Genomic DNA, 461,373 nt, shown 5'->3' on the forward strand with positions numbered 1-461,373 from the left:
AGAAAAATGGATCCATAAAGGAATTACGCAAAACACGTTCTCCCTTGAGTTTAATTTAGGTAAAAATGTGAAAATTGAATCTGCTGAATTATCGGGTGGGTTATTAGCATTAGATATTGAATATGAAATTCCAGAGGAAGAAAAAACGCAAGTCATCGCGATTGAAAATAAAGATATAAAATCATAGTGTTACTAATTTTAGCCCGCCAGAAATGGCGGGTTTTTTATGTCTAAAATAAGGATGGAAATTGTGTTCTATTAGGCGCAATTTTTAATGGAATTACCCATGGGTTTGCGGGCAGGGTGTAAAATAAAATTGCAATTATGTTTTATGTGTGGCTTAATGTCGTCACTGGTTTGGAAGTACAGGCCTATTTATGCTAGTCAGTTTAAAGTTGTTCACCATTAAGCGTTATCTCAGATACCCCTTCATTGCGAATTCCTTCTAATTAATTCCATAAGTACCAATAAACAACCAAACGAACACATGCCTTATGGCAATTAAAAAAATTAAAGGAAATTCTATGTCTAATACAATGACTGGTTCAGTAAAATGGTTTAACGATGATAAAGGTTTTGGTTTTATTACTCCTGCAGATGGCAGCAAAGATGTGTTTGTTCACTTCTCTGCAATCCAGAGTGATAACTTTAAATCTTTAGCTGAAGGCCAACAAGTTTCATTTTCTATCGAAAATGGCGCAAAAGGCCCAGCAGCTGCAAACGTAATTGCACTGTAAAAATTAATAAAAATCTATTTAGGTTTAATTATTTACACTTTTGTAAAAGTGCGATAAAACCTTAGGCTTATTAATAGCCAATTAGAATATTATTTAAAACCTCGCACTGCGAGGTTTTGTTGTATATAAGGCTGACTAAATGTATTTATTATAAGCATTATTGTCATCGAACTAGGAATTATTTCATTAATGTATTGGCATTAGGGATTTAAGTAAATCAGCTTGCAGGCTCCCTAAAAAGTGAACTGACGCCATAAAACTAGACAATAACTTAATCTGCCTTTAAGGACTGAATTCTGTATATGACAGGGCTCAGTCCGTTTAATTTTGTCTTAGTTTAATTATGGTTATAGGAAAATAGTTAATAAAAGAAGCCAGATCGGGTTAATTCACCAATTCCTGTGATAATAAACTGCACTCCCATACAAACTAATAAAAATCCCATTATTCTTGATATTGCATCGATGCCACTTGTTCCAAAAAATTTCATTATCATATTTGAGCTTTTCAAACAGGCCCAAAGAATAATAGAGAATAAGAAAAAAACTAATGGTGGAGCAACTAAAACAACCCAATGAGGGTATTCACTTTCATTTGTGATGACAGATGAGGCCATACTGATGATCATTGCAATTGTCCCTGGCCCCGCAGTACTTGGCATAGCTAAAGGAACGAAAGCAATACTAGAGGTGTTATCTAATATCTTTGCTTCATCATTATTTTTGTTGGCTTCAACAACGGGAAATAGCATTCTAAAGCCAATATAAGCGACAATAAAACCGCCTGCGATCCTTAACCCTGGAATACTAACACCAAACGTATTCATAATCGCTTGGCCTGAATACCATGAAACAAGCATAATAAAAAAAACATAAATCGGCGTTGTATTTATGGTTTTCTTACGAGCATCAATCGTCATTCCACCCGATAAGCCAAGAAATAATGCAACAGTTGTTAATGGGTTAGACAAGGGTAATAATACGGCGAGCCCAATACCAATTGCAGTTAATAATTCAAACATGTCAACTTCCTATGTAATTAGAGCAAGAAATTAAGAATCTTATGACTATATTTTAAGCTAATATCATCGTTTGATTTGTCCTCTAAATTTATTGAGAAAAGAATCGAACTCTTATCTTTACCTATAGAAACACTATGAATAAGATGAAAAATTTTATTTTTGGCATCATGTGACTTAGCTAATTGGTAGAGACTAATTAAGGACAATAAAACATAAAGCTTATTAATGTGCTTAGGGTTAGAAATAGCACTAATATTCAATAGTATCGTATTTTTTAATTTATCTGAATTAAGGTCTTTAGATGTCATGCTGCTAATTTTTTGCAACATAAAATTCATTTTACGTGACTCGATTTGCTGAGCACTACTCAGTGGAATGATATATAGCATCAATATCACAATGATAATGGAAAAAATAAGTGCAATTGAGGTGTTAGCAAAGTAAGAAAAATCAAAATCCATTGGATTAGTAAAATTAATGAGAAATATCATGGAAATACATACGACATGAGAGAGCAAAAAGGCGAGTTTACCTACGGATTTTAAAACACCAAGAATTAAAAATATTGGTGCCATGATCATTACAGCTTGAAAATAACTAGATGCTTGAATTAAAAAGTAAAACTTCAATATGTAGCTGATAATAATCACTAGAATGGCAACGACTAATATAATAAAGGCGAGTTTATTTGCATTGGGGATAGTCACGCCAAATGTAAATGAAATACTTACTAATACAGGGAGTATATAACCATATTCCCAACCGGTGTTTAGCCAAAATAATACGCTAATAACCAGACTGATCACTAACCTAAGTGTATTTAAAAAAGCATCTTTCCAATCAAAAAAATAATAGAAACTGCTATCAGATAAATCATTATCTTGCTTTTTAAAGTCTAAAAATTGTTTGTAGCTAGTGTATTTTAAAAAGTGCTTATCAACCATGCCCATGATAGAGAAAACGATAAGCATAGGTAACTGTTTCGCTTTATGCTTTGCTGTTTTAAACGATAAAAAATGGCTTTCATATTGACTTGTTTCATCATAACTAATGCTACTTTCTAATACATTTTTTAAGCTTGTATGAATTTTATCATTTCTTTGTTTGAACAGGTTTGATAATAACTGTTTTTTTTCTGTTTGTATTTTTTTATCAATTAATTTTGTTTGAGGTATATTCGACTGATTAGGCAGTAAGTAGGTTATAAAAGTGTACACGACAATCCCTATCATCACTTCCATTAACCGTTCTTGAGATAAGTTAAAAATTGTCATTGGTAATGGAAATACTGACGTACCGAAAGCAATGATTGCGGAGGTGTAACCCGATAACGAAAACAGATATGGCATCATATAACGCGAAATTAATGTCATAAAAAGACATATCGATAACCAAATAATGATTAATGCAGTAAAAATCCAATGATCGTTAATACTGATATTGGCAATGAGAGTAACAGCAATGACACCAATAACACTACCCGATAGCCTTGCAGCCATTTTAGCTAAGCTTAGCGATGGGTCTGGATAGCCAATAATAGCAACGGTCATCATCGACCAATATGGCTTATCAAAACCAAAATAAGAGGATAAAAACCAAGCAAGTAAAATAGCTAATGTATACTTGATTGCAAATAACCAGTTTAATTTCATTGCTTACTCTTCAATAAATACAGTGCAAGTTGTTCCTGGGATCAAAGATATATTTTGACTATTTTTCAGCGATATTTTGACTGGTACACGTTGCGCTAGCCTAACCCAAGGGTAATTGGGCTGCACATTTTCTAATAGTTGGTTACCTGTTGATGAGTTATTATCATCAATTGCACGACCGATACTTTGTACTTTTCCGCTTAATTCATTGTTATTGCTATATAGCTGTATTTTTGCATTGTCTCCTATAACCACATTTGTCATTTTAGTTTCTTCCAAATAGGCGATAACATAGTAGGAGTCTTTATCTACAATTGCGAATAAAGGCGAGCCAGCATTAATATAATTACCCGTTCTAAGATTTAAGTTCGTGATAAAGCCATTTACGGGGGAGGTTATTTGCGTTCTTGAAAGATCAAGTTTTGCTTTGTTTATCTTTACTTTTGCCAATTCTATTTTTTGGGTCAGACTCGCTAGCCGAGACTGAGCATCTTCAAGCTCTTCTTTTGAAATGGCGACTTGGTTTAGTTTTGTACGCCTAGCGAGTTGGTTTTTTGCAAAGTTATGTTGAATAACCAGTTCGTTGAGTTCGAGTTCAGATTGGCGAACTTTAATTTCGTAATCTGTCGGGTCTATAATTAATAACAAATCACCTTTTTTAACTTCTTGGTTATCAATGATTAAAAGATTATCAATTTTACCTGAAACCTCAGCGGTCACTTGGTTGATCTCAGCTCTTATCCTGCCATCACGAGTCCACGGGCTTAGTGCATAATGGTTCCATAGTAAATAAATAGAGGAAATAATGATGAACAAAGAGAGAACGATGATTAAATATTTTCTGATATTCATTTTTACCAACTACGAATTAATAATGAAGTGTATGCATAAAATACATAAAAATAACATAGAGATATCAAATAGGTTCCCTGCATATTCATATTTGATCATTAAATTTATATAAATAGTCCTAAAGATTAGCCATGAAAAGAACCCTAGAAAAAATACGAGTATGATCCCTGGTATAAAAACAGTTCCCCCTAAAATAAGATCTTTCATCGGTTATTCCACCATACAATGTATGTAATATTTTATTGTACTGATATTTAGTAACTTGATATTTTTAATCTGAGACCTATTAAAATAACATGGGTTGTTATATCACTATATTATTCTAATGTGTAGTTGTATCGCATTAATAGTTAATTGATTGATATAACATACCATTAATTTATCTGGGTTAGCGTTGTGGACTTAATGTGGAACATTAAACTTTTACATGCTATTGATAGCCATGTAATATACTATTTTTATAGGTTTTTTCCTTTATGAACAAGTTATTATCTATCTAAAACGTCGTTTTAACTACTTTTAAAATCAGGTAATTCAAATGCTTTTTGAGTAACTAATATGGTTTTTATTATTTTAATGTGGTTTTTAATTGTTTTTGAATAACTACATCTTTATTTTTGTATGATGATTGAAACTGTATTATTAAAACAATAAACAGATTACAGTTGTCTTTATACAATTTATTTGGATTTAATGTTTTACCATTCTCATGTTGTGAGAGTGGGTATGCGAAATAATTAATAATAGACAAAAACCAACAGAGTCTCTTTTTTTGAAAAAATCAAACAATTTTGAGTATGACAAGTTAAATGATATGTTGTTATTGAGGTTTTATCTAATTGAAATATAAGAGTATAGTTTCAATGGTAGATTGCATGAGATAAATCGAAAAATAATCTAGCTTTTCTAATTCATTATCTAAACTTAAAAGGCTTAAATGCAAATTGACACTTGGGTCTGGCCTCAAGCTAACAATAAGAATTAAGGGGAATAGAATGGATGAGCAATATGACGTGGCGATTATTGGCAGTGGTCACAATGGCCTCGTTGCTGGAGCAAAGCTTGCGCACAAAGGGCTTAAAGTTGTTATATTAGAGAGTGAAGAGACAATAGGCGGGGCGGCTCGTACCGCTGAAATTACGCAGCCTGGTTTCCACCATGATTTGTATGCAACCAATATCGGGTTATTTTTAGGATCACCGTTTTACCAAGAATATCAAAGTGAACTGCATAAAAATGGTTTTGATATCGTGACCAGTGACCGCCCTTACTCCAATGTATTTCCAGATGGCGATGGGATAGGTGTTTACCAAGACCGAGCTAAAACCGATGCGATGTTTCGCAAATATTCTCCGCAAGATGCAGACAGCTTTTGGGCGTTACTCAGTTATTTTCAAAAAACCGTTGGGCATTTTGCACCATTAATGCAAATGGAGTTGCCATCTTTTAAAGCAGCTAAGCAGTTGTTTTCCATGGTTAGACACTTAGGCATGGGGGAATCGCTTAATTTGGCGCAATTAATTCTTAAATCCACACGGCAATTTTCAGAAGACTATTTTACGCATCCAAAAACTCGCGCATTATTTATTCCTTGGGCTTTTCACCTTGATTATGGGCCTGATGTAACAGGTGGAGCAACATTTTCATTTTTAGAAAGCTTAAGTGACCATCTTAATGGACTTTCCATTAGCCGTGGTGGCGTGGGAAATTTAATGCACAGTATTGCCAGAATTATTGAAAATCATGGCGGGAAAGTGCTGACTCAAAAAGAGGTCACTGAAATTATTATCGAAAATGGTAAAGCGATCGGGGTGAAAACCACATCGGGTCAAACTTTTGGTGCGAAAAAAGCGGTTATTGGTAATATTACACCAACACAAATCGTTAACTCGCTGATCAAAGAGCAGCACTTACCGAGCAATTATGTTCAAAAAGCGAAGCGTTATCGTTATGGTGCGGGTACGATGATGTTGCACTTTGCATTGGATAAACCCCTTGAATGGAATGCAGGGGAAGATTTTTCTAACTTTGGTTATGTACATATTGGCCCGTATACAGACGATATTTCCGCAACCTTTGACCAAGCCCAAAGGGGGATTTTGCCCGATAGCCCAATGCTGGTGGTGGGGCAACAAAGTCGTAGTGACAGAACGCGTGCACCAGAAGGAAAAGAAACTTTGTGGGTACAAGTCAGAGCACTGCCATTTGCACCGACGGCGGATTCCCGAAATGAAATTGCCATGGGGGAATGGGGCTCAATGAAGCAGCAATATGCCGAACGTGTGATTGATAAAATTGCGGATTATGCGCCGAATATCAAACAGAATATCCTTGATTATGCAGTGTTATCCCCAGCAGATCTCATGCGGCATAACCGTAACTTGGTGAATGGTGACAGTGTATCGGGCAGCCATCAACTCAGTCAAAACTATCTTTTTAGGCCTTTCCCTGGGCATTCACGATATAAAACGCCGATTAAAAACTTGTGGATGATCGGTGCTGCGACGTGGCCAGGTGCTGGGCTTAATGCCATTTCGGGCTATTTGGTGGCAGACCATATTTTAAAGTAAAGCATTGAACTTCACTAAAATTATCGTGGGCCTGATTAGGTTCACGATAAAATTCCCTTTATAATAATGCTCACTAAGACGCGCGGGTGGAGCCCACGATGAACCGAAATGAATTGATCGCGTATATTCAAAATAATTATGGTGTTATCCCTGAGTACCCATGGGCAAGAGCCCCCACATTTGCGACCTTTAAACACGGCAATAACGGAAAATGGTTTGCGGTAATTATGGATATTGCTGCAAAAAAAGTAGTCGAAGGTGGAGGAGAGGAAAAAATTGATATTGTGAATATCAAGGTACCGCCCGAGTTAGTGGGCTCATTGCGGTTACAAAAAGGGATTTACCCCGCCTACCATATGAATAAAGAACATTGGGTGACCGTGAAGCTAGGGGCGGAGGTAAATGCTGCAGAGCTGATGTCCTTGGTGAATGAAAGCTACCGTCTGACCACCTAATTTATGGTTTATCAAACTTTACAGCATGTTAATAAAGTTGATTGAATGGCCTTTATTTGCTTCCAAAACAAAGTCATTAAAGGGTTTGCTTTGTTTTTTAACGTGCTCAATATCCCCAATAATGAGCGTATGAATGGCGTAATTTGTTAGTTTTTGCAGTAATTCCCCCGCATAGCCTGAGGAGAGTGTAAAAAACGCAGGGGCTAGCTCATCAACGGGTAATGCAATTGTTTTTATCCCTTCAGTCAATGATGCATCCATCACTAAATTAAGTAAGTCATTAATTTGCGTTGGTAGATTTTGAAAAATAAGAGCAGGGCTTTCGTTGATGGTCACAATTTGGTAATTCATGTGTTCTTCCTTAATTTAAGTCAAATGATACAATTTCTTAAGGTTATAACTGGTTTTTATTAAAAATGATCACAAAAAAGGCGATTTGTCACTAATAGCTGTTGTGCGCAGCAAATTAAATCGTAAGATCTCTAAACTTCCTTTATAGATAGAAAACTAGCATGCTTTCTCATTATATATCTCAAGCCCTAGTGGCTAAGAATTGCACATTAATTGTTAACCAACAACAGCAAGATAGTTTATCTGAAGTGTTTATTAAAACACGCCAATGGCAATTTGCGGATGGGGTCGTACTTTTATGCACAGAGGAAATTGAAATAGAGGAATTTACCTGTGATAGTCAATGCCCTGAGCGCTGGATTATCTGGCAATTAGTCGAAGAGAATGGTCTGAAAATATTCCCAAAAAGAAAAGAGTTTTTTAATATTTGCCAACAAAACTTTTGGTTGAAAATGAAAACGTAGTGTCGGTTCTAAAAAAGAAGAATTCCATTGGTAACTATATTATTTTTATGGTTTTTTTCTTGCTCATAAACGAGAAATATCGAATAATCGCCAGCCCTAGTAAGATTTTATTTTTAGCCAAACTATTATTTATGTTAAGTCAATCTAATCTTTCCATTATTTAACTCTTAATTAGCATACAGATAAATCTGAATTTAACTAATAATGATGTGAATAGTTTCATATGAAATTATTTATTGAGTAGTTAGATAAGCTTACTTAATCAAAAAATGAATCTTATATTCATTTTTTATCATTTAGTTAACAATATTTACTTCATTTTCTTCGTTTAGCTATGTAAGCTTACTTAGTCGTTATTCTAATTAATTATTAATAAAATCATTATGTTATATATTGTTGTTATACGAATTTAAGGTACTATCAATCTTGTTTGAAATTCCCTTGGTTTTATTTATTCTTTTATGCCGCCTAAAAGCGGCTTTTTTTGTCACTTTTCAGCCAGCCACATTCCACTTTTCTTCATGGAAAAACCAAACACTATACCAATTAGTAATGATTGAATGGTGATCAGCCATGCCCCCTGTGCAGCAAAAATGGTGCAGGTACCGACAAAGGTTCCAGGGATGTATGACAACCACTGTTTTTTTGCTTGAATGCACATAAAAAAGGCCACAAATCCTGTGACGAAATAGCCGATAAAGCTCGGCAAGTTTTGCAAATAGCTATCGCTATGTAAGATAACTAATCCCCACACAACACCGCTGCTAACGGTTAGTGCGGTAATACCAAGGCCTTTGATGCCATCTTTCGGGTAGGCAAAGTAAGCCGTACAGCCCAGAAATCCTGCCCAGCCAATTAAGCCAAGTAAATCAGCGACCCATGCCCAAAGGCCCGAGAGAATTGCAGTAGTTAACGAAAGACAAAAAAGTAATTTCACAATAGCGACTTCAAATTAGGGTTAATCAATTTCAGAGAACCTTAGGCCGTTGCTTATGGTTACTCAGTGCAGCATTGTTATGCTTAATAAAAACAAATATCTTGTTGTCTCGATTCAGCTTTTGAGCTGATTAAATCAGAAACACGCATGTTTTTAATGAAAGTTTGCGTTAACATATTAATAAATCAAGATTATTTGGGTTATCAATAGAGATGAGAGCAAACAAAGGCAAGCATTGTATCCAGCTGATCCCCTGGTTGCAATTTGTATCTGCGGTTATTTCTCTGAATTCACAACCTAGATCAACTGCAATCGTTTACCTGTGTTTTCACAAAGAAAAAGTATGAAAGCGTCCCCATTAAGGCGTATTTGCAAATGGTATATTTACTTTGCATTGCTAATGCCCTTGAATATATTTTAAATAGAGGATGGCTAAGCCTGCGTAACCCTATTACACAGCGTAGGCGGCATCCTCTATTTTCTTTACCACTTTAACGTACTTTGAGACTTTGGTAGAAGAAAATACGTATTGTATTTACCCAGCTTACCAGCCGACAGCAACACCGCATTAATTACTGGGTTATTTGCGTTATTTCACGCAATAGAACTACGTAGGTTTACATTTTGCCTAACTGGGTATTGCATCCCAGCGGCAAGTACTTTGCCGTCTTGATTACGGCCGATACCAACCCTGCACTGAATCGGCTGTTTAGGGAATAGGGGATATTACTCATTGCCGCGACAGAGGCAATGCCAGAGTTAGCTTGTTTGGTGGTTTTATTTATTTTCTGTTTTATTTGTTATCGTTTGAATATGTGTCATCGTCTGAATGACACCAGTATGCTATAGGCTTTTGGCTTAAATGATAAATCGCTTATACAAAGCTGTTTATTCGGGATATTGGCAGTGGGATAGTTTAACTCCAGTGTTATTTAAACAGGTGATGAGAAATTGTTAGCGATAGATAATTGTAAAATGATTAATTGCTTAAATGACACTTTTTGCATATTTTAGGTGAAGTTTGTTAAATAACATGGTATTTTTCTGCTAATCCGCATTGTACCTTGTTTTTACACGAAATTTTAAATTGCTTGGTCAAGCGAAGAAGCGAAAAAAGCATCAAGGTGCGAGCAAGGTTAAATCACAATGTCATTTTTTGCCTATTTTTGGCAAATGAAAAAGTTGATAATGTTTTCCATACTTATTTATTAGGCCATTCATTAGAAAAAGGCGTGCAAGCCTATCTCCTCTTAACGTGTTTAACGCGCGGTGTTGGGGTGCTTGCTTATGCAACTTTGTTCGTTTAGATAATTTGGCTGAGCAATAGATTCAATTATTAAGAATAAAGACTGAATTAATAGGATTTGAATTATGGCAGTAAGAGAAATTATTGAAATTCCCGATGAAAGACTGCGCATTAAATGCAGCCCTGTGACGGATTTCGCCGCGGTACAAACGTTAATCGATGATCTAATCGATACCATGTACAGCACTGATAATGGCATTGGCCTTGCTGCTACGCAAATTGCTGAAACCAAATCCATTATGGTGATTGATATTTCGGAAAACCGTGATGAACCGATGGTGTTTGTCAACCCTGAAATCGTCGAAAGCGAAGGGGAAACCAGTTACCAAGAAGGGTGCTTGTCAGTGCCTGAAATCTACGCGGATGTCGACCGTTTCTTACGTGTGAAAGTGAAAGCGTTTGATAGACACGGTAAAGAATTTGAGGTGGACAGCGATGAGTTTTTAGCCATCGTGATGCAACATGAAATCGACCACTTGCACGGTAAAGTGTTCCTCGACCACTTATCCACGTTAAAACGCAATATGCTGCTCAAAAAGCTGAAAAAACAGCAACGTTTAAAACAGCAGCAATAGTCATTGGAAGAGGCGTGTCAGGTTTGTTGGCCTGACACACAAATTTTATTCCCTAGGGCGAATAACCAACGGGGCGTCAGTCTCATCGAATTGCCCATAGCTGTTATTGAGCACCCGTTTTTGGTCTAATTGCTTAATTTCTTTGCTTAAAAAGTTTAAATGCTGTTGTAAATATTCTTTAGTCACACGTTCATTTTCAATAATTTTATGCAATAACTGAATAAATTCCTCAGTGATTGGCTGCTGTTCTTCGAACGCTTGCGTTAACGCGGTGAGGTTTTCCACCGCCAGGACGTACTCCGTTTCGCGGGAGACCAGTGTCTCCCATTCCCCAGATTGCGCTAAGGCAACTAAATTTTCACTTAATACTAAGACATTACGGTATATTTCTTGTAAATCGATAGGATTTTTATTGTCCACCTGATTATCTTTCATCCACATTTGCACCGATTTGTTGCCATGCAGAGGCGATATCGGAGAGTAACTGGTAAACTTCTTGGACATAAGCCACGTTGTTTTCGAGGTTGGCACGGAGTAGCTGCATTGTCATATACTCATACAAACTTGCTAAATTTTCCGCAAGTTCGCCGCCAGCTTCATAATTTAACGACTGCTTTAACCCAGTGTCAATGATGTCGATAGCTTTTGAGATTTCTTTACCTTTTTCAGCCACCTTCCCTTGCTGCATAAAAATCTCCCCGCGTTTCAGGGCACTTAGCGCCCCTTTAAACAGGATTTGGATCAGCTGGTACGGGGTCGCATTGGTGATTTCACTCTCCAAATCGACTTGTTGGTAGGCTTGCTGTGCGTGTCGTTGATACATATTTTTTAACCTAAAAGTCGGCCTAATGAATTACTGGTGCTGTTGAGCGACGTCATCATTTTATCGAGGTTTTGGAATTGGCGACGGTACATATCCATGGTGTTTTCGATTTGCTTATTGGTCTGCTCAATACGTTTATCTAAACTTTTCTTTTTCTTTTGGATACCATCGGTGGCGTTATGTAGCGTGCCTTCTTTGCTATCTAAGGTGTCTTTTAAGTAGTTAAAGTTTTCGGTGCCAAACCCCGTTTCTTTTCCGTCCCCAGCAAAAAATACTTTGACGCTAGAAGGGTTTTCTTTTAGCGCTTTATCCAGCACTTTATTATCGATTTCTAAGGTGCCATCGAGTTTTTGCTTAATACCCATTTTGCCAAGTGTATCAATTTCACCACTTGCTTGTGGCATGCGAACTTGCGTGCGCAGGGTACTTTGGATCATGCGCAAAGTAGAGTCGCCAATCAGTGGGCCATTGGTTTTATTGGGTTCAGTACCTTTTTCGGAAGGAGTGTATTTAGTCAGTTCTTTGGCTAAATTTTGGAATTCATTATAGGCATCTACCCAAGCTTTTATTTTTCCTTTGGCGGGCTCGATATCTTCAGAAACGATTAGGTGATCTGGTTTCTGATCTTCACTCTCTTTTTTTAAGGTCAGCGTTAAACCTGGAAACAGGTCTTTGGCTTCATTGGTTTGTGATTCAAGCTCGAAGCCATCAATGTTTAACAATGCATTTTGTGGAGCAACCATTTGATCCATTTGACTACCAGACGTAGAGATAACGTCTTTTCCATCAACTTGAGTCAATACAGAGTCTACATTGAGTAAATTAGCTAGCTTATCGTCTCCATCAACCTTAATGCTAATACGGTTATCAGTACCTTCTTTCTTTGAAGTTATAACTAAATGGTATTGGTTAGTTCTATCTTTAATGACAGACGCACTAACACCTTTATCTGTTTTATTAATGGCATCCGCAATTTCAATTAATGATGTATGTTCGTTATCTAATTTGATAACAATTTTATCTTTATCTTCTTTTTGTGACGGTTGAGTAATGGTGATAGTACGCTCTTTATCATTACTCCCTAGCATTGCTTTATTGTCACTTTGGCCTTTGGTTGCGATAGTTTGCGCTTTTGCCATTTGCTTAACGACAACATCATGCACGCCCGCAACAGCTTTACCGTCAGTTTTTACATCAAAGGCTTTATATTCGCCAGTGACTTTGGTGGTGCTGATATCACCATATTTTTTTAAATCTTCCGCGGCTTTTTTTAGTTTTTCTAAGGATGACTGCATTTTACCATAGGCGCTAATTTGTGCATCATAACTGGCTTTTTGGGTGGTTAATGGCTCTAAACGACGGCGCTCCATCGCTTCTAATTGGTCCATTTGTACGTTTAAATCTAAGTTTGACCCGATACCGAGTGTGGATATTCCTGCCATGTTTTCTCCTACGCTATTCTCGTCATCCTTCAAGTTGCAGGAGTGTTGACTTCGCTCAGCTAGCCGAATCACATACTTGTGTATGCTCATCGGCCTCTCTTCACTTGTCGCCTACCTGCAACCCGAATGATTTAGAGTCTATGCCTGTGTCATTAACTCTGAAATAGAGTCTATTTAGAGTCTTATCGGCAAAACGGAGCAAAATTTTAGACTATTCTGAAAAACAACGATGGCGGGAAGTAACGGGATAAACCTAGGTATTTATCCTTATTAGGGGTAAATAACTCGAAAATTGATAAAAATAAAATAATTCCCAACAAAATAATAAAGTAAAAAGCGGCTTCCAGTGCAGGTTTTGCCGTTATTGATGAAATTTTTATGCAAAAAGCCTAAAGGGGTTTTGGTTACAGCCGATAAACATATTGCTGACGAAAATCACTCAGTTAAGCACATAGGCTTAGCTTATTAATTTGAATAACAAGGACATTACCATGGCACAAGTTATTAACACTAACATTCTGTCTCTGACCACTCAGAACAACTTAAACCGTTCACAAGGCGTATTAGGCTCTGCAATTGAACGTTTATCTTCTGGTTCACGTATCAACAGCGCAAAAGATGATGCGGCAGGTCAAGCGATTGCTAACCGTTTTACTGCAAACGTTAAAGGTTTAACACAAGCGTCTCGTAATGCGAACGACGGTATTTCTATTGCGCAAACCACTGAAGGTGCATTGAACGAAATTAACGATAACTTACAACGTATTCGTGAACTTGCCGTGCAAGCTAAAAATGGTTCAAACTCTGAGTCTGATATTAAATCAATTCAAGAAGAAGTTGGTGAGCGTCTGAAGGAAATCGACCGTATTTCTGAACAAACTCAGTTTAACGGCGTTAAAGTGCTGAGCGGTGACAATCCTAAAATGTCTATCCATGTTGGGACTAACGATAAAGAAAAAATTGAATTTGATCTGAAAAAAGTGGACAGTTCAACATTAAAAGTGAAAGACTTAGAAGTTGGCGCAGAACGATTTACGGGTATAACAGCAGGGCAATTAACTAAAGGCGTTAAAACCGCCTCTGAATTAGCACCAGCAGAGGATGGTGTTGGTACTGTCGCTGCTGACTATGGCAAGGCATCAGTTAATGGTACGGCTGCTGCTGATGTTGAAAGTGTTTCAGAAGTTAATGGCAAACAGTACATTACTATTGGTACTGGTGACGATGCTAAGGTTTATGAAGCTGAGGTTACTGTTATAAATCCAGATACTGCAACAGATGCAAAAACTTTAGAATATAAAGTGGGTAAAGAAGTAACTGTCACTTCTGATGCTGATGCTAAAGCTGCAACTGAGAAAGCGGAAGCTCAACTGAAAACTTTAGATGAGGCTATCAATAATGTTGACGGTATGCGTTCTTCTTTAGGTGCGATTCAAAACCGTTTCCAATCTACCATCAACAACCTGAACAACTCTGTTAACAACCTGAGCGCAGCACGTAGCCGTATTCAAGATGCTGACTTCGCAACTGAAGTTTCTAACATGAGCCGTGGCCAGATTCTGCAACAAGCAGGTACTGCTGTGTTGGCGCAAGCTAACCAAGTTCCACAAGGTGTTCTGAGCCTGTTACGTTAATTCGTAATTGGTTAATGATACTGAAGGCCAGCATTGCTGGCCTTTTCTTTGCCTGTCATATTTTGCACTACAAGGGTGTTGCCGTCAGTCAGTCACCCGAATCACGTACTTATGTACGTGATTCGGGATAACCGCCTTCGTCGCCTAGCCGCAACACGAGTTATTTAGGGCTCGCTGTAGTATTTCAGTTAAACTCCGCATACGTTTTAGTGTTAATTTTGGCACAGGCGTAAATTAATATATTTGATAACAGAATAAAAATAATAATAACGAGAGGGGTGTTAACCAGAAAACCAGACTCATAAACATAGGGTAGGGCGATTCCGCCAAATATATCCCCTGTTAAAAATGCGGTTTGTATTAAACCAAAAATATGTTCGGCATTCCCTTTGCGGGCAATCTCCATCTCAACCAAATTAATTAATAGTGAGCAAACGGTTCTAAACATATACATGGCAATAACCGAGATGGCGAAAACAATCGGGGAGCTAAATTTTATCGACCAAAACATGCCATAGAGCATCAGCATGCATAAACCAGAAAAAACGAGTAATGAGATAGGTTTATCTTTGTCAGAAAAAATAAACATAAAAAGGTTCTTGAGTACTAACCCAGAAATAACGCCTAATGACATCACAAGGCCAACATTCGCATCTGAAAAATGCATGTTTTTTAAATACACAGGAATAATGGGAAAGATCAGTGCCCAACTGGCGCCACTGATAATAAATGCAATAAATAAAATTAAATCTGCTTTACTGAGAAAAGGAAAAAATGAAATGCCTTTTGGGGAACCTTTTTTCACTAATGGTTTCTCAGTTTTTGGTATTTTTAATGAAGGAATGGCTACTATGGCGATTAATACCATGACCCCGCTAATCAATAAGGCGGAACGATATGGAGTTTGATCGATAATTGATAAAATCGTCACTAGCCCTCCTGCAATAAAAGCCCCAAGGCTTTGTGCAACTGTGCTTAAATTATCGGTGTGTAGCAGGACTTTATTTTGTTCCTGTTTATCAATATTAAAAATTAGTGATTTTAGCGCAATAGCGATAATACTCGCACCCATCCCTGCCATCAAACCTGAAGTCACGGCGATAGCCATCCCTGTGGGATAGGCTCTAAGAACAAGGCCACACCCATACAGGAAAAAGCCCACAATTAAACCAGTCTTAGTACCAAATCGGGATAGCCCTTTGGCATAAAATAGTGAGCACGCCCCGCAACCGCCATCATTACGTATGAAATTGAAAATAACTTCAATTGCGCCTGCTGTTCCCAATAGATGGGCTGCAATGTTTTGGATATCCACATTGGGAAAAGAAAGAAAAAATAAAAGAAATATATTTTGTATGCCATTTTTATTCTTAACGGTTTAAGTTAAAATTTAAAGTTAATTATTTCATAAAGGTCATACTTGATTTTTTAATTAAACTCATCTGCCGTTGCATTGGTGAATGTAAAAATACATTATGTAAATTAAATCTGTCAAATAGTGATTTTTTACCTTGTTAGCCTGAATAATTTCAATGTTTAATTAATATTAAATAGATTTAAGAATTATATTTTTTATATAATCTATTAGTCCGATTATTTTCATTGTCATTACTTCCCATAGCAAATGCTATGTTTACCTTGGTTATGATGCATAGCGCCAAGCGCGCTTGTTGTTTACCAATAGCTTCATTTGTTTTAAGGGGGTTAACCCAGCTTACAGCTAATAGCAAAGTCTAAAGCCAAAACCTGCAATTTAATGAAAAAGCTACCTTTTAACAAAATAACCACGCCCACTTGTATTACCCATCAAATCTCTTGAAAGTTGTGTTAAAACAACCATTAACCTCGTGAATATTCAAATTTTGCCTATTTAGGATAAGGGAAATAAAGCCACATTTAGTGCCTTACTCTACGGATTGAAATCAAAACCAACACAGATAATGGGTACCTTTTATAAAGCTTGAAGGGTGATTCAGGTTGTGAGTGATTTGTATACTGCCGAAGGTGTGATTAATAAAAATAGCCTATGGGAGCGTTATTACCCTCTAATACGCCATGAAGCCCTGAAACTGCAAGTTAGACTACCCGCCAGTGTTGATATCGACGACCTAATTCAAGCGGGGGGCATTGGTTTATTGCATGCATTGGAACGTTTCGATGTTACCCAAGGGGCATCGTTCGCCACCTATGCGGTGCAGCGTATTCGTGGCTCAATGCTTGATGAACTGCGCAGCCGTGACTGGGTACCGCGCAGCGTGCGCCGCCAAGCAAGGGAAATGACTAAGGCCATTGGCGCGCTGGAACAATCACTGGGGCGCAGCGCGACGGAGCCAGAAATCGCTAAAGCGCTGGATATTGACCTTGCAGAGTATCGCCAAGCACTGCTAGATACCAATAATAGCCAGCTATTTTCCTACGATGAGTGGCATGAAGTTCACGGGGAAAGCTGTGAGCCGCAAATGGATGAGAGTGACGGTGGTAATCCTCTGAGTTTGCTGATGGAGTCGAGCTTAAAGTCGCAAGTGATGGCGGCGATAGACCAGCTACCAGAGCGTGAAAAAATGGTGCTGACGTTGTACTACCAAGAGGAGCTGAACCTGAAGGAGATTGGTGCGGTGCTGGAGGTGGGGGAGTCGAGGGTGAGTCAGCTTCATAGTCAGGCTATTAAGCGCTTGCGCGGTAAGTTGCGATGATGCTCGTCATACTTCGCACCACAGCGTTGTTGGCTTCATGAGTTCACCCTAGTCACATACTTATGTATGCTCCTAGGGCTAAACTCACTCGCCGCCTAGCTGTAGCACGAATTATTTAGAGCATTTGCATCGAGGGAATAATAAGATTGAAATGGTTTCCCTCGCCGATTTCTAAACATGTGTGCCTTTCTCGAAGTATCTTTTCTAGTCCTCTACCCACAATCCGAATTATTTAGAGCATTTGCATCGAGGGAATAATAAGATTGAAATGGTTTCCCTCGCCGATTTCTAAACATGAGTGCTTTTCTCGAAGTATCTTTTCTAGTCTTCTATCCATAATCCGAATTATTTAGAACATCGCAACGGAGTTGAAAGAATTTTTTGAGTTTATTATGTGTGAATTGGTTAGGGCATCATTGTTGAATTAAAAAGTATTTTCTTGAATTTATTGTGAGTGAGTGCCTCAATCCCTATCGGCGGATTTGGCTAAATAGGTCTCCGCGGTGGTGTGCCAAGCTCTTGGTGATTGGGTGAAGCCCAATTTCAGATATTCGGTGAGATTGCTGTCGGTGGAGAAAAATAAAATTTGGCAGTCGGGGGGAAGTTCTTCGGCGGCAATGCGCATTAATTGACGGTCGATGCCGTGTTTTTGATAATGTGCGTCAATGGCAAGTTCGCAGATATAACAGCAAGAACTAAAATCCGTGACCGCGCGGACAAACCCCACCACTTGCTCATCGTCCCATGCACTAATCAATAAATCCGCGTTATTCAGCATTGCATCTAATTGAGTTAGATTATCGGTTGAAACCGTTTCTCTAAACGGTGACTGAAGAATTAACCGAATAAAATCTTCAACTGATATGGCGAAATTCATTTTATAGCTCAGGCGGCTGGTAATAGCATCCATAGGGTTTCCTTTGCAATCAATTAGCTCTTTTATAGGTTTAGCCTGAAATGGTGAAAATTTCCTGTTTTTAGGGGGATTTATCAATAATTTCTGTGTTTATGGAATGGTAGTTCGCGTGAAATCAACAATATCGTTATCTATTGAATGGGCTGATTAATTAATATATTTAATTTTTAGCCTCATTCGGCTATTCCAATTATTGCTTAAATATCTTAAGTTAAATTCAATGCTGCCATTATATTTTCAAAATACACGCGGCAAGGTAAAGCACCATAAGAATTCTATTCAACAAATAAATGAACGAGATATGACTATGGAACTAAAGGATTATTACAGCATCATGGGTGTAAATCGCACTGATGATTTGAAGACCATTAAAACCGCATATCGCCGCTTAGCGCGCAAATATCACCCTGATGTTAGCAAAGAGCCCGATGCGGAAGCGCGTTTTAAAGAAATCGCCGAAGCGTGGGCAGTACTAAGTGATAAAGAAAAGCGTGCAGAATACGATGAGATGTGGGAACACCGAAACGACCCTTATTTTAACCAAGGGGCTCAAGGCCAGCAAAGTCATTCATACTCCCAGCAAGGTTTTGATTCAGGGAATTTCGATGATATTTTCTCATCGATGTTTTCTCAACGTGCACGTAGTGGTAGCACAAGGCAGCCTCGTAGCCACCGCGGCCAAGACCTCGAAGTGGAATTGGCTATTTTCCTCGAAGAGAGCCAAGAATCACACAAACGCACCATAAGCTACAATTTACCAGTTTATAATGCCTATGGCTTTATCGATAATGAAATCCCCAAAACATTAAATGTGACAATCCCTGCGGGGGTTATCGATGGGCAACGCATTCGCTTAAAAGGGCAAGGTACCGCAGGGGAAAATGGCGGTGAAAACGGTGATTTATGGATTACCATCCGCATTGCACCACATCCATTATTTGATATTAAAGGGCATGATTTGGAAATTGTGGCGCCTTTAGCACCTTGGGAAGCGGCGCTAGGCACCAAAATCACTATTCCGACGCTCAAAGACCCTATCGTTATTACAGTTCCTGCAAATAGCCAAGTAGGCCAAAAATTACGAATTAAAGGAAAAGGACTGGTACACAAGGGGCATGCTGGTGATTTATACGTGATTATAAAAGTGGTGATGCCAGAGAGCAGTGATGCACAATCCAACGCACTGTGGCAGAAGTTGGCGGAGGCACAACAGAGTTTTGACCCGCGTAAGAATTGGGGAGGAAAATAATGGAACAGTTAACAACACTAACCGTTATTGATTTCTGTATTCATACAGGTATCGCTGAAGATGAATTACAGGAAATTGTCGGGCTGGGGATAATCCAACCGATTGAAACAACTCATGAATGGTTATTTGACGACCAAGCCGTGATTATTGTGAGAAGGGCGGTGCGTCTTTACCATGAGCTAGAGATTGATTGGCCAGGGATTGCAATGGCCATGAGCTTGATGGATCAAAATGATAGACTGCGGCGTGAAAATGAGATGCTGCGGTTACAGCTCAAACGTTTTATTGATGAATAATACCAATAATTAATCAAGTCACAGCTGTTGGGATTAGTGAGTATTGAGCAAAAAATGCAGGCTAATTTCTCATAAAAAAGCCCTTATCATGGGAATAAGGGCATAATGACGACAACGAGATTTTTTATTGTTAATTAAATGGCTGCCGCTTGGGCAATTAATTTACCGAGCGCTTGCCAGTCTTCTTTGTCAATTAAGTCATTTGGCACCATCCACGAGCCACCGCAGACTAACACCGATGGTAACGCGTTGTATTCCTTAATGTTTTTTACACCGATACCGCCCGTTGGCATAAATTTCACTGGGTAAACAGCGCTCAGGGCTTTTAGCATGGCAACGCCGCCAGAGGCTTCCGCGGGGAAGAATTTTAAGGTGGTCAGGTTAAACTCAAGGGCCTGTTCGACGAGGCTTGGGTTATTCACTCCAGGAATAATAATCACTTTCTTTTGTTGGCAATAAGCGACGATTTTGGGGTTAAAACCTGGGCTAACAATGAAGTCCACGCCTGCATCAATAGCTTGGTCAACTTGTTCAGTGGTTAACACGGTGCCAGCAGCAATCAGCAATTCAGGGTAGGCGGCACGCATATTTTTAATGGCTTGCACGGCGGCAGGGGTACGAAAAGTCACTTCCGCACACGGCAGGCCGTTTTCCACCAAGGCTTTAGCAAGTGGTGCGCCATGTTCTGCATGATTAATGGTGATCACGGGAACAACGTTCAGTTTTTTAATTCTTTCAATCAGTTGATTCATGGCTAAAGCCCCTTAACATTTTCCTAAATCGGTGGTTGGCATGGCCTCGGCAGGAATAATTGCTCCCCGGTGTTGGATAACAGTTCCTGCTAGTAAGTGGCCAGTTTTTGCCGCGTCGCACGGTGTGCCGCCCAAAATGCGGCAGGCAAGATAACCTGCACTGAACGAATCCCCTGCGGCGGTGGTATCAATAACGTGACTGACTTTATTTGCTGGCACTTCATAGCGCTCATTATCAATGATCACGTAGCAGGCCTCCGCACCACGTTTGATCACAATCTCATTCACGCCATACAGTTGCGTACGCGAAATGGCTTCGATTTCGTGGCAATCCCCATACAGAAGTTGCTCGTCATCAAAGGTCAGAAACGCGATATCGGTTAATTTTAATATTTGTTGGTAAGCCTGTTGTGCGGCTTCTTTTGATGGCCAAAGAGCAGGGCGATAGTTATTATCAAACACAATTTTCGCACCGTGCTGTTTAGCTTGTTGCAGTATTTCCATTAAAAGTTGGCGAGCTGAGTCAGGTAAAATCGCTAAGCTGATGCCACTTAAATAAATAAATTGTTGTGAATTAAGAAGTTGCTGTGTGTGTGCTTTGCTGTTTTCATCCAACCAAAATTTGGCGGCTGCGTTATCGCGCCAATAAAAGAAACGGCGTTCGCCATCAGCGGAGGTTTCAATTAGGTACATCCCTGGTAAATGCTTTTGTGAAATTGAGACAGCTTCAGTATTAATACCTTCTTGCTGCCAGCTATCCAGCATTTGTTGGCTGAATGGGTCTTTTCCTAAACCAGTGATATAGCGTGTTGTCACACCCTGTTTTTGAGTTAAGCGAGACAAATACAGCGCAGTGTTTAGCGTGTCCCCACCGAAGGCTTGCTTATACAGCTCCCCCGACTTTTGCAATTCAACCATGCACTCGCCAATGACGGCAACTTGCGGATGTGTACTCATTTTTATCACCTGCGCGATTACGACTGTGTTATCGATTACTGACCTGATGAGGCTATTAAAACGCATTTGGTACAGAAACTCAATGAAAATGAAACGCCGTTTTAAAAATAATGAATCGCTGTTCTTGTTTTTATGAGGTTCGACAATTATGCTATGGCGTATCGCGTGGTTTTAATTGGCTTTATGATATTAATTATCGCGGCCAATCTAATAGGATGAAGAAAATAACATGGATAAGACGACTCAGACTGATGCCGTATCTGCAGTGGTGAAAGTATTTAGTATTCTCAGTGCGTTAGGGGAGCAAAAAGAGATTGGTGTTTCTGAGCTATCTCAGCGTTTATTAATGTCAAAGGCCACCACCTTTCGTTTTTTGCAAACCATGAAACAATTGGGCTATGTGGAACAAGAAGGTGAGGCAGATAAGTACTCACTGACATTAAAGCTCTTTGAATTAGGCGCAAAGTCCCTTGAATATGTGGACTTAATTGAAATCGCGGATAAAGAAATGCGCCATATTGGGCAAATAACCCATGAAGCCGTGCATTTAGGGGCATTGGATGAAGATGCCATTATTTACATTCATAAAATTGATTCCAGTTATAACTTGCGCATGTATTCGCGGGTAGGCCGCCGTAACCCACTGTATTGCACAGCAATTGGCAAAATTTTACTGGCTTGGCAAGATGAAGAAGCCATTCGTTTAGCTTTAAAAGATGAGACGTTTACCCAAAAAACGGATACAACCATTTTAAGCATCGAAAGTTTGCTGGTGGAATTAGCTGCAGTGCGGGAGTGCCATTATGCGCAGGATAGAGAAGAGCAAGAACTCGGTTTGCGTTGTGTTGCGGTGCCTGTTTATGACCGCTTAGGGCATGTGGTGGCGGGATTATCGATTTCGTTCCCAACCATTCGTTTTGATGAGCAGCAACTTGACCACTATGTACAATTGCTAAAAGCGTCAGGTCGCCGTATTTCAGAAAAAATGGGATATCACCATTATCCATGATATTGATGATATCGGGTTATTTATGAATTCAGTTTTTGGGTAAATAACGCAGTGTATTCAAATTCATGAGTCTGCTCTGGATTACCTGAACTTGTGGCTTCAGGGTAAGGTTTATTTCCCGGGAAATCGCGAGTTAGGCTCCACATCGAAACAAGGTTTAACCCTATTTTCTTAGCAAACTCGCTTAAGATATCCGCATCATGGAAACTAAACATAGTCAGGTCATCGTTTAAACCAATCATCGGTGTGATTTGAACATAATCATACATTTCTTTATCACCAACGGTTGGGTAGAACGGCTTTAATTGGTTCTTAATGCTGATGGCCGCTTTGATAGCCGCATCGCCGAGACTGCTGATATTCGGGTCATAGTAGTCCATTGCCATGCCATTCACTTTCATGACTAAACCAGCATCCACTGATTTTTTGACTAAATCTAGCCCTGTCCCTGTGAGTCCTGTAGGCAGGGTGGGTAAGGTTAGGCTTAGGGTGATCTCAGGGTTATTTTCGATAATCACTTTTAACGCAGCAAACGCCTTGTCTGCATCATAGAGGCCGTTCTCAAAGTCTAAATCGATATGTGATGCGCCAAGTACATCTATCACCTCTTGGTAGGTTTCAATGAGTTGTTCCAGTGGTTGTACGAGGGAAACATCTTGGTTTGCTGCTCCCCCAAATGAAACGGCAACGTTGACACCAGCTGTAATAAGTTCATCCGTTAACGGTTTTGCCCAGCTAATTGGCATCGTAGGTTGGGCTGACCATGCTGCTTGTTTATCACGAGTTGCGGTTAAAAAACCAAGATAAAGAATATCAACGCCATATTTGATAGCCGCTTGGCTGTATTTCGCATTAGGCCTGCCATTCGGGTAGTTTTGCCAATCGTTCCAAGTTGCATCTACGCTGACATCGATATACGGACCAAAATACGTTTTATTCATTGTCTATCCTTTCGCAGGTTAAGTGATATAAAGTGAAATTTCGCCCTCAATAAGTTAATCAGTCAATTGAGAGGGTAAGGTTACTTTTATAAAAAATAGCGAATGGAACAAGATTAAAAATTGTTAGTAATCTACTAGGTTACAGTCTCAGACAGCAGAATCAGCTCATCGGTCTGTTTTTACTTACCGCCTATTTTCGGCTCGGACGATTTCTAGCAAGATTAAAAAATTGCAGGGACCTAATAGATTGTAATAACAGACTTTAATAAGTGATTGAAGATTAATGCTGCGTAAATTCTATATTCTTAATAAAATTTATATCAATCAATTGATTTTATAGCTAATGTGAATTATCTATTTGAATAATAATATTATTATAAATTAGTATTTAATTATTTTTTATACGGTACTACTGTTGTGCGTATAATGTAAACTTATCGAAACAGTAGGGTATCTTTATGTTTAAAAAGGCTATTTTTATTATCTTTCTTAGTTTCACTTCTTGCGGCTTTGCCAGCGACTTTACCTTTAAAGAGAAATCACCCGTTGATCGCCAGTTTGATAAAGACTACCAAGGGGTTAAAAAATTACAGGCAGAACAGAAGTTTGTCTTTGATCCCAAAAAGAAACTTTCGCCAGAAGAACAAAGTTATCAAGCTTTACTTGAGCAGCGTGACGCCGACGAAAATGCCTTGTTTAGGCATTTCAATGTTTGTGATGTTAACCCAACGGGAGCTGGATGCCCGAGTGCAACGCCATGGATGAACGATCGCCAGCAAATGAAAAAGATGTTGGAACAAGCGGGTCGGTATAATTAATTGTTGAACCATTAATTATTAAATTATGAGGGAGCAATAAGCTCCCTTGTTTATTTGGGGTTATACAGATTCAGGAAATGTGAGAGTTGCCCCGGGAGATTCTCGACTCAAATGAATGAAATTCATATGTTTTTCATATTGATCGAGAATATCACTAATAACCTGCTCTTTAGTGTAATCCATTAAATCGTTTCCTTGCGAACCTTCCCATAAAAAGGTTTCTAAACGGAAATAATGGGATTTCCCTGAACGGGCACGATAGGTAAAACCAGGAACGGAATAACGTTGTGGCCACACTTGGTAAATAAAGCTTTGCTCTTCACCCAAGTCAACAGTGAGCTCTAGATGGTCTAACCGTTCATCGGAAATGGGGGGAAGAATGCTAAATTCGACCTTCGCTCCCCTTAAACTCAGCTCTTTCGCCACGTCTTGCATCGCAGGGATGCATACTAAGTCCAACATTCTTTGCGTATAAGAGGTTCCTGGGAAGTTCATGACACGGCCTAAACGCTGTTTCCAGTTTAATGTGCCGTTGCCATACAGTGGCGCGGGCGCATTGGTATTTAAGGAACTGACTCGTCTAAAATCCTCCACTTTTAATGATTTATACAAGCCTGCCATAATAAAGAAAATCACAAAGCTAAAGGGGAGCCCCATAATGACCGTGGTGTTTTGTAATGCAGCAACACCATCGGTCATCAGCATACCTAATGTGAGTAAGCCAATGGCGACTGACCAAAAAATACGTAACCAATTAGGGGCATCATTATTGATGTCACTGAGTTTTGACGTGAAATTCCCCAGTACCAGTGAGCCAGAATCTGCGGAGGTGACGTAGAAAAGCAACCCAGTGATCGTGGCAAGTGAAGCGGTTAGGCCAAATCCAGGATAAAGTTCAAGGAGGGAATAGAACCCTTTTTCAGGGGCTTCCAAGACCGTTTTTGCGAGTTCGCTATTTCCGTGAATAATTTCATACAAAGCACTATTACCAAAAATGGATAGCCATAATAGAGTGAAAACAAACGGAATAATTAAGGTGCCAATCACAAACTGGCGGATTGTTCGCCCCCGTGAAATACGCGCGAGGAATAACCCGACAAATGGAGACCATGCTACCCACCATGCCCAGAAAAACAGGGTCCAGCTATTCATCCAATCCGTTGGGCGGTCAAATGCGAAGCTGTTGAGTGTCATCCCCATAAAGCGGTTAACGTAGTCTCCGACATTTAACACGAGTGCATTGAGTAAGAATTCGGTATCACCAACAAATAATATAAATAAAATCAGCCCTAAAGCGAGTAGGACATTAAGTTCGGACAATACCCGTATGCCTTTATTGACCCCTGATGTGGCGGATATCACGGCCATCACAACGGAAAGGAAAATTAAGCCACTTTGTACGGTTAACCCTTGTGGTAAATCAAATAGGACTTTTAAGCCATAATTTAGCTGGACGACGCCGATCCCCAGGGTGGTGGCAATTCCAAAAATAGTCCCCAAAACGGCGGCGATATCGACAGTATGGCCGATTGGGCCATCAATACGCTTGCCAAATATTGGATAAAGAGCGGAACGGATCGTTAGGGGTAAATTATAGCGGTAACTAAAGTAGCCTAATGCAATTCCCATTAAAGCATACATTGACCAGCCCGTTAGGCCATAGTGGAACAGTGTCCACACCATCGACTGACGAGCTGCTTCTAATGTTTGGCCTTCGCCTGTTGGCGGTAGCATATATTGTGTGACAGGCTCTGCCACGGAGAAAAACATTAAATCAATCCCTATCCCTGCAGCAAATAACATGGCTGACCAACTTAGCATGCTAAATTCAGGTTTGGATTGTTCTGGCCCAAGTTTGATATTTCCGAAACGAGATGTTGCGACAAAAATGACGAACACTATGTATAACGTTGCAGCTAACAGGTAATACCAACCAAAGGTTTTTGATACCCAACCAAGGGTAGCGACGATCCATTGGTTTGCTGTTTCGGTCATTAAGATGGTGAAAAAAGAAAACGCGAGTATTAGACCCGCGGAAGTGAAAAAAACCACAGAATTTAATTTGTCTTTCTGCTGATTTTTCGAACTATTGAGAGTTGTCATCGGCAGTTCCACATTTTTATTTATTTAACAGGTGAAAAATTATTATTCTTGCTAATTAATTGAAATTTAAGCAAGTTAACCCTATTTTATCCTATTCCCCTCCGTGAAATTGTGAATTAATTGTGACAAATGGTAGTTAATATTGATTGAACATTCAATTAAAAAAACGTTTAATAAATGGAGACAATGTGTTTTTAGGTTAAGAGCTCATGCCGAAAATAGGTATTCAATCGATACGTAAACAGCAATTAATTCAGGCAACGTTAGCGGTAATTAATGAGGTTGGAATGCAAGAGGCCAGCTTTGTATTAATTGCACGTAAAGCGGGTGTTTCCACGGGAATTATTAGCCATTATTTTCGTGATAAAAACGGTCTACTCGAAGCGACTATGCGACATATTCAATATCAATTGGGCTTTGCCGTTGCGATGCGTTTGAGAATGTTAACGGGTGCAGACGCTAAATCGCGTATTCAAGCCATTGTGGAGGGTAACTTTGACCCAACACAGACGAGCGAGGCGGCAATGAAAACGTGGCTCGCGTTTTGGGCAAGTAGCATGCACCAGCCAAGTTTAAATCGTTTACAGCAGGTCAATGACCGACGTTTATATTCAAATTTAAGTTATGAATTTGGGCGCGTGCTGGCAAAAAATGAGGCGCGAATGGCAGCTAAAGGCCTTGCGGCACTTATTGATGGACTGTGGTTGCGTAGTGCGTTAAGTAACGAAACCTTCCCTGTTTCCGATGCGTTAACAATAACGAATGAGTATATCGAAATGAAACTCGGCGAGGTACACGAAGCTCAAACCTAAAATAATTTTACAGGAGATAGTATGAAGAACCCACCACTACATCAGCTATACATTCATGGTGGTTATATTGATAGCTCGCAACCACAGTGCGACCAATTTCCCACGATCAACCCTGCCAATGGTGAGGTGATTGCCAATCTCCAATCGGCTAGCCAAGAAGATATTCAGTGGGCAGTGGAAAGTGCCAAACAAGGGCAAAAAGTGTGGGCGGCAATGACGGCAATGGAACGTTCGCGAATTTTACGTCGTGCGGTCGATATTTTACGAGAACGCAATGATGAACTCGCCTACCTTGAAACCCTTGATACAGGAAAGCCACTTTCTGAAACTCGATATGTGGACATTGTGACGGGAGCTGATGTCCTTGAATATTATGCAGGCCTTATTCCAGCTCTTGAAGGACAACAAATTCCATTGCGGGAAAGTTCATTCGCCTATACACGCCGTGAACCTTTGGGGGTCGTCGCTGGGATTGGCGCGTGGAATTACCCGATTCAAATTGCGTTGTGGAAATCAGCCCCTGCACTTGCGGCGGGCAATGCGATGATTTTTAAACCCAGTGAAGTGACGTCGTTAACTGCGCTTAAACTTGCTGAGATTTATACGCAAGCGGGTGTCCCTGCGGGGGTATTTAACGTGGTAACGGGTAAGGGAGGGGAAGTCGGGCAGTGGCTCACGGAACACCCAGAAATTGCAAAAGTGTCATTCACGGGCGGGATAGCGACAGGGAAAAAAGTGATGGCCAACGCTTCTGCCTCTTCCTTAAAAGAGGTCACCATGGAGTTGGGTGGCAAATCCCCGTTAATTATCTTTGATGATGCAGACTTAGATAAAGCAGCGGATATTGCCATGATGGCCAACTTTTACAGCTCAGGTCAAGTTTGCACCAATGGAACCCGCGTGTTTATCCCTGAATTTCTCAAAACGCAATTTGAAGCGAAAATTGTAGAGCGGGTTGCACGAATTAAGATTGGTTCACCGATTGTAGAAGAAACCAATTTTGGGCCATTAGTTAGCTTTCCTCATATGGAAAATGTATTACGTTACATTGAATTAGGTAAGCAACAAGGGGCACGGTTATTGTGTGGCGGTGAGCGTCTTGTTGAAGGGGATTTTGCTAAGGGCGCCTATGTGGCACCGACTGTCTTTACGGATTGCCGTGATGAAATGCAAATTACACAAGAAGAGATCTTTGGCCCAGTGATGAGTATTTTAAGTTACCAAACTGAAGATGAAGTTATTGCGCGTGCAAATCATTCCGTCTATGGGCTAGCCGCGGGCATTGTCACGCAGGACTTAACACGTGCTCATCGTGTTATCCATCAGTTAGAAGCAGGTATTTGCTGGGTCAATACATGGGGGGAATCCCCAGCAGAAATGCCAGTGGGGGGCTATAAGCACTCAGGTGTTGGTCGCGAAAATGGCATCATAACGCTGCAAAACTACACACAAATCAAATCCATTCAAATTGAACTTGGGGAGTTTTCATCCGTTTTCTAATCACATCATTTTAATTTGACTGAAACAGAGGAGATAACAATGGTCTATGACTATATTATTATCGGTGCTGGTTCAGCCGGTAACGTTCTTGCTACACGCCTGACAGAAGATCCTGAAGTTACTGTGCTGCTCCTAGAAGCAGGAGGGCCAGATTATCGGCTCGACTTTCGCACACAAATGCCAGCCGCATTGGCGTATCCGTTGCAAGGGCGTCGTTACAACTGGGCGTACGAAACTGACCCAGAACCTCATATGAATCATCGTCGTATGGAATGTGGCCGCGGAAAGGGGCTTGGTGGCTCTTCGTTAATTAATGGCATGTGCTATATCCGTGGAAATGCGATGGATTTTGATGGCTGGGCCCAAGCACCAGGCCTTGAAGATTGGCGCTATCTTGATTGCTTACCCTATTTTCGTAAAGCAGAAAGCCGCGATATTGGGCCAAATGATTATCACGGCGGAGATGGCCCTGTGAGTGTCGCAACACCAAAAACGGGTAATAATGTGCTGTTTAAAGCGATGGTGGAGGCTGGCGTACAAGCGGGTTATCCAAGAACTGACGATTTAAATGGTTACCAACAGGAAGGTTTTGGCCCAATGGATCGCACTGTTACACCACAAGGGCGACGTGCGAGTACAGGCCGTGGTTATTTAGACCAAGCTAAAGGGCGAAAAAACCTGACAATCGTGACGCATGCAACAACAGATATCATTGAGTTTGAAGGGAAAAAGGCGATAGGGGCCAAATATTACCAAGGTGACAGCACGACGGCAATAACGGTAAAAGCGCAAAAGGAAGTGCTTTTATGTGCAGGTGCAATAGCTTCCCCGCAAATTTTGCAGCGCTCAGGCGTTGGCCCCGAAGAGGTATTAGATGAATTTAATATTGAAAAAGTGCATGTATTAGAAGGTGTTGGGCAAAACTTGCAAGATCACCTTGAGATGTATTTGCAATATGAATGCAAACAGCCTGTCTCTTTATACCCCGCATTAAAATGGTATAACCAACCGATGATTGGTGCACAGTGGTTATTTAAAGGCACAGGGATTGGCGCGAGTAATCAATTCGAAGCTGGGGGTTTTATACGCACCAGCGATAAATTTGCATGGCCGAATATTCAGTTCCATTTTTTGCCTGTAGCAATAAATTATAACGGCAGTAATGCGGTAAATTTACATGGTTTTCAAGCTCATGTGGGTTCAATGCGCTCACCAAGTCGCGGCCGAGTCCGTTTAGCCTCATTAGACCCGCGTCAACACCCAAGCATTTTATTTAATTACATGTCATCAAAGCAGGATTGGGAAGAGTTCCGCGCAGCAATACGTATCACGCGAGAAATCATGGCGCAGCCAGCACTTGACCCTTATCGGGGAGAGGAAATTAGCCCTGGTAAGCACATTCAAACGGATGAAGAACTCGACGCATTCGTTCGGGAACGAGCCGAAACGGCATTTCATCCCTGCGGAACCTGTAAAATGGGCAATGATGATATGGCAGTGGTGGATGGTTCAGGGCGTGTACATGGGCTTAGTGGCTTACGAGTAGTCGATGCGTCGATTATGCCGCTTATTATTACGGGAAATTTGAATGCAACGACCATTATGATTGCCGAAAAAATTGCAGATAAAATTCGTCATCGCTCTCCATTAGCAGCAAGTGATGCAGAATATTATGTAGCGGATGGCGCTCCTGTTCGGAGGGAGCCTCAGAAATAACGCATTATATTAAGCTACTAGCGGTCATTTAATTCCCTTAAGCGACGATACGTTGAGTATTGTCGCTTTTTTTACGTTTGAATAAAGATTTTATTAATAAACAATTTAATGATAATAATAATGCAAATGATATTCATTATTATCCTGATCATTATTATCATTGGTGTATATTTCAATGGTTATTGCATTCATAGGGGGAATAGGCACGTAACCATTCAATAAATAAGGTTTTTCTGTTGGCTTCATTTAAAGCGTAACATATAAACCTACAATAAAATTCATGAATTCCAGTATGGCAGTAGGGATATATAACTCTGCCCGTACGGGGTTTTATTGTCTCAATAAAATAATCATTAATTAATGAAGGCATTACTTAAATGATATTTCAAAATAAAAAAATAATTAGCTTACTTGTTATTTGTTCATCAAGTGCGGCATTTGCGGATGAAACTCAAACTACACCTCAGAAAGATAAACTGACGGTCACTGCCAGTAAAATAAAGTCGAATAGCAAACAAATCGATACCAAAGATGTTTCAACGGTTCGAGGAACAACCAATTCCGATATATTTGCGAATGAAAGTTCATTACAGGTTAATAATGCTCGAAATGAAGCGGGTGCATTGGATATCGGTATTCGTGGTTTGCAAGGTAATGGGCGAGTGCCGATTATTATTGATGGCAGCTTGCAATCTACCAATACATGGCGAGGCTACCAAGGCAGTACGGACAGAACCTATATTGATATGGATTTGGTCGATACTATCAATATTGAAAAGGGGGCGTCGATGAGTAAATTCTCTGGTGGTGCTATCGGGGGAACGGTGAAATTAAAAACCTTATCGGCGAATAGTATTATCCCCCAAGGTGACCAATTCGGTTTTTTATTTAAAGGGAATATTTACAATAATAATCGCCGTCCATCAGTGGCATCAGATGAAAAAAACGAATCACAGTACCGCTTATCGAATGGGATTAAAAATTCTCACTTTAATAATGGTTCAGTGACAGTGGGAATGGCGTATCGAAATGAGAAATTCGATGTACTGATTGCTCACAGTGATAGAAAGCAAGGCAACTTTTTGGCAGGGAAGAATGGCTACCATAAATATTCAACTACAGATGCCCCCATAAAACCTGGGCAAGAGGTGGTCAATACCAGTTATGAAAGTCAATCAACGCTGTTAAAAACCAATATCTATATTAACCCTTATTCAAGTATCGAATTAAATTACCGCCGTCATGAACAAAAAGCAGGGGAAGTTTTAGCTGCATATTGGTATCAATCTGACGGGAAAATGCCACAGTGGTCACTCGGAACGGCAGATATCGATACCGCATCATTGAATTATTCCTATAAACCTGATTCATTGTGGGTGGATATGAATTTAGGTTTGTGGTGGACAAAAGGTAAATTTAAGCAACGTAATGGCACGACCGATGATGTTACTGCACATTATGGCAACCAATATCAGCATCGTTATACCGATGAACGCATGGGCTTTAACTTAGAAAATACTTCTGAGTTTGCAAATTACCCTATTAATGTGACTTACGGCGTGGAATTTATGGAACAAAAAACGAAGCCGTTAACCAAAACATACCAACCGATATGGACTCCAGAAGGTACGATCCCTGGTGAGGAGTTAACGCCAGTAACACGCAATGCAAAAGGAAAAAATACGTCGGCATTTACCAATATGGAATATAAAGGTGAGTGGATTAGTACATTGGCAGGTTGGCGTATTCATTCTTTTGATGTCGATGACCATGTGTTAGGGAAAAGCATTAGTTATGGCCCGAAAAATGATTTTTTAGGTGAAGTGCGTTTTCATGTGACTGATGAGTTGGATGTCTATACTAAGTATTCAGACAGTTACCGTGAGCCAAGCCTATTTGAAACCACAGTTTCTGGGCAAACGTATTCTTATACACCCGATGTGCCACTTAAACCAGAGCATGCAAAATCATTTGAGGTTGGAATTGATTTTGAAAAAAATAACCTGATTTTTGATGAAGATACTGCTGGCTTACGGGTGGGGTACTTTAATAATGATATTAAAGGCTATCTTTCCCAAGGGGTAAACCCAACGGGGGTCTATTCACCTTATGTTGTCATGAAAAACTACGATAGTTTCAAGCTTTCAGGTTATGAAATTGAAGCGAAATATGACTCTAATTATGCTTTCGGCTCGTTAGATGCGACTTTCTATAACAATTCAGAGCTTTGTTCTCGTGATGAAATGGAATTAGGCAACTTACCCGCTGCTTGTAACTCAGTTGGGTTTGCATGGGGATTATCACCATCGCGTCTCCCACCGAAAAAGGTCGTCTCTGGAATCGTGGGGGTGAAAATGTTTGATCAGAAATTACAAACAGGCTTACGTGTGCGTTATAATGCAGGCAAGGAATACCCACAGAAATGGTTAGCGGGAACAGCCGCTGCCCCTGTCACTAAGTTACATGCAACCACGACTTTTGATTTATTAGGGAAGTATTCTATTCAAAAAAATCTTCATGTGAATTTCAATATTGATAACCTAACCAATCGCTATGCGTTTGACCCAGGTACTGTTATTTATATGCCAATTCCAGGAAGGACGTTCAGACTGGGACTTGAGGCGACTTTCTAAGTGGCCAATTCAATTGCCTTAGATTATGAAATTTAAGGCAATATCACAGTCATTATTTATTTGGCTGAAAACTCTTTGTATGCACTAATAGTTTCAGCTGCATACATGGCAGATGGGCCACCACCCATGAAGATAGCAACGCCGAGTGCTTCAGCTAACTCTTGTTCTGTTACGCCTAGTTCAACTAATGTTTTGGTGTGAAAACCAATGCAGCCATCGCAGCGGTTTGCAACTGCGATCCCAATAGCGATAAGCTCTTTGGTTTTTTTATCAAGGGCACCATCTTGTACGCCAGTACTCACAAGTCCCGAAAAGTGTTTCATAACGTCAGGAATATGTTTACCTAATTCCGGAAGGTGTTTACTGATATGTTGGGTAACGTCATTGTATTTAGACATTTTTTTCTCACTTTTATTTAATGAATTTATATTATGTAAAATAATATAGTGTTTTTTTGTATATTATCAATCAAAATTAATTTAAAATTCAAAATTTTAAAAAGTTAATTTAGTATGGTTTTTTATTTCAATTACTGGGGGGGGAGAAAACACTAAAAATGGGCAAAAAAAACCTCCCAAAAAAGATAAGGAGGGAAAATAAATATAAAGCGAGTCTACTTATATATCACTGATTGAATGTAAACCATACCCGACCAGATGAATTATTTTCCAAAAATACATCAAATGTTGATTAATAATGGAAAAAATTTTTAAAAATCATTTGAGTAGAGTATTATTTGACGGAATTAATTAGCCATTGTAAATAGTTATCCTCAACCTGACTTGGGTCAAGCCTTATTAATTCAGGTGTTTCATAGGGATGTATTTTTTTTATCGCCTCAAAAATGCTGAGTTGATTAGATTGTGTTGTTTTAATTAGTAGTAAAACTTCTTTATCTTTTGTGATATTACCTTGCCAAAGGTATAAAGATATTATTTCAGGCAATAAAGAAACACAAGTAGCTAACTGGTTATCTAAAAGGTATTGTGCGATTTTAATTGCACTCTCTTGACTATTGGTTGTGCATAATACAATGCAAGATGGTTGAGAATTATTACTGTATTGGCTATTGGTAGTCATTTTATTTCCTCGATGGTTATATTAAGAAGCGTGCTGTAATTAATGGTAGATTAGAGACAATAATATGGAATGAGATATGAATATCTAAAAGGACATTTTTTAATGCACAAAAAAATTATTATTTCAAGTAATAATTGTATATCAAATAATAAGTCATATTGCTTGTTTTTTAATCTAATATTGGTTATTTATTCATCTCATGTGTTTTTTCACCTGTAAATGTAATTGAAATATTATGTGTATATATCTAAAGAATGTGTTCTTTTATATCTAAAGTGTAACTAATTCGATTCAGCCTACAAAAAACAAGGTTAAATTATAAAAAAAATTGAAATTTTAGTATATTAAGAAAATTAAGATAATAAATTGAGCTATTATATGCGATAGACCTAAATACATTATAAATATGTAAAATACCAATTTAGCGAGTAAATATTTTTCTTGTGTTATTAAAAGCAAGTAAGGATTTTTTGCATTCAATAATGGCATTAGCATTATTGGAAAGTTAGTAATAACCAAATTTTACAAAAAAAAGTTACTTTATTCCTGAAATAAAGTAACTAACTGATAACGATCAAAGTTTTTAGGTTCTACATTGTTAACATGATGATGTAAATCAAAATAATTATCTGAATATACTCTGTATTTCCATCTTTAGGCATGTATGGATAACTCTATGAATAAACTTACACCTTTAAAACCTGTACCAACATTAATCGCAGTTGTAATCACACTTGTCATTTGGTTTTTAATTCCAGTACCTGAGGGTGTTAATCCCAATGCTTGGCATCTTTTGGCACTATTTGTCGGCACAATCGCCGCTATTATTGGCAAAGCTTTGCCAATTGGTGGGGTTTCTATTGTGGCTATTTCACTAGTTGCAGCAACAGGAGTCACCAACCCTGAATCAACGAAAGGCGCTATTGCTGATGCATTAAGTGGTTTTTCAAATGATTTAATTTGGTTAATCGGTATCTCGATTATGGTTTCTATGAGCTTGAATAAAACAGGCTTAGGCGCAAGGATTGGTTATTATGTTATTTCATTGTTTGGTAAAAAAACGATTGGAATTGCATATTCACTTGCGATAGCAGAAACAATTCTTGCCCCAGTGACACCAAGTAATACTGCGCGAGGAGGGGGAATTATTCACCCGATTATGCGTTCAATATCTGACAGTTTTGGGTCAAAAGCAGAAGATGGAACGGCAGGTAAAATAGGACGCTATCTTTCTTTAGTAAACTATAATATTAATCCGATTACATCGGCAATGTTTATTACGGCAACAGCGCCAAACCCGTTAATCGTCAGTTTGATTATTAGTGAAACCAGCCAAAGTAATGAGCTGACTTGGGGAATGTGGGCGATTGCGGCATTTGTTCCTGCTATTGTCTCGCTTATTTTAATGCCTCTCGTTATTTACTTTATGTATAAACCTGAAATCACCTCAACGCCTGATGCGCCTAATTTTGCAAAAGAACGTTTACAACAATTAGGGCCAGTATCATTGCCTGAAAAGATCACTTTAGGGGTATTTGGCTTACTGCTATTAATGTGGGCTGGTGTACCTGCGATGATCTTTGGGCCTGCTTATAGTATTAATGCGACAACGGCTGCCTTTATTGGACTCAGTATTCTATTGGCAACAGGCGTGATTAATTGGGATGACGTATTGAAAAATAAAGGGGCTTGGGACACTGTCGTTTGGTTCTCCGCTTTAGTTATGATGGCGAGCTTCTTAGGTAAATTAGGCCTAATTAAATGGATGTCATTAACTGTCGGAAGCACAATTGATAGTATGGGGATTAGCTGGGTATGGGGTATGCTCATCCTTGTTTTAATCTATGTCTACTCCCATTATTTCTTTGCGAGTACTACTGCGCATATTACCGCTATGTATGCGGCGTTTTTCTCTGCAGGTTTAGCATTAGGTGCGCCTCCAATGCTATTAGCACTGACACTCGCATTCTCATCATCGTTAATGATGTCGTTGACCCATTATGGAACAGGTACTGCACCCATTATCTTCGGGTCGGGGTATGCAACGTTAGGTGAATGGTGGAAAACAGGTTTTGTGATGAGTGTTGTTAACCTCGCTATTTGGTTCTTTATTGGTAGTGTCTGGTGGAAATTCTTAGGTTACTGGTAATAATACGCGGCTAACATGAGGATAAATAAAAGTCGGGCATAATTGCCCGATTTTTTATGTCCGTTGAATGCTATAATGCACTGATTATCAGGATAATTGTGCTAACGATAATCGAAACTAACATTATTTTTTTCCAGCTGATCACGGCCTTGGTATTCAGAGCATGTTGCCATAACAAATTGATTTCATCTGCATGAGCATATTTTCGTGTTTTAATAGCGAGTTTAACTTTTTTGACCATATCGTTGTCCGTTGAGACAGTATTTTTCATGATCATGGCAATTTACCTTGGTTGTAATAAGTAACAGCAATGCGTTAAGTAATATAAGAAATTGTTACGATGAAATGATTATCGCAGATAAAAAGTGAATAAAAATTGTCGAGTTTTTTTACCTATTTCCCCATTTAGGCGGAGAAACATTTGTTCTTAGAGTTTTTGCCAGAAAAAAGAGTAGATAAAAATAGAAATAACGTCATTAAGGGGAAATAAGGGGAATTTAAAGGTCATATTTACATTTTTTGGTGGGATATTTTTAATTTAAAGTTAAGTAGGTAAAGACCATAAATGTAATTGGTTTGGTTGTAAAAGCCAGTATGATATATAAACTCGCGATCAAATTTATGTAGAGGGAAACATGTATTCACAAAGGAAAGCTGAATTCTTCTTGGTATTAACCACGATGATTGCCGCTTGGGGGTGGGTTTTTTCGCGTGAAGCCGTTCAAGGTATGCCTGTTTTCGCTTTTCTGGGAACGCGTTTTTTACTTGCCGCTATTATATTGCTTCCTTTTTGCAAAGGAAAAAGAAATCGAATTCCACTGAAGCAACTCCCTAAAATATTAATGACAGGCGGTTGGATGGCACTGAATTTAGTTTTGTGGATCCATGCGGTTGCGATAACTGACTCTATTGGGGAAGGGGCTTTTATTATGAGCCTTGCGATGTTATTTGTTCCCTTAGTCGCATGGGTTATCTTGAAAAATCGACCAAGCCGATATTTTTGGGAAGCGTTGCCAGTAGCGATTATTGGGCTAGCTTGTTTAACTCTATTTAAAGCGCAGCTTGAATTTAAAGCAAGCCAGTTGTGGTTTTTAGGTGCCGCTATCGTTCAAGCGATTTATTTTTGTTATACCAGTTTGTATACCCGAATGGTGCCTCTTTTACCTTTAACAACGATACAGTTAGCCACAACAGGGATTGTGGCCTTGGTGCTTTCATTCTTTTTAGAAGAATGGCCGACAAGTTTAACCACACCAACCGTGATGTGGTTAGGGGCAAGTGTGGTTATCGCGACAAGCTTACGCTTTGTATTGCAACTTGTTGGTCAAAAAAATACCACCGCAGCCAATGCAGCGATTATTATGATCTTAGAGCCTGTAATGACAGTCTTTGTTGCTGCCATCTGGTATCACGAACGTATGCCGCTAATTCAAATCGTGGGCTGCATACTGATTTTATTTTCTTTATTTTATTACCGCTGGCGTTGTTCAAACTCATTATCTAAATAAGACTGATAGATAAAAAAACATTAATGATTGCGGATTTTTTTAAAGAAAACGACTATGATTAATAGCAAGATTTATCGATAGGGTATTAATCTTAATAAGACATTCTTATTCTGTAAATTAAGATTAATAGTGTTGAAAGTAGACAATAATTACCCAAAATAGCAAAATACTGAACAAGAGCATGCATTGTCATTTGTTTATGCATTGAAAGCTGAATGGGGAATAGGCAAAAAATGAAAAAATTAGTATTAATATTGGGTATGGCGGGTGTGATGAGCGTGTTATCAGCATGCTCCGATGAAAAATCAGAAATTGCAGAATACAAAGAAAATTTTGTGAATACTTGTGTGGTGGCTTCAGGTAACCCACAAGGCGAAACTGCAAAAGCAATTAGCGCCATTTGTGGTTGTGCATACGATAAAACGATTGAAAAATATGGTTTAAGTGAATTTAAACGTATGGACGGTGAATTGGAAAAATCAGGGAATGCAGAGCCTGAGTTCCAAAAAACAATGATTGAATTCGTTCAACAGTGTTCACAAAACGCGCGTTAATATTGCCTAACCCGCAGTGAATTATCCAACACTGCGGGTACTTATATCATTTAAATAAATTTTTAAATTGGTGGGGAGCACTGCGTAAATATTGCGGCGCTACATTAATTTGCTCGTTCAACTCAGTTGCCGCACGCCAAGGCCAACGGGGCTCAAATAAAATCCTACGACCAATGGCCACAAAATCCGCCTGATGCGTTGCAATAATCGCTTCTGCTTGTAGCGGTTCTGTTATTAGTCCAACCGCAATAACTGGCATCATGCTATGTTCATGGATAGCTTGCGCTAAAGGCACTTGATAATTAGGACTTAGCGGGATTTGTTGTTCTGGTGCAAGCCCTCCTGAAGAAACGTGAATATAATCACAGCCGAGTTCCTCTAATTGTTCACACAGTTCGATAGATTCGGGAACATCCCAGCCATTATCTAACCAATCCGTTGCGGAAATACGTACACCAACAGCAATATTAGGGCTGATAGCTTTACGCACCTCATGAAATACATTAATTAGCAAGCGGCTGCGATTTTCGAAACTTCCACCATATTCGTCTTGGCGTTGGTTTGAAATAGGAGATAAGAATTCATGCAATAAATAACCATGAGCTGCGTGGATCTCTATAACGTCAAAACCAGCTTGTTCGGCCCGTTTTGCCGCATTAATAAATTGGTGTTTAATTTCTTGGATATCATCAGTAGTTAGTTCCCGTGGCAAGGGATTATTACCAAAAGCGAGAGGGGAAGGCGCGACAGTTTGCCAACCATGGGCATCCGTTTTACTGAGGCTTTTTCCCCCTAACCATGGAAGATCACAGGATGCTTTTCTGCCTGCATGGGCAATTTGTACACCTAATCGAGCATCAGAATATTGTCGAATATCAGTGAGCATTTGTTGCATGGCTGTTGCTTGCTCGTCATTCCATAGCCCAAGATCTTTATAGGTAATCCGCCCTTCAGGCACGATAGCACTTGCCTCGACGATCACCAATGACGCCCCAGATAAGGCCAGATTCATATAGTGTGCGCTATGCCAAGCTGTTGGTAAGCCATTATTAGCTGAATACTGGCACATCGGTGGAATAATAATTCTATTTTTTAGTGAAACCAGACCCATTGCTGCAGAAGAAAAAAGGTGACTCATTAGCGAATTCCCTATTTGTAGCCTTTAGTTATCCTAATATTATACCTGAATCAATAAGCGATTTTTGTGAGATGGTGTGGTATTGATTTGAAAACAGTATTTTTTTAGAGGAGAGATAAAGAAAAAAATCAAGTCATTTAATTCATATTTGAGCAAAGAGATAAAAAGCAGATTTTCCTTTCTAACCTGCATAAAAAACAACAATTTTTTTAAAAAAATAATAGAAAAATTAAAATAAAATAGTGATGAGAAATTATATATATCGATAATTCCACATGTTATTAATTAACTAATTAATAACCAATTCTCTTTGGCATTAATGGGCGACTATGGTTTTAATGGTTCTAATAGTGAGTTTGGCTATTTTTTTATTTTAAATAGTGATTTTAATAAGTGTAAATGAGTTGTTATTACCGCAAAAATAGCCAATGAGACTTGCGGGTAGGCTAAAGGATTTATATAAGCAAGGTACTGATACGTAATGAAATGAGTAAATTCATTCTTCAATATAATTAATGTTGAATATTGAAGGTTATCAAATTAATTACATAAAAATCATTCACCTGAAAAATATAATTCTAAGAAGGAAGCTCATGTGTTAACAATTATTGGTATTTTAATCATTGTATCGATAGTCACCTTATTAATGATGGGGAAAGTGAGCCCCATTATTGCAATGTCGTGTATTCCCTTTCTCGGCGCTTTATTAGCAGGATATTCTATCGCAGAAATATCTGTTTTTTTTGAAAGTGGTATTAATAAAGTTTCCAAAGTTGCCGCGATGTTCTTATTCGCCATCTTGTTCTTTAGTTTGATGAAAGATTTGCACATTTTTGACCCGTTAATTCGGATCATGGTCAAAATGACTCGGGGAAACATTATTGTTGTCTGTATTATGACGACACTTATTGCGGGTATTGTGCACTTAGATGGCTCAGGAGCAGCAACATTCCTTATTATTATTCCTGCACTACTCCCTTTATATCGTCAGCTTGGTATGAGCCCATATTTAATGCTGTTATTAATGTGTGCCAGTATGGGGATTATGAATATGGTTCCTTGGGGAGGCCCGTTAGGTCGAGCTTCAGCTGTGACGGGTATAGATGCCTCTATTTTATGGCAGCATTTGATCCCTGTTCAATTAATCGGTATGGGCGGCGCCGTTGTATTTGCGGTTATTATGGGAATGCGTGAGAAACGTCGTATTGCTGCTGCAAAACTTAATGGTACCACGCCGTATGAAATGGATTCTTTGCTACCCGTTAGTGATGATATGGCAGATGTGACGGACACAATTCATAAACCTAAAAAACCGTTAATTAACGGTGGGTTGATTATCGCGTCAGTTATCTGTTTAGCATTTGGATTATTGTCAGCCCCCTATGTCTTCATGATAGCGCTTTCGCTAGCATTGATGGTCAATTTTCCAAATCCGAAAGATCAAATGAAAGTACTGTCACAACATGCGCCGCAGGCTCTAGGCATGGTGGCTATTATTCTAGCCGCAGGTGCATTTTTAGGCATTTTATCCGAAGGTGGTATGTTGAAATCGATAGCGATGGACTTAACCGCTATCTTGCCAATGGAATGGGTATCGAAAGTTCATATTTTTGTTGGGATTATCGGTGTACCAATGGATATTTTCACCAGTACAGATGCTTATTATTTTGCGCTGTTGCCAATAATTCAACAAATTGCGGGTACTGTAGGTGTTGACCCATCTTCAGTAGTCTACGCGATGGCAATAGGCAATAATGCAGGAACATTCGTCAGCCCGTTCTCACCAGCAGCATGGCTAGCGATGGGGTTAGCAGGTATTGATATGGGACGCCATTTGCGCTACTCATTTGGCTGGATTTGGTTGTTTAGCTTCTTTTTACTTGCTATTGGTGCAGTACTCGGTCTCTACTGATTATTCTTCATCTTTTGGTCTGTCGCGTTGTTGGTTTCAAAAGTCAACCCGAGTCACATACTTATGTATGCTCCTCGGGATTGGCTTTCTTTGCCGCCTAGCGACAGACGCAAAATCTATTGAATAACCCGCGTGCATTAGCTAAAGCATAATCTCAATGTGGCGGCGTTGTTGGCATCAAAAGTAAATCCCTAGATCGAAACTTGAATTGCCAGAATATACAAAGTAGCCAATTGAATTATTGGCTTGCTAATTATCAGATAGTTACTATGTTGGAAAATTAACGGGTGTGACATCATTTATTGGTTAATTATATCAATAAGGTTTTGTTATGCGTCGGCCGTTTTCCTCATATCATCCTATTCTTTACTGGCTGCGTGTGACTCAAAAACGTCTGGCTCGAAGATTGCACTGGGCATTTTCCTCTAAATACTATTCGAAGGCGAAATCCAGTGAACGCCTTGAATATCGCTATAACAAACACACCTCTAAATTGATCCGTAAATTGGGTGACTCAGATTTGCGTCTGCAACATAACAAAGTGATTAATTTACGAATTGCGGTGCAAGCCATGAATGGCATAACCATTTATCCAGGGGAATATTTCTCTTTTTGCCGCTTAGTTGGAAAGCCGACGGCTCGCCGTGGTTTTGTCGAAGGAATGGAACTGTCTTTTGGTGAGGCTCGCTCTGGGATTGGCGGGGGGATCTGCCAACTGAGCAATTTAATCCACTGGATGATATTGCATTCGCCGTTGCAAGTCGTTGAGAGAGCCAATCACAGTTTTGATCCTTTTCCAGATGAAGGCCGTGTATTACCGTTTGGTTCAGGTGCGGCCATCTTTTATAACTACATTGATTTGGTATTTTACAACCCAACACAAAGCGCTTTTCAATTGGTATTTAATATCGCGGAGCACCAGTTAGAAGGGAAGTTATTATGTAGCGAGCCTCGTGATGTGAAATACCATATTTACCAAAAAAATCATAAATTTACTCGAGAAAAAAATATCGTTTATCGTCACAATGAAATTTGGCAGAAAGTGACAACTAAAGGCCAAGAACCCGTAACATTACAAGATAATTGCTTGTATCGTAATAAAGTTGTGGTGAAATATGCCATTGATGATAGCCAAATAATGGCGTCATAATGCCAATTTCGGTTGATATTAGGAATATATTGATAGCCTTTATCTTGACTGTTGAACTAAAATCCCCCTGAATTGAATTCTAATTGGCTAATAGGGCATTATTAGCATCCAAAAAATGAGGCCGTCACTCGGAATAGATATGTAATACCAACACTTGATTTCTCAATATTTAAAGACGCAAATCTGGCAAAGGTTTGTGATGATTTCTATTTCTTTAGAGAAAGCATGATGAATATGCAATCAAGAAAGTATGGTAGAACGTATCATTATCCGTTCTCACCTGGTACGACGAGCGACGATCGTATCAACAGTGATTGGTGGTCTCATATCCAAAATATCGATACGCTAATTCACACAGAAAAACTCGATGGCGAAAACAATTGTTTGAATCGTCATGGTGTTTTTGCGCGCTCCCATGGCGCACCAACACAATCTGCGTGGAGCCAACAAATTCGCCAGCGGTGGCAATTGATTAAAGATGATTTAGGGAATATTGAGCTATTTGGTGAAAACCTCTATGCGGTGCATTCCATTGAATATCAACATATTGAAGATTATTTTTATGTGTTTGCAGTGCGCCAAGGGGAGTATTGGCTAAGTTGGGAAGAAGTGCAGTTTTATGCAGCACTGTTTGATTTTCCTACGGTGCCACAGCTTGTATTGCCAGTAAATAAACAGATGACTGAGCAAGAGTATGCACGTTCATTAATAGCAGCAGCATCATTAGATAGCCAATTTATTGCCCATGATACTCATACAGGTCAAGCCTGTAGTATGGAGGGAATTGTTAGCCGTGATAGCCAAGGTTTTCATGTGGATGATTTTATCTCTCACGTATTTAAATATGTGCGCAAAAACCACGTAAAAACAGATATTCATTGGAAGCGCAATTGGCAAAGGGCAAAGTTAGCATTTGAGCGGCAAGGAGAGCAATCATGAGTTGGCAATTCACTAAAAACCGCGATTGGGCACAACTTGAAGCTCAGTTTGATTTTGTTCGGGATATGAAAAATGTCCCGCAAGACGTGTTGCACCATGCTGAAGGCAATGTGGCTACTCACACCCAAATGGTGCTTGCTGCACTGGAAAGTCTGCCAGAGTATCAGCAGCTTTCTGAATCCAAACAAAATATCGTCTGGGCGGCAGCGTTATTGCACGATGTGGAAAAACGCAGTACAACGCGGGAGGACGAAGAAGGGCGTATTCATTCACCAGGGCATGCTAAAAAAGGGGAGTTATCCGCACGAAATATCTTGTTTCGCCAAGTAGATACTCCATTTGCAGTGCGTGAAAAAATTGCGGCACTTGTCCGTTTTCACGGCTTACCTTTATGGTTGATGGAAAAACCTGATCCAGAACGCACTCTCTTTGCCGCTTCGCTACGTGTTGAGATGTCATTATTGTGCATGTTAGCAAAGGCGGATGCGATAGGTCGCATTTGTGAAGACAAAGCAGAATTATTAGCACGTATTGAGTTGTTCGAGTTGTTTTGCCGCGAGCAAGGGTGTTGGGATAAGCCGAAAGAGTTTGCTTCTTTGGCGGGGCGTTTTCATTACTTCCATCACCAAAGGGGGATGCCAGACTATCAACCTTTTGAGGAAGAAGGCAGTGAAGTCATCATGTTGTGTGGTTTACCAGGCATGGGTAAAGATCATTTTGTGAAACAATTTTACCCACAAACTCAGATGGTATGCCTTGATGAAATTCGTCGTGAGCACAAAATTAGCCCTGCGGACAGAAATGCGCAAGGTTGGGTGGCGCAGCAAGGCAAAGAGCAGGCCAAACAGTTTTTGCGTACAAAAACGGATTTTATTTGGAATGCGACCTCCCTCAGCGCGTCTTTGCGCGAAAGTATGGTGAGCTTGTTTGCTCGCTACCAAGCGAAAGTGCACATTGTGTATTTAGAAGTGCCTGATAAGCAGTGGCGTCAACAAAACCAACAACGGAAATTTGCCGTACCAGAACAGGTGATGGAGCGTATGGCAGGTAAGTTAGAGTTACCTACCCCCGATGAGGCATATCGTGTGTCTTATTATATTAATGGGAAGTTTGTCGATTTATTCGATTGATAACATTGAATAACCTGCCCAATTAACAGGGCAGGTTAACCCAATTACAGCACAAACACATCCCCTTCAAAAAGCTTACGTGCGGTGCGAATTATTGATGCTTGTAGCCCTTCAGGAGAATCCCCCTGTTGGTTCAGGGTAACTTCAAATTTGCCACTTAAATGCTCAATCGCAATGTTTTTCATATCCACAGATTGAACATAACGCTGTGCAATGTTATCTGGCAAAATCGTGCTGGTGGCGATAGCAATTGCCCCAGTCACCGCCAGTGCGCCGTGGCATTTTTGCGGCATAAAATAACGGACGCTTATGGTGCCGCCTTGGGTAGCGGGCGAAATTAAAATGGGTTTTGGGATCACTTTTTTTGTGACATCACCTAACCCCATCATGGCACCTGCTTTAATGCGAATTGACTCGAGTTGTTGCATAAATGCGTTGTCGGATTCTAATTCTGCGGCACTTTCATAACCCGTTTTATTTAATTGTGGCGCATCGATTAAGACGATGGGAACCGCCATATCAATGCAGCTGACTTCAATGCCATCAATGGTATCAATGGCATTACCCGTTGGTAATAATTTCCCCGTTTTGGCACCGCTAGCATTTAAAAAGGTGAGGGCGATAGGCGCCGCACTGCCTGGCACACCTGCAATTTGGGTATTTCCTTCATATTGTACTTGACCATCAGGGGTCTGTACGGTGGAATTGACAAAGGTTTCAGTGTTGACATTACGAACGCGGACGGTAGTCACGTTATCAGTGATAGGGACTAACCCTTTTTCGAGGGCAAAAGGGCCAACGGCACACAACATGTTGCCACAATTTGGGGCAGTATCGACAATACGCTCAGTAATAGCAACTTGGGCAAATAAATAATCAACATCCGCATCAGGATGCTCAGAGCGACTGATAATGGCGACCTTACTGGTCTGTGGGCTTCCTCCACCAATGCCATCAATCTGCAAAGGATGACCCGAACCCATAATATCTAAAATTAATTCATCACGTTGTTTGATATCAGTTGGCAATGAGTCCGCCAATAAAAATACACCTTTTGATGTGCCGCCGCGCATAAGGGTGCATGGGATTTTTTTCATAAGCTTATATCCTCGTCATATTTCGGTCTGTAGCGGTGTTGGCTGCAATCGACAACCCAAGTCACATACTTATGTATGCTCCTTGGGATAGTCTCATTTGCCGCCTAGCCACAGTCCGAACTATTTAGAGGATTACTTTGGATTCTCGTCATATTTCGGTCTGTAGCGGTGTTGGCTGCAATCGACAACCCAAGTCACATACTTATGTATGCTCCTTGGGATAGTCTCATTTGCCGCCTAGCCACAGTCCGAACTATTTAGAGGATTACTTTGGATTCTCGTCATATTTCGGTCTGTAGCGGTGTTGGCTGCAATCGACAACCCAAGTCACATGTTATTCAAGCCGCAGCGTTGCTGACTACGCTTATTCGTATACTGGTATGTGTTCCTTGGGATATTTAGAAAGCCTTCATTCTGTTTTACGCACCATCGTTAACGCGAAATAGTCATTGTCAGATTTAAAAAAGGGGCACAATTGATATTGTACCCCATTGAATAATTTAGTGATTGATTAGAATAGAGCGCATTAAATCAGACCCATGCTAATCAAGATTTCCCACCAACCTAAACCGATAGTCATGTGGACGAATAAGCTAACGAATGCGACTAATCCACCGATGATCCACCAAGAACGAATATCGTTGTAGCCTGCACCGAATACGATTGGTGCTGCGGCACCACCGTAGTGCGTTACGCTTCCGCCGTATGCGTTAGAGAACAGTAAGCCTAATGCCAGTAACATTGGAGGTGCACCTGCGACCATACCGACAGTGGCAAATACAGGCACCATCGCGGCAACATAAGCACCACCTGATGCGAACAGGTAACGAATGGCGACACTGATAAACATGATAACAAAGAAAGCTAACATGGCTTGGTCACCGAAAGAGAGGTACTGACTCATGGTGTCGGCTAACCATTTAAAGAAGCCTGCTTTAGTGAGAACGCCTGACATACTGATGATACCGCCGTACCAAATCAGGGTGTTCCAACCCCCTTTGTTTTTCAGCACATCATCCCATGTGACAACACCTAAAATTAAGGTTAATGCCATGACAGCGATAGCGACACTGGATGCACTCACACCGATAAGGTCAGAGAAAATCCAGCCACACAGTGCGATAACGAAGATGATAGCCAACAGTTTTTCACGCATCGTCATTGGGCCTAAGTCTGCTAAGCCTTTTGCTGCGATCTCTTTGTTATTCACCTTTTTGAGTTCAGGTGGATACAGCTTATAAATCATCAGTGGTGTCAAAATCAGCATAATTAAGCCAGGAACCGATGCCGCGAGTGCCCATCCACCCCAACTTAAATGAATGCCCATAATGTCACTCATCATGGCTAATGCTAAAGCGTTTGGTGCCATTGCTGTTAAGAACATATAGCTGGTCGTTTTGGTCACCATGTATACGTTGACTAACAAGTAGTGGCCTGCTTTGCGAGGGCTTTTTTCAGGATCAGAACCTAATGCTACTGCCACGCTGTTTATGATTGGGAAAACAATCCCACCCGCACGAGCGGTATTCGATGGCGTTGCTGGGGCAATAATTAAATCAAGGATCGCAGTGACATAACCAAGGCCTAATGTAGTGCCGCCCAATTTACCAATCAAAATGTACGAAAGGCGTTTACCCAAACCTGTAATAACAAATGCAGCACTCAGCGTAAATGCCGCAAATACCAGCCATGTTGTCCCTGATGCATAACCACTTAAGACTTCACTGGCTTTAACATCTTTCGTACCTGTTACACCAATTATGACGGCGCTTGCGGCAATAGTGGCTAACAAAATAACAGGTTCTGAATAAGGTTTTAATACCAGTCCAACAATAGCCGCGAGGTAAAGACCAAATAATAACCACGCGATATGCGGTAACCCCGCAGGAGTCGGTATTAAGGCGATAATGATTGGAATTGCTATCAGAAGTAGCAGTTTCCAGATTTTGTCTTTTGGCATAGGCTTGATCCTTAACGAAATTAAAACTTGAATATTATGAATTCGGCTTTTCGTCATATTGGAGGTATAGCAATGCCTTAATAGGAATAATGATTTTGATATTCATTGTCATTATTTAGCTATTTCCAATATGTTATAAATTCTTTAAATCAATAACTATTACTTAATTAAATATATTTTTATTAATCTTTATTAATTAAATTATTGAATGGGTTCCTGTGTTGGTGAACATATAAGTTGTTTTAATTTTTAATGCTAAATACCGAAGCCTTGTCTAGGCAGACGGGCAAAAAACCACGTTAAAATTAATAAATCTGCGCTACCACCTGGGCTTAGATTCTTTTCAATACAGTGCTGGTCAAATTGTTTTACTTTGACTAAATCATCAGGATGATTAATCCCCTCTTGCAATAATTTGGTTGCTTGCTGTTTTACCCAAATTAAACCATTTAAGCCGCCACGATTTGCAATATTGGTGTCATCATTAATTTTCATTAATAGAATTAACGTATTTATTAAAGCTATTTCAGCATCCTGTTGTGCCGCTAGTTGCTGTAAATAAAAGGGCAATGAATGGTTGATAACTAGCGAGTAGCCACCTTCAGCTTCCCCTCGTGCTCCAGTAAAACCAAATTGTTGATATAAACGTTGGCCAGCTGTTGGAGTATCCGTAGGTTGCATCAATTCAGCGCAAATTCCTTGGCACATCCCTGCAACTAATTGGCTAATCGCAACTGGTGTCACGGTTTGCTGTAATGCGGCTAAGCGACCAATTGCGGTTAATACTAAACCTAATGAAAAAATGCTGCCTTTATGGGTATTTACACCTTGAGTAGCTTGGAACATGGCGGTTTCACACGCCATCCCGATAGTTCTAATTTTGCTTAAAACCTGTTTAATCGGTAGATTTTTATATTGTGTGCCAGCCTGAATAAATAGTGGAAAAAATTTGGCGATGGCATTGGCACTTAAATGAAAATCCGTTAGCGCCATATCTTTATGAGCGCCTGTATTGTGTTTGTCTACTAAACCTGGTTTTGGGGTTAAGTTCACTTCAGCGAGCATGGCTTGCCAAGCTAACTGGCTGTAATAGTGAGTAAGCTGGTCACTTAGGGTTTGTGAGTAGTTAACAAGTTTCATGGGCTAGCTCCGCTATGCGAGAAAGAATATCTGCCAAGGGATGAGCGCGATGACGAGCACAGATTTTGGCTTCTTTTTCACAAATTAAACAACGCCTTGCAGGTAGATTTAATTGACCACGTGAATATTGTTTTCCTTGTGCATCAAAGACATCAAAATCCCATAAACGTCCCACTGGGGAGCGTTCTTCGGCCTCAATTAATGTCTTTTTGACTTCAATGGCATCAGCATCAACGGCGACTAAACATTCAGGCCCCGTGCTTAATGCCCATGATTGTTGAGATAAAAGTACCCACTGCCTGCGTAAAGCAACTTGTTTAAGCGCATTTAGGCCCTGATTAAACACATGTCTAACAAGGGAGTTGTCTTTGACAGCCCCTGGGAAAACGACAGTAAATGAAATCAAGGTTACCTGATGGAGACCAATCCATTGTTGCTGGCGTGCCTGACGGGCATCACGGCTTGCCAACAGCTCAGGTAAGGAAATTTCAAATTGCTCTTGAGTATCAGGCAGTGGGCAAAACATAGTTACTCCTTCACTTGATGAACAACATCAATCACAGAGCCATCACGGTAACGCACGACGGCAACGACTTTATCTGTAAATTCAATAGGGTTAGGTGTTCCCGTGAGTAACTGAGCGCGTTCTCTTAACCAGCCAATTGAAACCGTTTTGATACCTTGGCTTTCTAATTGCTGCTTCAATTCAGGTCGTGCAGGGTTTACGGCAATACCATGGTCGGTCACTAAAATATCGACGCTTGATCCTGGGGTAACGCAAGTCAGGACTTCATCAACTAACGTTGGGATACGACCGCGCACTAATGGCGCAACGATAATGGATAATTTCGCAGCGACTGCGGTATCACTGTGACCACCCGATGCACCGCGGATAACACCATCAGAACCTGTTAACACATTGACATTAAAGCGTGTATCAATTTCCAGAGCACTGAGTACGACAACATCGAGCATGTCGACAGAAGCACCTTTAGAGTCAAAGCAGGCGTATTGATTGGCACTGATTTCAATATGATTTGGGTTACGAGCAAGAGACTCTGCTGCCGCTTTATCAAAACTTTGTACGTCTAATAATTTGCGAATTAAGCCTTTTTCATGCAAATCGACGATGGTTGATGTGATACCGCCAAGGGCAAAGCCTGCGGTGATATTGTGGCGGCGCATTTTGTCCTCAAGGAAGCGAGTCACGGCAAGGGATGCGCCCCCAGTACCCGTTTGTAATGAAAACCCTTCTTTGAAGAAGCCTGATTTTTCAATAACATCAGCGGCAGTACGCGCAATCAGTAGTTCTCTTGGGTTTGAGGTCATACGGGTGGCATCAGCACCGATTTTATCTGCATCACCGACACGTTTAACCTTAACGATATAGTCGACCTCATCTTGCTTGATGCTGGACGGGTTGTGTGGATAATCCAATATCTCTTCGGTTAGCATGACGACTTTATTCGCCGTTTCGGCATCAATTTTAGCGTAGCCTAACGAGCCACAGCTGGCGGTACCTGTATATCCGTTAGCATTACCGTATTCGTCGCAAGATGGCACACCAATGAAGGCGACATCAATACGCAGCTCGCCATTGTGCACAAGGTTTGCACGGCCACCATGAGAATGAATTTGCACTGGCTCTTCAAGTTCGCCACGAGAAATCGCTTCAGCCAGTGGACCACGAATACCTGAGGTATAAATCTTACGAATAACACCGTGACGAATATGTTCGACCAGCGGTGAATGGCATGCACTTAAGGAACTGGACGCTAATGTCAGATTACGAAAGCCCATTTCGGCAATCACTTGCATGACCATATTGACCGTCAGATCGCCGCCACGAAACGCATGGTGAAACGAAATTGTCATGCCATCTTGCAAACCTGAGCGGCGAATAGCCACTTGTAAGTCATCACATAGCTTGCGGTTTCTTGGTTTTTGAACTTGTTGTTGGACTTTACCAATATCTTTAAATTCACGTAATGCTTCATCGCTTTTAGGTTGTAGGTAAGCACTTACGCGTGTTTGACGTTGAGTATTTGTTGTCATTTTTTGCCTCACTCTTCCCGAATTCCAGATAATGCCGCGCGAGATAATACTAAGCGGGCTCTGTCAATGACTGGGCCATCAACCATTTTTCCGTTTAATGACACCACGCCTTTACCCTCAAGGGCTGCGGAATCTGCGGCATCAACAACACGTTGAGCATGGTCGACTTCTTTTTGAGTTGGCGCATACAAGTTATGGAGTAACTCAATTTGTCTTGGGTTAATTAATGATTTGCCATCAAAGCCGAGTTGTTTAATGTGTGCGGCTTCGCGTAGGAAACCTTCTTCATTATTTGCATCAGAATAAACGGTATCAAAGGCTTGGATACCTGCTGAGCGTGCGGCTTGTAAAATGGCGCACCGAGCATAGAGGAGTTCAACGCCGTCAGGAGACCGCTCGGTGCGCAAATTGCGGACATAGTCCTCGGCACCTAATGCGATGCCAATAAGTCTTGGTGATGCGTGGGCGATATTCACCGCTTGTGTGATCCCCATCGGTGATTCAATCGCTGCTAATAAACCTGTGCTACCTTCTTCACGACCACAACTTTTTTCAATACGTAATATTTCAGTTTCGATATCGGTGACATCTTGAGCAGTATCTGTTTTTGGTAAACGCACAATTTTTGCGCCGCCACGAACAACAGCTTCAAGGTCAGCAACACCAAAGGCAGAATCTAAAGCATTCACACGAACAATAGTTTCAATATCGGCATACAAAGGGTGCTGTAATGCATGATAAACCAAGCGACGTGCGGTATCTTTTTCGCGTAATGTCACGGAGTCTTCTAAGTCAAACATCAGCGCATCTGCTTTATAAATAAACGAGTTGCTTAACATCGCCGCATTTGAACCAGGAACGAAAAGCATGCTTCTGCGTGTACGTGATTTTTGTTCTGGTGTCATTATTTATTCTCCCATGGCAAATAATCGATATCACAAGCACGAGCGAGTAGGGCTTCCAAACGCGCTTTTAGTACACACTCTAATGCACCTTTATCATCGACGATGATTTGAGCACCTTGAATATCATGCTGAACTATCATTTCCTGAACGATACTGGCGATAGCATCACCAAATTGTTTTTCAACACTGCTGGTTATTTGCACGGAAACTTCTTGAGTATCTTCTAGCGGTTCTATTCGAACCATGACATCACTTGATTCAAGTGTGCCAGCAACGGCTGCATGTTTAATCTTCATATTTCACCTATAGCTAATTCAGAACTTTCGATGCGGTTTGTCGTTGATGTTGCTTGATTAGCGAGCATCTCTTGTAAATATTGATATGTCGCGTCAGGCACAATCGCCTTAATAGCCGCAAGATCTTTTTTAGCGAGTAGTCTTCTAACTTGTGAGGCGGAGACCGCCGTTCCGTTGATGACTGTTCGCGGAAATTCAACGAGTTCTATAGGAGGAAAATTCATCGCATCCGTTTCAAGCCAATAGCGCATGTCTTGGTTATATTGGTTGGTGACTTGGCAAAATGGCTCTGATCCGACGAATCTATGGGTAATCCCCAATGCAGGGGCAATATATTGGCGAAAAATCTTAATATCGATTTCGGTATAACAGTTATTGGCTACCGTTTTGTCTTTAATAAAGTAACAAGGGAACGTTGCCCGAGAAATAATATATTCAGAACCACGGTGAATGGTGAGGTTCTCAATACCTTTTGTACCTGCTTCAATTAAGTTCAGTCTGACTTTATAAGGGAAGCGAGAGGTATCCTCTTTAACAACAAATAAGTGGAGCCAATCACAGGCTTTAGCTGCTTGTTCGATTAAATAACGGTGGCCTAAGGTAAATGGGTTGGCATTCATTACGATGGCCCCAATTTTTTTACCGTCGACACGCTGTGCTTTTAAACTTTGAATATAACGTTTTAGATAACAGCAACTATTTTCCATCAATACCATCACATCAGGCACAGTCGCTATAGTATGAAAACCGCATTGCTGGAATAGGTTTTCATTTTGAAATTTAGTATAAATAAACAAATGAGTTGTATTATTTTCGTAAGCAAGATTAACAAGCTCGGTTGCTAATTTTAATGCGAGACCTTCACCACGAACGTCATCGCTAATTGCTACGCATTTAATAACGTTTTTTGCCAGTCCACCACACGCGATTAATTCCTCATTACGGGTTATCGTAATGAAAACGTCAATGCTTGCATCAAGCTCTAAATCATTTTCCTTTAAAAACTGAGTTATTTCAGCAAGTTTCCTGTTCTCATGACGTTTTACCTGATTAAACGTTATGTTTTCGAACATAATAGTATCCTGCATCTCTTTTAGAGATGTTTTTAAAATGTTGCTAATGTTAAAATTAATTAAATAAGTGTTTTTTGGTTTTTCTTATTCTTAAAAATATAAACTCTTATTTAATTATCTTTTTCAAGATTAATATTAAAGGTCCTATATTTAATATATTTGACCTATTTCATGTTTCTAAAATGAGTTTGTATTTGTTTAATGGTTTTAATGTTTTTAATTATTCGATATGTGCTTTATTACTTGGTTTTAATGTGTTTAATTAATAATATGTGTATTATGTCTCTAGATTATATTTCTAATATCAATTATTCTGTGATTTCTACTGTAACAAGTTTTTTACTTTTCAGTTGGTAACAAGAGCCTATATGAAAAAAGAGCATGCTTTCTCTACATTGACAAAAGTAAACTCAATTTCCTTTTCAGTGCGAGTTTTCTTTCTTCTATTGGTTGTCTCGTTATTTTTGACGTTAGGGCTAGGTAAATATTTTACGGATACGGCTGAAAATAGGATGATGGCGAATATTCGCTCGTTAGCCATGAGCCAAGCAAAGCTGATTGCGTCAATGGATGGCGTGATTGAATCCGTTAAACACCGTGATATTCAACAACTGAAAATTATTGCAGATAAACTAAACCAAGATTCTGATTACGACTATGTCGTGATTGGCGATGAAAATTCCATGCGGCTTTATCATCCGAACAGTGAAAAAGTCGGCTATAAAATGCAATGGAATAAGCCAGGGGCGCTTGAAAGTGGTGAAAGTTATTTTATTGGTGGGGAAGGGTCCATTGGTAATGCCATGCGAGCAAAAACGCCAATATTTGATGAAGATGGAAAAATTATTGGTGTTGTATCCATCGGTTATCTAACCAATAAGATAGACACTTCTCGTAGCGAGCTGTTTGTCCAAACGGGAGCAACTTTTCTTGGCGTTCTGGTCATTTTATTATTTCTTTCCTGGGGATTTACGCGATTAATTCAACGGCAAATGCTGGGGATGGAACCTGAAGAAATTACGCAGCTAGTTCTTGTGCAAAAGGGAATATTTGATGCTGTTTTTGAAGGGATCATCGCGGTAAACCAGCATGGGCAAATTATTAATATTAATTCCAATGCACGAAAGATGTTGTCTTTAAGTAAACCAACAGGGCAACTTATTGGTAAATCAATCTCAGAGCATATTTCGCCTGCTGATTTTTTTACCGTAGATATTGCTACGATTCAACATGATGTATTGTGCGAATTTAATGGATTAAATGTGATAGCTAATCGAGTTGCAATTTGGGACGAAAATCACCTAATTGGCGCAGTAATTAGTTTCCGCAGTCAAAATGATATTGAATCATTAAATTCCCAATTGACACAAGTACGCCAATACGTAGAAAATTTGCGTACTCTGCGGCATGAGCATCTAAATTGGATGTCTACGTTGAGTGGTTTATTGCAAATGAAAGAATATGATCAAGCGCTTGCATTAATTAAAGGTGAGTCTGAATCTCAGCAACAACTTATAGATTCGTTACGTGAACAGTTCTTTGATAAGCAAGTTGCTGGGTTATTGTTTGGTAAGTATCACCGTGCAAAAGAATTGGGCTTACAGTTGGTTTTTACACCAGGCAGCCAGCTTCATGTATTGCCTGAGTCCTTAAATAGTACAGAATTTTGTGCCATATTAGGTAATTTACTGGATAACGCATTTGAAGCCAGTTTGAAAAATAACCAGGGTAATAAACAAGTGGAGTTATACCTTTCCGATGAAGGAAGGGAGATTGTCATTGAGGTTGCAGATCAAGGATGCGGTTTCCCTGCAGAAATTCAAGACAAATGGTTTGAGCGCGGAGTGACAACGAAAACCGAAATGACGGAAGGTCATGGTATAGGGTTATATCTTGTTGCTTCTTATATTAAACGCTGTAATGGCGCGGTAATTATTGAAGAAAATCAGCCGCATGGTACAGTATTCTCAATTTTTATTCCGAAAGTGAAGATATAAAAATGATTAAGATAAAAATCCTCATTGTGGAAGATGAGCTGCTTTTAGCAGAGATGCACGGCGAGTACATTAAAGCATATCCAGCTTGTGACAAGGTTTGGTTGGCAGGTAATTTAGCTGAAGCCAGAAAAATGATTGAATACATGAAGCCAGATTTGATCTTACTGGACAACTATTTACCTGACGGCAAAGGAATCGATCTCGTTCATGAATTAATTCAAGAACGAAATAGTGCTGATATCGTATTTACGACAGCAGCGAGTGATATGGAAACGGTGACTGAAGCCATTCGTCTTGGCGTTTTTGATTATTTGGTTAAGCCAATAGCGTATGAACGTTTAGGCCAAACATTGGATAGATATATCCAGCGTAAATCTGTTTTACAAACCAACAGTAAAACGAACCAGAGTAAAATCGATGATATGTTTAATACTTATGCACGCGGTGAATCCAAAGAGGAACTGCCGACAGGTATTGATGTGATCACGTTGGAAAAGGTTTTAGCATTGTTTGCCGATCTTGAAGCGGAATATACCGCAGAAAGCATTGCAGAAACGATTAAACTTAGCCGCACAACCGCAAGGCGCTATCTAGAATACTGCTTGGCAAAAAATAAGATTGAAGCTGAGATAGAGTATGGGAAGGTGGGACGCCCTCAAAGGATCTACCGCGGTCGCCCCTAATCTTCTTCATATTCCACGTTGTAGGGGTGTTGGCTGCATGCGATGACTCGGGTCACATACTTCTGTGTGCTCCCCGAGTTCCCCTTATTGACTGCCTACCTGTAATTTGAACTATCTAGATGATGTTCTTATATTCAATAAAATATCGCTTAATATAAAAAACTACAAAATCATTAATTTAAAGCCATTTTTATTATTTCTAATGATTAGGATAGTATTTTATGTTTTTAATTAAATTTTCATGAGTTAGATGAAAATAATTTAACACTAAAAAATTATATTTTAGACTAAATCAATATTAATCCTTATTTAATTTTGATTATAGGATGTGATGACCATTTAAACACAGGGTCATTATTTATATGTCTATAACAACTAAAGAAAATAAAATAACACCAAAAGAAAGGAAGTATGCATTAGCATCATTTATTGGTACAGCTATCGAGTGGTATGACTTTTATATTTATAGCACTGCATCCGCATTAATTTTTTCAACATTATTTTTTTCAAAAAGCACGGACCCATCTGTTGCATTACTTTCCTCATTTGCGGCATATGGTGTGGGCTTTTTTGCCCGGCCATTAGGCGGTTTTATTGCGGGGCATGTTGGCGATAAAATTGGGCGAAAAAAAGTACTTGTTTACTCATTACTTTTAATGGGCGTGGCGACATTTATTACTGGGTTGATCCCGAGTTTTGATTCAATAGGTATTTATGCCATTGTTTTGCTTGTGATTATTCGCCTGCTTCAAGGTTTAGCTAGCGGTGCTGAGTGGGGTGGCGCGGCGTTATTAGCGGTTGAACATACGAAACCGCAGCGTAGAGGGTTTATTGGTTCATTTACTCAGATTGGCTCAGCAACAGGTATGTTACTGGCCTCAGCTGCATTTTTAGTTGTAAAATCAACAATGTCAGAAGAGAGCTTTTTAACTTGGGGTTGGCGTATTCCATTTTTCGTTAGCATTATTCTTGTCGTCATCGGGCTGATTATTAGGCTAAAAACAACGGAATCAGATGAGTTTCTCGCGCTTAAAAAGTCAGGGAAAATACAAAAATACCCATTAATTGAATTAATTAAAAATCATAAAAGATCAGTTTTTATTACGATAGGTTTACGATTAGCGCAACCTGCAATGTATGCAATATTAACGACATTTATTTTAAGTTATTTAAAATTAAAGAACCAAGATACCAGTATTGTATTAACATCAATTATTATTGCATCAGCGGTTTCAGTATTAACAACCCCTTTTTGGGCACTTTTGTCAGATAAAATAGGCAGAAGGATCCCCGCATTCTTTGCATTAATTAGTATTGGCATTGCAGTATGGCCATTCTTCTATTTCTTAGATAATGGTAATTTATTTTATTTACCTTTAGTCATGACTATTTTCTTGGCATTATTTGATGCTGCGATTTATAGCATTGGTGCCGCTTGGTTTGCTGAACAATTTCCTGTTGAAGTTCGGTACAGTGGTGTCTCCGTGGGCTATCAAGTTGGTACTTTGTTATCAGGTGGATTAACGCCATTTATTGCGACTGCATTATTACAATATAATAATCAGAGCCCTTATTTAGTTTCTTTATATATTTCAGCGTTATGTTTTATTAGTTTGATTGCAGCATATAAGGCAAATGACCCTATTGCGAAGCAACCAAAAGGTAAGACGCCAGATTTAACAAAACAAGAAGCGGTTTCATTATAATTTAAACGAATAGGAAATATCATGGCAAAATCTACCTTTAACATCGCTGAGCTGGATAAAACCCAAATACAGACGCGTAATTTTCGTGAATTATCGACGGGAAGTTGGAATAATGAAACAATAAGCGCAAAAAATAAGCATTTAATTGCGGTTGCAATTGCTCAAGCGACAAATTGCCAGCATTGTTTATTGCACCATGCCAAAGCGGCGCAGCAAGATGGTGCTTCTTTTGATGAAATCGCTGAAATCTCCTATTTAACAGGTGCGTATAATATTGCCGGTGATAGCCTTTTGGCATTAGATGCAAATCTATATTTAGATGAAGATAAAAGCGGAATATCTAAATATTATATTTCTCCCAAAGCTCTTACTTATGTCAATCAACAGCTTGATGCTATTTTTGTAGCAAGAGACATTAAAATATTAGCGCTATTTGGTATTGCCAAATATAAGGGCAATAGAGCTCTCGCTGATCACCTATTAACGTTAGCTCACAAAAATGGCGTTGATGAGAATAGAATTACAGAAGCATTGTTGGTTGTTGATATTTTAAGCTCAGGTATTGTTTATTCTAACAACCAAGATATTTACCAATATTTATATGCTAGATCCTAAGCGACGGTACTAAACAACGTGTGGCTCTCTTTGAGAGCCACACGCCACTGCGTTATTTTTTATTCTTCAGATTATTTTCCAAAATCAGTACTTTTTTCTCAGCGCGCTCATTGCCTTTTGCCGCAGCCAATTTGTACCAGCGTAACGCTTTAATATCATCTTGCTCAACACCCATGCCATATTGATAGCAGGCGCCGCTTGCGTACTGTGCATCGGCACTATTTTGTTGGGCGGCCTTAATAAACCAGTGGCAGGCTTTAGCTTGGTCGGCCTTGATACCGTCACCTCGTGCATAAATTAATGCTAAATTAAATTGCGCAGACACTTCCCCTTGTTTGGCGGCGAGTGTTAACCATTTAATCGCTAATTGCGTATTTTTTGGGGTTCCTTGACCCGTAAGGTACAACATACCGAGGCTATTTTGTGCAGGAGAAAAATCAAGTTCAGCCGCTCGCGTGAAATAATCAAACGCTAATGGATAATCGATTTTATCATACATACCCGTAGCGGCTTGATAGCCCAGTAAATAGAGTGCTTGTGGGTGATTTTGTTCAGCGAGTGCGAGATAAATTTTTTGGGCTTTTTGCGGGTCTTTTGTGACCGCTTTTCCTTCTTCATACCAATAAGCTAACGTGAGCATCGCTGGTTGGAAATGTTGTTCAGCCGCTTTTTTAAGCCATTTTTCTGCAGATTCTGGGTTTTTCTCTAAAAGATTGTCAATGCCATGCAGTGTGTATTCTGCCATGTTCATTTGGCCAATAGGATCGTCATTTTCAGCAGCTAATTGCATCCAATGTAGCATCAGTTTTTCATCTTTAGGGACACCAGAACCTTCCTGGTATATCAGTGCCAAGTTAATTTGAGCTTTACTAAAGCCTTGATTAGCAGAAAGAAGATACCACTTTAAGGCGTCGTCAAGCTGTCCATGAGATTGGTAAAACATCGCTAAATTGAATTGAGCTTCAGCTTGCCCTTGAGTGGCAAGTTCAATCAGTGATTTTTCATCCAGCGGTGTGCTAACTTTTTCCGCGAAAGCCGAAGGAATGAATAAACAGCTTATCAAAAATAAGGGTAAAAAATTTTTTTTCACAGGGATTTCCTTCGAGCTATATTTCTTAAAAAACCATTTAAGGTAAATTATCGTGTTGCTGAGTTCAGTGCAATCATTTGGTTGATTGTACATTATTATCAATAAATCAAATGGTTAATTATTGCCATCAAAAAAGATGCAGAAAAAATAAAAAAAAGATGAACTTTTTTTGAAGTACATAGGTCTTAATAGTAACTATATTTCTGTTTGCTTGCGTAAACATTCATATATTTACCCTCATCATTCATTTCTTTACACGAAGTAATGTAATAATGCACCTACGTAGTGATAGTTTGAATTTAGCAAAAAGATCCTTGAGTAGAATGCATTATGCCCAGTTTATTTACTGGGCTTTTTTTTGTCTAAAATTCCTGAGCAACATCCTTTCATGACGATATCGCCACTTTCCAATTTATAAAATGCCTTTTTCCCATTGAGATTATCCCCAAGTTAACGTGAGGATACAGAGTTAATGTGGTATGACATATTCCATGAATATAATTAAAATATGGAATAATATCCTTAACATTAGAGAAACAACTGATTAATTAGTGGTCGATAATAATATTGGTATTTTGTGAAAAATTGAAGTAAATCACGATAAAATCTGATTCATATGGTAATTAATACTAGCTAATTCTTTAATTTTGGTGCATAAATAACGTATATGGCTTAATTGATTATTGCGTTCTTGGCGGGTTATCTGCTTGTCTTAGTTGAATAAATAATCAAATGTGCTTTAACTCATTGAATTTTATGTTTGAGATCTAAAAACAATTCTACACACGTTTTTTGTTTGTTTTGAGGTCAGGGAATGACGCTCTTCTAATTTGTAGTGAGCCCTTCCAACGTTAATTCTTGAGATCATAACAATGCGAGAGCGCAACGAGCGCTCCGTGGTTTTTTTGCATATGTACAGGTTGTACTAGAGGTAACTTGTGTCCACAACAAATAATAAAGAGGAAGTCAGTCTTAACGCGTTTAAGCAACCTCGCTCGTTCTATCTCATCTTTTCTATCGAACTCTGGGAACGTTTTGGTTACTACGGTTTACAAGGTATCCTGCCTATATACCTGAGCCAAGTTCTCGGCATGTCAGAAACCGAATCCATCACCTTATTCTCTGCATTTGCAGCATTAGTTTATGGCTTTGTTGCAATAGGTGGTTGGTTAGGGGATAAAATCTTAGGCACAAAACGCGTTATCGTTTTAGGGACACTGACCTTAATTGCAGGGTATGCATTTGTCGCTTTCTCAGGGCATGATGTGTCAATGGTGTATGTAGGGCTTGCAACTATAGCAGTGGGTAATGGTTTATTTAAGGCAAATCCGTCTTCTTTATTATCAACCTGTTATGAAAAAGATGACCCACGTTTGGACGGCGCGTTTACCATGTATTACATGTCCGTAAACATCGGTTCATTCTTCTCTATGATTGCAACGCCTTGGTTAGCCAAACACTACGGTTGGGACGTTGCGTTCTCTCTGAGTGTCGTTGGTCTTATCATTACATTGATTAACTTCTATATGTGCAAGAAGTGGGTTTCTCAGCATGGTTCGAAACCTGACTTTGCGCCAGTAGTGATTTCTCGCTTAGTGGCAACTGTGATTGGTGTAGTGGCATTAATTGCCATTTCTACATGGTTGCTGCATAACTTAGGTGTTGCACGTACAGCTTTAGCAATCATTTCTTTAGGGATTTTAGTTATCTTCATTAAAGAAACGCTCGCTTTAAAAGGTACTGCGCGTCGCCGGATGATTGTTGCATTAATTCTGATGTTAGAAGCAATAGTTTTCTTCGTTTTATATAGTCAAATGCCGACCTCATTAAACTTCTTTGCATTGCATAATGTTGAGCACGAAGTTTTCGGTTTTTCAATTGAACCTGCACAGTACCAAGCATTGAACCCATTATGGATTATGATTGGGAGCCCAATTTTAGCGGCAATTTATAACAAAATGGGTGATAATTTGCCGATGCCTCATAAATTTGCGATTGGGATGGTTCTGTGTTCTGCGGCATTCTTAGTACTGCCACTAGGTGCTAAATTTGCTAACGAAGCGGGTATTGTGTCTGTCCAATGGCTGGTGATTTGTTACGGTTTCCAAAGTATTGGTGAGCTGATGATTTCTGGTCTGGGCTTAGCGATGGTAGCTCAATTAGTACCACAGCGTTTAATGGGCTTCATTATGGGTGCTTGGTTCTTAACGAACTCTGCGGCTGCCTTTATTGCAGGGTATGTTGCCTCGATGGCCGCAGCGCCAGAAGGCGAACTGACCAGTAAAGTCGAATCATTAGCTGTATACAGTGATGTATTCTTGAAGATAGGCTTAGTGACTGGGGCGATTGCGATTATTATGGTGTTAACCGCACCAATGTTAAATCGTATGACGCTAGACCGCGCTGAGTAATCAATTAAAAAAGGGCCACGAGGCCCTTTTTTAATACCATCAAAAAGCTAGTTAAAATAGCGGTTATTGATTATCTTTAACGAACGAGAACGTCCATTAACTAGAAGGGTGTTCGAAATACGACTATAGGCATCTGTTGAAATACCTCCCATTAAAACTGTTGGTGTAATTGCAGTAGCAGCAAAAATGACATCGTCCGTATTAACCATTTGTTCTAACGATAAAATCTCACCAATTTCGATGCCCATTTGTTGGCAACGTATCGCTTCTTGTACGGCGAGCAGTTTATTTTCATCGCTATCACCTTTTGCTTTATCTCGAGCGATCAACCTAGCTTGCATATCGCCACCTAACGCTCGTGCAATTGCTGCGCTGATGATACCTTCTGGTGCACCACCTGTACCATACATCATATCAATTGGATGTTCTGGAAGTATTGTTAGTAATGAGGCTAAAACATCACCGTCAGGAATGGTAATTACATTAGCGCCAAAATTACGAATGGTTTTGATAATGTGTTCATGGCGCGGTTTATCTAAAACAGCAATGGAAAGATGCGAAATGGGTTTATTCAATGCAGATGAAAGAAACTCAAGGTTTTTTTCAAGCGGGTGGCTTAAATGAACGGCACCTTTTGCCGCCGCTCCAACAACGAGTTTTTCCATATACATATCAGGAGCCTGAAGTAATGAGCCTGTTGGTGCGGCGGCCAGAACAGTAATTGCATTTTGCTCATTACAGGCAACCATTCGGGTGCCATCTATTGGGTCAACCGCAATATCAAGCCCTTCGACACCCGATTTTTTACCCACTTGCTCACCGATATAAAGCATTGGCGCTTCATCAATTTCACCTTCACCAATCACAATTTTTCCATAGAAATCAATTTCATTAAGGCGATTTCTCATGGCTTCAACAGCCGCTTTATCCGCAGCATTTTTATCTTGTTTACCTACCCAGTCGAAGGCTGCAATGGCAGCAACTTCGGTGACGGAAGCGATAGCGGAGGCTAACTCATCACTGATTTTCATTATTTATTAATATCCCAGATGCTTAAAAGAAAAAATACTTAGCGCTATGATACGTTTTTTGTGATCTATCTTGCAAATAATTGGTGATAAAACCAGCTAAGTGGGATGAAAGAGAGAGCAGGCCAAAAGTTGACCTGCTTTAATTCAGGGGGTTACAGCATTTCGACAATGGCAATACCACCAATAATAGAAATCAGAGCGGCGAGGGTACTGAGTAACACTGTCCCTGCGGATGTTTCCGTATAAGCTTGGTTACTAATGGCTAAAGCAGGCACAGCTGTCGCAGTCGGTAATACGCCAATAATAAAGGCTGCTTTTAATAAGTCATCTTGTAGGCCTAATGCAAGACCCGTCCCTAAAATCAAGGCTGCTTGAACAAAGTTTTTAATAAAGACGTTAAAAATAATTTCTTTGCTAATAGTTAACTTAATACCTGAAAGTAACAGACCAAGGAAAAAGAGAGCAACCCCTCCCGCTGTTTTTCCTAGTTCATTGACGGAGTTTTGTAAGATTTCAGGTAACTTCACGCCAAAAATAGCCAGTAATGCACCTAGGATTGGCAAAAATACTAAAGGTTGGGCAACCGCTTTACCAATCGATTTTAAAACGCTATGGCCTTGTTGAGAGCCACTAATCATCAGTAAGGTGAATGGAATGATGATAACAGTATAAATAAGGTTACCTAATACCATTGCAATCAATCCAGATGATCCGACAGTAGCTAATAAGACAGGTGGCCCACAGTAGGCCATATCAGGGAATGATACCGATAATGCCTGCATGGCAGCATCTTTTTTGTTGTGACGAAAAATAAATTTACCGAAAACAAACCCGATAACATAAGTTGCAATTAATCCGACAGCCAACGCTAATAAGTAATCGATATTGAGCAATACAGATGGTGGTGCTTGAGCGGCTGCAAGAAATAATGCGAATGGTAAGGCAATTTTGACAACAAAGTCAGCAAAAGCCTGCGAATATTCTCTTTTAATAAAACCATATTTCCCAGATAGCCAACCAACAGCTAAACCAAGAACGATTGGACCAAGTGCAGCGAGGATGATATGGAGTAGCATGAAGAATTCTCCTTATACTATTCTTCTTATTTCGACAATCTTTACAAATGTACTAACGATATGTATTTGCCTTTTGGAATAATCTTTATTTTCAGTCTCTGTTGGTATTTCAATTATTAATTGACATAACAATGATGATGTAAAATTCAAATTGTTGTCATCATTAAATGATAGTGATTGCTTGTTTTTTAGGTGTTAATTGATAAGTGTATATATAAATAAATTTAAAAACACTATTTAAATTTATATTTTTAAATTTATTGGGGTAATCATCTTAAATAGACTATCGGGAAATTAAAATAAATTCAAATTATTGCTTATTTTGAATATGACTAAATGATGATTAAGGGTTTTCTTAGTTACATTAGCTTTTAAACCACGTATTAATAATGGTTATCATTTTTGTGTGATAAGAGCGCTTTTACCAAAACTAAAACGAAGTATTTTGTAACAGTTTATTACATTTGGTTGGCAAGAGAATCAATGATATCTACACTAGCGATAATCACAAAACGCCACTTTGCCATATCTAAAACTGTGGATTTTATTATGAGGAAACCTATTTGTGGATACTTGGATACTAGTAGGGTTCATATTAGTGATTCTTGTTATACTAGCGCCGATTTTAGCGATAGTTTCGCTGAGTCGTACCGGGCGAATGCAATATCAAATTTCTGAGTTAAATCAGAAGGTTCGTTCATTAGAGACACAAGTTGCACAGTTTAAAAAATCGCAGAGTATCTTATCAGAATCCCCAATTGCAGAACAAACGCATCAAGAGATTACACAACTCATCCCAGAGCAAACTGATGATATTGAACAATCAATACTACAAAACTCAGTGCCTTCAACAGAAAGCGAACAAGATATAGTCGCTGAAAACTCAGTTGCTTACCAACAGGCAGAACCTAGGGATAATATTGAACGGGTGAAAGACGCGCTTATAACGACGCTACCACCTTCAACGCCTTCAAATAATATTGATGTTGATCCAAACCGGTTTAATAGCAAGTTGTCATCTAAGGTAAACCCAAACCGATTTAATAGCACCAAAGAAAATACAACAAAAAATGTACAGGGTTGGGATGCAAATCAAAATATGCCAAGTAATGATAAATCAATATTTGGTCACTTCTTTACTTGGTTATTAAAAGGTAATCCTGTTGCTAAAATTGGGATTTTATTATTATTCCTTGGTGTTGCTTACTTATTAAACTACAGCGTACAAAACGAAATTATTTCTGTACAAATGCGTTTAGTATTCAGCGCGGTAGGGTGTTTAATACTATTAGGTGTGGGCTGGTGGTTACGTAATAAAAAAACACTTTTTGGTTTAATTTTACAAGGCGGGGGAATAGGTTGTTTATATATTACTATTTTCGCTGCTTTTAAGTTATACACCATGTTGCCATATGGAATGGCCTTTGCGTTTATGTTGTTAATTTGTGCCGCCAGTATCGCTCTTGCATTATTACAACGTACTATTAGTTTAGCTGTTTTAGCGTCATTAGGTGGCTATTTAGCTCCTATCCTATTATCTACAGGTGGTGGCAGCCACATCGTGCTCTTCTCATACTATCTGATGTTATCAACAGGTATTTTAATTATTAGTGTGTGGCAAGCATGGCGACCATTGAACCTCGTTGGACTGGTTATGACCTATGGGGTGGCGCTTTTATGGGGGCTAGATAATTATCAATCTGACTATTATCTATCTTGCCAATTATTTATTATCGCTAACCTGATCATTTTTAATGCATTAACACAACTCTTTTCATTACGCTTCGAACACACTAAACAACTTCTTGTTGATAATACTTTATTATTTGTACCACCTTTCATTAGTATTGTGTTGCAATTCTTTATTTCTGAAGGCGTAGGATTATTACCTGCATTTATCTCGCTATTGATTGGCTTATTGTACCTCGTGGCAGGGTTACAAGTTCATAAACGTTATAAAGAAATTGGCAAAAACATGGCGCTAGGCAATATTATCATTGGTGCTGGGTTCGTCACCCTTGCCATACCATTAGCGCTGACATTTGAGTGGACTTCTATTATCTGGTCATTGGAAGGGTTATTACTTCTGTGGTTTGGCTTACAGCAAAACCAAAGGAAATTAGCTGCGGTAGGGTCATTACTGATTTTAGTAAGTGTAGTGACTTTATTAAGTGATTATCCATTCTTATATTGGAGTCGTAGCAGCACTTATATGGTGCCAGTATTACTTGTTGCTTGCTTTGGTGCGGGTGGTTTATTCCACATTCGCCGAAATGAAGATAGTAATTATTCATTATTTAGCTATGGTTTTTTAGTGATGGGAATAGTGGCATGGTATTGCTGGTTGCCAATGTTCACTAATATACTTTCCTGGAGCCGTGAATCTGAATCCTTTATTATGCTGGTCTTAGTCGTGATATCGGTATGGTTCTGGCGGTTATTTGCGATTCGTATTAATTGGGTTCCTTTACTTCTTTGCCAATCTTTCTTATGGATTGCGGGTTATTACTATCTCGGTATCGATTTCTTAAATGATGAAAATCCGATGGGCCGAGGTGAAGGTTCCTTAATTTGGCCAGTCGTATTAGGCAGCTCTATATTATTTGTGATCCACGCTTATAAGCTTCGCAACCCATGGATGCAAAGAGTATTACATGGCGCGAATTTATGGTTAATCCTTGCATTTATTGTAACACAAGTAAATTGGTTCGTTTCTATTCTTCCTTGGGGAATGCAACATGAAATGGGCTATTTTATTTATGTTATGGCGATAACATTAATAATTTTAGTGTTGTATTGGTTGCAGCAAAATAGAATGCCCCCAATGAAACGTAATGGACTGATTTACTGGTATAGTTTGTTGCCCGTTGTTGTTGGGTTAGTTGTCTTATCGGGATATGCTAATTTAGAAGATGGTAAATTAACGTTCTGGAATTACATTCCACTGATAAATCCATTAGATGAAGCAGGGTTGTTTAGCATTGCCGCGATTATTTTAGTGCGTAAAGGCTTTATGCAAAAAATACGTAAAGTCACTGAGATAGACTTCTGGATTTTTCGAGTGTTACTGGTTGCAATCATCGCTCTTGTAGCCTTGTGGTTTAATGGCATCCTCATTCGAGCAACGGCTGACTTTGCAGGGCTTAATTGGCATTATGAAACCTTGTTTGATTCGCGCTTAGTACAAACCGTTCTGTCGATTAGTTGGGCTCTTGCAGCACTAATGTGTGCAGTGATTTCGGCAATCAAGAAAAATCGGATCTGGTGGTTCTTCGGTGCAGGTATTTTTGCTTGTGTTATTGCAAAATTATTCTTAATTGATATTAACGGACAAGGTGGAATTACGCGTGCTGTCTCCTTTATTGGTGTGGCATTGGTAATATTAATTGTGGGGTATTTTTCTCCTTTGCCACCAAAAGAGTCAAAAGGAAAATCCGAACAGGAAACGCAATCATGAGTCTAAGTAAATACAGAGGGCTACTTGCTGTCTTTTCATTATCATTATTATTTTCGAGCCATTTATATGGCGAGGATGTTAAAGATAATTCACCTTATAATTTTTATCAGGGAGCAGAAATAAATATTTCAGACACAAACGAGCCTTTTTATTGGCTTGAGCTGCCTGCGAATGCTTACTTTAATTCTGCCTATCCAAATACATTACAAGATGTTCGTGTCTTTAATGGAATAGGGGATGAAGTTCCATCAGTACTTTTTTATGATGCTGAAAAATCTATTTCTAATGCAAAAGTGTCATTTACGCCTCAACATTTAGTTACGCGTATTGATAATGTGAATACTGATGAAGATATGCGTAAAGATAGGCAATATCTTCTTGTCGAATCTATACCTGGTAAAGTTAATCGTCTTGAGCTACCAAATACACAAGCAAAAGATAAAGCATCTTATCAAGCTTATTTGTTGACTCGAAATGAAGAGCAAGAACAAAATGCAGTGATTAAAACTCTAACACTGGATTGGGCTAAACATGAAAAAGATTGGCAAGCAAAAGCCTTTATTTTTACCAGCAATAATAAAGAAGACTGGGTTAATGTGGCGACAAATCAACCTATTATGAATTTAACGTTGGATGATCAAACTGTTGCAAGTAATCAAATTGAATTATTAAATGGTAATGCTCAAGCCTTGAAAGCACCTTATCTTTTGGCCATTATTGCGAGTTCCCCTGATGTTGTTATCCCTAACTTACTAAAAGTAAGCGCTGATGCGGATGTGTTAAAAGCAACTCGTCGTCAAGAGTCATTCCATTTTGAAATGACCAATGATGGGGTTTCACGGGAACATGTTATTTATCAATTACCCTCAATGCAGCCTTTAGATGAACTGCAAATACAATTACAGCAATCTAATCGTGTTATCCCTTTAAAAGTAGAATACTCATCAGATAGAGGGGAAAGCTGGTTACCACTAACGAATATTGTGGCATATAACCAGCATGCAAACGGTGAAACGGTTAGTAATACAAATATTGTTTTACACGGTGAAATGATCCGCTCATTAAGAGTTTCTGCATTAAAAGGGAGTTGGGAGGATCAACCCCCACGTATTGTGGGTAAACGAGATGCACTCAACTTGATATTTAATGTGCAAGGGGCTGCTCCTTACCTATTAGTGTGGGGAAACAAACAAGCTGTACAAGAAAATTTAACGTATAACCAATTAGTTGGGAAAACTTATACAGTTGCAGAGCTAATGTCGAGTTATCCCGTTACTTATCCCGACGCTGAAATCGTGCCGTTAGGGGGAATTGAGCGACTAACGGCGACCGATCTTGTCGATGAAGGCCCAAATTGGTTAACAATCTCATTATGGATTTTATTATTTATCGGGATTGTTGTTTTACTCTATTTCTGTTGGTATTTGCTCAAGGAAGTGAATTCTGGAAACAAAAATGAGAAAGGTGAATTATAAAACCGTTTCATTATTTGAATAGAAACAGCATAAAAGAGAGCGGATTGCTCTCTTTTTACGTTTCAACTATCTAAATAGTTCATTCAGACAAATATCTACATGATTTTACTGAATCATTAAAACAATTACGTACTCTGTGTTTTTTTTGACAGCCTTTCGCGCTAAAACATATTTTAGTGAAAGGAGAACATAATGAAAAATATTTTATTTACTCGTTTATTTATCGGCATAGCGTTATTTACGGGAGCAACTTTATTTGCCCAAGCCACAGATAATACGTTATTAACTGGGATTACTCCCCATGCAATTACGTATGAGTATGTGCAGTTACATCAAAATCAGCAGAATGAAGGGGATATTGAGTCCGAACGAGAAGCTAAGGAGCTTGAGAGTATTTTACTGCAAGACGCAACCAACGATCGACGTTTTACCGACCGCCAATTTAACCTAAATAAAAAGAAAAGTAAGTTGTAATTTGAGGGAAAATAGCCATTAATAGGTAAGAAACCCATTAATAGGCATAGCAAAGGAAAGTAAGATGCATAAAGGTCAATGTTTATGTGGTGCAGTTAAGGTATCAACGGGTAAAGCAGTTGATAAGCTAAGTGTTTGTCATTGTAGCATGTGTCAAAAATGGAATGGCGGTCCAGGTTTTAGTGTAGATTGCGGTAGCGATTTACACATTGAAGGCCAAGACTCGGTCACTACGTTTGTATCCTCACAGTGGGGGGAGCGCGCATTTTGTAAGCAGTGTGGTACACATCTTTTTTACCATTTAATTAATCCATCAACATATTATGTATCGGCAACCCTGTTTGAAGACAGCAAACAAGCGCAATTGGCGATGCAAATTTATATTGATAGCAAACCAAAATATTATAATTTTGTTGAGCAAACAGCGATGCTGACTGAGCAAGATATATTAAAAATGATGGGAGCCCCTTCAAATTAATTGCTGAATAAAAGGTTATGGTAAGGCGGGAAGCGTGCTCACCTTACCGTAAAACTGCAAATTTCCTTTCTGTTTGTCATGCTAACGACAAAAATTTGATTTACAATTAAGACAATATGCATTGAATAATATGGGTAACAACGCGTAATAGCTGTCATTGTACTCATGTTTTGTATTTCTTTGGGGAATAACAAATGAATAGTATGAAAGGAATGCGTCATGCGAGTAACATTGCATGGGTACTACAATGGATTCTGAATATTGGTTTAATTACCTTAGCCGCTGTTTTGGTGTTTTTTTTAGCAAAAGAAACCTTTACGATGGCATCTTTAATGTTTGGTAGCCCAAAGGGAGCAACAGCTTATGAGCTCTTAGAGGGGATTGTTATTTATTTCCTCTACTTTGAGTTTATTGCATTGATCATTAAATATTTTATGTCAGGTTATCATTTCCCTTTAAGATATTTTATTTATATTGGCATTACAGCAATCATTCGTTTGATTATTGTCGATCATAGTGACCCAATGACAACGTTATTGCATGCAGGGGCAATTTTAGTACTGGTTGTCGCTCTTTACATCGCGAATACAGAAAAACTAAAACGTGAGTAATAAAATATTTATTCTTTAAATAGTAAAAGGGAGTCTATATCTCCTTTTTATTATTTGAAGGTTTTAATTATTATTAAATGAATTACCTAGTGTTTGTGTAATGATAAAGAGGTTGTATCCCAGCGACTTGCAATATAAAATCCTCATTCATTTCTATTTAATTCATTGATAAATAATATAATATGGGAATAAATATAATAATTATTGATGACAATAATATTACTCTGCATGGATTTGAGTTTATATTTAGTCGTCATTCACGCTGCAAATTGATAGCTTCATTTTCCTCGATTGACCAAGCGGTGGTTTGGAACCGTCATCAAAGAGCCAGTGTTATTTTAATCAGTAGTGACCACTGTCACTTTGATTCCTTAAAAATGATTCAAACATTGCGGCGCACGCAGCCTGATGTGGGAATTATTATTTATAACGTTCGTAGTAATTATTCTTTTTTTCTCAAAGCATTAGATATTGGTATTTTTGGGTTGTTGAGTGTCCACATTACTGAAGACGATCTGATAGAAGCGATAAAGGTAGTCAATGTAAAAAGGCGAATTATTTCTCCTGATATTGCTCAAGATCTCGCTTTGTATCGTGCTGTTCATAATAATCAGCAAGATTTATACGAGCTTTTGTCGGGTCGTGAACTGGAAATAATGTTGATGATAACCCAAGGTGTACCTATTAAGCAGGTTGCACAGACGCTATCCTTGAGTCCTAAAACAGTAAATACTTATCGATATCGAATGTTTGGTAAACTTAATATCTGTAGTGATGTAGAATTAACTCATATAGCCATTAGATATGGTTTAATTACAGTACAGGGTTTATCCGAGTGGCAGAACAGTTCGAATCAAAAGCTTTCTTAAAAACAGTGACAAATCAGCCTGGCGTATATCGAATGTACGATGCGGGCGGAACGGTTATATACGTTGGTAAGGCGAAAGACTTGAAAAAAAGGCTTTCCAGTTACTTTCGTGAAAATGTCAGTAGCCGAAAAACAGAGCAGCTCGTCAAACAAATTGCTGCTATTGATGTCACCGTGACACACACTGAAACTGAAGCATTATTACTTGAACATAATTATATTAAGTTGTACCAGCCCCGTTATAATGTGTTGTTGCGTGATGATAAATCCTATCCATATCTATTTTTAAGTCAGGAAACGCACCCACGGATCTCGATGCACCGCGGTGCTAAACATGCCAAAGGTGAGTATTTTGGCCCATTTCCAAGTTCTTATGCCGTACGTGAAACCCTAACCTTAATGCAGAAACTATTCCCTATACGTCAATGTGAGGATAGTGTTTATAAAAATCGCTCAAGACCTTGTTTACAATACCAAATAGGGCGCTGTTTAGGGCCTTGTGTTAAAGGTCTAGTTTCTGATGAAGACTATGATCAGCAAGTGGAGTATGTGCGGTTATTTTTGACAGGGAAAGACAAGCAAGTATTAACTGGCCTTGTGGAGCGAATGGAGAAGGCTAGCCAAGAGTTGCGCTTTGAAGACGCTGCGCGTTTTCGCGATCAAATTCAAGCTGTACGGACGGTGACTGAAGAGCAATATGTTTCTGGTGAGGGAGATGACCTCGATGTCATCGGAGTCTCTTTTGAATCAGGTCTTGCTTGTGTGCACGTATTGTTTATACGTCAAGGTAAAGTGCTTGGCAGCCGCAGTTATTTCCCTAAAATCCCAGCAGATACCCAACAAGATGAAGTTGTTCAAACTTTTTTGGGGCAATTTTATTTACAGGGTAGCGAAAATCGTACATTACCAGGGGAAATATTGCTGGATTTTGCCCTGACAGAAAAAGAGTTACTTGCTCAGTCATTATCTGAGTTGGCTGGGCGTAAGATTAACATTCAAAGCCAGCCAAGAGGAGCGAGAGCACGCTATTTGAAATTAGCCCGTACGAATGCCTCGATTGCGTTATCCACTAAAATAGCGCAGAACTCGACAGTCCAACAGCGTATGGCTGCGTTAGCTAAGGTGGTTCATTTAGAAAATATATCACGTATGGAGTGCTTTGATATTTCTCATACTATGGGGGAGCAAACAGTCGCTTCTTGCGTTGTTTTTGATAAAACGGGCCCAGTGAAATCAGAATATCGCCGTTATAACATTTCAGGTATCACTCCTGGTGATGATTATGCAGCCATGCACCAAGTATTGACTCGTCGATATGGTAAGCACCTCGATGAAGGAAAAGTGCCTGATATTATCTTTATTGATGGTGGAAAAGGGCAACTAGGGCAAGCTAGGGATGTATTTGACTCTCTTGAGGTTGATTGGGATAAAAATCATCCTTTATTAATTGGCGTGGCAAAGGGCAGTGATCGTAAAGCAGGGCTTGAAACGCTTTTCTTGAAACCTGAAGGCGAAGGTTTTGCCTTACCCCCTGATTCACCTGCATTGCATGTAATACAACATATTCGGGATGAGTCCCATAACCATGCGATTACAGGGCATCGCCAACGCAGAGCAAAAGTAAAAAATACGAGTGCGTTGGAATCGATTGAAGGCGTTGGGCCTAAGCGTCGTCAAATGTTATTAAAATATATGGGGGGATTGCAGCCATTGCGTAATGCCAGCATAGAAGAAATCGCAAAAGTGCCCTCGATCTCATACGCGCTTGCAGAAAAGATTTATAATGCATTGAAACAGTAAGTGTCTTAGGGCAACATATTCATAATATCCAACTTGGTCAAAAAGTTAGTGAGCGTGATGAAATTAAACATACCAACGTGGCTGACATTATTTCGCGTCATCCTAATACCATTTTTTGTCTTGGCATTTTACCTCCCTGTGACTTGGGGGCCGTTCGCCTGTGCGTTGATTTTTGTTGTCGCCGCCGTGACGGATTGGTTTGACGGTTTTTTAGCTCGACTTTGGAAGCAAACCACGAAGTTCGGGGCATTTTTAGACCCTGTTGCGGATAAAGTAATGGTCGCAACCGCGCTTGTTTTAGTCACTGAAAGTTATGATGTCTGGTATGTAACATTACCTGCCGCAACCATGATTGCACGTGAGATTATTATTTCTTCATTACGTGAATGGATGGCGGAGATTGGTAAGCGTAGCAGTGTTGCCGTATCTTGGATTGGTAAATTTAAAACAACGGCACAAATGATGTCACTCGTAGGGCTATTATGGCGCCCGACACCTTTAATTGAAAACCTTTCTATTGCGCTAATGTATGTCGCTGCTATCTTAACATTTTGGTCAATGTTCCAATATTTAAAAGCAGCGTGGGGCGATTTGAGCGAAGCGTGATCGAAATGATTGAAAAAACAGCGAACGATCCAATTATTTCAATAATTGTATTGACTCGATAGGTGAAATCAGTAGAATGCAACGCATCGAACGGCAACATGGTTTATGAAAATAAATAAGTAAATCAGCCAGTTTGATAGCATAAGCTGAAAGTTAAGCTTAACGCGGGAATAGCTCAGTTGGTAGAGCACGACCTTGCCAAGGTCGGGGTCGCGAGTTCGAGTCTCGTTTCCCGCTCCAAATTTCGCAAGAAATTCGGATAAGGCGCGTTAGCAAAGCGGTTATGCACCGGATTGCAAATCCGTGTAGCTCGGTTCGACTCCGGGACGCGCCTCCATAATTTAGCCCAGGTGGTGAAATCGGTAGACACAAGGGATTTAAAATCCCTCGGCCTTTAGGCTGTGCGGGTTCAAGTCCCGCCCTGGGCACCATCTTGAAGTAAGAGAATCATTTGATTCATTTTATTTTAAGTAAATAGGATCTTTATACGAGCGTCTACTCCAGTATATTGATTAACGGGTGAGTTACCTTATCCCTCTCGAAAGAGAAAATACAATTTGGCCCAGGTGGTGAAATCGGTAGACACAAGGGATTTAAAATCCCTCGGCCTTTAGGCTGTGCGGGTTCAAGTCCCGCCCTGGGCACCATCAAACTTAACAAAGTTAAGATTGACAATTAACCACCAATAGGTGGTTTTTTTGTATCTATTTTTTCTTCCTCCATCATTCAAACGATTGATTTCTAATAAAGCTTCTCCTGTGTAAATTAACACGAAACTCGTGTAAAAATCCGTAAGTCAGACCGTTCTGCCAGGTTTTTATGTCATTATTCAATTTTTAAGAAAGAGACTGGCTATGTCACATATGAAAACAGAAGTTGTGGTTGTGCGTTTAACAAAGCATGAACGCGCTTTATTAGATGCAGTAAAAACAAAACCATTATTAGCGGATTGGCTGAAAGAAATCGCAATGGCCGAAGCGAAAGAACAAGAAAAAAAGGAACGTTAGACTGTGAAGTAAAAACACGTTATTCAGTCAGGTCATTTAATTTGATAAAAGCGATGTTGTTTTTTGATTAATCATCCGTTTTTGATAGTATCCAATTAGATGACTTAATTGGGATGTGTTAAGTAATGATAAAAGGAATTTTAATTACCTTCTTTGTTCTTGTATTAGCAGGCTGTAGCACAAATAAACTGGATGCCCCTTATGGCTTTAAATGGGGGCAAACGCCTGCTGATGTGAAACGGCTGAATTTAGTTGGGTTACAGTGCACTGAGTTTCAAGAAAACGGGGCGTTGTGCTCCACACCAAATACGCCAACCGTAAAAGGACGAATGTTTTTATTGATGTTTTCACGAGAAGAAAACACCTTGATGCTTATTTCTGCTCAAGGAAAAGATAGCCGTGATCAAGGGGTTATCCTAGCAGAGTATGATGAAATTAATCAAAAAATGTATGAAAAATATGGTATTCCAAAGAAAACAATCGAGCGGTATAAACGCGACTCTTTTTTCCTAGATAAAATATCTGATGACGAAACGACGCCATTTAAGCGGGTATATGAGCAAAATGGGATGCAAATAATGGTGGGGATCGTCAGTAATTCACATTTCAAAAAAATCCATAACAAAAAAGATATCATTTATTCAGTCATGACTATCTATAACTTAATTCTAGATAAGCCCCAAGAAATGACGACAAAAAATGAATCTGAGTAAAAATACTTAATTTGATTAAAAATGCGTAATTCTTTCATCTGGTTATAACTAAATCTTAACTAAGAAAATTCCCGTAGATGGAATAAGGGAATGATGATGAACTCGATATCATTATTTTATGAATATTGAGAAAAAACATGAAAAAGACGCTGGCATTGGCACTATTGTTAATGATCATTCCATTATCTTCACAAGCAGGGTCTCATTATTCTCGTTGTGAAAAGAAAATCATAAAGTTGGAAAAACAGCTGCGCCATATATCTCATTATGAGAATAGGCACAAAATTGCCAAAATAAAGCAAAAAATTCATGAAATTGAAGATAAATGTTATGACAGCCGTTCAGGTGCAACACGTATTTATGATAACTATCCACGTGGAAAAACGAGTGAATTAGAAAGGGAATTAGAATCTTTAAGGCGTGTCATTGAAGCATTAAAGGACTTAAAATAGACAAAACTGGTCTGTTCACTATGTTTATTTTCCACCAGTCTTAAGTAAATGGAGAATATCAGGTATATTAGACGCTGATTGTTAGCTACCAAGAAAGAATGACTATGATTATCAAACCTAAAATTCGTGGTTTTATCTGCACTACAGCTCATCCAGCTGGTTGTGAAGCCAATGTTCGTGAGCAAATCGCCTATGTTAAATCTCGTGGCGAATTAAAAAATGGACCTAAAAAGGTTCTGGTTATTGGTGCATCCACCGGTTACGGTCTAGCTTCTCGTATCAATGCTGCTTTTGGCAGCGGTGCGGCAACTATCGGCGTATTTTTTGAAAAGCCAGGTAGTGAGAGCAAAACAGGTTCAGCCGGTTGGTATAACTCAGCTGGTTTTGACAAGGCTGCTAAAGAAGAAGGCTTATATGCAAAAAGCATTAACGGTGATGCCTTCTCTGATGAGTGCCGTCAAACAGTCATTGATTTAATTAAACAAGATTTAGGCCAAATTGATTTAGTTGTTTATTCACTGGCTTCCCCTGTGCGTAAAATGCCAGAAACGGGTGAAATCGTACGTTCTGCGTTGAAACCGATTGGCGAGCCGTACAAATCTGTTGCATTAGATACTAACAAAGATGTATTGATTGAAGCGGTTGTTGAGCCAGCGAATGAACAAGAAATCGCTGATACTGTTAAAGTGATGGGCGGTCAGGACTGGGAACTGTGGATGAATGCGTTAGATGAAGCTGGTGTTCTGGCGGATAACGCGCAGTCAGTGGCTTATTCTTACATCGGTACCGATTTAACGTGGCCAATTTACTGGCATGGTACTTTAGGAAAGGCCAAAGAAGATTTAGACCGTGCAGCGCATGCAATTAACCAAAAATTGCAGGCAAAAGGCGGCTCAGCTTATGTCGCAGTATTAAAATCAGTGGTTACGCAAGCATCTTCAGCTATTCCTGTTATGCCATTATATATCTCTATCGTGTTTAAGATAATGAAAGAACAAGGCATTCACGAAGGTTGTATCGAACAAATTCAACGTTTATTTGCAACTAAGTTGTTCAGCGGTACTGCACCAGATACTGATGAAAAACACCGTCTGCGTTTAGATGATTGGGAATTACGTGATGATGTCCAAAATACTTGCCGCGAAATTTGGAAACAGCTTAATGATAATAACATCAATGAGTTGACTGATTATCAAGGTTATAAAGCTGAATTCCTGCGTCTATTTGGTTTTGGCTTGAATGGCGTCGATTATGATGCAGACTTAAGTGGCGAAGTTAACTTTGAAGTGATTGAACTGGTTTAATAAGCTACTCATCATTCATTTAATACATAAAACCCGCATATGCATGCGGGTTTTTTATAGTCTAATTTAGTGGTGAGGATATTTTGCTTTTAACAAACAAAATAAATTGCTGGCTTTCTTGTTCTGATGTAAAGCTGCGAGCAGGAATAATCACTGCATAGACTCTATCTAAAAATAGATACAATAAATCACCATCCGTTCGGATAAACTGCACTGCACTCCATTTTATCGATGAAGAACCTTGATTACTGGTCTCATGCATACCTTCATCATCAAACCGATATTCACGTTCAATAAATAGAAATCCATCATCATCAGGAATAGCTTTATTAAAGCTTTGTACTATACGTAGCGTAAAGGTAATAAATAGTAATACAGCCAATAAAAAAGAAATGAAAATGATTGGTAAGGTTGCTTAAAAATATCGAAAGGCAGAGGCGCACGCGACAATAAAAACAAGTATAAAAAGAGTAAAGGGTAAGCTACTCGTTTTCTTTTTCGAAAAATATTTGTTTTTAAAACAGTAACGGCTAAACCTTATGTAATCAGTGCGGTTAAGTGAAACCAAAATTGGATTTATCATAAACGGATATCTTAATTATTTTTGTTAGAGAATAGGTGTTGTTGGGATAATAGCGGTAAGCGTATCGGGTGTAAATTGGTTAGATAGGAATAGGGTTAACAATTAGATAAATTCCCCCGAACGGAGTTCGGGGAAAAAATTATTGGTCTAAATAAACTTTACCGTTACGAAAATAGCCTTTAGTTGTCACAGATCCGTTTTCATCGAATTCAGTAATTTCATCCGCAAGCTCACCATTATTAAAAGTACCTATGATATGGGGCTTACTAGAGGGGGTATTGTGGTAAATTTTAAATGAGCCTGATAATTTTCCATTGGAAGCTGTCATTTCAATATAAATACGTCCATCATCATGATATGTATGGACTAAACCATCAACTTGGCAGTTTTTAAGGCTAATATCAGATTCCATCTTACCGTTTCTATAGTAGCTTTTTAGGTATTTATCAAGGCATCCTTTATGTATCTACGTTTTTAATTTGGGCTTACCGTTATCGTATTTGGTTTCAAATGCTCCATCATGAATTCCTTCTGGGGCTTCAGTTGAAGGAAATTCAATTTTTCGGAGTTCTTCAAGTGAATCATATTTTGAACTTGAGCTGGATAATCCCCCAACTTGGCAGCCAGAAATAATTAGTGCAAAAGAAAAAATGCGACAGATTTTAATTGATTTATTTTTAACATATTAACCCTATCTATTGCTGTGAAAAATTAGTTTATTCAATTAGCTATATGGCTATAGACGTTTTATGACGAATTATGGTGAGAATTTTCTTAAACTATTTATTTTGTTATTGTCTATTTTTATGAATTTAAAAATAGTGATTTTAGTCGCTGAGGTAATAAGGTAATTTAGCGTTAGAATATTATTTTGTGATAAAGAGAGTTGCGAATGTTAGTTGTTGAGATGCTAAGCACTGGTGATGAAGTTCTACATGGTCAAATCGTTGATACCAATGCAGCATGGTTGGCTGATTGTTTTTTCCAGCAAGGTATCCCTTTAAGTACAAGAACGACGGTGGGGGATAATTTAGAAAGCTTAGTTAATGCTTTTTTGGAGCGTAGTCAGCATGCGGATATTCTTATTGTGAACGGTGGGCTTGGGCCAACGAGTGATGACCTCAGTGCATTAGCCGCAGCAAAAGCAGCGGGTGTACCATTGATTGAGCATACGCAGTGGATTGAAGTGATGGAGCGCTATTTTATTAGCCGTGGGCGAGTCATGCCTGAAACTAATCGTAAACAAGCATTACTTCCTGAAAATGCAGAATTAATTGATAATCCAGTGGGCACAGCGTGTGGGTTTTCAATAATGCTTAATGACTGTTTGTTATTTTTTACTCCAGGTGTACCGTCAGAATTTAAAGTCATGGTGAATGACCAAATACTTCCTCGATTACGGGCGCGTTTTACCTTACCTGAGCCGCCCATCTGCTTACGTTTAACCAGTTTTGGACGTAGTGAAAGCAGTTTAGCAAAACAATTCGATCATATTGAGTTGCCTGATGCATGCGTACTCGGTTATCGCTCTTCTATGCCAATAATTGAATTAAAATTGACTGGGCCAGCTTCTCAAAAAGTGCTTATGGAACAACACTGGCACAGCATTAAGCAAAGTATCGGGGATAACCTGATTTTTGAAGGTACTGAGGGTTTTGCTAAGAAAATCAGCAAACAATTACAAGAAAGACAATTAAAAGTTGCAGTGAGTGAGCAGTTTAGTGCGGGGCTATTAAGTTGGACACTAAGTTCAGCAGAAGCTTTGAATAATATGAGCTATGTGATTGAGAATGATCCAGAACAAACACTCACAACATTAATAGACCGAGCAAAAAATATCGCTAAAGCTCAATTAGCTTCTATAGGATTGGTAATAGGGGAGTTTGATGGTCAGTTTTTAAATTTCGCATTATCTACCCCTGAAAAGTGTTATGCACAAAGGGTACATTATTTACCCAATAATCACTCAAAGAAAGAAAAGCAAGAAGTCAGTGTAATGCTTATGTTAGATATGCTTTCTCGTTGGTTAAATGGTCGTGAAGTCATTGGGTATTATGAATGGTTGGTTCAAACTGAATCACTTATTTTGGATAATTAGTGGATACGACTTAACTATTAATAAATTAAGGTGGTTTATGAGCAACTTGATTTCTGGAGGATGCCTTTGTGGTGATATTCGTTTTCAGGCAAAAGCCCCTCGTAATGTTCACTCGTGTTCATGTGATATTTGCCAAAAGCAAACAGGTGCACAGACTTTAGTCTGGCTTGAATTTGCAGCTGAAAATGTTGAATGGGTAGGAAAGGGTGGAAAACCTGCAACCTATCGTTCATCTAATCATTCAAGTAGGGCATTTTGCTCGCTATGTGGTAGCTCACTGGGTGCCATTGATGACGAACCTACAGTTGCTTTACTAACTGGCGTGATGGATGATCCTGCGCAGTTAGAGTTACCATTAGAATATCATTCTTTTGTTGATTTAGCGCCAGCTTGGTGGCGTCACTTAATCAGTTATGAACAGTAATTGTGCTTGCTTTAAAACGTGTTAAGGTCGTAAAAATTCGGTTAGATGGTAATGGTGAAATAGTGGCTTTAGATAAAAATGGTTGTATTCTTGTTCTTGGCGAGCAGCCTTATCAATCAGAATTTCAGCAAGTAATAACTGAGTCAATCAATTGCCTTAGTGCTTTATTAAACAAGAACCTTCACAGTATTTATATTTATGGTAGCGTGGCGAAAGGGCAAGCAACGCCATATAAATCTGACCTTGATCTCTGTGTCATTGTTAATCAACCTGTCAACCAAATCGAAGTATCTCATTTAGCGCAACTACAAGTGACCTTGGCTTCAGACTACCAAGTCGTTAGTAAAGTTGATTTTGATATTGGCACCTATTCAGATGTCATGGATAAGACTAATTTATATAGCTGGGGTTATTGGATAAAACACCACTGTCGCTGCCTTTATGGTGATGATCTGAGCAAAAAGTTTATGCCATTTTTGCCTTCAAAGAAAATTGTGGATGCAGTCAATGGTGATTTCCTCGAGGTATTAAATGGCTATATACATCAAATCGACACTTGTCGTGATTTAACTAAGCGAAAGTTTTTGCAAAGAGCTGCTTCTAGGAAGTTAATCCGCTCTACCGATCTTTTACGCAAAGAAGCAGATAAAGACTGGCCTGATAGCCTTGAAGATTATGTGCAAAAAATAATACAGCGCTATCCTAAACAAAAAAGGCCAATACAATATTTTTTAGCTCAGGCAAGGGAACCATCTGCTCATGACCAGCAGTTTACTTTTCACCTATATGAATTTATGAATTGGCTTTCGTATGAAAGAGATCATATAACGAAATTCTGAACGACTATTTTTCGTTAGGTTGTACTGCTTCAATAATATAGTTAAAGCTTGAGATCCCTTTTTTGCATGCTTTATCTTTTAAAAGTGAGGGTGTTTTATCAATAGTACTTTTAAGTGTAGACAATTGGCTTGCGTATGCTTCTGCACCGATAATATCGGGATTTTTGTTTAAGTATTCAACAGCAGTGTCGACTTTTTGATAAAAATATTCGCAAGGGTTATCACTTATTTCTATCGCTTGTAAGTCCTTTAAGGTATTTGGTATTAATTGCTCTGAATTTTGTTTAATAATCTCAATATATTCCCCAGATTTAACCTGTTCAACTAAGGTTAACACCTTATTTTTCATATTGAAAAACATGAGCATAGCAATAATCAGTGCCACGAGTAAAATAATATTAATGCTAATACTAATTCCGAGAAAATACTTTTTCATTACATTCCTTGATTGAAAAATTGAGTATAAAAACAAGGTAATTCCGTTGTACATTTTTGTCTCTAGGAATAACATGAAAATTAAGATAGCTCTAATCAATGAGCTACCTTACGAATAAGTATCAGTGATAATCTAGCGGACAGTTAAAACAGAGATTTTTGAGTTTTGAATAACCATCGACGCCGTTGAACCGAGGAAATAGGTGGACATCCCTGGTCTTCTTGAGCCAATTACGATCAAATCGGCTGAAATTTCTTCAGCAACGCGTAATATTTCATCTCTTGGTGTGCCCATTAATACTTGAGCGCTATATTTATTCGTGGAAATATTAAATTCTTTGATGATTTCAGCAAGCTGTTTAGTTACATTTTCTTGTTCACTATCTGCTTTTTCAGCAAAGCCAAAACCCATCGTAGTATAAAAAGGAACAGTCGGAATGATGGCTAAAAAATGGATATGTGCATTTTCATATTCAGCTAAATATTGAATATGTGACATGACCAGATGAGCTAAGCTTTTCTCTGTAATATCAATAGGTACTAAGATTTTATTATACATGTTTTTCTCCAGCTTTCATTTAATGAGTCCATGCTGTAATCGAATTTAGAATTATAAATAGATGCTAATTTATATTAGCCTTTTGCTAAATGAAACGCGAAAAGGCTAGCAAGCGAGTCAACCAAAATTTCGCAAATTGATCATAGCCGATTAACAATATAAATACTTTGACGGCGGATTCATCTTAAGCAAGTTAATAGAAAAACACCTGCTATTTTTCATGCTACTTGTGCTATTTAAATCGCCTTAGCTTTGCATTGCGATGTCATTGTTATATGATTTATTATAATTTATATATATTTCGTATTGTCGAGTCGAGGGCATTTTGGGGATCGTAAAAATTTCAGATGAACTGCATGATTATTTGCGTCATGCAAGCCAGGTGATGTCACGCTCTATAAACTCTCAAGCTGAGTTTTGGATAAAAATAGGTATGCAAGCGGAGTTAAATCCAGATAAGACATTTACAATGTTAATCAATGAGATGCTAGAAAAAGAGTTATCTGAGGTAAAAGGGAAAGTTCATGAATAATATTACAATAAAAACAGCAGAAGAAATTGAACTGATGCGTGAGTCAGGGAAACTATTGGCGCGTGTATTTAAAATGCTTGATTCAGTTATTGTACCAGGCATTTCGACCATGGAAATTAACGACAAAGTAGAACGTTATATTATTGAAGAATTACAAGCACGCCCTGCGAGTAAAGGGCAATATGGTTACCAGTATGTGTTAAATACTTCATTAAATGAAGTAGTATGCCATGGCATACCTAAGACAGATGAAATCTTAAAAAATAAAGATATCATTAATGTTGATATTACCTTGGAAAAAAATGGTTTTATTGCCGACTCAAGTAAAATGTATGTCATGCCAGATGCATCGCCACTAGCACGTAAGCTTGTTAAAGACACCTATTTTGCAATGTGGGAAGGTATTAAGCAAGTTAAGCCTGGTGCAACATTAGGAGACATTGGCTCTGCTATTCAACATTATGCAGAATCAAAAGGTTATAGTGTTGTTCGTGAATACTGTGGGCATGGTATTGGTCGCGAAATGCATGAAGATCCACAAGTACTGCATTATGGTGTTAAAGGTAAAGGCATAGAGTTAAAAGAAGGTATGACATTTACTATTGAACCTATGATTAACCAAGGGGGTATGAAAATTAAAACGAAAAAAGATGGTTGGACGGTAGTTACAAGAGATAAAAAACTGTCAGCACAATCTGAACATACCATTTTAGTGACGAAAGAAGGATATGAAGTATTAACTTTGCGTGATGAAGAAAAATAGTTTTTAAGTCTTATTATAATGAGTTTGTTAGCCAAAAGGGTAGCAAACTCATTTTGTTTGCAGTGAGTCTTAACTATTGTCTTAATGCAATCGCAATGCGATTAAATGCACTCATTAACCCAATGGCTATTGTTAAATCAGAAATCTGTACATCACTAAAATGGCGTTTTAGCTCATCAAATAAGTTATCAGGAGTGCCACTTTCGACAATATTAACAACCGCTTCAGTCCATGCTAATACGGCACGTTCTTGAACACTAAAATGATGACTTACTTGCCACCCTGCAAGGGTATCAATTTTTTTATTGCTTAGGCCAGCATTGCGTAAGGAGTTCGCATGCATATCAAGGCAAAATGCACAGCCATTTATTTGTGACACTCTTAAATAAACCAGTTCAACTAGTTCTTTACCTAATCCACTTTTATCGAGGGCGTTTTTACAATCAATGAGTCCTTTATAGGCTTCAGGAGATAATGTGTTATACGCTAATCTAAGTGCGCTCATGGTGTTTCCTCATATATTTAATCAGTAGATAAAATGCAAAGTACAGTAATAGCGATTGTTATGGGCTCATTTTAAGGTTATCTTGGCCTAGTTTAAAGGGACAAGAATGACTGAATTTACTAGGACAAGTTTCAGGTGAATGTCATTGGGGGAGCGTATGTTTTTAAAAATTGATAGCAATATTAATACACCAATTTACCTGCAAATTTACCAGAGAATTCATGAGGGAATTAAAAGTGGCCAACTAAAAGCTGAGCAGCGTTTGCCTGCAGTAAGAGTATTAGCGAGTGAACTCAATGTTGCTCGAGGTACGATTGAATTGGCATATCAGTTATTAGTTAGTGAAGGGCTACTTGAAACTAAAGGTGCGAAAGGAACCTTTATTTCCCAAACGATAAAAAACCTTCCAATAAATAAATTCAAAGATCCAGAAGACTTGTATCTTGAAGAGAAAGTTTCGAATAAGGCCGTGCTGGTAAATAATCGTTCAAAGCAGAATTTTAGTGATTATACAGTTTTAGCATTTCAATTAGGTATTCCAGCGTTAGATGCTTTTCCACATAAATTATGGGCTAGAATTTCTGCAAAAATATTACGTGATAGCCATTTTAATTTGCTAAGTTACCCTGATGTTCAAGGGCTAAAACAGTTAAGAGAAGGTTTAGCTCGTTATTTAATGATATCACGAGGAATTGACTGCTCCCCAGAACAAATATTTATTAGTTTTGGTCATCGTGCAAGTTTACAATTAATTGCTCAAAGCTTATTTACAGCAGGAGATACGGGGTGGTTTGAGGAGCCTGGCTACCATATTGCGCGTGATTTTTTACAGCAAATAGGATTAAAACTAATGCCTATAAGCGTGGACGACCAAGGGATTAATGTTACGCAAGGTGTTGAAGTGGCACCAGTAGCTAAATTTGCGCTCGTCACACCAACACATCAAAGTCCAACAAACGCAACATTAACTTTAGAACGCAGATTAGCATTACTTGAATGGGCAAACCAACAAGGTAGTTGGATAATTGAAGACGATTATGATGGTGAATTTCACTATCAAGGCCGCCCGTTACCTGCATTGAAAAGTTTGGATAGCCAAGAACGTGTTATTTACTGTGGGACGTTTAGCAAAGTATTGTACCCTGCATTACGCCTATCTTATATTGTTGTTCCTTCTAGCTACCATGATCATTTCCATTCCACGGCTATGATAATGGGGAATCAATGCCCACGTTGGCAGCAGGAAATTACCAGCGTATTTATTCAAGAAGGTCACTTTTCCCGTCATTTACGTAAAATGCGCCATCTCTATCACCAAAGAAGATCTTTTTTAATAGAGGCGATAAAAATAAAATTGAGTGATGTTTTTGACATAGAATTACAGGCTGGTGGCATGCATCTTGTTGTCAAAATTATCAATGGAATATCGGCAATTCAATTTTCCCAATCAGCCGCATATCATGGATTAAAAGTTGAAGCTTTAGATGACTGGTTGATAAATAAAAAAGAAAGTGCTTTTTTATTATTGGGTTTTACCAATATAAAAGATAAGCAGGAAGCATTGATATTGTGTCAAAAATTAAAGGAAATTAACCTGAAGTTGTTATCATCAGGAAGATCTAAATAAAGAAAATTTGGTTTATTTAAATGTGATTTATTTAACTTAAGTTGTATTTATAGGTGGTTTTTTATTGTTTAATTTAAATTGGAAACTTAATTTTAAGCTTTGTAATTAAATTTTAATAACAAAATAAATTTATTTTTATAAACTAAATCAATAGGTTGATTTTGTTTTTCTAGGTATGCAATTTTTGCATAAGATTAAGTCCATTTGCATTTCTCTTTAAGTTAAAAAAATGTAACTATCCAAATCAGGCTCAAGAGTCGCATCCGATAAAAGGTTATAGCTCCAACTATAATTTTACATAAATAAAATAGGGGTACGAATGAACAGACATAAACTCATGAAACAAATTATGATAGCGATTGTGCTTGGTATTATATTAGGCTGGGGATGTCATAATTATGCTGCATCAGTGGAAGAAGCAAAAGATATTGCATCTTATCTCAATATTATTACTGATGTATTTTTAAGATTAATAAAAATGATTATCGCACCACTCGTTTTTGCTACGATTGTTTCTGGTATTGTTTCCATGGGAGGATCATCTTCTGTTGGGAGTATTACCATCAAAGCTATGGTATGGTTTATTTCAGCCGCTGTTATTTCATTATTAATTGGAATGGTTTTTGTTAATGTTTTCCAATTAGGTGTGGGATTAAATTTAACAGTTCCAGCCGTTGCTGTTGATAGTGGGTTAAATACCTCTGGCTTTACATTAAAAGCGTTTATTACTCACATTTTTCCAAAAAGTTTTGCTGAAGCGATGGCAAACAATGAAATTCTACAAATATTAGTATTCTCTATCTTTTTTGGATCAGGCCTTGCGTTTATCTGCAAAGATAAAAAAAGTCCGATTGTGACATTAATCGAAGACTTGTCGCGTATCATGTTCCGTATTACAGACTATGTAATGAGCTTTGCACCAATTGCCGTGTTTGCTGCGATTGCATCTGCGGTAACAGTTGAAGGTCTAGGGTTGTTGTACGACTATGGAAAATTAATTGGTCTTTTTTATGTTGCGTTAGCCGTATTATGGGGCGTACTGTTCTTTGCAGGTTATGTGTTCCTAGGTAAATCTGTATTTAGTTTAGGAAAATTAATTCGTGAGCCTGTTGCGCTGGCTTTTGCCACCGCAAGTAGTGAATCTGCTTATCCAAAAACAATGGAAGCTCTGAATCAATATGGTGTTCCGAAAAAAGTGACTAGCTTTGTTTTACCGCTGGGTTATTCCTTTAACCTAGATGGCTCGATGATGTACCAGTCATTTGCAGTGTTATTTATTGCTAATGCGTACGGTATTGATTTGAGTATTACTGAACAAATTCTCATTTTGTTAACGCTGATGGTAACAAGTAAGGGGATGGCAGGGGTTGCTCGTGCTTCTATCGTGGTCGTTGCTGCAACATTGCCAATGTTTAGTTTACCAGAAGCAGGAATACTGTTGTTACTGGCGATTGATCAATTCCTTGATATGGGAAGAACTGCAACGAATGTGGTTGGTAACAGTATCTCTACAGCAGTTATTTCCAAGTTGGAAGAAAGAAAAGGCGGTTTCAAAGAAGACTCAGATGTGATTATCAATGAAAAAGTGACATCAACATCATAAAATTTAAGAGCGTTTAGCAATTGAAACCCTTCTGAGTTGGTTAACTTTAGAAGGGTTTTTGCTTTATTCAGATGAATAGTAGAATATTATTTACTTGTTTGGTTACGCATAAATTGCCAAAAACGTTCTGATGAAATATTGAGTCTCGCTTCTGTTCGATAAATATATACTCCCATCGTGATGGAAAGCGTGTTATCTAGGATAGCAAGTTCATTTTTTTGAAGTTCATTTTTAATTGAATAGTCTGGCAACCAGCCCACGCCACTTCCGTTAAGCACCATACGCTTCAGGACGTCGCTCATAGATGAGACAAATGATAGTTCAAAAGGCAAGTCAGTAGATTTATCCATTAATTGGTTGACTTGTCTCCCCATGTAGCTTTCATCGGTATATTTCATTAAAGGCAGGGTTGTACCATCTAATTTAAAAAGAGGTTTCTTGTTTCTGTCGCACAATGAAACGAGATGTAAACGGCTTTCAAGAATTTTCGCATGCAGAAATGGAGATGACATTAATTCTTCGTTATAGAAGGATAGAATAAAATCACTTTGCCCTTCTTTTAGCTTATGGACGGCTTCATCAACATTAATTGATTCAACAAAAAAAATCTTATCAATATTCTGTGAGAACTGGGAAATAAAATCAGGAAGAAGAAAAACAGAAAGTGAATGTGCCGCTGAGATATTAATTTTCTGCTTGTCGTTATCGACACCTTTAATTCTATTTATTTGAAAATAGATATCATCAAGTAAGTTTCTAGCATAAACAATGAAGCTTTTTCCTTGTGGGGTGAGCTGCAATGGATTGGTGTTTCTATCAAATATTTCAAAACCAACAGAGGATTCGATAGATTGAATTCTTCGACTAAAGGATGATTGCGATATATTTCTTTTCTCTGCCGCTAAAGTAAAACTTCGACATTCTTCTAGAACAACAATATCGTGCAACCATTTAATTTCTAGATTACTGATCATTGTATCCTCTTTTGATTATAGTTATTTATTTCCTATGCAAATTTAGCATAACTTATAGAAACTCTGCAATTACGAAAGGTGAACATTATGCGATTATATTATTATATTTTATGGGGGCGGATTATGAAAAAAATATTAGGCATGCTCGGGGGAATGGGGCCAGGTGCAACGGCAGATGCATTTTATAAATTAATCAATAATACTAAAGCATCTAAAGATCAGGAGCACATACCTGTTATTATTGTCTCAATTCCTGATATTCCAGATAGAACAGAAAATATTATTTATGATGGACCATCACCACTACCTGCGATGATAAACTCATTAAAACTACTTGAGAATGCAGGGGTTTCTTGTATTGTTATGCCTTGCAATACCGCGCATTATTGGTATGAGGATTTAATGAAGGAAGTTAAAATTCCTTTTATTAGCATTATAGATGCAGCATGTAAAAATATTATTTCTAATAAAATTAGAAAAGTAGCTTTATTAGCAACGACAGCAACAATACGTACGAAACTATACCAGGAAAAGCTCAGTTTGAATAATGTGGAGTGCATTGTTCCTGATGAGATTAATCAGTATAAAATAATGCAAAGTATTATTGCCTATAAAGCAGGTGATATTGATAAAGCAAAGGAGTTAATTTATCCCTATATTAATATGCTAAAGTCTGATGGCGTAAATAAATTTGTTATGGGATGTACAGAGATACCTTTAATCTTAGATGAGGTAGTTAATTGCTCACCCGATGAATTCATTGATGCTACTGAGGCTTTAATCAAAGAGGCTATTGATTGGTATAATTTTGGTGATGAACGATTTGAAAAAGAAATGATAAATGAGAATTATCAATAGTTATTTTAATTGTTTCATATAGCCAACATCAGGGTGATTTTTAAATTTAACTGTTAAATTAATATAAATTTAATAGGTGGGTGTTATTTAATTTTTTTATTTATGGGCAGATAAATAAACTGAAGATCTATATGTTTCATTGACATATTTTAGTTGTAAAAAAACATTTTTTTAATTTATTTGAAAGTTTAGGACTTTTTTAACTTGTAGTTAATGGGAGAGTAGCGACAATAGACGTTTTATTATAATTATTAGTTATTGTCAGATAGGGATCTACTCATGCAATTTAAATCGATGGTTAAATTGGTTATTGGCGCAGCGGTGCTGCTTGTTCTTGGATTGGTTGGGATTAACTCATATACTATCGTTCAAGATGGGTCAGTGAAAGTTGGAACATTTTTAGGAAAAGTGGATCCTGTAGCATATGATGCTGGACTGCACTTCCCTATTAACCCATTTACAACTTTCGATACATACTCAACGAAAGATATTCGTGTTTCGTTAAAGGAACTTCGAGTTCCTTCACAAGATAAATTAAAATCAATTGTTGATATTACCGTTATGTTGCAATTTGATGGTGCAAAAGCCCCTGTATTGCGTATTAATGGTGGTACCGAGAGTGAAGCATTGGATAAATATGTACGCCAAAAGTTAATCTCGACAATTTTAGAATTTGGTAAAGATGTGGCAAACGCGCAAGATCTTTATACTGCAGATACGCAAAGAAAATTACAAGACTCCATTAGAGACGCAATTCAAAGCTATGCATCGCCATATGGTTACACGATTAAAGAAATTATGATCCAAGATATTACTTTACCAGAGGTGGTTCAAGAGCAAGTGGTTAATACTAAAATGCGCCAAGAGCAAATTAACCAAGCGAAAGCAGAAGCAGAAAAAGAACGTGAGTTAGCACAGAAGAAGGTTGTCATTGCAGAAGCTGAACGTGAGTCTGCGGAGCAACAAGCTATAGCTAGAGAACGTAATGCGCAAGCAAATGCATTTGCAATGCGCCAAGAGGCGGATGCAAAATTATATGCAGCACAAAAAGAATCAGAGTCTAATGCAATATTACAGCGCACAATCACCCGCGAAATGATCAATTGGAAACAGTTAGAGATTGAACAGATTAAAGCGCATAAATATAAAGGTGAAGTGCCTAATATTGTTGTTGGTGCTGATTATGATGGCAAGATGATTATGGATATGCGCAGTAATCAATAAGCTAGTTTTATAAGGCTAAATAAAAACAGAAACCCATTTTTATGAAGTGACCCCAAATAGTTGGATAACCAATTACTGGGGTTTTTTTCTATTTAAAATAAGCATTATTGGCGCGAAGAGCCAGTATGAAACAGTGTTTAATAGCCGCTATTATGATATTAAATGCAAAAATTCTGAGATGAAATAACCAATGATGAGGTTAACGTGATAGCGGTCAGCTCATGTTTATTAGGATTTTGTGTAAGGTATGATGGTAAGCATCAGCTTTATACACCTTTAAAACAACTTTATGATGCAGGAAAAGTGATTAGCATCTGCCCTGAAGTGTTTGGTGGGTTACCCACACCACGAGCACCCGCTGAAATTATGGGTGGTAATGGCAATGATGTCCTATTAGGTCAAGCAAAAGTCATTGATAGTGAAAGCGTTGATCTTACTGAAGCCTTTATTGAAGGTGCTAAGATCGCATTAAAAAAAATACAAGATTTAAATATTCGTTTTGTTGTTCTCAAGGCAAATAGTCCATCGTGTGGTAGCCAACAGATTTATAGTGGTGAGTTTAATGGTTCACTAAAAGACGGTATGGGTGTGTGCGCGGCCTTATTTAGACAAAATGGTATCCAAATTTTGGATGAAAACTCCCCAAATTTAATTGAAGTGGTCAATGCTTTATTTGATCAGGAAAACGTAAAAACGGAGGTAGATAATTTATGATACAAATCCGTGCTGTCGATAAATTCAATTTTTGGGATGTTGGGGAACTCACTTCTAATGCGGATGGAGTTGCTACTGTTTTAGAGGAATATATCTGTTGCAATGCCTTTTCAATCGCAGAGTCTCACTTCTATCCTGAATATCAGCCGCGTGCGCTTTACCAAGGGGAAGTATTGATAGGCTTTTTTATGTACAAAATATTAGCTGATAAACCGAATGAAGCCTTTATCTGTCGTTTTATGTTAGACCACAAATTTATTGGCCAAGGATTAGGCAATCAATCTTTTTTGCGATCGTTGAATATCTCAAACGGCTCGGAATAAAAAGGATTTCTTTGGGTTTAGCGGTTGAAAACAATATAGCTAAGAAAGTATATATGAATCATGGCTTTAAGTTTACAGGTGTAATAGTGAATGAAGAGCATATTTATACGGTTGAACTTTAAAATACTTTTATTTTTACACCTAGGTTAAATTCATGTTTTATAATGCTAGCGTGAGGATTATTTTCGCTTAACACAGAATTATTAAGGTCATTATTGGATGCCTTATCAGTGTTTTCGTTTGAATATAATGTGGATCTGTTTGTCTGCTAGATAGTTATCTTATAGATATGGTATATCATCGGAAAATAAATCTGATGAGTTAACATAATGTTTAATATCTCTGAGTTGATTAATGATTCGCCAATAGATTCGATTCTTTTATTTGTAATCACGTTTGTTTTGTTAATTTTATCTGCTTACATTGGCAAATATATTTTTAAGCGTAAATCAGTTCATGAAGAAATTGCTGATGATGAAGCTAAAATTATTCTCGGGGCAATTTTATCACTGTTAGGTTTGCTAATTGGCTTTGTGCTCTCTATTTCTATTAATGGCTATAATAACCGCCAACAGACAGAAGAAAATGAAGCTATCGCGATTGGTACAGCATATCAACGTGCCCAGCTATTGAATGCTGATGATCGAAATAAAGCATCCCACCTTATCCAGCAATATTTAGAAGCGCGTGTTGAGTTTTTTAAATCAGGGATCAGTGATGAAAATAACCAATGGCGCATGGTCTCGCTAGAGAAACAAAACCAGCTTTGGGAAATTGCTGTCAAAGAAGCAAATCAATCACCAAACCCTGTTGTTGCCTCCGTATTAAGCGCATTTAGTGATCTTTATCTTTCTCAGCAAAAAACAATGGCAAGTTGGCGGCATCAAATTCCGAATGCGACTTGGTTTCTCCTCATCTTTTTTGCTGTCTGTTCCAATGTCCTTATTGGCTACAATATTCGCGGTACTAAGGGGAAAAATTGGTTGATCCTAATTTTACCCTCATTAACCACATTGGCATTATTCATGATTGCTGAAATTGATGTGCCAGGAGAGGGGATGATCCACGTTGTTCCTGATGACTTAGTTTTATTGCAGGAATTCTTATTTAAGGATGGTGCATGGTTGGGAAAGTAGAATAGAAATAAAGCTCCCCAAGTAAGATATCTTGGGGAGCTTATTAGATTAGCGAACAATAATACCTAATAAAATTCCGATAGCACCAAAGTCAGCATCACTGAATGTTGTATTTGCGATACCAATATCCCCAAGTACAGGTAATAAGAATACAGGTAAGAAGGTGATTAGTAAGCCTTGCGCAAATGCACCTAAAATAGCGCCACGGCGACCGCCTGTTGCGTTACCAAATACCCCAGCTGCAGCTCCTACAAAGAAGTGTGGTACAACACCTGGAATAATCACTGTCATATTCAAGGCATATAATAAGAACATGCCGATGACGCCCGCTGCAAAGCTACTTAAGAAACCGACTAATACGGCGTTTGGGGCATAAGGGAATACCACTGGGCAGTCTAATGCAGGTTTTGCATTTGGCACGAGTTTGTCTGATATTCCTTTAAATGCAGGAACAATTTCAGCAATGACCATACGCACACCTTGCAGGATAATGTATACCCCAGCTGCGAAGGTAATAGACTGCATTAATGAGAACATAAACCAGTTTTTGCCGCCACTGACTTCACGCACAAAATCACCGCCCGCAAATAAGCAAGTAATGATAAAGATGATGAACATAGTGAATGAAATAGCCACAGGTGTATCACGTAGGAATAGCAAGCTTTTTGGTACATTCATATCTTCTGTTGAATGTTCTTTATTACCAAATTTGCTCCCAATAAAACCTGCTAATACATAAGAAATGGTTGAGAAGTGCCCAATAGCAACGTCATCAGAGCCTGTAACTTTCTTCATATATGGGTGTGCGATGGCAGGGAAGAACACCATACAGAAGCCCACAATTAAAGAGCCAACAGTCACCAGCATAGTTCCTTCCATTCCTGCCGTTGCTAGAATAACGGCGATCATCATCGACATGAATAATGTGTGGTGACCTGTCAGGAAGATGAACTTCCATGGTGTTAAGCGAGCAATCAAGATATTGATTAACATCGCAAAGAACATGATCATTGCCATCTCACGGCCAAAGCTTTTTTGTGCAATAGACACAATGGCTTCATTGTTAGGTACTACACCGTTGATGCCAAAAGCATGTTGGAAGATGGCAGAGAAATCACCCAATGAGCTAACCACTAAACCTGCACCAGCACCTAAGATCACAAAACCCATAATGGTTTTAATGGTACCTTTAATGCATTCTGTTACTGGTTTTTTCTGTGCAATCAAACCGATAAGGGCAATAAGACCGACTAAAATAGCAGGTTCAGATAAAACATCCTGCATCAGAAAACGAAAAAATGACATAGAGCCTCCGTTTACATCGCACCAAGTTTTTGTAATGCAGCAGTGAGGCGCTCTTTCATGGCAACTTTATCAATCATATTTTCCAGTGCGACGATTTCACCACCCACTTGTTGAGCAACAAGCTGCTCTGCAATATCACTTGTACCAACAAAAATATCACTAACAGTGCCTTTTGCTGAGCCTAAATCCACATGGTCAACTTCAGCACTGACTTGCATGTCTTTTAAAATATTTTTGATGCTCATTTCCATCATTAAACTGGTGCCTAAGCCATTTCCACAAACAACGGTGATTTTCATAATGTTTACCTTAATATGTAATTATTCGTATTTAGCGATGATTTGAAGAATGTCATCGACGTTTTCTGAGTGCATGATGCTATCAATATCTTCTTGATTATCAAAAAGTTCAGCAAGTTTTGCGATAGCCCCGATGTGACTATTGCTATCTGTAGCAGCAAGAACGATAAGCAGTTTGATTGGGTCGTTGCCATCTGAACCGAACTCAACGCCTTGTTTAATCACGGTTAAACCAAGGGATAGCTGGTTTACACCATCTTCAGGACGAGCATGAGGCATGGCAATCCCTGGGCCTAAGACATAATAAGGGCCAATCTTTTCATGTGATTTGATAATCGCATCGATATATTGCGGTTCGATTAACTTATTATTAATTAATGGTTTACAGGCGATTTTGATCGCATCTTGCCAATCTGTGGCACTTTCGACGACCTGAATAACGTTCGAGGTCAGTAAAGTCGTAAGCATCGGGTTGCTCCTGGTTGGTTAAATTTTTATCTTTTTAATGGTTGAGTGAATAGTAGTGATCTATGGTAGCGCTATCTAGCTGATTTGTTCATTTTCGTGATAGCGCTATCATTTTGAATAAATATTGCGAACAAAGGCTAAATGAATAGACTTGTAAGCTGATTAACAAATTCAACCTGTGCTAAGTTAGTGTTGTTGAATAATAAGTTTAGGCTAAATAAAAGTATTACATGCAAAAAACACGAAAAAGAAAAAATACAGGGCGAGTGACATTACAGGATGTCGCTAAATACGCAGGCGTTGGCTCTATGACGGTATCTCGTGCTTTGCGAACGCCTGAGTTAGTATCAGATAATTTGCGTGAAAAAATTAACGCAGCCGTTGAGGAGCTTGGTTATATTCCAAATTCTGCCGCGGGGATTTTAGCTTCAGGGCAAAGCCGAACTGTTGCCGTGTTAATTCCTTCTTTGCGTGACAATGCGAGTTCAGTTTTTCTGCAAGCATTACAGGAAGTGCTTAACAAAAACACTTATCAAGTTGTGATTGGTAGCCACGATTATCAGCAGAAAAAAGAATCAGAAGTTTTATCGACCTTATTACAAAGTAACCCTGCGGCGCTGATCATATTTGGTGCAGTTAATTCACAAAGCGTTTTTAATTACCTTAAAAATTTAGATATTCCAGTTATTAACGTGGCTGGGGAATCCAGTCATCCTGTTACTTTGAATATTAAAAGTAACATTGGCGAAGCGGTTAATTTTTTAACCCATTTTTTGCTACAAAAAGGCTATAAAAAAATAGGCTATATCGGGGCTCAGATGGATAGCAAAATGCAAAGCCAACAGCTGAGCGGTTGGAATAAGGCGATGCTAGCTTATAACCAAAGTGCTGAACAAAGCATTACTACGCCGTATGTCGCAACAATGGACTTTGGCCGTCAGGCGATTAGTGAAATGTTAACACGGCAACCAGAACTTGAAGCTGTTATTTGTAGTCATGAAATGATAGCACTTGGTGTGCTTTTTGAGTGTCAAAGGCGGTTAATACAAGTACCAAAAATGCTAGCGCTTGCCTGCGTAGAAGGCTCATCAAATTGCGACCATATCCAGCCATCACTTACATCTGTCCGTATTGATTACAGTAAAATGGCGCGAGAAACGGCTAAAAAATTACAGAAGTGGTTAGCCGATCCTGATACTGACTTTTCTGAAACTCAAGATGAAATCATTTTTCCCTATAAGTTTGAAGCCAGACAAAGTGCATAAAATATAACTCTCCTGTTTAAATTAACGTTGCAGTATGAAATTTAATCTCTAGCCGACAAGATATAGTGGTATAAATCACTTTTTGATGAAAAATAGGATTGTTTTTTTGTATCTCGAAATAAGATTGTCGGCTGGGTCACTGTATCCTATTTATTCCCTGCTAATGTATAAAGAGGGCGGTTAACTGCCTGCATATTAGAAGTCTATTACTCGATGAATTGATTGAGTCATTACTGGGGAGTCACCATGAAATTTCTTAAAACTGTTATTTCAACTGCGATTTTAGTTTCTTGTAGTGTTAGTGCTGCAACAACAGGTTCTGAAGTCTTAAAAGTACAAGATGGCGGTACACCGAATAAAGTCTACACAGCAAATAAACCAACCATTAAAGTCGCAACTTACAATATTGGCAAAAATGAATTAGCTCAAGATGTGGCGAATTTAGATAATTTGAGTAAGGCAATTGGTAAGATAGACGCAGATGTTATTGTTTTAACGGAGATTGATAATAAAACTGCGCGCAGTAAAAAAGTTCATCAGCTAGAAGAAATCGCGAAAGCGAATAAGATGGATTTTGCTTTTGGTAAAGCATTGGATTTCGATGGTGGTGAATATGGGGTCGGAATTTTATCAAAATATAAAATAGATAAGTCCCAAGTTGTTAATTTGCCATCAGGTGATGCAGAGCAGCGTGTGGTATTAATCTCTCAAATAACTAAGCCTGGTTTTGATGCACCGATTATTGTGATGGGCACACACCTTGACTGGCAAAAAGATCCGACCATTCGTATCGGTCAGGTTCGTCATATTTTAGATGCGAGTATCGGTGATACAGATACAGGTTTTGATAATATCGCGGCTTCAATAAAAATATTAGCAGGGGACTTTAATTCCACGGCAAATGAGCAGCCTATTCAGGAAATTCGTTATATGTGGAACCCTGTCGAGAAGCAAGGGGTTGATTATCGTAGTTGGCCAGCAGTAAACCCAGCGATTGATATTGACCATATTTTCACATTTAAAGGTCAAGTATGGGATGTGAAGAATATGCAGATCCCAACTGACAGTGAAGAGTTCCAATGGTCGAGTGTTAGCGACCATCTTCCAATTATTGCTGAGTTGGAATTACAGGAGCAATAAATAAACTTGATGTTTATAAGCTAGGCCCCTTATGGGGTCTTTTTTATTTTTTTTCTATAGAGTTTTTCAATAACCTTTGTCTTTCAATATAACGCTTTTCAACAATGAGCAGATATTCCTCAATAGTTTGATAGATTTTTTCACGGGGTATAGAGACTAAGCTGTTATCACTTATAGCATCAGTCGTTTTATAGACAAAATCAGACATGAAGTCTGCAATGCTTTTAAATTGATTAGCCACATGTGTGTAGTAATACTGGTAGACATAGGATTCTTGTGAATGGCTGAGCTCCGTATTATTCGTGAGATTGTTTGTTGCAAGCAATAGTAGTTGAATGTTAGTCATGGAATCCCCTTTTATAGGCGGAAAATATTACCTGATTTTATAATTTTGTTTTGTCAATATTCGTCGGATAATTTTATGTTTTCGTTAAATACTTAGAGTTTGTAAGAATATTCTGTATTTTTGGCGATTTATGATATGACAGGACAAGGATTAATAACTTTATATTAAAAATGCAATAGTGTTTTAAATTAAAATTAAGTTAAATATTCTTATGATTGTTATGTTAATATATTGTTATTTATTTTTGTTTTTCAAGCTGTTAATAAAGCCCAGTCTGCAATGTTTTTATTTTTATTTATAATAATCAGTGTGTTATGCATTATTGGTTTGAGGGTTTTGCAGTTTTGTTAATAAGAAATATAAAATAATAGGAATAAAAAATATCCTAAAAGATATTTTGACTGATAAAGAAATTAATTATTCAATTAATTTTATCCATTTGAATTTATTGTGTTTTTCTATTTTTTTCTTCTTGTTTTAATTTTAGTTGATTAAAAGAGAGTATATGTTAGATATTTTGTTTACGCATTATCTGGGTATTATTACGCATAATTGGAGTTTATTCACAATTGGCAACATTATTATGTACATTGTATTATTTAATAATATATTCAATATAAGTAATATTAAACAGTATTAAACTGTTAAGGTGAATTATTGTTTCTGGTTCTGTAAGTATGAAACCTTTGTTGTATAAAAAATACAAATTGCAACAGTTAATCTTTAAGGTACTATTTATATTCAAGGTTTAATACTGGTATACTTACTCATGTAATGGGTAAAATGAAGTATAAATACGGGTTTGGTCGCATTGATTAGAGTAAATCGATTTTTTTGCTAACCATAATTTTTATCTATAATAGATATTAGAGATAGTAGCGTTCTAATAAGATATTCTTATGTGGATTATCAATCCTATTATTAAAATAATTATTACTTTCTTACAATTAACTAAATATATCTACTTACATACCTTTTATGCAAAGGTGTGGTGAACAATTTTGGTCAATTGGATGTGTTACTGTGTTTATGAGAGCTTAACTATATGAACATAATCAAATTGCTCACAATTCTATTGTTAACGGGGTGCTCTTTTATTTTGGGGGTCACTCTGAACTATTCCCCAACTCCTGATTTGGTCAAAATGGCAAAGGCTAATGTAGAGGATTATTTGTCATATCCTGAATCGGCTTCTTTTCGAAATGTGAAATATAATTTCATTCGACAAACAGCCAACAAAGGAGACTTAGGCTATGTCTGTGGAGAGGTATTTCGTGTGAAGAATGCGCGGTTAGAGGGCTATAAAAAGTTTGTTGTGAAAGCCTATAATGATAAGAATGGAAGAGTCACGATGTCCATACCACTTGTGGAAGGGGATTATGACTTATTACCAATGGAAATGATGAACTCGTTATGGGACAAGTATTGCTTCTAATTATGTGTACGAAAAGCACTCAATAAAGAAAGCCAATTGGCTTTCTTTAAAGGGTGATATGTGAGTTTATCCTCTTAGTTCTCTCGCACATTGCTGAAGCTGTAAGAAGGAAGCGAAACGTAAATCATGACGTGTTTGATAGCTTTCCTCTGCATAATAAGTTAAATCAATTTCACTAAATTGATCCATAGCTTGGGCGACGTTATCACAAATTTTACCCGCGACGGCACCTAAAATGGCTGAACCAAGTAAAACAGGTTCACTCGCTTGTGTAGAAATCACGGGAACGCCACATGTATCTGCTAATAACTGGCGAATTAATGGATGCTGTCCTGCGCCACCACTCACCACAATATTTTCAATTGCAGCGCCTGATTTTGCTTGTGCTTCAATGATTTGCCTTAAGCCATAACCAATACCACACACACCAGCAACATAAAATGACAGCAGATTTTCTAAGCTATTGTCCATGGTAAGGCCTGCAATTACCGCCCTTGCATGTGGGTCAGCGAATGGTGCGCGGTTACCTAAAAACTCAGGGACAACGTGAATTTTTTCAGCGAGTTCAACAGACTGAGATGCAGAGACCGTTTTTTCTAACACAAGGTCAGCTAAATAGACGGGAAGTGGTTTTCCTTGCTCTTTTGCGGTAATTTTTGCACTTATGCAAGCAGGGTGAAGGGAAAGAAGTTGATCAATCGCAGCGCCAGCGGCACTTTGCCCACCCTCGTTTAACCACATACCTGGTACCATCGCACTGTAATAAGGCCCCCAAACACCAGGTATGAAAACAGGCTCTTTAGTCGTTGTCATTGTGCAAGATGAGGTTCCGAAAACATACGCCATGTTGGCTGTTGCATTACCATTGACACCCACTGTACCAATCCCCCCTGCATGGGCATCAATCATGCCTGATGCAACAGGGGTACCGACTAATAAGCCCATCTGTTTTGCTGCATCGTTCGTTAAGCCAGAACCGCAAGGAGTGCCTGGTTCAACAATCAATTGGCCAATACGAGCAAATTTTTCATCAGCAAGTTCAGATAAACCAATTTGATGGAAGTAATCAGTATCCCAACGTTTTTCATGAGCGAGATAAGTCCATTTACAGGTGACTGTACAGGTTGAGCGAGCTAACGAGTCAGTTGATTTCCATGTTAAGAAATCAGCCAAATCAAAAAACTGCCATGCTTTTTCATAGGATTGAGGCAGGTTTTCTTTTAACCATAAAATCTTTGGCGTTTCCATTTCTGGGGAGATCTTACCCCCCACATAATTTAAGACAGGATGTTTTAGCTGATTAATACGTTCAGCTTGTTCTGTGGCGCGGTGATCCATCCAGACAATAATATTACGGTCTGGATCAGCACTTGGGCTAACGGAAATAGGCTGTTTATCGTGGCCAATCACGACGAGTGAACAGGTTGCATCGAAGCCAATTCCTGCGACCTGTTGTGGTGAAATATTTGAAGTTGCTACAGCTTGCTTAACACAATAACAAACTGCCTCCCAAATTTGGTTACTGGACTGCTCTGCGAAATGAGCACTGTCGCGGTAGAGTGTAATATCGTGTTTAGCAGATGCTAACATTTTGCCTGTCATGTCGAATACACCCGCGCGTGCACTGCCTGTACCAACATCAATGCCTATAACCACTTTATCATTTTGAGGGGTTGAACGTTGCATTTTACCTCCAAAAATTAATCATTATGAACTAAGAAAAACGCTACAGATCAACACTGTTTGGTACAATGACAAGGTCACGGACAGTGACATGTTTTGGACGAGTTAACATAAAGAGTACCGCTTCAGCCACTTCAATCGGTTGCATTAAGCTACCATTTGCCAGTGCTTCTTCCATTTTTTCTTTTGGCCAATCATCTAATAACGCAGTGACTACAGGGCCTGGTAAAACGGCACCCACACGAACACCGTGTTCTGAAACTTGGCGGCGAGTTGAGTGAACAAAAGCTTGAACCGCAAATTTAGACGCGGTGTAAATGGGTTCCCAAATAACGGGCACAACGCCTGCGATTGAGCTGGTAAATAATACATCGCCAGATTTTTGGGCAATAAAATGAGGTAAAACGGCACGAACACTACGGAAGGCAGCATTAATATTGAGATTTAAAACTTTATCCCAAACATCTGGATCGCCTTCTGCCACAGGGCCACCAATATAAGCACCTGCATTTGCATGAAAAATATCTAAACGGCCTGCTTTAGCGAGGATTGCATCTAGCATGCCATCGACTTGTTTTGTGTTCATTAAATCAATGACTAGAGGGATCGCATTTTCGCCTAGTTCAGCAACAAGTTGATTTAATCTATCTTCAGCACGGTCAATTAGAACCACTTTGACACCTGCATTGATCAGCGTGCGAGCACATTCAAGACCAATGCCAGATGCTGCGCCCGTAATTGCTGCGACTTTGTTTTCAATGGAAATAGCCATAATGATTTACTCCAATCGGATTTTAGCGGAAAAGTAAGTGAAAAATAATGAAATCAATGAGATGACAATGAGTCACGGGAATGGTTAAGGTGGCTGCATAGGATGGATTGATATTAAGTCTTTTTCATTATACCAACTCATGCTTCATCAATTTCAATATTGCTCAATCGATGGAGCAGTATTGCGACTTTTTTACTTTGGTGTCAAGCTAGGAAAAAATGGAGATATGAATCTGTGACAAAGATCAGACAAAATAAGAAAACAACGATCTATGACCTTGCGGAATTGGCGGGTGTTTCAGCGAGTGCTGTGAGTGCTGTGCTCAATGGAAATTGGCAAAAAAGGCGTATTAGTGCGCAATTGGCTGAAAAAGTGATGCGCATTGCGCAGGAGCAAAATTACTCAGTTAATAAGCAAGCTAGCTTACTACGCAGCAATAAATCAAAAATCATTGGTATGCTGGTGCCAAAATATGATAACCGGTACTTTGGCTCTATAGTGGAACATTTTGAAGAAATGGCACGAGAAAGGGGGTTGTTTCCGATTATTACCTGTACGCGCCGTGATCCTAAATTGGAGATAGAAGCTGCACGTACCATGTTATCTTATCAGGTGGACTGGCTGATTTCGACAGGGGCAACGAACCCAGATAAAATCACACAAATTTGCCAATCTTCTGGCGTACCGACACTAAATTTAGATCTACCAGGCACATTAGCAGCATCAGTGATTTCAGATAATTACCTTGGTGCAAAAAAACTCACTCAGCGTATTTTAAGTAAAAAAAGCCGTAGTCAAGTATTAAACCAGCCGCTAATTTTTATTGGTGGGCGTGAACATGACCATAATACACGTGAACGTATACGCGGATTCATTGATGCTCATAATGAAATGGGTATTACGGTTCCAAATGAAAATATTTTAGCGTGCGGCTATGCGCCTGAAAAAGCAGAAAAAGCATTGTCCACTTTTATTAAGAAACGCAGTGAAAATCTGCAAAAAATAGCCCAAGGTGGCCTATTTATTAACTCCACTATTTCATTAGAAGGGGTAATGCGTTGGTTAGGAACACAAGGGTATACAGGTGAAAATCAACCTAATTTGGGATGCTTTGACTGGGATCCATTTGTCGCGTTGCTAGGTAATGATATTGAGATGGTAAAACAGGACGTACCCACAATGCTCAATCATATTTTCAAATTGATTGATGATGGAAATAGTCAGGCGCAATTGATTGAAGTATTACCTGTAGGTATAAGATAAATGCAAAATATAAATTAAGTGTTACCTGTGGTAAAACAGGCAACACAAGGCTCTGAGGGTTATTTATTTAAAGTTTCAACCAATAACTGATGACGTTGATTATAAAATTTAATATAGGTCATATAGCCTGCTAATATTGTCGAAAGACTCGCGGTGGCTAATAACATAAAGGTTACCATAATTTGGTATTTTACGGCTTGTAGTGGGTCGACCCCTGCAAAAATCAATCCAGACATCATTCCTGGTAGGCTAACAATACCAACAGTCTTTGCCGAATCAACCGTGGGGATTAACGAGGCGCGAATACTTTCCCGAATGATTGATGCAGAAGCTACTTTAGGGGTTGCTCCAAGGCTTAACATTTCTTGAATTTGCTGCTGTTGGCTGGCAAATCGTTGCCCTAAATTATTAAAGCAGAGCCCGACGGCTATCATCGCATTTCCTGCAATCATCCCTGTAATCGGTATGACTTGCATTGGTGTAAACGCAATGGCTTTAGTGAGAATTAAAACCAGTAGAGTGAGGAAAGTACCTGAGGTAATAGCAACGAAGGCTGTGAGATAGATTTTATCTAAATACTTACTACGTTTTTTGGCATTCCACGCAGCATTGACACAAATAAATAGCACCAACGCTACAGTGAGAAGTTCATGATCAACGTTAAAAATATATTTTAAAATATAACCAGCTATCAATAATTGAACAATAGCGCGACAAGTACTCCAAATAATATCTTTTTCCAAAGAAAGCTTTTCTTTGTGACTAATAAAAATCGCTACTAAGACTAACATGATAGAAAAAGTGAGCGACTCATTGGAAATGGTAGGCTGATGCACGATGATATCCTATTATTTAGCCAGATAAACGGGAAGGGTGATGACTTCATTTGCATGGGCAATTTCATCTTGGTCGTGAGTAACCCATAAAACTCCAATACCTTTTTCTATAGCCAGTTTGTGAATTAACTCATTCACCTTCACTTTATTTTCTTCATCTAGGGCACTCGTAATTTCATCTAACAATAAAATTTGGGGAAGAAACTGTAAATTTCGAATTAATGAAATGCGCTGTTTTTCGCCCCCAGAAAGCTCATTAATTCCTTTTTCAAGGATGGTTTCAGGTAATGAAAAATACTGTAAGTCACTGATAATTTTTGTTTTATCAAAAGGCTGCTTTCTGATTTGGTAAGGGAAAACGACATTGTCATACACTGTGGCCCCGAATAATGAGGGGGTTTGGGTGCAATAAGACACTTGCTGGCGGTAGGTCTCTGGAGAGAGTGCATTAATGTCTTGCCCGTTAAAGAGGATATTTCCTTGAGTTGGAGAAATTAGGGATGCCACAATTTTTAATAAAGTGCTTTTTCCGCAACCTGATGGCCCCGTGATTAATTTAAATTCACCTGCACGTAGGTTAATCTGCACATTATCAAGAATAGTTTTTCCATCAATCGAATAGCTAATATCCTTTAGTTGCAGTAGTGAGCAGTTTTTTTCCATTTTTCCATGACCTATGTAATCAATTCACGTGATTAACGCGAATGAGAGCTATTTCTTCATTTTATCTGATATCAGCATGTTAGTTTTGTCTGATATCAATTTAGATATAACTAATAGTATGCGCTAGTTATTGTGAAATTTACACTGCATTATGTAAAGGCAGATTATTTAAGGTCAGTTTGAATACGATTATTATGTGTATATGATGTTATTTTAGGCAATAAAAATTATTGGATGATTTTAAAATAGATAACAAATAATCAAATGAAATTTTATTTTGAACATATGTTCTTATGACTTTTATTATTATTTAAATAATGGGATGTGGCGCTTTATTTTAAATGATGGATATAGCCATAACATTTAAATAATAATATATTATCTTAATTAAATAACGACACGTTTATAGGTCATTAGGGTTTTGAAAGAGACTCAATATCTATATTTCCCAATCTTATATATCACGTCATGATGTTAAGGAATTAAAATGAAAAAATTTAATGGTTTTAATACCCAATTCTCTCTTGATGGCAACGTTGCATTGATTACGGGGGGCGCTGCGGGGATCGGTCTGGCAATTGCACAACTCTATGTGGAAAAAGGTGCTAAAGTTGCCTTGGTGGATAAGTCAGATAAAGTCATTGATGTTGCTAATGGAATGAAAAATACTATTGGTATTCAATGTGATATTACAAATTCAGATTCTGTATCGCAAATGGTTGAGCAGGTGGTAAAGCATTATGGTGCATTGGATATTGCGGTTAATAGCGCGGGGATTGTTGCATTGGCACCCGCAGAAAACTTAAGTGAGCAGGACTGGGATTTGACCATGAATGTCAATCTCAAAGGTACTTTCCTTGTATGCCAAGCAGCAGGTAATATCATGATTAAACAAGGAAAAGGTAAAATAATCAATATGGCATCACAGGCTGGGGTCATTGCGTTGGATCAGCATGCAGCCTACTGTGCGAGTAAGGCTGCTATTATTGGTTTAACCCAAGTTTTGGCATTAGAATGGAGCCCTAAAGGTATTCAAACTAATGCAATTTCACCGACTATTGTCTTAACTGAGTTGGGAAAAAAAGCGTGGGAAGGGCCTAAAGGTGATGAAATGAAAGAAAAAATTCCAGCGAGACGTTTTGCGGAACCGTCAGAAATTGCTGCCTGCGCGCTCTTTTTAGCCAGCGATGCTTCCGATATGATCACTGGGCATAATTTAGTGATTGATGGTGGGTATAGCATTCAGTGATTAAATTTAATATGCGGAGAATATACGTTATTCGCTTATTAATAAGAGTCATTAAAAAGGGCCAAATAATGATTTTATTATTTGGCCTGTAATATAAATTACAAAGTAGGATAACAGATTTAAATAATGTCGCGATTGATTACCGCTTTAGGCTGTAATAATGATAAAGATTGCTGAATAAGTTTCTCCACGGTAAAGCCAAAATAATCAAATAACTGCTCAGCAGGTGCGGATTCGCCAAAACTATTCATTCCCATAACTAATCCATCAAGGCCGACATATTTTCTCCAGTAATCACTGATACTGGCTTCGATAGCAATGCGGTTGCGAACATGATTAGGTAATACATGTTGTTGATAGTCCATGGGCTGTTTATCAAAGGTATCTGTTGATGGCATGGAAATAACGTTCACTTTGAAGCCTTGCTCGGTGAGATATTGCCAAGCTTCAACCGCTAAGGTGACTTCAGAGCCCGTTGCAATAAGCAGCAGTTCAGGGGTTTGGCAATTACTGCGTAATATATAACCCCCACGTTGAATAAGGGCTAATTGCTGGGGAGTACGGGAATGTTGTTGTAAATTTTGCCGTGACAGGATCAAAGCAGTTGGTGTTTGTTGGTTGGTGATGGCTTGTTGCCAAGCAACCGCTGTTTCCACTTGGCAGCAAGGGCGCCAGACCGACAAATTCGGGGTTGCACGTAAAGAGGCGAGTTGCTCTACTGGCTGATGTGTTGGCCCATCTTCCCCTAGCCCAATAGAATCATGGGTATAAACAAGTACTTGGGGTAACTTCATCAATGCTGCCATTCGCACGGCATTTTGTGCGTATTCGCAGAACATCAAAAATGTGGCGGTATAAGGGCGAAAACCGCCGTGTAATGCGATGCCGTTAGCAATGGCGGTCATGCCAAATTCCCGGACACCATAATGAATATAGTTACCCGCAGGTTGTTCATTAATCGGCACTGATCCAGACCAATAGGTTAGATTGCTGGGCGCTAAATCTGCAGATCCCCCGATTAATGCGGGTAAAACAGGGCCAATGACATTGAGGGTATTTTGCGATGCTTTACGAGTGGCGATTGTTTCAGGGTTATCATTCAATTTTTGAATGTAATCTGCCATGACAGACGTGAATGCGTGTGGCGTTTGGTTGGATAACCGTTTAATAAGTTGCTCAGCAAGTTCTGGATATTGCTTTGCATACTCTCTAATCGCTTGCTCCCACTGTAATTGTTGCTCCGAACCCCGCTCTATGGCATTCCATGACTGATAAATTTCGCTAGGAATTTCAAAGGGTGGATATTCCCATCCAAGCTGTTGACGTGTGAGGGCTATTTCTTCCGAACCAAGTGGTGCGCCGTGTGAATTTGCGGTTCCCGCTTTATTAGGTGAACCATAACCGATGGTCGTACGGCAAATGATTAGCGTCGGCTTATCTGTTTGTTGGCGAGCTTGCTCAATAGCGGCTTTGATAGCAGGCCTTGAATGGCCATCTATTCGGCGAATAACATGCCAGCCATAAGCTTCAAAACGTTCAGCGGTGTTATCCGTAAACCAACCTTTGGTATCTCCATCAATAGAGATTTGGTTATCATCATAAAAAGCGATGAGTTTATTCAGTTTCAAGGTGCCAGCAAGAGAGCACACTTCGTGGGAGATCCCCTCCATTAAACAGCCATCACCTAAAAAAACATAAGTAAAGTGGTCAACAACAGGGAAACCTGAGCGGTTAAATGTCGCACTGAGCGTTTTTTCTGCAATGGCCATTCCAACCGCGTTGGCAATACCTTGCCCGAGTGGCCCTGTCGTCGTTTCAACACCAGGGGTATAGCCGAGTTCAGGGTGGCCAGGGGTTTTTGAGTGCAACTGTCTAAATTGTTTTAAGTCTTCAATAGAAACATCGTAGCCTGTTAAGTGTAAAAGGCTATATAGCAGCATCGAAGCATGCCCATTTGATAGGACAAAACGGTCACGGTTTGGCCAAGTTGGGTCGGCAGGATTATGCTGTAAGTAGTCCCGCCAGAGCACTTCGGCGATATCCGCCATTCCCATCGGCGCACCAGGATGGCCTGAATTGGCCTTTTGCACAGCATCAATGGAAAGAAAGCGGATGGCATTTGCTAACGGATTTTGTATCTGCGTGTACATGAAAACACTCCTGAAAAACTGTCTACGTGAAACTAACGTTCCCCATTTTCATATTCACTGATGCGAGCCACTTTTGGGGCAGAGCGACCACCTTCATAATGGGAAGCCAACCAAGTATCTACGATAGTTTTTGCGAGTTCAGGTCCAATGACACGAGCACCAAAGGTAATAATTTGCGCATCGTTACTTTTTTGGGCACGTTCTGCGGAGTAGGTATCGTGGCAAAGTGCGGCTCGAATGCCAGTGACTTTGTTGGCAACAATAGACATTCCAATCCCTGTTCCACAAATGAGTATCCCACGCTGATGTTTTCCTTGGGCAATAGCCGTTGCAACGGCATGGGCTACATCTGGGTACATTTCATCCTTAACCCCTGTATTTAAACAATAATCGGTGACTTGAATATTCAGCGCTGCGAGGTGTTGTTTGATCAAATCTTTCATTTCAAATGCGGCGTCGTCTGCACCAATGGCAATAGATAGCATGATTGAGATCCTTATGGTTGAACAAAAGTTCATTTGCAATTCAAATGTACTGATTAGAAAATAGGATCTTATGAACAAATAATCAATAGGTGAACATATGTTTTTAGTTTAAATAAGCTTTATTTTGTGATCTACGGCCTTAAATCCACTTTTTTTTGCTAAAAAAGCTCAAAGTCATCATTTTACGTCGATTTTATAGGAATATTTGCTCTGAATCACACTTTGAGAATCTGGTGATGTGCATCGATGATTAAAAGAAGGTATGGTTAATTTGTATCTTCATTGAACTTATGTTCATTTAACAAACCGCCGAGGGTAAAACTATGTGTGAACACTGTGATCCAAAAGCCACGATGAGCGAAGGCATTCCAGAAAAAATGAAAGCGGTAGTGGCTTATGCACCGAAAGATTACCGTTTAGAAACTGTCGATGTTCCAAAAATTGGTGAAGAAGAAATATTAGTTCGCGTCGAAGCGTGCGGGATTTGTGCTGGTGATGTGAAAGCGTTTGAAGGAGCTCCAAGCTTTTGGGGAGATGCTGAGCAACCTGCCTATATTAAAGCGCCCATGATCCCAGGGCACGAATTTATCGGTCACGTTGTTGGCTTTGGCTCAAAAGTAGAAGGTTTTGCATTAGGTGACCGCGTAATCTCCGAGCAAATAGTTCCTTGCTGGGAATGCCGTTTCTGTAAACGGGGTGAATATTGGATGTGTGAAAAACACGACCTGTATGGTTTCCAGAATAATGTCAATGGCGGTATGGCTCAGTATATGAAATTTACCAAAGAAGCCATCAACTACCATGTGCCTGTGGATATGCCGATTGAAGACGCAATTTTGATTGAGCCGTATGCCTGTTCATTGCATGCAGTACAACGCGCGAATGTGAAACTGGGCGATGTTGTGGTGCTTTCGGGCGCAGGAACGCTTGGTTTAGGTATGATTGGTGCAATCAAAAAATCGGGTGCAGGCAAATTAGTGGTACTGGATTTATTCGATAAGCGATTAGAACTCGCTAAAGAATTTGGCGCAGATATGGTTCTGAACCCTAAACGTGATGATGTGGACAAAATCATTAAAGGGATGACGGAAGGGTATGGTTGCGACATTTACATTGAAGCGACTGGTGCACCGAAATCTGTTGAACAGGGACTCAAAATGATCCGTAAACTCGGTACATTCGTTGAGTTCTCTGTCTTTAAAGACCCTGTTACCGTTGATTGGAGCATTATCAGTGACCGTAAAGAACTGGATTTATTAGGTTCTCACTTAGGCCCATATTGCTATCCATTGGTTATCGAAGGTATCGGCAATGGTGATTTCCCGACAAAAGGTGTGGTAACGGATATTTTACCGTTAGATAAATTTGCGGAAGGTTTTTCCATGATGGCGAAGGGCGACCCGCATATCAAGGTGGTCTTAGACCCGAACCTGTAATGCTGTCGTGGGTTCACAAGCAAATAAAACAATAATGAGAAAAATTGGACCTGAATAAATGTCACCCTACCAAGGCTTGTTATTCAGGTCCTAGCCCAGCGAACACGCACTGAGGTTAACAATATGATAATCAATAAACTGTCTAAAGTAACGGGGTTTTCGCCAAAGTTGCTCCTTGGCTATTTTGGTGTTCTTATCTTCATGATGGGGGAAGGGCTCGAACAAGGGTGGCTTTCACCTTTTATCATTAGCCGCGGAATGAGTATTGAACAATCTTCATTACTGTTCAGCGTATATGGTTTTTTTGCTGCGGTTGCGGCGTGGTTGTCTGGCGTTTTAGCGGAAATTTATACTGCTCGCCGAGTGATGATTTTCGGGTTTGTGATGTTTGTGATTGGTTCAGTCATTTTCTTATCGATTGGTCTGCCAAGTAACAGCTTATCTATCATGATCCCAACCTATGCATTACGTGGATTCGGTTACCCAATGTTTGCATACGGTTTCTTAGTTTGGGTGGCATATGAAGCGCCTATTAAAAAATTGGGCTCCGCCGTGGGGATCTTCTGGTTCGTCTACAGTGGCGGGTTAGGTGTCTTGGGTGTGATGTATTCAAGTTATGCCTTACCGATTTTAGGTGAAATGGCAACGTTATGGAGCGGGCTGATTTTTGTCACCATCGGGGCATTTATCGCGATTGCCCTTAACCGAAACCATGAGGGCGGCGAACAACCAAAACAAAAAGTGTCGCTTAACTATGTGTTTAAAGGGATCACCATTGCATTTGAAAACCCCAAAATTGGCTTAGGGGGAATTGTTAGAACAATAAATACATCAGCGGCTTACGGTTTTGTGATCTTCATGCCAATGTTTCTTGCTGATTTTGGCTTTTCCCGCACAGAATGGTTACATATCTATGCCGCACTTTGGACCGTGAATATTGCCTTCAACCTCATTTTCGGTGTCGTCAGTGATCGTATTGGTTGGCGCAATATTGTGATTTGGTTCGGATGTGTCGGTTGTATGCTTTGTACCCTAATGTTCTATTACGTGCCGTATTACTTCGGCCATAACTATACCCTGATGATGATAGCGGCTGGGTTATTTGGGGCGTGCCTTGCAGGTTACGTACCGCTCTCTGCCATCATGCCATCACTCGCACCTGAAAATAAAGGCGCTGCGATGTCCGTACTGAATTTGGGTGCGGGGCTCAGTACCTTCGTTGGTCCTGCACTTGTTGGGATATTTATTAGCAGTGTCGGGGCATTTGGTGTGATTTGGATTTTCTCAGGGCTTTATTTGTTCAGTGCGATATTGATGAGGTTTATCACCGTACCGCAAGAACTTCTTGATCAGTCAGCAAAAATGCAGCTAACACCAGAAAATAAGTAAAAGAGGGAATTATGAACAGAATCATTAATGAACCTGACCTAGTTGTTGAAGACGCTATTCAAGGCTATTTAAAAGCGCACCCTGAATATTTTGCGCAGACCGATAACGCCCGCGTTCTGAAATATCCGAAGGCGCCAATCCAAGGAAAAGTGGGGATTGTCACTGGGGGAGGGTCAGGTCATGAGCCCGCATTTTTAGGTTATGTGGGTGAAAACATGTTAGATGCGGTGGCTATCGGTGAGATTTTCTCTTCACCAACCGCAGGGGCTTTTTTAGATGCGTTCAAAGCCGCAGATAGTGGTGCTGGTGTTGCCTGTTTGTATGGTAACTACGCAGGCGACAACATGAACGTGAAAATGGCGATGAAAAAAGCCGAAAAAGCGGGCATGAAGATTAAAACTGTTGTTGCGACTGACGATGTTGCCTCTGCACCCGCAAGTGAAAAAGAGAAACGCCGTGGTGTTGCGGGTGAAATTTTAATGTGGAAAGTTGGCTCGGCGGCGGCAAGTAAAGGTTATGACCTTGATGGGGTGATTAATGCGGCACAAAAAGCCATTAATAATTGCCACTCAATTGGTGTTGGTTTGACGTCTTGCACAATTCCGGCGGTGGGGCACCCGAATTTCCATATCGAAGATGGTATGATGGAGCTTGGCATCGGTCACCATGGTGAACCAGGCATTGAAATTATGCCAATCCAATCAGCGGCGCAAATGGCACAAACGATGTTAGCGCCAATTTTAACCGATATGCAGGCAAAACAAGGGGATGAGGTTGTCGTATTGGTTTCTGGGCTGGGTGCGACCCCAGTGATGGAGTTGTACATCTATTACGCTGAAGTCGAAAAATTATTACGTGAGAAAGGCGTTCGTATCGTGCGTAACTATGTGGGCAATTATTTTACCTCACTCGAAATGATGGGCGTCACACTGACATTAATGAAAGTGGATGAAGAATTAAAGACATTGATGGATGTCCCTGCGTATTCATTAGGTTTAACACAGGTTAAGTAAAGGAGCTCATTATGCAAGTTATCTCAACGGAACGTGGTAATGAAATAACGCTGGATTTAGTCCACATCATTGTGTCTAACCGTGAATACCTCAGTGAAATCGATGGTGCAATTGGCGATGGTGACCACGGTATTAATATGGCGAAAGGTTTCAACCTATGCGCTAAAGCGATTGAAGGCCGTGAATTATCCCTCAGTGAAGGTTTTGAAGAGATCTCGGATGCGCTAATGGAAGGTATCGGTGGTTCGATGGGGCCACTGTACGGCAGCTTCTTTATGGGGATGTCTGACAGTATTTCAGGTAAAAGTGAGCTTTCACAGCAAGATTTCCTGGCGATGCTACAAAACGGCTTATCGGAGTTGCAAGACATTAGTAGCGCAAACGTGGGGGATAAATGCTTAATGGATACACTGATCCCTGCAATTAATGCGTTTGAATCTGCAACTAATGCAGGTAAGGATTTCAAGCAAGCGCTAGATGCAATGCAAACTGCGGCTATTGCAGGACGTGATTCAACATTAGACTTAGTGGCAAAAATTGGACGCGCGAGTCGGTTAGGGGAACGTTCGCGTGGGGTATTAGATGCAGGGGCCACATCTTGCTGTTTATTACTTTGCCAACTTGCCCAAAGCGTTGAAAAACATGGCGCTTTAGCCAGCGCATAACAGTTTATTCTATTTTTTTAGTGGATATAGAGTCGAAAACATTGCTTTATATCCACTGTCTTTGACAACTCGCTTATTAATTGTCACTAGAAACGCTATACTAAAATCGTATTATCCTTGTCGCGATTAACACCAATTGAGAGGAAACCACTACCTTATGGATAGATCACAAGCATCTTCCGATATCGAGCTACTGACTGAAATTGCGATTGCGTATTATCGCGATGAAATTACACAGGAAGAGATCGCCAATAAGTTTGGAATATCGCGAATTAAGGTGGGGCGCTTATTAAAGCGTGCAAAAGAAGAGGGGATTGTTGAAATTAATGTTCGCTATCACCCAATTTTTAGTACCCAGCTTGAGCAACAGTTACTCTCTCGTTTTCCTATTTCCCGCGCGTTGATTGCGTTAGATCACCCAGATGAAGAACAACAGCGTAATCAGGTGGGGACATTGGTTGCGAATTATTTATCAACCACACTGCGAGATAATATGATTGTCACGGTGGGACAAGGGCGTAATGTGGCGGTTGTTGCCGATAGTGGCGGTGCCGTACCTGAAAAAGATTGCCGGTTTATTTGTGGTATTGGCGGTACGCATCGTCCTGGCGATTCGATAAACGCCGACCATATCAGCCGCCGCCTTGCTAAAAAATTTGGGGGAACCAGTGAAACATTATACGCCCCAGCGTATGTGGAAAATAACGAACTTAAACAAGCTTTTATGAAAAATGGCACCATAAAAGAAACCCTAGATCGTGCTCGTAAAGCGGATATTGCCTTAATCGGTATAGGCGATATGAATGAAGATAGTTATATGGTCAAACTGGGCTGGTTTACGCCCCGCGAAATCGTGGATGCAAGTTTAAACCAAGGCGTAATCGGTGATATTGCAGGATATGATTTTTTCAATGCACAAGGGCAGCATGTGGATACCGTCATGAATGACCGCGTGATAGGTTTGAGTATTGATGAGCTGAGAAAAATTCCCTGTGTGATTGCGATTGCCTCTGAATCGTCCAAATCTATGGCGATTATGGGCGCACTGCGCACAGGGGCGATTGATATTATCGCAACCAGTGCGAGTAATGTGCGGACGATTTTAAAAATGTCCCAATAGCTCGTCATACTTCAAACCGCAGCGTTGTTGACTGCGGTCAGTACCTTAGTCACATACTGGTGTATGCTCCTAAGGATATCTTCGTTTGACGCCTAGCTGCAATTTGAACTTTTTAGGGGATGGATCCCGCGTGTTATTCAAACCGCAGATTTGCATTAGCCACATATTGATGTATGTGCCTAACGGCTTATTAATAGCATCTATTATAAAATAGGTTTACATCTCCTAATTAGTTGCCTTATTATTTTAAGGTAAGTATTTAGGGAGATGGCATTCCTCCTGCTGTTAAGAAACCGCCCAGTTGGGCTAATGATGCCTACGTTAACCTGTTAATTTGACGGGGTACGTAGGTTTATGTGCCCTGAATTTAGGGCATAAATGAACGATACTCGAAATACTTCAAGTTACATGGGTGTTGACTGTACTACGATAGCCGAGTCACATACTTGTGTATGCTCATCGAACTATCTTTGCTTGTCGCCTACATGCCACTCGAATTATTTAGAGTATAACAGGGAGACTTTCCTTTCATTTATCCCTCCTAACGCTTTATGGGAAGTTTCTATGTACGCCTCTTTATTTGCAATTGCGATTGGTTCTGTTCTTGGTGGCTGGCTTCGGTGGTTTGTTAGCCTGAAAATGAACCACCTCTATCCGAATATTCCCCTTGGTACCGTTGCGGTTAACCTTGTTGGTGGCTTCGTCATCGGCTTTGCCATTTCCTATTTTGCCAGTGCTAATATCAGTCCCGCGTATAAGCTCTTTATTGTGACAGGCTTTTGCGGTGCCTTTACCACCTTTTCGACCTTTTCATTAGAAGTGTTAGTGCTCATCCAAGAAGGGAAATTGGGCTTTGCGATTAGCACTATCGCTATTCATGTGATTGGCGCGTTGATCTTTACTTTGCTTGGCATGCTATGCCATAACTGGCTGGCTCAAGGATAAGTTTGAGCAATAAAATATTCAAGCGACATTATTGCCGCTTGAATATTTGGACTAATCATTCGCTAACAAATGTTGAGCCGTGGCTTCATCAGTGACTAAACCCGTTATCCAACTGCCATTGAGGACGGCTTGAATCGCTTGCGTTTTATGTGCTCCTCCAGCAAAAGCAATCACTGGGTGTATGGGAGGGGAAAATAGTGGCACACTCGTGTGTGTGTCATCTAAGCTGGTGGCTAAACGCTCACCGTTGGCTTTAATAAAGTGGCCTAAGAGTTCTCCCGCGACACCTTTTTCCAGTAACATTTCTAGTTGCTCATCAGTGACAAACCCTTCTGAATTTAGTGGGCAATTCTTTCCCACCTCTCCAATACCAATAAAGGTAATATCAGCATTTAAGCCTTTTTCAGTGACCTCTTTATAGACGCGGTGTTGGCACCACATGGCCTTGTCTTCTGGGCTGTCCGCATACAACGGCGCGGGGAGAATATAGTGGCGACATTGCAGTTTTTCTGCAAAACGTAAGGGAATATCGTAACGTGTTGCAGAGCTATCGCGGGCAATTGCGCCAATTAATGAGACACATTGGTGTTGAGGCAGCTCAAGGTAAGGCAGTGCATCTATAATGCTGCGTAATGTTCTACCTGAACCGATACCGATAACTTGGGGTTTATCCTGCTCAATTAATTGTTCCATTAATTCTGCGCCCGCAACGGCGATCATATCCAACGTGGCATCGGTATCAAGTTGCCCTGAAGGTACTACATAACAATGGGTGAGATGGTATTTTTGCTGTATCTCATTGGCCAGCCGTAAGCATTCAGTAACAGGGTGGGTGATTTGCACATGCACCATACCTTGCTCTTTAGCTAAAGAGATCAGTCGCTGAGCGACTTGGCGTGATAGCCCCAATTCCTGTGCAATTTCTTGTTGCGTTTTACCTGCCACAAAATACAGCCACGCGGCTCTCGCGGCTTGTTCCATTTTTTTTAATTCTTTCTGCATGGATGGTCTCCTGCCTTTTTTCATCATTGTAATTCTGGGCAATTGCTTATTAAAAGGGCAAAAGTTATTACTGTGACCATTATCGCAGTAATTCTTGGTAGATTGAAACTAAAATATAACAAACGGGCAGATGCCCATAAAAATGGCAAATATTTACTTTTAAGTTAAGGAGTCACAATGCTAAAGCAGAAATCCGTATGGATGCACATTGGTGCTGGATCATTCCATCGTGCTCATCAAGCTTGGTATTTACACCGCTTAATTGCACAGGGCGATGACAGCTGGTCTATTGCGCTAGGTAATATTCGTAATGACGCAAATGCATTGCTTGATAACTTAGCGAAGCAAAATGGCGAATACACCCTTGAAACTGTTTCGCCAGAAGGTGAGCGCCACTACGAAAAAATCACGTCAGTGCGCAAAATCTTGCACTGGGATGAAAATTTAAGCCAACTTGTTGAGCAAGGCCGTGATAAAGCCACTCGCGTAATCGCTTTTACGGTAACCGAAGCAGGTTATTATTTAACCCCTCAACATGAGTTAGATGTCCAGCAACCCGATATCCAAGCAGATTTATCGGGAAAAATGATCACAATTTATGGGGCATTAACTGAGATCCTGCGTGCACGGCTTACAGCCCACGGCGAGCCAGTCACCTTATTAAACTGTGATAACTTACGTCATAATGGTGAACGTTTTCGCCATGGTTTTTTATCGTTCTTACAATTAAAAGGCGAAAATGACCTCTACCAATGGGTGAAAGACCATACTCGTTCACCAAATACCATGGTGGATAGAATAACGCCTCGCCCAACCCCTGATGTGGCAGAACGCGTGAAACAGCACACTAACTGGGACGATAAAGCACCCGTCATGGGTGAGGCTTTTATTCAGTGGGTAATTGAAGATGATTTCATTAACGGACGGCCTGCATTGGAAAATGTGGATGTCGAAATGGTGGAGTCTGTACTGCCGTGGGAAGAAGCTAAAATTCGAATCCTGAATGCAAGTCACAGCTGTATTGCTTGGGCAGGGACACTAATCGGCTTGAATTTTATCGATGACAGCACGCGTGAATTGCCAATCAAACAAATGGCCTGGAATTACGTCACTCAAGACGTAATCCCTTCATTGACGCCAAGCCCGCTGGATTTAGAACAGTACCGTGATGTGGTACTCGAGCGCTTTAGTAATCCTTATATTAAAGACACTAATCAACGTGTTGCCGCTGATGGCTTATCGAAAATTCCTGGGTTCATTACACCGACACTGCAAGAATGTTACCAACGTAACCAAGTGCCCGCGGCAACGGCGGTATTGCCCGCGCTCTTTTTTGTTTACTTGCAACGCTGGGCAAAAGGTGAGTTGCCTTATGAATACCAAGATGGTGTGTTAGATGAGGAATATTACCAAAAAATGATGAACTCACCAGATGCATTAACGCAATTTGTCTCGAGCGAAATGCTTTTTGGTTCCCTTGCGCATTCACCTGAATTCCATGAACTCATACGTAAAACGGTCGCCAATATCAACACTTGGCTAAAATCACCGCAGCAATCGCTGTAAGGAGAAAGGCAATGTACCTTGGAATTGACCTTGGCACCTCTGAGCTCAAAGCGGTTTTGATTAACAGCCAAGGGGAAATTGTTGCATCAAGCCATATGGCGCTGACGGTGCAACGGCCTCACCCTCAATGGGCGGAGCAATCCCCAGATAGCTGGTGGGAGGCAACAAATGCAGTCGTGGCAACGTTAAAACAAAAAGCACCAGAAGCGTGGGCGGCAGTCAAAGGGATTGGCTTATCGGGGCAAATGCATGGCGCCGTTTTATTGGATAAGCACAACAAGGTGCTACGTGATTGCATCTTATGGAATGACACTCGTAGTGCCAAAGAGTGCGAGTGGTTGATGGAGCAGCACCCAGAATTCCTGACCGTTGGGGCGAACTTGGTGATGCCTGGTTTCACTGCGCCGAAGCTCTTGTGGGTGGCGCGACATGAGCCTCAGGTTTTCAGTAAAATTAGCAAAGTGTTGTTACCGAAGGACTACTTGCGCTGGAAGATGACGGGGCAATTTCTCAGTGAAATGTCGGATGCGTCAGGCACACTGTGGCTTGATGTCGCTAAACGTGATTGGTCTGATGAATTGTTAGCAGCCACAAATTTAACCCGTGAACAGATGCCATCTTTGGTCGAAGGGGCTGAAAAAAGTGGTGTCTTGCGTGCTGACTTAGCTTCACATTGGGGGCTGAGTGCAGATGTAATTATCGCGGGTGGCGGTGGTGATAATGCGGCTTCTGCGGTAGGTGTCGGGGCGATTAATGAAGGAGATGCTCTGATTTCCCTTGGCACTTCAGGGGTGATTTTTGTGGTGAATAACCAGCTACAAGCCGATCCTCAACATGGTGTTCACGCCTTTGCCCATGCCTTGCCAAACCGTTGGCACCAAATGAGTGTGATGTTAAGTGCCGCAAACTGCTTGCGTTGGGCCTGCCAGTTATTGTCAACGACGGAAAACCAACTGATGGACGAGGTTGGTCAATTAACGGATGAGCAGAAAAAACGCGCGCCGATATTTTTGCCTTATCTTTCAGGGGAAAGAACACCGCACAATGACCCTTATGCCACAGGTTCCTTTTTTGCTCTGCGCAATGAAACAACACGAGCAGAGTTGGGTTACGCCGTGATTGAAGGGGTAACTTTTGCCTTAGCGGATGGCATGGATGTATTACAACAAACAGGGACAAAAATGCCGCGTTGTAGCTTAACAGGGGGTGGGGCTCGCAGCCCAATTTGGGCACAACTCATTGCAGATGTGATTAATGTGCCTATCGTTACACACCCTGCAAGTTCTTCAGGGGCTTTAGGTGCTGCACGCCTTGCATGGTTAGCTGACGGGGGCGATGTGGATAAGGTGTGTCAAAAACCTGACATTCTTAACACCTATTTGCCGCAATCTCTTAATCAACAGGTACTTAACCAACGGCTTGAGGTATTCCGTTTATTGTATCAGCAACAAAAACAAGCAAGAGAACTCATGCCGCAATAGGCCGAAAAGGCGGTATTCCCTACCTACCGCTTTTATCGCTCGCGCTTCGCAATTAATTAAAACAACAACATAAAATGAGGAAACTGCAATGGAACAACAGCAGTATTGGCTTGGTCTACCTAAGCATTTGTTCTGGGGGTTTATCGCCATCGCTATTTTTATGAGTGGTGATGGTTTTGAAATGGCTTTTTTATCGAAACATATTACTGACTTAGGTTTTACGCCGACACAATCAGCAATGGTGTTCACCGTTTATGGCTTGATGGCTGCAGTAGCCGCATGGGCATCGGGTGTGGTTGCTGAAATTATCACACCATTAAAAGCCATGATGATCGGTTTTGTTTTGTGGATTGTCATGCATGCACTGTTTATGGCTTTTGGCTTAGGTATGAAAAGCTACAGCATGATGTTGCTGTTTTATGGCATCCGTGGGTTGGCTTACCCGCTGTTTATTTATTCCTTTATGATGATGTTGGTGCAGGTTATTCCTCGTGCTCACCTCGCGGCCGCAACGGGCTGGTTCTGGGCGATGTACTCAGTGGGAATTGGCGTCATCGGCAGCTATTTACCCAGTTTCTCAATCCCGATGATGGGGGAAACAGGTACACTTTGGATGGCGATAGGTTGGGTGGCAATCGGCGGTATAATTGCTTACTTTAGCTTGCGTAATATCCCTGTTGACCGCTCGAAAGTGGATTTGCCAATGAAAGACAAAATGGCGGAGTTATCCCGGGCAGCGACAATCTTATTTACCAATAAAAATATTTTTATGGCGAGCTTGATCCGTATCATCAATACGATTTCGTTATTTGGCTTTGCGATTATCATGCCATTGCTATTTGTTGACCGCTTAGGCTTTACTATTTCTGAGTGGCTACAAATTTGGGCTGTGTTCTTCTTTGTGACTATTTTTACCAATATTTTTTGGGGCATTGTTGGGGAACATATCGGCTGGATCCGCCAAGTCAGGTGGTTTGGTTGTTTAGGTATGGCTGTTTCAAGCTTGCTGTTTTATTATTTACCTGTTTACTTTGGGCACAATTTTGCGATTGCCCTGATCCCAGCCATTTTACTGGGTATTTTTGTTGCGGCCTTTGTGCCAATGACTGCGGTATTCCCAAGTATTGAACCACACCATAAGGGCGCAGCCGTTTCGATTTATAATTTATCTGCGGGTTTAAGTAACTTTGCTGCCCCAGCGATTGCGAGCTTGGTATTGCCTTTCTTCGATATTGTCGGGGTTGTTTGGGCATATACTGGGTTGTATATCTTTGCAGGAATTCTGACGTTCTTTATAAAAGTTCCTCAGCCAGGCTTTGAGAATAACCGTAAAATTAAATCGGTTAAAATGATGACTGAGCAGCAAGCTAATAACTAAATCTGTTTTTATAATGGCCCATAAATTGTGATTTATGGGTTTTTTATTTTTGCTGTCAATAATTCTATACATTGATAAAGGGTTATCTGCCTTTATTTGTCCTAATTGTAGAGAAAATAGTTAACGATAAAATTAAGTATAATATTTTATTTAAATGTAAAAATTGGTCGTGTTTATTTTGTTTTTCCGCCATGGATTGTGTGAATTATTGAAATTTGATCCTTTTGCAATAGAATATAATTTAAAAGGCTAAAAAATAAACGAAAGTGAATCTGATTCTCAATTAAGTCTGTGTTGATATTTTACGCTACTGAATCGCCTCGGTAATAAAAGAATATTTATGTATAAATGCTTTTAAGTGTAATAATTCACTATCTAATAAGTTTATTGCCATTATTCCTGCCTGATTTAATCTTGTTCAGTTATCTATACATCTGTATTTTCAATGTTATGATGAATTTTGTTGCGAAATTGTATGTTTGCAGCGAAATGCTCTTTATATTGATGGTTTATCATTCATAAATAAGCTGTAAATTAGTAATTAACTAATATTAATGGCTTCTAATACTAAAAAAATAAACAAATAAAAAGATATACGCGGGGAAAAAGTTATGTCGCAGATGTTAGCTCTGTTTTTGATAGTCGGAATATTATATATCGGGGATGCGATAGCGGTACGCACCAAAGCCTGGATCCCTTCCGTTTTCGTGTGCGCAGTATTGTTTCTATTAGGGTATTGGACAATCTTCCCGAAAGATATCGTTAGTATTGCGGGTATTCCACAGGTTGTTGCTGTCTCCCTAATGTACTTATTAATTACCAATATGGGCACTTTATTGTCCCTGAAAGAATTATTACGCCAATGGAAAACCATTCTTATTTCATTGGCGGGTATTCTAGGCATTATTTTTCTCACCTTTATTATCGGTGTTGCCTTGTTTGATATGAATACGGTATTAGTTGCTGTTCCACCATTGGTAGGTGGTATTGTTTCTTCATTGATTATGTCAAAAGGTGCTGCGGAAGCAGGGCTAGTAGATCTCTCCGTTTTTGCAATATTAATCTATGTTATGCAAGGGTTTGCGGGTTATCCGCTGACGGCAGTGATGCTGAAAAAAGAAGGGCGTCGCGTACTGGAAAAATACCGTAGTGGGCAGTGGGAAGAAACACTTTCTGTAGAGGGTGCCAAAGAGGTCGAAGTGAAAACCGTGGTATCGGAAGACGAAATGCCGCGTATGTTTAAAAAAATCCCTAATCACTATAACACGAGTTATTTCAAATTTTTACGTTTGGCAGCGGTAGGGTATTTGGCCTACTTAGCATCATCTTATGCTGCACCTTACGTGAATATCAGCCCATTCGTGCTGTGCTTATTATTTGGAGTTATTGCATCTTCATTAGGTTTCTTAGAAAGGCAACCTCTGCAAAAAGCCAATGGGTTTGGTTTTGCTATCATGGCATTGATGTTATTTATCTTTGATACTTTAAACCATGCAACACCAGATATGTTATTGCGCCTTGTTTATCCAATGGTGGTGTTAATTAGTGCCGCGGTTATTGGAATGTACCTCGCGTCATGGATAGTTGGCAAAATGTTGGGTGTCACTAAAGAGATGGCTTTTGCGGTGGCATTAACTGCCTTGTATGGCTTTCCAGCGGATTACATCATTACTAACGAAGCGATTAACGCACTAACAAAAGACGAAAAAGAGCGTCAAATTCTCACTAGCCATATGTTAGGACCAATGTTAGTCGGTGGTTTCATTTCCGTCACCATGGTGTCTGTTGTCTTAGCGGGCATTATGGTCGCTTACATTGTTCCAGTTGCAGGGTAAATAATTATGGAAACAAGTACATCTCGAATTCAACGTCATTTAGAACAATTGGCAGAATACACCGCGACGCCAGGCCAAGGCACAACGCGTATGAGCTATAGTGAGCAAGATAAACAGGCCCGCCAATATTTAAAACAGCAAATGGTGGCGCTTGGTTTACAAGTTCGTGAAGATGCAATTGGCAACATTTATGGTCGTCTAGAAGGGCTGCAAGCGGATTTGCCTGCGGTGATTATTGGCTCACATTTTGACTCTGTTCCCCATGGTGGCGCGTTTGATGGCCCTGCGGGGATAGTGACTGGACTGGATGTGGTTGCGCGTATTCGGGAACAAAATTTAACGCCAAAATACCCACTCGAAGTGATCGCACTAGTGGAAGAAGAAGGCACCAGCTTCGGCCGTGGTTTGATGGCATCCAGTGTGATCACGGGTTTAATCGGTACTAAAGAGCTCTATCAACTTAAAGATAGGCAAGGCGTCAGCGCTGCAGAACGCATGGCTGCAGCGGGGTTTAATGCAGACAAAGCGGCGGATGCGGTATTAGACCCAAAAAATGTTAAAGCATTTCTTGAGCTGCATATTGAACAAGGCCCTGTGCTTGAACAGGCGGGTGAAGATGTGGGGATTGTAGAGACCATAGTGGGTATTAGCCAGTTAGAGATTAAGCTGACTGGCAAAGCGGGCCATGCAGGAACAACCCCAATGAATATGCGTGCGGATGCTTTAGTGTGCGCAAGTCAGATTATCAGCGAAATCCCAGCACTGGCAAAAGCCGCAGGGGACAATACGGTTGCGACAGTTGGCCGGCTCAATGTTCTCCCTAATGGCGCGAATGTTATCCCAAGTGAAGTGGTATTTAGCGTCGATATTCGTTCAAAAAATGATACTGCTTTGCGTAAAATCATTGAGAAAATCATTGAACTGACAGAAAAAACCAGTGAGTCAGCAGGCATTGATAGCGAGATTATTCAACCACTTTATGTACAACCAACTGAGTTAAATAATGAAATCATTGGCTTAATGCAGCAGCATGCAAGTGAACAAAATTTAAAATTTAGAACTATGGTCAGTGGTGCAGGGCATGACACGATGATTTTTGCAGGGATCACTCAAACAGGATTGATTTTTGTGCCTAGTCGTAATGGGTTAAGCCATCACCCTGATGAATGGACAGATTATGCGCAAATTGCACGTGGCGTTGACGTGATGTTTGCCACTGTGAAGTCACTTATTGAATGTTAATAATTAAGAAAAACACCAAAGTACAGTATTGAAAAGGGTAAAGGTAGAAAAATGATCAGTCCAATTATTACAGCTGCAATCAAAAAACACACATCAGAGATGATTGCTTTTCGTCGTGATCTACACGCTCACCCTGAATTGCCATTCGAAGAAGTGCGTACAACACAGCGAATTGCTGAAGAACTAGACAAAATCGGTATCGAATATCGTCTCACAGAGCCAACGGGTCTGATTGCTGAAATTAAAGGTGGAAAACCAGGTAAAACCGTCGCATTACGTGCGGATATAGATGCACTGCCAGTGTTGGAACTTAATGATTCTTTAGAATATAAGTCGACGATTGAAGGCAAAATGCATGCGTGCGGCCATGATGCCCACACGGCGATGTTATTAACTGCAGCGAAAGCATTGGTTGAGGTTAAAGACGAGCTTGCGGGTAATGTGCGTTTGATTTTTCAACCTGCGGAAGAGATTGCACAAGGTGCACTGGCGATGATCAAGCAAGGTGCTATTGAAAATGTCGATAACGTATTTGGGATGCACATCTGGACGACAACGCCATCAGGTAAGGTTTCTTGTAATGTAGGGGGGAGTTTTGCCTCCGCGGATCTATTAAAGGTCACGTTCAAAGGCCGTGGCGGTCATGGTTCTATGCCAGAAGCTACAATTGACGCGGCGGTTGTTGCATCGGCCTTTGTGATGAATTTGCAAGCTATTGTTTCCCGTGAAACATCTTCATTAGATTCTGCGGTTGTGACAATTGGCAAAATGGATGTCGGTACGCGTTTTAACGTGATTGCGGAAAATGCGGTACTGGATGGTACTGTTCGCTGTTTTGATATCGCGACACGCGATCGCATTGAAGCCGCTATTCGCCGTTATGCAGAACATACAGCCGCCATCTACGGAGCTACAGCTCAGGTTGATTATATCTATGGAACGTTGCCTGTGATCAATGAAGAACGTAGTGCGTTATTGGCACAATCTATTATTTCTGAAGCCTTTGGTGAGCAATCCTTAATCACGGAAAGACCAACGCCTGGTGGGGAAGATTTCAGTTTCTATATTGAAAATATTCCAGGTTGTTTCGCGTTGTTAGGCACAGGAAATGCGGAAAAAGACACGCAATGGGCACATCACCATGGTTGCTTTAATATTGATGAAGACACAATGGTCACTGGTGCTGAGTTGCACGCACAATATGCATGGGCGTACTTGCAACAAACGGATTTTTAAAAATACGATAAGCTCGTAAATAGTGTTTTTTGCTATTAGCATGGCATCCTATACTGATTAGCCATTAAGTTTCAGTATAGGGTGAAATCCTTATACATCATGATGCACAAAAATAGCCTCTCTTAAGCGCTGTTGCTGCTCAAAGCGTTGCTCTTGGTTGAGTTCTGCATCATGGGAAAGCTGCATAAGCATTTCGTTCATATTGTGAACGGAATTTTCATCAAGCAGTAAATTCACTTTTTTAACAATTTCATCATAGTGGGACATAGTTACAACTCCAACGTATTTGTTTTGGTGTAATCATAATGCAAAACAGCATTGATGGTTATGCGATTAGTTTTGTTTATCGATGATCATAACTGCCATGGTATTAGGTTCTAATGCGCGCATAATGTGGGGGTCATCACCAGGGTAGTGAATATAATCCCCAACAGCTAACTCAATAGGGTTATCTAATGGGCCGACTAAGGCCCTACCAGCAGTGATAATAATGTGCTCACTAACACCTCGCATATGCGGTTCTGACACACGGTCACGTCCTGGTTGTGCAATCACAGTGTAAATATCGCGACGAGAGTTATCTGGGGCTGATGATAATAAAAAGGCTAAATAATTGGCGTGTTCTGCGCTGACAGGAATTGCTTCACCGTGGCGTATTACGGTTACAGTCTCTTGTTTTTCTTCAATTAAACGTGCAAAAGGGATATCTAACGCAACGCAAAGCGCCCACAATGTTTCAATACTTGGGTTTCCGCTGCCCGACTCCAGTTGTGACAGGGTGGACTTGGCAATGCCTGCCTTGCGTGACAATTCAGAGAGCGACAACCCACTTTTTTGCCGTTCGCGAGCGAGGGCTTTTGCGATAAGGTCAATGGGTGGTGTGGGTAAATTCAATTTTCATATCCTATTTAGATTGCACTTCGCCGTGATGATCATCATAATGAACAAATGTATTTTATATCGAACGGATTGGAAATGCTAACTTCAACATTCAATTCCACACTGAATAATAGCACAGTGAAAAACATCGCTCTTGTGTGTTTTGCTGACTTAATTGTGGGAATTTCATACGGTGCATTGGCACATTCTCAAGGGTTTGACTTTTGGGTGCCTTTAACACTATCAATATTAGTGCTTGCGGGAGCATCTGAGTTTTTATTTATCGGGGTAATCTTTACGGGGGGAAGCCCTATTTCCGCTGCTTTAGCTGGTTTGCTGGTTAATTCACGTCATATTCCATTTAGTTTTGCAGTGGGTGATTTAACAGGGAAGGGAAAGAAGGCACTTTTGGGTTACCACATTATGAACGATGAAAGTGTGGTTTTTGGTCTTGCTCAAGAAACAGAAAAAGAGAAGCGTGCTGCTTTTTGGCTGTGTGGTATCGGTATTTTACTTTGTTGGCCACTTGGGGTGATTATCGGTGAGGTTTTAGGCAGTTTTATGGATGATACCCACGTATTCGGTATGGATGCTATGTTCCCTGCGATTATTTTAGCACTTTCATTACCCGCATTAAAAGATAAACGATTGAGGTTAACCGCCATTATTGGTGCGGTGATTGCTGTTGCAACCACTCCTTATTTACCTGCTGGTATCCCTGTTTTATTGGCGCTATTGAGCTTAGTTATTTATATAAGGAAATAATCATGATGGGTAATCCGTGGTTAATTTTTACAGGCATCATGATATTAGCTGTTGGCACATACCTTATGCGAGCTTCAGGGGCCTTACTTAAAGGGCGCGTGGTGTTATCAGAAAATAGTAAAGTGTTGTTTTCTGCTGCTGCGATTGTGATTTTATTTTCTGTTGCAGTGACCTCGACGTTATTCGCTGGGGATGCATTTTCAGATTGGCCAAAGGTTTTGGGCGTTTTGGTGGCAGGGGTACTTACTTGGTATAAAAAGCCCTTTATTCTTATTGTATTGTCTGCGGCTGCTGTTACGGCATTATTACGCTTAATCTAATAAAAAATTGCCCCTATTGGTATATAGGGGCAAACGAATTATACGGTGAGGTCTTTAATGGTTTCAGAGGACCCATTTTTTTGCACGGAGGCGATGCCTTTCAGTGCAGATTGTTTAGAAGCATACATCTCACTGGTGGCAATAATTTCATGATTAGCCGCTTTTAATACAAAGTAATAAGGCTGAGCCACATCTTTCGTGGATTTTTTCAATTCATAATATACCAATATAGTCATTAAGTATCATGGGTAGCTATTAATAATCATATAAACTTAATATAATCATATAGTAAGTTGTTTTTTATTAATTGCATTATCAGTAATAGTCACAAATAGTCACTTGCAATCACTAGAAATATGTACATAATCGTGTACATAAATTTGTGGGATATTATGTAAGGGGTTATTTATGGCGCTGACAGATTCATGGCTCAGATCTACTAATGGAAAGCCACAAGAAAAAATGGTGACAAAATCTGATCGCGATGGGTTATCAGTGAGAGTAACACCAAAAGGCAAAATTATCTTCCAGTATCGTTACCGCTGGGCAGGAAAGGGAGAAAGAATCGACATAGGCAGCTATCCTGCTACATCACTGAAAGATGCAAGAGACGCCGCATTACTTTACAAAGGGGAGCTTGAACAAAATAGAAACCCAAGAGTAGTCAAGGCAATAAAAAAAATCGATGTAATAACGGCCCACACAGTACAGTCAATTATTACCCTATGGTACGAAAAGTATCTTAAGTCAGCTCAGGTAAAAGCTGATGAAATTCACCGTTCATTTGAAATACATGTGTATCCCAAAATTGGGGATTTGCCGCATGATGAAGTAAACCTACAAACATGGCTTAGCTTGCTCGAGGATATAACGGAAAACACACCATCCATTGGGGCTGTTATTTTGAATAATGCCAAAAAGGCTCACTTCTGGGGGTATAGCCGAGGAGCGATAAAAAGTAAACCGTTAGAGGGTATGACTTCCTTATCTTTAGGGGTAAAGCAAAATACAGGTGAGCGCACTTTAACAGATGACGAATTAATTTTATTGTTTCAATTTATTGATAAAAAAAGCTATAACCCTAGAAATGAAATTTTATTAAAGCTCTGCTTGTTGTTTGGCAACCGTGTAGGTGAGTTACTAAAAGCTAAAAAAACTGATTTTGATTTAGAGAATAACATATGGACAGTCCCACCTGAAAATCACAAGCGTGGCAGGCGATCAGGTAGACCTTTGATTAGGGCGATTATTCCAGCAGCGAAAGAATTAATTGAAAGGGCAATGGATATCAGTAGAGGAGAACATTTGTTTACTATAGCCAGTGGTAGACAAATGAAAGATGGCGGGTACGGCCGTATCATTGAAGTTATGAATGTTAGAATGTCGAGATGCTTTGAAAATTATAAAACATGGTCAATCCATGACCTACGAAGAACAATGAGAACTGGGATATCAGAACTTACAGATCCTCATGTTGCTGAAATAATGGTCGGTCATAAATTACCTGGTGTATGGCAAACTTATGATAAATTTACTTACTTAAAACAGCAGCATGAGGCATATGAAAAGTGGTGGAATAAGGTACTTAAAATTGTCTACCATTCTCCCAATCAATAATATCCTGCATTAACCAGCTTAACTGGTCGGCCCTGAATCTTGGTTTCGGGAAGCCCTCGCGCTTTTGCTTCCCGTTACCAGCCCATAAGCGAATAGCATGGGGGGTTAGTCCATATCTTTCCGCTAACTCATCCGTTTTTATATACACATATTCTTTATTTACAGCCTGACCACATTTGACCATAATTACCTCCACACATCTGCCGCATACAGATTTAGTTACTTATATCAACAAACTTAATAACTTGATAATTCAATATCACTCCATTTTCAGTGTACTCAACAGAGCCTTTTGAGCCTAGATAAGCGTCGAGTTTCCACCCTTCTTCCTGCTTGTTTTCTTTTAGCCAATTTTCGTAAGCGTCTTTTCCTACCAATCTGCTTGGGCACAATGCCGTTCTTGCTTCAGTAATTTTCTTTTTCCCAACTTGCTCTAATCCTCGAATGGTTAATTCGCAATCAACCTCACTTAACCCAGTAATAGCTTTAGTAAAATCAGAATAATTTATCTCTATTTCAAGAAAGTTAATCCTTGATGCCCCATCCCTGACTACTACGCTTATTAATTCACGCCCATCACCATAGGTAGGCCTTGAAATTGTTAGTTTACCTTTCATTGTTAGTCCTTATTAATCTAGCTCATATATCGTTTAATTTGGTGGCCTACCCATTCGCCTACCTGAACACTTACACCATTTCCAATTTGGCGGTATGCGTCGGTTTGGCTTACTGGGAATTGAAACCAATCAGGCACACCCTGAAGTCTTGCGTATTCACGAACGGTGTATGGCCTAACTCCCATTGGAAAGTTTTTATCAACTACGAGTCGAGTACTTTTATCTTTAGCGTAATGCGCAATGCAAGTTGGTGCTAAATCGCCATTCTTGGGGTTGCTAATGATAGGTAAGTCTCTATATTCACCATTCATTCTTGAATAAACAGATTTAGGAATATTAATATTTGGTTCGACTTCCAAAACATCTGCTAATTTAATTGGTTTGTGGTTAACTGGTGGTTGCGGATTAAAATATTTTTTAGTCCCAATAATAATTAAACGGCTGCGTTTCTGTGGTAGCCAAGTCTCAGACTGAATAGGGCAAAATACATTCACATAATAATCAGGCATTTTTTGCATTGCCTCCATAACAACAGGGAATGCTTTCATGCCAGGTACATTCTCAACAACATAAAACTCAGGCCTCGCAATCGCTAAATGTCGCAATGCATGTAGAAATAAGTTATCTCCAGTGCGTACGCCATGAATATCGCCAATTGTGCTATATTTGGTACATGGGTAGGTGAATATCATTCCATCACATGAGTTTTGTTCTAAAACTAATTCTAGTGCTATATCACATTCTTTTACGTGACTACCTAAATTATGCCTATATGTTTTACAGGCTGATTTATCCAGTTCAAAAGCTTGACCTATATTAATCCCAGCTTGCAATAGGCCTATATCCATTAGGCCAGCTCCGCTAAAGTAAGAGTTCACAGTAATCATAATCACACTCACTTATTACCAGTAAATCATCAAAGTAGTAGCAAAAAATGCACCTTTAACATTTTGGTTTGATGGGTAGTAATATGTAGAATATCCATCCCGTGGTACCGCTTTAAAATAACCAGACTCAAACTTGTCACATTTTTCCCAATTATCACGTTCTTCCTCTTCAATTTCTCCCGCTTCTATTGCTGCATTAATCACTTCTACTTTTGAGTGTATTCCGCGCATCATGAGTGTTTTAACGTCATTGGATTTTAAAAACTCAACTTTATTCATATCAGCCACCTAAATAATAATTCTGTAAGCTGAATTAATTGTCTGGATATAACCATCGGTTAGGTAAGTATCAAAATTAATAACCCTAGGTGTTTGAACTGGAGCACCATCTATATATCGGTTTTTGGCATCATTAAAAATGTATCCATGGGCACCATGAGCATAAATCTCAATAAGTCTTATATCAGCCTCAAACTCAGGTACTATTCCTGTTAACTGGTTATAACGATGAATAAACATAGTACGTGCTTGAATTGGCAATAATGGATTAACATTGATTAAGTCGCTTGCTGGAATATCTTTCAAATGCGGCCATATATTGTCACCATCTATTTCTAGATCACGGCGTTCTGTTGCTAATAAAGTTAAATCCGCATAATGAACAACATCACTTAATGAAGTTGGCAAACTCCATTTTTCAGTAACTGCCCGCTGGACTCTGGCTTCAATTTCTTTATATTCAGGCATTAGAGCCTTTAGTGGACTAGGAATATCTTTGCAATACGCTTCTGAGGCATCGTGCAGTAATGCTTCCAGTGCATATTCAGGCGGTACAATTTGACTCACATAAACAGAATGTTGAGCAACAGAATAAAACTGGCTAATTTGCCCAGCAAAACGGCATTCATTAGACAAACCCTGAGCGATATCATTAATATCGATATCATCCGCATTGATATTGATAAAATTAAAATGCTTACCTGTAAAAGTTGAAATATAAGACATAGTTACCCCACACAATAAACAGCGCCACCAGTTTAGTGGCGCATAAATTAATTAAGCTGAAAAATTACCAATGAATGTTTCGACCTTAGAGCCTTCAAATTTAGAAGAAAGTAGATCACGAAATTCCAGTGCCATTTGATCTGCTAAATTTTCAAGTTGAACAATACGAAGAACCAATACTGGCGTATCGTGTGAAGTTAAAATGCTATAGCGAAGTTTAATTGCGCGTTCTTGCAATTCTTCATAGGTGGTACATTTGAACTCAAAAGCAGCTGGCATAATGTCTTTGCTTTTTGCTTCGACGTTTTCCATAATTGATTTCTTAGCCGAAAAATCGCTATCTTCATGATCGGATGAACGGCTTGATTCAATAGTAATTCGACGAACAGCACCGATAGCCTGCTTAATATCGAGAGAATTACCTTCAGCGTCGAAAGCTGATAGGAAATCGCGCCAATCCTCCAACCACTCAGCAAGTTCTTTTTGTCCTTGTTTACGCCCACTAATGGATAGAACAGCGGAAAAAGGGGATGTTTTTTTCAAGCTAATTACAGCAGAGTTATCTGCATGACCAGGATCTGCGATAGTACCTAGGTTAAAGATAGTTTTTGCACTCATATCTTCAGCATCGATAAAACAACGGACACCATCCGCATCAGAATAACCAATACTATACTTAACAAAATCGCTAATGCTGGTGGTTCTTAATGAGCCACGGAAGCGATAACGGCCTACTTGATATTTCTCTAGATTAACAATTTCAAGCCCATTAGGTTTAGCAACAGCAGGGCAAGGCATATTTTCTACAATTTCTAAACGAACACCATCAATAACTAGTTCTGTAATTTGAGAAATAGCATCGCCATTTAATTGAGACATAAAAGCTCCTACTTATTTAATAAAGTATTTTTAAAGATTGAGTTTTAATTAAAAAAAGAAATTAATTAACTTGTTTTAATTTCCCGTCAGGTTCGCCTTTAATTGAAAAAAGCTGCCCCTGATCTTCTTGCATAATCGAAAGCTTGCCGCCTTTATTTACGTACATTGGCGTTTCAGTAGTATCCTCTTCCGAACGTTTTCCCTTTGGTGTTGGTGCAGTAAACTTAAGTTTATGTTGGATTAATACTCGCTTTTCCTCGATTGAATTATTCATTCGAGAGATATCCATTTCGATAATAACTTTTCCTTTCCCCGCGTGTTTTATAACACCTAGTGCAACATCATTTAATACAGCTGCAACTTTATTTTCAAATATTCCTGCATCTAATTCGCCTAAAAATTCAGGTATATTTGTTTTTCTATCTTCACTCATGAGTAGATCCTCATAATTAGGTTATTACTCCACAAATAAGACCGCTAATAATAATTAAAACATATTACCTAGTATGGACTGATTAAATATTAGCGGTCTTATGTGTGATGTAAAAAGGGTGGCTACTGAATAGAACATTATCATCAACCTCGTAGTGTGGAAGATTCAGGTCGCCACCAAAAATATCAATAACTACTTACTAGCACTGGCATTATTTCTTTCAGCTAAAACACGTTGATAAATTTCTTCACGATGTACTGATACATCTTCGGGGGCAGCGACACCAATCCGCACTTGGTTTCCTTTGACCCCTAAGATTTTAATTTTAATATCATCGCCGATCATGACTTCTTCACTGACTCGGCGGGTTAAAATAAGCATTCCCATACTAAGCACTCCACACAATTGAATTCAGTTAAGCATTAATAATGACTTGGCAGCGTTCAGACTGATCGAAGATTTCTTCATCGAGTTTTTCTAATTGTCGCTGCAGATCAGATTGTCGGGCTTTTAATGCCGCCAGCTTTTGAAGTTCAGCGGCTTTTTCCATAATCCATGCCGCAGCATCTTCTTGCGACATAGCAACACTAAAAGTAACGATTGGTTCATTTGAATTGGTTTGCATTATTTAGCCCTTAAGTTGTGAAAGTTGTTATTGGAGTCTTTCACGTGAACATCCTTAAGTTGTAATTTAGTTGTATAAAACACCTTTGTCAACAACTTTATGTTGTTTGATTTAAGTTAAAGAAAATTTAAGGATAGATAAAATAGGAGAGACTATGAAAATCAACCCAGCTTTTAACTATAAACAGAACAGAGACAAGCTATTCGCAAATCTAATTTCCATTATTGATGGCGTTCTATCTGATAATGAACTATCAGACTCTGAGATTCTTTACATAACCACTTGGCTTTCGGACTCAGAACAAATTTCAGATAATCCATTTGTGGTGCTTTTACAAGAAAGGATCGCAAGAGTGCTGGAAGACGGGATAATTACAGCGGATGAGCGAGAAGAACTGAAAAATACTTTACTAGAAGTTCAGCGATCAATAATTGATATGCCAAATATTGATTTGTATTCAAAAGAGTCAGACATCAATCTACTTAACGGCCTATGTAAGGGAATTATTGCAGATAGGCAGCTAGGCTTTGATGAGATTAATTATCTTGATTGGTGGCTCACTCAAAATGGAATGCTAAAAAGAAACTATCCTGGTAAACACTTGTATGAGCTAATAAAAACCATTAAAGAGGATGGTATTATAGATAAAAATGAAAGTGAAATACTCTATAAGGCGCTGGTCGATTTTTCTGGTACAGATCTAGATAGCGGCGTAGTTGATGGGTTGTCATGTCACTTACCGTGCGATGATATTGATAATTTTGATATATCTGGGGTTAGCATTTGTTTGACTGGTAATTTTTTGACAGGAAAGAGGTCGTTAGTTTCAAAAATGATAGAGGACGCTGGTGGTAAGGTTATAGATAGAGTAACTCAATCGGCTGATTATCTTGTTATTGGGGCTCTATCCTCCCGTGATTGGAGGTACTCCAGTCACGGAAGAAAAATAGAGAAGGCGATTGAAGACAGAGATAGTGGTAAGTCTAGTATTAAAATAACAACAGAAGATATTTTAATGAAATTTTTACCAGCTTCTTGATGACCAAAAGACTCGACCAATCACATGAACCCTGGCGACAGCTTCACTTCTTGGTAGCTGTTCATCAGGGTACTCATCCCTATTAAAGCTTCGTATTATCAGCCCACCGTCAGGTCGATAAATCAAAATCTTAACGCGCAATAAAACACCATCTCTTATCGCGTAAAGGTCACCATCTTTTATCTTTTTATTGCTGACATCAATAGCAACCAGATCCCCCCCATTCAATACAGGGAATAGGCTATTTCCAACTATTTTTACAATTCGTGCATTACTTGCACTGACACCATATTTACGCAACTCATCCCTACGGAATGGGTATGTATATTCTTCAGACTCAACAACTTCGGCATTTGCGCCACAACCAGCAGCTAATTCAATATCAAGCACGGGAATATCCACAAAGTCAGCATCACTATAAGTTGGGACTTCTTCCCATTCCTTTACTTCATAGTCTGTTTTTTTGCCATTTTCGTCCCTAGCCCCAAACTGCAACCAATGGGCTGAAACATTAACTGCTTTGGCTATATCTGCAACTCTTCTTGGGGCATTTGTTTGCCCTGACTCAATTTTTTGAATTGACTGCTGACTGACACCAACTTTCTCTGCAAGATCCGCCTGGCTCATTCCTGCTTTAACTCTTGCGTCTAACAACCGTTTAGCTATCGACATACATTTCCCTCCCTCGAAATTGTATTTTACAACTTTAAGTGTTGATGTTTCCAACATCTAAAAGTTGTCAAAGTTGTTGGTATGGATTAATATAAAGTTGTTATTTACAACTTTGGGGGAGTTATGGGGCATGTAACCAATGAATCATGCGTTGCTGGATTACAAACAGCAATTGTAGCTGCTGGTGGGCAAACACAGCTAGCAAAACGTATTAGCGAGCTTCTGAATAAGCCAGTCAAGCAGCAACAAATCTGGAATTGGTTAAATAGAAACAAAAGGGTTCCAGCAGACAAAGTCCTTGTTGTTGAACAGGCATCAGGGGTTTCTAGAAGCAAGTTACGTCCTGATTTATATCCATAACAATTAAAAGTTGTTGTGGAATTTATCAGAGGAAACCAATTGAGTTAACTACAAACAAAACAACGGAATTGTAGATATGTGCAAACAAACATTAAAAGAAGTCGTGAAAGAGATGTGTAAGGCATACCCAGGAGGCAGGTCAGCGATGGCGGGTGCTTTGGGTATGACAGAAACCACGTTCAACAACAATTTGTACGAGAAAAACGGGTGTCGTTTTTTTGAGCGCGAAGAACTTGAGGCAATGGAGGATTTATCTAACACCTCATTTCTTGCTGAGTATTACGCAAACAGAAGAAATTTGCTGCTGGTGGAAAAGATAAGTCCAGAGGATTTAGACGAACCCGAATTATTCAAATTACAAACTCGTGCATCAACAACTCGTGGTGAGTTAGTTGTATTCATTGGTAAAGCATTGGAAGACGGTGTTGTTGATAGGCATGAAGAAAAACAAATTCTGACCATGTTGGATAAGGCAATCGCAAGCACTAGAGGGGCTATCAATGCACTCATTAAATTACATAAGAAAGGTTGACGCCCCAGATATGCGGTCCGAGGCGTCGAGTGCTAATAACAACTTGTGTGGAGTAACTAGCATGAGCAGTGTAACGAATTTATCGGGTAGAGCGCAAGTACGCGCTTCAATCCGTAATAACCGTTTCGTCTATGAGATTAAATTACCAAATGGTTACCAAGAAACCAACTACCCATTTATGCAGTGGTTGGTAGATGAATTTAATGCCAATTGCGGGAGAGGGGATCATGTCCAATGAAGATGCCAACAATCTCAATCGCATTTATCTGGATAAGCGCGGTATTCGTGTTCGTGTCATACGTTATGACCGAGTCAAAAAGTGGGTCATATTCTTGCGTGACGATTACGAACATGAGTGCTTCGCCCCTTTGTACAAATTTAAAGCCGAATTCACAAGGGTGATGGAATGAGCAGCTTGTTACTACTTAAAACACGCCCACAGATTGTTATACCTGAACTGGCGGTTCGTTTGGGCTTGAATGAGGCTTTATTGCTTCAGCAAGTTCAATATTGGCTATCTGAAACATCGTCAGGCGTTGACCATGAGGGGCACCGCTGGATTTATAACACTATTGAAGAATGGCGTGAACAGTTCCCGTATTTTTCTGAATCCACAATTAAGCGTGCATTTAACAATTTAAAAAAATTGGGTGTATTAAATATTGAGCAAATCAATAAACGAACCCATGACCGCACAAATTATTACTCTATAAATTATGAACATGTATTGCTCTCCGATGAGTTCATATTGAACCCTTCGAGTAACTCAAGAAAGGCTCTTCGAACAGGTCAAAATGACCTTATCGATAAGCGCAAAATGAAACGTTCGAATAATACCAAAATGACCCCATCGAACGGGGCAAATTGCCCTGATCTTACAGAGAGTACTACAGAGAATACTCAAGAGATTACAACAGAGAGTAACTCTTCTTGTCAGGCTCATGCTGAGCCCGACCACGCGTTGGTTGTTTTGGATCATTTTAACAAAATCACTAAATCGAGTTACCAGAACAAGAAAACTACCATGGGGTACATCAACGACCGATTGTCTGAAGGCTATACCGTGGATGATCTCAATCAGGTAGCAGACTACTTAACGGCTAAATGGCTTAATGATGATGAATTTTCCCATAACCTTAGACCTATGACTGTTTTCGGAAAAGAAAAGTTTGAAAGCTATCACCAACTTTCCCAAAAATGGCATGCCAAAGGCCGTCCTGTTTGCATCAACAAAAAGTGGCTGAAGCCAGGTGAAGTGTCTGTAAATATCGATACTGTTGAACGTGACACTGTATTTACTCAAATTTTCTCAACAGGTTGGAAGCCAGCTAACAGGATCCAAGAAATTGCCAAAGAAATGGCTAGCAGAAGTGGGCTAGGTCGCCTAAATGAATTTGCAGGGCGTTCGGCATGGAAGGGGATTTGGCAACAGGCGGCAGAGCAAGCAGCTAGAGAGGTGACAGCGTGATGCGTAGTGAATCTAAGGAAATTTACGGGGCAAACGTTTTTGGTTTAGTCGCCATGTTTCATCAATTGCGCCGCTGGTGGGCTATTCGTGAATTGCGTCGTCAGTGGAACCAAGATAGATATTTTTTAACGATATCTAGGAAATATAAGCACTTAAATTGCTTAGTTGATGGTTTCAGTGTTCAGCATCGCTATAAGCATGTTCGCTTATTCGCAGAGGTCTTCAAGCAAAAGGAGATTATCTGATGGCTGTTTATTCGAGTAATACCGCACCAGAAGATAAAGATTGCTGGCAAACACCTCAGTGGCTATTTGAAGCTTTAACGCTTGAATTTGGATTTTGGTTAGATGCTGCCGCAAATGAGCAAAATGCCTTGTGCTCATATTTCTTAACCATAGAGCAGAATGCATTACAAAGTGATTGGGTAAGTCGTGGCGCCATATGGTGTAACCCGCCTTATAGCAAGATTAAACCGTGGATCGCTAAAGCCGCAGAGCAATGCGCAAAGCAAAACCAACCAATAGTGATGTTATTGCCAGCAGATAAATCAACATCCTGGTACTCATTGGCGCTAAAAAGCGTTGATGAAGTTCGAACTATCATTGATGGCCGTATTAATTTTGTTGATCCCAACACAGGAAAAGAGAAAAAGGGCAATAGTAAGGGCTCGATTCTTCTTATTTGGCGTCCATTTGTAGAACCAAAAGCAGTAGGTACGCACGTTTCAAAGAATCGCTTAATGGAAGTAGGCAAGGCAATTTTAGGGGAAGCGGTATGACTCCCTTATATCTAAGAATCGCGAGTGAATTTAAAGCGGGTAATGAAATAACAACGAAGAAAATCAGAAGTATATATGCGTCATCTGATAATCATACAAAGCATACGATAGCGTTTTTACTTAGAGCTGGCGCGGTAGCGAAAACAGACAGAAAGGAAGGAACTTTTATTGTTTATGTACTTCAGCAGAATGCTTACGAAAAGGTAGTAGCGCAGGATAATAAAAGTAAGAAATATAGAGTAAAAACAAAGCCATATGTTAAGTGTGATGTTAAAGAGTTAATGAAAACGCATAACCCATTGATATTACAGTTTAATAAGCTTTTATCGGAGGTACGCACATGAAAGGAACTACTTTGTTGAAGCTAAATGAAGCCTATAACCGACAAACTGATTTTATTGCCTCCAAAACGATTAAAGCCTTAGACCTTGGCTGTGACGCCTCATTCTTTGAAATTAGGTATCAGAAACGGAAACTACATCCAAGAGGTAAGGTTTTTATTAAATTACTCAAGCTATGTGGGGAGGAGCGATTTTATGACTGACAACATCATTAAAGTCAAATTCTCTGATGATAGTAAACCTAAATCAGGTGCAGTAGTTAAGGGGAAAAAGGACTACGAGCAAACCCGCTGTCATCATGGCGCCATTGTTATCGATGAACAGTACCGACTAGTTGAGTGTGAGCAGTGTAACTGTGTTATCGATCCGTTTGAATTACTACTCAGAAGGGCAAAAGACGCAGAAGCGGTAATTCGTGAAATTGCAGATCTAGGGAAAAGGCGTGATGAGTTACGCAAATCAGTTGATGGGTTGCTCAAGGAAGAAAAGAACACTAAAGCCAGATTGCGAAGTGCCAGAACAGATTTAATGTTTATTGAAAATAAAAAGCTTCAGCATGAGGGGAAGGTTGGATGAAAAGCAAAATAGCCGAAATTTACCCTTGTCCTCATTGTGGAAGTGAAAATATAACCATCGAGAGCCACAGTTATAGAACATGGTTTTACATTCAATGCCACAGTTGCGGTGAAAAGGGACCAGAAGTAAATGACAAACCTACGGCAGTAACAGTATGGAATGAACGAGTAGTTAGTATTTAAAAACGCAAATGCGGTTGCGTAAACGTGGAGAAATTATATGAATCAGTTATCGATAAAAGCATTAACAATGTCGAGCGTTGAAATATCTGAATTAGTTGAATCTCGTCATGACAAAGTTAAGCAGTCTATAGAACGCCTGGCGGCGCGAGGTGCAATTCAACTCCCCCCAATGGGGGAGGTTAGAAATCATCAAAACCAAGTGGTACAAGTTTATCAATTAAATAAACGTGACAGTTATGTTGTCGTGGCTCAATTATCACCAATGTTCACAGCAAGGCTGGTGGATAGATGGCAAGAGTTAGAAAACCAAAAACTGGTACCAACAACATTCTCTGAAGCCTTGCGTTTAGCAGCGGATCTGGAAGAAGAAAAACAACAGCTTGAAAATAAGTTAATTGAAGCTGCTCCGAAAGTTGAGTTTGTTGATCGATACGTGAAAGCAACTGGCGCAATGACATTTAGGCAGGTGTGTAAGTTGTTGGATATTAAAGAGACAGAATTTAGGGGCTTTTTACTTGATAAAAAAATCATGTATCGGCTCAACAATATATTAACACCATATCAGCAGCATTCAGAAGCGGGGCGATTTGAAGTAAAAACAGGTGTAACCCAAGGGACTGAATATGCATTTACTCAAGCCAGATTCACGGCTAAGGGTGTGAAATGGATAGCGGGTTTATGGATGGAGCACAAAGCATATGCATAAGGCTTCAATACTTACAGCGAATACGGTACCAGATTTGGGGTTAGTAATATTTCGACCAGGAGTAAGTGAATTATCAAGTTTTAATGGTCGCATGCTTATTATCCCAGTGCCTAATTCACTAAGCGATAAATCAGTAGGGCCTATCTCTCTTTCTTCATCATTCCTCAGCGACGAGTTTAATGATGTTGAAGAGATAAAGCAGGTATTAAAACTAACTGTAGATCCTGAGCCACCAGCTAGCTTGATGTTAAAGCCTAAATTACAGCGTTGGACTAATGATAAATACCTGCAGTGGGTAAAATCACAGCCATGTTGTGTTTGTAACTCCATCTCGCACGAAGCACATCACCTAATCGGTCACGGTCAGGGTGGAATGGGCACTAAGGCCCATGACTTGTTCACTATCCCATTATGTCGCATTCACCACAGCGAATTGCATAAGGATCCAAACGGATGGGAAATGGTACATGGTAGCCAGTTGGTTTTATTATTTAAATTTCTAGACCGCTCAATCGGTCTGGGTGTATTCGGTTAATGCGTTGTGCGGAACGCAGTGGGGGATTACATGGCTATCTATTCTCATGATTTAGAATATTTAAGTATCAAAGCTTATGATGCAGTAAATAGTTGCGTTGGTACAACGAAAGGGCAACTAGAAGCATTTGAGGGGTTTGGTTTGACTGATACTAAAACAACACCAAGAGTTAGAGTAAGAAACCTAGAATTAAACGGCCGTCTTGTTTGCCGAGATACAGACCCCGTTTATGCATTAGAAACTAGAAGCAATAGAACACCAGGGCCAATGATTGATCCTCATACATTTGAAATGAGTTCATGGAGAAGAGCTATAAATGCATTAAGTGATGAGCACCGATCATGGATTATGTATAGATATGGCAATGACCTAAACTTTGAACATCAGGTGAATATCTGTAAATACATCTGGTGTGAATTTAATGAATATGCAGCAGCGTATAATTTAAGTAGTAAAGTTAAGGGGCGTCTAAAGGCATTGATTTGGTTATCAGTACAAGGATATGAGGCAGAAAATTACTCACAAACCAAACTTGCTGAATTGGCTGGCGTAAGTCGATATAACTGGAATAAAACCTATCATCCCCACTGGATCAAGATGTTATATATTTGTGGCAATCTGGATGAGAACTCACTTTTTTTAATGAGAAATAAAAGGCAAGAACAGAAAAGTAAAAATGAAGTGTAAAACTTGCAAAAGTTAACAAAATGAGCCATATTTAAGGCTAATTTGGTATGTTGCCAAAATTGTTTATAACCTCGCAATGCGGGGTTTTTTATTGCCTAAAATAAATATAAGACTTGCTGTTACGTTTGGTCAGAGTTACATGTGTAGTTATGCACAATAACTGACCAAGGGTTTTAAAATATCATGTTAAAACAGAGTGATATAACGCAAGAAGCAAAAATTATTTTTGAGGCTACCCCATATACTGAGGCTGTTACAGCAGGTGAGGTTTCACAAGTCACTGGGCTAACACAGCCGCACTGTCAATTGATACTAACACAGTTAGCAATGGCTGGGTTAGTTGTAGAAAATATCAAAGAAAACACATTTCAAAATATCCAACTGTGAAAATGGGCGGCTGGTGGGTGTTGACGCACTCCACCAGCCATTTACCCGTTGTTGAGGTCACGGATAAACCAAGGCCCACCGCTTATACGCGTAAAGCTAGGTGAGCTTATCAAAAAAGGTTCTCCTGATCTATGAAAAACACTGTAATTTTAAACAGTATAAATTTAGTCAATGACGACTCACTCAGCTACATAAAGACACTTCCAGATAATTGCATCGACCTAATTGCAACTGACCCGCCTTATTTTCAAATTAAAAGCTGTGGTTGGGATAATCAGTGGGAAAATGTCACTGCCTATTTATCTTGGCTTGATGAAATGCTTTCTGAATTTTGGCGGGTATTAAAGCCAACAGGCAGTCTTTACATGTTTTGTGGATCTAAACTGGCGGCTGATACTGAAATATTGGTTCGTGAGCGGTTCAATATTTTAAATCATATAATTTGGGCTAAGCCATCAGGGCCATGGCGAAGAGCGTGTAAAGCTGATCTGCGTAGTTTTTTTCCAAGCACAGAGCGCATTATATTTGCAGAGCATTACCAAAGCCCTTACAAAGGGAAAAGTAGTGAATATCTGCAACAATGCCGTGAGCTTAAAGAAAACGTACTTAAGCCGCTGATTGAGTATTTCAAGCAAGCCCGTGATTCGTTAGGGATAACAGCAAAAGAGATCCACGAGGCCACAGGCAAGCAAATGGCCTCACACTGGTTCGGATATAGTCAGTGGCAGCTACCGAGTGAAACGGATTATTTGAAGCTTCAGGGCTTGTTCAAGCGTGTTGCTGAGGAGAAATTAAGTAAAAGCCAGTTATGTCGTGAACATGCAGAGTTAATGAGTGAGCAAATCACATTAAGACGCGAATATCATGAGCTGGCTGAACAATATCAATTATTACGTCGTCCCTTCACTGTGACCGTTGATGTTCCTTATACAGATGTATGGGTATACCCACCTGTACAATACTATCCTGGTAAACATCCGTGCGAAAAACCTTCAGAGATGATGGAACACATAATCAATAGTAGTAGTCGTGAAGGTGATGTTGTTGCCGATTTCTTCATGGGCTCTGGCGCCACAATAAAAGCGGCATTAAAACTTAATCGCAGGGTGATTGGCGTTGAGTTAGAAACTGAGCGATTTGAGCAAACAAAGTTAGAGATAATAGAGCATGCTGACTTGTAAGTGATTCTTACATGTTGAACTATCTGGTATTTCCAGATAGTTCATATGTTTGGTTATTCCGAACAGCTGATTATTCAACTATCAAGCGTCGATAGTCTTTATTTCTAATATCATGATAGTTGTCTGTCATATATTGATGTTTATGCCCAAGTAGAGTCATCGTATCTATACCTTGCGCTCGATATAAGCGCTCCGACAACGACCGTTGCTCTCTAAACGATGGTGGCTTCCCAGTGATTGGTTTTGGTAGGACAGAGTCCCTACATATTTTAAACCATCGAGAAACGGCCCAAGTTTTTACTGGTTTTCCATTATTGTAATTAAGTAAGTTGCCCGAGGTTGAACAGATAGAAATGACATCTTCTAAGCTGAAGTTTATTTCATCTAGTTTTAGCGATGTGGGAATAGCTATCCGTTCATTTGTTTTCTGTTGTGTAACATGAAGATAGCCATTAAAAATATCATTGTGATGCATTTTGACTATATCACTAATGCGTTGTCCTGTTATCAGTGCTAGCAACATGCTATTTGAAAAGTACTCTGGCGCAGCATACTTAGCGTATTCAAATATCAAACGCCATTCATCAATTAGCAGTCGCTGGGTTTTAATTATTCTTCTTGGGGTTCTAACAATCGCCGCAGGGTTGTGATTAATTGGTATTACACCATCACGTTGCGCTTCAATAAATATATTGTTTAGGTGGACTTTGAAACGATAGGCAGCGCTTGATTTACCTTCATTTTGGATGCTGGATAATGCATTAGCTATGTTGCTGACAGAAATCTCTACTAATGGAGTTTCGCCCCATAGCGATGAAGACCTTCTCAGTGACAGGTCATATTCAGTATAAGTTTTTTTGCCTATCTCATTATATAAGAGTCTGTCATTGAGAATTTTACGATAAATAGTCAGCCATTGATTAAGATTCATTTTCATCGTTTCTTATGGCTTCTTCAGCTCGCCAGATGCGCGCTGATTTTTCAGAAAACAATTGCGCTGAAACTGACTGAGAAAGTCGCCATCTAACAATGCTCTTTACGCCAGATTCTGCCGCATAGTCTTCTATTGTTTCAAAATACTTGTAGTTATAGTGTTCGAAGTCTGGAAGGGATTCGATTAACTCTTGTCTTGTCAGTGAGAGCATTTGCATTTGACTAATAACGTCAGTTGGGATTGGTGACGTGCCTTTTTCCCATCTCTGCCAAGACCGTGGTTCTACTTTGCCCACATGCTCTGCGGCTTCAGCTTGTGATAGAAAAAGCAGTTGCCTTAATTGCTTTAGCTCTGAATGTGTCATGATATGCCTTATTTAAAAAGGAGCCGAAGCTCCTTGTGTTATGCGTTAATCCAAGTTTTTCCTGCTTCTTTGAAGCACACTAAAACACCATTTTCATATTCTATTTTAAGAGTTGTACCTTGAAATGACTGATTGCGAGAAGCAAAGCGTTTTGCTTGAGTTAATGTTTCAGCCTCAAATTTAACACCGTCGCGGTCTGAATTAACGTTTTGAGTTTCTTTGATGATGTAGGTAGTAGTCATAATAATCTCACTTAGTTGAGTTGGGATTGCCTTATTGCCTTCCCGTTAAATACATTATTGTCGCAAACGCGACGCAATGCAATCTAAATCAATGTATTTATCGTGATTCAAATCACATTTAATTCAAAAGGTCGCCTAGCGCGGCTTTTTTCGTACATAGCCACCGCAAATCACTATCAACACGTTTAATTACTGCAATGACATTGCGGTTGGCTACCCATTAACTAAACATCGGAACACTCCGCAGGGGGTGGATATGCGTATGCACGAAAAATACTCAAGCCCCTTTTCTTATGCATTAGGAGTAATCACTACAGCGGCAGGGGCGTTATCACTAGACCAGTGGGCGGTGCTCATCGGGATTGTATGTACTGTCGCTACATTTTTGGTGAACTGGTACTACAAACGGAAAGAATTCAAATTAAGAGAGGCTAACAGTGGCAAAAATACCAAATAAAATAAAAAAGGCTGCCGCTGGTGGCTTAATTGCTTTGACTGTAAGCATGATTGCTTATTTTGAAGGCATGGAAACTAAACCATATAAAGATGTCGTCAATGTCACCACAGTTTGTTTTGGGCATACGGGTGCTGACATCATCCCCACCAAAACCTATACAGAAGTAGAATGTTTAGCTTTGCTTGAAAAAGACCTCAGCAAAGTCAGAAAGGGCGTAGACCCTCTAATCAAAGTTGATATCGACGATAACACCCGAGCCGCTATTTATTCCTTTGCTTACAACGTGGGCACAGGTGCTTTTGCACGTTCTACGATGCTAAAGAAACTGAATGCAGGTGATATCGCTGGTGCTTGCAATGAATTAAAACGCTGGACTTATGCAGGGGGTAAAGAGTGGAAAGGCCTAATAACACGCAGAGAGATAGAAAATGCAGTATGCCTTGGAAAGTTCGACTCGGCTTACTCTTATTCTTTATCGGGTTCCCCGTCTACTTGGCAACTGGCGTATATGTACTTAGAGACGATACCTGCAGTATTGACAAGGTAAGTTTAGAAAAACGATGCCAAAAAGCCCTAGATCACTATCGAGGTAAGCAGGTGAGCTTATGAAAATAGATAGTTCCACTTGGTTATTTCTTATGGTTGTCGGTTTAGGCTGGTGGGCTGTAAGTGAATATGAAAGCAATTCGTTGCTGAAGATAGATAACAGTAACAAAAGTAAAATCATTGCTACCCAGTCGCTACAATTCAATCGGTTTAATCAAATAGCTACCACAGCTTATCGCTATGGCATTCAGGCGGAAGCCAAATCACAGGAGAAAGTCATTGAATATCGAGAAATACTCAAAAAAGAGCTTACTTGTGATTTGCCTGTGCCTCAGCCTATTGCTGATGGGGTGCTCAAGTACACCTACGAATTACGGTCAATGTACTCCGATCCCCAAAACACTAACCGAGCCAGTGCTCGTGCCATTACCACCGACACCCTAACTTATTGCCAAGCAGTGCTATGGATTGATTCTTTATTAGCAGCTCTGGATAAGGCGAACGCGCAGATCGAAGCGATACGGAAGCTGGAAGAGTAAAACGCTTACTGGTATTGGAACTCAGGAAGAGAAGATAGGATAAAAATTAGAATCAATATCACATAGAATTAACCTTTTCATTTATGTTTAAAATTTTTCTGATATATTTACATCAATAGTTTAAAATCAAATCAACCTACATTAGTAGGTTTTTTCATGGATTGATAATATGTCAGGACTTTCTGTTGAAAATAATGATACTTTAAGTGATGAATTAGGTGAATGGCCTGATTTTTATCCTGCATTTGTTCCCCCTAAAAGTGCATTCGATGCAGAAGGGGAGCTTTTTAGGCTTGTTATTTGCGATCCTCCAGCGCAAGCATGTTTTGCTTCAACTTATGAAGAAGATAAAAGAAGACTTAATGCTTGCAATTCGAGAGAAAAAAAAGAGTGTGTCTATGGCACATCATTTTTTAATAGTTATGAGGGCGCGAAGAATAATCAAGATAAATTTCCTCAAGCGCTAGGTAATAAAAAGATAGCCAAGGGAGAGCTCATAGCTAAAATGGGTAAAATGAAGCAAACATTTGTGAATCCTGCTCATTTCACCGTTTGGTTAAGAGTGAATTCAAATATTCATGAGCATTTTGAATGCGTATCGGGGGGAGATAAATGAAAAATATATTTATTTCCCATAAATTATTCGGCAACTTAGTTATTCGTAATGTTTATGAGTTTTATGATGAACCACGCCTATTTTCCGTAACGAACGAAGTTGCATCAATATATATAGTATATTGGATTGGTGATTCAACGGACTCTTCTAACTGGTTTATTATTCCGATATCACCAGACAGATTGGAAATGCTAGAAAGAAAAAGGATTGATATTTATTCGGTTTTGACTGAACAGGAGCAATCATTTTTTTATACAGCAAATATATATTTTGACGAATGTTCAGTATCAATTGAAACAAAAGACGCGCAAGATGTATATGATATAGCCCTCCCTAAAAAAGGTTTGGGTATTAGTTCCGTTGTCCCTATGTTAGTTAATGGGTGCCTAGGTAATCCAGTAGAATATTCAACACATGAAATTCATGTGGAAAAAAGTGCTAAAAAAAGTATTTTAGATTTAAATCATGTATCTAGCATTTTTGATTCTTTTGATGTTTTTTATCAACATATGATTAAAGCTCATGATTTTAAAGATAAAATACGGCCTGTTGCAGCAAGGCCAGGTTCTTTTATATTATCATTTCAAGCTGAAAAATTAGCTGATTTTGAGCCTATTTTAAATAGACTTTATAATCTTATTTTGAATAGGAAAGATATTAAAAAATTCATGATGGAAAATGGATTAGATTTTCAATCTTTCTTTTATTTATTGAATAGTGTTATTGAAACAGGTACTAATTTTGAGTTAAAAAACACTAACACTGATGAGGTTATATTTGATTTAACTAAATCTGCCGCTGAATTTTATTTAAACGATATACGCAGGTCTGCAGCTACTTCTGTTAGTGGTGAGCAGGTACCCCAAGCCGATATCCTTAAAACTATATTTAAAATAATTGAGATAAAATGGTCTGATAACAGCTTAGATACTACCAATACAGGACTAAGCGAGAGACATATATATTATTATCTTCACGCGTCAAGAATATTAGGTTTTATTGATCAGCATAGAAATGTCACTGTTTCAGGGCAGCAACTAATAGAAGCTGATGATAATACAAAATTAAAAATAGCTGCAAAAAATTTCGAGCAAAGTCACTGTTGTTGGGCTTGGATACAGTGGGCCGAGGTAAATAATTTATCTGAACTGGATCCTTGTTCAGCGGAGAAATTTTTAAAAGAGCAGTGTTTCACACTAAGCAGTGAAACACTAGCTAGAAGAGCTAGGACATTAAAAAATTGGTGCTTAGAATTAAAAAAACACTATATAGCATACTAGCATGTTTTAGTTATAAGCCGCTGAAAAGCGGCTTTTTTTATGGTTTTTTCATACATCAATGCATCTACATAATAAAGGAATGTGTTAATGGAAGTTCATAGAGTTTACGGAAAGTGACGAGTGGATATGTTTAATTTTTAAAATGTGATTCATTGGGTAGCATTGATAGATATTATGTAAGAACTATAATTTTTAGCCTGTGAGGGTTGTTTTTTTAATCAATAGCCACAATATCTATATATGCTTATTTATTATAAGGAGAGTATCTATGTTAGAAGATTACTACGCTCATGATGGTTATGATGATGAAGCTAAGCACAAAAGATTACTGGCAGTGCAAGCAGCCTTAGAAATTGCCAAGGCATCAGCGTCAAGCTCACCACCAACGTATGGCAATATGTCTAATGATTTGACTGCCGCAGCTGAACATATCGGAAATCTAGCAGATGCTATACAAGCGGCGATTAGCAAATAAATCACATTGTTTACTTAACTAACCACCTAAGGGTGGTTTTTTTGTGCTCAAAGAAACCTTAACTCAATGAAAACAATTAATTCTGTGGAAAATGCAAAAGGTACTCCCGAGGGGGTACCCTCTCCACGGGGCGGCGCGCTCGCGGGAAACGGCTCATTTTCAAATTTTCATGCTGTCAGCAGCAGGTGAGTTAACCGTTTGATTTAATTTGTAAATATCGACATTGAGGTGACAATTTTTAAAATGAGTTGTCACCTCAATGTGTTATATCTATCTGATAATAAATAAAAATATCAGTTTTCACCTGACAGAGTGAGGTGTCAATGTCCAACATCAGCAATCTGGGGGACGCCTACAACTGGAGCGTGGCTAAGATTGCTGAAGCATTCGGCTTGAATCGCGGAACAGTTAAAAAGCGATTGCTCGATGCAAACACCCCGATAGCAAATATGGTTCGGGGGAATCCCGTTTATGCTTTACGAGATATTGGCCCGATACTTTTCGGTGCTGACCCTGATGCCAACACGAACAGTTTGCAAGACCCATCATTAATGCCCCCCAAGGATCGCAAGGATTGGTTCCAGTCTGAAAACGAACGGATAAAACTAGAAACCACACTTAAACAACTGGTTCCTGTTGCCGATGTGCATTTGGAAATGGCGGTATTGGTTAAAGCAATTACACAAGTTTTAGATACATGGCCCGATAAATTAGAGCGTGATAAAGGTTGGAATGCCCAGCAGCTGACAGAAGTACAAATCATTGTTGATGAATTGCGCGATATTTTAGCCGCACGGGTAATGGATGCAGAGGATTTTGAAGAATGACAGTAAATTACGCCTCGGCATCGACAGTGAGGAAAGATGTTGCCTCCCTATTAAAAGCTCCCCGCAGAATGCCAATTGCTCAGGCTGTAAAAAAATATATGCGCGTTCCAATGGGGGAAGGCTCTTCAATACCGTGGGATGATTCATTAACCCCTTATATTATTGAACCAATGAATTGCCTTGCGGATCGTCGCTATGATTCAGTGATATTTGTTGGTCCAGCTCGAACGGGAAAATCATTGGGGCTGATTGATGGTTGGATCGTCTATGTCATTGTCTGCGACCCTGCAGATTTTCTTCTCATTCAAATGACGGAAGAAAAGGCGAGGGAACACTCTAAAAAAAGATTGGATAGAGCCTTTCGTTCAAGTCGAGAGGTTGCTAAAAGACTAAGCCCTCACCGTAATGACAATAACGTCCATGACAAAACATTCAGGGCGGGGAATTATTTAAAAATTGGCTGGCCATCCGTCAATATCATGTCCTCTTCGGATTATCGGTTTGTTGCATTAACGGACTATGACCGTTTCCCTGAAGATGTAGACGGGGAGGGAGATGCCTACACGCTAGCCGCAAAGCGTACAACCACATTTATGTCCGCAGGAAAAACACTGGTGGAAAGCTCTCCTGGTCGAGAGATAACGGACAGTAAGTGGCGGCGAAATACGCCGCATGAGGCCCCGCCAACAACGGGTATTTTGTCACTTTATAATCGGGGTGATCGCCGCCGCTGGTATTGGCCATGTCCGCATTGTTCAGAATATTTCTTACCAATCCGTGAAAACATGGTGGGCTTTAGTGAAGGCGATGACCCAACAGCAGGTAGTAAGGCGGCACGATTACAGTGCCCCCACTGCATGGGAATTATCGAACCAGAACAGAAAAGAGAACTAAACAATAAAGGGGTTTGGCTTAGAGAGGGGCAGTCTATTGACCAAAATGGCGTTATAACAGGTGAACCTAGAGAGTCTCGCATTGCGTCATTTTGGATGGAAGGCCCCGCCGCAGCTTATCAAACATGGGAAAAGTTAGTTTATAACTTACTCAATGCGGAACAGGAATACGAGCGAACGGGTAGCGAGGAAACGCTAAAATCAGTCATTAACACTGACTGGGGACAACCATATTTACCGAAAATCAGCCAAGAGCAGCGAAGCGGTGATGATCTGAAAGTGCGCGCTGAATATTGGGATCATGGAACGGTACCCGATGGCGTTCGTTTTCTTGTTGCTACCGTTGACGTGCAGGGCGGTAAAAAACGGCGATTTGTCGTTCAAGTTACAGGATATGGCGCCAGAGGTGAACGTTGGATAATAGACCGTTTCGACATCACTCGCTCTTTACGTTATAGCGAAGATGGTGAAGCTAGAAAAATTGACCCTTCTTCTTATGCGGAAGATTGGAATATTTTGGTAACGGATGTACTCGATAAAACCTATCCACTTCAAGATCGTGACGATTTAGAAATGGGTATCCACAGCATGGCGATAGATACTGGTGGTGAGGAAGGGGTAACAGATAACGCTTATCAATTTTGGCGTAAATGTAAAAAAGATGGTTTGGCGCGTCGTGTCTATCTATTTAAAGGGGATGGTAAAGCCAAAAGTAAACTAATCACCAAATCCTACCCTGATAACACTGAACGTTCAGACCGCCGCGCCAAAGCGCGTGGTGATGTACCTATTTATTTATTGCAAACAAATGAATTAAAAGACCGTATTTCTTCGCATTTAGGACGGGAGACGGTAGGTAATAACTATATTCATTTTCCTGATTGGCTCGATGATTCTTTCTATGATGAACTTACGTATGAAGAGCGAGACAATAATGGGAAATGGAGTAAACCAGGCAAAGGGGCTAACGAAGCTTTTGACTTGATGGTCTATGCACATGCGTTGGTTATTTTACTGGGTTACGAAAAAATCAAATGGGAGAAACCACCTAAGTGGGCTCAGTTGCCAGATATCAGCGAAGCTAAACTATCGCCTCTGACTTCTAATCAACCTCCTCCAAAATCAACACCAATTCAAACTCAAACAGAAACCCAAGAAAGCAAGCCTAGCGCAAGTTCGGCATGGGCTCCTGTGTCTTCAACATCTGGAGGATGGGTATGACCCGAGATGAAATTAAAGAAATGAGGGACGCGTATTTAACGGCAGAGAGGGAAATACTGCAGGGTAAAAGTGTCACATTTAACGGCCAATCCATGACGATGGAAAACCTCAGCGAGATCCGTAAGGGGCGAGAATATTGGGAGAGGCGGTATTCGCAGAGTAGTTCCGCACATCGCAAGTCCCCAGGCTATAAATTAGCGAGGTTTCAATGAACTTTCTTGATAAAGCCATATCGGTGGTTTCACCTGGATGGGCCAGTAGCCGTTTGCGCTCACGAAACCAAATCATGGCTTATGAAGCCGCAATGCCATCACGACAACATAAGGCAAGGCGAGAATCGCGTAATGCAAATCAATTGACGCAAACTGGGGGGAAGTCATTACGTGAACAAGCTCGGTGGTTAGACAATAACCATGACCTTGTAATTGGTATCCTCGATAAAATGGAAGAGCGGATTGTCGGCAGTAGAGGGATCATTGTTGAGCCTCAGCCATTATCGAAGACAGGGCAAATTCATGAAGATCTAGCTAAGCAGATAAGAGCTGCTTGGGCTGAATGGTCTATTCGTCCAGAAGTGACAGGGCAATTTACGCGTCCAATGCTTGAGCGCCTTTTGGTTCGAACATGGATCCGCGATGGTGAGGTCTTTGCTCAACTCGTAAAAGGAAATCAAAAGGGGCTGGATAAACAAGCTGGTATTCCGTTTTGGTTAGAAGCGCTAGAACCTGATTTTGTACCTATTCATTTTGATGATACAGGTAAAAACATCCGACAAGGCATCCAAGTGAATGAGTGGGGCCGACCGCAATCCTATTCCGTTTACAAAAACCTGTTAACTGCAGGTCAGCAAATGGGGGAATTAAAGTCCATCATTGCTGAAAACATGCTGCACATAAAATATGTACGGCGGTTACATCAGGTGCGTGGTGTTAGCTTGTTTTCTGGCATTTTAATGCGCCTAAGCTCTTTGAAAGATTATGAGGATGCAGAGCTAACGGCAGCAAGGATTGCAGCCTCATTAGGGATGTACATTAAAAAAGGTGATGCCAGTTTATATGATGACGATGAGGGCAAAGAAGACCGTAATATCATCATTGAGCCAGGCATAATCTACGATGATTTATTACCTGGTGAAGAAGTCGGCATGATCAAATCTGATAGGCCAAATCCAAACCTTGAAAATTTTCGAAACGGTCAGTTAAGAGCCGTTGCTGCAGGTAGTAGGGGGAGTTATTCCAGTATTGCTCGTGATTACAACGGGACATACAGCGCACAAAGACAAGAGCTGGTGGAGTCATTTGAGGGATATTACATTCTACAAGATACCTTTTGTGGCTCCATTAGTCGGCCTGTTTATCGGCAATGGCTACAAATGGCGATTGCATCAAGGGTAATTATCCTCCCAGCTGATGTTGACCTCAATTCACTTTATAACGCCACATACAACGGCCCTGTCATGCCATGGATTGATCCACTTAAAGAATCGAATGCATGGAAAGCTCAAATCCGCGGTGGTGCTGCGACAGAAAGCGACTGGGTTCGAGCAAGAGGGGGTAATCCAGCAGAAGTTAAACGGCGCCGCAAGGCGGAAATTGATGAAAATGAACGACTGGGGCTGAAATTTGATACAGACCCCGCCAACGACAAAGGTAATGATAATGCAGACGAAAAACACACATCTCATGCTACCCAAAAACAGCATGACGATGAGTAAACCGCTGATGTCGGCACCAGAGAAAAGCTGGTTTCAAATGAAAGCGACCAGCGAGACTTCAGCTGATATTTATATTCATGACGAAATTGGCATGTGGGGGATTAGCGCACGTCGATTTACCGAAGATTTAATTTCTCTTGGCAATATCAATCATATCAACCTTCATATTCATTCACCAGGAGGTGAGGTTTTTGAGGGGATTGCTATTTACAATCAGCTCAAAAATCACAATGCCACCATTACGGTTTATATCGATGGGTTAGCAGCTTCGATGGCGTCAGTCATTGCCATGGTAGGTGATGAAGTCAAAATGCCAAAAAATGCCATGATGATGATCCATAAACCTTGGGGCGTGTCGTGGGGTGATGCTAATGATATGCGCGATTATGCTGATCTGCTTGATAAAGTCGAAAATGTTTTAATCCCTGCTTATATGGAGAAAACGGGAAAAACGAAAGAAGAAATTGAAGCCATGCTCAGTGAAGAGACATGGTTAACGGCAGAAGAGTGCGTGGAGCACGGTTTTGCTAACTCCGTTATTGAGCCAGTCAAAGCGATGGCCAGCCTTTCATCTAAACGCATTGAGGAATTTAAATCCATGCCTAATTCATTAAAAAACACGTTAAAAAATAGCCTGACTAACCCTCGTAACACGACGGTGCCATCGGCAGATCCAGCACCACAACCGCAAAACCCAACCAATACTCAAGAGACTGATACCGCAGGTATTCAAGCCCAAGCGCGTCAAGCGGAACAAGCGCGTATGAATGGGATTAAGGATTTATTTGCTATGTTTGGTGGTAAGCATAATGACGTCATGGTTGAGTGCCTTACCGATATCAACTGCACTGTTGATCAAGCAAAAGATAAGATTTTAGATTTAGTCGCCAAAGGTACAACGCCAACAAATACCGTTAATTACGGTGCTCATATTTATGCGAACAACGGTAATATTGTGGGGGACAGTGTTCGCGCATCATTAATGGCACGTGCAGGATATGATGAAGCACATGCTGATAACCCTTATAACTGCATGACATTACGTGAATTGGCTCGCATGTCATTAACGGATCGTGGCGTTGGTATTGCGACTCGTAACTCAATGCAAATGGTTGGCATGGCCTTTACTCACGGCACATCTGACTTTGGTAATATTTTGTTAGATGTAGCAAATAAATCTATTTTGCAAGGTTGGAATGAAGCGCCAGAAACGTTTGAAAAATGGACGAAAAAAGGACACTTGGGCGACTTTAAACCGGCTACCCGTGTTGGAATGGGCGGGTTTAACTCTATTCGTGAAGTTCGCGAAGGGGCAGAATATAAGTACGTCACTACGGGTGATAAAAAGGCAACTATCGCACTGGCAACCTACGGTGAGTTATTCAGCATTACTCGCCAAGCTATCATTAACGATGATATGTCAATGCTTACTGATACCCCGATGAAACTAGGCCGCGCAGCCAAAGCGACCATTGGTGACTTGGTTTACGCTATCCTGATGGATAACGCAATCTTCAGCGGTGATAACATTAAAATGTTTGATGCAAAACACGCAAACTTAACCAGTGGCGGCATGGATGTTGATACGATTGCGGCTGCTTGTGCGTTAATGCAAGAGCAAAAAGAAGGTGAGCGTGAGTTAAATATTGAGCCTGCATTTATGTTGGTTCCAACGGCCTTAGTAACTTCTGCCAAACAAGTTATTGGTTCTAGCAGCGTCAAAGGTGCGGATATCAACGCGGGGATCATTAACCCAGTCAAAGATATTGTTGAAGTTATCCGTGAATCTCGTTTATCACGTGGTGCAAGTAAAGATAAACCAACGTGGTTCCTAACCTCTGCTCAGGGCACCGATACCATTGAAGTTGCCTATCTTGATGGAGTTGATACGCCTTACATTGACCAAGAAGAAGGCTTCAGCTCTGACGGTGTAACCACTAAAGTTCGTATCGATGCAGGGGTTGCACCAGTAGATTATCGCGGTATGGTTCGTGTCGATACGAAATAACCTTATTACAGATTAAACCTCTCGCCCTAACGGGCTTTTTTTATACCTAAAATCTGGTTCTTCGGGGCCAGAAGGAGAAGTTATGGCTAAGAATTATCAACAACAAGGGTTAACTGTTGAAATTAAAAATGCAGGTACAACCGCTATTCTCAGTGGTGATTTGGTCATGGTAGGCGCTCTAGCTTGTATTGCTGCAACGAATATTGAACCAGGCGAGACTGGTGATGGCTTTGCCGAAGGTGTTTATTTATTGAAGAAAAAAGCAGGTGTTGCTTTAACGGCTGGACAAGCGGTGACAGGTGATAAAGGGATTGTTGCTGACAAAGGCGGCGTTCCCGTTGGTATTACATGGGAAGCGGCTGAAGCGGGCGCGGAATTAGTGCCCGTAAAACTTAATATTTTTCCAGCGACAGCTGCAGCAGGCGGTTAATTTATGAGTGCGTTTGAACGGTTAACAGATCGACTGGACGCACTCACCACTAAACGAATGGGAAAGCCTATATCTATTAACGGTATAGACCACATCGGGGTAGATTCTCACTTTTTACCTGAATTTGGCCCCGTCACAGGGGATGGGCTTTCTTATGTCATTTTTTCAGCGGGATACCAACCCAGAAAAAACGATAAAGTGGTTGCTGGTGGGCGCTCTTATCTGGTCACTCGCTATCAACAATTTAATGGTAAATGGATGATTTTTATTGAGGGCGATGATGATGAAGGGGAAGGATGAAGCCATTCGAAATCTCAACCTCATCGTTGAGAAAGTAACTCCGATTGCAACGGCGCAGGCGATAAACCGAATCGCGACGAGAGCAATTAGCCGCAGTGTTAAGGACGTTTCCCGAGAAACAAAAATCCCACAAAAAATAATCCGCAAGCGTGTGCGACTTAAGAGAGCAAGTTCAAAACAAGGCATAGCCAAAGCCAGAATAACCGTTAACCGAGGGAATTTACCTGCAATTGTTCTAGGCACAGCAAGAGTGCAACTTTCACGAAGTCGAGGTATTGAAAGGCGACACAACAGTGTTTTGAAAGTCGGTAAATTTACTTTTCATGGTGCGTTTATTCAGCAACTTAATAATGGCCGCTGGCACGTCATGCAACGGGTTGGGAAAAGCCGATATCCGATTGAAGTTGTGAAAATTCCGTTAGCAAAGCCGCTAACGGATGCTTTTGAGGAGCACGTTATTAAAGTTCGTGATGCAGATATTGATAAAGAAATGCGGTATGCCTTGAACAACCAGTTACGGCTTTATTTTAAGGGGGGATAGTGATTTCGCATACCAAGATCCGTGAGTTAGTGATTGAGGGGCTTAAGAAAAGCATCCCGAAATTATCAACTTATGATGGGCGACCCGTTAACTTTGATGAAAATGAATTGCCTGTTGTTGCGGTTTATTTAACCGAACCTCGCCCAGATCCAAAGTACCTTGATAGCAACCAATGGACTGCCATTCTTCATATTGAGCTGTTTTTAAAAGCAGCAAAAACCGATTCTGATTTAGATAAATGGGTAGATGAAAAGATATACCCTGCAATCAAAAGTATGACCAACTTAGGTGATGTTTTAACCGATATGACACCAAAAGGGTTTGATTACGATCGTGATGATGAAATGGCGTTATGGGCTTCGGTTGATATCACTTACCGAATTGAATATGAAATGTAAGGAATTTTACGATGGCAAAAGTACCAAATCCACTGGAGCCCACAAAAGGGGCTGGCACAACACTTTGGGTCTATACTGGAACGGATGACCCCACTAAGGATCCGTATCTTGAAACGGATTTTACTCGATTAGCTAAAATCAAATCACTAGAGCCTGGAGAAATTACTGCAGCAAGTGAAGATGATAGCTATCTCGATGACCCTAACGGTGACTGGGAAAACACGACTCAGGGTGAAAAATCCTCGGGAGAAACCAGCGTTACTCTTGCTTGGTTACCAGGTGAGGAAGGGCAAAAAGACCTTGTTGAATGGTTTGATGAGGGGGTACCGCGCTTTTACAAAATTCTGTACCCAAATGGTACGCTTGATTTATTTAAGGGCTGGATTAGCGGCCTAGGTAAATCAATCCCAATCAAAGAAACCATGACACGAACAGTGAAGATTAAGAACACTGGGCGACCAACCATGGCAGAAGAAATCCCCCCAAAACCAACGGGTAAAACGGTTACTCAACCAAAAGAGTAATAAATATTTTAAATCAATAAGATAGCCACATTGCTTGTGGCTTTTTTTGTATCCAATAAAAGGGTAATACTATGTTTTTAAAGAAAAAAGACTTATCTATCGGTGACGTAAATATTGTTCTTTTTGAGTTGACCGCATTGCAACGTACTGAATATTTTGAACTTTTAGTTCAGCAAGAGAGCGAACTTGGAAACCTTGAAGGGCATGCGCGAGGTGCAAAAGTAAGTCGTCATGGTGTTGAGCAGTTGGCATGGATAGTTTCGCGCTCTATCTGGAATGCTGACAGAAATCGTGATGTTGAAACTGTTTATCATGAAATTCTTGATAACTGGGGAGATTCAGCACTAAAAAGTGCGTTTGATATTGTCTCTAAATTAAGTGGAATGAAAGACGAAGATAGTGATTCAGGTGCGGGCTCCGATCAAGAAAAGCAAGAAGCTGAACCAATGGAAAAGTAGTTGCGCGTGAACGGGTGTTTGCTTTGCGACTTGCGCGTGAATTTAGACGTCCTGATTGGCGACGAATGCTAGATGAAATCAGCGCTTCCGAGTATGGCGATTGGACAGACCATTTCAGCAAAGTGCCGTTCACGCCACAACTCATTGATGCTGAGTTCGCTGCCTTACAAAAAACCGTATTTCAAACCATGTTTGGTGGTGATACAAAATTAACCGACTTTATGCTGCTAACTGACATTGAGTCAGATGATAGCGAAATGTCAGATGAAGCTATTCAGTTAGCGAGTGAAGGAATATCCGGGGGAGTGCGGTATGAGCCAGCAAATAGCAGATCTTGAGATTAAGATTGGTGCAAATACCACAGAATTTTTTGAAAAATCAGGTCGAGTAGAGCGAGAGCTAGAGAAGAAGGCGCAGGATGACATACGATTCGCAAAAATAGTCCAAAACGCACTTGACAGGATTGATAAAAGAAAATCAGAGAAACTTAGAAGTCAATCCAATCAAACAAAGCTACTCGAAAATGAGGCTATGTCGGCAAAGCAGAGAGCCCTTGATTCACTGCAGGAGCTTCAAAAAGAAACGGCTAAATTTTCTAGTTTACATATTAAAACTATCTCTGAATTAGAGAAAAAAAATAACGAAGTATTTACATTCCTGCCAGATCTTACTGGGCAATACTCTACTCAACTTGATCACCTCGAAAGGCAAAAAGCGTCACTCAACGAGATAATAGCCCTGCGCCACAGAATTGAAAAATCGTTTAAAGATGGCGCAATTACACTTAATGATAATACAGCCTTACAATCAAGAGCTATTGCTATATCAAGAGAGCTTGAACGGGCAGAAAGTAACGCCACTCAAGCCAAGCAACGTTTTATTAATAAACTGAAAGAGCAAGTTACTCAGCAAAACTTGTCACGTACTGAAATGCTTCGCCTACAAGCAGCTCAGTTGGGTGTTTCAAGTTCGGCAGATGTTTACATTCGCAAACTCGAAAAGCAAAACGTAGCGTTAAAAGGTGTAACGATTAGTTCTGGACAGTATCGGCAAGCCATGCGACAGCTGCCAATGCAAATGACCGATATTGTCACTTCTTTGGCTTCTGGCATGCCGCCGTGGTTAGTCGCAGTTCAGCAGGGAGGGCAAATTAAAGACTCTTTTGGTGGGTTTGGTAATTCACTGAAAGCGATCACATCTTTAATCACACCATGGAAAGTGGCCATGTTTGGTGGTGCTGGTGCATTAACGGCCTTTGGCGTTGCGGCATATCAGGGATCCAAAGAGCTAAGCGAATATAATAAACAACTTATTCTAACTGGAAATTACGCAGCTAAAACCAAAGGCCAACTCAATGAATTGGCAAAGTCGCTTTCGGGTGATGGTATCACGCAGTACAAGATGGCTGATGCGCTAGCACAAGTTGTTGGTTCTGGTTCGTTTACTGGCTCACAAGTAGACATGGTGGCTGGTGTTGCTGCAAAAATGGAAAAGGCCACAGGGCAATCTATCGATGAAACTATCAAGCAATTTCAGCGACTCAAAGATCAGCCTGTTCAAGCGGTCATGGAATTGGATAAATCCCTTCATTTTTTAACAGCAACTCAACTTGAACAAATAACAACACTTGATGAGCAGGGGCGAACATCTGATGCCGCTAAAATCGCCATGGAATCCTATGCTAATTCAATGAGAGATAGGACATCTCAAATTGTTGAAAACTTAGGTTTCTTAGAATCTGCTTGGGCAGGCGTTAAAGATATGGCAGGGAGTGCATGGGATGCCATGCTTGATTTAGGTAGAGCTAAAACGCTTGATCAGCAAATAAGGGAATATGAAGAAAAGCTTGTGGATTTTCAGATAAACCCTGCATCGAAAGGTATTCATTTCAACAAAACAGGGCAAACGGCTGATGACTTAAGATATGAGCTTCTCGCATTAAAGGAAAAGAAATTCCAGCAAGATATAGAGAGTGCGAGAAAAATATCTGAAAAAAATGAGGAAGAGATCCTAAAGCGCAACCTTAATCTGCAAAATTACTATGCAAATAGGTTCTCATCAAGAGAAACGGAGCGAAAAAAGGAATTAGCTAAACTAGAGCTTGATAGAAAAATATTAGGAGAGGAAAAATATCAGGAGTACAAAGCGGAAATCGAAAGAAAGTATGCAGATCGAAAAGTGCCGAAAACACCGAAAGGTAAGGCATTTCACCCTGATATGGGTACTCGGCAAGATGAGTCGGCACAAGCTGAAGTAACCTCTCTTCAGGCTCAGCTAAGGCTTCTTGAACAGCATTCTTCAGCAACAGATTTTCTTAGTCAGCAACGTAAGAATTTACAGCTTGAACAGGCTAAGTTTGAAATTCTTGAGGAGGCCAGCAAAACTCGTAAATTATCCCTTGATGAACAATCTTTATTAAAAAATAAAGAAAGCATTTTAGCTAATAAGGCAAAGCTAGCTGATTTGGGTGACCAAATTTCAAAGCAAGAACATCTTAATAAATTGCAAGATCAGGCTGATAAATACGTCAAGCAGCAAGAAGCACGGCAAAAGGCCATTGCTGATTCACTGGGTAAATCGTCTTTAGAGCTTCAGCGAGCACTCGAAATAGAGCAATTACGATCAACTTATGGCAATACCCCGCAGTGGGAAAAAGTTGAGGGGGTGAAATTAGATACATTTGCTCAGGAAGATTCAGCAAAAAAAGATTGGATTGCTGGAATGAAAACTGCCTGGGGTGATTACCGTGATGTGGCCTTGGATGTTAACACTCAAATTCAAAATGCGACTTCGTCGACATTAAATGGACTTAGCTCAACTCTTTCTAGTGCGCTGGTTGATGCTCAAGCAAACTTCAAAGATTTTACAAAATCAATCCTGAAAATGTTGGCTGAAATTGCTATCAAAATGAGCGCGGTTAAAGGGCTTGAAGCTTTTGGTTTTGGTGGTTTAACCGCTAATGCAAATGGCGGCGTGTATAACTCTCCTGGTCTTAGTGCTTATAGTGGGCAAATTGTTTCACAGCCAACTTTATTCCCGTTTGCTCGTGGTGCTGGATTAATGGGAGAAGCGGGGCCAGAGGCAATATTACCTTTACGCCGAGGCATTGATGGGAAGTTAGGTGTTGTTGCTGCTAGCGGTCGTTCTGGAGGTGAGGTAAATCAGACTTTCCAGATTAACATTCAAAATGATTCTGGCAACGGAGAAATTGGACCTAATGCAGTTAAACAAATTTTGAATTTAGTGGAGCAAAAAACCAAGCAAGTTATGACGAAAGAGCGTCGTGATGGTGGTTCGTTTTCTGCGTAACATAATATGAAGCCCTCTTTTGAGGGCTGAATAGCGGAGGTTTAATGGAAATTTTCAACTGGCCTATTAAACCAGGGATGGGAACCGAATCTTCACCCCGCGTGAGAACCGTTCGTTTTGGTGATGGGTATGAACAACGCAAGCCTGACGGGTTAAATTCACAACTCGAAAAATTTAATGTGAATTTGTCTCTAACACCTGAAAAAGCTAATGGGGCGTTAGATTTTTTGAAGCGTCATGGCGGAGTGAAATCATTTTTATTTCAACCAACTAAAAGCCAGCCTGCGGTTGTGGTTGTTTGTAAAAAATGGTCTTCAGATAGCGGCAATATCCGTAAAACAATAAGTGCGGAATTTGAGCAGGTGACTTTCTAAGGCTTGATCGCTTTCTCTTTTGTTTCAATACGCTAATATAATGAAAAATTATCTTGGCTAGAGGTTGTTATGAAAGGATTTGGAATATTTCTTTTGGTTATTGGCATAATTGGTGCCATAGCTTCTTTTGCAATGGATGTTACCGTAGCAACAGAATATGGGCGACGGGTCAACAATATAGGGCTAATGTCAGCTAGGCAAAATTTTATACTCATAAGTTGTTTTATAATCCTTTGTGGTTTGTTAATGGTTTTATTTGGTGGCAGAAAAAGTACCAAAGTAAATAATATGGACATTAATGCGGATCAGGTGTTACATATAAAATGCCCTTATTGTGCTGAATTGATTAAACCAGAAGCTATTAAGTGCAAGCATTGCGGAAGTGATATTTCAGTAAAAAATGTCAATGTAAATACAGGCAGTTCTTTTGTATTCGATAATAAAAAACTACTTATAAAAATTAAAGATGGTTATTTAATTGATGACAATGCTGTTGTGGAGCTAATTGCCTTAATTAAAAAAAATATCCTGACTCTACGGATTTAATAAAGGATAGTGAATGTGATGTGAGAGATATAAAACTCAACATCCCTCAGGTCGCTCATGAATCATTTAATCGTAAGTTTAATTATCTAATTAATAAATAGAAAATATAGCATATTAATAATAACCACCTTCGGGTGGTTTTTTATGGGTAAAATAAATGCATAACATCCCACCAGAATTACTTATCGCAACAACGAAGCTTGAAGCCGAAGCTGAAGTTATACTCTATGAAATAGACCTAACAAATATAGGTGGAATTCGATATCGATTCCATAACGGTACCAATGAGTCATCAGGGCCAGTTATTTGGCAAGGCCAAGAATATGAACCTTACCCTATTATGGGCGATGGCTTTGATTTAAACGGCAAAGGCCCATCAACACGCCCAACTATTTCATTGTCTAATTTGTTTGGCCTAATTTTTGGTATCGCTAGCCGCCTAAACTCAGGGGTAGGGGGCACTGTTATTCGTCGTAAAACAACAGCACAATTCCTCGATTCAGCCAATTTTGCTGGTGGCAATGACAACGCGGATCCAACGCAAGAGCAAGTTAGCCGATGGGTCATAGAACAATTAACCAGTCTTAACGCTGAAACCGCCACATGGGAACTTGCCGCACCAACTGAAACAGATGGTGCCACTTTTCCAGCTCGAGTTATTCTTTCGGACGTGTGTAATTTTGGCTATCGCTCTGAAGAGTGCGGCTATAAAGGTGCGCCCGTTGCTGATGAGCTAGGTAACCCAACACAAGACCCCAGCAAAGATAAATGTGGTAAGCGTTTATCTGACTGCAAGCTAAGAAATAACACACATCGAATCGGATGCTTCCTCTCCTCGTCTCGCCTCAGTCAATAAGGATCACCATGTTAGAACAAACTATTTTGGAACATGCAAAACGCATGGTGCCACAGGAGTCGTGTGGCCTTGTGATTATTCAAAACGGTATCGAGACTTATATTCCTTGTGAAAACCAACATATCGACCCTGAAAATCATTTTTCAATTGCGGTTGAAAACTACATTCAAGCAAGCCAAATAGGCGAAGTTATCGCGATTGTTCATAGTCATCCCGATGGTAATCCCTATTTAAGCCCAGCGGATAGAGCGCATCAATTAAAAACAAATTTACCATGGTGGCTGGTATGCGAAAGCAAAATCACCAAATTTGAATGCGTACCAAAGTTATTGGGCCGCCAGTTCATTCACGGTGGTACAGATTGCTATGGCTTATTCCGTGACGCATACCATCTTGCTGGTTACTCATTACCAGACTTTGAGCGTGAAGATAATTGGTGGCGGCAAGGGAAAGAGCTCTATTTAGATAACTTAGCGGGAAATGGCTTTAAGCAAGTTAAAAGAGATATCCAGCCTGGCGATATTATTTTGTGTTGCTATGCCAGTTCCCGTGCAAATCACGCCGCAATCTACTTAGGGGAACAGACCATTTTACATCATGTCCCGAATCAACTGAGCAAGCGAGAGGTTTATAACGAAAGATGGCAACGAATGACTCACTCAATCTGGCGTTACCGCAACTGGCAACCATCCGATTTTATGGGGATCTGCAACGATTTGGACGTCGATTCGATTTAAATATTAATACCGCTGCAGAAGGGCTTCATGCTTTATTTCTTCAAATTCCCAATCTTAAACAACAATTCCGTGATGGCTGGTACCAAATTCGTATTAGCGGCTCTGATGTTGATCCCAACGAATTGCATCAGCGTGTCCATGAGCCATTGATGGCAAATGCGGTAATTCACATCGTTCCGCGTATTGAGGGTGCAAAAACAGGTGGTGCATTTCAGTTTATTGCAGGCGCTGCTGTTTTAGCGATCGGATGGTGGAACCCAGCAGGTTGGAGTTTTGGCGCATCAATGATGTTAGCGGGTGGCGCAATGATGATCGGCGGTGTCGCTCAAATGTTAACACCGATACCTAAGCCTGCCAATTTATCGCGCTCTGAAGAGGAAAAGGGGAACACGTACTTCAGCAACCTTGAAAACGCAGTCGCACAGGGGATGGCTGTACCTGTTGCCTATGGTGAAATTATGTGTGGTTCAAGGGTGATTTCACAAGCAATTGAAATCATGGATGACGGCGATGCAAAAGATATTGATGTGGGTAAACACGGTGGTAGTGGGGAGACTTAATCATGGGTAAAAATGGAGGAAAGCAACGTACTCCGTATGAAGCACCTAACGATTTAACATCAAGGCAAAAATTATCAATTATTGATTTAGTTTGTGAGGGGCCGATTGAGGGGCCAGTGGGAGATTTAAAAGGGGTTTATCTCAATAATACTCCTGTTATTGATTCCTCTGGCAACAGTAATGTGAATGGCATGACTGCTCAATGGGTATCAGGCACATTAGAACAACCAGCCTTAGAGGGGTTTTCATCCTCATCAAGTGAAACTCCTGTGGGGATTGAAATCAAAAAAAGCACACCCGTTACTCGTACAATAACTTCACGAAATATTGATCGCTTACGGTTAACGTTTGGCACCCAAGCGCTGGTTGAAGTTAAAGATAATGGGGATCGTGTAGGTACATCGGTTGAGTTACAAATTCAGGTGCAACGTAATGGGGCGTGGGTAACAGAAAAAAATGTCACTATCCGTGGCAAACGGAGCAATTCCCCATATCTAATGGCTGTCGTCATTGATAAGTTACCGCCTCCACCTTTCGGTATTCGTATGGTTCGCCTAACGCCAGATAGCAATAGCGATAAATTGCAAAATAACACTATTTGGTCAAGTTACACCGAAATCACAGATATCAACCAAACTTATCCAGGCTCAGCAGTCGTGGGATTAACGTTTGAAAGTGAGCAGTTTGGGAATCAACATCCCACTCGAAACTACCTAATAAGGGCGCGAATTGTTCAGGTGCCTGATAATTATGATCCAGAGACTAGGACATATAAAGGTATCTGGAGTGGGGCTTTTAAGCCTGCTTATACAAATAATATGGCTTGGGTTTTGTATGACGTACTAATGGATAAGCGTTCTGGACTTGGTAAAAAGCTTAAATATTCAGAAGTGGATAAGTTTGCGCTTTATGTCATCGGTCAACATTGTGACCAATTGGTGCCCGATGGTTTTGGTAATAAAGAGCCTCGAGTAACTTGCAATGCTTATATGACTGATATTCGTAAGGCTTATGATTATTTCAGTGATATGTGTTCGATGATGCGTATTATGCCTGTGCGGAATGGGCTGCAAATGACATTTGTTCAAGACCGCCCTAGTGATGTTGTTTGGCCTTACACAAATGCCAATGTGGTCAATGGTCGTTTTCATTATAGCTTCAGTCCATTAAAAGCCCGTCATACCGTTATTGAAGTGCGTTTTATTGATCCGCAGAACGGGTGGAAAACCAGTGTTGAGCAAATTTCTGATGATGCATTGGTTGCTCAGTTTGGCCTTAACGTGCTTCGAGTTGATGCTTTTGGCTGCACAAGCCGTGGGCAAGCGCGACGTTATGGTTTATGGATATTATTGACGGAGAAGTTAGAGACTCAAACCGTTGAATTTGAAGTGGGCGCAGAAGGGTTACGACATACTCCTGGCGATATCATTGAAATTATGGACAACGACTGGGTGGGTGGAGAGGATCCTATTGGCGGCAGACTCATTGCCCTCGATGTCACTCAAAAGATTTTAACCCTTGATAGAGAAGTGACAAAACCTAAGTCTGGTACCGCTTTTATTTCGTTAATGAATGCCACTGGACGTTATGAACGCGTAAAAGTGACAGGGTACTTGGGTAACCATCAAATTAAGGTTGAATCAGTCCCAAAAGGTGTTGCCATAAAATCGGTATGGGGTATTAGTCAGCCTGATTTGGCTCGTCGCTTATTTAGGGCGATTACAATTTCCGATAAAGGCGATGGCACCTATGGTGTTATTGCAGTTCAGCATGTCCCCGAAAAAGAGGCCATTGTTGATCAGGGCGTAAAATTTGAGCCGTTACCCGATACGCCATTGGGTGGCTACATTCCTCCGATTGAAAACCTTTCGGTTGAAGTCAGTGCGGATAGTGATAATTGGCAAGTAGAAGCTAACTGGACAACCGCAACAGCGGTTCGTGGTGTTGATTTTATTCTCAAATTAACCCAAGCAGGGCGTATTGTTGGTACCGCTAAAACCCAAGAAAACCGTTATCGAATGGGAAACCTACCACAGGGTAACTACCTACTTTCCGTTGCACCGCAAAATAAAGATGGGCAAAAGGGAGAGCAATCCTCTGTTTCATTTGATATCAACCCACCCCCACCGCCGTCTTATATCGATGTTGAACCAGGCTTTTTCAGCTTAGGAATTATTCCCCATGTTGGTGGGCAAAATGCTCTGCGCCTGCAGTATGAGTTTTGGTTTTCCGAAAAGCAGATCGCCAATATCAATGAAGTTGAGCTATTAGCTGAATACCTTGGCAATGGCACGATGTGGGTTATTCAGGGAAGAAAGCTTAAAGCTGGCCAGACATATTATGTTTATGTCAGAACCGTAAACCCTGTAGGCAAATCGCAGTTTGTTGAAGCTAACGGAAAGCCAGAGGATCGGGCTGATGAAATATTGGAAGTTATTGGCGATAAGTTTCTCAGCACTGAAGCTGGTAAACGAATGGAATCTCAAATTGAAGATATTGCACTCGAACAGCTTGAAATTAAGCATGAGCTTGTTGATATCGACAGTAAAACAATTGAACTCGATAACAAGGTATTAAATCTTAATACCGATTTAGCAATCGTTAATGAAACCGCATTGCAAAATCAAATTTATGCAACGAAATTGAGTTATGAATTCAAGCGCGAGACAGTCAGAACCGAAGGGAAAATATTCCGACTTGAAGAAGTTAATGCACAGCAAGATGCTGCAGCAGCGCGTTTTCAAGAGCAAATCAGTGCTAGAGTGGATTACAACACTTCTGCGATTCTTCGCGTTGAACATGCCCAAGTCACGCTTGAAGAAGCCACAGCGGAGAAAATCAACCAAGTAACAGCGGAAGTTGACGCAGCCAAAGGGCGTATCACAACGGTTGAGAAAACCACTGCAACACTGGAAAAAGCACAGGCCGAGTTCAAGCAAACCACAATTGCAGAATTTGGTGACATTTACGGTGCGATCACCCGCATGGAAATTGCGAACACCAACAAGGAAATCGCCCAAGCTGAAACGGCTATGCAGACTATTGCTAGCTTTAGCAAAATGACTGACCGTTTGCGCACTTCAGAAGCTAGCATTTTACGGAATGAAAAAGCGATTGCGACAGCTGACAAAGCGATAGCGGAAACGGGTGTTCAGCTTAAAGCGCATATTGATGATACTGCTGCAAATATCACTGAAATCAAAAAGGTTCAGGTTGAACAAGACAAGGCACTCGCACAAACCCGAGAGCAGCTCACAGCGGATATTAAAGCGGGTGATGACAAACTGAAGGGGGATATTGATAAACAGGGGCGCGAGCTGTCGGATGTGAGTAGTGTTGTTGATTCTCAAAAAACGGCTATTGCTGATTTAGAAAAAACGGCAACAGAAACGCAAGAAAATCAGCAAAGTATCTATGAAGAAATGCATGCTAACTTTGCACAGGTACGCAAAACTCAAGCGGATCAAGCATCGTCACAGGCTGAGGCGATTTCTCAAACTACTGCTGAAGTCAGCAAGGCACGCAATGACAATCGTAAAATCAAATCGCAGGTTCAGCGTAATGAAAAAGCGATTGCAGACAATGAAAGGGCTCAAGCGGTATTAGAAGAAAAAGTCTCTGCGCAATATGATGAAATGGAAGCGGCATTTGTGCGTGTCACAGAGTCAATCGCTGAAAAAGACAAGGCACAAACCCAGCACACAGAGCAAACCCGTGCGGAGTTACAGAAAAACATTGATGAGAAAGGCCAGCAAATCGATGAACAAGGAAAGGTCATTGATAAGCAAGGCAAAGACCTTTCTGAGGTTAGTTCAGCGGTGACTAAAAACACTAACGCGATAGCTGACACTAATAAAACCGTTGCAGAAAATGAGGAGAAAACAAGCAGTCGCTTTGAGGGTAACGAAGCTGACATTGCTCATATGCAGAAAACAGAAACAGACAAAGAGTCTTCACAAGCTGAAACCCTTTCACAGTTAGCTGTTCAGTATATGAAGCAGGGCAAAGATGCCCGTTTAATTAAAGCCAGTATTATTGAAACCAACAAGCTTATTGCAACTAATGAAGTGGCCCATGCTGAAAAGTTCTTACAGCTAAATGCGCAGTATGAACAAAGCAATGCTCGCTTTACTCGTATTGAAAAAGCAATTTCAGATAATGAAAAAGCTCAGGCCAGCACTAACGAGACAATTCAATCTGAAATTAAGGATACCAAGGCGGCAATTGAACGACGCGCCGAAACCTCAGTTGATCATAAGGGAAATGCATCATCGGTATTCAGCATTAAATCAGCGGTTATGCTCAATGGCCAGTATTATGAAGCACAAATGATGATCGGTGCCACAGTCAAAAGTGGCAAGGTTGTCACACAAATTGGTTTCAGTGCAGATACCTTTGGTATTTTCAATCCTGCAAGCGGAAAGTTAGAACCCGTATTTTTTGTCGAAAACGGACAGGTATTTATCAATGAAGCGTTTATCAACAAGGCTACAATCGAAAAAATCATTGTGGGCACGGATATGCGTTCTAAAAATTATGTTCCCAATAAGTCGGGGGTTCGGTTGGATATGGTCAACGGCACGTTTGAGATGAACTCAAATAGTGCTGGCAGTCGCATGAACTTAGACGGAACAGGCTTTCGTCTCTATGACGAAAAAGGGAGGATCCGAATAGAAATAGCTTTAGTTTAATATCAAAGAGGTTTGAATGAAAAAGCCTGTTATTAATATTTATCACGACTCTGGTGTTGTCGATAATATTATCGATTCATTTTGTTATGTTATTCATTCTCAGCGTGTCGATTTTAAGAATAATAGCATCACAATTGATGATAAATATTTGCAAGGCGGTGAAAAGATAATCGCAATAGCCAGTACAACCCCTCGGGGAGTCATTCCCAATAATAGCTATCCCACAGTGACCAATATTAAAGTGACTGGAAATAAGATTTCATGGGAATATAAATCAGGTCGTGGAATATCCAGTTCCACGATCCCTGTTATTACGATATTTAAACTAGTAGGCCAATAATGAAACCAAGAATAGCAATAAATGGTGCTGAATTGGGATTATTAACGTCGAATACATATGTGTTAGAAAAAATAATCAATATGCTTGAAGATGGTATTGTGAGTGACCCCCGCTATCCAAATTTACGATATTATTCTTTTATACCGAACTTTCCTGAGCTATGGGATAGTTATATCTTTTTTCATAGAGATGCCAGACGTAATTTTGACGGAAAGTATGGGGGTGGGATAGCTTACCCAATCCCGCTGTCAGATAAGAACATTTCATTTACATGCGGTGATAGTATTAATGTTTATGCATACAGACCAATTCAAGAAAGCGATATTGATTTAAAACTGAAATTTAATATTTACAATGAAGAAGGGAAATTATTTTATTCAGCTTCAAAGTTACCACTGAGAATAAAAACTGTACTTACTGATGTGCCTAAAATAGGTTTTGATGGTGTTGTTGAGCCTGTTTTTGGGTATGAAAACTGCATGGTTATGTCTCAAGTTACGGGTGTTGATGAAGCTAGTTTTTTCAGTATTGGATATGGATACGGAATAACAAATGATGGAGTTATAAATCGAGCGGCATTCTTCGCGCAGTACGGTGGTGGTGAATCATATGATAATGACCAAGGTTGCATTGTTGCTTATGCCCCAGATGCATTACCGCGCTGGAAATAATTTTTAATTATCACGACTCAACAAATAGGCCGCTTTATTGCGGTTTTTTTACGTCCAAATTTCGGAGAATAAATTCTATGTATAATATCGGTACCGTTAGCACTACAGCAAATAGTCCAAAAATAACAGGGACAGGCACACGTTGGAAGGATAACAGCACACTTGTCTCAGTCGGACAACTTGTGTTGATTGAAAATGGGGCAACTCTAATCATCAACTGCATTGATTCGATTGAAAGTAACACAGCTTTAACGCTGGGCTTTCCCGTGCCAGTAAAACTGACTAATGTTAAATATAGAATTCTAACAACAATGATTGACTCTATTTCTGACGGAGTTAATAAAGCGACAGCACAAGTCATTGCTAGTGAGATATTCACTGATATTTTCACGGAGTTGATGACTGGAACGGGCACTATTGAATTTGAGTTACCTAATGGCCAGAAAGTTAAGCTTCGTACGGTTGCAGAAATAGATAAGCAGCTAGATGGTAAGGTTGATAAAAAAGGCGGGACTTTAACGGGCGGGCTAGTTCTTCCATCTGTCACAGTATTGCGTGACGGCGTTAATAATCGATTAAATTTATATCCATCAACTGCTGATGGTGATGATTCATTGGCATTTTTTCAGTACAACACCGTCGGGGGGGCGTGGGGGGGAAGGCTTGAAATCCCAAGGGTAGCGGCAGGATCTACAGCTAAATTACTGCAATTTGGTGATTTTGGGATTGGTAAAAGCACAGGTGTCACACTTGCACAAAATGGGGTTGTCGTTTCTGATTATCGTATAAATGGGCCAGCATACTGCTATGGTGGTGCCACTTCAGATAGTTATAACAAAGGTAATCACACGCTATTTAATATTTTTGCTCACTCAACAGGTAACTATGGCGCACAATTTGGTTTCGCTATCGGTGGTAAAAGTGACTTTGGTTTCCGAATGATAAATAACAACGCGGTTCTTGATTGGTGCACGATTTATCATACGGGAAATACAACTAAAGACTCAAATGGTAACTTAAAAGCAGCATCACCGATTATCAAAGTTTTTTCTGACCACATAGAACTTAACGAAGAATCCGAGGGCGTCGAGCTCGAAAAGCTCGAAACGGGTCGCTATAAACTCAAAGGCACACTTGGCATGCACTCAGATGCATCATGGGGAGGCATCCATGGCGGCATTGTTATTCCCGATGGTATTAATCGCCTCCCGTTGATTTGGGGTGATTTCGAAGTACTAGAAGACGGTGACATTATCATTGAATCTCGCTTCCGCGACCATCAACTGCCACCTCCATTAACAGCCAAACGCTTAGAAACGTACCCTGAATTTAAAGGGCTTAATGACTATGATTTATGCGACATTCCTAACGGTCACTGGGTTGATGTTCGTGTAAACATGCCTAGCAACTCTATCTACAATCAAAAGCAAGCTGAAGCTGAGAGACTCGCTAAGATAGAAGCAGAGCGATTAGCGCAAGAAGAAGCTAAACGTGTAGCAGAGGAAGCGGAAAGGGCTGAGCAGGAAGCTGCGGAACAGATGGAAAAACAATAAGCCGCATAATTGCGGCAATTAAGAATTATGCAAAGATAGCAAGCTACTCACCTCTAAGTCGAGTAGTTTTGCTATCGATAGTAAATCGTCTATATATAGAGAGTTAGTGCCGTTTTCACATTGAGTATATTCATACTCTGAAATTGTTAGTGATCTAACTATTTCGTCTGTTGAAATACCTTTGGCTAGCCGAGTTGTTTTAATAAATTCACCAACTGTTTTATTTGACATTATGCTTCCTGTTTTCGGATTTTATCGCTGCGTTGTTGATATGTACATTAAAAAAATCGAATATCGACTCTCTTTTTTGTATATTTATTGTTGATTTATCAATTAGTTGAATTAATGAAAGTATAAATGCATTTACAGAAATATCCATGTTTTCTATCTTTGTTTTGTAGAAAACATAAATGCGTGATTGTTCTGTGTGTGATGGCTCTCTGTTTTCGTTGATACAATTGAGCGCTAATAAAATAAGCTGAGTTTTGTTCATAAATCCCCCGATTAAGTGTGGGGGCGAATTTTAAACAGTCAGGCTAGGGCAGGATATCAATATTGGTCGGATTTATGTTGGAAATGAAATATCAAGGAATTAATACCCATAAAAATTCGGTTATATTCCTCAGGTTACACAGTCACAAACAATCATGCGCTATCACACTATGTCAATCTAAATGTGTACATAGTGGTGTACATGGCATCTAGTTTAAGGTGGTTTTATTTTTGTAGTTATATGATTAATAATAAATTTTAATTAGTTGGTGATATTTCAATTCATAATAGCCCATGATAAGCTCCTGCGTTTAAATGGAAAACTAAATATCTAAATAAGGAAATAAGCAGAAAAAACGTTCCACTTAAAATAAGATTAGCTGTTGTTAGGTATTATTACTAGTGAGGGGACAGTATTTAAGAGAAACTATAAAAAAAGCCCCTGATAAACAGAGGCAATCGTAGGATATATAGAACTCTTTATTGTCCTTTCAGCATATCGGTATCTTATTGATTATGCTATTTGGTTATGCTTATCAATAAAAAAGGTTTTACCGATACCATTAACAAGGTTAATCAATACTACCCTTTACTGCGCTGTGGGGGCGTTAGCAGGTTTTGGCACAGGTGTGTTATTCGTAGTAAATTCAGGGACCTCCATTACAGTAACTTTTACAACATAGCGTTTGCCATCTTCAATTTTAGGCGCATTATTCGCCAATTTTTTCACTGTTTCATTTGGCGTCGTGGTTTGTTCAGCTACGCTGTACACCATATTATGATGATTACCCATATGTGGGCGTTGCATGTTGTTATTCCCACCATTGCCCATATTCGCTGCGGTTGCTGCAAAACCCACTGACATTAACGCTAAAGCGAATAAACCTGCATTTAATTTTTTCATTTCAATTTCCTCATCTGGTTGATGAAACCATCATTCACGAAAATTTTTCGTAGCTCAATCGCTTTTACCTCCCTTGACTGAAGCTTCATAATTACTGCACTTTTTATGCATGCTTAATTCATAATTTAGTAAAAACAGTGGGTTAGTAGACTAAAGTTTACATTTTTATTCCAGTTGTGCTAATGAGGATTTCTATTGTGGAGGCTAAGGACGCAATAGACTAGGATGGTAAGTTAGGTTCAATATCACCATAATCCTAACAAAGTGAGCGTATATGTCAGATAAAAAAATCCCTCTTTCTTTGCTCGATCTTGCTCCAATAACTGAAGGATCAACGGCAAAAGAGGCTTTTTCCCATTCTCTTGACCTTGCTAAATTAGCAGAAAAACTGGGGTATCATCGTTATTGGCTTGCTGAGCACCATAATATGACTGGGATTGCCAGTGCAGCGACATCGGTACTCATTGGCTATTTAGCTGCGAATACGCAATTGTTACGGTTAGGTTCGGGAGGAATCATGCTACCGAATCATTCACCTTTAGTGATTGCCGAGCAGTTTGGTACGCTTAATACACTCTACCCAGAACGTATTGATTTAGGGATAGGGCGTGCACCAGGGAGTAACCAGCAAACGATGCAGGCTCTGCGCCGCCATATGAGCACGGATCTTGACAGTTTCCCACAAGATATTGCCCAGATAGTCAATTGGTTTGATGCGACTAATCCTGACCCAGGAGTTCGCCCTGTTCCTGGTTTTGGTGAAAAAATCCCTGTTTGGTTATTAGGATCAAGCCTTTATAGCGCGACACTTGCTGCAAAATTAGGCTTACCTTTTGCATTTGCCTCCCATTTTGCCCCTGATTTGCTATTGCAAGCATTAGAGGTTTACCGCACTAATTTCCAGCCATCGGCAAGGCTAGCAAAACCTTATGCGATGGTGTGTATTAATATCATTGCGGCAGATACACAGCGTGAGGCCGAATTCTTATTTACCTCGATGCAGCAAGCTTTTGTTATGCTGCGTCGTGGGCAGACCTCCCAATTACCACCACCCGTTGAAAACATGGCTAATATTTGGTCTCCAGCTGAAGAATATGGTGTTCAGCAAGCACTTGGGATGTCATTGGTTGGGGATAAATCCAAAGTTCGACATGGCTTAGAAACAATTTTACGGCAAACACAAGCGGATGAAATCATGGTGAATGGGCAAATTTTTGATCATCAATCGCGCCTATATTCGTTTGAACTGGCGATGCAAGTTATGAATGAATTGATCTAATTTATTTGAAAGGACGATATTTGCAGGGAAGCAATTGTTTGATTTAAAAATGAATCAAAAGATAACCCAGAAAAACTCTGGGTCATTGACGGGTTAGCAAGCGATTTGTGGATGATGTGGTTCAAGGGGAGGTAGCCCATGAGCTGCACGTGCACGGTCGCATGCCTCATTATAGATACCATCTTGCCAAGATTGCTCAAATTCACGACAAGGCGTAGGCCGTTGTGCATAAATGGAGCAAGACACACATTCCCCTACCGTGCCTTGTAGCGCGCTACAGCGTGTATTTTGCTTTTGATTGGTGCCATGCATGCAGCTCATGAAAGGGGTGATTTGCTCGGTTAAATGTTGTGGAACAACGCCACCGCCACTTTCTGCCTCAGCCCAATAAAAAGAGACACGAAAATAGGCACAACAAGCACCGCAGCTTATACAAGGGTTCTCTGAAGGGTCGGTTTTTAGAATATGAATATTTGACATAACAAAACCAGATATTGATGTTGATAATATCCCCGTAGAATACGGGTTGACGCAACACAAGCAGGAAGCTCAAGAAAACGTTGCTCGAATTTTATTATCTTATGTAAATCCAGTGAATTGCAATGGTTTTTAGTGGAAAAGACTAGGTTAGATAGTTATTTTTGATTTAAATAAAATTAAACGGCAATTTACAGTCATAAAAAAACCTGCTGTGTCGGCAGGTTTTTCCAGTAAAAATAAGCTAAGAGACTAAACGTGTTTTAGTTCAGCATCATCATCTTGATTAAACACCGCTTTATCTGTTTCACCCATTAATTGACTAGTCACTGTTCCTGCTGTCATTGAGCCGCTGACGTTAAGGGCTGTACGGCCCATATCAATTAATGGTTCAACGGAAATCAACAGCGCAACTAAGGTTACTGGTAGGCCCATAGCAGGCAGGACGATTAATGCAGCAAACGTCGCACCACCACCCACACCAGCAACACCTGCTGAGCTCACAGTGACAATACCGACTAACGTTGCGATCCAAAGTGGGTCAAACGGGTTAATTCCCATGGTTGGAGCGACCATGACCGCTAACATTGCAGGGTAAATACCTGCACAACCGTTTTGGCCAATTGTTGCACCAAAAGATGCCGAGAAGCTTGCAATAGACTCAGGGATACCGAAACGGCGTGTTTGCGTTTCAATATTCAAAGGGATACTTGCAGCACTTGAACGGCTGGTAAAGGCGAATGTCAGAACAGGGCCAGCTTTCTTAAAGAATTTAATTGGATTTAAGCCAGTTGTTGCGACAAAAATACCGTGGACAACAAACATAATGCCGAGAGCGACGTAAGACGCAATAACAAAGGTGCCTAAGTTAATGATATCGTGAAGATTCGAGCTTGCGACTACTTTGATCATCAGGGCCATGACACCGTAAGGTGTTAAACGCATGACCAAACGAACTAATTTCATTGCCCAAGCTTGCATAACATCAATTGCCGCTAACGCTTTTTCACCGCGCTCTTTATCGTCTTTAAACAGTTGTAATGCAGCTACCCCTAAGAAGGCTGCAAAAATAACCACACTAATAATTGATGTCGGGTTTGCTCCAGTTAAATCCGCAAATGGATTTTTTGGAATAAACGATAAAATCAGTTGCGGTACGGTTAAATCAGAAACTTTACCAATATAGTTAGTTTCAATGGCGCTTAAACGTGCAGTTTCTGACTGACCTTGTACTAAGCCTTCTGCAGTCAGGCCAAACAGGTTGGCAATCAAAATACCGACTAGGGCTGCGATTGCGGTCGTTAACAGTAATGTTCCAATCGTTAAGAAACTAATTTTGCCCAAGGAAGACGCTTTGTGCAGTCTTGCAACAGCACTTAAGATAGATGCGAATACCAATGGCATAATCACCATTTGTAATAGCTGCACATAACCATTACCAACAATATTAAACCAAAGAATGGAGTCTTTTACTGTCTGGTGGCCGCTTCCGTAAACGAGATGCAGCACGACACCATAAGCGACACCAAAGACCAGACCGACTAACACTTTTTTAGACAGACTCCAGCCTTTTGCTCCCAGTTTTGCCAACAGTATCAGCAGTGCTACAAAGCCGAGCACATTAATAATTAGAGGAATATTCATTCCGAACTCCAAATCGTTTTTTATAAGGTATGTGACTAGCCCTTTAATCCTTATTGGTTATAAGGATTTAGTTGCTTCTAACAACTGGTTATATGATATCAACAGAGAAAACACATTTCTTATACTAAATAGTAATAAGATAGTATTATTCATGCTTACATTATATTACAAAACTGAAGATTATGTAGGGAAGCGTATATCTAGCTGATTTTGTATATATTTTATTACACTTTCTACCTGAGAATAAAAATCAAAGTGATACCCTGTAGGCAATAAGCAGGCACAAACCGTCAAAACGATTGCAATAAAACGTTCACTACGTTTGCTATTTTTGCCACGGATAATGGGAAAACAGAAACGTTGAGGTAATGGCCATAAAAATGGCACCCCTGACGGTGTTAGCATATCAGCGACTAAATGGCTCAAATAGCCTAATAAAAAAGCGTGAATGAGGTCATTAGGAATAGGCCATTGCACGGGGATCCACTGATAACATGAAAGCATTAATAACAACCATGCAAGTAAGCTATGAGTGAAACCGCGGTGACCACATAGCTTAGAAATGGGAAGTGAAAAAATACGTAGTAGCCGTCCAGGTAGAGAAGATGGATGATCAATATCGGGTAATAATGCACCTAATAACGCGCCTGGAACCAAGTGCAGCCAATCACCTTGAGCAAGCTCAGGGGTGACTTGGAGTTTATGGGCCATTATCAAAGAGGCGACGGAAAAAAGCAGATGCCCTTCAGCGGTCATGGTGGATAAAATACCATCTGTTTATCTATACAGTTAATTGGCAGTATAAAGTGTTTGAAAAGAATAAGATAGAGGAGACAAGGTAAAAAAACTCTTATTTATTAGCAAATAAGGAAAGGATTTAATATTTTTTGGTTATTCCCCTACCTAAGTCAGATAGGGGTGAACATAAATTACACACATGGCTATAACTAGCGTAAATGTTTTGATTCTAATTCATTTAGAGAGCTTAATTTAATATCCGCTAAACCAAAACGTGGATCATTAAAGTGTTTGCTATCTGGCACGACAATAGAGCGCATTCTCGCGGCTTTGGCTGAAATCATACCATTAAATGAATCTTCTAAAGATGCACAATGAATTGGTTTGGTTGATAGTGCAGAAGCAGCTTTCAGATAAACTTCAGGGTGTGGTTTACTCAATGGTAAGTCAGCCGCTGAAATGACAGCAGAAAAATAGTCGCGAATATCCAGCAGATTTAACACTTTTTCAAGCATATACAATGGTGATGCAGATGCCAGTGCAATTTTTAAATCCATTGAACGACACAGTTCCATAGCATGTTGTACACCAGGTAAAATAGGGCGGGTTTCTTCAACTAAGCCCACAACGCGGTCGATAATCCGTTGTTTGGCTTCTTGTTGGCTGCATCCATGCCAAGGTGAGGCTTGGTACCAAAGCTCAACAACATGGTCAATACGTAAACCCAAAGTATCAGGCAGAGTGTTGGCAATCGCAAGGTCAACGCCTAACTGTGAAAAGACCTCAAGTTCAGCTTGCTCCCAAAAAGGTTCCGAATCGATCAATAAACCATCCATATCAAAAATAACGGATTGGATGGGAAGGTTATGGTACATGTTAAAACTCCATTCATGTAAACCCTATTGCCAATAAGCTTTACCCTTGTGGCAGTAGGAATTAAGGGAACTTACCCAGCGATAATAGTATTTATTTACTAACTGACTATGATATCAGCAAACGAACAAATATTCGTATTAATTGAATGGGTGATTGTAACAACTCAACACTAAAGCGAATAGGCACAGATGGTGAAAGTTGTTTATCTAATGTGTTTTTAAAAATGTTTAAAGTTCTGAAAGTTATTACACAATCATCATTTTACAAGGTAAATTTGGAGGCATTTAATAATTTCGGCTATTATTATCCCTGAAAAGTCACCATGAAAATTTATCGAGAATAATAACTCTGAGGAAGAGCAGTAATGAATTACCACAATGCTAATTATGTCGCAATCGGCAAACGTATTCTGGGTTGGGTTGTTTTTCTGGTAGCTTTAATTTCGACGTTGGCGTCTTTAGTTAAACTCGCGGGGATGAAAGGGCTGACAGGTGAGGGGATCAACGCTGTTGCCAATGATTTTATTAAACTAATGGCGGAAATGACACGGCAAACCACACCATTTTTAAATTTCTTCTGGAATAATTCGCCTGTACCACAAGTTGCCAATGGTTTTTCAGGTAGCAACCTTGGCTTTATTCTTATCTTTATCTTTATTTTTGTTGGTTTGGCTCTCAGTGCATCAGGGCTAAGAATGTACCGACAAATTAAATTTATTCGCGAAAGCCTTGAAGATCATGTGATTTTGGAAAAAGCCAAAGGTATCGAGCTGTCCAAAGCAGAGCTGGAAGCAAACGTCACCATTCCAAGGCACACCATTTTTACCCAATTTTTTATTCTTTATTTCTGGCCAGTTGTACTTTTAATAGGGCTGTATTTTATCCTTAAATTACTTAACTGGTAATTTTCGTCATACTTCGAACTGTAGCGGTGTTGGCCTCACTCAGCTACTTGGGTCACATACTTGTGTATGCTCCCCAAGCTATCTTCGTTTGCCGCCTAGCTACAGTCCGAATTATTTAGAAAATACGTTTTTGTCATACTTCGAACTGTAGCGGTGTTGGCCTCACTCAGTATCTTAAGTCACATACTTGTGTATGCTCCTCATCCCCGTCATATTTCAAACCGCAGCGTTGTTGACTACGCTCATTCGCGCTAGTCACATACTTGTGTATGCTCCTAACGACTCATTCACTTGTCGCCTAGCTGCAGCTTGAACTATTTAGGGGATGGATCCCGCGTGTTATTCAAACCGCAGCGTTGTTGTCTGCACTCAGTTACCTTAGTCACATACTTGTGTATGCTCCCCAAGCTATCTTCGTTTGCCGCCTAGCTACAGTCCGAATTATTTAGAAAATACATTTTGGTCATACTTTGACCTGTAGCGATGTTGGCTTCACTTGCCTATTGTTCCTTTTTATTCCTTTAATAACAAATCAACTATCTTTTGGGCGTGCAGGTAGCTTTGCTCATTACCGAAAATATGGGCTTGATTAAGTAAATAATATAATTGGTAAATAGGCTGCCTATCTAAAAAGCCATTTGGCAGCGGCCAAACACTTTGGTAACCATCAATAATTTGAATGGGAATATTTTTATACAATGGCAACATCGCAATGTCGCATTCTCTATCACCCCAATAACACGCAGGATCATAAAGAACTCCATCGATTTGATGGGTAATGGCACAGTTAGCTGGCCATAAATCACCATGTAATAAAGAGGGTTGTGGTTGGTGACCTGTTAATTTATTTTTAACAATATCGACAATTCGCTGAATATCACCAAATACCATGCCTTTTTCAGAGGCTAATTGTAATTGTAAGCCAATGCGTTTTTCTGCAAAGAACGAATTCCAGCGTTTTTCCCAGCCATTTGGTTGAATAATAGTACTTAACATGGTGTCAAAATCAAAACCATAACTAGGCTGTTCTTCCCATTGGTGTAAACGGGCAAGCTGTTGACCAAAATGCCAAGCGTTGGTGGTATCAAACGGTTTTAAAGGGAAGTATTCAAGAAGAAGAAAACTATGGTGCTTATTACTCCCCACGCCATATACCTTGGGAACGGTGATTGTTTGGCTTTTGGCGAGCATTTCAAGCTGTTCAGCTTCTTGCTTAAACAAAGGTAGAAACTCACGTCGATTTTGTTTAACGAATACTGTGTGTTCGCCATAGTCGATTCTTAGCGTATGGTGAATATCACCACCAGAGAGAATGACTTTGTTACGCAGCTCCGCTTCACCTAAGTGTTCACTTAATAAACGACACATTGCTTGCCACATGACTCACCTCGCTCTGCTTTGGTCTTCATTAACACAATACTATAGCGGCAGTTTGGGAATTAACAGTGATAATTATTTAAAAAGAAGCACCTATCACGAAATAACCGTTTAAGAATTTTATTCATTAAAATAAATTATCACAAATTTAAAGATAGCTGTTTTTGAACAGATTGAGAATGTTCAGATATTTGTCTATTAAAGCGATATGCCAGCGCGTTCCTTGTTTTATTCAGGTAAACTGCAAAAAATGAAATAATGAGGGGAAGCCATGCATACTGATTTTCAAAATCCACGTTGGTTAAGGGACTTACTGCGATTTATCCCGCTGAAAAGTCAGTTTGTGTTATTTGGTAATGTTCGCGATTTACAAGCCAGTGAAATTGCGCCTTCAGTTGTCACGCCTTTACCATTTAACCAGTCTTTATTTAATAGCTTATTTAAAGCAGGTTATGCATATGCGCTGACTTACACGCCATTAGTGGGCTTTCACTGCTTAGCAAACCCCGCGCAAGATGCCCAAGAAACTGAGGCCGTTATGCAACGGCTTGGGTTAAATATTACTGAGGGTAAAGCAGCTGGTGGCATTGATATGTTGAATCATCTGCTTGAACGGCTTATTCAAGATAAACAAGAGCCTATTGCCTTATGTATCGACTTCGCTTCTTGTTTAATTTCCCATCATGATAACCTCACCCCTGCAGAACACAGTTTATTTACTCGTGCATTAGTTGCATCACATCAAAGCAAGGCAAGGCCAGCAGGGGAGCATCATCAGCCGTTCTATAATACGGTGTTTTGGATAGTCGAAAAAGAAACAGATTTACCCGATTGGTTTGTCATTAATAACCCACGTATTCGAGCTATTCCTGTTGCCAAACCTGATGGTCAAGTGCGCCGTTTATTAGCCCAAAGTTTATTAGGCTCGCTGGTGGATTTTAATGGTATTGAAGAAGCTGATAAGCCACAGATAATTAATGACTTTGTTGATGAAACCGAAGGGTTGCTTTTATTGGATTTAACGGCAATTGTGCAGTTGGCACGTATTGAGCAGGTGCCTGCAGCCAGTATTCGCGATGCCGTTCGCCGATATAAAGTGGGGATCACCGAAGATCCGTGGAAAAAAATTGATAAGCAAAAAATTCATCATGCTCCAGCTGTGATTTCACGTAGAGTAAAAGGTCAACAACATGCTGTTACGCATTTATTAGATATTATCAAACGTGCAATGACAGGGGTTGGTAGCCATAAAGGTGGGCGTCCTCGCGGTGTATTGTTTTTAGCAGGGCCTACAGGTGTTGGTAAAACGGAACTTGCCAAAACGGTGACGCAATTACTGTTTGGTGACGAAAGTGCTTATATTCGCTTTGATATGTCTGAATTTAGTGCCGAACATGCAGACCAGAGACTGATTGGAGCCCCCCCAGGTTATGTGGGGTATGATTCTGGTGGTGAATTAACCAATGCTATCCGTGAAAAGCCATTTAGCGTGGTTTTGTTTGATGAGATTGAAAAAGCCCACCCTCATTTAATGGATAAATTCTTACAGATTATTGATGATGGAGTTTTAACCTCTGGGCGTGGTGATCGCGTATATTTTTCGGAATCGTTGATTATTTTTACGTCAAACCTCGGTATCTACCGTTTAGATACTAATGGGGAGCGGGTGGCCAACGTCCAGCCACATGAACCGTTTGAAACGGTTACGCGTAATGTAAAAAATGAAATAGAACGCCATTTTAAATTGGTACTTAATCGCCCTGAGCTACTTAACCGTATTGGTGAAAACATTATTGTTTTTGACTTTATTCGTCCAGACGTTGCTGAGCAGATTTTTGAGCAAATGGTGGATAACATTTTGTTAGGCTTAGAAAAGCAGCTTTTAACTATTTCAATATCCGCTGAAGCCAAAGAGGCGTTAAAAGTGAGTTGCTTGGCGGATCTTTCTAATGGTGGACGTGGGATCCGCAATCAATTGGAAATGCATTTGATTAATCCATTATCGAGAGCAATTTTTGATCAAGACATACAAACCAATAGCGCTTATCAAATTACGTCCATTCAAATGGGGGAAAATACGCAAATCATGTTAACCGCGGTTGGTAATTAACTTAATGAATATTAGCGTCTCACGTATTCATTTTCCTGTGACAACCTTAGGACCAGGGAAGCGTATTGGTATCTGGTTTCAAGGTTGTTCATTGCGCTGTAAAGGGTGTTTATCTCCCGATACTTGGCATGTGAAAGAAAGTTATCTTACGGTGGCAAAGCTGATTAACCAAATTGTAGAATGGTATCCTGTTGCGGATGGTATCACCATTTCAGGGGGCGAGCCATTCGAGCAGCCAGATGCCTTATTTGAACTTATACGTGAAATAAAACAGCGATTTCAAGGGGATATCTTAGTATATAGCGGTTATGAATGGGATGTGATTGAAGATAGAGTTAAGCGAATGAATCCCTACATTGATGCGTTGATCAGCGAACCCTTTAAAGTCGAAATACCGCAAACATTGATGTTAAGAGGCAGTGATAACCAACAGCTTCACCTTCTAACACCGCTCGGAAAGACATTATTTAAGCAATACCAACGCGTTATAACACCAGAAGATAAGAAATTGGATTTAGCCTTCGATGAACAAGGGAGACTGTTTCTGGCGGGGATCCCTGAACGTGATGATATGTCGCGGTTGAGTCAACTCCTTGCTCTGCAAGATAACACCTTAAAACAACTCAAAAAATAGCAACGAGAGAGAAGGATGACGATGATACGCTTTTGCCCGCATTGTTTAACAGAACGGCCGCTGACGGAAATATTTTGTGCGGGGCAAATCCAAACAGAGCAAGGAAGTTTCCAACGCTGTAGTTGGGACCTAACATTAGAGCCTATTCATCCAAAAGGATGGCGACCAGAAAAAGAGCAAGTGACTCCGCTCGAAACTTCAGCTTCAAACAGTCATCAAAGAGAAACAGATAACCGTCAAGTACGCTACTGTGAAAATGGACACCCAATAGCTGCAGATGACTTTATTTGCCTCGAGTGTGGGGCTGATGTCGCAGTAGAACCCGTCATTGAAGTTGTATCGTCATCCTATCCTCAAATAGGCTCTTGGCGTATAGAAAGACGGATTAATGGTAGTGATAGCCCCCGAGAACGCTACTTTGTCACGCATTGTACTGAAGAAAAACGTGGTGTACTGACCCTGTATCAAAAAGGGGAGGAGCCAGATCCCAATATTTATCAAGTCATTAAGCGTACCCCAACTGAGCATGTTCCCGAGTTTTATGAAATAGGCCGCTATGAAAACCGTGCATGGCATGTGACTGAAATGCTTGAGGGGGGATCATTAAGCCAATTTATACAACAAGGTGAATTTTGGCAACCTCATGAAATTCCTAGATTAGTGGAAGAAATGGGGCAGGCTCTTGCGGCGTTTGCAGAACATGGGCTGCGTCATCGTAATTTGTGTCCCGCTAATTTACTTATTCGTCGTCGTCATCCCTTAGATATCGTTGTGATTGAATATGGTTCCGCCTGCCTATCTGAGTTTGACCTTGATATTGTTACACCGCTGGATATTTCTCGTTATTCAGCACCTGAAACGCTAGCGGGGGGTGTCAGTGCAGCATCTGATTGGTGGAGCCTAGGAATTATTCTCTTGGAACAACTCACCCAAGGGCAGTGCTTTACCCAGGTTCAAGATAATGCCTTTCTTATCCAGGTTATGACGAATGGCGTTGATTTACCTGATAATTTACATCCGAATATTCAGTTGTTATTACGCGGGTTGTTGTGTCGTGATCGTTTTTTACGTTGGCAATGGCCACAAGTATCAGCTTGGCTACAAGGGAAGCCTCAACAAGCTCCTCAAATTCAAGAAACCAATAGACAAAACCATTTCCACACGCTGACGTTTGCAGGGCGGCAATTCCAGCAACCTGATGTATTTGCATTGATGGCCGCGGAAGCTAGCCATTGGGATGATGCGTTGCCACTTTTATTTCGGGGGGATATAAGCTCTTGGCTCGCACAATTTGAAAATAGCCAAGCGCAATTAGTAAAATTGCAGGCATTGCTGGATAGTGATTTTCATCAAGAAAATCTCGATGACATTAAGCTGACCTTCGCTTTAAAAATCTTGAATGAAAACATTCCGTTGATTTACCGCGGTGAGATAATTACCCCTGCATGGTTGTTAGAAAACCCAAATTTAGCTTTTGCATTGATTAGCGAACCTCTTAACCAATACGTTCAAGATATTGACCCACAGCATTGGCTAGTACAGCTTTATCATCGCCAATACTTGGTGCGTGAACGTGCAAATCAGTTAAACATCATTTTGAATGAAGAAAGCCTCAGATTGTATTTATTGATTACGTCAATCAATCAATTATCGGCAAGATGGGCGCTCTTTCATGCCCAATTCCCTGATTCACATAATGAAAGTTTACAAGGGCTATTTGACAGGCAAAGTCCACAAGAAATTGATTACATTCTATTATTGAGTGCGGATATTGGCCAATTTATTTCAGTGTCAGCATTAGTTGAACAGGCATTTGAACTCGCTAAACAAAACGATATTCATAATTTTGATCATGAAATCGCCAAAAAGCAGCTTTCACTAACGCGTAAGGAATTGTATTTACTGCTTAGTGAACGAGTAAGTGACTTCAAGCGTATTGGGTTGGCCGTTTTAGACAGTTGGGTTGACCAGTTTTTATTGATGCGTAGGCTTTCACTTAAGAAAATATTGGTATTACTGGCAGTACCCGTAGAACACTGGCAAGTTCCTGAATCACAAAAATATGTACTAGAAGTGTTGCGCTTTTTTAACCAAAAACTAACGGCGGTGACACAGCGGGGTAATTTAGTTCGCATGCGTTTAACGCCAAATACAGGGCGTATTGATTTAACTGAGTGTGATAGTGCAGTTCGCCGTGCAAGCACATTATTGGAACATCTACTTAATCGTAAAAAAGGGTTGATAACGATTGATAGCGATATGTTGCTACAGCGAAAAGGTGTGAATAGCCGCTTAAGAATGTTGCAAGCAGATACGCAATTATATCAAAGGGATACAGGTATAAATGGAATGTATCTGGGATTTCCTTTTTTAGTACTGAATACCCAGCCAAACCAAATTAAACCCCGAATTGCCCCATTATTTTTATGGCCAATTTCAATGCAATCGGCTATTGCACAACAAAGTCCCATCCAATTGAATTTTGACCACGAACGAGGAGCCGTCCGTCTTAACCCTGCATTAGCGAGTTTTGTCGGTATTCCTGCAATGAGTCAATGGCAGGGAGCGTTAGACACGTTATTGTCTAAAGCAGGCTTGACCATTGGTGAAGTCATGGAAAGTTTGTCAGCATTGCTGCCAGTACAAGACCTTGATTTAGCTCCATTACCTGCATTAACCGACCCAGTTGCTGAAAACTGTGCGCAAATTGCCTGTTCCGCGGTGCTATTTCATACCTCATTTATTGGGCAGGCGATGAGTAGCGATCTACAGCAAATCGCGAATACCTCTATTGCTCAAACGGCGTTGTCGACCTTACTGAAAGTGAATTCAGTTAATATTCAAGAACCTGTTATGGACTCCGAAAATATCCTGAGCCCATTTGCGTTGTCCCTTGCTGACCCCTCTCAAGAACGTGTCGTTCAAGCGGCACAGCAACAAACTGGACTATTGATTGAAGGGCCACCAGGAACAGGGAAAAGCCAAACCATCGTTAGTTTAATTGCAGATGCATTAGGCCACCAACAGACAGTATTAGTGGTATGCCAAAAGCCTGCGGCACTTGAGGTGGTATATAAGCGATTGGTTGCCAATGGTTTAGGCGACAGAGCGTTGCTCATCAACCAGAACCAAAAGGGCCGTGATATTATTTTGGCGGTACGTGAACAAATCGAGCAACTGTGGAACAAAGAAAACAGCGTATTATTTGAACAAGATTGGCAAGAAGAACGCGCTAATTTACTCTACCGAGTACAATTTTTTGAGCAAAAACTCGATGGTTATTACCATGCACTCAACCATGTTGATGAGTATTGGCAGCTGTCTTATAAGCAAATTTTAAGTCAATTAATTGAGGTTGAAGATTCAGAGCGCTTAAACATCCAGAATGATGCGTTAGCCCCAGTATTTAATGAGTTTAATCAAACCAAATTTGCCCAACTTTTTGATGATGTAAACCAGCATGCTCAGGCCTGGTGGCAACTCGATTATGAAAATAGTGCACTAAAAGCATTGGCCCTGTTTTCTGTGAACGACCATCAATATACGCTGTTTAATCAATATATTGCATTATTTATAGAGGCTGAAAAGCAGCGTGATCAGGTGTACCAATCGGATTATCACCGTATTCAACTCACTGAACTGACAAGCCATGAATTAATTCTGGAACAACTAAAACGGCATTTGGGCCTGCAAACGCAGGCGCAGTGGCAAAGCTTATCCCAGTGGCTAGCTTTGTTTATCAATTTACAGGGTTCAGTCACCACAGGTAAAACAGTTATTGAACAATTAGAACAATACTATCAACGCTTATTATTGATTGACGTGGTGAATACAGATTCACTGTTGTTCCCATTGTTTAAGGGGATTGAGTCGAAAAAACTGGCTCAGCTATCTCGCGCAGCAATTGAGTCAATGCAAGGTTCATGGTTACGCTTCCTCAACCCATTTTATTACGGGCGCCATAACCTGTTACAGCAATTTATAGCGCAAAGTGGGGTAAATCAGACGAGTTTGCCTGTGTTGCAAGCAACGATTGAGGTAGAGCAACAATGGCGTTTGATTGCACAAGAAATTATGCCTATTTATCAAAAAATGGGTGTTAATTTTGAACAGGATTGGCGAGCTCACTTACCGCAATTAATTGAGCAATTAAAATGGGTGGATAATACGAGCCAATTATTACTTCAATACCCTGAAATTTCACATTTTTTATTCGCTATTATTGATGAACAACAAATCGGGTTTGAACGCCAGTGCCTTGAGGTGCAGTCTGCGATTGCAAGAGTTAAAGCACAACGTGAAAGCACGAGCCAATTAAAACGTATGGCGTCTGTTTTTTCACCTCAGACGGTTGAACGTTTCCAATGTGCCATTAATAAAGGAGAATCATTTACGGACGAATTAGCCCAAATATTCCAAGAAAAAAATAACTTATTAAAATATCAATTATTTAGAATGGAAACGGCTAATTTTACTCAACAACATTGGCAAGTTTTATCAATATTATACCCTGTCGCTGCGCAATATATTCATGAGAATAGCCACCAAAAAGATTGGGTTGCGGTACTGAGCCAAACCATTAGCTACGGTTTCTATCACTTTGTCAAAGCGCAATTTGATGCCAAATTACCTGCACTTTCAACTAATAATATACAATTTATGGCGGATTTAGCGGAACTTGAAAGCGCACAGAAACAACTGCAATCGTTTAATCGTACAGCGCTGACACGCAATTATGACTTAGCTAAAATGGGGGGGCGCCGTGAATGGGAAGAAATTACACGCCTTGCAGGGCCAAGGGCGCGCCGTTTAAGGGAGTTTATTAATGAAGGACGCGAAATTGGCTTGATGCAATTACGCCCAATTTGGCTGATGACACCTGATGTGGCAAGCCAAGTATTGCCATTGCAAGCGGCAATGTTTGATAGTGTAATTTATGATGAAGCGTCTCAAATGCCGATTGAATTTGCATTATCTACCTTGTTTAGAGCGAAACAAGCCATTGTCAGTGGTGATGAGAAGCAAATGCCACCATCGAAATTCTTCACAGGGAAGCTGGTTGAAGAAGACAATCATGATGATGAAGATGAACAGCAGGAAGAGGCCGATGAGGAATGGGATTATCGGCAAATTAGTGATTGCCCTGACTTGCTGCATTTAGCGCGTACCGTATTGCCTGTGCATACTCTAGATATCCACTACCGTTCGGCATATCGGGAACTGATCAACTTTTCAAACTTTGCTTTCTATGAAAACCGGTTAAATATCCCAGCACAATTTTCAGCAAAATTAGTTAATAAAATTAAGCCGCTACAACTTGTGGCGGTTAATGGTGTGTATACAAATCAAACAAATGAGGCAGAAGCAGCAGCGATTGTCGACCATCTTGCAACATTATGGCAATTACCTTTTGCACAACGCCCGTCAGTAGGCGTGGTCACCTTTAACCAAAAGCAAACAACATTGATTAATCAACATATTCGTTTGCGTGCGGAGCAGGACGACGAATTCTTGGCTGCCTATACTCAAGAAAATCAACGTTTTTTAGATGAAGAAGATATGTCCTTTTTTGTCAAAAATGTGGAAAACGTGCAAGGAGACGAGCGTGATGTGATTTTATTTTCCACTACATTTGGCCGTAATACACAAGGGACATTTAGGCGTAATTTTGGCGTATTAGGGCAATCAGGGGGAGAACGTCGTTTAAATGTTGCGATCACACGGGCACGACAACGTGTGGTCATTATGTCTTCGATGCCTATTGAAGAAATATCGGATTTATTGACAACCTATCGTAAGCCTGAAAGCCCGCGAGATTACTTACAAGGTTATTTAGCTTATGCAAAAGACGCATGTGATCCGACAAAACAGAAAGAAAACCAAAAATTGCTTAACCGAATGTGCCAAACTCAGTTTGCCGTGCAGGATACACTTGAGGAACCAAGTGCGTTTGTCGCTTCAGTCGTTGAATTTATTCAGGAAAATGGTTGGCAGGTAACGGTATCTACAAAAAAAGAAGTGTTTCATTTTGATTGCCTGATTGAAGATAAAATAACTGGGCAATTACTCATTGGTATTGAATGTGACATGCCCTCACACCCACTTTTGCATACGGCTAGAGCGCGAGAGTTATGGCGCAGCAATATTTTAAGTCGCGTGATCCCCCAACGTCACCGCATTTCGATTATTGACTGGTATAACAATAGAGCATTAGCGCAGCAACAGTTACAGGACGCGATTGTCCACGCATCATTAAATTTAAATGGCTCTAAGAGCATGGCGACTAATCAAGAGGGCGAGTTATGAGTTCATCTGTGCATCGTATCAGCGTTAGGGAAATGAATGAAATCCAGTGCCGTCGGCAATTGGCTGTGACAAGTAAAATGTTTCAACAATGGCAAAAAATGGCCAATACAACCCAGTATCATCAGTCACGTATTGAGCAATTAGCCACATTATTTCAGCAGCTTTCAACGAGTGACACTGCCACATTGCCTGCACGCCAGTTAACGGTGTTGAAAAATCAATTAAGTGAGTTGAATGGCACATTGAAACACGAGATTCAAACCGTTCGCGAACAACAACTTGAACAACAGGCATTAGTGGCAAGAACAAACGCGCACCGACAGCACAACCTAGAATCTTTAGCCGCGTTAGTTCGTGAAAAACTTCCCCATGAAAAACAGCTAATTGCGGAGTTAGAAAATGCAGATACGATGACCGAAAAGGCCACGAGCTCACTCATTTTCCGCGCACTCGCCGTATTAAATGACGTGCAAAATCAGCTTTCACCATTTGCTAATCAATTATTAGATCAGTTAAAAGCTCAATCTGATGGTGTCCCTCAATTTTGGCAGCACGGCGCACCATTATCACCATTTGCCAAGCAATGTGAGCAAATTTTACTGATGATTGAAAAGCTTAAACTGGTGGAATATTTGTCTGAAGTACAAAGTGCACAGCAACAGCTCACTGAAATTCAAGCCATGAATGAAAGCCCACAGCGCCACTTACGAGCCGATTCACTCATCCTAATGTTGGCTAAGCAGTTGAAAGAAAGCCAGCAACATACTGAGTTAGTTGAAAAAATTGAACAGCTTTGTGCTGAGCTTGCTATTTTTTCTGATGAGGAAAATACAATAATTATTAAAGATGCATTAGCTTCAACGCATTTAAGCTCAGTTGCTGAGTTGATGTCACTGGCTGAACAATTAGATGCACGAATTAATTTCGCGGAACAGGCGTTTGTCGCAGAGGCGCAAAGAAGAACGGTGCTAGACGGCTTAGGTAAGCTGGGTTATCAGGTCCAAGAAACGGATGTTAAAACCTGGATGGATGATGGTAAAGTCGTGGTCAGGCACCCTGCAACCCCAGGATATGGTTTAGAGTTGGGGGGAAAACAAGCTCGTTTTCAAACACGTACAGTGGCATTATCCACACAAAGGGACACTCAACGAGACAAAGATATTGATGCAATTTGGTGCAGTCAGCATCAGCAATTGCAAGCGTTAATTGCTCAATCGGACGCCGAGCTGGTGGTTGAACGTGCATTGCCCGCAGGAAGCGGCGAAATGAAAGTTTATGATATGGAAGCGGCTGAACTGCAGAGAAATACCGTTGTACACCAGCGACCTCGCACACTACGTAAATAAGCGATTACTCATAATTTATCATATTTCAAAAAAAGGCTGCTCTAACTATATAGGGTAAATTCAATAGCTTAGATCAGCCTTTTTATATGAACGTATGATTTTAGTTTAAGCTGTGTGCATACTTTGGGGATTTGTCTGGCTCCGTTTACGGGCTAATACCAGCTTGCTATAGATTAGGGCAATAACAAAATAAACAGCTTGAGTCACCACGATGGTTGGCCCTGTTGTTGCATTAATATGAAAGCTAAGAATAGTACCAATGACGCTAGATGTCACTGAAGCGATAATGGCGACGACCAGCATTTTGCCAAAGCTACGACAAAGAACGAACGCAATAATTCCTGGTGAAATCAGCATGGCAATGACAAGAATGATCCCAACAGCTTGCAGTGAGGCAACAATGGTCAACGCTAATAACGATAACAAACCATAATGAATCAACTTAACGGGTAAGCCAATCACGCGAGCTTGGTTTGGGTCGAAGCAATACAGCATAAAATCTTTACGTTTCAGTAAAATAATTGCAATCGTGATCCCAGCAAACAGTAAAATCTGTTTAAATTCGCTATCGGTGATCCCCAGAATATCGCCAAATAAGATGTGCGTCAGGTGTTGCTCTGTATCGATTTTAGCAAACATCACTAAACCGATAGCAAACATTCCTGAAAACACAATCCCCATGACCGTATCTTCTTTTATTCGACTGTTTTCTTTGAGATAACCCGTAGCGACGGCACAAAATAACCCTGAGGCAAATGCCCCAATTGCTAATGGGATACCCAGCAGCGAGGCAATAATGATCCCTGGTAAAACAGCATGGGAAATAGCGTCCCCCATAAGAGACCAGCCTTTTAACACCAAAAAGCAAGATAAAATCGCACACACAGTTCCTGTTACGATAGCGGTGATTAATGCCTTCTGCATAAAAGGAAATGCGAATGGTGCCATCAATAAGTCAATAAAATCACTCATGAGAGGCTCCTTGCTGGTGTAATCGGGCGACTTCTTTTTTCGCCTTGCGACGAGAGGCAAAAATGCCGTGCTTCGGTGCAAAGAAGAAAGCCAATAAGAAAATCATGGTTTGCAACGTGACGATTAACCCACCTGTTGCGCCATTAAGGTAGTAGCTGATATATGCACCAACTGCGCTGGTCACAGTACCGATAGTCACGGAGATGATTAACAATCGCTTAAATTGGTCAGTCAGTAAGTAGGCCGTGGCGCCAGGCGTGACAACCATTGCTATCACTAAAATAGCCCCAACCGTTTGCAGTGCGGCGACTGTACAGGCGCTTAATAATGTAAAGAAAATGATTTTTAAGCGTAAGGGGTTTAAACCGATGGAGCGCGCATGGCTTTCATCGAAAAAGACGGCTAAAAGGTCTTTCCATAAGCATAATAAAACGATGAATGAAACACCGATAATTATTTCAACTTGAAGCACATCCGCATCTGCAATGCCTAAAATATTACCAAATATAATGCTTTGCACGTTTACCGAGGTTGGGTTTAATGAAACAATTAATAATCCCGCAGCGAAGAAAGTGGAAAAGATAAAGCCGATAACGGCATCTTCACGCAGGCGAGTTAAATGTTTTACCAGCGTCATGGCAAGTGCCGCGAGGATCCCCGTAAAAAAAGCACCTGCAGCATAAGGTAAGCCTAATGCATAAGCTCCAGCCACCCCTGGAACAACGGAGTGGGAAAGGGCATCACCCATTAATGACCAGCCTTTTAGCATTAAATACGCAGATAAGAATGCACAGACGGCACCGACAATGGCGCTCACCCAAATGGCTTTTATCATAAAATCGTATTTAAAGGGCTCTAATAACAAATCAATCATTCTTCACCCTTTGGCTGATTTTTTCTCACTGGCGCATCGTGATCATGACCATAAAAAACCGCAGCCCTTTCATCATCGGTAATGACGGTAATTGAGCGAGGGTCATCATCATCATGCAGTTCTTGCCCTGACAGATTGATGTGGCGTAGTACTCCTCCAAAGGCCTGCTGAAGGTTTCTTTGTGTAAACGTCGTTTCAGTTGGGCCACTGGCTAATACGGTACGGTTAATCAAGATGACTTGGTCGCAGAACTCAGGGACGCTCCCTAAGTTATGAGTGGAAACCAAAATGAGGTGGCCTTCATCACGTAAACTGCGTAGCAGATCGATGATGGCATTTTCGGTTTTTACGTCAACCCCCGTAAATGGTTCATCTAAAAGCAAAACTTTACCTTGCTGGGCAAGGGCACGAGCCAAAAACACCCGTTTTTTCTGCCCACCAGAAAGTTCACCGATTTGACGATGTTCAAGGCCAGCAAGGTCAACACGTTCCAGTGCCATCTTCACGGCATCTTTATCTTCTTTTTTGGGAATACGGAAAAAGCCCATTTTCCCGTAGCGCCCCATCATGACAACATCCGACACTAAAACAGGAAAGTTCCAGTCAACTTCTTCTGTTTGCGGGACATAAGCAATAATGTTTTCTTTTAAAGCAGTTTTAATCGGTTGGGCATTTAATGTCACGCTGCCAGATGATGGGGTGACAAGCCCCATAATGGTTTTAAAGAGCGTCGATTTTCCACTACCGTTTACACCAACGAGTGCACAAATGGAGCCTCCCGTAATATTAAAACTCGCATCATAAATTGCGGTGTGACCGTTATTGTATGTTACGGTTGCATCATCAACGACCAGATTGGGGTGCTCAAATTGATTAGAGTGAGTCATATTACTGTGAAAATCCTTTAGCTATCGTGTCTACAGTGGTTTTTAACAGGTCGATATAAGTTGGTACTGGGCCATCAGCGGTGGAAAGTGAATCTACATATAAGATACCACCATATTTAGCCCCTGTTTCTTTGCTGACTTGGCGAGCGGGTTTGTCAGAAATTGTGCTTTCGCTAAATACAACAGGGATATTATATTGACGAACAGTATCAATCACTTTTTTAACTTGTAGAGGAGTACCTTGCTCTTCCGCATTGATTGGCCACAAATAGACTTCTTTAAAGCCGTAATCTTTCGTCAGGTAGCTAAATGCGCCTTCACTGGATACTAACCAGCGTTCATTTTCAGGAATGCGGTTTAAACGTTCACGCAGTGGTGCATCAAGGGCTTCAATTTGTTGCGTGTAGTTTTTGGCATTTGTATTGTAGGTTTCAGCATTTTCAGGGTCATACTTGACCAAGGCTTGACGAATGTTTTCGATGTAAATCTTGGCATTTGCAGGAGACATCCAAGCATGTGGGTTTGGATTATCTTTGTATTCCCCTTCACGAATAGGCATTGGCTCAATCCCTTCGGTCACAATAACAGCGGGAACATTGTTAAGGTTTTCAAAGAAACGTTGGAACCAAACCTCTAAATTCATGCCATTCCATAAGATTAAATCGGCATCATAGGCCTTCATGATATCTTTAGGTGTGGGTTGATAGCCATGGATTTCAGCGCCAGGTTTTGTAATTGATTCGACAACAGCGGCATCTCCGGCTACATTTTGAGCGATATCTTGTATAATGGTAAATGTGGTGACCACTTTAAATTTTTTAGCAAAGGCGGGTTGACTCACAAAGAGCATTGCCGCGAGCGCAAATACAGTGGTAAGTAAAGGTGCGGATAATCGAGATAAGTTCTTCTTCATAAAAGTTGACCCTGACATTATAGGCTTAGCATTTTTAACAGTATAGTTGTTAAGGTTGATAACAATTATACTTTATAACTTAGTTGATAATGATTATCAATATCATTTGCAAAAATAAACATAAAAAATGGGGAATTACATCTATAGTTATTATGGGTTTTTATTTCCCACTGTTATTTTGTATGACTAAAACACGTCCTGAAGTAAAAGTTAAGTAAAAATTATTTTATTTTTCTTGGGATTAGTTATTCTCCCAGTGGCTTTGATAGCAGAGGATACAACAGTGAAAAAAATAATCAGCGGTACTTTTGTGCTACTGCTACTTGCCGGTTGCTCTAGCGAGCCTGATAGGCAAACAACAAAAACGCGGATGTTGGACAATCGTAATACGCTGCCAACAACGGCACAAAATACCACGTTTCCACGTACGCCTTTTGATGAATTTATTCGTGACTCTGCTTCCCGTTATAGCGTCGATGAAACGCTTATTAGGGCAATCATTGAGGTTGAATCAAACTTTAGGCCAGAAGTGGTGAGTAAATCAAATGCAATTGGTCTTATGCAAATTAAAGCCTCGACAGCAGGGCGTGATGCTTATCGTTTCCAAGGCAAATCAGGGGAACCAAGTTCCAATGATTTGAAAGACCCGCAAAAAAATATCGATATCGGCACAGCTTATATTCGAATTTTAAGGGATCAGCACCTTGCTGGGATCAATCATCCGCAAACGTTGTATTATGCAACTGTTGTTGCATACGTCAATGGCGCTGGGGCATTACTAAGAACCTTTGATAATGATAAAGGTCGGGCGATCGCGATGATTAATAATTTATCGCCTGAAGAATTTTATCAGCATGTACAATCTAAGCACCCAGCACCGCAGGCACCACGATATTTGTGGAAAGTGAAAAATGCCTACAATGCTTTAGCGATGTCTTATTGATATTCTGTGAGTAAGTGTGGGAGCTGCGCGATAATTTCAACAATCCCGTTGATGACAAATTGCACTCCCATACAAATTAATAAAAAACCCATTACGCGAGCAATCGCATCAATACCACTATTTCCTAACCATCTCATAATTGACGTTGCCCCTCGCAAACCAATCCACACAATTAAACTGGCTAAAAGAAAGGTAATGACGGGGGCGACTTTAAGCACCCAAGGCGCAAAGGTTACGTTTCCTTGCAGCGACGCAGTTGAACTGATGATCATCGCAATGGTACCAGGCCCCGCTGTACTTGGCATAGCCAAGGGAACAAAGGCAATATTGGGGGATTCTTGGCGTTTTTTGGGAACACTGGGGTCATCTAATGGGGTTGTCGGTGAATCATCTGATGGATCACTATTAGGAAATAACATCCCAAAACCAATAAAAGCAACAATTAACCCACCAGCAATACGTAAACCTGGTATTGATATACCAAATGTATTCATCACAAGTTGACCCGCATAAAAAGCAATGGTCATGATGGCAAAAACATAAATTGAGGCGAGAAAAGCTTGGTGGTTGCGTTGCTCTTTGGTCATGTTTGCTGAGATGCTGAGCATAACTGCAATTGCTGTTAATGGATTAGCAAGGGGGAGAAGCAAAACAAGGCCAATACCAACAGCTTGAAAGAGTTCTAGGAAATTTGTCATAGTAATTAAATTCAATCTCCTGATAAATGTAAGTAATTTTCCTTATCCTAAATAATAACGAAAATTGTTATAGATCTGTATCTTAGCATTTTTAATTAGGTTAATGTTTTATTATTGAATAGGAATTAATGCAATGAATATTCAGAATAAGTGCTTACTATTATAAAGAATCAGGGGGAGGTTGAAGTTGTTCACATTTACTGTGGATAACTGCCGCATTCGTTTGTGAATAACCAAGATAAATACTTAACTTACAATTGGATAGCTGCTTGTGCTAAAAGTATGCAATTTTGATAGGCAAAAAAAACCTTCTTATGGGGGTCATAAAAAGGTCAAGGGCATCTATTAACAGGTTATCTAATGTCGATGTGTTATTGAGTATACCTTCTGCAATGTGATGTACTGATAATTTATGTAAATTCATTAAAAGATATTTTTAAAGTATATAAAAAGAGAGAAATAATATGCTAAATGGGATTAATCATTTAACCTTGGCCGTGAGTGACATAATAAGAAGCATTTATTTTTATCAATCGTTATTAGGGATGAAACTACACGCTAAGTGGAAACATGGAGCGTATATTTCTTGTGGTGATTTATGGTTGTGCTTGTCTGTCGATATATCACGCCAACACTTAGCGCCGAGTGAAACAGATTACACTCACTATGCATTTTCCATATCAGAGAGCAATTTCGCTCTACTCGTCAATAAGCTAAAAGAGAACGAAGTTGTGGTGTGGAAGGAAAATAAGAGTGAAGGGGATTCTTTTTATTTTCTCGATCCAGATGGGCACAAATTAGAGTTGCATGTAGGTGATTTAACTCAACGCTTAAAAAGTTGCCAGAGTTCACCTTATGACGGTATGGAATTTTATTAATCAATAATGAGGTGAATATGGAAATCGTTACAATTACTTCACTTGATAACTATGAACAGCAGCTTGCTTCGTTATTAATTGATAGTGTAGAACATGGTGCTTCTGTGGGCTTTCTCGCCCCTTTATCTATTGATGAAGCCTCGGGTTATTGGCAGCAAATAAAGCCAGATTTAGTGCAACAAAAACGCTTTCTTATAGCATGTATTAATGATGATAAAATTGTGGGCGCCGTACAAATTGCGTTATGCCTAAAGGCTAATGGGCTACACCGTGCGGATGTTGAAAAATTAATGGTTCATAGTCAATTTCGTCAACAAGGAATTGCGACTCAATTACTTAATGTTGTTGAGAAAATAGCACTGAAAAATAATCGTACATTATTAGTATTAGATACTCGTAGTCAGGATGTTGCATCTGTTTTATACCGAAAACAAGGGTATAAAGAGGTTGGTGAAATTCCAAATTTTGTGGTTAATTCACAAGGTCGATTTGAAGGGACGACATTTTTTTATAAGCTGCTGGTTTAAAGCACACTGAATAAATTCCAATGATGATGTTTCTTTAAATAGCCGAAAGTCGCTAGAGTTTTCTTTACAAAGTATTTTTAATTTTAAAAATTGCTTTACGCACAATTGTATATCCTATGTTCAAGTTATTTTGAACAGTAGGAATGAGTATGAAAAAGCTGATAGCGACGTTTGCTGGGGCATCAATGTTATTTATTTTAGCTATCGCAATAATGCTCATTGTTTTTCCCCAGCAATGGAAAGAAAACATTTATCCTAGTTTGTCACAAGTAATCCCTGCATCGTTAAGTTCTGTATTGCCTCAAGGACTTGTCAGTAATAATGTTTGTGATAGTTTGGAAAATAACTTACAGAGTTTCGCTAACTATCTGAAAGTGAATCAGGATATTGTGGATATAAAAGGTATGAATAGCCTAGATGAGCAATTAGCCAATATACAGGTGAGGATAGACTCAATGCCTGCGGATGTCCGTAATTTAGTATGCCAACAGGAATACAGCAAATTAGAAGGCTTAAAAAGTGTGTTCTCATTAGGGCACAATAATTAGTTTTTTGAGTCCATTCTTCCACTTCACAATAGACACCACAAAGTTTCCTCGCTGTTTTATGGTATGCTAATTAACCTCATTTAGAGTTTAAGGTGCATAATGAGAATTTTAAAATATCCATTGTTAAACTGGCTAATCGCAAATGGTGTGGCCATTTATTTTCTATTCAAACAGGATGCATTAATTTGGCAATTTTCAGGTTGGATGGGAATACTTGGCATTTTAGTTGCTTTTGAAAGTGCTAGCTGGGTCGCGACGAGTTTATTTTATTTTTATAAACATAAGACCTCACCAAATCCAAGTGTTCAAGCAACGCACCTTGTCACTAATGGCCCCTATCGACTATCTCGAAATCCAATGTATTTAGCGTTTACTTCCATGAGCTTAGCGTTGGCATTTTTTACACACTCACCTTACTTTTTGGTTTCTGGATTAGTCTTCTGGCTAATGACAGATTTATACACCATCCCGCAAGAAGAACGTTTTTTATCTGTCACATTCAGTGAAGAATGGGAACGTTATCGCAAACAGACTCGACGTTGGTTATAAATTAATGTTAATGAGACATTTTCTCAATTATGATGAATCATTGTTTTTTTATGATAATTAGGAATTTCAATGAACTACCAAGTTGCGCCACTTTGGATTAATTCTGCAAAGTTAGCGTGTTTGATTGTGATAAGTCTTTTTTTGGTTTTTTTTTCAGTTAGTGGGTTTATTGTATACTTACTGGCTATCGGGGTGGTATGGGCTGTAGTCGTTTCTTTTAAAATCCATGCAATGAAAGAAAAGGGGATTGTTTTAAAAAATAGTGATGTATCTGATTGGATGATTTATATCCAAGGTATTCCTGTTGAGGAAAAAAGACAGTCTTTAGCGAACCCTTGTTTTGCAATTTTACAGCAAGGTCAATCATTCTTTAGTAAAGCACTTATTTTAAGAGGGCTGATTCAAGCTTTTTTCTGTGTGTATATTTTTCAGCAAATCTATTTTGTGAATAATATTTATGTGCAGGTATTCGCTTTAATGTTTGAAGCATATATTTTGTATTCGTTATGGAATACCATCCAAAACTTCATTGCGATGAAACAAAATAAGATTATTACTGAAGAATTAGTCGCGCCTAGTGGATCGCATTGGTATCGCCTTTCATTCATGAAAAAAGGAAAACGAATTCCTGCCTTGGAGAGTTTATTCGCCATTTAATCGGGAAGGTGTTGATTCTTCATATATTGAGGCACAATAAACGGCTTTGCGCTATCGCCATAAAATATGTCTGTGTTATCATTGATAGTTGAGTAACTAGCGATGTATCAATTTATGTTGTCTTAAATTATCTATAATTGTGTACATATCTCGCACAGTGAAGCGAGAAATCGTTAGTAACGTATTGATTTATAAACTTTGGAATAATCAAGCAAGTGATCTGGCGTGTGGGTCACCACTGCTGATAAGGATTTTTTAATGCCTGTTATTACTCTTCCTGATGGAAGTCAGCGTCAGTTTGACCATCCTGTTTCTGTGATGGATGTTGCTCGCGATATTGGCGCGGGTTTAGCTAAAGCATGTATTGCTGGCCGTATTAATGGTGAGCGTGTTGATGCATGTGAAATGATTGAACATGATGCAAACGTGTCCATTATTACGAGTAAAGATGATGACGGACTCGAAATTATTCGTCACTCTTGTGCCCACTTATTGGGTCATGCAATCAAACAATTATGGCCAAACACTAAAATGGCTATCGGTCCAACTATCGATAATGGTTTTTACTATGATATCGATTTAGACCACATGCTGACGCAGGAAGATTTGGAAAAGCTTGAAAAGCGTATGCTTGAGCTTGCCAAAACAGATTATGACGTGGTGAAAAAACGAGTTTCTTGGGCTGAAGCTCGCGAAACGTTTGTCGCTCGCGGCGAAGACTATAAAGTCGAAATCTTGGACCAAAACATTAGCCAAGATGACCGTCCAGGTTTATATCATCACGAAGAATATGTGGATATGTGCCGTGGCCCGCACGTTCCTAATATGCGTTTTTGCCACCACTTTAAATTACAAAAAGTGGCTGGTGCCTACTGGCGCGGCAATAGCGACAACAAAATGCTGCAACGTATTTACGGCACAGCATGGGCTGATAAAAAGCAATTAGCGGCTTATTTATTACGTTTAGAAGAAGCGGCTAAACGTGACCACCGTAAAATTGGTAAACAACTAGACTTATACCATATGCAAGAAGAAGCGCCAGGTATGGCATTCTGGCATAACGATGGTTGGACAATTTTCCGTGAACTGGAAACTTTCGTACGTACAAAACTGAAAGCATATAACTATCAGGAAGTTAAAGGCCCATTTATGATGGACCGTGTACTGTGGGAAAAAACAGGCCACTGGGAAAACTACAAAGATGCGATGTTCACAACCTCGTCTGAAAACCGTGAATATTGTGTTAAGCCAATGAACTGCCCAGGTCACGTACAGATTTTCAACCAAGGTTTAAAATCTTACCGTGATTTACCACTGCGCATGGCAGAATTTGGTAGCTGTCACCGCAATGAGCCATCAGGCGCACTGCACGGTTTAATGCGTGTACGTGGCTTTACGCAAGACGACGCGCATATCTTCTGTACTGAAGAGCAAATCTTAAGTGAAGTGACCAGCTGTATTGAAATGATTTATGACGTTTATGCGACGTTCGGTTTCGAAAAAATCGTCGTTAAGCTGTCAACTCGTCCTGAAAAACGCATCGGAACTGATGAGATGTGGGATAAGGCAGAGGAAGATTTAGCGAATGCACTGAAATCAAAAGGTATTGAATTTGAATACCAGCCAGGTGAAGGTGCATTCTACGGCCCGAAAATTGAGTTTACACTGTACGACTGCCTTGACCGTGCATGGCAATGCGGTACTGTTCAGCTAGACTTTTTCTTACCAGGTCGTTTAACAGCTTCCTATGTGGGTGAGAACAATGAGCGCATTGTTCCTGTTATGATCCACCGTGCAGTGTTGGGTTCATTAGAACGCTTCATCGGGATTTTAACTGAAGAGTATGCAGGTTTCTTCCCTACATGGTTAGCACCACAACAAGTGGTTGTTATGAACATTACGGACGGTCAAGCCGACTATGTTCAAGAATTAGTAAGCAAGCTGCAAAGTGTTGGCATTCGTGCGAAAGCGGACTTACGTAACGAGAAAATCGGCTTTAAGATCCGCGAACACACACTGCGTCGTGTCCCTTACATGTTAGTCTGTGGTGATAAAGAAGTTGAGTCAGGTAAAGTTGCCGTACGTACCCGTCGTGGTAAAGATTTAGGCAGCATTGATGTCAACGAATTCACGACTGAACTGCTAAAAGAGATCCGCAGTCGTCAACTCAATCAGATGGAGGAATAAGGTATTAAAGGCGGAAAAAAACTCCCAACAGCACGTCCTAATCGTATCAACGAAGAGATCCGTGCAACCGAAATCCGTGTCACTGGTTTAGACGGTGAGCAACTTGGTGTCATGAGCGTGCGTGAAGCACTCTTTAAAGCAGAAGAAGCGGGTGTCGACTTAGTCGAAATCAGCCCAAATGCTGAGCCGCCAGTTTGCCGTATTATGGACTACGGTAAATATCTTTATGAGAAGAGTAAGTCTCAGAAAGAACAAAAGAAAAAACAAAAAGTTGTTCAAGTGAAGGAAATTAAATTCCGTCCAGGAACAGACGAAGGTGACTACCAAGTTAAACTGCGTAGTTTGATTCGCTTTTTGGAAGATGGTGACAAAGCTAAAGTTACGCTACGTTTTCGTGGTCGTGAAATGGCACACCAACAGATTGGTTTGGAAGTGCTTAATCGCATCAAAACTGATCTGGATGAACTGGCATCAGTGGAATCATTCCCTTCAAGAATTGAAGGACGCCAGATGATCATGGTATTGGCACCAAAGAAAAAATAATTAAGCCAGTATGGTAATAGTTAAACAGCGTTCATTTGAACGCTGTTTAACGTATTTTTTAGTAATATGAGGCGATTTTTCGCATGCTCATAGCGTTTTTTCGAGTATAAAACTGGTAGTCTCGACCCTCCTAAGATTAAAAATCTTACGCAAAAGCTAAGTTTTCAAATATGTTAGCGTGATTTATTTCAAGATTTACTTGAGTAATCGGACAATAAGCATTAAAATCCGCGGTCGAATCATATTGTCGACGGCTTATAGAGCCAAGACAAACAAAGAATATCGTATACACGTTAAGTTTTAACAACATAACGGGTGTATTTGCTTGAGAGAATATGCAAATCTCTTTACCCAGTTGGAGGAATGAAGTATTAAAGGCGGAAAAAGAATCCCAACAGCACGTCCAAATCGTATTAACGATGAAATCCGTGTTCCTGAGGTCCGTTTAACAGGTTTAGACGGTGAACAGTTAGGCATTATGAGCGCGCGTGAAGCGCTTGAAAAAGCTGAAGAAGCAGGTGTAGACCTCGTTGAAATCAGTCCAAATGCTGAGCCGCCAGTTTGTCGTATCATGGACTACGGCAAATTCCTTTATGAGAAGAGCAAGTCTCAAAAAGAGCAGAAAAAGAAACAAAAAGTTGTTCAGGTGAAGGAAATTAAATTCCGCCCTGGTACAGATGAAGGTGATTATCAGGTCAAACTACGCAACCTGATTCGCTTTCTGGAAGATGGTGATAAAGCAAAAGTCACGCTACGTTTTCGTGGTCGTGAAATGGCTCACCAACAGATTGGTCTGGAAATGCTTAACCGCATCAAAGCTGATCTTGAAGAACTGGCATCTGTGGAATCTTTCCCTTCAAGAATTGAAGGTCGTCAGATGATCATGGTGCTGGGACCGAAGAAGAAATAATTAGGCCTGCAAGTAATACGCATCCATAGCAATATGGTTGTTATTCGCCTAATTAATTCGTAGTTAATCACAATGCGAAGTTGGAAATTAAAGAAATGCCAAAGATTAAAACTGTACGTGGCGCAGCAAAGCGCTTTAAAAAAACTGCAGGCGGTGGCTTTAAGCGTAAGCATGCAAACCTTCGTCATATCCTGACTAAAAAGTCAACTAAGCGTAAACGCCATTTACGTCCGAAAGGAATGGTATCTAAAGGCGATCTGGGTCTGGTAGTTGCTTGCCTGCCGTACGCATAAGTAGACAATTTAGTTAATTAAGATAAAAGACGATAGGAGATAGCTATGGCTCGCGCAAAACGTGGTGTAATCGCACGTGCACGTCACAAAAAAATTCTGAAACAGGCGAAAGGTTACTATGGTGCACGTTCACGTGTTTACCGCGTAGCGTTTCAAGCGGTAATCAAAGCTGGTCAATATGCTTACCGTGACCGCCGTCAACGTAAACGTCAGTTCCGTCAACTGTGGATCGCGCGTATCAACGCAGCGGCTCGTCAGAACGGTCTGTCTTACAGCCGTTTCATCAATGGCTTGAAAAAAGCTTCAATTGAAATCGACCGTAAGATTTTAGCAGACATCGCAGTTTTCGATAAAGCAGCATTCACTGCTTTAGTTGAAAAAGCGAAAGGCGCTTTAGCTTAATTGTTTGCTTGAAAAGGGGAAGGTAACTTCCTCTTTTCATTTATAGCTATTTGTGTTACTACTTTAAAATGCAATTTTATTGGAAAGATATCACATGCACACTGTTATTTTTCGTTTCTTTTTTTACTTTAGCACCTGAGGTTCGGGGGCTTTTTCGCGTAAATAAAGAAGAAACGAAAAGTTACGCTAAAGCCTCCTTAGGGAGGCTTTTTTGTTTTTAGTTTAAGATTAAATGCAGTAAAATCAGTTAAGTACTCATCCATTATGTAATGGAATGTGAAGCTTAATAAATTTAGTGAATAACTAGCAAAAAGACCAAGTGGTCATAAAGGGGAAACAATGCCACATCTCGCTGAGTTGGTTGCACAGGCAAAAGCAGCCATTGAACAGGCCCAAGATGTTGCTACGTTGGAGTCAGTGCGTGTTGAATTTTTAGGCAAAAGCGGCCATTTCACACTCCAGATGAAAACGTTGCGTGATCTGCCTGCTGATGAACGTCCAGCAGCAGGGGCTGTGATAAATGAAGCCAAAGTACAGGTTCAAGATGCACTGAACGCCCGTAAGGATGCGATGCAAGCTGAGATCCTTAATGCGCGCCTCGAATCTGAAAAAGTTGATGTGTCACTACCTGGGCGTCGTATGGAAAATGGTGGGTTACATCCTGTTACCCGCACAATTCAGCGAATTGAAGAGTTTTTTGGCGAGTTAGGTTTCTCCGTAGAAACTGGCCCTGAAATCGAAGATGATTATCATAACTTTGATGCATTAAATATTCCTGCCCATCACCCAGCACGTGCGGATCACGATACGTTTTGGTTTGATGCAAAACGTCTGCTACGCACCCAGACCTCTGGTGTGCAAATTCGTACTATGAATGGGCAGCAGCCACCAATTCGTATTATTGCGCCTGGTCGCGTCTATCGTAATGACTACGACCAAACACACACGCCAATGTTTCACCAAACAGAAGGTTTGATAGTTGATAAAGACATTAGCTTTACCAACTTAAAAGGTACACTGCATGATTTCTTGAATAATTTCTTTGAAGAAGAAGTTCAAGTGCGCTTCCGTCCATCTTATTTCCCGTTTACTGAGCCTTCAGCAGAAGTTGATGTCATGGGTAAAAACGGCAAATGGCTAGAAGTATTAGGTTGCGGAATGGTACACCCAAATGTATTGCGCAATGTGGGTATTGATCCAGAAGTTTACTCTGGATTTGCATTCGGTATGGGAATGGAACGTCTGACAATGTTACGTTACGGTGTTTCTGACCTGCGTGCATTCTTCGAAAATGATCTTCGTTTCCTCAAACAGTTTAAATAAGGCGGGTTTATCTCATGAAATTCAGTGAACTCTGGTTACGCGAGTGGGTGAACCCGGCGATCAGTAGCGAAGCATTATCAGACCAAATTACTATGGCTGGCCTTGAAGTTGATGGCGTTGAAGGTGTAGCTGGTCAATTTCACGGCGTTGTTGTTGGTGAAGTGGTTGAATGTGGTCAACACCCAAATGCAGACAAACTGCGCGTGACAAAAGTCAACGTGGGTGGTGAGCGTTTATTAGATATTGTTTGTGGTGCCCCGAACTGCCGCCAAGGCTTAAAAGTTGCAGTAGCAACAGTCGGCGCAGTATTACCTGGTGACTTTAAAATTAAAGCCGCTAAATTACGTGGTGAGCCATCTGAAGGGATGTTGTGCTCGTATTCAGAGCTGGGTATTTCAGATGACCACAGTGGCATCATTGAATTACCACTCGATGCAACCATTGGTACCGATATCCGTGAATATTTAAAATTGGATGATAATGCGATTGAAATCAGCATTACACCAAATCGTGCAGATTGCCTAAGCATTTTAGGGGTTGCACGTGATGTGGCGGTTATCAATAAATTAGAATTAACAGAACCTACAATTAATGTAGTTCCAGTGACCACGGAAGACACTTTCCCAATTCGTGTTGAAGCGCCAGAAGCCTGTCCGCGTTTTGTGGGCCGTGTAATTAAAAATATCGATGTTTCTGCACCAACGCCGTTATGGATGAAAGAGAAACTGCGCCGTGGTGGTGTTCGTTCTATTGATGCAGTTGTTGATATCACCAACTATGTCTTACTGGAAATGGGGCAACCACAACACGCCTACGATTTAGACCGTTTAGACGGTGCTATCGTTGCGCGTATGGCGAAAGATGGTGAAAAACTGGTTCTACTTGATGGTAATGAAGCTACGCTAAAATCAGACACACTAGTGATTGCGGATGAGTCTAAAGCACTGGGTATTGCGGGTATTTTCGGTGGTGAGCACTCAGGTGTGAACACAGAAACGAAAAATATCCTATTAGAATGCGCATTCTTTAATCCACTGTCGATTACTGGCCGTGCTCGTAACTATGGCTTACATACTGATGCATCACACCGCTTTGAGCGTGGTGTAGACCCAGAACTGCAATTCAAAGCGATTGAACGTGCAACAGCGTTGATTGTAGATATTTGTGGTGGTGAAGTGGGTGAGATCATCGATGTCACTAGCGAACAGTATTTACCAAAAGCGGCAAATATCAAACTGACTCGTCATAAATTAGACCGTTTAATTGGTCATTTTATTGAGGACAATTTAGTCACCGATATTTTAACTCGCTTAGGATGCAAAGTGACTGCTTCGGAAAATACATGGGATGTTGTTGCTCCGAGCTGGCGCTTCGATATGCAAATTGAAGAAGATTTAGTCGAGGAAGTTGCACGTGTTTATGGTTACAACAGTATTCCTGATGTGCCATTACGTGCTGACCTCATTATGACCAATCATAAAGAAGCCAATTTGCCATTAAAACGCCTTAAAGCAATGTTAGTAGACCGTGGCTATCAAGAAGCGATTACGTATAGCTTTGTTGACCCGAAAGTTCAGGCTTTATTGCACCCAGCACAAGAAGCATTACTGTTACCAAACCCAATTTCAGCGGATATGTCAGCGATGCGTTTGTCGCTGTGGACTGGCTTATTGGGGACGGTTGTCTATAATCAAAATCGTCAGCAGAACCGAATTCGTTTATTTGAAACGGGTCTGCGCTTTATTCCTGATAATCAAGCAGAATATGGAATTCGCCAAGAACCTATGCTTGCAGGTGTGATCACGGGCAATAGATTTGAAGAACATTGGTCATTAGATAAACAAGTTGTTGACTTCTTTGATTTAAAAGGTGATCTTGAAGCTGTTTTTGAATTGACTGGGAAACTAAATCAAATTACATTTAAATCTGAGGCACATCCTGCGTTACATCCAGGCCAAAGTGCTGGGATTTATCTGGAAAATGAACATATTGGCTTTATTGGTGTTGTTCACCCAGAATTAGAACGTAAACTCGATTTAAATGGTCGTACGGTGGTGTTTGAGGTTCGTAGTGATGCGATAGCACAACGTGTCATCCCTGAAGCTAAGGCGATTTCACGCTATCCATCGAACCGCCGTGACATCGCTGTGGTCGTGCCAGAAAATGTAGCTGCTGCAGAAGTTTTAGCAGAGTGTAAAAAAGTTGGCATAAATCATATAGTTGGCATAAACTTGTTTGATGTGTATTGTGGTGAAGGGATAGCGGAGGGTTATAAGAGCCTTGCTATCAGTCTCGTCTTCCAAGATACCCAGCGTACGATGGAAGAAGAAGAGATTACCGCTACCGTTGATCTGTGTGTTGCTGCGTTAAAACAGCGATTCCAAGCCTCCTTGAGGGACTAAACCTATGGCGCTTACTAAAGCTGAAATGTCAGAAAATGTGTTTGAAAAATTGGGTGTTAGCAAACGTGATGCTAAAGAACTAGTCGAAACCTTCTTTGAAGAGGTTCGCCTTTCTTTAGAAAACGGTGAGCAAGTAAAATTATCTGGATTCGGTAACTTTGATTTACGTGATAAAAATCAACGTCCCGGACGTAACCCAAAAACTGGGGAAGATATTCCAATTACTGCACGACGTGTTGTTACCTTCCGCCCAGGCCAAAAATTAAAAAGCCGCGTGGAAAAAGCAACGCCAAAAGAGTAATCATATCAATTCAATTTGGTATAGAAAAAGACCGCCTAGGCGGTCTTTTGTTTTATTGAAACCTAAACTATTTAAGCTGTTTATTAATTAGCTCCATAAGGAGTTTATTTGCGAGATCAATATGAGCAGTTTCTTGCTTAATCAATTCTTTTTGTTGCTCGTTGTTTAATTTGTTGAACGCTTTTTCTTCAGCAATTGTTCTTTTAGTTGAGTGCAAACCCCCTCCAAAAGCAATGGCAATATTCATTGGTTCCATTTTATTTTCTTGTGAATGCTTAGCAACTTCAACAAACAGAGGCATACAAATTTGTAAATGTAATGGCAGTTCTTGCAACCTAGGTAATCTTTTATCTGCGTTGTTTTTCGTTATCTGTAAAATTTTATCTCGCTTGTCTGGGGGCATGTTTGCAACATATTCTTTTGTTGCATTTTCCTGATTAATAGATTCTTTGTATGTACTAATTAACTTATCAAGTTTGTCTTTTTCCTTTGGATGATCGGTGAGTATTTTGTTTCGTAATGTCTTGATCGCACCCGTAAGTTCGTTTTGATTAAAACTCTGTTCTGTATTTAACTGTTGACCAAGAGTCGGATGATCAGCAAGTCTTGATAAGAGCTCAGATATCTTAGAGTTAATGCCATTGCTTCTAAAGATACCTTCTTGTTTAATAAATGCTGGGTTGCTCTGTAAAGCTGAAATGGCTTTGTTCATGCTAATAAAATCTTTTTTATCATCCTCTGATATATCAGCATACTGCTTGATTAATTCAATGTTCTTTGAGCTGATATTGTTGGATTTAGCCTTTTCTTGTTCGGCTTCTTGGGCTCTTTGAGGTTGCTGCTGAGTTAATAATTCTTTTCCTATCTTTTGATGCTGTTTGGTATGATTTGGCTCAAGACGTTGATTTACAGAGTTTTCAGTATATTGGTTATTGATAGGTACGTGTAAGCTTGCTGTTGTATTTTTAAGATATGCGGGGTTCTCTACAATTTCAATCTTTGCCAATTTCTGTTTTAGCATAAATCTGAGTTTATGATATGTGGAAATAATGGATTGAATTACTGTGTTTTTAACGCTTTTTAGTGAGTGAATAAAAGACGTATTTTGTATCTTCTCAGGTGGTTTTTCTTTATTAGTGTGTAATAGACTCGTACTCGTATCTATTTTTAAAGATGACATGTGCATTACTCCAAAGTTAAAAGCTAAAATAAGTTTAAATTCATTCATGTGCTATCTCTTACATAAAAAGCTATAATTGCTTAACTTAATAATAAATAAGTCAATCTATCGATGAGCTACTCTTTATTTCAGCTACAAAAACAACAGGAAAAATCAGACATTCGCTTGATTGTTTTCTTGTTGTTCACTCTTTGTATTGTGGCGATAGTTTCACTCAGCGCTGGAGAGATATGGTATTGGCCAAATCAATGGATGGATAACTCCGCACAGCTGTTTGTTTGGCAAATACGATTGCCAAGAATGCTTGCTGTAATCGTCGTAGGGGCAGGGCTCGCGGTTACGGGGGCGATTATGCAGGCTCTATTTGAAAATCCTCTGGCTGAACCTGGTCTCTTGGGGATCAGTAATGGCGCTGGTGTTGCAGTCGTATTCACGATACTAATGTCATCAGGCATCACACACTATGGAATACTGAGTGCTAGCGCGATTACAGGGGCTTTATTGCTCACGGCCTTATTGCTCTATTTTGCCAAACGAAAAAACTTGAATAATGCCAGTTTATTACTGGTTGGCGTCGCTTTAGGCGTCGTGAGTGGCGCTTGTATGACATGGATGGTGTATATGAGCAGTAACCTCGACCTGCGCCAACTATTATATTGGATGATGGGGAGCTTTAGCGGTGTTGATTGGCGGCAATTTGGTTTAGTCGTCGCCTGTATGCCATTTTTAGTGTGGGCTGGATGCCAAGGTAAAATATTAAATTACCTTTCTTTGGGCTCGCTGCAAGCTTATCAATTAGGTGTATCAGTACATAAGTGGCGTATTATTCTTATTATCATTAGTGGTGTATTAATTGGTTTGAGCGTTGCTATTGCTGGTGCCATTAGCTTTATTGGTTTAGTGATCCCGCATATTTTACGATTAAGTGGTTTAACCAATCATCGTTTACTGTTACCTGCTTGTGCAATCGCTGGGGCATTAGGCCTGTTATTAGCTGATTTATTATCACGGTTATTAATTGCGAATGCTGAAGTGCCTATTGGCGTTATTACTGCCACATTGGGTGCGCCAATATTTATTCTGTTGCTTATTCGTCATCAGCAATGGCGGTGAATCAAATGAATACACAGATAATTATTGATATTAAGAATATTACCTCAGAAAACCGCTTAATCAATTTTACTGAATATGTGTTTTCAGGTGAGCAAATCCATCTTTTAGGGGCCAATGGCGCTGGGAAAAGTACGTTACTTTCTGCGCTAAGTGGCTATCTTCCTGTCACAGGTGAAATTTGGCTCAATGGTGAAAATATTCACCATTGTTCTATTGCTCAGTTAGCTAAGCAAAGGGCTTATTTTATTCAGCTTGCGAGCAATGCACCTATCATAAAAGTTTTTCAATACCTCGAACTGTTTCTGCCATTAACACCTGTTGCTGCGGATATTTTTGTGCGGCTGTGTGATGATTTTCAATTATCACCACTTTTACATAAAGGCATTTATCAACTCTCTGGAGGGGAATGGCAACGAGTGAGAGTTTGCGCAGCATTTTTACAAGTTTGGGATGATAGAGACTTAACAGGGAAAATTATTTTATTTGATGAGCCAACCAATAATTTGGATATTATTCAACAGGCGATGCTAGATAAATGGATTAAATATTTTTGTGATTGCGAAGGAACCGTTATAATGAGTGGGCATGACCTGAATCATTCTTATAAAAATGCATCGCGAATTTGGCTATTAAAACAAGGACAATTATTTGCTTCAGGGAAACCTGCTGAGGTGATGACGGAACATAATTTATCTGACATTTTTAAAACTGAAATTAAGATAAGTCAGAGCACATCCTATAGACAATGGCAAATTATAAATTTTGACGATTAGCCAAAAAGTTGTTTTAATCACTCGTTTTTATGCGGGATAATGCAGCAATGTTTGTCGGTGTTGAGGTTCGGTTAAAGTACAATTAACTAGAATATTCTATTCACAATGAAAACTAGGCTATAAACAATATGAGCAATTTCTTACCATTTTCAAAACCCGCAATTGGTGATGAAGAGGTCAAGGCAGTTGAAAAGGTTCTGCGTTCAGGCTGGATTACCACAGGTCCACAGAACCATCAGTTAGAAGAAGATTTTTGCCAACGTTATGGCTGTAAACATGCAATTGCATTGTCCTCTGCAACCGCGGGGATGCATGTCGTTTTGATGGCATTGGGTATTGGCCCTGGTGATGAAGTGATCACACCTTCACAAACATGGGTTTCAACCATTAATATGATTGAGTTGCTCGGTGCAACACCTGTCATGATTGATGTCGATCGCGATACACTGATGATCCAACCCGAAGCCGTAGAACACGCTTTAACAGCAAAAACAAAAGCGATTATTCCTGTTCACTATGCGGGGGCACCTTGTGATTTAGACGCGTTGCGTTTAATCGCACAAAAAGCAGGTGTTGCGCTAATTGAAGATGCTGCTCATGCTGTGGGTACACGCTATAAAAATGAATGGATTGGTGAGAAAGGTACATCTATTTTTTCATTTCATGCCATTAAGAATGTGACATGTGCAGAAGGTGGTTTAGTTGCCACTGATGACGATGAACTTGCTCAACGTGTTCGCACACTCAAGTTCCATGGTTTAGGTGTTGATGCATTTGATAGACAAATGCAAGGACGTAAACCACAGGCGGAGGTTGTTGAGCCTGGCTTTAAATATAACTTATCCGATATTCATGCTGCGATAGCGGTTGTGCAACTGTCCCGTGTGGAGCAGTTAAACCAACGTCGTGCTGAATTAACGGCGCATTACCGCGAATTGCTGAAAAACTCCCCGTTACAAATGCTCAGTGTCCCTGAATATCCGCATTTACATGCCAATCATTTATTTATGGTGCGTGTTGATAAAGATATTTGTGGTATTGACCGCGATGCATTCATGGAAAAATTAAAAGCACATGATATAGGGACGGGGCTACACTTCCGTGCAGCACATACGCAAAAATATTACCGTGAAAAATATCCTGAATTAACACTGCCAGAATCAACATGGAATAGCGCGACGTTGTGTTCGTTGCCTTTGTTCCCTGATATGACAAATGCAGATGTTGAGCGGGTTGTTAATGCGGTAGAAGCAGTTCTTTTGGAGTCAAAATAGTGTCACACGCAGATGAATTTGATGAGATAAAAAAAGTCTCAGTGGTAATCCCTGTCTATAATGAAGAGCAGAGCTTGCCGCAATTACTTGAACGCACGATTAAATCGTGCAAGCAATTAACACAAAGCTACGAATTAATTTTAGTGGATGACGGCAGTAGTGACCGGTCAGCCGCGATGTTAACTCAAGCAGCAGAAAACCCTGATAACCATGTGATTGCGATTATCCTTAACCGTAACTATGGGCAGCATTCTGCGATTATGGCTGGGTTTAACCAAGCGGATGGGGACTTAGTCATTACGCTTGATGCAGATTTACAAAACCCACCAGAAGAAATTCCTCGCTTAGTGCAAACAGCGATGCAAGGTTATGATGTTGTTGGGACTCGCCGTGCTAATCGTCAAGACTCTTGGTTCCGTAAAACGGCATCTAAGATGATTAATGCGATGATCACTAAAGCAACAGGCCGCTCAATGGGGGATTATGGCTGTATGTTACGAGCATACCGTCGCCATATTATTCAGGCGATGTTGCAATGCCATGAAAGAAGTACATTTATACCGATTTTAGCTAATACATTTGCTCGTAGAACCATCGAAATTGATGTGGCGCATGCGGAACGTGAATTTGGTGATTCGAAATACAGCTTTATGAAGCTGATTAATTTAATGTATGACTTACTGACTTGTTTAACGACAGCACCGCTGCGTTTGCTCAGTGTGGTCGGTAGTGTGATTGCAGCAGGTGGTTTTTTGCTTGCGGTACTATTAATTGCATTACGTTTGATTTTTGGTGCAGAGTGGGCCGCAGATGGCGTATTCACTCTGTTCGCTGTGCTATTTATGTTTATTGGTGCACAATTTGTTGCTATGGGTCTACTGGGCGAATACATCGGTCGAATTTACAATGATGTACGTGCGAGACCTCGTTATTTTATTCAAAAAGTCGTCGGTGCAGACCTTAAATCCGACAAAAATCAGGAAGAAGACTAATGAAAGCTATTGTTTTTGCCTATCATGATATTGGCTGCGTAGGGCTAAAAGCGCTTGAAAAAGCAGGTTTTGATATTCAGGCTGTATTTACACACACTGATGACCCTAATGAAAACCATTTTTACTCTTCCGTAGCACGCCTAAGTGCCGATATGGAACTTCCTGTTTTTGCGCCAGAAAACGTCAACCACCCATTATGGATTGAACGTATTCGCGAAATGAAACCTGATGTGATTTTCTCTTTCTATTACCGCGATATGTTAAGTGAAGAATTACTAGCAATCGCACCGAAAGGGGCTTTCAACCTACATGGCTCATTACTGCCGAAATACCGTGGTCGTGCACCAATTAATTGGGCATTATTAAACGGTGAAAGTGAAACGGGTGTAACCTTACATAAAATGGTTGCGAAAGCAGACGCGGGTGACATTATTGCGCAAGAGAAAGTCACAATCACTGATACTGACACTGGCTTAACATTACACGCTAAAGTTCGTGAAGCAGCGGAAACATTATTAGACAAAACACTGCCTCTGATTGAAGCGGGTAGCTACAAAGCTGTTGCTCAAGATGAAAGCCAAGCGACTTATTTTGGTCGCCGTACTGCAGAAGATGGTCAAATCGATTGGAACCGTAGCGCAAAAGAAATTAACTGCTTAATTCGTGCAGTGACTGAGCCATACCCAGGTGCATTCACATATTTGGGCGCACGTAAAATGATTATTTGGCGCGCTCGCGTGTTGGATGACAACCAAGGTAAAGCTGCAGGTACTGTACTGTCTAATGACCCACTGCGTATTGCTTGTGGCCAAGGCGCGATTGAAGTTGTTAGCGGTCAAAGCGAAACGGGTCTTTACATGCAAGGTAACCGCCTTGCAAACGAAATGGGTATCGTGACTGATGTCCGTGTAGGTGCTAAACCAACTGCACAAGTTAAACGCCGTACTCGCGTACTGATTTTAGGTGTGAATGGTTTCATCGGTAACCATTTAACTGAGCGCCTGTTAAAAGATGGCAACTATGATATCTATGGTATGGATATTGGCTCATCTGCAATTGAACGCTTTATTGGTAACCCACGTTTTCACTTTATTGAAGGCGACGTCAGCATTCACACAGAGTGGATTGAGTATCACATCAAAAAATGTGACGTCATTCTTCCACTGGTTGCGATTGCAACACCAATCGAATACACCCGTAACCCACTGCGTGTCTTTGAATTAGACTTCGAAGAAAACCTGAAAGTAGTTCGTTACTGCGTGAAATACAACAAACGTATTATTTTCCCATCTACCTCAGAAGTTTACGGTATGTGTGATGATAAAGAGTTTGATGAAGACGAATCCCGCCTGATTGTTGGTCCAATCAACAAACAACGTTGGATTTACTCTGTTTCTAAACAGTTACTTGACCGAGTTATTTGGGCATACGGTGCGAAAGAAGGCCTGAAATTCACCTTGTTCCGTCCGTTTAACTGGATGGGACCACGTTTAGATAGCCTAAACTCTGCACGTATTGGTAGTTCACGTGCGATTACTCAGCTGATTTTAAACTTAGTTGAAGGCTCGCCAATCAAATTGGTTGACGGTGGTGCACAGAAACGTTGCTTTACCGATATTAAAGACGGTATCGAAGCACTGTTCCGCATTATCGAAAACAAAGACGGCAAATGTGATGGGCAAATCATCAACATCGGTAATCCAACGAACGAAGCAAGTATTCGTGAACTAGCAGAAATGCTATTAGCAAGCTTTGAAAATCATCCAGAGCGCAGCAAGTTCCCTCCGTTTGCGGGCTTCCGTGAAATTGAAAGCAGCAGCTACTACGGCCAAGGCTATCAAGATGTCGAGCACCGTAAACCAAGTGTTGAGAACGCGCGTCGTCTACTTGACTGGGTTCCGACTATCGACATGAAAGATACCATCGAAGAAACGTTAGATTTCTTCTTACAGGGTGCTGTTGAAGAGTTAGGTAACAAAGACTAATGAAAAAAGTTGGCTTGAGAATTGATGTGGATACCTACCAAGGTACGCTAAAAGGGGTTCCACAATTACTCAAAGTGCTTAAAGAGCACAACATTCAGGCCAGCTTTTTCTTCAGTGTAGGACCCGATAACATGGGGCGCCATTTATGGCGCCTTTTGCGTCCTAAATTTCTGTGGAAAATGCTCAGGTCTAATGCAGCATCCCTGTATGGGTTAGATATATTATTAGCGGGTACAGCATGGCCAGGCAAAAAAATTGCTAAAGATTTAGGCTACTTGATGAAACAAACTTTGGATGCAGGCCATGAAGTTGGCTTACATGCATGGGATCATCAAGGCTGGCAAGCCAAAGTGGCTAAATGGAGTGAGGTCCAACTCGCTGAGCAAGTTAAGCTTGGTGTGGATGCCCTTGAGTGCGCAATTGGGCAGCGTGTTACCTGCTCTGCGGTTGCGGGCTGGCGAGGCGATGAGCGTGTGTTAGAGGTTAAACAAAAGTTTAATTTTGACTATAACAGCGATTGTCGTGGGAAATTTCCTTTCAGGCCTATTTTGCGTGATGGTTCGTTAGGGACGGTGCAAATTCCTGTCACATTACCGACTTACGATGAAGTCGTTGGAACGGTAGTTGCTGACGAAGCATTCAATGATTATATTCTTCAAGCGATTAAAGATGATAGCGGTGTTCCCGTTTATACTATCCACACTGAAGTGGAAGGAATGTCTAAGTCAGAACAATTTTCACAATTATTGGAACGAATTTCACAAGAAGAAATCCAATTCTGTACATTAAGCGAATTGCTACCTGACGATCTGAATTCATTACCAAAGGGGCGAGTGGTGAGAGCACCGTTCCCAGGACGTGAAGGTTGGCTGGGTTGCCAAGAAGAGGAATAAACACACCATGTTAAATAATCGAGCGAGCAAAGTAGGAGCCTCTCTGCTGGCTCTTTTTTTTATCCTAACCTATTTCTTGCCGTTGAATAGTCGTTTACTTTGGCAACCAGATGAAACCCGCTATGCGGAAATTAGCCGAGAAATGCTTCAACGTGGAGATTGGATTGTTCCTTACATGTTGGATGTGCGCTATTTTGAAAAACCAGTGGCAGGGTATTGGATAAATAACATTAGCCAAATGATTTTTGGTGAAACGAATTTTGCGGTTCGCTTTGGTTCAGTTTTTTGTATTCTTCTCAGTGCATTGCTCGTCTATCGCATGGCAAAAATGATGTGGCGTAATAACCATGTTGCTTATGTTGCAAGCTTAATTTATATCTCAATGTTCCTTGTTTTTTCTGTCGGGACCTACAGTGTGCTCGATCCCATGCTATCGTTGTGGATTGCAGCCAGTATGTTTTGTTGCTTGTGGGCAATGAAAGCGAGGGAGGTCAAAACAAAGATTGCTGCATGGGTTTGCTTAGGGTTAGCCTGTGGTATGGCCTTTATGACGAAAGGGTTCTTAGCCCTTGCTATTCCTGTCATTGTTATGTTGCCTGTTACTATTTACCAAAAACGGTTCCTTGAACTGATAAAATATGGCCCACTCGCTATTATTTCAGCAGTTATCATTAGCTTGCCGTGGGCGTTGGCAATAGCTAAGCAAGAGCCTGATTATTGGAATTATTTTTTCTGGATTGAACACATCAAGCGTTTTACCGCTGATGACGCGCAGCACATAGCTCCATTCTGGTACTATATTCCTATTATTCTACTTGGTGCGCTCCCATGGGCGGGGTTAGTACCTGGATCTTTAATAAAAGGTTGGAAAGAACGCAAATCAAGTCCTGATATGTTCTTCTTACTGTGTTGGTTTGTTGTTCCCGTTCTATTTTTTAGTGTTTCACGTGGCAAACTACCTACTTATATGCTGCCGTTTATGGCTCCACTGGCGCTATTGATGGCAAAATATGGTGTTGATTGTGTACGAAATGGCACCATGCGAGCGCTAAAAGCGAATGGCATCATTAATATCATATTGGGGATTGCAGCGGTTATTGCCGTGATTGTAGTGAGTACTGTCATTAAAAAACCATTATATGAGCCTGACGAATGGTCGAAAATGGTTTTGGGTGTGGTTGCTTTCTCTATTTGGGCGATAATTGGTTATTTATGTACTGTCCTAAATGCTAAATATTGGCTGTGGGCGGCCTCGTGCTCCTTAGCGATCAGCCTATGTATTGGTAGCGCTCTGCCGAATAACACCATCGACTCCAAACTGCCGCAGAATTTTATTCATCAAAATCATGATTTATTAATGAATAGTAAGTATTTGATGGCAAGTAATGTAGGTGTAGCGGCTGGGTTAGCGTGGGAAACACAGAATTCCAATATTTATCTTTATAATAGCAGTGGTGAACTTAGCTACGGTTTAGAGTACCCAGATAGCCAGCATCGTATCGTTAAGCCAGATGCATTTGCACAGTGGTTAAGCAAAGCACGTAAAGAAGGGCAGGTTACGGTGGTGTTTTTATTAGGCCGTAATGAAGCTCTCCCTGATATACCTAAGCCAGATGAAGTCATCAAAAATTCACGTATGGCAATTGTGGTTTATCATCAACAATGATTGCGCAATTACTGTTGTTACTGCTTGTCAGTGTACTGACCTGTATTGGGCAAGTAGCTCAGAAGCAAGCTGTGGTGAATTGGCAAAGTGAAAAAGTAAATAAAACCGCATCAGCCATAAAGTGGCTGGTGTTGGCTGTTTTAATGCTAGGCCTAGGCATGTTGTTTTGGTTAAAACTCCTTGAAACCATGCCCCTGAGTATTGCCTACCCAATGCTTAGCATTAATTTTATTCTGATCACGTTGATTGGCCAATTTGTATACAAAGAGAAAACAGGGTTAAACCATTGGCTTGGTGTAGTTGCTATTATGATAGGGATATTACTCATGAGTATTAGCGTATGAATAAAGGCTATTTATGGGTGATTGGTAGCGCCTTATTAGTGACCGTAGCTCAGCTTAGCTTAAAGATGGGGGTAGTTGAATTACCGTCTTTTTCTTTAGGTTGGCATTGGTTGCAAGTTGATTGGTTGTTGGCAAATATCACCAGTTTAAGCATTATCTTGTTAGGGTTAGTGTGTTATGTCTTATCGATGTTGTGCTGGCTGTTTGCACTAAAATATATAGCCTTAAATAAAGCATATCCACTAATTAGCTTGAGTTATGTATTTGTCTATATCTTAGCGGTTGTCTTGCCTTGGTTTAATGAGCCAGCTTCATGGTTGAAAGTCGCTGGAATTGCATTTATCTTGCTGGGTGTTTGGTTAATTAGTCGCTCAACTAAACCACAAGATAGGCATTAATAGCATAATGTGATGAATTGTTTGTTTTTTATTCATCGCACGTTATGATATAAGTTAAATATAGCAATAAGATGGATGATTAAGGTGCTTTATGGTGATTAAAATACAACACTTACCATTATTACTGTGCTTGGTTTTAATTGGTTGTTCATCAACATCCGTTAAGCGCACTGCACCGCCACCGTTAAAAACCCAGCTATCAGACCCTATCATGACCATCGCTCAGTTAAAAGACCAGCTAGAACAATGGTATGGCACGCCTTATCATTATGGTGGGATGAGTCAAAACGGTGTTGATTGCTCAGGTTTTGTTTATCGAACTTTTAATGATCGCTTTGCTATTCAACTACCTAGAACTACCGTCGACCAAACACAGCTTGGTACGCGTATCGATAAAACGGATTTAATGCCTGGCGATCTCGTGTTTTTTAAAACTGGCTCTGGCGAAAATGGGTTACACGTTGGTATTTATGATACCGATAACACTTTTATTCATGCATCAACCAGTAAAGGTGTGATCCGCTCGTCAATGGACAACGTGTATTGGCGAAAAGTGTTCTGGCAGGCAAGGCGCATTTAAATGCGCAATTTTTTTCAGTCATTATGCTATCTTAAGAGCAAGTTTTGTTTTTAGGATAGCTCCATGTCAACATTGCGTTTACTCATTTCAGAATCGTTTGACCCTTGGTTTAACCTTGCGGTCGAGGAAACTATTTTTAGGCAAATGTCTGCCGATCAGCGTGTGATGTTTTTATGGCGTAATGCTGATACGGTGGTCATTGGTCGTGCCCAAAACCCGTGGAAAGAATGTAATACTCGCCGAATGGAAGAAGACAATGTTCGCTTAGCACGTCGCAGTAGTGGCGGTGGAGCTGTCTTCCATGACTTAGGCAATACTTGTTTTACGTTTATGGCGGGTAAACCTGAATACGATAAAACGGTTTCTACACAAATTATTGTCGATGGATTGGCTAATGTGGGCATTGTGGCTGAAGTTTCAGGGCGTAATGATTTAGTGCTCAATACGGAAAATGGCCCACGCAAAATTTCGGGTTCTGCTTATCGCGAAACGAAAGATCGCGGGTTTCACCACGGTACACTATTGATTAATGCAGATTTAAGCCGACTAGCCAATTACCTTAATCCTGATCCCAAAAAATTACAGGCAAAAGGAATTACCTCGGTTCGCTCGCGTGTTGCGAATCTTTCTGAACTAGTGCCTAACATCAGCCATGAAACTGTCTGTGAAGGGGTGATTAAAAGCTTTTTTGATCATTTTGGTGAAACAGTTAAAGCGGAGTATATCTCTCCTGAAAAACTGCCTGACCTGCCTAATTTCACGGAAACATTTGCCAAGCAAAGTAGCTGGGAATGGAATTTTGGCCAAGCGCCTGCATTTTCCCATTATTCAGATACTCGTTTTCCTTGGGGTGGGATTGAATTTCATTTTGATATTGAAAAAGGGGTAATTAGTCGTTGTCAGTTTTTTACCGATAGTTTAGACCCAACGCCCCTTGAGTGGCTGAGCGAGCAAATGTTGGGGAAAGTTTATCAAACTGAAACGATCAAAAAATTATGTTGCCAGATGAAGCAACAGTGGCCTGAGTTACAAGATCAACTTAACGATTTAGAGAACTGGTTAGTGCATGAACTAAGTTAAAAAATGAGCCGACATGGTCGGCTCAGACATAGACTTCAAAATACTAACAACTAATAGGAAGGAATGATCTTGAAACTAACTAGTTATGACAACTGCATGTCATAAAACTTTTGCATTCAGGCAGTTCACCAGTTTGACGGAATTTTGCTGGCGTCGTATCAAAATGTTTTTTAAAGATACGAGTAAATGTAGCTTGTGAACTGAATCCATATTGCAGAGCAATATCAAGGATTGGTAAGTTGCCTTCACGTAATGATTTAGCAGCCTCTAACAAACGACGTTTACGGACGTATTCGCCAAGCGTGCATCCTTTCATTTCTTTGAAAACACGCTGTAAATGCCATTTAGAATAACCACTTTTATCGGCTATTGTGTCGATTTTGATGCCTTCATTGCGTTGCAACTGGCTTTCAAGCCATTTCACGATATCGTTGACTACACTTTCTGACATATTTACCTCCTACTCAAGTAGGCTATTGTTCATTAATAACTAATAATAACTCACGAAATTAGGGTCTATTCTTCCTTTTTTTCCGATATATCGATAGGCCAAACGTGCTTTTTTTATATGATAATAACTATTGATATGATAGTTGTTGAAAAAATCAATGATTTAAACATACACTTACGTATGTTTAAATTTATTTAAATACAAATAGTTATGCTTAAATTTTGTTTTTTATTTCCAATAAAAAATTATTTTATAATAATTAGTCAAATATTTTGACTAAGCAGTTCTAATTTATTAACCAAGTAAATAATTGAAAAATTATATTATAGATTTTATATAACAATAGACAGGAAATTCCGAGGTAATTGTTTTAGTGAAAACAACTAAAAACACAGCATAATTAAGATTAAATATCATCTTTATCACGAATGTTAAAAGAATTAACGTTATCTAGATAAATATGTGGAAACGCAATATTTTTAAGAGCGATATTGTTGTTTATGAGGGTTATTTACTATAAAAAACCGAAGAAAGGGTTTTCGTAAAAACCATTTAAAATCAATAGGTAATAAAATTATAGGTCGAGTCATTTTCTATCTATGAAATATTAATCAGGTAGCTGTTCTAATTTTTGACGTATCTGTAACATCACTAAGGGAGTTCCTAGGCTAAAGTTTAGCATTCCTATATCATCGACGATGACTAATGCTTTATTTCGACCCGCGGGTGTCATTGAGATACCTGGAAGCCGCCAAATACTCTTTGCGCCCCCGAGAGTTTTTGCGCTCTCATGGCATACAACGATTAAATCAGGTTGTCCTTCGATAATGGCTTCGGGAGAAAGAGGCTGATATAGTTCAATGTTTGCCATCGCATTTTTAGCACCAATTGCGGTAATAAGTTTATCTGCAGTTGTATTTTTCCCAGCAATTAAGGGGATAACACCACCTTTATTGATAATAAAGAGAACATTTTTATTTATTGGTGATGTCTTAATTTTGCTAAGGTCACTCTGAAATTTTTGGATAAGTTTTTCCCCTAAATGGACTTGATTTATTTGTTTGGCAATTGTACGAATTTTTTTAGGAATGGCTTCTAATGTCATTCCGCGAGCAACTTTAATAACGTGTATTCCTTGGCTTTGTATATGTAACAGGGCAGAAGAAGGCCTGACTTGATCACTGGCTAAAACAAGGGTAGGTTGCATTGAAACAATGTGTTGAGGATTAATTTGTTTTATATCTTCAATAGTTGGAGGTTGCTGTTCTACAGAACCCGAAGTACCTTGAGCAATGATATTGCCACCGAAATTAAGGGCAAAAATAATTTCGGTGATATCATTCCCCAAAGACACTATGCGTTCTTTTGACCATGTACAATTTGAGATACAAAGTGTTATGAACATTAGAAGCCAATATTGCATAAAATAATTTAGTAATTAAATTCGATGTAAAGAAAGTATTTGTTGGCTCCACTGAGTTTGCTCAGGAACCCCCTCAGTGCGCTGCCCATACATTTGTATGATTTGGTTACCTTGATTATCGAAGACTTCTAGGCTTGTCACAAACCCGTCTTGTGTCGGTTTTCTCGTCACCCAGCATTCAGAAATACCATTCTCAATAATATGCAAATTGAAATCATTACTAGACACATTAAGCCAATCTGTTTGTGAGCTTTCAATTTTCAGTGGTGAGAGTTTGTTGATAACACCCGTGAAAATTTGGACGCATCCACGATTACCAATAAAAAGCATAATCTCATTTTTGGCTTGGTGGGCGAGAGAGAGTAACTGTGATAGTGAATTTGTTGGGACTTGCCAAGCGAGTTCGTTACTTACTATACGAAAAACTTGCTGGCGACTTAAATTATGCGTTTTTAATAAGGTGAAAAATTGATGGACATCGGACATATCGCGCCATTGTTGTTCAATTTGTTGCTTAGTTTCATCACTAATTTCGCTATTTGAAAATGATAAAACAGTATCGAGTTGTAGTGGGGGGTTATCGATGGACGTATAGTGAGTAATAATGTCTTGCCACACTTTCATGTCAGTGTGTTCACAGGAATAAACTTTATGTATGGCATCCCCATTCTTATCAAAAAATTGAATGCTGTGCCGAATGTCATTCCCTATTTGTTCCGAGAGCGTGAATATGGAATCCCATTGTGCAAAAAACATTCTCAAATCCAGTTTTCCTGGATTAAGGAATAGGCCCGCATGGTCACTAAAACGTGGGTTATCATATACGCCAGTTTGAATACTGACGGCGTAATTGTTGCGTGTAATGGCTTTAGCCTGGCCTATCGTTGATAGCGTATGAAGTAGTTCAGGTAAATGACCTGAAAGCCGTTTTACATTGTCATGACCAACTCGGCGATATAAAAGCTCAGCTTCAGTGATATTAAGCTGAGTAGCTAAATCCCGAGCATACTTATTTGGAAACTGTTGCTTTAACTGTAAGTAGTCTTTGTAATATACTGAGTTCACAATTATTTCCTTATTTATATTGTATCCAATAATAATTAGTTGGGCTTATTTACTGTGTTAATAGGCCCAACTAGCCTACTTAATTATTTCGTTACCATTTATAATTCAGGTTAAAATAGAAATTACGGCCTTCTTGTGGAACCCCCATGGAAGAAACGTAATTTTTATCGAACGCATTTTTGAGTGCTAAGGTAGAACTGAGACCTTTAATGAATTGGTCTGCTTGATAGCTAATGTAGAAGTCATGAAGGCTATAACCAGGATATTGAATGACTTCACGGCGATAGCGATCTAACTTCTCCACTGATTTTTGCCCAGGTAATACGTAAGTATCGTCCCCATCAAATTTGCTGCGTGCTGCAAATTCACCAACCCATCCAAGATTGACCCCTGTGTGTGCTATCGGTGCATTAAAACGGGCAACTAAGGAATTTGGGCGAAGAGAGGAAAGGGTATGGTGTGTTTCATCTTCTTTTCCAACAATGAGGTTATGGCTAACATCGAGGTCAAACCAATGTGTTTTATAGTGAACGAAGCTCTCAACACCTTTGATGGTCGCAGATGGCACATTGATATAATAAATCTTTTCAGGTAGCCAAAAAAACTTTAAGCTTCGATCAATTCTTTTTTTGTATTGAGCATCAAGGGCAATATGATTTTTGGCTTTAGTATGAAACACCGTGCTACCAAACTGAAGTGAGTCCCCTGTCAATGCTAGTTCGTCGAAGCTGAATTTCATACCTGCTTCAACTGTTTTATTTGTTTCAGGTTTTAGATCTGGTGAAGGGATAAAGTCCGATGTATATCCTATAAATGGAACACGAAAATGATGAGAGTTATTGTATAACTCTGCCATACGAGGTGTTCGGTAGCCTTCTGAATAGGAAGAAAATAGATTCAGCCAATGTGATGGTGTTGCACTCACAGCGAACCTTGATGACCAATTTGTATGACTATCTTCCGCAATATCTTTACGAGAGGTTTTATAATAAGTAAAACGTGTTCCTGCTGAAAATGTAATAGGTAAGTGGTGTAATGTGAGATCGTTGTTTAGCCACCCTGAACTATTTAATAGATGGGCATTAGGATAGCTGATTGAATACTCATTAGATTTTTGTTCTTGTTGATAATATTCGAAGCCACTTTGAATTGCGTTATTCGCCCAATTATTCATAGGTACTATGAAGCTATTGGTGAATTTGGTCCCGTATGTATATTGGTCTCGATCTTCTTCACGGTAATCGTTTGGTGTTTTTTTCACTTTAATGAGGTCTAACTGGTTAAGTGCGATACTTGAGTAGTAAAAGTCCCAGTTTGCCTGCCAATTAAGCGTATTATTGGGTGAGAAGTGTTGGCCAATGTGGATATCTCGTTGTAGTGAACTCCTTTCATGTGGGGTGTTTGGAAAGAGGGTTTGATTAAAAGATATACTTGGCTGTTTTTGGCCAATGCTGTTATTACGGTATTCTTTAAGTTGTATTGTGGTTTGATAGGCTGGGTGAGCAAACCACGTTGTTTTCAACATCCAATTATGAATTTCTTCATTGGTCTCTAGGCCTTGGGCTACGTATGGGTTATTGAGTTGTATTTTACGTTGCTGGTAGCTTAAGATGGTATCGAAAGTATCGACATAGCTAAACAGAGTTGCACCTGCATGATAGCTATGATCATTCCGGTTAATACCAGTGGTAACATGCCCACCAAAATGTTGCCCAGGTTTTAATAAATCAGATGCGTTGAGGGTTTTTATGGAGACGACACCTGCGAGTGCACCGTTACCATGGTGAAGCGAACCACCGCCTTTATGAACGGTAACTTTTTTAACTAGGGCAGGGTCAATAAAAGTGGCATCAAATAAGCCAGAGTTAAAATCTTGGGTGACATTATCGATAGTAATTTTTACGCCTCGTTGATCATAGCCTCGCATTTGAAGACTCTGCCCATATGTGCTACCTGCACCCGTGACGAGTACCCCTGCTTGGCCTTTGAGTAAATCCAATACTGAAGTCGCAGATTGCAATTCAGGGGCTTGGGCATTAATAACCTCAACTTGCTGAGCAACAGCAATTTTTTCATAACTAAATGGCGATTGAGATACATACATAACGTCTTTTGCTTCATTTTGGGCGAGTGCAGTATGACTCGTACTCGAAATTGCCAAAGCGGTAGCAAGCGTTGAAAAACGGAGTTTATATTGGTGTTGAGGGTTAGAAATTGATGTAGGCATCAGTTTAAATGGCATAGGAAATCCTTTCCTTATGTGTGGTTTAAGCTGGCTGCCTTGATGATGTCTGGGTGGCGTGCTATAGATTATCGATATAACTTATTTATTTCGTTAGAATTAATTTACCTGAGCGGGTTTGCTTTAGTTGGTAAATTTCCCCACGGTGTAGAATTTCAACTTTTCCTTCCTTATTAAGTAGTTGCTGACTATCAACGATGTGTGTTGCTAACATCGCTTGGGTCGATTTTGCTTCAATAGGTACCAGAGTGGGGTCTTCTCTCTTAGCTAAAAAAAGATCCTTCGTTACCATTTGATTTGTCTTTTTTAATAAGGTCATAAAATTGTTCTCATGTGCTTTCTAACGAGTTGCGTGTTAGTAGTGAGAATTATTATCGTTAATGTATGGGGGGTCAAGAATTTTTTGGATTAAATTAAATGATTATTAAAAATTAATAGATATTAATATCGTGGGATTTATTGGTTTTGTTTTTTTATTTTTTTTGGTGATGTTTGAGGCTCGCTTTGGTGAGTGATTTACCAAAGCGAGAGCGATGCAGTGAAAAACTATTTAAAGCGGTGATCCACAGCTTGAGTAAGAATTTCAATCAGTTGTTCAGTATCATCCCAACCAAGGCAAGGGTCGGTAATAGATTGACCGTAAACTAATGGTTGTTCAGAGCTTACTTTTTGCGTGCCTTCAACTAAAAAACTCTCTGCCATTATGCCACTAATCGCGGTTGAACCATCTTTAATTTGCTCCGCTATATCCCGTGCAACCTCAAGTTGGCGACGATGAATTTTTTGGCAATTACCATGGCTAAAATCAACCACTAAATGCTCTGGTAATTCAAACTTACGGAGTTTATCGCATGCGGCTGCAAGGTCACCAGCGCTGTAATTTGGCTGTTTACCACCACGCATAATGACATGCCCGTGTGGGTTACCACTGGTTTGGTAGATGGTCATTTGGCCATTTTTATCTGGGGATAAAAACATGTGTTGGGCTTTTGCCGCTCTGATAGCATCAATAGCAATATTAATGTTGCCATCGGTGCCATTTTTAAAACCGACAGGGCAAGACAGTGCTGAAGCCATTTCACGATGGATTTGACTTTCGGTTGTACGCGCACCAATTGCGCCCCAGCTTATCAAATCAGCAATATATTGACCCGTCACCATATCGAGGAACTCGGTGGCAGTGGCTAATCCTAACTGGTTAACTTCAATCAGTAATTTTCGTGCAAGGCGAATACCCGTATTGACTTGGCATGAATTGTCTAAATTTGGATCAGAAATTAAGCCTTTCCAGCCCACAACGGTGCGCGGTTTTTCAAAATAGGTGCGCATGACAATTTCTAAGCGGTCTTGATGGCGTTCTCTTAATGCATTTAATTTCGTTGCATATTCAATAGCGGCATCAATATCATGAATAGAACAAGGGCCGACAATCACCAGCAAACGAGGGTCTTGGCCTGATAAAATCTGTTCAATACGTTTTCGTGACGCTGTCACGTTTTCGGCAACTTTTGCGGAAATAGGAAATTCATCGGCAAGAGTTTGTGGTGTGATTAAGCTGTCCACTCTCGCTGTACGTAACTCATCAGTTTTGTGCATTTTTGTTCTCAGAAACTTGAATAGGCTGTCGCCATATAAGTGATAAAGATCACAATAAACGAATATGGCTTAATTTCAACCTCCAGCGTAAATTGAATGAATAATTTTTTTTATTTTATATTCACTAGAATATACGTCTTTGTAATCCCATGGTATCAATCACTTTGGCAGAAATTTCCTCTACAGAATAGTTCGTCGTATTTAAGTAATTGATTTTATTTTGTCTAAATAAGGCTTCGACTTCAGCAATTTCAATTCGGCACTGCCTAATCGATGCATAACGGCTATTTTCACGGCGCTCTTCACGGATTGCCGCTAATCGCTCTGGACTAATGGTTAAACCAAATAATTTGTGGGTGTAAGGACGTAACGCGACAGGTAACTGTAAATTATCCATATCATCAGCGGTGAAAGGGTAATTTGCCGCTTGAATACCAAATTGCATTGCTAAATAAAGGCTAGTTGGGGTTTTACCACAACGGGAAACGCCAATCAGAATGACTTGAGCTTGGTCGAGATTTCTTAAGGAAATACCATCATCATGAGCCAGTGTATATTCAATGGCAGCAATACGTGCATCGTATTGGTTCATATTCTGCATAGATAAACCGTGGGTTCGGTTTAGCTTTGGCTCGGGTTCAAGGCCAACCTCCTTTTGGATCGGAGCGACTAAACTTTGGACGATATCTTGGCAAAACCCTAAGCTCTGAGTGATTATCTGTTTAACTTCTGGGGAGATGATGGAATAGAACACCAAAGGACGGATCTGTGTTTCTGCATAAAGTGTATCTATTTTTTGTTTGATTTCTTCTGCCCGAGTCGGCGTGGTGACAAACGGTAATGTGTAAGAGGTAAATGAAAGAGGAAACTGCGAAAGTACTGCATGCCCTATAGTTTCAGCGGTGATCGCTGTGCCATCAGAAATAAAGAAAACAGTGCGTTGAACTTGGCTTGCCATCGTATTCATTGCTCCTAATTCGGTCATTATTATTAGCCTCTTATTGTATTTATCACTGGATATTGAGGGATATTATCTTTGTTTAAAGTTTAAAAATTAGTTTATCAGGGGAAGTATAGCCATTTTTTGAACGATTTTTAGAACAAAAAAGTTTTCTTAATTGATGGAACGATTCACCAGTCCATCTTCTCATACCGTCTGTGCTAGTCTATTTCACGAGGCGATATTTCGCCAACGAGATTTTTTACGATTTGTACTCTGTCACTAAATTGCTATAAAAGGATCGCTTTCAATGTCCACAAATGGCCTCACTCCGTGTAATGTACTTTGGTATAACCAATTAGGGATGAATGATGTTGACCGTGTTGGTGGCAAAAATGCCTCTCTCGGTGAAATGATCACTAACTTATCTGATCTGGGTGTATCCGTACCTAACGGTTTCGCGACAACCGCACAGGCGTTTAATGATTTTCTGGAGCAGAGCGGTGTAAATCAGCGCATTTATAACCTGCTAGATGAAACGGATATTGATGATGTGAACCAACTGGCTGTAGCAGGTGCTCAGATCCGTCAATGGGTGATTGATACTCCACTGACGAAGGAGTTGGAACAAGATATTCGTGATGCATTTGCTCAGCTTTCTGAAGGTGAAGCTGAAGCTTCATTTGCTGTGCGTTCGTCTGCTACTGCAGAAGATATGCCAGATGCTTCGTTTGCAGGGCAACAAGAAACATTCTTGAACGTTCAAGGTATTGATGCTGTTTTAGTTGCGATTAAACACGTATTTGCATCTTTGTTTAATGACCGTGCAATCTCTTATCGTGTACACCAAGGTTATGACCACCGTGGTGTGGCATTATCTGCAGGTGTGCAAAGAATGGTTCGTTCTGACTTAGCGTCATCGGGTGTTATGTTCACCATTGATACTGAATCGGGCTTTGATCAGGTTGTTTTCATCACCTCAGCTTATGGTTTAGGTGAGATGGTGGTACAAGGTGCTGTGAACCCTGATGAGTTCTATGTACACAAGCCAACCCTGAAAAATAACCGTCCTGCAATTGTGCGCCGTACCCTTGGCTCTAAAAAATTACAAATGGTGTATGCCAACAGTAAAGAGCACGGTAAACAAGTGCAAATTGAAGATGTGCCGGAAGGGTTACGCAATCGTTTCTCTTTGACTGATCTTGAGGTTGAAGAGCTGGCTCGCCAAGCACTACAGATTGAAAAACACTATGGTCGTCCAATGGATATAGAATGGGCAAAAGATGGCCATAATGGGCGTCTGTATATTGTTCAAGCAAGGCCAGAAACTGTGCGCTCTAATCAACAAGTGATGGAGCGTTACCAGTTAAAACAGCAAGGTCAAGTATTGGTAGAAGGCCGCGCTATTGGTCATCGTATCGGTGCAGGTAAGGTGAAAGTTATCCATAACCTTAGCGAAATGGATAGAATTCAGCCTGGTGATGTGTTGGTCACTGACATGACAGACCCTGATTGGGAACCTATCATGAAAAAGGCTGCCGCTATCGTCACAAACCGTGGTGGACGTACATGCCACGCTGCAATTATTGCTCGTGAATTAGGCATCCCTGCGGTAGTGGGGTGTGGGGATGCAACAGAGCGCTTACAAGAAGGCCAAAATGTGACGGTTTCTTGTGCAGAAGGTGATACAGGTTTTGTGTATGGCGGTGAGTTAGCATTTGAAATTCACAGTTCAGAAGTCAGCGATATGCCTGATTTAAACGTCAAAATTATGATGAACGTGGGTAACCCTGATCGCGCATTTGATTTTGCTTGTTTACCAAACGAAGGTGTGGGTTTGGCACGTTTGGAATTTATCATTAACCGTATGATTGGAGTTCATCCAAGAGCATTACTGGAATTTGATAAACAATCCCCTGAATTACAAGTTGAAATTCGTGAAATGATGGCAGGTTATGAAGATCCGATTGAGTTTTATATCGGCAAATTAACTGAAGGGATCTCAACTTTAGCGGCAGCATTCTGGCCGAAACGTGTGATTGTTCGTTTATCTGACTTTAAATCGAATGAATACGCCAACTTAGTAGGTGGTGATATTTATGAGCCAGAAGAAGAAAACCCAATGTTAGGTTTCCGTGGTGCAGGGCGTTACGTCTCTGATAGCTTCCGCGCATGTTTTGCGTTGGAGTGTGAAGCGGTTAAACGTGTGCGTAACACCATGGGGTTAACTAACGTTGAAGTGATGATCCCGTTTGTGCGTACTGTTGCACAAGCTGAGTCTGTCATTGCTGAGCTGGCGAAGCATGATTTAAGGCGTGGTGAAAATGGCTTAAAAGTGATTATGATGTGTGAAATTCCTTCAAACGCACTATTAGCTGAACAATTCCTTGAGCATTTTGATGGTTTTTCAATCGGCTCTAACGATATGACTCAGCTAACATTAGGCTTGGATAGAGACTCTGGTGTTGTTTCAGAGCTATTTGATGAGCGTAATGATGCTGTTAAAGCGATGCTTTCTATGGCGATTAAAGCGGCAAAACGTCAGAATAAATATGTTGGAATTTGTGGACAAGGCCCATCTGACCATCAAGACTTTGCTCAGTGGTTAGTTGATGAAGGTATTGATAGCTTATCATTGAACCCAGATACTGTGGTTCAAACGTGGCTAACAATTGCAGAAAACCAATAATAAAACGATTTATTACCATTAGTTGAAAAGGCCGATTGGGTATCTCCCAATTGGCCTTTTTACTCATTTAAAATACCGATAATTGCAATTGGTAATAACGATTATTTAATACGATAGATATAAAAAAGTAGCGAATGATTATGCATTTAATATGTCATGAGCATTATAAATATATACACATTAATACTCTTAATATGTGTAATAATATGAGTATTGAGTTAATCATTCGCGTGATTAATTAAAACGAAAGTGGGGAAGATAATACTAAAGGAGTATATTCACTTATTTAACGTAAACTGAAAATTGATTTCAATCAATGTTTGTAAACTGATGATTTAATTTAGATGTGAATATTATTCATATTGAATATTTAGGCAAAAAAAAAGCCTATCATGGGCTGACAGGCAAAGACTACACACAGCAATTCGTTTATATCACTACGCCTATAAAAGGTTGGCATAGTGATTAAATTTATTTGATTCAATAATTAGATAATAAGCTAATTACATTATACAATCATTAAGAACACTCTCAATATTAATGTTACCTATTGTTACGTAAAGAGAAATATTCAGTTGTTTTATGTTAACATAAATTAAGCTGAATACTAACGTTAGAGTGTTAAATATTGTTTCTAAATATTAATGGCAAGGAAATCATTAATGAAACAGACATGTCTATTGATAAACATATCTGCTTCAATTAGCTAAAACTATTTCTTAATCAAAAATTCTTCCTCAAGAAACTTTTCGGTTTCGCTTAGGTCTTCATTAGGAGGGGCGACTTCGTTCATCCAAGCCTTTAATAGGCTGTATGAAACCGCCAAAACAACAGGGCCAATAAATAACCCTATCATACCAAATGATAAAATTCCGCCGATAACCCCAACAAGGATCAGTACCATCGGTAAATCAGCGCCCATTTTAATCAGCCATGGACGTAGTACACCATCCATGGTGGCCACTATTGCAGCCCAAACCGCCAAAATAATGCCCCATGTGGTGTCGCCAGTCCAAAATAACCATAATACTGAAGGGATCATGATTAATAAGGGCCCTAATTGCGCTACACAGCAAATAAACAGCAATACGGTCAGAATAGCCGCATAGCTGATGCCAGAGAGTGCAAGGCCAATACCACCGACAATCGCTTGAATCAATGCGGTCACCACCACACCAAGTGCAACTGCACGAATGGATTGTGCGGCTAAGACAACAGCTGCATCACCACGGATCCCCGCCAAGCGAACGGCAAAATGACGCATGCCTAACATGACTGTTTCGCCTTTTAGGTAGAGTAGCCCACTAAAGAGCAACATTAATACTAAGTGGAAAACAAAGCGTCCTGCACTAATCGCTTGTGTGGCAAACCAACCTGCTGCTTGCCCAAAGTATGGCTGAATTTTTGCCAGCAGGGCATTACCGCCACTTGCTACCAAGCTGTGCCATGCGTAATAAATTTTCTCACCCACCATTGGAATGGTATTTAACCACTCTAAGTCTGGTAATGTGAGACTAGATGGCGATTTTGCTAGCTCAATGAGTGGGGAGCTATTCTCAATGATACTGCCGATTAAGATACCAAGTGGAATAACAAACAGCAGTAAAATGAGGAGAACCATCATTAAGGCAGCAAGCCATCTTTTATTCCATAGGCGCGCCTCGAGGTGTAATAACAACGGCCAAGTCGCAATGACCATCATTCCAGCCCAAACAAAACCCAGAATAAAGGGGTTAAGCACCCAAAAACAGGCCGCTATCATTAAAACGATGGATAACAGCCCGAAAATAAGTTTGGGAAGATCCAAACGTTTTTGCGATTTTTCCATTAATGATTGATCCTTAACAAATGAAAATTCTGCTTGTATGGCCTTTTTTAAGGTGAAAATAACGTAATTATTTTTCACGGTTAAAAAAAACAATATTGTGATATGGTTCATGACGACAATGTCATCAGCGGCTGTACTGTCTTTACAGGCTGTGAATACCATTTTTCATAAACCTAAGACACTATTGTGCAACTTAAAATAAAGATAGTACATAACGAGTAATGCGAACACTAAACAACAAGAGTCATCGTTAATAATGATCCCGCGTATATCAGAAGCACCTCATCTCAGCCAACTCGTCATCACGTTCTTGCATGAGCTACAAGAACAAGGTTTTACGGGTGATAATGGCACCAGTTATGCAGAAAGATTATCAATGGCGACAGACAACAGTATCTACCAGTTGCTGCCCCAAGCTGTCGTTTTCCCGCGTTCCAGTGCTGACGTGCAAATTATTACACGTGTTGCTGGACAAGAAAAATACCGTGAGCTCACTTTCACACCACGTGGCGGTGGTACGGGAACGAACGGACAATCCTTAACAGAAGGGATTGTTGTCGATATGTCTCGTTATATGAACCGCATTTTAGAAATTAACCCTGAGCAGGGCTGGGTTAAGGTCGAGGCAGGTGTTATTAAAGACCAGCTTAATCAGTTTCTTAAACCTTATGGCTATTTTTTCTCGCCCGAATTATCGACCAGTAACCGCGCCACATTAGGCGGGATGATTAACACAGATGCATCGGGGCAAGGTTCGCTGGTGTACGGTAAAACCTCGGACCACGTATTAGGCGTTAAAGCAATGGTATTGGGAGGTGAATGCCTTGATACACGCGCTATGCCTATTGCTCTCGCCCAAACGATTGCGTCTGAAGATTCAGTAATAGGACGTATCTATAAAACGGTTTTAGAACGCTGCCTTGAACAACGTCAATTAATTGAAACAAAATTCCCCAAACTTAATCGGTTCTTAACGGGCTACGATTTACGTCATGTATTTAATGATGAATTAACGGAGTTTGACCTTACGCGTATTTTGACGGGGTCAGAAGGGTCTCTTGCCTTTATCACGGAAGCGACTTTGGATATTACGCCGCTTCCTAAAGTGCGCCGTTTAGTGAATGTGAAATACGATTCATTTGAGTCTGCGCTGCGTAATGCACCATTTATGGTACAAGCCAAAGCGTTATCGGTTGAAACGGTGGATTCAAAAGTCCTTAACCTTGCAAAAGAAGACATCGTTTGGCACTCCGTCAAAGCGTTAATTACAGATGTGCCAAACAAAGAAATGTTAGGACTAAACATCGTTGAATTTAGTGGTGACGATGAAGATGAAATTAATCAATTGACGGAAAGCCTGTGCCAGCGCTTAGATGAATTAATGGCAAGCAACCAGGCAGGCGTGATTGGCTACCAAACTTGTCATGATCTTGAAGATATCACACGCATTTATAATATGCGTAAAAAGGCGGTTGGTTTACTAGGCAACAGTAAAGGGGCCGCTAAGCCTATCCCATTTGTTGAGGATACATGTGTTCCCCCTGAGCATCTTGCTGATTATATTGTTGAATTCAGGGCATTGTTGGATAACCATAAACTCAATTATGGCATGTTTGGCCACGTGGATGCAGGGGTTTTACATGTGCGTCCTGCGTTAGATATGTGTGACCCGCAGCAAGAAATATTGATGAAACAAATTTCTGATGAAATTGTTGCATTAACAGCGAAATACGGAGGGCTCCTTTGGGGGGAGCACGGTAAAGGTTTCCGTGCGGAGTACAGTCCTGAGTTTTTTGGTGAGGTGCTGTACGGTGAGTTGCGCAATATCAAAGCAGCTTTCGACCCTGATAACCGTTTGAACCCAGGTAAAATTTGCCCGCCAGCGGGTTTAGATGTGCCAATGAAACAAGTGGATGGCATTAAACGAGGAACTTATGACAGGCAAATTCCTATACAGATGCGTCAAGAGTTTCGTGGGGCAATGGACTGTAATGGTAATGGGCTTTGTTTTAACTTTGATGTGAAGAGCCCGATGTGCCCATCAATGAAAATCAGTGGGCAACGTATTCATTCACCAAAAGGGCGTGCTACCTTGGTGCGGGAATGGCTGAGATTACTTGCCGAGCAAGGTGTGACACCAGAGCATCTTGAAAAAGGCATCACGCAAAGCCAACCATCATTACGCGGGTTGATTGAGAAAACGCGCAACAGCTGGCGAGCTAAGCAAGGGGATTATGACTTTTCCCATGAAGTAAAAGCCTCGATGTCAGGGTGTTTGGCGTGTAAGGCGTGTTCAACACAATGCCCAATCAAAATTGATGTGCCATCGTTTAGAGCGAAATTTTTAGCGTTATATCACGGCCGTTATTTGCGCCCAGTTCGTGATCATATTGTTGCGAATGTGGAATCAAGTGCGCCATTACTGTCAAAAGCGCCAGGTGTTTTTAACTTTTTTTTACGCCAAAACATTGTGCAGAAACTCAGTGAGCGCACTATCGGTATGGTGGATTTACCGCTATTTTCGCAGCCAACTTTAAAACAAGAGCTTTCAGGCCATGCTGCAGTATCCATGACATTAGAGCAGCTTGAAGGGATGGGGGCAAGCCAACGGGAAAGCTATGTGCTAGTGGTGCAAGACCCATTTACCAGCTATTACGATGCGAAAGTTGTTGCTGATTTCGTGCGTTTAATCGAAAAATTGGGTTATAAACCTGTGTTGTTGCCGTTTTCACCGAATGGTAAAGCGCAACATATCAAAGGTTTTCTGGCTAAATTCGCGAAAACAGCCCGTAAGACCGCAGATTTCTTAAATCGCGTGGCAAAATTGCAATTGCCAATGGTGGGCGTCGACCCTGCGTTAGTCTTGTGTTATCGCGATGAATACCACGAAATCTTAGGCAAAGACCAGTGCCAATTTACGGTAATGTTGGCCCATGAATGGCTAATTACCTTGCCTGAACCACAAATTGCACAAACAAGCGCAGCACAGCCATGGTACTTTTTTGGTCATTGTACCGAATCGACAGCACTGCCAAACAGTGCGAACCAATGGGCGTCTTTATTTGCGCGCTTCGGGCATCAGCTTAATAATGTGAGTGTGGGTTGTTGCGGAATGGCGGGGACTTATGGGCACGAGGTTGCAAACCTAGAAAACTCAAAAGGAATTTATAACTTATCTTGGAAAGGGGCGATGTCGTCACTGCCAAAAGAGCGTTGTTTAAGTTCAGGTTATTCTTGCCGCAGCCAAGTAAAACGCATGGAAAATACATTAATAAAACACCCAATTCAAGCCTTGTTGGAGATTGTTTAATGATTTGGAAACGTCAATTTGATTTAACGCAATTAGCTGAAATGGCAAAAACTTGCATGTTAGGGCACATTGGTATCGAAATCACCAAAGTGGGTGATGATTATATGGAAGGAACGATGCCTGTGGATGAACGAACGAAGCAGCCTTTTGGTTTGTTGCATGGTGGTGCATCCGTTGTATTGGCTGAATCACTAGGCTCTATCGCAGGTTATATGTGTACTGAAGGTGAACAGCGCGTGGTGGGCGTTGAAATTAATGCTAACCATGTTCGCGCAGCGCGTTCAGGTATTGTGCGTGGCGTTTGCAAGCCCATTCATCTAGGTCGCCGTCAGCAAGTCTGGAACATTGAAATTTTCAATGAACAAGGCAAGCTATGTTGTACATCACGTCTGACAACCGCTGTGTTATTTGAGTAAATCCTTTCTTTGTCTACCTCGTTTTCGGGAAAATATCTCGAAAACGAGTTGTTGTTTTTATTAACTGACCCCATCTATATATTCAGATGAATGCATTTTCATTTTTCTCAAATAAATTAAGTTGTATAATAAATGCATCTTTATTAATTTGTGTCATTTTTGTGTATTTATTAGTACAAAATTGAATAAAAAATGCAACTCTATTTATCTTTTATTTTTCATTGTGTTAGGTTGGTTTGCGGGTATTTTTGGTTAATAAATAAGCTCAATTTGAATAAAAAAAACGCTAAAATAGCTATAACCTCTTAAAACAAATGGTTGAAGTAGCATAGGTAATCATTACCATAGGGTAGACAGAGTTAATCTCCTGATAACAGGCTGAAAAGCCATAAGAAATGTGGGGTCAATATGACTGACGGTGTAGAGACATTTTCATTTGATGAAAACAATTGGCAGGGAGTTAGCCTGACACAAAGCGCTGCAAAACAAATCAAAAAATTGATGGTGCAAAACCCAAATACCAAAGGGCTTTCACTCGGCGTTAAACAGTCTGGCTGCGCGGGTTTCGGTTATGTTTTTGAAATGATCGAAAATCCAACCGACAACCATCTGTTATTTGAACTCGATGGCGCGCACCTTTATGTGCCAAAAGAAGCAATGCCATTTATTGATGGCACAGTCGTTGATTACGTCCAAGAAGGGCTGAATCAAATTTTCAAATTTAATAACCCGAAAGCCCAACATGCCTGTGGGTGTGGTGAAAGCTTCGGCGTTTAACATGTGAAGTCAGATTATGTCACAGAGCAATGTAGAAGTTGGCGATGATGTTCAAAGCTGGCTTGATGACCAGCGTTATAAAGAGGGCTTCTTTACGGAAGTCGCAACAGATGAAATGGCAAAAGGGATCAACGAAGATGTTGTCCGTGCTATTTCAGCGAAACGTAATGAGCCTGAGTGGATGTTACAATTCCGCCTTGATGCCTTTAATCACTGGAAAGGCATGGAAGAGCCCCATTGGCTCAAAGCTCATTACCCAAATCTTGATTATCAGGATTACAGCTATTATTCTGCGCCATCTTGTGGCTCGTGTGATGATACCTGTGGTTCCCAATCTGGGGCAACCCAAGCAACGGGCGTTGCCGAGACCAATAATTACTTAACGGCAGAAGTCGAAGAAGCTTTCAACCAATTAGGTGTGCCTGTTCGTGAAGGTAAAGCGGTTGCAGTGGATGCGATTTTTGACTCCGTATCAGTATCTACGACTTATCGTGAGGATCTTGCTAAACATGGCGTGATCTTCTGTTCATTTAGCGAGGCTATCCAAGAATACCCTGAATTAGTTCAGAAATACTTGGGTAGCGTCGTTTCAAGCCACGATAACTTTTTTGCAGCGTTAAATGCGGCGGTGGCTTCTGATGGCACCTTTGTGTACATCCCGAAAGGGGTACATTGCCCAATGGAACTCTCCACCTATTTTCGCATTAATGCAGCCAAAACGGGGCAATTTGAACGCACCATTTTAATTGCAGATGAAGGCAGTTACGTCAGTTATATCGAAGGGTGTTCTGCTCCTGTTCGTGATAGCTACCAGTTGCACGCAGCGGTGGTCGAAGTGATTATTCATAAAGATGCCGAAGTTAAATATTCCACTGTTCAAAACTGGTTCTCTGGTGGGGATAGCGAAGAAGGCGGTATCTTAAACTTTGTGACTAAGCGTGCACTGTGTGAGGGCGAAAACTCTAAAATGTCGTGGACGCAGTCCGAAACAGGCTCGGCGATAACTTGGAAATACCCAAGCGTGATCCTTAAAGGGGATAACTCAGTCGGTGAGTTCTTCTCTGTGGCACTGACAAACGGTAACCAGCAAGCAGATACGGGAACCAAGATGATCCACATCGGGAAAAATACCCGTTCAACGATTATCTCAAAAGGGATCTCTGCGGGTAAGAGCCAAAACAGCTACCGTGGTTTAGTCAAAATCCTGCCAAGCGCGCAAAATGCACGTAACTTCACGCAGTGTGATTCCATGTTAATCGGCACGCAATGTGGGGCACATACGTTCCCCTATGTAGAAGTTAAAAATAATACTGCACAGCTTGAGCACGAAGCCACAACTTCACGTATTGGCGAAGACCAGCTATTTTACTGCTTACAACGGGGAATTAGCGAAGATGATGCTATTTCTATGATTGTAAATGGTTTCTGTAAAGATGTGTTCTCGGAACTTCCATTAGAGTTTGCCGTAGAAGCACAAAAATTGCTGGCGATCAGCTTAGAGCACAGCGTTGGCTGATCCTTATCGAGTTTATTTGCGCGTGAGCGCTAAAGGCATGTAAATATGTTAAGTGTTAAAGATTTACACGTGAGTGTAGAAGGTAATGAAATTTTAAAAGGGTTATCTCTGGAAGTGAAACCAGGGGAAGTTCACGCTATCATGGGCCCAAATGGTTCAGGCAAAAGTACATTATCGGCAACGCTTGCGGGTCGCGAAGAATATGAAATTGATAGCGGTTCAGTGACTTTCAAAGGTAAAGATCTCTTTGAATTAGACCCTGAAGAACGAGCGGGCGAAGGTGTTTTCTTAGCCTTCCAATACCCAGTTGAAATTCCTGGCGTGAGTAACCAATTTTTCTTACAAACAGCTGTTAACGCAGTGCGTGAATATCGCCAGCAAGATGCATTAGACCGTTTTGATTTCCAAGATTTTATCGAAGATAAAATTAAATTATTGGAAATGCCAGAGGATTTATTAGCGCGTTCAGTTAACGTCGGTTTCTCTGGCGGTGAAAAAAAACGTAATGATATCCTGCAAATGGCCGCATTAGAACCACAACTGTGTATTCTTGATGAAACGGATTCGGGGCTGGATATTGATGCCTTGAAAATTGTCGCTAACGGTGTGAATTCACTGCGTTCTCCTGAACGTTCATTTATTATTGTGACACACTATCAGCGCATTTTAGATTATGTAAAACCTGACTTCGTCCACGTTTTATATCAAGGGAAAATCATCAAATCAGGTGATTTCAGTTTGGCGAAAAAACTGGAGGAGCAGGGTTATGGCTGGCTTATTGACCAACAGTGAAAGAGCACAAAAGCGTGCTGAAGTTGCTGCACTGAATGAGCAAGCTATGTCACGCTTTGCGAAGCTATTCGAACAACGCTTAGGCGAAAATTCACAGCACGCAAAAAACCATTGGGAACAGGCTAAACAAGTCGGCTTACCTGCGTTTCGCCATGAAGATTGGCACTACACACCACTAAATAGCGTACTGAATACTCAATATCAGTTTAGTGATGCAGATGCCGTCGCGAGTGAATGTGAAAAGTTAGCCTTACCAATTGATGCTTACCGTATTGTATTAATTGATGGGCGCTATAGTTCAGCTCTGAGTTCTATTGATGTCGGGCCTTTCCAAGTGTCTCTGCTCGATAATCAAGATTTACTCCCTGCGCCAGTCAATAGCGAAATCTTTTTGCATTTAACGGAAAGCTTGGCAGTACAGCCGTTAGTGATTCACTTGGCCGCGAATAAAATAGCAGAAAAACCGTTGTATTTACTGAATATTTCGAGTGGCAAAAATGATGAACAGGCGATGAATATCAGCCAGTATCGTTATCATTTAACACTCGATACCAACAGTAAAGCGCAGGTCATTGAGCACTTTGTTAGTTTAAATGGTCAAGCGCACATGACGGGGAGTCGTTTAACCGCCGAAGTGGGTGACAATGCAGACTTTAGCCACTTCAAACTCAATGTGGAAAGTTCACAGGCACAACATTTCGCCCATAATGATATTGTAGTTGGGCGTGATAGCCGCGTTAAAAGTACCAGTTTCTTGTTGGGTGCGGGTTTAACACGTAACCACACGAGTGCTCGTCTTGATGGTGAAAATACAGAGCTTGAGCTTAATAGCTTATTGTTGCCAAAAGATAGCGAAATTGCAGATACGCGGACGTATTTAGAGCACAACAACAGTTTCTGTAACAGCCGTCAATTGCATAAAGTGATTGCGATGGACAGCAGTAAAGCGGTGTTTAATGGGATGATCAAAGTTGCCCCAAATGCGCTGAAAACTGATGGCCAAATGACGAACAATACCTTGTTGCTCGGTGATAAGGCTGAAATTGATACCAAGCCACAGCTTGAAATTTATGCAGACGACGTGAAATGTGGCCATGGTGCGACAGTCGGTCGAATCGATGACGAGCAATTATTTTATCTGCGCTCAAGAGGAATTGATGGTAAAGCTGCTAAGCATATGATTATCATCGCATTTGCTGCGGAATTGACTGAGTCTATTGAGTCAGACGAGTTAAAACACGCTGTGATGGCAAACATCCGCCAGCGCTTAGCGGAGGTTTAATCCCATGTCATTTGATGTTGCGTTAGTCAGGCAGGATTTTCCTGCCTTATCACAATCAGTGAATAACCATCCACTCGTCTATTTAGACAGTGCAGCGAGTGCACAAAAACCGTTGCAAGTTATTGAGCGAGAGAGTGAATTTACGTTACATCAGTATGCCGCGGTTCACCGCGGCATTCACACGCTCAGTGCCAATGCGACAACCATGATGGAAGAGGTGCGCCAAAAGGCCGCAGATTTCATCAATGCAGGCTCAAACGAAGAAATTGTTTTTGTTAAAGGTACCACAGAAGGGATTAACCTCGTTGCCAATAGCTACGGGCGCAAACATCTCTTTGAAGGCGACAATATCGTCATCACCGAAATGGAGCACCATGCCAATATCGTTCCTTGGTTTCTATTAGCCGAAGAAATTGGTTTTGAAGTGCGAGTGATCCCTATTTCAGATGATGGAACCTTGCAGCTAGATAAACTCAATGAATTTATCGATGCACGAACACGGTTACTGAGCTTCACACATATTTCGAATGTGCTAGGCACTGTAAACCCAGTTAAAGAAATTATCCAGCAAGCACGTGATATTGCCTCGCAAAAAAGCAGTGAACTGGCAATTTTAGTGGATGGTGCCCAAGGTGCGATGCATCAACAGGTTGATGTACAGGATCTGGACTGTGATTTTTATGTGTTCTCGGGGCACAAATTATACGGGCCAACGGGTATTGGTATTTTGTTCGGGAAAAAGGCTATCTTAGATGTGATGCCACCATGGGAAGGCGGCGGGGCGATGATCCGCCAAGTTAGCCTAACTAAGGGGATTACCTTTGCGGATGCGCCTTGGCGTTTTGAGGCGGGCACGCCAAATGTGAGTGCAATTATTGGGTTAGGTGCCGCGTTTGACTATTTAACTGCATTAAATTTACGCGATGTTTTTGCTTATGAAGCGCAAATTATGGCGTATGCATCGCAAAAGCTCAAAGACATCCCGTCCATCAGGTTATACGGTAACGACCAACGTGAAGGCGTTTTGGCTTTTAACCTTGGTGAACACCATGCCTACGATGTGGGGTCTTTTTTGGATAGGTATGGTATTGCTATTCGAACAGGGCACCACTGCGCTTTACCATTGATGGAACATTACCACGTTCCTGCTATGTGCCGTGCTTCGGTGGGAATTTATACCACTAAAGAAGATATTGATGCGTTATTCAATGCGTTACAGCGTATTAAAAAATTGTTAGGCTAAGCACAAAGAAATAAGTGAATGGTAAAGGAAGTGAGTATGCCTGCATTACCCGATGAAAATAAATTATTACGTAATTTTGCGCGTTGCCAGGATTGGGAAGAACGTTATTTGTATATGATTGAGCTGGGTGGTCGCTTGCCTGAACTTAATGAAACACAAAAAAGCGAGAGCAATCTTATCGCGGGTTGCCAAAGCCAAGTGTGGATTGATATGCAGTTACAACCTGATGGCACAATTGCCTTTGCAGGGGATAGCGACGCTGCAATCGTTAAAGGGCTGGTGGCGATTGTCATTATTCTTTTTCAAGGTAAAACACCACAGCAAATTTTAGCGTTAGATGTAAAATCTTTTTTTGAGCAATTAGCGTTAGAACAACATTTAACCCCTTCGCGAACACAAGGGTTGAATGCGATGATCCGCACCATCTTAGCCCGTGCAAATGAATTAGTTTAATTTTACCGAGGGAGTAACCCAGCTCCCTCGTCTATTTCCCCCCTAACTTAGTGCTTTGTCAACGCTCTATCATCCAATAAAGATTTGTTCAATAATATTAGTTAACTAAAATATTCATTAAGTATTAAAGATATTAAGAATAGTTGCTATTATGAGCAATAATCATTGCATTATTGTAAGCACACTATTTTCCTTGGAGTAGGTATGAAAAGAGTTTTAACGGTGGCAAGTTTATTTGTCATGAGCGCGTTGTTAGCGCCAGCTCAGGCAAAAGAGTACCCATTACCTGACAGTAACACCCGACTCATCGGGGAAAATTACACGTATGTGGTGCCGAATGATGGCCGTCCTCTTGAGGCGATTGCCAGTGAGCATGAAATTGGCTTGTTGGGAATGCTTGAGGCAAACCCAGGTACTGACCCTTATCTGCCTGAAGCAGGTAAAGAGCTGATTATCCCTGCGCAAATGTTATTACCGTCAACGCCAAGAACAGGTATCGTGATTAACTTGGCAGAGCTGCGTTTATATTACTACCCTGCAAATAGCGACAATGTCGTTGTTTATCCAATTGGTATTGGTCAATTAGGTCGTGATACCCCAGAAATGGTCACGTCAGTCAGTCAATCGATTAAAGACCCAACATGGACACCGACAGCAAATATTCGTAAGAATTATGCAAAAGAAGGGATTACATTACCCGCTGTAGTGCCAGCAGGCCCTGAAAACCCAATGGGATTGTATGCCTTACGTTTAGCCTATGGTCGTGGCGAATATCTAATCCATGGTACTAACGCTGACTTCGGTATTGGAATGCGAGTAAGTTCTGGTTGTATCCGGTTACGCCCCAATGATATTGAAGCACTGTTTAAAACAGTTCCGAGAGGAACTCGTGTCCAAGTTATTGACCAAGCGGTGAAATATTCTAAAGAAGCAGATGGAAGCTATTACATTGAGGTGCATCAACCGTTATCCCGTTCGAGTCACGATGATCCACAAACTATGCCAATCAAGCTCTCTGATGATTTCAAGCGTTTTCTTGAAAATGAAGGGATTGATAAGGCTTTAGTACAAAAAGAGCTTGCTAGGCGTTCTGGAATGCCTGTACGTATAAATAATGATCAGGGCACTAATGAACCTGTGCATGAAAACCAATATGAAGGGCTAACCCCTATTGAGCCATTCACCATTTCACAGCCTGGCCCGATTTACGATGGTAAAATTGGCGCATTATTACCCACAAAATACCGCTCCTCTTTAGCTGCTCAATAATCAGCACAAAAAATAAGGGCCTATTTTCATAGGCCCTCATAAATACTATCAGCTTCTAAAAAGCGTCGTTTTAACTAGATAACGACCAATTCGAACTTATTTTTTGTAAGTACGAACTTGGTTGTCCAGACGCTGGTTAGCACGTGCTGCTTCTTCTTGAGCTGTCTGAACATCAGAGCGCAGTGACTGAACGTCGTTGCTCAGCTGATCAACTTTACCATTCAGAGTTTGTACGTCTGAAGAGAGTTTTTGCACTTCAGTGCTGTTAGAACAACCCGCTAGTAATGCTGAAGCTAATACGATAGAGCCCAGTAGAATTTTAGTACGAATCATTATTTTACCCTCTAGATTGATTATCTTGAAAATATAAAGAGCAAGTCACCAAATAATAGAGCCAAGACGATTATCTTTAAGCTTGCTATATCCCTTTAAAACAACCTAATGAAAATTAGGGTATGGCACTTACTAAGTCTTATGCTAGTACTTAATTTAAAGATTTGCTAGAAATACTTTACATTTAGTCGTAGGAAAAAGAAGAAAAATTTAAATTAAGATTAATGAAGGTTGTTATTTGAACAATCAAAGAACATTTTGTGATATTACGCTTAAATAGAGATAGGATATTTGCTAAAGAAACCTAAACGGGTAAATAGTTAAGTCAAGGTAGCACTAAATGTTAACTTAAAATAAAAAAGGCCGATAACTGAATTAACAACTATCGGCCTTTTCGTATTCTATATAATATTAATTATAGAACGTGAACAGAAGAGGTATTGGTTGTTCCGCTTTGAACAAGTGCGCCTGACACCATCACAACGGCATCCCCTTCAACCGCTAAACCGCTTTCTAATGCAGCACGTTTACCTTCACGGTAGAAATCATCCGTAGAAGTGAAACCGCCGACAATCATTGGGATCACACCTTTAACTAACAGTAACTGGCGTGCAGTTTCTTCATTAGTGGTTAAGGCAAGAATTGGCGCAGTCGGGAAGTATTTACGAACAGACTTCGCTGATTTACCACCGTAGGTCGCGACAACAATCAGTGGAACGTCTAGCTTTTCAGACATTTCAACCGCACCACGGCATACCGCTTCAGTAACACGTAAGCGCTGGCTTGGTTTTTGGTTATCAATACGGGTTGGCATCACGCGGTCAGTACGTTCACAGATAGTTGCCATAATGGTCACAGCTTCTACTGGGTATTTACCTTTCGCACTTTCACCTGACAACATAACCGCATCAGTACCGTCTAAAATGGCGTTCGCTACGTCACCAGCCTCAGCACGAGTAGGGCGTGGGTTTTTGATCATTGAATCTAACATTTGTGTTGCTGTGATAACGACCTTGCGAGCCTTAACACATTTTTCAATCATCATTTTTTGCGCGAAGATAACTTCTTCAACTGGGATCTCAACGCCTAAGTCTCCACGAGCAACCATGATGCCGTCAGAGGCTTCTAAAATCTCATCAAAATTGTTTAAACCTTCTTGGTTCTCAATTTTAGAAATAATTTGGATATTTTCGCCGCCGTGTTTTTTCAGGTGCGCACGAATTTCTTCAACATCAGAGCGTTTACGGATAAATGATGCAGCAACGAAATCAACACCTTGTTCACAACCGAACACAAGGTCTTCTTTATCTTTTTCTGCTAATGCAGGTAGACCAATTGAAACGCCTGGTAAGTTGACACCTTTTTTCTCACCAAGATCACCATTGTTTAATACTTCACAAACCACTTCAGTTGCGGTGACATTGGTGACTTTCATGCCAATAAGGCCATCATCGACTAAAACAGTGTTACCTACTTTTAGATCAGCTGTTAAGCCAGCATAGGTGACGGCTACTTTATCTTTATTACCGACTACAGATGTGTCTGTGGTAAAGGTAAAGGTTTGACCTGCAACGAGGGAAACATCGTTGCCGCCTTCTAGTTTCATGGTGCGGATTTCAGGGCCTTTAGTGTCTAGCAGGATAGCTGCTTGCTTACCAGTTTTTGCACAAACAGAGCGAAGATTTTTGATACGTTGACCGTGTTCTTCATAGTCACCGTGGGAGAAGTTCAGACGCATGACATTCATGCCTGCATCTAAGAGTTGGGTCAGTTTTTCTTCAGATTCGGTTTTTGGGCCGATAGTACAAACAATTTTGGTTTTTTTCATGGCAGTCTATCTAAGGTTATAAAGGAAATCGGTATTGCCGCCGACGCTTAGTGCGCATGATAAAACTTGTTGCGCAACTCATTTATAAGAATAGGCGACAGTCTGGTATTAAATTCAATACTATAATGAAACTTGTCACAATTTGATTCTAATAATAGTGTAGTCGACAAGTTTCATTAAAGCTAACATACTGATTTATTGCTGGTGAAACCTTTCAGCCAGCGAGAGTATTATAGACAACAAAAAACTGTGAGACAAATCAAATTTTACTAAATTGAATGAAGAGATAGCTAAGATCAATTATTCGGTTGATTTTGTGTGGGTTATTTTGTTGCGCAACAAAATAAGGCAATTTTAAGTGACAATCAAGGAAAATATTGGAATATAAATGAAGTAGTTAGGAAATGGTGCGTCCGAGTAGACTCGAACTACCGACCCCCACCATGTCAAGGTGGTGCTCTAACCAACTGAGCTACGGACGCACTGAAAAATTAACCTATTGTGTTAACTTGAAATGGTGCGTCCGAGTAGACTCGAACTACCGACCCCCACCATGTCAAGGTGGTGCTCTAACCAACTGAGCTACGGACGCACTGAAATTAACGTGTTGTGCTAACTAGAATGGTGCGTCCGAGTAGACTCGAACTACCGACCCCCACCATGTCAAGGTGGTGCTCTAACCAACTGAGCTACGGACGCGCTTAAAACTTCTAGGTGACAACGGGGACGAATATTAACGTTATGCTGTGAATCTGGCAAGGGGAAAATGTAATTTTGCGACAGTTTGCTCGTATTTAAAACTATCTGGTGCGAAATACATCTTCCCACACAATTAATTGCTTAAAAAACTGGCGATTAGCGTGTTGAACGTAACAGAACAGCTTGCTCAGGTTGCTTATGGATCCACATAATTCGTGTTGCCATCCCCACCGCTGCGGCGCTGAGTCCAATAATAAAGCCTATCCAGAAACCTTTGGGGCCCATTGCAGGTCCAACATAGTCGGTCAGTGCTAAAATATAGCCAGCTGGTAAACCTAATAACCAATATGCAGTGAACGTAATAAAGAAGATTGAACGCGTATCTTTATAGCCACGTAAAATCCCTGCGCCAATAACTTGCACCGAATCGGATAACTGATAGATAGCGGCATAAAGCATCAAACTAGTTGCTAAAACAACCACTTCTGGATTTTTGTTATACATCATTGCAATCGGTTCGCGGAAAACAGCGGTAAAAATTGCGGTAATTGTTGCAATCATTAAACCAACGGCAAGGCCAGTATAAGAAGAGACTTTCGCCGCCTCAGTAGATTGTTGGCCTAAGTTATAACCGACGCGAATTGTCGCGGCGATCCCCAGGGATAATGGGAACATGAACATGACTGAACTAAAGTTCAGTGCAACTTGGTGGCCTGCAACGGCAACAACCCCTAATGGTGCAACTAGCAGTGCAACAACGGCAAATAATGTAACTTCAAAGAACAACGCTAAGCCAATTGGCGTACCTAATACAATAATTCGTTTTAAAATTAATGGATTTGGCGATGTAAAAGGTACAGTCGGACGAATATCGCGCTGAGCTGAAGCGCGTTTCACGTACCATCTCATCATCATGCACATTGCCCAATACACAGATGCAGTCGCGACACCACAACCAACCCCACCGAGAGCAGGTGCACCAAAGTGGCCATAGATAAAGATATAGTTAATTGGGATATTGACCATTAAGCCTAGAAAACCAATCACCATCCCCGGCTTAGTTTTCGACAGGCCTTCGCATTGACTACGGTAGACTTGGTAGAATAAATACCCAGGCGCACCCCACATGATGGCATGTAAGAAACGAACGGATTTGTCGGCAAGTTCTGGATCAATGTGTGGCATGTTGCTAATAATTAGTTGGCTATTATAAAGCAAACACATAATACCCAAGGCTAAAAATAGCGCTAACCACAGACCTTGTTGAATTTGATCGCCAATTAAGTTACGGCGGCCAGACCCGTTCATTTGAGCAACGATCGGGGTCAATGCCATTAGTAAACCTTGACCAAAAAGAATAGCTGGCAGCCAGATGGAAAACCCAACTGCAACTGCGGACATCTCGATTTCACTGACACTACCTGCCATAACCGTATCGACAAACCCCATGGCGGTTTGTGAAAACTGAGCTAAAACGATAGGGATCCCGAGAGCCAACAAGCTACGCGCTTCTGTAAAATATTTCTGCACGCATACACCTTTATAATAAAAATAATGAAGAAGAAAAACGAGAAAAATAAATGATTTAGCAATAAATCAAAATGTTATTAAAAACCCTTTATTCTATCCCTTTTACCAATGTATTCCAATAAAGATATACTGCTTATTGATGAAAGAGCACTTTTGTCTCTTAGTGTATTTGATTACAGGTAGTTATTCAGTCTGTATCTCATCACTCAAATAAGATAGATCTCAAAAAATTCTTAGGTAAACTGGACAAATTAATTCACGACACAGAGAGTCATTATGTTTACAGGTATTGTTCAAGCGACCGCTCCAATTATTGAAATTACGGAAAGAGCGAATTTTCGCACTCATGTCATGAAATTCACCCCTGAATTACTGGTTGGTTTAGAAACGGGAGCCTCAGTAGCCCACAATGGTTGCTGTTTGACGGTCACTAAAATTGATGGTGAAAGGGTTAGCTTTGATTTAATTAAAGAAACGCTCCGTCTGACAAATTTGGGTGCGCTACAAGAGGGGGATGTTGTCAATATTGAACGTGCAGCGAAATACGGTGATGAAATTGGTGGTCATGTGGTATCTGGACACATTATGACAACCGCAGAAATCAGTAAAATTTTCACTTCAGAAGATAACCATCAAATATGGCTATCTATTCATGATAAAGCATTGATGAAATATATTTTACACAAAGGTTTTGTTGCCATTGATGGAATTAGCCTCACGGTTGGTGATGTTATCAATAACCGTTTTTGTGTACATTTAATCCCTGAAACGTTAGAAAGAACAACATTAGGGCAAAAGCGTTTAGGGGATAAGATTAATATTGAGATAGACCCACAAACTCAAGCAATAGTGGATACTGTTGAGCGAGTGCTCAACCAAAAAGAACAAGAAAAGTTATTGCAACAAGGAAATGACGCTGTCGAAAAGGCTAAATCAGAATAATTCATCAACAGCGGAAGAATATGAGGCTATAGTAGATATAGTCATACTATAGCCTTAATAACATGAAAATTTTAGAGTTGTTAGGATAAAGGTGTTTAATCAAGTGTAAAGTTGTTAAAAACATCAAGTCAATAACACCACAGACTACCCAAATAGCTAATTTGATTAAAACCTTGTTTTTTAATCGGTTACTTTTCACTAAAATTAACAGAAAAGCTGGCATTATCACGTTCAATCGCTTCAACTAAGCGCCTAAAGTGCGGACTGTTTTTGTGCATTTCGAGTGCCTGAGTGCTTTCCCACTCTTCGAAAACAATATAGCCGTTTTCTTTAGCCATAAGATCATATTGAATGCATCCTTTCTCGCGGCGGCTCAGCTTTGCTAAGTCACGAATGATTTCTCTCGTTAAATACCCATCCGTTCTTTCAGTTGTAATTTGGGCATACACAACAATACTCATTCCGTTCTCCTTATGTATTAAGAACTATCTTAATGGGTACTTGGTTTTTGTATTGTAAAAAAGCGAATAATCTGATTTTAAAAAGGCGGACGGGGTCATAGTAAAGTATCTTTTGAAATCTCGATAAAAATGAGATTGATCATAATAGCCTGTTTCAAACCAGCGATAAGTATCATGATCTATTACCATGTTTTTTAAAACGTGTTCTAAGCGGCAATTGATCTGGTAGCGTTTGGGTGTAATACCGTACTCTTTTAAAAACTCTTTTTGAATGACACGCAGATGAAAACCTGTCTCATCGGCAATATCGGTGATTTTTTTTGTTGGATTACGGTAGAGCAATTCGATGATTTCATCCGTGAAATGCGGTTTTTTGGTCGCTTTAGTTTGAGTAAAGCAATCTAATAGCTCTTTAAAAGATGAACAGGCAAGCGCTTCAAACCAGTTATCTTGCCAAATATCAGCAAGGGCAATGGGCCTATCCGTATAATTGAATGTCCGTTGGGGTAACAAAAAGCGTAATGCGTCGTGGCGAATACGCAATACCATGGTTTTTGCATGATTAGGGTTTGCTGTAAACGTATTGATTCTCGGTATGATGAGTTGAAATGAGTTAGTCGTAGAGTGGCCGTCAGCAGACATACAAATTGGATCCGATGAAACCCAAATTTCAGCCCCTGTCCCTGGAAAAATTTTAATCGCACTGGTGAACTCTTTGATAATCAAAATAGAACTAACAAAGCCTTTCAATTCATCTGGTGGATAATACTGTTTCAACATCATACTTGAGCACTCATTATTTGTTATGGTAATGATAGCGTTTTTTGACAAGAAAAATAACCATTGAAAGCATGAGTTTTAGAAGATAAAAAAATAAAATAGCTTTTTTTTAGTGAAATACGCTTTAATTAGGTAAAGGTCGCTAATGGATAATGCGTTAAACCGCATTTTTAAGCAAATATCACCTGCTACGGAATATGACAAAAGCGTAGTCAATGCCTACAGTTAGCTTAAGAATAATATATTTGATTAATGGGGAAGTGATAGTGAAAAACTGTACCGCATAGTAGCGGCACAGCGTATAACGAATCTAAAGGAATTAATTTGCTTGGCAATCAACTGGTTTTAACGTTTTTTCATCTTTGACAGCGCAGCGCTGCATAAAATAACCAATCGCCATTGGAATAATGGTAAAGGCCATCACACCCGTTGTTGCAAGAAGTGGGTCAAAAGTTAAAGCGGAAACTAACAAGCTAGCTAAGAAGCATAAGCCAAGTTGTAAAGCGTTTTGTAATGCCGCTGCTTTACCACTTGCTGTAGGGAAGGTATTTAATGCTTTTGAAACAGCTATTGGATACGATGCTCCGTTCATGGCAGCCATAAAGCAAAATGGAATTAAAATCATGGTTAATGATGGTTCAGTATAGATAGCCATGATGAATAATATAGACATGCTAACTGCATAACCAATTAAGAGTAGTGGGAATAAGATTTCAGCACGCACCTTGGCCAAAACAAGGCGACAACCATAGCCACCAACAATGAAAGCAAGTGTTTGGGGGATATAGCTCAATCCAATATCCGCTGGGTTAAAGCCCATATTACGTAGGATAAAGGGGGAGCCAGTTAACCAAGCAAAAAAGCCTGCACTACAAGAGGCATAGACTAAGACGTTGCCACTAAAAATGGGAGAGCTCAGTAACTTACCAAATGAGATTTTGGTTTGAGGCTGGTTTTCATCTTCGTGTTTTTTTACAGAAATATTTTTGAGGAAAAATGTCGGTAAGAGTAATAAAACACCGACAGCCATTAAGATTAAAAAGATAGCTTCCCAAGTTTGGTGTTCAAGCACCCATGCACCTAATAACGGCGCAAGCGCAGGGGAGAGCGCGACTAATGGCATGATAGATGCGAAAACTTTTTGTGTGCTTGCTTCATCATAACGGTCGATAACAAGGGCTTGCCATAAAACGGCGGCGGAGCACACACCAACGGCTTGTAAAAAACGCAAGGTTAATAATTGTGTTGCTGTCGTGGCCCAAAAAATCGCTAAACTGCTCACAATAAAGATAGTAAGACCAACGATGAGCACAGGCTTGCGGCCAAGTTTATCTGAAAGTGGGCCCCAAAGTAGCTGAGCAAACGCGAAGCCTGCTAAAAAGATACTGAGAGAAGCACTGATAGCCCCTTCTGTTGTGCGCAAAGAGGTCTGCATTGCACCAAAAGCAGGCAGGTACATATCAATGGCTAAAAACCCCAACATGCTTAATCCTGCAAGGTACAGCATAAATCCAGGGGAATTTTTTTTCACAGTCGTCGTCATAATGATTTACTTATCTGATATTTAAAAAAATGTTAACGGTGATGACATTGTATAGGCTATTTTTTTGTCTTGTGAAACGGTAATATTTGGATCTTGCTATCAAAATATTTGAAAGGAGAGACTATGTGGTCAGCTCATGCACTTGAAGTAATTGATGCCGTTGCAAGAACGGGGAGTTTCAGTGGTGCCGCAGATGAGTTACACCGCGTACCTTCAGCAATCAGCTATACCGTCAAACAAGTTGAAGAATGGTTAGCCGTTCCCTTGTTTGAACGTCGACACCGGGACGTCATTTTAACCGAAGCAGGGCTGATTTTTATTAAAGAAAGCCGTTCTGTTATCAAAAAAATGACAGAGACACGTCATCAATGCCAACAAGCGGCTAATGGTTGGCGTGGGCAGTTCAGCATTGCAGTTGACTGCATCGTTAAACCACAGCGGGCTGAGCAACTTATTCTCGATTTTTATCGCCATTTCCCTGACATTGAATTGTATATACACCCAGAAGTATTTAATGGTGTTTGGGATGCCTTAGCGGATGGCCGCGTGGATGTGGCGATTGGTGCCACCCGAGCTTCACCGATTGGCGAACGTTACAGCTTTCGTGATATGGGGTTTATGTCGTGGATGTGTGTCGCAAGCCCTGAACATCCATTAGCAAAAATAGAACATAGCCTAACAGACGATGAAATGCGTGCATATCCAAGTTTGTGCTTAGAAGATACTTCTCGAAGTTTACCTAAACGAGATACTTGGGCGCTGGATAACCAACGGCGTTTAGTGGTTCCCTATTGGGAAAATGGCTTAGCTTGTTTGGCAAATGGCCTTTGTGTGGGGATGGTGCCCGAACATCGAGCAGCTCCTTTATGCGCAGAAGGTAAACTGGTGGAATTGACATTAGCACAGCCATTTCCACCCAGCCCATGTTGTTTAACATGGGTAGAAAAAAACACCTCTCCCGCACTGAGCTGGTTATTAGATTATCTTGGCGATAATGAAACGCTCAACGCAGAATGGTTATCAACATCATATTGATTATCGACGATAGTCAATAAATGGTCCATCAGCAACCGAACGACGCTCAACAAGACGAGGATGAACTTCGATAGTTTGAGCGTCTTCGCGCTTATTCACTATACGGTCTAATAACATAGCGAACGCCATTTGCCCTAAACGCTCTTTAGGTTGGTGGATAGTAGTCAATGCAGGCGTAAAATAGCGCGCATTGCGCACATTGTCGTAACCGATGATTGAGATATCCTGTGGAACGCGCAAGCCCATTTCATCTGCCGCACAAATCGCCCCCATTGCCATGATATCACCACCACAGAAAACGGCGGTAGGGCGCTGTTTATGGCTCAAAATCTGCATCATCGCTTTATAGCCAGACTCAGGTTCAAAATCCCCTTGGACAATCCATTCGTCTTTTAAGGTCACTTTGGCTTCTTCCATTGCTTTTTGGAAGCCAGTCAGACGCCCAATCCCAGTATTCCGCTCAAGGGAGCCTGGGATCACACCAATATCACGATGTCCTCTATCAATGAGATAACGTCCTGCGAGATAGCCCCCATGGAATGAATTATCGATGATGCTATCGGTAAAATCCCCTCTCGATGTGCCCCAATCCATTACCACCATCGGAATATTGCGATAATCTTCGAGCATGCCAATGAGTGTATCAGGATATTCAGAACACATTACCAGCAGACCATCGACACGTTTTTGTGCAAGCATTTGCAAGTAGGCTTTTTGTTTACCCAAATTATTATGAGAGTTACAGAGGATCAGTGTGTAGCCTTTTTCATAACAGCTGTTTTCAACGGATTCGATAACTTCAGCAAAATAAGGCGCCTCACTCGACGTCGCTAACAAACCAATTGATTTCGTGTGATTCACTTTTAAACTACGGGCAACCGCACTAGGTGAATAATTGAGCGCTTTGATGGCAGCCCAAACCGCAGCCTTGGTGTCATCAGCCACAAAGCGCGTTTTATTAATAACATGGGATACGGTGGTGGTAGAGACGCCAGCGCGTTTCGCCACATCTTTAATCGTTGCCATGGGGGAATAAAACTCCTGACCAACTATAGGTCTCTCTAAGAATTCTAGTTAAAAAATTACCTGCATATTGATGCATAGATCCTTCGCTGGCAATAATTTAGCGATTTGTTGTCGATTTTGTCTGATCTAGCGCAAAAACGAAAGAAATAATTGATGTTATAACATGTGATATAGACACTGGTTTCGCTTTTTTGGATGTGTATACTTAATAACCTTATAGTTTGAGTGGTTATTGTTAATTCAATTTTGTTAGGATGAGAGGAACTCATGGATACAGATGTTAAATATGGATTACTAGCTGCGCTGGGTTCATTAGCAATGATTATTTTTATTGCTGCACATATCTTCTAATTTGTGTTTCATCTTCATTGGGTGAATGCATAAGGGCGAGTTTTAACTCGCCCTTAATCGATCTAGAATAACTGTTTAATAATTAAGCTAAATTTTCTTCTACAAATTTCCAGTTAACTAGTGCCCAGAAATTTTCTAAATATTTAGGGCGTGCATTACGGTAATCAATATAATAAGCGTGTTCCCAAATATCTACTGTTAACACAGGTTTATCATCACCAGAGATTGGTGTTGCTGCGTTAGATGTGTTAACAATAGCTAAATTACCATCGGCTTTTTTCACTAACCAAGTCCAGCCAGCCCCAAAGTTTTTGGTTGCTGCATCCGTAAATTGTGCTTTAAACTCGGCGAAAGAACCAAAGGTTTTATTGATAGCGTCTGCAACTTTCCCCGTTGGTTCGCCACCTGCATTTGGTGCTAAGCAGTGCCAATAGAAGGTATGGTTCCAAACCTGAGCCGCATTGTTAAATACCCCAGCTTCAGAAGTCTTAATGATTTCTTCTAACGATTTACCTTCAAAATTAGTGCCTTTGATTAGGTTGTTTAAGTTAACAACGTAGGTATTGTGGTGCTTACCGTAGTGGTATTCTAAGGTCTCAGCAGAGATATGAGGTTCTAAAGCATCTTTTGCATACGGTAGAGCGGGAAGTTCAAATGACATAACGTACTCCTTGATTGCTTTTGTATCAAAACATATGGGTGTTTGCTCGTAAAGTGAGCTAAGTGTCGTACTTCATTGTTTATCTACAGTTTTGCCAAATGGCCTGTATGATTCTTAATATATTAATAGTAACACGATTAACCCTACAAAGGGTAAATGTAATCGCGTTAATCGCATGTTAACAATAAAATGTTTGAATAATATTTTATTGTTATTGGATTAAGTGATGTGTTCGGTTCTTGCATACAGAGAACATGTAGAAATAATAACGAGCGAGGGTGGTTCTAAAGGACTGTCATCAATGGGGGCAATATTGCAGAGGATTGGCATAATACTTTGAATTTTTAGTATTTATTTGCCAGTGGTTGACATTAGTTCCAGCCAATGAAAGTTCTAATCAAAAAAATGACATTGATGAAAATGATAGTTGTAAGCAAGTAGATAAAAGCCTTGAAGAAAAGAGGGGCTATGTCTGGTTGCACCCGATCTTTAATAATAAAAAATATCATAAATACAAAAAATGGGACGACTATTAGTAAGGTTGTAATGGGATTGCTATGCATAAGATTCATATTTTAGAAAAATATAATTCTATCCTTATTGCAGAGTTGTGCAAGTATGATGAGAGAGCTATGTGGGGCATATCAAGTAGATTTACGTTGTTAAGCATAGTTATACCGTATTTTATTGCTACCCTCACGTTGATTTATTGTTATTTGTTTAGATTAATGCAAAACAATTAGCAAAATATGAAGTTAAACATATTGTTAAAGACATCAAATTGGCAGATAGATCACCGTTAAATATAGACAATATACTCTTAGTGAAAATGATGTTTCGCTATAAAACAAGGTATAGTTTTGTTTGACTTGAATCATAAATAAGTCACAATAGTAGCAAATCAAAGGAGGGGGATTCCCCCTCTTTTTTCATACAATAGCCGTTGACATATTCAAAGCAAAATATCGTATTACGTAGTATATTTTAGGGCTAAAAATCAATTATCTAATTGATAAATAAGAATATACTAATCATGTTTAATGTTAAGGAAGTAAAAATGACAACAATTGAAAGAATTGAGCGCCAAATTAAAGAAAACCCAATTTTATTATACATGAAAGGTTCTCCAAAACTTCCGAGCTGTGGTTTTTCAGCTCAAGCAGTTCAAGCCCTATCTTCATGCGGTGAGCGCTTCGCTTATGTTGATATTTTACAAAACCCAGACATTCGTGCCGAATTGCCAAAATATGCAAATTGGCCGACTTTTCCTCAGTTATGGGTAGATGGCGAGTTAGTTGGAGGTTGTGACATTATTATGGAAATGTTCCAACGTGGTGAGCTGCAATCGCTAATCAAAGAAACTGCGGATAAATATCGCCCAGAAGATGACGCTAACGCGTAATCACTGAATAGTAATAAAAAACCGCAGTAGATAAAACAAAAGCTGTTTATCTACTGCGGTTTTTTTATTGTCTGTTTATTTTTCGTCTTCAATAATTGGCCAACCACCAAGTTTCTTGAATTTATTCACAATTTCGCAAAATAAAAGTGCAGTGCGATTCGTATCATACAGTGCACCATGGGCCTGTTTACCATCGAATGGTATTCCTGCACTAACACAAGCTTTCGCTAAGATTGTTTGACCAAATACTAAGCCACTTAATGCTGCGGTATCAAAAGTCGCAAAAGGATGGAATGGGTTGCGTTTTAGCCCCGCACGTTCGGCAGCATTCATGACAAAACTGTGATCGAAATTTGCGTTATGTGCAACAATTATCGCGCGGTTACAATCAGTATTTTTCATTCCTTTACGGATGACTTTAAAAATGGCATGTAGTGCATCATACTCACTAACCGCACCACGCAATGGGTTTGTTGGGTCAATACCAGTAAACGCAAGAGCGGATGGTTCTAAATTGGCACCTTCAAATGGATCAACATGGAAATGCAGTGTTTCATCCATTGAAAGCCAGCCATCTTTGTCCATTTTTAGTGTGATAGCGGCGATTTCAAGTAGACCATCTGTTTTCGCGTTAAACCCACCCGTTTCAACATCAATAACAACAGGGTAGTATCCCCTAAAACGGCTTACTAGGGCATTTGGATTATTTTTTTCAGACATTAGGACTTTCGATTATAAAGTTGCTGATTAGCATATATTATGCCTAAATCAGGAAAAAATGGCAGAGAAACTCAGAAGAAAGTTTAAACGGCTATTTGACCGCTTAAACTTAGAAATAGTAAATGCAATTAATGGCCTAAACCTTTACTTGCGCTTTTGTTTTCGATCAATTCAATTTTATAGCCATCTGGGTCTTCAACGAAAGCAATGATTGTTGAGCCACCTTTAACTGGGCCTGCTTCTCGAGTCACATTCCCCCCCGCATGGCGGATATCATCACAAGTTTTTGCAACATCATCTACGCCTAGAGCGATATGACCATATGCATTCCCCATATCATAGCTATCAACGCCCCAATTGTAGGTCAGTTCAATAACAGCGCCTTCACTTTCATCACTATAGCCAACAAAAGCTAAAGAATATTTATACTCAGTATTTTCACTTGTTCTAAGTAAACGCATTCCTAACACTTTGGTATAAAAATCAATTGAACGTTGCATATCAGTAACACGTAACATGGTATGAAGTAAGCGCATATAACCCTCTTAAAATTTACTCAACATTTCTGAATCGATTTACCTATTAACTATTAATATAACGTGGTTAAATTGCTAAATACAGCGATAGCAGTTTATTTTTTGGTCAAATAGTGGTAATACTCAGTTTTTAAGAGTATATCATACCTTTACGATAGTTTTTACAGTTGAAGGGGAAGCGATGGCTGAACAACTTGAGTTTTTTGACATTCCTAGCCCTTGTCGTAGTATTTGCCAAACGAATGAGCAAGGTTATTGCCTAGGCTGCTATCGAACTCGTGACGAACGATTCAATTGGTTAAAATTTTCGAATGCAGAAAAACGCAATATCATTCGGTTATGCCGCCAACGCTATCTAAGAACGATAAATAAAAAAGTCGTTCAAGGTGACGTTATCGATAGTCAGCAACAACTTTTTAATGAATAACATTGGGAGATTGTTGATTGATTTTAATCATATAGTTTTCATCTAAATTAATTCATCTAAATTAATTCATTTATAATTATTTTAATTTTATTAGTTTCCGTGTTTACATTTCAATTAAATTTTATTTATTAAAATTTAATATGCTTGAATTAAAATGAATTTCATATCGAATATTTTTAAGATTAACTATATTGTTTTGTTTTTTAATGAGTTATATTAAGTTGTATTTTCTATTGTTTCTGGTAATTACCATAAAGACTAAAATAGATAGATCCAAAAGAAGACTCCAGCTATTCTTATTAGTAAGAAAGTTTATAGATTATGGTATTTTCCTGAGTAGACTTTCCAATTTAAAATAGATATGTATTAACCTGATACATATCACTTTAAGCTGATGGAGATATCACTACAAATAGGTATTTGTTAGCTTTTACGTCAATAAAAAGTTGTAAACATAAAAGGAAATTAATATATAATTTAAAAAATAATATGAGTCTGGTATATTTTTTAGACATTATAATTATATAAAAGGAGGGTAAATTGGAATCACAAATAGGGACAGAGCTATCACGTGTAGTTCGCATGTGGAGAGCATTAATTGACCATCGATTAAAACCACTAAAACTAACGCAAACTCATTGGGTTACACTACATAATATTAGCCAGCTACCACCTGAACAATCACAGATCCAACTGGCGAAAGCCATAGGAATTGAGCAGCCGTCGCTCGTCAGAACATTAGACCAATTAGAGGAAAAAAAACTCATTTCAAGGCATACTTGTGCAAATGATAGACGTGCAAAAAGAATCAAACTAACTGAGGAATCAGAGCCATTTATTAAAACAGTTGATCAAGTGATTAACAATACGCGAATTGAAATATTAAGTAACATTAACCAAGAGGAGCTTGACCTACTGTCTCAACTTTTATTAAAGCTTGAAAGGAATATTATTCGCTTACAGAGTGATTCATGATATTTATATTATATCATGAATAATAAATGGATTTGTAATTATTTGGTTTGTTATGTTTATTAGCCAAACGTAGCTTTAAATAGTTTGAACAGCATATATATAACCTATATACTTTTGCTTTAATCATTAAAGTCATGAGTGATATTATTTCAATGGATCAATTTTAATGTGCTATAACTATTGTGAATAGGAAAGGGGTTTAATCATATTGGTTAAAAAATGTGTCATTAACTAGTTTAATATGGAATTTAGTACTTAGAATAGAAAAATACGTTTATGGTAATATCAACATGCATCAATGTTGCGCAGGAAAAATAAGTCAGTCTTTTTAGTTTATACACAAATAATCTAAAGATTAACGTGCGCATCATTAGTTAATCAATGAAGATAATACTATATGTGATAGATAGTTGAATGTTATTGAATGGCAGATGATAAGTGATGTTCACCGACATTGTCGTCGGTGAACATGCTTTAATCATTAATATGACAAAATTAGCGAGGGGATACTGTAACTGTATTTCCGCTATTTGCAATCATGACACGTTGGCCATTACGAAATGTACTAGGATCTTGTTTTTGTACAACAACAATATTTTTACCGCTGTCTAAACGGATCTCTAGTTGAACACCTTGGCTTCTATTTAAGGCGCCTTGCGCTTGTTGCCCAGCTAGACCACCAGCAATAGCACCCGCTGCAGTTGCAAGAGTATTTCCTGTACCACCACCAATGGTATTACCTAATAAGCCACCTAGAACTGCACCACCAATTGCACCGATGACATTACCATCTTCACCAGCTTGAATAGTCACAGGGCGAGCGTTCAAAACAGTACCATAGGTCACAGTTTGAACCTGTTTTGCGTCATTGGCCGAAATAGTATCACCAGAAAGTGTACTGGTATTGACACAGCCTGATAACGCTGCAACTGCAACAACACCTACAAAAACTTTCTTAAGCATAATAACTCCTATGAGATTTGCTGTTTGTGGCACTAACATAGCATCGTATATTTGTTTTCACCATCAACACAACAACTATCAAAATAATGGTATTTAAAGCGATGGTTAGAATACTGATTCTGATTTAAATAGAGTGTAAACACTAGGTAAAATATCTCAAATTCAACATTATTTCATTGAGTAAGGCACGCTTTGTTAAACATACCTCACGAACAGTCATTTTATGAATGTCTTTCGCATTGATAGCTAAAACGCATCCGAATAGTGCCTGTTTAAAATTGAAACACTTTCATGTTTAGCAGATTATTTTATTGCAAAACATTATGTTTAGAATTTTAAATCCATATATTAAAAAACGCCATTTTTATTTAGGTTGTAAAGCAATTTCTGCTCTAAAAATAAATATTTATTATTCCTGCGAAGCAGCACGAGAAATTACATCGAATTGTTGACAAAATTCTCCTTCAAAGCACAATCTTTAATAACTGAAATTGAAAGCGAATGTACACTCTGAAGGAACAAGAATGATGATTAAGTCAGGTCGTTACATAGGGGTTATGTCAGGAACTAGTCTCGATGGAGTTGATGTTGTTCTCGCCGCAATTAGCGATAAATTTGTTGCAGAACAGTCCAGTTTGAGTGTCACATTTCCAATTGACTTGAAAAAAAGAATTTTAAACATCTGCCAAGGCCAAGAAACAACACTATCTGAAATTGGTAAGATAGACCGCGAATTAGGTTCACTTTATGCAGACGCGATTAATCAATTATTGGTAAAAACAGGGTTAACTTCGGCAGATATCATTGCAATTGGGTGCCATGGGCAGACAGTATGGCATGAACCTGACGGAGAACAGCCATTTACTATGCAACTTGGTGATAATAATCGTGTTGCAGCGTTAACAGGGATCACGACTGTTGGTGATTTTAGGCGTCGGGATATGGCTTATGGCGGTCAAGGTGCTCCCTTAGTGCCTGCTTTCCACTTAGCCGTTTTAGGCCATCCAACTGAAAAACGTATTGTTTTAAATATTGGTGGGATAGCGAATATCACAGCGTTATTACCAGGCGCTTATGTAAAAGGCTATGACACAGGGCCAGGTAATATGCTAATGGATACTTGGACTTGGCGTATTAAGCAAAAGTCGTTTGATAATGATGGTGAATGGGCTAGTCAGGGTCATATTGATAATTTGTTACTTAAAAACATGATGAATGATCCTTACTTCAAACGGTCATCGCCAAAAAGTACAGGGCGTGAATATTTTAATATGCAATGGCTAGAACAACATTTAGTCGCGTTCCCTTCAATATCTGCCCAGGACGTACAAACCACACTGTGTGAGCTCACCGCAGCTTCTATTGCTGAACAAGTTTTATTATGTGGTGGAAGTGAGCGGCTAATTGTGTGTGGTGGAGGCGCTAAAAACGCCTTTTTGATGCAGCGTTTATCAGCTCTGTTACCTGGTATTGAAGTAGCGGCAAGTGATAAGTTTGGTCTTAGTGGTGATGATATGGAAGCTTTGGCGTTTGCTTGGTTAGCAGCACGTACTGTCGCTGGGTTATCAGGTAATCTTGCTTCAGTGACAGGCGCGACAAGGGAAACCGTTTTAGGTGCAGTGTACCCTAAAAATAGTGACTAGAAATAATCGAATTAAAGGATATCAAATGAATGAGATAAGTGAAGTCGATCTCGCCTCTATTCGTCGTGAGTACACAAAAGGCGGTCTACGACGCAGTGACTTAACTGCTAACCCATTAACCCTTTTTGAATTATGGATGAAACAGGCGTGTGAGGCGCGACTAAGTGACCCGACTGCGATGTCAGTGGCGACAGTGGATGAAACTGGGCAACCCTATCAACGGATAGTACTGTTAAAGCATTTTGATGATAAGGGCTTAGTATTTTACACCAATATGGGGAGTCGTAAGGCACAACACCTTGAAAAAAATAATAAAATAAGTTTGCACTTCCCATGGTATCCACTTGAACGTCAAGTGAACTTTACGGGCGTTGCTGAACGTTTAAATCCGATTGAGGTGATTAAATATTTCCACAGCCGGCCTAAAGATAGCCAAATTGCAGCTTGGGCATCTGAACAATCTTCTAAAATTTCAGCAAGAGGAATTTTAGAAGGTAAATTTTTAGAATTAAAACAAAAGTTTAAAAATGGAGAAGTGCCTTTGCCGAGTTTTTGGGGGGGCTTTCGTGTGGTATTTGATAGTGTTGAATTTTGGCAAGGTGGTGCTCACCGCCTACATGACCGTTTTTTATACCAAAGGGAAGGGGAAGGCTGGAAAATTGATAGATTAGCCCCTTAGGATCATGTTTTTTAGCTGGCACTTAATTGATATGCGCTTTATGCTATAGACTCGTTTAAGAAAATTGACAAATTATACTGGCGCGTTTGTGAGATCCATCAAAAACGCGTTGGCCATTCAAACTAAAGTAGATAGACAAAATACAACAGATGGAGTCATTGATGTCTAGCAATAACCTGATTAAACAATTGCAAGAGCGGGGCCTCGTTGCCCAGGTAACGGATGAGGATGCGTTAGCAGAGAGACTGGCGCAGGGCCCTATCTCTCTCTATTGTGGTTTCGATCCTACCGCTGACAGCTTGCATTTGGGACATCTGGTTCCTTTGCTGTGTTTAAAACGATTCCAACTAGCCGGGCACAAGCCTGTGGCGTTGGTAGGTGGCGCAACGGGCCTTATTGGTGATCCGAGCTTTAAAGCTACTGAACGTAAATTAAATACCGCAGAAACCGTTCAAGAGTGGGTAGAAAAAATCCGTAACCAAGTTTCACCATTTTTAAGCTTTGATTGTGGTGATAACAGTGCGCGTCTTGCTAACAACTATGATTGGTTTGGCAAAATGGATGTACTGACTTTCTTACGTGATATTGGTAAGCATTTTTCGGTTAATCAAATGATTAACCGTGAATCCGTTAAGCAACGTCTTAACCGTGATGATGTTGGTATCTCCTTTACTGAATTTGCGTATAACCTATTACAAGGTTATGACTTTGCAAATATGAACCATGAAATGGGTGTAGAACTGCAAATTGGTGGTTCCGACCAATGGGGTAACATTACCTCTGGTATCGATTTAACTCGCCGTCTTCATCAAAACCAAGTGTTTGGCATGACCGTTCCGCTGATCACTAAAGCTGATGGGACTAAATTCGGTAAAACTGAGGGTGGTGCAGTTTGGTTAGATCCGAAAAAAACCAGCCAATACAAATTCTACCAGTTCTGGATTAATACTGCGGATGCAGACGTCTATCGCTTCCTCAAGTTCTTCACCTTCATGGAACTCGATGAAATTAACGCGCTGGAAGAAGAAGATAAAAACAGTGGTAAAGCACCACGTGCGCAATACGTTTTAGCGGAGCAGGTGACTAAATTAGTTCACGGCGAAGCGGGTTTAGCGGCTGCTAAACGCATTACTGAAAGCTTGTTCTCTGGTGCGGTTTCTGATTTAACAGAAGCAGATCTTGAACAACTAGCACAAGATGGTATGCCATGCATCACTTTAGAAGAGGGTGCTGACCTGCAACAAGCATTAGTTGACTCAGAATTAACGCCATCACGTGGGCAAGCAAGAACAGCAATTAGCTCTAATGCGGTTTCTATCAATGGTCAAAAACAGACTGAGCCAATGTATGTCTTTACAGACGCAGACCGTTTGTTTGGCCGTTATACCTTGATCCGTCGTGGTAAGAAAAACGACTGCTTAATTAATTGGAAATAGCTCTGACTAACCTTTGTAATATCAGCCTGGGGAGTTTTCCAGGCTATACTCGTCATATTTCAAGTTGCATGGGTGTTAACTGAACTTAGCTAGCTTGATGACATGCTTATATATGTTCATCAGGTTATCTTCTCTTTTCGACGACATGCAATTTGAATTATTTGGGGTATATTCATATTAGCAATGGCTAATCACTGATTTCTCTTCATTCGATATAACAATTCTCTGGGTTCTTAATGAAAAGCGTATTATCAATTCAATCCCATGTTGTTTTCGGCCATGCAGGAAACAGTGCTGCTGCATTCCCTATGTGCCGTATGGGCGTAGATGTGTGGCCACTCAATACCGTACAATTTTCTAATCACACGCAATACCCTCAATGGACGGGAACCGTATTTCCTGCTCAGCATTTAACAGACATTGTTGAAGGGCTTGCTAAAATTCATAAACTTGAAATCTGTGATGCCGTATTAAGTGGTTATATCGGTTCCGCAGAACAAGGTGACGATATACTTGCGATCGTGAAAAAAGTGAAAGCTTCCAATCCACAAGCCCTGTATTTTTGTGATCCAGTAATGGGGCATCCTGAGAAAGGCTGTATTGTTGCTCCTGGCGTTGCTGAATTCTTATGTGAAAGAGCATTGGCGGCAAGTGATGTTATTGCACCAAACTTACTTGAATTAGAAACACTCGCAGGTAGAACAATCAAGACGGTAGAAGAGGCCATTGGCGCAGCAAGAGAACTTTGTCATAGAGGTCCCAAAATTATTCTTGTGAAACATTTGAGCCGTGCAGCCTATAGGGCTGATCGTTTTGAAATGATTTTGGTTACTGCGGAGCATAGCTGGCATGTTAGTCGTCCATTAGTTGATTTCGGCGAGAAGCAACCTGTAGGGGTGGGCGATTTGACGAGTGGCTTGATGCTAGTGAATTTATTAAAAGGTGAACCCCTTAATAAAGGACTAGAACATGTTGCAGCTGCAGTTTATGAAGTAATGATTAAAACAAAAGAAATGGGTGAGTACGAACTGCAACTGGTGGCAGCTCAAGATAAAATGGTTAATCCAGAACACAAGTTTTGTGCCACTCAGGTAGACTGATTTATCTGTTTTTGACTAGAAATAAAATAGCGCCCTAGTTTTAGGGCGCTATGATTGAAATCTTAGATTAAACCTTCTGCTTTTAGTGCCTCTTGGACATTCGGGCGTTTTGCAACTTTAGTAATGTAATCTTGTAAATGCGTTAAGCTTGATAAATCTAAGCCAACGTGTTTTGCCCATCCACTAACTGTAAATAAATAGGCATCTGCTACGCTAAAATTGTCGCCAGCAAAGAACGCCTGCTTTGCTAATACGGAGTCAGCATATTTGAATTTATTCAATAATACTTTGCGAGCCGTTTCTTTATAATCCTCAGGTGTTCCAGGAGTAAATAAAGGCGAGAAGTTTTTATGAAGTTCTGTTGAGATGAAATTTAACGCTTCCATTTGATGGTAGCGTTTCATTGAGCCAGCAAGAGCAATCAGATTTCTATCTGGTTTTTGGTCTGCAAGATACTGAACAATAACAGCACCTTCAGTAAGTTGATCCCCATTATCTAACACTAGAGTAGGAACTTGGCCTTTCGGGTTTATTGCTAAGAAATCTTCACCTTTCTCTGTTTTTTTCTCTTTGATGTTTACACGTTCAATCGAGAAATCTAATCCAGTTTCACGCAAAATAATATGTGGAGAAAGAGAACAAGCACCGGGAGCGTAATACAATTTCATCATAGGACTCCTAAGTTTTGAAATGGGTAGTAATTAGCAAATAAAAATCTCTCTTGTTAAGTATATCACTACTTTCTGTTAGCAAATTGCCATCGGGTGCGAGTTATGCCATAAAAGGTGAATTTAAATAAAAAGGAGTGTGAATAATGCCTTGTCGCGTAGATTTGGATATTCATACTGAAAATGAAAAAAATCAAAGAGATTTAAGATAGTTACCTTATCGAATTAAAAACTAATTTGATAAAATTCTTCACTTATTGGCACATAAAAATTAATAATAAATTTAAATAATAAGTGAGTGAATAAATGGGGAGTATGAGTCATAAGCTCAAATTTTTAGGTAAATTAGACCAAAAACTCATGGCACATACGCCAAGTAATAGTCGTGGCATTAAACGTTTTATTTTAGAATTTTGGTTTTTTGGCCTTATCAATGCACGTTCTTGTTTATTCGCTGGTTTTTTCTTTTTAGCACTATTTTTAGTGCCCGCAAAAGGTATTTTAGGATTACCCCGTTATGATGCCTTGCTGATTTTTGCTGTCGTATTTCAGGCCATATTAGTGTGGTCAAAATTAGAAACATGGGATGAACTAAAGGCGATTTGTGTGTTTCATTTGGTCGGATTTATGATGGAGTTATTTAAAACGTCCGCAACCATAGCGTCATGGCAATATCCCGATGCAGCATTGACTAAACTTTGGGGGGTTCCTTTATTTACGGGGTTTATGTATGCTGCTGTGGGGAGTTACATTATTCAATCATGGCGTTTTTTTAAAGTTAGAATTGAACATTACCCACCCTATTGGATGGCAACGTGTGTCGCACTGGCGATTTATATTAATTTTTTTAGCCATCATTATATTGACGATTATCGTTGGTATTTAACCGCCTTTATTTTTGGTTTGTATGCACGGAGTGTGGTTTTTTATACTCCACTTGATAAAGAGCGCAAAATGCCTTTATTACTTGCCTTTATGTTAATCGGTTTTTTTATTTGGCTAGCCGAAAATTTTGGGACTTTTTTCGGTGTTTGGCAGTATCCCAACCAAATTGGTGCATGGTCAATGGTGCATGCGGGCAAATGGGGAGCGTGGTCTTTATTGGTGATTGTCACCTTTACGATTGTCGTTCACCTTAAACATATTAAGGCGAACGTCACAGTGGCTCGTTAAGGTTACTTTGTCATAAGTATGTTGGTTAAGGAGATAATGATATTCCTTAACCAAGTAGCTAAGATTCAATTTCAATGAGAAAGCGGGATTTTTGTTGATGTTTTTGATCTCCCCAAGGCATCATTCGCTGTTTAGGGTAACTGGCGAAAAATAAAACGATTTCTTGCAATTATAACCATTTTATTTAGGGTGATTTCTCCTTCAATATTCTTATCGAAACGACTTGCAGTCAAATTTGTAATTGTATTGATAACAGATAATGCTTCTATGTTTTCATCATCTAATGCGTGTATTTCGGCTATGCCTTGTAATGCATATGCAGTTGCTTTTTGAGTATTTTAAAGGGTTGAAATGCCACGAAAATTACTGATACGTACCATATCTATTTGAATACTCACTCCTTTTCCCTTTCCTCTTTAATCCATAGACTATCATTTAGTGTTGTACAATTTTATAGAAAGTAGCTAGAGGTTACAGGTCTTGCCGCCACGCATCAATTGACAGAGGTTCGCCAAAGTGGCTCTCAATTAAACGGCGGGTCACATCGTGAAGTGGAGCGGCAAGTACTTCTGCTGTATTGCCACGCTCCACAACCTCGCCTTTATCCATCACAAGCATTTTATCACTAATATGTTTCATCATCCCAAGGTGTTGAGTTACATAGATATAAGCGATGTCATGTTTGGCTTGTAAGTCTAACATTAAGTTAATAATTTGCGAGCGCATGGACATATCAAGTGAGGCCAGTGCTTCATCCGCCACGATAATTTCGGGTTGTAAAATAAGCGCGCGAGCAAGGGCGATACGTTGTTTTTGCCCTGACGCTAGCATATGTGGGTAATATTCTGCGTGATCTGCTAACAATCCGACTTGGCGCAACGTTTGGATAATTCGTCTTTCACGCTCTATACCTGTTAAATCTGTATTTAGCTTTAACGGTAACTCCAATGTTTGGCCGATACGTTGTCGGGGGTTCAGCGAGGTACTAGGGTCTTGGAAGATCATACGGATACGTTGACTACGGTAACTATAATCACCAAAATTTAGACGCTGTCCGCGGATCATGATATCTCCGCTGGTGGGTTCTACAACCCCAGAGAGCATCCGGGCTAATGTTGATTTTCCTGAACCATTAGCCCCAATAATTGCCAGGGTCTGGCCTGCTTGTAAATTAAAGCTAATCGGCTTAACGGCTTGCAGTTCGTGGCGGTGGAACAAACCTTCACGAAACCGAAAGGTTTTCGTTAGATTACGGACTTCCAATAACGTTTCCATTAGGGTTGCTCCTCAGTATTGAGTGGGTAATGGCAAGCCACTAAATGGTTTTTGATATTACGTAGCTGTGGGGCTTCAATACAGGTGCGCTGTGCATAAGGACAACGTGGCCCAAGCCGGCAGCCAATAGGTAAATGTTCTAATGATGGAATTGCGCCAGGCAAGGTATTTAAACGGCCTTTATGGGGGATTGGGCTTTCAAAATCAGGAATAGATCGAATCAAAGCTTGGGTATAAGGGTGGCGTGGTCGCTGTAAGATATCTTCAGGTGTCGCACTTTCCACGGTTTGTCCACAATATAAAACATTAATGCGGTCTACTAATTTTGACATCATTTCCATATCATGACTGATTAGCAAAATCCCCATGTTATTATTTTGATTCAGCTTATCTAGCAGGCGGAAAATCTGTGCCTGTGTAGTGGATTCCATGGCATTTGTGGGTTCATCTGCAATTAACAAGCGAGGTTGGTTAGCGATAGCAATCGCTATCATGACTTTTTGGCACTCACCATCTGTTAGCTCATAAGGATAGCTGTGCATGATATCTTTATGATCTTTAATACCAACCCGATGCAAAAGCTCAATTGCACGACGTTTTCTCCAGTTAAAACGTTGCCACCAGCGGCCTTTATAAGTCCAACCAGGAATGGATTGAATGAGCTGTTTACCTATGTCAGCTGCAGGGTCTAAGCACGATTGTGGTTCTTGGAATATCATCGAAATATTGTGGCCAATTAACTTACGGCGCTTGCGGGGGCTAAGCTTTAATAAGTCAATATCTTGGAAGCGAAAGCGGTCGGCAGTAACGCGGATGTTATCTTTTGTTACGCCACAAATGGCTTTGGCAATCAAGCTTTTCCCTGAGCCAGACTCACCGACTAAACCGCGAATTTCACCTTCAGAAAGTGTCATAGAGACACGGTCAACGGCTTTGACAGGGCCGTTGGCAGTCATAAACTCAATCGTTAAATTGCGGATGTCTAAGAGCGGCATTATTCAACCCCCGCATTGATGGCTCGGTGTAATCCGTCACCTAGTAAGTTTACAAATAAAACACTTATCATGATAGCGACCCCAGGTAAAATTACTGTCCAAGGGGCAACATAAATCAATTCTAAGGTATCACCTAGCATGGCTCCCCATTCCGAAGAGGGTAACTGTGCGCCTAAATCTAAAAAACCTAAAGCGGCAATATCAAGAATAGCGATAGATAGCGCTCGGGTTAATTCCGTGACTAAGATAGGGGTAATGTTCGGTAATACGGTATACCACAAAATAAAAATGTTAGATGCGCCATCAAGGCGGGCAGCAACGATATATTCTTTGTCTAACTCATCATGCACCGCAACGTAAATTGTTCTTACCATTCGCGGTATCAATGCAAGGCAGATGGCCAACATGGCATTTTCAAGACTTGCTCCCATAAATGCGACAACAATAATCGCTAACAGTAAGGATGGGATAGATAAGAGAGTGTCGAGGATATGATTAAATACGGCAGATTTTAACCCTTTCGTCATTCCTGCAAGGCAGCCTAGAACTAAACCGATAACAGTGGCAATAAAAGTGACAAGGATTGCAGAGCCAAAAGTCGATTTAGTCCCGATTAATAAGCGGCTTAAAATATCACGGCCAAGATCATCTGTGCCGAAGAAGAAAGCAACTTCACCGTAATGTGACCACGATGGTGGCGTTAATTGATACCCTAAAAATTGTTGATCTAAGGCGTAAGGTGCGAGATAAGGACCGATAAAACACAAAATAAGCAAAAATAGCACACCAAAAAAGCCAACCATCGAAACGATGTCTGATGAAAATAAATTCCATACCACCCGCGCAGGGGATGGCATTTTCTGTTCACGATAAAAATTATCTGAGGACATACCAATCCTTATGTTTTAACGGGTCCATCATTGCGCCTAAAATATCGGATAACACGTTGACAGTAATGACGAGTGCGCCAATTAACATAACACCTGCAGAGATTGCGGAGTAGTCTTCTTGTCGGATAGCAGTGACAAGCCAACGTCCAAGCCCTGGCCAGTTAAACACTAATTCAGTAACCATGGTGAGTGTAAGCATAGTGGAAAATTGCAGACCCAGCTTTGGTATTATGGGGGGAATAGCATTATGAAAAATATGACGGCGAATTATTTTAAGGCGAGAAAGCCCGCGGATAGCCGCAGCTTTGATATAGTTTTCACTTGCAATTTCTTCAGTGCTGTTTCTCACTAAGCGAATGACTTCAGTCGTTGGCGCTAAGGCGAGGGTGAGTACAGGTAAAATCATATGTTCTAACACATTGATTATCATGTCTTTACGATAAGGTGATTCAGAGAGCCATGCATCAATTAGTGCAAAACCAGTGACTGGTTTTAGGTTATATAATAGGTCAATACGGCCTGAAACTGGAAGCCAGCCAAGATGTAATGAGAAAAATAAAGTCAGTACCAGAGCTAAAACAAATACAGGAACGGAAAAACCCAGTAAGGCAAACACACTAATGGCAATATCTGCGGGTTTGTTACGCCAAAATGCAGCAATAATGCCAAGGGGGATACCTGTTGTTAAAGCAAAAATAAATGCCAAAATGCACAACTCCATTGTGGCAGGAAATGTGTCTTTAAGTTGTTCGGTAATAGGTTCACCATTAATACTGGACACACCAAAATCAAAATGCAATAAACCGTCAAAGTAGAAAATATAGGCATCTAAGAGTGAGGCACCGCTGAGCGGGGCATTAGGGGTGAAGTAGCTCAGGCTAAAACTGACCAATGACAAAAAGAAGACGGTAACCAGTAATAACAAAAAGCGGCGCAATGAGTAAATAATCATGGTTGCCCCCCTTGTTTTTTCGGTGCCACTTTCGGTTTTTGTTCCATTTCACGATATACCCCTGCAAATGAAGTATTACCAAAGGCACTGATCACGAGTCCTTTCATATCATAACGATAAGCTTGTAATCGTAATGAATAGGCTAATGGTAAAATAGGTAAGTCCTCACCTAAAATTTGCTGAGCTTGATGGTAGTAATCAATCCGTGAGGCTAATTGTTGGGTCAGTAGTGCTTTATGCAGAACTTCATCAAATATGGGGTTACACCAATGACTTAAGTTAGTTTGTGAACCAATTGCTGCACAACTGAGTAACGGGCGGAAAAAACTATCAGGGTCGTTACTGTCTGTTGTCCAACCTGCTAATGTCATATCGTGAGTTCTATCCATTAGCTGATTCTCTTGGAAGCGGCCTTCTACTGAGCGGATATTCATGGTGATGCCAACTTGGGCTAAGTCTGCTTGAATAAGCTCTGCCATTTTTAATGGGCTTGGATTATACGATTGTGAGGCAATAGGCACCCACAAATCTAATTTCAGATTTTCTAACCCCATATCTTGTAGCATTTGCTTGGAAAGTTCAGGGTTGTAATCTGTAATTTTAGCTTGGTTATCATAAGCCCAAGATGCACGTGGTAAGATTGATGCTGCTGTTTCTGCGGTGCCATAATAAATCGATTGCATCAGTCGCTCATTATTAATGGCGTAAGCAATCGCTTGACGAACTTTGAGTTGATCCAGCGGCGGCTTGCTTGTATTAAACGCCAAATAGGCAATATTCATCCCTGAACGCATGGAGATGCGCAGGCGAGGGTCATCTCGTAGGACTTTTAGTTGACTCGCAGCAGGGTAAGCTAACACATCACACTCCCCTGTGAGCAGCTTTGAAATACGTCCTGTGCCTCCAGCGCCCATATCGATCACGACTTCTTCCATACGTGGCTGGCCTTTCCAGTAATGATCATTTCTTAGCAAGCGAACAAATTGGCCGGCTTGGTAGTCATCTAGCTTAAATGGCCCTGTACCAATGGGGCGCCAATCAATCAATTCTTGGCGATTAACACTTGATAGCGAGTCAGCATATTGAGCCGAGAGAATAGGGGCGTAGTGAGTCGCTAAATGCCATAAGAATGATGCATCAGGGGAATTTAGGCGAAATTCCACAGTGTAATTATTAATTTTGCGAATGCTTCGTACACTGCTGGCAAATTGCAGGCTATCAAAGTAAGGATAACGACCACCATTAATATAATGATAAGGATGGTTAACTTCAAACATCCGAGCAAAGCTAAAAACCACATCATCTGCGTTCATATTGCGTGAAGGGGTAAACCAAGGTGTTTCTTGGAACTTAACATCTTTTCTTAGGTAAAGACGATAGGTCGCGCCATTATCAAACACTTCCCAGCGTTCAGCGAGTTCTGGAATGAGACGATATGTAAATGGGTCGACATCCAGTAAGCGGTCATAAATTTGTGCGCCTAGCGGATCAACGATTAACCCACTACTGACGAGTTGAGGGTTAAAAGTTGTCACAATCCCATTCACACAGTAAATGAAACCTTTCTGGCGAATATCTGCAGGGACTTCATTAGCGACAATATCTGTAAACCGCTCTTGGTTACTGAGCGCATTGGCAGATGTAAGAATGAGAAATAAAAAGCAAAGAGTTAGTCGGCGCATAACACTGATATCGTTAACCTGAATTGACCTATTGTAGCGTAAAAAAGAGCAAACAGGGTATAAGCAAAAATTTGACGTTAACGCTGAACGAAAAGCCATCTAGATAAAACTGATAATAATAAAATTATGATGTTTATCATTGAAGTATGTCTGAATGAGAAAAAATCGCATTAAAAAGCTTTACAAATGACACTGATAACTATTATCATTCGCTTTGTCACTTAGGTGTATACCTATAGTGACAAGGCATGACATTGCTCACATTGCTTCCAGTGTTTTATTTGATAGCCAGCTTGGGTGCTGGCTTTTTTTTTGTACTTTTTATAAGAAAAGGCTACGGCTTGTCATTTTATGACTATTATGGCTGAGCAGGTTTGTCTAAACCAACAAATTTTAAATCATCTTCTGTAACATTACCTTGTAGTGTACATAAAAAGCGGACGACACCGCGTTTTTCATCTTTCTCGATAATCATCATTTTTTCCGCGGAATAAGGTTTTAACCCATAGTTTTGAGCTGCATATTCATTAAATACCCATTTTTCATCTAAACTGTGTCTAATCATTGGTGCATAAATATAGCTATTACCTATTTTTAGAATGCTAATTTTTGAGGATGTATAGCGGATGACTTCATCAAGACTTTGTGTTGTTTCAAACCCCCAAAAATAATACTGCCCACGCATCCCCATATAAGTAAAATTATCATACTTATCGAAGTCACTGTGGCTAACAAAAAAACGGTTAAAGGTGACAAAACCTGTTGGCGAAAAATGAAGGTCAACTGAAAGTGAAGGGCTATCATTAATGTTTGTATGTTTTAGTGTTTTTGAAATATCTTCAAGTACAGGGTATTCATTTATTTTTTTAAAAAAAGAAGCATCGCAATAGCTAAATGTACGCATCAATGATTCGGCATGGGTCATAGCAGACATCCCTAGGAGCAACCAAGGGATAGCAAATATGTTTAGTTTTTTCATAATAAGCTCCTTGTGCTATGCAATAGTATTAACATAAATACCATATAAATATATTTTTCGTTGTGGGGAATTATGTCAATATGTAAAAATAAATAAAAAAAATTGAAAAAAGGTTTTATATCCACATGATTTCCGTCTTTGAAGAAAGAATTAAAAATAAAATCATAAACTATTTGGATAAAACGAATGTATATAAATAAAACGCTAATGTTTTCTTAATGCAGATTTTCATTGTTAATTTTTGTTTGGTCAATGAGCTTTAGTTATAGAACTATATGAATATTATATTTTTATTAAGGTGTAAAATGAAAAGTGAATAATCGTATTTCAATGAGCATCGGATAATGATTTGTTATTATGAGTAAATACGTAATTACATTAATAGAAACACTGAAAGTACTGAAATATTTAGTAAGAAAAAATATTCTCTGAATATTAATTAAAAAATCAGGAGAGTAAATACCTAAAACAATATCGCTGAATATTGTTTTAGGTATATCTATTCATTTTCAATTTGATATTTTTTTACCAATCCTCGCAATTGATCATAGCTTAGGGATAGGTATTGGGCCGCTTTGCGTTGATTGTAGTGACTCGCGATGAGAGCACGTTCAAGTAGCTGTTTTTCAGTCTGTTGCTGCCATTGTCGCAAATCACAAGGGAGTGTTGGCAGAGTGCAATGTGCGGGCACGACGTCAACCTTGCTAGTGGGCGTCTCATGTAGCTCAGCTAGCTTTTCGCCAAATGGGTTGAAAATAATGGTGTTGACGGGAGTCGCTTGATCTCCATGGCGGTATACTGAACGCTCAATGACATTTTTCAATTCTCGCACATTTCCTGGCCAAGGGTATTGCAATAATGCTTGCTCTGCGTCAGGTGTAAATCCTGTAAAATGCGAACGTTTTAACTCCCCACACATTAAAATGGCAAAGTGTTCTGCTAATAATAAGATATCTGGCTGACGTTCGCGTAGGGGAGGAATACGGATGACATCAAATGCAAGCCTATCGAGCAAATCGGCACGAAATCTGCCTTGCTTGGCGAGCTCAGGTAAATTGGCATTGGTCGCACAAATCAAACGCACATCAACTCGCAGAGATTGGCTACCCCCAACACGTTCTAATTCACCGTATTCGATGACTCTTAATAGCTTTTCTTGCACTGACATTGGCGCAGTAGCGAGTTCATCAAGGAATAATGAGCCTTTGTCTGCGCGTTCAAAACGCCCTTGATGGCGCTTTTGTGCACCCGTAAATGAACCTGCTTCGTGGCCGAATAGTTCAGAATCCAGTAAATTCTCATTGAGTCCACTGCAGTTGAGAGAGATAAAGGCTTCTTGCCAACGGGGAGAAAGGTAATGTAAGCGGTCTGCTATCAATTCTTTACCTGTACCACGTTCACCAATGACGAGTACAGGTTTGTTTAATTGGGCAAGTTCGGATGTTTGCTCGAGAACATCTAAAAAATTACTGGAAACTCCGAGGATCGTATCATTAGTCTGTTTCATGGTTATATTTACCAATAATTGGTTTATTTGACCGATGGTTTAACTATAAACGAAACCTGCTTGATGTAAAGATTTTTTATTAAACATAATAAAATCAATTAATTATTTAAAATTTAAAAAGTTGGCACGTAGGTTGCTAAGTTATAGGTAAGAAGTAGTTAGAAAGATGTACCAAAGATTGAGTATCATAAAATAAATTGTTTCACTTACGGAGCGTCAGATTGGCTGGAAGCCACATCAGGTCAGGCGCTGCAGAAATGATAAATCCATCAAGAGGAAATAAATAATGGGTATTTTTTCACGTTTTGCCGACATCATTAATGCAAATATCGCTTCACTGCTAGATAAAGCTGAAGATCCGCAAAAAATGATCCGCCTGATGATTCAGGAAATGGAAGACATGTTAGTTGAAATTCGCTCAACGTCTGCGCGTACGTTAGCAGAGAAAAAAGGCTTAGAACGCCGTATCGAAATGGGCGAAAAACAAGTTGCAGATTGGCAAGAAAAAGCTGAATTAGCTCTGGTCAAGGACAAAGAAGATTTAGCGCGTGCGGCGTTAATTGAAAAGCAAAAAGTCAGTGCAATGGTTGATACATTAAAACATGAACTGATTATTGTTGATGAAACATTGACTCGCTTAAAAGGTGAAATTTCAGAATTAGAAAATAAATTGCAAGAGACGCGTGCGAAGCAGCAATCTATGGTAGTTCGAATGGAAGCTGCGCAATCTAGCCGTAATGTCCGCCGTCAATTAGACAGTGGTAAAATGGATGAGGCAATGGCTCGTTTTGAGCAGTTTGAGCGCCGTATTGACCATATGGAAGGTGAAGCGCAAAGTTATGGTATTGGAAAACAAAAATCACTGGATCAGCAATTTGCTGAGCTTAAAGCGGATGATGAAATTAGCGCACAGTTAGCGGCACTTAAAGCTAAAATTAATAAAGACCAGTAATTGTATTTTGCCACTTTGGTGTTTTGTGCCAGAGTGGCAAATAGACTAACCATATTGATAAGGAAATGTGATGGGCTACGTTTTACTGTCTCTCGTATTAATCATTTTTGTTATTTTTGTTCTGCCTGTTTGGTTGTGGTTGCACTACAGCAAAAAAAATAACGGACAGGGGAGCCAGCTAACCGAAAATGAAGTGCAGCGTTTAATGCAACTTGCTGAGCAAGCTTCGCGCATGCAACAACGTATTAAGACACTTGAAGATATTTTGGATGCAGAACACCCGAATTGGAGGCAAAAATAATGACTCAACTTCGCAACCGTAAACTTTACCGTTTGTCAGACAGACGCGTGTTTGGTGGTGTCTGTTCTGGTATTGCGGAATATTTAGAATTACCTGTTGCGTTGGTCAGGGCACTGGCCGTATTGGCTTTATTTGTGAGCTTTGGTATCACATTAATTCTTTATATTGTTATGTGTTTTGTGGTGGAAACCGCACCAAGTGGGTATCGATCTGAGCAAGATATTGGTCCTGAAGTTAGCAGCTTGATTAATCAAATCGATATGCAACTGAAATCAGGTGAAATGAAGCTACGCCAAATTGAGCGTTATGTCACTTCAGACACCTATACTGTAAACAGTAAATTCCGCGATTTATAATCATTATATAGCCATCACAAAAAGGGGTGAGGTTTTGACCAAATCCCTTTTATTTTTGTGTATAGGAAATTGGGGTACACAATATGCCGAACATACTGCATCAGCAAATTAAAAAATATGCAAAACAACGTATTTTAGCGAAAGCGTTTAAGCTTCTTTTTGTGTTCTTACTCACATATGGCCCCGCAGGCCTAGTAGGGAGAGTCATCAAATTGTTGAGCAGCAAATGGATAATTAACCTGCTCATCAAACGTTTAAGCTAATACAGTTTGTTTTATGCCAAATTATTGCGCAAAATAATAAGTAAGTTTAAGCGTAATTTCTAACGGTAAGTCTCGGGAGGAGCATGAAACGCCTGCAAAATGAATTGACGGACTTGATGAACCGAAGCGTTGATCGTCATGTCAGACTGGCAGTAACGGGGCTAAGTCGTAGTGGTAAAACTGCGTTTATTACTTCGCTGGTTAATCAGTTATTAAATGTGAATACAGGGGCTCGCTTGCCACTTTTTTCAGCGGCAAGAGACAAGCGGTTATTAGGTGTAAAACGCATTCCTCACCGTGATTTATCTGTACCGCGTTTTGCTTATGATGAAGGAATTGCATCCTTATATGGTCAACCCCCTGAGTGGCCAACACCAACCCGTGGTGTCAGCGAAATTCGTTTGAAATTACATTATCGCTCTGATGACTCTTTTTTGCGCCATTTTGTTGATAATTCATCCCTATATTTAGAAATTGTTGATTACCCAGGTGAATGGTTGCTAGATCTGCCGATGTTAGATCTCAGTTTTATCGATTGGTCAGAGCAAATGAATATACTGATCAAGGGGAAAAGGGCGCATTTAGCCCAAGATTGGTTAGCCCTATGTGAACGATGTGACCCATTAGCGCCAGTTGATGAAAATTTATTGGCTGAAATTTCTAAAGCCTATACGCAGTATTTAGTTGAATGCAAAGCACAAGGGCAACATTTTATTCAGCCAGGCCGCTTTGTTTTACCTGCGGAATTGGATGGTGCTCCAGCCTTACAATTTTTCCCTTGGCCAAATGTGGCAAAATATGGGTTAAAAACCTTGGCTCAAGCAGGAAAGAATACTAACTTTGGTGCATTACAACAGCGTTATCAATATTACTGTGAACATGTGGTAAAAGGGTTTTACCGCGACTATTTTCAACGGTTTGATCGTCAAATTGTCCTTGTTGATTGCTTGCAGCCATTAAATAGTGGGCCAGAAGCGTTTAATGATATGCGGATGGCTCTGACGCAATTAATGCGTAGTTTTCATTATGGGAAACGTACGTTACTGCGTCGTTTATTTTCCCCATGTATTGATAAGCTGTTATTCGCTGCAAGTAAATCTGACCACGTCACCCCTGATCAACATGCGAATTTAGTGTCTTTACTGCAACAATTGGTACAAGAAGCGTGGCAACATGCTGCATTTGAAGGTATTAGTATGGATTGTATGGGACTAGCTTCCATTCAAGCAACAAAAAGTGGCGTTGTGGATTATAAAGGAGAAAAGTTGCCTGCATTAAAAGGTGACCGTTTAAGCGATGGGCAACCATTAACGTTTTACCCTGGAGAAGTGCCTAAACGTTTACCGACGGAACAATTTTGGCAACAGCAAGGTTTTCAATTTGAAAACTTTAGGCCACAACCAACACCGATTGACCAACCCTTACCCCATATACGCATGGATAGCGCGTTAGAATTTTTGTTGGGAGATAAACTAAAATGAATGAACCAATAAAACAACGCCTTGATTTTGCTGATGGCATGACTAAAGAAACTGCAGAAAAACTGAAACAAGCACATGTCTTTGATGACCAGGAATTTGACAATTTTACGCCTATCGAATTAGACACGGAGCAAGAAGCCCAAGATGGGGAAGTTGAAAGCCTGATTAATGAAGCGTTAAAACCTAAGCGTTCTTTTTGGCGTAAGCTTATCGGGACAGCAGCGGGGATCTTCGCTGTTAGCGTAGTTGCTCAGTTGGGCATTTGGATCCATCAATCATGGGTGATGCAAGATTGGACAGCATTAGGCACAGCATCAGCAGGTGGCTTGATTGTTATTGCAGGAGCAGGTTCTATTGTCGGGGAATGGCGTCGTTTATATAAATTGCGTGAACGTGCGGAGGAACGGGATTTTGCTCGTGAATTACTGCATAGCCATGGCATGGGAAAGGGGAAAGACTTCTGTGTAAAATTAGCTAAACAGTCAGCATTGTCTGCGCAACATCCCGCAGTTCAACGTTGGCAAAGTATGTTACATGACTCGCATAATGACCGCGAAGTGGTTGAATTATATAGTCGGATGGTTCAGCCAATCCTTGACGAACAAGCACGAAAAGAAATTAGCCGCTGTAGTGCTGAATCCGCCATTATGATTGCGGTGAGCCCATTAGCGATTGTCGATATGGCGTTTATTGCTTGGCGGAATATTCGATTAATTAACCGTATTGCGGCAATTTATGGTATTGAGTTAGGTTATTATAGCCGTATTCGATTATTTCGTATGGTATTGATAAATATTGCATTTGCGGGAGCTTCAGAACTCATTCGTGAAGTTGGAATGGATTGGTTATCGCAAGATATTACTGCTAGGTTATCTACCCGTGCGGCACAAGGAATTGGAGCTGGGTTATTAACGGCGCGCTTAGGGATTAAGGCTATGGAACTGTGCCGACCGTTACCTTGGATTGAAAATAAGCCACGACTGGCTGATTTTCGCCATCAGTTAATTGGTCAGTTAAAGAGCGTTATTCCAAATAAAAAGGCAAAAAGCTAAGGTTTTTTCGATGGCAGGGTGAGTTGACAGTTTTTGCTCACTCTGCAGCATTATTTATTAATATTGTAGATAACCCCTCCTAAAATGAATGAAAAGTGGGCGTGCGTGCCATTTTATTCGGTTAATTTTAATTGAGTTACAGTGTGTCAACAATTTGTGACACAAACACTGTCTTCTCATTGCGATTAACGTTAAAATAATCCCATCAAATCGACTTTTTAATAAGGTTTCCTCCCAATGCGTCTCGAAGTGACTTGCCAAGACCGAATTGGTTTAACGCGTGAATTGCTTGATCTTTTAGTTCTACAAAATATTGATCTTAAAGGCATTGAAATATCCCCACAGCGTCGCATCTACCTTAATTTTACGCCTGTCGATTTTCAGGTATTTAGCTCGTTGATGGCTGAAATACGTCGAATTAATGGCGTGTTGGATGTACGTCGCATCTTTTTTATGCCATCAGAACGTGAACACAAAGCAGTATGGGCATTATTGAATTCATTCCCTGAAGCGGTTTTATCTATCGATAATAAGTTAAATATAGAATTGGTTAATCCAATGACATTGCAGTTATTTGGTTATGATGAAACCAAAATACGGGAAAAAACGTTTTCTCAGCTGATTGGAAATAATGGCTTAGTGCGTTGGTTTGAACGTGAATCTCCAGAACCATACAGTGAAAAAGTGACGATCAAAGGCCAAGACTATTTGATGCAGGTCACTCCAATTATTTTAGCGGATGAAACGGGTAAATCCCATTGTACAGGGGCTGTTTTGCTGCTTAAGTCGGTCGCTATTTTGGATAAGCAACGTCAGCAAGTGGTAGACGTGGATAATAGCGGATTTGAGCAAATCATTGCTGTGAGCCCCGTGATGTCAAATGTCGTCGAACGTGCAAAACGCATTGCGATGTTGGATGAACCATTGTTGCTGGTGGGAGAAACAGGAACAGGGAAAGATATTTTAGCTAAAGCTTGTCACTTATACAGTGCCAGAGGCAAAGAGCCATTTTTAGGCTTAAATTGCGCCTCAATGCCTGATGATGTGGTTGAAAGCGAGTTATTTGGCTACGCCGCAGGGGCATACCCAAATGCTGTCGAAGGGAAAAAAGGTTTTTTTGAACAAGCTAATGGCGGTACGGTGTTGCTGGACGAAATTGCCGAAATGTCACCACAAATGCAGATTAAGTTACTGCGTTTTTTAAATGATGGAACCTTTAGGCGTGTCGGTGAAGAGCGTGAAGTGAAAGTGAATGTGCGTGTGATTTGTGCGACACAGAAAAACCTTCCTGCACTTGTCGCAGAAAAGAAATTCCGAGAAGATCTTTATTATCGTTTAAATGTATTAACACTGACGATCCCGCCTCTTCGTGAGCGAAAAGAAGACCTACTTCCATTAACAAAAACGTTTGTTGCTAATTTTTCAAAAGAATTACATGTCGCAGAACCCAAATTAGCACCTTCATTAATTGAATATTTAAGTAGTTATTATTGGCCTGGTAATGTCCGCCAATTAAGAAATGCACTGTATCAAGGCCTAACAGAGCTTGAAGGTAGCACTTTAGAGGCAGGTAATATTCAATTGCCTGATGTGGTAAATACGCCTACTCTTGCTTTAGATTCATTGAATGGTTCTCTGGACGAAATAACTAAACGGTATGAAGCGTCGGTGTTATCACGTTTATATCGTGACTACCCGAGTACGCGTAAATTAGCAAAACGTTTGGATATTTCTCATACAGCAATTGCCAATAAACTCCGAGAATATGGCCTTAATGCCAAAAAAGAGCAAGATTAAATAAAATGAATAAATATTTAATGTTTATATTTGCCACAATTTTTTGGGGTGCGAGTGCTTCTAGTCAGGCTAATACAACTATCCCAAATGATGGATTGAATAAATATTGCCAAGATGAAGAGCAAACCATGGATGAAATCTATGAAAATGGAGCCTTGACTAAGTGTTATTTTGCGGGAAGCTCTTTATCTGAGGCGTATAAACACTATCGTAGTGGGTTAATTGAAGATGGTCAGTTATTCTTAGCTGAAAAGTTAGTCATCAAAAAAAATATGGCAATGCCTTGCCCAGTAGAAGGATGCATTGCCATTAATTACCGTTGGGATGGCGATAAAAAATTAAATATTGTTCAGGAGTTCGAGGGTGGTGAAACACACTTACAATTTACGCAAGGTAATCAAGGTACAACGATAGCGATAACTCAACATATGGATTAATTTTCTCTTCAATAACACAATGGTGAGTAAGTGGAGAAGGACAAGGTGCCTGTTTTAAACTCTTTTCGGCTTATTTTTGCAGTTTATCTCTTCTACAGTTTCTTGCTTGAGTAAACTTTGAGCAATCTCCTTGCTTGTTGACTATTTTTCCTGCTATATAACATAGACAGCTGCTGTATTGGGTTCTTATCTTATTTAATGGGGTTAAGCCTACAAGGAGTTGCCATGGATCAATTCACGATTAATTTTGTTGTCAACCTTAAGCTACGCGAGTATATGGGCCAATGTCATTACAAAAATGATATGTTTGAGTCTGCGGCGTCAGCAGCAGAGCTTTATTTAATGAATAAAGCTGCAGTTAAATACTTAGCGAAGAAAAACCGTTTTACATGGGAAGTTTTGGTTAAGAATGGCCATAAGCCCCGAGATTTGATTATTGATATTCTGACATCTTGTTGCCCTGTTACACAGGATCAGGCGCTAAAAATCTTAAGTACGTTATCCCACACATTGATTAGTTACATGAAAGGTAACCCGCTATTTGTTAATGTTGTTAATGCTAAAAATCACCACCCTCTGTATTGGGCGTATGTTGATTAATGTGATAACTATTGAAAGATAAAATTGAGATACAAGAAAGCGGGAAATTATCCCGCTTTTTTATGTTAGAAGCTCGATAATCAAATAAGCTTATTTCAGGCTATTTAATGCGTTATCGTAGTCAGGTTCTTCAGTAATTTCAGATACTAATTGGCTATAAATGACTTTGTCGTTTTCATCTAACACAACGACAGAGCGTGCGGTTAAACCTTTTAATGGGCCACTTGCAATTGCAACACCATAATCATCAGCAAAAGAAGGGCTACGGAAAGTGGATAATGTGACGACATTATCGAGGCCTTCAGCACCACAAAAACGTGCTTGAGCAAAAGGCAAGTCAGCAGAAATGCACAGGACAACTGTGTTATCAAGGTCGTTAGCAAGTTGGTTGAATTTACGAACAGAGGCCGCACAAACCCCTGTATCAACGCTTGGGAAAATATTTAATACTTTGCGTTTACCAACATATGTTTCTAATGTGGCTTCGCTAAGATCTTTTGCGACTAAAGTAAAAGGTTTTGCTTTTGTGCCAGATTGCAAGAAAACACCATTAACTGCGATATCATTACCTTTTAATTTAACTGTTTGCGACATGAATTTTTCTCCCGTTTATAAGTTGTATCAGTGCCAACTTAACCAGTTTCTTAAGGAAAATCTTTGCGATAAAAGGTTTCCATTCAGGCTAAATTAGACCTTTGAGTTTTACATTCTATTAATGACCAAAATAAACTGTATACCGAAAAAACTAACTGTATACCTTAACGTATATGCGGCGCAAGGACGTTACTTGTATGGCTGGTAAGTTTCTCACAGTCAGCGATTATACAACTGACAATCGCTAGCCGAGTTTACGTTTTTTATTATATTGTCTTTTAAAATACATTATTGAGTGTAACAAAAGTAAGGTTATAAGTATCGGTTTCTTTAGTGATCATCAGTTTATCAGCACAATTATAAGGGGATGGACGAATGTATCAGAGGGCTATAACAATTAAAGTAAGCCATCTATTGAAAAATCGTACCAAAGATTAATTTGTTATTCAGTAACCGCATTCATAAATTAAACTGGATGTATGGATTTTTAAAACATGAAAGCATATGATGCAAAAAGGAAAACATTCCACTTTGTATGGGTGTACCCACGATAAATTCGGTAGTGCTGTTAATGCGTTAGTCTCTTTTCAATACTGTGTCGCTAAACATTTAGCTGATTTCGTTTATATTAACAAAGATAGAAAATAACATGCATAAACCTTCATTCTCTCCTTTAGCTGTATTGTTCGCTTCACTTTTTCTTGCTACACCGGCTATTAGCGCAATTATCCCAGCAGGGACAATTTTAGCTGATAACCAAACCGTAACTCGCCATTTGAAAGATGAGCCCGCGTCATTAGATCCCATTAAATCAGTCGGGTTGACCGAAGCACAAGTCATGCGTGATTTGTTCGAAGGCTTGGTGAACCAAGATAGCCATGGCAAACCTGTTCCTGGGGTTGCGCTCAAATGGGAGACCGCAGATAACCGTATTTGGACATTTACACTCAGACAAGATGCTCGTTGGTCAAATGGTGAACCTGTAACAGCCGATGATTTTGTCTACAGTTGGCAGCGTTTGGTGGCACCTGCAAATACATCTCCTTTTGCGTGGTTTGCCGCATTGGCTGGGATTAATAATGCGCAAGATATTATTGATGGCAAACTATCTGTGGATCAGTTAGGTGTGGAAGCGGTTGATAAACACACACTAAAAATTGTTCTTAATAAGCCAGTTCCTTATTTTCCCTCTTTAGCTGCAAATTTTAGTTTATACCCAGTTCACCGTGGGACTATTGAAAAATTAGGGGCGGATTGGATTAAAGTAGGTAATTTAGTCGGTAATGGCGCTTTTACGCTAGCTGACCGCGTCGTAAATGAAAAAATTGTTTTAACCCAAAACCCTTATTATTGGGATCACAAAAATACAGTTATCACCCAAGTCACATTTGTTCCTATTAACCAAGAGTCCCATGCGACAAACCGTTATTTAGCGGGGGATTTAGACATTACAGAGTCATTCCCGAAACAACGTTATCAAAAATTATTACAAGATATTCCTAATGAAGTGTTTACACCTGACCAATTAGGGACTTATTACTATGCTTTTAATACACAACGTGCGCCAACAAATGATGTGAGGGTAAGAAAGGCGTTATCAATGGCAATTGATAGACAATTAATTGCTAATAAAGTATTAGGAACAGGTGAAAAACCTGCTTACTATTTTACACCTGATGTGACGGATGGTTTTAAACCTGAAAAAGGACTTTATAATAGCCATTCGCAAAAAGAATTAGATCAACAGGCGAAAATATTATTACAAGAAGCGGGTTTCGGACTTAACCATCCCTTAGAACTGACTTTATTGTATAACAGTTCAGAAAATCACCAAAAAATTGCCATCGCTATTGCTTCAATGTGGAAGAAAAAATTAGGGGTGAATGTCAAATTAGTGAATCAAGAATGGAAAACGTACATCGACAGCCGTAATACAGGGGATTTTGATGTTATCCGAGCATCTTGGATTGGGGATTTTAATGAGCCGTCAACATTTTTATCGCTTTTGACATCACAGCATAGCGGTAATATTCCAAAGTTTAATAGCCAGCAATATGACCAAGTGATGAACTCTGCAAGTATAGAAACCAATGCACAATTGAGAAACCGTTATTACAATAGTGCAGAAGCTATTTTAGCGAAAGAAGCACCTATTGCGCCGATTTATCAATATACTAACGCACGGTTAATTAAACCGTGGCTTAAAGGGTATCCTATTGAAAATCCAGAAGATGTAGCATATAGCCACAGTTTCTATATTATTAAGCATTAATTTTAAATGCGACTAGCGGCCTGTATTGTATATGGGCCGTTTTTATTTTTTGAAAAAAACTCCTCCCACTGGAGAATGGGAAGGAGGACCAAAAAGGAATAAACACTACGCTTTTATCATAAAAAATTTATAGGCGAGTTTATTGCTCGTTTGTGTCAAATCAGTGATGCTTATTTAACAAAAATGGCGCTTTTTTTTTATCAAAGCTCATTTGATTATATTTTGTATCTTGTTGATTTCGTTAATTACCTACGAATAGCTACGTGAATAGCATTATCAAACATTTCATTGAAATTATTGCAATATTTCCTCTATTCTATTAAAAATAACTTATTATTTATAAAAGGGAGATATTGCATGGCGTTGGTTTATGGTTCGTTATTTGAAAACTCAAATCCTGTACATGCATTTCAATTAAATGGAAATGGGGGCCTGCTCCCGATTGATGTTAATGCGAGTGCAACGCAGCAATGTCCATTTTGGCTTCATTTTGATTATAAAGACCCAAAAAGTTTTAATTGGATCCAACAATCTGAGTTATTTAATGACCAAGTTAAATCGGCGTTGTCAGGGCAATCAGGGCGCTGGCGGTTAATTCGAGTTGGTGATGGTATATTATTGACATTACAAACCTTAAATACCAATACAGGGCAACGTCCAGAGCAACTTGTCGCATTCCGTGTATTTATCAATAACCGTATTATTATTTCAAGCCGACACCGTAAAGTGAATTCGTTGGACTCTGTTATTGATGATCTGAAAGAAGGGGTCGGAGCACAAAGTACAGGTGATTGGCTTGTTGAAGTGGCAGATTCTATCACAGATGAAATTAGTGATTTCACGGATTCTTTGCATGAACGCTTGATTGAGCTTGAAGATGTCATATTAAATGGCGAAATTCCTGAACGTGGTGAATTAGCATTATTACGTAAGCAAATTATTGTTGTTCGTCGTTACATGGCACCACAAAGAGATATGTTATCTCGCCTAACGGCAGAAAAGTTACTTTGGTTGGATGATACTGATCGTCGAAGACTTCAAGAAATTTCAGATAGATTAGGCCGATGTATCGAAGATTTAGATGGCTTTATTGCACGTACCGCGATCATCTCTGATGAAATTACTAATATGATGACGGAGATGATGAATCGCCGTATTTATACGATGTCACTGATGGCGATGATTTTTTTACCGACGACATTTTTGACGGGGCTATTTGGTGTTAACTTAGGCGGGATACCTGGAAATGAATTTCGTTTTGCTTTTAGTGTATTTTGCGTATTACTTGCCGTTTTAATTGGAACGGTGCTGTGGTGGCTACGAAAAAGCCGCTGGCTCTAAATTTGATGACTTATTTTGTATAACCAGACCTAGTTTGAGATAAATCAATAAAACTAATGGAGTTTTAGGGCACTATTACTTCCGCAGGTGAATGCAACGTTGAGCGATGAACGTTGTGCTCCATAATTGTAGTTTTTCTCATATTGAGTTCTTATACAGAATAATTGACCACTGTAATGCCGATGTAATTTACATCGGCTTTTTTTTGCTTAAAATCTGATAGCAAAAAAATAACCTCCAGTTAGGAGGCTATTTAACGGTTTATTTCACTTCGACAATATCCAAGCGCTGCGTAGTAAAATCGGGTGTATCATCTTCATCAATGAAAGGTTGTGTTGGTATATCTTCTCGATCAAAGGCTAAATCACCGCCAGCGATAACGTCATCACCATGCGAAATGTTTTTGAAATCAAATAGTTCAGTGTCACATAAGTGAGAGGGAACAATATTTTGTGTTGCACGGAACATGGTTTCAATCCGGCCTGGATAACGTTTATCCCAATCACGCAGCATTTCTTTAATCACTTGGCGCTGTAAATTTGGTTGTGAACCACACAAGTTGCAAGGAATAATCGGGAATTCTTTCGCTTGAGCAAAGCGTTCAATATCTTTTTCACGGCAATAAGCGAGTGGGCGAATAACAATATGTTTTCCATCATCACTCATCAGTTTTGGTGGCATGCCTTTTAGTTTGCCACCATAAAACATGTTTAAGAACATAGTTTGTAAAATGTCATCACGGTGATGCCCTAATGCAATTTTGGTTGCACCTAATTCCGTTGCTGTACGGTACAGAATGCCACGACGCAAACGTGAGCATAAAGAACAGGTTGTTTTTCCTTCAGGTATTTTTTCTTTCACAATTCCGTATGTATTTTCTTCAACAATTTTATATTCAACACCTAAATCATCGAGATAAGCTGGCAGTATATGCTCAGGAAAACCTGGTTGCTTTTGGTCAAGATTAACTGCGACTAACGAAAACTGAATAGGCGCGCTTTTTTGTAAACTTTGCAAAATGGAAAGTAACGTATAGCTATCTTTCCCACCAGATAAACAGACCATGATACGATCGCCATCTTCAATCATATTGAAGTCAGCAATAGCTTGCCCAACATCACGGCGAATCCGTTTTTGCAATTTGTTTAAGTTGTACTGTTCTTTATTGGTTGTCATTCTATAAGATTCTGTTGCGGATTGTTATTTATGTTGCTGATAGATAGTAGTTTTATAAAATTTAATTAGTATTTTTATTGTTTTTTATAAATCGCTATTAGCAAAAATCTGTGAAAAGAAGCACATAATAACAGAATCGAGGGGGGGAGTGATACTTGTTAGTAAAAAGACATTTTTAACATGTGAAACTTATTCTATAAAAGGTGTCATTATCGTGTTTATCTGATTGAATAATGGAAAGTTGCCAATTAGGCTAAGGTAAAATGGAGGAAATATGCCAGCAACGAACCCTGTAGATCTTATTGCGTTAACACTCGCAAATACCATAAAAATGGTTGTTACCCCAATCGATTATGTATTCCAAAGTGGGGCTGTCGGAGATGTGCTCTATATTAGCTGGCTTCTTATTGGCGAGTTGTAGAGATAATAATTGTCTGAAAGTACCATCTAAAAAAGGAAGCATACTGCTTCCCTTGAGGTTGTTGACAAAGCAGGATAAAAGCGTGGTTTTTCCTGCTTTGTGTTATCAGCCAAAAATCAATGAATTGATTTTCCTCGTCTATTTTCAAAAACAGTCCAACCTGCAGTCAAATCTAATCGATTTGTCAGTAGTCTGAAGGGCAGCATACTGCTGCCCTTGCTTATCTGTATGATTGAATAATAACACTAAGATCGTTCAATTAATCCGCTAATTGATTGCATAACGTTTGTAATTCATTCACGAATCGGCCTACATGAAACCCATCGCAGACAGCATGATGTACTTGAATTGAAAGGGGTAATAGTATTTTATTACCTTCACGATAGAATTTCCCCATTGTAAAAATAGGTGTGAAATTGCTGGCGATATTGGCAATATTCAAATTAAAACTGTCAAACGAAACCCAAGGCAATGAAGAAATATAAAAAATATTTTCTGCTTGCACTGGTTGAGGGGCTAGTTTGTTATCATCTTTATATAATGCTAGCTGAAGATGATAATTCTCCATAAAAATATGAATATTATCAGAATGTTCGCACCACAAAGAGGAGAATGTTTCTGTTTGATTATGAAAAATAGTGAAACTGGGGTGTACTTTGTCCCATAAAATAAGCTCATTGTTTTTTTTAGATAGTTTAAACTCATCGTGTTTATTCACTATGGATGAGAGTAAGTAAATCATCGTAGGATAAAAGCGATAGTTACGTAATGATATAAAACTATATAGCGATGTTATGTCAATTTTTGCTGTTAGGCTGAACCCACAGTTTACTTGTTCATTATAAACATGGTAGTGTTCTTTTCGTTGCCATGCTTCAACGTTGAATCGAGTATAACTCATTGTTTTTCCCTTCTAATAATTAATAAATAACGTTATTAGAAGGGCGATCTTTCCGCTTTTGAAAACAACATATATTGCCTCGCAATAATCATGAATAGTTAATACTATATTAATAGAGCTACACATATTGTCGAGAATAATATTCGTTATATCAAAAAAAGAGCATGTTTGATGCGACCATCAATCTTTAATTCGCATAATTTAGTGATGCATTTCAGGATTAAGATAAATATTGAATAATAAGTTTAAATCAAGGTTAAAGATTTTTGACAATATGACAAGGTCGTCAATGAATATTGATAATGAGCCATCTTCATACCTAAGATAGGTAGCTTCAGGAATGGAAATATTTTTCGCCATTTCTTGAGGTGTTATTTGGCATTCTAAGCGTTTTTTCTTAATGAAATGTCCTAAAGCTATATTTCCTGATTTTTTGTTTGTCATAATGATTTCCCTAAAGTTAAATTTACGTCGATTATCATGGATAAAAACGAATATTCAATGGGAAAAAATCTGTAAATTAAATAGACAAATAAAATTGTATAATCAATGTTAAAAATCTTTGAAACTAATAAAAATATGAATTAGTCATTAAAAGATTTTAATCTAAATAATTTAATGAAGCTAAAATATATAAATATAGATTTTTATTCTGAATTTGAATCTGGATATTTTTTTGGCCTATGAAAAAAGTGATGAATAGTAAGATACTATCTTGATTTTTTTTATTTAAAGATAGTACCTTCACATGTTTTTATATTAAATTGATAATGCAATTTCGACAGTTTTTTCTGCATGAATAGCCGTGGTATCAAAAACTTTTACTGTTGTATCATTGAGGCCAACCAGTAATGTAATTTCAGTACATCCTAAAATGATACCTTCTGCGCCTTGTTGGACAAGATATGACATAATTCGTTGATATTCTTTTTTAGATGAAGGGAGAACTTTTCCTAGACACAATTCATTATAAATAATGTCATGGATAATCTTTCTATCGTCACTATTAGGTGTTAGTACATCCAATCCATATTGCTTGGCTAACCTATCTTTATAAAAAGATTGCTCCATAGTAAACGCGGTACCCAATAGACCAACTTTCTTTAATCCTGCCTGAACAATACGTTCACCAGTGGCATCGGCGATATGTAATAATGGAAGGTGTACATGAGATTCAATCTCATTAGCAACCTTATGCATTGTATTGGTACATAATACAAGGAAGTCTGCACCAGCAAGTTTTAAGCGTTTTCCTGCATCTACTAAGCACTGAGCAGCAAGATCCCATTGACCATGGGTTTGATAGTGCTCAATTTCAGCAAAATCAACGCTATATAGTACAATTTTAGCAGAATGTAAACCACCCAAACTTTGCTTGATGGATTCATTGATTTGTTGGTAATAAAGTAATGTGGACTCCCAACTCATTCCACCGATTAAGCCGATTGTTTTCATTTGAAGACTCCGAATAAATGATTTAGCTGAGGTGCTCACTATACTGATAATTTTTATATATGCACAATACAAGAACATCTATGAGTGAAGAAATACTGGTGTTATAGAGATGTAACTTATTAGTTGGATTTACTTCAAAGTTTAGCTTAAGTTGTATTTATTTGTGGTGTTAGCATTAATAAATGTATGGTTATTAATGTATGTAAAAGTAAGCACATTTATTTAAGGAAAGTTGTAAATATTATTTACGTTTTAATGATGGATTTTAGCTGATATAAGGTTATCATCATGAATGAATATACGTTATGTCTACACTTAATGGCGACAATAAAATGAATTTTTTTAAAGCGATCATTGCAATACTTATTTTTGGCGCTGCATTTTTACTCGGTACATTGTACATGAAGCCCACACAGCTAAGTTTAGTTGAGCAAGTAAAAAAAAATGTAAATGATGTTCTTGCTTATCCACAAGCTGCACAATTCAAAAATATTGAATACCATTTTTCGCGCTACACTGAGGATAACGGTAAGGTGGGCTATGTTTGTGGGGAAGTGTTTCGCTATAAAAATGATAAACCAGACGGATATAAACGGTTCATTGTAAAAGCATACACTCGCGATGACGATTCACGAATGGATATCTCTATTCCCTTTGTTGAAGGTGGTCATGAAATTTTATTACCAGAACAAGTTAATCGGATTTGGAACGAAAAGTGTTCTAGTCCTGCATCTCCTTTAGTGTAATTAAATGCGTGCTAAAATGTTGATTAGCAGGCCTGCTTAATTCTATTTTTTATACAGTATTGGGAGTGATGCATTTAAAACAATAGGGTGCTCAATTAGTGTTAATAACAGACGTTGCATAGATAAACAGAAAATAATATCTACCGAGGTGAATTTTTTACCACAGATATATTTATACTGTTCTTGGTTGATTTTTGTTTCAAAGTGAAATTAATAAGTTTAATTACATTAAATAACATTAAATTGCTGCTATACTAGTTAGGTTACATTTTGTTTTATATTTGATGTAAAACAAAAAATACCCTTGTGGTCAACGATGACTATATTTTTTATATTCATTAAATTAATGAATTTAAATTGACTAGTATAAGGAGTCGATAATGGTTAGTAATAACAGTGCACGTCGCTTATTAGGAATGCCTTATAAGCAAAGTCGTTCTAAAAAAAATATTCGCGTATCAATAGGTTCAAAAGAGAATAAAACTGTTGCTATTCAAAACAATAAAGCGACGGAAAAGAAAACATACCATTCAGTAACGGTATTTTACCCTGAATATGTGGTGAGTTAACTGAGAGTATGTCGCCCTCTAGTATTGACTAGAGGGTTATAGATGGCTAAATGCTATAAATTGTCCTCCAATATTTATTTTGCCTCCCATCATTACATTCTATTCAAATTTTGTGATCACGATTTTCAATTTAAGTCTCTTTTATAATAAGTGATAGTCATAAATAATTTTTGACGATAACATGAGTATTCCATTAAAAAATGTAGAATAGAATGTTGGGTACTTTAGAATGAAGTTTCAATTTTTACTTTTGTTTGTATTTTATTTTTTTCTCTCAGGGTGCTCAACTCAATTTAAATCCGATGAAGAAACTAATCGTTTCAAATTCAGTATTCAACATGCGAATACTGTACCTATCAAAGATACAGTAGAGCCTTTGTCTGTCTCAGATATGTTACCAGGTGATATCCTATTGTCATCCGCTACAGGGTTGAATTCTTGGGGGATTCGGTTGTTTAGTATCAGTGGTGTAAGCCATGCCTCTATTTATTTAGGGCTTGGGGAAGTTGCTGAGTCGGTTGGTAGTGGTGTTAGAATCATTACGTTGCAACAAGCCGTTAAAGATTCAAACAATATGGTGGTATTAAGGCAGGCTGGGTTAACCTCGTTTCATGCGGATAAGCTACGTGAATTTTCAGTACACAACAACGGAAATAAGTATAACTATAAAGGTATTGTGATGATAGCCCCGTGGATGATCACTAAGCGGGTATGTGAATTACCTTTAATTGGTGAAACTGTGCGTAATTTTTGCTTGCGCACCTTAGCAAAGGTCCAACTAGGGGATGATATTGACCAATCGAACGGCTTCTTTTGTTCGCAGTTTGTCCTAGATGCTTATAAATATGCAGGCATACCGTTGTTTGAAGGAAATTCATCATGGATCACCCCTGCTGATATATTGCATATGCGTACAGACGATGTACCAACATTTATGCCAACTCAGCGCTTACTATATGTTGGTCACTTAAAGTCATGGAGCTTTAGCAGCGCGATACGAAAGCAATAACAACATACTGAAGAATAAAAAAAGGCCAACAATTAAGTTGGCCTGCTAAACTGGAAGCAATGTGAGCAATGTCGTTTGTGACAAACTTGAGTGATTTACTCAAGTATTCACGAGGTAAAAGATAACCATTCTCATTTAATAAATCAACCCCTTTTTTTGTATTGCTACTCATGTTTTTTTCATGACGGAATTGCCTTTTATTTCAAATAAAACAAATAATTATGTTTTTGTCTGTTATGTTATTGAGTTTTTCGACAAAAAAATTTTTAAAAAAAATTATAATAATGAGATGATTTCCGACTAGATAAATCACTTAAGAGCGAAATTAAGATGGGTAGATTGAAGATTGGAGTCGTAGGCCTAGGGGGAATTGCGCAAAAAGCCTATTTGCCTATTTTAACTAAAGAAGATAATTGGCATTTAGTTGGCGCATTCTCGCCAAATCAGGCAAAAGCTAAATTAGTCTGTGACAGCTATCGGCTCCCTTTATTTAGCTCCATTGATGCTTTGGCTGCTCAATGTGATGCTGTTTTTGTTCACAGCGCGACAGCGAGCCATTTTGAGGTGATACAACGCTTGTTGCAAGCGAATGTGCATGTGTATGTAGATAAACCACTGACTGAACAGATTGTACAATCTGAACAATTGATTGAATTAGCGCATCAACAACAAAGAACCTTAATGGTGGGGTTCAATCGCCGATTTTCTCCTTTCTATGTCGCGTTAAAACAAAACACGCAACACTTTTCTTCTATTCGTATGGATAAGCACCGCATCAATAGCATTGGGCCTAAAGATATGGCTTATACGCTGTACGATGATTATTTACATGTGGTTGATACAGTGCTTTGGTTAGGCGGTTTTGAGGCTGTTTTGAAAAGTGGCAACATTCAACAAACTCGTAATGGTGAATTATTCTATGCAGAACATCACTTACAGGCGGGTGATTGCTGGCTAACGACTTCGATGCACCGTAAAGCAGGTAGCCAGCAAGAACAGGTCACGGCTATCGCTGAAGATGTGCTTCACCAAATTACCAATATGAACCATTGGCGCTGCGAAACGGCGTCAGAGATCCGTGATAAACAACCTGGCAACTGGGATTCTATTTTGGTGCAACGTGGTTTTGATGGTGCTGTTCGGCATTTTATCGATTCAGTCGCAAACCAGACACAACCCATAATCAGCGCAGAGCAGGGAATTATTGCTCAGAGAATGGTTGAATCTATGCTGTTACAGTTGCAAAATGACTGAATAAAATAAAATGGCGAGCGCTAAAGGCGGGTGTTTTGTTCGCTATGTTTAATAAGGTCGGATGATACATTATTGAGGTCACACCATGTTAGATTTACACGATAGCTCGGATGTATTGTTTATTGCTGGATTTGGCCCAGTTGTAGCGGATTTCGAAAAAAGTCAGCATTTTTATTTAGATGTTTTAGGGCTGCCATTGAAACCGATAGAAAATGGTAGCGAATATTTGATCTGTGAGCCTGAACATCTTGATGGTGTTAAACATTTTGCACTTTGGCCTTTAAATCAAGCTGCGCAATCGTGTTTTAACAAAGACCAATGGCCTGCAGATATTCCTATTCCACAAAGTTGGATGGAATTTGAAGTTTCAGATATTGAAAAAGTGACTCAGACTTGCCAAGAACACGGTTATCAATTGTTGGTTAATAACCAAATGGAGCCATGGGGACAAACTGTCACCCGTTTATTAAGCCCAGAAGGCATGTTAGTAGGTTTAACAATCACTCCATGGTTACGGGAATAGTGTTTGAATTTGTCGCTAGAGATCTCATTTATCTTTATGAATAAGAGACATTTATAAGTAATTGTTTATAATTTTGTTGTAGAGCTTAATTTTAACATTTATTTAGGAGGGGTTATGTATAAAACGATTCTGGTCCCTATTGATTTAACTGAAGACGAATTAACCAGTAAAGCGGTTCGCCATGCGGTTAATCTAGCAAAACAGTCCGGCGCGAAAATTCACCTAATTCATGTCTTGCCTATTTCCTCTGCAATTATCAACGCATACGCGTTAGGTTATATGGAAATAAAAGATCGTGCGACGGTAAAAGCGGAAGAAGACATGAAAATGTTGATGGATTCGATTGATTTACCTCATGAAGATGTGAGTTACACTATTACCTTTGGTTCCCCACGTGATGAGGTTATTAATACAGCCAAAGATATTGAAGCCGATATCATTGTGGTTGGTTCTCGCCGTCCTAATATTACGACTCACCTGTTAGGTTCAACAGCAGCGGGTATTGTCCGCTACGCAGAAACATCCGTACTTGTTGTTCGTTAATGAATAAGAAAAGAGCCTACACTATGTTGTAGGCTCTTTTTTATTTATATTGATTAAGTTATGGGCTTAATTGTGCTTAATTTTATATTTAATCAGTTTAGCTAATAATAAGGTTTCACTAAGTTTATATGGAAAAATTTTCGAAAGAATTACTGCGTATTGAGCATTTTGTTCTCAGGGTAATACGCTTTTATTTATTGGCTCTTTTGGTTTTTTTTCTTGGATTATTGCCTGGTATTATTGGTTTTTATTTTATTGAAGGGCATTCCATTGTTGAATCGATGCTAAATGCACTATCAATGCTGAGTGGCCAAGCTATTGAGCCAGCCCCTATAACCCAAGGCGGTCGTTTTTTTATTGCGATTTATGGCTTATTTTTACAAAGCGTTTTTATTATTAGTATTGGGCTGATTGTAACCCCGTTTATTCATCGTCTTTTGCATAAATGGCATTTAGAGGAATAAACTTTTTGCAGTAAAAAGTAGGGAGCTTCACAGCTTTTTAAGTATAGCGATACTATACTTTTAAAGGCTTAATGATAATTATTCACCCGCAATACCGAATAATCAAATCGTGAAAATGAACAACAATACGGTTTGAAAATGGATAAACACAATTAATAAGGGGCATCGTATGTATAAAACAATTTTGGTTCCTGTGGACATATCTGAAGATGTTTTAACAGATAATGCATTGAAACATGCGGTCTATTTGGCGAAAATTTCGAATGCAACAATTCACTTATTTCACTCTGTTCCTGATGTTTCAAGATTTTCGATGAGCTATAGTTATCACTATGATTTATTGTCTTCATTTGCAAAAAAAGCTGTGGAACGTTCGGAAGAACAGCTCAAAGAAATTATTGAAAAAATCGATTATCCTTCAGATAAAATTACTTATAAGGTGGAGTTTGGTTCTCCAAGGGACAAAGTTTTAGCGGAAGCTGAAACTATTGATGCTGATTTAATTGTTATTGGCTCTAGAAACCCAAGCATTTCAACACATTTATTAGGTTCGAATGCATCTGGTATTGTTTCTTATGCGAAAATATCGGTGCTTGTCGTTCGCTAAAATAAAAAACAGCCTGGTTTCAGGCTGTTTTTTTAGAATATATGGAAGATGGATTATTTTGTTTTAACCGCTTCTTTGGCTTGCTCAATTGCTTTTAGTGCCTGGCTACAAGCTTGCTCTTGAGCATCATCAGGATAACTAGCGAGGGCTTTTTTCGCCTCTTCTAACTGAGATTTCATCAGTGCAATTTGCTCTCCCGCATTGGCTTCATCTTTATATTGTTCTTCAGCTTGTTTAACAAGTTCGTTCATTTCTTTAAAGTAGGTATCACATGTTGCACCTGCATTCGTATTAAAGGCAACAACAGCCATAAATAACCCACATGCAATCGGAAGAGTTTTTTTCATCGTATTTTCACTTTCAAAAGTCACAATAATATCAGGATAACATTCCATTTTAAAAAACGCATCACTCAACTTTTATTAATATTTTAAGTGATAATAATTTTAGACATATTGAGATTATTCCTGCACAACAAGTTATAGAATAGCATATTTTGCAAAATACAAATGATAATCATTATTGACTGGTCTTAAATAAAAAGTGTACACTCTAGTACACTTTGATGACATACAGTGAGATTATTATGCAGAATAAAATTATGGTGGACACAAACAGTTGGCCTGTTTGTATTATGAACGCCTTCCCATCCACAATGGATGAAACACGTTTATGGCTAGAGGAAATGGACTTATTATTAGCACGAAGGGCACAGTTTACCTTAGTATATCCGCCAACAGCACCAAAAGATAAACCATCAGCAGAGGATATCGAAAGCATGAAATATGTACGTCGTTGGCTAAAGCATGCTAAAGAACCTATGGAACAACATTGTCGTGCGATGGTAGTGACATTGCAGCCCGATGGGAGTGATAAAGAAGAAAAAGAACGCCTAGCGCCGATGCTATCTGCATTGTATGGCCCAGAGGTGTTATTGGCGAAGGATATTTATACAGCGAAAATACAAGCTCAAGCTCTTTTAGCTTGATGGAAAGGTTAAGCGCTTATTTTTCGAATATAGCTAGCGATGATATCAACAGAAAGTACAATTTGTTGGTTGATAAATTCATCGCTGGGTTTGAAGTTTTCAACACAAAATGTCGTGATGAATACATCCGCTTTGATCATTTCCAAAAATCGTGATGAAATAGGTAATAATGTTTTTTCATCGACAGTCACTTCAGGTAATTCAAGGAGTTTTTGGGTCAGTAAACGGTAGCTTTTTACAGGGCCTTGTTCGAAAAATGCTTGGCTGATTTCAGGAAAACGGTTGTACTCTCCAAGGATCAATCGGTATAAGCTAATAGATTGTGGTTTAAGTACACTGATCAAGAACTGTGAGCCATAAAAAGCCAGTACAGATTCAATGGTAGTAAAATGTGGTACTTTTTCGTTTGGTTCTGAGAAAATTTCATCAATCATATCAGCAATAACTGCAGCAAATAATCCTTCTTTATCCCCAAAGTTTTTATAGAGTGTAGAGCGAGATCCGCCAGCACGTTCAATCACCATGTCCAAAGTTGCTCCCTCAAAACCATATTGTAGGAATACCTCAGCTGCCGCTGTAATAATCGCTTGATGGCGGCGTCTGCCTTTTGGTGTTTTGGCTGCAAGGGCGTTATTCATGAATGATTGATCCTATCATTTTGTTTGAATAATGAAATAAAGTGGCAATTTTGCCAAAAAAGTTTAAACCATAGGCTCTGAATCACAGATTTACCTGAAAGAGATCATGATTTAAGCTGATAGTTGGCTTTATGATATTTGTAAAGACTAACATGTTTAAGTGAATTTCTGAATGCTTGTCATAATCTTGGGGGCGCAATGGCGGGATGTATGTTAAATGGGCACAGTTTAACAGAGGGAGATTCTGTTGAAATGCAACGGGAAATCACTCGGCTATGCATCGAATGCGGCTTATTATTGTTGCAACATGGTGCTGAGAGCATGTTAGTGGAACAATTGACAACGCGATTAGGCATTGCACTTGGTGCTAGTCAAGTGGACAGTGCTATTTCGTCTAACTCTTTAGTTTTAACGACAATTATTGATGGCCACTGTTTAACCTCAACACGACGAATTATTGACCGTGGTATTAATATGCATGTGGTGACAGAAGTACAACATGCCGTAATATTAGTTGAACATCATTTATTAGACAGAAAACAGTTACAAAAGAAACTGTCTTCTATAAAACCATTACGTTACCCACGTTGGTTGATGGTGCTAATGGTTGCGTTGTCCTGTGCATGCTTTAGTAAACTCAATGGCGGTGGTTGGGAAAGTGCCTTAATTACATTCTTAGCCAGTGGTTGTGCAATGTATATTAGGCAGGTTTTAACCTCTCACCAAATGAACCCGTTGATCAATTTTTGCATTACTGCCTTTGTTGCTACCTCAGTTTCAGGGCTATTACTCAAAATTCCTTATCTGGCGGTGACAGAAACCATTTCGATGGCAGCGAGTGTCTTGTTGCTTGTACCAGGCTTCCCGTTGATTAATGCGGTTGCAGACATGTTTAAAGGGCATGTGAATACAGGTTTAGCACGCTGGACAATGGCAAGTTTACTCACACTCGCAACCTGTATTGGTGTGGTACTAGCCATGACTATCTGGAATTTAAAAGAATGGGCATAGAATTTCTATTAGTGTTAATCGAAAAAATGGTGTTGGCCGCTATTCCTGCCGTTGGCTTTGCCATGGTGTTTAATGTCCCTGTGCGGGCACTTAAATACTGTGCTTTGCTCGGTGCGATTGGCTATGGGTTTAGAATGATATTGATGGCGCTAGGGCTACAAATTGAATGGGCCAGTTTTCTCGCCGCGATTTTAATTGGCATCATTGGTATCCAATGGTCCCGCTGGTGGTTAGCTCATCCAAAAGTATTTACGGTTGCTGCGGTGATCCCTATGTTTCCTGGTATTAGTGCCTATGTGGCGATGATCTCTGTGGTGAAGCTTTCCCAATTTGGTTATAGCCCTGAGTTAATTGAGGTTTTAGTGACAAACTTCTTAAAAGCTTCTTTTATTGTGGGGGCATTATCCATCGGTATTTCATTGCCTGGGCTGTGGCTATACCGTAAACGCCCAAGTGTGTGATATTCAATAAAGCTAAGGGATGTTTTTGCTCTGAAGCAGGCTACCGCTTGGCGTTATTAATGATAAAAAACACCGATAATAACTAACATGAGCTATTAAATTTGCAGAAAATCCGAAGGTGTAATTATTCAATAAAAATAGGCAATCGCTGATACCATAAATGTTTTGATTTGATTAGAATGTACGATATTTTCTATATGCATTAGAGTGTTAGAAATAACACTAACGTATTTATATTAATTTTTCGCTTATATTCTGATTAGTGGTGTTATTTTGAAACAGTTCAGTTTTTTGTCTTTCTTCCGTTTTATTCTGTCTTTCTTTCTATTTTTACCATTTTCCTTTTCTTTTGCAGCACCTAGCTCATTCACCCAAGCGAAAGTGCTCAGCAAAACTCAAGTCTATTCCGATCAAAGTCAACAAGGGGAAGGAACGATTTACTGTGGCTGTCAGTGGGAGTGGGTAGGCAAAAGTGGTGGGCAAGTGGATTTAATCTCTTGTGGCTATCAGGTACGCAAACAGCAAAGCCGTGCCGAACGTATAGAGTGGGAACATATTGTGCCTGCATGGGTATTCGGTCATCAGCGCCAATGTTGGCAGAATGGTGGGCGGAAAAATTGTGTTTCGACAGACCCTGTTTTTGCTCGTATGGAAGCTGATTTGCATAACCTGGCGCCTTCCATTGGTGAGGTAAATGGAGATAGAAGCAATTTTAGCTTCGGTCAATTATCCCCAAATACCCCGTATCCATATGGAATGTGTCGTAGCCGTGTCGATTTTAAACAAAAAGTCTTTGAGCCCCGTGATGAGGTGAAAGGGCAGGTTGCTCGTGTCTATTTTTATATGCATGACCGTTATAATTTATCCATGTCACGTCAGCAACAGCAACTCTTGATGGCATGGGATAAAAAATTCCCACCAAACCTGTGGGAACGTACCCGTGATGAACGTATTGCTAAAGTAATGGGGCACCATAATCCATTTGTGACAGGGCAAAAACAGTGGAGCTTAAACCATAAAAATGGGGGGGAAGGTGTGAAGATTTTTCCATCTTCAACTGTAATATTGCCTAAACAGTCTGAAAAACAAACTAACTTAGCAATTTCAGCTGAAATTAAAGGTAATAAAAATTCCAAAAAGTATCATTTCTCCCATTGTTCTGGTTTTAAGACATTATCAGATAAAAATGCAATCATGTTTTCTAACGAAAATGCGGCCCAAGAAGCGGGTTATCACCTGGCTGGTAACTGCAAGCCACGTTAATGGTCATTTAAACGCCAATAACGAATTGATTATTGGCGTTTTTTTTAGTGAAAGTTTGATGTGACAAATAAAACACAAAAATGTGTTAAAAAAATGTTGCCTTCTGAAAAAAATTAGCGCTATATTTAGGGAAAGTAAAAACTGCAATAAAAACAGCGCCTCATTGAGTCACAAAAAATATTGCAGTTTGTCATATTAGTGTCATACAGATTCATTAGTTTAACGGTATCGCTGTCACAGGAGAAACTAATGGGAAGTCAGTATTTATTAATACGAACACAAGACCGGTTAGCCTCCATCATGAAATTGTCATGGTGAGATGACTAACCGGTTTTTTTATGGCCCGTTAAAAAGAAAGAGGATTGAACCACATTACACCGTTTTATCGTTAACTAAGAGCTTGAAGGGAGCTCCTCTCTGTTCTGAATAGTTAGTCATCTGAAATTGACATCACTGATACCTGGAAGGGTTAATACTATGAGTAGACAGAAAGCTGCAACAAAAGCACGTCGTGAAATGAAACGCTCATCACGTAAAGAACGTTCTGGTCGGTTTGACATGAATAACGTTGCGTCCTTCGCTGAACTGACAGGCATTGAGCCTATTGGTATGGCAAAGGAACGTCGTGATGGCTCACCAATCCTGCCACGAAATGAAGCTCAGAAGCTCTATATTAATTCGATTAAACACAAACAGTTAATTTTTGCCAATGGCGAAGCAGGCTGTGGTAAAACCTTCATCAGTACCGCGCTGGCCGCAGATGCCTTATTTAATAAAGATATCAGCAAGATCATTGTGACAAGGCCTGTTCTTCAGGCGGAAGAAGACCTTGGTTTTTTACCTGGGGATATGTCTGAGAAATTTGCCCCCTATTTTCGCCCTGTATACGATGTTCTAGCCAAAAGGTTAGGGAGTTCATTTCTACAATATTGCTTGCGTCCTGAAATTGCGAAAGTTGAAATCGCGCCATTTGCGTATATGCGTGGTCGAACTTTTGAAAATGCCATTGTGATTTTAGATGAGGCGCAAAATGTCACTGTCACCCAAATGAAGATGTTTTTAACGCGTTTGGGGGAAAACGTCACGGTTATTGTTAACGGGGATGTGACTCAGTGTGACTTACCTGATGGGGTGCAGTCTGGTCTTGCGGATGCGTTACAACGTTTCAGCAGTGATGAAATGGTCTCGATGGTGAACTTTACCATTGATGATTGTGTGAGATCTCAATTGTGCCATAAAGCGCTATTAGCCTATAACGACTAATTCATTTGCCTTAAGAGTGATGAAAATATGCCCCATAAGTGATTACTGGGGCATATTTTTTATTAGTCACTGATGATTAATGGTACAGCATTTCGTGGACGATTTGCTCATCGGTTAATGAATAAGGGTAATAGGTTGGCCAATTGTCTAATTGTCCCAGGAGTTTTTCTTGTGATTCATTCCCCATATATAAGTGGAAATGGCCTGACGTTTGCGGCTCGATAATATGATCGCTAAATTGAATGTATTTTGGCGCTTTGGATTTAGCATCTTGGCACTCAAACAGGTAGCGAACGCCTTTTTTGCCCGAAGTATAATGTAAAATTTTATAGCCTGAATACGCATATTGACAGCTATTGACGACACCGTTTTGGGTAAATTCAATCACATTATTTTCGATGCCAATACTGTCAACATCTGTGGCGTAGCCTTTTTTATAGTAAGCGCGGTATTCTTCAACGGTTTTATCTTTATTTTTCTGTGCTTTGCTTTCTAAAACAGCATCTAACTTACCATTTAATAATAATGGATTTACTGACTCCCATACGCCTTGCCAATCGCTTAACGAGCGGTCTTTGACATCTGAATCTTCAAAGATGCCTTTTGAGGCTTGAAGGGCTTTTTCCGATTGCGGATGTGCATGGCTATGTGAACCGTGTGCGATAGCAGAAAAACTGCTAATGGCAAAAACTGCGCTAAGCGCTGTATTTAATAATGTGTGTTTATGCACTGTCATTTCCTATTTTGATAATGTTCAGATTTATTATGTTATAACATAACATTTAACGCAATAAAAAAATGCGCAAGATAGCGTGATACGATGCAAGTAAACTCAAAAAGTGGGCAGGAAACAGGTAGGGAAACGCTTATCAGCGATAATGCAACTGATAAGCGTTGAGGGTAATTTAAAACTTAATTAATCGTCAGGGTTATCCATTACAGCATGGCGTTCATGGTGATAACCTTCTTCATCATAGCCGTGGCGCCAGTATGGAATAGCATAGATATCATCACGGCCAAACCCTTTTTCACGACGAACAAAACGGCGTAAATCACGAATTATTTGGTCTTCACCCGCTATCCAAAATGCACAATCTGTGGCAGGAATATCCCACGATTTAAATGTGCTAATTAATTCAGCAGTTTTGCTGATATCACCACAAATCCAAATGATTTCAACTTGAGCAGGTTTTTTAAGTGGGCGTACATCCGCTGGGTTATCCATGCGTAGTACCACCTTTCCTTGGGCATCTGCTGGCATTTTTTCTAATAATGCGGCAATGGCAGGCAGTGAACTGGAGTCCCCCGCCATAAAATAGTGTTTTCGACTTGGTAGTAGTGGGTCTGGGCCACCAGGATTGGTGATCCCCATCCAATGACCAGGTTTGGCATCGCGGGCAAATAAATAGGCAGGCCCTGTCGCACCGTCATGCATGGCAAATTCAATATCGATTTCACTGACATCAGGGCGAATCGCTCTAACGGTATAGGTGCGCACAAATGGGCGAGGTTTATCTTCAGGCCAGCTACGGCCTTCTTTACTAAGGATAGGCAGAGCGGGTTGGCTGGTTAAGTCAGGGGCTAAAAAGATTTTTAAGTGCCCACCTTCGCTATTGGTTGGGTAGTCTGCAAGCTTTTCACCCGTAAAAGTGATGCTGCGAATGGAGGGGCTGACATCAGTAATGGATTTAACTTGAATAAGCTGCGGTGGCGCCGGGCGATAGATATTTTTTTCAACGGATTGTTCAGTAGCCACGGACATTCTCCTTCATTAATGATAATTTTATTATTTGGTAACTATTATCATTATCATATCACGTATATTAATTATATAACTATCTATATTCACCCCATTTGTTTCACATAAAACAATAAAAAGTGCCTTAGGTATTAACATAAGGCACTCAGACTGCTGACAAACCGATTAGGTTTGGCTGCAGGTTGGATAGGTTTTGAAAATAGACGAGGAAAATCAATTTATTGATTTTCGGCTGATAACACAAAGCAGGAAAAACCACGCTTTTATCCTGCGTTGTCAACAACCTCAGTGCCTTAGGTATTAACATAAGGCACTTAAGTTATCTACTTCACTTTCATCCCTGCGGCGGTCATCATCAATTTAAACACGGAAGAGAAAGCAAACAGTGCTAATACACTTCCTAGCCAAATTAGTGCCATCCAACCGAGTTTTTTCCACCAAGGGGAGGTTACGGCGGTATCAATGGTAGCCTTGGTCTGGGGTAATTTTTCCTCTGAAGACATAGTAACTCCAATAGGTATAAACCAAAATAACAGGAATAATGAATAACGCGCCCACTAACATAAAGCCTAAACTTTCAGAGGGGCCCGCGGCGTCACGGAAGCTAATTGCTGGTGGGATTAATGTTGGCCAGATACTGATCCCCAGACCTGTAAAGCCGAGGAATATCAACATCAAGGCAGATAAGAATGGAACGCTATCATGCTGCTGGCGCTTTGCACTTTTTAAGATTAGCCATGTACAACCCAGAACCAGTAATGGAACAGGCAAGAAGAAGAACAGATTGGGCAGTGTGAACCAGCGATCAAAAATGGCTTGATTAAGCATCGGTGTCCATAAGCTGATAACAGCTATCACTGCAACCATTAATAAGGTCAATGGGCGCAGAATACGGTACATGGTACGGCGTAGATGCCCTTCGGTTTTCATGATTAGCCAGCCACAAGCTAGTAAAGCATAAGCAACAACTAAGCCAAAACCACAAAACAGTGGGAAGGGGGCAAACCAATCAAAGTAGCCGCCCATAAAGGTACGGTTTTCCACGTGGAAGCCTTGGATAAAAGCTCCCACGACGACGCCTTGAACAAATGTCGCGAAAATAGAGCCCCAAATGAACGCGTGATCCCAATGGCGACGGTGAGATTCATCCGCTCTAAAGCGAAATTCAAATGCCACACCACGGAAAATCAAGGCTAACAGCATAAAAGTTAGCGGTATGGATAACGCATCTAACACAATGGCGTAGGCAAGCGGGAATGCACCAAATAAAGCAGCACCGCCGAGCACAAGCCACGTCTCGTTACCATCCCAAACGGGGGCAACGCTGTTCATCATTAAGTCACGGTCTTGGCTATCTTTTAGGGCGGGATAGAGAATACCGATACCCAAATCGAAGCCATCCATCACGATATACATCAACATACTAAATACGATGATGACAAACCAAATGAGAGGTAAATCAATGCCCATGAGCTGCGTCCTCCGCGATACCTTTACGAATTAATTTCATCATGTACATGTAGCCGATACCGAATACGCCACCATAAACCACAAAGAAGGCGATTAAACTGATGCTCATGTGCATTTCACCGTGGGCACTGACGGCATCTGAGGTGCGCTGCAAACCGTACACCACCCAAGGTTGGCGACCAATTTCCGTCGTAAACCAGCCCGCTAAGATAGCAATCAAGCCAGAGGGTGCCATGACGAACATAAATCGCAGGAATGTTTTGGACTCATACAGGTTTTTACGGTAACGAAGCCATAAGCCCCAAACCCCTGCGGCTATCATTAATAAGCCTAAACCGACCATTACACGGAACGACCAAAACACCATGAATACATTTGGTCGGTCTTCTGGTGCGTATTCTTTTAATGCAGGCACTTGTTTATCAATGCTGTGAGTTAAAATTAGGCTCGCAAGGTACGGAATTTCGATGGCATATTCGGTTTTTTCTTTCTCTTGGTTTGGAATACCAAACAAAATAAGCGGTGTGGCTTCACCAGGTTTATTTTCCCAGTGGCCTTCCATTGCAGCAACTTTAACAGGTTGATGTTTCAGCGTATTTAAGCCGTGCGCATCACCAATTAACGCTTGGACAGGTGCTAAAACTAAAATCAACCACAACGACATGGAGAACATCTTCTTCATTGCGCTGGATTTATTGCCTTTGAGTAAATGCCATGCCGCAGATGCTCCAATAAAGAATGCCGCAGCAAGGAATGCAGCCGTCGTCATGTGCAATAAACGATATGGGAAAGAAGGGTTGAAGATCACCGCTAACCAATCAACGGGGACGATACGGCCATCGATGATTTCGAAACCTTGTGGTGTTTGCATAAAACTGTTAGATGCCAAAATCCAGAATGTGGAAATAATGGTACCTAGCGCGACCATGCAGGTAGCAAAAAAGTGCAGTTTTTCACCGACACGGTTCATGCCAAACAACATGACACCGAGGAAACCCGCTTCAAGGAAGAAGGCGGTTAACACTTCATATGTGAGTAACGGGCCTGTGATCCCGCCTGCAAAGTCTGAAAAGAAACTCCAGTTAGTACCGAATTGGTATGCCATCACCAATCCTGATACCACGCCCATTCCGAAGTTAACCGCAAAAACTTTTGTCCAAAAATGGAACAGTTTTATATAGTCTTCGTCACGTGTTTTTAGCCATAAGCCTTGTAGCACCGCAAGAAAGCTTGCGAGCCCAATAGTAATGGCCGGAAAAATAATATGGAACGAGACCGTAAACGCAAATTGTATACGGGCAAGCTCCAGCGCAGTTAGTCCAAACATATTGACCCCTGAGTGGATATGTTAATGGCACGCTGCATTTAAAGCCTTGGTGATCACAATAGAGGTGCTTATCCCTAGCAAAATAAATTGCTCACACCGGAATGCTAAGTATCGCAATCCGACTAAAAATGTTTTGTGCTTATAGTTAAAAAAGTCAGGTGAATGTGTGGATAAGTAGAACATGAGACGATAAACTATAATAGTAACAATTATCGGGATATTAACTATAACAGTTGAGGCGGCTATGACGAGATATGAACAGTTAGCAGCGCAAATTCGTCAACAAATTGAAGACAATATTTGGCAAGTTGGTGACAGATTACCTTCACTGAGGGAAAGTGTTAAGCAATCAGGTCTCAGTTTAATGACCGTGGTGCAAGCATATCAATTACTTGAAAGCCAAGGTTGGGTCGCCGCACGTCCACAATCTGGATACTATGTGGCCAACCGAAATAACGCCTTTGCAGCGGCAAAAGGGGGAAAAGGGCTCCACTTAAATGAGAATGTAGAAATTAACGCTTCAATATTTGGGGTATTACAAGCTTGTAAGGATCCCGATATTATCCCATTTGGCTCTGCTTTTCCAGAACCTGCGTTATTGGATGACCCTAAACTCGCTAAATCATTGGCATCCGTCGCGAGGCGTTTATCCAAATTTAATACACCCGCTAACTTACCGCCAGGAAATGAGCAATTACGTCGTAATATTGCCCAGCGTTATGCGACACAAGGTATCCATGTCGCTCCAGATGAAATTGTGATTACTGCAGGTGCGATGGAATCGTTGGTGTTAAGTTTGCAGTCAGTGACCCAACCTGGAGATTGGGTCGTTATTGAATCTCCCGCATTTTATGGGTCATTGCAGGCGATTGAACGGTTAAAACTCAAAGCGATCGCGATTAAAACTGACCCTTTATTTGGTATCGATCTTGATGCATTAGAGGACATTGCCGACAAATACCCGATTAAAGCTTGTTGGTTGATGACGCATTATCAAAACCCATTGGGTGGCACAATGCCGCAAGCCAATAAAAAGCGGTTGGTGGATATTTTAAATAAACACCAAATTGCATTAATTGAAGATGATGTTTATGGTGAATTGTATTTTGGCAACAAACAACCCATTCCTGCCAAAGCGTTAGATACTAAAGGGCACTTTTTCCACTGTTCATCATTTTCCAAATGTTTGGCTCCTGGGTATCGTGTGGGGTGGGTGGCTGCGGGGCATCATGCAACCAAAATCCAGCATTTGCAGATGATGAGTACGGTGTCAGCAAGTGTTCCCACACAGCTCGCTATTGCTGAGTACCTCTCTTTAGGGGGGTACGACAGTCACTTACGTAAATTGCGAGTCACCATGGAACAACGACAGCATCAGATGCTAGGGGCAATAGCGAAGTATATGCCGTCCTCGGTAAAAGTGAATATGCCTAAAGGTGGTTACTTTTTATGGTTAGAATTTGAGCCGCCGTTTAATGCAATTCGCTTATATCAATTAGCATTAAAAGAAGGTATCAGCATTGCACCAGGCAGTATGTTTTCGACCAGTGATCAGTTTAACCATGCATTTCGCTTAAATGCCTCTTTTACATGGACTGAGCGTATTGAAGAGGCGATGAAAACATTAGGTCGATTATGTCACCAATTAATTAAAGAGAAGCGCGATTAGTCACATTATCGTTGTAAATTCATTGCCTTGAAAGATTAACTTTGCGACTCTAAGTACACATCTAAAACAGTGAGTGACAACGTTTTGGGAGGTAATGTGAAAATTAAATGTTTTGATATCACTGATTTGCCACATCTCAAATGGAATGATGGAGGAGGGGCCAGCCAAGAAGTTTTTTGCTGGCCCGTGGCTTCAGATTATTCATTACGTGCAAGCATCGCGACGATTAATCAAGATAGCTACCTTAAACGCTACGCTGAAGGTGAAAGGTTAGTTATTTTGCTCAATAACCAAGAAATAACATTAACCGATAATAAAAATTTTACGCAGCGGTTGAGCCAGGTTGGTGAGCATGCTCAATTTTCAGCTCAGCAATATGCGGCGATCAATGTGAGCCAGCCGAATACACAGCTATTGAATTTTATTTTCCGCGCGGATCGCTGGGTGGTAAAAAGCGCTTTAGTGACTGAGACGTGTAAACTGCCGAACAATCAAGCTGGTCTAGTTTTTGTACGACGTGGCGAATGGGCTGTGTCTGGCGGGAGCTGTAACCGAATGGTGGTTGGTCAAGGCGGTTGGTGGTTGCCGGATATCGGCGAGGGTGAAGTGACCCCCCTTAATGCCAATAGCCAGCTGATTTATATTGAACTATTACCACGTTAACTTGCCGCTAATCCTATAGCTGCAAAGGTTAACAAGCCACCTGCAACGCCTTCTGTAATGCGGCGTTTATTGTCGTTATAACCTTGTTTTTTATGCATGGAAGCAAACAACATCCCAATAACGCCATAAATCACCACACAAGACACAATAAAAGTGGCAGAAAGGATTAGCGATTGAATCGCAACACTTTCGCTCAACTGAATAAAATTAGGTAAGATTGCAAAATACACCAGTAAGCCTTTAGGGTTTAAAAAACTGGTTAAAAATGCCTTACCAATCACCGCTTTATTCGATACTTTTTGTATTTTGACTTCATTGGCTTTCATTGCAGACATGATCATCCGAGCAGCGAGGTATGCTACATAGGCAACACCAACCCATTTTATTGTATGAAACACCATTGGTGAGGTTGCAACAATTGCAGCAAGGCCAAGTGCCGCCAGTATCGCATGGGTTACATAACCTAAAATAATCCCTAAATTAGCCTTCCAAGCGGCACTTGGCCCACCTGAAAGCCCCTGTGCTGAAATAAATAAAATATCAGGGCCTGGTGTGCAAATCAGTGGGATCACTGTAGCACTGAATAATGCTAATGTGTGTAACTCCATAGAATGACCTCTTTGATTTTATTGTTGATGAGGCAACTGGCCAGCTGCGTAAAAATTATAACGACAATGCAGTAGTATAGGGTTGTTTTATTGCTTGAAAATAATAATAAATTAGCATTGAATATCAATAAATATTAATAAGTGAGCTTTAGGTTTCAATAAAAATGAATATGATAAAACTCGATGCCATTGATAGACGTATTTTACAGGTGCTACAGCGTGATGGAAAAATACAGAATGTTGAGCTGGCTAAAGAGGTTGGGCTTTCCCCGTCTCCTTGTTTGCGTCGTGTAAAATTGCTCGAAGAGGCGGGAGTGATAAAACGTTATGTGGCGGTACTTGATGGCGCCAAAATAGGCGCGGGGTTGTCGTTATTTGCGCGCATTTGGTTTAAAACACAGGATGCTAAGACCATTAATCAGTTTGTTGAGGATATTAAACAGATGCCTGAAGTGGTGGAATGCCATCTGATGGCGGGTGAGTGTGATGCATTAATCCGCATTGTCACTCAAGACCTTGCTTCATATCGCCGTTTTCATGCGGATCATTTAACACAAATAAACAGTATCCAAAGTATTAAGACCGAAGTCCCCATGGAAACGGTTAAGGTCACATATGCGTTGCCACTTTAGCTATTACGGTTGGATAAATTTGGCGGGAACATGTTCAGTTAACCAAACGTGGTTATCTGATAAGTAAAATAGATAACCTGATTCCACCATTTTTTGGGCTTCAATTACCAAAACGATGGGCTTGCCGTGCCGTGCTCCTACATTGGTTGCCGTCTCTGTGTTGTCCGACAAATGCACATGATGACGATTACCCGCTAATAACCCTTGTTGTCTAATTGAATCGACAAAACGTATTGCGGTTCCATGATAAAGAAACTCTGGGGGTGTTTGCGAAATGTGATTGAGATTAACTTGTTGAGTTGAATGGCCTTGCGCGGCGCGGATCATGGTATGTTCAGTATTGAAGGTGAACCTTTTTTTATTATTATTCTCAACTATATACTCTAATATTTCACGGGTGAGCTTTTTCCCGTGGCGCTTGGCTTGTACTAATAAATCATCAACACTAACCCAACCATCTTGATCGAGAGTGAGTGCAATGGCTTCAGGTTTGTGGCGTAAAACGTAGCTTAAAAATTTACTAAATTGAATTGTTTTGTCTTGCATATACTGCCTGTTAATAATATTTATTTCCTTTAAGTTTAATTTAATTAATGACTAAGCGTGATTAATCGATGAAATCATAACGAAACCATACAATAAAAACGATGTAAATAATCCTAAAGTATTTTTTATGTTGAAAAATAATTCATGGTGAAAATTATTTTTTCTAATCAATTAAAGACCTGTATCTGATTATTGAGATAACGGTGGCTCAAATTAATTAAAAATATTTTCGATTAAATTTAAGCGTAGGATTAAAAATGAAATAGGTGGCATTAATGAGAGTGATTATCTATTAGTTTGAAATTTAATGTTACATTTTGAAAAGGAATCATTCATTTTAAATATTAGACTAAATATTATTTTTCTTGATGTTTTTAACACTATTTTTATTTGATGTGTAAATTGTTATATAACCATTCGTAATGGGATTATGTGATGGTTTGTTGTAATGCTTTGAGTATATAAGATTTTTTATAATTGATAACTGAGGGGAAGTACACTGAAATAGAAATTTTTGTTGATCCTGCGCAATTTCATTTTGCTTTAATTATTTATACTGGGTTTATTAATATAGCAAATGATAGATAATTTTAATTTGTAGTTAAAATAAAACTAATCTTACCAAAGATTCAGTGCATACATCTGTTGTTCAGCTATCAATATCAGTCAAATAATTAGGCGATCACTGCCTACTATATTTTATCACAACATAGCTAATAAAACGGTATCCCTTATTAAAGGTAATTTAATGATCTATCCGATAACAGATAGCACTCTGTCCACACTCAAAAATGATAAATTTTCACGCTATGCTATGCGCTATTTAGTGATTGAGAAAAAGACGCAATCTGCTATTTCAGCGTATGGTTTAGATTTTGAAATTCCTTTTTCACAGCAAACTGAAATTCAACAACTGAAAAATGAGCTGAAAACATTAGGGGCAATCTTTGCGAATAATGGCAAAAGTATTCATTGCGGGTGGCTTTCTAGCGCTTGTGTACAGTGCCGAACGGGGGAAGGGAGCCACACGACATTTTTGTCGTTAAAATGTCACCGTGATTGCTATTTCTGCTTTAATCCTAATCAAGAAAATTATGAAGGTTTTCAACGGGAGATGCGCGATGCAATAGGCGAGGTAGACGCTATTGCAGAGCAAAACTATCCATTATCCCACATCGCACTAACGGGCGGGGAACCGCTGTTATTTCGTGAAGAAAGCATTCAATTCTTTCAACGTGTACAGCAAAAGTTACCGCAAGTTCATACCCGTTTATATACCGCAGGTGACCCGCTAGACCGCACTACGGCCCTTTCATTAGCGAAGGCAGGCCTGCAAGAGGTGCGTTTTAGCATCAAAATTGATGATTCAAAAGAACGCATTGAAAAAGTTTTACGCCGTATCGCCTTAGCCCGCGAAATTTTCCCTACGGTGATGGTGGAAATGCCCGTGATCCCCAATACTGAAGAGCAAATGTATCAGCTACTGATGCAGTTAGATGATATTGGAATTGATGGTATCAATTTATTAGAGTTCTGCTTTCCCCTGACTAATAGCCATGAATACAAATCCCGCAATTTTAACCTAAAAAACCCACCCTATGAGGTGTATTACAACTATTGGTATGCAGGAGGGCTTGCGGTTGCTGATAGCGAGCTAGCTTGCTTACGTGTACTAAAATTTGCGCTAGAAAAGCGTTTATCTCTCGGCGTGCATTATTGTTCTTTAGAGAATAAACATACGGGGCAGGTGTACCAAAATAACGCATTTTTTCAGCATGATGAGCAGGTGATGGGCCCGTATTATTTTTTCTCTACAAAGGATTATTTTTTCAAAAGTGCCAAGGTGTTTGGCGATGACTGCGAGAAAGCGGCTCATTATTTAAAACAAGCCAATGTGCCTTTTCAACATGAATTGCTTCACGGTTTTTTGCAATTCAACCCTGAATCGATTCTGTATCTACAGACGCTAGCAAATCTCCCTATCGCACTCACTTCTCATATTGTTGAGCCAGATGAAAATGGCGATCCATTGATTAAAGAAGTGCGTATTGAATTAACCACACCCACTGAATTTTTATTGACCGACATACAGGGAGGTTCCTGTGAAAAATGAAAACCCCATTTTAGATTTTTTGTATGGGAGGCAGTTTGCTTATGACGTATTGCGTCGCTTACTCATGGAAGAGCCAACGCCTGAATTACTGCAATATTTGTGTGAAGGGGGATTGGCGCTATTCCCTTGTGAAGACCATTTGCCAGTGATGGCTGATGCGGTTAGTGCAATGGAAATAGACTTACAAGCACGCAGCTTACAAGCGGGTACAGATGGCTTTGAGGATTTACATTGGGACTTCACACGCTTATTTATTGGGCCAGATGCGCCTGCAGCAGCACCATGGGAGTCCACTTATGTCTCACGAGACAAACTGTTATTCCAAGAAAACACCCTTGCAGTGAAATCCTTCTATCAAAAATATGGATTTGAATTAGGACAGAAAGAATTCGAAGCTGCGGATCATATTGGCTATGAGCTGGATTTTATGTGGAACCTCAGCCAGAAAATTGTTGAGCTTACCGATTTAGAACCTGAGCTCACTGACGAATCAAAAGCGTTATTGCAGGTATCGTCTTTATTCTTAAGTGACCACCTATTGGCGTTTATTACTCCATTTTGCCGTGACCTGCATAACCATGCGAACACCCCATTTTACCGCCAATTGAGTGCACTGTTAGAACCCTTTTTGCGAAATGATCAAAATAAAATCAATGAATTAGTCAATTTATAATAATAAAACGAAAGGAAGAGGTAAGAGCAATGTCAGAAAGACAGAAAATAGCCTTAAGTCGTCGTTCATTTCTAGCATGGACTTCGGCAGCATCGGTAATGGCCACATTACCGTTGAGTAAACGGCTTTACGCATCCACACCAGAGGAAGAAAAAGCGATTGTACAAGCGACGGATACTATCACCAAAGGGAAATGGAAGCCCGTTGCGTGCTGGCATAACTGTGGCGGGCGTTGTGTGAATAAAGCGTTGGTGGTAGATGGTGTGGTAGTGAGGCAAAAAACGGATGATGTGGTTGCTGACTCCCCCGATTTTCCACAGCAACGAGGCTGTTTGCGTGGGCGTTCTCAGCGTAAGCAGGTTTTTGGTGCTGATCGCTTAAAATACCCAATGAAACGTAAAGGCTGGGCACCAGGTGGCGGTGATAAAAGCTTGCGTGGACGTGACCAATGGGTGCGTATCAGTTGGGATGAAGCCCTTGATATTGTCGCCTCAGAATCGAAACGTATTAAAGAAAAATATGGCAAGGAATCGATTTGGATCACGGGTGGAAACGGTGTTGATATCCAAAATGTGTACGCCAAAGCAGGTGGTTTTGTTGGGGATTGGGGAACTACCTCATGGGGCGCTTGGTTTGAAACGCCTGCTCACCTCGGTTTATTGGAAGGCTTTTATACTTTTGGTACCAATGACCGCTTTGATATGCGCAACTCGCAGCTCATTGTTATGTGGGGGGCGAATCCTGCATGGAGTAGCCCTGGAAGCCCAACCTATAACTATTATCAAGCTAAAAAAGCAGGTGCACGTTTTATCAGCATCGACCCAAGCTATACCACGACGGCTGAACTAATGGATGCGGATTGGTATCCCATCAACCCTGGCACCGACCATGCACTTGCATTGGGTATCATGTATGCACTGTTAGAAATGGATAGTCCAGAAAACCCATTAATTGATTGGGAATTTTTACGCCGTTGTACTGTGGGCTTTGATGAAAAAAACATGCCCGCAGGTGCAGATCCAAAAGGTAATTTTAAAGATTATTTATTAGGCACTTATTCAGGTGAACCAAAAACCCCTGAGTGGGCAGCAAATATTTGTGGGTTATCAGTGACAGATATTCGAACATTAGCCCGTGAAATCGGGGGGACAAACCGCGTTGCTTTACTGACGGGCTGGGCTCCTGCACGTATCCATAATGGAGAGGGCTGGGTTCAAGCATTCTCAACATTGGGCTTTATGACGGGACATATGGGGCGCCCAGGGCGTATGACGGGGGTGAGTTGTCATTTTGCTGCGGGAAATAACGGCACACGCTTAGTGATGGCAGGCGCAAGTGGTTTACCATCCATCCCCAACCCTGTGAGTTTGAAAATCAACCATAATGAACTCAATCGTGCATTGCTGGAGAAAAAATTCCGCCAGCGCGGAGTGGGAGATGTGGATGCGAATATTCAAATGATCATTCACCCATTCAATGCGACATTGCAGACGCGTGCAAATATTACTCAAAGTATTGAAGCCTATCGAAAAGATGTCGAACTCGTGGTAACAGCAGCTTATGTGCCACATACCTGTGCAAAATACTCTGATATCGTCTTGCCTGTTACCACAGAATGGGAGCGCGAAGGGACGATTTTAAACCCAAGTAACCGTGAAGTTATTATTGCCGCCGTGAATGTGACCCCGCCACTTTATGAGGCAAAAAGTGATCAATGGATTGCCAAAGAACTGGGCAAACGCCTTGGGATCAATGTGGATGAAGTCTTCCCTGTTTCAGAAAAACAACAGTTTTTCAATAAACTTAATGGGGCAACCATTATCGGGGAAGATGGTCAGACTAAAGAGCCTCTGCTCACGATTACCCAAGCAGATATCGATGAATGGCAAGTCACAGGGAAACCACAGCAAGGTCGTTTAACGTTAAATGAGTTCCTAACTGTTGGTAAATATCAAGTGCAGCGCACGCAAGAAGATAATTACGGTTACATTGCTTACGAAGATTTTATTCGTGACCCGCAAGCGAATCCTCGCCCAACACCGAGTGGTAAGTTTGAAATTTATTGCCAAACATTGGTGGAAAAAGCCGATGAATGTGGTTGGACGAAATTACCGCCAATTCCTGAATATATTCCTTCAGCTAGCGGTTATGAGGCGAGTTTTAAAGACTTTGCCAAAAAAGAGAAAGGGGATTATCCATTCCAAATTTATAACCCACACTATTTACGTCGTTCACACAGTACGTTAGATAATGTGCCGTGGCTACGTGAGCAGTGGCCAAGTCCGATCTATATCAATGCCTCTGATGCTAAACGTTTAGGAATTAAGCATGGCGAAACGGTATTGGTTAGCAGCCCTCACGGAAAAATTGTCCGCCCAGCGCTAGTCACGCAAACCATGAAACCAGGGGTAGTTGCATTACCTCATGGTAGCTGGACGGATGTGGATGAAAAAACAGGGATAGATATGGCTGGTGCAGATAATACGCTGACGATCCAAGTCCCAACAGGGTTAGGAACATCAGGGTGGAATACCATGTTATGTAACATCGAAAAATGGGATGGTGACCAGTTAGTCCCTGATGTTGCAATTCCACAGCGTATTATTTTTTAAGGGGCAATGAATAATGGATAAACAAGTCGGATTTTATATCAATGTTGCCACCTGTATTGGTTGTAAAACCTGTGTTGTGGCATGTAAAGATAAAAATGACCTTGAGGTTGGGCGTAATTTTCGCCGTGTGTACGATATCGAAGTGGGTGAATATCCCCGCCCACATCGTTGGCATTTATCTATTGCGTGTAATCATTGTGATGACCCGCAATGTGTTAGCCACTGTCCAACAACGGCTATGCACAAACGTGAAGAAGATGGCGTTGTCTTGGTTGACCACGATAAATGTGTCGGTTGCCGTTATTGTACATGGGCTTGCCCGTATGAAGCCCCACAATTTGATGCCAGCATCGGCATGATGACTAAGTGTGATACCTGTATTGATTTACGCGAGCAGGGGGGGAACCCAATGTGTGTCGATTCTTGCCCAATGCGTGCAATAGAGTTTGGCTTGATAAGCGAACTGCGCAAAAAATACGGGACCAATGCGGATATTGATGGCCTGCCAAGTTCAAGCATCACCAAACCCAACCTTGTTGTTGGCACGAAAGGATAAGGAGAATTATCATGCATGAATTTCCATTGGTGATTTTCACCTTATTTATGCAAGCATCAGTAGGCTGCTTGGTTGTTTCGTTGCTGTGCTATTGTCGTATCCTTGAAGGAAATGAAAAAAAGCAACTTATTAAAAAGCCCGTAGTTGCGAGTTTTGTTTTAGGGTGCGTAGGGTTATTGGGCTCATTGTTTCATATGGGTAATCCATTACACATGTTTTACACCATGGTCCATGTTTCTAGTTCTTGGATGAGCCGTGAAGTATGGGCAACCGCGATTTACATGGCATTGTTATTTTTGAGCACAGCCTTGTTATTACTCAAAAATAAAGCGAATAGTGCATTATTAGTTCTCAGCGCTATCGCGGGCTTGGTGTATATGTATGCCATGTCGGCGCTGTACGCAAACACGCTCTTTAACTTGTGGGGTGGTTTATTTACTTACGCCAGTTTCTTTGGGGCAGTGTTATTGGTTGGCGGTGTGATTGCGGCTTCATTGCTAGTGGGTGGCCTGCGTTCTTTGGGTAAAGAGGATCAACTTAAGCGAGTGGTAAAAGCTTCATTAGGTGTGGGTGTAGTGGGGATATTATTGATGTTACTCGGTGCATTGTCATTACTGAGCAATATCGGTGAGCCAATTTATATGGGCATGACCCCGCGTGAATTGCCTGAAGGATTACTTAGCCTGAGTATTGCCCGTGTGGCGTTAATCGCAGTAGGCGTTCTGTTTGTTGGTCGTTTGTTGTGCCAAAAATCAAGCCAATCAACGAATGCAACATTAGTCATGTCATTTGCTGTGTTATGTATTTTTGCTAGTGAAGCTGTGGGGCGCGTCGTATTTTTCTCTCTCGGAGGTTAATTTTAACTCTTGAGTTATTTGAAATCCGAAGGTAACCCCTTCGGATGGAGGTTGTTGACAAAGCAGGATAAAAGTGTGGTTTTTCCTGCTTTGTGTTATCAGCCGAAAATCAATAAATTGATTTTCCTAATTTATTTTCAAAACCTATCCAACCTGCAGCCAAACCTAATTGGTTTGTCAGCAGTCTGAAATGCGAAGGTAACCCCTTCGGATTTTTATTTGTCTTTTTTTTAGCCTAAAAAAAGAATAATAACTAATAATTTAATTAGTTAGATGTTTTTGTTATAAAAAAAGAGTAAATATGGTTGATTATTACTAATGATTATAATTATCATTATTGATCTTAATCTTCTTTCTTAACTCGCCTTTTATGAACTTGAAAACTCGCAAACTACTTTTGCCATTGGCAATTTCTGCTTCATTGATTTCTCACTATGCTTTTGCGGCTGATAACGCTAAAAATGACCAAATCACCGTCACGGGTAACTGGCTCGAAAATACCGAAGACAGCGAAGTGGTATTTAACCATCCCGGTGCACGAACCGTTAAAACACAGCAACAAATTAAAGAAACGGGCAGTGAAACCATTGCGGATGCACTAAAAGGTATCCCTGGTGTTCAAGTGCGTGAAAGTAATGGAACAGGGGGAAGTGATGTTTCCTTAAACGTGGGGGTGCGCGGTTTAACCTCACGTTTATCGCCACGTTCAACGATTTTGCTTGATGGGATGCCGTTGGCGGCAGCACCTTATGGTCAGCCACAACTTTCCATGTCACCACTCTCGTTAGGCAGTATTGAATCCATCGATGTTATCCGTGGTGGGGCATCTGTACGTTATGGGCCACAAAACGTAGGTGGAGTGATTAACTTTGTGACCAAGCCAATTCCAAAGGAGTTTGGTGGCGGGGTTGCGGTACAAACCCAAGGGGCGAAAACAGGTGGGTTAAAGACCTTAGTGGATGCCTCATTAGGTGGCTCTAAAGCTGATGATTCAGCGGGTGCCATGATCCTATATTCGGGTTTACACGGGCAGGGTTATCGCAAAAGTAATGATAATACGGATATTGATGATTTTATGTTGAAAACCCGTTATGCCATCACGGATAACGACGAGCTATTAGCGAATTTTCACTATTATCACGCGATGTCTGGAATGCCAGGCGGGTTAACCCAAGCTCAATATAATGCAGACCCATTCCAATCAACGCGGCCTTATGACCGTTTTGAAGGGAATCGCCAAGATATGTCATTGAAATATAAACATGAAGAAGATGACAAGCAATTCGAATTAATGACGTGGTTTAGCAAAAGCTACCGTGGTAGCTATATTGAAAGTGACCATAAAGACAAAGCCAACGAGAGACGTTTGGTTTCTTACCCGCGTCACTATACCGCGTATGCCATTGAGCCAAGTTATTCACAATTGTTTCGTTTTAATAATATGTCCCATGAAGTGACTGTGGGCTACCGTTATTTAAATGAAACCGCTGATGAAAAAGCCTATCGCTCAAATTGGTACCAAGCTGGCACACAAAACACACGCCCAAGTACCAACGACTACTACCAACACACCTCGGGCGGAACGGAAGCGCATGCGATTTACCTTGATGACACCATTGATGTCGGCAACTGGACTATCATTCCGGGTATTCGCTACGAAAACATCAATATTCACTTAAACGACAGTTTTAAAAATCAAAATCGCAGTAAGCGTTACAGCGAGCCACTTCCTGCATTGGCGGTGATTTACCATATTGATGATGAGTGGAAATTATTTGCTAATGCCAGCACTTCATTTGGGAGTTTGCAGTACTTCCAATTGAATACAAAAGGGGTTGGCAATTCACCAGCTAACGGGTTAAGTGCAGAAAAAGCCCATAACTATGAAGTGGGCACGAAATACGACAATACAGCGCTCTCTTTAGAAGCGACTTTATTCTATATCGATTTCGACGACCAGCTTCTTTATGTCGAAAATACAACTGGTTGGACTAATTTAGGCGCGACGACGCACCAAGGTGTTGAGCTAGCGGCAAGGTACAATTTAGCGGATCTCACCGATGTTCTTGATGGTGTGAGCGTGTATAGCACTTATACCTATACTAAAGCAGTCAGTAAGAAAGGGGATTTTGCCCATAAAGACTTACCGTTCTATTCACGTCAAGTGATCACCGCAGGTAGCCGTTATGAAACAGGCAATTGGGTGTGGAACCTAAATACCTATGCACAATCAACTCAGGAATCACCAGGGACAACAAGTCATTATGTGACCGAACCAAGTGCTGATGGCCGATATGGCACAATACCTGGCTATATGGTGTGGGATGCGCGTGGGGAATACCACTTTGGTAAAAGTTTGTCTGATTTAACATTATCGGCTGGTATTAAAAACTTATTTGATCAAACCTATTTTACTCGCTCGACAGATAACAACTATGGGATCTACGTTGGGCAGCCAAGAACATACTATGTTCAAGCATCAGTGAAATTTTAGTTAAGATAAGGCAGGATAATGATAGGTCGATTTATCAATAAGTATTGCTTATTTGGGTTCTTGAGTCTGTTCAGTGCGGCGACGAGTTTCGCTGCACCTATGACAGTGACCGATATCGCGGGGCGCGAAGTTACCGTTAATGCACCTGTTTCACGGGTGATGCTGGCGGATAGCCGTGTGCTGGTGGCATTGAATATCTTGCACCCACAAAGCCCATTAAAAGGCATTATTGCGTGGGATGATGCGCTTATCAAAAAAGCGCCCGACTTAAGCGCAGCGTACAGTAAAAAGTTTCCTGAACTAAGCAAAATTCCTGTTTTCCCAAATCCTTACACAACCGACTTTAGTGTTGAAAAGGCCTTGGTCGCTCAACCTGATTTACTGATTTTTGATATCGGTTTGAAAAGCAAGTTGACGGAAAGTGGCACGCTATCTTTACTGGAAAAAAGCGGTTTACCCGTCATTTTCATCGATTTTCGGCAATACCCGCTGAAAAATACCATGCCGAGTATGGCATTATTAGGCCAAGTGTTCGGTGAACCACAACAAGCGGAGGCATTTAACCAGTTTTATCAACAAAGGTTGGATTTGATCCGCAGTAAAGTGGCAACACTTGATAAAAGCCAGCGCCCAAGTGTGTTTATTGAAAGGGCTGCAGGGATTTCAGGTGAAGATTACTGTTGCAAAACCTTTGGCAATGGCAATTTTGGTGAGTTTGTTGAAACGGCAGGGGGAAATAATCTCGGTTCACAGTGGTTCAGTATTGGAATGGGTGGTGAAATTAACGAAGAGCAGTTAATTCACAGTAATCCTGACTATTATTTAATGACCGCCGCGGATTGGGATAGCACACGTAAAGGTAGCGCTTCAGTGCCTTTAGGGTATACAGGCGATAAAGCCAAATCGCAGGCTAGGCTAATCAAGCTGATGGAACGCCCTAAACTGCGCTCATTAGCGGCATATCAAAACAAGCAGGTTTTAGCGTTATACCAGCAATATTATGACACTCCGTTTAATATTATTGCGGTGGAAGCGATAGCGAAGTTTCTTCACCCCAATTTATTTGCCGAACTTGACCCACAAGCGGATAGCGATTATCTGCACAAAACCTTCACGGCATTAGAGGGCGATGGTGTGTTCTGGGTTAAAGCACAGTAAAAACATGGCTTCTTCATTGGCCTGCTTGATTACTAAAGCAGGCCAATATCTTAATCGTACCTATCGGAAGTGATTACGTTTTCTTAACGATGGGTAATACGACCTTCGATGGGTATCTCTTTGAAATATGAATACTGTTATGTGCCACTTTCCATGTTCTATCCCCTGCGATAGTTTCACCTGTATTGGTGTTGAAATCGTATTTGGGGAAATTACTACTGGAAATATCTAACCGAATACGGTGCCCTTTCACAAAACGGTTAGCGCAAGCAAACGGTTTGATTTTAATTTCAACCACTTCATTAGGGTTTAACAAGGTTTTTTGCTCATAGCCCTGATGAAAACGGCAGCGGAAAATACCATCGGTAATATTCATGGCATAACCTTGCGGGTAATCTTCATTGGGTGGATAAACGTCAATTAATTTAGCTGTAAAATCCGTATCTAAGGCATCACTGCTGATCCATAAAGACACTTCAATATCACCAGCCAAACAAATATCGTCTTGTAAAATGTCGGTTTCAAAAACTAAAACATCAGGGCGAGCGGAAAGCGGCAGGTTATTTTGTTGGCTGCCAAAAAAATCAGGCAGTTCACGTTGATCGAATGCTCCTCCCCAAAAGATAGGTTGGCCTGATGTTAAAGCGCCGCCGATGGTTGGAACAGGGTACTTAGGATCATAGCAATAGGATATTGTTGTTTGCTTGGGGCACTCTTCATGCTGAAGAGATTGATTTCCCCAAAGGAAAAAAGGTGTTTTTTCAACATTGGGTAATGGCCATTGTTGGTGGTGAAGCCACTCACCACCATGTTCTAAACGCCCCTCAGAATTACGTTTACCACTACCGCCACCCATCATAAAAAAAGTAATGTCTTGCTGAGGCTTTGGTGGGTTAAGACCTTTTAAATGCGTGTTGAACCAAACTAAGCGGCAGGCTAACCAATCTTCACTGACATTGTGATCAAAAGCGGCAACTTCACCAAATTCAGCATTACCACTATGGGTAATATTTCGGTCCCCATGTAGCCAAGGGCCCATGATTAATTTTTGTGGTGATTGCTTTGTTGTGGTGAATGCGTGGTAGTTATCTAATGTCGAGCTAACATAAGCATCATACCAACTGGACATAAATAACACGGGGATATCGGGGATTTGGTCGTAGTAGCCCTCAGCGTAGATGCCTATTTTTTTCCAATAATCGGTAAAACACTCTTCTTCCCATTGCTCGAACAAATAAGATTCATATTCAGGCACATGTTTTAGTAATGTATGCCCTTGGTGCCATGGCATAGCCGCAAACCAATCATGAATATTTTCTTGTGCTAAAGCCGTTGAAACCGTGGAGGATTGTTGAGCGAGTGGGCTTAGTTTTGCTTGTTTATACGCCCAAGTGGCTTGTTTGAGCTCAAAGGCTCCCCCTTGACGAATACCGCATTGAAATGCATTGGCAAAGCCCCCTGAATCGAGCACCATGGTAGATAAGCCTGGTGGATTCAAACAGGCCATGGCTAATTGTGTATGGGCTGCATAAGAAAGCCCCATAGAGCCGATTTTTCCGTTACACCAAGGCTGTGCCATAATCCATTGTAGTGTATCGAAACCATCTTCTGCCTCATTAATATATTTGGTGAATTTACCTTCGGACTCATAACGGCCACGACAGTCTTGATAAATAACAATAAAACCTGCATGGGTGAAACAACGCGCCATCTCCTGACGCGTTATCTGGTGCCCAGTGACCGTTTTTTCAGAACGAGAAGGGGCTTTTTTGTCATAAGGTGTGCGCTCGATAATTACGGGGTAAGGGAAATCATCAGCGTCTTGCGGGAAATAGACATCCGTTGATAGGGTTACACCATCACGCATAACGATGCGGAAATTCTTCATATCCATATAGTTAATATCCTATGCTGACTGCGATGGTTAGTAAGCCAATACCGACAGCCATAAAAATTAAAAAAAGTGGGAAAATATATTTTGCCCATGTGGTCCAACTGACACCTGCGGTCGCTAAAAAGATCAGTAATCCGCTGGACGTTGGCGTGATCATATTGGTCAGCCCATTCCCCATTAAAAAAGCAAAAACAGTCGTTTGCGGGGAAACACCTGAAATTTCACCTACGGGGCCTAATATTGGCATAGTGACAGCGGCTTGCCCTGAAGTGGATGGGATAGCGACATCTAATAATAATTGAGAAATAAACATACTGTATGAGGAAACATAAGCCCCATGGTTACCTACTAAGCCAACCAGTTGGTGAATTATCGTATCCAGAATTTTGCCTTGGGAAAGAATAATTTCAACCGCCGTTGCGAGCCCAATAAGCACGCCAGCAATCAGCACTTTTTTCATCCCGCTAACGAAAGCATCCGCTGCTGCGCTAGCCGTTAGGCCACTGCAAAAAGTTAAAACGACGCTTAGAAACAAATAATAAGCGGATAAATCATTATTCTTCCAGTGCCAGCGATTAGATGCATAGACTAAAAAAGCCACGCCAATGGCTAAAATAATTAACATTAACTTATGGCGGCCTGTCAGCGCGCTTGACTGGCTATTTTCTTCAACAACATAGCGAGTTAATGTCGTTTTACGGATACTGTAAAAGACAAACAAAATCCCTAAACTGATAAAAATAAAGTAGGCGGCAACACGCATGCTTAAACCGCTGAATACAGGTAGTCCCACCAGTGGCTGAGCAATCGATAATGCATAAGGGTTAGTAATTGACGCGAGGTAACCAACTTTAACGGCGATAGCAACAATTGCGAGGCCGATAAGCTCATTAAGCCCAACACGTTTCATCAGGGCAATGACCATCGGGATCACCAAAAGGTACTCTTTGGCTAATCCCATAAAGGTACTTCCCATCGAGAAAACAATCATTAAAAAAGGAATTAATAAGTAAATATTCCCCCGAGTGACATGCAATAGCCTTCCAAGCCCTGACTCGATAGCCCCCGTTTTATTCAGGATCCCAAACATTCCACCAATAAATAGCACCATATAAATAAGAGGGGATTGCTTAATAATTCCTTCTGGGATGGCTTTAAATAGTTGAATTAAACTGACGGGAGCCGCTTCATTTTCAGCGGGTTTTTCGGTTCCTAAGACTTGCCCAAAGTTCACTTCTTTGGAAATTGTCTGATAAGAGTCAGGAATGACTTTTTTGCCATCGCGTTCATATTGCCCAGACTCAACAAAATAGGTCATTAAAAAGGCAATAATCACAATGGTTAACATGACTAAAACGGGGTTCATCTGCCAACCTGGCGATGCATTCTGCTTGAGGGTTTGTGTTGGTTGCATGGTGTAGTCTCTTTTATTGTATTAATTATTAGGGATATAACCGAGTTGCCTTGAGATACGTAGAGCAGACTGAAGAAGTTGCTCCGTCATTTCTTTTTCTTTGTCATCAGAAAAACGGCTAAGCGGGAGGCTGATACTGAGTGCTGCAATGCAATCCCCATTTTGCGTAAAAATTGGCGTAGCGATTGCACCAATTCCTGCTGTTAATTCCCCGCGCGTAATGGCGAAGCCTCGAGTATGTATATCTGCCAATGTTTGGATAAGAGAGGGGTTTTTTTCGGTAAAATGGGATTGCACATCTAAAGGTGAATAGGCAAGTAAGACTCTTCCTGATGCACCAGAGCCGAGGGCACGACGGTTGCCTGCTTCACTACGGACTTGAAGTGATTGTCCTGAAGGCTTATGTAAAACTTGAAGGACGTCATCGTTATCACGTATACGCAATTGAATGTTTTCATCGAAGCGTTGGCGCAGCCGTTCTGCTTCAATGTCAGCCACTTGGATGTAGTCAATTTGTTGACGTGCACAATTCCCTAAACTTAACAATTGATGGCCTAAATGATAAGTAACGGGGTTATCATTTTTTTGTACGAAATGGCGGTTTTCTAAAGTGCAGAGCAAACGGTAAACCTTCGATTTATTCATTCCCGATAAACGGGAGAGTTCGCTTAGTCCAAGGTTATCCTTCTCACCTAATAACATTAGGAGCAAAAGGGCGTCATCAACAGCCGTCACAATATTGTCTTTCATGCCAACCTCGATCGGTTTGTACAGTAAACCACTGGTTTATTTAATAAAATTAGCATGGGGAATAACAAAAAATGATTCAAGAGAGTTGTTAATAAATTGTGAGGTGAGTTAGGGTTTTTAAAATAGAGGATACGAGAAAATTAGGAAGGATAGCTATTTATTTTTAAATAAAACAAATGGTTATTTTAATTTTAAACACTTAGGTGATTTAAGGGCGATTCGCTCAAATAAAATATGATTGATGCCAAAATAGCCCCGAAATATCAATTATCTGGTTTGCCTAGTAAAATTGATCATAACACCCACGATAATCAAAGCGACCCCGATTAATTGCAAATAGGCATTTTGGTTTTGTATTCCATTAACCGTATCTATCACTAAGCTTGATATCATTTGGCCACAAATAACGAATACAGACGTTAACATCACCCCTAACAATGGCAAAACATAGCTATTGATGACGACAAAAAATGCGCCAATTATTCCTCCAACAAAGGCAATTAACGGAATTTCAGTAAGGTTAAATTGATATTGGTTTAGGACTAATACAATGACAGTTAAGAATAAAAAACCAATTAAATGATTAATTAAGGCACTGTAAAATGCGTTGCGTTGCTGAGCGAGTTTTCCGTTGAGTGTTCGACTCATCACGATGCATACCCCATTGAATAATGCGATAAAAATATAGAGTGTCATTTTTATTATTTCCCGATAATTAACAAGCTACTGCCACTGATTAGTAAGACACACATCAGAATATCGTTATGGGTGATCCTGCGCTTTGTTACGCCAAACCAGCCAAAAGCATCGACTAACAAGCTGAATAATATTTGCCCAGTGATCATCAAGATAATACTGCCAGATAACGAAAGCGGGCTATTTACTGTGATTGCGGCGAGCAGTACCGTAAAAGCCCCTGGGATCCCTCCGAGATACCAAAGTAATTTACCTCGAGTCGTGGAGGCTTTGTTTTTCTGTTTTTTTACGTAAAACAGATAAATAATCAATGAAAATATTGAGCCAATCGCATGGGTTAGCCAAGAAGCGGTTAGCGGTGTGGTAAAAAGCGATAAATAGCTGTTTGCCATAATCATTAATGATAATAAGACACCTGATGTCAGCGCCATTAATGATAAAATATACTTATTATTCATGATGATGAATCTTATAAAATCAATTTGTATTTCGAGGGTGATAAGGTATTCTGTTTTTAGTTTTGCATCAAGAAAACACACTGTTTGCTTTTGGTTGACAATAAGTGGATTGATCAATGGATAATATGAGCGCATTTCCTATTTTGATTGCGGTAGCGGATGCTTTAAGCCTGACAAAAGCAGCAAAGTCGTTGAATATGACCAAGTCAGGGATCAGCAAGGCTCTCAAAGAGGTTGAAGATACGTTAGGGGTTAAATTGTTTCATCGCACCACCCGAACCGTGAGTTTAACCGAGGCGGGGGAGGCTTATATAGGCTATATTCGCCAGTCATATCAGTTGGCAATGATGGCGAAAGATGTCGCATCCCAATTTAGTGACAAAATTGCAGGGACATTGCGAATTTCTGCACCGATGTCGTTTGGCACATTACACCTTGCTAAAATGCTTCCTGCCTTTATGCAGCTATACCCTGAACTTAATGTTGAATTGTTTTTTGATGACAAAGTGACGGATTTGATTACTGATGGGTACGATATTGCTGTACGTATCGGTGAACTCCCTGACTCCTCCCTTGTAGCGCGTAAATTATTCCCTTGCACCAGTGGCTTATATGCCTCAAAAGGTTATTTAGCTCGGTTTGGCACACCAACTAAAGTGGCGGATTTACGTGAACACAATTGCTTGTCATATTCGTTTTATCAAGCAGGGCAAGAGTGGGTTTTTTATCAAAAAGGGAAAAAATTTAGCCATGTACCGAAAGGTTCATTGCGGGTTAATAATAGCCAAGCCTTAATTCAAGCCGTTAAAGCCGATATCGGCATCGCGTTATTACCGCATTTTATTACAGTGATAGAGGGGGATGATACGTTAATTCCATTACTAACGAATTATCAATTGCCTGATCATAATATTTACGTAGTCTATCCAGAAAAAGAATATTTACCCCGTAAAATAAAAGTGTTTATTGATTTTTTATATACACAGTTTGCAGTGGGCAGTGAATACCCGCAACGAATCAAAAGTAAGGCTGATAAAAGGTGAGTATTCATTGATTGTCTGCTCATGTCTTGTTATTAATGAACAAATTAAAACTGATTTTATTCGCGACAGGTAACGTAAATGAAACTTGCACTCATTGGTTCAGGCAAAATAATTATGATGGCGCTCGATGCATTAAAAACAATGCAAGAGATTGAATTAGTTGCATTGTGCGTTAGGCCCGAAAGTGAAGAAAAAGGTAAAGTACTTTGTCAGCAATTTGGTATTGCGAAACTTTATACGGATTACCAAGTGTTATTGCAGGATGAGGATGTTGACACAGTATATATTGGGCTGCCGAATCATTTGCATTACCAGTATACTGAGCAAGCACTGATGGCCAATAAACACGTGATTTGCGAAAAACCGTTTACGCCGCACTGGGAACAGCTGCAAGAATTAATTTTATTATCCCAGAAACGAAATCTTTTCTTATTCGAAGCGATCACTTCAATTCATACACCAGAATTTGCAATTATCAAACAAAACATGGGTAAAATTGGTGAAATAAAAGCCATTCAAGGTAACTATTCGCAATATTCAAGCCGTTATAATGATTACCTGCAAGGGCATGTTCATGGGGCATTTGACCCAAAACAAGCGGGGGGGGCGTTATATGACATTAACCTCTATAACATTTATTTATTGGTTGCATTAATGGGTAAACCTGATAACAGCCGGTATATATGTAACAGAGGGTTTAATGGCATTGATACGTCAGGGATATTCACGGCGCAGTATGCGACTGCAACAGCGTCTTGCGTGGGGGCAAAAGACTCAGCCAGCCCTGGTTTTTTCATTATCCAAGGTACAAAAGGATACATCCAAGTGCAGGGCGCCCCAAGCCTTTGCCAAAAAGTAGAGGTGTGCATCGAGGGTGAAACCTCAACAGTGATCCGCGATGAGTCCATTAACCATATGATTTATGAATTTGCTTATTTTCGCGATCAGGTTGCGTCACAAAAACGCCAGCAAAGTGATGAATTACTGGCATTAGCATTAAGTGTGTCTAAAGTTCTCACCGAAGCACGGGAAAATGTGGGCTTGATATTTGAGTAATGGGCACAATAAATTGGCAGCTTGGTGATAAGAGAAACACGCTGCCAATTCCAGTATGTTTAAAATGAATATAATGAACTGACGGACTCACCCAATTTTCTCGCTAATTCAGAAGATGCATACCTGTCCATCACCACTTCAATATAAGCCGCATGATCAGAAGATTGTGCCATATTAATCGCAGCATCGAGCTCATGACAGCTGTTGACGCGTTGGCAATACCAATCTTCGCAACCTAATGCATGGGGCAACTGCGCATAATTCCATTGTGGCAAATCGTTGTAATAGGCCTCAGGATCTTTACAAAGTAACCTTTCGATTAAATAGCCATCATTATTAAGCACAAAAATTATCGGTTTTAAATTAAAGCGGGCAAATTGACTGATTTCTTGCGCGGTAAGCTGGTGTGATCCCTCACCAGTGACCAGAATGATACGGCGATTGGGCTCGGCTATCGCAGCACCAAAAGCGGCAGGTGTCGCCCAACCAATCGATCCCCATAAGGTTTGGTTATGGAACTGGGCATTTTTGGGTAGCAAAGCAAAGCCTAAGCCCATTGATGCAGTCCCTGTTTCGGCAATAATGATATCGTCTTCACGGAACAGGCTTTCGAGACGAGGGTAAAGATATTCGGCTGTAATTTTATCTTGTTCATTTAGGAGGGGGGAACCTAACCCTTCGGCTTGGATTACTTTATGGTTTAACGTAGGCGCAAGCTTATTCAACTGGTCAAGCACATCATTCATATAGACTTGTGGATAAACAGCAGAGCCGACAATAACGTGGTCTGACAAAATATTAATACGGTTTTCACTGTTTATTTTTGCGGTAAAACTGCCTGAGTTAAAGTCAGTTAATACCGCGCCAATTCCGACTAAACAGTCACAGCTTTCGACAAAATCGGCAACTTTAGGGTTCATTAAGTGCCCATTATAGAGCCCAATATAAGTTGGGTTGGATTCGCTCAATACGCCCTTATCCATAAACATCGTGGTGTAAGGTAACCCTGTTTTATCAATCAGGGTTTGCACTTGCTGTGCAAGGCCTAAACGTGCGGTTAATATCCCTGGGACAAAACAGGCTTGAGTGGATGCGTTCAATTTCTCTAAGATAGCCGTTACTGCCGCAGACAGTGATCCACTATTACTTTTAGGAATAGTGGGTTTGTCCACATTTTTATCTGCCATAACGGGCATAATGGCATAGTCAGAAGGGAAGCCTAAGTAGACAGGGCGGCGTTCTTGTAAAGCGGTTGTGATTAAACGTTCAGTTTCAGCGATGCAGTTTTCAGGCGTTAAAACGGCATGAGCGCAGCTTAAATGTTGGCTCATTTGGTAAAATACATTAAAGTCACCATTGCCCAATGTGTGGTGGACTAATCGATGATTTTTTTGTACACCACTGGCAGGCATGCCGACGAGGTGAAAAATAGGTAAGTGTTCAGCATAAGCGCCAGCAATGCCATTTAAAGCGCTTAACTCCCCAACTCCAAAGGTGGTGGAAAGTGCAGCGACACCCTTTATACGAGCGTACCCATCGGCTGCATATGAGGCATTGAGTTCGTTACAATTACCAATCCAGCGCATCGACTTATTTTCACACACGGCGTCTTCAATTGGGAAAGCGTAATCCCCTGCGACGCCAAAAATATCGTTGATACCGATTTCTTGTAGACGATTCAAAACATATTCAATGACGGTCAGGTTCATTATATTGACTCCTATTAATTACATTAGATTATAATGTTGCTTAATATTATTTTTAGACTATATTTTTCTGAATGGGAAATCACTTATAATCATTCTAACTATAACTAAAAATCATAGGTGAGATATGGATATTCGTTCGTTACGTTATTTTGTTGAGGTGGTGCAACTCAATGGGTTTAGCCGTGCTGCTGAACAACTGTTTGTGACGCAACCTGCCATTAGCCGCAGTATTAAAAAGCTAGAGGATGAGCTGGGTTATACCTTGTTAATCAGGGAGAACGAAGGGGTCAGGTTGACGGATGAAGGGACGATTCTGTTGGCTCACGCAAAGCAAATTTTGGCGCAATTTAAAAGTATGGAACAGGCATTAAAAGAAAAATCAGGGCCACTAACGGGGGTTTTACCTGTTGGGTTACCCCCAGTGATTGCCTCAACCTATTTTGCTGACATCATTATGGCGTTCAGCTTGCGTTATCCCCAAGTGGAGTTAAAAATCCTGGAATTAGGAACGCGGAAGATGCGTGATGCCATGTTAAATGGCGAGGTAGAAACCGCGGCTGTCATGCTCCCATTTGACGATGAGCGCTTTGATCTAGATATTTTTTCGACAGATAGATTAATGTTATTGGTTAATGAGAAGCACCCCTTGGCAAGGCGAGATAGCGTCAAGTTTGTTGAATTAATTAATGAGCCATTTATTTTCTTTTCTGATGATTTCCGGATTAATGAGCTTGTTATCAGTGCCTGCGGAATTTATGGCCATAAGCCTGTGATTTCAGGGCGCAGTAGCCATCTTGATTTAGTCACCGCGATGGTGAGGGCTGGTGTCGGGATAACACTGCTTCCAGATAGTATGTGGCGCAAAACGAGTTCAGCGGGGTTATCGATTATCCCTGTGATTGAGCCAATACTTGCCTATGATTTAGCCTTAGCCACGCTGAAAAATAACCAGCAGAGCCGCCGAGCTCAAGCGTGGCACGACTTGGCTTTGAATATGTTAAGAATAAATAGGAGATAAAAAAGGGCTTACATTAACGGATTGATACCAGTTTGGTCTTTCCCAAGAAGCCCTTAACTTTAGCGATTAATCAGGGATAAAATAGAATAAGCCCGAATACAGCAAAGACTGTAAGGTGCATCCATCCTTGAATAGGCGATGTTCTCTGCCCATTAAATGAAAGCATAGTAAGCAACATGGTAATCGCGAATAACGCTGTTTCTGCATTAGAAATTCCCATGATGACTTGTTTACCGGTAATAATCCCTATAATTAATACGGCTGGCACAGTTAAGCCAACAGTTGAGACAAAAGCACCTTGGCAAAGGTTTATCGCGCGTTGCATCTCGTTATTCATTGCCGCTTTTACGGCGGTGATAGACTCAGGTGTAAACACGATAATAGCAATCAGGACACCACCTACAGCAGCAGGCGCACCTAAGGCACTAATACCGTAATCAGTCACGATAGCTAAATAATGTGCAAGTAACACAATAGGTAGGATCAACCCAATTAACACACAAGAACGGATAATAATCACTTTTTTATTTGCCCCTGATTGAGGCGAATTGTTTTCGGTAGTTTTGTCTGTTAAATCAAATTGTTCTGGAATATTCATAAACCCTTTAGGGGGTTGAATGAAAAACCGACGGTGACCACGCATCTGCATCCACAAAAATGCCCCATAGATTAGAAGAGTGAGACCCGAAATGCCTATTGCCTGCGTATGGGAATACTCCCCTTGGAAGGAAGTATAATTGGGTAATACTAGGGCTAAACTGGTCAGCAACACAATCATTGAAAGGTAACTGTTTGCCCCTTGAGTATTGTATTCTTGCTCGCCATTTTTAGCCGACCCCGCTAGCAGACATATGCCTAAAACGAGGTTCATGATGATCATCATCACGGCGAATATGGAATCACGCCCTATGGTCGGAAAATCACCGGGTCCTAGCAGGACAGAGGCGATAAGAATAACCTCAATTAACACGATAGATAAGGTGAGGATCAACGTCCCGTACGGTTCACCGAGTTGTTCAGCTAAGTGGTCGGCCTCTTTAACCACACCGAAGGATGCGGTGAGTATTGTTATAAACAGCAGCAAAAAAATCCAAATTGCACTCAATGCAGAGAGATTGTCATTGAGTAACGCATCGCCCCTTAACATGAAAAAAATGACAACTAACCAAGAGCCGGCTAATCGAACCCAAGTCGTTAAAGGGATGAGTGGACTATTGAAACAGGTGTGACCCATAATATTTACCTATAAAGAAAGGGCCGTCCCTGTTGCTGATACGTGCTTGAGGTCGTCCTCAAACCGATAGAATATAAATTATTGCCTACTATAGCACTCATTTATGAGCTTGCAACTAAGCTTTGCTTTGGCTGATAACGCCAGTGGGCATAAAAAATGGTATTTCTCTATGACGCAAATTGCGTGTTAAATAGCCATATATATTCATTTATTAATGAGTTGTGAGTGAAATTCAAAAGTTTATTTAAATTACAATTTTCCCTGAATAAACAAGGTGTATTAAGAATGAAAAATAGTTACATAGGAAATTATTTTTGATTTAAATCACAAACGCAAAATATTGTTCATACATTAATAAACCAAAAGCGTTATTGTTAAATAAATGAAAATAGATTGTTTCTTTTATTTGATGAGGGTGAGAAATGAGCACAGAAAAGTATGACTATATTATTGTCGGGGCGGGCTCAGCAGGCTGTGTGCTCGCAGCTCGTTTAATTCAAGAAACGCAAGCTCGCGTATTGCTTATCGAAGCTGGTGGCAGTGATAACCATCTATTTATTCGTATGCCTGCAGGTGTGGCGAAAATTATCGCCCAAAAAAGCTGGCCTTATGAAACTGAACCGGAACCTCATGCTAACAACCGCAAAATGCAAATTGCTCAAGGGAAAGTATTGGGAGGAAGCAGCTCGGTAAATGGTATGATTTATATCCGAGGCCAAAAACAAGATTATGATAATTGGGCGCTAAATTACGGCTGTGAAGGTTGGGGATATGAGGATGTATTGCCATGGTTCAAAAAAGCGGAACGTAATGAAAGCCTGACGGGGGAATATCATGGGACGCAAGGCCCACTCCCAGTGAGTGAAAACCGATATCGCCACCCATTATCAATGGCATTTATTCGTGCAGCACAAGAACATGGCCTGCCTTATGTCAATGACCTTAACGGAGAAAGCCAGCAAGGAACCAGCTTTTACCAGACAACAACGCATAATGGAGAAAGAGCCAGTACATCAAAAACCTATTTAAAATCAGTGGAAAAGAGTGATAAATTGACATTAAAGCTTGGTACCCAAGTGAACCGGGTTATCATTCGTGATGGGTGTGCTGTCGGTGTTGCCTATCAAGGGAAAAATGGCCATGAGATTGAGGCAATCGCCACTCATGAAGTGTTGGTCTGTTCTGGCGCGATGGGCTCAGCAAAATTATTAATGTTGTCAGGGATAGGGCCTGAAGAGCACCTGTCTTCCCTTGGTATTAATACCCTTGCTAACTTACCCGTTGGCAAAAATTTTCATGACCACCTACATATGTCAATTAACGTCACCACTAAGCAACCGATAAGCTTATTTGGCGCAGACCAAGGGTTAAATGCGATTAAACATGGTGTGGAGTGGATGGTATTTCGCAGTGGGTTACTTACCTCTAACGTTTTAGAAGGCGCTGCATTTAAAGACAGCTGCAACCAAGGTCGCCCTGATGTGCAAATTCACTTTTTACCGATTTTAGACAGTTGGGATGATGTTCCTGGTGAGCCTCTGCCAGCTGCCCACGGGTTCTCTTTAAAGGTCGGGTACCTACAGCCTAAGTCACGTGGTGAAGTTTTATTACGTAGCGCAGACCCACAAGCACCGCTAAAAATTCACGCTAATTATCTTGCATTACCTGAAGATATGGAAGGTTGCAAGCGTGCGGTTAAATTTGGGCTGGAAGTATTAGATTCCCCTTCATTACAAGCGCTAAGCAAAGAGGTTTTAATGCCTCCGAGCTCTGTACGCCATGATGAAGCCCAACTTGAAGAGTTTGTGCGGAATTTCTGTAAAACAGTTTACCATCCTGTAGGAACCTGTCGCATGGGAACGGACCCTACAACGTCAGTGACTGATCTACGGTTGCGGGTGCATGGTATTGATCATTTACGTGTTGTAGATTGCTCCGTAATGCCTGAAATTCCAAGCGGTAATACCAATGCACCGACTATTATGATTGCAGAACGTGCCGCAGCGATGATTATTGAAGATAGGAAATAACCACCGTTAGGTATAACAAAACGACTCTGGCAATTTAAGACGCTCTGAATATTGCGAATTGTTCAGAGTGCCATTCGATACCAATATAGATAACTGGCTATTTAATATATACGGCCCATTGGGCACAGTTTTTGGGTTTAGTTGGACATTGGCAACATTGCCAACTATTCCACTGCAAAAAGCACTCCCTGATATGGGGGAAGTTTATTACCACCACGGCAATACTGTCAGCTTCTTTGAAGCCAGACAAACCAGTGAAGATCCAAAATATCCCGTCGGGGATGGAGCTGGCACTGTTCGCACCCGTTGGCGTATGAATGGCAACTATAAATTTTACTTAGTTCCTGATATTGCCAATAAATTAAACGGTCAGTTAGAACAAGACCAAAAAAAGTAGTGTGTTTATTGATGGCAAACCTGCGGCTAGAACAGGTGATGCTGTCAGCTGCAGTGGGGTGTTAATTGGTAATTCATCGGTAAAAATCGGCTAAGATAAAAAATTATGAGGGATTTATTGTGTTTTTAAAAAACTAATGACAGGGCAGTACTCACTTGCTGTTACATTTTGGCTGGGATGGGTTGTACCAATAATTGTTGTTGCGTTCATGATATCGGAAGTTTTTGAACGAGGTTTTTTAAATGGATATTCTATTCTTTATCCGATGGTTGGGTTATTTATTATCAGAACAGCAATTACAGGGGGGATATTCTTTGCCCTTATTGCATTGTTGCGAAAGAAAGTCAGTTTTTGGCGAGTGATTGCTTTTTTAGTTGTATCTATTGAATTGATAATTAGCCTTCATTTCTTCGTCGTGGGTTTGAATGTTCTCTTATATCCAATCTGACTTTTAATAAAATGATCGTTTTGATGTGTTGAGTAGCGATCGTTTTTTCAAGGTTAATATAAGTTGTACTCAGTTGCATACTCATTTAACTATGAGCTTTTATGAAACTTAGTGAGATAAAAAACAGCATAAAACCAAGTTGATACCATGAGTTTTTATGCTGTTTTATTATGGTGTGATACTTTATAAAACAGTGTGGACTAGATTGTAGGGCTACACATTAAACAAGAAGTTTAATACATCGCCATCTTTAACGATGTAATCTTTCCCTTCAGCACGCATTTTACCTGCTTCTTTGGCACCTTGCTCACCACGGTATTGGATAAAATCATCAAATGCGATGGTTTGAGCACGAATAAAGCCTTTTTCAAAGTCAGTATGGATTTTGCCTGCCGCCTGTGGTGCAGTTGCGCCCACAGGGATAGTCCATGCACGAACTTCTTTAACACCTGCAGTGAAGTAGGTTTGCAGATTAAGTAATTCATAACCTGCACGAATAACACGGTTTAAGCCTGGCTCTTCGATGCCTAAATCTGCCATAAATTCGTCGCGTTCTTCGTCATCTAACTCAGCGATATCAGATTCGATAGCAGCGCACACAGGCACAACTACAGAGCCTTCGGCTTGAGCAATTTCATACACTTTGTCTAAGAACGGGTTATTTTCAAAACCATCTTCGTTGACGTTCGCGATATACATGGTTGGTTTTAACGTTAAAAAGCTTAAATAGCGGATTGCTGCTTTATCTTCTGTGGTTAAATCCAAGGTACGCAGCATGCCAGCTTGCTCTAAATGTGGCAGACATTTTTCTAATGCTTCCAATTCAGCTTTTGCGTCTTTATCGCCACCTTTAGCGCGTTTTTGTACGCGGTGGATAGCACGTTCGCAGGTATCAAGATCCGCCAAGGCTAATTCAGTATTGATAACATCAATATCTTCAGCTGGGTTAACTTGGCCAGCGACGTGGATGATATTGTCGTTTTCAAAACAACGCACTACGTGGCCGATAGCTTCGGTTTCACGGATGTTAGTTAAGAACTGGTTACCCAGACCTTCGCCTTTAGATGCGCCTTTTACCAAACCTGCGATGTCTACGAATTCCATGGTGGTTGGTAAAATTCGCTGTGGCTTCACAATTTCAGCTAATTGATCAAGACGTGGGTCTGGCATTGGCACAACACCCGTGTTTGGTTCAATTGTACAGAAAGGGAAGTTGGCTGCTTCGATGCCGGCTTTGGTCAATGCATTAAATAATGTGGATTTACCCACGTTTGGCAGACCAACGATACCGCATTTAAAACCCATATGTTTCTCACCTTAAATAGCGAGGGGCAGGCGAGTGCTGCACCCAATGTTTAGAAATTGGCGCTGATTATACACAAAAAGTCGATTTTGATGAAATGAACTCTTATGCAGACGCTTTAAAGCTATGTAAACGGTTTATCGCTTTGTCCATTCCATCCGATAATAGAATGTCAGTACACCTTACTGCTTCGTCAATGGCATCATCAATCAGTTTTTGCTCAGACAGCGGTGGCTTACCTAAAACGAAACCAACAACCTTGTTTTTATCGCCTGGATGGCCAATACCGATGCGTAAGCGGTAAAAGTTTGGGTTATTGGCGAATTTGCTTTGAATGTCTTTCAACCCGTTATGGCCCCCATTGCTACCACCAAGCTTCATTTTTGCTACACCAGGTGGAATATCAAGCTCATCGTGGGCAACTAAAATTTCATCAAGGTTAATACGATAAAAGTTCGCCATTGCCGCGACGGCTTTTCCACTGAGGTTCATAAAGGTGGTTGGCACCAATAAGCGGATATCATTACCGCTAAGATTAATGCGTGCGGTATAGCCGAAAAATTTCGGTTCTTCTTTTAGGGGTTGATTGTGGCGCTGTGCCAGTAAATCAACATACCATGCCCCTGCGTTGTGGCGGGTTTGTGCGTATTCAGCCCCCGGATTTGCAAGGCCAACAATTAATTTAATTTTGCTCACGGCGACTATTTCACTGTCAGTTTATGGAATTAATCACCTAGTTTACCTTGTGAAGGGGAGGATGTACAAAAATCAGATAAAAAACATCACGATGATTATAGTTGCCATATGGACTATTCGTTTTTTATGTTTTTTTGATAAAAAGCACTTTATGTTTAGATATTATTGTTAACTTCGTACCTTGTGATGCCTATCGCAAAAAATTTTACTTAATGCACTATAATTCTTACATAAATATAAAGAACCACCGAATTTATTTACAGTTGCTTGCTTATCAGTTCACTGATACTGGAGGTAGATATGAAACGGAAAAGTGCTCATATAATTGGTAATGTTCTCATGGGGTTAGGAATGGTCATGATGATTGGAAGTATTGGTGTTAACCTATTTGCCCATGTCATCAACTTTGGTCTATCAGAGCTTGTCACTAACGGCTCACTCTTCGGAATTTTCGTGGGTGCAATGGTATGGTTAGTGGGAGCGAGAGTCGGTGGACGTGAAAAAGTGGCTGACCGCTATTGGGTCTTAAAACATTACTCACGTAAAGATAATCACCGTTATCCATAATTATTCTTCTTATTAATTAAGTTAGTAATAATTATAGATGATAGATGGCTGGGTGATAGTCAGTGCTTTTAATAGCGAAGTCGCCTAGCTACATAGGTTTTGTTTGTCTTTTCAAAGAAGTTGGTTATTTTTATGGCGTATAGGTTGTGTGAGTAGGAAATAGCCATAGAAATAGGTATCTGTCGTTATAACCCTCTAAAATCATAAAGCCCCTACAGATAACTGCAGGGGCTTAATTTTTAGTTGTGATATTCTATCACCGTTGAAACATTAATTACTCAAAAGGGGCATTAATGCTCGAACATTGCTGAGATAGACTCTTCGTTGCTAATGCGACGAATAGCTTCAGCCAGCATACCTGACAAGGTCAAAGTGCGAACGTTGCTCAGCGCTTTGATTTCAGGAGATAGTGGAATAGTGTCACAAACAATGACTTCATCAATGACTGAATTTTTGATGTTGTCTACAGCATTGCCTGAGAAAATCGGGTGAGTTGCGTATGCGAACACACGTTTAGCACCGCGTTCTTTCAGCGCTTCAGCCGCTTTACACAGCGTACCACCGGTATCAATCATATCGTCAACTAAGATGCAATCACGACCTGAAACATCACCAATAATGTGCATAACTTGAGAAACGTTTGCACGAGGGCGACGTTTATCAATGATTGCCATGTCAGTGTCATTCAGGAGTTTTGCGATAGCTCTAGCACGTACCACGCCGCCGATGTCTGGAGATACAACGATTGGGTTTTCCAAGTTTTTCTGAAGCATATCTTCCAGAAGAATTGGGCTACCGAATACATTATCAACAGGCACATCAAAGAAGCCCTGGATCTGCTCTGCGTGAAGGTCAACCGTGAGAACACGGTCAACACCAACACTGGACAGAAAATCGGCAACAACTTTAGCGGTGATTGGTACACGGGCAGAACGTACGCGACGATCCTGTCTTGCATAACCGAAGTAAGGGATAACAGCGGTAATACGACCAGCAGATGCACGGCGCAGGGCATCGACCATAACAACCAGTTCCATTAAGTTGTCATTAGTTGGTGCACAAGTTGACTGGATGATAAAAATATCACCACCGCGAACATTTTCATTAATTTGAACACTGACTTCGCCGTCGCTAAAACGACCAACAGCCGCGTCTCCAAGATTAGTGTAAAGGCGGTTAGCAACACGTTGTGCTAGTTCCGGTGTAGCGTTACCAGCAAAAAGCTTCATATCGGGCACGAGAAAAACCTCAGGCTTGCGTCCAGAGAGATATTGTTGACCAAGAGCAATGAGCGTTGTTTCATTACTTATTGGTGCAATACACGGGTTATCCCAGCGCGGAAATTGTGCAGTGGGGATACGTTAACGCCTCGAGCGACGAACCCTTGCACCCACGATGGGGCTTTATTTAACACCTTAAGGGCATCCGCTTGTGTTTCAAATTCAGAAAAAACACATGCGCCTGTTCCTGTTAGGCGAGACGGAGCATATTCTAACAGCCAAGAAACAAGCTGTTCAACCTCACGAAAACGTTTTCTTGCGATTGGTTCGCAGTCATTTGCGTACGGAGCCAGTAATAATGCGGCTAGGGAGCGTTTTGGAGAATTTCGATTTAATTTTGGATCTGTGAAGATCATCGGGGTTGATATTTCAATTCCGGGATGAGCAACCAGATACCATTTCTCTTGAGGGGAAGCTTTGGTTAATATTTCACCGATTCCTTCAGCGAACGCTGCATGGCCTCGAACAAAGACAGGCACATCCGCGCCGAGAGTTTTGCCTAGTTCAGCAAGAACCTCATCGGAGACTTGTGTTTTCCAGTGCTCATTAAGCGCAATTAATGTGGTTGCAGCATTGGATGAACCGCCACCAATTCCTCCTCCCATAGGCAGAATTTTATCGATAGCGATATCAGCACCAAGGGGCTTGGTGCAGTTGAGCGTTTCACGGCAATAGCGTTGTAATAATGTTGCAGCCCGCAAAATCAAGTTTTTTTCAGGGGGAACGCCCGCCATTTGCGTGAGCAAATTCAATTGGTCATCATGGCGTGTTGTTATTGTGATTTCGTCGCCATACTCCAAAAATTGAAACAGTGTTTGTAATTCATGATAACCATCGGGGCGCTGGCCAGTAATATACAAAAATAAATTTAATTTAGCGGGGGAAGGCCAGGTTAATGTCATTTTTTCAGTGTCCAGCTGTCCATTTTCAGTTTAATTAATCGTCCACCTTGGCGTAGTTCAAGGTAATTTGGCAGCATAGGTGAGGTTTTAGTATCATAAGAAATATAATCTAACACCCATTTTTCCCCATTTTGTTCAAACGTCACATTTTTCAATAAGTGATTTTCATCTAAGGTGAAATTCGTTGCCCGTCCTGGCGAGCCGACTAACCAAGCCGTTAAGTCATCTAGAGGGATTTCCATTCCAGTCAGTTGATAAATTAGCTCACTAGGTACATCACTCATGTGAGTTTGCCCATCCTTGGTGGTTAAACGTGCCAAATCGGGCTCAACGGTGAGCTCTAATTCACGGCTGCCAAGTGGGTTAGTCAACAATAAACGGTATTTTTCTGGTGTATATTGTTGCCAGAAAAATTTTGCATACGTTTTAGTTTCGCCGCCATTATACGCAAACGAGCCGCGTGTTTGGTAATCACGTAGTTGGTTCAATGCTTGCTGGTGGGCTTTCCATTGTGCATCAGACGCTGAACCTGTGCCTTTCGTGGTATTTTGTGACGTAGTGACACAAGCAGTTAATAGAAGGCAAGAGAGTGGCAAGAGGCGTATAAAGCCCTTAACAGGTAAAGCGAACGACAAAACTTGGGTTAATTGCATAATCAATCTCAATGTTTTAGGGCACAGATAACATCATGAATTAGAGCGAATTGCGCTAGGTTGTAAATAAGATAACGTATTGATGAGCAAAATTGTGCGCTAATCTGGTGATTGGATCAATCAGAATAGGGTTATTTGCCTAAAGTTGGCCTAAAGTTGATTAAAGTGATTGGGGATAGCCATTTGCTTTCTGTGCGAAATAATTGCATTCTTTATGCATGTTATTGTAGTCGTTAGCATTGTGATTAATAATTTGCTAACAATAAAAATCAGAGAGGTTAGTGATTGCTTTCATCAGGAAAAATAATCGTTAAAACTATTTTTTTCATTTATTTTTTGGGATGGGTCATCTTTCTGAATGATAGAACCTTGTGAGGCATAGAAAGCGTCGCGAGGATCATCTACAATAGGCAAATATAAATAGCAGTAATGCACTATTCATTAATGAGTATAGCGTTACTGAAAGAATAATTAGCAATGTGAGCAAGTCGTAAAGCGCAATGACCTTATTAGCCTTAGGCATCAATCATAAAACAGCACCAGTAGCCCTGCGTGAGCGGGTGACATTTGGTCCTGAAAAAATCGACCATGCACTTGAGGATCTTCTTAAACAACCTCAAGTGAATGGCGGCGTTGTGCTGTCTACGTGTAATAGAACTGAGCTGTATTTGAGCCTTGAGTCACAAGACAAAGCGCAAGAACAGCTTATTAAGTGGTTGTGTGATTTTCACGAAATTACTGCCAAAGATTTACAACCTAGCCTGTATTGGCACCAAGACTCCCAGGCAGTGAGCCACTTAATGAGAGTCGCAAGTGGCCTCGATTCTTTGGTTTTAGGCGAACCGCAAATTCTCGGACAGGTGAAAAAGGCGTTTGCACTTTCACAAGATAGCCATTCGTTATCCCGTGAATTAGAGCGCCTATTCCAAAAATCGTTCTCTGTCGCAAAACGCGTGCGGACAGAAACGGATATTGGCGCTAATGCAGTTTCTGTTGCTTTTGCTGCGTGTACATTGGCGCGTCAAATCTTTGAGTCACTCAAACATTTGAATATTTTGTTAGTTGGTGCAGGGGAAACTATTGAGTTAGTCGCTCGCCATTTGCGTGAGCACGGCGTGCAAAAAATGATGATAGCCAACCGAACCCGTGAACGTGCAGAGTTGTTAGCTAATGAAGTTAATGCACAAGTGATTTCATTAGCGGATATTGATAACCGTTTAGCTGAAGCTGATATAGTGATTAGTTCGACAGCGAGCCCGCTGCCTATCATTGGTAAAGGTATGGTAGAGCGGGCAATGAAAGTTCGCCGCAGTAAGCCAATGTTGTTAATCGATATTGCCGTCCCTCGGGATATTGAACAAGATGTTGAAAAACTTCGTGACGTGTATTTGTATACCGTTGATGACCTTGAGTCCATTATTGCGCAAAATTTAGCGCAGCGTAAAGCAGCAGCGGTCGAAGCGGAGTTTATTGTTGAACAAGAAAGCAGCCATTTTATGGATTGGTTGCGTTCACAAGCCGCAGTGTCTACAATTCGCGATTACCGAGAGCAAGCTGAAGCAATTCGGGCGAATATGGCCGAAAAAGCTTTAGCGGCTGTTCGACAAGGCGCTGACCCTGAGCAAGTGATTATGCAGTTATCGCAACAACTTACCAACCGCCTTATTCACGCTCCGACCAAATCGCTGCAACAAGCAGCGGGAAATGGTGATGTTGAGCGTCTAAATCTACTTAGGGACAGCTTAGGGCTGGACCATCAATAACCACTTTTTAATCATAGGTCTTATATAACGAATGAAGCCTTCTATTGTCGCAAAACTAGAAGCATTACAAGAACGCTACGAAGAAATCGAAGCGCACCTTGCAGATGCAGGTGTGATTGCCGATCAAGACCGTTTTCGTGCTTTATCAAAAGAATATGCTCAATTATCTGATGTGGCAAAATGCTTTAACGCATGGCGCACAGTACAGGACGATATTGAAACCGCGCAAATGCTGTTAGACGATCCTGAAATGAAAGAAATGGCTCAAGAAGAGCTAAAAGAAGCAAAAACGCGCAATGAAGAGCTCGAACAACAACTGCAATTGTTGTTACTTCCAAAAGATCCTGATGACGAATATAACTGTTTCGTGGAAATCCGTGCGGGTGCAGGTGGCGATGAAGCCGCGATTTTTGCTGGCGATTTATTCCGCATGTACAGTCGGTATGCAGAAAATAACCGCTGGCGCGTTGAATTAATGAGCACCAGTGATGGTGAACATGGCGGCTATAAAGAAGTTATCGCTAAAATTTCGGGCGATAGTGTATACGGACGTTTAAAATTTGAATCTGGCGGGCACCGTGTTCAGCGCGTCCCTGAAACCGAATCACAAGGGCGTATTCACACATCTGCGTGTACTATTGCCATTTTACCTGAATTGCCTGAAGCGGAGTTACCTGACATCAGCCCTGCGGATTTACGTATTGATACTTTCCGTTCATCAGGAGCGGGTGGGCAGCACGTTAATACCACCGACTCGGCAATTCGTATTACTCACCTTCCAACAGGGATTGTGGTGGAGTGCCAAGACGAACGTTCACAACATAAAAACAAAGCGAAAGCGATGTCAGTGTTAGGTGCGCGTATTCGCCAAGCCGAAATGGATAAACGTCACGCAGCGGAAGCCTCTGAGCGCCGTAACTTGCTAGGCTCGGGGGATCGTTCAGATCGTATCCGTACCTATAACTTCCCGCAAGGGCGTGTTACGGATCACCGCATTAACTTGACGTTATACCGTTTGGATGAAGTGATGGAAGGGAAATTAGATGCCTTAATACAACCTATCATCAACGAATACCAAGCAGACCAACTTTCTGCACTATCCGAGCAGGAATAATGCAGTATAGCGAATGGCTAAAGCAGGCAGTCAGCCGACTGTCTGCAAGCGATAGCGCAAAGCGGGATGCTGAAATTCTGCTTGAACATGTGACGGGGCGCAGCCGTACCTACCTTTTTGCTTTTAGTGAAACACCGCTGACCGCATTGGAACAGCAACAGGCTGAGCAGCTATTGCAGCGCCGTGAAAAAGGTGAACCAATAGCCTATATTATTGGCGAGCGCGAGTTTTGGTCGCTACCACTTTATGTTTCACCTGCCACATTAATTCCAAGACCAGACACCGAATGTTTGGTTGAACAAGCCTTAAAACGTCTAACAAATCAACCTTGTCATTTATTGGATTTAGGCACAGGAACAGGGGCAATTGCATTAGCGCTAGCCTCTGAGCTGCCAAGTAGCCAAGTTATTGGCATTGACTTTAATTCAGAAGCCGTATTATTAGCTCAACGAAATCAACAACGTTTGAATATTGCTAACGTCCAATTTATGCAAAGTGATTGGTTTGCTTCCTTATCATTTCAACAATTTGATATGATTATGAGTAACCCACCTTATATTGACGAAAATGATAAGCATCTCAGTGAAGGTGATGTGCGATTTGAACCAGCAACGGCATTAATTGCAAAAAATGAAGGATTGGCTGATTTAGCACATATTATTGATAAATCTAAAAACTACCTTAAACATCAAGGTTGGTTACTTCTCGAGCATGGCTGGACACAAGGTTCGGCTGTGCGTGATTTATTTGCAATACATGGGTACACCCAAATTGAGACGTGTCTCGATTACGGTGGGCAAGAAAGAATTTCACTCGGTCAATGGAATGGTTAAGTGGGCACAGTAGTAGGAATGTAATGAAGACCATAGCGAATATTGAATTTAATCAGCTCCCCTTAAGCGAAGGGATTATGACCGTTTCTCAATGTATCCGTCATGATTTTCCGCTGATGAAAGTCCAAGCTCAATTAGATAGCCTTGTTGTATCTGCAAAATCGGCCATTGATTTACATGCGGATAATGAAACTAAAGTAGCGCAATTGATTTCATTGTTTTATCAACAATGGTCATTCGGCCCTGCACAGGGTATCTATGCATTATCAGACATGCTTTGGCTTGATAAAGTCTTAATTTCCAAACAAGGTACACCTGTCACTCTCGGCGCCATTTTATTGTATATCGCTCAGCACCTAGATATTGATATTCGGCCTGCCATTTTCCCTACTCAGCTATTAATTATTACTGAAAAACGTGATGGTGAACCATGGTTTATTAACCCAGCTAATGGTGAGTCATTGTCATTTCATACGCTGAATATGTGGCTAAAAGGAACAGTCGACCCATTCTCTGAATTTTTCCAAGACCAACTTGATGTTGCGGAAAATAGCATCGTTATTCGTAAAATCTTTGATACGTTAAAAGCCGCTCTAATGGAAGAGAAAAAAATGGAGCTAGCGTTAAAAGTTTGCGAAACGTTGCTTACGCTAGACCCTGAAGATCCCTATGAAATCCGTGACCGTGGGCTGATACTGGCGCATTTAGATTGTAATCATGTGGCATTAAGTGACCTCAACTATTTTATTGAGCACTGCCCAGAAGACCCAGTATCTGAAATGATCAAAATTCAAATTTATTCATTGGATAACCATCCAATCGTATTACATTAATTAACGTAATGACAGACAGCCTGTCTTAATCATAAAGGTGAGAAGAGCTAATTGCGTTTCAGAGTCATTCATAACCGTGCAAGAAAAAAGATAATTCTTTTATAAACAATATTGTACAAGTTCACAGCAAGTCATAAGTAATCACTTTACGTCATGTTTTGCTTGTACCTGAGCTTATACCTAAAAAAAGATTATAAAATAAGCGGATAAATAGACGATATTCAGAGCTAAAATGATTGCGAATATCACCCCGAAAAACCACGTTTAAACAGCGCACAGAATTGCGAATTCGCAGTTTGAAAATTGCGAACAAAAGAGCGAGTTTCGTAGTTGACTATGAAGTGGGGATGTAGCGCTAAAGCCGCTTTTTGTCTGGCTTTGTTCAATAATTGCCTGTTATCAATTGTTAAGATTGTTCGCAGTTTGCTACTACAGAAAACTACAGATTGAACTTAATTATCGCTATTTCATTTTAAGGTAAGTGGACAAGATCTTTCGTATCGTTTTGATTGGTGTAATATTGAGGTATTAGGTTGTTTTTACTTCAATATCGGACGATTCTCATATGTCTAATAATTACTATAGTTAGTATAAGATACACTTAAATTTCATATCTATATGAAATTATTATAAATTATAAATTTTGAGCTATCTTCGATGAATAAAAAATTTAATTTAAGTATTATTTTGGTTTCACTGATCTTATTAAGTGGTTGTACTCAGAAACATAGAGATACCATATCAGATATAACTTATGCATTGACGGGAGTCCCTGGTGCAAAGCACAAAAACAATGGGAATAATAACACCACAATGAAATCAAAAGCACAGTTAGAAAGAGAAAAAGAGGAAATTGAATTCAAAAATCGCCGCCAAAGTTGGGTTGGTAAATCTATAGATGACCTAATAATGCAAAGGGGCAGTCCTTTTGGGGTTCATAAGAGACAGGATGGGGGCTCTCAATATACCTTTAAGAAAACCCAAAACAGTTCTAATGACCCGTACCTTAATAACCCTCGTTTATGTGTAGATAATTTCATTACCGATAAAAAAGGAATAATAAAAGACTGGTCATCTTCAAGCTGCCTTTATTAAATAGAGTTCATATAGTTTCTCCTAATCCTTTATTACTAGACGGGCGAGTTAGTTAGTTAGCTAAAACCGCCCCTTACATGCGTTATAATTACATGAGCTTCTCTATAATATCCTTATGACGCTTCCACGCTGAATAAATATCTTTATCCCACGCTTTACCGCCTTTAGTTTGATAACCAGCCTTGTTAATCCGTTCAGTGATAATGCGTCCGTTATCTATGCCCTCTGATAGCACCAAATTAACCACGGAAATGACAGCAGACTAATTATAGGTATACGGTGGGATATTAGCATGAGTTATTGTAGCATTAAGAGGCTCTGAAATCAGAGGCTCGTCACTGGCTGGCAATGTTCTAATCATGGCCATGAGATAAAAGTAACCACTCAGGAATGGTTACCAATGGTGATTAATCCCACAGTGCAAATAATTACTCTGAATAAATATCAATAGGCTACCGTGACGAAAATATGCGTTACCTATGAAATCAACTGCTTACACTGTGCTACCCTTATTAGTGAGCGAACCAAATTAAACGTTACCGCAAAATTTAAAAATTGATATTACCTATCGCTAATGAGGTAAAGACAGGTAGCGGCAACAACGAACTACGGTAAGACTACGGCAAGTTTTAACGGGGATGTTAGGTGGAGGATTAAGCCGATAACGCTAAGGTTTTAGGTGGTTATAGTGACCCCTTGCAATAAAAACAATGTGTTGCTACCGATTGCCATTGGTCACTGAAAAGATGACCAATGAGCGTTAATCTGGTTTTGTGACAGATTTAAACGTTATCAAGTATTTATCAAGCCTGCATTGTGCAGGAATTAAGTGAACGGTAATAAAAGCCCCTGAGAGAGTTAAAACAGCTACAGATAAAGTTATGGCTACGATGATCATTCAGGCAGAGAGTGACAAGCATAGCCCGAATCCATTAAAGATAGTGGCGTTCGATATTAACGCACAGGAGCTTATGACCTACCAGAAAGGAAGCAAAGTCACGGTTATAGGCCGCTATGAATGGTTTAATGGTTATCATCTAACAGGGACGCAGATAGTTACTTGCTAGAAGTTGTATGTAAATGTAATCTTTGATGTCCATTTATGTTTGTGATGAGAGTTTTATCAAAATGAAAAATTTATTAGTTTCAGTTGGTTGTATTTTTGCTTTATCTGGGTGTGCCGTGACCGAATATAATTACACTCCAGACTCTTATAAAATAAGCGAGCCGAAATTAGGGAGTGTTAATCGTGCGACTGTAGGTCAAACTTTAGTAAGGGAAGGTGACATAAGTGAACTGAGTGCGATTAAGGTACTAAACCCAATACAAATAGATCTAGCTTATAAAGTTATTCCTGGTGTATTCAAAAAAGTTGGTTCAAGTGATAAAGGCGATTTTTATATGCCAACTCAAACTATTGATTCTGGTTCTGTAGTTGTTGAGGAGCTTGGCCAACCATGGAGTTCAATTTTAATAAAAAAAGGAGCTGGCCCTAATGAGATTTGTATCGTAACAGATGTCAATATTGCTGTTTGTAGCGATAAGGCTAAGATTGAATATCTTAAGTTGAATAATTCCGATGGTAATTCATTTGAGCAGGCTTTAATTTTTAATGGGATAAATGATCAAATTGTAGATATTAGTTATAGAAAAATAGGCTCTAACATAGAGAATCAAGGATTTGGTAACAATATTCAATATAACCTTAAAGAAAACAATATTATTTCTTATAAAAATGTTAAGTTAAAAATTATAAATAGCTCTGATAATTCATTAACGTATGAAGTGATAAGTAATTTTTCTAGTAATTAAAACAATCAAAAATGACGGTTTTTTCTCCAAAATACAGCGTTAAACAAAGGGTTTACTTTATCTGTTTACCGCTGTCATAGTAACTTGAAATAATCTCATGGCAAGAACACATGACAGTTTATGGTTATTTTTTGCTTGATGTTTCATTATTTGCAATGTTTAAGTTTATTATCTCAAATATAGCAATATACTAACTTGGTATGCACGGCTTAGAATAGAAAAATACATTTTTACGGTTTCGTTTTTCATGCGTTACATTGAAGATATCTCTATACAGTTTATGAAAAACAATCATTTAAGATATAATTATATTTAAGGTAAGAGTATGCAACAGAAAGTAGTCAATATTGGTGATATCAATGTCGCGAACAACTTGCCGTTTGTGCTGTTTGGTGGAATGAACGTTCTTGAATCTCGTGATATGGCAATGAAAGTGTGTGAGCACTATGTCTCTGTGACGCAAAAATTGGGCATTCCTTATGTTTTTAAAGCATCATTTGATAAAGCAAACCGCTCATCAATCCACTCTTACCGTGGCCCTGGTCTTGAAGAAGGGATGAAAATCTTCCAAGAACTTAAACAAACTTTTGGCGTAAAAATTATTACGGATGTCCATGAACCAGCACAAGCGGCACCCGTTGCTGAAGTGGTTGATGTCATTCAATTACCTGCATTTTTAGCTCGCCAAACAGATTTAGTTGCTGCGATGGCAAAAACAGACGCTGTCATTAATATCAAAAAGCCACAGTTCATCAGCCCAGGCCAAATGGGGAATATTGTTGAGAAGTTTATCGAAGGTGGTAATGACAAAATTATTCTGTGTGACCGCGGTGCAAACTTTGGTTATGACAATTTAGTTGTTGATATGCTTGGGTTTAATGTAATGGTTCAGTCATCTAAAGGCTGTCCTGTGATTTTTGACGTGACCCACGCACTGCAATGCCGTGACCCATTCGGTGCTGCATCAGGTGGTCGCCGCGCTCAAGTTGCTGAATTGGCGAGAGCAGGTATGGCTGTGGGTATCGCGGGGTTATTCCTTGAAGCGCATCCAGACCCAGATAACGCACGTTGTGATGGCCCATCAGCACTACCTTTAGATAAACTGGAACCATTCCTCAAGCAAATGAAAGCTATTGATGATGTGGTGAAAGGGTTCCCTGAGTTAGACACTAGCCGTTAAGTTTGGTGTAAATGCAACTCACTGAAGTTGTTTCCATGTTCGGCGCTGATCTCCAGCGCCGATACGGTGAAAAAATTTATAAAATTACATTACACGGGGGTTTTAGTTGCCCAAATCGTGACGGTACCCTTGGGCGAGGGGGCTGTACCTTCTGTAATGTGGCTTCTTTTTCCGATGAGAGCCAATCTAGTCAATCCATTAGTGAACAAATATCTGATCAAGTCACTCGAATTTCCCGCGCTAAACGCTATCTTGCTTATTTTCAAGCCTATACCAGTACCTATGCAGAAGTAAATTTACTTAAACAATTGTATGAAGAAGCATTACAACAAGCCGATATTATTGGCTTGTGTGTGGGGACGCGTCCTGACTGTGTGCCCGAGTCTGTTTTATCGTTGCTTAGTGAATACAAACAGCAAGGTTATGAGATTTGGTTAGAGCTTGGGCTACAAAGCGCTCATGACAAAACATTGCATCGGATTAACCGTGGACATGGATTTGACGCTTATCAGCAGACAACACAAAAAGCGCGGCAAGTCGGTTTAAAGGTGTGTACCCATTTAATCTGTGGCTTACCTGGTGAGGATGCCCTGATGAATATGCAAACCTTAGAAAAGGTACTTGAATGTGGTACTGATGGTATCAAGCTACATCCTTTGCATATTGTTGAAGGTAGTGTGATGGCCAAAAGTTGGCGAGCAGGGCGTTTACCCACATTATCTTTAGATGAATATACCGCTATAGCTGGCGAAATAGTACGTCACACACCGAAAGACATTGTTTACCACCGCATTAGTGCCAGTGCAAGAAAACCCACTTTACTCGCGCCACAGTGGTGTGAAAACCACTGGATTGGCATGAATAACTTATATCAATACTTTTTACGAAAAGGCGGGCAAGGTTCCGCACTGTAGCCGCTTAATTGAGAGCATCTATGAAACTAATCCTCAAAAAAACAATTATTACTCTTTCCTTATTTATTCTTCCTTTTCAAATTGTTGCACAGCCAGAATTGACCGCTGAAGATAAACTTCTTTTTTCTGAAGTGAAACAAAAAGCTGTTAATAATGATGCCTCAGCGCAATATCAGTTAGCACAAATGTATTACTCAGGTTTGGGCGTAATACAAAATTTAAATAGTGCACGTTTGTGGGCGAATGCGGCGGCAAAAAATGGTAATCCAGAAGGATATACCTTGTTAGCGGATATTAGCTTGCTAAGCGATAGTTATTTTACGCAAGAATTTGTCGCTGCAAGGCAATTTGCAACAAAAGCTGTTGAACAAGGCAGTGTACGAGGAAAGATTAGCTTAGCAGAATCATTAATTAATCCGATAGCAGGAAGTACGGATTACCCACAATCAATTCAATTGTTGGAAGAGGTGGTGGAGCTTAATAATCCAGATTATTTTAGCGCCCCATTGATGTTAGGGATCATTTATTTAGATGGGAAAGGTGTACCGATGGACGAGCAAAAATCACAGGAATGGTTTGATAAAGCCGATGCGATGACATATGCAGGTTATGCAGAGTGGATGGCTGCCTTTCGATTTGCAGAAGATAACACAGGAACCGTGACCCTTGATCAACAAAAAGCAAAGAAATTAAGAGGTTTGGCCTGTGAAAAAGGCAGAAAAGCAGGCAATGAAATGTTTTGCTTAGGTGAACAATAAACAATAATAGGTCACCCGCCACCACATTGCTGTGTGGTGGCGGGTTGAACAGTACAATTATACTGCTTCAGTATTAGTGGGAGTGTTTAATTGCTTAGCTTGTTCAATGGATTTAACCGCTTCTAATGCGTTATCCATGGAATTATGGAAGCTTAATACCCCAGCAATTGGCGTAACTTTAGCGCGAGCCAAGGTTTTTAGCGGTTGGAATGGAATATCACAAACCATCACATGGGTGTCTTTACGCACGGCATCAATGAATTTTTCAAAGGCTTCTAATCCTCCTGCATCCAAGACGGGTACCGCATCCCATTGCATGATGATAGTTTCATACCCTGCACTTTTTACGCGCAACTCATCGAAAATACGTTCTGCGGCGGCGAAAAATAGTGGGCCATTAATACGCACGACTAATCGGCTATTTTCTTCATCCGTTTCAGCAAGTTGTGTTGAGCGAGTCATATTAGCGATACGGCGCATAAATAACAGAGATGCCAATACGATCCCCACCGTAATGGCAATGACCATATCGAATAAAACGGTTAAAGACATACATAGAACAAGCACAATGATGTCATCTTTAGGGGCGCGTTTAATTAAATACACCACTTTACCTGCTGCACTCATATTCCATGCCACAATTAACAGTAATGCGGACATCGCAGCGAGTGGTAAATAAGAAAGCATCGGTGCTAACACCAGTAAGGTGAGTAATACTAAGATTGAATGAATCACCGCAGAAATCGGTGATGTAGCTCCCGCGCGGACGTTTGCAGCAGAACGGGCAATCGCAGCTGTCGCCGTGATCCCACCAAAAAAGGGTGCCGCAATATTACCGACTCCCTGGCCAATCAGTTCACTATTGGAATGGTGTTTTTTACCCGTCATGTTATCAAGCACAACAGCACAAAGCAGTGATTCAATCGCACCAAGAACCGCCATCGAAAATGCTGCAGGCATAAGTGCGGTGATCATTGCCCAACTAATTGGCGCACTACCAGGAAGTTCCCAAGGTAAAATAAACTGAGGCAGAATAGGCGGAATACCACTCCCTTCAGTTCCATCAGGTAGAAAATAACTAAATTCAGAGCCGATGGTTGCCACTTCTTGCCCAAATAATGAAAGTACCCACATGACCAATGTGCCCACGACGAGAGCAGGTAAGTGCCCAGGGAATTTTAGCTTTAACTTAGGCCAAAAAATTAAGACAAGCAGTGTGGATAAACCAATTAGTGTGTCACTGAATTGAAACGTGGGGAATGTATTGCCGATGGCAATCAATTTATCAACATAGTTCTCAGGAACATGTTCCATCTGTAAGCCAAAAAAATCTTTGATTTGCATGGTGGCAATGGTGATGGCAATACCTGAAGTAAAGCCCAAAGTTACTGATACTGGGATATATTCAATAAACTTACCAAAGCGGGCAAAACCCATCGCCAGTAAAATGACACCTGACATAAGTGTGGCAACTAATAGGCCACTAAGACCAAACTGTTGTGATACGGGATATAAGATGACGACGAATGCTGCTGTAGGCCCCGAAACGCTATAACGAGACCCTCCCGTAATGGCAATAATTATTCCCGCAATTGCTGCGGTATAAAGGCCATATTGGGGGGGAACGCCACTGGCGATCGCTAAGGCCATGGCTAATGGTATAGCAATAATCCCAACGGTAATACCTGCAATTAAGTCCTTCACAAAACGTGCAGCAGTGTATTTTTCTTTCCAACACGAATCTATTAGTGCGCTAAAAGGGCGCAGCCTATTAATATTTTTTGTACTCATTATACCCTACCAAATAACAGGGTGAAAAATAAACGAAAATGTACCTGTAAGGATACGCTTAGCTAAGCTCAAAAAATCTGTTATGCATCAATGAAACAGTAATTATCATAACGTTTTCAGTAACAAAAGTAAAAACCACCTAATTTACCAGGTAAATAAAGCTAATGGTGTTTTTACTTGAATTTAAAATAATAAGCAGAAATTTTTCATAACAAATAAATAAAAATTAACCTAACTCATTATAATGTTATTACCGTAACTAATAGCCATAGCCAAAGGATAACAACAGATAAGACAGCATGTTTAAATAAGTTCTTTGTGCCTTGCCAACGCTGTTCCATCGTTCGGTTAGTTGGCTTTTTATGCATAAAGAAACTGAGTGCATAATCAAAGGGCTCAGTTGTTCCTTGTTGATAAATCATCTTAAAAAAATGATTATCAAGCCACAAACGATAAATATAGTAATGACTAATAATAAATAAAATAATGCCAACAAATAAATAGTACTTTCCGTTATTTATAACTAAAAAAAGATTAAGCTGGCAAATTAAACCTAATACAGAACCTATAGCCAAATAGAGCCAACTTCGCGTCAGTATCTGAATGACTTCTCCGCAGTTTTTATCTGTAAGCTGGTTCATTTATGTTTCCTATTTAAATAATAGTGCGTAAACCAATTATTTAATTGTTCTTTAGTTGCTGGGTTTAAAATAACTTGTGGCCTAGCAAGTTCAACCATTTCGACTGCTTTATCTATCGTTTGAGCATCACCATGGTGAACTAGCCATGCAACAGCAACGGTGGCACTGCGTGAATAACCCAGTTTGCAATGAATATAGACAGCACCGTGCTGGGCTAAACTATCCATCGTATGGACTGATTGCTCGATATCCTCTGCGCTCAGTGGTAACAAATCTATTTGTGGCTGGCTACAATACTTCAGCCCTTTGCTAAAAGAATTGCGAGGCCATTCGCAAGTCATGTCTAAAACAGCTGCAGTTTGCAAAGGGTAAAGCGGGCGGCCTCCCAAAACGATATGTTGATTCACAATGCTAGGTTGCCTGCAATGTTTAGCAAAGTAATGATAGGTTCCCCAAGCAATTAGGCGATAAGGTAATAATAAGATAGCGGCGGACGGGGAAATCTTGCCATCGGGTGTTTTTTGAAAGATGCTGGCACCAGCGCCTAAGTAACCGAGAGTAATAAACAATAAAGCAACAGCAGGCCACAGCAATATCCAAGCAGCACCTTGAATCAAAAAAGCGAGAGCAAAGCAAACGACTGAGCCAATGCCATAATTTTTGCTCATTTTAAAACTGCGAGGGGACCCTGTGTAATGCCATTGCCAGCGTGTATTGATAGGCAGCAAATAACTGACAAGCAAACCAACAGAGAAACCAGCAATAACATCAATAAAATGGTGCTGCCAAGTCGTGAGGACAGAAATTAAGATCAAAACTGACCAACTGTGGAGCAGCCAACGCCACCGTGTTGGTGTATGAGCTCGAAAGCGTAGCCATAGGAGCCAAAGCAAAATGATATGTAATGAGGGGGCTTGGTTAAATGGCAGGTCAAAAAGTTCTAAGCTGTCAAACATCCAGCCAAAAGCGCCATCCGTAGTTGGGCGAGGAAAGCTAAATTTAAGTGGAAATAAAAGAAAGCCAACGCAGGCAGAAATGGAAGCGGTAATTAATCGTAGACCATGAATTGTTTGTTCACGCCGTGTTGTACAGATAAATAAGGATAATCCGTAGAATAGGTCAATGCTCCAATAGGGAATAATAGTCCAAGGAACAAACGGGATGTGCTTTTCCCATGAATACACAAAGGAAGGTACATGGGGTAAGGTCGCTGTGTAGTTATTGACCTGTCCATAAGTGAGAAAGAAAAATGGAGCTAAAAAAATTAGCCACAGCAGGCCAAACAACAAAGTGTGTTGTTTAGATAATAGCTGAGTAGGTTGGTGAAGGGCTGTCATCGTCCTTTGCAATATTCCTTTGTGCTCTAAAAATCATCTAAGAATAAATAGTGAGTGCTGCAATTACCTGTTTGTAGAAAGAAAATGTATATTTAACTCACAACATAGGGGCTTTGCCTATCAGAAGCAATAGAGATAGCCAATATTGGCAAACTTGAGGTTAGCTACGTTGACGGCAACCAACCTCAAATGATAGGTTAAAAGATTAACGGCGTCTCGCTATTGATACGCTGAATATTCCCCAGTTATCAATAGATTGACTTAATTTTTCGAACCCTGCTTCGTCAACTAAAGCATCCATTTCGCCTTGGCTGCGGCAACGCATAACCCAAGCTTGTCCGCCTTGGTGGCTGGGTAAAACACGAGCAATCATTTCCACTTGAGGGTGCCATGGTTGGCAAGTGTAAATGAGCAGCCCACCTGAAGGTATGACTCGGGATAATCCATCTAATGAAGCTCTAATTAGTTGGTTACTCGGGAATAGCTCATATAAACCACTCACAACACCCAGTGTAGGCGCAGGCGTCACGGATGCTAAATCATCAGCGTCGAAGGCATTGCCTTCCACAAAATGGATTTTATCTTCAAGGAAACGCTCTTTTATATGTAAACGCCCCTGTTCTACATTAATTGGGCTGTAATCACGCAAAAGAACAGATTCAACTTTGCCATAATCGTTAATTGCATCGAAGATATAACGGCCTTGACCCGCTGCAATATCCATAATACGTACTGGCATATTGTTATCTGTTAAGTCACGGATAGCTTGGCGTAAAGTATTTTCAATATTGACTTTACGCTGACGGATCCCTTGCCAGCCAATACTGTTGAGGTATTGCCTGTCAATCACGCGTCCGAATAGGCCTTTTCCTTCCGCTTTATCACGATAGACATAGTCTAAAGTTGATCCTGAATCAAAGCCCTTATCGTAACCGATGCGAACACCCTCAGAAGCTTTACCTAAGGTGTTCATTGATTTACTCATAATCTTGAAGGCAAGGTTTTTCGGGCACCATTTGGGTAACGGAGTAGCCAGTTTACGGTAATTTTCTGCGCTAGTGCTCCATGTGTCTTCGTACTGGTAATCATGTCGGTAAACAGGGAGACTAAATAATTTACTAATAAAATCACGTATTTTTTCGATAGGAATATGACGCTCTTTCTCACCTAAAGTATCGTGATAAAAGCCTGGTAAGATGTGCTTTTCTTTGATTGGTGTATTTAAGCGCTCAAAAAACTGATGCTGTGGGCGGTGATGAACAACATGGTCGCTACCTGATATAAATAATTGAGTTGGCAAGGTAATTGCGTTGGCATCTGCAACGACTCGATCGGCTGTTTTATACAATTCAAGTAAGATATTAACGGCAATAGGTCGAGTGATTAGCGGATCGCGGTTAAACGAATCAATACGCTGTTCATCATGGGTAAGAAATTTCGCTTTTACATAAGAATTAACATAGAACAGGCCTCGCATTTTTTGCATTAAAGCTAACCCTGTGCGAGCAAAAGGAACATACAGTTTAACTTTAAATGCAGGTGAGGCAAGAACCATCCCACGAATTTTCGGCGCATAGTCATGTACCCATGCGGAAACCAACACAGCCCCCACGCTTTGCCCAATTACAATGATATTTTCTAAAGGGATTTGATATTGCGTGGAGACATATCGGACAAATTCATCGACATCATGGATGGATGTGCCAAGAGAAGGGCTATAGCCCCTTGGACCTTCATTTCGCCCATGACCGCGAGCATCCCAAGCGAACATGGCGTAGTCAGGAAAGTTTAACTCATCAACAAGGTGTGCAACACGGCCTGAATGCTCATGACCACGATGGAATAAAATAATTGCTTTGTCCGTTGTCGTTTCCGTTGGCCAGTGGCGGTAAAAAAGCGAAGTGTGATCACTAGTTGTAAATTGCGATTCTAAAACAGGGCGTTGCGTCAGATAATCTGTCTGAGCGTTCATAATTATTCCTTAATTATTATCCGAAGACGTGCGAAACTCATCCAATGCACGGCGGATACGGTTATAGCAGGTATAAAGCAGCAACAAAGATAGAATAATAAAGAGATAATTTATCCAATCAGCGAACAGAAGCTGAGGAAAAATACTCACGAATAATCCGAGAGCACCAAAAATAAAGGCTCGGTCACTTTTCCCGATAGGGCCGTCATAGCGTCTTGACGCACCTATTGCTTGTGAGGTGACACCAATAAACTCAGTCAACAGTGAGAAAAATAAAATAAGCAAAATTAGCCAAATTGCATGGGGAAAAATAATAGCAAAAGGGAGGTATAACGCGACATCAGAAACGACGTCACCTAATTCGTTGAGGATTGCACCTAATTGGCTTTTTTGATGATGTTCTCGTGCTAGCATGCCATCAATAGCATTGAGCGCCATGCGGATAAACAACACAAACGGCAATAAAATAAATAGATGTGGGTTTGGGAAGAAAAACAAAACCAAACCGACAATAATGGAGAGTAATAACGCAGCCAAAGTCACTTGATTAGCCGTGATCCCTGCATTAAATAATTTACTAACGATTGGGCGAAGTAGATCTTGAAATTTTGGTTTCAGATCATAAATGGTCATTTTTTATCCTTTTATATGACATGCAATAGTGTCTTACATTGGACATATCAATACGCTATTCATAAATAGCCGCAATAAGAGCTATCTTAAGTTAATTTATTTTACTTAGGCATATTAAGATCAAAGTAGGATGTTTTTTTCGATTAGTCTATTGAAATCAATGAGGAAATTAGCTTAATCAACAAAGATTAAACAAAGCTTGTTTTATACTCAGTAAGATTAGAGATGAACAATAAGATACCCGATCACGCGATTATTTTTTGCTTATCAAGTGTTGAACGCATACGCTTAAATTGGCTGGGTGTCATGGTGGTCATTTCTTTAAATTTGCGACAAAAAGCACTGTGATCAGTGTAAGCACATTTTATTGAAATATCTGTAATTGAATGGTCATCTTCTAATAACTCAATGGCATGTTCGAGACGCTTTTTTTGAATATATTGTTGCGGTGTAATTAAAAAAATAGCTTTAAATTGACGATTTAATTGTGAAAGTGAAAGTCCTGAAATATCCGCAAGTTTCGTTATTTTAATTGCAGTATCAAAATGGTCACTAATATAGCGTTCAACGAGGCTAAGTTGGTTATTTAATTTAGGACTAACAGATTTAATATCCTGTAAATCGACAGAAATCCCTGCTACACCAATTACTTGGTTTCGAGTGTTAAATATGGGTACCTTTGTGGTTAAACACCAGCCAAGTAACCCAGCTTTATAAAGATGTAACTCAAGTTTATTAATCACACTGATTTTCTTTTCCATCACAAGGTAATCTTGCGAACTGTAACTTTGCCCTAATTCAGCGTGAAATAACTCTTCTGCGCTTTTACCAATTACGTCATTAATACCATTCTTTTTACAGCGAATCGCCAAGTTATCATTGGCAAGTAAATACCGTGCATTATGGTCTTTCACAAAAAAAGTGACATTAGGGAGTGTATTAATTAACGGCATGACTAAACCGAGATGGTTTAGTAAAACTTCAATGTTATCAACAGGAAAAAGCATATTTTCTTGGCTGATTAATAATAACTTATTTAAATTGATCATGCTGCGCCCCCAAATATTAAATTATTGTTACTAATTTTCTTAAATATTTTTAGATTGTGCAGAAAAACGCATAAGTTCGATGGAAAGATATCAAGATTGATTAACAAAAATCAAGCAATCTATTAACAAACCATGATTAATAGGGTGCTAATCAATGCGATCTGAATATTCTAAAATTGAAGTAATAGATTCCCATACAGCAGGGGAACCAACACGCTTAGTGATTGAAGGATTCCCTCAGCTAGGTGGTGAAAGCATGGCAATACGTTTGGCAATATTGCGTGATAACCATGACGAATGGCGAAGAACAACCATCCTAGAACCACGAGGCAATGACATTCTCGTGGGGGCACTATTATGTAAACCACAAAATCCGAAAGCCGCGGCAGGGGTGATCTTTTTTAATAACGAAGGGTACCTTGGGATGTGTGGGCATGGAACGATAGGTTTAGTCGCATCCTTGCATTTTCTCGGGAAAATTTCTTACGGAAAGCATTTGATTGAAACCCCTGTTGGGGATGTTACGGCGGAACTGCACAACGATGGCAGCGTGAGTATCCAGAACGTATATTCATATCGTTACCGTAAAGCAGTACAAGTTGATGTGCCTGATATCGGTATGGTCACAGGGGATATCGCCTGGGGGGGGAATTGGTTTTTTCTTGTAGAAAACTCACCTATTTCGATTGATTTTAAAAACGTTAAATTGCTAACAGACGTGAGTTTGAAAATTAAACAAGCACTTGTTGACCAAAAAATCTTTGGTAAGAATGACCAAGAAATTGATCACATCGAACTATTTGGTTCACACCCTAAAGCCGATAGCCAAAGTTTTGTGTTATGCCCTGGTGGTGCTTATGACCGCTCCCCTTGTGGGACAGGTACCAGTGCCAAATTAGCCTGTTTAGCTGCGGATAAAAAACTCGCAGCGGGAGAAATTTGGCACCAAGCGAGCGTGATTGGCAGTGAGTTTCAAGCGAGTTTCCAGCCCGCGGATGAAAACGGCATTATTCCTACAATTCGAGGAAATGCCTATATTAGCGGCCAAAATACGTTGCTGATTGATGCGCAAGACCCATTTCGTTTCGGTATTTCGGTTGCGTAAGGGGATGGCGATGAAGAGTCAATATTCAGTGATTGTTGTCGGCGGTGGAATTATTGGCCTAAGCATTGCGCTTACCGCACAAGCTAATGGTACCGACGTCCTGCTGGTGGATAAAAATGAAATTGGCTCTGGGGCGTCATTTGGTAATGCAGGGCATATTGCAACTGAGCAAGTTTTCCCCATTGCAGACCCTTCTGTATTGAAATCGATTCCGAAAATGTTGCTCGACCCACTTGGCCCATTACGTTTGGATTGGCGTTACTTATTACCACTAACACCGTGGATGTTAAAGCTAGTCGGTAACATGCGCCATAAGCCGTTTACCCACATTCACCAGACGTTAATGACGTTAAATAGTGCGGCTTTTGACTCGTGGCAAGCCTTTATTCAAAAATGGCAACTCAGCGACCTTGTTAAAATGCAAGGCTCATTATTAGTGGCTGAAAAAAAAGAAACACTCGAAAAGCTCCATCAACATGGTGAATCTCTACAAAACATGAATGTACACAACTTGGTTATCGATCAAACCGAGTTACTTGAGCGCGAACCTGCACTTGCCACGAATCAACTTGGAGGGCTATTTTTCCCAAATACTGGGCATGTGGTTGATTTATCAAAATTACATTCAAAACTTGCGCAGTCATTTGTTGAGTTAGGTGGAAATATACTGACCAACTGTGAAGTCATTGCGATATCTTCGGCATCAAATAAAGAAGCCTCTATCACCACAACCCAAGGGAAATTTACAGGGCAAAAAGTGGTTATTGCAGGCGGCGCATTTTCTAAATCATTAGTCAAAATGGTTAGTCGTATTAATGTGCCACTTGAAACAGAGCGCGGCTACCATTTAATGCTACCTCAAGAACAAGGGCGGCTGAATATTCCCGTATCCAGCATGGACAGGCGTTTCATTATGACCCCGATGGCGGGTGGTTTACGCCTTGCTGGTACCGTTGAATATGCAGGGTTAAAGCGCCCTGCAAATATGCAGCGGGCTCGTCACTTTTTACCACTCGCCGCCCCAATGCTAAAGGCGCCATTAAATGATGCACAATCAACACCGTGGATGGGGTTTCGCCCATCAACATCAGATTCATTGCCTGTCATTGATAATAAAGGCCCGTATATTTTTGCATTTGGTCACCAACACCTAGGGCTCACACAGGCAGCAATCACGGCTGACCTTGTAAATAGTTTTATTCACGAGCAGCCGACTGTTATCGACTGCACCCCTTTTTCCATTGAGCGATTTCTATAATTTTAAGGAGAATTCAGATGAATTTTCATGGCATTCTTGTCCCTTTAATTACCCCTTTTCATGACGATTATTCATTAAATATTAGTGCATTAGCTGATTTAACTGAAAAGCTTATTGACCAAGGCGTCACAGGGTTAGTGGTCTGCGGCACGACAGGGGAATACTACGCGTTAAATGAAGATGAGCGCAAAACCGTTTTATCAACCGTGAGCAAAATTGCGAAGGGGCGCGTAACGTTGATTGCAGGGATTAACGATCTATCAACGGAAGGTGCGATCGCGCGCGCAAAACAAGCAAAAGACCTTGGATATGAAGGTTTAATGTTATCACCACCACCGTATAGTTTGCCTGACCAACAAGGCGTGTACGGGCATTATAAAAAAGTTGCAGAGGCCACAACGCTGCCGATCATTATGTATAACTTCCCTGCACGCATTGGTATCGAAATTGAGTACGAAACTGTGGTTAAGCTGGCTGAAATCGACAACATAGTTGCCATTAAAGAGAGTAGCGGGGATTTCAGCCGTGCTTTACGCCTATTACAGACACCGTTTAACAACTTCGAGGTGATTTGTGGTTGTGATGACCAACCCGTTGATTTCTTCTTTTGGGGTTCAAAAAGCTGGATAGCGGGTGCAGGCAATGTGTTCCCTGCTGAACAAGTCGCTATTTTTAAGGCGACACAAACAGGAGATTGGCAAGAAGCGAAAAGAATAATGAATGAAATATACCCAGGAATTTATTCCATGGAGTCTGGCGATTATAACCAAAAAGCCAAAGCAGGTTGCTTAAATGGCACGTTTAACGCAGGCCCTGTGCGTTTACCTTTAACTAATTTAGCTGTTGAAGCTAAAGACGAATTTGTCAAATTAGTGAAAAGGTAAGGTGGGGATAATGAAACTAAATCAACAGCAGGTTTTTGAACTCGCCAAGCAAGGAAAACTATGGGCGGGTAATTTAATTGATGGGGTGAATATTTCTCAACCTAAATTAGAAAACCGAACTCCCATTGACAATAGCCTTATTGGCTATATCGCTGACGGTGAAGCAAGAGATGTTGATGCTGCAGTAAAAGTTGCTCGAAATACCTTTAAAAGCGGTGAGTGGAGTGCACTTTCTCCTCAAAAACGCAAAGAGGTGATGCTCAAGTGGGCGGATTTAATTGCTGAACACAGCGAAGAACTTGCAGCACTTGATTGCATTGATGCGGGAAAACCCATTACCGAATGTATCAATACCGATATGCCAGCAACCGTTGAAACCTTTTATTGGTATGCCGAAGCGATTGATAAATTATTTGGAAAAATAGCACCAACAAGCCAACAAGAATTAGGGTTGATAGTTAGCGAGCCTATTGGGGTTGTGTGCGCGGTTCTACCCTGGAATTTCCCAGCTCAAATGTTTGCATGGAAAGTTGCGCCTGCACTTGCTATCGGCAACTCTGTGATTGTGAAACCCGCGGAGCTAACGTCACTGAGTGCTTATCGAATGGTTGAGCTAGCTTATGAGGCAGGTGTACCGAAGGGGGCGCTCAGCTTAGTTTGTGGGCTGGGCGAAAAAGTGGGCGAAGCACTGGGACGTCACCCAGACGTGGATGTGGTGTCCTTCACAGGGTCAACCGAAGTGGGGCGCTTATTTTTAAAATACTCAGCGGAAAGCAACTTAAAAGAAATTGTTCTCGAATGTGGTGGCAAAAGTCCACAGGTTGTATTTGAAGATGCCAACCTTGATGCGGCTGTTCCCCATATCATGGCCGCCGCCTTTTGGAATATGAGTGAAAACTGTAGCTGCGGTTCTCGCTTAATTGTGCATGAAAATATTAAACAAGCTCTGCTGGATAAACTGGCGATTGCAGCAAAAGAATGGAAAGTGGGTGACCCGAGGCAAGCGGATGTATCAATTGGGCCGATGGTTGAAAAAGCGCACTTTGATAAAGTGAAATCGTTTTTAGATATCACAAAGCAAGAAGGGGGGAAAATCGCTATTGGTGGTCGCGTTCACCATGAAATTGGTTCTGGGTGGTATATCGAGCCGACAATTTTCGATAATGTGACTTCAGATATGTCGTTGTTTAAAGAAGAAGTTTTTGGCCCTATCTTAGCAGTAACCTCATTCAAAACGGAAGAAGAGGCAATTACGCTAGCCAATAAGACACAATATGGGTTAGCGGCCTCTTTTTATAGTCAAGACGTCCACCGAGCCATGCGCGTTGCTCGCCAAATTAGTGCGGGAACGGTCTCAGTCAATGGTTTTAGTGAAGGGAATATTACCACGCCATTTGGTGGTTTCCGTCAATCAGGTTTTGGCGGAAAAGACAATGGCCTAGAGGCTTTTGAACAGTATAGCCAAACCAAAGTTATCTGGTTTGTTCACCAATAAATAACGTTGACCTGAGTCTACAATGCTCAGGTTTTTTTTTACCCTGCAAACACACAATAAACAATTACAATAACGAAGGAGTACAAAATGGAAGCCATCGTTAATACCATCGTTGGTTACATATGGGGTAATGCACTGGTGTTTTTATCACTGGGCGTAGGACTCTACTTCACTTTAGCGACTCGTGGCGTGCAATTTCGCTATCTCATCAAAATGATTTGTTTATTAAAGGAAAATAAAGCATCAAAAGAGGGGATTTCTTCCTTCCAAGCTTTCTGTTTAGCATTGTCAGGCCGTGTTGGTGTTGGCAATATTGCGGGGGTTGCTACTGCAATAGCTGCTGGTGGGCCAGGTGCCATTTTTTGGATGGTAGTCATGGGGCTATTAGGTGGCGCGAGTGCCTTTATTGAATCTACACTTGCTCAAATCTATAAACAACGTTCAGATGGGCAATATCGCGGTGGTTCCCCTTATTATATTGAAAAAGGGTTAAAGTTGAAGCCGTTTGCCATCATTGTTGCCGCCGTAATTTGTTTATCTTACGGTGTATTAGTGCCAGGTATTCAGGCTAACACCATTGCTGACTCTTTCCAGACATCGTTTAACCTTCCTCCGATGGCGACTGGGGCGATTGTCACCGTATTAATGGCATGGCTTATCTTTGGTGGCGTGAAACGTATCGCAAGTGCAGCAGATAAAATCGTTCCCTTGATGGCGATAGCTTACTTGGTGATGATGGTGATTATTTTGGGCAGCCATTATGAAAAAGTACCAGCGATGTTTAATTTAATCTTCCAAAGTGCATTGGGTATGGATGCGGTATTTGGTGGGATTGTTGGAACCGCAGTATCATGGGGTGTTCGTCGCGCGGTATTTTCCAATGTGGCAGGTGCTGGTGAGGCAACATTTAGTTCAGCGGCTGCAGAAGTGAGTCATCCAGTAAAACAAGGGCTTATTCAAGCATTCTCCATTTATATTGATACGGTTGTAGTCTGTACAGCATCAGGCTTAATGATCCTTGTCACCAATATGTACAATGTATTCCCCGATGGTTCTGCAACCGCGCTGGTGGAATATGTACCAGGTGTTGCAGCAGGAACCGCATGGACACAGATGGCGGTTTCTACCGTGTTTACCTCTGCGGGCTCAGGCTTTGTGTCGATAGCAGTATTCTTATTCGCATTCACAACCTTAATGGCTTATTACTATATTGCTGAAACAACCATTGTCTACCTTGACCGCAAACTTGCTTATCCTGTTTTAAAACTGATACTTAAGTTTGTGTTCTTAATTATTGTGTTTATGGGTAGCGTGCAATCAGTGAGCTTAATGTGGAGCTTAGGTGATATTGGGTTTGGTAGTATGAGTTACCTAAATTTAATTGCGATAGTGTTTCTTTCTAAACCTGCACTAAGAGCGCTGCGAGATTATGAACGGCAGGAAAAATTAGGTGTTGACCCTGTGTTCAGTCCAAAAGTTGCAGGGATAGAAAATGCAGAGTTATGGGAAGATATTAGCCGTGAATATCATGAGCGAGGTATTGGTATTGAGCAAAAGAATAATGAAAATAAAGGGAAACTACAGATAAAAGAAGAGGAAAACTAGTAGAAAAAATGGCGGTGAGGGAGGGATTCGAACCCTCGATACGTTGCCGTATACACACTTTCCAGGCGTGCTCCTTCAGCCTCTCGGACACCTCACCGTTTTTTCTAAATCCGTTGCAGACCAGAGAGAAATCCTGCTGTGCAACGGGGCGCTACTATAGGGAAAATAGCGTCTTGCGTCAACTCCCTATTGATTCTTTTTCTTACTTTTATGTCCGTTTAGCTAAATAAAAATCAATTTGTATAATATCTAATCTTAATTGTTGCTTGTTAAGATAAATCATTTTTTTAATGTTAATAAGAACTGCAAGGATTAAGCATAAAATTCGTTAGCTAGTTAACAAAATCCTCAACGAAAGTGATCTTGGTTGCGGTATGGACTTGAAAATAAACGTCATTGCGCACACTCTGTTAGAAACCTAAGAGGAGCTGCCATGAATATTTTATTTTACCATCCATTCTTTAATTCAGAACAATGGATTGAAGGAATGCGTGCTAGATTACCACAAGCTAATATTCGCCAATGGGAAAAAGGGGATAAGCAAAGTGCAGATTACGCTATGGTGTGGCTGCCACCCTATGAATGCCTTGCGGGGCGCAATGATTTAAAAGGTATTTTTGCATTAGGTGCAGGTGTGGATGCCATCTTAAAGCAAGAGCAAGATAAACCAGGTACACTCCCTGCGGGTGTCCCTGTGATGCGCCTTGAAGATACAGGCATGGCTATCCAAATGGAAGAATATGCCTGTGCAAAGGTCTTAGCATACTTTCGTCGTATGGATGAATATCGGCAGTTACAATCTCAGCGTCAATGGAAGCAACTGCCTGCTTATCAACATGAAGAGTTTGTGATTGGTGTCATGGGGGCTGGCGCATTGGGCCAAGCTGTTGCGAAGCGCTTAGTCAGCTTTGGTTTTCATGTCAGAACGTGGAGCCGTTCTGAGAAACAGATCCCTAATGTAAAAAGTTATTATGGCAATGAGCAATTACCTGCATTCCTTTCGGGAACTCGTGTGGTCATCAATTTATTGCCAAGCACGCCAGAAACGGTTGGGATTTTAAATCAACAGCTGTTTAGCCAATTGCAACAAGGCGCTTATGTCATCAACTTAGCTCGTGGTGCACATTTGATAGAGCAGGATTTATTATCTGCATTGGATGCAGGGCAAGTTGCTGGGGCTGCATTAGATGTGTTTGCGAGTGAGCCTTTATCCCAAATGCACCCGTTCTGGACGCATCCACGTATTGCGATTACGCCGCATGTGGCTGCATTTACCCAGCCGAAAGAAGCAATGGATATGATTGTCAGTAATATCAAGCGCATTGAAGCGGGGGAAGCGCCTGTGGGAGTGGTTGATATGGAGCGTGGTTACTAATTACATCTAAAAGAATTGCAAGCTACCTGCTTTTTGCTAGCTTGCAATTTTGTTGTGTTTTTCTTCTCTAATACGTTTCTTATTTTTTCGGTATACTGAGCTTAAGAGCTGAGTCGCAACTGAATTTTAAATAGGAAAACCCATATGAACGAATTCTCAATCGTCTGCCGTATTTTAGGCACATTATTCCAACGCAGCGCTGATGACGCTCTTGTTAAACCTCTTATGGATATGATTGCGCAGGATAAATTGAAAGCATCATGGCCTCTAGAGCAAGATGAATTGTGGGCACGTATGGCGAAAGGATTGGATATTAAAGCGATTAGTGCTGACTACCAAGCCATGTTTGTCGGTGAAAATGCCACAGTATCAATGCTAGCCAATGATTATGACGAAGAAGTCACAGAAGCTGAAATCCGTGAGTTTTTAACCGTTAGAGGCATGACCTTAACGGATGCGCCAGTGAGCACATTGGGGGCGTTATTATTGGCTGCTTCTTGGTTAGAAGATCAAGCCGCCGAAGATGAAACCGCGGCACAAGAAGAATTATTTGATAGCTACATTCTCAGCTGGTACGGCGCATTTTTAGGTAAAATCGAAGCCCATGCCACGACGGCGTTTTATCGCACATTAGCCCAAATTGCCCGTGATGCCGTTATTGCGCTGCGCGATGAGTTAGATTCCGAGGCTAATGAGGACTAATTTGTGAGTGTTTTATCGGTAGCCAGACCTCATGACTTACGGAATGCAAAAAGGCCAACGAAAGGCTCTTATGTGACACTGTCACTTATATTCAAGAGCGATAATAAACAGTATTGATTAATATTTCTGATTGAATTAAAAAGGCAACAGATTTCTCTGTTGCCTTTAATGCTTTTCTCAATCAAAAAAATTTATGGTTAAAATTAATCCACTAATGGAATGACCAGTTTACCTGGTTTAATCTCAAGTCCCTTAGCCAATTTTTTGGCTGTTGCTTCTGCAGCGCCGTTATCTGGGTTGAGGACATAGACGGGCTGTGTTTCGAAGAAAGTTTCAAGGGAACTATTTAGATAAGGGATTACCGCAGACATGGCGGTATCCATGTTCTCTGGGGTGACTTTATAATTGCTTATATTCAATTCTTTTAAGTAGATAGACCCTGTTTTTGCATCAAAAATTGGGCGAGCCGTTAAGGTTAAGCTAATTTGCGCCTCTGCTTTTCCAATCAAAGAGTCTAACTTAACCGTAGCATCACCATTTAGGGCGATTTTACCTGGCTCACTACGGCCTATTTCAGATTTTAAATTCGCCAGTTGGATATCTGCATCAGCAAGCCCAGAAATCCCCACTTTGTGGTCATATTTTACTTTATTAGCAAGGTAGCTATTTATTTGGGACTCACTGATACTGAATTCAGATAATTGGCTACAGCCCGTTATTAGAGTGATAAAACCAATCATTGTGGCCAATAAAAATTTTTTCATAAAGACTCCTTTTACAGTAATACCGCTAGTTTAGCGCATTACTGCCCACTCAACATGACTGTTTCAATTTTTTTACGGTTAAATTGCTTATGTAACGCCCACAGAGTGACAAAACCGATTATCCCCAGTAAAAACCAAGGCAATTGAGGCATATTCCATTGGTGCCCAATATCATACATCCAACCACCACCCGTATAACCAACAGCACCACCTAGGGCAAGGCCGAGACGGCTAAAGCCCATATAACTGCCACGAGCTCGGGGATCTGCAAGTGAAGCACTTAGCGTTTCTCTAGCAGGATCGGCAGTCACGGTTCCTAAATAGAATAGACAAATTAAACCAAATAACATATTTAACGAAGTTGTCATCCCTATTGGGAACATACTTAAGCTCATTAAAAATAGGCCTGCCATTAACCGCTGCTCTAGGCGAAAATGTTTTTCACTCCAACGTGCAATGGGATAAAGCAAAGTGAGAGAAATCATAGCTTCAATGGCATACATCCATTTTACTGCCGTTGGTGTTCCAGCTAGCTCATTGACAACAATTGGGAACATTAACATCACTTGCACAGAAAGCATAAAGTAACCTGCTAAGGTCACAACATAGGTGACAAACCGTTTGTCTTTTAAAACACGGTTCATACCTTCTTTAATCGGAGTCCTTACCGTTGAAATACGATAAGCGGGGAGTAACCATGCATTACAGATGGCGGCAATGATAAACACCACGGCACCCGCCCAGCAGACATAGTGGAAATCATATTGTAGCAGCCAGCTACCAATTAAAGCACCGATAACAGCACCAGCACTATCTTGCATCAATAAAAGTGAATAAAAACGGCCGCGTTCGTAGGGGCGAGTAAGTTTGATAACCAGCGCCGTTCTGGGGGGATCAAATAGCGTGCCACCAAGGGCAGAAAGCACACAAGATAGCCACAACACCCAAGGGTCGTAAGCGATTGCCATCAAAGCAAAGCCACTTGCTCGTAAAAGCATTCCAATAACAATCATAGGCTTAGCACCAAATCGGTCAGCAATTGCGCCACCAAAAATACCTAAGCCTTGTTGAACAAATTGCCGTAGGCCTAATGCGAAGCCTACCACTACAGCGGCCCAACCTAGTTGGTCAACAAATCGGATTGAAATCAACGGAAAAACGACAAAAAAGCCGAGGACAACTAACATGTTGTCGAGCAAAAGGAAATATTTACCAAGGCTTCTTGCCCGTGACACCTGTGCCATGACACACCATTAAAAAATTGCTAAGAGAGGATTGTTCCATAATGTTACTTATCAATAATATCAGTATAATAGAGAGCAATAGATGATATTTTTTTATCGAGGGTGGCATCGAGGATCGATGATTTATTTTTATCGATGCAATAGCCGTCATATTTTGCACCGCAGCGTTGTTGGCTACACTTAGCTCCCCTAATCACATACTTTTGTATGCTCATAGGGATAGCTGCGTTTGCCGCCTAGCTGCAATACAAACTATTTAGGCTATTGAAAGAGTTAGCAAGAGAAGACGCTAAATCGTCATATTTTGCACCGCAGCGTTGTTGGCTACACTTAGCTCCCCTAATCACATACTTTTGTATGCTCATAGGGATAGCTGCGTTTGCCGCCTAGCTGCAATACAAACTATTTAGGCTATTGAAAGAGTTAGCAAGAGAAGACGCTAAATCGTCATATTTTGCACCGCCGCGTTGTTGGCTACACTTAGCTCCCCTAATCACATACTTTTGTATGCTCATAGGGATAGCTGCGTTTGCCGCCTAGCTGCAATGCAAACTATTTAGGCTATTGAAAGAGTTAGCAAGAGAAGACGCTAAATCGTCATATTTTGCACCGCCGCGTTGTTGGCTACACTTAGCTCCCCTAATCACATACTTTTGTATGCTCATAGGGATAGCTGCGTTTGCCGCCTAGCTGCAATGCAAACTATTTAGGCTATTGAAAGAGTTAGTAAGAGAAGACGTTAAATCGTCATATTTTGCACCGCAGCGTTGTTGGCTACACTTAGCTCCCCTAATCACATACTTTTGTATGCTCATAGGGATAGCTGCGTTTGCCGCCTAGCTGCAATGCAAACTACTTAGGCTATTGAAAGAGTTAGTAAGAGAAGACGTTAAATCGTCATATTTTGCACCGCAGCGTTGTTGGCTACACTTAGCTCCCCTAATCACATACTTTTGTATGCTCATAGGGATAGCTGCGTTTGCCGCCTAGCTGCAATGCAAACTATTGAAGAATTGAAAATTGAGAGCAAGATAATTCATCTATTTGACTGACTGATTTTAGATGCTCATCAATAATAGAGAATGCTACACTTTGCTATTTAGCTAACGAATAAATATGCACGGCTAGGGAATCTAGCTATTTTAAATTAATAAAGGGTTAACGATGTTTGGTTATCGCTCAAATGTACCGAAGGTACGCCTGATCACTGATAGAATGATTATTCGTTTGACTTATGAGCGAGATAATTATCGCCTAGCTGATTATTACAGCTTGAATAAAGACTTTCTTATCCCTTGGGAACCGACTCGAGATAACTCTCACTATCAACCCGCTGGCTGGCAAAATCGTTTGCAAGTGATGAATGAAATGCATCGCGAAGGTAGTGCTTATCATTTCCTACTATTAGATAAAGAAGAAAACGAGGTGATTGGAGTAGCAAATTTTAGTAATGTCCTGCGTGGCTCATTCCATGCGTGCTATTTAGGGTATTCTCTGGGCGAAAAATGGCAAGGGCAAGGCTTGATGTTTGAAGCGTTAACCCAAGTAACTCGCTATATGCAACAACATCAGAAAATGCACCGCATCATGGCAAACTATATGCCTCATAATATGCGTAGTGGTAATCTATTGGCCAAGCTTGGTTTTGAGCGTGAAGGCTATGCAAGGCAATACTTACAAATCAATGGTGAGTGGCGTGACCATGTATTAACTGCATTGACGGATAATTCTTGGGCAATGAATAAAGCGTAAACTCTTAATTTACTTTTCAATCGTAGTCAGTGGCAGCCCGCGCTGTTAAACTGATACGATTGTTTACTTTTAGTCTATCAATCATGAATTTATTAAAATCGCTGGCGGCAGTAAGCTCAATGACCATGATGTCTCGGGTCCTTGGTTTTATTCGCGATGCCATCATTGCTCGGGTATTTGGTGCAGGCGCCGCTGCCGATGCTTTTTTTGTCGCGTTTAAATTGCCAAATCTGTTACGTCGGATTTTTGCAGAAGGGGCATTTTCTCAAGCATTTGTCCCCATATTAGCGGAATATAAAAACCAACAAGGTGAAGAAGCTACACGTACATTTGTCGCTTATATTGCGGGGATGCTCACCCTTGCTTTAGCGATAGTCACTGTATTGGGCATGATTGCGGCGCCCTGGATTATCTATGTGACAGCCCCTGGCTTTACTGATGATGCGGATAAGTTTGCGTTAACAACCGACCTGTTGCGAGTCACATTTCCCTATATTTTTCTAATCTCACTCGCTTCCCTTGCTGGGGCAATTTTAAATACGTGGAACCGCTTCTCTGTACCCGCCTTTGCACCCACACTACTCAATGTGAGTATGATCATTTTTGCTGCGTTTGCCGCACCTTACTTTGACCCGCCGATCATGTCACTGGCATGGGCGGTATTAGTGGGGGGGGTGCTACAATTGGTCTACCAGCTTCCCCATTTAAAGAAAATTAGTATGTTAGTGTTGCCGCGCCTGTCATTTCGCGATAGCGGTGTTTGGCGTGTAATGAAAATGATGGGGCCTGCGATTATCGGTGTGTCAGTCGCGCAAATCTCATTAATTATTAATACTATATTCGCCTCATTCCTACAGTCAGGGTCTGTTTCGTGGATGTACTATGCGGACAGATTGATGGAGTTACCCTCTGGAGTGCTTGGTGTGGCCTTGGGAACGATCTTGCTGCCATCTCTCGCGAAGAGCTTTACGAGTGGAAACCAGAATGAATATCGACAATTAATGGACTGGGGACTGCGTCTTTGCCTGCTATTAGCATTACCATGTGCTCTTGGTTTAGCTATCTTATCTGAAGCGCTGACGGTTTCATTATTCCAATATGGTAACTTTACCGCACATGATTCGTTAATGACACAATATGCATTGATAGCCTATTGTGTAGGGCTAACAGGCATGATTTTAGTGAAGATTTTAGCGCCTGGTTTCTATTCACGCCAAGATATTCGTACTCCAGTTAGAATTGCCATCGTGACCTTAATTTTGACGCAATTAATGAACTTAGCCTTTATAGGGCCTTTACAACATGCTGGTTTGGCATTATCTATTGGCTTAGCGGCTTGTTTTAATGCAGGTGTTCTGTATTGGCAATTACGTAAACAAGATATTTTCCAACCGCTTGCAGGGTGGAAAGGTTTCTTATTTAAGCTACTGATTGCGTTAGTTGTAATGGGCGCGGTGTTATTTGGCCTGCTGCACTTTATGCCATCTTGGCAAGAAGGGAATATGCTCATGCGTATGTTGCGCTTAATTGGTGTGGTGATTGTCGGAGCTGGTAGCTATTTTGTTGCTTTATATATATTAGGTTTCCGCCCACGTGATTTTATGAAGAGAAGCATCGCGTAACATGCTGAAAGTCTGTTAATTTAATGAAAGCCCATTAATTTGGGCTTTTTTGTCTCGATATTCTATCGTTTTAAACCCCATTGTATTTTCTATCCATTTCCAATTTTTTCATCTCTTTTAATAATTCCTCAATTAATAATATTATAATTATTTTATGATATATCAAGTAATTGTTTTTATTGATAAAAATAACCTTCATTGTTTGTTTTACGGTATATTTAGTGCGCGCTTGTTTTTTATCAATAAAGCGTAGGAGGCCACTAGAAATTGGCATAAATAGGATGTTGACCAATGTCAACGTTTTTGGTTATAGTGTATTTATCGGAGGGCGATGAAAAAACATCCGAACAAGCATATTCAAGCAGCCATTGAATATGCGATTGCTAATGGCTGGTTTTGGGTGAGTGCAGGGAGTTCATCACATACATTTTGTAAATTACGTTGTGGTAACGCTGTTGATGAGCACAAAACACATATGATGAGTGTTTGGTCAACACCAAGAGTGATGGAAAACCATGCCAAGCAGATCATCCGGAAAGTGGATCACTGTATTGCACTTTCGAAATAATTATAGCGGCTTAGGCCGCTTATTAGATGATAAAAAAGAGATTAAGGAGCTTTGATGGCGCAATACGCATTCACGTTAACACTTTCTGGGGTAACGGTAGATACCACGGGCTTAGAAGATGCTTTATTTACGGCAGGCTGTGATGATGCCTTGGTGTGCTACTATGGTAATTCCGTTTATTTAGAGTTTGATAGAGAGGCGAGTTCACTGGATGCGGCTATTGAAACGGCAATTGCTGATATTGAGAGCGCAGAAATCTCAATGCAAGTGGCATCAGTTGATAGCACGCTGGTTGGTTTAAGTGATATTGCAGAGTTAGCAGGGTTAACACGCCAAGCGGTTGCATTATTAAAAGATGGGTCAAGAGGAAAAGGCAATTTTCCAGCCCCAGTACAACGTTTAAGTGGCAACTCACCTTTGTGGGATTGGGCTAGTGTGGCTAGGTGGTTAAAGGATAATAATCGTTTAGGGCATGACCCTGAACTTTGTGAAAAAGCAAAAACATTGTGTAAGTGGAATCTAGTCTTACAAAATTGTGCGAATGAAAACGTTGAAGAAATACAGACTTTGACGCAAAAGTTACTTACGCGACGAAAAGAAAAACAGCCCACCGAGGCGAGCTGTTAATTAAATAATGCGAACGTGATTACATTCTTTCGACTGTTTCAATACCTAATGTATCTAAACCTGTTTTTAAGGTTTTTTGCGTTAACGCCGCCAGTTTTAAACGGCTTTGGCGTACAGCGTCATCTTCGGTCGATAAAATTGGGCAGTGTTCGTAGAAAGAAGAGAATAGGCCTGCAAGTTCATACAGGTAAGCACACATCACATGTGGCGTTCCATCACGCGCAACAGTGAGAATGGTTTCTTCAAACTGCAATAAACGTGTCGCCAGTGCGATTTCACGTGGGTCTTGCAGTGAAATTGGTAAAGTCAGATCTGCTTGAGTTAAGTTGGCTTTTTTGAAGATAGAAGCAACACGGGTATACGCATATTGCATATACGGTGCGGTGTTTCCTTCAAACGCTAACATGTTATCCCAATCGAAAATGTAGTCCGTTGTTCTGTTTTTCGATAGGTCTGCATATTTTACTGCGCCAATACCAACGACATTCGCCACATTCAGTAGCTCGTCTTCAGGCATGTCTGGGTTTTTCTCGCGGATCAGCGCTTGTGCACGTTCAACGGCTTCATCTAATAAGTCAGATAAACGTACAGTACCACCTGTACGGGTTTTAAATGGCTTCCCGTCTTTACCCAGCATCATTCCAAACATGTGGTGTTCAAGTGCCATTGTCTCAGGGATATAACCCGCTTTACGGACGATAGTCCAAGCTTGCATCAAATGTTGGTGCTGACGTGAATCGATGTAATATAATGAGCGATCGGCATGGAGCGTTTCGTAACGGTATTTGGCGCAAGCGATGTCAGTGGTGGTGTATAAGAAACCGCCGTCTTTTTTCTGGACGATCACGCCCATCGGTTCGCCTTCTTTATTTTTAAATTCATCAAGGAAAACGACGGTAGCGCCTTCACTTTCAACGGCTAAACCTTTGGCTTTTAAATCAGCGACAATGCCTGGTAACATGCTGTTATATAAGCTTTCACCCATTACATCGTCTTCAGTTAAAGTGACATTTAGGCGTTTGTAGGTTTCTTGATTCTGCTGCATAGTGATATCAACAAGCTTACGCCACATTTCACGGCAGTATTCATCACCTGATTGCAGTTTTACGACATAACCACGAGCACGTACCGCAAATTCTTCATCTTCGTCATAGTGTTTTTTAGCTTCGCGATAAAACTCTTCCAGATCAGCGAGCGCCATGTCATTGGCGCTTTCGTTTTGCACTTTTTCAAGATAAGCAATGAGCATACCGAACTGAGTTCCCCAGTCGCCAACATGATTAGCGCGGATCACGCGGTGACCGATAAATTCTTGCGTACGTGCAGCAGCGTCACCAATAATGGTTGAGCGCAAGTGACCAACGTGCATTTGTTTTGCCACGTTAGGTGCAGAATAGTCGATAACGATGGTTTCGGCTTTTACAGGGGCAAGGCCTAAACGTTGGGAGGCTAATGCTTCTTCAACGTGTTTTTCAACCCAAGAAGGTTCAAGGAAGATATTAATAAAGCCTGGTCCAGCAATTTCCACTTTGCTGGCAATACCATCTAAATCTAAATGATTGAGGATCTGTTCAGCGAGTTGTCGTGGTGGCATCCCCAGTTTTTTAGCCGCGCCCATGACGCCGTTGGCTTGATAATCACCAAATTGGGCTTTAGCGGATTGACGCACGAGTGCATCACTGTCTGCTGGAGCGCCCGCTGCAAGCATTGCAGTACTAATTTTGTCTGAAAGAATCGCCTGAATATTCACTGAATTACCTTAAATTACGAACATAGTTACCACATTGTGCCATCACATGTGGAGAACTAAAAGGTGGAAGAGAAAAATCGGCAGGTTTTATACCATATTTTGGGGGACTCATGCTACAGTCAGCGCCATTGTTTAGATGATAAGTAGATAAAAAGAGGTTTTTGTTGTGCTGCCATTTCGTGAAGTTCCACAATTAAACGATTTATGGGAAGACTTACCTAAATTTGCCAACCAGTTGCAATTAATGGCGAAACAACTTGATGTGTCATTAACGGCTTACGTTATCGATCATATTTCAGTACGCTGCCACTACCTTGAAACAGCACAGCGCTGGCATGAAGGTTTATTGCAATGCGGGCAGATTATTTCCGATAATATCATCAATGGCAGGCCAATTCGTTTATATGAACTTAGCCAACCACTACAAATTGCTGGGCAGAGTGTATTTATCGTTGAGCTACCGTTTCCAAAAGATAAAAAATACCCACAAGAAAGTTGGGAACATATTGAAATGGTGATTAATGTGCCTCCCGCAGAATTGGAAAAAACGGCACGAGCATTACTGCCGAACCCTCTTCCAATCGGATTTAATGTGAAAGTAAGTCAGCCTAAAGGGCAGCAAGAACGTTTGCCCAATCCAACATTGGCAGTGTCAAATGGTAAAATAACCGTCAAATACCACCCATTTACGCTAAAAAAGATAATTGAAAGTGAAAAATAAGTGATGCAATTAACGTTATTGATCAATAGTGCCAGTGTTTTTTTCGGGGTGTGATATCCATCCGATAACATTTTTTAATAAATGGCATTATTCAAAACGGTATTAACAATTATTATTCTACCCCTATCTATTTGTATTAGGGGAATTTAAAGCATGGGCTTTATTACCACATTTGGAGGTAATCATGGCGAAACTGGAAATTTGCTGTTTCGGAATTGAATGTGCTCAAGTAGCGCAAGAATACGGTGCTGACCGTATCGAATTATGCTCTGGTGCCGCAGATGGCGGTCTAACACCAAGCTATGGCTATCTGAAATTAGCAAGAGAAAAACTTCACATTCCAGTTCATCCCATTATTCGTCCTCGTGGTGGTGATTTTTGCTATAACGTTAGCGAATTTGACGTTATTCGTGAAGATTTAATCATGATAAAGGAAATGGGGTTTCCAGGAGCAGTCATTGGCATTCTTGATAGTGAAGGGCGCATTGATATTAACCGTATGCATGGGTTGATGGAAATCGCCAATGGGATGAATATAACTTTCCATCGCGCGTTTGATATGTGCATCAATCCACTGCTTGCCTTAGAGCAATTAAATGAATTAGGTGTAGCGCGAATTTTAACTTCGGGCCAGCAGCAGAGTGCAGAATTGGGATTGCCATTATTGAAAGAATTGCACGAAAAAAGCCAAGAAATCAATGGTCCTAAAATTATGGCAGGTGCGGGGGTTCGTTTAGCTAATTTAAGTAAGTTTATGGAAATTGGTTTAACTGAAGTACACAGTTCTGCAGGTAAAACGGTACCATCAACCATGAATTACCGTAAAGTGGGCGTGACGATGGCATCTAATAGTGAAACGGATGAGTTCACACATTATTGCGTTGATGGGCTTACTGTAGAAGCGATGAAGGACTTTATTTCTATTACGGAAAAAGTACTAATTTAACGGTGCTCAAAATTTAAAGGAGAAACCTATTATGGGTTTCTTCTTATTTTGTCTTGGTGCTATAGGGAATAGCAAAAGCAGTCAAGTAAACATTAGAGTAGTAAATCTATAATTTCTATAAACATTCTTTTTTGAAGTTCTGACTTTTACTAGTTGATTATGCGTTATAATTTAACAAAAACCATGGATTATTGGGTTTAAGTAGCCAACATATTCACAAACTCATCTTGGTTGATGCATATCAATTAACCTTACAAAATACATGCCTACTATCTAATTATTATAAAAATATATTTTTTAGTTTATTTAATAATAATTAGAAGGTAGCAATGTAATGATTAATCACTTAGGAAAGAAAGCGTTAAGCAGGAGACGATTTATTCAAGTCTCTGCCTCAGCCGCAACAGCAACTGCCGTTGCAGGTTCTATCTCATTACCTTTTACGGCTCAAGCCGCTTCAATGGCTAAAACCCAGCCAGATGAAATTAATGAAAAAATCAAATATAGCGCCTGTTTAGTGAACTGCGGAAGCCGCTGTCCACTAAAAGTTCATGTCAAAGATGATGTTATTACCCGTATTTCTAATGAAACGATGTACGATGACAGTCAATTTGGTTTACACCAGATACGCCCTTGCTTAAGAGGGCGTTCTGTTCGTTGGAAAACCTATAACCCAGACAGAATAAAATACCCAATGATCCGTGTTGGTAAACGGGGAGAAGGCAAATTTAAACGTATTAGTTGGGATGAAGCGACAACCATTGTTGCTGAAAAATTAAAAGAGACAATTAATAAGTACGGCAATGAAGCGATTTATTACCAATATGGCTCGGGTTCGACAGGGGCTAATTTACAAGGGCGTAATGCCTGTAAACGTTTATTAAATCAGCTTGGTGGCTTTCTTGACCAACACGGAACATATTCAACAGCACAGATAAACGGCGTGATCCCTTATGTATATGGCAAGTTGGATGATTCCCTTTTATCTGAAATTGCCAACAGCGATCTCGTTGTTATGTTTGGGCACAACATTGCAGAAACGCGCATGTCAGGTGGTGGGCAATTCTATGAAACCTTGCAAGCATTAGAAAAAAGCAAAGCAAAAGTGATTATTATCGACCCGCGTCGTACGGATAGTGTGACAACATTAGGCGCAGAGTGGATACCTATTTATCCTGGAACGGATGGTGCGCTCGTTGCTGCTATCATTCATACTTTAATTAAAGAAGAATTAACAGACGAAGCTTTTCTCGCACAATATTGTGTTGGGTGGGATAGCCAAACATTACCAGACTCGGCCCCTAAAAATGCCTCCTATAAAGATTACATTTTAGGGTTCGGTGAAGATGGTGTCGAAAAAACACCAGAATGGGCGAGCAAAATAACGGGGGTATCACCAACGCGGATCATTCAATTGGCTCGTGAATTGGGCAATGCCAAGGCCGCGTGGATTTCGCAAGGTTGGGGCTTACAAAGAACCGCATCAGGGGAACAAGCTGCACGGGCGGTGATGATGTTGCCTATCGTGACGGGCAATATTGGTCGAGCAGGCACCAATGCAGGGGGATGGGGCGGTAACGTAGCTTATCCCGTTCCTGGATTTGCGATACCAAACCCTGTAAAAACTAAAATCCCGTGTTTTATGTGGACTGATGCCATTGTCCGCGGTACTGAAATGACAGCGGAAAATGCCACGCTATTAGGAAAGGACAAGCTTGAAACCAACGTAAAATTTCTTTGGCATTACGCTAGTAATGTGACGGGAAATCAACACTCAGATTTAAATAAAACCCATAAGATTTTGGCGGATGAATCACTCTGTGAATTTATTCTTGTGTGGGATATCCACATGACGCCATCCACCAACTACGCAGATTTAATTCTACCTGATGTGAGCAGCGTTGAGTCGAATGACTTAATCAATAATTCCTATGCAAGTGGAGCTTATCACTATGCGATACGCCTGCAAAATGCGATCACACCGCTGTGGGAATGCCGACAATCTTACGATGTTTTAACTGATATTGCTGACAAATTGGGGATTAAAGACCAATTTACTGAGGGGCGAACTCATGAGCAATGGATAGAACATTGTTACAACCAAATGCGTGAAAAAAATCCACAGTTACCCACTTTCGAAGAAACCAATGACATGGGGATTGTTGATAGGAAACTCGCAAATAGTGCAGACTATATTGCACTGAAGTCTTATCGGGATTCACCAACCGAAAACCCGCTGCCAACGCCATCAGGTAAAATTGAAATTTACTCAGCACGCTTAGCAAAAATAGCCCAAGAATGGGACTACCCTGATGACCAACGTATTCCCGCAGTGCCTGAATACTGTGTGAATACAGAAGGGGTTGAAAATACAAAGGCAAGGGAAAAATACCCACTACAAATGACGGGCTTTCATGATAAAGGCCATGCGCATTCATCCTACTTTAATGTCGCGGTATTGCGTGAGGCTGTACCACATCAATATTGGATAAACCCAATCGATGCATCCGCTCGAGGTATCCAAGATGGCAATCTCACTGAGATTTTCAATGATAGAGGGCGCATAAAAATTAAGGCGAAAGTAACGGCGCGGGTATTACCAGGCGTGATTGCGGTTCCTCAAGGGGCATGGCGTGAACTTGATAGCGAAGGCGTTGATATTGGTGGTTGTATTAATACGCTAACGACTCAGCAGCCGTCTGCACTCGTAAAAGGTAATCCTCAACATACTAACCTCGTTGATGTGAAACGTGCATAAGGAGCGACAAATGAAACAGTATGGTTTTTATTTTGATTCGACCAAATGCACGGGGTGTAAAACCTGTCAGGTCAGTTGTAAAGATGAAAAGGATTTAGACCTTGGCCCTAAGTTCCGCCGTGTTTATGAATTCGGAGGGGGAAGTTGGCAGCAACAAGACGGTATTTGGCAGCAAAATGTGTACAGCTATTACTTGTCAATTTCTTGTAATCACTGTTCAAACCCAACATGTGTCGAGGGTTGCCCAACAGGAGCGATGCATAAACGAGAGCAAGATGGCCTCGTGGTTGTTGATCAAACTATTTGTGTCGGTTGTCGGTATTGTGAGTTACGTTGCCCTTATGGCGCTCCGCAATATGATGAAAAGAAAAAGCTGATGAGCAAATGTGATGGCTGTTATGAGCGAGTAGAAAAAGGCATGAAACCTGTGTGCGTCGAATCATGCCCTCAGCGTGCGTTAGATTTTGATGATATTAACGTGTTACGTGAGCGCCATGGACAAATTAGTGGGATTGCCCCAATGCCAGACCCAAGTTTAACAAATCCCAATATCGTGATTAAACCGCATAAAGATGCTAAACCATCGGGTGATAAAAGCGGGATATTACAGAACCCTGCGGAGGTCTAACATGCACGAACTTCCTCTTGTTTTTTTTACTGTTTTTGGTCAGTCTGCCGCTGGGCTTTATCTGTTTGCTTATCTAAGCAAACGAATCGGTTGGTCGAGTAGCGAACAATTACGCCAATCGAACATCCTGGCTTTTGTATTGATGCTTATCGCTTTAGTTATCGGCAGTTTGCATGTGGGACAACCATTGCGTTTTTTCAATATGTTGTTAGGTGTAGGGCGCTCGCCAATGAGTAATGAAGCCTTACTGAGCGGTATTTTTGTCGCATTTGGTGCAGGGATTGTCTTTTTTACGTTGTTTGTCAAAAATGCCATGTTACGAGAAGTCTGTAATGTGGGCGCGATCATTTTCGGATTGGCATTCGTATGGTCAATACCGCAAGTCTATAATATTGAAACTGTTGCCAACTGGTTTACGGTTTTCACAACACTGCAAATGTGGATGACACTGTTTGTTGGCGGTGGGGCACTGGCGATTTTAATGGGGGCGCAACGGCTTGGTTCAATGGCATTTCTGCTTGGTGCGATTATCATTTTTGCCACAAGAGCGGCATATATCTCATTCCTAGGTGAAACAGGGCCTGTAATAAGTGCTGAACAAGCTGGTTTTTGGGCGTTTCAATTAGTGGTGATAGCAATCATGCTGTTTGTTTTTCCTGCGCTGCTCTATCGCGGCAGAAACTCTGCTATTGTGCTCAGTATTTGCGTGTTAGCGGTGATACTCGCCGAGTTATCTGGACGAGTTGCATTTTATAACTTATGGCAAATAGCGATGTAATAATGGGCTGATGAAATGTGCCTATGGGGTTATACCGATAGGCACATTACTCGTTTAAGGCTTTCGTGCAACTAGAATTGCCCGCAGCGGAGCTGGATAGCCCTCAACCGTCTTAGTTTGGTCATTCGGGTCCAAAAATTCTGCGAGAGAATCTGTTTTCATCCACGGTGTGCGGCGCTGTTCCTCTAATGAAGTTACGGCTTGGTCAACAATACGCACATCGACGAAACCGCATTTTTCTAACCACACCTTAAGCATTTTAGCGGAAGGGATAAAATAGACGTTACGCATTTGTGCATAGCGATCACCTGGGATGAGGCATTGAAATTCATCACCTTCAACCACTAAACTTTCGAGCACTAATTCGCCTTCACTAACTAATTGGTTTTTTAATTGCCATAAGTGGTCAAGTGGAGAGCGGCGATGATATAAAACCCCCATGGAGAACACCGTATCAAAGGCTTTTAGCTCAGGAAGTTGCTCAATACCGAGAGGTAATAAATGCACTTGTTGGTTATCACCCAATAATTTTCTTACCGCTTCAAATTGGCATAAGAAAAGTTCTGTGGGGTCAATGCCGACAACAAATTTGGCTTCTTGCCCTAACATCCGCCACATATGATAACCGCTGCCACAACCTACATCTAACACATACCTATTTTTTAATGATGAAATATGCGGTAAAACACGATCCCATTTCCAATCTGAACGCCATTCGGTATCAATATTGACACCATAAAGGGAGAAAGGGCCTTTACGCCATGGCATTAATTGCTCAAGGATATTATTTAAACGGCGTGTTTCCCCAGAGGTCAGCGCTGGATCGCGAGTTGCCGTCACACTGTTAATTAAGTCTAATTGGGTTGGATGCATAACAGGCAAATTATCAAGCATTTTTTCCCATGAGGAAAAACCACCGTGTAAACCTTGTTTTTTCCACTCTGTTAACTGCGCAGGTAATGTTTCTAACCAGTGACTTAATGGGCCAACGGCAATTTGTTGGTAAAAACGACCGAAATCAATCATCTTTAAGCCTCTTTAAGCGCTAACAGTGAGCCAAAATTAAAACATTGGAACCAAACTTCGCAGTGGCTAAACCCAACGTGTTTTAGGCGAGCTTTGTGTGTTTCAACGGAGTCAGTCAACATCACGTTTTCTAACATGCTGCGCTTTTGGCTAATTTCTAATTCGCTATAGCCATTTGCCCGTTTGAAATCATGATGCATATTGAACAGTAACTCACCGATTTCGTTGTCTTCAAAATTAAATTTTTCGGAGAGAACCAAAATACCACCTGGTTGTAACCCGCGATAAATTTTTTCGAGTAATAAAAGTCGGTCATCAGGCTTGAGGAATTGCAAAGTAAAATTGAGTACAACCATTGATGCATTTTCAATATTCACATCACGAATATCACCTTCAATCACCTCAACGGGGGTCTTTGCGCGGTAGGCATCAATATGGCGGCGGCATCGTTCTACCATCGCTGGGGAGTTATCGATAGCAATAATTTTACTGTTCTCAACCGTAATATTGCGTCGAATAGAAAGCGTTGCCGCACCTAATGAGCAGCCTAAATCATATACGCGGCTGTTTGGCTTCACAAAACGGCCCGCAAGCATACCAATCATGGTAATAATATTGGAATAGCCAGGCACAGAGCGCTGGATCATATCGGGGAATACTTCGGCGACTTTTTCATCAAATTGCCAATCACCAAGGTTAGCAATCGGTGCGGAAAAAAGACTGTCTTTGTGGTTTGGATCCTGATTTGACATAAGTTCTGTATTAATAATCAAACAAAAGTAGTGGGGGATTGTATCAGAAAGGTAGCACAGTGAAAATCAATCCATTGAGAATGAAATAATGAGGCGGCACATTAAGTCGTGCCGTAGAAGAGCACTAAAGATTAAATGAAACGATTTGTAGCCATGGCAGATAATAAGTATTGGCGATAACCATTAATGCCATCGAAAGATAAGTTGCAACCATACCTGAGCGGCGATAAGAGTAATCATGGTTTTTTAAGCCATAAGAATGGAGTAACCGACCTGCAATTAAAATTAAACCACAAATGTGGATCATCCAAACTTGAGCACCGTTCATCTCCATTAAAAGTAATAAAATAAGGGAGATAGGTATGTATTCAATGGCATTGCCATGAACACGAATTGCGGTTTGCAGTTCATAAAAACCACCATCCCCATAGGCTATACGGTACTGGTTACGTAGCTTCACAACATTTAAAGATAATCTAAGCAGCAGTAAGGCACCCAGTACAGCGTACAAAGAGCTGACCATTTTTTACTCCACCATAAAACGAATCAAATTATGAAAACACCTAAAAATATAAGTTATAGTAATGGGTATTAACGATATTTTCTAAATTGTAAATCCTAAAATGCCGTTCGACAAATGAATTAACAACTTTTTTGGGTAATCACGTAGCGTTACTTAACTAAGCCATCTTGTTTTAATTGGGATAGAACCGCGGCGGCTGTCGTTGAACATCGAGGTAAATCTTCACTGGTAAACCACGCTAACTCAGCAATTTCAGCGGCAGGTTGCGGTATTCCTTGGTAATCTGCAAAATAGCAACGAATACGCACTTGTGTGCCACCGTCTTTACCATCAGCAAGTCCTATAAACTCACCATAAAAGCCAATAGAGCCAGGTACTAAGTTTAACGTCAATTCTTCTTCAATTTCACGACATAAAGCTTGCTCATCACTTTCACCTTGCTCGCGCTTTCCGCCTGGGATGTAAAATAAGCTTTTATTGTGTGAGCGTACCATGGCAACTTTATTTTCAGACAAAGCAATTAACCCAAGTTTATCAATAATTTTATCACTCATAATTTTGCTACTCTTGTTATTTCCGATGGTTAGTTTGCTCAATTTGGTTGAGATAAAATAAAGCCATTAAGCAGGAAGTAAGCCCACTTAATGATTATCAAGGATTAAAATTTATTTCTTTTCAACGATTTTTACAAGTTCATAGCGGATGCTTGGTGCATCAGCTGGTGGGTTTGGTACATCAAATTGTTTAACTTGTAAGACGTAAGAGAAGCCTGGTTGATATTCAAAACCTTGAATAGAACTATAGAATAACTGCCAGTCATCATTTGGGTTTTCTTTGACTTTCATACACTTCATTGGAGCAACACCCACGCAGTCAGCGAGTGTGGAATCGATGTAAAATGTTTTATTGTTATCAATATCTGCAGTTTTCACAGTTTGGCATCCAACAAGTAGCATCAGCATAGATGAAGCAATTAACAGTTTTTTCATGTGTGATCCTTAAGCAGCAGATGATTAATTAGGTTGATTACTGAGTTAATTGGATTATAGCAAACTGAAAAAGGTAACAATTCCTAAATCGACCTAATTCCTAGAATGTCTAAGCTATTAAGTTATAAAAAGGGATGAAGGTCTTACTCTGTAAGCTTCGTGTACTTTTTGTGCAGCAATAAGTGATATTAGAAATAAACCTTTGCCATAATATATACATGGCGTCTTTAGTCCCTTAAAATCAACTTAACCATATTCCTCATTTAACCCTGTCTAGCTAAGGGTGGTAATCACAATGAAGTTGATGAACAACCATAAAAATGATGAAAATATGATTAAAAACAAAATGGTTTAGGCGATAAGCGGTATTCGCAACTATTTGTCTAACAGAATTTCCTGTATAATGTCTGCCTTTTTGACATTCTGAATTTTCAGCCCGTGTTTCGCAAATAGGGTTCAGCAAAATGCCAAAATCCCGCAGCAAGCAAAAGCACAACAGCTGAGTAAAAGGATATTGTATGCGTACTAATTATTGTGGGCAGTTAAGCATTGCTCACGAAGGCCAACAGGTCACTCTTTGTGGATGGGTAAACCGCCGTCGCGACTTAGGTGGTTTGATTTTTATCGATATGCGTGACCGTGAAGGCATCGTTCAAGTTTTCTTCGATCCAGATCGTAAAGACATATTTGAAAAAGCGTCAGAGCTGCGTAATGAGTTCTGTATCCAAATCACAGGGACAGTACGCGCGCGTCCAGATAGCCAGAAAAATAAAGATATGGCGACTGGGGAAATTGAAATTTTTGCGCAAGAGCTTTATGTATTCAATAAATCAGAACCGTTGCCACTCGATAGCAACCAAACAAATACAGAAGAGCGTCGCTTAAAATACCGCTACCTAGATTTACGCCGTCCTGAAATGTCTGAGCGCTTACGCACTCGTGCGAAAATCACCAGTTTTGTCCGTAATTTCATGGATACAGAAGGCTTCGTTGATGTTGAAACGCCAATGTTAACTAAAGCAACGCCTGAAGGTGCTCGTGACTATTTAGTTCCAAGCCGTGTTCATAAAGGTAAATTTTACGCGCTGCCACAGTCTCCACAACTGTTTAAACAGTTACTGATGATGTCTGGCTTTGACCGCTATTATCAAATCGTAAAATGCTTTCGTGATGAAGATTTACGAGCAGACCGTCAACCTGAATTTACTCAAATCGATGTTGAAACCTCATTTATGACCGCAGAGCAAGTACGCGAAATCATGGAACGCATGATCCGCAATCTCTGGTTAGACGTGAAAAATGTTGATTTAGGCGATTTCCCAATCATGACGTTTGCAGAAGCAATGCGTCGTTATGGTTCAGATAAACCAGACCTTCGTAACCCAATGGAACTGGTGGATGTTGCTGATATCGTTAAAGATGTTGAGTTTGCCGTATTCTCTGGTCCTGCGAATGATCCGAAAGGCCGTGTTGCGGCATTGAAAGTGCCTGGCGGCGCAGCAATGACCCGTAAACAAATTGACGAATATGGCCAATTCGTGGGTATATATGGTGCGAAAGGGTTGGCTTGGATGAAAGTCAACGAACGTGCTAAAGGAATAGAAGGTATTCAAAGCCCAGTCGCAAAATTCCTCAATGAAGAGGTGATTAACCAACTGTTAGACCGTACTGGTGCAGCGGATGGCGATATCATTCTGTTTGGTGCAGGTGCGAAAAATGTGGTCACAGATTCAATGGGTGCACTGCGTTTGAAAGTGGGGCGTGATTTTGAACTGACAGATCTAAATAGCTGGCAGCCACTGTGGGTCATCGATTTTCCAATGTTTGAAGAAGATGGGGAAGGTGGTTTAACCGCGATGCACCATCCATTCACATCGCCGAAAGATTTCTCACCAGAAGAGCTAGCAAGTAAACCAGAAGATGCTGTTGCCAATGCTTATGATATGGTGATTAACGGTTATGAAGTGGGTGGCGGTTCAGTGCGTATTCACCGTAATGAAATGCAGCAAACCGTGTTTAGCATTTTAGGTATTAATGAAGAAGATCAACGTGAAAAATTTGGTTTCTTATTAGACGCACTGAAATACGGCACACCACCACACGCAGGTTTAGCTTTTGGCCTTGACCGTTTAGTGATGTTATTGACTGGAACGGATAACATCCGTGATGTTATCGCTTTCCCGAAAACAACCGCTGCGGCTTGTTTAATGACGAATGCACCAAGCTATGCAAACCCAGACTCGTTGACTGAGTTGGCGATTGCTGTTGTGGCGAAAGACGAAGAGTAAGACGGCGAATGACCGCATTTAAGCGCCCTGAATCGGTATTAGTCATCATCGTGGCTGAAACAAGCGGTCGGGTGCTAATGCTACGGCGTAAAGATGATCCAGACTTCTGGCAGTCCGTGACTGGAAGTCTGGAACCTAACGAAAAACCGTATGAAACTGCGTGTCGTGAAATCAAAGAAGAGACAGGTTTTGACGTTAAACAAAACGGCTTGCAAGACTTGTCCCATAGCATCATCTTTGAAATTTTTCCGCATTTCAGGCATCGTTATGCACCGAATGTAACACATTGCAAAGAGCACTGGTTTAAAATGGTGCTAGATGAAGAACACATGCCATTACTGACTGAACATACAGAGTTTCGTTGGTTAAGCCCAAATGAAGCGGCAAAACTTACTAAATCATGGAGTAACAGTCAGGCTATTTTAGAATTTGCTAATTAATTATTGTATTGACGTTTTTGGAGATATTTCATGGCAGGTCATAGTAAATGGGCCAATACCAAACACCGTAAAGCAGCCCAAGATTCTAAGCGCGGTAAGATTTTCACAAAAATTATTCGTGAACTTGTCACTGCTGCACGTTTAGGTGGTGGTGATACTGGCACTAACCCACGTTTACGTGCCGCAGTAGATAAAGCATTATCAAATAACATGACTCGTGACACCTTAAACCGTGCAATTGCACGCGGTGTGGGTAATGATGAAAGTGATAATATGGAAACCATCATTTATGAAGGTTATGGTCCTGGCGGTACTGCTGTTATGGTTGAGTGCTTAAGTGACAACCGTAACCGTACCGTATCTGAAGTGCGCCACGCGTTTACTAAAACAGGTGGTAACTTGGGAACAGATGGTTCAGTCTCTTATTTATTTACCAAACGTGGTGTTATTACTTATGCACCAGGTGTGGATGAAGATGCATTGATGGAAGCGGCGCTTGAAGCGGGTGCGGATGACGTTGAGACCTATGACGACGGTGCAATCGATGTTTACACTACCTTTGAAACATTTGGTACGGTTAAAGATGCATTAGATGCAGCAGGCTTTACGAGCGAAGCGGCTGAAGTTTCAATGATCCCATCGATCACAGCAGAACTTGATGCTGAAACGGCACCAAAATTGATGCGCCTTATCGACATGTTAGAGGATTCTGACGACGTTCAAGAAGTTTACCATAATGGTGATATTTCTGACGAAGTCGCAGCGACACTGTAATCAGTGACGTACTATTTTACATCTGTAATCTAGTCCCTCCGCGTAGAGAAAGCGGGCTGACCCAGCCTGTTTTCTCTAACGCCTTTGTTCTTCTTTCTTTTTCTTCTACTATACTTTTTATATTCCATGGATAACATTAAGAATCAAATAGCTATTTAATTGAAATAGATAGTATTATGCTACTAAGTAGAATGATGAATAAATAGCATTTAATAATAAGAGGTACAAATCGATTCTTTATGGCAATTATATTAGGAATTGACCCTGGTTCTCGTGTCACTGGCTACGGCGTTATTCGCCAACAAGGTCGGCAATTACTGTATCTAGGCAGTGGTTGTATTCGCACTCAGGTTGATGATTTACCAAGTCGTCTGCAACGTATTTATGCGGGGGTCTCGGAAATTATCACACAATACCAGCCCGACGTTCTTTCAATCGAACAAGTCTTTATGGCAAAAAACCCAGATTCAGCGCTCAAATTAGGCCAAGCACGTGGCGTCGCGATAGTTGCAGCGGCAAATTTGAGTATTCCAGTGTTTGAATATGCGGCTCGCCAAGTTAAACAAACGGTTGTTGGGACAGGGGCCGCTGAAAAAAGCCAAGTACAACATATGGTTAAATCAATACTCAAGCTGTCCGCTAACCCACAATCCGATGCTGCGGATGCGTTGGCGATTGCGATTACACATTGCCATTTTAATCAGAACTTATTAAAAGTGGGTGATCCTCGTTTAGTATTAACGCGTGGGCGGTTAAGGTAGAAGTTTGTCTGAAAGCTGACGGTATGAAAACAAATAGCTTGCAACTGGATATGCATCCAGCCCTTTTTGTGGTATAAACAGCACTATTAATAACTTTGGCTAAACAGATTTCGTCTTAGGCCATAATAGAGGAATTCAATGTGATTGGTCGTTTACGTGGTATCGTATTAGAAAAGCAACCACCAATAGTTTTATTAGAACTTCAAGGGGTAGGTTATGAAGTTCATATGCCAATGACGTGTTTCTATGAATTACCTGATATCGGGCAAGAAGCGATTGTTTTTACACATTTTGTTGTTCGTGAAGACGCCCAATTACTATATGGTTTTAACGATAAGCAAGAAAGAGCACTGTTCAAAGAATTAATCAAAGTTAACGGTGTTGGGCCTAAGCTTGCATTGGCAATTTTGTCTGGTATGTCAGCACAACAATTTGTTTCTGCAATTGAACAAGAAGCGATTGCATCATTGGTTAAGTTACCAGGGATTGGTAAAAAAACAGCCGAACGTTTAGTTGTTGAAATGAAAGACCGTTTCAAAGGGTTGAATGGTGATTTATTCAATCAAACCAGTGAGATCAACTTACCTAATGTGAATAGTAAGGTACCAAGTACTGCTGATATCGAAGCAGAAGCAGCGGCGGCATTAATTGCATTGGGCTATAAGCCACAAGAAGCGAGTCGCATGATAAGCAAAGTCGCGAAGCCAGGCAGTGATTCTGAAACATTAATCCGTGATGCCTTACGTGCAGCACTCTGATTAAGAGGCCATTGAGATGATTGAAGCAGATCGCTTAATTACTGCTGAAGTTTTACAGTCGGATGAAGAAGCCATTGATCGTGCGATTAGACCAAAATTACTCAGCGAGTATATTGGTCAGCCACAGGTTAAAGATCAAATGGAGATTTTTATCCAAGCAGCCAAAATGCGGGGTGATGCTCTCGACCATCTGTTGATTTTTGGCCCCCCAGGGCTGGGTAAAACAACCCTCGCAGGGATTGTTGCTAACGAATTAGGCGTAAATTTACGGACAACCTCAGGGCCTGTATTGGAAAAAGCAGGTGATTTAGCTGCGATGCTAACCAACTTAGAGCCACATGATGTGCTCTTTATTGATGAAATTCACCGCCTCTCACCTGTTGTTGAAGAAATTCTTTATCCTGCAATGGAAGACTACCAATTGGATATCATGATTGGTGAAGGGCCTGCGGCGCGTTCCATTAAAATTGATTTACCGCCATTTACGTTAATTGGTGCAACAACACGGGCCGGGTCACTAACTTCCCCGTTACGTGATCGGTTTGGTATCGTACAACGCCTTGAATTCTATCAGGTTGCGGACTTACAGTATATTGTCAAACGTAGCGCCCAATATATGGGGCTTGATATCACCGAAGAAGGTGCCATGCAAGTTGCCATGCGCTCTCGCGGCACGCCACGTATTACAAATCGCTTGTTACGTCGTGTACGTGATTTCGCACAAGTTAAAGGTGATGGCTCTATTGATGAGCTAATCGCAAACCAAGCTTTGGATATGTTAAATGTCGATGCAGCAGGCTTTGATTACTTAGACCGTAAGCTACTCGTGGCGATTATCGATAAATTTATGGGTGGTCCTGTTGGTGTGGATAACTTAGCAGCAGCAATTGGGGAAGAACGTGAAACAATCGAAGATGTTTTAGAACCTTATTTAATTCAACAAGGTTTTATCCAACGTACTCCTCGAGGACGAATGGCGACAGCGCATGCGTATAACCATTTTGGTTTAACGCCAAAAGAGGTGTAACCAATACCCCACCAGCGAATTAAGGTGGGGGAAACTTTGCGTGCTGGGTAGCGTTGAGCATTTATCGGGAATTTGGGTCGGTTGTAAAATCGATATCAATATCATCCGTGTCTTTCGGTAAACCATAATCTAGAATACTGTACAAGTTCAGGTTCGATGATGATTTACATGCTTTTTTACTGATAATTTTGTCACCTTTGTAGACAACAACACCTTGATAATACCAACCTTTACCCTCCCCATCATAAAGTACATAATTATAATTACCATTCTGAAAACGAATGTAGACTGAGCTTGCACCACCGATAAACATCCCTTCTCCGACAAAAATATTCTCTTTACCTTTTGTATTGGTGGGCAGAGTAATCTCAGTTTTACCTAAGGTTCCATAACGATAGACAGGGGGTTTGCCTTTTTCTATAACAACGCTAACTAATTTGTTATTTTCTAACTGGCATGAGTATTCTATTGCGCTTGCCGATGCTGAAAATAACCCTAGAGCAACCAAAAAGGTGAGGGACTGCTTCATGTTACCATCCTGTGATTTAAATTACTCTTTGTGAGTATGGATAATCGGTAAAGGAAAAGCCATTTATATTAATTAAGTTTATATAAATAAAAACGCCGTTGTTCAAAATAAACAACGGCGTGGATAAACTTTTAAGTTATCAATTAGTTTTTTGCTTTAACTGTTAAGCTGAGCACAAATAAAACGGCAGAAACCAAAACAACCGATGGGCCAGCAGGGGTATCATAAAATGCCGAAAAGGTTAATCCACCCGTGACCGATATCATACCAATTAACACCGCAATAAATGCCATTTGCTCAGGTGTACGTGCAAAACGACGAGCGGTAGCGGCTGGAATAATCAGAAGTGAAGTAATAATTAGTGCACCAACAAACTTCATGGCGATACCGATTGTTAATGCAGTGACTAACATCAATAATAAACGTAAACGTTGAATATTGATGCCATCGACAAAAGCAAGCTCAGGACTAACGGTAATGGATAAAAGCGCTCGCCAGCGATAAAAAAGTAACCCGCAAACGACAATCACACCAATAAAGATCATGATAATATCTTCATAGTTAACAGAGAGAAGATCACCAAATAAGTAAGCCATTAGGTCAACACGTACATTAGCCATTAAACTTACGACCACTAAACCGAGTGATAACGAGCTGTGAGCCATAATTCCGAGTAATGTATCAACGGCAAGTTGTGGGCGTTTTTCAAGCCAAACTAAAATTAGTGCAAGTAAAAGGGTAACGGCAACGACAGCATAAAAAGGGTTAATATTTAGTAATAACCCAAAGGCAACACCCAATAAAGAAGCATGTGCTAAAGTGTCACCAAAATAGGACATGCGACGCCAAACAACGAAAGAGCCTAATGGCCCCGCTGCAATCGCAAGTAACATGCCCGCTATCCAGCCAGGTAATAATAACTCAATCATGCTTGCAGTCCTTGCTGTGTTGATGGCTACGAATAATATTACCTTCTAAATCATGTTGGTGATTATGTTGATGGCGATATACCCCTAATTGTTGCGCACCGCGATACCCAAACATAGCAACAAATTCAGGGTGATTGGACACCACATCAGGTGCACCTGAACAACAGATATGGCCATTAATACAGAGTACTTTATCTGTTTTTGCCATCACTAGGTGTAAGTCGTGAGAAACCATGAGTACGGCACAGCCAAGCTCTGTTCTTAATTGATTAATTAAGTCATACAAAGCAACTTGACCTGTAATATCAACACCTTGCGCAGGCTCATCCAGTACGAGCAAGTCAGGTTTGTTGAGCAATGCACGTGCGAGTAAAACGCGTTGAGTTTCACCACCCGATAACTTTTGCATCGGTTGCTCTAGAAGATGAGTCGCATTAACACGCTCAAGAGCAGGTAATAAATGTTCTTGGCGAACACCTAGCTTGAGTAACATAAAACGCTTTACTGTTAGGGGGAGCGTTGTATCTAAATGCAATTTTTGAGGAACATAGCCAATAGCAAGTGATGAGGCACGTTCAATTGAGCCTGAAGTTGGGGGAAGTAACCCAAGAACAACACGTACTATGGTTGATTTTCCTGCACCATTTGGCCCTAAAAGCGTCACAATGTCTCCTTTGTTAAGTTCAAAGGACACATCTTTAAGGACTTGCTTGTCACCAAATGAAACAGAAATTTTATTTAAAGTCAGTAATGGTTGCATATGAAAAACATCTTGCAGAAATCATGTTGTGTTATATTATAACATTTCAAAATTAAAATCACGGAAAAAGACTGCTATGATACATAAATCGAAACACATTGCCCGTAAATTTCTTTTCGGAGCTGTGGCGACCTCCGTATTGAGTGCAACATTGGTGTCTACCTCAAATGCGGATGTGGTAACATCGATTCGTCCATTGGCTTTTATTGCCTCAGGTATTGCTGATGGCGTGACGGAGACACAAGTTCTACTTCCAGACGGTTCATCCCCGCATGATTACGCATTAAAACCTTCTGATTTGAAAAAAATTAAACAAGCAGACTTATTTGTGTGGGTTGGACCTGATCTCGAAATGTTTTTACAGAAGCCTATCAATACGTTACCTCAGAATAAACGTCTGGCACTAGCGGAACAGACAAACATTAAATCACGACTTATGGCCGAGTCTCATGAAGATGAACATGACCATGAACACTCGGATGAAGCTAATCATGACAAGGATCACGAACATCATCACCATGGTGAGTATAATATGCACATCTGGTTATCCCCAGAGATCGCAAATTTCGCTGCACAGGACATTCATGATCGTTTAGTAGAGCTTTATCCTGATCAAAAAGATAAGCTAGACGTAAACCTTCGTAAATTCAGAGAAAATATGGCGCAAAGTGATAAAAAAATTGCTAGTATTTTGCAGCCAGCTCGAAACAAGGGTTATTTTGTTTTTCACGACGCTTATGGCTACTTTGAAAAACACTATCAACTCGCTCCTTTGGGGCATTTTACGATAAACCCAGAAATACAGCCTGGTGCGCAGAAATTACATCAAATACGAACACAATTGGTTGAGCATAAAGCGCAATGCGTTTTTGCTGAGCCACAATTCAGGCCTGCAGTAATTGAAAGTGTAGCGCGTAATACGGGAGTCAAAATGGGAACTCTCGACCCACTCGGAATTGGGCTGGTACTTGGACCAGATAGCTACATGCAGTTTTTGACAAACTTGTCGGAACAATATGCCAGCTGCCTGAATTAAAAATAGAAGGAATTGTTTAAGTGCAGCAAATGGCCAAAGGTCTGGCTCAGGTATATGGTAGCCTGTCTAGAACTCATAAAATCGTATTAAGTACGCTTACAGTCGCTACCATGGCCGTCGCAATTTGGCGGCCAGTTCATGTTCCAACGACTTCTGAAAATGATGGTATGCCTGATACCATCATTCCTCTAGCGTTATTACCTTCCACTGATGCCACTGACGATATTATTCAAGATAGTAGTGATCAATTACCTGATGAAGGTCTTGCAGATACCGAAGCAGAAGCAGATGGTGCGGAGGGGGAGACAACGCCGTTAGCCCATGAATATGTTGTTGCAAGCGGTGATAACTTAACAACAATTTTAACTCAGTTTGGTATTGAAGCTGGGGATGTTGCAACACTTTCGAATCAACATAAGTCACTGAGAAACCTAAAAATAGGTCAGGCACTAAATTGGTCTTTGACAGAGCAAGGTGAATTAGAATCACTAACATGGGAAGTGAATCGCCGTGAAACGCGGGTATTTAACCGAGTAGGCACGACGAATAAATTCGAAGAGGTTAAGCAAATTCGTACTGGCGAATGGACGAACAGTATTTTAAAAGGTACTGTTGATGGTTCTTTTGCACAAAGTACCAGTAAAGCAGGTTTAACACGTAATGAAGGCCGTGAAGTCATTAAAGCGCTACAATGGCAAATTGATTTTCGTAAATTGAAAAAAGGCGATAAATTTAGTGTGTTAATGAGCCGTGAAATGCTCAATGGCCGCAGCGAACAAAGCCAGCTTGTTGGTGTACGTTTGCAAACTAATGGTAAAAGCTATTATGCGTTCCGAGCTGAAGATGGCAAATACTATGATAGCGAAGGGAATGGCTTAGAACGTGGTTTCCTGCGTTTTCCAACAGCGAAACAATTTAGGGTTTCTTCCCAGTTCAATCCTCGTCGTGTCAATCCAGTAACAGGGCGTGTTGCACCACATAAGGGTGTAGACTTTGCAATGCCAGTAGGGACACCCGTTTTAGCAGTTGGTGACGGTGAGGTGATTGTGTCGAAATACAGTGGTGCTGCGGGCAACTTTATTGCTATTCGTCATGGTCGCCAATATACCACTCGTTATATGCATTTACGTCAATTACTTGTTAAACCTGGTCAAAAAGTCAAACGTGGTGACCGCATCGCATTGTCAGGTAATACAGGGCGCTCGACAGGGCCGCACTTGCATTTTGAAATGTGGGTAAATCAGCAAGCGGTTAATCCTTTAACTGCCAAATTACCAAGTTCAGGTGGGTTAACAGGTAAAGAGCGCAAAGAATACTTAGCGTTAGTTAAAGAAACAAAACCTCAACTGAAGCTGTAATAAATTCTTCTCCTTTCATAACTGGCAGGTACTTGTATCTGCCAGTTTTTTTTGAAATGCTTCCATAAATCATTATTTTAAGCTATAAAAATATAGCCATTATTCACTTGAGTGCAGTATGAATAAAGATAAAGACACAGACAGTAAAAAAGGCTATGTGCCAACATTTCATCGTTCTTATTTATTGCCAAAATATTGGGGTGTTTGGTTGGGAGCCGCTGTATTTGCAGGGCTTGCTTATATACCTGTTAAAATTCGTGACCCGATGCTGGCTAAAATAGGCAAATGGGTGGGCAGAATAGCCAAAAGTGCTCGTCGTCGTGCGAAGATCAACTTACTTTATTGCTTTCCTGAGTACACGGAAGAGCAAAGAGAAGATTTAGTTGATCGCATGTTTGAAACTGCACCGCAGTCTTTTGTCATGTTGGCGGAATTGTGCCTACGAGGGGCAAATAAAACGTTAGCACGTACACATTGGCATAATGAAGAAATCATTCAGCGGTTAAAAGAACAACAAAGTAATGTGATTTTTATGGTGCCACATGGGTGGGCAGTCGATGCACCTGCGATGTTATTAGCGGCAAAAGGCCAGCAAATGGCCGCAATGTTTCACCATCAAAAGAATCCTGTTGCAGATTATCTTTGGAACAAAGCGCGCTATCATTTTGGTGGCCGCCTCCATTCGCGAGAGGCGGGGATTAAGCCATTTATCGCATCCGTGAGGCAAGGGTACTGGGGATTCTATCTTCCTGATCAAGACCATGGTGAGGAACACAGTGAATTTGTTGATTTCTTTGGTACATACAAAGCGACACTTCCTGCAATTGGTCGTTTAATGAAAGTATGCAAAGCGAAAATTGTGCCGCTATTTCCAGTATATGATCATAAAACTCATCAATTACACATTTATATTCGTGAGCCAATGGATGACATTGATGGGAAAGACGATGAGTATATAGCACGTAGGATGAATGAAGAGCTTGAATACCTCGTCTTGCCTAGCCTTGAACAATATACATGGATTTTAAAACTATTGAAAACGCGCAAAAAAGGGGAGATAGAACCCTATCAACGTAAGGATCTGTACCGGTAGTGCGACTTAAACGTTACAATTGAAACCATCACATTACTGTGGTGGTTTTTTTTCGCTAAGAATCATGATATTCAAGCCCAATGTGTTTTTATAATTTTATAAGTTTTAACATGAAAATTTAACATAAGGTAGGGTAATCCTAGGTTAAAATATTTATTTTTAGACTTACTTCTAAAATTAAAAAATTCACGAAGATAATCCATATATAATATTTCATTCTCAATTTATTGAAATTTAAAGAAATATTTTTATTTATTGTCATTTGCATTCCATAAATTAACCTCATTTTCTACGTCAAAAACCATATTTCCCTTTTTAAATGCTTTTAAAGAGTAAGTAAACTTTATCTATTTGATGATTTGATAAAGTTTATCTATGTTATAGTTTAATGTTTTACATATTTATATTTAATGTAATTCTTCATATACATTGATTTTTTGAACAAAACAGAAATCTAACCTTTATGTCTAATCTATAACACGCATTTAAAATCGACTTAATAAGCCAGATGATTGAGGGCAATAATACGGGTTATAGGTAAAATAAATTTCAGTTAGGGAGTGCGTTAAGCGGAAGACTAATATATTTATCTATCATCATGACTGGAAAAAAACATGCTGGTTTTGTTAAACCCTCAAAATTAGAGATAAATGTGATGAAAAATGGATGTTTAGGCTAACGTTATTAAATTAGCACGCACAGATCATGGTTTCTACCGTTGACTATTGTGCTATATTTCATTTTTTATATGAGTTTTTTTAAATGTGAAGCATTTAATGTTAATTTATTATCATAAAAAGACTAACTATTAATGATAATGCAGGGGGTAATTTATTCTATTATGATTAGAATTATGTTATTTTTATGATTAAATATAGATGGTAATTTAATCGTATAAAGAGAAATTTAATGATAAAGTAAAAAAACAAATTATATTAAAATAAAAATTAAATAGTTTATTTCTATTTGTTATTTTAAATGAAAAATAAAAAGTCTATTGTTTTTATTTATTAAGTTTTAAATTAATTTAATATTATTGATTTTCATTTGATTTTTTAATTGTTAATAAATAAGAAACAATTGACCATTTAAAAACTAATGTTTTAATTTTTAAGAAAATTAACTTAAAAAAAACTAAACATATGTTTGTTAATTAACCTCTATGTATAAATACCTATTAACGCATTTAAAATATATTGCTATATTTTAATGGAATTAAAAAAATAACTTCAGGCTAATACTTGGAGAGATTATGGAAAAAACCCGAACGACATTAGATCAATGGATTACTTTACAAGCTGTCGTTGACTATGGTGGCTTTGCTCAAGCAGCTGAAATTTTGCATAGAACACAATCATCAATTAGTTATACGATTAGCAAATTAGAGCAAACATTGGAACTTGAGATATTTTCTTTAGAGAGACGCCGTGCAGTACTCACTAAACAGGGCGAACAACTTTTAGCATTATCTAGGGAGGTTACAAATAAAGCAATTTCATTAGAAGAGTTGGCTAAATCATTGAATTATGATGGTAATGGAAAAATTAATATTGTAATGGACTCTTTGTATCAAAGTGATGAAATACTTGAAAAAATAGGACAGTTCACACGTCTAAGAAAGGATTATGATATTGATTTTAAAAGAGTTTCATTGGATAGGGCCGATGTGCTATCACTGAAAAATTATGATTTGCTCATTACTCATCATAAAATTGAGTCTTTAAACCCAATTTATTTAGAGCAAGTTGATGCTATTTTAGTGACAAGCCCAGACCATAAATTACAATCATGTAATGAGTCTAATGTGCTGAATTTATTAGAAAAAACAACACATATCGTTCTGCTTCCTGCTTTTGGTGAAGTTGAGAAAAGCATTCAGACAATTAATGTAGCTAACGTTGAAATAGCGGTAAAATTAACTGAAAATTCAGTTGGATATTCATGGTTACCTAAAAATCTAATACAGGATGAGCTGAATAATAATTCACTAAAAGAGCTGAGAATTGCAAATAAAAGCAATGAATATCGCTTTTATATGTATTTGAATAAAAATTCAATGGTGAGTGATATTTTAAAATATTACCTTATCGATAATGATAAAAATAAATAAATAAATACATCTTTTTTTGAATGATAAAAATAAACATAAAAATTTTAGATGTAATTTAAAAAAATTCAATGTATCAATTTGTTAACTTAACTAAAGGTAAATGGTATATTCCGTCCGCACTCCCAATATGAGTAATGTAATTATTCATTAAGTAATAATTAATAATTAAAGATCTATATTATAGGAACTATTATGAGTATTCTAAAAAAATCCCTAACAGTAATAGGGGTGGCTTTAGCTGTAACATCTGCGTCAACCGTTTTAGCTTCAGGTACAATTAATTTTACTGGAGAAATAACAGATATCGCTTGTACAGTAGATAGCAACTCTAAAAATTTAAATGTTGACCTTGGGAAAGTTTCATCAAAAAGCTTAGCTGCACAAGGTGAAGTTGCTGGACTAAAGGATTTTACAATTAAGCTTGTTGATTGCCCAGCTAACTCTAAAGTGACAGTACGTTTTGGCGGCACACGTGATACGGCTGACCGTGACATTCTTGCGATCAACCAAGCTGCGGGCGTTGCTAAAAACGTGGGTATCGCTTTATTTGAAAAAGATGCAACTACACAAATTAAACTGTTTGAAGATTCAAAAGAAGTTGAATTTGATGGTGCAACAGTCGATTTAGACTATGTTGCTCGTTATAAAGCAACGGGCGCTGCAACCGCAGGTCCTGCAAACAGCAGTGCAGTTTATAGTATTCAATACCATTAATACTATTAGAGGGTGGTATTCGCCACTCTCTATCTTTCCTTAAATCCAGGCTGTGTTTATGAAAAGAATATTACTTTCAGTATTTTTATTTACGTTCACTATGTCCAATTTTTCTTACGCAGCAGGTATTAGCGTTGGGGGAACACGATTTGTTTATGAAGAGAATAAACGTGAAATTGATATTCCAATTTATAATAGTGATAAAGAAAAACCATTTTTAATACAAAGTTGGGTATCACCCTATGAAGGTGAAGGAAAAACGCCATTTATAGCGACTCCACCTTTATTTAGGATTGAACCTGACACAAATGGTTCTGCACGTATTTCATATATAGGCGAGCCAATAGGGGCTAATCAGGAAAAACTGTATTTATTGAATATCAAATCTATACCACCAAAGGATAGTGGAATAGAAAACGAATTACAGATAATTATTAACTCACAGTTTAAATTATTTTTGCGTTCAAAAGATATTGAGCCATTCGACTTCGAAAAGGTTTTTTTAGTAAAAAAAACAGATGGAATTATGATTAATAATCAAACACCTTACCATTTGTCGATAAAAAATATATTAGTGAATGGCAATGTGGTAAATGGCAAAAACCTAATTTACCCATTTAACAACGATTATATTCTTAAGAAAAATATGAACAATGATAATTCTATAGTGGTGCAATTTATTAATGATTATGGCGCCATTATTGAGAAAAAAAACAAGTAAGAGTATATAAAAATGTCAGTTGCCTGCGCGAAAAATAAGCTAGCCTATTCTAAAATATTTATACCTATCAGCATGGTGATTTATACAAATAGTGCTATTTCTGAAGATATATTTGATATTAATGCAATTAATACAGGCATTGAAAGCCAAGTGGCGGACGTTAATAGTTTAGGCTACCTTTCGCAAGTCGGTGGACAACTGCCAGGTACTTACTATGTCGATATCTATATAAACAATAATTTAGTTGTGAACAAGAGCATAACCTTTGTTTATGACAATAAAATAAAAAAGCTCATCCCTGAAGTGACAAAAAAAATGTTATTAGAATGGGGGGTGAAAAATTCAGTAAGCCAAGAATTCTCAGATATGAATGAGAACGAATATGTGAAAAACATTGAGACACTTATTCCGGGGGCGAAGCTGGGCTATCATTTTGAAGTTAATCAATTGCAATTAAGTATTCCTCAAATTGGGTTAGAGAATACGAGCCGTGGTTACGTTGAACCAAGTGAATGGGACGACGGAATTAATGCCGCGTTTGTTAATTATACAGCAAGATATAACAAGTATTGGTATAAAGACAGAGATAACAATAATAACTCATTTCTAGGTTTGAGAAGTGGCATTAATTTAAATGCATGGCGGCTAAGAAATCATAGTACATACAGTAAAACGATGGATGAAAGCCATTGGAATAACCTACAAACTTATTTAGAACGGGATATTCGAACATTAAAAAGCCGTTTAACGATTGGCGAAACATCTTCTGATAATGGTGTAATGGAAAGCAACCCGTTTCGTGGGGTTAGATTAGCGTCAGATGAGAGCATGTTACCACAAAGCCAGAGGGGCTTTGCACCTGTTGTAACGGGAATTGCACAGACCAATGCCATTGTGACGGTAAGGCAAAATGGTAATGTCATTTACCAAACGACAGTACCGCCAGGTGAGTTTTCGATTAATGACCTTTACCCAACATCTTATAGTGGTGATTTAGACGTTACTATTGAAGAAACAAATGGTACAACACGTTCTTTTATTCAACCATTTTCAGCTGTGCCAATGATGCAAAGGTCTGGAGCGCTAAAATACAGTCTCGATATTGGTAAATATAATGTTGATAATGCGCGAAGAAATCCTAATTTTGCACAAGCTTCTGCAATTTATGGTTTACCTTATAACATGTCGATATATGGTGGTTTTTTAGTTTCCGCTGATTACCAAGCTTATACAATGGGAACTGGCATCAATTTGGGAAATATTGGAGCTATCTCAACGGATATTACGCAAGCCTCGACAACATTAATTGATAAAACAAAAGCGGATGGGCAATCATATCGCGTTCAATATTCAAAATACCTGCCTGGTACAGGTACATCATTTTCGTTAGCTTCATATCGTTATTCAACAAAAAACTATTATGATTTTTCTTCATCAAATAACTATTTCTACGATATAGGCAGGAAAAAGCAACAATTCCAAGCGTCTATTTCACAGTCATTGGATGGAGTTGGCTATTTTTCCGTCAATGGCTATCAACAGTATTATTGGGATAAGGGCGGTTCAGATAAAAATTTGACAATGAGTTTTAGTTCAAATTACAACGCGATGAACTACAGTGTTGCTTATTCATATATAAAGCAAGACTACTCTAATACAAATGATCAAATGCTTTCGGTGAATTTGAGTATCCCATTTGATATTGGTCAGAAAAATAATTGGGTTAATTATAGTTTTAATACTAGTCGTAAAGGAGATTCAACAAGTTCGCTTAGCTTTAATGGCACACGTTTAGAAGATAATAACCTTCAATACGACCTTACTCAACGTTATAACCATAGCAGAAATGAATACAGTAATTCGATAAGTGCTAACTATATTATTTCTGCAGGAGAATACAGTGCTGGATATAACTATGATCCTAAATATAACTCTGTAGATTTAGGTGCAACAGGTGCGCTATTACTGCATTCTGGTGGAATGACGGCATCTCGAACAATTTATGACTCAGCGGTATTAGTTAAAGCGGAAGATATCGACAATCTTAAAGTGAATAACTCCCAAGCTTTATATACGGATACCTCGGGTTATGCGGTTATTCCAACAGTGACACGTTATGAACGTAATAAGGTAAGTGTGGATACTGCCACATTGACAGGAAATAATGATGTTGCAATCAATACGACGACAGTTGTTCCGACACAAGGTGCAATTGTATTAGCAAATTTCCAAGCGAAACGCGGGGCAAGAATTTTATTAAGATTAATGAATAAAGATAATCCGATTGCTTTTGGTACTCAAGTCTTCGTGTTTGAAAAAGATAAACAAGTGACTAGTGGTATTGTAGCCAATGATGGTGAAGTGTATTTAAGTGGTGTACCAGAGCAAAGTGTTATTAAAGTGAAGTGGGGGAATAAACCAGCGCAGCAATGCACTGTGCCACTTTTATTATCACTAGAGAGTGACAAAATTCAGTTTATAGAACGCGTTTGTGAATAGGAGTTATCATGAAAAAATTAGGTTTAATATTCTGTATTCCTGCGCTTTTATATTCACAATCTGGTTTCGCAGAATATAGAGCTGAATTTGCGACAAGAACAAAAGATGTAGCAAAAACACTTTATGTGCCTCGAACTTTGCCTGTTGGCAGTTTTATTGATTCGGTCGATTTGGGAGGTTACACACCGTGGGTTTGGTGGAATGTAACAGGTCGAACAGAAGTGGGAATTTATCTTACAGGGCTTTCAGCTACATCAATAAAAATCCCTGGTGTTGGTTATGTGAGAGAGATCAACAGCTCAGGTGTAGGCTATGCGCTTCATGGCACAGTGACAAGCCCTTGTTCAGGACATGCATATGTTGACGGCGTGAATACTAAAGATGGAAATATCAGCAATAGAATGATTTGTGGTGTTAATTCATCTTCAGCATCCTATTCCGTACAGTTAAGAGCAGATTTTTATAAAGTGGGTGAAAATGTTACAACACAAACATTACCCAGTATTGAGGCTGCAATGCTTATTTTGTACAACAATGGTTTTATTACGTCTGATTCATATGGAAAAACGGAGCCGCGAGTCATGATGGGTCCGGTAAAGGTAGTTTCAAGCGGGTGCGAAGTGAAAAATAAAAATATTGATGTTCCTTTTGGAAATGTTAGCAAAACAACTTTTTCAGGCGTGGGGTCAACGAGTCCAGAGAGTCAGAAAAATCTTCAAATACAACTCGATTGTGACCCTATTTCGGCAATTAGGGTAACGTTTATCGGAACACAAGATGCGAGCCAAACACCAGGGGCTATTGCATTGAATGACTTAAGCGACATCAATACCGCGCAAGGTTATGCTATTCAAGTTAAATATAAAGGCGAGCCAATTAAATTGAATCAGCTGATGACTTTAGTCGAAAAAAATAGCAGTGCAGGGTTATATAATATTCCTTTAGAAGCCGCCTATATACAAACACAATCTGCAACGAAAACAGGCAAAGCGAATGGCACATTACAGTTTAATCTACAATATCATTAGCAATGGTAGCTTCTGTATTTAGCAAACAACTAAATGCAGAAGCACACTGTTTTATGCCAAATTTCCTATCAATTAAATGAATTTAACCCTGTATAGTAATGGTCGTTGATAAATAATAATGAAGGTGTAAAAGACAATGGCAATTGATCGTATGGATTGGCACTATGGAGGCGATTACCCTGAAGGGCTTCCTACTGAAAATGGTGGAACGCACATTGGTTTTTACCTGACTTGGATCATTCAAAATAATTTAGTTGGTGAGTTTCACCTTGAAGAATCGGAAGATGAAGTTGAGTTAGTTAAAGCACGAAAAATGGATGGTCGCGAATTCTTAATTTCTATGTGTGATGAAAAATTTATCAGTGAAGATTTAAACGATGAAGGTAATGCGTTCACTGAGTTTTATTACGGGGCAGAAGAAGGTGGGTACTTCGATGATTATGAACGTGTTTTACAAAGTGATTTACCGTCTACTTATCATGTTGAAAATAGTTGGGAAAATTACGATAAAATTGCCGTAATAATTAGCGATGCGTTTGCCAAGTGGAAGAAGGCAAAAGCTTGATGATACGGATATGATAAAGGCAGCGAATAACCGCTGCCTTTTATGTTCGATAACCTAATTCCGCTCAGTTGAACACAGAGGGAAGATTATTCGACTTCTAAGATACGGCAAGTATTAGTGCTTCCTACTGTACCCATCAGGTCACCTTGGGTCACGAGGACGATGTCTCCACTCATTAAATAGCCGTTATCACGTAAGCGAGTGACGGCCTCAGCTGCAGCTTCAATACCATCAGTGTGTGTGCTACAGAAAACAGGGGTAACGCCGCGATACAATGAGCACTGGTTCAGTGTTTTTTCGTGACGTGACATAGCGAAAATAGGTAAGCCAGAACTGATGCGGGACATCATACGGGCGGTACGACCTGATTCAGTCATCGCAATAATTGCTTTTACCCCTTTCAGATGGTTAGCTGCGTACATCGTTGACATCGCGATGGCTTCTTCAGGGCTGCTAAATTCAGCATCTAAACGGTGTTTAGACACATTTAAACCAGGCATTTTTTCTGCGCCAAAACAAACTTGTGCCATGGCGGCAACGGTTTCTGCTGGGTACTGACCCGCGGCGGTTTCTGCGGATAACATCACCGCATCCGTGCCATCTAACACTGCATTCGCCACATCCATGACTTCTGCGCGTGTTGGCATTGGGTTTGTTATCATTGACTCCATCATTTGGGTTGCAGTGATAACGACACGGTTTAATTGACGTGAACGGCGGATTAGCTTTTTCTGGACAGCAACGAGTTCAGGATCACCAATTTCCACGCCTAAGTCACCACGAGCGACCATAACAACGTCAGAGGCAAGGATAACTTCATCCATAACTTGGTCATTTGCAACGGCTTCTGCACGCTCAACTTTCGCTACGATTTGGCATTCACAACCTGCGTCACGCGCTAAACGACGCGCATAATCTAAATCTTCCCCTGAACGTGGGAAAGAAACTGCTAAGTAGTCGACATTAATTTTAGCGGCAGTTTTGATATCTTCTTTATCTTTGTCTGTTAACGCTTCAGCAGAAAGGCCACCACCTAATTTATTGATACCTTTATTATTTGATAATTGGCCGCCAACGGTTACTTCCGTAAAGACTTGCAAACCTTGTACTTCACGGACTTTTAATTGAACACGCCCATCATCAAGTAGCAGGATATCACCAGGAACGACATCAGCAGGTAACCCTTTATAGTCGATGCCGACTTTTTGCTGGTCACCTTCACCTTTGCCTAAGTTTGCATCAAGAATGAATTTATCACCGATATTTAAGAATACTTTACCGTCTTTAAACGTAGAAACACGAATTTTAGGACCTTGCAAATCACCGAGGATCGCAACATGGCGACCTAAACGAGCGGCAATTTCACGCACTTTGTTAGCACGTAGCTGATGGTCTTCTGGAGTTCCGTGGGAGAAGTTAAGGCGAACAACATTGGCACCTGCATTGATAATTTTTTCGAGGTTATTATCACGATCAGTAGCTGGACCAAGAGTTGTAACAATTTTAGTTCTTCTAAGCCGTCTAGACATGTATGACTCCGTTGACCTGTAATGGTGTTGATAAAAGAGTGAAACCATTTCACTCCATTTCGAAACCTGTTTACTGCAAATAGGGATGCTGACACGAGCACAGCTATTATATACTGCAAATTTCTTAATGCTATCAGGTCTGTAAAACTATTAAAGTCCGATGAGCACAGAAAGACATTTTATCCTGTCAGTTTTAGCTTTAGACGTTATCAAACCGCGAATCGCGTAAGGCTTCTTTGACACGCTTCAAGTTATCTCTAAATTTTTCACCTCTTCTTAACGTAAATCCAGTTGTTAATACATCAACAACAGCAAGTTGCGCCATTCGAGAAACCATCGGCATGTATATATCAGTATCTTCAGGGACATCAATAATGATAGATAATGAAGCGGCTTGTGCCAGAGGGGCATTTTCTGAAGTGATAGCGATGACCGTTGCATCATTTTGTCGGGCTAATTGAGCCATCTCAACAAGGGCTTTTGTTCTCCCAGTATGGGAAATGAGCACAATGACGTCCCCTTCAGTACTATTCATACAGCTCATACGTTGCATGACAATATCATCAAAATACATGACAGGAATATTAAAGCGAAAAAACTTATTCATTGCATCGTGAGCGACGGCAGCGGATGCGCCGAAGCCAAAAAAACTAATTTTTCGTGCTTGGGTGAGTAAGTCAACAGCTCGATTAATTGCGCCGATGTCAAGCGTATGTTTCACATGATCAAGACCTGCCATCGCGGATTCAAAAATTTTGTGTGTATAGGTGTTTACTGTATCCGTTTCTTCTACATGTCGATTAACGTAGGGGGTGCCATTAGCCAAGTTTTGGGCGAGGCGAAGTTTGAAATCGGGAAACCCTTTGGTATCCATCTTCCGGCAAAATCGGTTAACTGTAGGTTCACTGACATCAGCTAATTGAGCAAGGGTTGCGATACTCAGATGAATAGCGCGCTGTGGCATCCCTAAAATCACTTCAGCCACTTTTTTCTCCGATTTGCTTAAAAAATCGAGGCTGGTTTTCATTTGTTCTAAAATATTCATAATAGCAAAAGCGCCTATTTCATCAAAAGGAGAAATTTTTCTGCCATCACGCTATGTTATGTTTCATTATAAGCTGGCTGTCGTGAGGCAATCACTTAGAGTGAAAATATACTATGTGCGGTAAGTAGGCTATCTGAATGCAGGTGATAAACGGCAGCTTTTTTGTAAACTTTGAAGCGTATCTAATTTTCACCTCAGTAAGTTGACCTCATTTTTTGTCATTTTATTACGGAAGCTGGCTCCTTTCAGTTTTCGAGTTAGTTTTACGGGTAGGATGACATAAAGTGTATAATGGCAGTTAAGAACAATGATATGCTGCTTTTTTCAGCATAAAAACTGTGATCAGTATCATGAAGATTTACTGAGCACTAGCAACAGGGTACATTAGCGGAATTAGGGCTAATTTTAACAAAATTACAATAAGGCCTATCCTAGTTAGGTCTTAGATTCCGCAAATTGAGGAGAACCAATATGGCGGTACATAATGCTGCTCAAGCTTGTGACTTAATTATTTTCGGTACCAAGGGAGATCTCGCGCGTCGTAAGCTGCTTCCTTCTTTATATCAGTTGGAAAAGGCGGGTTACATCCACCCTGACACACGAATTATCGGCGTAGGCCGTGCAGATTGGACACAAGCTGATTATGTCGAATTCGTTAAAGAAGCGTTAGACAAATTCTTAAAAGAAGAACTCGATTCAGCATTGTGGGAAAAACTCAGTGCCCGCTTAGATTTCTGTAATTTAGACGTTAACGAAACAGACAGTTTTGTGCGTTTAGCGGATATGCTAAAGCAAGATTCACACCCAGCTATTCATTACTTTGCCATGCCACCAAGCACATTCGGTGCAATGTGCCAAGGTCTTGGTCACGCAAAATTAAACAAAAAACCAAACCGTGTCGTGATGGAAAAACCATTAGGTACTGATTTGGAATCTTCTCAAGAAATCAATAATGAAGTAGCGAAATACTTTGACGAAAGCCAAGTTTATCGTATTGACCACTATTTAGGCAAAGAAACAGTTTTAAACCTGTTAGCGCTGCGTTTTGCAAACTCGTTGTTTATCAACAACTGGGATAATCGTACGATTGACCATGTGCAAATTACTGTTGCAGAAGAAGTTGGGATTGAAGGCCGTTGGGGCTATTTTGACCAAGCAGGTCAAATGCGCGATATGATTCAAAACCACTTACTGCAAATTCTGACGATGATTGCCATGTCGCCACCTGCCGATTTAACCACTGACCGTATTCGTGATGAGAAAGTCAAAGTGTTGCGCTCATTACGCCGTATTGACCATACCAATGTGCGTGAAAAAGCAGTGCGTGGGCAATACACCTCTGGTTTTGTTCAAGGTAAAAAAGTCCCTGGCTACCTCGAGGAAGAGGGGGCTAACAAGCAGAGTATGACGGAGTCATTCGTTGCGCTACGTGTGGATATCGACGATTGGCGTTGGGCGGGTGTGCCTTTCTATTTACGTACAGGTAAGCGCCTACCAGCAAAATGTTCAGAAGTGGTTGTGTACTTTAAAAAGCCTGCACTGAATATTTTCTCTGAAAGCTATCAAGATTTACCACAAAACAAACTGACTATCCGTTTGCAGCCAGATGAAGGGATTGATATCGAAATTATGAATAAGGCTCCAGGCCTTGATCATAAACACCGTTTGCAAACCACTAAATTGGACTTAAGTTTCTCTGAAACCTTTAATCAAACTCATCTAGCCGATGCCTATGAGCGTCTACTGCTTGAAGCAATGCGTGGTATCCAAGCGTTATTCGTACGTCGTGATGAAGTTGAAGAAGCATGGAAATTTGTTGATTCTATCATGGATGCATGGGCAATGGATAACGAAGCACCAAAACCATATCAAGCGGGAACCTGGGGGCCAATTGCTTCTGTTGCAATGATTGCTCGCGATGGCCGTTCTTGGAATGAATTTGAATAATTATAGGTAAAACAGTTATTCATTGCAGTTAAGCCTCATCTTGAAGTGACCCAATAAATTGGTCATCTTACAGGTGGGGCTTTTTTTTTTGCATAAAAATCGACTTAATAAGGCACTATCATTGGGGTGTGGGTGATAGGGTCAGGCGTAATTAAACAATTGACATCAAATACTTGCTTAATTAATTGAGCGTTGACGATATCTTGAGGCTTGCCTTGGGCAACAATCGAGCCTTTTACCATGACCACGAGGTTGTCTGCATAACGGCAAGCCTGATTGAGGTCATGCAGTACGGTGACAATAGTACGGCCTTGTTGCTGGTTTAAACTCTGAAAAATATTGAGTAACTCTATTTGATAAGCAATATCAAGGTAGGTAGTTGGCTCATCTAACAGGATAATTTCTGTTTGCTGGGCGAGGATCATCGCAACCCAAACGCGCTGGCGTTGCCCTCCGGACAACGATTCGACAGGGGTATCAGCAAATTCAGTAATACCAGTCAGTTGCATCGCTTCAGTAACCGCGAGTTTATCTTCATTACGCCACTGGTGCATTAAGCTTTGATGAGGAAAGCGGCCTCTAGCCACTAAGTCCATGGCCGTGATACCTGATGGCGCTTGCATTGTTTGTGGTAACAAGGCTATTTGTTGAGCTAATGTTTTAGTCGAATAGGTTGACAATGGTTGCTGGTCAAGGGAAACATAGCCGGAGCGTGGCGTTAACAAACGGCATAAACTGCGCAGTAAAGTGGATTTACCACACCCATTAGGCCCAATGATGACAGTCACTTGGTTATCAGGGATTATTAATGATATATCATGGCAAATAGGGACGTCATGATAACCGAGCGTTAATGCATGGGTTTGTAACCGACTATTATTATTCATATAATTTCATTGTGCTATTAAAATAAGAGGTGCGTTTTACCTACACCTCTATTTGTTGACGTTAAAAGTAATTTTAGAAACGCAGTTCCATTGTTGCACCTAACATTCTAGGGCGTTGATAAATCGCGGTTTCAATGTTGTTATCTGGGATCAAAATACGTTTATCCGAGTCAAACAGGTTTTGGGCAAATACCGTCGCACGTCCCCACTTAAAGTCATAGCCTAATTGCAGGTTTGCAACCCAAAATGAGTCTATTTTGGATGTTTCATTGTTATTAGCTTGCGAGAAGTAATCACCAGAGAACTGCACATTACCACTGATATCAATGGATGGAGTTAATTGGTATTTTGCACCTACATTTGCAGTGTAATTAGGGGCGCGGGCGAGTTCTTTACCTTCGATTCCACTATTACCAAAGTCTTTAATATTGGTTCGCAATAAACCGAGTCCGGTATTGAGTTCTAATGACTCAACGGGCTGATAGGCAACGCTAAATTCAGCACCATAGGTTTCGACTTTCTTTGCATTACGAATCGTGGTCGAATTGGGCCCTAAATAAAAGGGTAATTGCATATCCTTGTAATCGTTGTAGAACAGGTTGGTCATGATTGATAGCTTGTTATCCAATAAGCTATTACGACCATACAAACTATAGTTCCACACGTATTCAGGGGAATATGTATAGGTGACGATTGGTTTTCCAAGGGTTACCCCTGCACCACCCCCGTTATAACCTCGTCCAATTGCGAACCCAACCGTCTGGTTTTGAGCGGGTTTCCATGCAAAATCGGCTTTGGGTAAGAAGGTGTTATAGGTTTCATCGAAGTCGATATATACCGCGGGGCTTCCACCTTTACGAGTATGCTGCTCTCGTTCAAATCGCCCTGATAAAGTAATATCAACTTCGGGAACTACTGCATAGGTGACAGACCCATAAGCGGAAGCAGTTTCTGTTTTATCATCAAAGTAACTGCCACCAAATAAATCGACAAACTCATCTTGTTTACCATGGAAATAGCGCACACCGACGATCCCATTGAGAATGTCGTTATCGGTTTTAAATCGCAGCATTGGTTCTAATTCAAATTCTTTGGCATCAATGTCTGCGCGCGGTGTTGGTGCTTTTGTTCGACGGTGGGTAGTGAACCCCGTATAGATTAGCGTATTTTCCCACGTTAAATTTTCATTGGCTTCCCATGAGGTATTCCAAATACCGCTGGTGGTTTTGCGCTCGATAACAGGTCGGAAACGAGAAGGGGCTTCTGGTGCTAAATTTTTCGCCATATTAGCTTCATTTTGTGGCGAACGGCTATCCATATGTGAGAATGTTAATTTACTTTTAAATTCAGGCATATCGAGGGGTTCGTATAATAATTTGCTACGAACGGTGGTTGACTCAATATCACGTGGATTACCGACAGGGGAGTAGCTATCCATTTTGGTAAAGCTTTCACGCTCTTGTTTTTCTACCGTAAAACGAAAAGCGAGTTTATCATCAATTAACGGCCCAGAAACCATGGCAGCAGTTTGTTGAAAACCTTGTTGGCCGAGGCCCCCTTTTACTGCACCTTCCCAATAAAATGTCGGGTCTAAAGTTTTGACTAAAATAGCCCCTGCAATGGCATTTCGCCCTTGTACGTAGCTTTGTGGGTCACGGAAAATTTCAACGCTGTCAACATCCCATAAAGACTGTGCACCATATCCAAATTCATTGTAAGTAAAGGAACGGCCATCGACAGAAAAATTAACTCGTGGCCGCGTGCCGGCAAGGAAGGCAATTGCACCCTGTGCAGGGCCTGAGCCGTCCACGCCTCGAATAGCGGGTAAGGCATTGCTGTTTCCGGTATCAACGATATTGGGTGTCATCTGCAACAGCGTATTGACATCGGCATTGGGGATAGCTTCAATTTGTTTAAAATCATACACAGTGACACTGGAACCAGTGTCATATATTGATTTATTCAGTTTTTCCCCTGTCACAATTAATACGTCACTGTGGTTTTCACGCTTTTTATTGCTTTGCGAAGTCGATTCGGTATCAGCTGCATACGCTTGTGGAATAGCGACCCAAAGGGTACTAAATAAAGCAGCTTGTACCATCGTTGTTATTGATTTTCTTTTTATATTAATAGCTGGAACATCAGACATTAATCTTTTCCTTCATGCTATGAGCATGTAATAAGACGATTGATGAGATGCATTCACTACTTGCCAGTGACGAAAAATGAACTATTACCATTCCTAATAGCCCATTGAAATAGAAATAAAATTACGTAGCTTATTATTGTTAGTTTTATTATATATAATGATTATCATTACATAAACATAATAATAATCATTAATATTTAAAGATGTGAGCTGCGTGTTAGTAACCAAAGCAAATATAACCCTCCAATGATCCCAGTCATTAATCCAACGGGTAGGGTTAAACCAAAAGGGAGTTGCTGAGAAAGGGTATCTGCACAAATTAGCAGCACAGCGCCCATCAAGGCAGAACCGATAATAGGCAGTTGGCCTGAGTGGCTTAAACGGACAATAAGTTGAGGGGCAGCTAAGGCAACAAAGGCAATTGGACCTGCACAGGCCGTAGCTAATGAGGCGAGCAGGACAGCACTGAAAATCATCATCCATCTTACCCGTGCGACATTGACACCAAGTTGCTGTGCCATATCATCACCCATTTCCATTAATGTGAGTGATTTTGCGTGTACCATAATGAAAGGTAACAAAATCAATAGGCCGATAAAAACAGGGTAAACATGTAGCCATGTGCGTGCATTTAACGAGCCAGCAAGCCACAGATTCGCAATCGTGGCATTATCAATATTGCCTTTCACTAATAATAACGCATTAAAAGCATGCAATATTGCCCCGACACCAATACCGGTTAGGATCAGTGTATAGCCTGACATCTTTCCCTGTTTTAGGGATAAAACATAGACGACTAAAGCAGTGGTTAATCCGCCAAAGATAGTTGAAAAGGCAATGGCAGGGACGCTGCCATTGAAAATGATAATTTGTAACAATGCGCCCGTTGCAGCCCCTGTTGTGAAGCCAATAACGTCGGGTGAACCTAAAACATTACGTGATATAGATTGAAATATCGCCCCGGAAACCCCAAGTGCAGCACCGACGCCGATAGCGGTTAATAACCTAGGTAAGCGAATATCCATGACGATTTTTTGTTGGATGGTGCCCTGTTCTTCACCCATTAAAATATTGATAAGGTTCGGTAACGCAATAGAGAATTTGCCTGTTGTGACCGCCCAAAATGAAAGCATAGTTATGATCAACAGTAATAAACCACATATCACCGTGTCTCTGGTGGAAATTACCCAAGAATAGCGGCGAAAATGCAGGGTTTTGAAGTTATTTTTGTTTTTCATAGCGTAATAATCCGCCAGCGTCTAACCAGATAAATAAAGAAAGGCCCGCCAATTAAAGAGATCATGATACCAGCACTGATTTCCCCAGGTGTGCCAATGATTCGGCCAGTACAATCGGCAATGAGCAGAATGGTCGCACCGAGTAACATTGACATTGGCAATATACGTCGGTAGTCACTACCAACCAGAGAGCGAGCAAAGTGAGGCGCAGTCAGTCCCAAAAAACTAATTGGCCCAACGGCAGCCGTTGCGCTCCCTGCGAGTAATACGATGGCTACGGCAGAAAGAAGCCAGACTCGGTTTTGGTTTGCGCCAAGAGAATGGCTTAGGTCATTACCTAAAATGACCACATCCAATGCTCTCGTCAGGGATAAGGCAATCGCACAACCTATCAAAACCAGACCGCTGATCGGAAAAAGGACATCAAAACCCCGACCTTGCAATGAACCGACAACCCAGTGGCGAAATTGGTCAAATACCTGTTCATCACTATTTACGGTCACCATGTGCGTGATAGCGAGCAAAACAATCGAGAGAGCAACACCGGACAACACCATCCGAATGGGGTTCAAGCCTTGGCGGACTCCGGCTAAAAGATACACAATTACGCCTGCGATACCCGCACCCAGTAGACCGAACCACATATAAATTGTCACATCGGTGATACCTGTGAATGCGATAACCAGAACGATAGCAACCATTGCCCCTGCGTTAATGCCAAACAGGCCCGGATCAGCTAAAGGGTTACGTGTTATTGCTTGCATTAGTGTCCCCGCGGCACCAAGAGCAATACCAATGACAATCGCAAGTAAGGTTCTAGGAAAACGCAGGTAGCGAACTAACAAGTGTTCACTACTTGTGTTATCAAAATGAGTGAAAGCTTGCCAAGTCGTTGAAATAGCAACAGAACGGCTACCAACACCAAGGCTAATAATGGCAAAAGTGACTAATAATAAGCAGCAAATAACCACTGGCAATTTTAGGGAAGTTCGCGTTAATGGCATATCAGGACTCATGCTTTTTAAAACGCGCAACAATGTCATTAATTATTTCTTGCGCACTGTAATAATCAACACGGAATGAATTTGCACCTAGGCCATAAACTTGCTTATTTTTGACTGCATTGAGATTGGCGAGGATCGGGTCTGCCATAAAGTTTTGCGCTTCTTTATCGGTTCCACGTAATAAAAAAGTGGTTGGCGCATTCAGTTGGGTCAGGTGCTCATATTGTGCCCAAACAAAGTCAGAGACAGGTTTATCTTTCGGCTGCCATTCAGAAGGCGCACTTTCAATGCTAAACCCAAGTTGCTGCAGTAAGATGGCGTGAGGACTAGTTTTTAGCGAAACGGGGTTAACTGTTCCGGGGCCAAAATAGGCAATAATATTTGCTTCGCCATCAGGAAGCTGTAATTGGCTTTTACTTTCTTCGATAAATTTATCGAAACCCTCTAAGAGGTCGGTGGCGGCTTTTTCTTGCCCTGTAGCTTGCCCTAATTGCAGGGCCAGACTCTCCCAACCTTGTTTGCCATAATCTAATACAATCGTTGGTGCAATTTGTTGAAGTTGTGAAACTTGTGGGTAAACAGTATCACCGCCATTTATGGACACGACAATTAAATCAGGTGCGACAGCATAGGCCATTTCCAAGTCCACACTGCCAGCAGACCATAACTTTTCAACGCCTTTTTGTTTTGCAATAGCGTCCCATTGTGCAAAAAATTGCCCGTTTGCCGTGGTGGAGCTAGCTATCACTGGCGCATCAATGGCGAGCAATGTACCAGTGATTGAAACAGAGGCGGATAAAATACGCGTTGGTTTACTTTTTATTTCGACCATAGAACCATCCACACTGGTAAAGGTTCTAGGCCATGACTGGCTATCAGCGCCGACAAGGGCGGTTGCCGAAACGATGCTTGAAACACTCAGGGTAGAGAATAGTGTGATAGCGCAGACAAATGTTTTTAACATGGCAGTTTTCCAAACAAAACAGGCTGTTATTAATAGATTAAATATTGTTGTTAATGATAATCATAACCAATATCATTAACAACAAGTATTGAAGTGATCATTAAGGGAAAATGCGAGTGAGAACACAAAAAACGATTTGTATTGGCCTATCACTGTCACCAACTTGGGTAAGTACGCAAAGTGCCAAACAAGATCCTAACCAACGAGAAGCTATTCTGAACCCCAGTTATTATATTGCGCTATCCAAACGCGCAGAGGCGGCAAAACTGGATTTTTTATTTCGACCAGATGCCCAGTTTTTGAATATCGATAAAGGAAACCAAGCCCCAGCTTTTGGCGGAATAGACCCATCTTTATTGATAGCATCAATTGCGCATGCAACAAATCACATTGGTTTTGTTTCCACGATTTCGGCCTTATTTTACCCACCTTATATTGCTGCGAGACAGTTACAGTCTCTAAACTGGATAACTAATGGTCGAGTAGGTTGGAATATTGTCACTGCGCTCAAAGGTCAGCAAAATTTTGGCTTGAAAACGTTACCGGATTCAGAGGAGCGCTATGAAATTGCCAAAGAATTTACGGCTGTTGTTGAAGCTCTATGGGCAAGCCATCCCAATAGCCAACCAGATCAATATCAATCCAGTGAAAGTCGCTACAGCGGTTCATCTATCCAACAAATTAACCACCAAGGGCGCTATTTTAATGTGGAAGGCCCACTGAATATTCCTGCTTATTCGCAGCCTATTCCCTATTTTCAAGCGGGAGCATCACCTGCAGGGCGTGATTTTGCCGCTGCTGTTGCGGATGGTATTTTTGCCGCCACACCGGATATTGACTGTGCAATAGAATTTTATCAGGACATTCAGCGCCGTGTTGTAAGTGCAGGGCGGGAACCTAATGCGGTTAAGGTATTACCAGGTTTGAGTTTTTATTTAGCCGACAGTCGGGAAGAAGCTTATCGTTTGTTTGAACAAACTCACGCCAATGCGGACTCACGAACTAAATTCCGTTATATAGAATCATTAATTAATTTAGACCTAAGCCAGCTACCAATTGACACCGTGATCACGCCCGAAATGCTACCTGAAGCTACCGAAGCGCCATATAGCCAAACGCATGCTCAGTTATTAAGGCGTTATATTTGCCAGCACCAACCTACGATCCAAATGCTGTTATCCGCTCCAGAGGTCAATGGCTCTTCACATTGGCGGGTGATTGGTACGGTGAGTGATTTAGTTGATGAAATTGAGAGGTGGACAGACAAACAAGCTTGCGATGGTTTTATCGCTTTGCCATGTGGTTCAGAACAATCATTAACGTTATTTCTCGAACAAGTGGTCCCTAAATTAGTCGAAAAAGGGATATTCAGGGCAAATTACCAACAACAAACGTTATGGGAGCGCTTACAAAGTGTCGGGTGATGAAACCAATAGGCCTCAGATGAGGCCTATTGAGCATTACAATACGAGTTCACTGCGGCCAGTAGCAGCCATGTGGATAATCGCTTGTTCTATGCGTAAGCAGGCCATTTTTGCGGCGTCAGGAACGGATAACCCAGCTAATAGCTGCGCTGTAAGTTCTGCACCAAACAAATCACCCGTCCCTTTTGGTGTGACAGGGTAACGTTTGTGGCGGATCACTGCGACATCCCCTTTGGTGACACAAACGACCTCAATATTATCTTCATCGGGTTGGAAAGCACTGGTGATGATTACCCATTGTGTGTTCCCTCGCAATAAACTACGTGCAGCGGCTATTGCATCATCCAAGGTATCAATGTGTTTGCCACTTAAGGTCATGAGTTCGAATTTATTTGGAATAATCCCTGTCGCTAAAGGGATAACGTGATCACGATAAACTTCGGCAATTTCAGGGGGAATATAAAACCCGCTATCCTCATCGCCCATCACAGGGTCAACAATAACTGGCAGGTTTGGGAACGTTTCACGAACGCGAGCTAGCCAGTTAGCTAAGTCTTGTGCTTTCTCCGGTGAGCCCAAGTAGCCTGTTAAAATGGCCCTAACGGAATCTAAACTGCCGCGTTCAACAAAGCCGTTTAAATAGCCACGAAACCATTCACCGGGTAATTCGCCGCCATAACAAGTGGCATAATGAGGGGTATTGCTAAGAACAACAGTTGGGACCGCCGCGACGCGCAACCCTTGTTTTGTCAGTGCAGGGACGGCGATGCTGTTACCGACACTGCCATAAATCACTTGTGATTGAATGGATACGACATCATAAGGTAATGGTGTTGAATCCACGGCATTTTGAAAACTGTTAGAGGTAAGACTAAAGGTGCTCATGACGCTCTCTTAGATGTATGTCAATCATATAGCTACTATAAGAAGCTTGTTCAACTAGGTTGTCAATGTTAAAGATCAAATAGCACGGTGATGTAGTAATGAGAGAAGAAAAAGTGGTGAAATTATAATTTTTCATCAAAAAATTTCGATGGGAAATTTACCACAAACGCTTGGTTATTCGCCTGCTAGTCATTAATTCAAGGGTTAATTAGCATATTAATGAATAATTATGCATATTTTTATTCAATACAAAATGTGTTTATATTCATTGACTTAATAAAAATGGCATGCTAAAAATAGTGTGTAATCAACTATCAACATGAGGGTTCGGAGTAAATTGGGTGGATGTCCGCCTGATGAAAAGAATAAGATATCATGCTTAGCTCAACTAGCGGCAAGATCAGCAAGTCCCAAAAAAGAACGACACATAGGCTTTTCCTTTCAGCTATCCTTTCCAGTGAACACTACTGGTGTGGTGCATTATAGCGTCTCTCTCGATTATTCATTTCGCTGAATAAATTCAGCATCGTATTGTTTTTATTTGAATTTTCAACAACTGCGTTAACGCTTTTTGTTTGCATGATCTGTACAAAAAACAGGCTATGACGCGGCTGTACATAGAGAGATATTATAATGATTTATTGGATATTTTTAATATTAGCTATCGTAACTGAAGTTATTGGTACCTTATCAATGAAGCACGCCAGTGTGAGCGGCGATTTCACTGGCATGGTGGTCATGTACGTGATGATAGCCACTTCTTACATTCTTCTCGCCATCGCAGTGAAAAAAGTTGCATTAGGTGTTGCCTACGCTCTTTGGGAAGGTATCGGTATTTTGTTCATTACCACTTTTAGTGTTATGTGGTTTGGTGAAACATTATCACCTATGAAAATAGGTGGGTTGGTATTATTGATCACTGGTATTGGCCTGATTAAATCAGGAACCAAAAAAGCGACAGTTCGTGGATCGGCTCAAAAAGTAAAACAGGCCACTCAACATGCGGTCAACGCAGCTAAATCAAGTGCCTTAGTTGGACGCGAAGCTAAGTCGGAGGCGTAATATGGCCAGTCATTTTGAATGGTGGCATGCAGCGTTTTTGATCTTAGCGGTGATATTGGAAATTATAGCGAATATCTTGTTAAAAATGTCGAATGGCTTTAAACGATATTGGCTAGGGATACTCTCGCTGTTGGCCGTACTTGGGGCATTTAGCTCTCTTGCACAAGCAGTAAAAGGTATCGAGCTATCCATCGCTTATGCGCTCTGGGGAGCTTTCGGGATCATCGCGACAGTAGCAGCAGGGTGGATACTGTTTAATCAACGCCTGAATTATAAAGGCTGGGGTGGAATAGTGTTACTGTTGTTAGGAATGGTGTTGATTAAGATGTCTTAATGTGCGTCATATTTTGTGTTGTAGCGTTGTTGGCTGCACTTGCTAACCCAAGTCACATACTATTGTATGCTCCTTGGGATTAGCGCGATTGCCGCTTAGCGACACCACAAACTATTTAGCGCATGAATGTGTGTAAATGTATCGCTGTTCGCACGGCGGATCTAACAAAAAAGGGCTAACCAAAAATGGTAGCCCTTTTTTCTATGAAGAAATTGACTTAGTCAATTGCCGCAACAACTTTGATTTCAACCTTGTACTCGGGTTTCATCAACAGAGCTTGAACAGTGCAACGAACGGGGGCGCTACCTGCAACAACCCACGCGTCCCATGCTTGGTTCATACCCGCAAAATCGGCTTTATCCGCTAGGAAAATAGTGGCATCTAGAATTTTACTTTTATCAGAGCCGACACGCTCTAACATCACATCAATCGCGGCAAGTGTGTTAGCGGTTTGAGCGATAATATCGGCATCCAAATTTTCGGGAACACTGGTGTAATAAATCACATTATTGTGAATAACAGCTTCCGACCAACGATTATCGGGGTCAATACGTTTAATAGTCATAATTATTCCTTATTATTTATTCTGTTCAAGAATAACAGCTTGCGAGCGGGATGAAAATCGCTTGATCACTGAAACTACAATTAGAACAGCACAGAGCCATAACTCATGGTAAAGTGAGCGTCTTATTTTTGCTAATGAATAGGTTTCTGTAGTGCGCGACGACTTTTCCTCTGACGGCTTTTTGGCTAAAACAATTTCAGGCTTTCAACCTCGCGCTGCACAAGTGACAATGTCTAATGCAGTCACTGAAGCTATTGAACAACAACAGGTTTTAGTTGCAGAAGCAGGGACTGGAACAGGGAAAACGTACGCGTATTTAGTGCCTGCGCTAAGAAGTGGCAAAAAAGTGATTGTTTCTACGGGCTCAAAAGCACTGCAAGACCAACTTTATCATCGTGACCTGCCAACCATTATTAATGCCATGAATTACACTGGGCGTACGGCTTTACTTAAAGGGCGCTCGAACTACTTGTGTTTAGAACGATTAGACCAGCAATCATTAGGTGGCGGGAGTTTAGAACCTGAAATTCTATCAGCCGTTGTGCGATTACGCAGTTGGTCTATCGAATCTGAGCTAGGTGATACCAGTACTTGCCATGACATTGCAGAAGACAGCCCTGTATGGCCTTTAGTGACTAGCACCAATGATAACTGCCTTGGCAGTGACTGCCCGCGTTATCAAGAATGCTTTGTGTTAAAAGCGCGTCGTAAAGCCTTAGAGGCGGATGTTGTGGTCGTTAACCATCACCTGTTTATGGCTGATCGCGTTGTTAAAGACACAGGTTTTGGCGAGTTGATCCCAGAAGCCGAAGTAATGATTTTCGACGAAGCCCACCAAATTCCTGATATTGCTAGTCAATATTTTGGCCAGCAGCTGAGTAGCCGCCAATTACTCGACCTTGCTCGCGATATGATAATGGCCTATCGCACGGAACTAAAAGACCAGGTTCAACTGCAAAAAAGTGCCGATAGGCTTACACAGAGTACTTTAGATTTTCGTTTAAATCTGGGGGAAAACAGTTTCCGTGGAAATCTGCGTGATTTGTTAAAGTTAAATGAAGTCCAACGAGCTCTAACACTACTCGATGATTCCTTGGAACTTTGCTATGAAGTAATCAAAACCTCGCTAGGACGTTCCCAAAGTTTAGACTCTATCTTTGAACGTGTTACCGTTTATCGTAATCGTTTGAATCGATTAAAAGATGTCACAATTCCAGGTTACAGTTATTGGTTTGAAAGTTATGGGCGTCACTTTTTATTGGCGTTAACGCCACTTACCGTTGCAGATAAATTCAGCGAAATGATAGCGGGTACGCCAGCGAGCTGGGTATTTACCTCTGCCACGCTGTCTGTGAATGAAAAATTGAGCCACTTTACTGACCGTTTAGGGCTCACTAAAGCGAAAACGTTGTTGTTAGCCAGCCCCTTTGATTACGAAAGCCAAACGATGTTGTGTGTCCCGCGTTTTTTACCTGAACCAAATCAACGGGGAATTGCACAGAAACTAGCAACAATGTTGCGGCCACTTATCGAGAAAAATCAGGGGCGCTGTTTTTTCCTCTGTACGTCTCACTTAATGATGCGAGAGCTGGCTGAGGAATTTAAAGCCTCGTTGACTTTGCCCGTTATGGTGCAAGGCGAGAGCAGTAAAAACAAACTACTTGCACAGTTTATTGCGGCAGGCAATGCAGTCTTAGTCGCAACGAGTAGCTTCTGGGAAGGTGTCGATGTGCGCGGCGATGAGTTAACCTGTGTGATTATCGATAAACTGCCTTTTACTGCGCCTGATGACCCACTTTTAAGAGCTCGTATTGAGGATTGTGAGCTAAGAGGTGGTGATCCGTTTGCGGATGTGCAGTTACCAGATGCGGTGATCACGTTAAAACAAGGGGTGGGGCGTTTAATTCGTGATACCAGTGACTACGGTGTGATAGTGATTTGTGATAATCGCTTAGTAACGCGCCCTTATGGTGAAGTGTTTTTGCGTAGCTTACCGCCTTCGCCACGAACACGCAGTCTAACCAAAGCGATAAATTTTCTAGCAGAAAAAAGCGCGCTAGCAGCCGAGAAATAACTGTGTTTTTCTGCGATCCTATCGGCGGTTTATGCTACTATAAGCCGCATCTTTCAATTGAAATCTGTTAATTTGCCGGAGTTTAGGCATGTCGAGTCGTATTCTTGCTGTCGATACAGCAACTGAAGCCTGTTCCGTCGCACTATTATGTGGTGACGATATTATCTCACGTTTTGCTATTTCGCCTCGTGAACACACGCAAAAAGTTTTACCAATGGTAGAAGAAGTGTTAACTGAAGCGGGAGTCACTCTTAATCAACTGGATGCGTTAGCTTTTGGTCGCGGGCCAGGAAGTTTTACTGGAGTACGTATTGGGGTAGGTATCGCTCAAGGCTTAGCATTAGGGGCTGATTTACCAATGATTGGCGTGTCATCATTGATGGCGTTGGCGCAAGGTGTATTCCGCACAACCCGTCAATCAAACGTGCTGGTGGCGATAGATGCCCGTATGTCTGAAATCTATTGCGCGCAATATTCACGTACTGCTGAAGGTGTTTGGCAAGGCGAAGAAACGGAAGCTGTCTTATTACCTGATGATTTTAAACGTAAGTTTGCAGGTATTTCAGGGCAATGGAGTTATGCAGGCACAGGCTGGGAAGCATACCCATCCTTACTCAGTGGTGATGAACCCATTAAGAACAGTCAAATAACATTGCCTGATGCTCAAGACATGTTACCGATTGCAGCACAATTATGGCTTCAAGGTAAAACTATTGCTGTTGAAAATGTGGAACCGACCTATTTGCGTAATGAAGTGACGTGGAAAAAACTGCCAGGTCGTGAATGAGTCTAACAACGACATGATCAAAATAATAGGCTATTTTTTAACAGATAGCCTTTTTTAATGCATAAAAAACACATCGAATCATTCATAAAGATAGGTTATGATTAATAAGTATCCTATTTATATCTATCCAATTTAACATATCGTGTCTTCTTTGCTACAGACTATTTTAAACCGTATGACCTGAATTTATACTGTTGCTAATCGGAGGTAGTCTATGAACATTGAATTGAACTGCCGTAATGTACTGAAAGGCCTTTTTGTTGCCAGTGTATTAACACTAACTGGGTGCGTTTCTATACCTGCATCAATCCAAGGGTCAGTTCAAAACCCCGCTGATAGCTTAACATCCATTCAAAATGCCCCTGAAATGTATATTGGTCAGGAAGCACGCTTTGGCGGTAAAGTCCTCGCAGTAGCGAATGAGCCTACACGGACACGTTTAGAAATTGCGGTGATGGCACTGAGCAAATACGATGCAGCACCAGAACTCAATGCGCCGTCAGTTGGGCGTATCTATGCCTATATTAACGGTTTTCGTGAGCCAAGTGACTTTACGAACCGCTATGTCACTGTTGTTGGGAAAGTGACGGGAGAACAGCAAGGGAAAGTTGGGCAAGTTCCTTATAAATATGTCACCCTTGATGTTACAGGTTTTCAACGCTGGAATGTCGCGCAAAGTGTGATGATCCCGCCATCAGGCCCATGGGGTTATGGTTACTATGGCGATCCGTACTACTATAACCACCCATGGGGTTATGGTTACGGCTACCCAGGTGGCCCCGCACAAGTCCATACTTATCTCACTGAATAACCAAGATATTCCCAAAGCTGGCATAGGGGTACAATATGCCAGCTTAATTACCCCTTCAGGAAAAATAATAATAACGATGTGATAAATATAGTTGTTATTGTTGGCATTTCAGGTTTTCTCTTCAATAATGCACTTTATTTGTGGGAGAAAGATCTGTGTGTCCGCGGGAGAGAAAATGCAAAAAGTCTTCGTTGCTGGCGCAACAGGGTACTTAGGCCAGTACCTTGTTTGTGAATTGAAGCGCCAAGGGTATTGGGTTAGAGCATTAGTGAGAAATACAGGTCAGGTAAATTTAGTGGCGGCAGCGGATGATATCGTTGTGGGTCAAGTGACTGAGCCGACAACATAATGCATGATCCCTTTCGTTTATTATTTGTTTGGTGTTATCTATCGATTAGCATTAGATATAAATACGTAAAAAGTGATTCAAATAATATTTTATTCCTTATTCACCTATAATTCTGCGCTTACAAGCTGAATTGATTGCAGAATTTTCTGAACACACCTCCAAAATTTGCCAATATCAGTGTATAATTAGGCATAACTTATGCAGATTTACATCTGATTAACGAAATTTAAGAAAGCAGGGCGGCGTATGTCGCCTTGTTTTTTCTTGAAGGAACAAAATTTATTTAGTGATAGACCTCTCAACCTTGACATTGTCTGTTTTTCAAACTGGTACAATGAGTTAATAATTTGTTAAAGGAGATGTTGGGTATAATAACTTCACTAAATTTAGGAGCAACATTTTGGAAAAAATCTGGCTAAAAAATTACCCTGCTGATGTGCCGGAAGAAATCAATCCTGATCGCTTCGCTTCTTTAGCAGAGTTACTGGAAAACGCAGTTTCCCAATATGCCGATCAGCCTGCATTCATTAATATGGGGGCAGTGATGACGTATCGGAAATTAGAAGAAAGAAGCCGCGCTTTTGCTGCCTACTTACAAAATGGGCTTGGTCTTAAAAAGGGTGACCGCGTTGCCTTAATGATGCCTAACTTATTACAATACCCAATTGCTTTATTTGGAATATTGCGTGCGGGTATGGTTGTTGTGAATGTTAATCCACTCTATACCCCTAGGGAGTTAGAACACCAGCTTAATGATAGCGGCACAACTGCGATTGTGATTGTCTCTAACTTCGCCTCTACTCTTGAAAAGATCGTTTATAACACCAAAGTTAAACACGTGATTTTAACCCGTATGGGGGATCAACTTTCACGGCCGAAAGCGACGATTGTGGATTTTGTCGTTAAATACGTAAAACGCTTAGTACCAAAATACAATTTACCCGATGCCATCTCGTTCCGTCGTGCTATGCATTACGGTTATCGGATGCAATATATTAAACCCAATATTGCAGGCAGTGATTTAGCCTTCTTGCAATATACTGGGGGAACTACAGGGGTGGCTAAAGGGGCGATGCTAACTCATCGCAATATGTTAGCAAATCTAGAACAAGCAAGAGCGGCGTATGGTCCTGTATTGAAATTTGGTGCGGAATTCGTGGTGACTGCATTACCGCTGTACCATGTTTTTGCTCTTACAGTAAATTGCTTGCTTTTCATCAATGTGGGTGGAGTTAATTTATTAATCACCAATCCGCGGGACGTACCTGATACAGTCAAACAGCTTGGTCGTTATCCCATCACATCAATTACTGGGGTTAATACACTCTTTAATGCTTGGATCCATAATGAAGAGTTTCAAAAGTTGGACTTCTCGCGCTTAAGATTATCGGTCGGCGGTGGAATGCCAGTGCAAAAGGCTGTGGCTGAAAAATGGCAAAAGCTGACAGGTAAACATCTTCTTGAAGGTTATGGCTTAACAGAATGTTCTCCGCTAGTTACGGGGAATCCATATAATCTCACGGCATATAGTGGTAGTATTGGCTTACCCGTTCCATCCACGGATGTGAAATTTCTTAATGATGAAGGTCAAGAGGTTCCGCTGGGTGAGCCTGGCGAAATGTGGGTAAAAGGCCCTCAGGTGATGAAAGGTTATTGGAATCGTCCTGACTCTACCGCTGAGGCGATAATTGATGGCTGGATAGCCACGGGCGACATCGCAGAAATGGATAGTGAAGGTTATATCCGCATTGTTGATCGTAAAAAAGATATGATCATCGTGTCGGGTTTTAATGTTTATCCAAATGAAATTGAAGATGTTATTGCAACTCACCCTGATGTCATTGAATGTGCGGCGATTGGCGTACCAAGTGAAAGTACAGGGGAAGCAGTGAAAGTTTTCGTTGTCACGAAAAATGCGAATTTGACGGGGGATGAACTAAAAACATTTTGCCGTCGTTCATTAACGGCGTATAAAGTCCCTAAAATATTTGAGTTTCGTGATGAATTGCCTAAATCAAACGTTGGGAAAATTCTCCGTAAAGATTTGCGCGATGAAGAAAAATTGAAAAGAAATAAGTCACCTGCTTAAAAGTGATTTAGAATGTATAAACATAACGAATAGATGACGCCGGTTTATACCGGCGTCTCTGTAATGAAAATAGAAAAAGAGAAACTTGTTTTGAATTATCGTTTAGTGACCACAGATAGCGAACTAGCCCAAATATGCCAAGACGCCATTGATGCACCCTGGCTTGCATTGGATACCGAGTTTGTTCGTACAAGAACATATTATCCTCAATTAGGTTTGCTACAGTTGTATGATGGGAAGCAAGTTTCATTGATTGACCCACTCTCAATATCTGATTTCAGCCCTTTTAAAGCGCTGTTAACGGATCCAAATCAGCTTAAATTCTTGCACGCAGGGAGTGAAGACCTTGAAGTGTTTATGCATGATTTTGACTGCGTACCCGAACCGATGATTGATACCCAAGTGGTTGCAGCTTTTCTGGGCTATCCAATTTCATGTGGGTTTGCTTCATTGGTCGCAGAACATCTTGGCATTGAGCTGGACAAAAGTGAATCACGGACAGATTGGTTAGCGCGGCCGCTAAGTGAGAAACAATGTGACTATGCAACCGCGGATGTGCTGTATTTACTGCCATTAGCTGAAATTCTTATGCAGAAGGTCACGGAGTCAGGGTATTTAGAAGATGCTAAAGACGAATGCCAGCGTGTGGTTGCCCGTCGCCAAAAACTGCTGAAACCCGAAAGAGCCTACTTAAATATTCACAATGCGTGCCAGTTACGTGATGAGCAACTGGCATGCTTGCAATTACTTGCCGATTGGCGTTTGAACCAAGCTAAAGCACGGGATATGGCGATTAATTTTGTCGTAAAAGAAGAACATCTGTGGAAAGTTGCACGTTTCCTACCAACCACTCTTGGCGAGCTAGATAGCCTTGGTTTGACGGGACAAGAGATTCGTTGTCACGGTAAGCGTTTGCTAAGCATAGTTGAGCAAGCTAAGAAGCTTGATCCAAGCCTATACCCAGCACCAGTGGCGAATATTACCGAACAAAGCCAATATAAAAATGTCTTTAAAGAAATTAAAGCAGTGGTTAAAGATATCGCTGAAAATGAAAAGTTTAATGCAGAGCTATTAGCATCGAGGCGACAAATAAATCAGCTACTATCTATTCACTGGGGAATTAAATCTTCCTCCACGCCACCTGAATTATTGACAGGCTGGCGCGGTCGATTACTGGCAGAGCCCATAGCTAAATTACTAGCAAGCGTATAGCGTATCAAGGTACAAGAAGGGCGCTTCTTGTACCTAATCATTAGAATAACCAAGTCTGTTTTACTCAACTTTATTTTTATGTTTATTATTCCTCAATGAGCTTGTAAAAACACCACCGCATTTACTCATAAATATAATCATTCCATTTTCATCTAATAATTGTAATTACTCTTAAAAATTCAATTAACACTTTATTTAAGCCTCAACAAATAAAGTTACGCGTTGTAGGGCTATTGATTAACCCACTAAAAATAAAAAGATTATTTTGCTTTATGGCCTAATAATATAATTTTGAATTATATCCCCCGCATTTGTAAATGAAAATCATTTTCATATACTGAATCTCGAATATTAAAGGAAAGAATAATCTTTTATTTAATGTGTTTTTTAACCGCGTTATTTAATTCACACTTCAGTTGAAAAAGGATTCACAAATGAAGAAATTATCATTAATTACCGCCGCTGTATCTTTCTCTGTATTTTCTGTTGGTGTTATGGCTGAAACAGAATCAAAGCAAAGCTTAAGTTACGAATTTAATGAAACAAATATTATTGTCGGGAAAACTCAATCAACTATGGGGCCTCATGCTGGCAGTATTGGCGCACCGGGTATCGGCTCTCGCTTTATGAGAGAAGGCAAAACAATTTCATTTTCAGGCTTAAAAAACTTAGTAACGCAAAAGCCAGATAACGTTTATATTTTGGAAAGCGGCGGTAGCCCACATGGCGGAATGGGCAAATTCCAATTTAGCCAGGTTGCAGATGCCGAGGTATATTTTGGTGACTGGTCACAAACTGGTTTAGCGGATGATGCAATGCACACGGTTTATTTCTCTGGTGCGAATGCAACAACAGAAGTCCCAACCAGTGGCCAAGCGACTTATACCATAGCAGGTGTTAACCAGTTTGCGGGTGAAGCAAAACAGACAGGTTGGTTTAATGCTAATTTTGCGGATAAGTCATATACAGGTGCATTAGAAGGAACGAATAACCACTCCATGATGGGGGCTATTGAAGAAGATGGTAAATTTAGCGGTACTGCCATTGCCAATGAAACACATCATGGTAACAGCATGGGACAATTCTTTGGTGATAATGCAGAACAAGTGGCCGGTATTCTTTCTTATGACAACAATCGTGAATTAGATACGGCATTTGGTGGCCAGAAAGACTAATAATTACTGAAAATATAATTGGATAAAAAAAAGTAGGCAAAAGTAATTTTGTCTACTTTTTATTTTATCGAAAAAATGGTGATTTCTTTATGTTAGCTTTTAATAAAAAAATATTTTCAATATGTATTATTTTATTGTTGCTCATTTTTCAACTTACTGCATTTGCAGAGCCAAAATTGAAAGAGGAACTTATTGATATTTTAAATAGTTATAATAATAAAGAATATAAATTAGGAATAAATAATGTGAAAAATAGCAAAAAAAGCATCGACGAACTTGGTTTTATTCTTTATGATCTGGTTCATAAACACGAATTCGAAAAAATAGATGCTATTATCAATGGTTATATTAGTCATCAAAAACATGACAAAGAACTAGTAAAGTATATTTATTCTGAAAGGGCAATTTCAAAGAAAAAATATAGTGATGCTATTAAGCTATATAATGAAATCTTGGCTCGGAAACCTAATATGTTGCTAGTTGAATTAAAGCTCGCACGAGCATTGCTTTATGTTAAACATTATGAGTCGGCACTATCTTTATACCAAAGCGTACAAAATAAATACGGGGATAAAATATCAGGAAAACTCGCGGGTTATATTAATCGTCAAATAATAGATTTAAAAAATAAAAATCATTGGCAAGGCACTATTAAACTTGGTTCGAGTTATGATTTTAATTTAAATGAAGCATCAAACAGCCGAGAAACACACTGTTTTCATGGTAAGTGTATGAATAGTACCAACCAATCTATCGCTGGTGGAAAATGGCATTATTATATTAAATCAGCAAAGCGTTTTCCTCTCGTGGGTAACCATTCAGGGTTATTATCATTGGGCGCGGTTGGGGTAGAACCGATGAAAACAGTCACGGTTAGAAAAATGAATATATTTGTTAGCGGGGGTTATCAATATGAGGACGCTAACGCCAAAGTCCGTATACAGCCTACAGTTGAGGCGAAGTGGCATGATAACCAATATTATAATTTAAGCCTAGGGGGGAAAATAGCGACAGAGTATACGCTAAATCACCAGGTGAGCTTTTTAGGTGATATCGATTATAAAAATAAAACTTACCCTCACGAGTATAGTTTCAATGATGGTGATAAATGGGTTTATTCAATTGTTGGTACCTATTTAATCAACCCTCGGCTAATCGCTTTTGGGGGCATTCATGGCGCCAATAGGGAAAAACAACGCAATAGTGATAGCTATTCACAGTATGGGGTCAGAGTTGGTTTTTTAAAAGTCACTGAATTGTGTGATTTACTTGTTGTTCTAGGTTACAAGCAAACAAATTTCAAACAGTTTGATGCATTTTTAAATGTAAAAAGAAAAGACCACAATGGATATTTAAATACCCAAATGACCTTTGATAATAACAAAGTATTAAGTTTTACGCCTTCAGTTTATTTCAATAGCCAAGTGAATAAAAGTAAGGCGGATATTATTTATTCTTTTAAGCAAAGTGAAGTCGGTGTCAATTTCACCAAGAAATTTTAATTTTCACCGGAACAAATAATGAAAATAAAAACTGTGATAGCCATTAATATCGCGACAGGGTTATCTATTGGTAGTATTACACACTTAGTCTATGCACAACAAAGCGAAAACATCGGCTCTATTGTGGTAAATGATAAAGCGACCACTATCAAAGAGCGTGATAGAAAAGGGGCGGATGACCAATATGATAAAGACGAATCGAATATTTACATCAGTAAAGAAGAAATCGAACGCTATAAAGGCACCAACCCTGCAGATACCATAAACCATGCGGTAGGGGTGTACAGCGGTGATGCCCGTAATAGCGGGGCAATAGACCCCAATGTACGAGGGGTACAGGGGCAAGGGCGCGTCCCGGTAACTGTCGATGGCACAGAACAGGCTATCACTGTGTGGCGTGGCTACAACGGGGCGAATAACCGTAATTATATCGACCCAAATATGATTAGCAGCATTAAGGTCATGAAAAGCGCAACGCTAGACCGCGATGTGCGTACCTCTACAGGTGGTGGGGTGGCGATAACGACCCTAGGCATTGATGATGTTGTGGATAAATATGAGAAGTTTGGTTTTGATATTAAATTAGAAACATCGAGTAACTCCACAAATCCGAGGGTTAATCATTTAAACCACGGTATAGACTATCGCGATGATAAGCGACTATTGAGTACGCTAGACATGCAGAAGTTTCGTGGAATTTATTTTCAAGATCACGAAATGCTTGTTGATGCTCGTAGTAAAGGTAATGCCAATTTCTTTAATCTGCAAGATAACGCAGCGCGCATTGCCATTGGGACACGGCAAGAAAAGTTTGATTTGATGTTGGCGTACAGCTACCGCAACCAAGGTAACTATTTTGCTGGGCGCCGTGGGGCGGATAAATTTTATGATGATATTATTACCTATGACCCTAATAACACAAATAAGGCGATAGACCCATATATACCCTTTGTCGCTAGGATTTACGGGCCAAATACAGAGGTGGCGAATACATCAAATGAAATGTCGACATGGCTGGCTAAATTAAATTTGATGCTACCTTATGCACAAGACCTCTCCCTTGGTTATATGCATACGTCAAGCCATTATGGCGAAATCATGCCATCGCAAATTCGTTATCATGATTTAGAAGGGAAAATTCCGCAATGGCCTTTAGCTAACTTGGCGTTAAATACTTTTTACGCCAATTATTCGTTCAAACCCGAGTCCATTGGTTGGGTTGATTTCCGATTAGGTTATTGGTTGACAAAAACTAATTTAAACACAAATACCGCAGGTGGCCAGCCTAGGGAACCAATGGAAAGGGATTGGAATTATGAATTTGGTCGAGATAAAAATGTGGCTAAAAATCCTGCTATCAATGGCACCTTAGTTGATGGGATTAAATTAAACCAACTTAACGATCGCTATGGTGTTTCATTATCCAATAAATTTCAAATTACACCTGAATTTAAATTGACTTTAATGGGAAGCTTAATTGATGAAACCATTGGTAGCCGTGAAGATATTTTTAATTCGGATTCTAGCCCAAAGGGTAATATGTTCCGTGCTATCCCTAGGGAAGGTAAGCGTCGGGAATATAATGGTACTATTCGGTTTGATTGGCAGCCTACTGATTGGTTAAGCCTGAATGCGGGGGCTCAATATATTAGTTACTGGTCAAGAGATTTATTAAAAGAGAGGCGCATCGCGGCCAAAGATGTAAATTATGCACCTTATAGCCATATAATAGCTAAAAAATATAGCCTGTCTCGTATATTAACTTCAGCAGAATATCATCTAATACAAAAATATGTCGATGATAAAGGGCGAACGTTTAATGATTTAAAAAATAATTCACATGCTCAGACTAGGTTAGTTGAAAAAGCACTGTCAATGCCTCCCTCTACTATAATAATGGGGAAAATAGTAACTCCTGATGGAAAAAAGCAAGAATATAGAATTGTAGAGAAGAACCATTTAGCGGAATGGAAAGTAGATGAAAATAATAGGTTTATACGTAAAAACAATCCATTCTATAATGGCGAAATTGATTTAAAAGAAGAGGCTATAGACCCCGTAACAGGGTTAATAGCAAAAAAAGTAGCGGTAATAAGTAGTATAAATAATGAAGTGATGGTTGCAGATAAACAAAAATTTAAAGTGCCAAAAAGAAATGAAGAATCGGCTTGGGCGCCTGCGTTAGGAGCAACTATTTACCTAACAGAGAACGACCGAATATTTGGGCGTTATTTAGAAACCGTTAGGATGCCAAGTATATTTGAAGACACGATTGGTTTTTCGGGAGGAAGAGAGCCGAATTACACGCCACCGGTTTATTTGCCAGAACGCAGCCATACGATAGAACTAGGGTATGTGCGTAATTTCCAAGATCTCGTTGCGGCAGAAAACCATGCCGACTTACGCATAAATTACTATAACACGGTTGTCACAAATGCATTTGATAGGAACTACAGGTTAGTCTTTACGCAGGTTGATAAACATAACACGGCCGGTCTGGAATTATTAGCGCGTTATGATAATGGCTGGGTATTTGGTGACTTAGGGGTAGATTACCGCTTAAAAAATGAAGTTTGCGATGAAGTCTCACTGATGGTTATGGACCCCTATAACAAATTTGGTGGCCCAGAGTGTACAACAGCAGGGTTCCCCGGCGGCTATTTGCGTACTCAATTGCAACCTAAATATAGCATCCATGCCAACCTAGGTTTACGCTTCTTAGATGAACGTTTAGAAGTGGGTAGCCGTATGCGATATCACAGCAAAGCAAAAAATGAGGATGAAGCGGAAATGATAGATAAATATCCATACTCATATGCACCATTAAATAATAGCCCGATGAGTTGGAATGCGGTTTTTACCGCGGATGCTTATGTGAATTACCAGTTTAATAAAGACCTATCCCTTGAATTATTAGCCACAAATTTATTTGATGAATATTACATTGACCCATTAACCCGCAGTATGATGCCTGCACCCGGTAGAACGATACGCTTCAATGTAACTAGTCGCTTCTAAAAGGGATTCCCCTTCGTTGATGTAGTTATGTTGTGGCATTAACGAAGGGGCTATTAGGGATATTAAAATGATTACTTTACGTTTTAATTTTAAACTTGCGGTTATGGTTTCGCTATTATTTCATTTTGGTATTGTTTTTTATTGTTTAAGTGCAGAGAAAACACGTTTCGCACAAATTTATACGCCAATAAAAGCGGAGATAATCTCTTTTGCAATGACGCAAAATGTAATTGAAAAGCAAATAAATGATGTCACATTACATAATGAGCTAACAGGTGGATTGCTCTCAGAACCACAACAAAATGAAAATGCCGTAATTAAAGTTGCGAATAAAAAAAGCACGCACAGTGATGAAAATAAAGTTTCAGCAACTCAGAAAAAAAACATCGAGAAAAAAGATGAAAAACAACCAAATAAAAAGGTTATTAAGCAGCAAAAAGAACAGCAACAAAAAAGTGAAAAAAACGATGATGTAAAACAAGAGCAACAGGCAGGGCAAAATAACACGGTCTCCGATGCCGCAGGCGAACAGGGGGCGCAAAATACGAGGGCGGTTGGGGACAGTATAAGCGCGAGTCACCAATCTTATATTGATAAATTACGCCGTGAAATAGAGCGCCATAAACGTTACCCCAGAAAAGCGAGAAATACCAATATTCAAGGAACGGTAGAGGTGAGTTTTACGCTAACGCCATTGGGGGAGATAACCAAGGTAAGTATTGCTAAATCCTCTATGCATACTCAACTCGACCAAGCAGCGTTAACGGCAGTAGCGAAGAGCAGTTCTGTTGGTATACCGCCAGAAGGCTTTAAAAAACAGGTTACATTAGCAATTAAATTCAAGCTATAAATTGCCGAACCGTGGTGGTTTTCAACCTGAAAAGATGACTAATATTTGTGGCAAAGGTGAGCCTGAGCCTATTGTTATATATTGGTAATAAACTATTGGTAATAAAAAGCAAGCCGCCATACAACATAGCGGCTTCTTTGCGAATTATTTTTCTGTTGTAGTCGTTTTAATTTCGTCACCTTCTGGTAGCGTGACGTTTAACTCAAGAACAGAAATATCATCGTCTTTTTGTTCAAATTGTACTGATAACATCTCAGGATCAACTTGGACATACTTGCAGATAACTTGCAAAATATCGCGTTTCATATCAGCAAGGTATGCGGGTTCGCTATCACCACGGCGGCGTTCCGCAACGATGATTTGTAATCGCTCTTTTGCGATATTCGCTGTCGTCTTTTTTCTCGACAGAAAGAAATCCAATAAAGCCATTATTTACCCCCCAAATAGGCGTTTTAAGAAGCCTTTTTTCTCTTCTTCAATGAAACGGATAGGGCGATCTTCACCTAAAATACGCGCGACACAGTCATCGTAAGCTTGGCCTGCTTCAGACTCTTTATCTAAAATAACAGGTTCACCTTGGTTAGATGAGCGCAAAACAGATTGATCTTCTGGAATAACCCCAATCAATGGAATGCAAAGGATTTCCAGCACATCTTCCATACTTAACATATCACCGCGGGTCACCCGCCCTGGGTTATAACGGGTCAGTAGAAGGTGTTCTTTTATTGGGTCTTGGCCTTTTTCTGCACGACGTGATTTAGAGGCTAAAATACCTAAAATGCGGTCTGAGTCACGAACTGAAGACACTTCTGGGTTGGTCGTAATAATGGCTTCGTCAGCAAAATACAGCGCCATTAATGCACCACTTTCAATACCTGCAGGTGAATCGCAGACAATAAAATCAAAACCAAGATTATCACCGAGCTCATCAAGGATCTTTTCCACGCCTTCACGGGTTAATGCGTCTTTATCACGCGTTTGTGAGGCAGGTAAAATAAACAGATTTTCGGTACGTTTGTCTTTAATTAAGGCTTGATTTAGCGTTGCATCACCTTGGATAACGTTGACGAAGTCATAGACAACTCGACGTTCACAGCCCATGATGAGGTCAAGGTTACGTAGACCGATATCGAAATCGATTACGACAGTTTTTTTCCCTTTTTGTGCTAGGCCAGTTGCTATGGCCGCGCTTGAAGTGGTTTTACCAACACCACCTTTACCAGAAGTCACTACAATTATGCGTGCCATGAATAATTCCTTGTAAATAAGGTCTAATTTAAATATTCGATGTTAAGTTTGTTATCAACTAAACGAAGTTTAGCTGCTTTGGCGAGAAATTCAGCAGGGATTTGATCGCTCAGCCAATATTCACCTGCAATAGAGACTAACTCTGCTTGCAAATGCGTACAATAAATCTGACTTTCAATATCACCAGAAGCACCTGCTAAGGCACGACCGCGCATCACACCATATATATGAATATTACCATCTGCTAACAGTTCTGCACCTGCACTTACATTACTTGTGACGATAAGATCACTATTTGGTGCGTAAATACGTTGCCCAGAACGAACAGGGGTATTGATAATTCGAGTCTTACGATAAACGGGCTCATTTTGTACCGCGGCAACACTTGCCTCAGCCTGAATTTCAACAGGTTTCTGGCTTTTACCTTCACTTAATATTGGTAAGCCTGCTTCATTGGCTTTTTGGCGCAATAAAGGGTCTGTACACCCACTAACTCCAACAATACGTAACCCCGCAGAAACCACAGATTTATGTATGCTGTATAAATCTGCATGTGCAGTTAATTCCGCAATATTGATGACAACAGGGGCATTTTTAAAGAAATCAGGAGCCTGACTTACTTTTTCTTGCAGCGCTTTTTTGATGAGTTTAGGCTCTTCACTGTATAAGTGAATAACTGAAAGAGTAAAACTGCTGCCTTTAAGTTCTATTGGCGATTGTGGCATCTATCTAGACTCAGCAAATTAAAATTTCCGAAACAATCCTCGGGTGAAGATATTCTGTAAAACAATAGCATGTTATAGTTACTACATTCTTCAAGCAAGCTAATGAACTAAGAAAAAGAGTTAAATATAATGATTTGTGCAATTTATAGAAGCCCTAAGCGTGAACAAACCTATCTTTATGTTGAAAAGAAAGATGATTTTTCACGCGTTCCTGAAGAGTTATTAGCCCAATTTGGAACACCTCAATTTGCTATGGTGATTGCGTTAGACAAGCGCGAAAAGCTTGCTAATGCTGATTTATCACGAGTTAAGGCTGACTTACAAGAAGTTGGTTATTACTTACAATTTCCGCCTCCAGTGGAGGATCTGCTTTCAGAACATAAAGAGCTTAATATTTAAAGTAATTTAAGAAAAACCTGAAAAGCTTTGTGTGCTCTGGAGGATACAAATGAAACCAACGTTATTATATACATTAGTCGCTGGTTTGCTTTTAGCAAGTTGCTCAGCGAAACAACATGGAACGGTTGCGACTCAACCGATTACTGCGGAACAAAGTGCGGCGATTATCCAAGAAGTTGCTGCACTAGATAAAGCGTTTCCTATTGAGCAGCGTGAACCTTCGCAATTTCCTGCTTATGTGGAATTATTGAAAGAACATGCTATTGCTCAAGGGATCAAACCCGCCACGATCGAACGTGGTTTTGCAAATATTCATTTTATCGAACGAGTGGTAAAAGCGGATAAAGGGCAGCCAGAAAAAAGAGCAACGGTCACATTAGCAAGCTACCTGAAAAATGTCCTTCCGCAATCACGTATCAATGCGGGGTATGATAAGTATATTGAAAACAAGGCGCTGCTTGATTCAATTAGCCAAAAATATGGCGTTCCACCGCAATTTATTGTTTCCCTTTGGGGGCTTGAAAGTGGCTTTGGGCGCTCACAAGGAAAAGAAGACGTCATTTCAGCGCTCGCCACGTTATCTTTCGAGGGGCGCCGTGAAGCGCTTTTTAGCAAGCAATTGCTGGCAGCACTAGAGATAATGGATAAGGGGTATATCCCTGAAGACCAGCAATTAAAAGGCTCATGGGCTGGTGCGATGGGTCAGAGTCAGTTTATGCCAACATCCTATTTGTCTTATGCGGCAGATGGTGATGGCGATGGAAAGATGGATATTTGGAATAATAAAGCGGATGTTTTCGCCTCAATCGCCAATTATTTATCAACAGAAGGTTGGCAATCCCAATTACCATGGGGTTACCAAGTCAGTTTACCAGCGGACTTTGGCCGAGCTTTAGAAGGCGTTAAAGCAGAACAAGGCAAAACTGTCAGTGATTGGCAGCAATTAGGGGTTAAGTTACCTGCATTTGCACAACTATCGCCGGATGTAAAAACATGGGTTGTTATTCCGGATGATCCTGAAGGTAGAACATTTTTAGTGACAGAGAACTTTCGCACCATCATGCATTGGAATCGCTCATACTATTTTGCATTGAGTGTTAGCTTGATGGCCGATGGCATCGCTCAAAAAATACAATAACGATAATAGGAGTTACCCTTATGTATCAACATCGTGACTGGCAAGGTGCTTTACTTGATTTTCCAGCAAACAAAGTTGTTTGTGTAGGTAGTAACTATGCCAAGCATATCAAAGAGATGGGCTCAGCTGTACCCGAGGAGCCGGTTATCTTTATCAAACCTGAAACTGCACTTTGTGATATCACTCAATCGATTGTTATTCCAAAGGATTTGGGTGCAGTTCACCATGAAGTCGAAATGGCAATTTTGATTGGCATGCCATTAAAAAATGCGGACGAAGACCGTGTTTCTCGTGCAATTGCAGGTTATGCCGTTGCGCTGGACTTAACATTGCGTGATTTACAGGCAAAATTTAAGAAAGCGGGTCAGCCGTGGGAAAAAAGTAAAGCGTTCGATGGTTCTTGCCCAATTTCAGGGTTTATTCCAGTCAATAATCCAAGTGAATTGCAGAATGTTCAGTTATCACTGGAAATTAATGGGGAAATTCGCCAAGAAGGCTCAACGCGTGATATGATCACGCCGATTTTACCTCTTATTAGCTATATGTCCCGCTTCTTCACATTACGTGCAGGGGATGTCATTTTGACGGGGACCCCAGAAGGTGTCGGTCCATTGGCCTCTGGTGATATGTTAAAGCTATCGATTAATGACCACTCGCTGACAACTCGAGTTATTTAAGTATAGGATTGATAAGTATTATGTCGCAGTTCTGGCAGGTTAAGACACTAGATGAAATGACAGATGATGAATGGGAATCTTTGTGTGATGGATGTGGGCAATGTTGCTTACATAAATTAATGGATGAAGATACTGATGAAATCTATTTCACCAATGTGGCTTGCAACCAATTAAATTTGAAAACCTGCCAGTGCAAGCATTATGAAAATCGCTTTGAGTACGAGGCGGATTGCATCAAGCTCAACCGTTATAATTTAGAAACTTTTGAGTGGTTACCAACGACTTGTGCTTATCGTTTATTGCTTGAAGGAAAAAGCTTACCTGCTTGGCACCCGTTAAAAACAGGTTCCAAAGCTGCAATGCATAATGAAGGTGTGTCTGTGCGGCATATTGCCGTTAGGGAAATTGATGTGGTTGATTGGGAAGACCACATCATGAATAGACCAAAAGGTAGGGGTTAACGACTCCGATTTTTCGTTGAAAGTTAGTATTGCTTTTTACTTGATGGCAGAATTGCCGCCATCTACAAACAGCGCAGTTCCTGTCACAAAGCTTGACATTGAACTGGCTAAAAATAATGCGGCTGAAGCGATTTCTTCAGGCTCAGCCAATCTTTTCATAGCATGTAGATTAGCAGCCCAATCTCTTTGCTGTTGATCGCCAGCCATATCTGTATTTACACCTCCAGGTAATAGAGCATTTGCTCGAATATTTTGTGTGGCATAATCCGCAGTGATCCCTTTAGCCAAGGCAATTAAAGCAGTTTTCGCTACGCCATAGGCCGTCATATAAGGTAAAGCTGAGCTAGTTCCTACAAAGCTAGATGTAAAGACAAGTGATCCACCACCTGTTTTAATCATGGCAGGAATTTGGCTTTTCGCCCCCATAAATGCAGCGGTAATATTTGCATTTTGTACTTTAAACCATTCTTCTAACGTAAAGTCCGCTAAAGGTTTTAAAGTACCAACAGAGCCTGCATTATTTATTGCAATATCAAGCTTACCAAATTCATTAAGTGTTTTATCGATGATGGCACTATGCGTCTCTTCTACACAGATATCACCCACATGATAAATGACCTTACCGCTATATCCTTGTATTTCACTTACAATCTTGCGGAGGTTTTCTTCGCGTCTTGCAGTTAAACAGACAGATGCTCCATGTTTAGCAAATAGAAGGGCTGTCGATTTACCTATGCCAGAAGATGCTCCCGTAATAATTGCAACTTTGTTTTTTAATAACATCATGATGCTCCTTAGTTTATGTGTATAAACCATAACTTAGGTGAGACGATAGCAATCTCTGTTTCTTGCTTTATAATTTAATGATAGGAATTTAAATATGTAGAGAGAGATAGGACTATCTTTGATGAATACCTTTTTATGGTTTTCTTTAAATATATTCAATGATAGTTGGGCTAAATAGAAGGTCTAATGTGGTTGCTATTTTGGGAAAAGCGGCTCTTATTGCAGTTGAGACGATAGAGCCTTTCTTAGTTTTTAAATTATCACTATTGGTTTTATAGTCATTGTACAAATAGGGACGGAAAGAGAACTGCGTGCCTTTTTTCTATCGGATAACAGGCACGCAGTTTGTTAGAACGTTCAGATAAATAAACCTGTTTTTGCTGGTGTATTAAATATGGGAATAAATGATTCCAACACTCAGTGCTAGAATTGACCAAAACCCGATAAATAGAGTGTACTTCGTTATCATGGAGTTTACTCCTGTTGTTTGATGTTAGTGTATCTACTTAATTTACTTTAAGTTAAATACACAAGTGAATAAGCTAACAAATTTTTACATCTATTACAATGTTGTATAAATTTACATTTAATTTTAAATTTATATAGTTAAAAGTACTTAATTAATTGTTATTATTCGTCAAATTTGCTAGATTTCTTGCTTATTTTCGATGAAATTATGAAATAACATGAAATCTATATATTCACTGCTTTGTTTATGCATCATCTCAGGATGTTCTTCGAATCCAACTTTTGAACCTAATAAGTCTACATGGCCAAAGCCGCATAAAGATTTGCGTACATCGGAGCAAAAGCGCATAGATAGAGAAGCAGTTCACGAACAACAACGCGCCGTTATGCGAGGGGAAAGACCAGACTACGGTGTTTTTGAACGTTACTAGTGGGGGGTATTGTTAAATATCCACGATTTTTTATAACTAGCTAACTTATATTGTTCTTATTGTTCCTGATAGGAGGTGAATTTTAATTATGTTCACCGTAAATGGTTTTTATTTATGATTACAACCTTCTTTCGCATACTCTGTTTTTTAATATTGATACTATTTGCGTTTGTACTTGGTGTCTCATTAAACCTTAATCCTCAATTGGATGTAACGGCTCAGGCTAAATTGATGGTGGCAAACTTTATGTATCAACCACAAGCGACAGAGTTTAGAAATGTGAAACTGTATGCAGCAGCTGCAGGCTCCCCTCATAATATAATAGGGAATGTGTGTGGTGAAGTATTCACCTTTAAAGATGAAGCACCTTACCAGTATGAAAAATTTATTATTCAAGTCGCAAAAGATAAAAATAAAAAGAATATTTTATCTTTTCCTTTATTTGATTTTGAAGGTGAGATGATCCCTGAAGCTGATTTTCAAAAAATTTGGCAACAACGTTGTGTGAATGAAATTCCAGTAATGGCACCATAACATTAATATAAAGGCGTAGTTTTTTATTCTCTAATTATAGGTATTAAAATGGAAGCATCCTTACCTGGACTTGATCTAATTACATTATTGGATATCCTTTTTTCTACATCACAGTTTCCTTTATTAGAAAGGTTTAGTCATCATGCATTAATGATTAATTATGCTTTTTAGCTAATCACTCATGATTGCCTTTAAATAGTTAGACTAATTTTTTAATATAATTTTAGTTATCAAATCTCGTCGAAAATAGTTTGTGGTGTTGTTAATACGCTGCGCATTTTTTGTTAAAATATAAAGTGTAATGGTAAGTATAAGCTTTGCTTTTATTTAGGTTGTTAGTTAACATATCCTAAATTAATGTAATCTAAGGGGAACAGAATGAAAACGTTTGGTGTCGTTTTAACGATTATTGGGCTCATTACTGCTTTTCTATCATATAATATGGATGTAAGTATACCTATCGTCTATGGTGAGAATATAAAAGATGCAGGCCTCGCATTTGATAGGCAAAATTACATTATTGGGAGTCTTGTTGTTGCTTGCTTAGGGATTTTAATTGTTATTTTTGATAATCGTAAGAAGAAATAATTTAGTTTAGGAATTTATTCATAACATAAGTTGTTTATAGTGCTTGGGCTAGGGCCGTAAATATATAGCCTGGTAATGTTCTTATGGGTCATTTTAAGAAGGCTCATTGAAGGAGTATTGGGATGTTGTTTTTCGTCGTGAGATGAATTGACTTAACTTAACCTAAATAAGGATGTGTATGAAAAAATACCTGGTCTTTTCAGCCTTAGTTTTAGTTGTGGGGTGTACCGCAAAAGAAGCGAATATGACAAAGCCTATTGGAATGGCTAATCCAGCTTCAGTTTATTGTGGGAAAATTGGTGGAACATCTGAAATTATTGATACTGGGGAAGGGCAAGTGGGTATTTGTACATTACCTTCAGGTGAGAAGATAGAAGAGTGGGCCTTATACCGCAGAGATCAACAATAAATTATCTAGCCTTTCTCCTAAAGCAAAAATCTGTTTTGGTTTTTGCTTTTCCTTAATCAAAAATAAATCATTTTTCACTCACCTTTTACTGTTATTGGCCGATAATAGTAGTGTCGTTATCTATTCGATAGTTATCATGAGTCTAGTATAAATTTTGTAGAGCATCTTAAGTGCTTCGATGGCAACATTTTTATCGTTTCATATGGCTTTTAATGTTGAACATGATCGAACTATCGTAAATTGTTGATATAAAATATTTTTATGGGGCATTGTCTCATTATGTTCAAAAAACAATACTAAAATAGAGTTAGCTACTTTATGTTATGTAATAGGGGTAAAAATAGGTCTTATTGCACGAATCGAATATGTATAAAAACGATATGATGCAATTTAAGATAGGATATTGTTTATTTACTGGTCTTTTTTTGATGTGTTTAAGGTGGTTGATCACACTCTTACACACTATATGCGTAAATTAAGAATATTCTTAATGCTAAAAATGAAGGTTAATATCTTTTTTTGGGGAGGTGTTCGTTTTAAGAAATCATGATGGTTTTCATATGGTTATGAAATGCGAAAATTGATATAGAACAGTTTGTTTTTTATACTAACTAATGGCTTTTTTTATTCTATATCAAAAACAATGATAATTTTTTTTTACATTGTTTCTATTATTGATACTCTCATTAAGATGTATTACTTGTTTGTGCTGTTGAATGAATAAAGCATTTTATTGCGATTTTATTATTATTTTTCCATCTATTTTTTTTTAGCCTTCCATTTATATATTTCTATTTGGATTAAATCAGATTCAAATGATTTCTTAATTCATATATATTAAATGTTATTCTGTATAAATCTAATTACTGATATGATTAACCCTAAATACTCGTTTTAGGTGTTTTCTTGGGGTTAAGCATAATAATTCGCTATTATCATTTTTTTAATCTTTGAGAATTTAATCATTATCCTCATAAAAATACATTAAGATAATTTATATTTAGTGTTCTGTTTACTATTCTAAATATGATGTGTCTGGATGATATTTTGCGATAAAAAGTATCCAAATGTAAGTAAAATGTCTTTTTTTTCACTATAAGTCAGAAAAACGTGTTTTATAAAAAACTATTTAAGTTTAAATTTAGATATTTAAACTCTAGAAAATTATTATAAATCACTTTTTTATCTAAAAATTGAACTTTTTACGTGTAAATCAGCGAAAACAACACATCAGATACCTCAATCAATAGATCATTTTCAATAGATATCATCTATCAAATGATTTGATATGCAATGATAAAAACGATTTAATAAAATTTAAGTTATTATGTATCCTCTTTTCGAGATCATATAGAGCATATGATTATTAATTGAAAATAGGACTAATTAAGAAACATATTTATTTGTATTAATGCAGAAGGTTTCAAAATGAGACATAAGCCTTAATATTCGTATATTTATTGTACGATAGGATTTTTGTTTTCATTTTTACCACTAAATAAAACAAAAACTTAATGAGTTCTTATAAGTGTAAGAATAAAAATCTCATATTAGGAAATGAAAATGAAGAAAGTATTACTGACTGCAGTTGCAACAACAATTATCGGTTTATCAACAGCTAACGCTGCTGGTACAAACGTTGGCGGTGGCCAAGTTAACTTTCACGGTAAAGTGACTGATGTTTCTTGTACTGTTTCTGTTGACGGCCAAGGTAGCGATGCTAGCGTTTACTTAGCGCCAGTTTCATTAGCAGAGGTTCGTGACGGTGGTGCAGACGTTTTACTGAAAGCTAAGCCATTTGTTATTGATGTAACTAATTGTGTTGCTGCCGATGTGCAAGATAAAGCGAATGATGCAGCAATTGATAAAACATTATTAAATGTTAACTGGACTGGTGGTAACTTACTGCAAGGTGCATCTGGGAAATCAGAAGGTTACTTAGCAAATACTGAAAGCACAGGTGCTTCTAACATCCAATTAGCACTATCTGTTGATGATAGCGCTGACTTAACAGGTAAAATTATCCCTGGTAACCCAACACAGAAAAAAGTTACTGGTGATGTAACTAAAGTTGAGAACGGAGCTCGTTTCCAATATTACGTTGGTTATGCAACTTCTACACCTAAAACGGTAACGACAGGTGAAGTTAAAAGCTATGCTACTTATGAAATCACTTACCAATAAGAGATCAGTAAGTTAATTATTTATTTATTAGTGTTATTCCTATGACATTATTTGAATATTAAGTAAATATTACTTTAATAAGCGGTAGCTATACTGCCGCTTTTATTTTGAGGTTTAAATGAAAGCAATAGTTTTTATATTCTGCTTCATTTTCAGTATGCATTCATTTGCTAATAATATTATCGTCAATGGCACACGGTTTATTTACCCTGGAAATGAAAAAGAAATTACCGTGCAATTAAACAACACAGCGGATCGTCCTGCGATTGCACAAGCTTGGCTTGATACCGGTGATGCATCAGAAACGCCAGACACGATAAAAACACCTTTTCAAATTACACCGCCAATTTCACGTGTAGAGGCTAAAGGTGGCCAAACATTACGAATCAAATTAATGGATAAAGGAAGTATTCCTCAGGATAGAGAAAGTTTATGGTGGTTAAATATTTTAGACATTCCACCAGTGGCTAAAGGTAAGGAAGGTGATAATCAGAATGTATTGCAATTAGCGATCCGCTCTCGGTTTAAATTCTTTTATCGCCCCACAGGACTCGGTAGTCGTGAATTAGCGCCAGAACAACTTGTCATCAAATCAAGTGGTAAGAATATTATTATCGATAATCCGACTCCTTACTATATTACGGTTACAAAGATTTCAACAGATGGTAAGTCTGGCTTAAATGAAAAAACTGTTTTATTAGAGCCCAAAAGTCAAACAACGGTAGAATTAAAAAAAGTCGTAAGTTCAGGAAGTAACATCGTAATTAATAATATTAATGATTATGGATCAGATATTGCGGTGAAAACTACCGTTAAATAGGAATATATGATGAAACAGCGAGAGTTAATAAATAAATATAGCAATACGCTCTCTGTGACCTGCTTTGTCACTGCATGTATGGTACCTACATTTTATGCATGGAGTGAAGAAGATACAACCTATGAGTTTAATAGTGGTTTTATTATAGGTAGTAAAGAAGACGTTGATCTGGCGCGATTCAATTCTTCAGGAATTAGCCCTGGAAAATATTCAGTTGATGTTTACACAAATAACAACTGGAAGGGGCGCTATGATCTCAATTTTGAAGAGCAGAAAGATGGTCGATTAGCGGTGTGCTACACGCCAGCAATGCTTTCTGACTTTGGTATTAATACTGAAAAATTGAACCCAACACTTAACCAAGATAGTGACAGTTGCTTACCATTAAAAGATTGGAATAATGAAAAAGATGTTGTGGATATTTTCCACGCATCGACACTACGTTTAGATATTTCTGTTCCACAAATTTATGAGCAGCGAATTTCCCGTGGATATGTTTCTCCTCAGTTTTGGGAAACAGGGATCCCTGCATTGAATGTAAGCTATATGGCTAACTATTATGATAATCATACTAGTGGTTCTCAAGGAACTGATAACGCCAGCGCTTACCTTGGATTAAATGCTGGGTTAAGCTTTGATGGTTGGTTGTTCAAGCATATTGGCAACCTTAACTGGCAGCGCCATGATGGTACGAATTGGAATAGCAATCAAACTTACTTACAAAAACCTATTGCAGGATTAAAATCAAAAGCGACTGCTGGGCAATTTTATACAGATGGCGATCTATTCGATAGTATCAGCTTACGTGGCGCAAAGCTGGCGACAGATGACAACATGTACCCTGATGGGATGTCAACATATGCGCCTGAAATTAGAGGTATAGCACAAAGTAATGCTTTGGTCACTGTCAGGCAAAATGGCTCTATTATTTACCAAACAACCGTCTCTCCAGGTCCTTTTAGCTTAACGGATGTTTATCCATCAGGTTATGGGAATGATTTGGTTGTAACAGTAAAAGAAGCTGATGGTAATGAAACGACTTTCAGTGTGCCATATTCATCGTTAGCGCAATTATTACGCCCAGGTTTCACTCGATATCAAGTTGCTAGTGGTAAAGCAGATGCTGATGGATTAAGGAATCGTCCCTTTATTATGCAGGGAACTATTCAGCATGGTTTGAATAATACATTTACACTTTATGGCGGTGTGACAGCATTTGATGACTACCAGGCTTATTTAGTTGGTACAGGTATCAATACTGGATTTGGTGCAGTTGCAGTTGACTTAACACAATCAAGAACTGCATTTAAATATAGAACCGAGAATGGGCAAAGTTATCGTTTAACATTTAGTCGTTTATTCACACAGACAGATACTAACCTAGTATTAGCTGCTTATCGATATTCAACAAAAGATTATTACAATATTAATAATGCATTGTATGCAATAGATAATGATAAGCGTGGCGTAGAAAATACGCTAGGCCGCGAAAAGAATGGCTTTAGCTATACAATAAACCAAAACTTACCAGAAGGGTACGGTGGGATTTATTTTACTGGCCGTATCTCTAATTATTGGGATAAATCAGGAACTGAAGAGCAATATCAACTGAGTTATAACAATAATTATAACCGTCTCTCATATGGTATCGCGCTGATGAGAGTATATGCAGATAATACTAATAATAATAAAAAAGACGACCGTATAAGTTTAAATCTGAGTTATCCCCTGTATTTTGGCGAAAGCCAGAGTGCAACATTGACGTCAAATACAGTATTCAATAACGAAAAATTTGGTTCAACTCAAATTGGTGCGAGTGGTGCATTCGATAAAGAGAATAACTGGACTTATGGTATAAACACTTCGGTTGCAAATGGTGGTGAGAAAAATATTGGTTTGAATACGGGATACCGTACCTCACTCGTAAATACCAACGCTAACTATAGCCAAGGCCAGGGATACCGCCAATTTGGATTGGGTGCTAATGGTTCTATGGTTGTGCACTCGGGGGGAGTGACATTGACGCCTAATAGTTCAACAACATTAGCGTTAATTGAAGCAAAAGGTGCTGAAGGTGCATCCATTATGGGGGCGCCAGGAACTCGTGTAGATAGTAATGGTTACGCTATCGCACCTTATGTAAGAGCTTATCGTATTAACAATGTAGAAATCGACCCTAAGGGCAGCCCAGAAGATATTGTTTTCGAAAATACAACAAGCCAAGTTGTGCCTTATGAAGGCAGCGTAGTTAAAATTAAGTTTGGTACTAAAGTAGAAAAAAATATTGCATTTAATGTCATAAGACCTGGCAATAAATCATTACCGTTCGGCGCGAATGTGACTGATAAAAATGGTGAGTCAATCGGTATTGTTGGGCAAGGCGGAACTGTGTTTATTAGCAGTGAAACCGCGAAAGAAGCATTTATTAAATGGGACAATGGCCAGTGCTCGTTCTCTTTAGAAGCTGGAAACAGCAAGGAAAGTTTATGTCAATAACGAAACAATATCGTTTGTATATCGGAATTGGATTGCTTCTTACTGCAACTTATGCTTCTGCATATTGTAATCGTACTTCGACTCGTACATATGAACTTAATATGCAGATGGGACGGGTCGTGGTAGATCCTAATTTAAATGTTGGGGATACAATCGCTGAACAAACGTGGGATATGAGAGAAAACTCAAGTGCTATTTATGCATACTGTACTCGAAATACACCGATCTCAGCATTAGTTACTATGTCGAGTCTTGTTCCTGTAGGGAATAAAATTTATCAGACAAATGTTCCTGGAATTGGTATGAAATTTCACCGTGAAGGTGCGATAAGGATGACATACCCAGATACATTTTATGCACCAACATCAAGTAACTACTACTTAGCTGGGTCGAAGTTTATTTTAACTTTAGTGAAAACGGCTCCTGTTACAGGATCTGGTGTTATTGCGAGTGGTTACTATACATCTTATGGGTATATTCCAAATAACAATCCATTTTTAGTAACGAAGTTAGATGCTGAAGCAATTACAATAGTTTCTCCTTCTTGCCAAGTAGAGGGGGGGAATGAAAAAAATGTTTATTTGGATCCAATTAAACGTTCTCAGCTCAATGGTGTAGGTACAACTGCAGGTGAGAAAAACTTTGATATTAGATTGATCTGTAGTGGTGGTGTTAGCTATTCTGGCTTTGCAAATGTGAATATGACTTTTAATGGTGATGTACCAGACAAGATGAATAACCGACAAGGTGTTTTGATTAATCAAATTAAGTCATCAAATGGAGCTGCTGGCGTCGGGGTACAGGTTTTAGAACGTAATACAAATAAACCACTTATATTTAATGACAAGTATAGAGTTGGAGTCTTAGCAGATCGACAAACAAAGTATCTTGATTTAAATTACAAGGCTCGATATTACCAATATGGCAGTTCAACTTCAGCTGGTGAAGTAAATTCAAAAATGGTATTTAATATCACTTATGATTAATTGAATAGTTTTTTTGAGGAATATTCAAGAAACTAATTAATATGTATTGAGTTTAAATTATTATAAAATGCCAGTTGTTATTATAACGACTGGCATTTTATTTAACTCAAACTATAAAAATAACATGGTGCTGATGCATCCATGTTATTTTTATAATTAATGACCATCTTAATAAAAATTTTTAGGGACGGTTTTTGATTGGAGCAATGACACTTTCTGCTGTATATTTTAATTCTTGGCTAGTTTCATTAGATAGCTTGTTTTTATTTGATTTTGAACTAGTTGTATAACCATGAAAAAACCATTCGATTGGGCAATCCAAAACTTCAGCGATATCAACTAAATGGTTAATAGGTATTTTATTTATACCATTCTCATATCGAGATATTTGTTGCTGACTTAAATTTAATTTATTAGCTAAATCAGCGCCAGAAAGACCAAGTTCTTTTCTCCGGTTTTTTATTTTTATACCGATAATACTATGAATGTCCATATGACATCCTCGATTTTTGTGAAGGGTTATTATTTGATATTTTTAGTCAACTATTACGGGAATAGTATATTAAAAATTAAAGCGATTTGAAAGTTTTAATGCTCATAATTATGATAAAAATCTCTGTTTATAATAAAATAATTAAAGTCATTGTTTTTAGTGTGGGATATTTACGATATTAAAAGAAAAAGTTCACTTTTAATTGTTAATATAACCAATAAAATTAATGGCACTGGTGTTATCAAGTTATCATTATAATATTATTTCAACAATCTAATTCAGCGTGAATTTTAAATCATTGATTAAAATCAATGTATTAAGGTTTTATTAAAATTAAGTATTCAATTTTTTAAATGAGTTAATGTATGGATAATTCATTGTTAATATTCTGATCCTTAATATCTAATCTAGATAATTAAATATTGATTATACTCATTGATAAATAACATAATGTAATAAATGTTCGATAAGGTAGAGTATAAAAACTAAAAAACATCTTATATGATGTTTTTTGCAAAAGGGTCGTTACTCGGATCTTGATTCCATATATATTCCATTCTTAATGCAATGCTTTTAGCTATTTCAACACCATAAAAATCACTGACGATTTGTAGAGACATATCAATACCTGCACTGATACCAGAAGATGTATAAAACTTACCATCATGAACCCAACGTGCAAGCGGTTGCCATTTAACAAGATGATTTAGACTGGTTACCCATTCATAAGCAAGTTTGTTCGTTGTTGCTTTTACTCCATTTAACAGTGAGGTTTTTGCCAGTATGGCAGAACCTGTACAAACCGAAATGGCAGTATCTGCAAATTCAAACTGTGTTTTTACCCACTGGATATAATCTTCATCCATAGAAAGAGGGCGGGAGCCTTGCCCTCCAGGGATCAATATGTGCCGATAGGATGGAGTTGAAATCATGTGCGTATTAACAGTTACACCTTGAGAGCTTGTCATTGGCATTCCTGTTGGTGAAATAAAATCAATTTGGCAATGGTCGAGCCGACCAAATACTTCAACAGGCCCCATCACATCAAGGGTTTCAAATCGATCAAACAGGATAATAGCAATATTGTTTATAGGCATAGGGGATTGATTTCTTATTTTCAAAATAGGTATTCTGCCATAATGCTATTTTTTAGATTGGGATTTTGTGCACCAAACACTAAAGTGTCTAAAAACAAAAATTAATCCCAAAATATGTGCATTAACATATACTATTACTAAGGTTCTACTGGCGCTTATCACTATCCGTGAGGTGAAAAATGAAACTGTATATCTATGACCACTGCCCATTTTGCGTTAGAGCAAGAATGATTTTGGGCTTAAAAAATATTGCAGTAGAGCAAATCGTTCTGTTGGATAACGATCATGAGACACCCATCCGAATGATCGGTAAAAAAATGCTACCGATCTTAGAAAAAGATGACGGGAGCTATTTACCAGAAAGCCTAGACATTGTGCATTATATTGACCAGCTAAGTGAAAAAAAATACGCTACGGGGGTTTTATCACCACAAATTGAAACTTGGTCTAAAGCCGTATCTGGTGTCGTCTCTAAATTAGTGACTCCCCGTTTTGTCGAAACGGATTTCCCAGAAATAAGCACAAATGAAGCTAGAGCTGCATATAAAGAGAGAACGTCAAAATCCTATGGTGACTTGGCTGAATTTCGAAAAGAAACACATACTTTACTCGTCGAACTCGCACCTCAAATGTCATTATTAGATGTCTGGCTAGAAAACCGCGGCGAGACTATTGATATAAACGATTTTTATATCTTTCCTACGTTACGTAGCCTAAGTATTGTTGCTGGCTTAGCTTTCAGTAGCAATATCCGTAATTATATGGATAAAATGTCACATATCACGAAAGTGGACTTGTTGTTCGATAAGGCTAAGTAGTTTTGTCTATAAAAGCCGTACCCATTTGAAATCACATTAATGAGTACGGTTTTGTATTTAGAATATGAGACTAATTGACGTAATCACGCAAGGAATACACTAATTTGTAATGTCCTTGAATTAAGACGAGTTGATTATTTTTTAAATTAATAGTCGCACCTTCTATAAGCATGCGTTTTAACATGGTATCCCATTTAGACAAATCTTCATCAACACATTCAAGTTCCGTCTTGGTCAGGTTTTTAACGGTGATATTAGCGTTATTAATATAGCCTAATCCATTAAAGTCATTACACATTGAGGCAGAAACAAACATCTTTTCTCCAAAAGCGATGTAAGGAACAGTTTGTTTTGCTTTAATGGGTTTACCGTCAACTTCAGTTAAAACATAGCGATGGTGAACTAAAGCATCTCGAATCGATTTATCGTCGTTCTTCGCATCGACTTGATGTGTTTGGCAAGCCGCTAATAATAAACCCAATAAGGTCAGTGGAATTAAACGTTTCATCAATCCAACGTCCAATTAAGCATTAACAATATTCGGGCAGGCTTTGCCATGGCTAACCTGATCAATATTGCTAAGAGTTGTTTGACTAATACTGGTTAAAGCCTCTTCAGTTAAAAATGCTTGATGGCCTGTAAATAATACATTGTGACAAGATGAAAGGCGGCGGAAAACGTCATCTTGAATCACATCATTAGATTTATCTTCAAAAAACAAATCACGTTCATTTTCATAGACATCCATGCCAAGTGAACCGATTTTTTGTGATTTCAATGCATTAATTGCGGCGACAGAGTCGACTAAGGCTCCTCGACTTGTGTTGATGATCATGACCCCTTTTTTCATCTTACTGAAAGCGCTTTCATCGAGTAAATGATGGTTTTCAGGTGTTAAAGGGCAATGAAGAGAGATAACGTCTGATTGTTTATATAAAGTATCTAAATCAACATACTCTGCACCTAAGTCTAAAACTGCTTGGTTAGGGTAGGGATCGTGTGCAAGTAAGCGCATGCCAAAACCTTTTAAAATACGTAAAGTCGCTTGCCCAATTTTGCCCGTTCCGATGATCCCTGCGGTACGATTATGCATGTTAAAGCCAGTTAAACCCTCAAGCGAAAAGTTCGCATCACGGGTTCGTTGGTAAGCACGGTGGATCCGGCGGTTTAGGCACAGCATCATTCCAACCGCATGTTCAGCAACCGCTTCTGGCGAATAAGCTGGAACACGAACAACGTGAATTCCAAGCTCTTTTGCAGCTTCAAGATCAACATTATTAAACCCAGCGCAGCGTAAAGCTAAAATGTGAATATTTAAAGCTGCAAGCTCTTCTAAAACAGCACGATTGGCTTCATCATTAACAAAAATACACACTGCGTCAGCCCCCACAGCATTTTTGGCGGTTTGAACAGTTAATGGAAAATCAAAGTATTCAATACTAAAATTAAATTCTGAGCCTTGATTAACTTGCTCCATGTGCTTGCGATCATACTGTTTGGTACTATAAGAAACAATTTTCATCGAAGAGACTCCAATTTTTAGGAACCAATAAAAATAGTAGATAAAATAGTGTACCTACAAAAGATAAACTCAGAATAAGACAATTAAGTTTGTAAATCACCTAGAAATTAAGAAAATAGGTATCTGTTTACATATGAATATGGTTTATGCTTTTTAGACAACGAGTTAATGTAAAGATTGAATTAAAATTCAACAATCATGGTACTGAGCTAATCTCACAAGGACGAAGTTGATGCAGGTATTTAAAAGAGCTGGCAAAATTTTACTCTGGTTTTTCGGAGGGAGTGCTGTTCTCTTAGCTATATTATGGATAACAGTCGCACGCTGGCTTCCTGTTGTTGCTTCTTATTACTTACCAAAGCCACTTCAATTATCATTTTTAGATCCAAGAATGGCTCAGGGGCAATTACAGATCGCTGAGCTCAGTTTAACAGCAAAGAATTGCAAACTTGTTGATTTGCAAAATGCTCGTCTTTCTTTTTTCCCACTTCATTTAAATATAGATAATGTTAACGTTTCTACAGAGTGTATTAGCGCACTTGAATCGGATGAAATGGCATCTGGAGAACCGCTAAATATTGCTGAGCTGATTGACAAAATTCCTCTTTTTTCTATGGTCATAAATAATATCAATATCCAACCATGGGATGACTACCAGGGGAGTATTTGGTTACGCCGTTCAGATAAAAACATCCCTTTGCAGTTTGATTTTAGAGGAGATAATTTAAGATTATCCTCGCTGATTACTAAAGATAAACAGTTGGTGATCAGTGAGTTCTCGGCATTTTTACCAGAACAACAGCAAACAATAACATTAACAGGTGATGTTCAATTACCACTCATTGCAAGCCAACTTCCACAAAAAGGAATGTTGGAGGCCAATTTTAAATTATTAAGCCCTGAAAAACATTTACAAGCAAAATTAGCATGGCTAGATGAAAATGGAGTGTTAATTGTCACTGACACGGATATGCAAAAAACGGTACTGAATCTTCCATGGGCATTATCACCATCAATAGTTACCGTTTCACAAGGAAAATGGCAATGGGAAGAGGCAGGGATACCCATAGAAGGTGGTGTCAGCTTTCAAATTGAAAATTGGGAAAAACCATTAGGCGATATGATTTTTTCTGGTCGCTTGAATATGTTGACGCAGGCGAAGAAAGGTAAGGGGAATATTGTATTAACGCTACCAGAAACGCATCTTGATTTATTAAATACGGATGTTGATTTTAAGCTAAATGGGCAAGTTAAATATGATGATATGGTTCTTGATATTAATCTGCCTGCGAAAATTTCAGGACAATTAACCTCACCTAAAATCTCTTTACTATCAGGCTCATTATTAAGAGCTTATGGGCGAGCATCGCCAACGATCATGTTAAAAGAGATCCGTTTACCTTTGGCTGGAACATCTTTAAGCGAAGAAGGAATATCGGGAAGGCTACAGGCAATATTAAAAGTGCAAGAGCAATATTGGGGGGACTTTGATATTCACCTTGATGGTAAAGCCAATAAATTTACCCTTGATAATGGTAAATGGTTTTGGAATTACTGGGGAAATGCCAAATTACCTTCATTAGCAGCACGTTGGGATATTAAGGGCAATGGTAGTTGGCAAGACTCATTAATTACCTTAAATAATCTGACAACAGGCTTCGATCAAATTAAATATGGTTTGTTATCGATGAGTGCCCCACGCTTAAAACTCACAAAGCCATTGCAGTGGCAAAGAGATGGGACAAAAGCTAGCTTTAATGGTGCATTACAATTAACCAGTAATCGAATGCAGTTTGGTGTCGAAAGTTATTTACCAAAAATAACAGTAAACGCGGATATTAAAGGAAAGTCACCTGCTGAATTTCAATTAAAAGGTGATTTAAGCACGCAAGATGTGGGGCCCATTGTTATTTTTGGGCGTTGGGATGGTGAGCGTTTAAGAGGGGAGGCACGCTGGCCAGAACAGTCTGTCACCGCATTTCAAACATTAATACCTGCCGATCTTGGACTCGAACTTAAGCAAGGTAAGTTATTCTCACAAGCGGCATTTTCAATTACCCCAGAGGATGGGTTTATTGCTGGTGGACATTGGCGTGTGGAAAATACAAGTCTTTGGTTAAAAGATGGTGAGTTATCTGGCTTAAATTTTGTATTACCATGGCGTTTAAAGCAAAGCACATGGACTTTTGGGGAAAAATCTCCCGTAGAATTGCGAATTAAAAAGCTCAACAACCTTTTTGAACTGACGGATATTAAAGCCGACTTAGTTGGAACTTATCCGCCAACAGATTCAGCACCACTGAAACTCACAAATGTTGGGTTTAAAATGTTGGGCGGTGATGTCTCTATGGACTTATTACGTTGGCCGCAAACGGATGCATCGACGATACGATTACATCAAATTGAACTGAGTCAATTATTTACCATACTAAAAGTATCTCAATTTGCCGTTTCAGGCAAAGTAAATGGTGAACTTCCTTTTTATTTGAATAATCCTGAGTGGATAGTCAAGCAAGGATGGGTAGAAAACAATGGTCCTTTAACCTTACGGTTAGATACACAATTTGTAGAATCTATTCAAAAAGATAATATTTCTGCGGGGTCTGCCATTGGCTGGTTACAGTATTTAGAAATAAAACGTAGCCGTACCGATGTGAATATCACTAATCTAGGGCAGCTAACGATGAAAACAATCCTTGAAGGCTTTAACGCTCAAGAAAAGAAAAAACGGGAGGTGCATTTAAACTACCAACATGAAGAAAATATTTTTCAGCTGTGGCGTAGTTTACGATTTGGTAGCTCTTTAGAAGAATGGCTTGAAAAGAACCTATGAAGGTTTAAGGAATAACGTGAGTACATTAAAAGTAAGTACAGTGATTATTATGGCTTTTTTCTTAGTGGCATGTTTGCGAGTAGAAGTCGCGACACCAGATAAGCCAATTAATATTAATATGAATGTGAAAATAGAGCACGAAATACAGATAAAAGCTGACAGACAAGTTGAAGAGTTACTCAAAGAAAACAGCGACTTATTCGGGGAGGTCAGCGATAAATGAGCCGAATAATAAAAGTATTAACTCTGTGTTCACTATTAAGTGTATTTTCAGCATTTTCACTTACGGTGGATGAAGCAAAAGAAAAAGGGGTTTTGGGTGAAACGCTATCAGGCTACTTAGCGGTAGTAAAAACTGAGAATGTTGAAGCCGTTAAATTAGCAGAACAAATTAATCGTGAACGGGAAAAAAAGTACAGCGAAATTGCGTCCAAAAATAACCTTAAAACCAATGAAGTCGCTCGAATAGCAGGGCAAAAACTAGTCGAAAGGGCGAACGCTGGGGAATATGTGCGAGGTATTAATGGTCAATGGCTAAAGAAAAAATAAAAATGCGCACTCAGAAAGTGCGCAAAGTATAACAAAGGTAGTTTAGGTTGTTTTGATGATTGATTTAGACAATAAGGCCATTAATGTGTTGTTGAGCTTGCTGGTGGGCTTTTTCGACTGAACCATTACCTAAAGCTGTGCCTTCGGCAAAAACAAATTCAATATCTTTAATACCCAGAAAATTTAAAAATAAAGTCATATAAGGCACCATGGTATCTGCTGGGGTATCTTTATATATTCCACCACGGCTGGTTAAGACAAATGCCCGTTTATTTTCCAGTAAACCGACAGAGCCTTGTTCGGTATATTTAAATGTATGGCCTGATCTCGCAATAAAATCAAAGTAATGCTTTAAGTGTGAGGGGATCGTAAAATTATACATTGGCGCAGCAATAACAATGACATCATGTGCTTTTATTTCTTCAATTAAGGAATTAGACAGGTCTAAATGTGCTTGTTGTTGCTCTGTTTTCGTGTCACTAGGGCCAAAAGCTGCTAAAATTTCACCATCAATGGCAGGGATTGGCTCATTGACGAGATCTCGAACAGTCACAGTGTCCTCAGGGTTCTTTTCTTGCCATTGTTGAATAAAGTAATCGGCTATTTTATTGCTTTGAGAATTGTCTGCCAGAATACTTGATTTTAATAGTAATACGTTACTCATTATGGTCCTTAAATTTATTGATGTTGCTTTACGTATAATCATACGTGATAGCTAACTGATTGATAGAAAGAAAATTAGACTGCCTTCTTCAAAAAAACTGATGGTATTATTTATGTAATAACAAGAACTAAAAAATAAAACGAAATATTGCTGCTATACGACGAAGTAAAAGGCCGTCGTGCATTGTACTTGATTAAAAATAAGGGTTTAAAGCGTGAAATCCATACTGATGGCATTAAATGCTGAAATAGGACAAACTTCACTGCGTGATCAGTGGTTACTGAAAAAAAGAATTCAAGGTATTGCAAAAATCCGTGATGAAAAATCACGTAATGCGGTACTCGATGTGATTAAAGCAGATATTGAATTAGCAAAACAAAAAGTTGCGATAAAAAAACTGAACCCACCTAAAATTGTCTATCCAGATAATCTTCCTGTTAGTCAAAAGAAAGACGTTATCTTGGATGCAATTAAGAAGCACCAAGTGGTGATTATTGCAGGTGAAACAGGATCAGGGAAAACAACACAGATCCCGAAAATTTGCCTCGAGCTTGGCCGCGGTCTCCAAGGTTTTATTGGTCATACTCAACCAAGACGGTTGGCGGCCCGTTCGGTTGCGACCCGTCTTGCTCATGAATTAGAGTGCGAGCTTGGTACTAATGTGGGTTATAAGGTACGTTTTAGTGACCAAGTGAGTGAAACAACTCAGGTCAAATTAATGACAGACGGTATTTTGCTGGCGGAATTACAAAATGATAAATTGCTCCTGCAATACGATACCATCATCATTGATGAGGCCCATGAAAGAAGTTTAAATATTGATTTTATTCTAGGCTATTTACGCCAATTATTACCAAAGCGGCCTGATTTAAAAGTTATCATTACTTCCGCAACCATTGATCCTGAACGTTTTTCTAAACACTTTAACCATGCTCCAATTGTCGAGGTTTCAGGGCGTACTTATCCGGTTGAGGTGCGTTATCGCCCTATAATTGGGGATGATAACGATAACGAACGTGACCAGATTGATGGGATCATTGATGCAGTAAATGAATTATCTGTTGAAGGTAATGGCGACATTTTAATTTTTATGAGTGGGGAGCGGGAAATTCGTGATACCGCAGATGCACTATCCAAATTGTCATTGCGTCATACGGAAATTTTACCTTTATTTGCAAGGTTATCTAATAGCGAGCAGAACCGAATTTTTCATCCTCATGGTGGCAGACGCATAATTTTAGCGACTAACGTTGCGGAAACATCACTCACAGTTCCAGGTATCAAGTATGTTATTGATACGGGTTATGCTCGAATTAGCCGTTATAGCTATCGAACTAAAGTCCAACGCTTACCCGTTGAAGCCATTTCACAAGCATCAGCCAACCAGCGTAAAGGGCGTTGTGGACGGGTTTCCGATGGTATTTGTATTCGATTATATTCAGAGGAAGACTTTCTTTCTCGCCCTGAATTTACCGATCCTGAAATTCTAAGAACTAATTTAGCTTCCGTTATTTTGCAAATGACCTCTATTGGGCTAGGGGATATTGCTGCATTTCCATTTGTTGAAGCACCAGATAAGCGCAATATTCAAGATGGTGTGAAGTTACTCGAAGAGCTCGGTGGTATTAAACCGCATAAACAAGTGGATAAAGGCTATCAACTTACGGATATAGGCCGACAACTCGCGCAATTGCCCGTTGATCCTCGATTGGCGCGGATGGTGATTGAGGCGCGAAAACACGGTGCAGTACGTGAGACGATGGTTATTGTATCGGCGCTATCGATTCAAGACCCAAGAGAACGCCCATTAGATAAGCAGCAAGCTTCTGATGAAAAACACCGTCGCTTCCATGATAAGCAATCGGATTTTATGGCGTTTTTAAACCTTTGGGATTACCTCAAAGAGCAACAAACCCAGCTTTCGAATGCGCAATTTCGCAAAATGTGCCGCCAAGATTTTCTAAATTATTTACGCATTCGTGAATGGCAAGATCTTTATACCCAGTTACGTCAAGTAGTGAAAGAGCAAGGCTTTGCAATTAATAGTGTTGAAGCGGATTTTCGAGGGATCCATGTTTCATTATTATCGGGCCTGCTTTCTCATATTGGGCAAAAAGATGCAGATAAACATGAGTTTACTGGAGCAAGGAATGCGCGCTTTACTATTTTCCCAGGCTCTGGTTTGTTCAAAAAACCGCCTAAGTGGGCCATGGTTGCAGAGTTGGTTGAAACATCAAAATTATGGGGGCGTATTGCCGCCGCTATTGATGTTGAGTGGGTTGAGCCTCTAGCGGCGCACCTGACTAAGCATAACTATAGTGAACCACATTGGTCAAAATCAGAAGGCGCAGTGATGGCATCTGAAAAAGTGACATTATATGGTTTGCCAATTGTGGCATCACGGCAAGTGAATTATGGCAATATTGACCCGCTGCTTTGTCGTGAATTGTTTATCCGTCACGCCTTGGTTGAAGGGGATTGGTTAACACGTCATGCGTTCTTTAAAGAAAACCTGAAATTGCTGTCAGAAGTTGAAGATTTAGAACATAAATCTCGCCGCCGCGACATCCTTGTTGATGATGAAACCCTATTTGCCTTTTATGACCAACGTATTCCAAACGATGTGATTTCATCTCGTCATTTTGATAATTGGTGGAAAACAGCGTCAAAACAGCAAGCTGACTTGCTGAATTTTGAAAAGAGCATGTTAATCAAGGAAGATGCAGGCAATGTCTCCGCGCTTGATTACCCCAATTATTGGCATCAAGGTGATTTAAAATTCCGCTTAAGTTATCAGTTTGAACCTGGAACAGATGCGGATGGCGTGACGGTATATATTCCGTTAGCAATTTTAAATCAGGTGCAAAATAGTGGGTTTGACTGGCAGGTGCCAGGATTGCGTCACGAACTGATTGTCGCATTAATCAAATCATTGCCTAAGCCTATCAGACGAAATTTTGTTCCTGCTCCTAATTATGCATCAGCGTTTCTTGAGCGAGTAGCAGAGCCAGAAGGAAATGTATTAGATAAGCTAGAAAAAGAGCTACGACGGATGACTGGCGTTACGGTTGATCGTGATGCTTGGCAGCTTGACCAACTTCCTGCGCACTTAAAAATGACTTACCGCGTGATTGGTGAAAAAAATAAAACCATCGCAGAGGGGCAAGACCTTGATGTTCTAAAAAGCAGTTTAAAAGAAAAAGTACAAGAAACGCTTTCTGAAGTTGTTGATGATGGTATTGAGCAATCAGGACTACATATCTGGAGTTTTGGCGAACTACCACAACGCTATGAGCAAAAGAGGGGCGGTTATTCAGTGAAAGCCTACCCAGCGTTGGTTGATGAAAAAAACAGTGTCGGTATTCGGGTGTTTGAAACGGAATTTGAGCAGCAACAAGCCATGTGGAGTGGTGTTCGTCGATTATTATTGCTTAATATTCCTTCTCCAATTAAATATCTCCATGAAAAATTACCCAATAAATCTAAATTAGGTTTGTATTTTAACCCTTATGGTAAGGTATTAGACCTTATTGACGATTGTATTGCTTGTGGGGTTGATCAACTGATCTCCAACTTTGGTGGTGCTGTATGGAATGAAGCGCAATTTGAGAAGCTTAAAGAGTTTGCTCGTGCAGAACTCAATGACGTTGTGGTCAATATTGCGAAGCAAGTTGAACAAATTCTAAGCGCGGTGTTTGCCATTAATAAACGTTTGAAAGGGCGGGTAGATTTTTCCATGGCACTAGCACTTTCTGATTTAAAAGCGCAAATGGGGAACCTAGTCTTTAAAGGGTTTGTGACCGCACATGGCTGGAAGCGTTTACCTGATGTGCTACGTTATTTAAATGGCATTGAACGTCGCCTTGAAAAACTGGCTATTGACCCGAATCGTGATCGCGCACAAATGAGCAAAATTGAGCATGTGCAAAATATGTGGCAACAATGGCTAACGAAACTTTCACCTATTCAAAAAAATATACCAGAGGTGCAGGAAATTCGCTGGATGATTGAAGAATTACGTATAAGCCTATTTGCTCAACAATTAGGAACGCCATATCCAATTTCAGACAAACGTATCATTCAAACGATGGAAAGTTTGTCACAAAAACTCTAACGTATTTTTTAACTTGGATGAATAAAACCGCTTTGGGCTTATAGTCTAAAGCGGTTTTTTATGTCTAATCGCATATTACTGATATTTTAGTTACAACATACTATTTTTTGATAAAATTTATATACAATTGCGTAAGTACAACAGTTTTAGGTCACTAATCGTAAAATAGGAAACAGTGCATAATAAAGTAAGGATAGGCTGAGCGAATAGAAAACTCGATATAATACGGGGAGTTGTATTGAATGAAGGAAAGGAGGGCAGAGACCCTCCTTGATAGCCATCAAGCCACTAAGTAATAAAGGGCAGGAAGGGATGCACCCATGATAGCGAACGCTATAGTGGTTTCAATGGCCTTTAATGGAGCCTTACAAGACTGTTGTTGACGTGCATAGAAAAACACCAAGATTCCTGGAGCATATAACACAACGGATAGCATAAGATTGATTAACCCAGAGGCATATAATAACCATAGGCCGTAAACACTTGCAACGAACCCAACCATTAATAATGCTTTGCTGTGCCTTTCAAATGCGACTTTCATTAAGAATGCACCGACTAGAAAATACGGTACTAAAATCATTTCTGAGGCAATTGTCAGTAATGTATTGTAATTACTGCCACTGAGCCAAATTAAGACCAAAGAAAGCTGTACCGCGCCATTCGTTAGCCATAAAGATGAAGAAGGGGCATCATTTTTATTTAGCCGATTGAAGACTTTAGGGAAAGATTGATATTGTGCTGCAATATAAGGTACCTCAGCAGCCATAATAGTCCAGCTAAGGTAAGCGCCACAAACTGAAATGATGAGACCTGCAGCGATAATGATATCGCCACTTGAACCAATCAAATTAACCATTAAAGTGGCCATTGATGGGTTTTTAATCTCTGCCAGTTCAGCGCGAGGCATTATACCGAGTGATAATAATGTAACAAGTATATAAATGATGAGTGCAGAGCTAACGGCGAATATCGTTGCTAAACCAACATCACGGCGGTTTCTCGCTCGAGCGGAAACCACAACAGCGCCTTCGATACCAATAAACACCCAAAGGGTAATTAACATGGTGTCTTTAACTTGTTCCCAAACAGGCATTTTTAGCTCAATCCCACTAAAATCGGCACTAAAAATGTCGAGTTTAAACGCAAAAAATGCTAAAACGATAAATAGCCCGAGGGGAACGAGTTTTGCCATGGTGGCTAATTTATTAATACCTGCAGCGGTTTGTACGCCTCGTAGGACTAAATAATGAACAAACCACAGCAAGATAGATTCACCAATCAATGCCTGCCATGTATTCCCATCACCAAAAATGATGTTATCAGGGGTGTCGGTGAAAAAGCTGATCGCAGCAAAAACGATAACCAAGTAAGAGACATTGGCCACAACGGCACAAAGCCAATATCCCCACGCGGAACAGAACCCAACAAGTTCACCAAAGCCGACTTTTGCATAGGTAAAAATGCCACCATCAAGATCAGGACGAATGCGCGATAGTAATAAAAGGGCAAATGCGAGAAATAAGATACCAACGCCTGTAATAGACCAACCAATGATTAATGCCAGTGGGCTCGCCACTTCAGCCATATTCTGAGGAAGACTAAATACACCCGCACCAACCATTGAGCTAAGAACAAGGGCGGTTAATGCAGTAAGGCTTAATGTATTTTTCAAAGTAAATCCTGAATGTTCAACAATCAAAAGTTAAAATGACGTTAAAACGCCATTACAGTAATGAGTTTAACTAACAGCGTACAATAATCTAGAGAGATTGACTGCCATAATTTGAGTGGTGGATTCTACGAATGAAATGGCCGATATGCAATGGGAAAATATGCATTTTATCAGGTGATTTATTCACTTTTTCGTTAATCCTGAAAAAGCACGGTAAGAAATGAGATAAAGAGAGGGGCTGAGCTGTAATTATGGGCGAAAAAAACCAGCCTAGTGATTTAGGCTGGTTTTTAGAAGAGTACACTATTTATTATTTAAATAGGTCGGCGCTAATGGTTACGCTTCCGCCATTAGATTGCCATTCTCTTGTAATATGGAAATATTTAGCACCTTTAGCTTCAGCACGTTTCGCAATTTGATAACGTACTTCAGGAGTATTGGTGTAGTAACCAGAGAATGTAATTGAGTCAAATGGAACCATCTGCGCAGCAGCTGTTTTATTAACTTCTTCAATTACATAACCACTTGGTAACGTTACGCTAGTACGCCCTGGTTGGCTACTTGATGTTTCAAAGAAACGACCAACAGCAGTTGTTGGTTCTTCTGATGAAGCAACCCCTGGGATACGCACTTTTTTCGCAGCTTCTCCACCTTCAGCTAACAGAGCTCGCCCTGCATCTGAATCGGCTGGAACAACAGCTTCCTCATTAAGAACTTGGCGTTTTGGCGCGTCTTTCTTATAGATATAAGCTGTTGCTAATGTATTACCACCATCATTCATTGCGATATTACGAACGACATAAAATGAAGCCGCATTCTTTTTGAGAGCTTGTTTCGCGATGGCTTCATATAAATCGGGTTGAGAAGGGTAAAAACCACTTACAGTGACAGTATCGAATGGTTCGTACTGTGCTGCATCGGTTTTCGACATTTCTTCAACACCACCGAATACTCGGCGTTTTGGTTCATCGACACTTGGTGCATCTTTGGCATAGACATCAGCAACAACACGCATGTTGCCGCTATCACCTATATCGTCAAGGCTTTGAATGTAAAAGGCATACGCCCCCATTTTATCAGCCCTACGGGAGACGGCATCGGATGCTTCATAGATAGCATTAAAGCGCCCGGTGACTGTTATACGCTCATAAGGTTTTAATTCAGTAGCCTGTTTTGGCGTCAACTCAACAGCCGCCTGAGTAGCAGTTATACTAGTTAATGATAGCACCGCGGCTGCGATGACCGTAGTTTTCAGCTTCATACAAAATCCTTCCGCCTTGCGCAATTTATTATAAACGTGCTGAATCTTAGTTGTATCACATGTACGTGATTATTACACGTAACTGAACCTGTTGTCTCATGATTTTCTTTTTATAAGAAATAAATAATTATTGACTAGTCAAATTTACCAGATTTTTTAAAGTATCCAGTATTTTATTGACCTAAAACTAAGATTTTCACTGTGAATTCCATTTACTGTCTAAGAATCGCGATCAATTATGGATCAAGAAGCATATTTTCAGTAGGTTATTAGGACATTTAAAATCTGTTTATGCACAAAATAAGACTTTTCTCTGTGATAATGGTCATTATTTTAGCAAACACCTATAAACAACATTACATTAGGCTTTAAAAAGGGAACATTATGCGTATTGGTATACCAAGTGAACGACTTGCCAATGAAGCGCGTGTTGCTGCTACACCGTCAACAGTCACTCAACTTCTTAAGTTGGGTTTTTCTGTTTGTGTAGAACACAACGCTGGTCATTTAGCAAGTTTTGATGATACCGCCTATGAGCAAGCTGGGGCTGAGATTGTCGATCGTGACACCGCTTTTGCCGCGGATATTGTTTTTAAAGTCAACGCACCATTTGAAGATGAAATCCCGTTGTTAAAAGAAGGGGTGACACTGGTGAGTTTCATCTGGCCAGCACAGAATGCTGAGCTAATGGATGCTTTAAAAGCACGTAATATCAACGTGATGGCAATGGATGCTGTACCTCGTATTTCTCGTGCCCAATCATTAGATGCATTAAGTTCAATGGCTAATATCGCAGGGTATCGTGCCATTGTGGAAGCGGCTCATGAATTTGGTCGTTTCTTTACAGGGCAAATTACTGCCGCAGGTAAAGTACCGCCAGCGAAAGTCATGATCATCGGTGCAGGGGTTGCAGGGCTTGCGGCCATTGGTGCTGCGGGTAGTCTTGGTGCAATAGTGCGTGCATTCGACACTCGTCCAGAAGTGAAAGAGCAAGTTCAAAGCATGGGCGCTGAATTCCTTGAACTCGATTTCAAGGAAGAAGCGGGTAGCGGCGACGGTTATGCAAAAGTCATGTCTGAAGCCTTTATTAAGGCGGAGATGGAACTGTTTGCTGCTCAAGCAAAAGATGTTGATATCATTGTGACCACCGCATTGATTCCAGGTAAACCAGCACCAAAATTGATCACCAAAGAAATGGTCGAGTCGATGAAGCCAGGCAGTGTTATCGTGGATTTAGCTGCTCAAACTGGTGGCAACTGTGAATTAACACAAGCGGATAAGCTGGTTGTTACTGACAACGGCGTCAAAATTATTGGCTATACCGATTTACCAAGTCGCTTACCAACGCAATCTTCACAGTTATACGGTACTAATCTTGTTAACCTGATGAAATTGTTGTGTAAAGAGAAAGACGGCGAAATTAATATTGATTTCGACGATCTGGTTATTCGCGGTGTGACTGTCATCAAACAAGGTGAAATTACGTGGCCTGCACCACCAATTCAGGTATCTGCACAGCCGCAGGCGAAACCGAAAGCAGTGGAGAAAGTTAAAGCACCTGAGAAGAAAATGTCGCCAACGCTGAAATATGGTTTGATGGCGTTAGCGATTATTCTTTTTGGTTGGTTTGCAAATTCTGCACCAAAAGAATTTTTATCACACTTTACCGTATTCGCGCTTGCGTGTGTCGTAGGTTATTACGTGGTGTGGAACGTGACACATGCGTTGCATACACCACTGATGTCAGTGACCAATGCAATTTCAGGGATCATTGTTGTTGGTGCGTTACTGCAAATTGGCAGTGGCGGCTGGGTAAGCTTCTTATCCTTTATTGCCATATTGATCGCAAGTATCAATATTTTCGGTGGGTTCACTGTAACTCAGCGTATGTTAAAAATGTTTCGTAAAGGGTAAGGGGTAACTTATGTTGTCGAGTGGAATTGTGACAGCGGCGTACATTGTTGCTGCTATCCTATTTATTTTTAGTCTAGCGGGGCTATCACGCCATGAAAGTTCTCAACGAGGGAATACTTATGGCGTGATTGGTATGGCGATTGCACTTATCGCGACCATTTTGGGGCCATACAGTGCCAATGTAGGCTGGATGATCATTGCGATGGTTATTGGGGCCGTTATTGGTAT

Annotated in this window: 448 protein-coding genes, 8 tRNA genes, 1 other RNA gene, 5 pseudogenes, 1 riboswitch and 1 other annotated feature (2 of these 464 cut by a window edge); of the genes and pseudogenes, 291 read left to right on the forward strand and 171 right to left on the reverse strand. The window is 40.1% G+C overall.

Going from position 1 to position 461,373, the window contains the following annotated elements:
* Positions 1 to 187: the end of an Hsp20 family protein gene (locus M1F05_RS07230; protein ID WP_206083874.1), read on the forward strand. The gene continues 272 nt to the left of window position 1, outside the view; the window shows 187 of its 459 coding nt (coding positions 273-459); the start codon falls outside the window, past its left edge; it ends in the stop codon at positions 185 to 187.
* A gap of 337 nt (positions 188 to 524) precedes the next feature.
* Positions 525 to 737: a cold shock domain-containing protein gene (locus M1F05_RS07235; RefSeq protein WP_206083875.1), complete on the forward strand. Its 213-nt coding sequence runs from the start codon at positions 525 to 527 to the stop codon at positions 735 to 737.
* Between the two features lie 361 nt (positions 738 to 1,098).
* Here M1F05_RS07235 and M1F05_RS07240 read toward each other — a convergent pair whose 3' ends face one another.
* The 3 genes from M1F05_RS07240 to M1F05_RS07250 are packed head-to-tail and all read right to left on the reverse strand — an operon-like array spanning position 1,099 to position 4,262.
* The gene (locus M1F05_RS07240) at positions 1,099 to 1,758 is read right to left on the reverse strand and encodes a MarC family NAAT transporter (RefSeq protein ID WP_206083876.1); all 660 of its coding nucleotides are present in this window, start codon (positions 1,756 to 1,758) and stop codon (positions 1,099 to 1,101) included.
* Between the two features lie 17 nt (positions 1,759 to 1,775).
* Positions 1,776 to 3,410, reverse strand: coding sequence for an FUSC family protein (locus M1F05_RS07245; RefSeq protein ID WP_206083877.1), 1,635 nt, complete (start codon positions 3,408 to 3,410; stop codon positions 1,776 to 1,778).
* Between the two features lie 3 nt (positions 3,411 to 3,413).
* On the reverse strand, positions 3,414 to 4,262 hold the full coding sequence (locus M1F05_RS07250) for an HlyD family secretion protein (RefSeq protein WP_206083878.1): 849 nt from the start codon (positions 4,260 to 4,262) through the stop codon (positions 3,414 to 3,416).
* Between the two features lie 995 nt (positions 4,263 to 5,257).
* On the opposite strand from M1F05_RS07250, the gene M1F05_RS07255 reads away from it, so the two are divergent.
* Positions 5,258 to 6,832, forward strand: coding sequence for a phytoene desaturase family protein (locus M1F05_RS07255; protein WP_206083879.1), 1,575 nt, complete (start codon positions 5,258 to 5,260; stop codon positions 6,830 to 6,832).
* A 98-nt stretch (positions 6,833 to 6,930) separates the two neighbouring features.
* Positions 6,931 to 7,287, forward strand: a complete 357-nt coding sequence (locus M1F05_RS07260) for an MmcQ/YjbR family DNA-binding protein (protein ID WP_206083880.1) — start codon at positions 6,931 to 6,933, stop codon at positions 7,285 to 7,287.
* Between the two features lie 18 nt (positions 7,288 to 7,305).
* On the opposite strand, the gene M1F05_RS07265 is transcribed toward M1F05_RS07260, so the two are convergent.
* Positions 7,306 to 7,638 (reverse strand): DUF4180 domain-containing protein, encoded by a 333-nt coding sequence (locus M1F05_RS07265; RefSeq protein ID WP_206083881.1) that lies wholly within the window; start codon positions 7,636 to 7,638, stop codon positions 7,306 to 7,308.
* 161 nt (positions 7,639 to 7,799) lie between these two features.
* On the opposite strand from M1F05_RS07265, the gene M1F05_RS07270 reads away from it, so the two are divergent.
* Positions 7,800 to 8,102 (forward strand): hypothetical protein, encoded by a 303-nt coding sequence (locus M1F05_RS07270; RefSeq protein WP_206083882.1) that lies wholly within the window; start codon positions 7,800 to 7,802, stop codon positions 8,100 to 8,102.
* Between the two features lie 487 nt (positions 8,103 to 8,589).
* On the opposite strand, the gene M1F05_RS07275 is transcribed toward M1F05_RS07270, so the two are convergent.
* Positions 8,590 to 9,039, reverse strand: coding sequence for a DUF1097 domain-containing protein (locus M1F05_RS07275; protein ID WP_206083883.1), 450 nt, complete (start codon positions 9,037 to 9,039; stop codon positions 8,590 to 8,592).
* 1,371 nt (positions 9,040 to 10,410) lie between these two features.
* On the opposite strand from M1F05_RS07275, the gene def reads away from it, so the two are divergent.
* On the forward strand, positions 10,411 to 10,920 hold the full coding sequence (gene def, locus M1F05_RS07280) for a peptide deformylase (RefSeq protein ID WP_206083884.1): 510 nt from the start codon (positions 10,411 to 10,413) through the stop codon (positions 10,918 to 10,920).
* A 45-nt stretch (positions 10,921 to 10,965) separates the two neighbouring features.
* Here the strand turns inward: def and fliT are convergent, their stop codons facing one another.
* The 3 genes from fliT to fliD are packed head-to-tail and all read right to left on the reverse strand — an operon-like array spanning position 10,966 to position 13,185.
* On the reverse strand, positions 10,966 to 11,355 hold the full coding sequence (fliT, locus tag M1F05_RS07285; protein ID WP_206083885.1) for a flagellar protein FliT: 390 nt from the start codon (positions 11,353 to 11,355) through the stop codon (positions 10,966 to 10,968).
* Entirely contained in the window at positions 11,345 to 11,743 is a 399-nt protein-coding gene (gene fliS, locus M1F05_RS07290; protein ID WP_004909969.1) for a flagellar export chaperone FliS, read from the reverse strand. The genes fliT and fliS overlap by 11 nt, the downstream gene beginning before the upstream one ends.
* Before the next feature lie 5 nt (positions 11,744 to 11,748).
* Positions 11,749 to 13,185, reverse strand: coding sequence for a flagellar filament capping protein FliD (fliD, locus tag M1F05_RS07295; protein ID WP_206083886.1), 1,437 nt, complete (start codon positions 13,183 to 13,185; stop codon positions 11,749 to 11,751).
* A 491-nt stretch (positions 13,186 to 13,676) separates the two neighbouring features.
* Between fliD and M1F05_RS07300 the strand changes: the two genes are divergently transcribed.
* Positions 13,677 to 14,819 (forward strand): FliC/FljB family flagellin, encoded by a 1,143-nt coding sequence (locus tag M1F05_RS07300; RefSeq protein ID WP_206083887.1) that lies wholly within the window; start codon positions 13,677 to 13,679, stop codon positions 14,817 to 14,819.
* Between the two features lie 184 nt (positions 14,820 to 15,003).
* Here M1F05_RS07300 and M1F05_RS07305 read toward each other — a convergent pair whose 3' ends face one another.
* Positions 15,004 to 16,134, reverse strand: coding sequence for an MFS transporter (locus M1F05_RS07305; protein WP_241017464.1), 1,131 nt, complete (start codon positions 16,132 to 16,134; stop codon positions 15,004 to 15,006).
* Positions 16,135 to 16,798: 664 nt separating this feature from the next.
* On the opposite strand from M1F05_RS07305, the gene M1F05_RS07310 reads away from it, so the two are divergent.
* Complete coding sequence (locus M1F05_RS07310) at positions 16,799 to 17,512, forward strand: RNA polymerase sigma factor FliA (protein ID WP_206083888.1); 714 nt, start codon at positions 16,799 to 16,801, stop codon at positions 17,510 to 17,512.
* Between the two features lie 463 nt (positions 17,513 to 17,975).
* On the opposite strand, the gene M1F05_RS07315 is transcribed toward M1F05_RS07310, so the two are convergent.
* Positions 17,976 to 18,422, reverse strand: a complete 447-nt coding sequence (locus tag M1F05_RS07315) for a GNAT family N-acetyltransferase (protein WP_206083889.1) — start codon at positions 18,420 to 18,422, stop codon at positions 17,976 to 17,978.
* A gap of 313 nt (positions 18,423 to 18,735) precedes the next feature.
* Here M1F05_RS07315 and cbpA point away from each other — a divergent pair, with 313 nt between their 5' ends.
* Entirely contained in the window at positions 18,736 to 19,677 is a 942-nt protein-coding gene (gene cbpA, locus M1F05_RS07320; RefSeq protein WP_206084379.1) for a curved DNA-binding protein, read from the forward strand.
* On the forward strand, positions 19,677 to 19,973 hold the full coding sequence (locus M1F05_RS07325; protein ID WP_206083890.1) for a chaperone modulator CbpM: 297 nt from the start codon (positions 19,677 to 19,679) through the stop codon (positions 19,971 to 19,973). Before cbpA ends, M1F05_RS07325 begins: the two co-directional genes overlap by 1 nt.
* A gap of 134 nt (positions 19,974 to 20,107) precedes the next feature.
* Here M1F05_RS07325 and M1F05_RS07330 read toward each other — a convergent pair whose 3' ends face one another.
* Positions 20,108 to 20,725, reverse strand: a complete 618-nt coding sequence (locus M1F05_RS07330) for a bifunctional 4-hydroxy-2-oxoglutarate aldolase/2-dehydro-3-deoxy-phosphogluconate aldolase (RefSeq protein ID WP_206083891.1) — start codon at positions 20,723 to 20,725, stop codon at positions 20,108 to 20,110.
* A gap of 12 nt (positions 20,726 to 20,737) precedes the next feature.
* Positions 20,738 to 21,682, reverse strand: a complete 945-nt coding sequence (locus tag M1F05_RS07335) for a sugar kinase (RefSeq protein WP_206083892.1) — start codon at positions 21,680 to 21,682, stop codon at positions 20,738 to 20,740.
* A gap of 229 nt (positions 21,683 to 21,911) precedes the next feature.
* Here M1F05_RS07335 and kdgR point away from each other — a divergent pair, with 229 nt between their 5' ends.
* Positions 21,912 to 22,691, forward strand: a complete 780-nt coding sequence (kdgR, locus tag M1F05_RS07340; protein WP_206083893.1) for a DNA-binding transcriptional regulator KdgR — start codon at positions 21,912 to 21,914, stop codon at positions 22,689 to 22,691.
* 20 nt (positions 22,692 to 22,711) lie between these two features.
* On the opposite strand, the gene M1F05_RS07345 is transcribed toward kdgR, so the two are convergent.
* On the reverse strand, positions 22,712 to 23,632 hold the full coding sequence (locus M1F05_RS07345; RefSeq protein ID WP_206083894.1) for a chitinase: 921 nt from the start codon (positions 23,630 to 23,632) through the stop codon (positions 22,712 to 22,714).
* Between the two features lie 458 nt (positions 23,633 to 24,090).
* Here M1F05_RS07345 and M1F05_RS07350 point away from each other — a divergent pair, with 458 nt between their 5' ends.
* Positions 24,091 to 24,450 (forward strand): hypothetical protein, encoded by a 360-nt coding sequence (locus M1F05_RS07350; protein ID WP_206083895.1) that lies wholly within the window; start codon positions 24,091 to 24,093, stop codon positions 24,448 to 24,450.
* Between the two features lie 60 nt (positions 24,451 to 24,510).
* On the opposite strand, the gene M1F05_RS07355 is transcribed toward M1F05_RS07350, so the two are convergent.
* A complete protein-coding gene (locus M1F05_RS07355; RefSeq protein ID WP_206083896.1) occupies positions 24,511 to 26,553 on the reverse strand; it encodes a choline transporter in 2,043 nt (680 codons plus the stop codon).
* Positions 26,554 to 26,762: 209 nt separating this feature from the next.
* Here M1F05_RS07355 and betI point away from each other — a divergent pair, with 209 nt between their 5' ends.
* The 4 genes from betI to M1F05_RS07375 all read left to right on the forward strand — a co-directional run bounded on the left by betI (position 26,763) and on the right by M1F05_RS07375 (position 33,214).
* Entirely contained in the window at positions 26,763 to 27,365 is a 603-nt protein-coding gene (gene betI, locus M1F05_RS07360; protein WP_206083897.1) for a transcriptional regulator BetI, read from the forward strand.
* Positions 27,366 to 27,386: 21 nt separating this feature from the next.
* On the forward strand, positions 27,387 to 28,865 hold the full coding sequence (betB, locus tag M1F05_RS07365) for a betaine-aldehyde dehydrogenase (protein ID WP_206083898.1): 1,479 nt from the start codon (positions 27,387 to 27,389) through the stop codon (positions 28,863 to 28,865).
* 39 nt (positions 28,866 to 28,904) lie between these two features.
* Positions 28,905 to 30,581: a choline dehydrogenase gene (gene betA, locus M1F05_RS07370; RefSeq protein WP_206083899.1), complete on the forward strand. Its 1,677-nt coding sequence runs from the start codon at positions 28,905 to 28,907 to the stop codon at positions 30,579 to 30,581.
* A gap of 377 nt (positions 30,582 to 30,958) precedes the next feature.
* Entirely contained in the window at positions 30,959 to 33,214 is a 2,256-nt protein-coding gene (locus M1F05_RS07375) for a TonB-dependent receptor domain-containing protein (protein WP_206083900.1), read from the forward strand.
* Between the two features lie 56 nt (positions 33,215 to 33,270).
* Here the strand turns inward: M1F05_RS07375 and M1F05_RS07380 are convergent, their stop codons facing one another.
* The gene (locus tag M1F05_RS07380; protein ID WP_206083901.1) at positions 33,271 to 33,612 is read right to left on the reverse strand and encodes a carboxymuconolactone decarboxylase family protein; all 342 of its coding nucleotides are present in this window, start codon (positions 33,610 to 33,612) and stop codon (positions 33,271 to 33,273) included.
* Positions 33,613 to 33,946: 334 nt separating this feature from the next.
* Entirely contained in the window at positions 33,947 to 34,294 is a 348-nt protein-coding gene (gene cutA / locus M1F05_RS07385; protein WP_206083902.1) for a divalent-cation tolerance protein CutA, read from the reverse strand.
* Positions 34,295 to 34,970: 676 nt separating this feature from the next.
* On the opposite strand from cutA, the gene M1F05_RS07390 reads away from it, so the two are divergent.
* Positions 34,971 to 36,443 (forward strand): anion permease, encoded by a 1,473-nt coding sequence (locus M1F05_RS07390; protein WP_206083903.1) that lies wholly within the window; start codon positions 34,971 to 34,973, stop codon positions 36,441 to 36,443.
* 70 nt (positions 36,444 to 36,513) lie between these two features.
* Here the strand turns inward: M1F05_RS07390 and M1F05_RS07395 are convergent, their stop codons facing one another.
* On the reverse strand, positions 36,514 to 36,720 hold the full coding sequence (locus M1F05_RS07395; RefSeq protein WP_206083904.1) for a 3-oxoacyl-ACP synthase: 207 nt from the start codon (positions 36,718 to 36,720) through the stop codon (positions 36,514 to 36,516).
* Between the two features lie 358 nt (positions 36,721 to 37,078).
* On the opposite strand from M1F05_RS07395, the gene M1F05_RS07400 reads away from it, so the two are divergent.
* Together M1F05_RS07400 and M1F05_RS07405 are read left to right on the forward strand one after the other, a co-directional pair.
* Positions 37,079 to 37,951, forward strand: coding sequence for a DMT family transporter (locus tag M1F05_RS07400; RefSeq protein WP_206083905.1), 873 nt, complete (start codon positions 37,079 to 37,081; stop codon positions 37,949 to 37,951).
* 233 nt (positions 37,952 to 38,184) lie between these two features.
* Positions 38,185 to 38,505 carry a hypothetical protein gene (locus tag M1F05_RS07405; RefSeq protein ID WP_206083906.1) on the forward strand — a complete coding sequence of 107 codons (321 nt, stop codon included), beginning with the start codon at positions 38,185 to 38,187 and terminating at the stop codon, positions 38,503 to 38,505.
* Positions 38,506 to 38,551: 46 nt separating this feature from the next.
* Here the strand turns inward: M1F05_RS07405 and M1F05_RS07410 are convergent, their stop codons facing one another.
* The gene (locus M1F05_RS07410) at positions 38,552 to 39,643 is read right to left on the reverse strand and encodes an NADH:flavin oxidoreductase/NADH oxidase (RefSeq protein ID WP_206083907.1); all 1,092 of its coding nucleotides are present in this window, start codon (positions 39,641 to 39,643) and stop codon (positions 38,552 to 38,554) included.
* 595 nt (positions 39,644 to 40,238) lie between these two features.
* Between M1F05_RS07410 and M1F05_RS07415 the strand changes: the two genes are divergently transcribed.
* The 4 genes from M1F05_RS07415 (at position 40,239) to M1F05_RS07430 (ending at position 44,774) form a co-directional block, all read left to right on the forward strand.
* On the forward strand, positions 40,239 to 41,555 hold the full coding sequence (locus M1F05_RS07415; RefSeq protein WP_206083908.1) for a CitMHS family transporter: 1,317 nt from the start codon (positions 40,239 to 40,241) through the stop codon (positions 41,553 to 41,555).
* 331 nt (positions 41,556 to 41,886) lie between these two features.
* A complete protein-coding gene (locus M1F05_RS07420; protein ID WP_206083909.1) occupies positions 41,887 to 42,705 on the forward strand; it encodes a VanW family protein in 819 nt (272 codons plus the stop codon).
* Between the two features lie 228 nt (positions 42,706 to 42,933).
* The gene (locus tag M1F05_RS07425; RefSeq protein WP_206083910.1) at positions 42,934 to 43,644 is read left to right on the forward strand and encodes an RNA ligase family protein; all 711 of its coding nucleotides are present in this window, start codon (positions 42,934 to 42,936) and stop codon (positions 43,642 to 43,644) included.
* Positions 43,641 to 44,774 carry an AAA family ATPase gene (locus tag M1F05_RS07430; RefSeq protein ID WP_206083911.1) on the forward strand — a complete coding sequence of 378 codons (1,134 nt, stop codon included), beginning with the start codon at positions 43,641 to 43,643 and terminating at the stop codon, positions 44,772 to 44,774. The genes M1F05_RS07425 and M1F05_RS07430 overlap by 4 nt, the downstream gene beginning before the upstream one ends.
* 44 nt (positions 44,775 to 44,818) lie before the next feature.
* On the opposite strand, the gene M1F05_RS07435 is transcribed toward M1F05_RS07430, so the two are convergent.
* The 8 genes from M1F05_RS07435 to citC form a co-directional block, all read right to left on the reverse strand.
* Positions 44,819 to 45,871 (reverse strand): 4-oxalomesaconate tautomerase, encoded by a 1,053-nt coding sequence (locus M1F05_RS07435; RefSeq protein WP_206083912.1) that lies wholly within the window; start codon positions 45,869 to 45,871, stop codon positions 44,819 to 44,821.
* A 526-nt stretch (positions 45,872 to 46,397) separates the two neighbouring features.
* Positions 46,398 to 47,831, reverse strand: a complete 1,434-nt coding sequence (locus tag M1F05_RS07440; RefSeq protein ID WP_206083913.1) for an anion permease — start codon at positions 47,829 to 47,831, stop codon at positions 46,398 to 46,400.
* Between the two features lie 255 nt (positions 47,832 to 48,086).
* On the reverse strand, positions 48,087 to 48,971 hold the full coding sequence (citG, locus tag M1F05_RS07445; RefSeq protein WP_206083914.1) for a triphosphoribosyl-dephospho-CoA synthase CitG: 885 nt from the start codon (positions 48,969 to 48,971) through the stop codon (positions 48,087 to 48,089).
* Positions 48,958 to 49,497 (reverse strand): citrate lyase holo-[acyl-carrier protein] synthase, encoded by a 540-nt coding sequence (citX, locus tag M1F05_RS07450; RefSeq protein WP_206083915.1) that lies wholly within the window; start codon positions 49,495 to 49,497, stop codon positions 48,958 to 48,960. Before citX ends, citG begins: the two co-directional genes overlap by 14 nt.
* A gap of 2 nt (positions 49,498 to 49,499) precedes the next feature.
* On the reverse strand, positions 49,500 to 51,026 hold the full coding sequence (citF, locus tag M1F05_RS07455) for a citrate lyase subunit alpha (RefSeq protein WP_306803649.1): 1,527 nt from the start codon (positions 51,024 to 51,026) through the stop codon (positions 49,500 to 49,502).
* Positions 51,027 to 51,034: 8 nt separating this feature from the next.
* Positions 51,035 to 51,931, reverse strand: a complete 897-nt coding sequence (citE, locus tag M1F05_RS07460) for a citrate (pro-3S)-lyase subunit beta (RefSeq protein ID WP_206083917.1) — start codon at positions 51,929 to 51,931, stop codon at positions 51,035 to 51,037.
* Complete coding sequence (citD, locus tag M1F05_RS07465) at positions 51,931 to 52,227, reverse strand: citrate lyase acyl carrier protein (RefSeq protein WP_206083918.1); 297 nt, start codon at positions 52,225 to 52,227, stop codon at positions 51,931 to 51,933. Before citD ends, citE begins: the two co-directional genes overlap by 1 nt.
* Positions 52,224 to 53,300 (reverse strand): [citrate (pro-3S)-lyase] ligase, encoded by a 1,077-nt coding sequence (citC, locus tag M1F05_RS07470; protein WP_206083919.1) that lies wholly within the window; start codon positions 53,298 to 53,300, stop codon positions 52,224 to 52,226. Before citC ends, citD begins: the two co-directional genes overlap by 4 nt.
* Before the next feature lie 368 nt (positions 53,301 to 53,668).
* Between citC and dpiB the strand changes: the two genes are divergently transcribed.
* The 4 genes from dpiB to M1F05_RS07490 all read left to right on the forward strand — a co-directional run bounded on the left by dpiB (position 53,669) and on the right by M1F05_RS07490 (position 58,301).
* Positions 53,669 to 55,297, forward strand: coding sequence for a sensor histidine kinase DpiB (gene dpiB, locus M1F05_RS07475; RefSeq protein ID WP_206083920.1), 1,629 nt, complete (start codon positions 53,669 to 53,671; stop codon positions 55,295 to 55,297).
* Between the two features lie 2 nt (positions 55,298 to 55,299).
* The gene (dpiA, locus tag M1F05_RS07480; RefSeq protein ID WP_206083921.1) at positions 55,300 to 55,980 is read left to right on the forward strand and encodes a two-component response regulator DpiA; all 681 of its coding nucleotides are present in this window, start codon (positions 55,300 to 55,302) and stop codon (positions 55,978 to 55,980) included.
* A gap of 362 nt (positions 55,981 to 56,342) precedes the next feature.
* Positions 56,343 to 57,686, forward strand: a complete 1,344-nt coding sequence (locus tag M1F05_RS07485; RefSeq protein WP_206083922.1) for an MFS transporter — start codon at positions 56,343 to 56,345, stop codon at positions 57,684 to 57,686.
* 21 nt (positions 57,687 to 57,707) lie between these two features.
* On the forward strand, positions 57,708 to 58,301 hold the full coding sequence (locus tag M1F05_RS07490) for a carboxymuconolactone decarboxylase family protein (RefSeq protein ID WP_206083923.1): 594 nt from the start codon (positions 57,708 to 57,710) through the stop codon (positions 58,299 to 58,301).
* 52 nt (positions 58,302 to 58,353) lie between these two features.
* Here M1F05_RS07490 and M1F05_RS07495 read toward each other — a convergent pair whose 3' ends face one another.
* Entirely contained in the window at positions 58,354 to 59,391 is a 1,038-nt protein-coding gene (locus M1F05_RS07495; protein WP_241016828.1) for an SEL1-like repeat protein, read from the reverse strand.
* Positions 59,392 to 60,329: 938 nt separating this feature from the next.
* On the opposite strand from M1F05_RS07495, the gene dtpA reads away from it, so the two are divergent.
* The gene (dtpA, locus tag M1F05_RS07500; protein ID WP_206083925.1) at positions 60,330 to 61,802 is read left to right on the forward strand and encodes a dipeptide/tripeptide permease DtpA; all 1,473 of its coding nucleotides are present in this window, start codon (positions 60,330 to 60,332) and stop codon (positions 61,800 to 61,802) included.
* 47 nt (positions 61,803 to 61,849) lie between these two features.
* Here dtpA and glpX read toward each other — a convergent pair whose 3' ends face one another.
* Both glpX and M1F05_RS07510 read right to left on the reverse strand, forming a co-directional pair.
* The gene (glpX, locus tag M1F05_RS07505) at positions 61,850 to 62,833 is read right to left on the reverse strand and encodes a class II fructose-bisphosphatase (RefSeq protein ID WP_206083926.1); all 984 of its coding nucleotides are present in this window, start codon (positions 62,831 to 62,833) and stop codon (positions 61,850 to 61,852) included.
* A gap of 152 nt (positions 62,834 to 62,985) precedes the next feature.
* Positions 62,986 to 63,909 (reverse strand): AEC family transporter, encoded by a 924-nt coding sequence (locus tag M1F05_RS07510; RefSeq protein WP_206083927.1) that lies wholly within the window; start codon positions 63,907 to 63,909, stop codon positions 62,986 to 62,988.
* 598 nt (positions 63,910 to 64,507) lie between these two features.
* Between M1F05_RS07510 and M1F05_RS07515 the strand changes: the two genes are divergently transcribed.
* The 16 genes from M1F05_RS07515 (at position 64,508) to fabV (ending at position 77,154) form a co-directional block, all read left to right on the forward strand.
* A complete protein-coding gene (locus M1F05_RS07515; RefSeq protein ID WP_272516239.1) occupies positions 64,508 to 67,366 on the forward strand; it encodes a DUF2339 domain-containing protein in 2,859 nt (952 codons plus the stop codon).
* Positions 67,363 to 68,841, forward strand: coding sequence for a DUF3999 family protein (locus tag M1F05_RS07520; RefSeq protein ID WP_206083929.1), 1,479 nt, complete (start codon positions 67,363 to 67,365; stop codon positions 68,839 to 68,841). Before M1F05_RS07515 ends, M1F05_RS07520 begins: the two co-directional genes overlap by 4 nt.
* Before the next feature lie 192 nt (positions 68,842 to 69,033).
* Entirely contained in the window at positions 69,034 to 69,315 is a 282-nt protein-coding gene (locus M1F05_RS07525; RefSeq protein WP_206083930.1) for a hypothetical protein, read from the forward strand.
* Between the two features lie 64 nt (positions 69,316 to 69,379).
* A complete protein-coding gene (locus tag M1F05_RS07530) occupies positions 69,380 to 69,793 on the forward strand; it encodes a GFA family protein (RefSeq protein WP_206083931.1) in 414 nt (137 codons plus the stop codon).
* Between the two features lie 203 nt (positions 69,794 to 69,996).
* A complete protein-coding gene (psiE, locus tag M1F05_RS07535; RefSeq protein WP_318826054.1) occupies positions 69,997 to 70,404 on the forward strand; it encodes a phosphate-starvation-inducible protein PsiE in 408 nt (135 codons plus the stop codon).
* A gap of 182 nt (positions 70,405 to 70,586) precedes the next feature.
* Complete coding sequence (locus M1F05_RS07540; RefSeq protein ID WP_206083932.1) at positions 70,587 to 71,273, forward strand: LuxR C-terminal-related transcriptional regulator; 687 nt, start codon at positions 70,587 to 70,589, stop codon at positions 71,271 to 71,273.
* Positions 71,240 to 73,072: an excinuclease ABC subunit UvrC gene (uvrC, locus tag M1F05_RS07545; protein ID WP_206088370.1), complete on the forward strand. Its 1,833-nt coding sequence runs from the start codon at positions 71,240 to 71,242 to the stop codon at positions 73,070 to 73,072. Before M1F05_RS07540 ends, uvrC begins: the two co-directional genes overlap by 34 nt.
* A gap of 57 nt (positions 73,073 to 73,129) precedes the next feature.
* Positions 73,130 to 73,678: a CDP-diacylglycerol--glycerol-3-phosphate 3-phosphatidyltransferase gene (pgsA, locus tag M1F05_RS07550; RefSeq protein ID WP_206083934.1), complete on the forward strand. Its 549-nt coding sequence runs from the start codon at positions 73,130 to 73,132 to the stop codon at positions 73,676 to 73,678.
* A 164-nt stretch (positions 73,679 to 73,842) separates the two neighbouring features.
* A tRNA-Gly gene (locus tag M1F05_RS07555) sits at positions 73,843 to 73,918 on the forward strand.
* A gap of 23 nt (positions 73,919 to 73,941) precedes the next feature.
* Positions 73,942 to 74,015, forward strand: a tRNA-Cys gene (locus M1F05_RS07560).
* Between the two features lie 7 nt (positions 74,016 to 74,022).
* Positions 74,023 to 74,109: transfer RNA gene (locus tag M1F05_RS07565), tRNA-Leu, on the forward strand.
* A 129-nt stretch (positions 74,110 to 74,238) separates the two neighbouring features.
* Positions 74,239 to 74,325, forward strand: a tRNA-Leu gene (locus tag M1F05_RS07570).
* 207 nt (positions 74,326 to 74,532) lie between these two features.
* Positions 74,533 to 74,685 (forward strand): MbeCy, encoded by a 153-nt coding sequence (locus tag M1F05_RS07575; RefSeq protein ID WP_206083935.1) that lies wholly within the window; start codon positions 74,533 to 74,535, stop codon positions 74,683 to 74,685.
* A 125-nt stretch (positions 74,686 to 74,810) separates the two neighbouring features.
* Positions 74,811 to 75,398, forward strand: coding sequence for a hypothetical protein (locus M1F05_RS07580; RefSeq protein ID WP_206083936.1), 588 nt, complete (start codon positions 74,811 to 74,813; stop codon positions 75,396 to 75,398).
* Between the two features lie 137 nt (positions 75,399 to 75,535).
* The gene (locus M1F05_RS07585) at positions 75,536 to 75,850 is read left to right on the forward strand and encodes a DUF1090 family protein (RefSeq protein WP_206083937.1); all 315 of its coding nucleotides are present in this window, start codon (positions 75,536 to 75,538) and stop codon (positions 75,848 to 75,850) included.
* Between the two features lie 104 nt (positions 75,851 to 75,954).
* On the forward strand, positions 75,955 to 77,154 hold the full coding sequence (gene fabV / locus M1F05_RS07590; protein WP_206083938.1) for an enoyl-ACP reductase FabV: 1,200 nt from the start codon (positions 75,955 to 75,957) through the stop codon (positions 77,152 to 77,154).
* A gap of 61 nt (positions 77,155 to 77,215) precedes the next feature.
* Here fabV and M1F05_RS07595 read toward each other — a convergent pair whose 3' ends face one another.
* Together M1F05_RS07595 and M1F05_RS07600 are read right to left on the reverse strand one after the other, a co-directional pair.
* Entirely contained in the window at positions 77,216 to 77,536 is a 321-nt protein-coding gene (locus tag M1F05_RS07595) for a YcxB family protein (protein WP_318826001.1), read from the reverse strand.
* Between the two features lie 340 nt (positions 77,537 to 77,876).
* Positions 77,877 to 78,149, reverse strand: a complete 273-nt coding sequence (locus tag M1F05_RS07600; RefSeq protein WP_241016830.1) for a toxin-antitoxin system YwqK family antitoxin — start codon at positions 78,147 to 78,149, stop codon at positions 77,877 to 77,879.
* 480 nt (positions 78,150 to 78,629) lie between these two features.
* On the opposite strand from M1F05_RS07600, the gene M1F05_RS07605 reads away from it, so the two are divergent.
* The 3 genes from M1F05_RS07605 (at position 78,630) to M1F05_RS07615 (ending at position 81,098) form a co-directional block, all read left to right on the forward strand.
* Positions 78,630 to 79,835 (forward strand): nicotinamide mononucleotide deamidase-related protein YfaY, encoded by a 1,206-nt coding sequence (locus M1F05_RS07605; RefSeq protein ID WP_206083940.1) that lies wholly within the window; start codon positions 78,630 to 78,632, stop codon positions 79,833 to 79,835.
* 37 nt (positions 79,836 to 79,872) lie between these two features.
* Complete coding sequence (locus M1F05_RS07610) at positions 79,873 to 80,259, forward strand: GFA family protein (RefSeq protein WP_206083941.1); 387 nt, start codon at positions 79,873 to 79,875, stop codon at positions 80,257 to 80,259.
* Between the two features lie 62 nt (positions 80,260 to 80,321).
* Positions 80,322 to 81,098, forward strand: coding sequence for a nucleotidyltransferase domain-containing protein (locus tag M1F05_RS07615; protein WP_206083942.1), 777 nt, complete (start codon positions 80,322 to 80,324; stop codon positions 81,096 to 81,098).
* A 4-nt stretch (positions 81,099 to 81,102) separates the two neighbouring features.
* Here the strand turns inward: M1F05_RS07615 and M1F05_RS07620 are convergent, their stop codons facing one another.
* Together M1F05_RS07620 and M1F05_RS07625 are read right to left on the reverse strand one after the other, a co-directional pair.
* Positions 81,103 to 81,534: a hypothetical protein gene (locus tag M1F05_RS07620; protein ID WP_206083943.1), complete on the reverse strand. Its 432-nt coding sequence runs from the start codon at positions 81,532 to 81,534 to the stop codon at positions 81,103 to 81,105.
* Positions 81,535 to 81,666: 132 nt separating this feature from the next.
* Positions 81,667 to 82,092, reverse strand: a complete 426-nt coding sequence (locus M1F05_RS07625; protein WP_206083944.1) for a universal stress protein — start codon at positions 82,090 to 82,092, stop codon at positions 81,667 to 81,669.
* Between the two features lie 325 nt (positions 82,093 to 82,417).
* Between M1F05_RS07625 and M1F05_RS07630 the strand changes: the two genes are divergently transcribed.
* Both M1F05_RS07630 and map read left to right on the forward strand, forming a co-directional pair.
* Entirely contained in the window at positions 82,418 to 82,624 is a 207-nt protein-coding gene (locus M1F05_RS07630) for a ParD-like family protein (protein WP_206083945.1), read from the forward strand.
* A complete protein-coding gene (map, locus tag M1F05_RS07635; RefSeq protein WP_206083946.1) occupies positions 82,617 to 83,387 on the forward strand; it encodes a type I methionyl aminopeptidase in 771 nt (256 codons plus the stop codon). The genes M1F05_RS07630 and map overlap by 8 nt, the downstream gene beginning before the upstream one ends.
* A gap of 73 nt (positions 83,388 to 83,460) precedes the next feature.
* Here map and M1F05_RS07640 read toward each other — a convergent pair whose 3' ends face one another.
* Positions 83,461 to 83,892, reverse strand: a complete 432-nt coding sequence (locus M1F05_RS07640) for a carboxymuconolactone decarboxylase family protein (RefSeq protein ID WP_206083947.1) — start codon at positions 83,890 to 83,892, stop codon at positions 83,461 to 83,463.
* A gap of 157 nt (positions 83,893 to 84,049) precedes the next feature.
* Here M1F05_RS07640 and M1F05_RS07645 point away from each other — a divergent pair, with 157 nt between their 5' ends.
* Positions 84,050 to 85,519 carry a PLP-dependent aminotransferase family protein gene (locus M1F05_RS07645; protein WP_206083948.1) on the forward strand — a complete coding sequence of 490 codons (1,470 nt, stop codon included), beginning with the start codon at positions 84,050 to 84,052 and terminating at the stop codon, positions 85,517 to 85,519.
* Positions 85,520 to 85,838: 319 nt separating this feature from the next.
* Positions 85,839 to 87,122, forward strand: coding sequence for a dicarboxylate/amino acid:cation symporter (locus M1F05_RS07650; RefSeq protein ID WP_206083949.1), 1,284 nt, complete (start codon positions 85,839 to 85,841; stop codon positions 87,120 to 87,122).
* Positions 87,123 to 87,208: 86 nt separating this feature from the next.
* Here the strand turns inward: M1F05_RS07650 and M1F05_RS07655 are convergent, their stop codons facing one another.
* Positions 87,209 to 88,096, reverse strand: coding sequence for a LysR substrate-binding domain-containing protein (locus tag M1F05_RS07655; protein WP_272516240.1), 888 nt, complete (start codon positions 88,094 to 88,096; stop codon positions 87,209 to 87,211).
* A gap of 123 nt (positions 88,097 to 88,219) precedes the next feature.
* Here M1F05_RS07655 and M1F05_RS07660 point away from each other — a divergent pair, with 123 nt between their 5' ends.
* From M1F05_RS07660 to M1F05_RS07680, 6 genes are all read left to right on the forward strand, one after another.
* Positions 88,220 to 88,954: an aspartate/glutamate racemase family protein gene (locus M1F05_RS07660; protein WP_206083950.1), complete on the forward strand. Its 735-nt coding sequence runs from the start codon at positions 88,220 to 88,222 to the stop codon at positions 88,952 to 88,954.
* 279 nt (positions 88,955 to 89,233) lie between these two features.
* Positions 89,234 to 90,178 carry an SPFH domain-containing protein gene (locus M1F05_RS07665; RefSeq protein ID WP_206083951.1) on the forward strand — a complete coding sequence of 315 codons (945 nt, stop codon included), beginning with the start codon at positions 89,234 to 89,236 and terminating at the stop codon, positions 90,176 to 90,178.
* 204 nt (positions 90,179 to 90,382) lie between these two features.
* The gene (locus M1F05_RS07670) at positions 90,383 to 90,892 is read left to right on the forward strand and encodes a DUF523 domain-containing protein (protein ID WP_206083952.1); all 510 of its coding nucleotides are present in this window, start codon (positions 90,383 to 90,385) and stop codon (positions 90,890 to 90,892) included.
* Positions 90,889 to 91,215, forward strand: a complete 327-nt coding sequence (locus M1F05_RS07675) for a GNAT family N-acetyltransferase (protein ID WP_206083953.1) — start codon at positions 90,889 to 90,891, stop codon at positions 91,213 to 91,215. The genes M1F05_RS07670 and M1F05_RS07675 overlap by 4 nt, the downstream gene beginning before the upstream one ends.
* Positions 91,173 to 91,337, forward strand: a complete 165-nt coding sequence (locus M1F05_RS22745) for a GNAT family N-acetyltransferase (RefSeq protein ID WP_371007209.1) — start codon at positions 91,173 to 91,175, stop codon at positions 91,335 to 91,337. Before M1F05_RS07675 ends, M1F05_RS22745 begins: the two co-directional genes overlap by 43 nt.
* Positions 91,338 to 91,544: 207 nt before the next feature.
* Positions 91,545 to 92,351: a hypothetical protein gene (locus M1F05_RS07680; RefSeq protein WP_206083954.1), complete on the forward strand. Its 807-nt coding sequence runs from the start codon at positions 91,545 to 91,547 to the stop codon at positions 92,349 to 92,351.
* Between the two features lie 48 nt (positions 92,352 to 92,399).
* Here the strand turns inward: M1F05_RS07680 and M1F05_RS07685 are convergent, their stop codons facing one another.
* The 3 genes from M1F05_RS07685 to M1F05_RS07695 are packed head-to-tail and all read right to left on the reverse strand — an operon-like array spanning position 92,400 to position 94,423.
* Positions 92,400 to 93,656 carry a PTS ascorbate transporter subunit IIC gene (locus M1F05_RS07685; RefSeq protein ID WP_272516241.1) on the reverse strand — a complete coding sequence of 419 codons (1,257 nt, stop codon included), beginning with the start codon at positions 93,654 to 93,656 and terminating at the stop codon, positions 92,400 to 92,402.
* A gap of 11 nt (positions 93,657 to 93,667) precedes the next feature.
* The gene (locus M1F05_RS07690; RefSeq protein WP_206083956.1) at positions 93,668 to 93,955 is read right to left on the reverse strand and encodes a PTS sugar transporter subunit IIB; all 288 of its coding nucleotides are present in this window, start codon (positions 93,953 to 93,955) and stop codon (positions 93,668 to 93,670) included.
* Positions 93,956 to 93,976: 21 nt separating this feature from the next.
* Positions 93,977 to 94,423, reverse strand: coding sequence for a PTS sugar transporter subunit IIA (locus M1F05_RS07695; protein WP_206083957.1), 447 nt, complete (start codon positions 94,421 to 94,423; stop codon positions 93,977 to 93,979).
* A 230-nt stretch (positions 94,424 to 94,653) separates the two neighbouring features.
* Here M1F05_RS07695 and M1F05_RS07700 point away from each other — a divergent pair, with 230 nt between their 5' ends.
* Together M1F05_RS07700 and M1F05_RS07705 are read left to right on the forward strand one after the other, a co-directional pair.
* Positions 94,654 to 95,688, forward strand: coding sequence for a LacI family DNA-binding transcriptional regulator (locus M1F05_RS07700; RefSeq protein WP_206083958.1), 1,035 nt, complete (start codon positions 94,654 to 94,656; stop codon positions 95,686 to 95,688).
* 246 nt (positions 95,689 to 95,934) lie between these two features.
* Positions 95,935 to 96,828, forward strand: a complete 894-nt coding sequence (locus M1F05_RS07705; protein ID WP_272516242.1) for an endonuclease/exonuclease/phosphatase family protein — start codon at positions 95,935 to 95,937, stop codon at positions 96,826 to 96,828.
* 43 nt (positions 96,829 to 96,871) lie between these two features.
* Here the strand turns inward: M1F05_RS07705 and M1F05_RS07710 are convergent, their stop codons facing one another.
* A complete protein-coding gene (locus M1F05_RS07710) occupies positions 96,872 to 97,174 on the reverse strand; it encodes a hypothetical protein (RefSeq protein ID WP_206083959.1) in 303 nt (100 codons plus the stop codon).
* 1,045 nt (positions 97,175 to 98,219) lie between these two features.
* Between M1F05_RS07710 and M1F05_RS07715 the strand changes: the two genes are divergently transcribed.
* Positions 98,220 to 98,609: a hypothetical protein gene (locus M1F05_RS07715; RefSeq protein ID WP_206083960.1), complete on the forward strand. Its 390-nt coding sequence runs from the start codon at positions 98,220 to 98,222 to the stop codon at positions 98,607 to 98,609.
* A gap of 66 nt (positions 98,610 to 98,675) precedes the next feature.
* Here M1F05_RS07715 and M1F05_RS07720 read toward each other — a convergent pair whose 3' ends face one another.
* Together M1F05_RS07720 and M1F05_RS07725 are read right to left on the reverse strand one after the other, a co-directional pair.
* Complete coding sequence (locus M1F05_RS07720) at positions 98,676 to 100,295, reverse strand: FGGY-family carbohydrate kinase (RefSeq protein ID WP_206083961.1); 1,620 nt, start codon at positions 100,293 to 100,295, stop codon at positions 98,676 to 98,678.
* Positions 100,296 to 100,335: 40 nt separating this feature from the next.
* Positions 100,336 to 101,064, reverse strand: a complete 729-nt coding sequence (locus M1F05_RS07725; RefSeq protein WP_206083962.1) for an SDR family oxidoreductase — start codon at positions 101,062 to 101,064, stop codon at positions 100,336 to 100,338.
* 234 nt (positions 101,065 to 101,298) lie between these two features.
* Between M1F05_RS07725 and M1F05_RS07730 the strand changes: the two genes are divergently transcribed.
* Entirely contained in the window at positions 101,299 to 102,327 is a 1,029-nt protein-coding gene (locus M1F05_RS07730; protein WP_206083963.1) for a substrate-binding domain-containing protein, read from the forward strand.
* A gap of 59 nt (positions 102,328 to 102,386) precedes the next feature.
* On the opposite strand, the gene fetB is transcribed toward M1F05_RS07730, so the two are convergent.
* Entirely contained in the window at positions 102,387 to 103,163 is a 777-nt protein-coding gene (gene fetB, locus M1F05_RS07735; protein WP_206083964.1) for an iron efflux ABC transporter permease subunit FetB, read from the reverse strand.
* Between the two features lie 12 nt (positions 103,164 to 103,175).
* Positions 103,176 to 103,826: an iron efflux ABC transporter ATP-binding subunit FetA gene (fetA, locus tag M1F05_RS07740; protein WP_206083965.1), complete on the reverse strand. Its 651-nt coding sequence runs from the start codon at positions 103,824 to 103,826 to the stop codon at positions 103,176 to 103,178.
* Between the two features lie 487 nt (positions 103,827 to 104,313).
* Here fetA and M1F05_RS07745 point away from each other — a divergent pair, with 487 nt between their 5' ends.
* Positions 104,314 to 105,075 carry an SDR family oxidoreductase gene (locus tag M1F05_RS07745; RefSeq protein WP_206083966.1) on the forward strand — a complete coding sequence of 254 codons (762 nt, stop codon included), beginning with the start codon at positions 104,314 to 104,316 and terminating at the stop codon, positions 105,073 to 105,075.
* A 119-nt stretch (positions 105,076 to 105,194) separates the two neighbouring features.
* Here M1F05_RS07745 and tkt read toward each other — a convergent pair whose 3' ends face one another.
* Positions 105,195 to 107,225, reverse strand: coding sequence for a transketolase (gene tkt / locus M1F05_RS07750; RefSeq protein WP_206083967.1), 2,031 nt, complete (start codon positions 107,223 to 107,225; stop codon positions 105,195 to 105,197).
* A 32-nt stretch (positions 107,226 to 107,257) separates the two neighbouring features.
* Entirely contained in the window at positions 107,258 to 107,710 is a 453-nt protein-coding gene (rpiB, locus tag M1F05_RS07755) for a ribose 5-phosphate isomerase B (RefSeq protein WP_206083968.1), read from the reverse strand.
* A gap of 323 nt (positions 107,711 to 108,033) precedes the next feature.
* Here rpiB and M1F05_RS07760 point away from each other — a divergent pair, with 323 nt between their 5' ends.
* The 6 genes from M1F05_RS07760 to crcB all read left to right on the forward strand — a co-directional run bounded on the left by M1F05_RS07760 (position 108,034) and on the right by crcB (position 114,278).
* Positions 108,034 to 109,146, forward strand: coding sequence for an MDR/zinc-dependent alcohol dehydrogenase-like family protein (locus M1F05_RS07760; RefSeq protein ID WP_272516243.1), 1,113 nt, complete (start codon positions 108,034 to 108,036; stop codon positions 109,144 to 109,146).
* Positions 109,147 to 109,269: 123 nt separating this feature from the next.
* Positions 109,270 to 110,535 carry an MFS transporter gene (locus M1F05_RS07765; RefSeq protein WP_225818175.1) on the forward strand — a complete coding sequence of 422 codons (1,266 nt, stop codon included), beginning with the start codon at positions 109,270 to 109,272 and terminating at the stop codon, positions 110,533 to 110,535.
* An 11-nt stretch (positions 110,536 to 110,546) separates the two neighbouring features.
* Positions 110,547 to 111,548: a dihydroxyacetone kinase subunit DhaK gene (locus tag M1F05_RS07770; protein ID WP_206083970.1), complete on the forward strand. Its 1,002-nt coding sequence runs from the start codon at positions 110,547 to 110,549 to the stop codon at positions 111,546 to 111,548.
* Between the two features lie 11 nt (positions 111,549 to 111,559).
* Positions 111,560 to 112,213 (forward strand): dihydroxyacetone kinase subunit DhaL, encoded by a 654-nt coding sequence (dhaL, locus tag M1F05_RS07775; protein WP_206083971.1) that lies wholly within the window; start codon positions 111,560 to 111,562, stop codon positions 112,211 to 112,213.
* 157 nt (positions 112,214 to 112,370) lie between these two features.
* Positions 112,371 to 113,333: a sugar-binding transcriptional regulator gene (locus tag M1F05_RS07780; protein WP_206083972.1), complete on the forward strand. Its 963-nt coding sequence runs from the start codon at positions 112,371 to 112,373 to the stop codon at positions 113,331 to 113,333.
* Between the two features lie 254 nt (positions 113,334 to 113,587).
* A riboswitch (Fluoride riboswitch) is annotated at positions 113,588 to 113,659 on the forward strand.
* A gap of 238 nt (positions 113,660 to 113,897) precedes the next feature.
* Complete coding sequence (gene crcB, locus M1F05_RS07785; RefSeq protein ID WP_206083973.1) at positions 113,898 to 114,278, forward strand: fluoride efflux transporter CrcB; 381 nt, start codon at positions 113,898 to 113,900, stop codon at positions 114,276 to 114,278.
* A 51-nt stretch (positions 114,279 to 114,329) separates the two neighbouring features.
* Here crcB and M1F05_RS07790 read toward each other — a convergent pair whose 3' ends face one another.
* The gene (locus M1F05_RS07790; RefSeq protein WP_206083974.1) at positions 114,330 to 115,280 is read right to left on the reverse strand and encodes a sugar-binding transcriptional regulator; all 951 of its coding nucleotides are present in this window, start codon (positions 115,278 to 115,280) and stop codon (positions 114,330 to 114,332) included.
* A 177-nt stretch (positions 115,281 to 115,457) separates the two neighbouring features.
* Here M1F05_RS07790 and dalD point away from each other — a divergent pair, with 177 nt between their 5' ends.
* From dalD to M1F05_RS07820, 6 genes are all read left to right on the forward strand, one after another.
* The gene (gene dalD / locus M1F05_RS07795; RefSeq protein ID WP_206083975.1) at positions 115,458 to 116,846 is read left to right on the forward strand and encodes a D-arabinitol 4-dehydrogenase; all 1,389 of its coding nucleotides are present in this window, start codon (positions 115,458 to 115,460) and stop codon (positions 116,844 to 116,846) included.
* 11 nt (positions 116,847 to 116,857) lie between these two features.
* A complete protein-coding gene (gene xylB / locus M1F05_RS07800) occupies positions 116,858 to 118,327 on the forward strand; it encodes a xylulokinase (RefSeq protein ID WP_206083976.1) in 1,470 nt (489 codons plus the stop codon).
* Between the two features lie 88 nt (positions 118,328 to 118,415).
* A complete protein-coding gene (locus M1F05_RS07805; RefSeq protein WP_206083977.1) occupies positions 118,416 to 119,705 on the forward strand; it encodes an MFS transporter in 1,290 nt (429 codons plus the stop codon).
* 611 nt (positions 119,706 to 120,316) lie between these two features.
* The gene (locus tag M1F05_RS07810; RefSeq protein WP_206083978.1) at positions 120,317 to 121,540 is read left to right on the forward strand and encodes a hypothetical protein; all 1,224 of its coding nucleotides are present in this window, start codon (positions 120,317 to 120,319) and stop codon (positions 121,538 to 121,540) included.
* 6 nt (positions 121,541 to 121,546) lie between these two features.
* Entirely contained in the window at positions 121,547 to 122,782 is a 1,236-nt protein-coding gene (locus M1F05_RS07815) for a Zn-dependent hydrolase (RefSeq protein ID WP_206083979.1), read from the forward strand.
* Between the two features lie 51 nt (positions 122,783 to 122,833).
* Positions 122,834 to 124,018, forward strand: coding sequence for an amidohydrolase (locus tag M1F05_RS07820; protein WP_206083980.1), 1,185 nt, complete (start codon positions 122,834 to 122,836; stop codon positions 124,016 to 124,018).
* A gap of 90 nt (positions 124,019 to 124,108) precedes the next feature.
* Here M1F05_RS07820 and M1F05_RS07825 read toward each other — a convergent pair whose 3' ends face one another.
* Together M1F05_RS07825 and M1F05_RS07830 are read right to left on the reverse strand one after the other, a co-directional pair.
* Complete coding sequence (locus tag M1F05_RS07825) at positions 124,109 to 124,285, reverse strand: DUF2526 family protein (protein ID WP_206083981.1); 177 nt, start codon at positions 124,283 to 124,285, stop codon at positions 124,109 to 124,111.
* Between the two features lie 66 nt (positions 124,286 to 124,351).
* Positions 124,352 to 124,912 carry a helix-turn-helix domain-containing protein gene (locus M1F05_RS07830; protein WP_206083982.1) on the reverse strand — a complete coding sequence of 187 codons (561 nt, stop codon included), beginning with the start codon at positions 124,910 to 124,912 and terminating at the stop codon, positions 124,352 to 124,354.
* Positions 124,913 to 124,993: 81 nt separating this feature from the next.
* On the opposite strand from M1F05_RS07830, the gene M1F05_RS07835 reads away from it, so the two are divergent.
* Positions 124,994 to 125,662, forward strand: coding sequence for an AzlC family ABC transporter permease (locus M1F05_RS07835; RefSeq protein ID WP_206083983.1), 669 nt, complete (start codon positions 124,994 to 124,996; stop codon positions 125,660 to 125,662).
* Positions 125,663 to 125,664: 2 nt separating this feature from the next.
* Entirely contained in the window at positions 125,665 to 125,982 is a 318-nt protein-coding gene (locus M1F05_RS07840) for an AzlD domain-containing protein (protein WP_206083984.1), read from the forward strand.
* Positions 125,983 to 126,020: 38 nt separating this feature from the next.
* On the opposite strand, the gene M1F05_RS07845 is transcribed toward M1F05_RS07840, so the two are convergent.
* The gene (locus tag M1F05_RS07845) at positions 126,021 to 126,218 is read right to left on the reverse strand and encodes a YegP family protein (RefSeq protein WP_412990644.1); all 198 of its coding nucleotides are present in this window, start codon (positions 126,216 to 126,218) and stop codon (positions 126,021 to 126,023) included.
* A 172-nt stretch (positions 126,219 to 126,390) separates the two neighbouring features.
* Between M1F05_RS07845 and M1F05_RS07850 the strand changes: the two genes are divergently transcribed.
* On the forward strand, positions 126,391 to 127,599 hold the full coding sequence (locus tag M1F05_RS07850) for a site-specific integrase (RefSeq protein ID WP_318826002.1): 1,209 nt from the start codon (positions 126,391 to 126,393) through the stop codon (positions 127,597 to 127,599).
* Here the strand turns inward: M1F05_RS07850 and M1F05_RS07855 are convergent.
* The 9 genes and pseudogenes from M1F05_RS07855 to M1F05_RS07895 all read right to left on the reverse strand — a co-directional run bounded on the left by M1F05_RS07855 (position 127,568) and on the right by M1F05_RS07895 (position 132,045).
* Positions 127,568 to 127,783 carry a hypothetical protein gene (locus M1F05_RS07855; protein WP_318826003.1) on the reverse strand — a complete coding sequence of 72 codons (216 nt, stop codon included), beginning with the start codon at positions 127,781 to 127,783 and terminating at the stop codon, positions 127,568 to 127,570. The two genes, M1F05_RS07850 and M1F05_RS07855, sit on opposite strands and share 32 nt — an antisense overlap.
* 31 nt (positions 127,784 to 127,814) lie before the next feature.
* A complete protein-coding gene (locus M1F05_RS07860; protein WP_318826004.1) occupies positions 127,815 to 128,216 on the reverse strand; it encodes a hypothetical protein in 402 nt (133 codons plus the stop codon).
* A 17-nt stretch (positions 128,217 to 128,233) separates the two neighbouring features.
* Positions 128,234 to 129,064, reverse strand: a complete 831-nt coding sequence (locus tag M1F05_RS07865) for a DNA cytosine methyltransferase (protein WP_412990645.1) — start codon at positions 129,062 to 129,064, stop codon at positions 128,234 to 128,236.
* 54 nt (positions 129,065 to 129,118) lie between these two features.
* A complete protein-coding gene (locus M1F05_RS07870) occupies positions 129,119 to 129,382 on the reverse strand; it encodes a hypothetical protein (RefSeq protein ID WP_318826006.1) in 264 nt (87 codons plus the stop codon).
* A 210-nt stretch (positions 129,383 to 129,592) separates the two neighbouring features.
* A pseudogene (locus tag M1F05_RS07875) lies at positions 129,593 to 130,108 on the reverse strand (YfbR-like 5'-deoxynucleotidase); the annotation flags it as partial.
* 51 nt (positions 130,109 to 130,159) lie between these two features.
* Entirely contained in the window at positions 130,160 to 130,987 is an 828-nt protein-coding gene (locus tag M1F05_RS07880) for a YfdQ family protein (protein ID WP_318826007.1), read from the reverse strand.
* 61 nt (positions 130,988 to 131,048) lie between these two features.
* The gene (locus M1F05_RS07885) at positions 131,049 to 131,420 is read right to left on the reverse strand and encodes a hypothetical protein (protein WP_318826008.1); all 372 of its coding nucleotides are present in this window, start codon (positions 131,418 to 131,420) and stop codon (positions 131,049 to 131,051) included.
* Between the two features lie 192 nt (positions 131,421 to 131,612).
* Positions 131,613 to 131,801, reverse strand: coding sequence for a carbon storage regulator CsrA (csrA, locus tag M1F05_RS07890; protein WP_222960653.1), 189 nt, complete (start codon positions 131,799 to 131,801; stop codon positions 131,613 to 131,615).
* Positions 131,802 to 131,835: 34 nt separating this feature from the next.
* Positions 131,836 to 132,045, reverse strand: coding sequence for a hypothetical protein (locus tag M1F05_RS07895; protein WP_318826009.1), 210 nt, complete (start codon positions 132,043 to 132,045; stop codon positions 131,836 to 131,838).
* Between the two features lie 154 nt (positions 132,046 to 132,199).
* Between M1F05_RS07895 and M1F05_RS07900 the strand changes: the two genes are divergently transcribed.
* Entirely contained in the window at positions 132,200 to 133,084 is an 885-nt protein-coding gene (locus M1F05_RS07900) for a BRCT domain-containing protein (protein WP_318826010.1), read from the forward strand.
* On the opposite strand, the gene M1F05_RS07905 is transcribed toward M1F05_RS07900, so the two are convergent.
* Positions 133,070 to 133,756 (reverse strand): XRE family transcriptional regulator, encoded by a 687-nt coding sequence (locus M1F05_RS07905; protein ID WP_318826011.1) that lies wholly within the window; start codon positions 133,754 to 133,756, stop codon positions 133,070 to 133,072. The genes M1F05_RS07900 and M1F05_RS07905 overlap by 15 nt on opposite strands.
* A 123-nt stretch (positions 133,757 to 133,879) precedes the next feature.
* Between M1F05_RS07905 and M1F05_RS07910 the strand changes: the two genes are divergently transcribed.
* From M1F05_RS07910 to M1F05_RS07985, 16 genes are all read left to right on the forward strand, one after another.
* Positions 133,880 to 134,116, forward strand: a complete 237-nt coding sequence (locus M1F05_RS07910) for a transcriptional regulator (protein WP_006662236.1) — start codon at positions 133,880 to 133,882, stop codon at positions 134,114 to 134,116.
* A gap of 76 nt (positions 134,117 to 134,192) precedes the next feature.
* On the forward strand, positions 134,193 to 134,648 hold the full coding sequence (locus tag M1F05_RS07915; protein ID WP_318826012.1) for a YmfL family putative regulatory protein: 456 nt from the start codon (positions 134,193 to 134,195) through the stop codon (positions 134,646 to 134,648).
* 61 nt (positions 134,649 to 134,709) lie between these two features.
* A complete protein-coding gene (locus M1F05_RS07920) occupies positions 134,710 to 134,886 on the forward strand; it encodes a hypothetical protein (RefSeq protein ID WP_219248238.1) in 177 nt (58 codons plus the stop codon).
* Positions 134,843 to 135,058, forward strand: a complete 216-nt coding sequence (locus tag M1F05_RS07925) for a DUF4222 domain-containing protein (RefSeq protein WP_412990646.1) — start codon at positions 134,843 to 134,845, stop codon at positions 135,056 to 135,058. The genes M1F05_RS07920 and M1F05_RS07925 overlap by 44 nt, the downstream gene beginning before the upstream one ends.
* On the forward strand, positions 135,055 to 136,116 hold the full coding sequence (locus M1F05_RS07930) for a conserved phage C-terminal domain-containing protein (protein WP_318826013.1): 1,062 nt from the start codon (positions 135,055 to 135,057) through the stop codon (positions 136,114 to 136,116). Before M1F05_RS07925 ends, M1F05_RS07930 begins: the two co-directional genes overlap by 4 nt.
* Positions 136,116 to 136,361: a hypothetical protein gene (locus tag M1F05_RS07935; RefSeq protein WP_219248235.1), complete on the forward strand. Its 246-nt coding sequence runs from the start codon at positions 136,116 to 136,118 to the stop codon at positions 136,359 to 136,361. The genes M1F05_RS07930 and M1F05_RS07935 overlap by 1 nt, the downstream gene beginning before the upstream one ends.
* Positions 136,361 to 136,894, forward strand: a complete 534-nt coding sequence (locus tag M1F05_RS07940) for a phage N-6-adenine-methyltransferase (RefSeq protein WP_318826014.1) — start codon at positions 136,361 to 136,363, stop codon at positions 136,892 to 136,894. Before M1F05_RS07935 ends, M1F05_RS07940 begins: the two co-directional genes overlap by 1 nt.
* Positions 136,891 to 137,238: a hypothetical protein gene (locus M1F05_RS07945; protein WP_318826015.1), complete on the forward strand. Its 348-nt coding sequence runs from the start codon at positions 136,891 to 136,893 to the stop codon at positions 137,236 to 137,238. Before M1F05_RS07940 ends, M1F05_RS07945 begins: the two co-directional genes overlap by 4 nt.
* Positions 137,235 to 137,438: a hypothetical protein gene (locus M1F05_RS07950; RefSeq protein ID WP_318826016.1), complete on the forward strand. Its 204-nt coding sequence runs from the start codon at positions 137,235 to 137,237 to the stop codon at positions 137,436 to 137,438. The genes M1F05_RS07945 and M1F05_RS07950 overlap by 4 nt, the downstream gene beginning before the upstream one ends.
* On the forward strand, positions 137,431 to 137,811 hold the full coding sequence (locus tag M1F05_RS07955; protein WP_318826017.1) for a hypothetical protein: 381 nt from the start codon (positions 137,431 to 137,433) through the stop codon (positions 137,809 to 137,811). Before M1F05_RS07950 ends, M1F05_RS07955 begins: the two co-directional genes overlap by 8 nt.
* Complete coding sequence (locus M1F05_RS07960) at positions 137,808 to 137,993, forward strand: Lar family restriction alleviation protein (protein WP_096864627.1); 186 nt, start codon at positions 137,808 to 137,810, stop codon at positions 137,991 to 137,993. The genes M1F05_RS07955 and M1F05_RS07960 overlap by 4 nt, the downstream gene beginning before the upstream one ends.
* A gap of 37 nt (positions 137,994 to 138,030) precedes the next feature.
* A complete protein-coding gene (locus M1F05_RS07965; protein ID WP_318826018.1) occupies positions 138,031 to 138,699 on the forward strand; it encodes a phage antirepressor KilAC domain-containing protein in 669 nt (222 codons plus the stop codon).
* Positions 138,692 to 139,234 (forward strand): DUF968 domain-containing protein, encoded by a 543-nt coding sequence (locus M1F05_RS22750; protein WP_412990647.1) that lies wholly within the window; start codon positions 138,692 to 138,694, stop codon positions 139,232 to 139,234. The genes M1F05_RS07965 and M1F05_RS22750 overlap by 8 nt, the downstream gene beginning before the upstream one ends.
* Positions 139,235 to 139,264: 30 nt before the next feature.
* Positions 139,265 to 139,921 (forward strand): bacteriophage antitermination protein Q, encoded by a 657-nt coding sequence (locus tag M1F05_RS07975; RefSeq protein ID WP_318826019.1) that lies wholly within the window; start codon positions 139,265 to 139,267, stop codon positions 139,919 to 139,921.
* Between the two features lie 183 nt (positions 139,922 to 140,104).
* Positions 140,105 to 140,308, forward strand: coding sequence for a TrmB family transcriptional regulator (locus tag M1F05_RS07980; protein WP_112307909.1), 204 nt, complete (start codon positions 140,105 to 140,107; stop codon positions 140,306 to 140,308).
* A 131-nt stretch (positions 140,309 to 140,439) separates the two neighbouring features.
* A complete protein-coding gene (locus M1F05_RS07985; protein ID WP_318826020.1) occupies positions 140,440 to 141,489 on the forward strand; it encodes a site-specific DNA-methyltransferase in 1,050 nt (349 codons plus the stop codon).
* A gap of 70 nt (positions 141,490 to 141,559) precedes the next feature.
* Here M1F05_RS07985 and M1F05_RS07990 read toward each other — a convergent pair whose 3' ends face one another.
* Genes M1F05_RS07990 through M1F05_RS08000 form a run of 3 tightly spaced genes read right to left on the reverse strand, consistent with a single transcriptional unit; the run spans position 141,560 to position 143,029 of the window.
* The gene (locus M1F05_RS07990) at positions 141,560 to 142,420 is read right to left on the reverse strand and encodes a tyrosine-type recombinase/integrase (protein ID WP_318826021.1); all 861 of its coding nucleotides are present in this window, start codon (positions 142,418 to 142,420) and stop codon (positions 141,560 to 141,562) included.
* Complete coding sequence (locus tag M1F05_RS07995) at positions 142,410 to 142,787, reverse strand: DUF1870 family protein (RefSeq protein WP_318826022.1); 378 nt, start codon at positions 142,785 to 142,787, stop codon at positions 142,410 to 142,412. Before M1F05_RS07995 ends, M1F05_RS07990 begins: the two co-directional genes overlap by 11 nt.
* Positions 142,788 to 142,825: 38 nt before the next feature.
* Complete coding sequence (locus tag M1F05_RS08000) at positions 142,826 to 143,029, reverse strand: hypothetical protein (RefSeq protein ID WP_318826023.1); 204 nt, start codon at positions 143,027 to 143,029, stop codon at positions 142,826 to 142,828.
* 256 nt (positions 143,030 to 143,285) lie between these two features.
* Here M1F05_RS08000 and M1F05_RS08005 point away from each other — a divergent pair, with 256 nt between their 5' ends.
* The 29 genes and pseudogenes from M1F05_RS08005 to M1F05_RS08140 all read left to right on the forward strand — a co-directional run bounded on the left by M1F05_RS08005 (position 143,286) and on the right by M1F05_RS08140 (position 169,893).
* On the forward strand, positions 143,286 to 143,486 hold the full coding sequence (locus M1F05_RS08005; protein WP_198634808.1) for a phage holin family protein: 201 nt from the start codon (positions 143,286 to 143,288) through the stop codon (positions 143,484 to 143,486).
* Complete coding sequence (locus M1F05_RS08010; RefSeq protein WP_318826024.1) at positions 143,467 to 144,033, forward strand: lysozyme; 567 nt, start codon at positions 143,467 to 143,469, stop codon at positions 144,031 to 144,033. Before M1F05_RS08005 ends, M1F05_RS08010 begins: the two co-directional genes overlap by 20 nt.
* 58 nt (positions 144,034 to 144,091) lie before the next feature.
* Entirely contained in the window at positions 144,092 to 144,571 is a 480-nt protein-coding gene (locus M1F05_RS08015) for a hypothetical protein (RefSeq protein ID WP_318826025.1), read from the forward strand.
* A 169-nt stretch (positions 144,572 to 144,740) separates the two neighbouring features.
* A complete protein-coding gene (locus tag M1F05_RS08020) occupies positions 144,741 to 145,187 on the forward strand; it encodes a hypothetical protein (protein ID WP_217008384.1) in 447 nt (148 codons plus the stop codon).
* Entirely contained in the window at positions 145,184 to 146,467 is a 1,284-nt protein-coding gene (locus tag M1F05_RS08025; protein WP_318826026.1) for a DUF6575 domain-containing protein, read from the forward strand. Before M1F05_RS08020 ends, M1F05_RS08025 begins: the two co-directional genes overlap by 4 nt.
* Before the next feature lie 268 nt (positions 146,468 to 146,735).
* Positions 146,736 to 146,942: a hypothetical protein gene (locus tag M1F05_RS08030; protein ID WP_217008382.1), complete on the forward strand. Its 207-nt coding sequence runs from the start codon at positions 146,736 to 146,738 to the stop codon at positions 146,940 to 146,942.
* Positions 146,943 to 147,265: 323 nt separating this feature from the next.
* Complete coding sequence (locus M1F05_RS08035; protein ID WP_272677521.1) at positions 147,266 to 147,769, forward strand: DUF1441 family protein; 504 nt, start codon at positions 147,266 to 147,268, stop codon at positions 147,767 to 147,769.
* The gene (locus M1F05_RS08040; protein ID WP_318826027.1) at positions 147,766 to 149,883 is read left to right on the forward strand and encodes a phage terminase large subunit family protein; all 2,118 of its coding nucleotides are present in this window, start codon (positions 147,766 to 147,768) and stop codon (positions 149,881 to 149,883) included. The genes M1F05_RS08035 and M1F05_RS08040 overlap by 4 nt, the downstream gene beginning before the upstream one ends.
* Positions 149,880 to 150,095 carry a hypothetical protein gene (locus M1F05_RS08045; RefSeq protein ID WP_318826028.1) on the forward strand — a complete coding sequence of 72 codons (216 nt, stop codon included), beginning with the start codon at positions 149,880 to 149,882 and terminating at the stop codon, positions 150,093 to 150,095. Before M1F05_RS08040 ends, M1F05_RS08045 begins: the two co-directional genes overlap by 4 nt.
* A complete protein-coding gene (locus tag M1F05_RS08050; protein WP_318826029.1) occupies positions 150,092 to 151,597 on the forward strand; it encodes a phage portal protein in 1,506 nt (501 codons plus the stop codon). The genes M1F05_RS08045 and M1F05_RS08050 overlap by 4 nt, the downstream gene beginning before the upstream one ends.
* Positions 151,542 to 153,605, forward strand: coding sequence for a ClpP-like prohead protease/major capsid protein fusion protein (locus tag M1F05_RS08055; RefSeq protein WP_412990648.1), 2,064 nt, complete (start codon positions 151,542 to 151,544; stop codon positions 153,603 to 153,605). The genes M1F05_RS08050 and M1F05_RS08055 overlap by 56 nt, the downstream gene beginning before the upstream one ends.
* 82 nt (positions 153,606 to 153,687) lie before the next feature.
* Complete coding sequence (locus M1F05_RS08060) at positions 153,688 to 154,035, forward strand: DUF2190 family protein (RefSeq protein WP_318826030.1); 348 nt, start codon at positions 153,688 to 153,690, stop codon at positions 154,033 to 154,035.
* A 3-nt stretch (positions 154,036 to 154,038) separates the two neighbouring features.
* Entirely contained in the window at positions 154,039 to 154,335 is a 297-nt protein-coding gene (locus M1F05_RS08065) for an ATP-binding protein (RefSeq protein WP_318826031.1), read from the forward strand.
* Positions 154,313 to 154,876, forward strand: a complete 564-nt coding sequence (locus M1F05_RS08070) for a phage tail protein (RefSeq protein WP_318826032.1) — start codon at positions 154,313 to 154,315, stop codon at positions 154,874 to 154,876. Before M1F05_RS08065 ends, M1F05_RS08070 begins: the two co-directional genes overlap by 23 nt.
* Positions 154,876 to 155,274, forward strand: a complete 399-nt coding sequence (gene gpU, locus M1F05_RS08075; RefSeq protein WP_318826033.1) for a phage tail terminator protein — start codon at positions 154,876 to 154,878, stop codon at positions 155,272 to 155,274. Before M1F05_RS08070 ends, gpU begins: the two co-directional genes overlap by 1 nt.
* A gap of 11 nt (positions 155,275 to 155,285) precedes the next feature.
* A complete protein-coding gene (locus M1F05_RS08080) occupies positions 155,286 to 155,798 on the forward strand; it encodes a phage tail tube protein (RefSeq protein WP_412990649.1) in 513 nt (170 codons plus the stop codon).
* 71 nt (positions 155,799 to 155,869) lie between these two features.
* The gene (gpG, locus tag M1F05_RS08085) at positions 155,870 to 156,256 is read left to right on the forward strand and encodes a phage tail assembly chaperone G (protein ID WP_318826034.1); all 387 of its coding nucleotides are present in this window, start codon (positions 155,870 to 155,872) and stop codon (positions 156,254 to 156,256) included.
* A gap of 23 nt (positions 156,257 to 156,279) precedes the next feature.
* Positions 156,280 to 156,594 carry a phage tail assembly protein T gene (locus M1F05_RS08090; RefSeq protein ID WP_318826035.1) on the forward strand — a complete coding sequence of 105 codons (315 nt, stop codon included), beginning with the start codon at positions 156,280 to 156,282 and terminating at the stop codon, positions 156,592 to 156,594.
* Entirely contained in the window at positions 156,569 to 159,565 is a 2,997-nt protein-coding gene (locus M1F05_RS08095; protein ID WP_318826036.1) for a phage tail tape measure protein, read from the forward strand. The genes M1F05_RS08090 and M1F05_RS08095 overlap by 26 nt, the downstream gene beginning before the upstream one ends.
* Before the next feature lie 44 nt (positions 159,566 to 159,609).
* A complete protein-coding gene (locus M1F05_RS08100) occupies positions 159,610 to 159,939 on the forward strand; it encodes a phage tail protein (RefSeq protein WP_318826037.1) in 330 nt (109 codons plus the stop codon).
* Between the two features lie 288 nt (positions 159,940 to 160,227).
* Positions 160,228 to 160,330, forward strand: a pseudogene (locus M1F05_RS22755) (zinc ribbon domain-containing protein); the annotation flags it as partial.
* A 312-nt stretch (positions 160,331 to 160,642) separates the two neighbouring features.
* Entirely contained in the window at positions 160,643 to 161,341 is a 699-nt protein-coding gene (locus M1F05_RS08110) for a phage minor tail protein L (protein ID WP_318826039.1), read from the forward strand.
* 2 nt (positions 161,342 to 161,343) lie between these two features.
* The gene (locus tag M1F05_RS08115; RefSeq protein WP_412990679.1) at positions 161,344 to 162,078 is read left to right on the forward strand and encodes a C40 family peptidase; all 735 of its coding nucleotides are present in this window, start codon (positions 161,344 to 161,346) and stop codon (positions 162,076 to 162,078) included.
* The gene (locus tag M1F05_RS08120) at positions 161,982 to 162,638 is read left to right on the forward strand and encodes a tail assembly protein (RefSeq protein ID WP_318826041.1); all 657 of its coding nucleotides are present in this window, start codon (positions 161,982 to 161,984) and stop codon (positions 162,636 to 162,638) included. The genes M1F05_RS08115 and M1F05_RS08120 overlap by 97 nt, the downstream gene beginning before the upstream one ends.
* A 2-nt stretch (positions 162,639 to 162,640) precedes the next feature.
* A pseudogene (locus tag M1F05_RS22760) lies at positions 162,641 to 165,127 on the forward strand (host specificity protein J); the annotation flags it as partial.
* Positions 165,128 to 166,630: 1,503 nt separating this feature from the next.
* Positions 166,631 to 167,329 (forward strand): DUF1983 domain-containing protein, encoded by a 699-nt coding sequence (locus tag M1F05_RS22765; RefSeq protein WP_412990680.1) that lies wholly within the window; start codon positions 166,631 to 166,633, stop codon positions 167,327 to 167,329.
* Between the two features lie 16 nt (positions 167,330 to 167,345).
* Complete coding sequence (locus M1F05_RS08130) at positions 167,346 to 167,669, forward strand: hypothetical protein (protein ID WP_318826043.1); 324 nt, start codon at positions 167,346 to 167,348, stop codon at positions 167,667 to 167,669.
* Positions 167,669 to 168,340 (forward strand): hypothetical protein, encoded by a 672-nt coding sequence (locus M1F05_RS08135; RefSeq protein WP_318826044.1) that lies wholly within the window; start codon positions 167,669 to 167,671, stop codon positions 168,338 to 168,340. The genes M1F05_RS08130 and M1F05_RS08135 overlap by 1 nt, the downstream gene beginning before the upstream one ends.
* Before the next feature lie 77 nt (positions 168,341 to 168,417).
* Positions 168,418 to 169,893, forward strand: coding sequence for a hypothetical protein (locus M1F05_RS08140; protein ID WP_318826045.1), 1,476 nt, complete (start codon positions 168,418 to 168,420; stop codon positions 169,891 to 169,893).
* A gap of 18 nt (positions 169,894 to 169,911) precedes the next feature.
* On the opposite strand, the gene M1F05_RS08145 is transcribed toward M1F05_RS08140, so the two are convergent.
* Both M1F05_RS08145 and M1F05_RS08150 read right to left on the reverse strand, forming a co-directional pair.
* The gene (locus M1F05_RS08145) at positions 169,912 to 170,124 is read right to left on the reverse strand and encodes a helix-turn-helix transcriptional regulator (RefSeq protein WP_318826046.1); all 213 of its coding nucleotides are present in this window, start codon (positions 170,122 to 170,124) and stop codon (positions 169,912 to 169,914) included.
* Positions 170,125 to 170,974: 850 nt separating this feature from the next.
* The gene (locus tag M1F05_RS08150; protein WP_206083986.1) at positions 170,975 to 171,289 is read right to left on the reverse strand and encodes a hypothetical protein; all 315 of its coding nucleotides are present in this window, start codon (positions 171,287 to 171,289) and stop codon (positions 170,975 to 170,977) included.
* Between the two features lie 274 nt (positions 171,290 to 171,563).
* On the opposite strand from M1F05_RS08150, the gene M1F05_RS08155 reads away from it, so the two are divergent.
* A complete protein-coding gene (locus tag M1F05_RS08155) occupies positions 171,564 to 172,568 on the forward strand; it encodes a luciferase-like monooxygenase (RefSeq protein ID WP_206083987.1) in 1,005 nt (334 codons plus the stop codon).
* A gap of 93 nt (positions 172,569 to 172,661) precedes the next feature.
* On the opposite strand, the gene M1F05_RS08160 is transcribed toward M1F05_RS08155, so the two are convergent.
* From M1F05_RS08160 to hxpB, 4 genes are all read right to left on the reverse strand, one after another.
* Positions 172,662 to 173,048 carry a YkgJ family cysteine cluster protein gene (locus M1F05_RS08160; protein ID WP_206083988.1) on the reverse strand — a complete coding sequence of 129 codons (387 nt, stop codon included), beginning with the start codon at positions 173,046 to 173,048 and terminating at the stop codon, positions 172,662 to 172,664.
* Positions 173,049 to 173,297: 249 nt separating this feature from the next.
* The gene (locus tag M1F05_RS08165; protein WP_206083989.1) at positions 173,298 to 174,689 is read right to left on the reverse strand and encodes an L-cystine transporter; all 1,392 of its coding nucleotides are present in this window, start codon (positions 174,687 to 174,689) and stop codon (positions 173,298 to 173,300) included.
* A gap of 180 nt (positions 174,690 to 174,869) precedes the next feature.
* The gene (locus M1F05_RS08170) at positions 174,870 to 175,445 is read right to left on the reverse strand and encodes a metal-dependent hydrolase (protein ID WP_206083990.1); all 576 of its coding nucleotides are present in this window, start codon (positions 175,443 to 175,445) and stop codon (positions 174,870 to 174,872) included.
* Between the two features lie 191 nt (positions 175,446 to 175,636).
* On the reverse strand, positions 175,637 to 176,302 hold the full coding sequence (hxpB, locus tag M1F05_RS08175) for a hexitol phosphatase HxpB (RefSeq protein ID WP_206083991.1): 666 nt from the start codon (positions 176,300 to 176,302) through the stop codon (positions 175,637 to 175,639).
* Positions 176,303 to 176,667: 365 nt separating this feature from the next.
* Here hxpB and M1F05_RS08180 point away from each other — a divergent pair, with 365 nt between their 5' ends.
* Positions 176,668 to 177,207, forward strand: coding sequence for a YniB family protein (locus M1F05_RS08180; RefSeq protein WP_206083992.1), 540 nt, complete (start codon positions 176,668 to 176,670; stop codon positions 177,205 to 177,207).
* A gap of 513 nt (positions 177,208 to 177,720) precedes the next feature.
* On the opposite strand, the gene M1F05_RS08185 is transcribed toward M1F05_RS08180, so the two are convergent.
* On the reverse strand, positions 177,721 to 178,587 hold the full coding sequence (locus M1F05_RS08185) for a fructosamine kinase family protein (RefSeq protein WP_206083993.1): 867 nt from the start codon (positions 178,585 to 178,587) through the stop codon (positions 177,721 to 177,723).
* 268 nt (positions 178,588 to 178,855) lie between these two features.
* Here M1F05_RS08185 and M1F05_RS08190 point away from each other — a divergent pair, with 268 nt between their 5' ends.
* From M1F05_RS08190 to M1F05_RS08205, 4 genes are read left to right on the forward strand one after another with little or no spacing between them, the layout of a single operon-like run.
* Positions 178,856 to 180,694 (forward strand): AAA family ATPase, encoded by a 1,839-nt coding sequence (locus M1F05_RS08190; RefSeq protein ID WP_206083994.1) that lies wholly within the window; start codon positions 178,856 to 178,858, stop codon positions 180,692 to 180,694.
* Positions 180,695 to 180,698: 4 nt separating this feature from the next.
* Complete coding sequence (locus M1F05_RS08195; protein ID WP_206083995.1) at positions 180,699 to 181,328, forward strand: 4Fe-4S single cluster domain-containing protein; 630 nt, start codon at positions 180,699 to 180,701, stop codon at positions 181,326 to 181,328.
* 15 nt (positions 181,329 to 181,343) lie between these two features.
* Positions 181,344 to 187,634 (forward strand): protein kinase domain-containing protein, encoded by a 6,291-nt coding sequence (locus M1F05_RS08200; RefSeq protein WP_206083996.1) that lies wholly within the window; start codon positions 181,344 to 181,346, stop codon positions 187,632 to 187,634.
* Positions 187,631 to 188,980: a hypothetical protein gene (locus M1F05_RS08205; protein WP_206083997.1), complete on the forward strand. Its 1,350-nt coding sequence runs from the start codon at positions 187,631 to 187,633 to the stop codon at positions 188,978 to 188,980. The genes M1F05_RS08200 and M1F05_RS08205 overlap by 4 nt, the downstream gene beginning before the upstream one ends.
* Before the next feature lie 105 nt (positions 188,981 to 189,085).
* Here M1F05_RS08205 and M1F05_RS08210 read toward each other — a convergent pair whose 3' ends face one another.
* From M1F05_RS08210 to M1F05_RS08225, 4 genes are read right to left on the reverse strand one after another with little or no spacing between them, the layout of a single operon-like run.
* Positions 189,086 to 189,952 carry a metal ABC transporter permease gene (locus M1F05_RS08210; RefSeq protein WP_206083998.1) on the reverse strand — a complete coding sequence of 289 codons (867 nt, stop codon included), beginning with the start codon at positions 189,950 to 189,952 and terminating at the stop codon, positions 189,086 to 189,088.
* Complete coding sequence (locus tag M1F05_RS08215) at positions 189,945 to 190,826, reverse strand: metal ABC transporter permease (protein ID WP_206083999.1); 882 nt, start codon at positions 190,824 to 190,826, stop codon at positions 189,945 to 189,947. Before M1F05_RS08215 ends, M1F05_RS08210 begins: the two co-directional genes overlap by 8 nt.
* Positions 190,823 to 191,713, reverse strand: a complete 891-nt coding sequence (locus M1F05_RS08220) for a manganese/iron ABC transporter ATP-binding protein (RefSeq protein ID WP_206084000.1) — start codon at positions 191,711 to 191,713, stop codon at positions 190,823 to 190,825. The genes M1F05_RS08215 and M1F05_RS08220 overlap by 4 nt, the downstream gene beginning before the upstream one ends.
* Before the next feature lies 1 nt (position 191,714).
* Positions 191,715 to 192,626 carry a metal ABC transporter substrate-binding protein gene (locus M1F05_RS08225; protein WP_206084001.1) on the reverse strand — a complete coding sequence of 304 codons (912 nt, stop codon included), beginning with the start codon at positions 192,624 to 192,626 and terminating at the stop codon, positions 191,715 to 191,717.
* A gap of 283 nt (positions 192,627 to 192,909) precedes the next feature.
* On the opposite strand from M1F05_RS08225, the gene M1F05_RS08230 reads away from it, so the two are divergent.
* The gene (locus M1F05_RS08230) at positions 192,910 to 193,569 is read left to right on the forward strand and encodes a transglycosylase SLT domain-containing protein (RefSeq protein ID WP_206084002.1); all 660 of its coding nucleotides are present in this window, start codon (positions 192,910 to 192,912) and stop codon (positions 193,567 to 193,569) included.
* On the opposite strand, the gene M1F05_RS08235 is transcribed toward M1F05_RS08230, so the two are convergent.
* A complete protein-coding gene (locus M1F05_RS08235) occupies positions 193,563 to 194,267 on the reverse strand; it encodes a MarC family NAAT transporter (RefSeq protein ID WP_206084003.1) in 705 nt (234 codons plus the stop codon). The two genes, M1F05_RS08230 and M1F05_RS08235, sit on opposite strands and share 7 nt — an antisense overlap.
* Positions 194,268 to 194,731: 464 nt before the next feature.
* Here M1F05_RS08235 and fos point away from each other — a divergent pair, with 464 nt between their 5' ends.
* The 14 genes from fos to ihfA all read left to right on the forward strand — a co-directional run bounded on the left by fos (position 194,732) and on the right by ihfA (position 205,787).
* Entirely contained in the window at positions 194,732 to 195,145 is a 414-nt protein-coding gene (gene fos, locus M1F05_RS08240; protein ID WP_206084004.1) for a fosfomycin resistance glutathione transferase, read from the forward strand.
* Positions 195,146 to 195,162: 17 nt separating this feature from the next.
* Positions 195,163 to 195,672, forward strand: coding sequence for a GNAT family N-acetyltransferase (locus M1F05_RS08245; RefSeq protein ID WP_206084005.1), 510 nt, complete (start codon positions 195,163 to 195,165; stop codon positions 195,670 to 195,672).
* A 149-nt stretch (positions 195,673 to 195,821) separates the two neighbouring features.
* Positions 195,822 to 196,220, forward strand: coding sequence for a hypothetical protein (locus M1F05_RS08250; RefSeq protein ID WP_206084006.1), 399 nt, complete (start codon positions 195,822 to 195,824; stop codon positions 196,218 to 196,220).
* 99 nt (positions 196,221 to 196,319) lie between these two features.
* On the forward strand, positions 196,320 to 196,769 hold the full coding sequence (locus M1F05_RS08255) for a methyltransferase family protein (RefSeq protein WP_206084007.1): 450 nt from the start codon (positions 196,320 to 196,322) through the stop codon (positions 196,767 to 196,769).
* A 69-nt stretch (positions 196,770 to 196,838) separates the two neighbouring features.
* Entirely contained in the window at positions 196,839 to 197,426 is a 588-nt protein-coding gene (locus M1F05_RS08260; RefSeq protein WP_206084008.1) for a hypothetical protein, read from the forward strand.
* Between the two features lie 258 nt (positions 197,427 to 197,684).
* Positions 197,685 to 199,613 (forward strand): threonine--tRNA ligase, encoded by a 1,929-nt coding sequence (gene thrS, locus M1F05_RS08265; protein ID WP_206084009.1) that lies wholly within the window; start codon positions 197,685 to 197,687, stop codon positions 199,611 to 199,613.
* Positions 199,614 to 199,616: 3 nt separating this feature from the next.
* Positions 199,617 to 200,156: a translation initiation factor IF-3 gene (infC, locus tag M1F05_RS08270; RefSeq protein WP_206084385.1), complete on the forward strand. Its 540-nt coding sequence runs from the start codon at positions 199,617 to 199,619 to the stop codon at positions 200,154 to 200,156.
* A 370-nt stretch (positions 200,157 to 200,526) separates the two neighbouring features.
* Entirely contained in the window at positions 200,527 to 201,066 is a 540-nt protein-coding gene (infC, locus tag M1F05_RS08275; protein WP_206084392.1) for a translation initiation factor IF-3, read from the forward strand.
* A 95-nt stretch (positions 201,067 to 201,161) separates the two neighbouring features.
* Entirely contained in the window at positions 201,162 to 201,359 is a 198-nt protein-coding gene (rpmI, locus tag M1F05_RS08280; protein ID WP_004263702.1) for a 50S ribosomal protein L35, read from the forward strand.
* A 45-nt stretch (positions 201,360 to 201,404) separates the two neighbouring features.
* Positions 201,405 to 201,761, forward strand: a complete 357-nt coding sequence (rplT, locus tag M1F05_RS08285; RefSeq protein WP_004263714.1) for a 50S ribosomal protein L20 — start codon at positions 201,405 to 201,407, stop codon at positions 201,759 to 201,761.
* A gap of 88 nt (positions 201,762 to 201,849) precedes the next feature.
* Positions 201,850 to 201,977, forward strand: a sequence feature (Phe leader region).
* Positions 201,856 to 201,900 (forward strand): pheST operon leader peptide PheM, encoded by a 45-nt coding sequence (gene pheM / locus M1F05_RS22770; RefSeq protein ID WP_206084394.1) that lies wholly within the window; start codon positions 201,856 to 201,858, stop codon positions 201,898 to 201,900. Its footprint overlaps the feature before it by 45 nt.
* A 123-nt stretch (positions 201,978 to 202,100) precedes the next feature.
* Positions 202,101 to 203,084 carry a phenylalanine--tRNA ligase subunit alpha gene (gene pheS / locus M1F05_RS08290; protein WP_206084010.1) on the forward strand — a complete coding sequence of 328 codons (984 nt, stop codon included), beginning with the start codon at positions 202,101 to 202,103 and terminating at the stop codon, positions 203,082 to 203,084.
* A 14-nt stretch (positions 203,085 to 203,098) separates the two neighbouring features.
* Positions 203,099 to 205,486, forward strand: coding sequence for a phenylalanine--tRNA ligase subunit beta (pheT, locus tag M1F05_RS08295; protein WP_206084011.1), 2,388 nt, complete (start codon positions 203,099 to 203,101; stop codon positions 205,484 to 205,486).
* A 4-nt stretch (positions 205,487 to 205,490) separates the two neighbouring features.
* Complete coding sequence (ihfA, locus tag M1F05_RS08300; protein WP_206084012.1) at positions 205,491 to 205,787, forward strand: integration host factor subunit alpha; 297 nt, start codon at positions 205,491 to 205,493, stop codon at positions 205,785 to 205,787.
* Positions 205,788 to 205,854: 67 nt separating this feature from the next.
* Here ihfA and M1F05_RS08305 read toward each other — a convergent pair whose 3' ends face one another.
* Complete coding sequence (locus tag M1F05_RS08305; protein WP_318826047.1) at positions 205,855 to 207,015, reverse strand: RhoGAP domain-containing protein; 1,161 nt, start codon at positions 207,013 to 207,015, stop codon at positions 205,855 to 205,857.
* A gap of 63 nt (positions 207,016 to 207,078) precedes the next feature.
* Here M1F05_RS08305 and btuC point away from each other — a divergent pair, with 63 nt between their 5' ends.
* The 11 genes from btuC (at position 207,079) to M1F05_RS08360 (ending at position 218,065) form a co-directional block, all read left to right on the forward strand.
* A complete protein-coding gene (btuC, locus tag M1F05_RS08310; RefSeq protein ID WP_206084014.1) occupies positions 207,079 to 208,080 on the forward strand; it encodes a vitamin B12 ABC transporter permease BtuC in 1,002 nt (333 codons plus the stop codon).
* Positions 208,081 to 208,085: 5 nt separating this feature from the next.
* Entirely contained in the window at positions 208,086 to 208,853 is a 768-nt protein-coding gene (gene btuD, locus M1F05_RS08315; protein WP_206084015.1) for a vitamin B12 ABC transporter ATP-binding protein BtuD, read from the forward strand.
* 128 nt (positions 208,854 to 208,981) lie between these two features.
* Positions 208,982 to 210,127, forward strand: coding sequence for a UDP-4-amino-4-deoxy-L-arabinose aminotransferase (gene arnB, locus M1F05_RS08320; RefSeq protein ID WP_206084016.1), 1,146 nt, complete (start codon positions 208,982 to 208,984; stop codon positions 210,125 to 210,127).
* On the forward strand, positions 210,127 to 211,119 hold the full coding sequence (gene arnC, locus M1F05_RS08325) for an undecaprenyl-phosphate 4-deoxy-4-formamido-L-arabinose transferase (protein ID WP_206084017.1): 993 nt from the start codon (positions 210,127 to 210,129) through the stop codon (positions 211,117 to 211,119). The genes arnB and arnC overlap by 1 nt, the downstream gene beginning before the upstream one ends.
* The gene (gene arnA / locus M1F05_RS08330) at positions 211,119 to 213,104 is read left to right on the forward strand and encodes a bifunctional UDP-4-amino-4-deoxy-L-arabinose formyltransferase/UDP-glucuronic acid oxidase ArnA (RefSeq protein WP_206084018.1); all 1,986 of its coding nucleotides are present in this window, start codon (positions 211,119 to 211,121) and stop codon (positions 213,102 to 213,104) included. The genes arnC and arnA overlap by 1 nt, the downstream gene beginning before the upstream one ends.
* Positions 213,104 to 213,997, forward strand: coding sequence for a 4-deoxy-4-formamido-L-arabinose-phosphoundecaprenol deformylase (gene arnD, locus M1F05_RS08335; protein WP_206084019.1), 894 nt, complete (start codon positions 213,104 to 213,106; stop codon positions 213,995 to 213,997). Before arnA ends, arnD begins: the two co-directional genes overlap by 1 nt.
* 7 nt (positions 213,998 to 214,004) lie before the next feature.
* On the forward strand, positions 214,005 to 215,663 hold the full coding sequence (arnT, locus tag M1F05_RS08340; RefSeq protein ID WP_206084020.1) for a lipid IV(A) 4-amino-4-deoxy-L-arabinosyltransferase: 1,659 nt from the start codon (positions 214,005 to 214,007) through the stop codon (positions 215,661 to 215,663).
* On the forward strand, positions 215,660 to 216,007 hold the full coding sequence (gene arnE / locus M1F05_RS08345; protein WP_206084021.1) for a 4-amino-4-deoxy-L-arabinose-phosphoundecaprenol flippase subunit ArnE: 348 nt from the start codon (positions 215,660 to 215,662) through the stop codon (positions 216,005 to 216,007). The genes arnT and arnE overlap by 4 nt, the downstream gene beginning before the upstream one ends.
* Positions 216,004 to 216,405: a 4-amino-4-deoxy-L-arabinose-phosphoundecaprenol flippase subunit ArnF gene (gene arnF / locus M1F05_RS08350; RefSeq protein ID WP_206084022.1), complete on the forward strand. Its 402-nt coding sequence runs from the start codon at positions 216,004 to 216,006 to the stop codon at positions 216,403 to 216,405. Before arnE ends, arnF begins: the two co-directional genes overlap by 4 nt.
* A gap of 91 nt (positions 216,406 to 216,496) precedes the next feature.
* Positions 216,497 to 216,985: a C40 family peptidase gene (locus tag M1F05_RS08355; RefSeq protein WP_206084023.1), complete on the forward strand. Its 489-nt coding sequence runs from the start codon at positions 216,497 to 216,499 to the stop codon at positions 216,983 to 216,985.
* Between the two features lie 63 nt (positions 216,986 to 217,048).
* Positions 217,049 to 218,065 carry a lipoate--protein ligase A gene (locus M1F05_RS08360; protein ID WP_206084024.1) on the forward strand — a complete coding sequence of 339 codons (1,017 nt, stop codon included), beginning with the start codon at positions 217,049 to 217,051 and terminating at the stop codon, positions 218,063 to 218,065.
* A 79-nt stretch (positions 218,066 to 218,144) separates the two neighbouring features.
* Here M1F05_RS08360 and M1F05_RS08365 read toward each other — a convergent pair whose 3' ends face one another.
* The 7 genes from M1F05_RS08365 to M1F05_RS08395 all read right to left on the reverse strand — a co-directional run bounded on the left by M1F05_RS08365 (position 218,145) and on the right by M1F05_RS08395 (position 225,827).
* Positions 218,145 to 218,516: a helix-turn-helix domain-containing protein gene (locus M1F05_RS08365; RefSeq protein ID WP_206084025.1), complete on the reverse strand. Its 372-nt coding sequence runs from the start codon at positions 218,514 to 218,516 to the stop codon at positions 218,145 to 218,147.
* 607 nt (positions 218,517 to 219,123) lie between these two features.
* Positions 219,124 to 219,870 carry a heme/hemin ABC transporter substrate-binding protein gene (locus M1F05_RS08370; protein WP_241016831.1) on the reverse strand — a complete coding sequence of 249 codons (747 nt, stop codon included), beginning with the start codon at positions 219,868 to 219,870 and terminating at the stop codon, positions 219,124 to 219,126.
* 84 nt (positions 219,871 to 219,954) lie between these two features.
* Complete coding sequence (locus M1F05_RS08375) at positions 219,955 to 221,004, reverse strand: hemin-degrading factor (protein ID WP_206084027.1); 1,050 nt, start codon at positions 221,002 to 221,004, stop codon at positions 219,955 to 219,957.
* 91 nt (positions 221,005 to 221,095) lie between these two features.
* Positions 221,096 to 223,246, reverse strand: coding sequence for a TonB-dependent receptor domain-containing protein (locus M1F05_RS08380; protein WP_206084028.1), 2,151 nt, complete (start codon positions 223,244 to 223,246; stop codon positions 221,096 to 221,098).
* A gap of 85 nt (positions 223,247 to 223,331) precedes the next feature.
* Complete coding sequence (gene hemP / locus M1F05_RS08385) at positions 223,332 to 223,538, reverse strand: hemin uptake protein HemP (protein ID WP_206084029.1); 207 nt, start codon at positions 223,536 to 223,538, stop codon at positions 223,332 to 223,334.
* 254 nt (positions 223,539 to 223,792) lie between these two features.
* Entirely contained in the window at positions 223,793 to 224,842 is a 1,050-nt protein-coding gene (locus tag M1F05_RS08390) for a 3-deoxy-7-phosphoheptulonate synthase (RefSeq protein ID WP_206084030.1), read from the reverse strand.
* A 124-nt stretch (positions 224,843 to 224,966) separates the two neighbouring features.
* Positions 224,967 to 225,827 carry a pyruvate, water dikinase regulatory protein gene (locus M1F05_RS08395; RefSeq protein WP_272516246.1) on the reverse strand — a complete coding sequence of 287 codons (861 nt, stop codon included), beginning with the start codon at positions 225,825 to 225,827 and terminating at the stop codon, positions 224,967 to 224,969.
* Between the two features lie 265 nt (positions 225,828 to 226,092).
* Here M1F05_RS08395 and ppsA point away from each other — a divergent pair, with 265 nt between their 5' ends.
* On the forward strand, positions 226,093 to 228,471 hold the full coding sequence (ppsA, locus tag M1F05_RS08400) for a phosphoenolpyruvate synthase (RefSeq protein WP_206084031.1): 2,379 nt from the start codon (positions 226,093 to 226,095) through the stop codon (positions 228,469 to 228,471).
* A 375-nt stretch (positions 228,472 to 228,846) separates the two neighbouring features.
* Here the strand turns inward: ppsA and rprA are convergent.
* Positions 228,847 to 228,957: antisense sRNA RprA (gene rprA, locus M1F05_RS08405), an RNA gene on the reverse strand.
* Positions 228,958 to 229,183: 226 nt separating this feature from the next.
* Positions 229,184 to 230,299 (reverse strand): AI-2E family transporter YdiK, encoded by a 1,116-nt coding sequence (gene ydiK / locus M1F05_RS08410; protein ID WP_206084398.1) that lies wholly within the window; start codon positions 230,297 to 230,299, stop codon positions 229,184 to 229,186.
* Between the two features lie 256 nt (positions 230,300 to 230,555).
* On the opposite strand from ydiK, the gene M1F05_RS08415 reads away from it, so the two are divergent.
* From M1F05_RS08415 to M1F05_RS08455, 9 genes are all read left to right on the forward strand, one after another.
* Complete coding sequence (locus M1F05_RS08415; protein WP_206084032.1) at positions 230,556 to 233,609, forward strand: FAD-binding and (Fe-S)-binding domain-containing protein; 3,054 nt, start codon at positions 230,556 to 230,558, stop codon at positions 233,607 to 233,609.
* Positions 233,609 to 234,025 carry a 1,4-dihydroxy-2-naphthoyl-CoA hydrolase gene (menI, locus tag M1F05_RS08420; protein ID WP_206084033.1) on the forward strand — a complete coding sequence of 139 codons (417 nt, stop codon included), beginning with the start codon at positions 233,609 to 233,611 and terminating at the stop codon, positions 234,023 to 234,025. The genes M1F05_RS08415 and menI overlap by 1 nt, the downstream gene beginning before the upstream one ends.
* A 408-nt stretch (positions 234,026 to 234,433) precedes the next feature.
* Positions 234,434 to 234,802: a Fe-S cluster assembly scaffold SufA gene (gene sufA / locus M1F05_RS08425; RefSeq protein ID WP_047757040.1), complete on the forward strand. Its 369-nt coding sequence runs from the start codon at positions 234,434 to 234,436 to the stop codon at positions 234,800 to 234,802.
* Positions 234,803 to 234,818: 16 nt separating this feature from the next.
* Complete coding sequence (sufB, locus tag M1F05_RS08430; RefSeq protein WP_206084034.1) at positions 234,819 to 236,318, forward strand: Fe-S cluster assembly protein SufB; 1,500 nt, start codon at positions 234,819 to 234,821, stop codon at positions 236,316 to 236,318.
* Positions 236,319 to 236,363: 45 nt separating this feature from the next.
* The gene (gene sufC, locus M1F05_RS08435; protein WP_047757043.1) at positions 236,364 to 237,110 is read left to right on the forward strand and encodes a Fe-S cluster assembly ATPase SufC; all 747 of its coding nucleotides are present in this window, start codon (positions 236,364 to 236,366) and stop codon (positions 237,108 to 237,110) included.
* Positions 237,085 to 238,392, forward strand: a complete 1,308-nt coding sequence (gene sufD, locus M1F05_RS08440; RefSeq protein WP_206084035.1) for a Fe-S cluster assembly protein SufD — start codon at positions 237,085 to 237,087, stop codon at positions 238,390 to 238,392. The genes sufC and sufD overlap by 26 nt, the downstream gene beginning before the upstream one ends.
* Before the next feature lie 4 nt (positions 238,393 to 238,396).
* On the forward strand, positions 238,397 to 239,635 hold the full coding sequence (gene sufS, locus M1F05_RS08445; RefSeq protein ID WP_206084036.1) for a cysteine desulfurase SufS: 1,239 nt from the start codon (positions 238,397 to 238,399) through the stop codon (positions 239,633 to 239,635).
* Positions 239,636 to 239,671: 36 nt separating this feature from the next.
* Positions 239,672 to 240,088 (forward strand): cysteine desulfuration protein SufE, encoded by a 417-nt coding sequence (sufE, locus tag M1F05_RS08450; protein WP_206084400.1) that lies wholly within the window; start codon positions 239,672 to 239,674, stop codon positions 240,086 to 240,088.
* Between the two features lie 204 nt (positions 240,089 to 240,292).
* Complete coding sequence (locus M1F05_RS08455; RefSeq protein ID WP_206084037.1) at positions 240,293 to 241,357, forward strand: L,D-transpeptidase family protein; 1,065 nt, start codon at positions 240,293 to 240,295, stop codon at positions 241,355 to 241,357.
* A gap of 96 nt (positions 241,358 to 241,453) precedes the next feature.
* Here the strand turns inward: M1F05_RS08455 and M1F05_RS08460 are convergent, their stop codons facing one another.
* From M1F05_RS08460 to M1F05_RS08485, 6 genes are all read right to left on the reverse strand, one after another.
* On the reverse strand, positions 241,454 to 241,690 hold the full coding sequence (locus tag M1F05_RS08460; protein WP_047756290.1) for a major outer membrane lipoprotein: 237 nt from the start codon (positions 241,688 to 241,690) through the stop codon (positions 241,454 to 241,456).
* A gap of 415 nt (positions 241,691 to 242,105) precedes the next feature.
* Entirely contained in the window at positions 242,106 to 243,518 is a 1,413-nt protein-coding gene (pykF, locus tag M1F05_RS08465; RefSeq protein WP_206084038.1) for a pyruvate kinase PykF, read from the reverse strand.
* A gap of 405 nt (positions 243,519 to 243,923) precedes the next feature.
* Positions 243,924 to 244,000: transfer RNA gene (locus tag M1F05_RS08470), tRNA-Val, on the reverse strand.
* 33 nt (positions 244,001 to 244,033) lie between these two features.
* Positions 244,034 to 244,110: transfer RNA gene (locus tag M1F05_RS08475), tRNA-Val, on the reverse strand.
* Positions 244,111 to 244,140: 30 nt separating this feature from the next.
* Positions 244,141 to 244,217 (reverse strand) — tRNA-Val (locus tag M1F05_RS08480).
* A 156-nt stretch (positions 244,218 to 244,373) separates the two neighbouring features.
* Positions 244,374 to 245,747 carry an MATE family efflux transporter gene (locus tag M1F05_RS08485; RefSeq protein WP_206084039.1) on the reverse strand — a complete coding sequence of 458 codons (1,374 nt, stop codon included), beginning with the start codon at positions 245,745 to 245,747 and terminating at the stop codon, positions 244,374 to 244,376.
* A 276-nt stretch (positions 245,748 to 246,023) separates the two neighbouring features.
* Between M1F05_RS08485 and M1F05_RS08490 the strand changes: the two genes are divergently transcribed.
* Complete coding sequence (locus M1F05_RS08490; protein WP_206084040.1) at positions 246,024 to 246,689, forward strand: riboflavin synthase subunit alpha; 666 nt, start codon at positions 246,024 to 246,026, stop codon at positions 246,687 to 246,689.
* A 188-nt stretch (positions 246,690 to 246,877) separates the two neighbouring features.
* On the opposite strand, the gene M1F05_RS08495 is transcribed toward M1F05_RS08490, so the two are convergent.
* The 3 genes from M1F05_RS08495 to punC form a co-directional block, all read right to left on the reverse strand.
* The gene (locus M1F05_RS08495) at positions 246,878 to 247,150 is read right to left on the reverse strand and encodes a putative quinol monooxygenase (protein WP_206084041.1); all 273 of its coding nucleotides are present in this window, start codon (positions 247,148 to 247,150) and stop codon (positions 246,878 to 246,880) included.
* 24 nt (positions 247,151 to 247,174) lie between these two features.
* Positions 247,175 to 247,933: a helix-turn-helix transcriptional regulator gene (locus tag M1F05_RS08500; RefSeq protein ID WP_241016832.1), complete on the reverse strand. Its 759-nt coding sequence runs from the start codon at positions 247,931 to 247,933 to the stop codon at positions 247,175 to 247,177.
* 316 nt (positions 247,934 to 248,249) lie between these two features.
* Entirely contained in the window at positions 248,250 to 249,473 is a 1,224-nt protein-coding gene (gene punC / locus M1F05_RS08505; RefSeq protein WP_206084042.1) for a purine nucleoside transporter PunC, read from the reverse strand.
* A 123-nt stretch (positions 249,474 to 249,596) separates the two neighbouring features.
* Here punC and punR point away from each other — a divergent pair, with 123 nt between their 5' ends.
* The gene (gene punR, locus M1F05_RS08510) at positions 249,597 to 250,508 is read left to right on the forward strand and encodes a DNA-binding transcriptional activator PunR (RefSeq protein ID WP_206084043.1); all 912 of its coding nucleotides are present in this window, start codon (positions 249,597 to 249,599) and stop codon (positions 250,506 to 250,508) included.
* Here the strand turns inward: punR and purR are convergent, their stop codons facing one another.
* Both purR and sodB read right to left on the reverse strand, forming a co-directional pair.
* Complete coding sequence (gene purR / locus M1F05_RS08515) at positions 250,509 to 251,534, reverse strand: HTH-type transcriptional repressor PurR (RefSeq protein ID WP_206084044.1); 1,026 nt, start codon at positions 251,532 to 251,534, stop codon at positions 250,509 to 250,511.
* A gap of 433 nt (positions 251,535 to 251,967) precedes the next feature.
* A complete protein-coding gene (gene sodB / locus M1F05_RS08520) occupies positions 251,968 to 252,546 on the reverse strand; it encodes a superoxide dismutase [Fe] (protein WP_206084045.1) in 579 nt (192 codons plus the stop codon).
* A 1,057-nt stretch (positions 252,547 to 253,603) separates the two neighbouring features.
* On the opposite strand from sodB, the gene M1F05_RS08525 reads away from it, so the two are divergent.
* Entirely contained in the window at positions 253,604 to 253,948 is a 345-nt protein-coding gene (locus M1F05_RS08525) for a Grx4 family monothiol glutaredoxin (protein ID WP_206084046.1), read from the forward strand.
* 75 nt (positions 253,949 to 254,023) lie between these two features.
* Here the strand turns inward: M1F05_RS08525 and rnt are convergent, their stop codons facing one another.
* Together rnt and gloA are read right to left on the reverse strand one after the other, a co-directional pair.
* Complete coding sequence (rnt, locus tag M1F05_RS08530; protein ID WP_206084047.1) at positions 254,024 to 254,668, reverse strand: ribonuclease T; 645 nt, start codon at positions 254,666 to 254,668, stop codon at positions 254,024 to 254,026.
* Positions 254,669 to 254,796: 128 nt separating this feature from the next.
* Complete coding sequence (gene gloA, locus M1F05_RS08535) at positions 254,797 to 255,204, reverse strand: lactoylglutathione lyase (protein ID WP_206084048.1); 408 nt, start codon at positions 255,202 to 255,204, stop codon at positions 254,797 to 254,799.
* A gap of 181 nt (positions 255,205 to 255,385) precedes the next feature.
* On the opposite strand from gloA, the gene M1F05_RS08540 reads away from it, so the two are divergent.
* Together M1F05_RS08540 and slyA are read left to right on the forward strand one after the other, a co-directional pair.
* Positions 255,386 to 255,631 (forward strand): DUF1289 domain-containing protein, encoded by a 246-nt coding sequence (locus tag M1F05_RS08540; RefSeq protein WP_206084049.1) that lies wholly within the window; start codon positions 255,386 to 255,388, stop codon positions 255,629 to 255,631.
* Positions 255,632 to 256,171: 540 nt separating this feature from the next.
* Positions 256,172 to 256,606, forward strand: a complete 435-nt coding sequence (slyA, locus tag M1F05_RS08545) for a transcriptional regulator SlyA (protein ID WP_206084050.1) — start codon at positions 256,172 to 256,174, stop codon at positions 256,604 to 256,606.
* A gap of 495 nt (positions 256,607 to 257,101) precedes the next feature.
* On the opposite strand, the gene M1F05_RS08550 is transcribed toward slyA, so the two are convergent.
* Positions 257,102 to 257,569 carry a glycine zipper 2TM domain-containing protein gene (locus tag M1F05_RS08550; RefSeq protein WP_206084051.1) on the reverse strand — a complete coding sequence of 156 codons (468 nt, stop codon included), beginning with the start codon at positions 257,567 to 257,569 and terminating at the stop codon, positions 257,102 to 257,104.
* A 527-nt stretch (positions 257,570 to 258,096) separates the two neighbouring features.
* Here M1F05_RS08550 and anmK point away from each other — a divergent pair.
* The 4 genes from anmK (at position 258,097) to pdxY (ending at position 262,427) form a co-directional block, all read left to right on the forward strand.
* The gene (gene anmK, locus M1F05_RS08555) at positions 258,097 to 259,212 is read left to right on the forward strand and encodes an anhydro-N-acetylmuramic acid kinase (RefSeq protein ID WP_206084404.1); all 1,116 of its coding nucleotides are present in this window, start codon (positions 258,097 to 258,099) and stop codon (positions 259,210 to 259,212) included.
* A gap of 25 nt (positions 259,213 to 259,237) precedes the next feature.
* The gene (pdxH, locus tag M1F05_RS08560) at positions 259,238 to 259,891 is read left to right on the forward strand and encodes a pyridoxamine 5'-phosphate oxidase (RefSeq protein WP_206084052.1); all 654 of its coding nucleotides are present in this window, start codon (positions 259,238 to 259,240) and stop codon (positions 259,889 to 259,891) included.
* Between the two features lie 161 nt (positions 259,892 to 260,052).
* On the forward strand, positions 260,053 to 261,327 hold the full coding sequence (gene tyrS / locus M1F05_RS08565) for a tyrosine--tRNA ligase (protein WP_206084053.1): 1,275 nt from the start codon (positions 260,053 to 260,055) through the stop codon (positions 261,325 to 261,327).
* A 236-nt stretch (positions 261,328 to 261,563) separates the two neighbouring features.
* A complete protein-coding gene (gene pdxY, locus M1F05_RS08570; RefSeq protein WP_206084054.1) occupies positions 261,564 to 262,427 on the forward strand; it encodes a pyridoxal kinase PdxY in 864 nt (287 codons plus the stop codon).
* Between the two features lie 62 nt (positions 262,428 to 262,489).
* On the opposite strand, the gene gstA is transcribed toward pdxY, so the two are convergent.
* Positions 262,490 to 263,095 carry a glutathione transferase GstA gene (gstA, locus tag M1F05_RS08575; protein WP_206084055.1) on the reverse strand — a complete coding sequence of 202 codons (606 nt, stop codon included), beginning with the start codon at positions 263,093 to 263,095 and terminating at the stop codon, positions 262,490 to 262,492.
* Between the two features lie 306 nt (positions 263,096 to 263,401).
* Here gstA and M1F05_RS08580 point away from each other — a divergent pair, with 306 nt between their 5' ends.
* Positions 263,402 to 264,268 (forward strand): DUF817 domain-containing protein, encoded by an 867-nt coding sequence (locus tag M1F05_RS08580; RefSeq protein WP_206084056.1) that lies wholly within the window; start codon positions 263,402 to 263,404, stop codon positions 264,266 to 264,268.
* A gap of 471 nt (positions 264,269 to 264,739) precedes the next feature.
* Here M1F05_RS08580 and sapF read toward each other — a convergent pair whose 3' ends face one another.
* The 7 genes from sapF to pspF all read right to left on the reverse strand — a co-directional run bounded on the left by sapF (position 264,740) and on the right by pspF (position 272,548).
* Positions 264,740 to 265,543 (reverse strand): putrescine export ABC transporter ATP-binding protein SapF, encoded by an 804-nt coding sequence (gene sapF / locus M1F05_RS08585; protein ID WP_206084057.1) that lies wholly within the window; start codon positions 265,541 to 265,543, stop codon positions 264,740 to 264,742.
* Complete coding sequence (sapD, locus tag M1F05_RS08590) at positions 265,543 to 266,538, reverse strand: putrescine export ABC transporter ATP-binding protein SapD (RefSeq protein ID WP_206084058.1); 996 nt, start codon at positions 266,536 to 266,538, stop codon at positions 265,543 to 265,545. The genes sapF and sapD overlap by 1 nt, the downstream gene beginning before the upstream one ends.
* Positions 266,538 to 267,428, reverse strand: coding sequence for a putrescine export ABC transporter permease SapC (sapC, locus tag M1F05_RS08595; RefSeq protein WP_206084059.1), 891 nt, complete (start codon positions 267,426 to 267,428; stop codon positions 266,538 to 266,540). The genes sapD and sapC overlap by 1 nt, the downstream gene beginning before the upstream one ends.
* Entirely contained in the window at positions 267,415 to 268,380 is a 966-nt protein-coding gene (gene sapB / locus M1F05_RS08600) for a putrescine export ABC transporter permease SapB (protein ID WP_206084060.1), read from the reverse strand. Before sapB ends, sapC begins: the two co-directional genes overlap by 14 nt.
* Positions 268,377 to 270,062 (reverse strand): ABC transporter substrate-binding protein SapA, encoded by a 1,686-nt coding sequence (gene sapA / locus M1F05_RS08605; RefSeq protein WP_206084061.1) that lies wholly within the window; start codon positions 270,060 to 270,062, stop codon positions 268,377 to 268,379. The genes sapB and sapA overlap by 4 nt, the downstream gene beginning before the upstream one ends.
* Positions 270,063 to 270,420: 358 nt before the next feature.
* A complete protein-coding gene (locus M1F05_RS08610) occupies positions 270,421 to 271,041 on the reverse strand; it encodes a hypothetical protein (protein WP_206084062.1) in 621 nt (206 codons plus the stop codon).
* 499 nt (positions 271,042 to 271,540) lie between these two features.
* A complete protein-coding gene (pspF, locus tag M1F05_RS08615; RefSeq protein ID WP_206084063.1) occupies positions 271,541 to 272,548 on the reverse strand; it encodes a phage shock protein operon transcriptional activator in 1,008 nt (335 codons plus the stop codon).
* Between the two features lie 286 nt (positions 272,549 to 272,834).
* Here pspF and pspA point away from each other — a divergent pair, with 286 nt between their 5' ends.
* From pspA to M1F05_RS08660, 9 genes are all read left to right on the forward strand, one after another.
* Positions 272,835 to 273,500, forward strand: a complete 666-nt coding sequence (gene pspA, locus M1F05_RS08620) for a phage shock protein PspA (RefSeq protein WP_206084064.1) — start codon at positions 272,835 to 272,837, stop codon at positions 273,498 to 273,500.
* A 70-nt stretch (positions 273,501 to 273,570) separates the two neighbouring features.
* Positions 273,571 to 273,801, forward strand: coding sequence for an envelope stress response membrane protein PspB (gene pspB / locus M1F05_RS08625; RefSeq protein WP_206084065.1), 231 nt, complete (start codon positions 273,571 to 273,573; stop codon positions 273,799 to 273,801).
* Positions 273,801 to 274,157: an envelope stress response membrane protein PspC gene (gene pspC, locus M1F05_RS08630; RefSeq protein ID WP_206084066.1), complete on the forward strand. Its 357-nt coding sequence runs from the start codon at positions 273,801 to 273,803 to the stop codon at positions 274,155 to 274,157. The genes pspB and pspC overlap by 1 nt, the downstream gene beginning before the upstream one ends.
* An 83-nt stretch (positions 274,158 to 274,240) precedes the next feature.
* Positions 274,241 to 274,420: a hypothetical protein gene (locus tag M1F05_RS08635; RefSeq protein WP_206084067.1), complete on the forward strand. Its 180-nt coding sequence runs from the start codon at positions 274,241 to 274,243 to the stop codon at positions 274,418 to 274,420.
* 83 nt (positions 274,421 to 274,503) lie between these two features.
* Complete coding sequence (locus M1F05_RS08640; protein WP_206084068.1) at positions 274,504 to 275,901, forward strand: YcjX family protein; 1,398 nt, start codon at positions 274,504 to 274,506, stop codon at positions 275,899 to 275,901.
* Complete coding sequence (locus M1F05_RS08645) at positions 275,898 to 276,953, forward strand: YcjF family protein (protein ID WP_206084069.1); 1,056 nt, start codon at positions 275,898 to 275,900, stop codon at positions 276,951 to 276,953. The genes M1F05_RS08640 and M1F05_RS08645 overlap by 4 nt, the downstream gene beginning before the upstream one ends.
* Before the next feature lie 237 nt (positions 276,954 to 277,190).
* Positions 277,191 to 278,750, forward strand: a complete 1,560-nt coding sequence (gene tyrR, locus M1F05_RS08650) for a transcriptional regulator TyrR (protein WP_206084070.1) — start codon at positions 277,191 to 277,193, stop codon at positions 278,748 to 278,750.
* Positions 278,751 to 278,755: 5 nt separating this feature from the next.
* Positions 278,756 to 279,187 carry a hypothetical protein gene (locus M1F05_RS08655; RefSeq protein WP_206084071.1) on the forward strand — a complete coding sequence of 144 codons (432 nt, stop codon included), beginning with the start codon at positions 278,756 to 278,758 and terminating at the stop codon, positions 279,185 to 279,187.
* Between the two features lie 225 nt (positions 279,188 to 279,412).
* On the forward strand, positions 279,413 to 279,787 hold the full coding sequence (locus tag M1F05_RS08660) for an ATP-binding protein (protein ID WP_206084072.1): 375 nt from the start codon (positions 279,413 to 279,415) through the stop codon (positions 279,785 to 279,787).
* 90 nt (positions 279,788 to 279,877) lie between these two features.
* Here M1F05_RS08660 and tpx read toward each other — a convergent pair whose 3' ends face one another.
* Entirely contained in the window at positions 279,878 to 280,381 is a 504-nt protein-coding gene (tpx, locus tag M1F05_RS08665; RefSeq protein WP_206084073.1) for a thiol peroxidase, read from the reverse strand.
* Positions 280,382 to 281,030: 649 nt separating this feature from the next.
* Here tpx and M1F05_RS08670 point away from each other — a divergent pair.
* Complete coding sequence (locus M1F05_RS08670; protein WP_206084074.1) at positions 281,031 to 282,653, forward strand: peptide ABC transporter substrate-binding protein; 1,623 nt, start codon at positions 281,031 to 281,033, stop codon at positions 282,651 to 282,653.
* Positions 282,654 to 283,010: 357 nt separating this feature from the next.
* The gene (gene zntB, locus M1F05_RS08675; RefSeq protein WP_206084075.1) at positions 283,011 to 283,994 is read left to right on the forward strand and encodes a zinc transporter ZntB; all 984 of its coding nucleotides are present in this window, start codon (positions 283,011 to 283,013) and stop codon (positions 283,992 to 283,994) included.
* A gap of 261 nt (positions 283,995 to 284,255) precedes the next feature.
* Here zntB and ttcA read toward each other — a convergent pair whose 3' ends face one another.
* Complete coding sequence (ttcA, locus tag M1F05_RS08680) at positions 284,256 to 285,170, reverse strand: tRNA 2-thiocytidine(32) synthetase TtcA (protein WP_206084076.1); 915 nt, start codon at positions 285,168 to 285,170, stop codon at positions 284,256 to 284,258.
* Between the two features lie 274 nt (positions 285,171 to 285,444).
* Here ttcA and M1F05_RS08685 point away from each other — a divergent pair, with 274 nt between their 5' ends.
* Positions 285,445 to 285,591, forward strand: a complete 147-nt coding sequence (locus M1F05_RS08685) for a hypothetical protein (RefSeq protein ID WP_206084077.1) — start codon at positions 285,445 to 285,447, stop codon at positions 285,589 to 285,591.
* A 259-nt stretch (positions 285,592 to 285,850) separates the two neighbouring features.
* On the opposite strand, the gene catA is transcribed toward M1F05_RS08685, so the two are convergent.
* The 3 genes from catA to M1F05_RS08700 form a co-directional block, all read right to left on the reverse strand.
* Entirely contained in the window at positions 285,851 to 286,492 is a 642-nt protein-coding gene (gene catA, locus M1F05_RS08690) for a type A chloramphenicol O-acetyltransferase (RefSeq protein ID WP_206084078.1), read from the reverse strand.
* A gap of 201 nt (positions 286,493 to 286,693) precedes the next feature.
* Positions 286,694 to 286,936: a helix-turn-helix domain-containing protein gene (locus tag M1F05_RS08695; RefSeq protein ID WP_206084079.1), complete on the reverse strand. Its 243-nt coding sequence runs from the start codon at positions 286,934 to 286,936 to the stop codon at positions 286,694 to 286,696.
* A gap of 315 nt (positions 286,937 to 287,251) precedes the next feature.
* Positions 287,252 to 287,947 (reverse strand): aspartate/glutamate racemase family protein, encoded by a 696-nt coding sequence (locus M1F05_RS08700; RefSeq protein ID WP_206084080.1) that lies wholly within the window; start codon positions 287,945 to 287,947, stop codon positions 287,252 to 287,254.
* Positions 287,948 to 288,252: 305 nt separating this feature from the next.
* On the opposite strand from M1F05_RS08700, the gene M1F05_RS08705 reads away from it, so the two are divergent.
* The 8 genes from M1F05_RS08705 (at position 288,253) to M1F05_RS08740 (ending at position 293,662) form a co-directional block, all read left to right on the forward strand.
* Positions 288,253 to 288,693 (forward strand): hypothetical protein, encoded by a 441-nt coding sequence (locus M1F05_RS08705; protein ID WP_206084081.1) that lies wholly within the window; start codon positions 288,253 to 288,255, stop codon positions 288,691 to 288,693.
* A gap of 380 nt (positions 288,694 to 289,073) precedes the next feature.
* Entirely contained in the window at positions 289,074 to 289,262 is a 189-nt protein-coding gene (gene sra, locus M1F05_RS08710; RefSeq protein WP_206084082.1) for a stationary-phase-induced ribosome-associated protein, read from the forward strand.
* Positions 289,263 to 289,491: 229 nt separating this feature from the next.
* Positions 289,492 to 290,271, forward strand: coding sequence for a YaeF family permuted papain-like enzyme (locus M1F05_RS08715; RefSeq protein ID WP_206084083.1), 780 nt, complete (start codon positions 289,492 to 289,494; stop codon positions 290,269 to 290,271).
* Positions 290,272 to 290,601: 330 nt separating this feature from the next.
* Positions 290,602 to 291,525, forward strand: coding sequence for a Gfo/Idh/MocA family protein (locus M1F05_RS08720; protein ID WP_206084084.1), 924 nt, complete (start codon positions 290,602 to 290,604; stop codon positions 291,523 to 291,525).
* An 85-nt stretch (positions 291,526 to 291,610) separates the two neighbouring features.
* Positions 291,611 to 292,048: a VOC family protein gene (locus tag M1F05_RS08725; protein WP_206084085.1), complete on the forward strand. Its 438-nt coding sequence runs from the start codon at positions 291,611 to 291,613 to the stop codon at positions 292,046 to 292,048.
* A gap of 114 nt (positions 292,049 to 292,162) precedes the next feature.
* Positions 292,163 to 292,591 carry a universal stress protein gene (locus tag M1F05_RS08730; RefSeq protein ID WP_206084086.1) on the forward strand — a complete coding sequence of 143 codons (429 nt, stop codon included), beginning with the start codon at positions 292,163 to 292,165 and terminating at the stop codon, positions 292,589 to 292,591.
* A gap of 128 nt (positions 292,592 to 292,719) precedes the next feature.
* On the forward strand, positions 292,720 to 293,055 hold the full coding sequence (locus M1F05_RS08735; protein ID WP_206084087.1) for a hypothetical protein: 336 nt from the start codon (positions 292,720 to 292,722) through the stop codon (positions 293,053 to 293,055).
* A 169-nt stretch (positions 293,056 to 293,224) separates the two neighbouring features.
* Complete coding sequence (locus tag M1F05_RS08740; RefSeq protein WP_206084088.1) at positions 293,225 to 293,662, forward strand: universal stress protein; 438 nt, start codon at positions 293,225 to 293,227, stop codon at positions 293,660 to 293,662.
* Positions 293,663 to 293,715: 53 nt separating this feature from the next.
* Here the strand turns inward: M1F05_RS08740 and M1F05_RS08745 are convergent, their stop codons facing one another.
* Positions 293,716 to 294,009 carry a DUF5339 family protein gene (locus M1F05_RS08745; RefSeq protein WP_206084089.1) on the reverse strand — a complete coding sequence of 98 codons (294 nt, stop codon included), beginning with the start codon at positions 294,007 to 294,009 and terminating at the stop codon, positions 293,716 to 293,718.
* Positions 294,010 to 294,248: 239 nt separating this feature from the next.
* Between M1F05_RS08745 and M1F05_RS08750 the strand changes: the two genes are divergently transcribed.
* Entirely contained in the window at positions 294,249 to 294,650 is a 402-nt protein-coding gene (locus M1F05_RS08750) for a hypothetical protein (protein ID WP_206084090.1), read from the forward strand.
* 8 nt (positions 294,651 to 294,658) lie between these two features.
* Here M1F05_RS08750 and M1F05_RS08755 read toward each other — a convergent pair whose 3' ends face one another.
* Positions 294,659 to 295,288, reverse strand: coding sequence for a TetR/AcrR family transcriptional regulator (locus M1F05_RS08755; protein WP_206084091.1), 630 nt, complete (start codon positions 295,286 to 295,288; stop codon positions 294,659 to 294,661).
* A gap of 198 nt (positions 295,289 to 295,486) precedes the next feature.
* Here M1F05_RS08755 and M1F05_RS08760 point away from each other — a divergent pair, with 198 nt between their 5' ends.
* The 4 genes from M1F05_RS08760 (at position 295,487) to phoH (ending at position 299,286) form a co-directional block, all read left to right on the forward strand.
* Positions 295,487 to 296,299: a threonine/serine ThrE exporter family protein gene (locus M1F05_RS08760; protein WP_241016833.1), complete on the forward strand. Its 813-nt coding sequence runs from the start codon at positions 295,487 to 295,489 to the stop codon at positions 296,297 to 296,299.
* Positions 296,290 to 296,760, forward strand: a complete 471-nt coding sequence (locus tag M1F05_RS08765) for a threonine/serine exporter (protein WP_206084092.1) — start codon at positions 296,290 to 296,292, stop codon at positions 296,758 to 296,760. Before M1F05_RS08760 ends, M1F05_RS08765 begins: the two co-directional genes overlap by 10 nt.
* Before the next feature lie 291 nt (positions 296,761 to 297,051).
* A complete protein-coding gene (locus M1F05_RS08770; protein ID WP_375084308.1) occupies positions 297,052 to 298,023 on the forward strand; it encodes an endonuclease in 972 nt (323 codons plus the stop codon).
* A 477-nt stretch (positions 298,024 to 298,500) separates the two neighbouring features.
* Positions 298,501 to 299,286 carry a phosphate starvation-inducible protein PhoH gene (phoH, locus tag M1F05_RS08775; RefSeq protein ID WP_206084094.1) on the forward strand — a complete coding sequence of 262 codons (786 nt, stop codon included), beginning with the start codon at positions 298,501 to 298,503 and terminating at the stop codon, positions 299,284 to 299,286.
* Between the two features lie 76 nt (positions 299,287 to 299,362).
* Here phoH and zinT read toward each other — a convergent pair whose 3' ends face one another.
* From zinT to M1F05_RS08800, 5 genes are all read right to left on the reverse strand, one after another.
* Positions 299,363 to 300,016: a metal-binding protein ZinT gene (gene zinT / locus M1F05_RS08780; RefSeq protein WP_371007118.1), complete on the reverse strand. Its 654-nt coding sequence runs from the start codon at positions 300,014 to 300,016 to the stop codon at positions 299,363 to 299,365.
* A gap of 186 nt (positions 300,017 to 300,202) precedes the next feature.
* Positions 300,203 to 301,042: a siderophore-interacting protein gene (locus M1F05_RS08785; RefSeq protein ID WP_206084096.1), complete on the reverse strand. Its 840-nt coding sequence runs from the start codon at positions 301,040 to 301,042 to the stop codon at positions 300,203 to 300,205.
* A gap of 326 nt (positions 301,043 to 301,368) precedes the next feature.
* Entirely contained in the window at positions 301,369 to 301,548 is a 180-nt protein-coding gene (locus M1F05_RS08790) for a DUF2474 domain-containing protein (protein ID WP_206084097.1), read from the reverse strand.
* The gene (cydB, locus tag M1F05_RS08795) at positions 301,505 to 302,515 is read right to left on the reverse strand and encodes a cytochrome d ubiquinol oxidase subunit II (protein WP_206084098.1); all 1,011 of its coding nucleotides are present in this window, start codon (positions 302,513 to 302,515) and stop codon (positions 301,505 to 301,507) included. Before cydB ends, M1F05_RS08790 begins: the two co-directional genes overlap by 44 nt.
* Positions 302,505 to 303,842, reverse strand: a complete 1,338-nt coding sequence (locus M1F05_RS08800) for a cytochrome ubiquinol oxidase subunit I (protein ID WP_206084099.1) — start codon at positions 303,840 to 303,842, stop codon at positions 302,505 to 302,507. The genes cydB and M1F05_RS08800 overlap by 11 nt, the downstream gene beginning before the upstream one ends.
* 244 nt (positions 303,843 to 304,086) lie before the next feature.
* Here M1F05_RS08800 and M1F05_RS08805 point away from each other — a divergent pair, with 244 nt between their 5' ends.
* Both M1F05_RS08805 and M1F05_RS08810 read left to right on the forward strand, forming a co-directional pair.
* Positions 304,087 to 305,511 carry a PLP-dependent aminotransferase family protein gene (locus M1F05_RS08805; protein ID WP_206084100.1) on the forward strand — a complete coding sequence of 475 codons (1,425 nt, stop codon included), beginning with the start codon at positions 304,087 to 304,089 and terminating at the stop codon, positions 305,509 to 305,511.
* A gap of 96 nt (positions 305,512 to 305,607) precedes the next feature.
* Complete coding sequence (locus M1F05_RS08810) at positions 305,608 to 306,174, forward strand: HutD family protein (RefSeq protein WP_206084101.1); 567 nt, start codon at positions 305,608 to 305,610, stop codon at positions 306,172 to 306,174.
* Here the strand turns inward: M1F05_RS08810 and M1F05_RS08815 are convergent.
* On the reverse strand, positions 306,171 to 306,782 hold the full coding sequence (locus tag M1F05_RS08815) for a LysE family translocator (protein ID WP_206084102.1): 612 nt from the start codon (positions 306,780 to 306,782) through the stop codon (positions 306,171 to 306,173). The genes M1F05_RS08810 and M1F05_RS08815 overlap by 4 nt on opposite strands.
* Positions 306,783 to 306,946: 164 nt before the next feature.
* Between M1F05_RS08815 and M1F05_RS08820 the strand changes: the two genes are divergently transcribed.
* Positions 306,947 to 307,414 carry an Lrp/AsnC family transcriptional regulator gene (locus tag M1F05_RS08820; RefSeq protein ID WP_225818287.1) on the forward strand — a complete coding sequence of 156 codons (468 nt, stop codon included), beginning with the start codon at positions 306,947 to 306,949 and terminating at the stop codon, positions 307,412 to 307,414.
* A 3-nt stretch (positions 307,415 to 307,417) separates the two neighbouring features.
* Here the strand turns inward: M1F05_RS08820 and M1F05_RS08825 are convergent, their stop codons facing one another.
* On the reverse strand, positions 307,418 to 307,960 hold the full coding sequence (locus M1F05_RS08825; RefSeq protein ID WP_206084103.1) for an RNA 2'-phosphotransferase: 543 nt from the start codon (positions 307,958 to 307,960) through the stop codon (positions 307,418 to 307,420).
* A gap of 748 nt (positions 307,961 to 308,708) precedes the next feature.
* On the opposite strand from M1F05_RS08825, the gene M1F05_RS08830 reads away from it, so the two are divergent.
* The 7 genes from M1F05_RS08830 (at position 308,709) to M1F05_RS08860 (ending at position 318,423) form a co-directional block, all read left to right on the forward strand.
* The gene (locus M1F05_RS08830; RefSeq protein WP_206084104.1) at positions 308,709 to 310,073 is read left to right on the forward strand and encodes a radical SAM protein; all 1,365 of its coding nucleotides are present in this window, start codon (positions 308,709 to 308,711) and stop codon (positions 310,071 to 310,073) included.
* Positions 310,063 to 310,746, forward strand: coding sequence for a molecular chaperone (locus M1F05_RS08835; protein ID WP_206084105.1), 684 nt, complete (start codon positions 310,063 to 310,065; stop codon positions 310,744 to 310,746). The genes M1F05_RS08830 and M1F05_RS08835 overlap by 11 nt, the downstream gene beginning before the upstream one ends.
* 29 nt (positions 310,747 to 310,775) lie before the next feature.
* Positions 310,776 to 313,358, forward strand: coding sequence for a molybdopterin-dependent oxidoreductase (locus tag M1F05_RS08840; RefSeq protein WP_206084106.1), 2,583 nt, complete (start codon positions 310,776 to 310,778; stop codon positions 313,356 to 313,358).
* Positions 313,359 to 313,371: 13 nt separating this feature from the next.
* A complete protein-coding gene (locus M1F05_RS08845; RefSeq protein ID WP_206084107.1) occupies positions 313,372 to 313,914 on the forward strand; it encodes a DMSO/selenate family reductase complex B subunit in 543 nt (180 codons plus the stop codon).
* An 11-nt stretch (positions 313,915 to 313,925) separates the two neighbouring features.
* On the forward strand, positions 313,926 to 314,771 hold the full coding sequence (locus M1F05_RS08850) for a dimethyl sulfoxide reductase anchor subunit family protein (protein ID WP_206084108.1): 846 nt from the start codon (positions 313,926 to 313,928) through the stop codon (positions 314,769 to 314,771).
* Positions 314,772 to 315,141: 370 nt separating this feature from the next.
* Complete coding sequence (locus M1F05_RS08855) at positions 315,142 to 317,265, forward strand: TonB-dependent receptor family protein (protein WP_206084109.1); 2,124 nt, start codon at positions 315,142 to 315,144, stop codon at positions 317,263 to 317,265.
* A gap of 18 nt (positions 317,266 to 317,283) precedes the next feature.
* Complete coding sequence (locus M1F05_RS08860) at positions 317,284 to 318,423, forward strand: ABC transporter substrate-binding protein (protein WP_206084110.1); 1,140 nt, start codon at positions 317,284 to 317,286, stop codon at positions 318,421 to 318,423.
* Between the two features lie 73 nt (positions 318,424 to 318,496).
* On the opposite strand, the gene M1F05_RS08865 is transcribed toward M1F05_RS08860, so the two are convergent.
* From M1F05_RS08865 to M1F05_RS08885, 5 genes are all read right to left on the reverse strand, one after another.
* On the reverse strand, positions 318,497 to 320,317 hold the full coding sequence (locus M1F05_RS08865; protein ID WP_206084111.1) for a CocE/NonD family hydrolase: 1,821 nt from the start codon (positions 320,315 to 320,317) through the stop codon (positions 318,497 to 318,499).
* A gap of 4 nt (positions 320,318 to 320,321) precedes the next feature.
* Positions 320,322 to 321,731 (reverse strand): YfcC family protein, encoded by a 1,410-nt coding sequence (locus M1F05_RS08870; RefSeq protein WP_241016834.1) that lies wholly within the window; start codon positions 321,729 to 321,731, stop codon positions 320,322 to 320,324.
* Between the two features lie 21 nt (positions 321,732 to 321,752).
* Complete coding sequence (locus M1F05_RS08875) at positions 321,753 to 322,481, reverse strand: IclR family transcriptional regulator (protein WP_206084112.1); 729 nt, start codon at positions 322,479 to 322,481, stop codon at positions 321,753 to 321,755.
* Between the two features lie 267 nt (positions 322,482 to 322,748).
* A complete protein-coding gene (locus M1F05_RS08880) occupies positions 322,749 to 323,177 on the reverse strand; it encodes a DMT family transporter (protein WP_206084113.1) in 429 nt (142 codons plus the stop codon).
* A gap of 5 nt (positions 323,178 to 323,182) precedes the next feature.
* A complete protein-coding gene (locus M1F05_RS08885; protein WP_206084114.1) occupies positions 323,183 to 323,635 on the reverse strand; it encodes a DMT family transporter in 453 nt (150 codons plus the stop codon).
* 116 nt (positions 323,636 to 323,751) lie between these two features.
* On the opposite strand from M1F05_RS08885, the gene M1F05_RS08890 reads away from it, so the two are divergent.
* On the forward strand, positions 323,752 to 324,678 hold the full coding sequence (locus M1F05_RS08890) for a LysR family transcriptional regulator (RefSeq protein WP_206084115.1): 927 nt from the start codon (positions 323,752 to 323,754) through the stop codon (positions 324,676 to 324,678).
* A gap of 78 nt (positions 324,679 to 324,756) precedes the next feature.
* Positions 324,757 to 325,734: a Gfo/Idh/MocA family protein gene (locus M1F05_RS08895; RefSeq protein WP_206084116.1), complete on the forward strand. Its 978-nt coding sequence runs from the start codon at positions 324,757 to 324,759 to the stop codon at positions 325,732 to 325,734.
* Positions 325,735 to 325,793: 59 nt separating this feature from the next.
* On the opposite strand, the gene M1F05_RS08900 is transcribed toward M1F05_RS08895, so the two are convergent.
* Positions 325,794 to 327,443, reverse strand: a complete 1,650-nt coding sequence (locus M1F05_RS08900) for an alpha-keto acid decarboxylase family protein (RefSeq protein WP_206084117.1) — start codon at positions 327,441 to 327,443, stop codon at positions 325,794 to 325,796.
* Positions 327,444 to 327,567: 124 nt separating this feature from the next.
* On the opposite strand from M1F05_RS08900, the gene M1F05_RS08905 reads away from it, so the two are divergent.
* Positions 327,568 to 328,461, forward strand: a complete 894-nt coding sequence (locus M1F05_RS08905; protein ID WP_206084118.1) for a LysR family transcriptional regulator — start codon at positions 327,568 to 327,570, stop codon at positions 328,459 to 328,461.
* 70 nt (positions 328,462 to 328,531) lie between these two features.
* Here M1F05_RS08905 and M1F05_RS08910 read toward each other — a convergent pair whose 3' ends face one another.
* Positions 328,532 to 329,695 (reverse strand): calcium:proton antiporter, encoded by a 1,164-nt coding sequence (locus M1F05_RS08910; protein ID WP_206084119.1) that lies wholly within the window; start codon positions 329,693 to 329,695, stop codon positions 328,532 to 328,534.
* 422 nt (positions 329,696 to 330,117) lie between these two features.
* Between M1F05_RS08910 and M1F05_RS08915 the strand changes: the two genes are divergently transcribed.
* From M1F05_RS08915 to M1F05_RS08925, 3 genes and pseudogenes are all read left to right on the forward strand, one after another.
* On the forward strand, positions 330,118 to 331,725 hold the full coding sequence (locus M1F05_RS08915; protein WP_206084120.1) for a GMC family oxidoreductase: 1,608 nt from the start codon (positions 330,118 to 330,120) through the stop codon (positions 331,723 to 331,725).
* Positions 331,726 to 331,792: 67 nt separating this feature from the next.
* Positions 331,793 to 332,122 carry a hypothetical protein gene (locus tag M1F05_RS08920; protein ID WP_241016835.1) on the forward strand — a complete coding sequence of 110 codons (330 nt, stop codon included), beginning with the start codon at positions 331,793 to 331,795 and terminating at the stop codon, positions 332,120 to 332,122.
* Positions 332,118 to 332,216: pseudogene (locus tag M1F05_RS08925) on the forward strand (PAAR domain-containing protein); the annotation flags it as partial. The gene M1F05_RS08920 and the pseudogene M1F05_RS08925, both read left to right, overlap by 5 nt.
* Positions 332,217 to 332,783: 567 nt before the next feature.
* On the opposite strand, the gene ychF reads toward M1F05_RS08925, so the two are convergent.
* Complete coding sequence (gene ychF / locus M1F05_RS08930) at positions 332,784 to 333,875, reverse strand: redox-regulated ATPase YchF (protein ID WP_206084121.1); 1,092 nt, start codon at positions 333,873 to 333,875, stop codon at positions 332,784 to 332,786.
* Between the two features lie 103 nt (positions 333,876 to 333,978).
* On the reverse strand, positions 333,979 to 334,569 hold the full coding sequence (pth, locus tag M1F05_RS08935; protein ID WP_206084122.1) for an aminoacyl-tRNA hydrolase: 591 nt from the start codon (positions 334,567 to 334,569) through the stop codon (positions 333,979 to 333,981).
* A 300-nt stretch (positions 334,570 to 334,869) separates the two neighbouring features.
* Here pth and ychH point away from each other — a divergent pair, with 300 nt between their 5' ends.
* Entirely contained in the window at positions 334,870 to 335,136 is a 267-nt protein-coding gene (ychH, locus tag M1F05_RS08940; RefSeq protein ID WP_206084123.1) for a stress-induced protein YchH, read from the forward strand.
* Positions 335,137 to 335,426: 290 nt separating this feature from the next.
* Here the strand turns inward: ychH and prs are convergent, their stop codons facing one another.
* The 3 genes from prs to lolB form a co-directional block, all read right to left on the reverse strand.
* Positions 335,427 to 336,374: a ribose-phosphate diphosphokinase gene (prs, locus tag M1F05_RS08945; RefSeq protein WP_004910604.1), complete on the reverse strand. Its 948-nt coding sequence runs from the start codon at positions 336,372 to 336,374 to the stop codon at positions 335,427 to 335,429.
* 68 nt (positions 336,375 to 336,442) lie between these two features.
* Positions 336,443 to 337,318, reverse strand: a complete 876-nt coding sequence (gene ispE, locus M1F05_RS08950; protein WP_206084124.1) for a 4-(cytidine 5'-diphospho)-2-C-methyl-D-erythritol kinase — start codon at positions 337,316 to 337,318, stop codon at positions 336,443 to 336,445.
* The gene (lolB, locus tag M1F05_RS08955) at positions 337,315 to 337,971 is read right to left on the reverse strand and encodes a lipoprotein insertase outer membrane protein LolB (protein WP_206084125.1); all 657 of its coding nucleotides are present in this window, start codon (positions 337,969 to 337,971) and stop codon (positions 337,315 to 337,317) included. The genes ispE and lolB overlap by 4 nt, the downstream gene beginning before the upstream one ends.
* 500 nt (positions 337,972 to 338,471) lie before the next feature.
* On the opposite strand from lolB, the gene hemA reads away from it, so the two are divergent.
* The 5 genes from hemA to M1F05_RS08980 all read left to right on the forward strand — a co-directional run bounded on the left by hemA (position 338,472) and on the right by M1F05_RS08980 (position 343,609).
* Positions 338,472 to 339,734: a glutamyl-tRNA reductase gene (hemA, locus tag M1F05_RS08960; protein ID WP_206084126.1), complete on the forward strand. Its 1,263-nt coding sequence runs from the start codon at positions 338,472 to 338,474 to the stop codon at positions 339,732 to 339,734.
* A 31-nt stretch (positions 339,735 to 339,765) separates the two neighbouring features.
* Positions 339,766 to 340,848, forward strand: a complete 1,083-nt coding sequence (gene prfA / locus M1F05_RS08965; protein WP_206084127.1) for a peptide chain release factor 1 — start codon at positions 339,766 to 339,768, stop codon at positions 340,846 to 340,848.
* Entirely contained in the window at positions 340,848 to 341,681 is an 834-nt protein-coding gene (prmC, locus tag M1F05_RS08970; protein ID WP_206084128.1) for a peptide chain release factor N(5)-glutamine methyltransferase, read from the forward strand. Before prfA ends, prmC begins: the two co-directional genes overlap by 1 nt.
* 23 nt (positions 341,682 to 341,704) lie before the next feature.
* On the forward strand, positions 341,705 to 342,514 hold the full coding sequence (sirB1, locus tag M1F05_RS08975; RefSeq protein WP_206084129.1) for an invasion regulator SirB1: 810 nt from the start codon (positions 341,705 to 341,707) through the stop codon (positions 342,512 to 342,514).
* Between the two features lie 657 nt (positions 342,515 to 343,171).
* The gene (locus M1F05_RS08980; protein WP_206084130.1) at positions 343,172 to 343,609 is read left to right on the forward strand and encodes a hypothetical protein; all 438 of its coding nucleotides are present in this window, start codon (positions 343,172 to 343,174) and stop codon (positions 343,607 to 343,609) included.
* A gap of 88 nt (positions 343,610 to 343,697) precedes the next feature.
* On the opposite strand, the pseudogene M1F05_RS08985 reads toward M1F05_RS08980, so the two are convergent.
* Positions 343,698 to 343,901, reverse strand: a pseudogene (locus tag M1F05_RS08985) (hypothetical protein); the annotation flags it as partial.
* Positions 343,902 to 344,490: 589 nt separating this feature from the next.
* Between M1F05_RS08985 and M1F05_RS08990 the strand changes: the two are divergent.
* The 5 genes from M1F05_RS08990 to M1F05_RS09010 all read left to right on the forward strand — a co-directional run bounded on the left by M1F05_RS08990 (position 344,491) and on the right by M1F05_RS09010 (position 348,273).
* Positions 344,491 to 344,676 (forward strand): hypothetical protein, encoded by a 186-nt coding sequence (locus M1F05_RS08990; protein WP_241016836.1) that lies wholly within the window; start codon positions 344,491 to 344,493, stop codon positions 344,674 to 344,676.
* A 61-nt stretch (positions 344,677 to 344,737) separates the two neighbouring features.
* On the forward strand, positions 344,738 to 345,421 hold the full coding sequence (locus M1F05_RS08995) for a hypothetical protein (protein WP_206084131.1): 684 nt from the start codon (positions 344,738 to 344,740) through the stop codon (positions 345,419 to 345,421).
* Positions 345,422 to 345,746: 325 nt separating this feature from the next.
* Entirely contained in the window at positions 345,747 to 346,601 is an 855-nt protein-coding gene (kdsA, locus tag M1F05_RS09000; RefSeq protein ID WP_206084132.1) for a 3-deoxy-8-phosphooctulonate synthase, read from the forward strand.
* Between the two features lie 11 nt (positions 346,602 to 346,612).
* On the forward strand, positions 346,613 to 347,515 hold the full coding sequence (locus M1F05_RS09005) for a TIGR01212 family radical SAM protein (RefSeq protein ID WP_206084133.1): 903 nt from the start codon (positions 346,613 to 346,615) through the stop codon (positions 347,513 to 347,515).
* A gap of 20 nt (positions 347,516 to 347,535) precedes the next feature.
* Positions 347,536 to 348,273, forward strand: a complete 738-nt coding sequence (locus tag M1F05_RS09010) for a tetratricopeptide repeat protein (RefSeq protein ID WP_206084134.1) — start codon at positions 347,536 to 347,538, stop codon at positions 348,271 to 348,273.
* Between the two features lie 57 nt (positions 348,274 to 348,330).
* Here M1F05_RS09010 and dauA read toward each other — a convergent pair whose 3' ends face one another.
* The 6 genes from dauA to M1F05_RS09040 all read right to left on the reverse strand — a co-directional run bounded on the left by dauA (position 348,331) and on the right by M1F05_RS09040 (position 355,696).
* The gene (gene dauA, locus M1F05_RS09015; protein ID WP_206084135.1) at positions 348,331 to 350,064 is read right to left on the reverse strand and encodes a C4-dicarboxylic acid transporter DauA; all 1,734 of its coding nucleotides are present in this window, start codon (positions 350,062 to 350,064) and stop codon (positions 348,331 to 348,333) included.
* Between the two features lie 239 nt (positions 350,065 to 350,303).
* Complete coding sequence (locus tag M1F05_RS09020; RefSeq protein ID WP_206084136.1) at positions 350,304 to 350,705, reverse strand: hypothetical protein; 402 nt, start codon at positions 350,703 to 350,705, stop codon at positions 350,304 to 350,306.
* Positions 350,702 to 352,042 (reverse strand): phosphatase PAP2/dual specificity phosphatase family protein, encoded by a 1,341-nt coding sequence (locus M1F05_RS09025; RefSeq protein WP_206084137.1) that lies wholly within the window; start codon positions 352,040 to 352,042, stop codon positions 350,702 to 350,704. The genes M1F05_RS09020 and M1F05_RS09025 overlap by 4 nt, the downstream gene beginning before the upstream one ends.
* Positions 352,043 to 352,247: 205 nt before the next feature.
* Positions 352,248 to 354,014 carry a bifunctional alpha/beta hydrolase/class I SAM-dependent methyltransferase gene (locus tag M1F05_RS09030; protein WP_206084138.1) on the reverse strand — a complete coding sequence of 589 codons (1,767 nt, stop codon included), beginning with the start codon at positions 354,012 to 354,014 and terminating at the stop codon, positions 352,248 to 352,250.
* 9 nt (positions 354,015 to 354,023) lie between these two features.
* Complete coding sequence (locus M1F05_RS09035) at positions 354,024 to 354,647, reverse strand: CDP-alcohol phosphatidyltransferase family protein (RefSeq protein ID WP_206084139.1); 624 nt, start codon at positions 354,645 to 354,647, stop codon at positions 354,024 to 354,026.
* 245 nt (positions 354,648 to 354,892) lie between these two features.
* A complete protein-coding gene (locus tag M1F05_RS09040) occupies positions 354,893 to 355,696 on the reverse strand; it encodes an AraC family transcriptional regulator (protein ID WP_206084140.1) in 804 nt (267 codons plus the stop codon).
* A 154-nt stretch (positions 355,697 to 355,850) separates the two neighbouring features.
* On the opposite strand from M1F05_RS09040, the gene M1F05_RS09045 reads away from it, so the two are divergent.
* The 5 genes from M1F05_RS09045 (at position 355,851) to M1F05_RS09065 (ending at position 362,043) form a co-directional block, all read left to right on the forward strand.
* On the forward strand, positions 355,851 to 356,801 hold the full coding sequence (locus M1F05_RS09045; protein ID WP_206084141.1) for a 4-hydroxyproline epimerase: 951 nt from the start codon (positions 355,851 to 355,853) through the stop codon (positions 356,799 to 356,801).
* A gap of 10 nt (positions 356,802 to 356,811) precedes the next feature.
* Positions 356,812 to 358,059: an NAD(P)/FAD-dependent oxidoreductase gene (locus M1F05_RS09050; RefSeq protein WP_206084142.1), complete on the forward strand. Its 1,248-nt coding sequence runs from the start codon at positions 356,812 to 356,814 to the stop codon at positions 358,057 to 358,059.
* Between the two features lie 17 nt (positions 358,060 to 358,076).
* On the forward strand, positions 358,077 to 358,943 hold the full coding sequence (dapA, locus tag M1F05_RS09055) for a 4-hydroxy-tetrahydrodipicolinate synthase (RefSeq protein ID WP_206084143.1): 867 nt from the start codon (positions 358,077 to 358,079) through the stop codon (positions 358,941 to 358,943).
* 10 nt (positions 358,944 to 358,953) lie between these two features.
* Positions 358,954 to 360,438: an aldehyde dehydrogenase gene (locus M1F05_RS09060; RefSeq protein ID WP_206084144.1), complete on the forward strand. Its 1,485-nt coding sequence runs from the start codon at positions 358,954 to 358,956 to the stop codon at positions 360,436 to 360,438.
* Positions 360,439 to 360,525: 87 nt separating this feature from the next.
* Positions 360,526 to 362,043 carry an alanine/glycine:cation symporter family protein gene (locus M1F05_RS09065; RefSeq protein ID WP_206084145.1) on the forward strand — a complete coding sequence of 506 codons (1,518 nt, stop codon included), beginning with the start codon at positions 360,526 to 360,528 and terminating at the stop codon, positions 362,041 to 362,043.
* Positions 362,044 to 362,052: 9 nt separating this feature from the next.
* Here M1F05_RS09065 and M1F05_RS09070 read toward each other — a convergent pair.
* Positions 362,053 to 362,140: transfer RNA gene (locus tag M1F05_RS09070), tRNA-Ser, on the reverse strand.
* A gap of 336 nt (positions 362,141 to 362,476) precedes the next feature.
* Between M1F05_RS09070 and ghrA the strand changes: the two genes are divergently transcribed.
* A complete protein-coding gene (gene ghrA / locus M1F05_RS09075) occupies positions 362,477 to 363,418 on the forward strand; it encodes a glyoxylate/hydroxypyruvate reductase GhrA (protein WP_206084146.1) in 942 nt (313 codons plus the stop codon).
* Positions 363,419 to 363,562: 144 nt separating this feature from the next.
* On the forward strand, positions 363,563 to 364,120 hold the full coding sequence (locus M1F05_RS09080; RefSeq protein WP_206084147.1) for a molecular chaperone: 558 nt from the start codon (positions 363,563 to 363,565) through the stop codon (positions 364,118 to 364,120).
* Positions 364,121 to 364,323: 203 nt separating this feature from the next.
* On the opposite strand, the gene M1F05_RS09085 is transcribed toward M1F05_RS09080, so the two are convergent.
* Together M1F05_RS09085 and mdtH are read right to left on the reverse strand one after the other, a co-directional pair.
* Entirely contained in the window at positions 364,324 to 364,884 is a 561-nt protein-coding gene (locus M1F05_RS09085; RefSeq protein ID WP_206084148.1) for a lipoprotein, read from the reverse strand.
* Positions 364,885 to 364,922: 38 nt separating this feature from the next.
* On the reverse strand, positions 364,923 to 366,128 hold the full coding sequence (gene mdtH, locus M1F05_RS09090) for a multidrug efflux MFS transporter MdtH (RefSeq protein WP_206084149.1): 1,206 nt from the start codon (positions 366,126 to 366,128) through the stop codon (positions 364,923 to 364,925).
* A 1,164-nt stretch (positions 366,129 to 367,292) separates the two neighbouring features.
* On the opposite strand from mdtH, the gene rimJ reads away from it, so the two are divergent.
* From rimJ to M1F05_RS09110, 4 genes are all read left to right on the forward strand, one after another.
* Positions 367,293 to 367,880 carry a ribosomal protein S5-alanine N-acetyltransferase gene (gene rimJ / locus M1F05_RS09095; RefSeq protein WP_206084151.1) on the forward strand — a complete coding sequence of 196 codons (588 nt, stop codon included), beginning with the start codon at positions 367,293 to 367,295 and terminating at the stop codon, positions 367,878 to 367,880.
* Between the two features lie 83 nt (positions 367,881 to 367,963).
* Positions 367,964 to 369,502: a murein biosynthesis integral membrane protein MurJ gene (gene murJ / locus M1F05_RS09100; protein ID WP_206084152.1), complete on the forward strand. Its 1,539-nt coding sequence runs from the start codon at positions 367,964 to 367,966 to the stop codon at positions 369,500 to 369,502.
* A gap of 331 nt (positions 369,503 to 369,833) precedes the next feature.
* Positions 369,834 to 370,070 (forward strand): hypothetical protein, encoded by a 237-nt coding sequence (locus M1F05_RS09105; protein ID WP_206084153.1) that lies wholly within the window; start codon positions 369,834 to 369,836, stop codon positions 370,068 to 370,070.
* A 54-nt stretch (positions 370,071 to 370,124) separates the two neighbouring features.
* Positions 370,125 to 370,697 (forward strand): helix-turn-helix transcriptional regulator, encoded by a 573-nt coding sequence (locus M1F05_RS09110; RefSeq protein WP_206084154.1) that lies wholly within the window; start codon positions 370,125 to 370,127, stop codon positions 370,695 to 370,697.
* A gap of 19 nt (positions 370,698 to 370,716) precedes the next feature.
* Here M1F05_RS09110 and argS read toward each other — a convergent pair whose 3' ends face one another.
* Positions 370,717 to 372,447 carry an arginine--tRNA ligase gene (argS, locus tag M1F05_RS09115; protein WP_206084155.1) on the reverse strand — a complete coding sequence of 577 codons (1,731 nt, stop codon included), beginning with the start codon at positions 372,445 to 372,447 and terminating at the stop codon, positions 370,717 to 370,719.
* A 166-nt stretch (positions 372,448 to 372,613) separates the two neighbouring features.
* Here argS and M1F05_RS09120 point away from each other — a divergent pair, with 166 nt between their 5' ends.
* From M1F05_RS09120 to M1F05_RS09140, 5 genes are all read left to right on the forward strand, one after another.
* Positions 372,614 to 373,168, forward strand: coding sequence for a VOC family protein (locus tag M1F05_RS09120; RefSeq protein ID WP_206084156.1), 555 nt, complete (start codon positions 372,614 to 372,616; stop codon positions 373,166 to 373,168).
* Between the two features lie 184 nt (positions 373,169 to 373,352).
* Positions 373,353 to 374,114, forward strand: a complete 762-nt coding sequence (gene cutC, locus M1F05_RS09125; protein WP_206084157.1) for a copper homeostasis protein CutC — start codon at positions 373,353 to 373,355, stop codon at positions 374,112 to 374,114.
* 334 nt (positions 374,115 to 374,448) lie between these two features.
* Positions 374,449 to 376,872, forward strand: a complete 2,424-nt coding sequence (locus M1F05_RS09130) for a DMSO/selenate family reductase complex A subunit (protein WP_206084158.1) — start codon at positions 374,449 to 374,451, stop codon at positions 376,870 to 376,872.
* Positions 376,873 to 376,882: 10 nt separating this feature from the next.
* Entirely contained in the window at positions 376,883 to 377,500 is a 618-nt protein-coding gene (locus M1F05_RS09135) for a DMSO/selenate family reductase complex B subunit (protein WP_206084159.1), read from the forward strand.
* 1 nt (position 377,501) lies between these two features.
* Complete coding sequence (locus M1F05_RS09140; protein ID WP_206084160.1) at positions 377,502 to 378,278, forward strand: dimethyl sulfoxide reductase anchor subunit family protein; 777 nt, start codon at positions 377,502 to 377,504, stop codon at positions 378,276 to 378,278.
* 54 nt (positions 378,279 to 378,332) lie between these two features.
* Here M1F05_RS09140 and cmoB read toward each other — a convergent pair whose 3' ends face one another.
* From cmoB to M1F05_RS09165, 5 genes are all read right to left on the reverse strand, one after another.
* Positions 378,333 to 379,304, reverse strand: coding sequence for a tRNA 5-methoxyuridine(34)/uridine 5-oxyacetic acid(34) synthase CmoB (gene cmoB / locus M1F05_RS09145; RefSeq protein WP_206084161.1), 972 nt, complete (start codon positions 379,302 to 379,304; stop codon positions 378,333 to 378,335).
* 2 nt (positions 379,305 to 379,306) lie between these two features.
* Entirely contained in the window at positions 379,307 to 380,056 is a 750-nt protein-coding gene (gene cmoA / locus M1F05_RS09150) for a carboxy-S-adenosyl-L-methionine synthase CmoA (protein ID WP_206084162.1), read from the reverse strand.
* Between the two features lie 124 nt (positions 380,057 to 380,180).
* A complete protein-coding gene (locus tag M1F05_RS09155) occupies positions 380,181 to 380,579 on the reverse strand; it encodes an MAPEG family protein (RefSeq protein ID WP_206084163.1) in 399 nt (132 codons plus the stop codon).
* Positions 380,580 to 380,728: 149 nt separating this feature from the next.
* Entirely contained in the window at positions 380,729 to 381,133 is a 405-nt protein-coding gene (locus M1F05_RS09160) for an NUDIX hydrolase (RefSeq protein WP_206084164.1), read from the reverse strand.
* Positions 381,134 to 381,244: 111 nt separating this feature from the next.
* Entirely contained in the window at positions 381,245 to 381,568 is a 324-nt protein-coding gene (locus M1F05_RS09165) for a DUF4377 domain-containing protein (RefSeq protein ID WP_206084165.1), read from the reverse strand.
* Positions 381,569 to 382,086: 518 nt separating this feature from the next.
* Here M1F05_RS09165 and aspS point away from each other — a divergent pair.
* From aspS to ruvB, 6 genes are all read left to right on the forward strand, one after another.
* A complete protein-coding gene (aspS, locus tag M1F05_RS09170) occupies positions 382,087 to 383,856 on the forward strand; it encodes an aspartate--tRNA ligase (protein ID WP_206084166.1) in 1,770 nt (589 codons plus the stop codon).
* A gap of 8 nt (positions 383,857 to 383,864) precedes the next feature.
* Positions 383,865 to 384,296 (forward strand): dihydroneopterin triphosphate diphosphatase, encoded by a 432-nt coding sequence (gene nudB, locus M1F05_RS09175; protein WP_206084167.1) that lies wholly within the window; start codon positions 383,865 to 383,867, stop codon positions 384,294 to 384,296.
* 30 nt (positions 384,297 to 384,326) lie between these two features.
* Positions 384,327 to 385,070 carry a YebC/PmpR family DNA-binding transcriptional regulator gene (locus tag M1F05_RS09180; protein WP_206084168.1) on the forward strand — a complete coding sequence of 248 codons (744 nt, stop codon included), beginning with the start codon at positions 384,327 to 384,329 and terminating at the stop codon, positions 385,068 to 385,070.
* Between the two features lie 239 nt (positions 385,071 to 385,309).
* Positions 385,310 to 385,831, forward strand: coding sequence for a crossover junction endodeoxyribonuclease RuvC (gene ruvC, locus M1F05_RS09185; RefSeq protein WP_206084169.1), 522 nt, complete (start codon positions 385,310 to 385,312; stop codon positions 385,829 to 385,831).
* 140 nt (positions 385,832 to 385,971) lie between these two features.
* Entirely contained in the window at positions 385,972 to 386,589 is a 618-nt protein-coding gene (gene ruvA, locus M1F05_RS09190; protein ID WP_206084170.1) for a Holliday junction branch migration protein RuvA, read from the forward strand.
* 16 nt (positions 386,590 to 386,605) lie between these two features.
* The gene (ruvB, locus tag M1F05_RS09195) at positions 386,606 to 387,616 is read left to right on the forward strand and encodes a Holliday junction branch migration DNA helicase RuvB (RefSeq protein ID WP_206084171.1); all 1,011 of its coding nucleotides are present in this window, start codon (positions 386,606 to 386,608) and stop codon (positions 387,614 to 387,616) included.
* A gap of 61 nt (positions 387,617 to 387,677) precedes the next feature.
* Here ruvB and M1F05_RS09200 read toward each other — a convergent pair whose 3' ends face one another.
* The 3 genes from M1F05_RS09200 to znuC all read right to left on the reverse strand — a co-directional run bounded on the left by M1F05_RS09200 (position 387,678) and on the right by znuC (position 389,834).
* Entirely contained in the window at positions 387,678 to 388,145 is a 468-nt protein-coding gene (locus tag M1F05_RS09200) for a hypothetical protein (protein ID WP_206084172.1), read from the reverse strand.
* A 143-nt stretch (positions 388,146 to 388,288) separates the two neighbouring features.
* Entirely contained in the window at positions 388,289 to 389,074 is a 786-nt protein-coding gene (gene znuB / locus M1F05_RS09205; protein WP_206084173.1) for a zinc ABC transporter permease subunit ZnuB, read from the reverse strand.
* The gene (gene znuC, locus M1F05_RS09210) at positions 389,067 to 389,834 is read right to left on the reverse strand and encodes a zinc ABC transporter ATP-binding protein ZnuC (RefSeq protein ID WP_206084174.1); all 768 of its coding nucleotides are present in this window, start codon (positions 389,832 to 389,834) and stop codon (positions 389,067 to 389,069) included. Before znuC ends, znuB begins: the two co-directional genes overlap by 8 nt.
* Before the next feature lie 76 nt (positions 389,835 to 389,910).
* On the opposite strand from znuC, the gene znuA reads away from it, so the two are divergent.
* From znuA to M1F05_RS09255, 9 genes are all read left to right on the forward strand, one after another.
* Positions 389,911 to 390,870 carry a zinc ABC transporter substrate-binding protein ZnuA gene (gene znuA / locus M1F05_RS09215; protein WP_206084175.1) on the forward strand — a complete coding sequence of 320 codons (960 nt, stop codon included), beginning with the start codon at positions 389,911 to 389,913 and terminating at the stop codon, positions 390,868 to 390,870.
* Between the two features lie 20 nt (positions 390,871 to 390,890).
* Complete coding sequence (gene mepM, locus M1F05_RS09220; protein ID WP_241016837.1) at positions 390,891 to 392,228, forward strand: murein DD-endopeptidase MepM; 1,338 nt, start codon at positions 390,891 to 390,893, stop codon at positions 392,226 to 392,228.
* Positions 392,229 to 392,346: 118 nt separating this feature from the next.
* Positions 392,347 to 393,321, forward strand: a complete 975-nt coding sequence (gene lpxM / locus M1F05_RS09225) for a lauroyl-Kdo(2)-lipid IV(A) myristoyltransferase (RefSeq protein ID WP_206084176.1) — start codon at positions 392,347 to 392,349, stop codon at positions 393,319 to 393,321.
* A 1,252-nt stretch (positions 393,322 to 394,573) separates the two neighbouring features.
* Positions 394,574 to 395,431, forward strand: coding sequence for a LysR family transcriptional regulator (locus M1F05_RS09230; RefSeq protein WP_206084177.1), 858 nt, complete (start codon positions 394,574 to 394,576; stop codon positions 395,429 to 395,431).
* A 192-nt stretch (positions 395,432 to 395,623) separates the two neighbouring features.
* Positions 395,624 to 396,145 carry a fimbrial protein gene (locus M1F05_RS09235; protein WP_206084178.1) on the forward strand — a complete coding sequence of 174 codons (522 nt, stop codon included), beginning with the start codon at positions 395,624 to 395,626 and terminating at the stop codon, positions 396,143 to 396,145.
* Between the two features lie 58 nt (positions 396,146 to 396,203).
* Positions 396,204 to 396,866: a molecular chaperone gene (locus M1F05_RS09240; protein ID WP_206084179.1), complete on the forward strand. Its 663-nt coding sequence runs from the start codon at positions 396,204 to 396,206 to the stop codon at positions 396,864 to 396,866.
* Positions 396,867 to 396,878: 12 nt separating this feature from the next.
* Complete coding sequence (locus M1F05_RS09245; protein WP_206084180.1) at positions 396,879 to 399,365, forward strand: fimbria/pilus outer membrane usher protein; 2,487 nt, start codon at positions 396,879 to 396,881, stop codon at positions 399,363 to 399,365.
* Positions 399,366 to 399,373: 8 nt separating this feature from the next.
* A complete protein-coding gene (locus M1F05_RS09250) occupies positions 399,374 to 400,393 on the forward strand; it encodes a fimbrial protein (protein WP_206084181.1) in 1,020 nt (339 codons plus the stop codon).
* Between the two features lie 136 nt (positions 400,394 to 400,529).
* Entirely contained in the window at positions 400,530 to 400,958 is a 429-nt protein-coding gene (locus tag M1F05_RS09255; protein ID WP_206084182.1) for a hypothetical protein, read from the forward strand.
* A gap of 86 nt (positions 400,959 to 401,044) precedes the next feature.
* On the opposite strand, the gene pyk is transcribed toward M1F05_RS09255, so the two are convergent.
* Both pyk and M1F05_RS09265 read right to left on the reverse strand, forming a co-directional pair.
* A complete protein-coding gene (gene pyk / locus M1F05_RS09260; RefSeq protein WP_206084183.1) occupies positions 401,045 to 402,487 on the reverse strand; it encodes a pyruvate kinase in 1,443 nt (480 codons plus the stop codon).
* Between the two features lie 199 nt (positions 402,488 to 402,686).
* A complete protein-coding gene (locus M1F05_RS09265; RefSeq protein WP_206084184.1) occupies positions 402,687 to 403,532 on the reverse strand; it encodes a MurR/RpiR family transcriptional regulator in 846 nt (281 codons plus the stop codon).
* A 471-nt stretch (positions 403,533 to 404,003) separates the two neighbouring features.
* Here M1F05_RS09265 and zwf point away from each other — a divergent pair, with 471 nt between their 5' ends.
* Complete coding sequence (gene zwf, locus M1F05_RS09270) at positions 404,004 to 405,479, forward strand: glucose-6-phosphate dehydrogenase (RefSeq protein ID WP_206084185.1); 1,476 nt, start codon at positions 404,004 to 404,006, stop codon at positions 405,477 to 405,479.
* Positions 405,480 to 405,583: 104 nt separating this feature from the next.
* Here the strand turns inward: zwf and M1F05_RS09275 are convergent, their stop codons facing one another.
* The 5 genes from M1F05_RS09275 to fepB all read right to left on the reverse strand — a co-directional run bounded on the left by M1F05_RS09275 (position 405,584) and on the right by fepB (position 411,721).
* A complete protein-coding gene (locus tag M1F05_RS09275; RefSeq protein WP_206084186.1) occupies positions 405,584 to 406,366 on the reverse strand; it encodes an ABC transporter ATP-binding protein in 783 nt (260 codons plus the stop codon).
* 73 nt (positions 406,367 to 406,439) lie between these two features.
* On the reverse strand, positions 406,440 to 408,515 hold the full coding sequence (locus M1F05_RS09280) for a TonB-dependent receptor (RefSeq protein WP_206084187.1): 2,076 nt from the start codon (positions 408,513 to 408,515) through the stop codon (positions 406,440 to 406,442).
* A gap of 197 nt (positions 408,516 to 408,712) precedes the next feature.
* Positions 408,713 to 409,753: a FecCD family ABC transporter permease gene (locus tag M1F05_RS09285; protein WP_241016838.1), complete on the reverse strand. Its 1,041-nt coding sequence runs from the start codon at positions 409,751 to 409,753 to the stop codon at positions 408,713 to 408,715.
* Positions 409,750 to 410,796, reverse strand: coding sequence for a FecCD family ABC transporter permease (locus tag M1F05_RS09290; RefSeq protein WP_241016839.1), 1,047 nt, complete (start codon positions 410,794 to 410,796; stop codon positions 409,750 to 409,752). The genes M1F05_RS09285 and M1F05_RS09290 overlap by 4 nt, the downstream gene beginning before the upstream one ends.
* Positions 410,759 to 411,721: a Fe2+-enterobactin ABC transporter substrate-binding protein gene (fepB, locus tag M1F05_RS09295; protein WP_206084188.1), complete on the reverse strand. Its 963-nt coding sequence runs from the start codon at positions 411,719 to 411,721 to the stop codon at positions 410,759 to 410,761. The genes M1F05_RS09290 and fepB overlap by 38 nt, the downstream gene beginning before the upstream one ends.
* A 116-nt stretch (positions 411,722 to 411,837) precedes the next feature.
* On the opposite strand from fepB, the gene M1F05_RS09300 reads away from it, so the two are divergent.
* On the forward strand, positions 411,838 to 413,145 hold the full coding sequence (locus M1F05_RS09300) for an NtaA/DmoA family FMN-dependent monooxygenase (RefSeq protein ID WP_206084189.1): 1,308 nt from the start codon (positions 411,838 to 411,840) through the stop codon (positions 413,143 to 413,145).
* A 36-nt stretch (positions 413,146 to 413,181) separates the two neighbouring features.
* On the opposite strand, the gene pdxK is transcribed toward M1F05_RS09300, so the two are convergent.
* Positions 413,182 to 414,030 (reverse strand): pyridoxine/pyridoxal/pyridoxamine kinase, encoded by an 849-nt coding sequence (pdxK, locus tag M1F05_RS09305; RefSeq protein WP_206084190.1) that lies wholly within the window; start codon positions 414,028 to 414,030, stop codon positions 413,182 to 413,184.
* Positions 414,031 to 414,663: 633 nt separating this feature from the next.
* Here pdxK and mdtJ point away from each other — a divergent pair.
* Together mdtJ and mdtI are read left to right on the forward strand one after the other, a co-directional pair.
* Positions 414,664 to 415,092 carry a multidrug/spermidine efflux SMR transporter subunit MdtJ gene (gene mdtJ / locus M1F05_RS09310; protein ID WP_206084191.1) on the forward strand — a complete coding sequence of 143 codons (429 nt, stop codon included), beginning with the start codon at positions 414,664 to 414,666 and terminating at the stop codon, positions 415,090 to 415,092.
* A gap of 1 nt (position 415,093) precedes the next feature.
* Positions 415,094 to 415,426 carry a multidrug/spermidine efflux SMR transporter subunit MdtI gene (mdtI, locus tag M1F05_RS09315; RefSeq protein WP_206084192.1) on the forward strand — a complete coding sequence of 111 codons (333 nt, stop codon included), beginning with the start codon at positions 415,094 to 415,096 and terminating at the stop codon, positions 415,424 to 415,426.
* Between the two features lie 217 nt (positions 415,427 to 415,643).
* Here mdtI and M1F05_RS09320 read toward each other — a convergent pair whose 3' ends face one another.
* Positions 415,644 to 415,991 (reverse strand): RidA family protein, encoded by a 348-nt coding sequence (locus M1F05_RS09320; protein ID WP_206084193.1) that lies wholly within the window; start codon positions 415,989 to 415,991, stop codon positions 415,644 to 415,646.
* A 151-nt stretch (positions 415,992 to 416,142) separates the two neighbouring features.
* On the opposite strand from M1F05_RS09320, the gene M1F05_RS09325 reads away from it, so the two are divergent.
* The 10 genes from M1F05_RS09325 to M1F05_RS09370 all read left to right on the forward strand — a co-directional run bounded on the left by M1F05_RS09325 (position 416,143) and on the right by M1F05_RS09370 (position 429,858).
* On the forward strand, positions 416,143 to 418,065 hold the full coding sequence (locus M1F05_RS09325) for an ATP-dependent DNA helicase (protein ID WP_206084194.1): 1,923 nt from the start codon (positions 416,143 to 416,145) through the stop codon (positions 418,063 to 418,065).
* A gap of 88 nt (positions 418,066 to 418,153) precedes the next feature.
* The gene (gene tsaB, locus M1F05_RS09330) at positions 418,154 to 418,852 is read left to right on the forward strand and encodes a tRNA (adenosine(37)-N6)-threonylcarbamoyltransferase complex dimerization subunit type 1 TsaB (protein ID WP_272516289.1); all 699 of its coding nucleotides are present in this window, start codon (positions 418,154 to 418,156) and stop codon (positions 418,850 to 418,852) included.
* A gap of 214 nt (positions 418,853 to 419,066) precedes the next feature.
* The gene (locus tag M1F05_RS09335) at positions 419,067 to 419,663 is read left to right on the forward strand and encodes a Slp family lipoprotein (protein WP_206084196.1); all 597 of its coding nucleotides are present in this window, start codon (positions 419,067 to 419,069) and stop codon (positions 419,661 to 419,663) included.
* 175 nt (positions 419,664 to 419,838) lie between these two features.
* Positions 419,839 to 420,012, forward strand: coding sequence for an NAD(P)H-binding protein (locus tag M1F05_RS09340; protein ID WP_206084197.1), 174 nt, complete (start codon positions 419,839 to 419,841; stop codon positions 420,010 to 420,012).
* A 400-nt stretch (positions 420,013 to 420,412) separates the two neighbouring features.
* The gene (gene fadD, locus M1F05_RS09345) at positions 420,413 to 422,101 is read left to right on the forward strand and encodes a long-chain-fatty-acid--CoA ligase FadD (protein WP_206084198.1); all 1,689 of its coding nucleotides are present in this window, start codon (positions 420,413 to 420,415) and stop codon (positions 422,099 to 422,101) included.
* A gap of 90 nt (positions 422,102 to 422,191) precedes the next feature.
* Positions 422,192 to 423,313 carry a ribonuclease D gene (rnd, locus tag M1F05_RS09350; protein WP_206084420.1) on the forward strand — a complete coding sequence of 374 codons (1,122 nt, stop codon included), beginning with the start codon at positions 422,192 to 422,194 and terminating at the stop codon, positions 423,311 to 423,313.
* 434 nt (positions 423,314 to 423,747) lie between these two features.
* Positions 423,748 to 424,488: a Slam-dependent surface lipoprotein gene (locus M1F05_RS09355; RefSeq protein WP_206084199.1), complete on the forward strand. Its 741-nt coding sequence runs from the start codon at positions 423,748 to 423,750 to the stop codon at positions 424,486 to 424,488.
* A gap of 89 nt (positions 424,489 to 424,577) precedes the next feature.
* Positions 424,578 to 425,990: a porin family protein gene (locus tag M1F05_RS09360; RefSeq protein ID WP_206084200.1), complete on the forward strand. Its 1,413-nt coding sequence runs from the start codon at positions 424,578 to 424,580 to the stop codon at positions 425,988 to 425,990.
* 18 nt (positions 425,991 to 426,008) lie between these two features.
* Complete coding sequence (locus tag M1F05_RS09365) at positions 426,009 to 429,008, forward strand: TonB-dependent receptor domain-containing protein (RefSeq protein WP_206084201.1); 3,000 nt, start codon at positions 426,009 to 426,011, stop codon at positions 429,006 to 429,008.
* Positions 429,009 to 429,075: 67 nt separating this feature from the next.
* Positions 429,076 to 429,858: an energy transducer TonB gene (locus tag M1F05_RS09370; RefSeq protein WP_206084202.1), complete on the forward strand. Its 783-nt coding sequence runs from the start codon at positions 429,076 to 429,078 to the stop codon at positions 429,856 to 429,858.
* A 144-nt stretch (positions 429,859 to 430,002) separates the two neighbouring features.
* On the opposite strand, the gene minE is transcribed toward M1F05_RS09370, so the two are convergent.
* Genes minE through minC form a run of 3 tightly spaced genes read right to left on the reverse strand, consistent with a single transcriptional unit; the run spans position 430,003 to position 431,831 of the window.
* Positions 430,003 to 430,287 (reverse strand): cell division topological specificity factor MinE, encoded by a 285-nt coding sequence (gene minE, locus M1F05_RS09375; protein WP_206084203.1) that lies wholly within the window; start codon positions 430,285 to 430,287, stop codon positions 430,003 to 430,005.
* Between the two features lie 3 nt (positions 430,288 to 430,290).
* The gene (gene minD / locus M1F05_RS09380; protein ID WP_206084204.1) at positions 430,291 to 431,106 is read right to left on the reverse strand and encodes a septum site-determining protein MinD; all 816 of its coding nucleotides are present in this window, start codon (positions 431,104 to 431,106) and stop codon (positions 430,291 to 430,293) included.
* A gap of 23 nt (positions 431,107 to 431,129) precedes the next feature.
* The gene (minC, locus tag M1F05_RS09385; RefSeq protein WP_206084205.1) at positions 431,130 to 431,831 is read right to left on the reverse strand and encodes a septum site-determining protein MinC; all 702 of its coding nucleotides are present in this window, start codon (positions 431,829 to 431,831) and stop codon (positions 431,130 to 431,132) included.
* Positions 431,832 to 431,960: 129 nt separating this feature from the next.
* On the opposite strand from minC, the gene M1F05_RS09390 reads away from it, so the two are divergent.
* From M1F05_RS09390 to M1F05_RS09405, 4 genes are read left to right on the forward strand one after another with little or no spacing between them, the layout of a single operon-like run.
* A complete protein-coding gene (locus M1F05_RS09390) occupies positions 431,961 to 432,230 on the forward strand; it encodes a YcgL domain-containing protein (protein WP_206084206.1) in 270 nt (89 codons plus the stop codon).
* Between the two features lie 49 nt (positions 432,231 to 432,279).
* Positions 432,280 to 433,368 (forward strand): lytic transglycosylase domain-containing protein, encoded by a 1,089-nt coding sequence (locus tag M1F05_RS09395; RefSeq protein WP_206084207.1) that lies wholly within the window; start codon positions 432,280 to 432,282, stop codon positions 433,366 to 433,368.
* 20 nt (positions 433,369 to 433,388) lie between these two features.
* Complete coding sequence (locus tag M1F05_RS09400) at positions 433,389 to 434,045, forward strand: fumarylacetoacetate hydrolase family protein (RefSeq protein ID WP_206084208.1); 657 nt, start codon at positions 433,389 to 433,391, stop codon at positions 434,043 to 434,045.
* A 20-nt stretch (positions 434,046 to 434,065) separates the two neighbouring features.
* Complete coding sequence (locus tag M1F05_RS09405) at positions 434,066 to 434,506, forward strand: YcgN family cysteine cluster protein (protein ID WP_206084209.1); 441 nt, start codon at positions 434,066 to 434,068, stop codon at positions 434,504 to 434,506.
* Between the two features lie 36 nt (positions 434,507 to 434,542).
* Here M1F05_RS09405 and M1F05_RS09410 read toward each other — a convergent pair whose 3' ends face one another.
* Positions 434,543 to 435,292, reverse strand: coding sequence for an SDR family oxidoreductase (locus tag M1F05_RS09410; protein WP_206084210.1), 750 nt, complete (start codon positions 435,290 to 435,292; stop codon positions 434,543 to 434,545).
* A 686-nt stretch (positions 435,293 to 435,978) separates the two neighbouring features.
* On the opposite strand from M1F05_RS09410, the gene M1F05_RS09415 reads away from it, so the two are divergent.
* The 8 genes from M1F05_RS09415 (at position 435,979) to M1F05_RS09450 (ending at position 444,208) form a co-directional block, all read left to right on the forward strand.
* Positions 435,979 to 436,191, forward strand: a complete 213-nt coding sequence (locus M1F05_RS09415; protein ID WP_206084211.1) for an AAA family ATPase — start codon at positions 435,979 to 435,981, stop codon at positions 436,189 to 436,191.
* 75 nt (positions 436,192 to 436,266) lie between these two features.
* A complete protein-coding gene (locus M1F05_RS09420; RefSeq protein ID WP_206084212.1) occupies positions 436,267 to 436,725 on the forward strand; it encodes a hypothetical protein in 459 nt (152 codons plus the stop codon).
* Between the two features lie 378 nt (positions 436,726 to 437,103).
* On the forward strand, positions 437,104 to 437,313 hold the full coding sequence (locus M1F05_RS09425; RefSeq protein ID WP_206084213.1) for a hypothetical protein: 210 nt from the start codon (positions 437,104 to 437,106) through the stop codon (positions 437,311 to 437,313).
* 178 nt (positions 437,314 to 437,491) lie between these two features.
* A complete protein-coding gene (locus tag M1F05_RS09430) occupies positions 437,492 to 437,722 on the forward strand; it encodes a DUF333 domain-containing protein (RefSeq protein WP_206084214.1) in 231 nt (76 codons plus the stop codon).
* 1,563 nt (positions 437,723 to 439,285) lie between these two features.
* Entirely contained in the window at positions 439,286 to 439,906 is a 621-nt protein-coding gene (locus M1F05_RS09435; protein ID WP_206084215.1) for a fimbrial protein, read from the forward strand.
* A 118-nt stretch (positions 439,907 to 440,024) separates the two neighbouring features.
* Entirely contained in the window at positions 440,025 to 440,726 is a 702-nt protein-coding gene (locus M1F05_RS09440; protein ID WP_206084216.1) for a molecular chaperone, read from the forward strand.
* A 9-nt stretch (positions 440,727 to 440,735) separates the two neighbouring features.
* The gene (locus tag M1F05_RS09445; RefSeq protein WP_206084217.1) at positions 440,736 to 443,222 is read left to right on the forward strand and encodes a fimbria/pilus outer membrane usher protein; all 2,487 of its coding nucleotides are present in this window, start codon (positions 440,736 to 440,738) and stop codon (positions 443,220 to 443,222) included.
* Positions 443,213 to 444,208 carry a fimbrial protein gene (locus M1F05_RS09450; RefSeq protein WP_206084218.1) on the forward strand — a complete coding sequence of 332 codons (996 nt, stop codon included), beginning with the start codon at positions 443,213 to 443,215 and terminating at the stop codon, positions 444,206 to 444,208. The genes M1F05_RS09445 and M1F05_RS09450 overlap by 10 nt, the downstream gene beginning before the upstream one ends.
* 181 nt (positions 444,209 to 444,389) lie before the next feature.
* Here the strand turns inward: M1F05_RS09450 and M1F05_RS09455 are convergent, their stop codons facing one another.
* Together M1F05_RS09455 and M1F05_RS09460 are read right to left on the reverse strand one after the other, a co-directional pair.
* Positions 444,390 to 444,701 carry a helix-turn-helix domain-containing protein gene (locus tag M1F05_RS09455; protein WP_206084219.1) on the reverse strand — a complete coding sequence of 104 codons (312 nt, stop codon included), beginning with the start codon at positions 444,699 to 444,701 and terminating at the stop codon, positions 444,390 to 444,392.
* 497 nt (positions 444,702 to 445,198) lie between these two features.
* On the reverse strand, positions 445,199 to 445,798 hold the full coding sequence (locus M1F05_RS09460) for a DJ-1/PfpI family protein (RefSeq protein WP_206084220.1): 600 nt from the start codon (positions 445,796 to 445,798) through the stop codon (positions 445,199 to 445,201).
* A gap of 179 nt (positions 445,799 to 445,977) precedes the next feature.
* Here M1F05_RS09460 and grxB point away from each other — a divergent pair, with 179 nt between their 5' ends.
* Positions 445,978 to 446,616 carry a glutaredoxin 2 gene (gene grxB, locus M1F05_RS09465; RefSeq protein ID WP_206084221.1) on the forward strand — a complete coding sequence of 213 codons (639 nt, stop codon included), beginning with the start codon at positions 445,978 to 445,980 and terminating at the stop codon, positions 446,614 to 446,616.
* A gap of 70 nt (positions 446,617 to 446,686) precedes the next feature.
* Here grxB and M1F05_RS09470 read toward each other — a convergent pair whose 3' ends face one another.
* Both M1F05_RS09470 and M1F05_RS09475 read right to left on the reverse strand, forming a co-directional pair.
* On the reverse strand, positions 446,687 to 447,124 hold the full coding sequence (locus M1F05_RS09470) for an META domain-containing protein (protein ID WP_206084222.1): 438 nt from the start codon (positions 447,122 to 447,124) through the stop codon (positions 446,687 to 446,689).
* Between the two features lie 15 nt (positions 447,125 to 447,139).
* Positions 447,140 to 448,138, reverse strand: a complete 999-nt coding sequence (locus M1F05_RS09475; protein ID WP_206084223.1) for a 2-hydroxyacid dehydrogenase — start codon at positions 448,136 to 448,138, stop codon at positions 447,140 to 447,142.
* A 232-nt stretch (positions 448,139 to 448,370) separates the two neighbouring features.
* Between M1F05_RS09475 and M1F05_RS09480 the strand changes: the two genes are divergently transcribed.
* The 3 genes from M1F05_RS09480 to M1F05_RS09490 are packed head-to-tail and all read left to right on the forward strand — an operon-like array spanning position 448,371 to position 451,520.
* The gene (locus M1F05_RS09480) at positions 448,371 to 450,971 is read left to right on the forward strand and encodes a YdbH family protein (RefSeq protein ID WP_206084224.1); all 2,601 of its coding nucleotides are present in this window, start codon (positions 448,371 to 448,373) and stop codon (positions 450,969 to 450,971) included.
* A 49-nt stretch (positions 450,972 to 451,020) separates the two neighbouring features.
* The gene (locus M1F05_RS09485) at positions 451,021 to 451,194 is read left to right on the forward strand and encodes a YnbE family lipoprotein (RefSeq protein ID WP_206084422.1); all 174 of its coding nucleotides are present in this window, start codon (positions 451,021 to 451,023) and stop codon (positions 451,192 to 451,194) included.
* Positions 451,191 to 451,520 (forward strand): YdbL family protein, encoded by a 330-nt coding sequence (locus M1F05_RS09490; RefSeq protein ID WP_206084225.1) that lies wholly within the window; start codon positions 451,191 to 451,193, stop codon positions 451,518 to 451,520. The genes M1F05_RS09485 and M1F05_RS09490 overlap by 4 nt, the downstream gene beginning before the upstream one ends.
* Positions 451,521 to 451,584: 64 nt before the next feature.
* Here M1F05_RS09490 and M1F05_RS09495 read toward each other — a convergent pair whose 3' ends face one another.
* The gene (locus M1F05_RS09495; RefSeq protein ID WP_206084226.1) at positions 451,585 to 452,184 is read right to left on the reverse strand and encodes an FMN-dependent NADH-azoreductase; all 600 of its coding nucleotides are present in this window, start codon (positions 452,182 to 452,184) and stop codon (positions 451,585 to 451,587) included.
* 229 nt (positions 452,185 to 452,413) lie between these two features.
* On the opposite strand from M1F05_RS09495, the gene hrpA reads away from it, so the two are divergent.
* A complete protein-coding gene (gene hrpA, locus M1F05_RS09500) occupies positions 452,414 to 456,298 on the forward strand; it encodes an ATP-dependent RNA helicase HrpA (RefSeq protein ID WP_206084424.1) in 3,885 nt (1,294 codons plus the stop codon).
* 280 nt (positions 456,299 to 456,578) lie between these two features.
* On the opposite strand, the gene M1F05_RS09505 is transcribed toward hrpA, so the two are convergent.
* Both M1F05_RS09505 and ydgH read right to left on the reverse strand, forming a co-directional pair.
* Positions 456,579 to 457,970, reverse strand: a complete 1,392-nt coding sequence (locus M1F05_RS09505; RefSeq protein ID WP_206084227.1) for an amino acid permease — start codon at positions 457,968 to 457,970, stop codon at positions 456,579 to 456,581.
* A 310-nt stretch (positions 457,971 to 458,280) separates the two neighbouring features.
* On the reverse strand, positions 458,281 to 459,231 hold the full coding sequence (gene ydgH, locus M1F05_RS09510; RefSeq protein ID WP_206084228.1) for a DUF1471 family protein YdgH: 951 nt from the start codon (positions 459,229 to 459,231) through the stop codon (positions 458,281 to 458,283).
* Positions 459,232 to 459,615: 384 nt separating this feature from the next.
* On the opposite strand from ydgH, the gene pntA reads away from it, so the two are divergent.
* Positions 459,616 to 461,145, forward strand: coding sequence for a Re/Si-specific NAD(P)(+) transhydrogenase subunit alpha (gene pntA / locus M1F05_RS09515; RefSeq protein ID WP_206084229.1), 1,530 nt, complete (start codon positions 459,616 to 459,618; stop codon positions 461,143 to 461,145).
* 13 nt (positions 461,146 to 461,158) lie between these two features.
* A protein-coding gene (pntB, locus tag M1F05_RS09520; protein WP_206084432.1) for a Re/Si-specific NAD(P)(+) transhydrogenase subunit beta crosses the window boundary here: on the forward strand, positions 461,159 to 461,373 show its start. 1,174 nt of this gene lie beyond the right edge of the window; the window shows 215 of its 1,389 coding nt (coding positions 1-215); the start codon lies at positions 461,159 to 461,161; its stop codon lies off the right edge, out of view.

The sequence above is a fragment of the Providencia sp. PROV252 genome, from assembly GCF_033676005.1.
In the GTDB taxonomy this organism is placed as follows: Bacteria; Pseudomonadota; Gammaproteobacteria; order Enterobacterales; family Enterobacteriaceae; genus Providencia; species Providencia vermicola.

Coding starts and splice junctions, on each gene's coding strand:
- M1F05_RS07235 (WP_206083875.1), top strand. CDS start 525: ATGTCTAATACAATGACTGGTTCAGTAAAATGGTTTAACGATGATAAA.
- M1F05_RS07240 (WP_206083876.1), bottom strand. CDS start 1,758: ATGTTTGAATTATTAACTGCAATTGGTATTGGGCTCGCCGTATTATTA.
- M1F05_RS07245 (WP_206083877.1), bottom strand. CDS start 3,410: ATGAAATTAAACTGGTTATTTGCAATCAAGTATACATTAGCTATTTTA.
- M1F05_RS07250 (WP_206083878.1), bottom strand. CDS start 4,262: ATGAATATCAGAAAATATTTAATCATCGTTCTCTCTTTGTTCATCATT.
- M1F05_RS07255 (WP_206083879.1), top strand. CDS start 5,258: ATGGATGAGCAATATGACGTGGCGATTATTGGCAGTGGTCACAATGGC.
- M1F05_RS07260 (WP_206083880.1), top strand. CDS start 6,931: ATGAACCGAAATGAATTGATCGCGTATATTCAAAATAATTATGGTGTT.
- M1F05_RS07265 (WP_206083881.1), bottom strand. CDS start 7,638: ATGAATTACCAAATTGTGACCATCAACGAAAGCCCTGCTCTTATTTTT.
- M1F05_RS07270 (WP_206083882.1), top strand. CDS start 7,800: ATGCTTTCTCATTATATATCTCAAGCCCTAGTGGCTAAGAATTGCACA.
- def (WP_206083884.1), top strand. CDS start 10,411: ATGGCAGTAAGAGAAATTATTGAAATTCCCGATGAAAGACTGCGCATT.
- fliT (WP_206083885.1), bottom strand. CDS start 11,355: ATGAAAGATAATCAGGTGGACAATAAAAATCCTATCGATTTACAAGAA.
- fliS (WP_004909969.1), bottom strand. CDS start 11,743: ATGTATCAACGACACGCACAGCAAGCCTACCAACAAGTCGATTTGGAG.
- fliD (WP_206083886.1), bottom strand. CDS start 13,185: ATGGCAGGAATATCCACACTCGGTATCGGGTCAAACTTAGATTTAAAC.
- M1F05_RS07300 (WP_206083887.1), top strand. CDS start 13,677: ATGGCACAAGTTATTAACACTAACATTCTGTCTCTGACCACTCAGAAC.
- M1F05_RS07315 (WP_206083889.1), bottom strand. CDS start 18,422: ATGGATGCTATTACCAGCCGCCTGAGCTATAAAATGAATTTCGCCATA.
- cbpA (WP_206084379.1), top strand. CDS start 18,736: ATGGAACTAAAGGATTATTACAGCATCATGGGTGTAAATCGCACTGAT.
- M1F05_RS07325 (WP_206083890.1), top strand. CDS start 19,677: ATGGAACAGTTAACAACACTAACCGTTATTGATTTCTGTATTCATACA.
- M1F05_RS07330 (WP_206083891.1), bottom strand. CDS start 20,725: ATGAATCAACTGATTGAAAGAATTAAAAAACTGAACGTTGTTCCCGTG.
- M1F05_RS07335 (WP_206083892.1), bottom strand. CDS start 21,682: ATGAGTACACATCCGCAAGTTGCCGTCATTGGCGAGTGCATGGTTGAA.
- kdgR (WP_206083893.1), top strand. CDS start 21,912: ATGGATAAGACGACTCAGACTGATGCCGTATCTGCAGTGGTGAAAGTA.
- M1F05_RS07345 (WP_206083894.1), bottom strand. CDS start 23,632: ATGAATAAAACGTATTTTGGTCCGTATATCGATGTCAGCGTAGATGCA.
- M1F05_RS07350 (WP_206083895.1), top strand. CDS start 24,091: ATGTTTAAAAAGGCTATTTTTATTATCTTTCTTAGTTTCACTTCTTGC.
- M1F05_RS07355 (WP_206083896.1), bottom strand. CDS start 26,553: ATGACAACTCTCAATAGTTCGAAAAATCAGCAGAAAGACAAATTAAAT.
- betI (WP_206083897.1), top strand. CDS start 26,763: ATGCCGAAAATAGGTATTCAATCGATACGTAAACAGCAATTAATTCAG.
- betB (WP_206083898.1), top strand. CDS start 27,387: ATGAAGAACCCACCACTACATCAGCTATACATTCATGGTGGTTATATT.
- betA (WP_206083899.1), top strand. CDS start 28,905: ATGGTCTATGACTATATTATTATCGGTGCTGGTTCAGCCGGTAACGTT.
- M1F05_RS07375 (WP_206083900.1), top strand. CDS start 30,959: ATGATATTTCAAAATAAAAAAATAATTAGCTTACTTGTTATTTGTTCA.
- M1F05_RS07380 (WP_206083901.1), bottom strand. CDS start 33,612: ATGTCTAAATACAATGACGTTACCCAACATATCAGTAAACACCTTCCG.
- cutA (WP_206083902.1), bottom strand. CDS start 34,294: ATGACTACCAATAGCCAATACAGTAATAATTCTCAACCATCTTGCATT.
- M1F05_RS07390 (WP_206083903.1), top strand. CDS start 34,971: ATGAATAAACTTACACCTTTAAAACCTGTACCAACATTAATCGCAGTT.
- M1F05_RS07395 (WP_206083904.1), bottom strand. CDS start 36,720: ATGATCATGAAAAATACTGTCTCAACGGACAACGATATGGTCAAAAAA.
- M1F05_RS07400 (WP_206083905.1), top strand. CDS start 37,079: ATGTATTCACAAAGGAAAGCTGAATTCTTCTTGGTATTAACCACGATG.
- M1F05_RS07405 (WP_206083906.1), top strand. CDS start 38,185: ATGAAAAAATTAGTATTAATATTGGGTATGGCGGGTGTGATGAGCGTG.
- M1F05_RS07410 (WP_206083907.1), bottom strand. CDS start 39,643: ATGAGTCACCTTTTTTCTTCTGCAGCAATGGGTCTGGTTTCACTAAAA.
- M1F05_RS07420 (WP_206083909.1), top strand. CDS start 41,887: ATGCGTCGGCCGTTTTCCTCATATCATCCTATTCTTTACTGGCTGCGT.
- M1F05_RS07425 (WP_206083910.1), top strand. CDS start 42,934: ATGAATATGCAATCAAGAAAGTATGGTAGAACGTATCATTATCCGTTC.
- M1F05_RS07430 (WP_206083911.1), top strand. CDS start 43,641: ATGAGTTGGCAATTCACTAAAAACCGCGATTGGGCACAACTTGAAGCT.
- M1F05_RS07435 (WP_206083912.1), bottom strand. CDS start 45,871: ATGAAAAAAATCCCATGCACCCTTATGCGCGGCGGCACATCAAAAGGT.
- M1F05_RS07440 (WP_206083913.1), bottom strand. CDS start 47,831: ATGCCAAAAGACAAAATCTGGAAACTGCTACTTCTGATAGCAATTCCA.
- citG (WP_206083914.1), bottom strand. CDS start 48,971: ATGAAACTTGTTAACTACTCACAAACCCTAAGTGACCAGCTTACTCAC.
- citX (WP_206083915.1), bottom strand. CDS start 49,497: ATGTTTTGCCCACTGCCTGATACTCAAGAGCAATTTGAAATTTCCTTA.
- citF (WP_306803649.1), bottom strand. CDS start 51,026: ATGACAACAAATACTCAACGTCAAACACGCGTAAGTGCTTACCTACAA.
- citE (WP_206083917.1), bottom strand. CDS start 51,931: ATGACACCAGAACAAAAATCACGTACACGCAGAAGCATGCTTTTCGTT.
- citD (WP_206083918.1), bottom strand. CDS start 52,227: ATGAAGATTAAACATGCAGCCGTTGCTGGCACACTTGAATCAAGTGAT.
- citC (WP_206083919.1), bottom strand. CDS start 53,300: ATGTTCGAAAACATAACGTTTAATCAGGTAAAACGTCATGAGAACAGG.
- dpiB (WP_206083920.1), top strand. CDS start 53,669: ATGAAAAAAGAGCATGCTTTCTCTACATTGACAAAAGTAAACTCAATT.
- dpiA (WP_206083921.1), top strand. CDS start 55,300: ATGATTAAGATAAAAATCCTCATTGTGGAAGATGAGCTGCTTTTAGCA.
- M1F05_RS07485 (WP_206083922.1), top strand. CDS start 56,343: ATGTCTATAACAACTAAAGAAAATAAAATAACACCAAAAGAAAGGAAG.
- M1F05_RS07490 (WP_206083923.1), top strand. CDS start 57,708: ATGGCAAAATCTACCTTTAACATCGCTGAGCTGGATAAAACCCAAATA.
- glpX (WP_206083926.1), bottom strand. CDS start 62,833: ATGAAAATCAGTGATGAGTTAGCCTCCGCTATCGCTTCCGTCACCGAA.
- M1F05_RS07510 (WP_206083927.1), bottom strand. CDS start 63,909: ATGCTACTCCATATCATCCTCGCTGCACTTGGTCCAATCGTTCTTGGT.
- M1F05_RS07520 (WP_206083929.1), top strand. CDS start 67,363: ATGAGTCTAAGTAAATACAGAGGGCTACTTGCTGTCTTTTCATTATCA.
- M1F05_RS07525 (WP_206083930.1), top strand. CDS start 69,034: ATGAAAAATATTTTATTTACTCGTTTATTTATCGGCATAGCGTTATTT.
- M1F05_RS07530 (WP_206083931.1), top strand. CDS start 69,380: ATGCATAAAGGTCAATGTTTATGTGGTGCAGTTAAGGTATCAACGGGT.
- psiE (WP_318826054.1), top strand. CDS start 69,997: ATGAAAGGAATGCGTCATGCGAGTAACATTGCATGGGTACTACAATGG.
- M1F05_RS07540 (WP_206083932.1), top strand. CDS start 70,587: ATGGGAATAAATATAATAATTATTGATGACAATAATATTACTCTGCAT.
- pgsA (WP_206083934.1), top strand. CDS start 73,130: ATGAAATTAAACATACCAACGTGGCTGACATTATTTCGCGTCATCCTA.
- M1F05_RS07575 (WP_206083935.1), top strand. CDS start 74,533: ATGTCACATATGAAAACAGAAGTTGTGGTTGTGCGTTTAACAAAGCAT.
- M1F05_RS07580 (WP_206083936.1), top strand. CDS start 74,811: ATGATAAAAGGAATTTTAATTACCTTCTTTGTTCTTGTATTAGCAGGC.
- M1F05_RS07585 (WP_206083937.1), top strand. CDS start 75,536: ATGAAAAAGACGCTGGCATTGGCACTATTGTTAATGATCATTCCATTA.
- fabV (WP_206083938.1), top strand. CDS start 75,955: ATGATTATCAAACCTAAAATTCGTGGTTTTATCTGCACTACAGCTCAT.
- M1F05_RS07600 (WP_241016830.1), bottom strand. CDS start 78,149: ATGGAATCTGATATTAGCCTTAAAAACTGCCAAGTTGATGGTTTAGTC.
- M1F05_RS07605 (WP_206083940.1), top strand. CDS start 78,630: ATGTTAGTTGTTGAGATGCTAAGCACTGGTGATGAAGTTCTACATGGT.
- M1F05_RS07610 (WP_206083941.1), top strand. CDS start 79,873: ATGAGCAACTTGATTTCTGGAGGATGCCTTTGTGGTGATATTCGTTTT.
- M1F05_RS07620 (WP_206083943.1), bottom strand. CDS start 81,534: ATGAAAAAGTATTTTCTCGGAATTAGTATTAGCATTAATATTATTTTA.
- M1F05_RS07625 (WP_206083944.1), bottom strand. CDS start 82,092: ATGTATAATAAAATCTTAGTACCTATTGATATTACAGAGAAAAGCTTA.
- map (WP_206083946.1), top strand. CDS start 82,617: ATGAATAATATTACAATAAAAACAGCAGAAGAAATTGAACTGATGCGT.
- M1F05_RS07640 (WP_206083947.1), bottom strand. CDS start 83,892: ATGAGCGCACTTAGATTAGCGTATAACACATTATCTCCTGAAGCCTAT.
- M1F05_RS07645 (WP_206083948.1), top strand. CDS start 84,050: ATGTTTTTAAAAATTGATAGCAATATTAATACACCAATTTACCTGCAA.
- M1F05_RS07650 (WP_206083949.1), top strand. CDS start 85,839: ATGAACAGACATAAACTCATGAAACAAATTATGATAGCGATTGTGCTT.
- M1F05_RS07655 (WP_272516240.1), bottom strand. CDS start 88,096: ATGATCAGTAATCTAGAAATTAAATGGTTGCACGATATTGTTGTTCTA.
- M1F05_RS07660 (WP_206083950.1), top strand. CDS start 88,220: ATGAAAAAAATATTAGGCATGCTCGGGGGAATGGGGCCAGGTGCAACG.
- M1F05_RS07665 (WP_206083951.1), top strand. CDS start 89,234: ATGCAATTTAAATCGATGGTTAAATTGGTTATTGGCGCAGCGGTGCTG.
- M1F05_RS07675 (WP_206083953.1), top strand. CDS start 90,889: ATGATACAAATCCGTGCTGTCGATAAATTCAATTTTTGGGATGTTGGG.
- M1F05_RS07680 (WP_206083954.1), top strand. CDS start 91,545: ATGTTTAATATCTCTGAGTTGATTAATGATTCGCCAATAGATTCGATT.
- M1F05_RS07685 (WP_272516241.1), bottom strand. CDS start 93,656: ATGTCATTTTTTCGTTTTCTGATGCAGGATGTTTTATCTGAACCTGCT.
- M1F05_RS07690 (WP_206083956.1), bottom strand. CDS start 93,955: ATGAAAATCACCGTTGTTTGTGGAAATGGCTTAGGCACCAGTTTAATG.
- M1F05_RS07695 (WP_206083957.1), bottom strand. CDS start 94,423: ATGCTTACGACTTTACTGACCTCGAACGTTATTCAGGTCGTCGAAAGT.
- M1F05_RS07700 (WP_206083958.1), top strand. CDS start 94,654: ATGCAAAAAACACGAAAAAGAAAAAATACAGGGCGAGTGACATTACAG.
- M1F05_RS07705 (WP_272516242.1), top strand. CDS start 95,935: ATGAAATTTCTTAAAACTGTTATTTCAACTGCGATTTTAGTTTCTTGT.
- M1F05_RS07710 (WP_206083959.1), bottom strand. CDS start 97,174: ATGACTAACATTCAACTACTATTGCTTGCAACAAACAATCTCACGAAT.
- M1F05_RS07715 (WP_206083960.1), top strand. CDS start 98,220: ATGAACATAATCAAATTGCTCACAATTCTATTGTTAACGGGGTGCTCT.
- M1F05_RS07720 (WP_206083961.1), bottom strand. CDS start 100,295: ATGCAACGTTCAACCCCTCAAAATGATAAAGTGGTTATAGGCATTGAT.
- M1F05_RS07725 (WP_206083962.1), bottom strand. CDS start 101,064: ATGGCTATTTCCATTGAAAACAAAGTCGCAGCAATTACGGGCGCAGCA.
- fetA (WP_206083965.1), bottom strand. CDS start 103,826: ATGGAAAAAAACTGCTCACTACTGCAACTAAAGGATATTAGCTATTCG.
- M1F05_RS07745 (WP_206083966.1), top strand. CDS start 104,314: ATGAAAAAATTTAATGGTTTTAATACCCAATTCTCTCTTGATGGCAAC.
- tkt (WP_206083967.1), bottom strand. CDS start 107,225: ATGTACACGCAGATACAAAATCCGTTAGCAAATGCCATCCGCTTTCTT.
- rpiB (WP_206083968.1), bottom strand. CDS start 107,710: ATGCTATCTATTGCCATTGGTGCAGACGACGCCGCATTTGAAATGAAA.
- M1F05_RS07760 (WP_272516243.1), top strand. CDS start 108,034: ATGTGTGAACACTGTGATCCAAAAGCCACGATGAGCGAAGGCATTCCA.
- M1F05_RS07765 (WP_225818175.1), top strand. CDS start 109,270: ATGATAATCAATAAACTGTCTAAAGTAACGGGGTTTTCGCCAAAGTTG.
- M1F05_RS07770 (WP_206083970.1), top strand. CDS start 110,547: ATGAACAGAATCATTAATGAACCTGACCTAGTTGTTGAAGACGCTATT.
- dhaL (WP_206083971.1), top strand. CDS start 111,560: ATGCAAGTTATCTCAACGGAACGTGGTAATGAAATAACGCTGGATTTA.
- M1F05_RS07780 (WP_206083972.1), top strand. CDS start 112,371: ATGGATAGATCACAAGCATCTTCCGATATCGAGCTACTGACTGAAATT.
- crcB (WP_206083973.1), top strand. CDS start 113,898: ATGTACGCCTCTTTATTTGCAATTGCGATTGGTTCTGTTCTTGGTGGC.
- M1F05_RS07790 (WP_206083974.1), bottom strand. CDS start 115,280: ATGCAGAAAGAATTAAAAAAAATGGAACAAGCCGCGAGAGCCGCGTGG.
- dalD (WP_206083975.1), top strand. CDS start 115,458: ATGCTAAAGCAGAAATCCGTATGGATGCACATTGGTGCTGGATCATTC.
- xylB (WP_206083976.1), top strand. CDS start 116,858: ATGTACCTTGGAATTGACCTTGGCACCTCTGAGCTCAAAGCGGTTTTG.
- M1F05_RS07805 (WP_206083977.1), top strand. CDS start 118,416: ATGGAACAACAGCAGTATTGGCTTGGTCTACCTAAGCATTTGTTCTGG.
- M1F05_RS07810 (WP_206083978.1), top strand. CDS start 120,317: ATGTCGCAGATGTTAGCTCTGTTTTTGATAGTCGGAATATTATATATC.
- M1F05_RS07815 (WP_206083979.1), top strand. CDS start 121,547: ATGGAAACAAGTACATCTCGAATTCAACGTCATTTAGAACAATTGGCA.
- M1F05_RS07820 (WP_206083980.1), top strand. CDS start 122,834: ATGATCAGTCCAATTATTACAGCTGCAATCAAAAAACACACATCAGAG.
- M1F05_RS07825 (WP_206083981.1), bottom strand. CDS start 124,285: ATGTCCCACTATGATGAAATTGTTAAAAAAGTGAATTTACTGCTTGAT.
- M1F05_RS07835 (WP_206083983.1), top strand. CDS start 124,994: ATGCTAACTTCAACATTCAATTCCACACTGAATAATAGCACAGTGAAA.
- M1F05_RS07840 (WP_206083984.1), top strand. CDS start 125,665: ATGATGGGTAATCCGTGGTTAATTTTTACAGGCATCATGATATTAGCT.
- M1F05_RS07845 (WP_412990644.1), bottom strand. CDS start 126,218: ATGACTATATTGGTATATTATGAATTGAAAAAATCCACGAAAGATGTG.
- M1F05_RS07850 (WP_318826002.1), top strand. CDS start 126,391: ATGGCGCTGACAGATTCATGGCTCAGATCTACTAATGGAAAGCCACAA.
- M1F05_RS07855 (WP_318826003.1), bottom strand. CDS start 127,783: ATGGTCAAATGTGGTCAGGCTGTAAATAAAGAATATGTGTATATAAAA.
- M1F05_RS07860 (WP_318826004.1), bottom strand. CDS start 128,216: ATGAAAGGTAAACTAACAATTTCAAGGCCTACCTATGGTGATGGGCGT.
- M1F05_RS07865 (WP_412990645.1), bottom strand. CDS start 129,064: ATGGATATAGGCCTATTGCAAGCTGGGATTAATATAGGTCAAGCTTTT.
- M1F05_RS07870 (WP_318826006.1), bottom strand. CDS start 129,382: ATGAATAAAGTTGAGTTTTTAAAATCCAATGACGTTAAAACACTCATG.
- M1F05_RS07880 (WP_318826007.1), bottom strand. CDS start 130,987: ATGTCTCAATTAAATGGCGATGCTATTTCTCAAATTACAGAACTAGTT.
- M1F05_RS07885 (WP_318826008.1), bottom strand. CDS start 131,420: ATGAGTGAAGATAGAAAAACAAATATACCTGAATTTTTAGGCGAATTA.
- csrA (WP_222960653.1), bottom strand. CDS start 131,801: ATGCTTATTTTAACCCGCCGAGTCAGTGAAGAAGTCATGATCGGCGAT.
- M1F05_RS07895 (WP_318826009.1), bottom strand. CDS start 132,045: ATGCAAACCAATTCAAATGAACCAATCGTTACTTTTAGTGTTGCTATG.
- M1F05_RS07900 (WP_318826010.1), top strand. CDS start 132,200: ATGAAAATCAACCCAGCTTTTAACTATAAACAGAACAGAGACAAGCTA.
- M1F05_RS07905 (WP_318826011.1), bottom strand. CDS start 133,756: ATGTCGATAGCTAAACGGTTGTTAGACGCAAGAGTTAAAGCAGGAATG.
- M1F05_RS07910 (WP_006662236.1), top strand. CDS start 133,880: ATGGGGCATGTAACCAATGAATCATGCGTTGCTGGATTACAAACAGCA.
- M1F05_RS07915 (WP_318826012.1), top strand. CDS start 134,193: ATGTGCAAACAAACATTAAAAGAAGTCGTGAAAGAGATGTGTAAGGCA.
- M1F05_RS07920 (WP_219248238.1), top strand. CDS start 134,710: ATGAGCAGTGTAACGAATTTATCGGGTAGAGCGCAAGTACGCGCTTCA.
- M1F05_RS07925 (WP_412990646.1), top strand. CDS start 134,843: ATGAATTTAATGCCAATTGCGGGAGAGGGGATCATGTCCAATGAAGAT.
- M1F05_RS07930 (WP_318826013.1), top strand. CDS start 135,055: ATGAGCAGCTTGTTACTACTTAAAACACGCCCACAGATTGTTATACCT.
- M1F05_RS07935 (WP_219248235.1), top strand. CDS start 136,116: ATGCGTAGTGAATCTAAGGAAATTTACGGGGCAAACGTTTTTGGTTTA.
- M1F05_RS07940 (WP_318826014.1), top strand. CDS start 136,361: ATGGCTGTTTATTCGAGTAATACCGCACCAGAAGATAAAGATTGCTGG.
- M1F05_RS07945 (WP_318826015.1), top strand. CDS start 136,891: ATGACTCCCTTATATCTAAGAATCGCGAGTGAATTTAAAGCGGGTAAT.
- M1F05_RS07950 (WP_318826016.1), top strand. CDS start 137,235: ATGAAAGGAACTACTTTGTTGAAGCTAAATGAAGCCTATAACCGACAA.
- M1F05_RS07955 (WP_318826017.1), top strand. CDS start 137,431: ATGACTGACAACATCATTAAAGTCAAATTCTCTGATGATAGTAAACCT.
- M1F05_RS07960 (WP_096864627.1), top strand. CDS start 137,808: ATGAAAAGCAAAATAGCCGAAATTTACCCTTGTCCTCATTGTGGAAGT.
- M1F05_RS07965 (WP_318826018.1), top strand. CDS start 138,031: ATGAATCAGTTATCGATAAAAGCATTAACAATGTCGAGCGTTGAAATA.
- M1F05_RS22750 (WP_412990647.1), top strand. CDS start 138,692: ATGCATAAGGCTTCAATACTTACAGCGAATACGGTACCAGATTTGGGG.
- M1F05_RS07975 (WP_318826019.1), top strand. CDS start 139,265: ATGGCTATCTATTCTCATGATTTAGAATATTTAAGTATCAAAGCTTAT.
- M1F05_RS07980 (WP_112307909.1), top strand. CDS start 140,105: ATGTTAAAACAGAGTGATATAACGCAAGAAGCAAAAATTATTTTTGAG.
- M1F05_RS07985 (WP_318826020.1), top strand. CDS start 140,440: ATGAAAAACACTGTAATTTTAAACAGTATAAATTTAGTCAATGACGAC.
- M1F05_RS07990 (WP_318826021.1), bottom strand. CDS start 142,420: ATGAATCTTAATCAATGGCTGACTATTTATCGTAAAATTCTCAATGAC.
- M1F05_RS07995 (WP_318826022.1), bottom strand. CDS start 142,787: ATGACACATTCAGAGCTAAAGCAATTAAGGCAACTGCTTTTTCTATCA.
- M1F05_RS08000 (WP_318826023.1), bottom strand. CDS start 143,029: ATGACTACTACCTACATCATCAAAGAAACTCAAAACGTTAATTCAGAC.
- M1F05_RS08005 (WP_198634808.1), top strand. CDS start 143,286: ATGCGTATGCACGAAAAATACTCAAGCCCCTTTTCTTATGCATTAGGA.
- M1F05_RS08015 (WP_318826025.1), top strand. CDS start 144,092: ATGAAAATAGATAGTTCCACTTGGTTATTTCTTATGGTTGTCGGTTTA.
- M1F05_RS08020 (WP_217008384.1), top strand. CDS start 144,741: ATGTCAGGACTTTCTGTTGAAAATAATGATACTTTAAGTGATGAATTA.
- M1F05_RS08025 (WP_318826026.1), top strand. CDS start 145,184: ATGAAAAATATATTTATTTCCCATAAATTATTCGGCAACTTAGTTATT.
- M1F05_RS08030 (WP_217008382.1), top strand. CDS start 146,736: ATGTTAGAAGATTACTACGCTCATGATGGTTATGATGATGAAGCTAAG.
- M1F05_RS08035 (WP_272677521.1), top strand. CDS start 147,266: ATGTCCAACATCAGCAATCTGGGGGACGCCTACAACTGGAGCGTGGCT.
- M1F05_RS08040 (WP_318826027.1), top strand. CDS start 147,766: ATGACAGTAAATTACGCCTCGGCATCGACAGTGAGGAAAGATGTTGCC.
- M1F05_RS08045 (WP_318826028.1), top strand. CDS start 149,880: ATGACCCGAGATGAAATTAAAGAAATGAGGGACGCGTATTTAACGGCA.
- M1F05_RS08050 (WP_318826029.1), top strand. CDS start 150,092: ATGAACTTTCTTGATAAAGCCATATCGGTGGTTTCACCTGGATGGGCC.
- M1F05_RS08055 (WP_412990648.1), top strand. CDS start 151,542: ATGCAGACGAAAAACACACATCTCATGCTACCCAAAAACAGCATGACG.
- M1F05_RS08060 (WP_318826030.1), top strand. CDS start 153,688: ATGGCTAAGAATTATCAACAACAAGGGTTAACTGTTGAAATTAAAAAT.
- M1F05_RS08065 (WP_318826031.1), top strand. CDS start 154,039: ATGAGTGCGTTTGAACGGTTAACAGATCGACTGGACGCACTCACCACT.
- M1F05_RS08070 (WP_318826032.1), top strand. CDS start 154,313: ATGATGATGAAGGGGAAGGATGAAGCCATTCGAAATCTCAACCTCATC.
- M1F05_RS08080 (WP_412990649.1), top strand. CDS start 155,286: ATGGCAAAAGTACCAAATCCACTGGAGCCCACAAAAGGGGCTGGCACA.
- gpG (WP_318826034.1), top strand. CDS start 155,870: ATGTTTTTAAAGAAAAAAGACTTATCTATCGGTGACGTAAATATTGTT.
- M1F05_RS08095 (WP_318826036.1), top strand. CDS start 156,569: ATGAGCCAGCAAATAGCAGATCTTGAGATTAAGATTGGTGCAAATACC.
- M1F05_RS08100 (WP_318826037.1), top strand. CDS start 159,610: ATGGAAATTTTCAACTGGCCTATTAAACCAGGGATGGGAACCGAATCT.
- M1F05_RS08110 (WP_318826039.1), top strand. CDS start 160,643: ATGCATAACATCCCACCAGAATTACTTATCGCAACAACGAAGCTTGAA.
- M1F05_RS08120 (WP_318826041.1), top strand. CDS start 161,982: ATGGCAACGAATGACTCACTCAATCTGGCGTTACCGCAACTGGCAACC.
- M1F05_RS22765 (WP_412990680.1), top strand. CDS start 166,631: ATGAAGCAGGGCAAAGATGCCCGTTTAATTAAAGCCAGTATTATTGAA.
- M1F05_RS08130 (WP_318826043.1), top strand. CDS start 167,346: ATGAAAAAGCCTGTTATTAATATTTATCACGACTCTGGTGTTGTCGAT.
- M1F05_RS08135 (WP_318826044.1), top strand. CDS start 167,669: ATGAAACCAAGAATAGCAATAAATGGTGCTGAATTGGGATTATTAACG.
- M1F05_RS08140 (WP_318826045.1), top strand. CDS start 168,418: ATGTATAATATCGGTACCGTTAGCACTACAGCAAATAGTCCAAAAATA.
- M1F05_RS08145 (WP_318826046.1), bottom strand. CDS start 170,124: ATGTCAAATAAAACAGTTGGTGAATTTATTAAAACAACTCGGCTAGCC.
- M1F05_RS08150 (WP_206083986.1), bottom strand. CDS start 171,289: ATGAAAAAATTAAATGCAGGTTTATTCGCTTTAGCGTTAATGTCAGTG.
- M1F05_RS08155 (WP_206083987.1), top strand. CDS start 171,564: ATGTCAGATAAAAAAATCCCTCTTTCTTTGCTCGATCTTGCTCCAATA.
- M1F05_RS08160 (WP_206083988.1), bottom strand. CDS start 173,048: ATGTCAAATATTCATATTCTAAAAACCGACCCTTCAGAGAACCCTTGT.
- M1F05_RS08165 (WP_206083989.1), bottom strand. CDS start 174,689: ATGAATATTCCTCTAATTATTAATGTGCTCGGCTTTGTAGCACTGCTG.
- M1F05_RS08170 (WP_206083990.1), bottom strand. CDS start 175,445: ATGACCGCTGAAGGGCATCTGCTTTTTTCCGTCGCCTCTTTGATAATG.
- hxpB (WP_206083991.1), bottom strand. CDS start 176,302: ATGTACCATAACCTTCCCATCCAATCCGTTATTTTTGATATGGATGGT.
- M1F05_RS08180 (WP_206083992.1), top strand. CDS start 176,668: ATGAATTACCACAATGCTAATTATGTCGCAATCGGCAAACGTATTCTG.
- M1F05_RS08185 (WP_206083993.1), bottom strand. CDS start 178,587: ATGTGGCAAGCAATGTGTCGTTTATTAAGTGAACACTTAGGTGAAGCG.
- M1F05_RS08190 (WP_206083994.1), top strand. CDS start 178,856: ATGCATACTGATTTTCAAAATCCACGTTGGTTAAGGGACTTACTGCGA.
- M1F05_RS08195 (WP_206083995.1), top strand. CDS start 180,699: ATGAATATTAGCGTCTCACGTATTCATTTTCCTGTGACAACCTTAGGA.
- M1F05_RS08200 (WP_206083996.1), top strand. CDS start 181,344: ATGACGATGATACGCTTTTGCCCGCATTGTTTAACAGAACGGCCGCTG.
- M1F05_RS08205 (WP_206083997.1), top strand. CDS start 187,631: ATGAGTTCATCTGTGCATCGTATCAGCGTTAGGGAAATGAATGAAATC.
- M1F05_RS08210 (WP_206083998.1), bottom strand. CDS start 189,952: ATGAGTGATTTTATTGACTTATTGATGGCACCATTCGCATTTCCTTTT.
- M1F05_RS08215 (WP_206083999.1), bottom strand. CDS start 190,826: ATGATTGATTTGTTATTAGAGCCCTTTAAATACGATTTTATGATAAAA.
- M1F05_RS08220 (WP_206084000.1), bottom strand. CDS start 191,713: ATGACTCACTCTAATCAATTTGAGCACCCCAATCTGGTCGTTGATGAT.
- M1F05_RS08225 (WP_206084001.1), bottom strand. CDS start 192,626: ATGAAGAAGAACTTATCTCGATTATCCGCACCTTTACTTACCACTGTA.
- M1F05_RS08235 (WP_206084003.1), bottom strand. CDS start 194,267: ATGACAAATTTCCTAGAACTCTTTCAAGCTGTTGGTATTGGCCTTGTT.
- fos (WP_206084004.1), top strand. CDS start 194,732: ATGCTAAATGGGATTAATCATTTAACCTTGGCCGTGAGTGACATAATA.
- M1F05_RS08245 (WP_206084005.1), top strand. CDS start 195,163: ATGGAAATCGTTACAATTACTTCACTTGATAACTATGAACAGCAGCTT.
- M1F05_RS08250 (WP_206084006.1), top strand. CDS start 195,822: ATGAAAAAGCTGATAGCGACGTTTGCTGGGGCATCAATGTTATTTATT.
- M1F05_RS08255 (WP_206084007.1), top strand. CDS start 196,320: ATGAGAATTTTAAAATATCCATTGTTAAACTGGCTAATCGCAAATGGT.
- M1F05_RS08260 (WP_206084008.1), top strand. CDS start 196,839: ATGAACTACCAAGTTGCGCCACTTTGGATTAATTCTGCAAAGTTAGCG.
- thrS (WP_206084009.1), top strand. CDS start 197,685: ATGCCTGTTATTACTCTTCCTGATGGAAGTCAGCGTCAGTTTGACCAT.
- rpmI (WP_004263702.1), top strand. CDS start 201,162: ATGCCAAAGATTAAAACTGTACGTGGCGCAGCAAAGCGCTTTAAAAAA.
- rplT (WP_004263714.1), top strand. CDS start 201,405: ATGGCTCGCGCAAAACGTGGTGTAATCGCACGTGCACGTCACAAAAAA.
- pheS (WP_206084010.1), top strand. CDS start 202,101: ATGCCACATCTCGCTGAGTTGGTTGCACAGGCAAAAGCAGCCATTGAA.
- pheT (WP_206084011.1), top strand. CDS start 203,099: ATGAAATTCAGTGAACTCTGGTTACGCGAGTGGGTGAACCCGGCGATC.
- ihfA (WP_206084012.1), top strand. CDS start 205,491: ATGGCGCTTACTAAAGCTGAAATGTCAGAAAATGTGTTTGAAAAATTG.
- M1F05_RS08305 (WP_318826047.1), bottom strand. CDS start 207,015: ATGAATGAATTTAAACTTATTTTAGCTTTTAACTTTGGAGTAATGCAC.
- btuC (WP_206084014.1), top strand. CDS start 207,079: ATGAGCTACTCTTTATTTCAGCTACAAAAACAACAGGAAAAATCAGAC.
- btuD (WP_206084015.1), top strand. CDS start 208,086: ATGAATACACAGATAATTATTGATATTAAGAATATTACCTCAGAAAAC.
- arnB (WP_206084016.1), top strand. CDS start 208,982: ATGAGCAATTTCTTACCATTTTCAAAACCCGCAATTGGTGATGAAGAG.
- arnA (WP_206084018.1), top strand. CDS start 211,119: ATGAAAGCTATTGTTTTTGCCTATCATGATATTGGCTGCGTAGGGCTA.
- arnD (WP_206084019.1), top strand. CDS start 213,104: ATGAAAAAAGTTGGCTTGAGAATTGATGTGGATACCTACCAAGGTACG.
- arnT (WP_206084020.1), top strand. CDS start 214,005: ATGTTAAATAATCGAGCGAGCAAAGTAGGAGCCTCTCTGCTGGCTCTT.
- arnE (WP_206084021.1), top strand. CDS start 215,660: ATGATTGCGCAATTACTGTTGTTACTGCTTGTCAGTGTACTGACCTGT.
- arnF (WP_206084022.1), top strand. CDS start 216,004: ATGAATAAAGGCTATTTATGGGTGATTGGTAGCGCCTTATTAGTGACC.
- M1F05_RS08355 (WP_206084023.1), top strand. CDS start 216,497: ATGGTGATTAAAATACAACACTTACCATTATTACTGTGCTTGGTTTTA.
- M1F05_RS08360 (WP_206084024.1), top strand. CDS start 217,049: ATGTCAACATTGCGTTTACTCATTTCAGAATCGTTTGACCCTTGGTTT.
- M1F05_RS08365 (WP_206084025.1), bottom strand. CDS start 218,516: ATGTCAGAAAGTGTAGTCAACGATATCGTGAAATGGCTTGAAAGCCAG.
- M1F05_RS08380 (WP_206084028.1), bottom strand. CDS start 223,246: ATGCCATTTAAACTGATGCCTACATCAATTTCTAACCCTCAACACCAA.
- hemP (WP_206084029.1), bottom strand. CDS start 223,538: ATGGTAACGAAGGATCTTTTTTTAGCTAAGAGAGAAGACCCCACTCTG.
- M1F05_RS08390 (WP_206084030.1), bottom strand. CDS start 224,842: ATGCACAAAACTGATGAGTTACGTACAGCGAGAGTGGACAGCTTAATC.
- M1F05_RS08395 (WP_272516246.1), bottom strand. CDS start 225,827: ATGACCGAATTAGGAGCAATGAATACGATGGCAAGCCAAGTTCAACGC.
- ppsA (WP_206084031.1), top strand. CDS start 226,093: ATGTCCACAAATGGCCTCACTCCGTGTAATGTACTTTGGTATAACCAA.
- ydiK (WP_206084398.1), bottom strand. CDS start 230,299: ATGGAAAAATCGCAAAAACGTTTGGATCTTCCCAAACTTATTTTCGGG.
- M1F05_RS08415 (WP_206084032.1), top strand. CDS start 230,556: ATGATCCCGCGTATATCAGAAGCACCTCATCTCAGCCAACTCGTCATC.
- menI (WP_206084033.1), top strand. CDS start 233,609: ATGATTTGGAAACGTCAATTTGATTTAACGCAATTAGCTGAAATGGCA.
- sufA (WP_047757040.1), top strand. CDS start 234,434: ATGACTGACGGTGTAGAGACATTTTCATTTGATGAAAACAATTGGCAG.
- sufB (WP_206084034.1), top strand. CDS start 234,819: ATGTCACAGAGCAATGTAGAAGTTGGCGATGATGTTCAAAGCTGGCTT.
- sufC (WP_047757043.1), top strand. CDS start 236,364: ATGTTAAGTGTTAAAGATTTACACGTGAGTGTAGAAGGTAATGAAATT.
- sufD (WP_206084035.1), top strand. CDS start 237,085: ATGGCTGGCTTATTGACCAACAGTGAAAGAGCACAAAAGCGTGCTGAA.
- sufS (WP_206084036.1), top strand. CDS start 238,397: ATGTCATTTGATGTTGCGTTAGTCAGGCAGGATTTTCCTGCCTTATCA.
- sufE (WP_206084400.1), top strand. CDS start 239,672: ATGCCTGCATTACCCGATGAAAATAAATTATTACGTAATTTTGCGCGT.
- M1F05_RS08455 (WP_206084037.1), top strand. CDS start 240,293: ATGAAAAGAGTTTTAACGGTGGCAAGTTTATTTGTCATGAGCGCGTTG.
- M1F05_RS08460 (WP_047756290.1), bottom strand. CDS start 241,690: ATGATTCGTACTAAAATTCTACTGGGCTCTATCGTATTAGCTTCAGCA.
- pykF (WP_206084038.1), bottom strand. CDS start 243,518: ATGAAAAAAACCAAAATTGTTTGTACTATCGGCCCAAAAACCGAATCT.
- M1F05_RS08490 (WP_206084040.1), top strand. CDS start 246,024: ATGTTTACAGGTATTGTTCAAGCGACCGCTCCAATTATTGAAATTACG.
- M1F05_RS08495 (WP_206084041.1), bottom strand. CDS start 247,150: ATGAGTATTGTTGTGTATGCCCAAATTACAACTGAAAGAACGGATGGG.
- M1F05_RS08500 (WP_241016832.1), bottom strand. CDS start 247,933: ATGATGTTGAAACAGTATTATCCACCAGATGAATTGAAAGGCTTTGTT.
- punC (WP_206084042.1), bottom strand. CDS start 249,473: ATGACGACGACTGTGAAAAAAAATTCCCCTGGATTTATGCTGTACCTT.
- punR (WP_206084043.1), top strand. CDS start 249,597: ATGTGGTCAGCTCATGCACTTGAAGTAATTGATGCCGTTGCAAGAACG.
- purR (WP_206084044.1), bottom strand. CDS start 251,534: ATGGCAACGATTAAAGATGTGGCGAAACGCGCTGGCGTCTCTACCACC.
- sodB (WP_206084045.1), bottom strand. CDS start 252,546: ATGTCATTTGAACTTCCCGCTCTACCGTATGCAAAAGATGCTTTAGAA.
- M1F05_RS08525 (WP_206084046.1), top strand. CDS start 253,604: ATGACAACAATTGAAAGAATTGAGCGCCAAATTAAAGAAAACCCAATT.
- rnt (WP_206084047.1), bottom strand. CDS start 254,668: ATGTCTGAAAAAAATAATCCAAATGCCCTAGTAAGCCGTTTTAGGGGA.
- gloA (WP_206084048.1), bottom strand. CDS start 255,204: ATGCGCTTACTTCATACCATGTTACGTGTTACTGATATGCAACGTTCA.
- M1F05_RS08540 (WP_206084049.1), top strand. CDS start 255,386: ATGGCTGAACAACTTGAGTTTTTTGACATTCCTAGCCCTTGTCGTAGT.
- M1F05_RS08550 (WP_206084051.1), bottom strand. CDS start 257,569: ATGCTTAAGAAAGTTTTTGTAGGTGTTGTTGCAGTTGCAGCGTTATCA.
- anmK (WP_206084404.1), top strand. CDS start 258,097: ATGATTAAGTCAGGTCGTTACATAGGGGTTATGTCAGGAACTAGTCTC.
- pdxH (WP_206084052.1), top strand. CDS start 259,238: ATGAATGAGATAAGTGAAGTCGATCTCGCCTCTATTCGTCGTGAGTAC.
- tyrS (WP_206084053.1), top strand. CDS start 260,053: ATGTCTAGCAATAACCTGATTAAACAATTGCAAGAGCGGGGCCTCGTT.
- pdxY (WP_206084054.1), top strand. CDS start 261,564: ATGAAAAGCGTATTATCAATTCAATCCCATGTTGTTTTCGGCCATGCA.
- gstA (WP_206084055.1), bottom strand. CDS start 263,095: ATGAAATTGTATTACGCTCCCGGTGCTTGTTCTCTTTCTCCACATATT.
- M1F05_RS08580 (WP_206084056.1), top strand. CDS start 263,402: ATGGGGAGTATGAGTCATAAGCTCAAATTTTTAGGTAAATTAGACCAA.
- sapF (WP_206084057.1), bottom strand. CDS start 265,543: ATGGAAACGTTATTGGAAGTCCGTAATCTAACGAAAACCTTTCGGTTT.
- sapD (WP_206084058.1), bottom strand. CDS start 266,538: ATGCCGCTCTTAGACATCCGCAATTTAACGATTGAGTTTATGACTGCC.
- sapC (WP_206084059.1), bottom strand. CDS start 267,428: ATGTCCTCAGATAATTTTTATCGTGAACAGAAAATGCCATCCCCTGCG.
- sapB (WP_206084060.1), bottom strand. CDS start 268,380: ATGATTATTTACTCATTGCGCCGCTTTTTGTTATTACTGGTTACCGTC.
- sapA (WP_206084061.1), bottom strand. CDS start 270,062: ATGCGCCGACTAACTCTTTGCTTTTTATTTCTCATTCTTACATCTGCC.
- M1F05_RS08610 (WP_206084062.1), bottom strand. CDS start 271,041: ATGAAAAAACTAAACATATTTGCTATCCCTTGGTTGCTCCTAGGGATG.
- pspF (WP_206084063.1), bottom strand. CDS start 272,548: ATGAAACAGACTAATGATACGATCCTCGGAGTTTCCAGTAATTTTTTA.
- pspA (WP_206084064.1), top strand. CDS start 272,835: ATGGGTATTTTTTCACGTTTTGCCGACATCATTAATGCAAATATCGCT.
- pspB (WP_206084065.1), top strand. CDS start 273,571: ATGGGCTACGTTTTACTGTCTCTCGTATTAATCATTTTTGTTATTTTT.
- pspC (WP_206084066.1), top strand. CDS start 273,801: ATGACTCAACTTCGCAACCGTAAACTTTACCGTTTGTCAGACAGACGC.
- M1F05_RS08635 (WP_206084067.1), top strand. CDS start 274,241: ATGCCGAACATACTGCATCAGCAAATTAAAAAATATGCAAAACAACGT.
- M1F05_RS08640 (WP_206084068.1), top strand. CDS start 274,504: ATGAAACGCCTGCAAAATGAATTGACGGACTTGATGAACCGAAGCGTT.
- M1F05_RS08645 (WP_206084069.1), top strand. CDS start 275,898: ATGAATGAACCAATAAAACAACGCCTTGATTTTGCTGATGGCATGACT.
- tyrR (WP_206084070.1), top strand. CDS start 277,191: ATGCGTCTCGAAGTGACTTGCCAAGACCGAATTGGTTTAACGCGTGAA.
- M1F05_RS08655 (WP_206084071.1), top strand. CDS start 278,756: ATGAATAAATATTTAATGTTTATATTTGCCACAATTTTTTGGGGTGCG.
- M1F05_RS08660 (WP_206084072.1), top strand. CDS start 279,413: ATGGATCAATTCACGATTAATTTTGTTGTCAACCTTAAGCTACGCGAG.
- tpx (WP_206084073.1), bottom strand. CDS start 280,381: ATGTCGCAAACAGTTAAATTAAAAGGTAATGATATCGCAGTTAATGGT.
- M1F05_RS08670 (WP_206084074.1), top strand. CDS start 281,031: ATGCATAAACCTTCATTCTCTCCTTTAGCTGTATTGTTCGCTTCACTT.
- zntB (WP_206084075.1), top strand. CDS start 283,011: ATGGCGTTGGTTTATGGTTCGTTATTTGAAAACTCAAATCCTGTACAT.
- ttcA (WP_206084076.1), bottom strand. CDS start 285,170: ATGACAACCAATAAAGAACAGTACAACTTAAACAAATTGCAAAAACGG.
- M1F05_RS08685 (WP_206084077.1), top strand. CDS start 285,445: ATGCCAGCAACGAACCCTGTAGATCTTATTGCGTTAACACTCGCAAAT.
- catA (WP_206084078.1), bottom strand. CDS start 286,492: ATGAGTTATACTCGATTCAACGTTGAAGCATGGCAACGAAAAGAACAC.
- M1F05_RS08695 (WP_206084079.1), bottom strand. CDS start 286,936: ATGACAAACAAAAAATCAGGAAATATAGCTTTAGGACATTTCATTAAG.
- M1F05_RS08700 (WP_206084080.1), bottom strand. CDS start 287,947: ATGAAAACAATCGGCTTAATCGGTGGAATGAGTTGGGAGTCCACATTA.
- M1F05_RS08705 (WP_206084081.1), top strand. CDS start 288,253: ATGTCTACACTTAATGGCGACAATAAAATGAATTTTTTTAAAGCGATC.
- sra (WP_206084082.1), top strand. CDS start 289,074: ATGGTTAGTAATAACAGTGCACGTCGCTTATTAGGAATGCCTTATAAG.
- M1F05_RS08715 (WP_206084083.1), top strand. CDS start 289,492: ATGAAGTTTCAATTTTTACTTTTGTTTGTATTTTATTTTTTTCTCTCA.
- M1F05_RS08720 (WP_206084084.1), top strand. CDS start 290,602: ATGGGTAGATTGAAGATTGGAGTCGTAGGCCTAGGGGGAATTGCGCAA.
- M1F05_RS08725 (WP_206084085.1), top strand. CDS start 291,611: ATGTTAGATTTACACGATAGCTCGGATGTATTGTTTATTGCTGGATTT.
- M1F05_RS08730 (WP_206084086.1), top strand. CDS start 292,163: ATGTATAAAACGATTCTGGTCCCTATTGATTTAACTGAAGACGAATTA.
- M1F05_RS08735 (WP_206084087.1), top strand. CDS start 292,720: ATGGAAAAATTTTCGAAAGAATTACTGCGTATTGAGCATTTTGTTCTC.
- M1F05_RS08740 (WP_206084088.1), top strand. CDS start 293,225: ATGTATAAAACAATTTTGGTTCCTGTGGACATATCTGAAGATGTTTTA.
- M1F05_RS08745 (WP_206084089.1), bottom strand. CDS start 294,009: ATGAAAAAAACTCTTCCGATTGCATGTGGGTTATTTATGGCTGTTGTT.
- M1F05_RS08750 (WP_206084090.1), top strand. CDS start 294,249: ATGCAGAATAAAATTATGGTGGACACAAACAGTTGGCCTGTTTGTATT.
- M1F05_RS08755 (WP_206084091.1), bottom strand. CDS start 295,288: ATGAATAACGCCCTTGCAGCCAAAACACCAAAAGGCAGACGCCGCCAT.
- M1F05_RS08760 (WP_241016833.1), top strand. CDS start 295,487: ATGGCGGGATGTATGTTAAATGGGCACAGTTTAACAGAGGGAGATTCT.
- M1F05_RS08765 (WP_206084092.1), top strand. CDS start 296,290: ATGGGCATAGAATTTCTATTAGTGTTAATCGAAAAAATGGTGTTGGCC.
- phoH (WP_206084094.1), top strand. CDS start 298,501: ATGAGTAGACAGAAAGCTGCAACAAAAGCACGTCGTGAAATGAAACGC.
- M1F05_RS08790 (WP_206084097.1), bottom strand. CDS start 301,548: ATGTCTTCAGAGGAAAAATTACCCCAGACCAAGGCTACCATTGATACC.
- cydB (WP_206084098.1), bottom strand. CDS start 302,515: ATGGGCATTGATTTACCTCTCATTTGGTTTGTCATCATCGTATTTAGT.
- M1F05_RS08800 (WP_206084099.1), bottom strand. CDS start 303,842: ATGTTTGGACTAACTGCGCTGGAGCTTGCCCGTATACAATTTGCGTTT.
- M1F05_RS08805 (WP_206084100.1), top strand. CDS start 304,087: ATGACGAGATATGAACAGTTAGCAGCGCAAATTCGTCAACAAATTGAA.
- M1F05_RS08815 (WP_206084102.1), bottom strand. CDS start 306,782: ATGGAGTTACACACATTAGCATTATTCAGTGCTACAGTGATCCCACTG.
- M1F05_RS08820 (WP_225818287.1), top strand. CDS start 306,947: ATGAATATGATAAAACTCGATGCCATTGATAGACGTATTTTACAGGTG.
- M1F05_RS08825 (WP_206084103.1), bottom strand. CDS start 307,960: ATGCAAGACAAAACAATTCAATTTAGTAAATTTTTAAGCTACGTTTTA.
- M1F05_RS08830 (WP_206084104.1), top strand. CDS start 308,709: ATGATCTATCCGATAACAGATAGCACTCTGTCCACACTCAAAAATGAT.
- M1F05_RS08840 (WP_206084106.1), top strand. CDS start 310,776: ATGTCAGAAAGACAGAAAATAGCCTTAAGTCGTCGTTCATTTCTAGCA.
- M1F05_RS08845 (WP_206084107.1), top strand. CDS start 313,372: ATGGATAAACAAGTCGGATTTTATATCAATGTTGCCACCTGTATTGGT.
- M1F05_RS08850 (WP_206084108.1), top strand. CDS start 313,926: ATGCATGAATTTCCATTGGTGATTTTCACCTTATTTATGCAAGCATCA.
- M1F05_RS08855 (WP_206084109.1), top strand. CDS start 315,142: ATGAACTTGAAAACTCGCAAACTACTTTTGCCATTGGCAATTTCTGCT.
- M1F05_RS08860 (WP_206084110.1), top strand. CDS start 317,284: ATGATAGGTCGATTTATCAATAAGTATTGCTTATTTGGGTTCTTGAGT.
- M1F05_RS08865 (WP_206084111.1), bottom strand. CDS start 320,317: ATGGATATGAAGAATTTCCGCATCGTTATGCGTGATGGTGTAACCCTA.
- M1F05_RS08870 (WP_241016834.1), bottom strand. CDS start 321,731: ATGCAACCAACACAAACCCTCAAGCAGAATGCATCGCCAGGTTGGCAG.
- M1F05_RS08875 (WP_206084112.1), bottom strand. CDS start 322,481: ATGAAAGACAATATTGTGACGGCTGTTGATGACGCCCTTTTGCTCCTA.
- M1F05_RS08880 (WP_206084113.1), bottom strand. CDS start 323,177: ATGACACTCTATATTTTTATCGCATTATTCAATGGGGTATGCATCGTG.
- M1F05_RS08885 (WP_206084114.1), bottom strand. CDS start 323,635: ATGAATAATAAGTATATTTTATCATTAATGGCGCTGACATCAGGTGTC.
- M1F05_RS08890 (WP_206084115.1), top strand. CDS start 323,752: ATGGATAATATGAGCGCATTTCCTATTTTGATTGCGGTAGCGGATGCT.
- M1F05_RS08895 (WP_206084116.1), top strand. CDS start 324,757: ATGAAACTTGCACTCATTGGTTCAGGCAAAATAATTATGATGGCGCTC.
- M1F05_RS08900 (WP_206084117.1), bottom strand. CDS start 327,443: ATGAACCTGACCGTCATTGAATATGTTTTGAATCGTCTACAAGAAATC.
- M1F05_RS08905 (WP_206084118.1), top strand. CDS start 327,568: ATGGATATTCGTTCGTTACGTTATTTTGTTGAGGTGGTGCAACTCAAT.
- M1F05_RS08910 (WP_206084119.1), bottom strand. CDS start 329,695: ATGGGTCACACCTGTTTCAATAGTCCACTCATCCCTTTAACGACTTGG.
- M1F05_RS08915 (WP_206084120.1), top strand. CDS start 330,118: ATGAGCACAGAAAAGTATGACTATATTATTGTCGGGGCGGGCTCAGCA.
- ychF (WP_206084121.1), bottom strand. CDS start 333,875: ATGGGTTTTAAATGCGGTATCGTTGGTCTGCCAAACGTGGGTAAATCC.
- ychH (WP_206084123.1), top strand. CDS start 334,870: ATGAAACGGAAAAGTGCTCATATAATTGGTAATGTTCTCATGGGGTTA.
- ispE (WP_206084124.1), bottom strand. CDS start 337,318: ATGACATTAACCTGGCCTTCCCCCGCTAAATTAAATTTATTTTTGTAT.
- lolB (WP_206084125.1), bottom strand. CDS start 337,971: ATGCAATTAACCCAAGTTTTGTCGTTCGCTTTACCTGTTAAGGGCTTT.
- hemA (WP_206084126.1), top strand. CDS start 338,472: ATGACCTTATTAGCCTTAGGCATCAATCATAAAACAGCACCAGTAGCC.
- prfA (WP_206084127.1), top strand. CDS start 339,766: ATGAAGCCTTCTATTGTCGCAAAACTAGAAGCATTACAAGAACGCTAC.
- prmC (WP_206084128.1), top strand. CDS start 340,848: ATGCAGTATAGCGAATGGCTAAAGCAGGCAGTCAGCCGACTGTCTGCA.
- sirB1 (WP_206084129.1), top strand. CDS start 341,705: ATGAAGACCATAGCGAATATTGAATTTAATCAGCTCCCCTTAAGCGAA.
- M1F05_RS08980 (WP_206084130.1), top strand. CDS start 343,172: ATGAATAAAAAATTTAATTTAAGTATTATTTTGGTTTCACTGATCTTA.
- M1F05_RS08990 (WP_241016836.1), top strand. CDS start 344,491: ATGGCTACGATGATCATTCAGGCAGAGAGTGACAAGCATAGCCCGAAT.
- M1F05_RS08995 (WP_206084131.1), top strand. CDS start 344,738: ATGAAAAATTTATTAGTTTCAGTTGGTTGTATTTTTGCTTTATCTGGG.
- kdsA (WP_206084132.1), top strand. CDS start 345,747: ATGCAACAGAAAGTAGTCAATATTGGTGATATCAATGTCGCGAACAAC.
- M1F05_RS09005 (WP_206084133.1), top strand. CDS start 346,613: ATGCAACTCACTGAAGTTGTTTCCATGTTCGGCGCTGATCTCCAGCGC.
- M1F05_RS09010 (WP_206084134.1), top strand. CDS start 347,536: ATGAAACTAATCCTCAAAAAAACAATTATTACTCTTTCCTTATTTATT.
- dauA (WP_206084135.1), bottom strand. CDS start 350,064: ATGAGTACAAAAAATATTAATAGGCTGCGCCCTTTTAGCGCACTAATA.
- M1F05_RS09020 (WP_206084136.1), bottom strand. CDS start 350,705: ATGAACCAGCTTACAGATAAAAACTGCGGAGAAGTCATTCAGATACTG.
- M1F05_RS09025 (WP_206084137.1), bottom strand. CDS start 352,042: ATGACAGCCCTTCACCAACCTACTCAGCTATTATCTAAACAACACACT.
- M1F05_RS09030 (WP_206084138.1), bottom strand. CDS start 354,014: ATGAACGCTCAGACAGATTATCTGACGCAACGCCCTGTTTTAGAATCG.
- M1F05_RS09035 (WP_206084139.1), bottom strand. CDS start 354,647: ATGACCATTTATGATCTGAAACCAAAATTTCAAGATCTACTTCGCCCA.
- M1F05_RS09040 (WP_206084140.1), bottom strand. CDS start 355,696: ATGATCAATTTAAATAAGTTATTATTAATCAGCCAAGAAAATATGCTT.
- M1F05_RS09045 (WP_206084141.1), top strand. CDS start 355,851: ATGCGATCTGAATATTCTAAAATTGAAGTAATAGATTCCCATACAGCA.
- M1F05_RS09050 (WP_206084142.1), top strand. CDS start 356,812: ATGAAGAGTCAATATTCAGTGATTGTTGTCGGCGGTGGAATTATTGGC.
- dapA (WP_206084143.1), top strand. CDS start 358,077: ATGAATTTTCATGGCATTCTTGTCCCTTTAATTACCCCTTTTCATGAC.
- M1F05_RS09060 (WP_206084144.1), top strand. CDS start 358,954: ATGAAACTAAATCAACAGCAGGTTTTTGAACTCGCCAAGCAAGGAAAA.
- M1F05_RS09065 (WP_206084145.1), top strand. CDS start 360,526: ATGGAAGCCATCGTTAATACCATCGTTGGTTACATATGGGGTAATGCA.
- ghrA (WP_206084146.1), top strand. CDS start 362,477: ATGAATATTTTATTTTACCATCCATTCTTTAATTCAGAACAATGGATT.
- M1F05_RS09080 (WP_206084147.1), top strand. CDS start 363,563: ATGAACGAATTCTCAATCGTCTGCCGTATTTTAGGCACATTATTCCAA.
- M1F05_RS09085 (WP_206084148.1), bottom strand. CDS start 364,884: ATGAAAAAATTTTTATTGGCCACAATGATTGGTTTTATCACTCTAATA.
- mdtH (WP_206084149.1), bottom strand. CDS start 366,128: ATGGCACAGGTGTCACGGGCAAGAAGCCTTGGTAAATATTTCCTTTTG.
- rimJ (WP_206084151.1), top strand. CDS start 367,293: ATGTTTGGTTATCGCTCAAATGTACCGAAGGTACGCCTGATCACTGAT.
- murJ (WP_206084152.1), top strand. CDS start 367,964: ATGAATTTATTAAAATCGCTGGCGGCAGTAAGCTCAATGACCATGATG.
- M1F05_RS09105 (WP_206084153.1), top strand. CDS start 369,834: ATGAAAAAACATCCGAACAAGCATATTCAAGCAGCCATTGAATATGCG.
- M1F05_RS09110 (WP_206084154.1), top strand. CDS start 370,125: ATGGCGCAATACGCATTCACGTTAACACTTTCTGGGGTAACGGTAGAT.
- cutC (WP_206084157.1), top strand. CDS start 373,353: ATGGCGAAACTGGAAATTTGCTGTTTCGGAATTGAATGTGCTCAAGTA.
- M1F05_RS09130 (WP_206084158.1), top strand. CDS start 374,449: ATGATTAATCACTTAGGAAAGAAAGCGTTAAGCAGGAGACGATTTATT.
- M1F05_RS09135 (WP_206084159.1), top strand. CDS start 376,883: ATGAAACAGTATGGTTTTTATTTTGATTCGACCAAATGCACGGGGTGT.
- M1F05_RS09140 (WP_206084160.1), top strand. CDS start 377,502: ATGCACGAACTTCCTCTTGTTTTTTTTACTGTTTTTGGTCAGTCTGCC.
- cmoB (WP_206084161.1), bottom strand. CDS start 379,304: ATGATTGATTTCGGTCGTTTTTACCAACAAATTGCCGTTGGCCCATTA.
- cmoA (WP_206084162.1), bottom strand. CDS start 380,056: ATGTCAAATCAGGATCCAAACCACAAAGACAGTCTTTTTTCCGCACCG.
- M1F05_RS09155 (WP_206084163.1), bottom strand. CDS start 380,579: ATGGTCAGCTCTTTGTACGCTGTACTGGGTGCCTTACTGCTGCTTAGA.
- M1F05_RS09160 (WP_206084164.1), bottom strand. CDS start 381,133: ATGAGTGATAAAATTATTGATAAACTTGGGTTAATTGCTTTGTCTGAA.
- M1F05_RS09165 (WP_206084165.1), bottom strand. CDS start 381,568: ATGAAAAAACTGTTAATTGCTTCATCTATGCTGATGCTACTTGTTGGA.
- aspS (WP_206084166.1), top strand. CDS start 382,087: ATGCGTACTAATTATTGTGGGCAGTTAAGCATTGCTCACGAAGGCCAA.
- nudB (WP_206084167.1), top strand. CDS start 383,865: ATGACCGCATTTAAGCGCCCTGAATCGGTATTAGTCATCATCGTGGCT.
- M1F05_RS09180 (WP_206084168.1), top strand. CDS start 384,327: ATGGCAGGTCATAGTAAATGGGCCAATACCAAACACCGTAAAGCAGCC.
- ruvC (WP_206084169.1), top strand. CDS start 385,310: ATGGCAATTATATTAGGAATTGACCCTGGTTCTCGTGTCACTGGCTAC.
- ruvB (WP_206084171.1), top strand. CDS start 386,606: ATGATTGAAGCAGATCGCTTAATTACTGCTGAAGTTTTACAGTCGGAT.
- M1F05_RS09200 (WP_206084172.1), bottom strand. CDS start 388,145: ATGAAGCAGTCCCTCACCTTTTTGGTTGCTCTAGGGTTATTTTCAGCA.
- znuB (WP_206084173.1), bottom strand. CDS start 389,074: ATGATTGAGTTATTATTACCTGGCTGGATAGCGGGCATGTTACTTGCG.
- znuC (WP_206084174.1), bottom strand. CDS start 389,834: ATGCAACCATTACTGACTTTAAATAAAATTTCTGTTTCATTTGGTGAC.
- znuA (WP_206084175.1), top strand. CDS start 389,911: ATGATACATAAATCGAAACACATTGCCCGTAAATTTCTTTTCGGAGCT.
- lpxM (WP_206084176.1), top strand. CDS start 392,347: ATGAATAAAGATAAAGACACAGACAGTAAAAAAGGCTATGTGCCAACA.
- M1F05_RS09230 (WP_206084177.1), top strand. CDS start 394,574: ATGGAAAAAACCCGAACGACATTAGATCAATGGATTACTTTACAAGCT.
- M1F05_RS09235 (WP_206084178.1), top strand. CDS start 395,624: ATGAGTATTCTAAAAAAATCCCTAACAGTAATAGGGGTGGCTTTAGCT.
- M1F05_RS09240 (WP_206084179.1), top strand. CDS start 396,204: ATGAAAAGAATATTACTTTCAGTATTTTTATTTACGTTCACTATGTCC.
- M1F05_RS09245 (WP_206084180.1), top strand. CDS start 396,879: ATGTCAGTTGCCTGCGCGAAAAATAAGCTAGCCTATTCTAAAATATTT.
- M1F05_RS09250 (WP_206084181.1), top strand. CDS start 399,374: ATGAAAAAATTAGGTTTAATATTCTGTATTCCTGCGCTTTTATATTCA.
- M1F05_RS09255 (WP_206084182.1), top strand. CDS start 400,530: ATGGCAATTGATCGTATGGATTGGCACTATGGAGGCGATTACCCTGAA.
- pyk (WP_206084183.1), bottom strand. CDS start 402,487: ATGTCTAGACGGCTTAGAAGAACTAAAATTGTTACAACTCTTGGTCCA.
- M1F05_RS09265 (WP_206084184.1), bottom strand. CDS start 403,532: ATGAATATTTTAGAACAAATGAAAACCAGCCTCGATTTTTTAAGCAAA.
- zwf (WP_206084185.1), top strand. CDS start 404,004: ATGGCGGTACATAATGCTGCTCAAGCTTGTGACTTAATTATTTTCGGT.
- M1F05_RS09275 (WP_206084186.1), bottom strand. CDS start 406,366: ATGAATAATAATAGTCGGTTACAAACCCATGCATTAACGCTCGGTTAT.
- M1F05_RS09280 (WP_206084187.1), bottom strand. CDS start 408,515: ATGTCTGATGTTCCAGCTATTAATATAAAAAGAAAATCAATAACAACG.
- M1F05_RS09285 (WP_241016838.1), bottom strand. CDS start 409,753: ATGAAAAACAAAAATAACTTCAAAACCCTGCATTTTCGCCGCTATTCT.
- M1F05_RS09290 (WP_241016839.1), bottom strand. CDS start 410,796: ATGACATTGTTGCGCGTTTTAAAAAGCATGAGTCCTGATATGCCATTA.
- fepB (WP_206084188.1), bottom strand. CDS start 411,721: ATGTTAAAAACATTTGTCTGCGCTATCACACTATTCTCTACCCTGAGT.
- pdxK (WP_206084190.1), bottom strand. CDS start 414,030: ATGAGCACCTTTAGTCTTACCTCTAACAGTTTTCAAAATGCCGTGGAT.
- mdtJ (WP_206084191.1), top strand. CDS start 414,664: ATGATTTATTGGATATTTTTAATATTAGCTATCGTAACTGAAGTTATT.
- mdtI (WP_206084192.1), top strand. CDS start 415,094: ATGGCCAGTCATTTTGAATGGTGGCATGCAGCGTTTTTGATCTTAGCG.
- M1F05_RS09320 (WP_206084193.1), bottom strand. CDS start 415,991: ATGACTATTAAACGTATTGACCCCGATAATCGTTGGTCGGAAGCTGTT.
- tsaB (WP_272516289.1), top strand. CDS start 418,154: ATGTCGAGTCGTATTCTTGCTGTCGATACAGCAACTGAAGCCTGTTCC.
- M1F05_RS09335 (WP_206084196.1), top strand. CDS start 419,067: ATGAACATTGAATTGAACTGCCGTAATGTACTGAAAGGCCTTTTTGTT.
- M1F05_RS09340 (WP_206084197.1), top strand. CDS start 419,839: ATGCAAAAAGTCTTCGTTGCTGGCGCAACAGGGTACTTAGGCCAGTAC.
- M1F05_RS09355 (WP_206084199.1), top strand. CDS start 423,748: ATGAAGAAATTATCATTAATTACCGCCGCTGTATCTTTCTCTGTATTT.
- M1F05_RS09360 (WP_206084200.1), top strand. CDS start 424,578: ATGTTAGCTTTTAATAAAAAAATATTTTCAATATGTATTATTTTATTG.
- M1F05_RS09365 (WP_206084201.1), top strand. CDS start 426,009: ATGAAAATAAAAACTGTGATAGCCATTAATATCGCGACAGGGTTATCT.
- M1F05_RS09370 (WP_206084202.1), top strand. CDS start 429,076: ATGATTACTTTACGTTTTAATTTTAAACTTGCGGTTATGGTTTCGCTA.
- minE (WP_206084203.1), bottom strand. CDS start 430,287: ATGGCTTTATTGGATTTCTTTCTGTCGAGAAAAAAGACGACAGCGAAT.
- minD (WP_206084204.1), bottom strand. CDS start 431,106: ATGGCACGCATAATTGTAGTGACTTCTGGTAAAGGTGGTGTTGGTAAA.
- minC (WP_206084205.1), bottom strand. CDS start 431,831: ATGCCACAATCGCCAATAGAACTTAAAGGCAGCAGTTTTACTCTTTCA.
- M1F05_RS09390 (WP_206084206.1), top strand. CDS start 431,961: ATGATTTGTGCAATTTATAGAAGCCCTAAGCGTGAACAAACCTATCTT.
- M1F05_RS09395 (WP_206084207.1), top strand. CDS start 432,280: ATGAAACCAACGTTATTATATACATTAGTCGCTGGTTTGCTTTTAGCA.
- M1F05_RS09400 (WP_206084208.1), top strand. CDS start 433,389: ATGTATCAACATCGTGACTGGCAAGGTGCTTTACTTGATTTTCCAGCA.
- M1F05_RS09405 (WP_206084209.1), top strand. CDS start 434,066: ATGTCGCAGTTCTGGCAGGTTAAGACACTAGATGAAATGACAGATGAT.
- M1F05_RS09410 (WP_206084210.1), bottom strand. CDS start 435,292: ATGATGTTATTAAAAAACAAAGTTGCAATTATTACGGGAGCATCTTCT.
- M1F05_RS09415 (WP_206084211.1), top strand. CDS start 435,979: ATGAAATCTATATATTCACTGCTTTGTTTATGCATCATCTCAGGATGT.
- M1F05_RS09425 (WP_206084213.1), top strand. CDS start 437,104: ATGAAAACGTTTGGTGTCGTTTTAACGATTATTGGGCTCATTACTGCT.
- M1F05_RS09430 (WP_206084214.1), top strand. CDS start 437,492: ATGAAAAAATACCTGGTCTTTTCAGCCTTAGTTTTAGTTGTGGGGTGT.
- M1F05_RS09435 (WP_206084215.1), top strand. CDS start 439,286: ATGAAGAAAGTATTACTGACTGCAGTTGCAACAACAATTATCGGTTTA.
- M1F05_RS09440 (WP_206084216.1), top strand. CDS start 440,025: ATGAAAGCAATAGTTTTTATATTCTGCTTCATTTTCAGTATGCATTCA.
- M1F05_RS09445 (WP_206084217.1), top strand. CDS start 440,736: ATGAAACAGCGAGAGTTAATAAATAAATATAGCAATACGCTCTCTGTG.
- M1F05_RS09450 (WP_206084218.1), top strand. CDS start 443,213: ATGTCAATAACGAAACAATATCGTTTGTATATCGGAATTGGATTGCTT.
- M1F05_RS09455 (WP_206084219.1), bottom strand. CDS start 444,701: ATGGACATTCATAGTATTATCGGTATAAAAATAAAAAACCGGAGAAAA.
- M1F05_RS09460 (WP_206084220.1), bottom strand. CDS start 445,798: ATGCCTATAAACAATATTGCTATTATCCTGTTTGATCGATTTGAAACC.
- grxB (WP_206084221.1), top strand. CDS start 445,978: ATGAAACTGTATATCTATGACCACTGCCCATTTTGCGTTAGAGCAAGA.
- M1F05_RS09470 (WP_206084222.1), bottom strand. CDS start 447,124: ATGAAACGTTTAATTCCACTGACCTTATTGGGTTTATTATTAGCGGCT.
- M1F05_RS09475 (WP_206084223.1), bottom strand. CDS start 448,138: ATGAAAATTGTTTCTTATAGTACCAAACAGTATGATCGCAAGCACATG.
- M1F05_RS09480 (WP_206084224.1), top strand. CDS start 448,371: ATGCAGGTATTTAAAAGAGCTGGCAAAATTTTACTCTGGTTTTTCGGA.
- M1F05_RS09485 (WP_206084422.1), top strand. CDS start 451,021: ATGGCTTTTTTCTTAGTGGCATGTTTGCGAGTAGAAGTCGCGACACCA.
- M1F05_RS09490 (WP_206084225.1), top strand. CDS start 451,191: ATGAGCCGAATAATAAAAGTATTAACTCTGTGTTCACTATTAAGTGTA.
- M1F05_RS09495 (WP_206084226.1), bottom strand. CDS start 452,184: ATGAGTAACGTATTACTATTAAAATCAAGTATTCTGGCAGACAATTCT.
- hrpA (WP_206084424.1), top strand. CDS start 452,414: ATGGCATTAAATGCTGAAATAGGACAAACTTCACTGCGTGATCAGTGG.
- ydgH (WP_206084228.1), bottom strand. CDS start 459,231: ATGAAGCTGAAAACTACGGTCATCGCAGCCGCGGTGCTATCATTAACT.
- pntA (WP_206084229.1), top strand. CDS start 459,616: ATGCGTATTGGTATACCAAGTGAACGACTTGCCAATGAAGCGCGTGTT.